This window comes from Sphingobacterium populi (assembly GCF_001586775.1).
Taxonomy (GTDB): Bacteria; Bacteroidota; Bacteroidia; order Sphingobacteriales; family Sphingobacteriaceae; genus Sphingobacterium; species Sphingobacterium populi.
This window is the reverse complement of record NZ_LQXS01000001.1, coordinates 230,686-692,058: the sequence shown is the minus strand read 5'-3', so window position 1 is coordinate 692,058 and position 461,373 is coordinate 230,686. Positions and strand designations below refer to the sequence as shown.

General features: G+C 41.2%; 362 protein-coding genes, 6 tRNA genes, 1 other RNA gene, 6 pseudogenes and 1 riboswitch (2 of these 376 cut by a window edge). Of the genes and pseudogenes, 164 read left to right on the top strand and 211 right to left on the bottom strand.

Annotated elements, in window-relative coordinates:
* The 5 genes from A0125_RS02700 to A0125_RS02680 all read left to right on the top strand — a co-directional run.
* Window positions 1-113 carry the 3' end of a hypothetical protein gene (locus A0125_RS02700; protein WP_066751746.1) on the top strand. 595 nt of this gene lie to the left of the window's left edge, so only the last 113 of its 708 coding nucleotides appear in the window; the start codon falls outside the window, past its left edge; it ends in the stop codon at window positions 111-113.
* 3 nt (window positions 114-116) lie between these two features.
* Window positions 117-1,337 carry a hypothetical protein gene (locus A0125_RS02695; protein WP_066751744.1) on the top strand — a complete coding sequence of 407 codons (1,221 nt, stop codon included), beginning with the start codon at window positions 117-119 and terminating at the stop codon, window positions 1,335-1,337.
* 115 nt (window positions 1,338-1,452) lie between these two features.
* Window positions 1,453-3,828, top strand: a complete 2,376-nt coding sequence (locus A0125_RS02690; RefSeq protein WP_082784857.1) for a TonB-dependent receptor domain-containing protein — start codon at window positions 1,453-1,455, stop codon at window positions 3,826-3,828.
* Between the two features lie 13 nt (window positions 3,829-3,841).
* Complete coding sequence (locus tag A0125_RS02685; protein WP_066751741.1) at window positions 3,842-5,071, top strand: hypothetical protein; 1,230 nt, start codon at window positions 3,842-3,844, stop codon at window positions 5,069-5,071.
* A gap of 87 nt (window positions 5,072-5,158) precedes the next feature.
* Window positions 5,159-6,304 carry a PepSY-associated TM helix domain-containing protein gene (locus A0125_RS02680; protein ID WP_066751738.1) on the top strand — a complete coding sequence of 382 codons (1,146 nt, stop codon included), beginning with the start codon at window positions 5,159-5,161 and terminating at the stop codon, window positions 6,302-6,304.
* On the opposite strand, the gene A0125_RS02675 is transcribed toward A0125_RS02680, so the two are convergent.
* Together A0125_RS02675 and A0125_RS02670 are read right to left on the bottom strand one after the other, a co-directional pair.
* Window positions 6,305-7,774, bottom strand: a complete 1,470-nt coding sequence (locus A0125_RS02675) for a magnesium chelatase (RefSeq protein ID WP_066751735.1) — start codon at window positions 7,772-7,774, stop codon at window positions 6,305-6,307. It abuts the gene before it with no gap.
* Between the two features lie 84 nt (window positions 7,775-7,858).
* On the bottom strand, window positions 7,859-8,977 hold the full coding sequence (locus tag A0125_RS02670; protein WP_066751732.1) for a vWA domain-containing protein: 1,119 nt from the start codon (window positions 8,975-8,977) through the stop codon (window positions 7,859-7,861).
* A gap of 148 nt (window positions 8,978-9,125) precedes the next feature.
* Between A0125_RS02670 and A0125_RS02665 the strand changes: the two genes are divergently transcribed.
* Window positions 9,126-9,449 (top strand): hypothetical protein, encoded by a 324-nt coding sequence (locus tag A0125_RS02665; protein ID WP_066751729.1) that lies wholly within the window; start codon window positions 9,126-9,128, stop codon window positions 9,447-9,449.
* Between the two features lie 74 nt (window positions 9,450-9,523).
* Here A0125_RS02665 and A0125_RS02660 read toward each other — a convergent pair whose 3' ends face one another.
* From A0125_RS02660 to A0125_RS02650, 3 genes are read right to left on the bottom strand one after another with little or no spacing between them, the layout of a single operon-like run.
* Window positions 9,524-10,498: an NAD(P)H-quinone oxidoreductase gene (locus A0125_RS02660; protein ID WP_197464739.1), complete on the bottom strand. Its 975-nt coding sequence runs from the start codon at window positions 10,496-10,498 to the stop codon at window positions 9,524-9,526.
* Between the two features lie 22 nt (window positions 10,499-10,520).
* Window positions 10,521-11,903, bottom strand: a complete 1,383-nt coding sequence (locus A0125_RS02655; RefSeq protein ID WP_066751723.1) for a M20/M25/M40 family metallo-hydrolase — start codon at window positions 11,901-11,903, stop codon at window positions 10,521-10,523.
* Between the two features lie 41 nt (window positions 11,904-11,944).
* Window positions 11,945-12,211: a hypothetical protein gene (locus tag A0125_RS02650; protein ID WP_066751720.1), complete on the bottom strand. Its 267-nt coding sequence runs from the start codon at window positions 12,209-12,211 to the stop codon at window positions 11,945-11,947.
* A 264-nt stretch (window positions 12,212-12,475) separates the two neighbouring features.
* Here A0125_RS02650 and A0125_RS02645 point away from each other — a divergent pair, with 264 nt between their 5' ends.
* The 5 genes from A0125_RS02645 to coaA all read left to right on the top strand — a co-directional run bounded on the left by A0125_RS02645 (window position 12,476) and on the right by coaA (window position 16,263).
* Complete coding sequence (locus tag A0125_RS02645) at window positions 12,476-12,802, top strand: HesB/IscA family protein (RefSeq protein WP_066751717.1); 327 nt, start codon at window positions 12,476-12,478, stop codon at window positions 12,800-12,802.
* 223 nt (window positions 12,803-13,025) lie between these two features.
* Entirely contained in the window at window positions 13,026-13,397 is a 372-nt protein-coding gene (locus tag A0125_RS02640) for a hypothetical protein (RefSeq protein ID WP_066751709.1), read from the top strand.
* 151 nt (window positions 13,398-13,548) lie between these two features.
* Window positions 13,549-14,778, top strand: a complete 1,230-nt coding sequence (locus A0125_RS02635; protein ID WP_066751707.1) for a nucleoside recognition domain-containing protein — start codon at window positions 13,549-13,551, stop codon at window positions 14,776-14,778.
* A gap of 141 nt (window positions 14,779-14,919) precedes the next feature.
* Window positions 14,920-15,246 (top strand): methylglyoxal synthase, encoded by a 327-nt coding sequence (locus A0125_RS02630; RefSeq protein WP_231863091.1) that lies wholly within the window; start codon window positions 14,920-14,922, stop codon window positions 15,244-15,246.
* A 63-nt stretch (window positions 15,247-15,309) separates the two neighbouring features.
* Window positions 15,310-16,263: a type I pantothenate kinase gene (gene coaA, locus A0125_RS02625; protein ID WP_066751704.1), complete on the top strand. Its 954-nt coding sequence runs from the start codon at window positions 15,310-15,312 to the stop codon at window positions 16,261-16,263.
* Here the strand turns inward: coaA and A0125_RS02620 are convergent.
* From A0125_RS02620 to A0125_RS02610, 3 genes are all read right to left on the bottom strand, one after another.
* The gene (locus tag A0125_RS02620) at window positions 16,250-17,161 is read right to left on the bottom strand and encodes a mechanosensitive ion channel family protein (protein ID WP_156472387.1); all 912 of its coding nucleotides are present in this window, start codon (window positions 17,159-17,161) and stop codon (window positions 16,250-16,252) included. The two genes, coaA and A0125_RS02620, sit on opposite strands and share 14 nt — an antisense overlap.
* Window positions 17,162-17,304: 143 nt before the next feature.
* Window positions 17,305-19,785, bottom strand: coding sequence for a S9 family peptidase (locus tag A0125_RS02615; RefSeq protein ID WP_066751701.1), 2,481 nt, complete (start codon window positions 19,783-19,785; stop codon window positions 17,305-17,307).
* A 157-nt stretch (window positions 19,786-19,942) separates the two neighbouring features.
* Window positions 19,943-21,391, bottom strand: coding sequence for an exonuclease domain-containing protein (locus A0125_RS02610; RefSeq protein WP_082784856.1), 1,449 nt, complete (start codon window positions 21,389-21,391; stop codon window positions 19,943-19,945).
* A gap of 254 nt (window positions 21,392-21,645) precedes the next feature.
* Between A0125_RS02610 and A0125_RS02605 the strand changes: the two genes are divergently transcribed.
* Window positions 21,646-22,836, top strand: coding sequence for an acyl-CoA dehydrogenase family protein (locus A0125_RS02605; RefSeq protein WP_066752691.1), 1,191 nt, complete (start codon window positions 21,646-21,648; stop codon window positions 22,834-22,836).
* The gene (locus A0125_RS02600) at window positions 22,836-24,932 is read left to right on the top strand and encodes a 3-hydroxyacyl-CoA dehydrogenase NAD-binding domain-containing protein (protein ID WP_066751698.1); all 2,097 of its coding nucleotides are present in this window, start codon (window positions 22,836-22,838) and stop codon (window positions 24,930-24,932) included. Before A0125_RS02605 ends, A0125_RS02600 begins: the two co-directional genes overlap by 1 nt.
* Window positions 24,933-24,948: 16 nt before the next feature.
* On the opposite strand, the gene A0125_RS02595 is transcribed toward A0125_RS02600, so the two are convergent.
* From A0125_RS02595 to prpB, 3 genes and pseudogenes are all read right to left on the bottom strand, one after another.
* Window positions 24,949-26,412: a bifunctional 2-methylcitrate dehydratase/aconitate hydratase gene (locus A0125_RS02595; protein WP_066751696.1), complete on the bottom strand. Its 1,464-nt coding sequence runs from the start codon at window positions 26,410-26,412 to the stop codon at window positions 24,949-24,951.
* 41 nt (window positions 26,413-26,453) lie between these two features.
* A pseudogene (gene prpC / locus A0125_RS02590) lies at window positions 26,454-27,604 on the bottom strand (bifunctional 2-methylcitrate synthase/citrate synthase).
* Complete coding sequence (gene prpB, locus A0125_RS02585; protein WP_066751694.1) at window positions 27,591-28,478, bottom strand: methylisocitrate lyase; 888 nt, start codon at window positions 28,476-28,478, stop codon at window positions 27,591-27,593. Before prpB ends, prpC begins: the two are co-directional and overlap by 14 nt.
* A gap of 467 nt (window positions 28,479-28,945) precedes the next feature.
* Here prpB and A0125_RS02580 point away from each other — a divergent pair, with 467 nt between their 5' ends.
* Window positions 28,946-29,323: a hypothetical protein gene (locus A0125_RS02580; RefSeq protein ID WP_066751692.1), complete on the top strand. Its 378-nt coding sequence runs from the start codon at window positions 28,946-28,948 to the stop codon at window positions 29,321-29,323.
* A gap of 21 nt (window positions 29,324-29,344) precedes the next feature.
* On the opposite strand, the gene A0125_RS02575 is transcribed toward A0125_RS02580, so the two are convergent.
* The 10 genes from A0125_RS02575 to A0125_RS02535 form a co-directional block, all read right to left on the bottom strand.
* A complete protein-coding gene (locus A0125_RS02575; protein WP_066751690.1) occupies window positions 29,345-30,004 on the bottom strand; it encodes a response regulator in 660 nt (219 codons plus the stop codon).
* Between the two features lie 95 nt (window positions 30,005-30,099).
* Complete coding sequence (locus tag A0125_RS02570; protein ID WP_066751687.1) at window positions 30,100-30,471, bottom strand: response regulator; 372 nt, start codon at window positions 30,469-30,471, stop codon at window positions 30,100-30,102.
* An 8-nt stretch (window positions 30,472-30,479) separates the two neighbouring features.
* Entirely contained in the window at window positions 30,480-31,076 is a 597-nt protein-coding gene (locus A0125_RS02565; RefSeq protein ID WP_066751684.1) for a chemotaxis protein CheB, read from the bottom strand.
* Window positions 31,077-31,082: 6 nt separating this feature from the next.
* Window positions 31,083-31,904, bottom strand: coding sequence for a CheR family methyltransferase (locus A0125_RS02560; protein ID WP_197464738.1), 822 nt, complete (start codon window positions 31,902-31,904; stop codon window positions 31,083-31,085).
* Between the two features lie 3 nt (window positions 31,905-31,907).
* Entirely contained in the window at window positions 31,908-32,279 is a 372-nt protein-coding gene (locus A0125_RS02555; protein ID WP_066752689.1) for a response regulator, read from the bottom strand.
* A 19-nt stretch (window positions 32,280-32,298) separates the two neighbouring features.
* A complete protein-coding gene (locus A0125_RS02550; RefSeq protein WP_317038794.1) occupies window positions 32,299-34,647 on the bottom strand; it encodes a hybrid sensor histidine kinase/response regulator in 2,349 nt (782 codons plus the stop codon).
* Complete coding sequence (locus A0125_RS16490; protein ID WP_317038793.1) at window positions 34,623-35,900, bottom strand: CHASE3 domain-containing protein; 1,278 nt, start codon at window positions 35,898-35,900, stop codon at window positions 34,623-34,625. The genes A0125_RS02550 and A0125_RS16490 overlap by 25 nt, the downstream gene beginning before the upstream one ends.
* Window positions 35,901-35,904: 4 nt before the next feature.
* A complete protein-coding gene (locus A0125_RS02545; protein WP_066751679.1) occupies window positions 35,905-37,374 on the bottom strand; it encodes an ATP-binding response regulator in 1,470 nt (489 codons plus the stop codon).
* Window positions 37,375-37,686: 312 nt separating this feature from the next.
* Window positions 37,687-38,058: a hypothetical protein gene (locus A0125_RS02540; protein ID WP_066751675.1), complete on the bottom strand. Its 372-nt coding sequence runs from the start codon at window positions 38,056-38,058 to the stop codon at window positions 37,687-37,689.
* A 96-nt stretch (window positions 38,059-38,154) separates the two neighbouring features.
* Window positions 38,155-39,324 carry a porin gene (locus tag A0125_RS02535; RefSeq protein ID WP_380885074.1) on the bottom strand — a complete coding sequence of 390 codons (1,170 nt, stop codon included), beginning with the start codon at window positions 39,322-39,324 and terminating at the stop codon, window positions 38,155-38,157.
* 148 nt (window positions 39,325-39,472) lie between these two features.
* Between A0125_RS02535 and A0125_RS15745 the strand changes: the two genes are divergently transcribed.
* The 4 genes from A0125_RS15745 (at window position 39,473) to A0125_RS02515 (ending at window position 44,507) form a co-directional block, all read left to right on the top strand.
* Window positions 39,473-40,063, top strand: coding sequence for a DUF6438 domain-containing protein (locus A0125_RS15745; RefSeq protein ID WP_066751668.1), 591 nt, complete (start codon window positions 39,473-39,475; stop codon window positions 40,061-40,063).
* 234 nt (window positions 40,064-40,297) lie between these two features.
* Window positions 40,298-42,853, top strand: coding sequence for a DUF5686 family protein (locus A0125_RS02525; protein ID WP_066751666.1), 2,556 nt, complete (start codon window positions 40,298-40,300; stop codon window positions 42,851-42,853).
* A gap of 40 nt (window positions 42,854-42,893) precedes the next feature.
* Complete coding sequence (gene trpS, locus A0125_RS02520; RefSeq protein WP_066751664.1) at window positions 42,894-43,889, top strand: tryptophan--tRNA ligase; 996 nt, start codon at window positions 42,894-42,896, stop codon at window positions 43,887-43,889.
* A 3-nt stretch (window positions 43,890-43,892) separates the two neighbouring features.
* On the top strand, window positions 43,893-44,507 hold the full coding sequence (locus A0125_RS02515) for a deoxynucleoside kinase (RefSeq protein ID WP_066751662.1): 615 nt from the start codon (window positions 43,893-43,895) through the stop codon (window positions 44,505-44,507).
* A 139-nt stretch (window positions 44,508-44,646) separates the two neighbouring features.
* Here the strand turns inward: A0125_RS02515 and A0125_RS02510 are convergent, their stop codons facing one another.
* The 4 genes from A0125_RS02510 to A0125_RS02495 all read right to left on the bottom strand — a co-directional run bounded on the left by A0125_RS02510 (window position 44,647) and on the right by A0125_RS02495 (window position 48,323).
* Window positions 44,647-45,315 (bottom strand): FKBP-type peptidyl-prolyl cis-trans isomerase, encoded by a 669-nt coding sequence (locus tag A0125_RS02510; RefSeq protein ID WP_066751659.1) that lies wholly within the window; start codon window positions 45,313-45,315, stop codon window positions 44,647-44,649.
* A gap of 3 nt (window positions 45,316-45,318) precedes the next feature.
* Window positions 45,319-46,305: a glycosyltransferase family protein gene (locus A0125_RS02505; protein WP_066751656.1), complete on the bottom strand. Its 987-nt coding sequence runs from the start codon at window positions 46,303-46,305 to the stop codon at window positions 45,319-45,321.
* Between the two features lie 111 nt (window positions 46,306-46,416).
* A complete protein-coding gene (locus A0125_RS02500; protein ID WP_066751653.1) occupies window positions 46,417-47,274 on the bottom strand; it encodes an aminotransferase class IV in 858 nt (285 codons plus the stop codon).
* Window positions 47,275-47,294: 20 nt separating this feature from the next.
* A complete protein-coding gene (locus tag A0125_RS02495) occupies window positions 47,295-48,323 on the bottom strand; it encodes an RluA family pseudouridine synthase (protein ID WP_066751650.1) in 1,029 nt (342 codons plus the stop codon).
* Window positions 48,324-48,386: 63 nt separating this feature from the next.
* Between A0125_RS02495 and A0125_RS02490 the strand changes: the two genes are divergently transcribed.
* From A0125_RS02490 to A0125_RS02480, 3 genes are all read left to right on the top strand, one after another.
* Window positions 48,387-49,271, top strand: a complete 885-nt coding sequence (locus A0125_RS02490; RefSeq protein WP_066751640.1) for a 1-aminocyclopropane-1-carboxylate deaminase/D-cysteine desulfhydrase — start codon at window positions 48,387-48,389, stop codon at window positions 49,269-49,271.
* Window positions 49,272-49,282: 11 nt separating this feature from the next.
* Entirely contained in the window at window positions 49,283-50,584 is a 1,302-nt protein-coding gene (locus tag A0125_RS02485; protein ID WP_231863090.1) for a BamA/TamA family outer membrane protein, read from the top strand.
* A gap of 92 nt (window positions 50,585-50,676) precedes the next feature.
* Window positions 50,677-52,713 carry a TonB-dependent receptor domain-containing protein gene (locus A0125_RS02480; protein WP_231863089.1) on the top strand — a complete coding sequence of 679 codons (2,037 nt, stop codon included), beginning with the start codon at window positions 50,677-50,679 and terminating at the stop codon, window positions 52,711-52,713.
* Here the strand turns inward: A0125_RS02480 and A0125_RS02475 are convergent.
* A complete protein-coding gene (locus A0125_RS02475; RefSeq protein WP_066751622.1) occupies window positions 52,710-53,915 on the bottom strand; it encodes a class I SAM-dependent methyltransferase in 1,206 nt (401 codons plus the stop codon). The genes A0125_RS02480 and A0125_RS02475 overlap by 4 nt on opposite strands.
* 81 nt (window positions 53,916-53,996) lie before the next feature.
* Here A0125_RS02475 and A0125_RS02470 point away from each other — a divergent pair, with 81 nt between their 5' ends.
* Complete coding sequence (locus tag A0125_RS02470; protein ID WP_231863088.1) at window positions 53,997-54,788, top strand: Cof-type HAD-IIB family hydrolase; 792 nt, start codon at window positions 53,997-53,999, stop codon at window positions 54,786-54,788.
* 67 nt (window positions 54,789-54,855) lie between these two features.
* Here A0125_RS02470 and A0125_RS02465 read toward each other — a convergent pair whose 3' ends face one another.
* The 5 genes and pseudogenes from A0125_RS02465 to A0125_RS02445 all read right to left on the bottom strand — a co-directional run bounded on the left by A0125_RS02465 (window position 54,856) and on the right by A0125_RS02445 (window position 63,159).
* Complete coding sequence (locus A0125_RS02465) at window positions 54,856-56,124, bottom strand: glucose-1-phosphate adenylyltransferase (protein ID WP_066751617.1); 1,269 nt, start codon at window positions 56,122-56,124, stop codon at window positions 54,856-54,858.
* The gene (locus A0125_RS02460; protein WP_066751614.1) at window positions 56,121-57,551 is read right to left on the bottom strand and encodes a glycogen synthase; all 1,431 of its coding nucleotides are present in this window, start codon (window positions 57,549-57,551) and stop codon (window positions 56,121-56,123) included. The genes A0125_RS02465 and A0125_RS02460 overlap by 4 nt, the downstream gene beginning before the upstream one ends.
* An 8-nt stretch (window positions 57,552-57,559) precedes the next feature.
* Window positions 57,560-59,496: pseudogene (gene glgB / locus A0125_RS02455) on the bottom strand (1,4-alpha-glucan branching protein GlgB).
* A 96-nt stretch (window positions 59,497-59,592) separates the two neighbouring features.
* Window positions 59,593-62,043 carry a glycoside hydrolase family 31 protein gene (locus tag A0125_RS02450; RefSeq protein ID WP_231863121.1) on the bottom strand — a complete coding sequence of 817 codons (2,451 nt, stop codon included), beginning with the start codon at window positions 62,041-62,043 and terminating at the stop codon, window positions 59,593-59,595.
* Between the two features lie 342 nt (window positions 62,044-62,385).
* Window positions 62,386-63,159, bottom strand: coding sequence for an XRE family transcriptional regulator (locus A0125_RS02445; RefSeq protein WP_066751608.1), 774 nt, complete (start codon window positions 63,157-63,159; stop codon window positions 62,386-62,388).
* A gap of 119 nt (window positions 63,160-63,278) precedes the next feature.
* On the opposite strand from A0125_RS02445, the gene A0125_RS02440 reads away from it, so the two are divergent.
* Window positions 63,279-63,590 carry a GIY-YIG nuclease family protein gene (locus tag A0125_RS02440; RefSeq protein WP_066751605.1) on the top strand — a complete coding sequence of 104 codons (312 nt, stop codon included), beginning with the start codon at window positions 63,279-63,281 and terminating at the stop codon, window positions 63,588-63,590.
* Window positions 63,591-64,006: 416 nt separating this feature from the next.
* Here A0125_RS02440 and A0125_RS02435 read toward each other — a convergent pair whose 3' ends face one another.
* The 7 genes from A0125_RS02435 to lepA all read right to left on the bottom strand — a co-directional run bounded on the left by A0125_RS02435 (window position 64,007) and on the right by lepA (window position 71,719).
* Window positions 64,007-66,718: a TonB-dependent receptor gene (locus tag A0125_RS02435; RefSeq protein WP_066751602.1), complete on the bottom strand. Its 2,712-nt coding sequence runs from the start codon at window positions 66,716-66,718 to the stop codon at window positions 64,007-64,009.
* Between the two features lie 189 nt (window positions 66,719-66,907).
* Window positions 66,908-67,435 (bottom strand): ferritin, encoded by a 528-nt coding sequence (locus A0125_RS02430; protein WP_066751599.1) that lies wholly within the window; start codon window positions 67,433-67,435, stop codon window positions 66,908-66,910.
* Between the two features lie 179 nt (window positions 67,436-67,614).
* Entirely contained in the window at window positions 67,615-67,974 is a 360-nt protein-coding gene (locus A0125_RS16485) for a DUF6686 family protein (RefSeq protein ID WP_317038796.1), read from the bottom strand.
* Window positions 67,975-68,054: 80 nt separating this feature from the next.
* Complete coding sequence (locus A0125_RS02420; RefSeq protein WP_066751592.1) at window positions 68,055-68,474, bottom strand: SH3 domain-containing protein; 420 nt, start codon at window positions 68,472-68,474, stop codon at window positions 68,055-68,057.
* Between the two features lie 31 nt (window positions 68,475-68,505).
* Complete coding sequence (locus tag A0125_RS02415) at window positions 68,506-68,961, bottom strand: hypothetical protein (RefSeq protein ID WP_066751589.1); 456 nt, start codon at window positions 68,959-68,961, stop codon at window positions 68,506-68,508.
* A gap of 51 nt (window positions 68,962-69,012) precedes the next feature.
* Window positions 69,013-69,897, bottom strand: a complete 885-nt coding sequence (locus A0125_RS02410) for a bifunctional 5,10-methylenetetrahydrofolate dehydrogenase/5,10-methenyltetrahydrofolate cyclohydrolase (RefSeq protein ID WP_066751586.1) — start codon at window positions 69,895-69,897, stop codon at window positions 69,013-69,015.
* 31 nt (window positions 69,898-69,928) lie between these two features.
* A complete protein-coding gene (gene lepA, locus A0125_RS02405) occupies window positions 69,929-71,719 on the bottom strand; it encodes a translation elongation factor 4 (protein ID WP_066751583.1) in 1,791 nt (596 codons plus the stop codon).
* Window positions 71,720-71,851: 132 nt separating this feature from the next.
* Here lepA and A0125_RS02400 point away from each other — a divergent pair, with 132 nt between their 5' ends.
* Window positions 71,852-73,513: a M3 family oligoendopeptidase gene (locus A0125_RS02400; RefSeq protein WP_317038792.1), complete on the top strand. Its 1,662-nt coding sequence runs from the start codon at window positions 71,852-71,854 to the stop codon at window positions 73,511-73,513.
* 111 nt (window positions 73,514-73,624) lie between these two features.
* Window positions 73,625-73,804, top strand: coding sequence for an LPXTG cell wall anchor domain-containing protein (locus tag A0125_RS15310; protein WP_082784855.1), 180 nt, complete (start codon window positions 73,625-73,627; stop codon window positions 73,802-73,804).
* A gap of 62 nt (window positions 73,805-73,866) precedes the next feature.
* Here A0125_RS15310 and A0125_RS02395 read toward each other — a convergent pair whose 3' ends face one another.
* The 3 genes from A0125_RS02395 to A0125_RS02385 form a co-directional block, all read right to left on the bottom strand.
* On the bottom strand, window positions 73,867-76,728 hold the full coding sequence (locus A0125_RS02395; protein WP_066751580.1) for a M16 family metallopeptidase: 2,862 nt from the start codon (window positions 76,726-76,728) through the stop codon (window positions 73,867-73,869).
* A 130-nt stretch (window positions 76,729-76,858) separates the two neighbouring features.
* Window positions 76,859-77,290 carry an adenylyltransferase/cytidyltransferase family protein gene (locus A0125_RS02390; protein WP_066751577.1) on the bottom strand — a complete coding sequence of 144 codons (432 nt, stop codon included), beginning with the start codon at window positions 77,288-77,290 and terminating at the stop codon, window positions 76,859-76,861.
* Window positions 77,291-77,300: 10 nt separating this feature from the next.
* Window positions 77,301-77,792, bottom strand: a complete 492-nt coding sequence (locus A0125_RS02385) for an adenylyltransferase/cytidyltransferase family protein (protein WP_082784854.1) — start codon at window positions 77,790-77,792, stop codon at window positions 77,301-77,303.
* A 627-nt stretch (window positions 77,793-78,419) separates the two neighbouring features.
* Between A0125_RS02385 and glgX the strand changes: the two genes are divergently transcribed.
* Genes glgX through treY form a run of 3 tightly spaced genes read left to right on the top strand, consistent with a single transcriptional unit; the run spans window position 78,420 to window position 86,573 of the window.
* The gene (gene glgX, locus A0125_RS02380) at window positions 78,420-80,546 is read left to right on the top strand and encodes a glycogen debranching protein GlgX (RefSeq protein WP_066751574.1); all 2,127 of its coding nucleotides are present in this window, start codon (window positions 78,420-78,422) and stop codon (window positions 80,544-80,546) included.
* A gap of 11 nt (window positions 80,547-80,557) precedes the next feature.
* Window positions 80,558-82,375, top strand: a complete 1,818-nt coding sequence (gene treZ, locus A0125_RS02375; protein WP_197464736.1) for a malto-oligosyltrehalose trehalohydrolase — start codon at window positions 80,558-80,560, stop codon at window positions 82,373-82,375.
* Window positions 82,376-82,394: 19 nt separating this feature from the next.
* Complete coding sequence (gene treY / locus A0125_RS02370; RefSeq protein ID WP_156472385.1) at window positions 82,395-86,573, top strand: malto-oligosyltrehalose synthase; 4,179 nt, start codon at window positions 82,395-82,397, stop codon at window positions 86,571-86,573.
* Between the two features lie 10 nt (window positions 86,574-86,583).
* Here the strand turns inward: treY and A0125_RS02365 are convergent, their stop codons facing one another.
* Together A0125_RS02365 and A0125_RS02360 are read right to left on the bottom strand one after the other, a co-directional pair.
* Window positions 86,584-86,865 (bottom strand): hypothetical protein, encoded by a 282-nt coding sequence (locus A0125_RS02365; protein ID WP_156472384.1) that lies wholly within the window; start codon window positions 86,863-86,865, stop codon window positions 86,584-86,586.
* Window positions 86,866-86,986: 121 nt separating this feature from the next.
* Window positions 86,987-87,889 (bottom strand): SDR family oxidoreductase, encoded by a 903-nt coding sequence (locus A0125_RS02360; protein ID WP_066751566.1) that lies wholly within the window; start codon window positions 87,887-87,889, stop codon window positions 86,987-86,989.
* A gap of 374 nt (window positions 87,890-88,263) precedes the next feature.
* On the opposite strand from A0125_RS02360, the gene A0125_RS02355 reads away from it, so the two are divergent.
* From A0125_RS02355 to A0125_RS02345, 3 genes are all read left to right on the top strand, one after another.
* Window positions 88,264-90,396, top strand: a complete 2,133-nt coding sequence (locus A0125_RS02355; RefSeq protein WP_066751563.1) for a catalase — start codon at window positions 88,264-88,266, stop codon at window positions 90,394-90,396.
* A gap of 17 nt (window positions 90,397-90,413) precedes the next feature.
* The gene (locus A0125_RS02350; protein ID WP_066751561.1) at window positions 90,414-90,848 is read left to right on the top strand and encodes a DoxX family protein; all 435 of its coding nucleotides are present in this window, start codon (window positions 90,414-90,416) and stop codon (window positions 90,846-90,848) included.
* Window positions 90,849-90,944: 96 nt separating this feature from the next.
* Complete coding sequence (locus A0125_RS02345) at window positions 90,945-91,697, top strand: alpha/beta fold hydrolase (RefSeq protein WP_156472383.1); 753 nt, start codon at window positions 90,945-90,947, stop codon at window positions 91,695-91,697.
* Between the two features lie 128 nt (window positions 91,698-91,825).
* Here the strand turns inward: A0125_RS02345 and A0125_RS02340 are convergent, their stop codons facing one another.
* From A0125_RS02340 to A0125_RS02330, 3 genes are all read right to left on the bottom strand, one after another.
* Complete coding sequence (locus A0125_RS02340) at window positions 91,826-92,197, bottom strand: response regulator (protein ID WP_066751559.1); 372 nt, start codon at window positions 92,195-92,197, stop codon at window positions 91,826-91,828.
* Window positions 92,198-92,327: 130 nt separating this feature from the next.
* A complete protein-coding gene (locus tag A0125_RS02335; RefSeq protein WP_066751557.1) occupies window positions 92,328-93,329 on the bottom strand; it encodes a histidine kinase dimerization/phospho-acceptor domain-containing protein in 1,002 nt (333 codons plus the stop codon).
* Between the two features lie 21 nt (window positions 93,330-93,350).
* Window positions 93,351-95,606 carry a mechanosensitive ion channel family protein gene (locus A0125_RS02330; RefSeq protein ID WP_197464735.1) on the bottom strand — a complete coding sequence of 752 codons (2,256 nt, stop codon included), beginning with the start codon at window positions 95,604-95,606 and terminating at the stop codon, window positions 93,351-93,353.
* A 156-nt stretch (window positions 95,607-95,762) separates the two neighbouring features.
* On the opposite strand from A0125_RS02330, the gene A0125_RS02325 reads away from it, so the two are divergent.
* The 7 genes from A0125_RS02325 to A0125_RS02295 all read left to right on the top strand — a co-directional run bounded on the left by A0125_RS02325 (window position 95,763) and on the right by A0125_RS02295 (window position 101,509).
* Window positions 95,763-95,981, top strand: a complete 219-nt coding sequence (locus tag A0125_RS02325) for a hypothetical protein (RefSeq protein WP_066751552.1) — start codon at window positions 95,763-95,765, stop codon at window positions 95,979-95,981.
* Window positions 95,982-95,994: 13 nt separating this feature from the next.
* The gene (locus tag A0125_RS02320; RefSeq protein ID WP_066751549.1) at window positions 95,995-96,738 is read left to right on the top strand and encodes a nucleotidyltransferase; all 744 of its coding nucleotides are present in this window, start codon (window positions 95,995-95,997) and stop codon (window positions 96,736-96,738) included.
* 6 nt (window positions 96,739-96,744) lie between these two features.
* A complete protein-coding gene (locus tag A0125_RS02315; RefSeq protein ID WP_066751547.1) occupies window positions 96,745-97,485 on the top strand; it encodes a metallophosphoesterase family protein in 741 nt (246 codons plus the stop codon).
* A gap of 119 nt (window positions 97,486-97,604) precedes the next feature.
* Window positions 97,605-97,826 carry a DUF1896 family protein gene (locus tag A0125_RS02310; RefSeq protein ID WP_066751545.1) on the top strand — a complete coding sequence of 74 codons (222 nt, stop codon included), beginning with the start codon at window positions 97,605-97,607 and terminating at the stop codon, window positions 97,824-97,826.
* A gap of 56 nt (window positions 97,827-97,882) precedes the next feature.
* A complete protein-coding gene (locus A0125_RS02305; protein ID WP_066751544.1) occupies window positions 97,883-99,436 on the top strand; it encodes a PAS domain-containing sensor histidine kinase in 1,554 nt (517 codons plus the stop codon).
* Between the two features lie 350 nt (window positions 99,437-99,786).
* Window positions 99,787-100,605, top strand: coding sequence for a DUF4394 domain-containing protein (locus A0125_RS02300; protein ID WP_082784853.1), 819 nt, complete (start codon window positions 99,787-99,789; stop codon window positions 100,603-100,605).
* Window positions 100,606-100,741: 136 nt separating this feature from the next.
* On the top strand, window positions 100,742-101,509 hold the full coding sequence (locus A0125_RS02295; protein WP_066751539.1) for a DUF3050 domain-containing protein: 768 nt from the start codon (window positions 100,742-100,744) through the stop codon (window positions 101,507-101,509).
* A gap of 395 nt (window positions 101,510-101,904) precedes the next feature.
* On the opposite strand, the gene A0125_RS02285 is transcribed toward A0125_RS02295, so the two are convergent.
* The 7 genes from A0125_RS02285 to A0125_RS02255 form a co-directional block, all read right to left on the bottom strand.
* The gene (locus A0125_RS02285; RefSeq protein WP_066751535.1) at window positions 101,905-103,914 is read right to left on the bottom strand and encodes a hypothetical protein; all 2,010 of its coding nucleotides are present in this window, start codon (window positions 103,912-103,914) and stop codon (window positions 101,905-101,907) included.
* Window positions 103,915-103,939: 25 nt separating this feature from the next.
* Complete coding sequence (locus A0125_RS02280) at window positions 103,940-104,113, bottom strand: hypothetical protein (protein ID WP_197464734.1); 174 nt, start codon at window positions 104,111-104,113, stop codon at window positions 103,940-103,942.
* Between the two features lie 1,342 nt (window positions 104,114-105,455).
* Window positions 105,456-106,184 (bottom strand): hypothetical protein, encoded by a 729-nt coding sequence (locus tag A0125_RS02275; RefSeq protein WP_231863087.1) that lies wholly within the window; start codon window positions 106,182-106,184, stop codon window positions 105,456-105,458.
* Between the two features lie 31 nt (window positions 106,185-106,215).
* Window positions 106,216-107,529 carry an MFS transporter gene (locus tag A0125_RS02270; RefSeq protein ID WP_231863086.1) on the bottom strand — a complete coding sequence of 438 codons (1,314 nt, stop codon included), beginning with the start codon at window positions 107,527-107,529 and terminating at the stop codon, window positions 106,216-106,218.
* A gap of 11 nt (window positions 107,530-107,540) precedes the next feature.
* Window positions 107,541-109,004, bottom strand: a complete 1,464-nt coding sequence (locus tag A0125_RS02265) for a mannitol dehydrogenase family protein (protein ID WP_082784852.1) — start codon at window positions 109,002-109,004, stop codon at window positions 107,541-107,543.
* Window positions 109,005-109,197: 193 nt separating this feature from the next.
* Window positions 109,198-112,317, bottom strand: coding sequence for a basic secretory protein-like protein (locus A0125_RS02260; protein ID WP_231863085.1), 3,120 nt, complete (start codon window positions 112,315-112,317; stop codon window positions 109,198-109,200).
* 76 nt (window positions 112,318-112,393) lie between these two features.
* Entirely contained in the window at window positions 112,394-114,703 is a 2,310-nt protein-coding gene (locus A0125_RS02255; protein ID WP_082784893.1) for a transglycosylase domain-containing protein, read from the bottom strand.
* A gap of 220 nt (window positions 114,704-114,923) precedes the next feature.
* Between A0125_RS02255 and rpoN the strand changes: the two genes are divergently transcribed.
* Entirely contained in the window at window positions 114,924-116,387 is a 1,464-nt protein-coding gene (rpoN, locus tag A0125_RS02250; RefSeq protein WP_066751519.1) for an RNA polymerase factor sigma-54, read from the top strand.
* Window positions 116,388-116,419: 32 nt separating this feature from the next.
* Here rpoN and A0125_RS02245 read toward each other — a convergent pair whose 3' ends face one another.
* The 3 genes from A0125_RS02245 to A0125_RS02235 all read right to left on the bottom strand — a co-directional run bounded on the left by A0125_RS02245 (window position 116,420) and on the right by A0125_RS02235 (window position 118,041).
* Window positions 116,420-117,235, bottom strand: a complete 816-nt coding sequence (locus A0125_RS02245; protein WP_197464733.1) for a ZIP family metal transporter — start codon at window positions 117,233-117,235, stop codon at window positions 116,420-116,422.
* An 86-nt stretch (window positions 117,236-117,321) separates the two neighbouring features.
* The gene (locus tag A0125_RS02240) at window positions 117,322-117,609 is read right to left on the bottom strand and encodes a GNAT family N-acetyltransferase (RefSeq protein ID WP_066751512.1); all 288 of its coding nucleotides are present in this window, start codon (window positions 117,607-117,609) and stop codon (window positions 117,322-117,324) included.
* Window positions 117,610-117,612: 3 nt separating this feature from the next.
* Window positions 117,613-118,041, bottom strand: a complete 429-nt coding sequence (locus A0125_RS02235; RefSeq protein ID WP_066751509.1) for an SRPBCC family protein — start codon at window positions 118,039-118,041, stop codon at window positions 117,613-117,615.
* Between the two features lie 159 nt (window positions 118,042-118,200).
* Here A0125_RS02235 and A0125_RS02230 point away from each other — a divergent pair, with 159 nt between their 5' ends.
* From A0125_RS02230 to A0125_RS02215, 4 genes are all read left to right on the top strand, one after another.
* Window positions 118,201-118,566: a Spx/MgsR family RNA polymerase-binding regulatory protein gene (locus tag A0125_RS02230; RefSeq protein ID WP_066751505.1), complete on the top strand. Its 366-nt coding sequence runs from the start codon at window positions 118,201-118,203 to the stop codon at window positions 118,564-118,566.
* 12 nt (window positions 118,567-118,578) lie between these two features.
* Window positions 118,579-120,405, top strand: coding sequence for a M1 family metallopeptidase (locus tag A0125_RS02225; protein ID WP_231863083.1), 1,827 nt, complete (start codon window positions 118,579-118,581; stop codon window positions 120,403-120,405).
* A gap of 130 nt (window positions 120,406-120,535) precedes the next feature.
* Complete coding sequence (locus A0125_RS02220) at window positions 120,536-121,234, top strand: carboxypeptidase-like regulatory domain-containing protein (RefSeq protein WP_066751504.1); 699 nt, start codon at window positions 120,536-120,538, stop codon at window positions 121,232-121,234.
* A 106-nt stretch (window positions 121,235-121,340) separates the two neighbouring features.
* Window positions 121,341-121,416, top strand: a tRNA-Lys gene (locus A0125_RS02215).
* Between the two features lie 311 nt (window positions 121,417-121,727).
* Here the strand turns inward: A0125_RS02215 and A0125_RS02210 are convergent.
* Window positions 121,728-122,891 carry a hypothetical protein gene (locus tag A0125_RS02210; protein WP_156472382.1) on the bottom strand — a complete coding sequence of 388 codons (1,164 nt, stop codon included), beginning with the start codon at window positions 122,889-122,891 and terminating at the stop codon, window positions 121,728-121,730.
* A gap of 289 nt (window positions 122,892-123,180) precedes the next feature.
* On the opposite strand from A0125_RS02210, the gene A0125_RS02205 reads away from it, so the two are divergent.
* The 7 genes from A0125_RS02205 (at window position 123,181) to A0125_RS02175 (ending at window position 135,512) form a co-directional block, all read left to right on the top strand.
* Window positions 123,181-123,759: an RNA polymerase sigma factor gene (locus A0125_RS02205; protein WP_066751497.1), complete on the top strand. Its 579-nt coding sequence runs from the start codon at window positions 123,181-123,183 to the stop codon at window positions 123,757-123,759.
* Window positions 123,760-123,861: 102 nt separating this feature from the next.
* On the top strand, window positions 123,862-124,992 hold the full coding sequence (locus A0125_RS02200) for a FecR family protein (protein WP_066751493.1): 1,131 nt from the start codon (window positions 123,862-123,864) through the stop codon (window positions 124,990-124,992).
* Window positions 124,993-125,134: 142 nt separating this feature from the next.
* Complete coding sequence (locus A0125_RS02195) at window positions 125,135-128,458, top strand: SusC/RagA family TonB-linked outer membrane protein (RefSeq protein WP_082784851.1); 3,324 nt, start codon at window positions 125,135-125,137, stop codon at window positions 128,456-128,458.
* A gap of 10 nt (window positions 128,459-128,468) precedes the next feature.
* On the top strand, window positions 128,469-129,905 hold the full coding sequence (locus A0125_RS02190; protein ID WP_066751489.1) for a RagB/SusD family nutrient uptake outer membrane protein: 1,437 nt from the start codon (window positions 128,469-128,471) through the stop codon (window positions 129,903-129,905).
* Window positions 129,906-129,943: 38 nt separating this feature from the next.
* Window positions 129,944-131,023 (top strand): hypothetical protein, encoded by a 1,080-nt coding sequence (locus tag A0125_RS02185; RefSeq protein WP_066751487.1) that lies wholly within the window; start codon window positions 129,944-129,946, stop codon window positions 131,021-131,023.
* A 106-nt stretch (window positions 131,024-131,129) separates the two neighbouring features.
* The gene (locus A0125_RS15740) at window positions 131,130-132,617 is read left to right on the top strand and encodes a TlpA family protein disulfide reductase (RefSeq protein WP_066751484.1); all 1,488 of its coding nucleotides are present in this window, start codon (window positions 131,130-131,132) and stop codon (window positions 132,615-132,617) included.
* Window positions 132,618-132,686: 69 nt separating this feature from the next.
* The gene (locus tag A0125_RS02175) at window positions 132,687-135,512 is read left to right on the top strand and encodes a M16 family metallopeptidase (RefSeq protein WP_066751481.1); all 2,826 of its coding nucleotides are present in this window, start codon (window positions 132,687-132,689) and stop codon (window positions 135,510-135,512) included.
* Window positions 135,513-135,820: 308 nt separating this feature from the next.
* On the opposite strand, the gene A0125_RS02170 is transcribed toward A0125_RS02175, so the two are convergent.
* The 3 genes from A0125_RS02170 to A0125_RS02160 form a co-directional block, all read right to left on the bottom strand.
* Window positions 135,821-136,933, bottom strand: a complete 1,113-nt coding sequence (locus tag A0125_RS02170) for a helix-turn-helix domain-containing protein (RefSeq protein WP_066751478.1) — start codon at window positions 136,931-136,933, stop codon at window positions 135,821-135,823.
* A gap of 53 nt (window positions 136,934-136,986) precedes the next feature.
* Entirely contained in the window at window positions 136,987-138,879 is a 1,893-nt protein-coding gene (locus tag A0125_RS02165) for a serine hydrolase domain-containing protein (RefSeq protein WP_066751475.1), read from the bottom strand.
* 118 nt (window positions 138,880-138,997) lie between these two features.
* Window positions 138,998-139,945 (bottom strand): TolB family protein, encoded by a 948-nt coding sequence (locus tag A0125_RS02160; RefSeq protein ID WP_066751472.1) that lies wholly within the window; start codon window positions 139,943-139,945, stop codon window positions 138,998-139,000.
* A gap of 438 nt (window positions 139,946-140,383) precedes the next feature.
* Here A0125_RS02160 and A0125_RS02155 point away from each other — a divergent pair, with 438 nt between their 5' ends.
* Entirely contained in the window at window positions 140,384-140,674 is a 291-nt protein-coding gene (locus A0125_RS02155) for a GNAT family N-acetyltransferase (RefSeq protein ID WP_231863082.1), read from the top strand.
* 241 nt (window positions 140,675-140,915) lie between these two features.
* On the opposite strand, the gene A0125_RS02150 is transcribed toward A0125_RS02155, so the two are convergent.
* A complete protein-coding gene (locus tag A0125_RS02150; protein WP_066751469.1) occupies window positions 140,916-142,562 on the bottom strand; it encodes a hypothetical protein in 1,647 nt (548 codons plus the stop codon).
* A 542-nt stretch (window positions 142,563-143,104) separates the two neighbouring features.
* On the opposite strand from A0125_RS02150, the gene A0125_RS02145 reads away from it, so the two are divergent.
* On the top strand, window positions 143,105-143,629 hold the full coding sequence (locus A0125_RS02145; RefSeq protein WP_066751466.1) for a TetR/AcrR family transcriptional regulator: 525 nt from the start codon (window positions 143,105-143,107) through the stop codon (window positions 143,627-143,629).
* Window positions 143,630-143,640: 11 nt separating this feature from the next.
* The gene (locus tag A0125_RS02140) at window positions 143,641-144,054 is read left to right on the top strand and encodes a nuclear transport factor 2 family protein (RefSeq protein ID WP_197464732.1); all 414 of its coding nucleotides are present in this window, start codon (window positions 143,641-143,643) and stop codon (window positions 144,052-144,054) included.
* A 211-nt stretch (window positions 144,055-144,265) separates the two neighbouring features.
* Here the strand turns inward: A0125_RS02140 and A0125_RS02135 are convergent, their stop codons facing one another.
* From A0125_RS02135 to A0125_RS02080, 12 genes are all read right to left on the bottom strand, one after another.
* Window positions 144,266-144,634 (bottom strand): DoxX family protein, encoded by a 369-nt coding sequence (locus tag A0125_RS02135; protein WP_066751461.1) that lies wholly within the window; start codon window positions 144,632-144,634, stop codon window positions 144,266-144,268.
* A gap of 150 nt (window positions 144,635-144,784) precedes the next feature.
* A complete protein-coding gene (locus A0125_RS02130) occupies window positions 144,785-145,318 on the bottom strand; it encodes a dihydrofolate reductase family protein (protein ID WP_066751458.1) in 534 nt (177 codons plus the stop codon).
* Between the two features lie 880 nt (window positions 145,319-146,198).
* Window positions 146,199-148,565, bottom strand: a complete 2,367-nt coding sequence (locus tag A0125_RS02120; RefSeq protein ID WP_066751452.1) for a GH92 family glycosyl hydrolase — start codon at window positions 148,563-148,565, stop codon at window positions 146,199-146,201.
* 95 nt (window positions 148,566-148,660) lie between these two features.
* A complete protein-coding gene (locus A0125_RS02115) occupies window positions 148,661-149,788 on the bottom strand; it encodes a glycoside hydrolase family 76 protein (protein WP_197464731.1) in 1,128 nt (375 codons plus the stop codon).
* A gap of 47 nt (window positions 149,789-149,835) precedes the next feature.
* Complete coding sequence (locus A0125_RS02110) at window positions 149,836-151,035, bottom strand: glycoside hydrolase family 76 protein (RefSeq protein ID WP_066751447.1); 1,200 nt, start codon at window positions 151,033-151,035, stop codon at window positions 149,836-149,838.
* Between the two features lie 3 nt (window positions 151,036-151,038).
* The gene (locus A0125_RS02105; protein ID WP_066752675.1) at window positions 151,039-152,181 is read right to left on the bottom strand and encodes a SusE domain-containing protein; all 1,143 of its coding nucleotides are present in this window, start codon (window positions 152,179-152,181) and stop codon (window positions 151,039-151,041) included.
* Between the two features lie 17 nt (window positions 152,182-152,198).
* The gene (locus tag A0125_RS02100; RefSeq protein ID WP_066751444.1) at window positions 152,199-153,803 is read right to left on the bottom strand and encodes a RagB/SusD family nutrient uptake outer membrane protein; all 1,605 of its coding nucleotides are present in this window, start codon (window positions 153,801-153,803) and stop codon (window positions 152,199-152,201) included.
* Window positions 153,804-153,814: 11 nt separating this feature from the next.
* Complete coding sequence (locus A0125_RS02095; RefSeq protein ID WP_066751442.1) at window positions 153,815-156,802, bottom strand: SusC/RagA family TonB-linked outer membrane protein; 2,988 nt, start codon at window positions 156,800-156,802, stop codon at window positions 153,815-153,817.
* Between the two features lie 333 nt (window positions 156,803-157,135).
* Window positions 157,136-158,254, bottom strand: a complete 1,119-nt coding sequence (locus A0125_RS02090) for an ROK family protein (protein WP_066751440.1) — start codon at window positions 158,252-158,254, stop codon at window positions 157,136-157,138.
* Entirely contained in the window at window positions 158,241-158,759 is a 519-nt protein-coding gene (locus A0125_RS15735) for an MFS transporter (RefSeq protein ID WP_197464730.1), read from the bottom strand. The genes A0125_RS02090 and A0125_RS15735 overlap by 14 nt, the downstream gene beginning before the upstream one ends.
* 14 nt (window positions 158,760-158,773) lie before the next feature.
* Window positions 158,774-159,394, bottom strand: coding sequence for an MFS transporter (locus A0125_RS15730; RefSeq protein ID WP_197464729.1), 621 nt, complete (start codon window positions 159,392-159,394; stop codon window positions 158,774-158,776).
* A 25-nt stretch (window positions 159,395-159,419) separates the two neighbouring features.
* Window positions 159,420-161,144: a class I mannose-6-phosphate isomerase gene (locus A0125_RS02080; protein WP_066751437.1), complete on the bottom strand. Its 1,725-nt coding sequence runs from the start codon at window positions 161,142-161,144 to the stop codon at window positions 159,420-159,422.
* A 126-nt stretch (window positions 161,145-161,270) separates the two neighbouring features.
* Here A0125_RS02080 and A0125_RS02075 point away from each other — a divergent pair, with 126 nt between their 5' ends.
* A complete protein-coding gene (locus A0125_RS02075) occupies window positions 161,271-162,005 on the top strand; it encodes a GntR family transcriptional regulator (RefSeq protein ID WP_066751435.1) in 735 nt (244 codons plus the stop codon).
* Between the two features lie 91 nt (window positions 162,006-162,096).
* Window positions 162,097-162,966, top strand: a complete 870-nt coding sequence (locus tag A0125_RS02070) for a penicillin-binding transpeptidase domain-containing protein (RefSeq protein WP_082784850.1) — start codon at window positions 162,097-162,099, stop codon at window positions 162,964-162,966.
* Window positions 162,967-162,999: 33 nt separating this feature from the next.
* On the opposite strand, the gene A0125_RS02065 is transcribed toward A0125_RS02070, so the two are convergent.
* The 4 genes from A0125_RS02065 to A0125_RS02050 form a co-directional block, all read right to left on the bottom strand.
* Entirely contained in the window at window positions 163,000-163,350 is a 351-nt protein-coding gene (locus A0125_RS02065; RefSeq protein ID WP_156472381.1) for a hypothetical protein, read from the bottom strand.
* Window positions 163,351-163,484: 134 nt separating this feature from the next.
* A complete protein-coding gene (locus tag A0125_RS02060; protein ID WP_066751429.1) occupies window positions 163,485-163,865 on the bottom strand; it encodes a DUF1634 domain-containing protein in 381 nt (126 codons plus the stop codon).
* Window positions 163,865-164,701, bottom strand: a complete 837-nt coding sequence (locus A0125_RS02055) for a sulfite exporter TauE/SafE family protein (protein ID WP_066751424.1) — start codon at window positions 164,699-164,701, stop codon at window positions 163,865-163,867. The genes A0125_RS02060 and A0125_RS02055 overlap by 1 nt, the downstream gene beginning before the upstream one ends.
* A 319-nt stretch (window positions 164,702-165,020) precedes the next feature.
* Window positions 165,021-165,266: a DUF3253 domain-containing protein gene (locus tag A0125_RS02050; RefSeq protein WP_066751421.1), complete on the bottom strand. Its 246-nt coding sequence runs from the start codon at window positions 165,264-165,266 to the stop codon at window positions 165,021-165,023.
* Between the two features lie 121 nt (window positions 165,267-165,387).
* On the opposite strand from A0125_RS02050, the gene A0125_RS02045 reads away from it, so the two are divergent.
* Both A0125_RS02045 and A0125_RS02040 read left to right on the top strand, forming a co-directional pair.
* Complete coding sequence (locus A0125_RS02045; RefSeq protein WP_082784849.1) at window positions 165,388-166,500, top strand: Gfo/Idh/MocA family protein; 1,113 nt, start codon at window positions 165,388-165,390, stop codon at window positions 166,498-166,500.
* A gap of 211 nt (window positions 166,501-166,711) precedes the next feature.
* Window positions 166,712-167,986 (top strand): glutaminase, encoded by a 1,275-nt coding sequence (locus A0125_RS02040; RefSeq protein ID WP_066751418.1) that lies wholly within the window; start codon window positions 166,712-166,714, stop codon window positions 167,984-167,986.
* 69 nt (window positions 167,987-168,055) lie between these two features.
* On the opposite strand, the gene A0125_RS02035 is transcribed toward A0125_RS02040, so the two are convergent.
* Complete coding sequence (locus A0125_RS02035) at window positions 168,056-168,670, bottom strand: DUF2490 domain-containing protein (RefSeq protein WP_197464728.1); 615 nt, start codon at window positions 168,668-168,670, stop codon at window positions 168,056-168,058.
* A 286-nt stretch (window positions 168,671-168,956) separates the two neighbouring features.
* Here A0125_RS02035 and A0125_RS02030 point away from each other — a divergent pair, with 286 nt between their 5' ends.
* The 4 genes from A0125_RS02030 to A0125_RS02015 all read left to right on the top strand — a co-directional run bounded on the left by A0125_RS02030 (window position 168,957) and on the right by A0125_RS02015 (window position 171,343).
* Window positions 168,957-169,235: a hypothetical protein gene (locus tag A0125_RS02030; protein ID WP_066751416.1), complete on the top strand. Its 279-nt coding sequence runs from the start codon at window positions 168,957-168,959 to the stop codon at window positions 169,233-169,235.
* 167 nt (window positions 169,236-169,402) lie between these two features.
* Window positions 169,403-169,633, top strand: a complete 231-nt coding sequence (locus tag A0125_RS02025; RefSeq protein ID WP_066751414.1) for a hypothetical protein — start codon at window positions 169,403-169,405, stop codon at window positions 169,631-169,633.
* A gap of 211 nt (window positions 169,634-169,844) precedes the next feature.
* Window positions 169,845-170,555, top strand: coding sequence for a DUF421 domain-containing protein (locus A0125_RS02020; RefSeq protein WP_066751411.1), 711 nt, complete (start codon window positions 169,845-169,847; stop codon window positions 170,553-170,555).
* A 188-nt stretch (window positions 170,556-170,743) separates the two neighbouring features.
* A complete protein-coding gene (locus tag A0125_RS02015; protein ID WP_066751409.1) occupies window positions 170,744-171,343 on the top strand; it encodes a hypothetical protein in 600 nt (199 codons plus the stop codon).
* A 145-nt stretch (window positions 171,344-171,488) separates the two neighbouring features.
* Here the strand turns inward: A0125_RS02015 and A0125_RS02010 are convergent, their stop codons facing one another.
* From A0125_RS02010 to pdxH, 5 genes are read right to left on the bottom strand one after another with little or no spacing between them, the layout of a single operon-like run.
* Entirely contained in the window at window positions 171,489-171,785 is a 297-nt protein-coding gene (locus A0125_RS02010) for a YgaP family membrane protein (protein WP_066751406.1), read from the bottom strand.
* 57 nt (window positions 171,786-171,842) lie between these two features.
* Window positions 171,843-172,640: a 4-(cytidine 5'-diphospho)-2-C-methyl-D-erythritol kinase gene (gene ispE / locus A0125_RS02005; protein WP_066751403.1), complete on the bottom strand. Its 798-nt coding sequence runs from the start codon at window positions 172,638-172,640 to the stop codon at window positions 171,843-171,845.
* A 25-nt stretch (window positions 172,641-172,665) separates the two neighbouring features.
* A complete protein-coding gene (locus tag A0125_RS02000; protein WP_066751401.1) occupies window positions 172,666-173,856 on the bottom strand; it encodes an NADH-quinone oxidoreductase subunit D in 1,191 nt (396 codons plus the stop codon).
* 2 nt (window positions 173,857-173,858) lie between these two features.
* A complete protein-coding gene (locus tag A0125_RS01995) occupies window positions 173,859-174,362 on the bottom strand; it encodes an NADH-quinone oxidoreductase subunit C (protein ID WP_066751398.1) in 504 nt (167 codons plus the stop codon).
* A 5-nt stretch (window positions 174,363-174,367) separates the two neighbouring features.
* Window positions 174,368-175,021 carry a pyridoxamine 5'-phosphate oxidase gene (gene pdxH, locus A0125_RS01990; RefSeq protein WP_066751395.1) on the bottom strand — a complete coding sequence of 218 codons (654 nt, stop codon included), beginning with the start codon at window positions 175,019-175,021 and terminating at the stop codon, window positions 174,368-174,370.
* A 134-nt stretch (window positions 175,022-175,155) separates the two neighbouring features.
* On the opposite strand from pdxH, the gene A0125_RS01985 reads away from it, so the two are divergent.
* The 3 genes from A0125_RS01985 (at window position 175,156) to A0125_RS01975 (ending at window position 177,647) form a co-directional block, all read left to right on the top strand.
* The gene (locus A0125_RS01985; RefSeq protein WP_066751392.1) at window positions 175,156-175,722 is read left to right on the top strand and encodes a YqgE/AlgH family protein; all 567 of its coding nucleotides are present in this window, start codon (window positions 175,156-175,158) and stop codon (window positions 175,720-175,722) included.
* Between the two features lie 26 nt (window positions 175,723-175,748).
* Entirely contained in the window at window positions 175,749-177,002 is a 1,254-nt protein-coding gene (locus tag A0125_RS01980; RefSeq protein ID WP_156472380.1) for a PQQ-dependent sugar dehydrogenase, read from the top strand.
* A 267-nt stretch (window positions 177,003-177,269) separates the two neighbouring features.
* A complete protein-coding gene (locus A0125_RS01975) occupies window positions 177,270-177,647 on the top strand; it encodes a DUF423 domain-containing protein (RefSeq protein WP_066751380.1) in 378 nt (125 codons plus the stop codon).
* 16 nt (window positions 177,648-177,663) lie between these two features.
* On the opposite strand, the gene A0125_RS01970 is transcribed toward A0125_RS01975, so the two are convergent.
* The 6 genes and pseudogenes from A0125_RS01970 to A0125_RS01950 all read right to left on the bottom strand — a co-directional run bounded on the left by A0125_RS01970 (window position 177,664) and on the right by A0125_RS01950 (window position 182,570).
* The gene (locus A0125_RS01970) at window positions 177,664-178,389 is read right to left on the bottom strand and encodes a menaquinone biosynthetic enzyme MqnA/MqnD family protein (RefSeq protein WP_066751377.1); all 726 of its coding nucleotides are present in this window, start codon (window positions 178,387-178,389) and stop codon (window positions 177,664-177,666) included.
* Entirely contained in the window at window positions 178,382-178,630 is a 249-nt protein-coding gene (locus A0125_RS16310; RefSeq protein WP_262507265.1) for a histidine phosphatase family protein, read from the bottom strand. The genes A0125_RS01970 and A0125_RS16310 overlap by 8 nt, the downstream gene beginning before the upstream one ends.
* Window positions 178,630-179,010 carry a histidine phosphatase family protein gene (locus A0125_RS16305; protein ID WP_262507264.1) on the bottom strand — a complete coding sequence of 127 codons (381 nt, stop codon included), beginning with the start codon at window positions 179,008-179,010 and terminating at the stop codon, window positions 178,630-178,632. Before A0125_RS16305 ends, A0125_RS16310 begins: the two co-directional genes overlap by 1 nt.
* A gap of 6 nt (window positions 179,011-179,016) precedes the next feature.
* Window positions 179,017-180,210 (bottom strand): aminofutalosine synthase MqnE, encoded by a 1,194-nt coding sequence (mqnE, locus tag A0125_RS01960; protein WP_066751373.1) that lies wholly within the window; start codon window positions 180,208-180,210, stop codon window positions 179,017-179,019.
* Window positions 180,211-180,455: 245 nt separating this feature from the next.
* Window positions 180,456-180,716, bottom strand: coding sequence for a hypothetical protein (locus tag A0125_RS01955; RefSeq protein ID WP_156472379.1), 261 nt, complete (start codon window positions 180,714-180,716; stop codon window positions 180,456-180,458).
* Window positions 180,717-180,735: 19 nt separating this feature from the next.
* Window positions 180,736-182,570: pseudogene (locus tag A0125_RS01950) on the bottom strand (ABC transporter ATP-binding protein).
* Window positions 182,571-182,800: 230 nt separating this feature from the next.
* Here A0125_RS01950 and A0125_RS01945 point away from each other — a divergent pair.
* Window positions 182,801-183,970, top strand: coding sequence for a pyridoxal phosphate-dependent aminotransferase (locus A0125_RS01945; protein ID WP_066751367.1), 1,170 nt, complete (start codon window positions 182,801-182,803; stop codon window positions 183,968-183,970).
* 12 nt (window positions 183,971-183,982) lie between these two features.
* The gene (locus A0125_RS01940; protein WP_231863081.1) at window positions 183,983-184,834 is read left to right on the top strand and encodes a prephenate dehydrogenase; all 852 of its coding nucleotides are present in this window, start codon (window positions 183,983-183,985) and stop codon (window positions 184,832-184,834) included.
* Between the two features lie 141 nt (window positions 184,835-184,975).
* Here A0125_RS01940 and rpmA read toward each other — a convergent pair whose 3' ends face one another.
* From rpmA to A0125_RS01915, 5 genes are all read right to left on the bottom strand, one after another.
* A complete protein-coding gene (gene rpmA / locus A0125_RS01935) occupies window positions 184,976-185,239 on the bottom strand; it encodes a 50S ribosomal protein L27 (RefSeq protein ID WP_066751365.1) in 264 nt (87 codons plus the stop codon).
* A gap of 75 nt (window positions 185,240-185,314) precedes the next feature.
* Window positions 185,315-185,626: a 50S ribosomal protein L21 gene (gene rplU, locus A0125_RS01930; protein ID WP_066751363.1), complete on the bottom strand. Its 312-nt coding sequence runs from the start codon at window positions 185,624-185,626 to the stop codon at window positions 185,315-185,317.
* A gap of 185 nt (window positions 185,627-185,811) precedes the next feature.
* Window positions 185,812-186,309 carry a hypothetical protein gene (locus A0125_RS01925; RefSeq protein WP_066751360.1) on the bottom strand — a complete coding sequence of 166 codons (498 nt, stop codon included), beginning with the start codon at window positions 186,307-186,309 and terminating at the stop codon, window positions 185,812-185,814.
* Between the two features lie 107 nt (window positions 186,310-186,416).
* Window positions 186,417-187,145: a DUF3307 domain-containing protein gene (locus tag A0125_RS01920; RefSeq protein ID WP_066751357.1), complete on the bottom strand. Its 729-nt coding sequence runs from the start codon at window positions 187,143-187,145 to the stop codon at window positions 186,417-186,419.
* Complete coding sequence (locus A0125_RS01915; protein WP_066751354.1) at window positions 187,139-187,738, bottom strand: SatD family protein; 600 nt, start codon at window positions 187,736-187,738, stop codon at window positions 187,139-187,141. Before A0125_RS01915 ends, A0125_RS01920 begins: the two co-directional genes overlap by 7 nt.
* A gap of 228 nt (window positions 187,739-187,966) precedes the next feature.
* On the opposite strand from A0125_RS01915, the gene A0125_RS01910 reads away from it, so the two are divergent.
* Window positions 187,967-188,848, top strand: a complete 882-nt coding sequence (locus A0125_RS01910) for a PPK2 family polyphosphate kinase (RefSeq protein ID WP_066751351.1) — start codon at window positions 187,967-187,969, stop codon at window positions 188,846-188,848.
* Window positions 188,849-188,913: 65 nt separating this feature from the next.
* Window positions 188,914-189,294, top strand: a complete 381-nt coding sequence (locus A0125_RS01905) for a hypothetical protein (RefSeq protein ID WP_156472378.1) — start codon at window positions 188,914-188,916, stop codon at window positions 189,292-189,294.
* A gap of 13 nt (window positions 189,295-189,307) precedes the next feature.
* Here A0125_RS01905 and A0125_RS01900 read toward each other — a convergent pair whose 3' ends face one another.
* Window positions 189,308-189,988, bottom strand: a complete 681-nt coding sequence (locus A0125_RS01900) for a carboxylesterase family protein (protein ID WP_066751345.1) — start codon at window positions 189,986-189,988, stop codon at window positions 189,308-189,310.
* A 106-nt stretch (window positions 189,989-190,094) separates the two neighbouring features.
* On the opposite strand from A0125_RS01900, the gene A0125_RS01895 reads away from it, so the two are divergent.
* On the top strand, window positions 190,095-191,333 hold the full coding sequence (locus A0125_RS01895; protein ID WP_066751342.1) for a metallophosphoesterase family protein: 1,239 nt from the start codon (window positions 190,095-190,097) through the stop codon (window positions 191,331-191,333).
* A 17-nt stretch (window positions 191,334-191,350) separates the two neighbouring features.
* Window positions 191,351-194,392 (top strand): AAA family ATPase, encoded by a 3,042-nt coding sequence (locus A0125_RS01890; protein WP_066751330.1) that lies wholly within the window; start codon window positions 191,351-191,353, stop codon window positions 194,390-194,392.
* A 90-nt stretch (window positions 194,393-194,482) separates the two neighbouring features.
* Here the strand turns inward: A0125_RS01890 and A0125_RS01885 are convergent, their stop codons facing one another.
* The gene (locus tag A0125_RS01885; RefSeq protein WP_197464727.1) at window positions 194,483-195,274 is read right to left on the bottom strand and encodes a polysaccharide deacetylase family protein; all 792 of its coding nucleotides are present in this window, start codon (window positions 195,272-195,274) and stop codon (window positions 194,483-194,485) included.
* Between the two features lie 340 nt (window positions 195,275-195,614).
* Here A0125_RS01885 and ychF point away from each other — a divergent pair, with 340 nt between their 5' ends.
* The 3 genes from ychF to A0125_RS01870 all read left to right on the top strand — a co-directional run bounded on the left by ychF (window position 195,615) and on the right by A0125_RS01870 (window position 198,077).
* Window positions 195,615-196,715, top strand: a complete 1,101-nt coding sequence (gene ychF, locus A0125_RS01880) for a redox-regulated ATPase YchF (RefSeq protein WP_066751324.1) — start codon at window positions 195,615-195,617, stop codon at window positions 196,713-196,715.
* Window positions 196,716-196,779: 64 nt separating this feature from the next.
* Window positions 196,780-197,733, top strand: coding sequence for an acetyl-CoA carboxylase carboxyltransferase subunit alpha (locus tag A0125_RS01875; RefSeq protein ID WP_066751321.1), 954 nt, complete (start codon window positions 196,780-196,782; stop codon window positions 197,731-197,733).
* Window positions 197,734-197,783: 50 nt separating this feature from the next.
* Window positions 197,784-198,077 carry a hypothetical protein gene (locus A0125_RS01870; RefSeq protein WP_066751318.1) on the top strand — a complete coding sequence of 98 codons (294 nt, stop codon included), beginning with the start codon at window positions 197,784-197,786 and terminating at the stop codon, window positions 198,075-198,077.
* A gap of 149 nt (window positions 198,078-198,226) precedes the next feature.
* Here A0125_RS01870 and A0125_RS01865 read toward each other — a convergent pair whose 3' ends face one another.
* Window positions 198,227-198,457 carry a hypothetical protein gene (locus tag A0125_RS01865; RefSeq protein ID WP_066751316.1) on the bottom strand — a complete coding sequence of 77 codons (231 nt, stop codon included), beginning with the start codon at window positions 198,455-198,457 and terminating at the stop codon, window positions 198,227-198,229.
* Between the two features lie 120 nt (window positions 198,458-198,577).
* On the opposite strand from A0125_RS01865, the gene A0125_RS01860 reads away from it, so the two are divergent.
* Window positions 198,578-199,228 carry a hypothetical protein gene (locus A0125_RS01860; protein WP_197464726.1) on the top strand — a complete coding sequence of 217 codons (651 nt, stop codon included), beginning with the start codon at window positions 198,578-198,580 and terminating at the stop codon, window positions 199,226-199,228.
* 24 nt (window positions 199,229-199,252) lie between these two features.
* Here the strand turns inward: A0125_RS01860 and A0125_RS01855 are convergent, their stop codons facing one another.
* Window positions 199,253-200,773, bottom strand: coding sequence for a GH3 family domain-containing protein (locus A0125_RS01855; RefSeq protein ID WP_066751314.1), 1,521 nt, complete (start codon window positions 200,771-200,773; stop codon window positions 199,253-199,255).
* 181 nt (window positions 200,774-200,954) lie between these two features.
* On the opposite strand from A0125_RS01855, the gene A0125_RS01850 reads away from it, so the two are divergent.
* From A0125_RS01850 to A0125_RS01835, 4 genes are all read left to right on the top strand, one after another.
* Window positions 200,955-202,436 carry a DUF5687 family protein gene (locus A0125_RS01850; protein WP_066751312.1) on the top strand — a complete coding sequence of 494 codons (1,482 nt, stop codon included), beginning with the start codon at window positions 200,955-200,957 and terminating at the stop codon, window positions 202,434-202,436.
* Between the two features lies 1 nt (window position 202,437).
* Window positions 202,438-203,145, top strand: a complete 708-nt coding sequence (locus A0125_RS01845) for an ABC transporter ATP-binding protein (protein ID WP_231863080.1) — start codon at window positions 202,438-202,440, stop codon at window positions 203,143-203,145.
* Between the two features lie 14 nt (window positions 203,146-203,159).
* Window positions 203,160-206,507: a DEAD/DEAH box helicase gene (locus A0125_RS01840; RefSeq protein ID WP_066751310.1), complete on the top strand. Its 3,348-nt coding sequence runs from the start codon at window positions 203,160-203,162 to the stop codon at window positions 206,505-206,507.
* A 110-nt stretch (window positions 206,508-206,617) separates the two neighbouring features.
* Window positions 206,618-207,724: a mechanosensitive ion channel family protein gene (locus A0125_RS01835; protein ID WP_066751303.1), complete on the top strand. Its 1,107-nt coding sequence runs from the start codon at window positions 206,618-206,620 to the stop codon at window positions 207,722-207,724.
* Between the two features lie 200 nt (window positions 207,725-207,924).
* Here A0125_RS01835 and A0125_RS01830 read toward each other — a convergent pair whose 3' ends face one another.
* Together A0125_RS01830 and htpG are read right to left on the bottom strand one after the other, a co-directional pair.
* Window positions 207,925-208,680, bottom strand: a complete 756-nt coding sequence (locus A0125_RS01830) for an isocitrate lyase/PEP mutase family protein (RefSeq protein ID WP_066751300.1) — start codon at window positions 208,678-208,680, stop codon at window positions 207,925-207,927.
* A gap of 192 nt (window positions 208,681-208,872) precedes the next feature.
* Window positions 208,873-210,762, bottom strand: coding sequence for a molecular chaperone HtpG (gene htpG / locus A0125_RS01825; protein ID WP_066751297.1), 1,890 nt, complete (start codon window positions 210,760-210,762; stop codon window positions 208,873-208,875).
* Window positions 210,763-210,930: 168 nt separating this feature from the next.
* On the opposite strand from htpG, the gene A0125_RS01820 reads away from it, so the two are divergent.
* Window positions 210,931-211,521: a suppressor of fused domain protein gene (locus tag A0125_RS01820; RefSeq protein WP_066751295.1), complete on the top strand. Its 591-nt coding sequence runs from the start codon at window positions 210,931-210,933 to the stop codon at window positions 211,519-211,521.
* 159 nt (window positions 211,522-211,680) lie between these two features.
* Here A0125_RS01820 and aroB read toward each other — a convergent pair whose 3' ends face one another.
* Together aroB and A0125_RS01810 are read right to left on the bottom strand one after the other, a co-directional pair.
* Window positions 211,681-212,754 carry a 3-dehydroquinate synthase gene (gene aroB, locus A0125_RS01815; RefSeq protein ID WP_066751293.1) on the bottom strand — a complete coding sequence of 358 codons (1,074 nt, stop codon included), beginning with the start codon at window positions 212,752-212,754 and terminating at the stop codon, window positions 211,681-211,683.
* 24 nt (window positions 212,755-212,778) lie between these two features.
* A complete protein-coding gene (locus A0125_RS01810; protein WP_066752657.1) occupies window positions 212,779-212,985 on the bottom strand; it encodes an RNA-binding S4 domain-containing protein in 207 nt (68 codons plus the stop codon).
* A gap of 86 nt (window positions 212,986-213,071) precedes the next feature.
* Here A0125_RS01810 and A0125_RS01805 point away from each other — a divergent pair, with 86 nt between their 5' ends.
* Window positions 213,072-214,271 carry a proline dehydrogenase family protein gene (locus A0125_RS01805; RefSeq protein WP_066751290.1) on the top strand — a complete coding sequence of 400 codons (1,200 nt, stop codon included), beginning with the start codon at window positions 213,072-213,074 and terminating at the stop codon, window positions 214,269-214,271.
* Window positions 214,271-214,876 carry an HAD family hydrolase gene (locus A0125_RS01800; RefSeq protein ID WP_066751287.1) on the top strand — a complete coding sequence of 202 codons (606 nt, stop codon included), beginning with the start codon at window positions 214,271-214,273 and terminating at the stop codon, window positions 214,874-214,876. Before A0125_RS01805 ends, A0125_RS01800 begins: the two co-directional genes overlap by 1 nt.
* 45 nt (window positions 214,877-214,921) lie before the next feature.
* Here A0125_RS01800 and A0125_RS01795 read toward each other — a convergent pair whose 3' ends face one another.
* The 3 genes from A0125_RS01795 to A0125_RS01785 are packed head-to-tail and all read right to left on the bottom strand — an operon-like array spanning window position 214,922 to window position 216,793.
* Window positions 214,922-215,536, bottom strand: coding sequence for a hypothetical protein (locus A0125_RS01795; RefSeq protein WP_066751284.1), 615 nt, complete (start codon window positions 215,534-215,536; stop codon window positions 214,922-214,924).
* Between the two features lie 50 nt (window positions 215,537-215,586).
* Window positions 215,587-216,258, bottom strand: a complete 672-nt coding sequence (locus tag A0125_RS01790; RefSeq protein WP_066751281.1) for a hypothetical protein — start codon at window positions 216,256-216,258, stop codon at window positions 215,587-215,589.
* A gap of 13 nt (window positions 216,259-216,271) precedes the next feature.
* A complete protein-coding gene (locus A0125_RS01785; RefSeq protein WP_231863079.1) occupies window positions 216,272-216,793 on the bottom strand; it encodes an RNA polymerase sigma factor in 522 nt (173 codons plus the stop codon).
* Window positions 216,794-217,094: 301 nt separating this feature from the next.
* Here A0125_RS01785 and A0125_RS01780 point away from each other — a divergent pair, with 301 nt between their 5' ends.
* Window positions 217,095-217,940: a universal stress protein gene (locus A0125_RS01780; protein WP_066751276.1), complete on the top strand. Its 846-nt coding sequence runs from the start codon at window positions 217,095-217,097 to the stop codon at window positions 217,938-217,940.
* 7 nt (window positions 217,941-217,947) lie between these two features.
* Here A0125_RS01780 and A0125_RS01775 read toward each other — a convergent pair whose 3' ends face one another.
* The 3 genes from A0125_RS01775 to A0125_RS01765 are packed head-to-tail and all read right to left on the bottom strand — an operon-like array spanning window position 217,948 to window position 221,593.
* Window positions 217,948-218,541 (bottom strand): LytS family sensor histidine kinase, encoded by a 594-nt coding sequence (locus A0125_RS01775; protein WP_066751274.1) that lies wholly within the window; start codon window positions 218,539-218,541, stop codon window positions 217,948-217,950.
* Window positions 218,542-218,563: 22 nt separating this feature from the next.
* A complete protein-coding gene (locus tag A0125_RS01770) occupies window positions 218,564-219,157 on the bottom strand; it encodes a DUF502 domain-containing protein (protein ID WP_066751272.1) in 594 nt (197 codons plus the stop codon).
* A gap of 6 nt (window positions 219,158-219,163) precedes the next feature.
* Window positions 219,164-221,593, bottom strand: coding sequence for a bifunctional UDP-N-acetylmuramoyl-tripeptide:D-alanyl-D-alanine ligase/alanine racemase (locus A0125_RS01765; protein WP_066751269.1), 2,430 nt, complete (start codon window positions 221,591-221,593; stop codon window positions 219,164-219,166).
* A gap of 372 nt (window positions 221,594-221,965) precedes the next feature.
* Between A0125_RS01765 and A0125_RS01760 the strand changes: the two genes are divergently transcribed.
* From A0125_RS01760 to A0125_RS01745, 4 genes are all read left to right on the top strand, one after another.
* Entirely contained in the window at window positions 221,966-222,712 is a 747-nt protein-coding gene (locus tag A0125_RS01760) for a DUF6733 family protein (RefSeq protein WP_066751266.1), read from the top strand.
* A 107-nt stretch (window positions 222,713-222,819) separates the two neighbouring features.
* A tRNA-Gly gene (locus tag A0125_RS01755) sits at window positions 222,820-222,892 on the top strand.
* An 8-nt stretch (window positions 222,893-222,900) separates the two neighbouring features.
* Window positions 222,901-222,985, top strand: a tRNA-Leu gene (locus tag A0125_RS01750).
* Window positions 222,986-223,226: 241 nt separating this feature from the next.
* Window positions 223,227-223,613 (top strand): group III truncated hemoglobin, encoded by a 387-nt coding sequence (locus A0125_RS01745; protein ID WP_066751263.1) that lies wholly within the window; start codon window positions 223,227-223,229, stop codon window positions 223,611-223,613.
* 213 nt (window positions 223,614-223,826) lie between these two features.
* On the opposite strand, the gene A0125_RS01740 is transcribed toward A0125_RS01745, so the two are convergent.
* The 5 genes from A0125_RS01740 to A0125_RS01720 form a co-directional block, all read right to left on the bottom strand.
* Entirely contained in the window at window positions 223,827-225,002 is a 1,176-nt protein-coding gene (locus tag A0125_RS01740; protein ID WP_197464725.1) for a DUF4998 domain-containing protein, read from the bottom strand.
* 19 nt (window positions 225,003-225,021) lie between these two features.
* Window positions 225,022-226,197 carry a DUF5000 domain-containing lipoprotein gene (locus tag A0125_RS01735; protein WP_082784847.1) on the bottom strand — a complete coding sequence of 392 codons (1,176 nt, stop codon included), beginning with the start codon at window positions 226,195-226,197 and terminating at the stop codon, window positions 225,022-225,024.
* Window positions 226,198-226,208: 11 nt separating this feature from the next.
* Window positions 226,209-228,098 (bottom strand): RagB/SusD family nutrient uptake outer membrane protein, encoded by a 1,890-nt coding sequence (locus tag A0125_RS01730; RefSeq protein WP_066751254.1) that lies wholly within the window; start codon window positions 228,096-228,098, stop codon window positions 226,209-226,211.
* A complete protein-coding gene (locus A0125_RS01725; protein ID WP_066751251.1) occupies window positions 228,099-231,266 on the bottom strand; it encodes a SusC/RagA family TonB-linked outer membrane protein in 3,168 nt (1,055 codons plus the stop codon).
* A 384-nt stretch (window positions 231,267-231,650) separates the two neighbouring features.
* Window positions 231,651-233,288, bottom strand: coding sequence for an alpha-L-fucosidase (locus A0125_RS01720; protein ID WP_066751247.1), 1,638 nt, complete (start codon window positions 233,286-233,288; stop codon window positions 231,651-231,653).
* 455 nt (window positions 233,289-233,743) lie between these two features.
* On the opposite strand from A0125_RS01720, the gene A0125_RS01715 reads away from it, so the two are divergent.
* Window positions 233,744-234,607, top strand: a complete 864-nt coding sequence (locus A0125_RS01715; protein WP_066751246.1) for an AraC family transcriptional regulator — start codon at window positions 233,744-233,746, stop codon at window positions 234,605-234,607.
* Window positions 234,608-234,699: 92 nt separating this feature from the next.
* Here the strand turns inward: A0125_RS01715 and A0125_RS01710 are convergent, their stop codons facing one another.
* Together A0125_RS01710 and A0125_RS01705 are read right to left on the bottom strand one after the other, a co-directional pair.
* Window positions 234,700-235,737, bottom strand: coding sequence for an L-dopachrome tautomerase-related protein (locus A0125_RS01710; protein ID WP_066751244.1), 1,038 nt, complete (start codon window positions 235,735-235,737; stop codon window positions 234,700-234,702).
* Window positions 235,738-235,796: 59 nt separating this feature from the next.
* A complete protein-coding gene (locus tag A0125_RS01705; RefSeq protein ID WP_066751235.1) occupies window positions 235,797-236,540 on the bottom strand; it encodes a dienelactone hydrolase family protein in 744 nt (247 codons plus the stop codon).
* A 150-nt stretch (window positions 236,541-236,690) separates the two neighbouring features.
* Between A0125_RS01705 and A0125_RS01700 the strand changes: the two genes are divergently transcribed.
* The 5 genes from A0125_RS01700 to A0125_RS01680 all read left to right on the top strand — a co-directional run bounded on the left by A0125_RS01700 (window position 236,691) and on the right by A0125_RS01680 (window position 246,353).
* Window positions 236,691-238,301 (top strand): AMP-binding protein, encoded by a 1,611-nt coding sequence (locus tag A0125_RS01700; protein WP_066751232.1) that lies wholly within the window; start codon window positions 236,691-236,693, stop codon window positions 238,299-238,301.
* Between the two features lie 124 nt (window positions 238,302-238,425).
* Window positions 238,426-241,227 carry a TonB-dependent receptor gene (locus A0125_RS01695; protein WP_066751229.1) on the top strand — a complete coding sequence of 934 codons (2,802 nt, stop codon included), beginning with the start codon at window positions 238,426-238,428 and terminating at the stop codon, window positions 241,225-241,227.
* A gap of 160 nt (window positions 241,228-241,387) precedes the next feature.
* Complete coding sequence (locus tag A0125_RS01690; RefSeq protein WP_066751221.1) at window positions 241,388-244,186, top strand: TonB-dependent receptor; 2,799 nt, start codon at window positions 241,388-241,390, stop codon at window positions 244,184-244,186.
* 84 nt (window positions 244,187-244,270) lie between these two features.
* Entirely contained in the window at window positions 244,271-245,275 is a 1,005-nt protein-coding gene (locus A0125_RS01685) for a metallophosphoesterase (protein ID WP_066751217.1), read from the top strand.
* 4 nt (window positions 245,276-245,279) lie between these two features.
* Entirely contained in the window at window positions 245,280-246,353 is a 1,074-nt protein-coding gene (locus A0125_RS01680; RefSeq protein ID WP_066751214.1) for a phytase, read from the top strand.
* Window positions 246,354-246,646: 293 nt separating this feature from the next.
* Here the strand turns inward: A0125_RS01680 and A0125_RS15725 are convergent, their stop codons facing one another.
* Together A0125_RS15725 and A0125_RS01675 are read right to left on the bottom strand one after the other, a co-directional pair.
* Window positions 246,647-246,832, bottom strand: coding sequence for a hypothetical protein (locus tag A0125_RS15725; protein ID WP_197464724.1), 186 nt, complete (start codon window positions 246,830-246,832; stop codon window positions 246,647-246,649).
* A 155-nt stretch (window positions 246,833-246,987) separates the two neighbouring features.
* Window positions 246,988-248,133, bottom strand: a complete 1,146-nt coding sequence (locus A0125_RS01675) for a glycoside hydrolase family 76 protein (protein ID WP_197464723.1) — start codon at window positions 248,131-248,133, stop codon at window positions 246,988-246,990.
* 300 nt (window positions 248,134-248,433) lie between these two features.
* Here A0125_RS01675 and A0125_RS01670 point away from each other — a divergent pair, with 300 nt between their 5' ends.
* Window positions 248,434-250,989 carry a Kelch repeat-containing protein gene (locus tag A0125_RS01670; RefSeq protein ID WP_156472377.1) on the top strand — a complete coding sequence of 852 codons (2,556 nt, stop codon included), beginning with the start codon at window positions 248,434-248,436 and terminating at the stop codon, window positions 250,987-250,989.
* Window positions 250,990-251,005: 16 nt separating this feature from the next.
* Here the strand turns inward: A0125_RS01670 and A0125_RS01665 are convergent, their stop codons facing one another.
* The 5 genes from A0125_RS01665 to A0125_RS01645 form a co-directional block, all read right to left on the bottom strand.
* Entirely contained in the window at window positions 251,006-253,180 is a 2,175-nt protein-coding gene (locus tag A0125_RS01665; protein WP_066751208.1) for a S9 family peptidase, read from the bottom strand.
* 1 nt (window position 253,181) lies between these two features.
* Window positions 253,182-255,401 carry a redoxin domain-containing protein gene (locus tag A0125_RS15720; protein ID WP_197464722.1) on the bottom strand — a complete coding sequence of 740 codons (2,220 nt, stop codon included), beginning with the start codon at window positions 255,399-255,401 and terminating at the stop codon, window positions 253,182-253,184.
* 11 nt (window positions 255,402-255,412) lie between these two features.
* The gene (locus tag A0125_RS01655; RefSeq protein WP_066751205.1) at window positions 255,413-256,867 is read right to left on the bottom strand and encodes a RagB/SusD family nutrient uptake outer membrane protein; all 1,455 of its coding nucleotides are present in this window, start codon (window positions 256,865-256,867) and stop codon (window positions 255,413-255,415) included.
* A gap of 12 nt (window positions 256,868-256,879) precedes the next feature.
* Window positions 256,880-260,083 (bottom strand): SusC/RagA family TonB-linked outer membrane protein, encoded by a 3,204-nt coding sequence (locus tag A0125_RS01650; RefSeq protein WP_066751198.1) that lies wholly within the window; start codon window positions 260,081-260,083, stop codon window positions 256,880-256,882.
* 426 nt (window positions 260,084-260,509) lie between these two features.
* Window positions 260,510-261,670 (bottom strand): hypothetical protein, encoded by a 1,161-nt coding sequence (locus A0125_RS01645; protein WP_066751193.1) that lies wholly within the window; start codon window positions 261,668-261,670, stop codon window positions 260,510-260,512.
* A 184-nt stretch (window positions 261,671-261,854) separates the two neighbouring features.
* On the opposite strand from A0125_RS01645, the gene A0125_RS01640 reads away from it, so the two are divergent.
* The 7 genes from A0125_RS01640 (at window position 261,855) to A0125_RS01610 (ending at window position 268,189) form a co-directional block, all read left to right on the top strand.
* Window positions 261,855-263,159: a CitMHS family transporter gene (locus A0125_RS01640; RefSeq protein WP_066751188.1), complete on the top strand. Its 1,305-nt coding sequence runs from the start codon at window positions 261,855-261,857 to the stop codon at window positions 263,157-263,159.
* A 38-nt stretch (window positions 263,160-263,197) separates the two neighbouring features.
* A complete protein-coding gene (locus A0125_RS01635) occupies window positions 263,198-263,911 on the top strand; it encodes a DUF2490 domain-containing protein (protein ID WP_066751185.1) in 714 nt (237 codons plus the stop codon).
* Window positions 263,912-264,087: 176 nt separating this feature from the next.
* On the top strand, window positions 264,088-265,941 hold the full coding sequence (locus tag A0125_RS01630; RefSeq protein ID WP_197464721.1) for an MGH1-like glycoside hydrolase domain-containing protein: 1,854 nt from the start codon (window positions 264,088-264,090) through the stop codon (window positions 265,939-265,941).
* 15 nt (window positions 265,942-265,956) lie between these two features.
* Window positions 265,957-266,295, top strand: a complete 339-nt coding sequence (locus A0125_RS01625; protein WP_066751181.1) for a cupin domain-containing protein — start codon at window positions 265,957-265,959, stop codon at window positions 266,293-266,295.
* Window positions 266,273-266,860, top strand: a complete 588-nt coding sequence (locus A0125_RS01620) for a hypothetical protein (protein ID WP_066751178.1) — start codon at window positions 266,273-266,275, stop codon at window positions 266,858-266,860. Before A0125_RS01625 ends, A0125_RS01620 begins: the two co-directional genes overlap by 23 nt.
* A 74-nt stretch (window positions 266,861-266,934) precedes the next feature.
* Complete coding sequence (locus A0125_RS01615; RefSeq protein ID WP_066751176.1) at window positions 266,935-267,222, top strand: antibiotic biosynthesis monooxygenase family protein; 288 nt, start codon at window positions 266,935-266,937, stop codon at window positions 267,220-267,222.
* Window positions 267,223-267,229: 7 nt separating this feature from the next.
* Window positions 267,230-268,189 carry an alpha/beta fold hydrolase gene (locus A0125_RS01610; protein ID WP_231863077.1) on the top strand — a complete coding sequence of 320 codons (960 nt, stop codon included), beginning with the start codon at window positions 267,230-267,232 and terminating at the stop codon, window positions 268,187-268,189.
* 182 nt (window positions 268,190-268,371) lie between these two features.
* On the opposite strand, the gene A0125_RS01605 is transcribed toward A0125_RS01610, so the two are convergent.
* A complete protein-coding gene (locus tag A0125_RS01605; protein WP_066751172.1) occupies window positions 268,372-268,818 on the bottom strand; it encodes a DUF4395 domain-containing protein in 447 nt (148 codons plus the stop codon).
* A gap of 177 nt (window positions 268,819-268,995) precedes the next feature.
* On the opposite strand from A0125_RS01605, the gene A0125_RS01600 reads away from it, so the two are divergent.
* The 4 genes from A0125_RS01600 (at window position 268,996) to A0125_RS01590 (ending at window position 273,935) form a co-directional block, all read left to right on the top strand.
* On the top strand, window positions 268,996-270,636 hold the full coding sequence (locus A0125_RS01600) for a DUF4980 domain-containing protein (protein WP_066752654.1): 1,641 nt from the start codon (window positions 268,996-268,998) through the stop codon (window positions 270,634-270,636).
* A gap of 500 nt (window positions 270,637-271,136) precedes the next feature.
* Window positions 271,137-272,729 (top strand): DUF6119 family protein, encoded by a 1,593-nt coding sequence (locus A0125_RS01595; protein WP_066751169.1) that lies wholly within the window; start codon window positions 271,137-271,139, stop codon window positions 272,727-272,729.
* A 16-nt stretch (window positions 272,730-272,745) separates the two neighbouring features.
* Window positions 272,746-273,000 (top strand): hypothetical protein, encoded by a 255-nt coding sequence (locus A0125_RS15495; protein ID WP_156472376.1) that lies wholly within the window; start codon window positions 272,746-272,748, stop codon window positions 272,998-273,000.
* 86 nt (window positions 273,001-273,086) lie between these two features.
* Window positions 273,087-273,935 (top strand): putative phage abortive infection protein, encoded by an 849-nt coding sequence (locus A0125_RS01590; RefSeq protein ID WP_197464720.1) that lies wholly within the window; start codon window positions 273,087-273,089, stop codon window positions 273,933-273,935.
* A gap of 1,022 nt (window positions 273,936-274,957) precedes the next feature.
* Here A0125_RS01590 and A0125_RS01585 read toward each other — a convergent pair.
* The 6 genes from A0125_RS01585 to A0125_RS01560 all read right to left on the bottom strand — a co-directional run bounded on the left by A0125_RS01585 (window position 274,958) and on the right by A0125_RS01560 (window position 284,046).
* Window positions 274,958-275,332: a hypothetical protein gene (locus A0125_RS01585; RefSeq protein ID WP_066751163.1), complete on the bottom strand. Its 375-nt coding sequence runs from the start codon at window positions 275,330-275,332 to the stop codon at window positions 274,958-274,960.
* 242 nt (window positions 275,333-275,574) lie between these two features.
* Window positions 275,575-277,491, bottom strand: a complete 1,917-nt coding sequence (locus A0125_RS01580) for an alkaline phosphatase (protein ID WP_066751160.1) — start codon at window positions 277,489-277,491, stop codon at window positions 275,575-275,577.
* 87 nt (window positions 277,492-277,578) lie between these two features.
* Entirely contained in the window at window positions 277,579-279,135 is a 1,557-nt protein-coding gene (locus A0125_RS01575; protein WP_082784846.1) for a RagB/SusD family nutrient uptake outer membrane protein, read from the bottom strand.
* Window positions 279,136-279,165: 30 nt separating this feature from the next.
* Window positions 279,166-282,258, bottom strand: coding sequence for a SusC/RagA family TonB-linked outer membrane protein (locus tag A0125_RS01570; protein ID WP_197464719.1), 3,093 nt, complete (start codon window positions 282,256-282,258; stop codon window positions 279,166-279,168).
* Window positions 282,259-282,261: 3 nt separating this feature from the next.
* Window positions 282,262-283,371 (bottom strand): FecR family protein, encoded by a 1,110-nt coding sequence (locus A0125_RS01565; RefSeq protein ID WP_082784845.1) that lies wholly within the window; start codon window positions 283,369-283,371, stop codon window positions 282,262-282,264.
* 78 nt (window positions 283,372-283,449) lie between these two features.
* Window positions 283,450-284,046 carry an RNA polymerase sigma factor gene (locus A0125_RS01560; RefSeq protein WP_156472375.1) on the bottom strand — a complete coding sequence of 199 codons (597 nt, stop codon included), beginning with the start codon at window positions 284,044-284,046 and terminating at the stop codon, window positions 283,450-283,452.
* Between the two features lie 326 nt (window positions 284,047-284,372).
* On the opposite strand from A0125_RS01560, the gene gdhA reads away from it, so the two are divergent.
* Window positions 284,373-285,707 carry an NADP-specific glutamate dehydrogenase gene (gdhA, locus tag A0125_RS01555; protein ID WP_066751148.1) on the top strand — a complete coding sequence of 445 codons (1,335 nt, stop codon included), beginning with the start codon at window positions 284,373-284,375 and terminating at the stop codon, window positions 285,705-285,707.
* A gap of 145 nt (window positions 285,708-285,852) precedes the next feature.
* On the opposite strand, the gene A0125_RS01550 is transcribed toward gdhA, so the two are convergent.
* Entirely contained in the window at window positions 285,853-286,074 is a 222-nt protein-coding gene (locus A0125_RS01550) for a SymE family type I addiction module toxin (RefSeq protein WP_066751145.1), read from the bottom strand.
* Window positions 286,075-286,342: 268 nt separating this feature from the next.
* Here A0125_RS01550 and A0125_RS01545 point away from each other — a divergent pair, with 268 nt between their 5' ends.
* Window positions 286,343-286,654 (top strand): hypothetical protein, encoded by a 312-nt coding sequence (locus A0125_RS01545; protein ID WP_197464718.1) that lies wholly within the window; start codon window positions 286,343-286,345, stop codon window positions 286,652-286,654.
* 18 nt (window positions 286,655-286,672) lie between these two features.
* On the opposite strand, the gene A0125_RS01540 is transcribed toward A0125_RS01545, so the two are convergent.
* The 6 genes from A0125_RS01540 to A0125_RS01515 form a co-directional block, all read right to left on the bottom strand.
* Complete coding sequence (locus A0125_RS01540; RefSeq protein WP_066751142.1) at window positions 286,673-288,112, bottom strand: alanine racemase; 1,440 nt, start codon at window positions 288,110-288,112, stop codon at window positions 286,673-286,675.
* Window positions 288,087-289,925, bottom strand: a complete 1,839-nt coding sequence (locus tag A0125_RS01535; RefSeq protein WP_066751139.1) for an FAD/NAD(P)-binding protein — start codon at window positions 289,923-289,925, stop codon at window positions 288,087-288,089. Before A0125_RS01535 ends, A0125_RS01540 begins: the two co-directional genes overlap by 26 nt.
* A gap of 10 nt (window positions 289,926-289,935) precedes the next feature.
* Window positions 289,936-290,910, bottom strand: a complete 975-nt coding sequence (sbnA, locus tag A0125_RS01530) for a 2,3-diaminopropionate biosynthesis protein SbnA (protein WP_066751136.1) — start codon at window positions 290,908-290,910, stop codon at window positions 289,936-289,938.
* A 254-nt stretch (window positions 290,911-291,164) separates the two neighbouring features.
* Window positions 291,165-291,350, bottom strand: coding sequence for a CsbD family protein (locus tag A0125_RS01525; RefSeq protein WP_066751133.1), 186 nt, complete (start codon window positions 291,348-291,350; stop codon window positions 291,165-291,167).
* An 85-nt stretch (window positions 291,351-291,435) separates the two neighbouring features.
* Window positions 291,436-292,392, bottom strand: a complete 957-nt coding sequence (locus tag A0125_RS01520; protein ID WP_197464717.1) for an ROK family protein — start codon at window positions 292,390-292,392, stop codon at window positions 291,436-291,438.
* A gap of 133 nt (window positions 292,393-292,525) precedes the next feature.
* On the bottom strand, window positions 292,526-293,578 hold the full coding sequence (locus A0125_RS01515; protein WP_066751129.1) for a patatin-like phospholipase family protein: 1,053 nt from the start codon (window positions 293,576-293,578) through the stop codon (window positions 292,526-292,528).
* A gap of 105 nt (window positions 293,579-293,683) precedes the next feature.
* Here A0125_RS01515 and A0125_RS01510 point away from each other — a divergent pair.
* Window positions 293,684-293,771 (top strand) — tRNA-Ser (locus tag A0125_RS01510).
* 292 nt (window positions 293,772-294,063) lie between these two features.
* Here the strand turns inward: A0125_RS01510 and A0125_RS01505 are convergent.
* Window positions 294,064-294,387 (bottom strand): DUF4468 domain-containing protein, encoded by a 324-nt coding sequence (locus A0125_RS01505; protein ID WP_066751127.1) that lies wholly within the window; start codon window positions 294,385-294,387, stop codon window positions 294,064-294,066.
* 480 nt (window positions 294,388-294,867) lie between these two features.
* Here A0125_RS01505 and A0125_RS01500 point away from each other — a divergent pair, with 480 nt between their 5' ends.
* The 4 genes from A0125_RS01500 (at window position 294,868) to A0125_RS01485 (ending at window position 300,600) form a co-directional block, all read left to right on the top strand.
* Window positions 294,868-295,638: a methyltransferase domain-containing protein gene (locus A0125_RS01500; RefSeq protein ID WP_066751125.1), complete on the top strand. Its 771-nt coding sequence runs from the start codon at window positions 294,868-294,870 to the stop codon at window positions 295,636-295,638.
* A 278-nt stretch (window positions 295,639-295,916) separates the two neighbouring features.
* Window positions 295,917-298,115 carry a TonB-dependent receptor plug domain-containing protein gene (locus A0125_RS01495; RefSeq protein ID WP_066751123.1) on the top strand — a complete coding sequence of 733 codons (2,199 nt, stop codon included), beginning with the start codon at window positions 295,917-295,919 and terminating at the stop codon, window positions 298,113-298,115.
* A 25-nt stretch (window positions 298,116-298,140) separates the two neighbouring features.
* Window positions 298,141-299,373: a DUF4374 domain-containing protein gene (locus A0125_RS01490; protein WP_082784843.1), complete on the top strand. Its 1,233-nt coding sequence runs from the start codon at window positions 298,141-298,143 to the stop codon at window positions 299,371-299,373.
* Window positions 299,374-299,436: 63 nt separating this feature from the next.
* Window positions 299,437-300,600 carry a PepSY-associated TM helix domain-containing protein gene (locus tag A0125_RS01485; protein ID WP_066751117.1) on the top strand — a complete coding sequence of 388 codons (1,164 nt, stop codon included), beginning with the start codon at window positions 299,437-299,439 and terminating at the stop codon, window positions 300,598-300,600.
* A gap of 848 nt (window positions 300,601-301,448) precedes the next feature.
* On the opposite strand, the gene A0125_RS16000 is transcribed toward A0125_RS01485, so the two are convergent.
* From A0125_RS16000 to A0125_RS01445, 11 genes and pseudogenes are all read right to left on the bottom strand, one after another.
* The gene (locus tag A0125_RS16000; RefSeq protein WP_231863076.1) at window positions 301,449-301,973 is read right to left on the bottom strand and encodes an MFS transporter; all 525 of its coding nucleotides are present in this window, start codon (window positions 301,971-301,973) and stop codon (window positions 301,449-301,451) included.
* Window positions 301,904-302,740 carry an MFS transporter gene (locus A0125_RS15995; protein WP_231863075.1) on the bottom strand — a complete coding sequence of 279 codons (837 nt, stop codon included), beginning with the start codon at window positions 302,738-302,740 and terminating at the stop codon, window positions 301,904-301,906. Before A0125_RS15995 ends, A0125_RS16000 begins: the two co-directional genes overlap by 70 nt.
* A gap of 222 nt (window positions 302,741-302,962) precedes the next feature.
* On the bottom strand, window positions 302,963-303,199 hold the full coding sequence (locus A0125_RS16480; RefSeq protein ID WP_231863119.1) for a glycosyl hydrolase family 65 protein: 237 nt from the start codon (window positions 303,197-303,199) through the stop codon (window positions 302,963-302,965).
* An 84-nt stretch (window positions 303,200-303,283) separates the two neighbouring features.
* Window positions 303,284-305,040: pseudogene (locus tag A0125_RS01475) on the bottom strand (family 65 glycosyl hydrolase domain-containing protein); the annotation flags it as partial.
* Complete coding sequence (locus A0125_RS16295) at window positions 305,001-305,282, bottom strand: hypothetical protein (protein ID WP_262507260.1); 282 nt, start codon at window positions 305,280-305,282, stop codon at window positions 305,001-305,003. The gene A0125_RS16295 and the pseudogene A0125_RS01475, both read right to left, overlap by 40 nt.
* A gap of 75 nt (window positions 305,283-305,357) precedes the next feature.
* Window positions 305,358-306,011 (bottom strand): beta-phosphoglucomutase, encoded by a 654-nt coding sequence (gene pgmB, locus A0125_RS01470; protein ID WP_066752651.1) that lies wholly within the window; start codon window positions 306,009-306,011, stop codon window positions 305,358-305,360.
* 108 nt (window positions 306,012-306,119) lie between these two features.
* Window positions 306,120-307,988 (bottom strand): glycoside hydrolase family 13 protein, encoded by a 1,869-nt coding sequence (locus tag A0125_RS01465; RefSeq protein ID WP_066751114.1) that lies wholly within the window; start codon window positions 307,986-307,988, stop codon window positions 306,120-306,122.
* Window positions 307,989-308,054: 66 nt separating this feature from the next.
* Window positions 308,055-309,119: a SusE domain-containing protein gene (locus A0125_RS01460; RefSeq protein ID WP_066751110.1), complete on the bottom strand. Its 1,065-nt coding sequence runs from the start codon at window positions 309,117-309,119 to the stop codon at window positions 308,055-308,057.
* Between the two features lie 35 nt (window positions 309,120-309,154).
* The gene (locus A0125_RS01455) at window positions 309,155-310,738 is read right to left on the bottom strand and encodes a RagB/SusD family nutrient uptake outer membrane protein (RefSeq protein ID WP_066751109.1); all 1,584 of its coding nucleotides are present in this window, start codon (window positions 310,736-310,738) and stop codon (window positions 309,155-309,157) included.
* Between the two features lie 23 nt (window positions 310,739-310,761).
* Complete coding sequence (locus A0125_RS01450; protein WP_082784890.1) at window positions 310,762-313,719, bottom strand: SusC/RagA family TonB-linked outer membrane protein; 2,958 nt, start codon at window positions 313,717-313,719, stop codon at window positions 310,762-310,764.
* 279 nt (window positions 313,720-313,998) lie between these two features.
* The gene (locus A0125_RS01445) at window positions 313,999-315,015 is read right to left on the bottom strand and encodes a LacI family DNA-binding transcriptional regulator (RefSeq protein WP_066751107.1); all 1,017 of its coding nucleotides are present in this window, start codon (window positions 315,013-315,015) and stop codon (window positions 313,999-314,001) included.
* 873 nt (window positions 315,016-315,888) lie between these two features.
* On the opposite strand from A0125_RS01445, the gene A0125_RS01440 reads away from it, so the two are divergent.
* The 13 genes from A0125_RS01440 (at window position 315,889) to A0125_RS01380 (ending at window position 332,138) form a co-directional block, all read left to right on the top strand.
* A complete protein-coding gene (locus A0125_RS01440; RefSeq protein WP_082784842.1) occupies window positions 315,889-317,085 on the top strand; it encodes a GTP-binding protein in 1,197 nt (398 codons plus the stop codon).
* A 159-nt stretch (window positions 317,086-317,244) separates the two neighbouring features.
* Window positions 317,245-318,765, top strand: a complete 1,521-nt coding sequence (locus A0125_RS01435; protein WP_066751100.1) for a DEAD/DEAH box helicase — start codon at window positions 317,245-317,247, stop codon at window positions 318,763-318,765.
* Window positions 318,766-319,084: 319 nt separating this feature from the next.
* The gene (locus A0125_RS01430; protein WP_066751097.1) at window positions 319,085-319,525 is read left to right on the top strand and encodes a hypothetical protein; all 441 of its coding nucleotides are present in this window, start codon (window positions 319,085-319,087) and stop codon (window positions 319,523-319,525) included.
* A 663-nt stretch (window positions 319,526-320,188) separates the two neighbouring features.
* Window positions 320,189-320,884 carry an HNH endonuclease gene (locus A0125_RS01425; protein ID WP_066751094.1) on the top strand — a complete coding sequence of 232 codons (696 nt, stop codon included), beginning with the start codon at window positions 320,189-320,191 and terminating at the stop codon, window positions 320,882-320,884.
* Window positions 320,885-321,096: 212 nt separating this feature from the next.
* Complete coding sequence (locus A0125_RS01420; protein WP_066751091.1) at window positions 321,097-321,957, top strand: hypothetical protein; 861 nt, start codon at window positions 321,097-321,099, stop codon at window positions 321,955-321,957.
* Window positions 321,958-321,962: 5 nt separating this feature from the next.
* Complete coding sequence (locus A0125_RS01415; RefSeq protein ID WP_066751086.1) at window positions 321,963-323,192, top strand: DGQHR domain-containing protein; 1,230 nt, start codon at window positions 321,963-321,965, stop codon at window positions 323,190-323,192.
* Window positions 323,193-323,216: 24 nt separating this feature from the next.
* On the top strand, window positions 323,217-323,729 hold the full coding sequence (locus A0125_RS15715) for a phospholipase D-like domain-containing protein (RefSeq protein WP_197464716.1): 513 nt from the start codon (window positions 323,217-323,219) through the stop codon (window positions 323,727-323,729).
* Window positions 323,642-325,432 (top strand): DEAD/DEAH box helicase family protein, encoded by a 1,791-nt coding sequence (locus tag A0125_RS01410; RefSeq protein WP_197464715.1) that lies wholly within the window; start codon window positions 323,642-323,644, stop codon window positions 325,430-325,432. The genes A0125_RS15715 and A0125_RS01410 overlap by 88 nt, the downstream gene beginning before the upstream one ends.
* 222 nt (window positions 325,433-325,654) lie before the next feature.
* Window positions 325,655-327,811, top strand: coding sequence for an AAA family ATPase (locus A0125_RS01400; protein WP_066751084.1), 2,157 nt, complete (start codon window positions 325,655-325,657; stop codon window positions 327,809-327,811).
* A gap of 3 nt (window positions 327,812-327,814) precedes the next feature.
* Window positions 327,815-328,255 carry a hypothetical protein gene (locus A0125_RS01395; RefSeq protein ID WP_066751082.1) on the top strand — a complete coding sequence of 147 codons (441 nt, stop codon included), beginning with the start codon at window positions 327,815-327,817 and terminating at the stop codon, window positions 328,253-328,255.
* Window positions 328,256-328,341: 86 nt separating this feature from the next.
* Window positions 328,342-329,700 (top strand): DNA phosphorothioation system sulfurtransferase DndC, encoded by a 1,359-nt coding sequence (dndC, locus tag A0125_RS01390; RefSeq protein WP_066751080.1) that lies wholly within the window; start codon window positions 328,342-328,344, stop codon window positions 329,698-329,700.
* On the top strand, window positions 329,690-331,765 hold the full coding sequence (locus A0125_RS01385) for an AAA family ATPase (protein ID WP_066751078.1): 2,076 nt from the start codon (window positions 329,690-329,692) through the stop codon (window positions 331,763-331,765). Before dndC ends, A0125_RS01385 begins: the two co-directional genes overlap by 11 nt.
* Window positions 331,758-332,138, top strand: a complete 381-nt coding sequence (locus A0125_RS01380; protein WP_066751076.1) for a DndE family protein — start codon at window positions 331,758-331,760, stop codon at window positions 332,136-332,138. The genes A0125_RS01385 and A0125_RS01380 overlap by 8 nt, the downstream gene beginning before the upstream one ends.
* Window positions 332,139-332,147: 9 nt before the next feature.
* Here the strand turns inward: A0125_RS01380 and A0125_RS01375 are convergent, their stop codons facing one another.
* Window positions 332,148-333,317 carry a cysteine desulfurase family protein gene (locus tag A0125_RS01375; protein ID WP_066751073.1) on the bottom strand — a complete coding sequence of 390 codons (1,170 nt, stop codon included), beginning with the start codon at window positions 333,315-333,317 and terminating at the stop codon, window positions 332,148-332,150.
* 208 nt (window positions 333,318-333,525) lie between these two features.
* Window positions 333,526-334,107: a DUF4142 domain-containing protein gene (locus A0125_RS01370; RefSeq protein WP_066751070.1), complete on the bottom strand. Its 582-nt coding sequence runs from the start codon at window positions 334,105-334,107 to the stop codon at window positions 333,526-333,528.
* A gap of 195 nt (window positions 334,108-334,302) precedes the next feature.
* Here A0125_RS01370 and ligD point away from each other — a divergent pair, with 195 nt between their 5' ends.
* A complete protein-coding gene (gene ligD / locus A0125_RS01365; protein WP_066751063.1) occupies window positions 334,303-336,780 on the top strand; it encodes a DNA ligase D in 2,478 nt (825 codons plus the stop codon).
* On the opposite strand, the gene ku is transcribed toward ligD, so the two are convergent.
* Together ku and A0125_RS01355 are read right to left on the bottom strand one after the other, a co-directional pair.
* Window positions 336,777-337,535: a non-homologous end joining protein Ku gene (gene ku, locus A0125_RS01360; RefSeq protein WP_066751060.1), complete on the bottom strand. Its 759-nt coding sequence runs from the start codon at window positions 337,533-337,535 to the stop codon at window positions 336,777-336,779. The two genes, ligD and ku, sit on opposite strands and share 4 nt — an antisense overlap.
* Before the next feature lie 127 nt (window positions 337,536-337,662).
* Window positions 337,663-338,970: a voltage-gated chloride channel family protein gene (locus A0125_RS01355; RefSeq protein WP_082784841.1), complete on the bottom strand. Its 1,308-nt coding sequence runs from the start codon at window positions 338,968-338,970 to the stop codon at window positions 337,663-337,665.
* Window positions 338,971-338,999: 29 nt separating this feature from the next.
* Window positions 339,000-339,069: riboswitch (Fluoride riboswitch) on the bottom strand.
* Window positions 339,070-339,336: 267 nt separating this feature from the next.
* Here A0125_RS01355 and A0125_RS01350 point away from each other — a divergent pair.
* The 5 genes from A0125_RS01350 to A0125_RS01330 all read left to right on the top strand — a co-directional run bounded on the left by A0125_RS01350 (window position 339,337) and on the right by A0125_RS01330 (window position 347,560).
* A complete protein-coding gene (locus tag A0125_RS01350) occupies window positions 339,337-340,527 on the top strand; it encodes a FecR family protein (RefSeq protein WP_066751057.1) in 1,191 nt (396 codons plus the stop codon).
* Window positions 340,528-340,787: 260 nt separating this feature from the next.
* Window positions 340,788-344,201 carry a TonB-dependent receptor gene (locus A0125_RS01345; RefSeq protein WP_082784889.1) on the top strand — a complete coding sequence of 1,138 codons (3,414 nt, stop codon included), beginning with the start codon at window positions 340,788-340,790 and terminating at the stop codon, window positions 344,199-344,201.
* Between the two features lie 8 nt (window positions 344,202-344,209).
* On the top strand, window positions 344,210-345,901 hold the full coding sequence (locus A0125_RS01340; protein WP_066752638.1) for a RagB/SusD family nutrient uptake outer membrane protein: 1,692 nt from the start codon (window positions 344,210-344,212) through the stop codon (window positions 345,899-345,901).
* A gap of 19 nt (window positions 345,902-345,920) precedes the next feature.
* Window positions 345,921-346,751 (top strand): hypothetical protein, encoded by an 831-nt coding sequence (locus A0125_RS01335; RefSeq protein ID WP_066751054.1) that lies wholly within the window; start codon window positions 345,921-345,923, stop codon window positions 346,749-346,751.
* Between the two features lie 200 nt (window positions 346,752-346,951).
* A complete protein-coding gene (locus A0125_RS01330) occupies window positions 346,952-347,560 on the top strand; it encodes an RNA polymerase sigma factor (RefSeq protein WP_066751051.1) in 609 nt (202 codons plus the stop codon).
* A 101-nt stretch (window positions 347,561-347,661) separates the two neighbouring features.
* Here A0125_RS01330 and A0125_RS01325 read toward each other — a convergent pair whose 3' ends face one another.
* Window positions 347,662-348,654 (bottom strand): SMP-30/gluconolactonase/LRE family protein, encoded by a 993-nt coding sequence (locus A0125_RS01325; protein ID WP_066751048.1) that lies wholly within the window; start codon window positions 348,652-348,654, stop codon window positions 347,662-347,664.
* Between the two features lie 370 nt (window positions 348,655-349,024).
* Here A0125_RS01325 and A0125_RS01320 point away from each other — a divergent pair, with 370 nt between their 5' ends.
* Window positions 349,025-350,206 carry an MFS transporter gene (locus A0125_RS01320; protein ID WP_066751045.1) on the top strand — a complete coding sequence of 394 codons (1,182 nt, stop codon included), beginning with the start codon at window positions 349,025-349,027 and terminating at the stop codon, window positions 350,204-350,206.
* 14 nt (window positions 350,207-350,220) lie between these two features.
* Here A0125_RS01320 and A0125_RS01315 read toward each other — a convergent pair whose 3' ends face one another.
* The 3 genes from A0125_RS01315 to A0125_RS01305 are packed head-to-tail and all read right to left on the bottom strand — an operon-like array spanning window position 350,221 to window position 354,255.
* Window positions 350,221-351,552, bottom strand: coding sequence for a hypothetical protein (locus tag A0125_RS01315; protein WP_066751043.1), 1,332 nt, complete (start codon window positions 351,550-351,552; stop codon window positions 350,221-350,223).
* Between the two features lie 10 nt (window positions 351,553-351,562).
* The gene (locus A0125_RS01310; protein WP_066751041.1) at window positions 351,563-353,551 is read right to left on the bottom strand and encodes a hypothetical protein; all 1,989 of its coding nucleotides are present in this window, start codon (window positions 353,549-353,551) and stop codon (window positions 351,563-351,565) included.
* 17 nt (window positions 353,552-353,568) lie between these two features.
* A complete protein-coding gene (locus tag A0125_RS01305) occupies window positions 353,569-354,255 on the bottom strand; it encodes a hypothetical protein (protein WP_156472374.1) in 687 nt (228 codons plus the stop codon).
* A gap of 480 nt (window positions 354,256-354,735) precedes the next feature.
* Here A0125_RS01305 and A0125_RS01300 point away from each other — a divergent pair, with 480 nt between their 5' ends.
* The 4 genes from A0125_RS01300 to A0125_RS01285 all read left to right on the top strand — a co-directional run bounded on the left by A0125_RS01300 (window position 354,736) and on the right by A0125_RS01285 (window position 359,378).
* Entirely contained in the window at window positions 354,736-355,731 is a 996-nt protein-coding gene (locus tag A0125_RS01300) for a fumarylacetoacetate hydrolase family protein (RefSeq protein WP_066751037.1), read from the top strand.
* A complete protein-coding gene (locus A0125_RS01295; RefSeq protein ID WP_197464714.1) occupies window positions 355,728-356,582 on the top strand; it encodes a flavin reductase family protein in 855 nt (284 codons plus the stop codon). Before A0125_RS01300 ends, A0125_RS01295 begins: the two co-directional genes overlap by 4 nt.
* A 251-nt stretch (window positions 356,583-356,833) precedes the next feature.
* Window positions 356,834-357,787, top strand: a complete 954-nt coding sequence (locus tag A0125_RS01290; protein WP_231863074.1) for a homogentisate 1,2-dioxygenase — start codon at window positions 356,834-356,836, stop codon at window positions 357,785-357,787.
* A 178-nt stretch (window positions 357,788-357,965) separates the two neighbouring features.
* Complete coding sequence (locus A0125_RS01285; protein WP_066751035.1) at window positions 357,966-359,378, top strand: hypothetical protein; 1,413 nt, start codon at window positions 357,966-357,968, stop codon at window positions 359,376-359,378.
* 108 nt (window positions 359,379-359,486) lie between these two features.
* Here the strand turns inward: A0125_RS01285 and A0125_RS01280 are convergent, their stop codons facing one another.
* The 7 genes and pseudogenes from A0125_RS01280 to rnpB all read right to left on the bottom strand — a co-directional run bounded on the left by A0125_RS01280 (window position 359,487) and on the right by rnpB (window position 367,559).
* Window positions 359,487-360,056, bottom strand: a complete 570-nt coding sequence (locus A0125_RS01280; RefSeq protein ID WP_066751032.1) for a gluconate 2-dehydrogenase subunit 3 family protein — start codon at window positions 360,054-360,056, stop codon at window positions 359,487-359,489.
* A 12-nt stretch (window positions 360,057-360,068) separates the two neighbouring features.
* Window positions 360,069-361,493, bottom strand: a complete 1,425-nt coding sequence (locus A0125_RS01275; protein WP_066751029.1) for a Gfo/Idh/MocA family protein — start codon at window positions 361,491-361,493, stop codon at window positions 360,069-360,071.
* Window positions 361,494-361,523: 30 nt separating this feature from the next.
* Window positions 361,524-363,208: pseudogene (locus tag A0125_RS01270) on the bottom strand (GMC oxidoreductase).
* Between the two features lie 83 nt (window positions 363,209-363,291).
* Entirely contained in the window at window positions 363,292-364,506 is a 1,215-nt protein-coding gene (locus A0125_RS01265; RefSeq protein WP_066751026.1) for an MFS transporter, read from the bottom strand.
* 91 nt (window positions 364,507-364,597) lie between these two features.
* Window positions 364,598-365,503: a hydroxypyruvate isomerase family protein gene (locus A0125_RS01260; RefSeq protein ID WP_317038791.1), complete on the bottom strand. Its 906-nt coding sequence runs from the start codon at window positions 365,501-365,503 to the stop codon at window positions 364,598-364,600.
* Window positions 365,504-365,750: 247 nt separating this feature from the next.
* Window positions 365,751-367,106: a sigma-54-dependent transcriptional regulator gene (locus tag A0125_RS01255; protein ID WP_066751021.1), complete on the bottom strand. Its 1,356-nt coding sequence runs from the start codon at window positions 367,104-367,106 to the stop codon at window positions 365,751-365,753.
* 68 nt (window positions 367,107-367,174) lie between these two features.
* Window positions 367,175-367,559: RNase P RNA component class A (gene rnpB, locus A0125_RS01250), an RNA gene on the bottom strand.
* An 88-nt stretch (window positions 367,560-367,647) separates the two neighbouring features.
* On the opposite strand from rnpB, the gene A0125_RS01245 reads away from it, so the two are divergent.
* Window positions 367,648-368,562: a DNA/RNA non-specific endonuclease gene (locus A0125_RS01245; protein ID WP_066751019.1), complete on the top strand. Its 915-nt coding sequence runs from the start codon at window positions 367,648-367,650 to the stop codon at window positions 368,560-368,562.
* Window positions 368,563-368,611: 49 nt separating this feature from the next.
* Window positions 368,612-368,956, top strand: a complete 345-nt coding sequence (locus tag A0125_RS01240; protein WP_156472373.1) for a hypothetical protein — start codon at window positions 368,612-368,614, stop codon at window positions 368,954-368,956.
* Between the two features lie 28 nt (window positions 368,957-368,984).
* Here A0125_RS01240 and A0125_RS01235 read toward each other — a convergent pair whose 3' ends face one another.
* Window positions 368,985-369,266, bottom strand: coding sequence for a hypothetical protein (locus A0125_RS01235; RefSeq protein WP_066751012.1), 282 nt, complete (start codon window positions 369,264-369,266; stop codon window positions 368,985-368,987).
* Between the two features lie 189 nt (window positions 369,267-369,455).
* A complete protein-coding gene (locus tag A0125_RS01230) occupies window positions 369,456-369,794 on the bottom strand; it encodes a zinc ribbon domain-containing protein YjdM (protein ID WP_082784840.1) in 339 nt (112 codons plus the stop codon).
* A 234-nt stretch (window positions 369,795-370,028) separates the two neighbouring features.
* Between A0125_RS01230 and A0125_RS01225 the strand changes: the two genes are divergently transcribed.
* Window positions 370,029-372,380 carry a sensor histidine kinase gene (locus A0125_RS01225; protein ID WP_066751005.1) on the top strand — a complete coding sequence of 784 codons (2,352 nt, stop codon included), beginning with the start codon at window positions 370,029-370,031 and terminating at the stop codon, window positions 372,378-372,380.
* Between the two features lie 19 nt (window positions 372,381-372,399).
* Here A0125_RS01225 and A0125_RS01220 read toward each other — a convergent pair whose 3' ends face one another.
* Entirely contained in the window at window positions 372,400-375,294 is a 2,895-nt protein-coding gene (locus A0125_RS01220; protein ID WP_082784839.1) for a triple tyrosine motif-containing protein, read from the bottom strand.
* 176 nt (window positions 375,295-375,470) lie between these two features.
* Between A0125_RS01220 and A0125_RS01215 the strand changes: the two genes are divergently transcribed.
* From A0125_RS01215 to A0125_RS01200, 4 genes are all read left to right on the top strand, one after another.
* Window positions 375,471-378,560 (top strand): SusC/RagA family TonB-linked outer membrane protein, encoded by a 3,090-nt coding sequence (locus A0125_RS01215; RefSeq protein ID WP_082784838.1) that lies wholly within the window; start codon window positions 375,471-375,473, stop codon window positions 378,558-378,560.
* A 26-nt stretch (window positions 378,561-378,586) separates the two neighbouring features.
* A complete protein-coding gene (locus A0125_RS01210; protein ID WP_197464713.1) occupies window positions 378,587-380,128 on the top strand; it encodes a RagB/SusD family nutrient uptake outer membrane protein in 1,542 nt (513 codons plus the stop codon).
* A gap of 123 nt (window positions 380,129-380,251) precedes the next feature.
* The gene (locus A0125_RS01205; RefSeq protein WP_066750997.1) at window positions 380,252-381,532 is read left to right on the top strand and encodes a glycoside hydrolase family 2 TIM barrel-domain containing protein; all 1,281 of its coding nucleotides are present in this window, start codon (window positions 380,252-380,254) and stop codon (window positions 381,530-381,532) included.
* 30 nt (window positions 381,533-381,562) lie between these two features.
* A complete protein-coding gene (locus A0125_RS01200; protein ID WP_082784837.1) occupies window positions 381,563-382,426 on the top strand; it encodes a glycoside hydrolase family 16 protein in 864 nt (287 codons plus the stop codon).
* A gap of 65 nt (window positions 382,427-382,491) precedes the next feature.
* Here the strand turns inward: A0125_RS01200 and A0125_RS01195 are convergent, their stop codons facing one another.
* The 4 genes from A0125_RS01195 to A0125_RS01180 all read right to left on the bottom strand — a co-directional run bounded on the left by A0125_RS01195 (window position 382,492) and on the right by A0125_RS01180 (window position 385,204).
* Window positions 382,492-383,805, bottom strand: a complete 1,314-nt coding sequence (locus A0125_RS01195; protein WP_066750994.1) for a hypothetical protein — start codon at window positions 383,803-383,805, stop codon at window positions 382,492-382,494.
* Window positions 383,806-383,807: 2 nt separating this feature from the next.
* A complete protein-coding gene (locus A0125_RS01190) occupies window positions 383,808-384,260 on the bottom strand; it encodes a hypothetical protein (RefSeq protein ID WP_231863073.1) in 453 nt (150 codons plus the stop codon).
* A 76-nt stretch (window positions 384,261-384,336) separates the two neighbouring features.
* Window positions 384,337-384,798, bottom strand: coding sequence for a hypothetical protein (locus tag A0125_RS01185; RefSeq protein WP_066750983.1), 462 nt, complete (start codon window positions 384,796-384,798; stop codon window positions 384,337-384,339).
* Between the two features lie 82 nt (window positions 384,799-384,880).
* The gene (locus A0125_RS01180) at window positions 384,881-385,204 is read right to left on the bottom strand and encodes an import component protein (protein ID WP_066750981.1); all 324 of its coding nucleotides are present in this window, start codon (window positions 385,202-385,204) and stop codon (window positions 384,881-384,883) included.
* Between the two features lie 253 nt (window positions 385,205-385,457).
* Here A0125_RS01180 and A0125_RS01175 point away from each other — a divergent pair, with 253 nt between their 5' ends.
* The 3 genes from A0125_RS01175 to A0125_RS01165 all read left to right on the top strand — a co-directional run bounded on the left by A0125_RS01175 (window position 385,458) and on the right by A0125_RS01165 (window position 392,932).
* Complete coding sequence (locus A0125_RS01175) at window positions 385,458-387,290, top strand: helix-turn-helix transcriptional regulator (RefSeq protein WP_066750979.1); 1,833 nt, start codon at window positions 385,458-385,460, stop codon at window positions 387,288-387,290.
* Between the two features lie 628 nt (window positions 387,291-387,918).
* The gene (locus A0125_RS01170; RefSeq protein ID WP_082784836.1) at window positions 387,919-391,050 is read left to right on the top strand and encodes a SusC/RagA family TonB-linked outer membrane protein; all 3,132 of its coding nucleotides are present in this window, start codon (window positions 387,919-387,921) and stop codon (window positions 391,048-391,050) included.
* Between the two features lie 34 nt (window positions 391,051-391,084).
* Complete coding sequence (locus tag A0125_RS01165) at window positions 391,085-392,932, top strand: RagB/SusD family nutrient uptake outer membrane protein (RefSeq protein ID WP_066750977.1); 1,848 nt, start codon at window positions 391,085-391,087, stop codon at window positions 392,930-392,932.
* Window positions 392,933-392,945: 13 nt separating this feature from the next.
* Here A0125_RS01165 and A0125_RS01160 read toward each other — a convergent pair whose 3' ends face one another.
* The 13 genes from A0125_RS01160 to pyrE form a co-directional block, all read right to left on the bottom strand.
* Window positions 392,946-393,638, bottom strand: coding sequence for an ABC transporter ATP-binding protein (locus A0125_RS01160; protein WP_066750825.1), 693 nt, complete (start codon window positions 393,636-393,638; stop codon window positions 392,946-392,948).
* Window positions 393,632-394,549: a hypothetical protein gene (locus A0125_RS01155; protein ID WP_156472372.1), complete on the bottom strand. Its 918-nt coding sequence runs from the start codon at window positions 394,547-394,549 to the stop codon at window positions 393,632-393,634. Before A0125_RS01155 ends, A0125_RS01160 begins: the two co-directional genes overlap by 7 nt.
* 22 nt (window positions 394,550-394,571) lie before the next feature.
* A complete protein-coding gene (locus A0125_RS01150; RefSeq protein WP_231863072.1) occupies window positions 394,572-395,537 on the bottom strand; it encodes an FAD:protein FMN transferase in 966 nt (321 codons plus the stop codon).
* Between the two features lie 29 nt (window positions 395,538-395,566).
* Window positions 395,567-397,783 carry a PepSY domain-containing protein gene (locus tag A0125_RS01145; protein ID WP_066750810.1) on the bottom strand — a complete coding sequence of 739 codons (2,217 nt, stop codon included), beginning with the start codon at window positions 397,781-397,783 and terminating at the stop codon, window positions 395,567-395,569.
* A 10-nt stretch (window positions 397,784-397,793) separates the two neighbouring features.
* Window positions 397,794-398,279, bottom strand: coding sequence for a DUF2271 domain-containing protein (locus A0125_RS01140; RefSeq protein WP_066750807.1), 486 nt, complete (start codon window positions 398,277-398,279; stop codon window positions 397,794-397,796).
* 4 nt (window positions 398,280-398,283) lie between these two features.
* Window positions 398,284-399,801 (bottom strand): ankyrin repeat domain-containing protein, encoded by a 1,518-nt coding sequence (locus A0125_RS01135; protein WP_066750804.1) that lies wholly within the window; start codon window positions 399,799-399,801, stop codon window positions 398,284-398,286.
* Window positions 399,802-400,525: 724 nt separating this feature from the next.
* Window positions 400,526-402,517: an AAA family ATPase gene (locus tag A0125_RS01130; protein ID WP_066750801.1), complete on the bottom strand. Its 1,992-nt coding sequence runs from the start codon at window positions 402,515-402,517 to the stop codon at window positions 400,526-400,528.
* A gap of 20 nt (window positions 402,518-402,537) precedes the next feature.
* Window positions 402,538-402,864 carry a nucleotidyl transferase AbiEii/AbiGii toxin family protein gene (locus tag A0125_RS15710; protein WP_380885241.1) on the bottom strand — a complete coding sequence of 109 codons (327 nt, stop codon included), beginning with the start codon at window positions 402,862-402,864 and terminating at the stop codon, window positions 402,538-402,540.
* A gap of 35 nt (window positions 402,865-402,899) precedes the next feature.
* Window positions 402,900-405,077 (bottom strand): DNA/RNA helicase domain-containing protein, encoded by a 2,178-nt coding sequence (locus tag A0125_RS15705; protein WP_197464712.1) that lies wholly within the window; start codon window positions 405,075-405,077, stop codon window positions 402,900-402,902.
* A 27-nt stretch (window positions 405,078-405,104) separates the two neighbouring features.
* Entirely contained in the window at window positions 405,105-405,431 is a 327-nt protein-coding gene (locus tag A0125_RS01115; RefSeq protein WP_066750793.1) for a nucleotide pyrophosphohydrolase, read from the bottom strand.
* A gap of 352 nt (window positions 405,432-405,783) precedes the next feature.
* The gene (gene mnmE / locus A0125_RS01110) at window positions 405,784-407,199 is read right to left on the bottom strand and encodes a tRNA uridine-5-carboxymethylaminomethyl(34) synthesis GTPase MnmE (RefSeq protein ID WP_066750791.1); all 1,416 of its coding nucleotides are present in this window, start codon (window positions 407,197-407,199) and stop codon (window positions 405,784-405,786) included.
* 104 nt (window positions 407,200-407,303) lie between these two features.
* Window positions 407,304-407,702 (bottom strand): SRPBCC family protein, encoded by a 399-nt coding sequence (locus A0125_RS01105; protein WP_066750787.1) that lies wholly within the window; start codon window positions 407,700-407,702, stop codon window positions 407,304-407,306.
* A 45-nt stretch (window positions 407,703-407,747) separates the two neighbouring features.
* Window positions 407,748-408,389 carry an orotate phosphoribosyltransferase gene (gene pyrE, locus A0125_RS01100; protein ID WP_066750784.1) on the bottom strand — a complete coding sequence of 214 codons (642 nt, stop codon included), beginning with the start codon at window positions 408,387-408,389 and terminating at the stop codon, window positions 407,748-407,750.
* Window positions 408,390-408,411: 22 nt separating this feature from the next.
* On the opposite strand from pyrE, the gene A0125_RS01095 reads away from it, so the two are divergent.
* Window positions 408,412-409,017 (top strand): NUDIX hydrolase, encoded by a 606-nt coding sequence (locus A0125_RS01095; protein ID WP_231863071.1) that lies wholly within the window; start codon window positions 408,412-408,414, stop codon window positions 409,015-409,017.
* A 101-nt stretch (window positions 409,018-409,118) separates the two neighbouring features.
* On the opposite strand, the gene lysA is transcribed toward A0125_RS01095, so the two are convergent.
* The 4 genes from lysA to serC all read right to left on the bottom strand — a co-directional run bounded on the left by lysA (window position 409,119) and on the right by serC (window position 413,793).
* Window positions 409,119-410,303, bottom strand: coding sequence for a diaminopimelate decarboxylase (lysA, locus tag A0125_RS01090; RefSeq protein WP_066750778.1), 1,185 nt, complete (start codon window positions 410,301-410,303; stop codon window positions 409,119-409,121).
* 16 nt (window positions 410,304-410,319) lie between these two features.
* Window positions 410,320-411,633 carry an aspartate kinase gene (locus A0125_RS01085; RefSeq protein WP_066750776.1) on the bottom strand — a complete coding sequence of 438 codons (1,314 nt, stop codon included), beginning with the start codon at window positions 411,631-411,633 and terminating at the stop codon, window positions 410,320-410,322.
* Between the two features lie 119 nt (window positions 411,634-411,752).
* Window positions 411,753-412,700, bottom strand: coding sequence for a D-2-hydroxyacid dehydrogenase (locus tag A0125_RS01080; protein ID WP_066750766.1), 948 nt, complete (start codon window positions 412,698-412,700; stop codon window positions 411,753-411,755).
* Between the two features lie 25 nt (window positions 412,701-412,725).
* A complete protein-coding gene (gene serC, locus A0125_RS01075; protein WP_066750761.1) occupies window positions 412,726-413,793 on the bottom strand; it encodes a 3-phosphoserine/phosphohydroxythreonine transaminase in 1,068 nt (355 codons plus the stop codon).
* A gap of 326 nt (window positions 413,794-414,119) precedes the next feature.
* Here serC and gyrA point away from each other — a divergent pair, with 326 nt between their 5' ends.
* The 3 genes from gyrA to A0125_RS01060 all read left to right on the top strand — a co-directional run bounded on the left by gyrA (window position 414,120) and on the right by A0125_RS01060 (window position 419,056).
* On the top strand, window positions 414,120-416,711 hold the full coding sequence (gene gyrA / locus A0125_RS01070) for a DNA gyrase subunit A (protein ID WP_066750758.1): 2,592 nt from the start codon (window positions 414,120-414,122) through the stop codon (window positions 416,709-416,711).
* Window positions 416,695-417,810 (top strand): tetratricopeptide repeat protein, encoded by a 1,116-nt coding sequence (locus A0125_RS01065; RefSeq protein WP_066750755.1) that lies wholly within the window; start codon window positions 416,695-416,697, stop codon window positions 417,808-417,810. The genes gyrA and A0125_RS01065 overlap by 17 nt, the downstream gene beginning before the upstream one ends.
* Window positions 417,811-417,883: 73 nt before the next feature.
* Window positions 417,884-419,056 carry a tetratricopeptide repeat protein gene (locus tag A0125_RS01060; RefSeq protein WP_066750753.1) on the top strand — a complete coding sequence of 391 codons (1,173 nt, stop codon included), beginning with the start codon at window positions 417,884-417,886 and terminating at the stop codon, window positions 419,054-419,056.
* 127 nt (window positions 419,057-419,183) lie between these two features.
* Here A0125_RS01060 and A0125_RS01055 read toward each other — a convergent pair whose 3' ends face one another.
* The 3 genes from A0125_RS01055 to A0125_RS01045 form a co-directional block, all read right to left on the bottom strand.
* The gene (locus tag A0125_RS01055; protein WP_066750750.1) at window positions 419,184-419,615 is read right to left on the bottom strand and encodes a hypothetical protein; all 432 of its coding nucleotides are present in this window, start codon (window positions 419,613-419,615) and stop codon (window positions 419,184-419,186) included.
* A gap of 163 nt (window positions 419,616-419,778) precedes the next feature.
* Window positions 419,779-421,968, bottom strand: coding sequence for a glutamine synthetase III family protein (locus tag A0125_RS01050; protein ID WP_066750747.1), 2,190 nt, complete (start codon window positions 421,966-421,968; stop codon window positions 419,779-419,781).
* Window positions 421,969-422,149: 181 nt separating this feature from the next.
* Window positions 422,150-424,996, bottom strand: coding sequence for an alpha/beta hydrolase family protein (locus tag A0125_RS01045; RefSeq protein ID WP_066750745.1), 2,847 nt, complete (start codon window positions 424,994-424,996; stop codon window positions 422,150-422,152).
* Between the two features lie 105 nt (window positions 424,997-425,101).
* On the opposite strand from A0125_RS01045, the gene A0125_RS01040 reads away from it, so the two are divergent.
* On the top strand, window positions 425,102-425,836 hold the full coding sequence (locus A0125_RS01040; protein ID WP_066750743.1) for an SIMPL domain-containing protein: 735 nt from the start codon (window positions 425,102-425,104) through the stop codon (window positions 425,834-425,836).
* A 29-nt stretch (window positions 425,837-425,865) separates the two neighbouring features.
* The gene (locus tag A0125_RS01035; RefSeq protein WP_066750741.1) at window positions 425,866-426,699 is read left to right on the top strand and encodes an MBL fold metallo-hydrolase; all 834 of its coding nucleotides are present in this window, start codon (window positions 425,866-425,868) and stop codon (window positions 426,697-426,699) included.
* 94 nt (window positions 426,700-426,793) lie between these two features.
* Here A0125_RS01035 and A0125_RS01030 read toward each other — a convergent pair whose 3' ends face one another.
* Complete coding sequence (locus tag A0125_RS01030; protein WP_082784834.1) at window positions 426,794-427,426, bottom strand: porin family protein; 633 nt, start codon at window positions 427,424-427,426, stop codon at window positions 426,794-426,796.
* Window positions 427,427-427,748: 322 nt separating this feature from the next.
* Here A0125_RS01030 and A0125_RS01025 point away from each other — a divergent pair.
* Together A0125_RS01025 and A0125_RS15285 are read left to right on the top strand one after the other, a co-directional pair.
* Window positions 427,749-427,819: transfer RNA gene (locus A0125_RS01025), tRNA-Cys, on the top strand.
* 42 nt (window positions 427,820-427,861) lie between these two features.
* Window positions 427,862-428,041 (top strand): spore protein, encoded by a 180-nt coding sequence (locus A0125_RS15285; protein WP_082784832.1) that lies wholly within the window; start codon window positions 427,862-427,864, stop codon window positions 428,039-428,041.
* Window positions 428,042-428,137: 96 nt separating this feature from the next.
* On the opposite strand, the gene A0125_RS01020 is transcribed toward A0125_RS15285, so the two are convergent.
* Genes A0125_RS01020 through A0125_RS01005 form a run of 4 tightly spaced genes read right to left on the bottom strand, consistent with a single transcriptional unit; the run spans window position 428,138 to window position 432,584 of the window.
* Complete coding sequence (locus tag A0125_RS01020) at window positions 428,138-429,427, bottom strand: M16 family metallopeptidase (RefSeq protein WP_066750736.1); 1,290 nt, start codon at window positions 429,425-429,427, stop codon at window positions 428,138-428,140.
* Window positions 429,417-430,673: a M16 family metallopeptidase gene (locus A0125_RS01015; protein ID WP_066750733.1), complete on the bottom strand. Its 1,257-nt coding sequence runs from the start codon at window positions 430,671-430,673 to the stop codon at window positions 429,417-429,419. Before A0125_RS01015 ends, A0125_RS01020 begins: the two co-directional genes overlap by 11 nt.
* A gap of 15 nt (window positions 430,674-430,688) precedes the next feature.
* Window positions 430,689-431,582, bottom strand: a complete 894-nt coding sequence (gene hemF / locus A0125_RS01010; protein WP_066750729.1) for an oxygen-dependent coproporphyrinogen oxidase — start codon at window positions 431,580-431,582, stop codon at window positions 430,689-430,691.
* Between the two features lie 9 nt (window positions 431,583-431,591).
* The gene (locus tag A0125_RS01005) at window positions 431,592-432,584 is read right to left on the bottom strand and encodes an NAD(P)H-dependent glycerol-3-phosphate dehydrogenase (RefSeq protein ID WP_066750726.1); all 993 of its coding nucleotides are present in this window, start codon (window positions 432,582-432,584) and stop codon (window positions 431,592-431,594) included.
* Window positions 432,585-432,787: 203 nt separating this feature from the next.
* Between A0125_RS01005 and A0125_RS01000 the strand changes: the two genes are divergently transcribed.
* The gene (locus A0125_RS01000) at window positions 432,788-434,206 is read left to right on the top strand and encodes an alkaline phosphatase (protein WP_066750723.1); all 1,419 of its coding nucleotides are present in this window, start codon (window positions 432,788-432,790) and stop codon (window positions 434,204-434,206) included.
* A 26-nt stretch (window positions 434,207-434,232) separates the two neighbouring features.
* On the opposite strand, the gene A0125_RS00995 is transcribed toward A0125_RS01000, so the two are convergent.
* From A0125_RS00995 to A0125_RS00985, 3 genes and pseudogenes are all read right to left on the bottom strand, one after another.
* Complete coding sequence (locus tag A0125_RS00995; RefSeq protein ID WP_066750719.1) at window positions 434,233-435,696, bottom strand: efflux transporter outer membrane subunit; 1,464 nt, start codon at window positions 435,694-435,696, stop codon at window positions 434,233-434,235.
* Window positions 435,697-435,698: 2 nt separating this feature from the next.
* Window positions 435,699-438,865: pseudogene (locus tag A0125_RS00990) on the bottom strand (efflux RND transporter permease subunit).
* Between the two features lie 48 nt (window positions 438,866-438,913).
* Window positions 438,914-440,080 carry an efflux RND transporter periplasmic adaptor subunit gene (locus A0125_RS00985; protein WP_066750716.1) on the bottom strand — a complete coding sequence of 389 codons (1,167 nt, stop codon included), beginning with the start codon at window positions 440,078-440,080 and terminating at the stop codon, window positions 438,914-438,916.
* Between the two features lie 349 nt (window positions 440,081-440,429).
* Here A0125_RS00985 and A0125_RS00980 point away from each other — a divergent pair, with 349 nt between their 5' ends.
* Together A0125_RS00980 and A0125_RS00975 are read left to right on the top strand one after the other, a co-directional pair.
* Complete coding sequence (locus tag A0125_RS00980; RefSeq protein WP_066750713.1) at window positions 440,430-441,485, top strand: L,D-transpeptidase; 1,056 nt, start codon at window positions 440,430-440,432, stop codon at window positions 441,483-441,485.
* Between the two features lie 76 nt (window positions 441,486-441,561).
* Window positions 441,562-442,356: a murein L,D-transpeptidase catalytic domain family protein gene (locus A0125_RS00975; protein ID WP_066750708.1), complete on the top strand. Its 795-nt coding sequence runs from the start codon at window positions 441,562-441,564 to the stop codon at window positions 442,354-442,356.
* A gap of 10 nt (window positions 442,357-442,366) precedes the next feature.
* On the opposite strand, the gene A0125_RS16475 is transcribed toward A0125_RS00975, so the two are convergent.
* The 9 genes from A0125_RS16475 to A0125_RS00935 form a co-directional block, all read right to left on the bottom strand.
* Window positions 442,367-442,822 (bottom strand): MBL fold metallo-hydrolase, encoded by a 456-nt coding sequence (locus A0125_RS16475; protein WP_317038795.1) that lies wholly within the window; start codon window positions 442,820-442,822, stop codon window positions 442,367-442,369.
* Window positions 442,747-443,130 (bottom strand): MBL fold metallo-hydrolase, encoded by a 384-nt coding sequence (locus tag A0125_RS16470; protein ID WP_317038790.1) that lies wholly within the window; start codon window positions 443,128-443,130, stop codon window positions 442,747-442,749. The genes A0125_RS16475 and A0125_RS16470 overlap by 76 nt, the downstream gene beginning before the upstream one ends.
* Before the next feature lie 176 nt (window positions 443,131-443,306).
* Window positions 443,307-444,302 (bottom strand): glycosyltransferase, encoded by a 996-nt coding sequence (locus A0125_RS00965; protein WP_066750704.1) that lies wholly within the window; start codon window positions 444,300-444,302, stop codon window positions 443,307-443,309.
* Window positions 444,303-445,253 (bottom strand): glycosyltransferase family 2 protein, encoded by a 951-nt coding sequence (locus tag A0125_RS00960; protein ID WP_066752629.1) that lies wholly within the window; start codon window positions 445,251-445,253, stop codon window positions 444,303-444,305. It abuts the gene before it with no gap.
* Between the two features lie 56 nt (window positions 445,254-445,309).
* Entirely contained in the window at window positions 445,310-445,669 is a 360-nt protein-coding gene (locus tag A0125_RS00955) for a DUF4199 domain-containing protein (protein ID WP_231863070.1), read from the bottom strand.
* 14 nt (window positions 445,670-445,683) lie between these two features.
* Complete coding sequence (locus tag A0125_RS00950; protein WP_066750699.1) at window positions 445,684-445,932, bottom strand: hypothetical protein; 249 nt, start codon at window positions 445,930-445,932, stop codon at window positions 445,684-445,686.
* Between the two features lie 11 nt (window positions 445,933-445,943).
* The gene (locus A0125_RS00945) at window positions 445,944-446,612 is read right to left on the bottom strand and encodes a hypothetical protein (protein ID WP_066750696.1); all 669 of its coding nucleotides are present in this window, start codon (window positions 446,610-446,612) and stop codon (window positions 445,944-445,946) included.
* 9 nt (window positions 446,613-446,621) lie between these two features.
* A complete protein-coding gene (locus A0125_RS00940; RefSeq protein ID WP_066750693.1) occupies window positions 446,622-447,893 on the bottom strand; it encodes a dihydroorotase in 1,272 nt (423 codons plus the stop codon).
* A 189-nt stretch (window positions 447,894-448,082) separates the two neighbouring features.
* Window positions 448,083-448,643, bottom strand: a complete 561-nt coding sequence (locus tag A0125_RS00935; RefSeq protein ID WP_066750691.1) for a UbiX family flavin prenyltransferase — start codon at window positions 448,641-448,643, stop codon at window positions 448,083-448,085.
* A gap of 335 nt (window positions 448,644-448,978) precedes the next feature.
* Here A0125_RS00935 and A0125_RS00930 point away from each other — a divergent pair, with 335 nt between their 5' ends.
* Window positions 448,979-449,629 carry an ankyrin repeat domain-containing protein gene (locus A0125_RS00930; protein ID WP_066750689.1) on the top strand — a complete coding sequence of 217 codons (651 nt, stop codon included), beginning with the start codon at window positions 448,979-448,981 and terminating at the stop codon, window positions 449,627-449,629.
* Window position 449,630: 1 nt separating this feature from the next.
* Here A0125_RS00930 and A0125_RS00925 read toward each other — a convergent pair whose 3' ends face one another.
* Window positions 449,631-450,911 (bottom strand): DUF2851 family protein, encoded by a 1,281-nt coding sequence (locus tag A0125_RS00925; RefSeq protein WP_066750686.1) that lies wholly within the window; start codon window positions 450,909-450,911, stop codon window positions 449,631-449,633.
* Between the two features lie 32 nt (window positions 450,912-450,943).
* On the bottom strand, window positions 450,944-451,996 hold the full coding sequence (gene ribD / locus A0125_RS00920; RefSeq protein ID WP_066750682.1) for a bifunctional diaminohydroxyphosphoribosylaminopyrimidine deaminase/5-amino-6-(5-phosphoribosylamino)uracil reductase RibD: 1,053 nt from the start codon (window positions 451,994-451,996) through the stop codon (window positions 450,944-450,946).
* 63 nt (window positions 451,997-452,059) lie between these two features.
* Here ribD and prmC point away from each other — a divergent pair, with 63 nt between their 5' ends.
* The 7 genes from prmC to A0125_RS00895 all read left to right on the top strand — a co-directional run bounded on the left by prmC (window position 452,060) and on the right by A0125_RS00895 (window position 458,822).
* Entirely contained in the window at window positions 452,060-452,917 is an 858-nt protein-coding gene (prmC, locus tag A0125_RS00915) for a peptide chain release factor N(5)-glutamine methyltransferase (RefSeq protein ID WP_066750679.1), read from the top strand.
* A 176-nt stretch (window positions 452,918-453,093) separates the two neighbouring features.
* Window positions 453,094-453,166, top strand: a tRNA-Lys gene (locus A0125_RS00910).
* Window positions 453,167-453,502: 336 nt separating this feature from the next.
* Entirely contained in the window at window positions 453,503-454,069 is a 567-nt protein-coding gene (locus A0125_RS15985; RefSeq protein WP_231863069.1) for an ABC transporter permease, read from the top strand.
* Window positions 454,070-454,097: 28 nt separating this feature from the next.
* Window positions 454,098-455,681: an FtsX-like permease family protein gene (locus tag A0125_RS00905; RefSeq protein WP_231863068.1), complete on the top strand. Its 1,584-nt coding sequence runs from the start codon at window positions 454,098-454,100 to the stop codon at window positions 455,679-455,681.
* Between the two features lie 3 nt (window positions 455,682-455,684).
* Window positions 455,685-455,846, top strand: a complete 162-nt coding sequence (locus tag A0125_RS15980) for a hypothetical protein (protein WP_231863067.1) — start codon at window positions 455,685-455,687, stop codon at window positions 455,844-455,846.
* A gap of 340 nt (window positions 455,847-456,186) precedes the next feature.
* Window positions 456,187-457,212, top strand: coding sequence for a GntR family transcriptional regulator (locus tag A0125_RS00900; protein ID WP_066750677.1), 1,026 nt, complete (start codon window positions 456,187-456,189; stop codon window positions 457,210-457,212).
* 8 nt (window positions 457,213-457,220) lie between these two features.
* Complete coding sequence (locus A0125_RS00895; RefSeq protein WP_066750675.1) at window positions 457,221-458,822, top strand: solute:sodium symporter family transporter; 1,602 nt, start codon at window positions 457,221-457,223, stop codon at window positions 458,820-458,822.
* Window positions 458,823-458,845: 23 nt separating this feature from the next.
* On the opposite strand, the gene A0125_RS00890 is transcribed toward A0125_RS00895, so the two are convergent.
* Together A0125_RS00890 and A0125_RS00885 are read right to left on the bottom strand one after the other, a co-directional pair.
* Window positions 458,846-460,810 (bottom strand): sialate O-acetylesterase, encoded by a 1,965-nt coding sequence (locus A0125_RS00890; protein WP_066750671.1) that lies wholly within the window; start codon window positions 460,808-460,810, stop codon window positions 458,846-458,848.
* Window positions 460,811-460,816: 6 nt separating this feature from the next.
* A protein-coding gene (locus tag A0125_RS00885; protein ID WP_066750668.1) for an alpha-galactosidase crosses the window boundary here: on the bottom strand, window positions 460,817-461,373 show its 3' end. The gene runs 1,642 nt beyond the window's last position; only the last 557 of its 2,199 coding nucleotides appear in the window; its start codon lies beyond the right edge, outside the window; the stop codon is at window positions 460,817-460,819.

Below are 461,373 nucleotides of genomic sequence, written 5' to 3'. Positions count from 1 at the left end.
TTATCTCCACCGATCCGGATACCAGCGAATTGGTTGTTTATTCTAAATCACAGTTAGAATATCTGCCACCTATTTTACGAAAACACATCCGAAAGCAGTTTCACCTTACTTAATCTATGCGTTTATTTACAGGATTTTACCCGATCTTATATGTTGTACTTGCCAGTAGCATCATCGGCTTCGGAACATCCTGTACGCAAACCAAACAACAGATCGATTCACCGATAAATTTTGAACCTGCCTATTCCCTATTCGTTAGCAAAGAAAGCGTTAATAACTTTGTAATGATCGATAGCACTTGGCAACAGCTGGCTTCTTTTAGTCCACCACATGCCGGTTTCAACCGTGAATTTATCCAGCGTAAGGGTTTCATCTATTCGGTAAACCCGGAGAATGATTACCTGATCCAATATCGGATTTCTTCGATGGGATTGCAAGCCATGGATTCGATCAAAGTAGTGAACGATAATATAGAGCAATATCACTGGAAAAATAATTCAGATACTTTACTGATCTCCAATGTGGTACATGGCGATATCGAAACCTGTAGTTTCTATGAGATTGATACCAAAACTTTCTCCCTGATTCGCGAAGCGCAGTTACCGATTCCACCTGCGGTGAATGATTTTAACATTCTGAGCTTGGGTTTGGTGCGCTACGACAACGACAAACTCTGGATAGCTTTTGCTTACAGCAAAATGCTCGGCCATAACGAATATACCACACTGGATACCATGTATTACCGTACCTTGGATTTTGCTTCTTTACGTGTGCTGTCGGAACAAAAAGATCCGCGCTCGACCTATCCCGGCGGGATCAATACCATACAAACGTACAGCGGCACCGCCGAAAATGGGGATTTCTATTTTACCAGCGGACCAGGCATTGCAGCTGGAAACAATATAGAACAACCATCGGCTATCTTTCGTAAGAAAAAAGGATCTGACGAAGTGGATACGACCTACATGGTGAATATCTCGGCACAGACTGGCAATCATGCCTATGGATTTTGGTATGTGGGCAATGGTAAAGCCATCGTACGCGGCGAGCGCTCGGATAAATACACGGATTTCTCCAATCACCATGCCGTGTACCAATTTGAATACTATCTGGCGGATTTGGCTAACGGCAAACTGCAGAAGCTGGATTTGCCGTTAGATAAAGGGACGCGCAAAGAAAACGTGGTTCAAGTGGGCGCTGACCTCTACATTGCCATCGATGATGAAAAGGAGAACCACACGGTATGGCAATATAATTTGGAAAGTGGTAAAATAACTGCACACCTAACCCCCGATTTTCCAATAGATTACCAGCTTAGACTAGATAAATTGAAATAATTTCTCATTTTTCTTCTCTTACGACCTTCGGTTAATGAGGGCATAAGCAACATCCTTATGTGTCATTAATCTAAATAAAAATATGTTGGGTCTGAAATGGAGACTTTGTCTCCTAATGTTCGTCGCAGTGGCTGCGTCATATGGGCAGGGAATTACCGTAAGTGGAACAATCAAAACAAAAAATAATCAGGGGGCAGAAGGCGCAACAATCCGCATCCTAAATCAAGATAGCAAGCAAACGCAGAGCGACGTTAGTGGAAAATATATTTTACAGGCAATAGCACCGGGCGATTACGTCTTAGAAACCCATCTCATGGGTTTCAAAACACAACAAAGAACTATTTGCGTAGGCACAACCCCTCTTACTGACATTAATTTTACGTTAGAAGATTCAGACGAACACATCGAGCAAGTACAGGTGCAAGGCTTCAGCAAAGCCAAAGAAATCCAACAATCGGGTTTCAGCGTAAATGTCATCGAAACCAAGCAATATGCCAATAGTAATACGGATATCAACCAGATATTGAATCGCAGTACCGGAGTAAAGATCAGAGAACAAGGCGGTTTGGGATCCAGCTATTCGTTCTCCATCAATGGGATGTCGGGCAATCACATCAAGTTCTTTATCGATGGCGTGCCAATCGAAGCCTACGGTAGCGGCATGTCATTCAACAACATTCCCATTAACATCGTGGAGCGCATTGAGGTTTATAAAGGTGTTATTCCAGCGCACCTTACTTCCGATGCGCTTGGTGGCGCGGTGAATATCATCACCAAACGTGATCGCCGCAAATCAATTGATTTGAGTTACAGCTACGGTTCTTTCAATACACACCGTGCCGCATTGAGCGGTAGTTTTACCGATCCGAAAAAAGGCTTACACGTCAATGTAAACTCGTTCTTCAACTATTCGGACAATGACTACCGCATGTACACCAATCCAAAAGCGCGTGTATTCCTGGATGTGGTGAACCGCGACAATCCGAATCAGTTTGATACCATTGCCTCAGCCAAACGCTTTCACGATGCGTATCGCTCCAATATGACGCAGGTAGAAGCCGGCTTGTCGGGCAAAAGCTGGGCCGATGTATTTGTATTAGGCTTGACCTATAACAATGTGTACAACGAAGTACAGACTGGTGCTACGCAACAAAAAGTATACGGCCATGTATTCGAAAAGAGCAACAGCATCGTGCCCAGTTTACGCTACCGCAAGGAGGATCTATTTACGCGTGGCTTATCAGCCACGATCTTTGCCAACTTTGCCAATGATAAAAATGTGGTCACAGATACCAGTTCGTACCGCGTGTACCGTTGGGATGGTCGCCCAGACATCTATTTCCCAGATGCAGGCGAGATCAACCTAACTAAATCAATACAGCACTACGACGGATACAACAGTTTAGTACAGAGTACATTTAATTACGAAATAAATCCGGTGCAAACGGTAAACCTCACGCATTCACTTACCAATAATCATCGCAAGAGCTATAATGAGATTGATCCGTACAACCATAGCTTTCGGCAGAATAATAGCGTCAGCAGAAATATTTTAGGGTTAAATTACATGCACGATTTCTTCGACAAGAAATGGCGTAATCAGGTCTTTGCCAAGTACTACAATTTTGGTGGTCGCGTCGAGAATGAAGATGGAGGCGATACCCGCCAATCCAAAAGTTATATGGGGTATGGAGCTGCATCTAGTTATTTCCTTTCCAACGGCTTAGGATTTAAGGCTTCGTATGAGCATGCTTATCGCCTACCAACCTTGGTTGAATTATATGGAAATGGTGTAGATGTATATCCAAACGTTAATCTCGTACCAGAAAGCAGCGACAATTATAATCTAGGCGTATTCTACAATGGTGAATTCCAAGACATACATCGTATCTACGCTACTGCAGCTATATTCTACCGCAATGCGAGCAACTACATCCACCGTACGCCGCCAGGTGTAGTGTCGGGTTCCTCCGAAAACTTTAGTCAGTACTACAACTATGGCGGTATCCAAGTAGAAGGTGCGGAAATGGAAATGAGTTATTCCTACGGTGATTTATTAAAATTCACGATCAACGGTAGTTACGAAAGTGCGGTCGATCGCGAACAATTTGTACGCGGTACCAACCGAATCAAAGTAACCTATGGCAACCGCTTACCAGATAAGCCTTGGCTTTATGGAAATACTGATTTCATTATCGGTAAGAACGATATTTTGGGTGAAGGCACACGCTTGGAGTTCAATTGGTTTATGCAGTACGTCAATGAATATTCCACGACCTGGTCGAAACTAGGCGATCGCTCGACCAACTATTACATTCCAAGACAATTGATCCAGAATGCGGGTATCACCTACTCGATCAAACAAGGCTTATACAACTTCACCTTAGAAGGCAGAAACCTGACGAACGTGATCGCTTACGACAACTCTAAGCTCCAAAAACCAGGTCGCTTTATCTCCATAAAATTCCGTTACAACTTAAATATTTACTAATTAATACATTGATATGATAAATTTACAACACACGAAAAAATGGGCATGGGCCGTAGCAATGGCTTTGGCTACCCTCGGTTTCACGACTACCTCTTGTAGTGATGATTCGCCAGCTCCAGACGAAATCGTCGACCCAGAATTTGCGGTAATCGTCGGAACCGACAATGGTCGCTATATGTTACCTATCGAAGATTTGATGAGTGGTGTGATTTCTCCAGTAGGAAAAGGTACTAACGTATCGGAAATCTTGACTTGGGAAGAGAATTTAGTACAAAAAGGACGTGATATCTACCATGTAAACCCAAATTCGAACAAATTTGGAAAATATCGCTTCGAAGATGGCGTTTTGAAAACCATCCGCGAAATTCCTTTCTCGCAATTGCCAAGCTTGTACCTCGGTTGGCATGCCTGGTTGAGCGATACCGAATTGATGTTTGGTGCGCGGTCCGATAACTTTTACGCAGTAGTGGATGTCGAGAAAATGGAAGTCACCAAAAGCGGTGAATTTGACAAAACAGGTATTCCAGAAAAGCACAGCAGACGCGTTTTTTCCGTAATTCCACAAGGTAATAAACTATTTATCGGTTATGGATTATATAACGAAGAAACGCAAGTACACTACGATAAGTCGTACACCGGTACGGTAGATTACCCAACTTTGAGCAACTTCCAAGAAACGGGTGAAGATGCGCGGTCGGCACCGCTTGGTACCGTACGCAACTCATACTTTAGCAATTTCAAAGACAACGGCTACACTTATATCTTAACGATTCCCATGCCCGTATTAGGAGGTGGCAAAGCTGGCTTACCAACCGGAATATATCGTATAAAAGATGGTGATAACAAGATCGACCCTAACTATTTCTTCAATATCAGTGCACAGCGTGGTGGCGACAACCAATTAGGTGTTAGCTACATCGGTAATGGTAAAGCCCTGCTGATTAGTGCGCATGATACGCAAACTAACATCAAGGAATTTAATGATTGGTGGTATGCTGCGATGTGGGAATATTTAATCGTTGATGTAAACACACAGCAAGTCATAAAAAAACTTGATTTCCCGCTAGTGGGCAACTCACGCTCTGGCGTAGTACACAATGGTAAAGCATACATTGCAGTAAATGATCCAAAGGCAGATGGCGTGTACGTGTGGGAGTACGATTCTAATATGGATAAACTAACGCGCGGCGCTCGTATTGACGGTGCTGATGGCGATACGCCAATGTTGTACCGCTTGAAATAATTTCCCTACATCTATCTAATATCTTCCTGCGCACATGCTGCAGGAAGGTATTTCTATGACCGATTTTTCTTGAAGATATTGTGTAAAATGAAAAAGATTCTATTAAAGATAAATGCATGGCTACATCTTTGGCTTGGTTTAGTATCAGGCATTGTGGTCATGATATTGTCCATAACTGGCTGTGCGTTGGTATTCGAGGAAGAAATCAAATATTCTTGGCTCTACAGCGCCTCACCTGATAATTCGCAACAAACAGAATTATTACCACCGAGTACAGTCTACCAAAAAATTAAAACCCAATATCCCCGAAAGGAAATAGAAAGTTTCTGGTATTATGGGCATGGCAAACCCATTAAGATTGGTATCAACCACGGCGATACCCTGATGTATGTAAATCCCTATAATGCACAAATAATCGCTGAAGTAGATCACGAAGATTTCTTCCACTTTATGGATGAAGGACATCGACATCTGTGGTTGCCTACTGATATTGGAAGACAAATTACAGGTTGGGGAACTTTGTTCTTTTTCATCATCACCTTATCCGGAATCATCCTGTGGTGGCCAAAGCGATGGAATAAACGTATGGTAAAACAAAGCTTTACCATAAACTTGAAAAGTAACTGGAAAAGAATTAATTATGATTTACACAATGTGCTAGGATTCTATTCCTTGATTGTCGCTCTAGTAATGGCTTTTACCGCGATGATGATGTCGTTTCCTTGGTTACGAAAAACGGTTGTGGATTTAGCAGGCGGATATCCGCGATCTCCACGCAACACTGAGGAATTAGTACAACCTAGCGTTAACACGAATATTTTAGACGCCTTAGCAATCACCGACTCAATATTTTATAAGGTGCGTACGGAGATCGCCAGCAAAAACAAAGATGCCGTTATCATCCATATCCCAGAAGAAGATGATAAAATAATATACGCTTGTACGGACATGATTGATGGTAGCTGGCGAGATTTACGTTTCAATCGCTACACACTGGAGCTCATGCCAAATACGCCTAAACCCATGAGCGAAGCCAAAGGTGGCGAATGGATCTCACGCGCCAACTTTGGCTTGCATACGGGCTATATAGGTGGAATAACCACCAAAATTATATATTTCTTAGCCAGCTTGATCTGCGCTACCTTACCAATCACCGGATTTTATGTGTGGTGGTATAAACGCAAAAAGAAAACCACACGTAAAACAAAGATTAAACAATTTGCCGTAAATTAATTAAATCTTGTCCCGAAGATATCCATGAAAATTGTCTTCAAACTGTGAACCGTTGCCAGAGCGGTATTTGCTAAGCTTATTATTAAGTGTAAGTCCCCACAGCAAAAATTCACTTAGAAAGTAGATATCTTCGGGTTTTGTGTCGGGTTGATACTGTGTAAGCAACTGCTGCAACGGTTGAACCAGCTCTAACTGTGCCTGGTAATCCGCATCATTCGCTTCGTCGGATAGGTGAATGCCATCATCCGATTCAGAAAACCAACGCACGATCTCATCATACGGATACCGCTGATTTTCGCGTTCCAATTTCTCTACTTTCGGGAATAAGGTGTTGAATAAGGTTTTCACTGCACTTTCGATCAGTTGAATAGCGACCGTCGCCGCTCCCTCCTGCTCGCCTTCATACACCAATTCCACCTTTCCAGTAATAGCGGGAATTATGCCCATAAAATCACTCAGCCGAACCGTTGTAGACTGATCTCCGGTGCGTAGCAATCGTAATTCTGCCGCACTTAGTAAGTTTTGAAATGCCGTGATCCCCATTCGGGTACTTACACCGCTTTTCGCATCGATAAAATCGCTCTCACGCGCTTCAAAGCTGATTTGCTCCAATAAATCGCGCGCCAACTCGGGTACATAGATTTGTTCCTTTTGCGCTGACTCTAATCCAGCTTCCTGATCGGTAATGCGTTTGGCAATGGCTACGGAAGTAGGATAATGCGTCAAGATCTGCGAACCAATCCGGTCTTTCAAAGGCGTTACGATACTGCCACGGTTCGTATAATCTTCTGGATTGGCGGTAAAAATAAATTGTATATCTAGTGGTAATCGTAGCTTGAAGCCACGGATCTGAATATCCCCTTCTTGTAAGATGTTGAACAAAGCCACCTGAATCCGTGCTTGCAAATCGGGCAATTCATTAATAACAAAAATGCAGCGATTAGCGCGTGGAATCATTCCGAAGTGAATCACACGGTCGTCGGCATAATTCAATTTAAGGTTAGCAGCTTTGATCGGATCCACATCGCCTATTAGATCGGCAACAGTGACATTAGGTGTGGCTAATTTCTCCGCAAAGCGTTCGCTTCGGTGCAACCATGTTATTGGTGTAGCGTCACCAAGCTGCTCCAATTGCTCGATCGCATAACGTGATATCGGCTCAAAGGGATCATCATTAATCTCCGAACCGGCAACCACTGGAATGTACTCGTCCAAAAGATTAACCATCAAACGCGCCAGACGTGTTTTCGCCTGCCCGCGCAAACCCAACAAATTGATATTGTGCTTGGAAAGAATGGCTCGCTCTAATTCGGGGATCACGGTATCTTCATAGCCATGTACGCCTTCGAATACCGTTTCGCCTTTTTTGATTTTCGCTATCAAGTTTTGACGTAGCTCTTCCTTAATATGTCTTGATGTATAATTGGCGTTTTTTAATGCACCAAATGTTGTGATTTCTGTATATTCCATAGATCTGTAATCTCTGTGTTTTTTAATCAACTTATGGCTATCGCTTTCCAATAAATTGGAGATACGTAAACCGAGTTTATATTCTTATCGTATTCTTTTCTTACGATTATCTTCGTAATCGGAGAATATCATCTCCCCTAAATCACCTAAACCGGTGTAGTAGGCTTTGCCATGATTGGAAGCCGTAAATTCATCGACGAATTCTTGCAGATAAGGATCTGAAGTAATCATAAAGGTCGTGATCGGGATACCTAGTTTACGCGCTTGAGCTGCAATACTGTAGCATTTATTAGTAATTAACGGGTCTAAACCCATTGGATTTTTGTAATACGTGCCGTCTGGCATATTCAAGCAACTTGGCTTACCGTCGGTAATCATAAAAATTTGCTTGTTTGCATGGCGTTTTCGCCGTAAGATATCCAAAGCCAGTTGTACACCTGCAACGGTATTCGTATGGTATGGTCCCACTTGCAAGTACGGCAGATCCTTGATTGCTATGGGCCATGCATCATTTCCAAACACGATAACATCCAACGAATCTTTAGGATAGCGCGTCAAGATCAATTCGGATAACGCCATCGCTACTTTTTTGGCCGGAGTAATACGATCTTCACCGTACAAAATCATACTATGACTGATATCGATCATCAACACCGTACTCATCTGCGATTTGAATTGGGTATCTTCTACGACTAAATCGTTCTCCGACAGGCTAAATTCACCAATTCCATGATTAACCTGTGCATTCTTTAGGCTTTCGGTCATGGAAATTTTGTCGAGATTGTCACCATATTGATAACTTCTCAAATCGCCCGTACTTTCGTCACTTTGCCCGCTGTATTTCGTTTTATGATTTCCAGAAATACCTTTGCGCATCTTTCCAAAAATCTGCTCCAATGCATTTTGCCGTAGCGCTTTCTCTAATTTGGAGGTTAGTCCAACTCCGCTGCCACCAAAATCCGCCCGCTCCTGAATGTAGCCCTTATTCTTGAGGTCTTCTATAAAATCATCAACGGTATATTCGGGCGTAGTAAGGTGGAATTCCTTATCTAGCTGCCGCAACCAATCTATTGCTTCGTCAAAATCTCCAGAAGTGTGCGTGATTAGCTCTTTGAAGATGTCGAAAAGCTTGTCGAAAGGTGACTGAAATGGAGCCTCGTACTGCTTGAAAACAAATCCTGTATTTCTTTTCCCCTTGCTCATGATTTAAATTTACGACATAATTTTTGGTATTCTTCTACACGGTCGAGACAATATGACGTTGGCATGAGAAGGTTACGGTCGTATTCAAAACTTATATTGACGAACTTTGTCTTATCAAATCAGAAGTTCATTACCCAGAGATACACGAATGGAGAAGCAGCAACAAGCATACAACCTTTCTTATCTTCCCGTAGCTTGGGAATACAAAGAGATCATTGAGACATTGATAGCGGACAAGGCACATGGTAAGGTGTTCTATTTTGATGCGCAAAATAAGCTAGAAGAGTCGGTTGGTCAAGCAATGACATTGACGGGTGACTCAGGATCTGGCCTTTTTGTAACAATGGATAATGGCACTGCTGTCCGAATTGATCGCATTATTACCATCATGGGCAAGTTAGGCGCAGCCTATGATGAGTACAACAACTTTAGCGTATGCGGTGCAAATTGCGATCGCGATGATAATCAGTAGGCTCCGTAAAAAATCAAATTTGAACCTATTTTAGGTCTAGAGCACTATACATGCGTAGAGCTGCAGCGGACTTTTCATAGCGTGAGCACTATCTTACCGACATGCCCACCTTTTTCTAGCCAAGCATGGGCTTGATGAACATCTTGAATAGAAAATGTTTTTTCAATGATGGGTTTGATCTTGCCTTGCGAAATCTTTGGCCAGACGTGTTCAAGCAAGCCAGAAGCAATATTAGCTTTCACATCAAAGGATTGTGGACGTAGAAAACTACCCGTTAACCGAATTTGTTTCTCCATGATATGTGGAATCGGCAACACGACTTTTGTACCAGTTAAAAAGGCAATCCATACTAATCGCCCTGCCTTTCCAAGTACTTTGATATTTCCTAACAGCGTACTTTCTCCCAACATGTCCAAAATCACATCTACCGATCCGCGTAGCGATTGTACTTGTTTAGTCCATTCTTCATCCAGTAGAATGGCAGCGTCGGCACCGATATCTTGACAAACTTTTAATTGATTCTCTTTGCGCGCAGTTATAATAACGCGATGGCCAAGTGCTTTTGCTATTTGTATAGCTGCCACTCCAATGCCGCTAGCTCCTGCGTGTACTAGTAGCGTTTCTTTACTATTGCGTCCAAGTTCGCCTTGCATAAATACATTGAACCAGACCGTAAAATAGGTTTCCGGCAGCGAAGCTGCTTCAACGAAAGACCAACCTTCGGGTTTTGGCAAACAATGTCGATGATCTACCCACACGTATTCGGCGTAGCCACCTCCATGTGTCAACGCGCAAACTTCATCGCCTGGCCGCCATCGACTTTCGCCAAATACTTGCTCGACAATGCCTGCTACTTCAAGACCTAAAATGGATGTTGCGTCTGCTGGAGGAGCGTATTGCCGATCACGCTGCAAAATATCCGGACGATTGACGCCCGCTGCTTTGACCCGAATCAGCACTTGCCCGTCGGCAGTTGGATGTGGATATGGGACATTGCCCCAACTCATTTGTGCTGAATCGCCAGAATAATCAACTTTAATCGCTTTCATGAGTTCCAGCATCGCAATCAATTTAATTTGGTAACTGATCTATTTGTGTATCTATTAGATATAATAATGATGCAATTGCCGCCACTCCGGACTGTAGCTCGCGTCGATCCACAGCTTCGAAGACATCTTTGTCGGTATGATGCAAATCAAAATAACGGTGCGGATCTGGACGAAAGTTAAACATGACGGTATTAGGGAATTGCGCGGCCCATATACCCGAATCTACTCCAGGACTACCTTGCAAAAAACGCGAAACCCAATATTGTTGTTCAAATAATGGCTTCCACTTCGACTGAATCCAGTTTACGGAGTTGCGAGATGCTTTGATATCGAATCCCCTTGGCGCAAATCCTCCTGCATCGCTCTCAATAGCGGCAACTATTTTTTCTTGGTTTTCGGCCGCTAACTCGCCATATCTGGTCGCACCATGTACACCATTTTCCTCATTCATGTAAAATACTAAACGTATTGTATGCCTAGGTTTGTAACCCAATTTCATCAACGTGCGTATAGCATCTAATGTACCCATGGTGCCAGTGCCATTATCATGTGCGCCTTCGCCGACATCCCATGAGTCGATATGTCCGCCAATGGTGATGATTTCATCAGGTTTCTCAGTACCTCGCCACTCGGCGATTACATTGTGTGTTTGTACGGCGCCTTTCCAGCCCGAATGTTGCTCCAGATATATTTTCGCTTTCGGATTCTCTTGCAACGCAGTATGCAGGCGTTCAGCACTAACAACCGAGATGGCCATTGCTGGAATGCTATCAATTCCTTCTACATATCTTGTGCCACCAGTATGCGGAAAATCATCTCTCGTGGAGGAAGACAACGAACGAAACAAATAGGCTACGCCGCCAAACTTGGCGACCGCTGCTGGCCCACGACTACGCTGTGATGTATTGAGGCCGTAAGCCATGCCAGTCTCTACCAAAGACTCATCCCAAGGCTTATTAACGAACACAATTTTGCCGTGCACCGCGTCACCGTGGTTTTGCAACTCAGATAAATATTCAATCTCTAATACCTCCGCTTCTATTCCACCGCTCGGTGTTGCTACTGAACCACCCAAAGCCAAAACCTGCAAAGTATCATTATTATCTATAATGACGGCTACCTCTGGTGTGCCTCGATCCCAATAAGGCACGGTGACATCTTGTAAATATACTTTGTCGAATGGCAAAGTTTTCATAAGGGATTCCGACCACTTTACGGCCTTATTTGCTCGCTCCGAACCAGCAATCCGGTGCCCGATTTCTTTGGTCAAATAACGCAAATCGTCGTATGCTTGACCTTTGGTGAGCGATTGTCGATAGATTTCGCGCATCATGGTACTGTCTGCTTGTGCAAAAGCGACAGACGTAAGCCCGAAGGTAACTAGGGCTGCAAATATTTTGTGCATGTTAGAATAAATCTCAGGTAGTTGTATTTATAATATCATTTTTAGTAGCTAATATCGATTAGGGAACGCATAGGAATCAATACGCTAGCTTTAAGCACGATATATTTCTCAGTTAGTGACCAAACAGTAGTTTCTACACGTTTTGGGCCATCCTCTGTCATAAATGTCATGGTCGTCTTTGATTTAAATTCGTTACCCAAACGTAATGCATCTGATAATTTTGAGGCAAACTCTTTAGTCCGATCTACTGCGGCAGGTACAAATTTGTATTGTTCAATTTCCTCTTTCTCAATCAAAACTGTTGTCATATCTATCTCGATTAAATTACTAAATCCTTTAATTATTTTGTGAAAACAAATTAACAAAATCAGAACATTTTTTCTATTAAAAAACGTTAATTCGGGTGAATGTGTTGCAATTATTACAATAATTAGGTCTAACTCAGCGTAATAATATTATTTCGAGTGGCATATTTTCATATCTGAAACAGAAATGACATTATTGCTACTCGAAGGCATTGCTTTTTTTTTGAAAAATACGGTAATTTGTATATATACTAAAAAAGGCATGCTATGGTGACCGTTACAGAGAAAGCGAAAGCGCGTATTGAAGAAATTTTGAGAGATGAACAGTATAACGATTCTTATTTCGTACGCGTTGCCGTGGAAAGCGGTGGTTGCTCAGGATTATCCTACAAATTAAATTTTGACAACGAGGAAAAGAAGGGCGATCAGTTTTTTGAGGATAATGGTGTGAAGATCTGTCTGGATATCAAGTCTTATCTTTATTTAGCTGGTACTGAGTTGGACTACACAGATGGATTAGGCGGTAAAGGTTTTGAATTCCACAACCCAAATGCTTCCCGTACGTGTGCCTGCGGAGAGAGTTTTTCTGTTTAATAAATCAATAAGTATGTTGGATTTACAATTATTCAATTTTCTATGACTTACTTGACATTATTTAAAATATCGTAAGTCATTGGTAAATCCTTCCAATAAAACACCGCTTTTGGGCGGTGTTTTATGTTTGTGAAATCGTCCAATCTATATTCTTACGGACCAAAAAATGCAAAGTTAACACCGAATCCAATCTTAAGGCACTGCTTTTGCACTGTACAAAACCATGAAAAACATTGTAGTTCTACTATTTTTAGCCATTCTATTATCCTCCTGCGAGAAAGAACCTGATTTCAACCTTGATGCTATTCATGGGCAATGGTTTGTGTTTTCAGAAGAGCGACGATCTGCTACAGGCAATACGAGTATCGATACGTTATACACTAGGGAGGAATACTTTGAATTTCGCGCAGATAAATCTTTCTTTTCCACAGCGGACGGCTCAGGATTTTATGAAATCAGTAGGGATTCGGTACATATTAGTTTTAGGCGGCGGGATGATGAGGACTATAGGCGCTTTGGTTTTCAATATAAAGTCGACGCAACAGATTTAGCTTTGTCAGAAGGTAACGTAACGCTGCACATGAAACGCCTGTAAACACCATCCCGAGTAGCTGCCTAACTTTTTGATCCATTTGAATTTTAAAATTTTCTCATCACTTTACCCTATCGTATGACTCTTGCAAGATGGGCTTCGATACGTACTTTTTAGGTAAAATGTGTACATTTACGACACAATACACGTAAATATGGCGCTTAATTATGTTTGGGTATCATTTTTCCTGATCACCTTTGTTGTAGCACTGATAAAGTTGATTGGAGGTGATACCGAAGTTTTCCAGCATATAGTCAACGCTCTTTTCGAAAGTGCAGCTAATGGTGCCACTATAAGTTTAGGCTTAGTTGGTATGATGACTTTCGCTTTAGGTATCATGAAAATTGGAGAGCGTGGTGGTATGATTAATATTTTCGCCCGTATTGTTGGACCTTTTTTTCATAAACTTTTCCCTGAGATACCTAAAAATCACCCAGCATTGGGATCTATGCTGATGAATTTTTCCGCAAATGCTTTGGGGCTTGATAATGCAGCAACGCCGCTAGGATTAAAAGCGATGAAAGAACTACAAGAGTTGAATCCGCAAAAGGAAACGGCCTCCAACGCGCAAATAATGTTCATTGTGCTCAACGCGTCTAGCCTTACCCTCTTGCCAATTTCCATTATGGCTTATCGGCAAGAGGCAGGAGCCGCACAACCTTCAGATATTTTTCTACCCATATTAATAGCTACTTTTTTCTCTACGCTAGCAGCACTTATTCTCGTTGCGATATACCAACGCATCAACCTATTTAATAGAACCATACTTGCTTATCTTGGAGGTTTGTCCTTGTTGGTTTTTGGAACACTTTATTATTTCAATACTTTGAGCCAAGAGCAGATCGGCGTATTATCGCGTGTGGTCGGAAATGTGACACTTTTTTCAATATTTGTCTCTTTTATTGCGCTAGCACTATTTAGAAGGATTAATGTATATGATGCATTTATTGAAGGAGCAAAAGAGGGATTTGACGTAGCCGTGAAGATTATTCCTTATCTCGTAGCTATATTGGTGGGTATAGCAGTTTTCCGTGCGTCAGGCACCATGGATTATTTAGTTGGCGGTATTACATTTTTGCTATCCAGTACGGGTATCGATACAGGTTTTGTAGACGCACTACCAGTTGCATTTATGAAACCACTTAGCGGCTCTGGTGCTCGCGGTTTAATGGTTGAGTTGATGGCGACCAAAGGTGCAGATGATTTTGCAGCTCGTGTAGCTTGCGTTATACAAGGTTCTACAGAAACAACCTTTTATGTACTGGCTGTTTATTTTGGTTCGGTAGCCATCAAAAATACGCGTCATGCTTTACCTTGCGCATTACTTGCTGAGCTTGTAGGAGTTGTCGCAGCCATTATTGTTTCCTATTTGTTTTTTGCATAAGCACACTAGAAATTGTAACTTGTAATGTTATAGAAATATGTGTGCATAGCACCAAAATACATCTTTAAATCATAAAAACCGATCATACCCAATAAGAATGAAGACAATAGCGCTGGTAGCACACGATGCAAGAAAGCCGAAATGGTAGCATTTGTAAAAGATCATAAAAATTCATTATCCAAAGCGCATATAGTGGCTACCGGTACCACTGGTACGTATGTGAAACAGACCGGACTGGAAGTCGAATTAAAACTCAGCGGTCCAAAAGGTGGCGATGCACAAATAGCAGCACTAGCTGCCGAAGGAAAAGTTGATGGAATTATTTTCTTTCGTGACCCTTTAGGCAAACACCCTCACGAGCCTGATATTCAAATGCTTATGAGAATTTGTGACCTATATAATGTGCCATTAGCGACCAACCCTGCCACGGGTAGCCTAATTCTTGATGGTTTATTAGCATCTATTTGATTTAAATGCTACGAAAAATATAAATTCATAGGTTTATATTTGTGCCAGCAAAACTAAGAAAGCATGTCTTCAATACAAGACCAAACTTTTACCAATCCATTTCGTACTTTCACGAAAGAAGAGTGGAAAAAACTGAATGGCAAACGTTCACACAATATGACTTCCGCCGATCTGGACAACCTCCGGTCGCTGGGCGAGCCACTAAATATTGCTGAGATTGAAGATATCTACTTCCCGCTATCAAGCCTAATCGAACTGCATATTCAACAGTATCGTTCGCTGCATGCATCAAGCAATGAATACTTTCATCGTGAGGAAAAACGGTTGCCGTTCATTATCGGTATAGCCGGTTCGGTTGCCGTCGGCAAAAGCACGACTGCCCGAGTATTGCAAAAAGTATTATCCTTATTGCCAGAGAAGCCCAAAGTAGATCTGGTAACTACGGATGGTTTCTTATTTCCTAATGCCGAATTAATCGCAAAAGGAATACTTAACCGCAAAGGATTCCCGGAAAGCTATGACACACGTCTGCTATTGAATTTCTTGTCGGAAATGAAATCCGAAAATAGAACCTACAAATTGCCCTTGTACTCGCACATGGTGTACGATATTGTCCCTGACGAATATCAAACTATTGCACAGCCTGACATTTTGATTGTGGAGGGCATAAATGTCTTGCAAGTAAACTCCCAAAAGCAATCAGGGAATGGCGTATTCGTTTCCGACTTTTTTGATTTGTCGATTTACGTAGATGCCGCTGAAGAAGATATAGTGAGTTGGTATATCAATCGATTTGAATCGCTACGTGCTACTGCGTTTCAGGACAATAAGTCGTATTTTCATAAATACGCCGACATGTCGCCCGAAGAAAGCTTTAAGATGGCAAGTGGAATATGGAATGAGATTAATAGACCTAATCTGCAAGAAAACATCCTACCGACACGTTACCGTGCCGATCTCATCCTTACCAAAGATGCGCAACACTTCGTAAAAGAAGTAAAAGTTAGACGGATTTAGCAGCGGTAGCGTTTTGCTCAAACTTTAAAACTTCTTTCAAAATCTCATTTTCTAGACGTCGATGTAATTTATTACTATTGCTTACAGCATGTAAATCCATACGGTACTTTACATAATCCTTCCCGATCTCGACTACTTTCAATTCCATCTCTTCGCCGTGTTCGAGGTTAGGATGTGCTTGCAGACTTTCGCGCAGCGCGGTCTCTAATAGCTCTACTTCTATAGCAATGTCTAACGGCAACTCAAATTTTACGGCAAATAAACTTGAGGGATGCGCTGAATGATTGGTCAGTGTAGATGTAAATACCATATTGTTGGGCACCATCACCATATCATCCTCTTCATCCTGAAAAACAATATTGGCTAAAGTAATATCAATAATCCGACCTTGTTGATTGCCCACTCGGATACGATCACCTATCGACAACTGATCGGAAAACATAATAATTAAGCCACTAATCATATTGGTAATATAATCTCGGAACGTAACAGCTATAGCCATCGCAACAATAGTAAGACTTGTCACAAATTCTAGCGGATTAATACCAAAAAAGATCATCATTGCAATGATGGCACAAATCGAATTCGCTACCGCAGTTAGTCGGTTTACGCCTAATACAAAGTTGCCGCGCACAGCACGATTGGCATTGCGCGCGTGATAGATCGCAATAAATGTAAAACGAATGATCGAAAAAATAATACTGGGGATAAGAAAGGTATAAGCCGCCAGCAACATCTGCATCGGGAAACTACGCGCACGCTGTGATTCCGGATTTAAGGCATAAATTTCTTCAAATTGTACTTGACTCCAAATTAATATTCCCGCAATTACAATCTTCAAAATGAAGATTAATATCTGTCTAGAGCGTCGCTTATTGTTAGGATAATCCATATTCATCTTAGGCTAAAGTAGCTAATTTTCCAATTATTCTTATACAGCCTTCAATTTTTTCCCATAAAAGAATGCCCATCCTAAAAGGGATGGGCATTCTTATTTTTAATCATACTAAAAACCTATCTAAAACAAGATAAGGCAGCAGTTTATCGATTCAGTGGCCGTTCTCGATTCATCTCTACCATATCTACTTCGTCCATTTTGGAATCACCGATCAAATGTTGTGAAAAATAATCGGCCATCTTCCAGAAGAAATACTCGGTCATGTCGCCAAAAGCATGTCGTTGGCCTGGCAATAGCAAAAAATCAAATCGTTTGTTGGCTTTAATGAGCGCTTCTGCCATTCGAATTGAGTTTGCAGGATGCACGTTGTTGTCGATATCACCAGTTGCTATAAGAAGTTTGCCTTTCAAGTTTTTAGCTAATACCGAATTGCGATCAATATCGTAGCTAAAAGTGGTATCACCTTTTGCCGTGATCTTCTCTCCTACACCATGATGGCGCTCACTCCACCAACGGTTGTAAATATTATTTTCGTGATTTCCAGCTCCCGATACAGCAACCTTAAAGAAATCAGGATAAACTAACATCGCTGCGGTCGACATAAATCCACCACCAGAATGACCGGTAATACCCACTCTGTTCACATCAATAAAAGGATGCCGATCGGCTAATTGCTCAGCAGCAACTTTCTTATCTTCTAAACCATAATCGCGCAAATTACCATATCCATAGGTGTGGTACCATTGCGAACGAGCTGGATGACCACCACGATTTCCGACCGTAATTACGATGAAGCCCATTTGTGCTAGCCGGTCAATACGATCCATACTTCGACCAAAAGACTTGTTTACCGCTTCGGTCTGAGGGCCTGGATATACATATTCTACCAACGGATAGGTTTTGGTGGAGTCGAAATCAAAAGGTTTGTACATCACGCCATACAGATCGGTAATGCCATCACCCGCTTTTACAGTGAAAGGTTCTGGAAATTTGTAGCCAGCTGCAAACAAGGCTGACAAATCTGCTTTTTCTAATTTCATCACCAATCGACCGTTGGAAGCGTAAAGATTGGACTCTGGTGTAGTATTGACGCGAGAAGAATTGTTCACGAAATAGTTTCCGCTCTCACTATTGGTGATCTGATGATCAAAATCGCCCGGATTTAACAGTTTTGGTGTACCTCCATTAAGATTAAGGCTATAATAATGTAGAAAGTACGGATCTTCACCATCTTCTTTTCCATTAGCGGTAAATAAAATGGTATTGCTTGCTGGTTGATATGCTTGCACATCATCCACATTATATGTGCCCGAAGTGAGCTGGCGTTGTAGATTGCCTTGATTATCGTACAGATACAAATGCCCCCAACCATCGCGTTGAGACCAATGTACAAACTGTTTTCCATCATTCACGATATATGGTTTGTGAACATCTTGATATACATTGGAGCGCTCCTCCACTAGGGTGCGTACGCTACCGTCTACGTCAACAGCTAAGACATCAATTCGCTTCAGGTCACGGCTCGAACGAGAAATATAAAATTGTTCATCATTACCATGCCAATAACTAATAAAGCGCTTACCAGCGTAGCTGCTTTTATCGCGATCTTTTCTCCAGATTCCTATCGTTTGATTTTTATAAGCAGCGACATTTACACGATTTGGTGTTAATGTTTGCGCATCAAAAATAAACAATTCGGTTTCCGTAGAATCCACTTCGCCTGGCATCTGGTACTTATAAGTTTCTAGCGTTGGGCGTTTGGCTCCTACGTTATTAATCACCCATAATGGACTAAGGTGCCGGCTATCTTTACGCGTGAGCACAAAATGGCGGCCATCAGGCGACCAACTCAAATAAACGGATTTACGTTTCTCAGTTTCCTCTTTGTCGCCGCCGGTAGTAATACTGTACTCATCACCACCCCATGCATAATTCGACACACCATCGGTAGTGAATTGATGTTCTACTATAGTGCTATCTTTCTCATCTTTTACCGCTTTGTCGTAATCGGATTTTGTCATCCAATACAGGTTATACTTTTTGGCAAAGTAGACGCGTGTTGTATCGGGATTAAAATTTGCCCACGATAGTGTACTTTTCTCTTTGGTTTGATCACTAATCTCGCGTAGTACGCCCGATCCAAGATCATATTCTAAGTGAAAAATTTTCTTTTTTATGGTATCTGACTTGTTTTTTAGTTTTGCGATCTCCTCCTTACTCTTTAGCGTATCTTTTGTGCTCTGCACTTCAAATTGAATACGTTTCTCATCATCGGTGAATCGCAAATCTTTCAAATCCAGATGTTGACCATCGAATGGATTTCGCACGATGCGCGTGATCTTTGCTGCTAAATCATCGTGATCAAATAGTGGCGTTTTGCGCTTCGCTGCTGGATCTACCAAATACCACCTTTTGCCAGCTGGCGAGCTATACTCGTACCAAAATCGGTCGGTATGATTTATCCAATTCGGAGTTACACTGGTGGAGTGTATTAATTTTTTTAGTTTTTCTGGCGAAAACTTTGCAGCCAATGCATAATTTGCTTTTTCTTCGGTCTTCACTTTGTCCTGAGCAATGGAAGAACTGGCTAAGCAAACTAAACAAGCTATAAAAAGTTGTTTCATTTGGTGAACGTGCTGTTAGTTAGAAATAATTTGGTCGAAATTAACCCATTTTAGCTCATTATCACCTAAAATTATGTAATATTTTAGTGCGAATAATAGCAACGTCGCTTCGGCCAAACAAGTATTGCGAAATTTGGCAAAGACCTAACGATCTTTTTTACAACAATTTCATATGAAGGGTTGCTGGCTTTGCTACTGCAGCTTCATCGAGTTGTTCTGGATCAATCCTGATCAATTGATGCTGTTTGACACCTTTGGCTAAAAAGGACTCGATAACCTGCATCATGTACGCATTGCCGCTATACCGTTGTAATTCATTTTTATACTCTTGCAAACTTGTAGATTGGCTTTCGGCACGAATATAGCCCATGCCGTAGAATTTACCTTTTTCTATCCAGATACAACTTTTCTCTTGTTCATCGCGGCCCTTATCAATAATCAAATAGCTAGACGCATCTTCCTGTACTAGTGCAACGGCTGCTTCTACTTTCGCGTTATAGGATTCCTGATCTGGTAGATCTTGGATCCTGCGCACAAGGTCATTTGCCGTCGGCGGCATACGTACTTCCAACGGAAAATGACAAAAACGTATATCCAAGCCCATCGTATTGATCATTTTGCGCAATACGGCGGCGCCTTCACGCAGACTATAAAACGATTGAATGCAGGTTTGGTATTTGAGTAATTTAGTTAAGCTTAGGTGTTGATAGCCATCCATTCCGGTGTAGTTTACTAACCCAAATTTAGGCTCTAATCTTTTGAGCGCGCGATTGTATTTCGGCCAAAGTCGATTGATTTCCAAACATTCGAGCAAAAGAGCCATCAGTTCTGTCCCACAACGTTCATAGGATATATCATGTATTTCTTGAAGAAAACCTTGACGTTTTGCTTGAATATTATGCCCACTGAAATGCCCAGCTACACGCTTTTTAATATTGATAGCTTTGCCGATGTAAATGACCTTCCCAGAACGATCATGAAAATAATATACACCTGGTGAAACTGGTAAGTTATCGAATATATGTTGAGACAGATTGGCGGGTAAACGCTGTTCAACAGCATTTTTTCGGAGCATCTGCGTCAGTACCGCATCGCTGTCTGATGCCAATAGTAAATCGAAGAGCGCAACAGTGGCCGTCACGTCGCCACCTGCACGGTGTCGGTTCTGAACTCGAATGTCAAGCATATCGCACAAGCGGCCTAAACTATAAGATGGCAAGCCGGGCTTTATTTTGCGTGCCAATCGTACCGTACATAACTTAGGAGCTTGCCACGGCAAGCCCGCTTCGGCAAGTTGATGTTTTATAAAAGAATAATCAAAGTTGACATTGTGCGCCACGAAGACTCGATCTTTCAAAAAAGCATAAACTGTATCTGCTAACTCGCCAAAAGCTGGTGCGGTAGCGATCATCTCATCGGTGATGCCTGTCAGACTAAAAATCGCTTGCGGTATAGCTTGTTGCGGATTAACTAAGCTTTCCCAACGCTCCACTACCTCGGTACCATTGTGTATCGCAATGGCTATTTCGGTAATCTTACTGCGTTCGGCGCTCCCTCCTGTAGTTTCGATATCGACAATAGCGTATTCTCGCAATTCTTTTGACATGTTTTTCAGTAATTGACGTTCAAATATACTAAATAATTTAGCATATTTTTTATCAAGTATAAATTGCGGCAATAGAAATATATTTTCCTTATTCTTTTTGCCGATCGATTATAATTTTGGCAACCAATTCAGAGTCAAATTTATAATCATCAAACATCTATGCTAAAAACATATAACTCTCGTAAGCTGCGCACCTTTAATCATTTCGAAATATTTTTTAAATTACGAATAGACTTTTTTTAAACTGATAAATGATGATGACCCATGCCCTAACTCCGGAGCACTACGCTTTCCGCGATAGCTTACGTGCTTTTATTAAAAAAGAAATTTTACCGCATATTGACGACTGGGAAAAGAAGGGTCAAATAGATCGTAACATATGGAAAAAAATGGGCGAAATGGGTTTTATGGGATTAAACTTTCCAGAAGAACTAGGCGGTTTGCAACTTGATTTCCATTATTCCATGATCTTTTGTGAAGAGCTGTCTAAGTGTTTTTCTGGCGGCTTTACTATTTCGGCTCTTGTAATACAATACATGTCTGCTCCTTACCTTTGGAAATATGGAAGCCCGTATATACAGCAGCAGTATCTCCAAGGAGTAATTAATGGCGATCTTGTAAGTGCTATCGCCATTACCGAACCTGGTGCAGGTTCTGATGTAAAGAATATACAAACCGTAGCTATTCGTGACGGGGATGAATACATCATCAATGGATCAAAGACATTTATCACAAATGGATACTATGGTGATTTTTTCATCACTGCCGTGAAAACCAATCCCAAAGCTGGGACAAAGGGAATTAGCTTAATCATTATAGATCGAAATGCTCCGGGAGTATCGGCTCAGAAGATTGAGAAAATGGGTTGGCATGCGTCGGATACAGCCGAATTACACTTCGATGATGTACGTGTACCCGCAAAAAATCTCGTGGGTAAAGAAAATAGTGGTTTTGCCTACCTTATGGGTGGTTTGCAATTAGAAAGATTGACAGCTGCTATTCATAGTTTGGCAACAGCAGAATCTGCCTTAGGATATGCCTTGGAATATGTACAAAACAGAACTGCATTTAATAAGAAACTTAAAGATTTTCAAGTCCTGAGACATAATATAGCACAGATGGAGGCAGACATACTCGTGCAGAAAGCGTACTTAAAGCACTGTTGTGATTTGCAGGAAGATCAGGTTTATGCCGTCAAAGAATGTTCGATCGCTAAACTACAAGCTAGCGAATTAGCGAATCGAGTGGTGAGTCAGTGTCTACAGCTATTTGGCGGTTATGGTTTTACGGAAGATTATAAGATTGCACGTTTGTATCGTGATGTCCGAGTAGGTACGATTATCGGTGGCACCTCCGAAATTATGCTGGAGATTATCGCAAAAATGACGATCGACCAAGTGGCTTATCCATCATCCAACACAAACATCACTGAAAAAGTATCATAATGAGGAATATAGATTACCACAACGATTTTATTATAAGTACACACGAGCATGGTATTGTTGAAGTCGGTTTATCGCTGTCTGTCAATCAAGGCATATCAGCAGCGCATATTTTGGCTTTCTTCAAGTTAGCAAACGACTGGCTAAGCCGTGCTGAAGTAGCATCGCTTTTTTATCATTTACTACCTGACGACTCATACCATGATGTAGATTACAAGGCTTGGATAATATCTGCGCAGCAAGAAGATGCATCCAAATACATAAAGCAGATAGATCAGTATTGGCTAAAGCTGCAGTCTTATAATAAGCCCATAATCGGGTTGATAGATAACGATTGTGTGGGTACGCACTTTTCATGGATGCTATGGGCCGATTATCGTATCGTGATTGGATCTCGCAGTAATTTCGGCTTTCCAGAAGCGGCTTTTGGCATTTTACCGGCATTTGGCGCAGTAAGTCGAATGCTTCAGCTCTGGAATGAGGATATTGCTTTTCAGGTGGCTACACAACATGAAGTCATGGGGCTCAAAGAGGCTTTGACTTTAGGGATTATTGATCAGCAAGTGAAGGGTAAAGATGATGTTTTAGCAGTGATCCGTTCTATTGTGCAGCAAGGCAAATCGCCTGAGAAGCTTAATAAGGTAAAGGACGATGAGCCGCAAATTTCGATGAAACCTGCGCGCAGCAATCCCCTATTTCCTGGCGTGGCTGCATCGCAAGAAATCGTAAAAGCACACAAAGCCGGTGTCGACACATCAGCTTTACTAGAACTTGAGCATGATTTATATTGTCAAGTAGCTACCTCGGATATAGTCACGGCCTTACTGCGCACTAATTACTATGGTATTCTAAGCGCAAAAAAACAAGCAAAAAACAGTGCACTACGTGCTAACCATGAAGTGAAGCGGATTGCAGTGGTTGGTGCGGGCATGATGGGTTCGGGTATAGCTTTTGAAAGTGCTCGTGCTGGTATTGCAGTGAAGCTAGTAGACATCGATATAGAAAAAGCTAATCAGGGCAAAAACTATGCGCAAAAGGTTACCAACAAGTTGCTAGTACAAGGAAAAATGACTTCGGAAAAGCAATCCGAAATATTGCAGCGCATACAGCCTTCATCGAATCTTTCCGACATTAGATCGGCAGAAATATTGGTGGAGGCTGTCTTTGAGGATATGACGCTAAAAACTGAACTAATTGCGAAGATATCACCGAACCTTCCCCCACAAGCAGTATTGGCTTCAAATACGACCTCACTACCGATTAATCAATTAGCGCAGGCGAGCTATTGTCCAGCTTCGTTGATTGGCTTACATTTTTTCTCTCCAGTAGATAGGATGCCGCTAGTAGAAGTCATAATGGGTAAAGATACCGCTGAAAGCACAAAAGACATAGCATTAAAATACATACATCAACTTGATAAAATCCCTATTATAGTACAAGATGGGCCAGGTTTCTTCACTTCCAGAATTTTCTTTAACTACCTGTTAGAGGGAATTACCATGGTATTGGAAGGAATCTCTCCATACCATGTCGAGAAATCAGCTCGTGCCGCAGGTTTTCCTGTGGGACCATTATTAGTGTTGGACGAAATATCTCTCCCATTAATGTTACACGTATACGATCAATTACCTGAATTGCACGAAGCGCAGCTCAATGCCTACACATACTTAAAAGATCTTATTGCAAAAGGCAAAACTGGTCGCAAAGGTAATGCTGGCTTTTATAGCTATGATGAGCATGGAAAGCGACAGAATTTAGTAGCTAGCCAAGAAGCAAATCCATCGTCTGATGATCTGCATATTTTGGAGAAAAGATTATTGCATGTAGTAGCATTAGATGCCTTTCGCTGTCTCGTGAACGGGATCATTGCACAACCAATTGATGGGGATCTGGGATCTGTACTTGGAATCGGTTTTGCACCGCATACAGGTGGCGTATTTTCGCACATAGATCAAGTCGGGTTAGCTCAATTTACAACAGAATGCGAAGCATTTGAATCGCACGGTGCGCAGTGGCAGATCCCATCTGAATTATATGATCTCGCTAGGCAAGATTTTTCATTTTACGATGGATTTCAAAGCCGCTGGAATCCATCGTAAAATGAAAAATTATTTTTTACCTCACCGGATAAGGAACTGCTAGCAAATCTGTTAGTTCATTGACGGCCAAATTTCTGAATTTTTCATAATCCAGCGTGCTATCTAATATGTGAGCTTGCTGTTTTCCGGCATACACTCTCTGAAGATTAATTTTATACTTCTCCAGAAGTTTTGGGATACCTTCTTCGCGACGACGACGGTGACCGATAGGATACTCTACCACAACTTCGGGTAGCGTACTTCCATCGTTAAATGTAACCGTCAGTGCATTTGCAATTGCTCGCTTCTCCGGATCGTGATAATCAGCAGTGAATTGCGGATCTTCGATACAAGTCATTTTGTCGCGCAGTACATCTATACGAGCATCCGAAGCAATATTATCTTCATAATCTGAAGCGCGTAAGCGGCCAAATAACAAGGGTATAGCAATCATATATTGCATCGCATGATCTCGATCGGCAGGATTGTGTAATGGACCTTTCTTATCGATGATACGAATTGCTGCTTCATGTGTCCGAATGGTGATTTGTTGAATATCGTCCGTGGTTTTGCCCGCGTTATTCAATTGCTGATGAATAGTCATGGCTGCTTCGACAGCAGTTTGCGCATGGAACTCCGCAGGAAATGATATTTTAAATAATACGTTCTCCATCACGTATGATTCATACTCGCGCTGGAAGCGAAAGGGTTTCCCTTTAAAGGAGACATCATAAAAGCCCCATACTGGTGCGGTCAATACTGAAGGATATCCCATTTCTCCGGTCTGTGCGATCAAAGCTAATCTTACAGCGCGTGATGTAGCATCTCCCGCAGCCCAAGATTTACGACTGCCTGTATTAGGTGCGTGGCGATATGTTCGCAGTGATTGGCCATCCACAAAAGCTAAAGACAATGCGTTTACAATTTCTTCCAACGATAGCCCCAGTAATCTTCCGGCGACCGCCGTGGATGCAACTTTTACCAGCAAGACATGATCCAATCCTACTTTGTTAAAGGAGTTTTCGAGTGCCAAAACGCCTTGGATCTCGTGCGCCATAACCATTGCTTCCAAGACTGCGTGCATTTTTAATGGCGTTTTTCCCGCGGCAACGGCAGATCGACTAATCCAGTCTGAGACAGCCAATATAGCACCCAGATTATCTGAAGGATGTCCCCACTCTGCCGCCAGCCAAGTATCGTTAAAATCTAACCAGCGAACTAATGCACCTATATTAAAAGCAGCTTGTACCGGATCGAGTTGGAACGAGGTGCCTGGAACTTTTGCACCATTAGGAACTATGGTGCCTGGTATGACTGGCCCAAGAAGTTTGGTACATGCTGGATAACTTAACGCTTCAAGTCCGCAACCGATCGTATCTAAAAAGCAATAATGCGCAGTTTGCAGAGCGAGATCATTTTTGATCTTATATGTTAAAACATAATTGGCAATATCTACCAGCACCTGATCTGGCTGAGGTCTGTCATTAGAAATATGAGACATAGAGTATATTTTAGGATGATATAATTTTCGTTATTATGCAACTATTCGCGTTTGTCTAATGGTATATATGCTCGATTTTCTGGTCCGGTATAGTTTGCACTTGGACGTATAATTTTACCATCTATTCGTTGTTCAATAATATGTGCGCCCCAGCCCGTTAATCGTGCGAGCACAAATAATGGTGTAAACATATCTGTCGGAATTCCCATTCGGTGATATGATACTGCAGAAAACCAATCTAGATTAGGAAACATTTTTTTTCTGCCCACATAACCTCTTCTAACCTTTCTGCTATTTCATACAAAGTAGTGTCCTGCACTTCGTCACTCAATTTTTTGGCGACTTGCTTGATGATTACATTTCGTGGATCTGCGGTAACATATACAGGGTGACCAAAACCGATAATGACTTCCTTATTGGCTAATCTTTTCCGAATATCTTCTTCGGCTTCATTTGCAGATGCATAGCTACTTTGTATTTCAAAAGCCACTTCGTTGGCTCCACCGTGCTTGGGGCCTCTAAGCGCGCCAATAGCTCCTGCAATTGCAGAATAAACATCGGATCCAGTTCCTGCAATGACACGAGCTGTAAATGTCGAAGCATTGAATTCGTGCTCTGCATAAAGGTTTAATGATATCTGCATAGCCCTTATCCAACTTTGATTTGGCGCATTTCCGTGAAGTACGTGTAGAAAATGACCACCTATCGTGTCATCATCGGTAACAACATCTACTTCTTTTCCATTGTATGCGAAATGATACCAATACAATAAGGCTGAACCTAAGCTTGCGATTAAGCGATCTATAATCTTCTGCGTTTGCTCAACAGTGGGTTTCGCGGGCTCCGGCTCAAGACTTCCTAATACAGATACCGCAGTACGCATTACATCCATGGGATGGCTTGTTTTTGGCAATTGCCGCAAAACATCTTTTAAAGCTGTAGGTAAGGTACGCTTGGCTTTTAAACTGGACTGATAGCTATCTAAAACAGATTTGACAGGCAACTCACCATAAATCAGCAAGTAAGCGACTTCTTCGAAACTCGCTTGATCAGCGAGCTCCAAAATATCGTACCCGCGATAATGCAAATCATTACCATTCTTTCCTACGGTAGACAAGCTGGTATTGCCCGCTGCTACACCTGATAAGGCAACGCTTTTTTTGGGTTTAAATGTTTGTTCATTGCTTTCCATCATCCTGCTTTTGGTTTAGATAATTCTCGTATTCGTAGTAATTAATACTCTGATAAAGTTCTTCTCGCGTTTGCATACTAGCAATGGTGCTGGCCTGAGTACCTTCCTCACGTATTGTAGTAAAAACATGAAGTGCGGCTTTATTGGCTGCCCGAAAAGCGGAAAGCGGATATAGCACCATGTTAACTCCTACTGTAGCCAGTTGTTGGGTCGTGTACAAAGGAGTTTGCCCAAACTCCGTAATATTTGCTAATATTGGTATAGCTAATGCGTCTGAAAAACGCTTATAATCATTCAAATCGGTAATAGCTTCTGCAAAAATAAAATCAGCACCAGCCTCTTGATACGCAATTGCACGTTTTACACCAGCAGCTACACCTTCTACAGCTACGGCATCTGTACGAGCTCCGATCATAAAGTGTGTATCCCTATTTCTGGCATTAACAGCAGCTTGTATACGCTCTACCATTTCTTGTGTGGATACGACCTCTTTATTAGGCCGATGCCCACAACGTTTTGCAGCCACTTGATCTTCTATATGCACGCCAGCGGCGCCGGCCTTCAATACGCTTCGTATCGTTCTTGCGATGTTGAAAGCACTAGCACCGAACCCAGTATCAATATCAACGAGAAGTGGCAGATCGCATACGGAAGTGATACGTTCAATATCTGTCAATACATCTTGCAGGGTCGTAATGCCGAGATCTGGAATACCTAACGAACCTGCTGCAACACCGCCGCCCGATAAATAAATCGCTCGAAAACCCGCTTGCTTAGCCAACAGTGCATGGTTGGCATTAATAGTCCCTACAATTTGTAATGGATTCTCTTCCGTAAGCAACTGTCGTAGTAGCACTCCAGCCGAATTTGCCATCTTAATAAGTTTTTGAATGTTTACAAGTTTATAACATGTGTTCACAATAACTGGAGAATCTATTGTGAACTCACTTAAATGTAGCAAAAATACTTTGATTAACCAAACATTAAATTATTATTTCAACAATCATACACCATGCGATATCACATATACGTATTTAATACGTATAACACCGGGTAAACCACGTGTTTTCCACAACGTAAATTTGATATTATCCAGCAGGTCAAATATAAGTTAGAAACTAAAAAGCATTATCAATCAAGCGATTAATCGCTTGATTACTTGAGAAATCATCATGAGAAAGATACCTGTTTCTAATTAATAAAAATATTTAACCAATAAAAGAGGTGATCAGTAGCATGGTATTTGTACTTAAGCAAATAGATTGATCGAAAGGTCAACTAATATTTACAAGAAAGGTTCACATGAAAATGCAATTGTTGTCCCCCGTACTTAATACAAATATGTTACTTATTACAATTAAGAAAGCATTTGAGCAGGGTATTGTTTTGCTATCACGCCATATTTACAGATCCATGCCTTTCCGGGCCGATGGAGTACTATTCAAGCCGTCAAAATCATTTTTAGCACATCCTCACACTCCAGCACCTAATGATCCTAAACCTTCTCAAGACAAAGATCGTTCTTCAAACCTGCTGTCTTTCGAGGATGGATTAAATGCTATTGAATCCGAATTGTATACGCCTTTTGCGATGCACATGGAGGGTTATAGGAATTGCGAAATTGCAGATTACTTGGGCTTGACCGAAGAACAGGTACTTTTTACGATTAATAAAGTACGCGCTACTCTTGAGTTACATCACGCAGCGGCAAAAAATTAAAAATTTTCTGGATTTAATATATTAATCTATCAATTGATGGTTAATTGCAAACCTTATTAGCTCAACGTAATTTTTTGAGTTAGTTTTATCCAGTAATTTTTGTCGATGTCCTTCCACCGTTCTCTTGCTAATAAAGAGCTTTTCGGCAATATCTTTTGTGGTTGCACCATTAACTAAAAGCTGCAAGACCTCCAGCTCTCTATTTGATAATTCTAGATCACGCAAGACGGCATCTGGTTGTGCCTTTGGATTACTTATAATACTATTCGAAAGCATTCGAATACTGATTTCGGATGATAGGTATCTCCCACCTTTACCAACATGCGAAAGTGCAAATAATAATTCGTCATAGTCTGCGTTTTTCAGCATGTACGCTTTGGCTCCAAGAGCCATCACTTCTTTCACCTCTTCTTCGGTATCGATCATAGATAAAAACACCACTTTGATATGAGGGAACATGCTGGAGACGGATCGGATTAACGCTGGGCCATCGATGTCGCCGTTCATCTTCAAATCTGTGAGCAAAATATCCACCGTAGGGTTACTCAATCGAAGAACCTCAAGTACTTCTTCACCACTTTCTGCTTCTGCCACAATTTCAATATTCGGTTGGGTTTCGAGAAGCAACCGAATACCGTTTCTTACCACTTTGTGATCATCGGCTAACAAAATACGCATCATGAATTACAATACTACTAATAACTATTTTAAAATACCGTAACTTTCTACGTAAGAATTGCGCTACAACCTTATTAATTCAAACTGTGAGTTTCGTGTTATTTTCTTTTTTCCAAGACTTGTTTTACCATCTCTTCTAAATCGAAAATATTGAAAGGTTTGGAGAGATATGCTTCTGCACCTGCTTTTTCGGCCAAGATGTGAACTTCGTTATTCGCCGAACAATAGATCACCGGAATATCTTTATATACTGGATGCTGTTTTAATAATTGAGTGGCCTTCATGCCTCCAATATCTGGAATCCAATTATCCATCAGAATAGCATCAGGCTTTGTTTCTTCTACTCGTTCAATGATATCATGCGATGTTTCTGATACAGCGACATTATAGCCAGCATCTGTCAGTATAATATTACAGACATCTAAAATATGTTTATCGTCGTCAAAAATTAATATAGTCTTGTTATGCATGGTTTTATTTAGTTATGATCAATACGATTGGCAAGTTTATTTATAAACTTAGCCATTTCAGTAGGCTTGATGATGTAATCGGCAATCACTTGAATAGTTGCTTCGCGCGGCATTAGATCAACTTCTGCCGTATCAGGATCTTGAATAAGTACAGTACCACCGGCAGATTTTATGTGCTTTAATCCTTGTACGCCATCATGATTTGCTCCCGAAAGTAATAGAGCAACTGCACTGCTACCAAAAATCTCTGCGCCTGATTGAAAAGTTACATCAATTGACGGTCTAGAATAGTGGAGTTTTTCAGAATAATCTAATGCCAATTCGTTGGTGGTTTCTAATAATACATGGTAATCAGCAGGTGCTAAATAAATCGTATTTGCTTTTAAAGGCATCTTATCTTCAATCTCGACAGCATTTAGTTTCGTATGTTTTTTAAATACTGATTCGAGATGAGAATCAGGAGCTGCTTTGCGATGAACAACCACAATAATAGGAAAACCCAAATCCTCATCCAGATCGGGTAGCAATTCGAATAGTACCTTCAGGCTGCCTGCTGAACCGCCTATCAATACAACTCCCGTATCTTTGAAATTCCTATTCTCCATCCTCAACTATTGTACTTTACGCCAAATCTTTTCGACTCCAATTTTCTTATACGTCTGTTCCAAATTGGAAAAACGAATACTCTCTTTGGAACCTAAGGCCAGATATCCTAATTTTTCTAAACTACTATCAAACAAATTGAATACTTTGTGTTGCAATTCCCTTTCAAAGTATATCAAAACATTACGGCATATTATGAGCTGAAACTCGTTGAACGATGCATCTGAAACAAGATTATGGGTCGAGAATACAACCCTTTCTTTCAATTTATCATCAAATTTTATCAAATCATAATTAGCCATGTAATATGATGAGAGCTCTTTCTTACCTCCTGATATAATATAATTTTCGGAATATTGTTTCATGTGGCGTATAGAAAAAACACCATTTCGAGCTTTCTCCAATACGCTAGGATTAAGATCTGTTGCATAAATCAGTGAACGATCATAAAGATTGGCCTCCTGTAGCATAATAGCAACGGAATACACTTCTTCTCCCGTGGCACAACCCGCTATCCAGATCCGTATAAAAGGATAAGTAGCTAATTGTGGCAAAACTTCTTCTCGTAGCGTTTTGTAAAAAATTGGGTCGCGATACATCTCTGTTACGTTGACCGTTATTTCTTCGACGAAACGTTGCAAATACTCTGGATCATGGATCAAGCGATAGCGCAATTCTGCAAAACTATAGAGCTTATCCATCAGGCATATGCGGTGAACTCGGCGTTTCAATGAGGCTTTGCTATATAGCGTAAAATCGTAACCGTATTTTTCAGCGATTTCCTGAAAAAGTGAATCGAGTTCATGCTCGCGCAATACAGCTGTGTCCATCAATTATAAGTTATTGGATAATATCAGTAGTAATTTATCCATATCGACAGGCTTCGAAATATAATCGTTTGCGCCAGCTGCCAAACATTTTTCTCGATCACCCATCATTGCCTGCGCTGTGACGGCGATTATCGGCATTGATTCGTAGCCAGGTATATTTCTAATCATTCCAATTGCCTGATAACCGTCTAAATCAGGCATCATCATATCCATTAGTATGATAGCTATATCAGAATTAGCATGAAGTGCGGCAATTCCTTGCGCGGCACTCGAACTGGTAACTGATGAATATCCTTTCATACGTAAGGATAGCTCAAGTGCATAAATATTACGCGGATCATCATCTATGATCAGTATTTTTTGATTGCTTTTCATAACTCTTGTTGCGTCTAAATTATCCTTCATATAGCCATACACGCAGCAATGACAGCAGCTGATCGGCATCTACTGGCTTAGATATATAATCTGAAGCTCCTGCTTTTATACATTTTTCGCGATCGCCAGTCATAGCTTTCGCTGTTACAGCGATGATTGGCAAACGGGCAAATTGTGGCATCGCACGTACGCGACGTATACTTTCATAACCATCCATCTCGGGCATCATCATATCCATCAGTATGACAGATATATCTGGATTGTCTTGCATTTGCTGTAAGGCTTCTTTGCCATTCATGGCCGAATACACCTCCATTTGATACTGTTCTAATGACTTGGTGAGTGAGAAGATGTTACGAACATCGTCATCAGCAATTAAAACTTTTTTGCCTCTAAGTACATCATTGAGAGCTCCTAAGCTATTTTTCTTGGATACAGATTGTCCTTGCTGTTCGGAATCCGAAACTAGGTGCAGAAATAATCCTACTTCGTCCAAGATGCGTTGATAAGAATGGGCCGTCTTCAATACGATTGAATCGGCATATTGCTTAATCTTGTTTTCTTCGGCATGAGACAGATTTTTGCCTGTAAATATGATTATCGGTAGGTTTTCCAATCCTTCCTTGGTCTTAATGGCTTCTAGCGTTTGGTAGCCAGATCGATCAGGCACACCCATATCTAATATCACACAATTAACGTCTGATGAAGACAATGCGTCGACACTAGCCTGTATTGAATTTTTGATTTCCGAAGCAATATTAAAGTTGCCCAAATAGTACGCTAGTGCTTGCGCATGTTTTGGATTCTCCTCAACGATCAATACTTTCTTGGGGTGATGTTGTAAAGCTTGTTCGATTTTTTTGAACATATCACCAATTTGCTCTGAGAGCATTGGTTTGCGAATAAAGTCGATCGCGCCTTTCAATAAGCTTTCCTTTTTCACTTCCAAAGACGACATAATGTGTACAGGGATATGTTTCGTACCGATATGCCCTTTCAATTCGCTCATCACTTGCCATCCATCTTTTATCGGTAACTGAATATCCAGTAGTATTGCTTTTGGTTGGTAAATTTTGGCATATTCGAGTGCTACATCTCCTCGAACAGCAACAACTCCTTTGTAATTTTGCTGCCGTGTATATTTCAAAAGGGCTTTGGCAAAGTGAACATCATCTTCTACAATCAGAATAATCTTATCGTCTGGTTGAATATTATCGCGATCATCTTCTACCTCAGCAGGGATATCTGGTAAGGCAAAACTACTTGTCTCGGTATGGCTTACTAATGATTCGATCTCTTTGACATCTTCGGAGATGCTTGTAAGCAGATCTTCGGTCATTGGTTTTACCTCTTCCCTATTTCTAGCAATCGGTACAATTAAGGTGAAAGTACTGCCTTCATCTTCTTTACTTTCTAGACGAATCTCACCACCCAACAATCGCGCTATCTCACGACTGATAGATAACCCCAGGCCAGTGCCTCCAAACTTGCGTTGTGTAGATCCATCTGCCTGCTGAAAGGCCTCAAAGATAAGTTGCTGTTTATCTTTTGCGATACCAATCCCGGTATCTTTTATAGCGAATAGTATATGATTTCTGTCCGTTGTATCCTGATTGATGGTGAGTGCAATACTTCCTTCCGATGTAAACTTGATGGCATTAGATAGTAAGTTTCTTAAGATCTGATCTAATCTTTGCCGATCCATATCGATAGTATTTGGCAGATCTGAAGCAAGATCTATATCAAATTGAAGTGACTTTTCGGTCATAACCGGCAAGAATAAGCTTCTGAGATCGTCCACCACATCTTGAATCCTGACCGACTGATACTCTAATTCCATCTTACCTGCTTCAATTTTTGATAAGTCGAGAATCTCGTCGATCAAGGTTAGTAAGCTGGTTCCAGAGCTGTGTATCACTCGGGCAGATTCTACATTATCGTCGTCTAGCTTACCGTCTGGATTTTCACTCAGCAAGCGAGATAGTAATAAAATAGAGTTTAGCGGCGTACGCAATTCGTGCGACATATTCGCCAAAAATTCAGTTTTATACTTAGTGCTTAGTGCAAGTTCTTCTGCTTTCTGTTGTATTTCGATATTCCGTTCTGCAATTAAAAGATTTTTTTCTTCTAACAGCTTGGACCTTTCTTCCATTTCCTGATTAGATTGCAGCAATTCTTCTTGTTGCACTCGTAATTCTTCTTCGGATGCTTGAAGCTTCTGTGTCTGCGCTTCGAGCTCTACGTTGAGATTTTGCATCTCATTGTGCTGTGCTTGTAGTTCCTCGGCTTGTGCTTGGCTTTCCTCCAACAACGTTTGCACCTGTTTGCGGCTTTTAGCAGATATCAAGGCGTTAGCAATGTAAAACATGCTTCTGCAAAGAAGTCTAGCTTATTTTTGTCGATGGTACTCAAAGCGCCAAATTCGATTACGCCCAGACATCTTGAATCAGAAACTAGTGGCATCCAAAGTACTGTATGCAATTTGATCGCGCCATGTGCAAAATTGGCTACATAATCCTGTTGGTCAAGACCTTCTAATAACTTTGGCTGGCAATCGGTAAATACTTGGCCAAGAAGACCTTCTCCTGGTTTCATTTTTTTGGGCAATCCGCCTTCTAATCCGTAAGTACTACGTAGTACGAGGTCACCATCTTCAAAAAGATAGCAGGCACCGTTGACCAGTCCACTGTAGTTGATCAGATAATGTAGTGCATCATTTGCCAGCTCGACATCTTCTTTATTACCGGTAAGGACTTCATAGAATTGAGCCATACCTTTCTGCTCCCACTCGTTATTATTTAATGCTTCGAAAGATTCGCGCAGCGCGGCACTCATTTCATTCAGAGAATTGGTTAGACTACCCAAAAGGTCATTGCGCTGTTCATCGATCGTGACACTGTAATTACCATGAGCAATTTGGTCGGCCATCTGCTCGACACTTGCCAAGCGACTTTGCAGTTCGCGATCAATCGCGGCCAATTCTTGCTGAAGTTTCTCGCGGTCTTGTAATTCTTTTTGAATGCGCGTATAAAAATAGAAGGTTACTAATAACGAAATCAGTCCTGCTGCAATAATCAAAAATGTGGTGTTGTCCGAAGCTGCATATACACTAGCCGTACGTACTTTTAAGAGTTCATCTTCTGCGGACACAATGCGGTCAATCACGGTGCGACAGCTATCCATGAATCTACGCCCTTCTTCTAACTGTTCTAAAGTGATGGCTTCATTAGCCCGTTTGGTGCGCACCAAACGCTTTAGAATACTCAGGCGAGTATCTATCAATTTGTATAAGCTATCTGATCGCTTCACTTGCGATTCATTATCGGCTATTAAATCTTGTAACGACTTGATCGATAGAGGCAAAGTAACTATGCTTTGCTCATACGGTTCTAAAAATCGCTCATCATTAGTCAGTATAAATCCTCTTTGCCCTGTTTCTGCGTCTTGCAAATTGGTCCATACTTGATTAGAAGCATTGATGACTTGATAGGTATGCTCTACACTCGCTTTATTGTCAATCAGATTAGTGATGCTGATGTACGAAGCTATAGAACTAGTTACCAAAATAACAAAGGAAACTCCAAAACCTATCTGCAAATTTCGGATAATCTTTTTAGGCATAATACTAATGTAATGGTAAGGTAAAATAAAATGTAGATCCTTCGCCTACAGCACTCGAAAGTCCGTACGTACCCTGATGTTGATTTATGATTTCAGCACAGATGTAAAGACCGATTCCTAATCCCTGAAAACGTTCAGAAGACTCTTCGACCCGGTAAAATTTTTCGAATATGTTTTTGTGTTTATGCTCGGGGATACCGATTCCAAAATCAGTCACGCTTACCTTTACCTGATCAAGAGCGAGCTCTGTCTTAATCACGACGCGAGACGAATTGGGTGAATATTTAATAGCATTAGTCAAGTAATTCGTAAGGACTTGCTCTATTCTTATTTCGTCACCAATTAATTCCTTATCTATGGGATCGCCGACGCGTTCCACAGCCAATTCTGCACTATCAAAGGTTTGGTAAATAGTGTCGATGACATTTTCAATCATCGGCTCGAGCATGAATGGTTTTTTGTTAATTTTTAGACGGCCATTTTCCATTTTTGAAATATCCAGTAAGTCGATTATCAGACCATTTAATTTGTTTAGTTGGGTCTGTACTCGCTGTATATAACCATGTGCATTTCTCTGATTATCAGGATCTAATATCCTTTCTAATAATTGAACATACGCTTTAATGCTCGTCAACGGTGTTTTAAGTTCGTGACTCGCAATACTCAAAAATTCATCTTTTTTCTTTTCAATATGCTTACGATCGTCAATATCGGTAAAGGTACCAACCCATTTTACCACAGAATCATTCTCCTTGATCGGTATGATTCGCAAAAGATGGAAACGATAAGTATTTGAGCCTAATTCTCGAATACGTGTTTCACTTTCAAATGGAGTCGCAGTATTTAGATGCGGCTGCCATGCATCGAGAAGATAAGGATCTTCGGGATGTGTCTCTGGAAATAATTTTGAGGTAACGGAGTAATTGAACCATTTGTTGTTCACAAATTCTACCTCACCGGTAGCATCGGCCATAAAGGCAATCTGTGGTAAAGATTCCAAAATTGAGCGAAGATGATCCACACGTTCCTTCAGCATGAATTGCGTACGTTTTCTCTCCGCAATTTCTAACCGAAGTGCCTTCTCCGTACGATTCAGTGCCAGCGTCTGCTCGTACAAACGATAGAATGTCTTGACTTTTAAAATTAAAATGTCTGGATCTACTGGTTTGGTAACGTAGTCGATTCCGCCAGATGCATACCCCTGTGCAATGTATTTTTTATCTGTGTTCACAGCAGATAAGAAGATAATCGGTATTTCCTTAGTTTTATTAAATCCTGCTAACGATTGTGCAACTTCAAAACCATCCATTCCTGGCATCTGCACGTCCAGAATAATTAAGGCATAATCCGTTTTCAATACCTTTTTCAAAGCTTCTTCCCCAGAAGTTGCGGAATCCACTTCGAATCCCTTGCTTGTCAGTAATCGCTCTAGCGAATATATATTCTCAATGGTATCGTCAACAATCAGAATCATGTAGGTCTTCTAAGACAATTTTCATATCACAACGCTATCTAAGCAACAGTAAGGTGGTGCCAAAATGTAACTATTCTAGCACTATGCTGTAACTAGGTAATTTGCGCTGTCTTGATAACAAAAATCGCTCCATTAACGAACCAAACGATTATTTAATGAGAATTTATTGTTTAAGTGTATGCTTGTAACTGCAATGCAAGATCATTAACCCTTGATGATCTCGCATTGCAGTTACATCGACTAATTTTCTATTCGTGTCTGTTAGTCGATGTCACTTTGTCTGTATGCTACTACCGTATATTCTGCTTACGATTAATCGCGTTCCGTATACTCATCTTCATCGTGCATATCGATCTCGTCTGCTTGAAGATCATTGGTACCTACTACACGGTCCAAATCTTCTAATTTACCACCAAGCTCGCTCTGCTTATCCTGATATTCGCCTTGCGCGTACGGATTAGCTTCGTCATACAAAGCACCGTCTTCCTGACCTTCTGGCGCAGCGGTATCGTAAGGCAGTGGATGATCATAATCGCTATCGCCTGCATCTGTATCCAATTCAAAGCTATCTTGTTCTTCGTTGTATTTCAGCGTTTCGCCTGTTGCTTCGACATCATCACGGATATCTTCATTATCAAATGGTAATTGTTCAGAAGCATTGTATTTATTTTTTTCGTCAGCCATAGTATGCTATTTATTGTTACGGATTATAAATGTTTTTCTATCTACTATAACAACGGAATATGCATAGCGTTTGTCTGCATTCAAAAAATACTGTCGTTAAAAGTTCAGTTGTGCCTGTAGGCGCAACAAATTTCCTTGCTGCAAATTGTCCGGAAGTTGTTGATCTTCATACCGGCGCGACGACATGGTATACATCGCCACCAACTCGAAATGTTTGGAAGGCTGCCATTCTATTCCGAGCTCTAATTCTTTCATATCATAACTACGAGCGTCTTGTTCATGCTTCTTACCTCCCTTGTATTGCTGTAATCGTGTAAAAGGAATCAAAATTTGATCTTTAATCCGAGTCATATACGATAAAGTCACATATCCACCAGAAAGCGATTTGGTATCTATAGCCTGCCGCAATCCATTGTACTCTGGTCCACGCCCAATATTGTATTCTGCTTGTATACCGAATGGTTGCGGATATAGCACAAAAGATGCTGCTACACGCTGATCTAAGTAATCACGATCAGCATCTACTTGCACGCCTTCGCTAATACGATCTTGCGATATAATGTATCGACCGGTATAGCCTTGTAATCCTGCTTCTACAATTTGATTTCCCAACTCAAACGGATAACTGAAACGCGAAACGATATGCATACCTTTGTTCCCTTCTGGATTATTGGCCGTCTGTCCGTTATACACACCAAAAGCAAAAACGCCGTAATCGCCCGAACCTTTCAAGCCTTTGGCAATCAAATCGGCAAATAGTTTTCTTTTTTCCTGCGAAGCCCAATAAAAAAATACTCCTAGATCGCGTTCGTTGCGCAAGGCACTATTGGTACCATCGGCACGATCCAAAGGCAACCTATTCTGACTGGACTGCATGTTCTCGAAACCAAATGGTACTTTACTCTGACCTATCCGTAATCGAAATTCATTCTTACGATCCAATCCCAAATCAAAATAAGCATCCCTAAGTTGTCCGAAATGCAGCCCTCCCTGAGCGGAACTGGCAAAATCCGGTTGCAAATAAAAATAAATGCGCTCGTTGAGTTGTCCAGAAAAAATGAGCCGGACGCGACGAAGCATAAAGCCCCCGCCTTCGCCCCAACTGGCATCACACTGCTCACAACCTAAGTTAGGATTCGTTTCTAACAAACGATTGTACCGAGCTTGAACATAGCCACGCATATTGATAGATTGATACCATGGCTTCTCTTGCGCAATAGCGTTCAGACCAATCAGAAATGTTATAAAAAGTAGAATTCGAGACAAATGCATTTAAACGTAAGATCAATTTAATGTTAAAAGATGTGCCGAAATTAATTACTTAATACTACCATAATATCAAGTAGTTATCGATTTAATGATATAATAACACTGTGGTTATTTTTCGATAATAATGTCTTAACATTTTGTTAATATGATAGGGATTTATCAGCTCGCATACCCTACCAAAATGACGCATAAAATGGGTTTCAGAAGTTTTGGCAACGTTTTTGGAAGTAGTATTACAAACACATTTACTATGAAACAATTCGGATATTATTGCCTCATTTTAGCTTTAACAATGACATCATGTAGCTCACAGCAAGGCGCCCGTAAAAAAAACACGGAACAAATCAGTATGATTAGTCTTTCAAAGACTCCTTGCTTTGGCACATGCCCGGCCTATACGATTGAAATTGATAAAAATTGCATCGTGAAGCTAGATGCAGTAGCACACGTTCCGAATGATATGAAAGGTAAATACAAAACTAATCTACCTGAAAAAGAATGGATGCTGATCGTGGACAAATTGGAAAGCATGCAATTTAAGAACCTACAAGATCAATATGGTAATCGGCAAATTACTGATTTGCCCTCTGTAAATACCATGATTACCTTTGCAGAAGGTGAAACCAAAAAAATTAATGACTATGGCGCTCGCGGCACGGAGGAGCTTAGTGTATTATATACGTATGCTGATAGCCTTGTAAGAGCGCTCGACTGGGAACCAGTTAGTTCAAATTAATATCGCGCTCAGTATCGCGCATAAAGGTATTACCTAGTAGGTAATACCTTTTTTTATTGCATCGCAAAAAAAATGATGTTTAACCATTAAATCACCCAACCCACCAATTGACCCATTATCATAAAAAAGTCAAAGTGTAAAACTTGCTTCTATAATTCGCAAAATTGCATTTCCTTTGCATTACTTATCAGACTGAACATTATACCATAATAGTCAGATAGTAGTATTATATTTATGAATAATGCATTTTTTAAAGGAGTATGGGCACTAATTGGCGCTCTGCTTTTGACATTTACCAGTACAGCACAAACCATTACTATAAAAGGGAAGATCAAAGACGGATATACGTTGGACGCAATTCCCTATGCTAGCATCAATGTGGTCGGAATGACCACCTATGGCACAGCTAGTAATGAACGTGGCGAATTTACACTACAGATCAGCGGTCCTCAACGTAAGCTGATGGTTAGTTCCGTAGGTTATGATGCGCGCGAAGTTGACTTAAGTAATGAATCCGAACAATATGAAGAGGTATTTCTCTACGCACAGAACGCAATAGAAGCGGTATCTGTGAAAGCGCCGAAAATACGCTATTCTAATAAAAATAATCCGGCAGTAGAACTAATTCGCCAGGTGGTAGCCCATCGCGATGAAAACCGATTGACCGGGCAAGAATACGTAGAGTACAATCAATATGAAAAGCTCGTTTTGGGTTTGAGCAACCTAAATGAGAAATTCAAAAACCGTAAAATCTTCAAAAATTATCAATTCCTATTTCAGGCGGATACGCTCGGCACCAGCGATTCATCGTATATTTTACCCGCTTTCATGGAAGAAAAATATTCGAAAAATTATTTCCGTAAGGATCCCAAAACAACTGCGCAGGAAATACTAGCTCATAAGCAAGCAGATTTTGACCCGCGCTTTGTCGATAATTCTGGTGTAAGTAATTATCTACAGCGATTGTACGACGAAGTAGAGATCTATGATAACAATGTCACGATCTTAACCAATCAATTCTTGAGCCCGATTGCCAACTCAGCACCTACATTCTATCGCTTTTATATTACTGATACAATCACCACAGATCATGAGAAACTGGTAGAGTTAAGCTTTTTTCCACGTAACAAGAACAATCTATTATTTAAAGGCAAACTTCATATAACTCTTGATGGCCACTACGCCGTACGATACGCGTCAATGACTGTCAACAAAGAGATCAACCTAAACTTTGTGCGCGGTTTGAATATAGAATTGTTTTTTGAGAAGGATAATCAAGAAAAATATTACCTGACAAGAAGTAACTTAGATATCGAGTTTTCGCTTTCAGAAAAAGGTAAAGGTATTCGCGGTACGCGCGTAGTAATGATCGACAATTATACGAGCGGCTTGGTACGTGCGGATAGCGTGTATCGATTGGCAAAAGAAACTCCTACAAAGCCGACCAAAAACGATATTCCAGTGGACTGGACTTCAATAAGACCAGAACCACTATCCGCAAATGAAGCTAATGTGTATGCAAATATCGAAGGCCTACAAACAATGTCTTCTTTCAAAAGAATCATGGATATCTCGGCTTTGGTGCTGGCTGGTTACAAGCAGTTTGGTCCAGTTGAAGTTGGCCCAGTGAATACCTTTTATTCTTATAACCCAGTAGAAGGCTTACGACTCCGCTTGGGCGGGCGCACCACCGAACTTTTTAGTGAGCGCTTTTATATGGAAGGATTTGGTGCATACGGTACGAACGACCAAAAATGGAAGTATTTTGTAAGCGGAACTTATGCGCTCAACAAAAAATCTCCGTACAAATTTCCGCAACACTACATTAGGGCTTCTGCATCGTATGATACGAGAATACCAGGTCAGAATCTAGAATTTATTCAAGAAGATAATGTGTTGCTTTCATTCAAGCGCGGAGAAGATCTTAGCTATTTGTACAACCATCAATATCGTCTGGATTACAAAGCAGAATTCGAAGGTAATTTTGCGATTACTTCTGGAATCAATATATGGAAGCAAATGCCCGCCGGCGTACTCTCCTACCAACAACCACAGCCTGATGGCAGTATGCGGACGATATCGGAACTAAATACGACTGAATTCAACCTAGGCTTTCGCTGGGCGCCAAATGAGCAGTTTTATCAAGGTAAAACATATCGCACGCCGATATTCAACGAATATCCTATTTTCAATGTAAACTACACAGCTGGTTTAAAAAATGTACTGAACGGGGAGTATAATTACCATAATTTCACGGCTGGTGCGTTCAAACGAGTTTATCTTTCGCAATTTGGCTATGCCGATGTCAATGTTGATGGTACGTATATATTAGGCAATAATATTCCTTATCCTTTACTTACCATACATCGTGCAAACCAGACGTATGCGTATCAACTTAGTTCGTACAACTTGATGAATTTTATGGAATTTGTATCTGATCATCACGCAGCACTACAAGTTCAATATTATATGAATGGATTTTTATTTAATAAAATTCCACTTTTGAAAAGATTGAAACTAAGGGAAGTATTTAGTTTTAAAGGGATATACGGAGGATTGCGCGATAGCAACAATCCAGACCTATCTGATCAAGTGTACGCTTGGCAACGCAACTCGGATGGCGTTGTATCTTCATACACATTTACTGGATCGCCTTATATGGAAGCTAGTTTTGGTGTGGCCAATATTTTCAAAATATTACGTGTAGATGCGGTCAAGCGTTTGTCTTACCTCGATCACCCTAATGCACCGACATGGGGCATACGTGCACGAATCAAGTTTGACTTTTAGCCTTTCAGAAACTCTGTTTTTTTCGTAGTTTCGCCTTATTATGGAAACCGTAGTTAGTGGAATTAGAAGTACCGGGAAATTACACCTCGGCAATTATTATGGGGCGCTAAGCAACTTTGTAAAAATGCAAGAAGAGTACAATTGTTTCTTCTTTATCGCAGATTTACACTCGTTGACCACCCATCCTACACCGGGAGATTTGAGCCGTACTGTGCGCCAAGTCGTAGTAGAATATTTGGCAGCGGGAATTGATCCTGAAAAATCCACGATCTACGTTCAGTCTGATGTGCCTCAAGTTGCAGAACTTTACCTTTACATGAATATGAACGCGTATCTGGGAGAGTTGGAGCGCGCTACCGCGTTTAAAGACAAAGTAAGAGCGAATCCGGATAATGTCAATGCTGGGCTACTTACTTACCCGGTATTGATGGCGTGTGATATTTTGATTCATCACGCTACAAAAGTGCCCGTTGGTAAAGATCAGGAACAGCATTTGGAGATGACACGTACCTTTGGTAATCGTTTTAATCGTTTGTATGACGTCGATTATTTTAAAGAATCATTTGCATTTAGCTACTCAAATAAATTAGTTAAAATACCCGGTTTAGACGGTCAAGGAAAAATGGGTAAATCCAATGGCGATGCTAGCTGTGTATATCTGTCGGATAGCCCCGAAGTAATTCGTAAAAAAGTAATGCGTGCGGTATCCGATTCGGGACCAACAGTTGAAAACCAGCCTAAGCCTGAATCTATTCAGAATCTTTTTGACTTAATGAAGGTGGTATCTAGCGCCGATACGTATACTCATTTTGACGATCTGTATAATAAATGTGCGATTCGCTACGGAGATTTCAAAAAACAGCTAGCCGAAGATATGGTAATAGCAACAGAGCCTGTGCGTTCGCGAATAGAAGAGATATCTGCTAACGAAGAATATGTTCGTAAAGTGATCCAATTAGGTGCCGAAAAAGCGGCGGCAAGTGCAGATCGTACAATTAAGGACGTTCGTGAAATTATAGGATTGAAGAAAATATAAAAAATGCATATAGCTGTAGTAGGAAATATAGGAGCCGGCAAAACGACCTTAACAGAGTTACTAGCTCGCCACTTGAAATACGATCCTCAATTTGAGGCTGTAGAAAACAATCCCTATTTGGAAGATTTTTATAGCGATATGAAACGATGGGCTTTTAACTTACAGATCTTTTTTCTGAATAGCCGTTTTCGTCATATTGTGGAGTTGCAGAACAGAAAGATCGATATGATTCAAGATCGTACGATCTACGAAGATGCCTATATCTTTGCCGAAAACCTGTTCGATATGGGCTTGATGTCAGCTCGGGATTTCGAAAATTACAGCAATATTTTTCAGAGCATTGTCCACTATATCCAGCCGCCCGACTTATTGATCTATTTGCGCGCCTCCGTGCCTACGTTAGTAAACAATATTCAAAAGCGTGGCCGTGATTATGAATCGGGTATTCGATTAGATTACCTATCTAAGCTCAATGAAAAGTACGAAAAATGGATAGGTAATTATAAAGAAGGCAAGCTATTGATCTTGGACAAAGATAATTTGGACTTTGCACAAAATCCGGAAGACCTAGGCATGGTCATTCAAAAGATTGAAGCCGAGCTTTTTGGTTTGTTTTAAAAAAGGCTTCCATTTAAAGAATAAAAAAGGTCTGTGTAGCACTATAATGTACACAGACCTTTTTGCTGTAGTAAGACGCCATGCTTATTTGTTGTACAACAGCGTCATGTAATGACTATCATTGGCATTTTCCGGAATTTCAACTTTCCTTCGGCGTGATGTTTAATAATTCAATATCAAAAATCAAGGTGCTGAACGGTGGGATAGTTGTACCAGATCCACGCTCGCCATAGGCTAAATGATATGGAATAAAGAAACGGTATTTTGCGCCCTTTTTCATCATCGGAAGTGCGATCTGCCAGCCAGGAATCACGCCGCCTAATTCAAAGGTAATTGGCTCTCCCCGATCATACGAATTATCGAAAGTAGTTCCATCTATCAGTTTTCCGATATAATGAACGGTTACCTCATCATCGGGCGCGGGTTGTGCGCCGTTGCCCGGCTCCAATACGATGTACTGCACTCCGGTGGAATCTACCACAACACCTTCTTTCTTCTGGTTTTCTACAAAATACTGATCACTCTCTGCTTTCAAGATTGCCGATTTTGCTTCTTGTGCAGCCATTAATTGCTGACGAATTATCTGCTGTATTTCCTGCTCTTCAAACAAACTTGCATCGCCTTGCAAAGCTTTGGTAAGTGACTCGCTTACGATGTCCGCATTTACAGGTACACCGATTGATTTGATGGATCGGGCAATATCTTGCCCCAAAGCATAGGATAAAGAATCTGCGCCTGAATGTAGTTGTTGTGCAGAAGTATTCAATGCGAATAAACCCAAAAAGGCGATTCCAGTAATGATTTTCATAGATTATTTATGTTTTTCTACAATATCGGCAATGATCTGTGCGGTATTGTTCGGATAATCGACCGCTACCCGAGATTTACTATACAACCAGGACTCGATATCGTACTCGTATTTTCGTTTTAAACTTTTTATGACCGGTACGCCCATTTCCAGCAACGATGCCGCGTTTAGATGCTGCTCGTACTGGTTCTTCATCGGAATGACCAACAATTTTTTGCCCAAATATAAGGCTTCTGCGGGAGTCTCAAAACCGGCACCGCATAATACACCAGAGGATTGTGCCATACTCGTGATAAATGCATCGCTATTGATGGGATTAATATGAACATTCCTCAGCGCAAATGGTCTTTTATTGTGCTTAGAAAAAACTTCCCACTTCACGTCCTCAAAGCGCGAAAGGTGCTTTAGCAAATGTCCATCGTCGTACGATGGCAAATAGACCGTGTAATGGCCATTATCAACAACCTCCAAATCTCTGACTGATTGACGAATTACTGGCGTGTAAATCCGATCGGAATAGGATTTGAAATGGAAACCATAGGAAACGGATGCCGGAGCATAGTTTTTCATGATAAATTTGCCCAGCGTATCGGAATCTGCAGGTTTCGGACTCATGGGGTCTAAAGCGCCAATCTGATGACTCAGACCAATGCAAGGGATATCCTTAAGATGACATGCCCAAGCCGATATCGGCTCAAAATCATTGATCACCAAATCATATTGCTCAACAGGAAGGCTATTTATTTCTTTAGAAAACTTACGCACGGTGCTACTCATAAAGGTACGCCACAGATCTACGCCACCGTGTTTTCCGAAGATAAAACTCAGGCCGTGCAATTTGTATTTTACTTCAAAAGGTAGTGTAAGATCTGCTTGAATTCCGCTGATCAACACATCTACTTCGCCATGCTGTTGCAAGCACGGTATGACATCCATGGCACGAGAAAGGTGACCATTACCTGTTCCTTGTACAGCATATAATATCTTCATAGAGCGAGCTTTTTGATGAGCAAGTTAATTAATTTTGACCATGCTATCCGACTATTATAGCTGTTGAGCGAAAGGCATAACAAAGTCTTAATACGATATTAACAAGCATGATTAGGATGAAATATCGTAAGTAAAATTCTTTAGCTTATCTTGCATTACGCGTGCAATACGATTGAAATAACGTTTTTGCTTGTAGCCCATCACCCACTGAATTCCTTGTACTGCATTAGTACAAAATATTTCATCGGCTTCATTCATAATATCCGGACTTATCTGTGCTTCTACTACAGGGATTCCTTCTTCATTTGCCATATCCATCACGACTTGTCGCATCACGCCTTGCACACATCCTTCACTAATAGCAGGAGTGTACAATGTCTTATCATAATAGACAAATACATTGGAAGTTAGCGATTCGCACAAATATCCTTCTTGATTTAGCAATAGCACGTCATCGTACCCAAATTTGTTCTTGAACAAACCTGCTGTTACATACACGAGTGCATTGAGTGATTTGAGCTTTGATAATTCGCTATAGGCTTTTTTATATTCTGTATAAAGCCCTACTATGAGTCCTACTTTCTTGTCTTTGCTAGGCGCTGTCAGTAGGTCAGCTTGTAAGGTGTAGGCCGATTTATTAGTTTTAGGAGCGTAAAGGCCATCGCCCGCCCGGTGAACAATAAGTCGAATTCGTACATCTTTGCCTACGAGATTATTTTTCCGAATGAGTTCCTCCGTTTTAGAGCGAATGAAATAGGCATCATACAATACAAAATCCTCGATATGTAGCATCTGCAATGCATGCTGCAAGCGCTGAACGTGCTGCGCTAAAAAACGAATATCACCATCTCGCCATAGCATTGTCTCAAAAACGCCGTCACCGTAGCGAAAAGCACGGTTTTCTATGGCAATAATGGGACTGTTTTCTGCGACCAAATTACCATTAGCATTGATATAGTGTGTGGGCATAAGTTTTAAAAAATAAAAATCTAGTCTTTCGTGGTGGCATACGCTCGCCACTTTTCCAGCGCAGCTTGAAAATCTGCTGGTAATGGAACTTCGAAAGCCACCTTTTGTTTGGAGGTGGGGTGTTCGAAACCCAAACTTCGAGCATGTAGCGCCTGCCGAGGCAACAACGAAAAACAATTGTCTACAAATTGCCTGTATTTAGCAAATACAGTGCCTTTCCGAATACTAGCACCGCCATAAGCAGCGTCATTGAAAAGCGGATGACCAATCGATTTCAAATGAGTTCTGATTTGATGTGTCCGGCCTGTCTCCAGTACGCACTCGATCAACGTTACATAACCTAAGCGCTCCAATACTTTGTAGTGCGTGACCGACCATTTTCCTTTTTCGGGATCATCGTACATCGTCATAATGCGGCGATCTTTTAATTCGCGGCCAATATATCCGGTAATGGTACCGTCATCTTCAATATCACCCCACACGAGGGCTACATATTTACGATCAATACTATGCTCAAAGAATTGCTTGGCAAGGTATGTCATGCTCCATTCATTTTTAGCAATCACCAGCAATCCCGATGTATCTTTATCGATGCGATGTACTAAACCTGGCCTGCCTGTATTTCCAGGCATTGTGGGCAACTGATTTAGATGATAAGTGAGCGCGTTCACCAACGTTCCAGTGTAATTGTTGAAACCGGGATGTACGACCATGCCTGGTTTTTTGTTGACCAAAAGCACATCATCATCTTCATAAATAATATCTAAAGGAATGTTTTCGGGATAAACTTCTGTATCGCGGGGCGGATCTGGGAATACCACCGTAACGATATCCAATGGTTTTACTTTATAATTGGATTTGACCAAATTATCATTAACGCGTACCGTACCCGCTTCAATCGCATTCTGAATACGGTTGCGCGAGGTATTCTCGACACGATTCATCAAAAATTTGTCTACCCGCAACGGGCTTTGTTTTTTATCGGCAACAATTCTGATGTGCTCAAAAAGCTCCTGTTCGTCGTGCTCTTCCTCTAAGTGATCAACCATTCTGCAAAAGTACCTATTTTTTGAAAATATGAAGGATGCAGAAAGAAATAGTACCTTTGGTTGATGTCTTTGGATTTTCATTTTAACAGCCCGGTAGAGGTTCTTGACCTACCCCTCCTACGTGAGCATCAAGTGCATGTCTCGGTTAAACGTGATGATCTTATACATCCGTTTATATCTGGAAATAAATGGCGCAAACTCAAGTATGTTCTTACTAGAGCTCGTGAAGAGCATAAACATACGTTAGTTACTTTTGGAGGCGCTTGGTCCAATCATTTATTGGCTACTGCCTGTGCAGGAGCAAGATTTGGTTTCAAAACGTACGGTTTTGTACGAGGCGAGGCGGTGTCGAATCCTATTTTGACAATGTGTCGCCTGTACGGCATGGATCTTCAGTTCGTCGATCGTACACGGTATCGGGACAAAAAAACTATTTTCGACCAAAACTTTCTGGAGCAAGAGGCGGTATATATTGATGAGGGTGGATTTGGACAAGCAGCTACACTTGGTTGCGAGGAGATTGTGCACGAATTACCTCAGCATTTTGATCATATTTTTGTCGCAAGCGGTACCGGCACGACTGTTTCTGGTGTAGCATCTGCGATAATAAATCATAATTTATCGACCAAAGTACACAGTGTTCCTGTTTTGAAAGGTGGAGATTTTTTAAAAAGTGACATACGGACACTTGGAGTAGATCCAGACATGATATGCTTCCATACAGAATACCATTTCGGTGGATACGCCAAGTATACGGCAGAATTACTTGCTTTTATTAAAGATTTTGTCCAAAGTACAGGCATCATGATTGAGCCCATATATACGGGAAAGTCATTCTATGCGTTGATGGATCTGATTAGTAAGAATTATTTCGCTACTGGCGATCGAATTTTAATTATACATACTGGCGGGCTGACAGGTTTTTTGGGGATGTATGACAAATTTTAAACTTTTTAATAGTGTTTGTTTATAATCGCATTTTAGTATTCGTCACATTTTTAGTCCTTTCGCAATCGGCTTATGCGCAAGCCGATAGTATCAGCACATTACAAGATACGGTATTCACAATTAGCCGTTCGGACACCATACGTGGAGATCAAGATGCTTACGATATTGTCGACGCGTACAGAAGTATTTTTCCTCGTAAAGATACCACAGATGTACCAAAACGAAGATCTGGTGTAGCTTATTTACCTAATGTCAATTATAATCCAAGTATTGGGGCACAGATCGGCGTAAAGATGGTCGCCGGCCACGTTTTTGGTGATCGTGAAAATACTACAATGTCAACATTTGCCACAGCGCTATCCGCTACTACACGCGGAATAATTGTCGGTTACCTTAATCACGATATTTATACCAACGAAAATAAGTGGAATCTAAAAGGTAGTATCAATATCGCACGCATGGTTGGTTTGGACTATGGGCTTGGTATCGGTCGGCCGCTTCCCAATCCTACACCCGATGAGCTTATCTTGAACAATCCCGAGCGTAACCGATTTACCTACAATTATAATGTTTACAATTTTAGTGAACGCTTATACAAAAAGCTGCTTCCTGGAATGTTTGTAGGTGCTGGTGTGTTTTTTGAGTTGAAGCGCGGAATATCGGTCAATAACGAAGAAGATATTTCGCCCAATCGTATCTACAGTGAATGGAACGATTTTGATGACACTAGAAATAACAACAACGGCCTTATGCTCAATTTTCAATACATGACGCGTGACAATCCCAACAATGCTTATAAGGGAATTTATGCGGACGTAGTGCTTCGATCCAATCAAACTTGGATGGGTAGCAGACATAGCGCCCTTCAACTAGTCACTGATTTTCGTAAATATTGGAATCTGTCTCGAAACGAATCGAACCACGTATTAGCATTCTGGAGCTTAGGGTCGTTTAAATTGGGAAATGATTATTTACCCTACCTAGATTTGCCAGGAACTGGTAAAGATGCCTACGCTCGCAGTGGGCGTGGTTATACCTTTGGTTACTTTAAAGGTCTTTCATTCTATTATACAGAATTAGAATACCGTTTTCCGATTATGGATAACAGGTTTTTGAGCGGTGTCGTTTTTGCGAACGCACAAACTGCGAACGATCAAATGGGCACGAAGCTATTCCGATACTGGCAGCCGGCGGGCGGCGCTGGACTACGCGTTTTATTTAATAAAACAACACGCACCAATCTCTGTATAGATTACGCAGTAGGCCGATTTGGTCAGCGCGGATTTTTTCTGGGTTTGAATGAAGCCTTTTAACTATTTTGTACAACACACAATTCATATTAACTATGCGGTCTTCGACGATATCTTTTTTGCGTTCGGCATTCCTTTGCTTACTTTGCAGCCCCGTGCTTGCACAAAATGAGCAAGATAGTGTACGACATGAGATTGCACCGGTAACTATTCGTTCCTATTTTAGTAGCCAGCCTTTTTTAGAACATACTTCTTCGGCGAAAGTTATTACGCGCGATCAGCTTACCGCACAAATGCCCGCCACACTACTACCAGCTATCAACAACACACCTGGTGTACGTATGGAAGAACGCTCTCCCGGAAGTTATCGTTTGGCGCTGCGCGGAAGTATGCTTCGTTCTCCTTTTGGTGTACGCAACACGAAGATTTATATTGACGAAATTCCGTTAACTGACGCTGGCGGCAATAGTTACCTAAATAGTTTGGATCCAGTAGGAATACAACAGATCACGATTATCAAAGGACCTGATGGTTCGCTCTTCGGGCCAAACTCTGGTGGCGTTGTTCGTATATCACCTTACGGGTTAGATGCGTTTGACCCTAGCACACAAGTATTGCTATCTGGCGGATCATTTGGCACACTAAACCAGCAATTGAGTCACCGACAACAGTTGAACGAACGGTATCAATTTTCTTTCGATCAAGCGTACACGCGATCTGATGGTTATCGCGATCATACAGGTCTTAAAAGATTGTATCTACAAACGGCTCATCAGTGGCAATATCATCCCAAAACCAAAATCAAGCTATTAGCCATTTATTCGGATTTGTCTTATCAAACGCCTGGTGGACTCACGCAAGCACAGTTTGACGAGAATCCACGTCAAGCAAGACCGTCTACGCCTACCATGCCAGGCGCAGAAGACCAACAAGCGGCAATATATAACAAAACCTTGATCTCGGGTTTGGTGCATGAATATCAAATCAGTGATCATTGGATGCATAGTGCCAGTGTGTTTGGTAGCTTCACGGACTTTCAAAATCCCTTTATCACCAATTTCGAACATCGCGACGAACGAAACGCAGGATTTAGAACTTATGTTTCGTACACACCAGAACAACTGGACTGGATGACTTGGCAAATGCAACTCGGAATGGAGGCACAAACAGGCTGGTACAAAATTGAAAACTTTGATAATTTGGCAAGTGTTAAAGGAGCTCCACAGAGCTTTGATGACCTACGTAATGGTCAACATTTTTATTTTTATAGAGCTGCAGGTACTTTTTTCCAAAAATTAACCGCCGAAGTATCGATGGGATTGAATTACAATGGTATTCGCTTTACACAACGGTTTCCTGTTGTGGATAACAATCGCGGTGATATTAGTTTTGGAGCGAGCTGGATGCCAAGATTTGCACTATCTTATCTTCTTGCGCCACAGTTGGCAGCTCGTGCTTCAGTATCCAAAGGATATTCTCCACCTACGATTGCGGAGGTACGCTCTTCAGATAATAATATTAATGCTGATCTTCAAGCAGAGGGCGGCTATAATTATGAAATCGGTATTCGTGCCGAAACAAAAAATAGACGCTGGTTAGTAGACATGAGTGCATATCAATACCGTCTGAAAGAAGGAATTGTACGTCAGCTTCGAGAAAATGGAGCGGAGTTTTTCGTAAATGCTGGAAATATCGATCAACGTGGAATCGAGTTATTAGTAATGGGACAGCTAATCACACCACGGTCGACAGGCCTTATTCGTGCAATGAGCGTTTCTGCGGCGCTAACCTATCAGGATTATAAATTCCAAATTTATACGGTATCGGAAGGTGGTGAAAATGTTGATCATAGTGGCAATAAAGTCACTTCAATACCAACATGGATATCGGTTAATTCGCTTAATATGCAATTGCCATATGGTACAGGACTAAACATTATGCACAATCATACTTCATCCATCCCATTAAACGATGCAAATACAGCTTATGCCAATGGATACAATCTGCTGCAAGCAAAAGCATATTGGCAGATCCCAACTATGCGCGATTGGCAAATACAAGTTTTTGTAGGTGGAGATAATCTACTTAACCAAACCTATAGTCTGGGTAACGATATCAATGCATTTGGCGGACGCTATTTTAATCCATCTCCTACACGCAACTTCTATGGCGGATTAAGTGCTAATTTTTAATCTACCAACATTGCTGCATCTTTGAGCAACATTTCCAAATAATGAGATTCAAGCCCAAAAAAAGCTTTTAAATCCTTTAATTTGGTCTGAATCTGCTCCTGTCTGATAGGATTTACCTTTTTGCGTATGCCAATGATTAACACATTTTTTGGTGTATGGGCATCCGATATGAATTCGACAACTTTGGTCTGATAACCATAAAATTCCATTAGTAATGCACGAATACTATCGGTCAACATTTCCGCATGGCGCTCCATAAAGATTCCGTGTCGCGTCATAAAGTCCAACTCATTCGTTTTCTTGATACGTGCTAGTTCTCGTCGCACCTGTTTGTGGCAGCAGGGCGCCACTACAATGAGGTTAGCTTTATGCAGAATACCTTTATATATCGCATCATCAGTCGCTGTATCACAAGCATGTAAGGCAATCAATACATCGATTGGTACGGTAGGTTGGTACGCTTCAATAGTACCTTCTACAAAGTGTAAGCCGTTAAGTTCCGATTGCCTCGCAACCCGATTACATAAATCTACCAAATCCTGGCGAAATTCGACACCGACTGTCTCAATCTTACTATTGGTATGCTGCGAAAGATAATCATGCAAAGCAAATGTGAGATATCCTTTACCAGCGCCCATATCGACGATGCGTATCGTATCATTTTCTGGCAATTCGGACAAGCTAGTACTCAAGATTTCAATATAATGATTGATCTGCTTCCATTTGTCTTGCGCATTTTTATAAACCTTACCTTCAGCATCGGTCAATCGCAATGCATGCCAATACGCACTATCTGTATTGGTAATCTTTCTTTGCTTTTGCTTATTATGTTCAAGATCGGGCACAGAACAGCATTCTACTGCTTGCACACGGTAATGCCATCCTTTTTTTGGATGGAACTGCAAAAAGATATTTTGATGTTGTAGGAATAAGGTAAAAGAATGAAATTCTTCCCGATCACAAAATGCAACTAGCATATCGCTAACCACAGCTACCGGATAATTTTTAACAATATCGCGACGGGCATATCTATAGGTAAACGATATGTGATATCCATTCTTTATTGTAACAGGTTTCAGATAAAGATTTTTGAGATCTGCCTCTTGGCCTTTATAGCTACCCAAAGTGGCTTTCACAAACTCTGTAGAAGGAACATGCGTTTTCAGCAACTCCATTACATCCGATTTCTGTATGAATTTCATATCGTACAAAGTTACTATTATTTATAGGCTGTTCCTACCCTGTCTGATAGGATATAATCGCAAATAATGATATGTTTGTGCATGCAATTACCTAATATAAAAGCTGTATTCTTCGATATAGATGGTACCCTAATTAGTTTTAACACGCACAAAGTACCCCAATCTACCTTAGATGCTATTCAAAAGTTAAAGGATAAAGGAATTAAGGTAATCGTTTCTACCGGTCGTTCCATCAACAATTTAGATCATATCAAGCCCATTGGGTTTGACGGCTATAGCACCTTCAATGGAGGATATTGTGTTGTTGGTAAGGATGAAACAATCCTGCACCGAGCCACGATGGATCCTGCCGATATTGAGCGATTGATTAATTATAGCAAACATACTCCTATTAGTTTTTCACTGATGTCCGAAAAGGAAGTTACGATCCACCATATCACACCAGAAATAGATATGATGTACGAAACAGTGAATCTGCCCACACCTCCATTGGTAGATTTCGAAACTTTGGATACCTCTAGCATCCTTCAGGTTAATGTATTCATAGCTCCCGAAAATGAAGACGCATTCATGGCTGAAGTCATGCCAAACTCAATCGCAACACGTTGGATTGCGACATTTGCAGATGTCAACCCTAATGGGCAAAGCAAAAAAGTAGGCATAGAAACATTTTGCCGTTATTTTGACTTGGATGTATCCGAAACGATGGCCTTTGGCGATGGTGGCAATGATATAGAAATGCTAAAATATGCAGGCGTCGGCGTGGCTATGGGAAATGCGAACCCTGCCGTCAAAGAAATGGCAGATTATGTGACCGACCATGTGGATAAAGATGGTATTTGGAATGCTTTAGTGCATTATCAAGTGATCTAATTCGATCACGTAATAAATCCTACTTTCCTCGAATGCTAAAATCCAACATCCGAGGAAAGTAGGGCATCTACCCTATCGTAAAACCATTTTCGATAATCACACCTTTCTTAATGATGACGATTCCGTCTACTACAGCGTATTTTTCATAGTCGCCGTCTTCTAATTTTCCACCTCCTTTGATGCGAACGTCGTTACCAATGCGGCAGTTCTTATCCAAAATAGCATTTTCTATATAGCAGCGGTTACCGACTCCAATCGGCGGTGGTTCTTGCGTATGATAAAGCTCAATCAAGTCATCCAGCTTTTCATAATAATCGGCTCCCATCATGTACGTAGTACGTATTACTGTGCCAATACCAATGCGAGAACGAATACCAATGACCGATCTACTGATCTTGTCGGCATGCACAATACAACCATCTGCCACAATACTATTATCTACTGTGGTTCCACCAAATTTGGAAGGAGGCAGCATACGCGCGCGCGTAAATACAGGATTATCAAACAAGTTGAACTTTGGAATATCTTCTGTCAACCCGATATTGGCTTCGAAGAAAGAACTGATCGTACCAATGTCCGTCCAATAATCTTCAAATTGATAGCTCATGACCCGATTTACTCCGATGGCATCGGGAATGATATTCTTACCGAAATCCATTCCAGGATTTTCCTCTAGCAATTGCTTTAATACACCTTTAGAAAAAACATATATACCCATGGATGCCAGATATTTAAGACCTTCTTTCTCCAGATGTTCTGGAACTTCAGAAGCCCAATCTACCAGCAAATCTGTGGATGGTTTTTCGATGAATGATTCGATTTCATTCTTCTCATTGGCTTTTAGTATACCAAACCCCGTCGCATCATTAGCCGTTACCGGAATCGTTGCTAGAGTGATCTCCGCCTGAGTTTCTACATGGAAATCAATTAACTTCGAGTAATCCATTTGGTACAATTGGTCACCAGAAAGCACCAAAATGTAATCATAATCAACACCAATCAAGTTCTTTTGCGTGCGCCGCACAGCATCTGCAGTACCTTCAAACCAACGATCGCCTTCATTCGTTTGCTCTGCTGCCAAAATATCTACGAAGCCGGTACTAAAAACACTAAAATTAAAGGTATTTTTAATGTGCTTATTGAGGGATGCAGAGTTATACTGTGTTAGCACAAAGATTTTATTATATCCCGAGCTCAGACAGTTGGATATCGGAATATCGACCAAACGATACTTACCTGCAATCGGAACAGCTGGCTTGGATCGCTGATCGGTTAAGGGATATAGGCGTGTACCACGACCGCCACCAAGTACTATGGAAACTACTTTGTGTATCATAACTTATGTTTAACAAAATGGTGATATAATTTTTCATACTTCATGGCAGACTGTTCCCAAGAGTAATTCAACTTCATAATTCTTTTTCGGATCTGATCTACCTGCTTTTTATCGTTCAACACCTGCAATGCCCGAATGGCACCATTAGCCGCTTCTGTAGCATCGGCCTCGTCAAATACAAATCCGTAACCTCCTTCTGCAGCGATATCAAGCACAGTATCTTTCAATCCGCCTATGTTACGTACAATAGGTATCGTACCGTACTTCATAGCGTAAAGCTGATTCAAACCACATGGTTCTACACGCGACGGCATCAATAATAGATCTGCCGCTGCGTACACGCGATGGGCCAACTCTTCATTGTATCCAAAGAAAGTAGCCAGACGCTCTGGGTATCTCGACTTCCGTGAGGCAAGCTGCTCGCTGATTTCGGCATCGCCAGATCCTAATATAAAAACGCAAAAATCTTCCTGTGCAAGGGCAAATAATTCGTCTATAATACTTGGTAATAAATCAGCTCCCTTCTCGTAGGCAAAACGGCCAATGAACACGATAAGTGGCTTAGACGCATCAAATCCATAGGCATTGCTTAACCATTTCTTATTCGCATTTTTGCCCGATCGCACCGTACGTACACCGTAATTTTTCTCTAAACTTTCGTCTGTTTCAGGATTCCATACCGCTTCATCGATACCATTCACAATACCCTCGGCTTTGGCCGCTTCCATCCTAAACAAATCCTGCAAACCATTTGCATCTTGATACAATTCCTGAAGATATCCCTCCGACACGGTTGTGTAGGCCGAACAACATTTAATAGCTGCCGCCATAGGATTAATCACTTCGTCCCAATCTAGCAAACCCCACTTCCAAGAGTCATAAGCTGGAAGTAAGTTACTTTTGTCCCAACTCATCCAGCCTTGATATTGCCCATTATGCACGGTAAATAAAGTCGTGATATCGCCTAGTCGATCGCGATATTGCAGACTATGTTGCAAAAGAAATGGCGTAAGCCCTACATGATGATCATGACAATGCACCACATCGGGAAGCTCATCTTGTGCATGTAGGTAGTCTAAAAAAGCATGTTGAAATGCTATCCACTGTTCGGCTTCATCAGGATAACAATACACTTCTGGCCGATCCAACTTGCCAGGTATCCGTATAAAATACAGCGGGAAGCCCAACGAATTATCTTTTTCTCGAAGCACCTCGTATGCTAGCATTTGCTCACCTTGGGCAATGGTGCCAGTGAAGACCGAGCTTGTCTTATGTTGCTGTAGAAATGGCCTATCATACCATGGCATGACAACAGATGCATCAATACCCATCGTACGCTGATACTTTGGCAAAGCACCTACTACATCTGCTAATCCACCTACTTTTGCTACGGGATAGCATTCTACACTTAAATGGATAACTTTCATGTTCTTAATTATTTGCCTTTAACTTTTCTGCTTTTGAGGTTTTTTTGTTTGTAAATTACTCCTGCTAATGGTGGCAAATCCAGCGCAATCGAATGTGAGCGATGCATCCATGGGATTGGCTCGGCTAATGATTTTGTAAGGCGTATGCCACTGCCGTAAAAAGTCGTATCATCAGTATTGAATATTGGTTGCCAAACTCCTTCACAAGGAACGCCTACACGAAATTGCGACCTAACTACAGGAGTTAGATTTAGTACAATCAGCAAATCATTCTCACGATCGTGCCTTTACGGAGGTAAGCAAAAACGCCTTGATCGCGATCATTCATCTCCACCCACTCAAACCCTTCCGGGCTAAATGCCTTTTCGTACAAGGCAGGCTCTGATTTGTAGACCGCATTAAGTGCCGAGACCAATTTTTTCACACCTTGATGCGGCGCATAATCCAGTAAGTGCCAATCCAGAGATTGATCGACATTCCATTCGGCAGTTTGGCCAAATTCCGCGCCCATAAATAGCAACTTCGTACCTATAAACGTAAACATATAAAGATACAAGCTGCGAAGATTGGCGACTCGCTGCCAATCATCACCTGGCATTTTGTACAACATGGACTGTTTGCCATACACCACTTCGTCGTGCGAGAAAGGCAGCATAAAATTTTCATGAAAACCGTATACCGTAGCAAAAGTCATTTTATCGTGTGCGTACTTACGATTGATAGGATCTTCTTTGAAATAGCTCAGCGTATCGTGCATCCATCCCATCATCCATTTCATACCAAAACCTAATCCTCCTTGGAAAGTCGGCTTGCTCACACCAGCCCACGAAGTGGATTCTTCGGCAATGGTTTGCACATCTGGAAAATGGCTATATACGGCTTCGTTGAATTCTTTGAGAAAAGATACAGCTTCGAGATTTTCATTACCGCCATGTTCGTTGGTATCCCACTCACCAGCGTTACGCGAATAATCGAGGTATAGCATCGATGCTACAGCATCTACGCGCAAGCCATCGATATGGTAGCGATCCAGCCAAAATAGCGCATTACTAATCAGGAAAGCTCTGATCTCATTACGGCCATAATTGAAGATATGAGATTTCCAGTCGGGATGATAACCTTTTTTGGGGTCGGCATGCTCAAACAAATGCGTGCCGTCAAACCTAAATAAACCGTGCGCATCGCCCGGAAAATGCGAGGGCACCCAATCCAAAATCACACCAATATCTGCTTGATGCAAAGCCTCAATTAAATGCATAAAATCTTGCGGACTGCCATAACGAGACGTGCAGGCGAAGTAAGCCGTAATCTGGTAACCCCACGATGGGTAATAGGGATGTTCCATGACAGGCATAAACTCAACATGCGTAAAGCCCATCTCCCGAATATATGGAACTAATTGTGCAGCTATTTCTCGATAATTCAGAAAACGCTCGGGATCGTTAGGATCTCGCATCCAAGAGCCCAAGTGCATTTCGTATACTGACATCGGGCTATCTAAAGCGTTGTGACGCTCGCGCCTCGTCATCCAATCGCTATCTTTCCACGTGTACCAAGTCGTATCGACAATCGATGCAGTACGTGGCGGCACTTCAGTGCGGATCGCAAAAGGATCGGCTTTCTCCAGCTTCTCACCAGCAGCAGTACCAATATGATACTTGTAAGTCGTTCCGTTTGTAAGATGCGGAATAAAACCTTCCCAAATTCCGCTTTGATCCCAGCGCACCTTTAATGGATGTGATGAAGAATTCCAATCGTTGAAATCTCCAATTACAGAAACATAATTAGCATTGGGCGCCCACACCGCAAAATATACACCATCGACACCATCGACTTGAGCCGTACGCGAACCTAGTTTTTCGTATAATTTGTAGTGTTTTCCGGAACGGAATAACATAATGTCGTATTCGGTGAACAAGGTAAATGCCACCACAGGCTCTCCCATATTTTGATTATTATCGTCTTGTAATTTAAAAACTTATGTAGGATGCCTTCTTATACATTCTATCCAACTTATGAACGCCAGAATGTAGTCATTGTTCTACGTCTGAGCAACTATTTTTTTGAATTCCGCATCTACCAAGATGTAGGCACCGTCTTGATCTTTCTCAATGGGAACAAGCATACCATCTACCTTCATACCAGAAAGTACGGACGGCATACCAATCAGATAAATCTTGTATTCAGCATGGTATGGCCTATAATGTCCTTCGGCCAATTGCGAGATCTTTAAAGAAGCTGCTTCACCCTCTACAATAAAATGTCTCCAGGCGTATTCTTTGCTTTCATAACCAAAGGTATCACCTTGATCGTGATATAGATAGGAATTAAAACGACCTTCCGCGAAAAACAGACGAAGCGTCAGTACGGGTATTTTCGTTTCGGCAGTATGCTGCATGATCGGGTGTTCAGGAATCAAACTACCACCACGCACAAAGATCGGCATCTCATCCAACGGTGTAGCTACCTGATGCTCGAGGCCGCCCTCGTACTTAGTACAGTCAAAATAATAGTACCAACTGCCTGCCGGCAAATACACTGTCTTACTGCTTTGACCAGGATTCAATACCGGCGACACCAAAATATGATCTCCAAAGGCAAATTCTTCTTCTCTACGCAGATTTTGCGGAATATGTTGCTCCAGCATCGCAATGGGTCGCAGGATAGGATCACCGTATTTATGTTGCTGCCAAAAAGCCGTATAGATATAAGGTATCAGCTGATACCTCAGCTCGATAAATTTTTTGCAGATCGCTTCCCATTCTGATCCAAAGCTCCAGGGTTCCCGATCGCGGGTGTCGCCCGCCGAATGGACACGCATAAATGGTGAAAAAACGCCAAACTGCATCCAACGAGTATACAACTCACCATCTGGATTACCGGTAAAGCCGCCGATATCTGTACCGCAAAACGAAAGTCCGGAAACGGAAAGCCGCTGTAATTGTAGCAAACCAATACGAAGGTGTTCCCAAGTCGCAATATTATCTCCTGTCCATACCGACGAGTAGCGCTGCACGCCCGAATAAGCCGCACGTGTTATTGTAAATGGTCGCTTATCGCGATACAGTTTTTTCAAACCATCGTACGTAGCGCGCACCATCTGCATACCGTAGATATTATGCGCTTTACGATGCGATCCTCGGTAGCCATCGTAGTGATGCCGTACATCATCTGGAAATGTGCCACGACCAAAGACTGCCGGCTCGTTCATATCATTCCAAAAACCAGCGACACCATCCTCTACCAAACCTTGGTATAGGCCACCCCACCAATCACGTACTTCTGGATTGGTATAATCAGGAAACTGGCATCTTCCTGGCCACACAAAACCTTCCATAAAATAATCATCTCCTCGACGACAGAAATAATTATTGGCTTGTCCTTCCTGAAAAACCCAATAATTCTCATCAACTTTGATTCCGGGATCGATCATAACGACCGTCTTAAATCCGTCGGCAGCCAAATCTGCAATCATCTTACGAGGATCCGGAAAGTACTTTTTATTCCAGGTAAAACAGCGATATCCATCCATATAATCAATATCAAGATAAATAGCGTCGCAAGGAATCTGCCTTTTGCGAAACTCTGTCGTCACATCGCGCACCATTTTCTCGGGATAGTAGCTCCAACGACATTGATGATAGCCGATCGCCCAGAGCGGTGGTAAATAATGAGTACCTGTCAATTGATGATAGCGGCGTACCACATCGAGCATTTGCGGACCTTGTATATAATAATATTGCAGTTCGCCTCCTTCAGACCAGAAACTAGTCTGATCCGGTTGCTCTGCCGCAAAATCAAAATAGGTTTTGAAAGTGTTATCAAAGAAAATTCCGTAGGATTGTCCTTCTACCACACCGAGATAAAAAGGAATGGTTTTATATAGTGGGTCTTGGTTGAAAGCATAAGAATAGGTATCAGAATTCCAATTCTTAACCCTATGTCCGCGTAGGTTGAGGTTGGAAGCTTTGTCGCCCAAACCGTAGAACACTTCGTCTGCTGGAGCAGACTTCGTACAATACACATAGTATCCACCAAAATCAACATTTTCTTCCCAGTGCATAGCTTTCGCATCCTGATTGGTTACCTTTCCTTCGGTGTCTGCAAAGGAAATATGAAAATCTGCTTTACGTACTATACAGGAAGTTTTTGCCGTATTTATTTGGTATCTGTCGTCGTCTTCTTCGATCGTATACGAAGTTGGGCCACTGGCTAATTGTACAGTCGCATAGGAAAAATCAGCCAAAAAGACACCTTCTGGTGCAAGGCGTACCCGAATAATTTCGTCCGAAAATAGTTTGACTTCCACCTTGGCTTTGCCATCGGTGAAATAAAACGAAGAACCTTCTTTGACATAACCCCGAATTTGACCCAAGTACTTCTTCTCAATGGTTGGTAACTCTAAAACGGGATTGTTGACGTGGTGAATCTCGTCCTGTAGGTCAACCGCACTTACCTGAGTGTTTTCCTGTTTATTATCTTGAGGCGTCATATCTTTCATATTTATCGCAGTCCAACGTTCGAATTAATGCTTTAAATTACGACTAATTTGTAAAAATGACGCTAAATCCGACAATTCATTTCAAAACCAACAATTTTTAAAAGCCCATCGTTCTTTTGGCCGAAAAATAATGATCATTCACCGAAAGCTGGTACGGTTTAACCTAAAACACCTATCGAATCGTGATAGGTGCTATTAGATTTGTAGGAAAGACAAACTAAAATTAACTTAATGTAAACGTTATGTATATTTTACTGCAAAAGACCAGCTGCCTTATCATGGATTTTATAGAAATAGTAACGAGTACGTGGACTGGATTATAAGCATTATAGGCTATTTCTTATCTGCCACCGCATTAATCGTTTTCTGCATCTGTGCCATCATGGAACTCAATGCTTCTAACGTAGGCTCTGGATTGGGCTCGGGCAATTCTGTACTGATAAAAGCTTTAGCTTTCCAAACTTCTAAAATATCAGCCGACTCCACCCAGTAAGGTTCATAGGTTTTGTTGTCCGACACCAATCGCAAGCCTTTATCTTCTTTAAATTTTTGACCAATCCTCTTGTATACAATACCATCAGATTTGGACACTACTACATAGGTTTGTCCTATTTTAATATCGATCCAATTTTCTACATACTCTGCAATGATGATACTACCCGTAGGTAGTGGCAACATGGAATCTCCTTTGATCTCAAAAGCGCGATACGTTCCTTGATTGAACATGGGTAGAGAAAAACGCGGTAATTCGCGCACATATTCTGGATCTCCATAACCATTCATATAACCTGCACTAGCTTTTACCGGCACTAATTCAATATTTTCTTGATCGTCCTTATCCACGGTGATACTCAATACTCGCAAATTTGCAGCACTACCGCGTGGTGCCGGTTTCCACTTCTCGTCGATCATTTGATCGACCAATTCGTCCATAGTAAGATCGAAGAAATCGGCTATTTTCTTTAGCAATTCATACTTGGGCTCGGCACGATCTTCTTCATAAGCGCCAACAGATGCTCTTTTGATAGCCAACGCGTCGGCAAACTGCTGCTGGGTAAGACCCTTTTTCTTACGTAGAAACTTGAGATTGGTGGATATGTTTGACATTTTTCTTAGTAAATTTTTGAAAGACTAAATTTATTAGTAATATTGTGCCAATAAAATTAGCAAATATATGATAGACTACCAAATGGGAATCTATCTATTATGTAGGAAAAAATAACAGCATGTATAAAATAGTCATCCTTACCGACAGCAATAGACGTTATCTAGAAACCTTGATGACAAATAATCTTTTGGAGGTATTACATCAAATGAGCATTGCGCAACATACGCAACTGACATCTCTATCTCGAATAGTATATGAGGAAACATTCGCGACGGAGAATGGTGCATTGGATCGGCTAAAGACACTTCAAAACTTTACCCGTATGCAGAAAGAAAGGCTAGTAAGAAAACAAAATCCCAATTGGCTGAATCTTCACCCAGTCATAAAGCCGTCTGTATCAAACTACAACGCGACGCTCTACGCCAGTTAGATGCGTAATGCGCGGAATTGTATTGAATTATCGACGTTTAAGCCTAAGCTTTTTTAAGGTGTTACCTCAATCGACTTCTCAGCACGATGTTCTTTGCCAAACAGATCTATAGCGCGTACTTCAATCTGATGCAAGCCACCATCTAATTTTGGGTTATTTTACTTGCCGAAGATCTTCTGCCAGATGCTACTGCGTCAGCAAGTGTATCTTAAGTATAATCTGGATCTGCTGCTTGCACATATTCCATATCTTTCCATTGGCCACCGTTCACTCTATATTGCAGGAAGATTTATTATTATGAAACAGTAGAATATGATCTTTTCATTTAGTGCCTAAGCTGCACAGCGCGAGTACATTATGTAACCATGAAGATAATGTAGAGATAGTGTTAACTATCAAGACGATACGACAGCTGTTTACTTGGGCAAGCGTTGCAAACGCATATTAAGCGTTAGCATAAAATAGCGGCCTAATCTGTTGTTACGAGATTCGAAAATATCATTGCCCACATATTCGGTAACGACGCCCACATTCTTGTTCTGATCCAGAAGATCAAAGCACTCTAACCGGAGTAGTGCCATTTTATTCTTCCAAAACGAATATTCAAGATACGTATTAATGATCGTCGGACTCACATCTGTAATATCCTGTACATAACCGCGAAACCATCGCTGTGACATCTCGGCTCCAAGCATAAAACGATCGCTTAGATAACCGCGCCCGCCCAGACTAAATAGTGCAGAATGCGCTGCAATACGCTGCTGTTGTGGCAGTTCGAAATTCGCCTGATTTAATAAATAATTAGCATTAAACACAGATTCAAAGTATTCATCCCAATTATAGCGGAGCTGAAGATTTTGAGCGAAAAGGTACTGTCGCGTCAGGCTACGTTCTGCATTGACGAATACAATATTATTGAAATAATCTAAGTTACCAGTTGTTTCTAAATGAAATTGGTCGTTGAACAATGGGCTATTGAATGTGTAGTAACCCTTGAGTTCGTAGTAGCCATCCGTATTTATAAAAGACGTTTCTTGTACAGTTTCATCAAAATTAGCGGTTTTGGAAGCAACTATTTTATTGCTTGTAAAATTGTATGCGAAATTAAGTTCTAGATATTGTCCTTTGTTGGGAATCGATTTGCGAACTATAGTAGATAAACGGTTTACAAATTCAGCCCTTAACAATGGATTTCCTACGATTACTAATCGTGAATTCGTATTATCTCGGATCGGAGCTATCTGCAGAAAGTTGGGCTGACTATTCTTTCCATTATACGTGAACTGCCAATCCAACTCATCATTAAAACGATAACGCAGCATCGCAGACGGAATCAAGTTAATATTGTCATACCGATACTGCAACGTGTCGTTTGCGACAGCACCAGATAATCTTAAAGGTTGAACGCCAAAACCAAGATTTGCGCGAAAGCGCTTATTGGGTTCGTATTGGTACAATAATGCCGTTCGATTACTACTGAAAAAATACTCATAATTAAGTCCCAACGAATCGACCACTGGAGTATAAAATTCTGACGGCAAACGCACGCGTCGAGACATTTCGATATTGGTCAAATCATATTCGTACGAAATTTCTAATAAGCTATGATCGAAAAATGGTTCTACATACGATACAGCACCGCGTAAAGATTTGGTAGCATCATATTGATTAACTAATTGCTGTTGATTAAAACGGCTAATCATCGGTATACCACTAGTCGTATCATAAATCACATATTGCTCTGATACATCCTCTATCTTGTCATTGCGTTGGTACCCAACCTGCACATCTCCTACTAATTTACGCCTCGGATTTTGGAAGTGCTTAGAATACAATGCATTTAATTGGTAGTTTGGTCGATCAATAGTCGATGAGTCTTGATACCAACCATCATTTCTTACGCGCACATTATTTAATAAAATATTACGCTTATTGTCTCGCACAGACCGGTTTAAAATAACTGACGGTTTGATCTTCAATAAATCGTTATTTTTGAAACGCGAATTGAGCTCGAAATCAAACTTATGCGTTCGATCATCGCTAACGGATGTAAAATCATCCGTTTTAGTAATTTGATATGTGTCATATGTAGAGCGTAGTAAAGAGTTACCAAGCGTCTGATTCTTTCGCTGCGAATACGCATAACTACTAGTCAATGTACTTCGCTGTCCAATATTGTCTGAAAAATTGATTCCAAAGGAGTTAATTGTATTCAAGCCATCGGCCTGATCGGCGTAATCACCAATATCTGACAGGCTAGCTGAGCGACCGCCAACACCATCCGGCGAACCGAAAGTAAATAGACTGGTATTTGTATTATTGGTTGAAGCGATAATAGATACTTCCTGCCCGCGATCAAATTTATTCAACCCAACACTACCAAGATAGCGGTCGTTAGTACCACCACCTGCTGTAGCCTGCCCAAACATGATCTTTTTCCGATCTTCATGCAAGACGATGTTGATGATTTTCTCTGGTTTTGAATTTTTGATGCCTTTGATCTCCGCCATTTCACCATAATGATCAATCACCTCGATTTGCTTGATATAATCTGCTGGTAGATTTCTCGTAGCAGTCAGCACATCGCCACCAAAAAATTTGCGACCATCGACCTGTACAGAAGTGATCACTTGGCCGTTATAAAATGTGGTGCCGTCGCGCAGTACATTGAAACCTGGCAAAGAACTTCGAAGTACGTCTTCTAGCAAGGCTTGCTTTTCGTATGAAAATCCTGATAAATTAAATAGTGTCGTGTCGCCTTTATGCACTATAGGAACCGCGCGAAGTACTTGGACAGGATCGATATAAGATATGCCCGAAACCAGCATAACAGGTGATAAAACCAGTGGATTAGGATCATGCTCATAAAGGCTTACGTAAGCGGTCTGCCGCTCTTTGCCTAACATTGAATAGCTCAACTTGATTTCTGGATCCACTACGCCACGGAAACGGTAAACACCTTGGCCGTTTGTCACGGTATAAAGTGTATCTTGATCGCTTTCTAGAAAAACGTTGACACCTTTCAATCCGATTTGCAAAGAATCAATCACCGTTCCTGTAATCACTTTACCCCGCACTTGAGCATGGCCCTGACTCGCAAGACCTACCCAAAATAAAATGATCGACATGAGTGAGATGAACTGTCTAAAATGCACGCGCACAATCTAAAAAGGCAGTGACAAAATATATTCGTTAACCGACAAATGTAAGTTAACATTATAACGCTGTATCTTGAAATTATTGTACAAAAAAAGGGTTTAATATAATATTAAACCCTTTATATAAATGCTCAAACTGAGAAAACAGTGATCAGCAAACTATGCTTCGTCGTAAGTTACCTTAACCAAATGTCTGTCAATCTCCCAAAGACCAGTACCTTGCTCTCCAATAACGTCGAATAATTCGATAATGCGTCTAGCAACATACTCCTCTTCAACTTGCTCTTCTAGAAACCACTGCACGAAATTAAACGTGACATAATCCTTAGATTTCATGCACAAATCGGCAATAGTATTAAATTGCTCAGTAACAAACATTTCTTGCTCCAAAGTTTGCTCAAACACACCACGGAAAGACTCAAAATCTGTTGGTACATTAGTAATCTCTGGTGATATAGCGCGGCCACCACGGTCGCCTACATATTTGAACAATTTCAGCATATGTGCGCGTTCTTCATCAGATTGCTTTGCAAAGAAGTTTGCTGCATTATCAAATCCTTGATCATCACACCAACTTGACATTGCTAAGTATAAGGCAGAGGCATGAGCTTCTACTTTTATTTGCGCGTTCAATATGTTTTCTATCTCTTCTGCTAAAGAAGATTTTAATTTCAATAAATCTTTCATGTTATATCTTTTTTAGAAAAGCTTCAATATCCTGACAACAGGTATTATACGCTTTTGTTTGATACAAAGATACGGTACCAATGCAAAATTAGGCGGATAAAAATGTAATACAAATTAAGTCTAAATTACTTTTATAGACGGTAACTTGTTTAGAATCAGTATAATTACAAGTGGTGATTTTAGGCCAATATACAGCCCCTACGAAGGCAACGTTTGACTTCGCTATTGAGCTGAATCATAAATTTGGTACCAGCCAATATTTCTCTCAAATTAAGAATATCTGAGACATTTAATAGATAGCAGCGCTCTGTGCGAAAAGGCATAACAATCTCAAAATCATATGATCTTGACGATTCTGACAACATGGCTTCTATATCAATGGAATCAATGCGTTTCTTAAATAAGAATAGATCGGAAATTTTAAAAGCAGTTGTCGTACCTTGAAATTCTAACCAATAGCAGTTTTGACGGCTGCATTGATACACCACACCGTGTTCTGACTCGAACACTTTCTCAACATTTGCTAAAGGACAGATCATCTTCATCTAATTGGAACAAATCTAAATACTATTTGGAATAAATCCAAATCGTATCGATTAATTTCCAATAAAATATGCCCCTATAGAGAAAGATAGTCGATATAGCAGTAGCCTTCTATCTGCTCATTTACTTTTATAAGACACCAGTTTTGATTAGTCAAACCGAGAATTTGTACGCGATCTCCATGTGCAAGCTCAGCGACTACTGCTTGGTTTACGCCAGGGCCAAGCCGGACTGCCACAAATGGCTCGTCGACACAATTTACACTTGCTTCGTTTAGGGAGTCGCTGTTTCGCACGGTCAATTCCAAAGAAAGATCTTCTGATAGATAATTTGGGTCGATTCTGTTGTACAAATCCCAAACCTTATTTTTTGCATCTACCGAAGGGGCTACTCCGCTAATGCGTAAATGCGAATCGCCTTCCTTAATGTCCAGTGGATCTATTTGGAGCGAATGTACAAGATCGATGAGTGCAGTGTATTTTGACGTGAGTGTCATAGCAACAGAATTTTTGTACAGGAAAAAAAAACTAATCTTTGTTTAGCAAGTCATCTACCTTGCGACCAGCTCTTTGTAAGGACGTGTCTACGGCCTCACCAGTTCTACGCGCCGCATTTTTAGTAGCATCTACCGCCTTTTCAGCTCCTTTTTTGGTGTTTTCCCAAACTTGCGTCGCTTTGTCTAATGCTTTTTGCGCTTCCTTTTCTGCTTTCGCATCGCCCCGATCTTTGGCCTCAGCCAGATCTTGTTTGGCCTCTTGCATCGCAGCTTCAGCTTTTTTCACTTCTCTCTGAGCCATTGCAGTAGTATGTGCCGCGCTTTGCTCCACATTTTCAATTACCTGATCCAAGCGTTGCCCAGGCGTACTTTTAGCCAAAGTATCCTCAGTTGTTGATGTGGAACTATTTTGTGAAGAGTTAGAGTTACACGCGATCAACATCGTAGTCGAAACCAGTGCAGCGACGAAGAAAATAGATTTGCCCATGAGCGTAATAATTTAGTTTACGCTCATGTAAGGCAATTTTTATACCAAAGATTAATCTTTGTAGATGGTGCCTTTGGCGGCTTCCAACGTATTTTTTAACAAACCGATAATGGTCATCAGCCCAACACCACCGGGAACTGGTGTGATCCATGATGTTTTTGGAGCGACATGTTCAAAATCAACATCTCCGTAGAGTTTGAAACCCGATTTAGTTTCAGTAGATGTTTCGCGATTAATACCCACATCGATCACAACTGCACCATCTTTTATCATATCTGCTGTTACGAAATTTTTCTTTCCGATAGCCGCTACAATGATATCGCCTTGCAACACTTCTTCGCGGAGATTTTGTGTACGGCTGTGGGTTATCGTTACGGTACAGTTTCCTGGCTGCGTATTGCGAGCCAGCAATATACTCATTGGCGAGCCTACGATATTGCTTCTACCAACGATCACCGCTTTTTTTCCGGCGGTTTCGATATTATAATGATCCAGCATCAACATAATGCCATAGGGTGTAGCGGGCACGAAGCATGGCAAATTGCGCTGCATTCTACCAAGATTTACGGGATGAAAACCATCCACATCTTTACGATAGTCAATCGCTTCGGTGATCTTATCTGGATTGATATGCGGTGGCAGAGGCAATTGTACGATTAACCCATCAATAGATGCATCCGTATTAATTTCTTTGATCTTGGCAATCAATTCGGCTTCGGTGATTTCGACGCCGTAGCGAATATTGGTCGAATCGAACCCGACCATTTCACAGTTACGCATCTTACTGGCTACGTAGGTTTCGCTCCCACCATCATTTCCCACCAAAATAGCGACCAAATGAGGTTTTCGACCGGTTTCTTTCAAAAATTCAGCAGCTTCCTGCTTGATATCTTCTTTTATTTTGGCCGATACTACTTTGCCGTCTAGTAATTGCATAATGTATAATTTATGTTCTCAAATAAATAGATTAGTCCAATTTTAGAACCGCCATAAACGCCGATTGTGGAATCTCTACATTCCCTACCGAGCGCATGCGTTTCTTACCTTTTTTCTGTTTTTCAAGCAACTTACGCTTACGTGAAATATCACCGCCATAACATTTTGCCGTAACGTCCTTACGCAAAGCGGAAATAGTTTCGCGAGCGATAATCTTAGCACCGATCGACGCCTGTATACGAATCTCGAACTGCTGCCGAGGCAATAGCTCTTTTAGCTTTTCACAGATTTTCTTACCAAAATCATATGCGTTGCTACGGTGAATAAGTGATGATAATGCATCGACCGGCTCATCATTCAAACGGATATCCAAACGTACTAAATCGGAGGTACGGTACCCAATTTGATGATAATCAAACGATGCGTATCCTTTGGAAATTGTTTTCAACTTATCGTAAAAGTCGAATACAATCTCTCCCATTGGCATTTCGAAAACCAACTCGACGCGGTCCGAAGTTAAATATGATTGGTTGACTATTGTACCTCTTTTTTGAATACACAAAGACATGACCGGACCGACAAAATCGGATTTGGTAATGATATTTGCTTTAATGTACGGTTCTTCGATCGTGTCCAACTTACTTGGGTCTGGAAGATCGGAAGGGTTGTGTACCACTACTTCTTCTTTATCTTTGGTCAGATAAGCTTTGTAAGATACGTTGGGCACCGTGGTAATCACCGTCATGTTGAACTCGCGTTCTAAACGTTCTTGGATAATCTCCATATGAAGCATGCCCAAAAATCCACATCGGAAACCAAAACCCAATGCAGCGGAAGATTCGGGTTCGAATACCAGCGAAGCATCATTCAATTGCAAGCGGTGCATGGATTCGCGTAATTCTTCATAATCTTCGGTATCTACCGGATAAATACCCGCGAAAACCATCGGTTTTACTTCCTCAAATCCTTGAATAGCCGACGCACAAGGCCGTTCTTTGTGCGTAATGGTGTCTCCTACTTTTACTTCTCTGGCTTCTTTAATGCCAGAAATAATATAACCTACGTCACCCGTTTTGATGACATCTTTGGCAACTTGATTAAGCTTCAATGTACCGATCTCGTCGGCAAAATATTCTCTTCCTGTGGCCACAAATTTTACTTTATCACCTTTGCGAATCTCGCCATTTTCGACTTTGAAATAAGCCATGATACCGCGGAAAGAATTGAATACCGAGTCAAAAATCAAGGCTTGCAACTCGCCATTTGGATCACCAACTGGCGCAGGAATACGATCGATGATCGCATCCAAAATATCTGGAATACCCATACCGGTTTTGCCCGAGGCAGGAATAATATCTTCGCGTTTTCCGCCAATCAATTCCACAATCTGATCTTTTACCTCTTCTGGCATCGCGCCAGGCAGATCCATTTTATTTAAGATGGGAATTATCTCTAAATCGTGCTCTAAGGCTAGGTATAGATTCGAAATCGTTTGTGCTTGAATACCCTGCGAAGCATCAACAATAAGTAATGCTCCTTCGCAAGCTGCGATCGACCGAGAAACTTCATAAGAAAAATCGACGTGACCCGGTGTATCAATCAGATTAAGCGTGTACTTTTGTCCGTCTCGTATGAAATCCATCTGGATAGCGTGACTCTTAATCGTGATGCCGCGCTCGCGCTCCAGGTCCATGTTGTCCAATAATTGCGCCTGCGCTTCGCGCTGCGTAATCGTGTTGGTGAATTCCAACAATCTATCGGCCAAGGTACTCTTTCCGTGATCAATGTGCGCGATGATGCAAAAATTGCGTATATGCTCCATACTAGGTTCTACCGTCTCTTTTTATAATCGGCAAATATAGTGCATTTCGACGAGCTTTTTCGCATGCTTAGGCCAGCAATTGAGGTATCAAAAAAATAAGTAATTTCGTGCATCATCACAAACGCACATAATATGAAGACGACATTGGCAAAGCCAAGAACATATGTACCGCAGGATCTACCAATGAAGTGGAAGAATCTGGAGAAATTATTTACAGAATTACAACAGCGAGAAATAAACGACCTATCCGAGCTCGAAAAGTGGATGTCGGATCGCAATGAGCTTGATGCCGTACTGCAAGAGGATCAGGCTTGGCGCTATATTAAAATGACATGCCATACGGACAATGAGGAATATGCTGAAGATTTCCGCTACTTCACAACCGAAATAGAGCCGAAGATTGCTCCATTGCAAAACTTATTGGATCAGAAATTAATAGCCAGTCCGTGGACAAACGCGCTCAATCACGATCGCTATTTCATCTATCTGCGAAAAGTAAAAAAAGCTTTAGAGATTTTTCGCACCGAGAATATCCCTTTATTTACCGAGATTCAGCTTAAGCAGCAGGCCTATCAAACTATCGTAGGCAGTATGTCTGTGAAGCTCAATGGCGAAGAATATACGATGCAGCAGGCCGCTACACGATTGTTGGATACCGATCGTGCCGTTCGCCAAGAAGCTTGGGAAGCGATTACGGCCGTGCGTCTGGAACAAACTCAAGCATTAGAAGATATTTTTCAAGATTTGCTACAACTTCGTCATCAAGTTGCTCTTAATGCTGGATTTACGAATTACCGCGATTATATGTTTGTAGCGATGGGTCGTTTTGATTATAGCGTGGCAGATTGTGAAGCTTTCCATACCGCGGTGGAGCATCACGTAGTACCCGTTTTACAAAAATTGGCAGATGAGCGTCAAACCAAGCTACAGTTAACGGCATTGAAACCGTGGGATATGCAAGTTGATCCAGCAAACCTCCCTCCTTTGAAACCTTTCGATTCTGGTCAACAGTTGATTGACAAAACCGAACAAGCATTTGCGGCTATGCATCCTTATATGGGTGAATGCATCAGCACGATGAAAATGAATGGATTATTTGATGTAGACAGTCGGAAAGGAAAAGCGCCTGGTGGATATAATTATCCGTTATACGAATCTGGCGCACCATTCATATTTATGAATGCGACAGGTACGATGCGAGATCTCACGACGATGGTACATGAGGGCGGCCACGCGATCCATACGTTTATAAGTGCTGAACTTCCTTTAAATGATTTTAAGGACGTGCCCTCGGAAGTGGCAGAATTAGCGTCCATGTCAATGGAATTATTATCTATGGAACAATGGCATCACTTCTTAACAGAGCCCGATGATTTGAAGCGTGCTCAGAAAGAACAGTTGGACGATGTTTTATCCACCTTACCGTGGGTAGCTACGGTGGATAAATTTCAACATTGGCTTTACACAAACCCCGCGCACACGGTAGAACAGCGCGCCCAAGCTTGGAAAGAAATTTATCGGACTTTTGGCGGAGGTTTTGCAGACTGGAACAATCACGAAGAAGCGGAACAATACCTTTGGCACAAGCAGTTACACATCTTTGAGGTTCCTTTTTATTACATTGAATATGGTTTTGCACAACTAGGCGCTATTTCTGTCTGGAAAAATTACTTAGAAAACCGTGATCGTGCTATAACACAATATCTAGCGGCACTGAAACTCGGATATACCGTTCCGATCGGCAAAATTTATGAAACAGCGGGCGTCGTTTTGATTTTTCTTCCAACTACGTAGCAGAATTAGTAAATTTTATTAAAAACAAGCGGCAAAAAATTTAGTTGGCATCACTATTGCTTTTTAAAGCTAATTTGAGTAGATTCAAATTGGTTATTAAATCGTATTATTATGAAAAGATGGTTGTGTGGCTTGGTGTTGAGTGGGTTTCTTTCCGATTTGATGGGGCAAACTCCATCTGTGAATCAAACTGAATCATCGCCAACCGGTTATGTTTTAATTGGCATTCTGTTGCTAGCTATTGTAATATTTATTTTATACAGGCGACAAAAGAGAAAATTCAACGATTAATGTACATAAAAAAAGGGCTTTCCATGGAAAGCCCTTTTTCGTATGATAACGTAACCAATTGCTTACTTAGCATCTGGTAGTAAGATAAATTTGAATAATTGGTCTTCATCCAAATATTTGTTGGCTACCGCCTTAACCGACTCTACGGTTACTTTTTTCATATCTTCCTGGATATTGACAATTGATACGAACTCCTCCTCATTTGTGAGCACCTCATTCAGCGAATTCAGCCAAAAACGATTGTCTTTTAAGTTTACCTCATGTTGACGTTTTTGTTCTATGAAGAATTTTTCAAGATCGACCTGCGTGGGGCCTTGCTCTTTTACTTTACGGATTTCATCCAAAGCCGATTGGATGAGCGCGGGATATTTGTCGACACTAGTACCAAATCCGATATGAAAAGCATACCGACCGCTTGGCTGCTTGCGATAACTTGCGCTCGCGCCAGTTCCATACACACCGCTCTCGTCTTCCCGCAATCGCTCAATGAGCTTGATAGACAAGACGGATTCTAGCGCATCCATATTCAAATTTTCGGCTTCGGTATAATCGTAATCTCCGTAAAAAGATAAACGTACTTGCGCCTTATCTTCTTTGCCTTTGTGTACTACTTTTTCGAATCCTTTTTCAGGTTCCACAATGTGTAGGTCTTTTGCGGCATTATCGCGTTCTTGAGTAGGCAAAGATGCTATGTATTGCTCGATCAGCGGTGTGATTTCTTCATCTGTAAATGAGCCTACGATCATAAAAGTAAAATTCGATGCATCGGCAAATCGTTCTTCAAAGATGGCTAATGCTTTTTGTTGATCGATAGACTGAATATCAGGCACAGTAGCTGGATTACGGCGGATATTATCCCCGTACAGACTTTTTTGTATCGCTTCGCTAAATACGAAAGAAGGGTTATTTTCCCGATTTTCCATGGATGATACAATCCGTCCAATCGTACTTTGGAAAACATCATCTTCGATCCTTGGTGCTGTAAAATAACCGTGAATCATTTCAAAGGCGGTCTTTAAACCTTCCCGATCTGCAGCACCAGATATTCCTTGTGTGCGTTCTCCGATAAACGGGCTGATATTCGCCTTTTTATCGGAAAGATATTTTTGCAATTCTACGGTGCTCATCTGTCCAAGTCCGCTACTATTTACGAGCATAGCGGCGTTGGATGCATCAAAGTAGTCTGCATCGCTGTACAAGGATGTTCCGCCCGGCCCAAATGCATGAATCAAAATTTCATCATTCTTGAACTTCGTCGGCTTGAGCACCACGGTGGCACCGTTGCTAAGTTTCCACGATTTTGCTTCGATGACTGAAAGATCCGTACGGTCTACAATGCTTCCTTTCGTAGGTTCGGCAGCTAATATCGGCAAATCCGAAACCTTGTCTTCGTATGCTGTTAAGGTTTCATGATTGACCTCGCCAAGCCATGCATTGACTGTTGCTTCGCTTGGAAGATTGGCTTCCTCTTTGTCGGGAGCCAAAAAGAGCACGTCCCTATTTTGATCTACATAATATTGTTTTCCGATTGCTTCTACTTCAGATAAGGTCAGCGTAGTCAACAATTCTTTAGTGATCTGGTAACGATACTCATCACTTACTACGCTATTATCCTTTAGAAAATGAGCTAGGTATGAGTTGACATAGCTGTCTGACCGACGTTTGTCGCGCTCCACATACGCTCGTTCGTTGTTTTTATGCATGGATACAACTGCCCGTGAGAACTCTGAATCAGTAAAACCGAATTCATCTACCCGATCAAGTTCGCGCACGACCGATTTGAACCCTTCTGCGATCGCTCCAGGTTTGGCTACAAAATAGGCAGATAGATTATCTAAGCCTCCTATAAATTCTCCGATATCCACTCCAGCTTGTAGAAATGGTGGATTAGCCGATTGCGTCAATTCGCCTAATCGGCCGTTAATCATTTCGTTGTAGACGGCTTTTAAGAGTGAGCGCCGATAGTCGCCTACGGTTTTCACTTCTTCCTCAGGATGTTTTATAATGATCTGGCCAACGGTATATTGCATTTCGGGATCGGTCACTACCATGAACTGATTCTTATCCAGTAAATCTACTGTATATTTTTTCCGTTCTTGTGGAGCAGCAGGTTTTTTCATATCGGCAAACAGCCGCTTGATTTCCTGTTCGATCATCTGCGGGTCAATATCACCCACAACTATAATCGACTGCAAATCTGGTCGGTACCATTTTTGATGAAACTCGCGAATGGTTGTTGGTTCAAAATGGGTAATGATCTCTTCTGTACCAATCGGCAAACGATCAGCATATCGCGAACCATTGAGCAGTAGTGGATAATATTGATCGCGCATTCGTTGTTGTGCGCCACGTGAACCGCGCAATTCTTCTAACACAACGCCACGTTCTTTATTAATTTCTTCCTCATCTAATAATGCGTCTTGTGCCCAGTCGCGCATTACTTGCAATCCATTTTTGAGCAATTCGGGATCGTCCGATGGAATCGGTAATTGATATACCGTCTCATCAAACCCGGTGTAGGCATTTAGGTCGCTACCAAATCGAACACCTGCTCGCTGCAAATAATCAACTAGCTCATTTTTTGGAAAATGCTTTAATCCATTAAAATTCATATGCTCTAAAAAGTGTGCTAAACCCAGCTCCTTTTCGGTTTCTAAAATAGATCCCACTTTAACAGCCAAATACATCGTCACACGATTTTCTGGTTCCACATTTTTACGAATGTAATACGTAAAACCATTTTCCAATTTTCCTGTAATGACACCATCATCAAAAGGCAAACGCTGATCCCAAGAGGTACTATCTTGCGCGAGAATCTGTTTCGCTTGCGGATGCATGCTGAATGGTCTTTTATCATGCGATGCCGCATTAGCGCCGAGGCTAGAAAATAGAAAAGCTAATGCTAAAGGTTGAAATATTCTCATGTTAGTTTGGTTTCGAAATTGAATGGTACCAATTTATTAAAATTGACATATATCTGCAACAAGCAAAAAGGCACCCTTAAAGAGTGCCTTACAAATGTATAACAGTATGCTTTCTATCAAACGATGTATGCTATTGAGCCATCAACTTCGAAGCTTGTTTTTCTGCAACAATTTTCCGTAGTGATCTGGCTGAAAAGCGATGCGCACGGTTGATGTAGCACACTTCTATTCCTGCTTCATTGCAATAATCTTTACCGGCAAAGTTTGTATTTTGATATTCGCTACCCACAAATCGGATGTTTGTCGGGATCGTCTGCAATATATCCATCAGATCGTCCTCATTCTCAAATGGAATAATTTCATCCACGCTTGGATTTCCTTCTAACTGTATAAAACGTTCTACAAGCGTTTGTACAGGTTTACTTTTTCTTGCGGCATCAATCTGTCCGTCGGTACACAAGCCAACAATTAGATAATCGCATTTTTGACGTGCTGCTGCTAAAAACATGATTTGTCCTGCATGCAACATGTCAAATGCACCAAATGTTATTCCTACTTTCATAATCTCCTACTTATCCTTTTAGCAATACTTTTTTGATGTTAGTTTGGTGAACTATTGGATCTTTAAACGGCACTATAGTTCCTTCCATCTCGCCTTGTTTCTCAAAAACTATTTGTCTTAAGGCTGAGCTAGAAAAGCGATTTTCACGTCTATTGAAGTATAATTCAATACCTTTATCTTCGCAATACGCTCTTCCAGTAAAGTTTTTGAACATGTATTCGTCGCCCAATATCCGAACATGAAACTTGAATGAACGCAAAATATCTTCCAAATCTTGTTCGGTTGCATACGGAATGATTTTATCAACGTGCTTACAACCTTTTAGCTGGATATACCGTTCCACAACGGTCTGGGTAGGTTTGTTTTTCTCTGCTCTATCTAAAGTGGGGTCTGTTTGCAAACCACAGATTAGATAGTCACACTGATCTTTGGCGTCTTCCAGCATCTTTACATGTCCAGCGTGTAGTAAATCAAAAGAAGAGAATGTTATTCCAATTCGCATATTATTTCCTAGTTATAGTATCTATCAATCTTTTTTCTATCTCGAATAGGCGTACGCCTAGCTTTGTTTTAACATAGTTGGATATCTGCAAAATCTCCGCGAAATATCGTTTTGCTGACCGCTGCTATGATAACAAACGTCATTCCATAAAGTTCGCTGTATATATAGGGGAAAATTTTCGGCATGACTGCACGCCATATTCATTTTTAATCCAATAGTAGGGTTACAAGGTCAGTACTCCACATTTCGGCTTCATCTGTGCTATTTAATAGCGTTAAATTCCTGATCAATTGAAATGCTAATCAGGTATTATGCACACTACAAACAGTATAAAGCGCAATCATTACCAAATTTTTGCGATACGAAAACGATGCGTAAAACCTATTCCGTTACTTGGCTATTTCTTGAAGCAATATCAGTGCAAAATCGTCCGTACAAACCGGGACAGCATCGACATCACTATTTTATTTACCATTGAGAAAATTATACTAAAATTATGATCGAACAAATTGCATCAACTACTGTTTATAACGCAAGACAAATCTCGCAACTCAGCATAATACAATGTTGTAGCATACGATGATCCAAATTTCATCACCAAACTATTAAAAAGACATTAACAACAATATGGAAACTAAAGTACTTACCGGCTCACCCTACCCATTAGGTGCTACCTATAACGGCGATGGAGTGAACTTTTCTATTTACGCTGAAAATGCGGAAGGCGTGGAATTATGCCTTTTTAATAAAACCGACGATCCGACGGAAAGTGTAAAAATTCGATTTAAAGAACGAACCCATCAGGTGTGGCACGCCTTTATACCTGGATTAAAACCAGGTCAATTGTATGGATATCGGGTGCATGGCCCGTTTGACCCACAAAGTGGCCACCGTTTTAATGCCAATAAATTATTGATTGATCCATATGCTAAAGCCATTGCCGGAACATTAGAATGGGACGACTCTTTATTTGGATACGAAGTGGGCCACGAACAGGAGGACCTTAGCTTTAGTAAGCTTGATAGCGCGCCATATATACCAAAATGTGTGGTAGTAGATAATACATTTGACTGGGAAGGTGACCAACCGCCAAAAGTACCTATGCATAAAAGTATTATTTACGAAACACATGTAAAAGGTTTTACGCAGTTGCATCCCGATATTCCTAAAGAGATTAGGGGAAAATATTCCGCAATGGCGCATCCAGTTACCATAGAATATCTTCAAAACTTGGGAATAACTGCTGTAGAATTGATGCCGATCCACCATTTCATGACTGATAGACATTTGAAGGATCAGGGATTGACTAATTATTGGGGGTATAATACGATCGGTTTTTTTGCACCAGATGTGCGCTATGCTGCACATGGAATACAAGGCGAGCAAGTGCGCGAGTTCAAAGAAATGGTTAAAGCACTGCATCAGGCTGGCATTGAGGTTATTTTAGATGTAGTTTACAATCATACGGGCGAAGGCAACCAGATGGGCCCCACGCTCTCGTTCCGAGGTATTGATAATGCTGGGTACTATCGATTGACAGAAGACCCACGTTATTATATGGATTACACAGGTACTGGCAACACGCTGAATGCGATGATGCCTCCGGTACTCCGCCTCATCATGGATAGTTTACGGTATTGGATTCAGGAAATGCATGTGGATGGGTTTCGATTTGATTTGGCTTCGACGCTTGCGCGTGAATTACACGAAGTAAATAAATTGAGTTCCTTCTTTGATGTAATCCACCAAGATCCAGTCATTTCACAAGTCAAATTAATCGCCGAACCGTGGGACATTGGCGAAGGAGGTTATCAGGTAGGAAAGTTCCCGTCCGGCTGGGCAGAGTGGAATGGCAAGTACCGCGATTGCATGCGTGATTATTGGATTGGCGCAGATTCTATGCTGGGTGAATTTGCGGAGCGTTTCATGGGGTCTTCCGATCTGTATCAAGACGATTATCGCCGCCCAACAGCCAGTATAAATTTCATTACAGCACACGATGGCTTTACTTTGCATGATCTGGTATCGTACAACGAAAAACATAATGATGCTAATGGTGAGCATAATCAGGATGGAGAAAGCCACAATAGATCATGGAATTGCGGTGCCGAGGGCCCAACCGATGATAATGAAATTAATGCTTTGCGCAACAAACAAATGCGCAACATGCTTACCACCATGCTGTTATCACAGGGTGTACCTATGCTTGTCGCTGGCGACGAATTTGCACGCACTCAAGATGGGAACAACAATGCGTATTGCCAAGACAATGAAATCTCCTGGTTAGATTGGGCGAACCGGAATGAAAGCTTACAAAACTTCACCGCGCAATTAATCGCATTTCGTAAAGCGCACCCGTCATTTTGCCGTCGTAAGTGGTTTCAAGGTATGCCGATTAAAGGCATAGGTTTGGAAGATATTGCTTGGTTCTTGCCAGAAGGCAACGAGATGAGTGACGAACATTGGCAACATGATTATGCGCGTTCCCTAGCAGTGTTTTTAAATGGCAACGGCATTCGCTCGCTGAATGATGAGGGAGAGAAAATAAAAGACGATAATTTCTATATTTTATTTAACGCGCACCACGAAACTATAAACTACAAATTACCCGCTGAAAAATATGGAAAAAAATGGACCAAAGTGATCAATACCGAATATGATACTATTGATGAGCATGACACGTTTAATCCAGGCGAAGAAGTAGCGGTGCAGGGTCGCTCCATTATTGTTTTGAAGGCAAATAGTAGTAACTAAAATTAATAGTTGTGAATACACCAAATAGAAATGATATCGGTGTTCGCACCACAGCCGACGGCACTCATATTTCGGTATGGGCGCCAACAGCAGAAATTGTGCAATGCAAAGTGGAAGATCTAGAGACGCTTATCGCACTTGACCGCGGTGAATATGGCTACTGGGAAACCAATACAAATGCTATTAAAACGGGCGATCGCTACCGATTTGTGGTCGATGGGGAAACATACCCTGATCCGGCTTCGTACTCTCAACCAGATGGCGTACATGGCGCATCCCAAGTAGTTGATTTATCTTTTCCTTGGACAGATGCGGCCTATAAAGTGCCTGCTATGAAAGATTTAATTATCTATGAGCTACATGTAGGCACATTTACGGCGACTCATGATTTTAAAGGTGTGATTGGCAAGTTGCCCTATTTAAAAAAATTAGGAATCAACGCCATTGAAATCATGCCTATCGGGCAGTTTCCGGGCGAACGCAATTGGGGCTATGACGGTGTTTTCCCATTTGCCGTACAAGACTCGTATGGTGGGCCAAAAGCTTTTCAAGAATTGGTAAATGCAGCCCACGCCATTGATATAGCCATTATATTAGATGTTGTATACAACCACTTCGGACCAGAAGGAAATTATGCGCCAAACTTTGGGCCATACTTCACAGATAAATATGGTACACCGTGGGGCAGCGCCATCAATTTTGATGACGCATACAGCCATGGCGTACGCGATTTTGTACTGGCAAACGTAAGGATGTGGTTTGCCGACTTTCATGTGGATGCATTACGCATAGATGCCGCACATGCCTTAAAAGACTGGAGTGCCTCACATATATTACAGGATATACGGCGAGAAACCGATAACTGGATAGAAACGCAAGATCGTGCTCATTATCTAATCGTAGAATGCGACCTGAATGATACGAGATATTTGGATTCTTTAGATAAAAATGGGTTCGCGATGGATGGGCAGTGGGTCGATGAATTTCATCATGCCTTACGGGTAGCTGCAGGAGGCCAACCAGATGGTTATTACAGCGACTTTAGTGGAGTGAAAGATTTGGCGAAAGCTTTACAAAACGCTTACGTATATACCGGCCAGTATTCAGAACACCGTAAAAAATTCTTTGGCACAGAAACGACAGGTGTACCGGGCGAGCGTTTTGTTGTGTTTTCTCAGAATCACGATCAAACAGGAAATCGTATGTTAGGAGAACGCTCGAGCATGCTGTTCTCCGCCGATATGCAACGACTAATGGCGCTCACTGTCATGGCTTCGCCGTATGTACCCATGTTGTTTATGGGCGAAGAATGGTCGGCCTCTACTCCATTTCAATATTTTGTACATCATAGCGACGAAGAGCTGGTCGAGGCCGTCCGGAAAGGACGTAAAGAAGAGTTTAAGTCATTCCAGTCGGAAGGCGAAACTCCAGATCCTCAGGCCGAAACTACTTTTGCTAGTTGCGTGCTGAACTGGGGGGAAGTCGATACTGGAGTACACCAAGCTATGCTGGCTTATTACGAAGCACTAATCAGTTTTCGTAAATCTAATAGCATTCTTAGGCAGGTGGATCGATCAGTACTCACCGTACAATACGACGAAGGTAAATCTGTGATCGTACTGAGCTATGCCTTTGAAGAGCAGTTGATGGTCGGCATCCTTAATTTCTCTTCCTCGTTGCAATCCGTCAGTCTGGATAGTGCGTATACTTGGGAACGCATTTGGGACACTTCAGATCCGGCTTGGGGCGGCTCCGGCCCTACAGCCGATCTTTTTAGCGGCGAACTTTCAGTAGCAGGTGCTACCGGAGTTTTCTTTCAACGGTTATAATACTTATCGCGTCATTCTCATGCCTCAACCACAAAATACGTATCGTATTCAATTCCATCAGCATTTTAATTTTGCTGACTTTGCGTCCATCATTTCATACCTGCAGCAGCTCGGTATTCACACCATATATGCTTCCCCGATATTGGCTGCTACACCTGGCAGTACACATGGATATGATGGGATTAGCAGCCATCGCATTAATCCTGAAATTGGCACTAAAAAACAATTAATACAGCTAAAGAAGCAATTGCGCCAGTACAACATGCTGTGGCTTCAAGATATTGTACCCAATCATATGGCGTATCATCCAGATAATGCATGGCTAATGGATGTTTTGGAGTTGGGAAAAAATTCTGCCTACCACTCCTATTTTGATACTGCTTACAGCACAGAGCTCATGAGTGGAAAAATAATGGTACCGATATTGGGCAAATCTTTGCGACAGGCGTCCGAAGCCGAAGAACTGAGTATACAGTTTTCTAAGGGGAAATTTGTAATCCAATATTATGATCAGGCATTCCCACTTTCCCCATCCAGCTATTCTTATATATTACAGGCATTACCGCTTTCGGATGCGGAGAAGGAAGAACTTCACGCTGCAATAAACAGCGGTGCAGAGCAGCCTTCTCACTCCTCTATACACCAGTATTTACTGACTTTTTTTGCTGGAGCTAAAAAACTGAGCACTCTACAGCAGCATCTTGCTCATTTTCGCCTCGATGTAGCTGCTATGACCACATTACTGGATCAGCAACATTATCGCCTCTGCCACTGGCAAGAGACGGACAAACAAATCAATTTTCGGCGTTTCTTTACTGTAAATGGATTGATATGCATGAATGTTGATCGACCCGAAGTGTTTGAAGATACTCATGTATTGATCAAGGAGCTTTTACAAAAAAATATTTTTGATGGATTACGCATCGATCACATTGATGGACTTTACAATCCGTCTCAATATTTACGCGATCTGCGTAGGCTGAGTGGTACAGGTACTTACATTGTAGCCGAGAAAATTTTAGAATCCGGAGAAGAGCTATCCGAACAATGGCCGATCCAAGGTGCCACGGGATATGAATTCCTTGCCTTGTGTAACAACGTGTTAACGAATTCTAAAAGTAAGAGAATACTTACCGATTACTATCATGCATTAACGGGCATTACGGCAGATCCGTACAGATTACAATTGCAGAAAAAGGCAGCTATTCTACAGAATCATATGGGTGGCGAAATCGACAACTTGTACCATTACCTGCTGCACTTAAGATTGCTCCCTGATGACGCGCCTTTTGCTGCCAGTGAAATGAAAGATAGTATTGCGGCTTTTTTAATTTACTTTCCGGTGTATCGTCTTTACGACGAAAGTTTTCCACTTGCTGAGGCGTCGCAACGCATGATTTCGAAAGTTTTTGATCAGATTTTGCACGATAAATCTGCGCCAAAGAAAGCGATTAAAGCATTCGCAGCCATTTTTGCAGACGCGCAATCCAACAAGGATCAAGATTTACGAGAACGCACCATGCTGTTTTTTGCACGATGTATGCAATTCGCAGGTCCTGTAATGGCCAAGGGAGTGGAAGATACGCTTATGTATACCTACCACCGACATATCGGACGTCATGAAGTGGGCGATCATCCAGAAAATTTTGGCATATCAAAAAAAGAATTTCATCGGGCGATGGCTAATCGGCAGGAAAAATGGCCATCCGCACTGAATGGAAGTGCTACGCACGATACCAAACGTGGAGAAGATCAACGTGCACGACTGCAAGTCCTTAGCGCTATTCCGGAAATATGGATTGAAACGGTGAAAGGCTGGGAAAAGGATCTCGAGGCCAACTACGCTCAGACCTTACCGCATCCTAATGATCGTTACTTTCTATTTCAAACTTTGTTTGGCTCCTATCCTATGCCCGATATGCCGTACGACGACTACGATTCGAGATTAAAAGCCTATTTGGAAAAATACTTGCGCGAAGGTAAGGAACGCTCGGATTGGGCTGCACCCAACGAAGAATACGAAAACAACTTTAAGGCATTTGCAACTTATTTATTAGACAAGGAGCAATCCTTCTTTCCTAAATTTCATGCTTTCTTCACACAATATGTTGATTTTGGCATCAGCAATTCATTGAACCAGCTGGTACTCAAATTGACCTGCCCAGGTATCCCCGACGTATATCAAGGTACCGAATTGTGGGAATTAGGATTTGTCGATCCCGACAACCGCCGACCGGTAGATTACGCTTTGCGCCTTCAGTATTTGCAGGAAATTACAGCTTTGCCAATCCACGAGCAGCTGTCGTCCTTGTGGCAAGACAGGTATTCGGGCAAAATAAAATTAGGCATCTTGCATCGGCTTTTGGAGCTAAGAGCTGAATTATCAGATTTGTTTCGAGACGGCACATATCTTCCTATAAAAGTAGCTGGCAAATACAAACGAAAAGTGCTTGCATATGCACGTAGATATCAGCAAGATTGGGTCATTGTGGCAATGCCTTTACATCTTGCATCTTTTGGACCAAATGCACTCAACAATATCACAAAATTTGACTGGAAAGATACACATATCCTGCTGCCCGAAGAGCTGGACATACAGTGGCAACATACGCTATCAAAGAGCGAAGGTAGCAGCAATAAGATCGAGATAAACACGCTATTCGATGAGGTACCAATCGCTATTTTGCGGGGCACTACGATTAAAAACAAACGTAGCGCTGGCATCGTAATGCACATCACATCACTCCCATCCGCGTATGGCATCGGCGATCTCGGCCAAGAAGCGTATCAGTTCGCCAATCAATTAGCCGCTGCCAGACAACAATGGTGGCAGGTGCTTCCGCTTGGTCCCACGTCCAAAGATCAATTTCATTCTCCATACAATACATATAGTGCTATGGCCGGAAATCCCTTATTAATCGATCTAGAACAGATCACGAGATCACTTCAAAACAGCAAGCTATCGCCGCCAAGGCGCCACTCGGATCATCAGCGTCAAGCGGTAGATTTTGAGGCAGCATATGCTTTCAAAATGCCTGTGTTGCGACAAGCATTTGACCAGATGCAAGTACAAAATTGTACCGACTTTCAGCAATTCTGCAAAGCACAAAAATCGTGGTTAGATGACTATGCCCTTTTTGTTGTATTAAGGGAAAAACAGGGAGACAGGCCGTGGTATACATGGGATTCAGATTATCGTTTGCGCAATCCAGCAGCATTAAAAAGCTTTTCGGAGCAGCACCATGCTGCGATTTCATTTCAAAAGTGGTTACAATATATGTTCAATAATCAATGGACTAAACTACGCCGCTATTGCCATGCACGAAACATATCTATCTTAGGAGATATTCCGATTTACGTAAGTCATGATTCGGCTGACGTGTGGGCTAATCCTTCGCTTTTCGCACTGCACGATGATGGCAGTATAAAAGACGTAGCAGGCGTACCACCCGATTATTTCAATGCGGATGGTCAGCTCTGGGGCATGCCCGTATTCAATTGGAAGATGCATCGGAAAACCGGCTTTAAATGGTGGATTGCACGGATCAAACGCAACATCGATTTGTTTGACAGCGTACGTTTGGACCATTTCAGAGCATTTTCTGCCTATTGGGAGGTACCGGCTACGGCTGAATCCGCGAAAATGGGCGCATGGAAAAAAGCACTAGGAAAAGAATTATTTGCCAAAATACGGACAGCTCTGGGCGAGCTACCTTTTATTGCAGAAGATCTTGGTGATATTGATGCAGAAGTCTACGCCTTACGTGATAGTCTAAAAATGCCCGGCATGAAAGTTTTACAATTCGCATTTGGTAATGATATTGCTACCTCTCCACATATTCCACATCAATATGACGAAAATTATGTGGTGTATACCGGCACACACGACAACAATACTACACGCGGGTGGTACGAATTGGAAACCGATAAAAATATGCGGCGCAATATCCATTGCTATGCTGGAAAACAAATCGATAACCACGAGATTAACGAGGCTTTTTTACGCCTAGCTTATGGTTCTCGTGCTAAGATAGCGATGGTGCCGATGCAAGATATCTTGGATCTTGATAGCAGCATGCGCATGAATAAGCCTGCTACGACACAAGGAAATTGGACTTGGCAGATGCGACCAGAAGAATTTACGAAGAGAAGAATACGCGAATTACGCGAAACCGTCAAAATATTTGACCGCGGATAGTGCTCCTGCACTATCCGCAATAATGTAGTATTGGATCTACGTTAGTAATTTTTGCATAATCTACCGCCGGAATATGTCGTTCGTGACTTTCATAAATCCATTCTCCACGATCATCTCTTTTAAAGGTAATGATATAATTGATGCCTAAAGGCGGTAGCGGTGGCTGCCGACGATGCACATATATACCTACGCGCACACACGAACTATTATGCACCTCAGCCTGCTGCTGTTCATGCACAAATGCTAATGCTCTGGTGATCGCCTTATCTAAAACAGTTTGCTTATTATTCATGCTTCTACCTTTCATTACACCCTGCATATTACATACCAAAAAAGTAGTGGTATATATATTATACTATATATCCACTACCTTGTTGTTTATAATTTCGATTAAGTAGGATTCTTATCCTATTTTATGGATGACCATAACCTCCAGCTACACCTACAATTTGTCCGTGCGAATAACTGGACGTCGTATCTGCCAATAATACATAAACTCCGGCTAATTCTACAGGTTGTCCGGCACGTTCGAGTGGAGCTGTTGCTCCAAATTCAGGAATAGCATCTTCAGGCTGCCCGCCACAGATTTGCAATGGTGTCCAAATTGGTCCAGGTGATACACCGTTAACCCGGATACCTTTCGGCCCTAATTGTTTTGATAACGCTTTGACATAAGCTACGTTCGCTGCTTTGGTCTGCGCATAATCAAAAAGATTGGCGGAAGGATCGTAAGCCTGTACCGAAGATGTGGCAATGATGGCCGACCCAGGTTTCAAGTGTTTTAATGCGGCCTTGGTGATCCAATATGGTGCATATATATTAGTTTTCATCGTCAAATCAAAATCACGGGAATCGATATCTTCAATCGAATCATGACTTTTCTGCTTTCCGGCGTTATTGACCAGTATATCCAATCCGCCGAGCTGCGCAACGGCATCTTCTACCAATTTAATACAAAAGGATTCTTCGGTGATATCACCAGGGATCGCATATCCCTTTTGGCCAGCTTCTTCGATATATCGAATAACTTCTTTCGCATCTTCCTCTTCGTGCGGCAAGTAATTGATAGCCACATCTGCACCTTCACGCGCGTAGGCAATAGCAGCCGCGCGGCCGATGCCAGAGTCACCACCTGTAATCAATGCTTTACGACCTTTTAATTTGCCTGATCCCACATAAGATGTTTCGCCATGATCTGGAATAGGATCCATCTTACCAGCCAATCCCGGAAATGGCTGTTGTTGTTTTGGATAAGGTGGCTGTTGAAATCGTGTACGTGGATCGATTAGACCTTGTATCTCTTTTTTATTCTCCATGATAATAATTTAAAATTTTTAATGCTGACTTCGATTTGCGTAGTCCGACATGTTAATCTACAAATCACTTATGCAATAGACATTTTACTAAAGGCTATGTTTCGCTTAATATTAGAACACGCATACGCACCCAAAAAATTGCGACAAGTACCCCGTCTACAACCGTAGTATTACTTATTAAATTTTTCTTCTGTGTTTAATTCAAACTATTAAATGGTAGAACTGTTGTTCATATGTATAACCTTTAAAATGCAGCGCAGATATACGATTTATACGTATTTATTAACGTACGGAAACAGCATTTGCGCAAAAATTGAAGTGATACAAAATTAAATCTTAATGACAAAAAATAAACCTGATAAATAAAATTTAGTATGGCGATCGGAAAAGACGGAAGAAACCCCAAGAAAGAACAAATGGACAGCCACTTGGTCAACAATAATATGACCAACATGACTACCAATCAAGGGGTAAATGTGCATAATAACAATAACTCCTTAAAAGCAGGCAAACGCGGACCTACGTTATTGGAAGATTTTATATTGAGAGAGAAGATTTTTCATTTCGATCATGAGCGTATCCCAGAGCGAATTGTACATGCCAGAGGTAGTGGTGCACATGGTGTCTTTCAAGTATATGAATCATTGGAAAAATATACGAAGGCCGACTTCCTTCAAGATCCCACTAAAGAAACACCTGTTTTTGTGCGCTTTTCGACAGTGGCTGGTTCTAAAGGTTCTACAGATATGGCGCGTGACGCGCGCGGCTTCGCAGTCAAGTTTTATACCGACGAGGGTATCTATGATTTAGTGGGCAATAACATTCCGGTATTTTTTATACAAGATGCTATGAACTTTCCGGATCTCGTACATGCCGTGAAGCCCGAGGCAGACAATGAAATGCCACAAGCAGCATCGGCTCATGATACGTTTTGGGATTTTGTATCTCTAATGCCAGAGTCTGCGCACATGATTATGTGGGCAATGTCAGACCGTGGTATTCCTAAAAGTTTGCGTACCATGGAAGGATTTGGTGTACATACCTTTCGTCTGATCAATAAAAACAACGAATCTCATTTTGTGAAATTTCATTGGAAGCCTACTCTCGGAATGCAAAGTGTAGCGTGGAATGAAGCACAAAAGATCTCAGGCTTTGATTCCGACTATCACCGTCGTGATCTTTGGGAAAACATCGAAGCTGGAAATTTTCCTGAATGGGAATTAGGGTTACAAATTTTCACTCAAGAGCAAGCCGACAATTTCTCTTTCGACGTGCTCGACCCGACCAAGATCATCCCGGAGGAATTAGTTCCTGTGCAATTGGTAGGCAAATTGACGTTAAACCGTAATCCAGATAATTTCTTCGCCGAAACTGAGCAAGCGGCTTTTCATCCAGGCCACATTGTGCCCGGTATCGAATTTACCAGCGATCCACTTTTGCAAGGCCGATTATTCTCTTATACAGATACCCAATTAAGTCGCCTAGGAAGTACCAATTTTCACGAGCTACCGATCAACCGATCAACTGCTCCGGTGCACAACAATCAACGTGATGGCCACATGCGTCACGATATAGCTAAAGGAAAAGCTAATTATTTTCCAAATACGTTGGGTGGTGGGTGCCCATTCCATGCTATGATACAAGGAAAAGGATTTGATTCTTATCCTGAAGAAACTACTGAAAGTAAAGTACGAGGCAGATCTGATAGTTTTGCAGACCACTTTACACAAGCTACCTTATTTTATAATAGCCAAACAGAACCAGAAAAGGAGCATATCATCAGTGCATTTAGTTTTGAATTGGGTAAGATCAACTCTGTTGAAATAAGAAAACGCTATTTGGGAATTCTTACACAAGTTGATCAGGATCTTGTGACAAAAGTGGCTAAAAATTTAGGATTAGAAGTTCCATCGGGCCTAGCTGAAGAAACTCTTTTTTATGCCAAGCAGAATCATGCCGACTATCCAATTACGCCTAAAAAGCCTGAAATAGAAAAATCAGAAGCATTAAGTATAGAGCATAAGAAAGTAGAAACCATTAAGACGCGCAAGATTGCAATACTAGTGGCCGACGGCACTTGCCAAGACTCGTTAGATAAAATAACTAATCCATTAGAAGAAGGCGGCGCCACACCTGTATTAATTGCACCTAACGTAGGATCGATTACTACTAAACAAGGAAATGTTTTACCTATCGAACATAGTTTTCTGACAGAATCTTCGGTATTGTACGATGCTATGTTTATTCCCAGCGGCGAAAAAGCTATTGAATTATTGAACCAAGAACCGGATACATTTCAATTTATTAACGAAATGTATAGACATTGCAAACCACTAGCTTTTGGTATTGGAACGGATACGATATTGGATCGTACCTATATTAATAAACAAGAAAAAGACTGGGGAGTCGTGATCGAATCAAAGGAAAATAGTTTGGATATGTTTTTAAAAGCTGTTGCTCGCCATCGCAATTGGGCACGTGAAACATCGCGCAAAGTACCTGCTTAATAACTAATCGCAAAACTATGAAGCAAATAGTTGAAACACGGAAAAATATCGGCAGACACATCGCAAGAGTAGCTCTGGGCGCATTCTTTGTTTTTGCTGGCGTAGCTCATCTCACGTTCGGAAGAAGAGCGTTTAGAGCGCAGGTGCCAAATTGGGTACCTGCAACTAAAGATCAAACGGTCGTATGGTCAGGTTATCTAGAGATCATGCTCGGACTACTCACTCTTATGCGTAGCAAACCTGACCCACGATTAGGTTATACAATTGGTGTATTTTTAATAGCGGTATTTCCAGGAAACTGGGCGCAGTATAAAAATCAAAGAAACGCCTTCGGGTTGAATACTGATCGCGCGCGCTTTGTTCGTCTCTTGTTTCAGCCATTACTCATATGGCTTGCTCTTTATAGCATGGGCGCCATGACTACTAAAAAATTCAGAAAGCTTACACATTAATAAATTAAGAACAAAAAATATGGGAAAAATAAGTTATAAATCAAATGACCAGACCATAGATATCACTATCAAGATCACGGAGAAGGAAAACCAGTTGTGCTGATTCATGGATGGCCACTCAGCCACACGTCGTGGCAAAATCAAAGTACGTCCTTAGTTAACGCCGGTTATCGAGTGATTGCGTATGATCGTAGAGGTTTTGGAGATTCCTCGGCAGCAGATGCATACGACTATGATGCGCTCAGTGGCGATCTTCATGCATTGCTGGAAGAATTAAATCTGGAGAAAGTTACCTTAGTAGGCTTTTCGATGGGTGGTGGCGAAGTGATACGCTATGTTACCAATTATGGTACTTCTCGGCTTTCCAAACTCGCACTTATTGCATCAATTATTCCTTTGGTAAAACAAAAGGCCGATAATCCACAAGGCGTTCCGGAGCAAGATTTAGATGAAATTTTAAAAAACCTAAAAGAGAATCGTATTGGGTTTTTGAAAGAGTTTCATCAGCAGTTTTACAATGCTGATAAACATCCTTCAGCCGTTCCAGAGTCACAACTGGATGCTGACTTGGCCGTATCATCAGCTGCTGATGCTAACGCAACTATCGAAGCAGCTAGAGCGTGGATGGATACGGATTTCAGAGCCGAATTAGAAACCATTTCGTTGCCAACGCTAATAGTTCATGGCAATGAGGATAATACGGTACCCATTGCAACTTCTGCAGAACAAGCAGCCAAGCTAATTCGGAATAGTGAGCTAAAAGTATATGAAAAGGCTCCTCATGGACTAAATATTACACATGCGGAACAACTGAATCGCGATTTATTACAATTCTTAGAATCGAACTAGGTACGAAAGTTATCCATTAGCATTATAATAAAAAGTCCAAGATACTATCTTGGACTTTTTATTATAATGCTATCTCGAAAAAGATATAAACGTAATACAGAGAATGTGTAGAAAAAAATTAACGATCACTAAACAGTACTGATTACGGCATTTTCCACTGTAGTTAAAAACTCTTCCACATCAAATGGTTTAGCGATGAAGGTATTTGCTCCTGCTTCGGTAGCTACCTGCAAACCATCACGACTCGCGGAAATACAAATAATAAAAATGTGTTTTAATTCATCACTAGCACGCACCCTCTTGATCAACTGATCACCGGTGATCACCGGCATCCACAAATCTACAATGAGTATATCCGGTTGGAATTCCAGCATCTTATCATAAGCGTGTACGCTGTCTGTTTCGGTAATAGTATCTACATCTTCTAATTCCAATACCATTTCCAACATATCGGTGATGCCTTTATCATCATCACAAATAAATACCTTCTTCTGTGTCATAAAATATGCTATCTAAAATTTGCAGTCGCATAATACTGCATTCTTTTCTCCGGAAAATGCGGCTAACTCGTCTGTACTTCTATAGACCAATTCCCATACCAGAAAGTTTATTTTAACAAAAAAAAGATAGTTAGGCTAAAGGAATACTTATGCTTAAGCGTTGCGCTATAGTATCCCACACTACTACTCCCTTAATTTTGTGTACTATCTCCTCTAAAACGTTTAAGCCTACGGGTTGGAAGTCAGCTTTTTGGCTATCATTGAAAAGTGTATATTGTATTCGATCTGACAATTTGGACCATTTAATCGTAACGTTTTGCCGACTAGAACTATCAGATCTATATCCAACACTTTGGACAGCTAAATTAAAAATTTGATAGAGTGTTTTGCTGTCGCCTTTAATATCGGGAAGAATGGCAGATACCGCTACAACCTTGAGATTGAGAATGGGTTCGTACTCTTGAGTGATCGTCTGCAACATATGCGGTACACGATGCGTAGCGTGCTCACTATTCGTGTTCGTTTTACTAACATCAACGACGTCTGTAATCAGTGTTTCAACGCTCTGAAGTGCATCAATCACCATACTAACCCATTTTTTATGTTCTTCAGGTGTCAATTGCTGGCGCGAGCGCATATATTGCATACCCAATTTGGCAACAGACAAAGGATTTCGCAGATCGTGAGATAATTTTTTACTCCAGCTTTTAAGTTTTTCATCTGCCAGAACGGTGTTGTTGCTGTTATACGGCTTCAGGAGTGGATCCTTCGTTATTCTAATGGTATGGATTAAAGACTCCGTTGCACCGGTAGCATTGGTAATCGGTTGTAGCTCCCAATCCGTATACACAGTTTTACTAATCCCTTTATCATTAATTAATATAGGAAATGAGGCTACCTGAAAAGGTTGACCACTATTCCATACGTCTGATACTAAGCTGGTCAAACACTGATGATCGCTATGCGATAAAAGCTCAGAAAATTGTTTAGCGCTTTTTGTATGATCAGAAGTCCAGAAATTGATCATGCTGTTATTTATGAAACCTATGCGAAGTGATGCCGATGTATAGATCGCCATAGCTGTGCTAGATTGACTCAAAATATCTAGCATATTTTTATTATCGTTATTCATTCTTCATGTAATGTATTATGGCTATACAGAGGCAATATTCACATTTATAGCATCTAATTCCTTCTTCATTCCCTCCAAGAACTGGCTCCTGAATCGTTCAATTTGCCTTACATTCTTGATCCCTACCTGAATAGATATTTTATAAACATCAGGTTGCACATCTTTTGTATGCACTTTTATTGGTATGGTTTTATCGACATATCGATCGGCTTTTAGCCAATCACGTAGGCGCTCTTTAATATTTTCAATATCATCGGTACCCGTAATTGATAAATCCAAATTTACACGAATATCGGTGGATGAAAAAGTCCAATTGACTAAACGGCCAGAGAACAAATCAGCGTTTGGGATGATAACTTTAGCACCTTGGTCTGTAAGCAATACACTGGATCGAATACCAATCTCCAGCACCTGGCCTTTTTTATCTGCCAATTCGATATAATCACCTACTTTGAATGGCTTCTCGAAAACCAAGATCACGCCTGAAACTAAGTTATTGATGATATTTTGTAATCCAAAACCGATACCTACGGTCAGTGCTCCGACGATTACGGTCAGTTTATCTAAGCCCAAGCCTAAGATACTGATGGCAAAGAAAAAACTTACTATTACCAAAATGAGTCGAAATAATGGAAATAGAGTCATTCGCTTAGCCTGCAAATCATCTTTTGAGGGATCATTAAGCAGGTGTTTCAAATTCTTTTGAATCCAATTAGATCCCCACAATACCAGAATGGCTAATAGTAGATTAGCATAATTAAAACTGATGCTCCCTATGGTATGTTCTTTATATAATACGGCTTGGAAAAAATTTGCGGTTCTTGTGGTAATGTTCAAATTATTGACTAAGACAATTCCCACAATTATTACACTTAGTAAAGAAATCAATCTTTTCAGGCTGCTAAGCATGCGTGAAAGATCAAATCGGCGTATTAAGTTTTCTTTTGACACTAGATTATAATGTTGCTCCAAATCTCCGAGCAACAATGAGCCGAACGCACGAAATGTAAGTGCCTGAATAAGCCCAACACTAGCTGCAATGCTGCTGATGCGCGCAAAATAGATGTACCCAAATAGATTACACAAGATCGAAACGGTAAATCCGATTGCTATTCCCCATTTTGCAATCGGTAGGATATAGTTATGATGTGATGCTACATCTCGTGTATTCCCGATTCTCCATGTTAGTATGAGTGCGATTAGATTTATAATAACCACAATGCTCCTTATCCAAAGCGCGTCGGAGATGACTAGATTTGTACCGATCAATAGCAAGAAGATAAGCAGTACAATATTTACAACTTGCTTCTGAACCTCTGAAAGCCGACTACGGTAATAGGTATATAACAGTAAGGACGTAATTAAATAACTAATCTGAATTACTAATATTGGAATCTCATAAGTTGCTAATGGCAATAATAGTAAAAAGAAGACGATAGATTTCAATAGTGGACTCCAGATTGGAAAATCTTTAAAGGATCGCCATTTTTGCTCGGTTGGCGATTCCTCCTTAGCCAAGCTAAAGGACCAGTAAAAATAGGCCAACGTAAGTAAAATAAGTAAGAAACGACCACTCCAAGCTTTATAGTCAAAAAACTGATCGATCGATTTGTCGCTATCCAAATTATTGCGAATCGAGCGAAGTACACGTCGTGTAGTCGGCATTTCCATAGTAGCGCTGTAGCTAGAATCTTGCGCTAAACTATCTGTAAGCGTGCGATTATTTAGTTGATCGCGAATCTTTACCACATTTCCCAGAAGGCCGTCCAGCCGTTGATCCAACCGCTGCAAAGAATCTTCAATACCAACCTGCACATCGCGTAATACGCCTCCATTCTGTGCAGAATCAGTACGATCATCGCTATACATCTGCCTTTGTGTTTGCAAATCCTGCCGGTAGCGCACGATTTCCTGCTTTAACAACGTAATATCACGAACCTTGGCATTCAAGAAAACGGTTGACGGTTGTGGAGTAGAATCCAACAAGCCAATTGACTGCTTCAGGGTATCTTGATCTGCCTTTACGCTATCGATCTGCTGCGCCAGCTCACCAACTTTTATTTGTAAAGTTCTTAATTTTAAATCAACTACGATAGGCTGTTGCGACAGCGTTTCTTGCGTTGTATCTATCGTATCGCTATTCTCTACAGCAATCATATATTCGCGGGATGTACCATCCAACAGATTGCTGTCTTGCTGCGCGTAGAGTGGTAACGCCGACCACATGAGTAATCCCAAAAACCATGTAGACACGGCGGTGTATGTATTTTTAATCATAGTTCCCTGTACAACAATTCTTGCTAGTACATGTTTGCTAATAATTGCCCTTCCTGTTAGCAAAACAGAAGATAAGCCCACTTCATGTACAACCATTTTAGTTTTGCGCTGTTATCATTCAAGCGATGTCAAGTATTACTCACTTAATACACACCTATGAATACGAAAAACAATATCGCCTTGCGCGATCTAAAATACACCAATAGCTATCACGCGATGAGTATTCCGGATTACGAAGATGTGCCGGATCCTGAAGAGCGCGATCATCCTACTCCTTTGAAAGAAGGCGATCCATCTACCAACATGCCGCCAATACCGGATCGCGGATTTCCGGGAGAAGATGAGCGCGTGCTAGAAGATTTATTATCGTACTAAGAACAGGGATGTTATGATAGAAACCGAAAAACAGAAAATCGAATCACAAGCATTCTACAAAGAAGCCTTGCAGCTATTGTATGACAACGACTGTCAGTTTATGCTTGGCGGGGCTTTTGCCATGTTTCAGTACACCGGCATTTTTCGTGACACCAAAGATTTAGATATTTTTTGCAAAAGCAGCGAATATCCAAAGATCTTAAAAGCATTTGCCGAAAAAGGATATCAAACCGAACTTACTGATGTGCGTTGGCTCGCCAAGGTATTTCACGGAGAATATTTTATTGATATCATATTTGATACCGTAAATAATATCTGTACCGTGGATGATCGCTGGTATGAAACTGCCACCGAAGGTGAATTTGCTCAGCTTCCAGTAAAATTTATTCCAGTAGAAGAATTGATCTGGTGTAAATTATACGTACAAAATCGCGAGCGAAATGACAGTGCAGATGTCAATCATATTTTGCTTCGCTACGGCCAACATATAGATTGGAAGCACTTACTTTCAAGACTTGATCGGCATTGGCATATCTTTTTGGCTCAATTACTCATCTTTCAATTTGTATACCCGGCCGATTATCGATCGATCATACCAAAATGGATATTTGATGAGTTGATTGCACGTGCCAATGAGCAATACGACCTTCCGGCACCTGTGGAAAAGGTATGCCGCGGTCCTTTGATAGATCAGACGCAGTATCAGGTTGATATTAAAGAGTGGAATTACAAATCGTACACCATTACGACTATTTAAAAAGATATGAACGCAAAACGGACCGCAAAAAAAATAGCCGCTATGGCGGATATTCATATTAAGATGAGTGATCGTGGAAAAATGAAATCCATCTTCGAAGAAGTGTCACACGAAGCAGATGTACTCGTCATTTGCGGAGATCTTACCGATACTGGCGATGAGGATGAAGCAGCCATATTAGCCGAAGATCTTCGGGCACTACAGATCCCGGTAGTGGGTGTATTGGGCAACCACGATTATGAGAAAGGTCGTCAAAAAATTATCAAACAAATACTAACTGAGCACAAGATGACCATTTTGGATGGTGAATCCACCGTATTAGCAGATGTGGGATTTGCTGGTGTGAAAGGTTTTGGCGGTGGTTTCGACCAGTATATGTTATCTATTTTCGGGGAAGATATGATGAAATCATTTGTACACGAGGTGGTCAATGAATCGTTACAACTAGAGCGTGCTCTTACGAGGCTGGATCAAGAACATCCCGAAATTCCTAAGATCGCTTTGCTTCATTATGCGCCTATCAAAGATACGGTAGCCGGAGAGCCCGAAGTACTATTTCCCTTTCTGGGATCTTCACGGCTGGCCGAACCAATCAATCGTGGCAACGTCGTTGCCGCTTTTCATGGGCATGCCCACGCTGGCACATTAGAAGGAAAGACAAAAGAAGGAATTCCGGTGTATAATGTTGCTTTGCCGGTATTGCGCAAATCTAAAATAGACGCCTGTTATTATATGTTAAAAGTGTAGATACGTATCGTGCTCGGTATAAATGCGTAATCTGTTAAATTAACAAAATTGGTTTAGCGCATATCTATGTTTGGCCTTAAAGTTGCAAACACTGGCTAAAACACAAACTATTAAGATACATGAACGATATTATTTTTAATGAGCACTTTATTCGTTTTGAAAAAAAATTGAAAAGATCGCTGTCAGGAAAAGTGCGGGAGAAGCTCATCAATAAGGATGTCATTACAAAACGATCAAGATGGGCCACAAACGCTTATCTTGGCGCATTGACCGCAGGAAATCCGGAAGATTACTGCGAGCAAATCGCCACAACTATATTACTCGATGGATTAGATCGATAGATAGCTCACTAGAATACCTAGTAGCTATCTATACCCATCTACATAGATACCGCTATATGAAAAACGAACGTGATCAAGAACACATAACCGTTGCACAACTGAGTACGGAAAATATTAATTCATTATTTCAGTCGGCTCTTGATGCAAGTATATCGGGTATCATCATCACGGATAATAATCTGCCCGACAACCCCATTATATACTGCAACAAATCTTTTGAGCGCATCAGCGGCTACAGCAGAAAAGAAATCATTGGGCACAATTGTCGGTTTCTTCAAAGGGATGATCGGGAGCAAAAGGTGCGGGAAGAATTGCGAGAAGCCGTAAAACAGGGCAAACCTGTAAACGTAGAGATCAGAAATTACACGAAAAGCGGAGAACTTTTCTGGAATGAGCTGTACGTGTCGCCGATCACGGATGATCGTGGGCAAGTGACGCACTTCATTGGGGTACAAAACGATGTTAGCGCGCGAAAAAAAGCGGAGCAAGAGCTACGAATGGAGCGTGAGCTAATGGAAGAAAAAGTGAAAGAACGCACTGCGAGCCTACAGCTAAGCGAAGAATACCTCAAAAGTATTGTAGAAACAGTGCGTGAAAGTCTGTTGGTACTAGATTCTGATCTAAAAGTATTGACGGCCAACGAAGAATTCATGCGTACTTTTAAAGTGAATCGAGCAGAAACCATTAACAAGAAACTATATGATCTGGGAAATGGACAATGGGATATCGAGGCATTAAAAGAATTATTAGAGAAGATCTTGCCTACTAACAATCCGGTGCTTGATTTTGAAGTGCAACACAACTTCCCCCACATCGGACACAAACTGATGTTACTCAATGCACATCGTATTGAATTGGAAGGAACCTACAAAGATCGCATTCTTCTGGCCATCGAAGATATCACCGATCGGCGGGCTATAGAACTGCGCAAAGATGATTTTCTAGCGGTAGCCAGCCACGAACTAAAGACGCCATTAACCACTATAAAGGGTTACATACAAGTAGCTACAAGATTGCTACCAAAAAAATCTGATGCTAAGCTTCTTAACATCATGGACAAAGCAAATGTCCAATTAGACCGACTCAATCGGTTGATCGCAGAGCTTTTGGATGTTTCTAAAATCCAATCAGGAAACTTGGAAGTACACCGCGATAAGTTTGACTTCAACAACATGGTACGCGAAGCGGTAGATGCTATTAAGCGCGCTACGGATAGCCACGAAATCATCTTATCTGGCCGTATTGATAGGTCCTATGTAGGTGATGAGGCTCAGCTAAGTCAGGTGGTGAATAATTTATTGGCCAATGCGATCAAATATTCACCAAAAGCCAAAAAAATTGAAGTTTCCTTATCCGTCATTAGCAAGTACATCAAGTTTTCCGTACGCGACTTTGGTATGGGTATTAGTCTAAACGATCAAAAGAAGATTTTTGAACGATTTTATCGTGTAAGGCATATCCAACATCAATTTCCCGGTATGGGAATCGGCCTATACATCTGCGAACAAATAATTGAGCAGCATGGTGGCACACTATGGGTAGATAGTGAAATTGATAAAGGTTCGATATTTAGTTTCACATTACCCTTGGATACTAATGAAACTGGCTAGTACCATTTAATAAAATACGCAATTATGATGATGCATATCACATCATCATCAACATGAACATTACACCGCCCAAATACGGGTAAAAAATATCTTCTGTACAGTGATATCTACAGTAGCAATATTTGGGGAAACCAGCTGCTATTGCAATTTGACGCGAACTGTTACACCTAATTATTCTCACCACACCTGAGGTAATTTTTAGTAGCCAAACTACCATATGGCAACATAATAGGTACAGAATAACGAAAAAAATCCCAAGTTGTAAAACAAAATAGAAAATTGCCTGTTCACACATTAGTCTACGACGCTGAGAAGAGCATCACACAAAAACTATTAATAAATATACTACTATGAAAAAAACAACTACCCTATCGCTAGCGACAGCTATGTTGGCATTTGCCTTCGCTACTACTTCCTGTTCAGATGACAATACGATCGATAACGATATTGTCGGCCCGAATGTAGAATTCTTTGCTATTGATGGAGACAATCATCTAATTCGCTTTAATGCACAGAATGTGCAAAATATGGTAGATGAATGGACAATCACAGGTACGGAGAGCAATGAAAAAATATTAGGTATTGATTTCCGTCCTGAAGACGGAGAATTATATGCTATTGGTAGCAGCAACAGAATTTATAAAATAAACACGCAAACTGCTGCAGCTACTGCTATGGGCCTAATACCATTTACTCCAGGATTAGATGCTATGGAAGTGGGATTTGATTTCAATCCAACGGTCGACCGAATTCGGGTGGTTACGGCGAATGGTCAGAATTTACGTGTACACCCGGAAACTGGTTTAGTCGTAGCCGTTGACGGAGAGTTAAATGGTGTATCAGGAGCTAAAGTAACAGCGGCAGCGTATACGAATAACACCGCTGATGCTACTACTACAGATCTATTTGTGATCGATGTTACAACAAATATGCTATACAAACAAATGCCACCAAATGACGGTGATTTGATGCCCGTTGGAGAGCTAGGAGTAAATATTACTGCGGCTGGTGGATTTGACATTAGCGCTGATGGCCAATACATCATGGCATCATTAGAAGTTGATGGAAGACATAGCTTATACAGCATCGATTTAGAGACAGGTAAAGCTACCAGAGCATCAAGTAATTTTAGAAAGCCTATAATGGGCTTGGCTTTCCCTACGATGTAATTATTTTTTAGTCTAAAAAGTATTAATAGCCACGTACGCTAGCGCATACGTGGCTATTCTTTTTTACGCCGCGTTATAATCGGACGCTGATATCTAAATCCGAAATTGATCAAAACTTTATAATATCTTTGCGACCATGTCTAGCATTGAACTACTCCAAGCCGCCATCGCTCACGAACGCAAATTGCTGCTTCATCACCCTTTGTATGCGAAAATCAATAACCTGCACGATTTACAAGCCTTTACAGAAGGTCATGTATACGCAGTATGGGATTTCATGTCGCTGCTAAAAGCATTGCAAGTACAACTTACTTGTACATCTATTCCATGGTTTGCGAGTAGTATGCCCAATACAAGATATCTGATTAACGAGATTGTGTTGGCCGAAGAATCCGATGTATATATTGATGGCAGTCGCTTGAGCCATTATGAAATGTATTTGGACGCGATGTCCACTATGGGTGCTAATACCGATAGTATAACAAACTTTGTACATCTAGCGGCATCATCCACCGATATTTTCGCTGTAATCGAAGCTACTGCTATAGATCAACGCATCAAAGATTTTTTGCGATTCACTTTCACTATTATTCAAAATGGTAAAGCGCACCAAATCGCGGCTGCTTTTACATTTGGTAGAGAAGATCTAATACCAGATATGTTTACTTCAATTTTAAAGGAATTACAAGCAAAGTCGCCCGCAGTAGATATGTCTAAGTTTATTTATTACTTTCAACGACATATAGATTTAGATGGTGATGAACATGGTCCACTGGCGATGCAAATGATTGTAGAACTTGCGGGCGATGATCCTCAGAAATGGCAAGAAATGCAAGATACAGCTATTCAAGCCCTGCATTTTCGTGCTAAATTGTGGGATGCTATTGCGGACAGAGTTAGCTAACCGTGGAATATACGTACTTTTGGTATAGATTACGTATTGTGCGCGCACTGAGTACCTAATTTGGGCAATGATGAGAAATGTGGCATCGGCTTTGCAAATCCTTACATGAAACACAACTTATGTATATACGGTTATAAAAACGATAAGGATATGATAGAAGCACAAAACGAATTGAATCGCGCAAAAGCATTGGGATTAGATAAAGGCGAGTACTTATTATTGTTAGCTATTCTGGATATCTCAGAAGTAGATGCTGCGGAATAACAGTTGTAATCTATTCGACATCACATAAACATAAAAAGCTTTTTGATTAGAGATCAAAAAGCTTTTTATGTTTATGCGCAAGCAAGCTTGCGCATAAATCCTGTTCGAAACGGTAGCTAAGATTCCTACCACTAAGGAGTTGGCGGGCCTTCATACTTCCAGGTTTTAATACCTTCTAGCTCCGCCTTTTTGACGGCCCATGCCATTACATTCGCCATAATAATACTATTATAGGCATCTCTGCTCCTTTGCACGTACCCTGCACCATTATCACCATAAGGTTTTGATAAAGGACGTTTGCTGATATTGTCGTAATTAAATGGGCCAATAGTGGTAAACGTTCCACCTGTATACGATACAAATCCGCCATCACCTACGAAAAAGAAGCTTTTAGTATTATGCTTAAACATGGTAGCGCGATTTGCAATCATCGCTGATTGAGCATTTCTATTGATAGGTTGGCCAAGAGAATAAATAGTGGCCTGCGATGGAGGAACATTTGTTACTCCTATTGTAGTACCAGCATCTTCGCCCCAGAGCGTATTGCGAACATCACCAAAAGGTCCATTTAAAATTGGGTCTGCTATATCTGTACCGACCACAGAATACATAGCTCCACCAGATCCATAACTGCTCAGTCCCGTATTGGATACTCCAAATAATTGATTGAAAAAGCTTATCGAATTATTGCCCGTTCCGTTTTGATACATCATAATTACAACGCCATTATCATTTAAATAATTTAATAACGCGGTAGCTACCACTGGTCTAACTTCGGTAAAATTGTACCCAAAGATGACTATATCTGGTCTATTAGTTGTATTATTAGCGCTCAACCGTGCTGCGAGTTGATTGTCAAATGCGTTAGTAAAATTCATTAATAACCAATTTTCCGTAGTATTGTTATTTGCATTTCCTCCTATCCAACTACCCTGCCCTGCTGCCCAAGGAGCCATTTTCACGATACTTTGCGGCAAATTACCGAAATTCTCTTGTGAGTTTAAGAATTCCCATGAAGGACCACGCTGCAAAGCATACCCATATGATGCGTTATTAGAAATATGCAAAATTCGTAAGGGGTCGGTTACATAATTGAGATTTGCGATAGTACTCAACCGCTGACCAAATGCCGCATTAGGGAAATTGGACGTAAAAGTAGGTCTATTTGCAGCACCGAAATAGGTAGCCAAATTTCTATTTGCTATATTCTCATTCACACCATCAAAACGTACAGGTAAATCATTTACCACGATTCTGTAAGTACTTACGGCAGAAGGATCAGCAGTAAAATAACTAGCCTCCCAGATATTAGTACTTGATGCCGAGTTAAATATAGTTTCGGTTGGTACAACCTCAATTGCATTCATTTGGTTGTCTTTGATATTAAAAACTCCTCTTTTTATGTAATTAGGATTATCAAAGGACACATTTAAATTATTAATCGTTGCAAATCGCGCTAACACTGTTGCGTCGACTTTTATGTGCACTTGCGCAACTTTGTGCTCAAATGTTATCCCAAGAGGAAAGTCAGTTTGTGTACCTGCTGGAATAGTAAGCTCACCATGCGCATATAGCAAATCCTTATCGACTGCAGTCGCAATTTCGGGATTGCTGCCGTTAGATGGCGCAGACAAATTTTCAGTATTGTTATAAGAATAGGCATACCATAAATAGGTTACACCACGTTGAGCTTCAATAGATAAAGATGTTCCTGCACTACCTTGAAAAGTTTGCCAAAGTTCACCGGTATTTTTATTGTACAATAAAATTCTATACGTATACCCTTGTTGCATAGGCGTTGAAGCCCTACTTTGTGTAGATCGCTGCGTATGCTTATTGGCTACGAACGATGCACCAAATCCTTCATCTTCATGTGATTCGATCAAATTTTGATCAGTTACAAAATCAACCTGAAATCCACTAGTATTTCCTAAGCTTTCTGAAGATCTACCAGAGCCAGTAGTTATCGAATTGTCCACTGCTCTAGCTGTCGTATTGGAGTTTATATTTATTGCTCCACTAACCCCTTCCACGTCAACTCTCAATGATGTACTCCCTCTGGGATTTTCTAATAATTTCTCAGAACAACCAACAAAAAGTAGAAGACCAGAGATCAAAACTAGATATATACCTGCTTTCATATTACTACTATTAAATTGCATCACTTTAAAAGTTCCAAATTTGCTCACTTTCTCTTTCTTCCCAATCCAATACATTTGGGGGATTAGAATCTTCTACAGTGATCGTTACGACCGAACCTGCTGCAAAAGCAGACTCGATTTCGACATATATTGTAGATATGTGAGGAGATATATAGGTTTTTCGTACTAATCTTCCCATAATATTACTATTTACCTGATTAAATTTCATTTTTACAGCTTAAATTATATTCTATAAAACAAAAAAATAATGTAATTAAAAAATTATATTAAAAATAAACGTAAAAAATTAACCTTTAAGAATATGAGAACAAAATTACTTCAACATTTAAACTCTTTAACAAAATTCTACGTTTTACAGTGGACAAAGATGTGTAGTTTACTGATAATAATTGCATCACTAATGAAAATTAATTTCAAAATGTAGGACTAAAACTACATGTCAACAAAATGGGTATTACATTTTAATTCAAAAGTATAACTTTCTCTATATTGATATAAATACGTAGTTACGACCACATTAAAAATGGAGTTTTTATAGTTGCATCTTTAAATTCTTATGCCTTCCATTATACTATACTGATTTTTAAGGCTTACAAATGAAAAATTTACTGATTGAACCAATAAAAATCATCATAAAATTGAATTCACAAAAATAATTACACGAAAACAGGAATTTACACAACATACTCAATATAGCTTTATGAGCACATAGGGTATGATATTTGACAATACGACCCGAGATATATGATAGATTGAGAAAAATCAATAATGAAATAAATAGTCGAACTGACAAATATTTCATATAGGTTAATATTCTTTTTAGTAAAATTTTTATTGAAGTAGAAAAATTAAAATTAGAGGGGCAAGTGTACGTTTGAGCATCATTGCCAATAATATAAGAGGCACGTTCTTATAAAAAAATTGGCCACGTGCTACTATTAAAGGACAATCAAATTAAATTTATCACGAAAGAGTATTTTAATCAAAATAAGTAAAAAATTCCCCCGACAATTTGTAAGAAACATTTATCCGAACTAGTTGTTAACCTCTAAACAAATTGATTCACGAAGTCACCACTTTTTATGTTAAAAAAAATTCCGACAATCAAGTTTCTACTTACGATACCACTTTTACTGATCATCATCATCATACTGCTACAGTTGAATTCTTGACATCAGTTATCGTAATCAGTTTCGTTATTGTGGATCTGTATCAATCAGGATAGCAGCTTTATTGTTAACAATATTGAACGAGTAACAGGCCGACAATAGGTTTAAATATAAATGCATACGCGGCGTATATGAATGGGTGTGTAGCTCTAGACGAAGCACTTAGCAAAGAAATACGGAAGATTTACCGTTTGCTAATATGGTGAATAAAATGGTTTACTCACGCCAAAAATAGATTGTATACTATCGCATCACTACTCCCAGCCGCGGATGTGTTTGTCAAGAAATATTAAATCAGGTATTTTTTTAATGGAATTGACACGAAGATTGGGTATCAGATTGGTCAAATCATTAAAATGAAAATACATTTACAGAAAATTGTAAAAAGGCGTTTTGATCCACCGTATTCCACATAGCCCACACCCCTATAGGAATCCGCCACGAACCAATAGGAACCTGCTTACTAATAATCAAACTAACTTCGCTCAAGCCGCTTCTGGACGCAAAGAAATTATGCCGTTCGCCCATAGTCCGCAATGCATCTACGTAACCAATACGCCCACTTACGACCAAATCATCTTTGCGTAGAAATGGGTATGCTAAGCTTGCAAAGTACGAATATTTATTACCCGTATTATCGGTGTTTCTGTCGCGACCGAACACAATAGCATTCCAACTGACTTCTAAAGGAAATTGATTACTTAATACATAAAAACTTCTGAAATCCCAAAAACGACCAGTCTCCGATGCGGTGTAATTAAAATATTCGCGATTATTATAATTGGCTCCTGGCGAGAAGTTATAGATATCCCAAAGCTCGAATCGCAACCGACTTTGCACACTGTGAAAACCCACATAGTGATTAAACTCAGTATAATCTCCTGTTGCATCGCCACCTCCCCAAAAGCCACCATAAAAATTTGCTCCCGATAGCTCCACATTACCCGTGTAGATTATCCCTGTAGCAACCTCTAATCCTCTCCACAAATGGCTATTACGCAATTGCAGTGCAGAATGCAAATTTTGAGCTTCTACGGAAGATGCTATTGATACGAATAAAATCAGAAATAGCCGTCCCAAGCTTTTTACCTGACTACACATACAGAAATCTCTAAGTGATAATATCTTTAGCTCTCGGGCGCGAACCAAACAAAGCATAGCCCAGCATGAGCAACTCACAACAAAGAGAAAGTATCCATGTCCAGCGCCATGATCCAAACATATCCGCTAACCCTCCCTGCATTAGCGTAAAGACAGCTCCACCAAAAACAGCAGAAATAAATATTCCAGAAGCTTTAGAAGTATATTGCTTTAAACCTTTGATCGATAACGAGTAAATGCAACTCCACATTGACGAATGCAATAAGCCTATCGCCACCAAAAACCAAATATTATTAGACAGCATAGCGGCTGCAACTAATATGCTAGCTAAAGTCGTTGTAAAAATCAATTGACTACGTGCAGACACATTTTTTAAGAAACTAGACGCTAAGCGCCCTACCAGAAAGCCACCCCAATACAATGTAGACAACAAAGCATGAACACCAAGATCTTTCCCGCCCACGATTAATTCCGCGTGTCCAAAAAAAGTAACGGGATAACCAGATTCCATCAGTTCAAATGCAAAAAGATTAAGATTAGCACCAATTGCCACCTCTGTGCCCACATAAAAAAAGATAGCCGCCACCCCTAAAGCAAAATGCCTAAACGACCATAAACTGCGCGGCAGTGATATGCTATCCGTACTACGAGTTTCTGCAATATCTGGAATATCTATTCGCATAGTAAACAGCGTCACTGCTAGAACGCAAACGATCAAACCTCCGAGTGGCAACAACAATTGCTGTATATGAATGCTTTCAATACTAATGCCGCTAAACATTACTAATGTCACAAAAAAGGGAGCAGAAGTGGTGCCAATAGAATTAATCCCTGTGGTGATATTGAGACGCTGTACATCGGTAGTACCTGATAAAGCATACGACGCGACGTATGGATTGACAACTACTTGGATAACTGCAGCAGAAGTACCCATCAAGAACGAACCAATCACAAAAATGATAAAACCATAAGGGATCACCACATCAGAAAATGTAAGCGATTTATTTGGATAAGTATATCCTACCCAAGTTGATATCATGTATAAACTCAAGCCCATGATTATGAATAGCAAACCTCTGATAATAGTAATCTTGTATCCGTGGTGATTTACCCAACGGCTTCCTAGGGTGCTATTAATTAAGTAGCCTAGAAAAAAGAAAAACGATATAGAGGTGGTTAAAGTATTTCTGTAACTACCCGCTTCTGCTAAGAAAGTAACTTTCAATGGCGCTTGCAACTGCTCATTTACAGTGGTCAAGAAACCCACTATAAAGTAGATGAAAGTTACGATCGCATACGGCCAAATATTTCGCTGTTTGCTCATGATCAGATTTGCTATAAGATAGTTTTCAAAACTTGCATAGCGCCGTGCTTTTTGATGGCACCACAATAGAATTGGTATAATGACACAAATGATCCATGTATATGCAATGCCGTATTGTGGAAGGGTTTGAACCTCAAGAATTGAGTGGGATCTTCCGATTCAATAAATGCTAGATCACTTTGCATAAGCCAAGGCTCGGCTATATCATAAGACTCTCCATTATCGTCACGTTTATATTTGAGATAATGACGGTATGCCGCAATACCAAAGGCTGCGCGCTTCAGGTCTCTGCCATCGTTTAGCATGTGTTCAAGGTTAGGCAGTATGTAAACCGGAAATTTGGAAATCCCATCGAAACATAGTCGGCTAACTTGATCACTTACAGAGCGATTTGCAAATCTTTCAAGCAAAGTTGATTTGTATTGATTTAAATCCGTATTATCTGGTGCAGGTACATATGGAGTAATATCTATATTCATAAAATCGCTCAGATAGCGATATAAATATTGGTTTTCCATAGCTTCATCGACTTTGCGATAACCTGCTAAAAACGCAGGATAAGATAGCATAGTGTGCGAAGCATTAAGCAAACTGAGCTTCATATGTTCGAATGCAGTGACATCATCTGTGAATTGCACACCTACTTTTTCCCACTCTGGGCGTCCAGCTATAAAATTATCTTCAATCACCCATTGCACGTAATCTTCACAGTAAACTGGCGCTTGGTCTTGGATTTGATTTTTTTTATTCAACCATATTATATCTTCTGCATTTGTCGTCGGAGTAATGCGATCCACCATACTGTTTGGAAAAGTAACGTTTTCGGCCAGCCACACGGCTAAATCCGAATCTTGCGCCTGTATAAAAGACGAAAAAGCTTTTTTGGCGGTATCACCATTATGTTGCAGATTATCACAAGATAAGATCGTTACCCCACTTGTACCAGCTTTCATTCTTTGACGCAAACCAGCCGCAATAAATCCGAACACGCTCTGCGGTTTTGTTCTATTTTTCAATTCACTTTGAATCTTTGGGTCATCAAATTTGAAGTCACCATCCTTCGAATCCATATTATACCCTCCTTCTGTGATTGTAAGACTGATTATTTTCGTATCTGGCGATGCGATTTTGTCAATCACCGTTTGCGGGTCTTCTATGCCCCATATAATTTCCTTTAAAGATTCAATATGATGAAGTTCATATTTCCCGCTAGCACTACAAGTTGTCAACGAATACCGTCCTTCTTGTCCTTGCAGAGCGCGCACTAATGGTTCGTCACTTGGAAGCAATGCAACTCCACAAATACCCCAAGCACGCTGACTTGGATCTATCACTAATTGATTCGTATAATATTGCTGATGAGCACGGTGGAAATTACCAACTCCGATATGCACAATGCCGCAGGTCAAATCTTGTCGATTGGTACTAGTGTTTAGATCGTTATTTATCTGGCGCTTCAAATGGTTTACAGTCATGAATATGGATAATTTACTTTTATAAATATAAAATTATTACTTTAAAATAAATTTATATTATCAAAAAGAAAATACGCAGCATCACGATACACTATGCGGTAGCGGGAATATTTATTTCTGACCAAAAAATAATCCTATTAATATGATGTCGCTCGGCGGATCTCACTTTTTTTAGTAAGGTGTTATGCTAAACTTACCAGCCTGGTGCAAAGTTTAAACCGAAATGACCAAATTGCGAACGGCTACGCAAAAGAGGCACCGCGTAATACGGCTCCAAAATCATAGCCCCAAATAGGTTTACCCTCATTGAGACACCCACGCTATACAACGGAGCACGCACTTGAGGATCATATTCATATACAGAATCACCATTTGGATTGCTCACCAAAATACGATTGGAGTCGTTTTTGCTCCATTGCACCGTATTGCCACGACTCCATGCCAGACCAGCATCAAAAAACAAATTGAGATCAGACCATAATATGCCTGACTTAAACATCGCCAAACCCTCGGGACCTGTGAATGGCAAACGCACTTCAAAATTGGCAACTGCCATACGCGAGCCTACCAAATCATTAAAAGTGACACGGCCTGATAGATCCTGAATACGTTCATAACCGCGCATTAGGAAGGGATAGCCAATATACAGTCCTTGAAAACGATCTTCCCCTTCGCCAACACGCATATAGGAATAAACACGTGCTGCCAACGTTAATGGTTTTATGCGTTCATAACGACGATAATCAAAATTGTATACCTGAAAGTTGTATTCACCAAAACTTTGACCTACCGTCATCCGGTAGCGATATCCTTGCAACGGCGCTGCGATTCCAAAGACCGCATTGTCGCCGATAAAACCTGCAGTAACTTGGGGCATTGCGAATGATTCTAAATTCCCTAATCCTAGTCGTTGTGCATCTTCTGCGCTCATCGCTCGGCGATCAGTCGCGCCTGTGCTGCGGCCAAAACGCCAATGCTCTGCTCTAAAACCATAACGAGCATACGCAGCTCCCACTTCAAATCGATGATTGCGATTAAATGGATAGGCCACAAAACCTTCTAATTGAGTTTGAAACTGACGCATCAAATAAGTGTTCTCCACTAGTTCATCGCCCATACCAAGATCTTGTACGTTGAATTCGGTAAAGCCATAACGAAATGGAATTTGGGACGCCGAGAAACCCCAGTTCCAACGACTTTGCTGATTTATATAGGCAACTTGTCCTCCAAAATCATAAATTTCGCCATTAATATTGAGTGCGCCCAAAATTTGGTTGTAGCCCAAAATATCGGAAAAAGTACCAAATACGCCACCAGCCATACCGGCACCATAACGATTACCCACCGCCATTCCCATTCCAGTATTCCTTAAGTAATCCAGCTTAAATTGCGGGCGATATGGAACGGTACTTATGTCGGTTGAATCAATACGACGGTAAGCATTAAAGTTGCGCAAGTTATAATTGATAACATCTACACCGCGATCCTCATCCGGAAATAGCATAGCAGCTTTAAAGTCTACTACATTAGGATCGACTTGTACAGGCTCAAAATCTGCAGCCGCAGCCCTATAAACGCTATAGTGATTATCTTTGAAGAAGGAATATACGATCTCATCTTGTGCTGAGATGCTCATCGCCGGAGAATACTCGGTAATACCGCTTATACCGGTAAAGAAGTCAGTGAGTCTCTCAACCTGCTCTGAAGCCAACTGAAAGCGATACATATTACGAAATCCATCATTGTTGGAAAGAAAATAGACAGATGTACCATCGGCCGAAAAGTGCGGGTTGAGATTATTGGCGCCAGGAAACACATCAATATTGCGAAGCGTATTCTCACGTAAATCAAAAATTGCTAAACTCATAGGAATATCCACAGAGCGATTATCAGACTGTAACGCAACACGATCCGTACTGAAAACAATATATCGACCATCTCTCGAAAAACTCGGCTGTACATCGGAGAAGTAATCATCTGTTAACTGCACCAGCTGCTTGGTAGAAAAACGGTAGGTATAAAGATCACTTTGTCCATTTTTAAGACCAGAGAAAGCGACTACATCGCCATCGGGCGACCATGTGATGTTCGCAAATTGTGCAATGCCTTCCATCTCCACCAAGTCTATTTGTCTGCGCTTTTCTACGTCGACAATCATTAACTTGTTTTTACCTTGATTGAAAACGCTGAAGGCAAATCGCCGACTATCTGGCGAAAATGCACCTGCAGATTCAATAAAGCTGAAAGCATCTATATCCTTGTTAGTCTGCCTACTACCCAATTTTTTCAAAACCTGTCCCGTCTTCGCATCCGCCAAGAAGAGGTCGATACCAAATAGGTCCAACTCGGATAAAAAGGCAACATATTTACCGTCTGGCGAAATAGCTGGCGATACATTCATACGACCTGCATTGGCACGCGTAATCAAGGGAGTACCGATAGGCCGCGTTGTCGTATCTTTTCCTAGTTTGCGATAAGTATCTTCCATTGAATTTTTCCACAAAGTGGAAATTGTCTGCGCGTCGTACCCAAACACGCGCTTCATACCAGTCTCATAACCATATTTGGCCGATTCGATAAACATCGGCATGATAACAGTATCGCCATATGTAGCCCCAATAAATGCCAAAAATGATTGACCATAGCGGTATGGGAAATACCTATGCGATTGTTCCGTCATCTGCTTTAATGATGGGAAATCATTACGAGCGTAGGCATCTCGCATCCACATCGACGTAAAAGCATCCTTCTTTCCGATAGAAAAATACTCGGCCATACCCTCGACCATCCATAGTGGCAGATTACCCACGTTTTCTAGGCGAGTACTGTCATTACCTTCTATCAGCATACGATACTGAAAAGCGTGCACTAATTCGTGTCCCAGCACATGACGCGTCTGATGATTGGATTGCGCAATAGGCATGACGACACGCTGCTTGAATGCCTCCGTAAAGCCGCCTGTACCTTCACCAATCTCGCCTTGCGTAGTGGTAGTTTGCTGAAATTCGGGATGATTATTATAAAAAATAATGGGATTTTTACGAAGGAACGTATCCTGAAAAACTTGTTGATGCATCTCATACCATACTTCGGATTCTTTGGCGAGCCAATGCATCATCGAATCATTATTTAAGTAATAATATACATTGAAGTGAGGCGTGTCATATACCTTAAAATTCAACTTCTTATAACGCATTTTATTCTGCCCAAAATACTGGCTCATCACTTGGAAAGGCGCAATAAGGCTTAACAAAAAACCTAATAATATAGGGATATAAGTACGATGGTGCATCATATCGATTATAAATTTCATAATATAAGTATCGATCTGTGGTCGCGAATAAGCGGATCGCAAGCAACCTAGCTCGTACCGCTCATGAGAAACGCGACTACAGTTCTGGCCCGATGATATCCGGGAACGTAATCATCTCAAAGTCTGGCATCTCTATTTCGTCTATTTCTGTACTCACAGAGTCCGTCTGTACTCGGATTCTCGGACTTGGACAGAGGTACGATTTCTTAATCTCCACCGTAGGCTCTGGAAACTTACCAAAGGTAACGCCTAGCTCAGGATGACGGTACAATTCTTCCATAAACGAAGCATAAATTGGTAAGGCCGTTTTGGAACCTTCGCCATTGGCGGAACTTGTAAAATGAATACTTTGCTCATCGCACCCAACCCATACGCCAGCAACCAAATCTTTAGCAACGCCCATGTACCAACCATCGACATAGTCGGAGGATGTACCGGTTTTGCCACCGATCTCGTTATTATCCCGAAAAAGATCCCATTCCCACAAAGCTTGAGAGGTACCGCCAGGTTCTTCAATAGTACCTCGTAGCATATAACTCATTAACCAAGCATTCTCCGGCGTAATTACTTGCTTCTGCTCCGACTTAAACTCAGCTACAATGCGGCCATTCGCATCGACGATTTTGGATACTAGTATTGGTTCTGTACGCATACCTTTATTCATAAATGCAGCATAGGCGCGCACCATCTCAAAAACCGATACATCATTAGATCCGAGCCCCACGGACGGTACGGACGCGAGCGGACTGGTAATTCCGAGCTTATGCGCCATCTTTACCACATTATCCCAGCCCACATCATTGGTAATTTGCGCTGTCACACTATTCAGTGAGCGTGCCATTGCCCAGCGAAGCGACATCTGCTGGTGTGAAAAATTCCAATCTGCGTTTTTTGGTTCCCACACTTCATTTTCATTTTTGTTATTGACAAATTCGATGCGTACAGGTTTATCTTCATATTTATCGCAGGGAGCCATGCCTGATTCCAGCGCTGTCATATAAGCAAATGGCTTGAATGTAGATCCAGCTTGACGGCGTGCTTGATTTACGTGATCAAACTTAAAAAAACGATGATTAATACCACCGATCCATACCTTTACCTCGCCCGAATAAGGATCCATCGCCATCATCCCCATATTTAGCATGGTGAGGTAATGTTGGAGAGAATCCATCGTTGACAATTCCCTTTTTTCCATACCATCCCATGTAAAAACATCCATCTGCTTACTTTGCCGCAAATGCTCAAATACGCGATCTTCCTGATTATCATATTTTGCCATCAAGGCTTTATAGATAGGTAGATTGCGTGCTTGGTCTTCCAAGAAATTAGGTACTACTTCTCCGCTTTTGTCTCGCCATGGCATTTTGCCACGCCACACATTATCAAATCGGTTTTGAAGCTCGCGCATCTTCTCCTGCATATTTTGCTCAGCGATGCGTTGCATCCTTGAATCGATTGTGGTATATATTTTCAGGCCACTAGTATAGATATCTATATCATTTTCTTTAGCCCAGGTATCCAGCCACTTCTCCACGGCAGTTCGCAGATAAGAGTCGTTAGAACTAGAGGCATCGTTATAGTTAAGGTTGAGTGCTAACGAATCTTGTATTAGTTGCTTGTGCTCCGCTTCACTCAAATACCCCTCTTTCAACATCTGACCGAGTACGACATTGCGGCGTTTGAAAGCATTTTTAGGATTACGTATTGGATTATATAAAGTGGTAGCCTTGAGCATGCCTACTAGTACGGCAGCTTCTTTATCGACGATTTGCGATGGCATTTTATTAAAATATCGCAAAGAAGCCGATTTAATACCGTATGCGTTGTTGCTAAAAGAAACCGTGTTGAGGTACATGGTGACAATTTCCTGCTTGGTATAGCGACTCTCTAACTTAAAGGCGGTCATCCATTCCTTATATTTCGTGATGAGAATACCTACACCCGGAATTCGCCCTAACAAACCTTGAGATTCTTGATAGCGCGTTTTATAAAGATTTTTGGATAATTGCTGAGTAATTGTACTTCCACCACGGTCGCTCCCTTTCAAGGTAGAGAGTATACTACCAACTAAACCTCTAAAATCGACCCCACTGTGCTCATAGAACCGGACGTCTTCTGTAGCAATTAGTGCATCTAAAATAGCGGGCGAAATACTATCAAAAGCAACCGGATCGCGATCTTCTCTGAAATAACGACCAATCAATACCGAATCGGCCGTATACAACTCAGAACTGACGTTTAAAGTAGGCAGTACAATGTCTGTTTTGGTGGGTGAATAACCAAATAATCCTAAAAAATTAAGCTGTACCGCGCACGTAAATAAAACAAGGGTATATACAAGAATAAGCATCCATCGTAAAACCTGATTTTTCACTCTTTTAAACATGTGGTAAAAATGGGTAATTAGTTTGATAAACTGGAGTTCAATATGAAAAAAAGATCCATGTATATCCAGCATTTTAAGGCTTTTTAACAAATAGCTTCTTCCCACATTAATAAAAGTCGGCCTTGCTACAATAATTGTACCTAAACAAGTATTTTGCGCAACTAACTATACTATTGTGGTATAAATTATCTATTTTTACCCTATCAAACTATTACATCTAATGTTAAAGCAAACCTTACAGCAGAAACTTTTACAAAAACTTTCACCCCAGCAGATTCAGTTCATAAAGCTGTTGCAGGTGCCGACTGTTTCGTTAGATGCAAGGATAAAAGAAGAATTGGAAGAGAATCCAGCATTAGAAGATGCTAGTTTGACCAACATGAGCGAACCCGTCGAAGATTATCCAGATCGTGATCCGGATGATAATTTTGAAATGGAAGAGCGTTCTACTGATGAGGAGTTTAGTGTCGAAGAATATATACAGGAAGAAGACTTTAATGATTACAGCTCATCCTACTCTGGAGACGACGAAGATGATCGTAAAGAAATCCCTGTAGCTATCCAAGATTCTTTTTATGAAAACTTGCGTAACCAACTTGATTTGCTCGCACTGAGCGACAAGCTATATCAGATTGGTTTACAAATCATTGGCAGTCTTGATGATGATGGTTACTTGAGAAGACCAATTTATTCATTGATTGATGATTTGGCTTTTTCGCAAAACGTAATCGCGGAAGAAGATGAAGTGCTGGAAGTATTGCAGATTGTGCAGGAATTTGATCCTGCAGGTGTGGGCGCCAGAGATTTGCAAGAATGCTTACTTATTCAATTACGTAAGAAAGATGGCAGCAATCCTATTACTCAGAAAGCGATCATCGTCATTGAGAAATACCTAGAAGAATTTATCAAAAAGCATTACGATAAAATTGAAAAGCAGCTCGGTGTGGATTCTGTAGAATTACGAGACATCTTTTCCGAAATATTGAAACTAAATCCCAAGCCGGGAGATGCTGGAACAGTGGCTGGCAAACAATTGCACGTCATTCCAGATTTTCATATTTCCAATAATGACGGCGTCTTACATCTCACGCTAAATGGAAGAAATGCACCAGAACTACGTGTATCTCGATCCTATCAAGAAATGTTTGCCCATTACGAGAAGGCGGAGAAGAATGATAAGAAAATGAAAGATGCTGTACAGTTTGTCAAACAAAAATTGGATTCCGCAAAGTGGTTTATTGATGCGATAAAGCAGCGTCAGCAGACCCTTTTGAAAACGATGAATGCCATCATGGAATACCAGTACGACTACTTTCTAAAAGGTGACGATCGCTTGCTAAAACCCATGATCTTGAAAGACATCGCCGAACGCATAGAGATGGATATATCTACGGTGTCGCGGGTCGCTAATTCAAAATACGTACAGACCGAATTTGGCACTTTTTTGCTTAAATCATTCTTTTCAGAAGCTATACAAACAGATTCTGGCGAAGAAGTATCTAACAAAGAGGTGAAGAAAATCTTAGAAGAATGTATTGCCAACGAGGATAAACGCAAACCTTTGGCTGATGAGAAGCTTACAGACATCTTAAAAGAAAAAGGTTATTCTATCGCCCGCCGCACGGTAGCCAAATATCGAGAAGCTATGAATATCCCTGTAGCACGACTACGCAAAGAATTGTAATAAATGCTTAGATCATGAATAAGCTTTGGATGTTAGCCCAGTGCCACATCCAACACCATCATGACAACGAAACCCAACACAAACCCTAAGATTGGCACATCAGAATGCCCTTCAGCCTGTGTTTCAGGCACTACTTCTTCAATTACCACATAGATCATCGCTCCAGCAGCAAAAGCCAGCGCATAAGGCAATACGGGCACAAAAAAACCAACAGCCAACACTCCCAACACAGCAAAGATCGGTTCTACTATGGCCGATAATTGACCATAGGTAAAACTCTTCCACCGACTCAACCCCATTCGTCGTAAAGGCATAGCCACAGCCACACCTTCAGGAAAGTTTTGCAGACCGATACCGATAGTCAAAAGTACAGCTCCGGTTATTGTAGCATCTCCCAAGCCATAGGCCACACCGCCAAACAATACGCCTACAGCAAGCCCTTCAGGAATATTATGCAAAGCGATCGCAATGACTAATAATGTTGTGCGGTGTAAAGATGACTTCGGACCTTCGGATTTCGCAAAATTAATATGCAAATGCGGCATTAACTTATCAAGTCCAAAAATAAACAAGGCTCCTGCAATAAATCCTACAGCAGCAGGAATCACTTTTATAAAGCCCTCACCGTTGCTCATCTCTATAGCAGGCTGCAATAAGCTCCAGAAACTGGCTGCAATCATTACACCACCGGTGAAACCGAGCATCATGTTCAAAAACTTGCGGTTAATATCTTTGAAGAAAAACACTAATGCTGCACCCAAGGCTGTAACTCCCCATGTAAATAATCCAGCAAATAAAGCCGCCAGCAGAGGGTCTAGCGAAGTAAAGTACGATACTAACTCATCCATGATACGAAAAAGGTGCCCATATGGCTACCATTCAGCTTACAAAGAAAACAAAAAAGTAAAATAAATGGTGTAAACATTGCAAATAATTACGACGGAGCTAATACATCAGCATATGATGCATTCTTATCGAATTCTGCTTGTGCAAAAGGACATTGCGGTACGATCTTCCATTGTTTGTCGCGAGCAATGTTCACAACTTCTTTCAGCAAGGCCTTTGCAATTCCTCGTCCGCGTGCGAAAGATTCTACACCAGTATGATCTATGGTTATCTGGTTATTTCCATTACCGAAATAGCTAATATCACCATGTTGCACGTCATCTTCCAAGGCCAAAACAACTCCATTTTCACCTTTATCTATATGTTTAAATTCCATATCTTACTTTTCTAAATAATCTGCTAATGAGCGTCTTAATATTGTATTCCAGCCCGTGTCAAAACTTTCCACACTAAAAGCATCTCCACCATCTTTGTGATTGAGTAAATGCTCATGTACTAACCGAACCGATGTTATCGATCCCCGAGGTATGAGTTCCCAAGTTACAACGGATTCGCCTATTTGCAGATCGGGGTAACTCCACGTATATTTTAACCGCATATTATTTTCTGCATCCAAAATTTTACAGCGATGCAAAAACATCCGCTTGCGACCCAGTTTTCTAAATTCAAACTCCGTGCCCTGCTCCGCCAAAAATTCTGGCACATCAAAACACCATTCCCGGATCTGATCCGGCTCAGTTAAGGCTTGCCATACGCGCTCTACCGGCGCATTGTAGGTAACTTCAAGGTGAATAGTGTCTAATTGCATCTGCTCAAAATTTCTTATTAAAATACAATTTTTTGTTCTCAGTATATCATCAAAATCTATTTTTTTTCAATAGGCATTTCACCATTAAAACACATAATATGAAAACAAGTTTTATTTACACGTACATCCATATAACCGATATTTTGATATCTTTATAACATGACAACATCCGACCATTCTCCTTTACACGTTTACGGTATTAAAAATTGCAACACCGTGAAAAAAGCTTTGGATTGGCTTACGCAACACAACAAATCTTTTGTATTCCATGATTTTAAGAAAGAACCCGCTACTATGGAGCAACTTAAAGCTTGGGAGAAACACGTTTCTTATGAAACGCTGTTAAACAAAAAAGGAACTACTTGGCGCAAGTTGGATCCGCAAACTCAACAGCAAGTTGTTGATGCAGCATCTGCAAATGACGTGTTATCGCGACATAATAGTATGATCAAAAGACCTATCATTGAACACGCGTCGGGATTAATCGTTGGATTTGACGAAAACACTTACGAAACCACTTTATAGAATAGCGTACGAATGAATAAACTATTATCCTGTGTAGCCATGGCTGGGATGGCCATTAGCTCCCTCACCCTGCAAGCACAGCAAACGACTGAATCGCTTTATAATTATACAGAGGCCTTTCACCCTATATTTTACAATAATAATGGCTCAACTTATCGCTCTGCGAGTGGCCGCCCAGGTCATCAATACTGGCAGAATTCCGCCAGTTATGATCTAAAAGTCCGCCTCGACGATCAAGCCAATCGCGTTTCAGGCCAAGTAACCATCACATATACGAATAACAGTCCAGATGACTTGGATTTTATATGGCTACAACTGGATCAAAATTTATTTGAACCCAACTCCATCGGGCAAGCCGTAGTACCGCTTTCAAATAGTCGGTATGGCAGCGCAGGAAGTAATTTTAAAGGTGGCTACGAAATAGCTTCTGTCGGTGTAAGCGGGCAAAATGATACGCAATACACGATTAATGACACACGCATGCGTGTGGATTTGGCTAAACCATTGACAGCTAATGGCGGAAGTACCACACTCACGCTAGAGTATGCATACAACATACCTATGTATGGCGCAGATCGTACCGGTATATTGGAAACCAAGCAAGGCAATATTTATGCTATTGCGCAATGGTACCCTCGTGTGTACGTATACGATGATGTGCAAGGTTGGAACACACTTCCCTACACTGGACCTGGCGAATTTTATTGTGAATATGGTGATTTCAATGTCGAAATCACGGCACCGGCAGATCATATCGTGGTGATGGGTGGCGAGTTACTAAATCCACAAGATGTATGGACTGGCGAGCAATTATCGAGGTATAAAAATGCGCAGAAGAGTGACAAGACGATAATGATACGCACCGCCGAGGAAGTTGCCAATAAACAGTCACGTCCAAGCAACAAACAGGAACTGACCTGGAAATACCGTTTGGAAAACGCGCGCGACGTAGCTTGGGCATCATCCAAATCATTTATCATCGATGCTGCAAAAATAAATTTACCAAGCGGTAAAGCATCTTTAGCTATGTCTGCGTATCCAGCAGAAAGTAACGGGGGAAATGCTTGGGAACGCTCCACTGAATATACAAAAGCTTCTATTGAGTATTATTCAAAAAAATGGTTTGAATATCCGTACCCGGTAGCCGTAAACGTGGCTTCAAATGTAGGCGGAATGGAATATCCAGCTATCTCGTTTTGCTCAAGTACTGCCAAAGCAGGTAGCCTGTGGGGCGTGACAGATCACGAATTTGGCCATAATTGGTTTCCTATGATAGTGGGCAGTAATGAGCGCTTACATGCTTGGATGGATGAAGGTTTTAATACATTTATCAATGATCTTTCTACCGCTGCATTTAATAATGGCGAATACGAACGTCGGATGGGCGATCGCAATAGCATGACTGCAGCTTTTGCCGTACCTGGCTTAGAGCCCATCATGAGTTCTCCACAAAACATGCGTGAACGTAATCTGGGAATATTAGCCTACTATAAGCCAGGTTTTGGTTTACGGTTATTACGCGATGAGATTATAGGTGCCAAAAGATTTGATGCGGCGTTCCGCGCTTATATACATGCATGGGCATTCAAACATCCGACTCCAGAAGATTTTTTCCGTACTATTGAAAGTGAAACCGGAGAAAACTTAGCATGGTTTTGGCGCGGATGGTTTCAGCACAACTGGTTGCTAGATCAAGCCATAGATGAGGTTCGTTATGTAGAAATGTCGCCCGAAAAAGGTGCGATCATCAAAATCAGTAACCTTCAAAAATTAGCATTACCAGTCGTCGTAGAAGCTGTAACAGAAAGCGGAAAAAAATACGGCAGAAATTACCAGTAGATATCTGGGAACGAAACAAAAGCTGGTCATTTATGTTAGAAACTACAGAGAAACTAACATCAGTAACGATAGATCCCGATCATGTATATCCGGATATTAATCAAGAAAACAATACCTGGCGAGCAAACTAATGATGATGAAAACTTATTTATCGATTACCATACTATTAATTTTATTTTTGGCCAATGGGCTTACGGCGAATGGCCAAGAATTGAAAGGTGTGGTCTACGATCTCGAGAGCAGTACTAAACTACGTGGCATCTTAGTCAGAAATCTCAATAGCAACAAACAAACGGAGACCGACAGCGAGGGTAATTTCAGCATCGAAGCTAAAACAAATGATTATCTCCGCCTTTCAGGCGGTGGATACGAAGCCGACACCATCTTTATTTACGAGCCGGCTTTGCGCCGCGTGTATTTGGTTAGAGATCCAGAAACATTAGTAATTAACGAGGTGTACGTGACGCGGTTATCCGATAGCCGTTTGGCCTCAGAAATTGCTCGTGCTAAAAATGATGGCAAAGCTGCGGAAGCAAGTCAGAATCGCGGTGGCTTAAGAGTTTCCCCATCTCGATTGTTTGGAAGACGCGGTAAGCAAGCGCGTAGTAATCTAGACATTTTAATCGCAGAACGCGATAATCGTATGGTAGATCGTGTATTCACTAACCAACTAATTCGATCAATGACACCACTTACCGATGATGAGATTCCATTATTTAGAGAGGGATACCGTCCTAGTTTATCATTTATTGAGAGTGCTACTCCCGAAGATCTAAGAGCGTATATTAGTGAATCTTACACCAAGTATCGTAAGGATAATCCTAAGTAAAACGCAATAAGAATGGAGAAATTTTAAAAAAAATATTGCAATTGTCCGAAAAAAACGTACCTTTGCATCACTTCAAACAACGAAGTATACTTCTAAAAAGAAGTTCGATTCCGTAGCTCAGCTGGTAGAGCATTACACTTTTAATGTAGTGGTCCTGGGTTCGAATCCCAGCGGGATCACCAAGAGTAACACCAAAAATCATTAAAACCCTACAAATCAACAGATTGCAGGGTTTTTTATTTGGGAAAAAGCATCAAAATATGCACAAAATCGCATACTTGAGGTGCGTCATTCGGTGAATCATTGCCAATTTTAAATGACGCACCGAATAAGGTGTTAACTTATTGATCTATAATTCGTTATACCTAAGCAATTCTTTTTAAATCTCGATTGAAATTTTAATACCCGCTAATGCCACCTAGTCTGTGGTCTCTTTACCCTAAAAGAGATAGTCATTTTCGAGAAACCTTGTTAAAAACATTTAAGACAAACACTACCTTCGTTCGGAATTTATAAATTTATCATACTTAATACCGTTAATCGATTTGGTTTTAAATATGAGATTATAATTTGGGTTTTCTTTGCGATCGGGACTATAAGTTGGCTTTGAATCTAAAAAATAATCTAAGAAATTGCCATTGATTACTCCAACTCCATAAAGAACCGAGAAATCACCCACGCCCGAGTAGATATAAAAATCGGAATAAGGTTTATATGAGGGTCTACTTCTTTTTATGTTATTCCTTTCGCCATAATGATATTCAAAATTTGTCCAGAAATATCCTATTAAATTATAATTATCGATTTTTTCTAAAGAATCCAGAAGTATTCGATCAACAGGATAAGCATAAAGCGGTCTACCAGTATAAGTATGCCTATTGGCAATAGTAGTACTTTTGTTTACTGCTGGAGCACTGAAAAAGAGCCCACAAGAATTATATTCGCTTGGATACAAGCCTATTTGATGGCTTAAGTAATAGATTTCAGTTAACGTAACTTGATCAATAAGGTAGTACCTATCTTTCTTCTTTACAACTATCTTGATATCGACTCGTTTTAAATCAACACTTGGAATAGAATCAAAGATCCCCATAGGTGCGTAAATGCCGAAGTAAATGTTATTTAAACTACTTTTTAAAAGAGATTTTGTATCGATGAATGTCACATCTCCTGAATTTACAGATTCGGTTATGTCTATTTTACACTCCTTTTCCTTAGTAAGGGGTGTCACACTTACAACAACATCATAGGGCATACTATTAAAATTGTCTGTGCTTGCCTTGAATCGCTGGTAGATCTCCTTTTTATTATCGCTAGCCCATAAGGATTTACTGGTAGAAAAATAATAATTGTAAATAGTCTGGTTGGGATACTTTTTATCCCTGTGCTCAATTTGAGCGTAATACCTCTTTAAGGTAATCGTGTCACTAAACTGATCTTCCAGATTAGACATATCGAATAATACATAAGAGTAATTAGCTTGCGCAGATGCATTAGCAATATATATATTACTGATTAATACTATCAATAGAATTATCTTGTACATGCTGTTATTTTTGTGAACGATATTATGCATTGTGATAAAGTTATTTAATTCATTTTCAGTTACACCAAAACTATTTAACAAAGACTCAGATAATCTTTTAATCCATTCCACTATCTTCTACTGCATCCAACATATTCTAAAATATGCTGAGACGTATTGGCCGCCGACATCGACGTCTACAACACCGAAAGAATGCAGAAAAATCAATAATGTATCGATATTGTTTCTAAGATCTTAAATATCGACAAGTAAAAGATCGATATTGAAGTAAAATTTTATGATTATCTATAAAAAGATCCTTTATTTTTGAGACTATACACACTATTCCTGTATATTAGCCATACTAATTCCAGTGGTTTACCTTAGAAACCTATGAATTAAGTTAACCGACTGCCAGAATATGGGGGAAAATCAAGTATATAGTGAGTATGAAGATTTAGCACTGATTTCACTGCTGGCTACAGGTGACAAAAATGCATTTGCTGAAATTTTTGAACGTTACAATACTGTTTTATTCGGACATGTGTACAACAAATTGCGGAACAGAGAGGAAGCCAGAGATGTTGTTCAGGAAGTTTTCGTTAAACTTTGGGAAAAACGAGAATCACTAAACATTACGACAAATTTTTCAGGCTATCTCTTCACTATGGCCAGAAATAGTGTGTTTAAATTATTGGAACATAAAACAGTCATAAACAACTTTGCGGATTCGTATAATCAATTTAGAGTACTTGGCGAATCTGTAACGGATCATCTAGCTCGCGAACGCCAGCTCGCCGCACTTATTGATAAGGAAATAGCCTCTCTCCCTCCAAAAATGCGAGAGATTTTTGAACTTAGTCGCAAGCAGCACCTTAGCCACAGAGAGATTGCTACTATGTTAAACATAAGTGAACTGACTGTTAAAGATCAGGTAAAAAAGGCTTTGAGGCAACTTCGAAAGAAAATAGGCGCCTGCTTTATCCTAGTGATTTTTTAGCCAATCGCATATTTAAAAAACTTTTTTTCTTTTTCCATCCCCCCATAGCATTGTTGAGCGGTCTTACTATTAGACTAACTTGCAAATTAGCTCAAATATCAAATGGAAACTGAACTTAGACGACTTATCAAAAGGTATAATGCCGGACAATGTACAGCAGAAGAAATAGCTTGGATCGAGTCGTGGTACAATGAACTCAACGAAGATCAACGCATTGCGCTTAGTGAGGCTGATCTGCACGAAGAAAAATTGTTGATTTGGAAAGAGATCGCGATAAAAACTACACATATTCGTAAAACGAGACTGCTCTATCCAAAAACTATTGCTGCTGCTGCGGCAGCAATTTTACTATTGTTTGGCGCTTGGTTTCTTTTCTATACAGATAGAATGAGCTTGGAGCAAACTGAAACTGCTCTTGTTGCAAAGAGCGATATTGCGCCTGGCCAAGAAGATGCTACCTTAACGTTATCCGACGGACGTAAAATTGTGTTATCGAGTACCCAAAATGGCGAATTAGCCGTCGATTCGGGTGTTCATATCTTCAAATCTCCAGATGGTCAATTAACCTATCAAATAATGGATTCGGACAAAACTGTTGGTGGAATAAATACTCTATCCACAGCAAACGGGCAATCATTCCGAATCAGTTTGCCAGATGGATCATTGGTACACCTAAATGCCGCTTCTAGCATAAGCTATTCGTCAAAACTGGTTGATCACGGCAGAAGAATGGTAAAGCTTGATGGAGAAGCATATTTTGATGTAGCTAGCAACAAGGAGTTACCTTTCGTCGTAGAAACCAGTCAGCAAGAAATTCACGTATTGGGAACTCAATTCAATGTCAATGCTTACGCTGATAATGGGTTTGTAAAGACCACATTAGAAGAAGGTGAAGTAAAAGTGAAATCGGGCAATGCAACTCGCATAATTGCTCCGGGTCAAGAAGCCAAGACGGCGAACGGCCGTTTGGCAGTATCTCCTGCTAATTTGGAAGAAGCGCTCTCTTGGAAAAATGGATACTTCCGCTTCAACGACCAAAAGTTGACGAACGTAATGACCGAATTGTCCAGATGGTACGATATAGAGGTGGTATACACGGATAAAATTATCAATGAAACGTTCACCGGCACATTATCTAGAAATAGAAACATCAGTCAGGCGTTGAATATTCTCGAAAAAACAAATAGCGTGAAATTTAAGATCGAAGGAAGGAGGATTATTGTAACGCAGTGATCAAATAACCTGAAAAGGGCGCATACTGGCGGGGAACCAGCATGAATAATACCCTTACTTGTCTACCACTTATTTCACCGAGGAAATCGCGACAATACTTCAGTCGGTAACCCGGTTATGTTAAACAGACCAAATCTTAACTATGAATACACACATATCTTGCGAGATAATTTTTCGTAGGTCGTTCGAAATTATGAATGCTATCGCACCAGCTACAAGAATTATCCTGCTTATCATTACGGTCTCTACACTGCATTCGAATGCGTATGCGCAGAAGGTAAGTTTGAACGAACGAAATACATCTTTGGTTCAAGTCTTCAATAAAATCAGAGCGCAAACCGGTTACGATTTCATGTTTTCTGGCTCCGCCATGAAAGACACACAAAAAATTACCATCAATGTTCGAGATATGGAATTGAAGCCTGTAATTGACCAGATTTTAAAAGATCAACCGCTAGATTACAAAATAGAGGACAAAGCTGTCATTATCTCCAGAAAAGATGCTAAAACAGCGACGCCTCCTACTCCTCACATTGCAGCTCAGTCTATTGTTATTGGAAAGGTGGAGAATGAAAAAGGTGAGCCACTAATCGGGGTAAATGTCACGATCAAATCGCCAGACATTACCAAAAAACCTAGGACTTTGACTCTCCATGATAATCAAGGTCAATTTATCTTACCAGCCGAACCTACAGATATTTTGCAATTTTCCTTTGTGGGATACCAAGAACAAGAACATCTCGTCTCCAGCTTAAGCCAGCCCGCGATCATAAAAATGGAATCTGCGATAGGTACTTTGGATGAAGTGCAGGTAATCGCCTATGGTACGACCAGTAAGAGATTGAATACGGGCGCTGTATCATCGATCACCTCCGAAGATATCGCTAAGCAGCCAATATCAAACCCTCTGCACGCCTTACAAGGAAGGGTGGCTGGTGCCGTAGTTACACAGGCTTCTGGTTTACCTGGAGCGCAGGTTAATATACTCATACGAAGTGCAACCTCACTACGCGCTGGAACGACACCATTGTACGTGATTGACGGCGTTCCCTTTAACGCGGGAGCTCCAGCATCGCTCAACGGAGCTGGAACGGAGGAAGTCGGCGGGATTTCTGCCCCATCCATTCAGCTGAGTCCCTTTAGTTTTATCAACCCAGATGACATCGAGCGTATGGACATTCTAAAAGATGCAGATGCAACGGCCATATTTGGAACTAAAGGAGCGAATGGTGCCGTGCTGATTACCACGAAGAAAGCCAAAATGGGAAGAACTAGTTTAGATCTTAATCTACAACAAGGCACTGGTTCTGTAGCCCACTTTGTGCCGGTGCTTAGCTTACCGCAGTACTTAGCAATAAGAAGAAAAGCGTACGAAAACGACGGACTGACACCGACTAGTACAACTCCTGGAGCTGCGGATTTATTCTTATGGAGCCAAACCGAAGGAAGGGATTGGCAAAAAGAGTACATGAGTGGTACTGCGCAGTTTACTAATTTAAATGCGACTTTACAAGGTGGCGATGTGAGAACCAAAATGTTGCTCAGTACTAGCTACAATCGCCAAACGACCGTAGCTCCAGGCGATCAATACAATCAAAGGTTATCAACCAGACTGAATGTTGATCACCAATCTGCGGATCAAAAATTCAGTGCAAATGCTACAGTCACCTACGCCTACAGTAATTCTGACATGGCTCGGACTGACTTTGCACAATACTGGAACTTATCGCCTAATAGGCCTCTTTATGAGCCTGATGGCAAACTCAACTGGGCCAATAGGATAAATCCAGATGCCTCCCTCTTACAACGCTACTTGGGAAAAACAAACTCATTTATCAGTGCTTTAAATCTTAATTATCGAATTTCACCAGATTTAGAACTGCGTTTGAACGGAGGATACAACAGAACCACCACGAACCAAAACGGGCAAATGCCAGATATTTCCCAATTCCCTGCACCAGATTCTCCTGTTCCTACGCACAATGCAAGTTTTGGTATTATTGATAATCAATTCTACAGTGTCGAACCACAGCTTAATTATAGACGTACAATTTCCAAGGGGAGCTTAAATGTTTTATTAGGTGTTACGTTCCAAAATACGGACCACGTATCTAACAGTATCAGAGCCGAGAAATATATCAACGCACAGCTACTCGGGGCCATACCGGGAGCTACAAATTATCGACTTACAGGATCTGATAGCCAATATAAATATAACTCCGTTTTTGCCCGTGCAACCTATAATTGGGAGCAAAAATATATCTTTAATGGTATTGTCAGGAGAGACGGCTCATCCAGATTCGGCTCTGATTACAGTTTCGGCAACTTCGGATCTATCGGAGGGGCTTGGATATTTACCAATGAAGCATTTCTTAAAGAGTCGAACTCCTTCCTATCATTCGGTAAACTAAAAGCAAACTGGGGAGTGACCGGTAATGACGCGATTAGTGACTATCTTTATTTATCGCTGTTCAGTACAAACTCCGTATATCAAGGTCAAACCACCTTAAGACCACTAAATCCTTCCAACCCAAAAATACGTTGGGAAACGACACAAAAACTAGATATTGGTTTAGATTTAGGCCTTTTTAGCGATCGGCTATTACTTACTTCTAACTTCTATTTCAACACGACAAACAATCAGTTGGCACCAACCTTTTTGCCTTCCAACACGGGTTTTACCAATTTTTTGGATAATATCCCTGCACGAATTGACATGAAAGGTTGGGAGTTTGAATTGACATCCAACAATTTAAGAAAACGCGACTTTAGTTGGAAAACCTCGCTTAATTTAACGATCCCACGAACTAAAATCGTCAGTATATCTCCCGATTATACTGCAGCAGCAACATTGCCTTTGGGTTATCCACTCACACAAATACGTGGGTATATTTTTGACAGTATAGATCCTGCTACTGGTGTACCATTGTACCAAACTGCGGCTGGAGGCACTACAACAACTCCAACTTTAGAAGATGAACAATGGATTGGCAATACCCAACCAAAATTTTATGGTGGCATCAGTAATGACTTCCAATACAAAGGATTCAGCTTTAGCTTCTTCATAGAAGTGATGAGTCGCGACGGCTACACCAATCCAGTAATGACTAGTTTGGGCGGAGCAAATTTCAACTTATCTCCCTACTTTCTAGAAGGTATGTGGCAACAACCAGGTGATATCGCGACAATACCTAAAGCCACAAATACGCCTGGTGGTTATCCATTTATAGCTCAATCAACATTCGGTTTTGAAGATAATACCTATGCTAAATTAAGAAATATGAGTGCGGCTTACTCCTTACCCATTGCATGGACAAATAAAATACATGTCAAAAATGCAAGACTTTTTGTGAACGCTCAAAACGTCTTCGTGTGGTCCAAATCTAAGTACGTATATGACCCCGAAACCGGACTTTCTACACCACCTTTACGAGTTATCACATTAGGAATTAGTGCCTCACTATAAAGATATTAACATGAAAAATTTAAGTTATAAATTTACAACAGCATGTACCTTGCTACTGGTAGTCATCAGTGTGGCCATTTCTTCCTGCAAAAAATACATTGAGGTTCCTGCTCCCAAGATGAATGTGGGGCGAGATGAAATTTTTGCAGATTCTTCGGCCACGCTTAGTGCAGTTTTAAATCTGTATGAAAATCCTATCGAGACGCTTCATGTTTATGGATCTCTATCGTCTGACGAAGTAGTTATGCCGATTGAGAGTATTATCGGATCCTTCTTGAGTGCGGCCAATACGCAAGCCAACAAACTAAACATCGGGATTGATGGCACTAATCTCACCCCAAATATAATTACAAACCTCTATATGCCGCTTTATAGTAAAATTTATAATGCGAATATCTGCATTGAGGGTATAACTGCATCGAGTGCATACAGCACAGCATATAAAAATCAATTAATTGCCGAGTGTAAATTTTGGCGTGCCTGGAGTTATTACTACCTCACTAATCTGTGGGGCAATGTACCATTGAGCATAACTAGTGATGTCAACGTCAATAAAACGCTGGGAAACTCTACAAACGAAGCGATCTATATCCAAATTATAACTGATCTGATGGATGCCAGAATGCTGCTTTCAGATGTGGAGATGAGTACTGAAAAAATTAGGGTCAATAAAGATGCGGTTACAGCTATGCTAGCGAGAGTCTACTTCACCCAACAGAATTGGCCTGCAGCATTTGCCGAATCCAATACTTTGTTAAGTTCCAGTACTTACCAACTCGAATCAAATTTAAATAATGTTTTTTTAAAGACCAGCCGTGAGACTATTTTTCAAGTGCAAAGCGTTGGAAACACGCCGAATATAACTGGCGCTACCAGAATACCTTCGTTCTTTGCCCCCCTTCTAGGGTTTGCTTTAAATTCTCACCTTAGCCCATCCCTATTAGAAGCAATGGAATCTGGCGATCGGCGTAAGACGGAATGGCTTGCGAACTTCATTGATTTTAACACTTTTCGATCGTTTATTTATCCCGCTAAATACAAACATGCCAATACCGCAGTGAATGGCAACGAGTATTATGTGATGTTCAGACTAGCGGAACAACATCTCATACGGGCGGAGGCCGCTGCGCATTTAAATGACTTCGCTACAGCAGAAAATGATTTGTTTGAGGTAAGAAATAGAGCCGGCTTAACAACTAGAATCAGCATCAATGATTTGCCTACGGCGCTCGCTACCTTAGAGCAGGAAAGACATTTAGAGCTATTTACCGAATGGGCAGATCGTTGGATTAATTTAAAACGTACTGGTAGAATTGATGTTGTGTTGCCAGTAACCAAATTGGGGATTACCGCAGATTACGCGTGGCAACCCCACCAAGCACTGTATCCTTTTTCAGTAGATGACCTGCGTGTGAATGTCGATTTAAAACAAAATCCTGGTTACTAGGCTCTCTAACTAATTTTTAACGAAAAATATTTATAAAAATGGGAATTAAACAAATTTGTGTCAGTATTGGTTGTACACTATTCTTAGGTACAGGTAGTTACGCACAGACCGTACAACTATCGGTAGCGCTCTCGCCCGATATGCACAACGAAGAAACAATCGACCTTTACAACGAGTCAAGAAACCTACGAGTCAGCATACCTTCATCTGGTAAATCTACCTACAAGCAGAATATAAATCTGCCTGATAAAGGCTTCTATATGTTGGAACAAGTCGGCAAGCTATATTTAGCACCGAAAAATAGCTTACAGATCACCAGTGATGATACAAAACAGTACATTTTCAAAGGAAAACAAGCAACAGAAAATGAACTTTTGGCAAAGTTAGCAGTATTAAGACAGCAGATGCTGCCCGAAAACACCTCGATGCCAGGTGTTCCAACATTTAAGCTGCTAAAGCAATCAGTACCCGATTTTTTGATTACGGTAGATGCTTATAAGACCGCGGTCGCCGAATTAGTTAACAGCTCCGAAGATTCACATTTTAAAGAATTGGTCATTGGCGATGCGGACAGCTATAGTCGGGTCATGCTTCAAGGTTTTTCGGGCAGCCATGGTGCCGATTCTGTATTGCACGAGCAAGCACAATTATATTTTCAGAATCCAGCATCTAAAAATGATCCCAACTATAGTTTTAAGCATTTGCGCATGCGCATATTGCCCTACTACGACGATTTTCTTAACGAAGAGGACCTAGAAACAGTACGAAAAGCCTATACTGATCATTTGGATCTCAACGACAAAGATTTACTTCAGAACTCTCCATCGTACGCCAAAATCGTCTCCATTATATCCTTTTCAGATATGCCTATTGATGAAAAAAGAATGCAGGAGTCATATGATAAAAGGTTTGAATCTATACCTGAAAAGTTCGAGGATGAACAGTTTGTGGAGGAAATGCAAGTACAGCAAGGGGCAGAATATTTACATTTTTTACATGGTTTGGGGCTGGATATCGAAGGAGCTTACTCCCATTTAAAATCTCTAGTTACCTCACAAAAAGTCAACGAGCGTATCGATAAGTTATATGCTGCGCTGAAAAAACCAAATTCGATTTGATCCTAAATCGAATTCAATAGTTCAAATAAAATGGAGCTGTCGCCCTACACGATGTTAAAAACTCGCCTGCGACAGACGGATCATAAATGCTAAAAAAAACTATCACATGAGACTCAAATTACTATTAGCAGCTGCATCTGCACTTTTGCTGAATATCACCATAGCCCAGAAGGTAAGTATAAAAGGTAAGCTCCATATCACAGATACCACGGAAACCTTAAAATTAATCAATATGTACACAGGTTTGGATATTACCATTCCTGTTAATGATGACAAATCCTTTGAAAGCATCATCAATATTCCTGAAAAAGGTATTTATGTACTTAGTCCTATCTCAGAGGTTTACTTGGCACCCGGTGCTAAAATAGAAATGCTGCCCGATGATCAGACAGGTTACCAATTCTCGGGTTCCTTCGCCACAGAAAACAACATCATAATGAGCCTGAAAGATCAAGAAAAGATGTTGCCCTTAGGTGGAGAGTTGGGAATTTACTTTTCAGCGGTCAACCAAAGCCCCTCAATATTTATTGAACAGCTCAATAAATACGAAACAGCCGTAAATAAAAAAATAGTGACCTCATCCGATCCATTCTTTACAAAAACCTACAAAACAAACAAAAAAAATGAGGCACAGCTGGTATTAAGAAAATATAAAGAGTATTACGGCTTAGACTCGGCTATTTTTAAGAAAGTGATGAACCCAACCAAAGCCGCATATTATACGTCTCCCAACGACCAATATAAACTACTCTCCTATCAAGTTTATGCTCTGAAAGCAGAGGTACTAACCCCGAGCGAAAGTTGGCAAATAGATTCAGCAGCCAAAGTATCTGATTGGAATGATGAATTTTCTTACAAGAATTCATATTCCTATCGGGAAAACATCATGAGTAGCTTAAAAGATATTGTGCTCCGCAAACAAACTGAGACAACGAAGTTAATGCCCGATCAAGAAGCCCTAAGGATTCTTGCGATTGTGGATGATTTAATCGACAATGAAACCATGAACCATGAGGTTAAAGGCGTTAATGGGATAGCTTATTTAAGATCAGCCAAAGACGGGCTACACACTGACTCCATTTACCAATTGATGGCCAATTTAGAGCTTTCTGATCACCTGCGTAAACAGGCAAATGATCTACAAAATAGTAATCAACTATTAAAAGCGGACCCACAATCTTTGGATTTTGCATACACGACGGTAGATGAAGAAGTAGTCACCCTGAAAAGCATGCGTGGTAAATATGTGTACATTGACCTTTGGGCAACTTGGTGTGCTCCGTGTAAAGCGGAAATTCCACATTTAAGAAAACTGGAAGAAAAATACAAAGGAAAGAACATCCAATTCGTAAGTATTTCTTTGGACAAACAGGCCGATAAAAAAACTTGGGCTAGTTATGTAAGAGAGCAAAAACTACCTGGAGTACAGATTATGGCCGACAAAGATTTCCGATCGACTTTTGTCCAAGCGTTTCAGGTAGCTTCTATCCCTAGGTTTTTATTGATTGCGCCAGACGGACAAATTGTTTCTGCTGATGCGCTTCGGCCATCTAATGCAGCATTACAAAACCAGTTAGATACGCTACTAAATTAAAAAGGTAGGCCGTTATATTTTTTGTCCACGAGAGACTTTAGGTCATCCGTAGACTTACTTATCATACATATGAGAAAAATCAACATTATTTTAATTTTAAGTCTCACTTTCCTTGTACAATTTGCTTTCGGGCAAAAACAGGTGACGGACGAAAGTATTACGCTAAATTCGGAAACTAGACTGTCACTAGATCCAAATGTAAGAACTGGTGAGCTGAAGAATGGCTTTCGATATTTTATACGGCAAAATACGACACCCAAAGGAAAGGCAGTGTTTTACTTCGCCAACAAGGTAGGTTCTATATTAGAAACCGAAGAACAACTCGGTTTAGCACATTTTATGGAACACATGAACTTCAATGGCACGAAGAGCTTCCCTAAAAACCAGTTAGTAGATTATTTGCAAACTGCTGGTATTCGCTTTGGTGCCGACTTAAATGCCTACACCAGTTTCGACGAAACTATCTATCAATTGCCAATACCGACGGACGATCCGGAACTAATCGAAAACACCTTTAAAATTATCCGCGGTTGGGCTGGAGAAGCTTTACTGGATCATGATGAAATCGATAAGGAACGCGGTATTATTTTGGAAGAAAAGCGCGGACTAAAAAGTGTAGAACAGCGTATGCAGGAGCAGTATTTTCCACTCTTACTAAACCACTCCCGATATGCTGCACGCATACCTATCGGTACAGAAGAAGTATTGATCAACTTCAAACCTCAGGAAATTGAAAACTTCTATCGGGATTGGTATCGCCCAGACTTGCAAGCGTTAATTATTGTGGGTGATATCGACGTCGATGATATGGAGGAGAAAATTAAAAAGGAATTCTCCAGTTTAAAACAAAGAGGAAAAAACACACCCCGTCAATCTTATAAGATACCGCTGACCGGCAAAAATCAATTCATTGCATTAACCGATGCCGAACAAACTGCCGTTCAATGGCAAATGATATTCAAACATCCCAAATTGGAATTATTGACTGTAGGTGATTATCAAACCCATCTATCACACATTATCCTCAATATGTTATTGGCACAACGCTATGCACAAGCCCGCTTAATTCCCAACTCGGCGATGTTACAGGGCACAGCTGGCATCAATAAATTTATGGCAAATGTGGATGCTTTCACCGTTTCATCCTCCTTGAAGCAGGGAGAGATAGAAGCCGGAGTGAAAGATACTTGGCGAGAAATCGTCCGATTAAAAAAGTTTGGCTTTACCGAGGCAGAATTGAGTCGCGCGAAAGAGAATCACCTAAAGTCCTTAGACGGTTTGTTGAAGGAAATGAATAAAACATCTTCCGAAACGTACGCTAAAGAATATGTGCAGTACTTCACCAATGACGAAGCTTCGCCAGGTATTGAGAAAGAACAGCAGCTCAGCAAAGCAGCCTTAGCCAAAATCCAATTGGCTGACCTCCATGCGCTGTTGGATGAGCTCACCCAAAATGCAAATAGAGATATTATACTGCTGGCTCCTGAAAATGTAAAAAGCGCATTGCCAACGGAAGAATCCATCTATGCTTGGCTGCAACAAGTTGAAGATGAGGACTTGGAGCAACAAGTCGAAAATACCACGGATAAGAAAATCCTATCAAGCCTACCTCCTGCCGGAAAAATCGTGGCTGAAGAATACAATCCTGAGCTAAACTTCACCACGCTAACGCTTAGCAACGGGTTAAAAGTGGTATTGAAGCCTACTGATTTTAAGAGCGACGAGATCTTATTTACCGCCTTTGCGCAAGGCGGAACTTCTCTTTATAGCGATGCAGACTATCAATCGGCTGCCAATGTAGCAAGCTTGGTTTTATCTAGCGGAATAGGTAATCTCGATATAAATGAACTGACGAAACTACTTACTGCTAAAAAAGCAAGGGTAAATCCTTATATCTCCAGCATATTCCAAGGTGTGACTGGCACTACAGGCGAGGAAGATCTGGAAACCGCTTTGGAACTTACTCATGCCTACTTTACGCAGCCAAGAAAAGATCAAGTAGCTTTTAAAAAAGTGATTGATCTAGCGTATGCAAGCATAGCTAATCGCGAGAACGACCCAAAAAGTGTGTTTCAAGATAGTATGCTATCTACTGTGTATTCATATAATTTCAGAATGAGTGGACCATCGATAGAAAAATTGGCTCGTATAGATTTGGATAGGGCTTATGAAATATACAAAGAACGCTTTGAAGACGCCTCTAATTTTACGTTCGTATTTGTTGGCAGTCTAGATACAGTGGTACTAAAACCGCTTATTGAAAAATATTTAGGCAGTTTAACCGCATTGAACAAGAACGAGCAATTCCAAGATTTGAATATCTCGCCAGCTAAAGGCCGAATTACAAAAAACATCTACAAAGGAAAGGAGGATAAGGCTACAGTAAGTTTGATTTTGGGTGGCGATTGGGCTTATTCACGTGAAGTAAACTTAAATCTAACTGCGCTCAAAGAGATTTTACAAATTAGGGTTCTGGAACGATTGCGTGAAGAGGAAAGTGGCGTATATTCACCGCAGGTATCTTTTTCAAGTGGTAAATATCCTTCGCCAATCTATCAATATAGCATTGCCTTCACTTGTGCACCCGAAAATGTAGATAATTTAATCGCGTCTGCATTAGATGAAATAGAAGAACTAAAAATTACGGGACCTTCGCAAATAAATCTAGAAAAGTTTAAAACGGAATTCAAAAGAACGTTGGAAGCTAATTCACAAACCAACAATTACTGGCTAAGCCTTATCAGCACATGCTTACAGCAAGATATACCATTCCGTAGTATGGAGGAATCTCTAAAACAACTGGAAACCCTCACTCCTAGCAGTTTGCAGCAAGTAGCACAAACCTATTTGACAGGCGAAAATTTAATTAGAATGGTTCTCCTACCTGAAAAATAATTGGTAACCCTTCATCCCTTTCTTACAAAAAAGCTGTCTCACCTTGGTGAGGCAGCTTTTTTTGTAAGATCAGTTACGATAAGTAAGCTATTTCCGTCGCACACCCTTTATCCGACATCGCCTGCGAAACAGGTAACTTGAATTGCTTCGCCCTTACTTAATAAAAATGTTAGGGGGAAATATGCGCTCTTATGCAGGAAGAATATTTTCAATCTGGCAAAAAACACGATCTCCATGTTTTCCCATAATTGTATTGATAACAACCCCTTCACTCAACTTCGCATGAATTCAAATGAACAGTATTTAATTCAGTCGATGGCCGAATTGGCTTTAATATATTCTTTTGGGGTAAGATTAGTCACTTTTTTAAAAGTCGTATAAAACGTCGTTTTGGATGTAAAGCCCGCTCGGATAGCAACACCCAGAATATCTAAATGCTTAGTATCCGCCGATAGTAAAAGTATTTTTGCTTCTTCTGTCCGCAACTCATTTATATACCGATAAAAGCTTTTGCCAATTCCGTTATTAAGTATGTAGGAAAGCTCATGGGTACTAATTCCTGTTTTATCTGAAAGAGCTAAGAGCGTTAGGCCTGGATCAAGATATAGTTTTTCATCCGTTGTTTTGCGCATCACGATACATTTGAGTTCCTTGACCTGTTCAGCGGTAAGGCGCTCACTTACTGTTTTTTTCGCTGTTGTTTCTTCTTTTTCCGGGGGCTGATCCGTCTGGATTGTGTAAACTGTTTTTTGCGTCAGCGTCGCGTATGCTAAAAGAATTGTTCCCAAGAAATACAGGATAGCGGTATAATCGGTTACAGCAACTTCAATTATACTCAAGACACGAATGAGAATTAAAAATAATACAGAGATCAAAAGATATTTTAGCCATTCTAGATCTATTTTTTCAGTGAAGGACGCGATCATTCGCACGTTTCTCTGGTGATCCCGGAGCAAAGCATAACAAACCAACCAGTAAAAGACGATCTGCACATAGAAAAAGTACCGGATAACAAATATGATCCAGACCGGCAAAACGGGTAGACGAGTTTGCTCATTGAAAATACTTGGTATGAGATAGACCAAAGAAAATAATAAGAATAACAAAAAAGGGACGAAATGTAGAATCCATTCCTTTTTAGCGCTGAAAGGTGATACGTAATACGTTACAGCCATGTACAGGCAGGGAAGCAATGTCCACCTAGGCAATTCTAGCAGGTGGATGAGGAAATTATTACCAATTTGAAATCCTTCTAGAAATAGTTGGATAAAACTGCATGCTAAAATAAGATAGAACGCCCCTAGCCATCGGCTGGCTTTGATATTTACTTTATCAAAGCCGACCAAAAGCAGTGATCCTAATAGCAATAGTGCTCCACTGGAAAAAGCATGAAAAGCAACTAAGCTGTTAATTTCGGACATGGGATAATTTGGTAGTTTCCGTAAATCTATGATTTTTCGCAAAAGAACTCTAATTACATGCTCCAGATAGGTACACCGATCCAACCATGTATGGACAACAATACAACCAAATAGAACAAGAAAACGATGTTGAAAGTCAGGATAACTTTTAACCAGGTTTTCTGAATTTTTGACCAATATCTACACAGTAAATATGTACTAATAAGCAAACTGATCCCAAAAACAAGCATACCTGCAAAAATTGAGATTGTAGTTCCATTCATGCTAGCAAAGATTTCTTTGCTGTTTGCATCAGTTATGCCCAGAATACGGTAAGAAATCAAAAAACAGATAATGCCAAGGGATGGTAAATGCACTAAACTGAGCTCTAATATTTTTATTTTTCCGAAAGAGATTAAAAATAGGCCGATAATCGCTCCGATAATCGACAGCAGTGCCGCAATCACCCCAAGGTAAATCGGGATTTTTTGTAATAAAATGGGTAGGTACGTCGTTTTGCTATAAAAATTGTTTCCATAGCCTTCAAAGAATGGGCGCCCCTCAGGGTCATGTCCGATAACGAAAGACGGAATGATGTCCTCTTGCAATCTGAACAAACCATTTCCAGCATGAATTAATGTATCTCTTTGCCCGTATTTTTTTTCTACAATTAATTTGTCTTGGTAAATAGATATAAGGTTGATACCATCAAAAATTCTTCGATGGAAGTCCCATCGCTCATTTTTGGGATTCATGAATTGGTAATAGCCTAACATGGGTTCAATTGTAGATCGATCGATCATTACGCTACTCAGCGTTGGCGGATCGAGATCTTTGGTTAAAAAATCATCAATTAACCTAGAAACTGGCCATAGATATGCATTACAATTTGTAGAAATAGCATAAGCTAAACCAGCTTCTCTATTAAAAAATATCCATGAACTAAAGCCCTCCCCTTTGCCATTGTGCCCTCTAAATGTTATTTTTTTGTTGTTTGGGAATTGATAGTTGCCAAGTGCATAGCCTGTATTCAATCCGTTTCTACTCGCCATTTTACTGTGGATCTTTTCCATCTCCGAAATGTCCCTTTCGCCAAGTAAATCAATCTCATTTTGCTTATCTGGATTCAACACGTAGTAGAGAAATTTAGACATATCAGATGCGCTGGATACCAGTGCGCTTGAAGCTCCATTGCTGCTGGGCATATAAAACGAAAATGGTATATAGCGTCCATTTCTAAAATCGTACCCTGTAGCATACGCTGATTGATCTTCGCCACTCAAATCAAATAATGTATGATCCATTCCCAATTTTTTAAATAATGCCTGATTAATATATTGATCCCAAGAAACACCCGAAATCTTCTCAATAAGGTATCCTAAAACATTGTATCCGGGATTTGAATATGACATCATTTTACCAGGCTTCCATCTGGAATCCAAAGAATTCTTAACCGCGTGCACAGCCGCTAATCCTGTTAGTGGTTCTCCAGAGATATTAACCATCTTATTTAAATGAATATCCTCGAATCCCGCGGTGTGCTCTAGAAGATGTATGATTCTTACAGGATGTGTGTGCTCCCATTTGTTGGTATAGGGGATTTCTGGCGCGATTTCCTTCACCGGGTCGTTGAGATGTAGTTTGCCTTCAGCTATTAAAATTTGGATTCCCATGGCTACAAAAAATTTGGTAATAGATGCCAAATGAAATTGCGTGGTGCTGCCCACTTTGATCTTATTTTCCAGATTTGCATACCCCAAACCTCCTGAAAACAAAATGCTGTCCTTGGTTACAATGGAAAGCATCAATCCAGGCATGTGTTCTTGTTTTAGAACCGAGTCTATTTCTTTTAGCAATTGGGGTAATTCTGATCTGGAGGAATCTTTGTGTTGCTGTTGGGCGTAAGTTGTATGCCACGATAGCACAGTGATCGTTAGTGATAATAATAGCTTTAAAAGGATTTTCATCGTCTTTAATTTTCAGCAAATTAGAGACTTGGTATATTAAATTAGTTCGTTATTATCCAAGCGAACTAATCGTGTAATTCTGATGTCGAATAGGCCACTATACTAGTACACCTAATGCCTACCTCCACAACATATAATCGTCACCTCTTTCCACATTCTCGCTATTTTGCTCTTTTACTACAATAACGGATGCGGATGGATTTTTACCTACGATATGTTTGCTCCCATCCAATGGAACAATATTAAGACTCCAAGTGCCGGGTCTAAATGTCGCCGGCTGATAATCGGATGCAACTAGCAAGAAATTTCCATCTGGAGAAAATATACCTTCTCTTTCTTGGGTCTGGCTATCTGTTGCCTGTGTCAATTCCGTTCCATCGCTATTCATAATATATATATGCTTGTCTATCCGTACAGATAGTTTCAAACCATCTCTACTTGCATGCACATTGCCCCAATCGGAATAATTCATTTCTTTTATCGCTACGATTTCATCATAAGGAGGACTTGTTTTCAAGATATGTTTGCCACCGAAAGTAAATAAAATACTGTTATCAGCGAGCATCAAGGCCCTATCACCTAGTGTTAGGTTCTTATCGTTTACTGTCCGAAGATGTTTAACAATTTTACCTTCTAAATCAAGCAATACAATTCCATGATTCAGATCTGGCTCGAGTAAAATATGTGATTTGTCTGGAGTGAGTTTAGCCGCAATCAAACGATCTTCTCCTGCAAGGCGTGGATAGATTATTTCTTTTGAGATATTCCCATTTCCAGTATTAATGAGACTGAATCGAATATTCTTAAAATCACCCGCTATGGATGATGTTTCCAGACGGGTGAGTGCATCCCAACTCACGTCCCAGCTGTTCAATGAATAATTGTTTTGTTCAAAATAGATTTTCCTTGCGCCAGTACTTAAATCCAATGAATATATTTTCTCACCGTTATCGTATAAAATATTCCCAGTTGGGGTGTGACTCGGTTTATCGGCAGCCCCATCATTATCCTTGCTACAAGCAAAAACGAATACGACTAAGCATACTAAATATTGACAATTTTTCATGATAAATGAGCTTTTTGTATGGTAAAATTAAGAAATAAGGGTGTCCTAGATTATCCACGAAAACCAGTATTTTACTTTACATTCTAAACATTGCGTGCATCCAATCTTGAAAAATGAAGATTAATAGTGCTCGCCCTTTTGTTTAACAACTGATCTACCTTCGTTTTTTATTCTCACTAAACAACGTGCTTATTGATGCAATGCGTGATATACTAACAATTCAAAAAGTGTTAAATCAATGGATTTCATTTAGCTTGTTTCGCTCATTGATCTTAGCTACCGTGCCGGTAATATCTAATTAACACAAAAAAATATATTGCACAGGCTTATGCAAGGCTGATAGCAAGGAAGAGAAAGAAGCTATTTCTTTGGACGTATAGCTCATATTTCAATTTAACTTTCTCAGTATATTTGGGGTTTATATTGAGTAATTATTGTATGATTAGACAAATTAAAGAAGTAGATTATCCACGTTTAATGGAAATTTGGGAAGCGTCAGTGAGAGCTACGCACAAATTTCTTTCGGAGATAGATTTTCAATATTATAAAATACGCCTTCCCACCTATTTTGAACACGTATCATTATTTGGTTACGAAAAAGATAACATTTTAATTGGCTTTGCCGGCGTTGCGCTGCATAACTTAGAAATGCTATTTATTGATGCAACCTTTCGAGGAATAGGTGTGGGTAAAACACTACTCACCTATGCTGTAGAAACTTTGGTGTGACTAACGTTGACGTTAATGAGCAAAATGTACAGGCTGTAGATTTTTATAAGCACATGGGATTCCAAACTTACATGAGAACAGAAGTAGATGATCATGGTAAGCATTATCCAATATTAAAGATGCAACTTGGGACATGTTGAGGACCGTAATTAACTACCTCTAGCGATATGTTAGGATTAATGGATTTTGTGCAAGAGATGAAATATAAAAGGCACATCAAGTAATGTGCCTTTTATGTCTATTACATTCCTACACATCTGATGTTCCTACCACGAATTTCTCCAGGATGGCTATTACCAGCATCAATAGTATATATGTTCGAATTATTTAACACCATCCAACTAGCTCTTCGGCCAGCTAGCGCATTACTATTGTGATAGTGTCCCGTAAATCCTCGATTTACTATACCAGCATTGTTGTAAGGCGCACCATTACCAGTAGCATCCAAGAATCCTTGCGAAGGAAGAGTAAGCCGAACTGATATATCTCGCTTACTTACAAGAATCTTTGCGGAATCGAACCTGGAGTTCCCTCCTACAAACGGCCCCATATTAGAATGGATAGTTCCCTGAATAAGACTAGCCTGCTCACGTCTGGCAGGGACTCTATAACCTGAAGGGCATGGATCTGCAGCTGTCTTTACCGGAAAGTCCTCTGTTCCACTATTCCATGCGTTATGTGGCTGATCATTACTTGCAAAAAAAGGATTAGCAATGTTCGCATTTGGCGCTCCAGAGCGCACGACTCTTCCATACTGATAATAATCTCCATGCCTAGTAATATCCATCGGTGCGGCATCTGGATCAAGAGTCGGATCAGCACCAAGGTTATGCCTAGCCCATATAACACCATTGATCCGCGCTGCGGGTCTTCCTTCGTGTATTAGTAGTTCATCCGTCGGAACCAATCTAATTAGTAAATTGTACTTCACTCCAGGAGTTACAGGCAAATTCTCAAAAGCTAGTAAGTCGTTTAATGTTAACTGCCCGACAGTTAATGATGCAATCCTAAGATCGGTAGCAGTATTTGCATTCGCACTTACTATGCTGGTAACGCTTTGTGTCGGAGCTGGAGTAAAGGTTGCACTTGTTTGAGATCTGTTAGTTGTTCCACTTCGTGTGATCACGCCATCCTCTAGTTTCAGGCTGGAGGACGGTAAATGTGGTCCGAACGACATGTTGACATTAGATATGTCGTAGCCAGTTTGAGTAGCGTCAATTGTAGTTGTAATCTGACAGTTAAGGTGTTTAAGTATTATGTTTAGCCTATTTGGATCTTCACCGCCGACAACAGTTAATTCCTGTCTAAAATACATCACATCTGCATTTCCTGGGAATGTAACTGATGCGTTTGCTAATGTTTGCGGCCCACTAAAAGAAGGTGCAGGCACAGCTAACGTTGTACTGTTTCTCGAGTATACGATAAATGTGTAAGTAACCCCACCATCTAAAAGCATCGTGGCAGTTTCCGACCCTCTAATATATTCTTGTTGAGCCTTCAATGAGCCATCAGGATTAAATGCTACGACTCGATAACGTACCCCCTCTGGTAAATCTGTTCGTTCAATGGCGGCCTTTGCACCGTTTCCACGTAGTTCAGCTTGCTGATTTTTATCATTCGGATAATCTTCGCTTAACTCTGATATCAAAAGCATATCATTCCCGATGTCCAGCGTATTAAGAAATAGCTCAGGTTCAACATCCTGCGTTGCAGCACGGTTTCCGAGATTGGCCCCGCGTTCGAATTCACTGCTATTTAAGTTAAATTCGACAACACCGGTAGTTCCATCGCCCTTACCTGCAACATCGGGTGACTTACTACAAGATCCCAAAAAGATGGTACTAAAGACCGATAGGATAATTGTGAAATTATAAAGGTTATTTTTCATAAAATTTCAAATGAATAGTTTTAGGCAAATTTTTGATATGTAGAAACATTAGAATGTAGTTTCGGATCCTGAAAAAGCTTTTAAAGACCTTTACGTGTTTTGTATAAATCAATCATTTCCAAAGGATTTATATTTAATTTCATTGTCTTCACTCGTTTCGTAATCCTAACACAAATATTATCTATCACTAAATAATATTAAAAGACAAAATATTTTATTGTAGGAGAAAAACGACAGCATTTAGTTGACCACATAGCTTATGAAATGCTGATTTTCCGACGCTTATGAAATTATCGAAATCATATCCTTACATCGACACGAACATTTCGCCATACGAAACAGTAGCTAACATATAACTTCAAAGAAAAGAGTGATTTTAGATGCCGATTTGCGGATTATCATTTGCTACAATACAAAATAGCTTTCGCACCAATAGACCTAATCAGTTTTATTCATTTTTTAAATAAAAGAAACAATATTGTAGACAGACTTGTCTGTCTACAAGTTATTGTATACATTTGCTGGTATATAAGTGTAACGAAATGAGTAATCCCAGGGATAGAATTATTGATACTGCTTCGCGACTGTTTCATCGACAGGGCTATAATAGCACCGGAATTAATCAGATTATTCGCGAAGCCAATGTGGCCAAGGCGACTTTTTACCAACACTTTAAATCAAAAGACGAGCTATGTGTTGCGTACTTGCATGCGAGACATGAATATTGGTTTTTAGAACTGATGACATACGTATCAAAATCAGCAAGCACACAGCGCAGCGTATTATCTGCATTTGATTTTATCATTTATATGAATGAAAAGGAACAATTTAGAGGATGCAGTTTTTTGAACATATTGTCGGAAATATCAAACGAGCAGGATCATATACTTTCTGTGATACAAGCACACAAAAATGATCTGAGAACATTCTTTGACAATGAGATCGGAGAAGATTTATTATCTGCTCATATCTATCTTTTGTTTGAAAGTGCAATTATTGAAAGCCAACTCTTTAAGTCGAATGAGTTGATCGATAAATCGAAGAAAATCGTGAACAGTTTATTTTAAGTTATATAATTATGGAACAGAAACATCCCTTACCTCCATTTACTTTGGAGACTGCAAAACAAAAAATCCAAATGGCGGAAGATGCTTGGAATAGCAGAAACCCTGAAAGAATATCGTTGGCGTATACCATTGACAGTGAGTGGCGAAATAGAAACCTATTTATCAATGGTCGGGAAGAAATTGTGAAATTCTTAGCCGATAAATGGGAAAAAGAATTGGACTACAAACTTCGAAAAGAATATTGGGCGCATACCGACAATAGAATTGCCGTAAGATTTGAATATGAGTACAGGAACAAAGAGGGTAAATGGTTTAGAGCCTACGGCAACGAAAATTGGGAGTTTGATGAAAACGGCTTAATGAAAAAGCGATATGCTAGTATCAACGACCTCGAAATAAAAGAAACTGACAGGCACTTACGATAAAAAGTACGAAAACTTATCGAAAACATGGTTTTATGCATCTAATAAATATCTATTTTCACGTTCGTATACTGAGCGAAAAGGAAGTGGAATAGTAGTGAATAAGTTTGCCGCCAATTTATACACTTAACCTAAGATTTGTCTTAATTGAGTGTATAATCTATACCATTCCAACCAGCGCAGTGCAAAAATTTCACATATCATCCGGTAAACTTTAAAATTTTCTATCTGCCGGCCTGAAAAACCACGAGATGATCGTTAAAACCAACAAGAGTAATGGTCCAAAATAGTTTATTATTTCGTCGGCAACGGCTATGTGTGTAAAAATTGCACCCGATATCAGAAAGAAAAAACCGGCGTAAGCCCATTCTTTAACTAGAGGAAATCGAGGAACAAGAATCGCAATTACGCCTAGTATTTTCCACACTCCGATAATGGTTAGGAAATAAGCAGGATATCCTAATTCATTCATTTTTTGAACTTCTTCGTCCATTTGTATTAGCTGTACTACGCCTGTCGAAATCATTCCTAAGCTTAACCAAATAGTGGCAATCCAATAAATAATTTTATTTCTCTTTTTCATAGGTTATAAAGTATAGGTTATACAACAAATTTCATACGCTTTTTTTGGGCGTGCTTTGGTGTTTTTTGGTTAGAAAGGCTACAAAATACAAGATAAACGGTAAAAATCACATTTTCAAGTTATATGCTACTTTCTGACACACCATATTACTTACTTTTTGCGCTTGTAATGCAATTGTGTCAATCCGCTATCAAAGCTTTTTGCAGCAACAAATTCCAGAATCTGCTCTGGTCGCCCTTCTCCAAAAAGTCGGGTACCGTTGCCAAGTAATATGGGAACAATTGAGACGACGATTTCGTCGATGAGGTTACGCTTGAGTAATTCATTAATTACTTCTGCACCACCATCACAGTAGATGTGCTTTCCAGTTTGTGATTTTAGACGGTCGACTAAGTTTGTCAGGTCGCCAGTATAAAATATTGTTCTACCGACTGGCGGCCGCTCTTTTCTCGTGATGACATATACATCTCGCTGTCCATTGTCATAGTGAAAGGCACCAATCTCGCGGACGACATAGTCGTAAGTCTTGCGGCCAATAATTAGGGTATCCATTTGTGCTATAAATTCGGCATAACCGTAGTCTTCTCCTTCTTTTTCTACCAATTTCAAAAAGCTCAGGTCGTTGTTGGGTTTTGCAATATAGCCATCTAAACTCATTGCAATAAAAAGTGAAATTTTTCGCATCAGTTGTTAATTTAATATTTCTTCAAATTTACGATTCACCGGAATCTACACTTTGTAAACATGCGACAAAATTAAAGTAGTGATGGCGACAGTTGACGTTTTTGTTGTAAAATAAAAGCTTTTTGATGTGCAATTGACCTGTTAAAATAATTGAGCGTTTGCACTCATAATTAGCGATCAAATAGTAGCAATTCACTAGTTCTCAGAATGACAGGAGAGAAGGTTGAAACCGTACAAAATATCCATCCAAATATCTTATCTTTTTTTGTAGGCATGTATTCGAAATAAGGCTTTTGCCATCTATTTTAGATATTTTCAGTCTTATGAATAGAATATAACGTAGTACAAGCCAATTAAAAGTGGATATAATGATACTCCATAAAAGTAGGTAAAATTTATCACTACCAACTGCCTTAGGCAATGAATTTATTATTGCCGAGTGTAAGCCCGAGTACCAAAGAATACTCATAGATATACCAAGGCCAGACATGATTAACATTGTCATGGCGCCTTCGGCAGGATCACGTCCTTTCGGTGGCATCATCTGTACAAAATAAGTGTAGAAAAGATCATATAAAAGCTGTAAAATTCTATTCATATCTGTATCTCAAAGGTTGCGATGCGTGAAGAGTTAAATCTTGATGGAATTCTTGGAAAACAACCATATCTTATCTTACACCGGAATCACGATTTTAGTGCTGCTAAAATAATCAATATATCATATTGAACAGCTACTAGGATCATTTAGGCTTGTTTTGTTGCTAGTTTTGTTGCTAGTTTTGTCGGAAGTGCCTACAAAAAAAGCAAGACAACTGCTTGCGAAGCGCAATGAGTCGTCTTGCTTACGAAATACTAATATTAGTATTTTTGAGAACCTTAGCTATTGTTTCAGTGCCATATTGGGTTGGTTACCCATTACTAGTTTCAAAACGCCACCATCGACCACGTCTTTGAATGGCACAGATACAGATTGTTGTGCAGTACCATTTTTTATGATGGATTGTACATACATATTTGTTGGCGAGTTGTTCTCTACCTCGATAACAAATTTTTTGCCTTTGTGGTATTTTTGATTCAGCTTTATCTCTATACGATCAAAAACCGGACTTCCAATTTGAAACTCAGGATTGATTTGTGTCAAACCTTTGACATCAAACAGACCAATCCCTGCCATCACATACCACGCGCCGAGCTGACCTTGATCTTCATCTTGTCCGTAGCCATATCCATGAAGGCCATCTGTACCGTAAAATTCATTACTGATCGTGCGAACCCATTTCTGAGTTAGATACGGCTTCCCCGAAAAGTTAAACATCCAAGATATATGGAGATTAGGTTGGTTGCCATGATTGTACAAGGCGTGTACGCCAGCAAAAGCATCTACGGTTTTTCCACCGCCAAATGTATTTTGCTGTGATTGGATAAAGATGCTATCCAAGCGCTCATTGAACACCTCCTGCCCTACTTTATTAATTAATTTATTAGGCTCGTGCGGTACATAAAATGTATACTGAATGGAATTGCCTTCTTGAAATCCAGCCCAAGCGGCCATTGGATTAAAGTTTTCTAAAAAACTTCCATCCAACATACGTGGACGTATTAATTCAGTTTCTAAATCAAAGAGATTCTCCCAATTGGATGCCATCTTTGATAATAGTTGGTAATCTCCTTCTTTATTTAAATGTTTGGCAAACTGTGCTACTGCATAACTACTAAAGGAGTACTCCATCGTGTGTGAAGCTCCAAAAACAGAGCCTTCCTCTTGTTTGGTAATGAAATAATCATCGCTCGGCACATACGGACAATAACCACGGTTCACAAACGCGCTTACGTCTAATTTACCAGATCCCGCAGGACGATTACGTCCGTCTACTTCATTTTTTAATGCCGCTTCGTACCCCAATTGATAATCAAAGTCACGTATTCCTGTGTTGTATGCTGCCGCAATAGCCAAACCCGTAAAATTCGTACCTACGCCAGATACATACTTGGTATTGGCAATACCATCTCCAAGCCATCCTGTTTCTTTATAAAATAAAAGTTGGCTTTTAACCCAATCAGAATAATATTCTGGATATGCTAGCGACCATAATTGTGTTAGGTTCCAAAAACCGCCCCATATCGCATCTGTATTATAATAACTGAATGTTGGCTGTTGCTTACTATCCAATGGTAGATGACCAATAGTGCCGTCACTTTTTGGATAAGCTCCATTGACATCGTTAGCAAGACCTCTGCCCAAGAGTGCATGGTACAAGCCCGTATAAAATTTTGTTTTATCTTCTGTACGACCACCCTGTACAGTTACTCTGGATAGCATATCGTTCCAGCGGCATGATGCGTTTTCCTGAGCATTGTCAAAGCTTTTGTTTTCGGCTTCTTTCTGATAGTTAAGTTTTGCATTTTCAATCGAAGTATAGGATTGTCCCATCTTGACGGTAATCTGTTCGTCAGCAGTGGTCGTATATTCCAGTGCCAGACAAGCACCTGCTCCTTTTATTTCTTTGTTATTAGCGATAGTACCTCCCCGATGGAAAGTTTTTGTGCCGGAAAATGGCTTGCTCAACTTAGCATAGAAATACATATTAACTGTTGCGTCTGCCTGGAATTTCTTAACATATTCTGGTTTAGTGACGACGTATCCTTCGATCGTACTATCATCGATTACTTTGATGTAAGCATCTTCTACGGCACCACTTTCACCTAATCTGCTTCCAACATCAAATAAGATCTGTGACTGTTCGGATGCTGGAAAAGTATAGCGATGATATCCTACTCGGTCACTAGCTGTGAGCTCCACTTTTGTATGGTACCTATCCAATAAGACACTGTAAAATCCTGATGTTGCGTATTCATTTTCCTTTTTGAAGTTAGAACGGTAACCCGACTGTGGATCTTCCAGCGTACCAGGCGTTGTTTTTAACTCGCCAACAATAGGCATGAGCATGATTCCGCCGATCTGAAATTCGTGAAAACAAGCAAAACCTTCAATGGACTCATGCCCATCTTCATAACCAACTGCTTCCCAACCGCTCTCGTTGCCATAAGATCCATTGGTAGATGGTCCTAATTTTGCCATACCAAATGGTACCGCAGCAGGCGTGTAAAAAAACCAGCGGCTATGAACCGATCCAATATTAGGATTTACAAAATCCGATAGTTTTTCTTGATTTTCTATCTTATGATTGCAGGAGGTAAGCAGTACGCAATATGCGAGTAGTAGTAAAAATGGATTCGTATTTTTCATCTATCTATTATTTTTTCATCGGTATTAGTGTTATCTAATTAATCTATCGTTAGAATGAATTTTTCAAATGATAGATCTTTGATTTTACTCAATTTTTAATCTTTTAGCTGCGCTATCCTCGCATACAACTCCGCCATGCAAGAAGTGTCTAGCAGCCATTTCGGTGTTTTATACTCCTTTTTCCGACCAGTCCAGTCTTGATACGGAAGGCCTTCTTCATCTCGTGCATTGTGCCAAGCCCAATCTGCTCGCTCTATAACTGCATCGATGTATTTGGAATCTTGATCGATCTCAAATAATTCTTGGTATCCTCTGAACAGCACTAAGGTAAACCAAGGAATATCCTTCACATGTGGTATTCCTTCTGGTGTGTAATCAAAATAATAGTTGTAAGATCCTTCGGCTAAATTGCGTGCATCTTCCAAATACTTGGCATTGCTTGTAATCTTATACAAGCGCACCGCAGCTTGAATCATGGTACCGGTATTGTAAGTATACGCATGCTGCTGCACCTTCGATGTACCATCTGGAGGAGTGAGCAAAGCATTCCAAATAATATTCAAATCTTTATCTTGTAGTGTACCGAGCATCCAATTGTATGATTGAATACCATAATTAAGATATTTATCATCTTTTGTCGCTGTATAAATTTTCAAAGCTAGCACGGTCGCTTTGCCATTGCTACACGCTGGTTTTTGATCGTGAACACCCTCTAACCAAGCCACACCTCCACCAAAGCTATCCGTCCAGCCACTTTCAATAAATGCCATCACATCTTGTGCCTTTGACAAATAATTAGCATTTCCAGTTATAGCATACGAATCCATATAATCTATTCCGACCAAACCATTATCATCATAATATCGATCTACCGTTTCAAACTTCGATGGATAAGCCTGATAGCCATGCGGCGTCCTGCTGGTATCCAAATACTGCTCTACGGCCAGAACCATTGAGTCTACATAGGGTATATATACTTCTGGTTTTAATTCGCTTAGTATATTTACTGCTGAAAACAAACCACTCATCGGCCAGAGATAAGATACCTCCTTGGCTTTTTGATTACTTTGCTGAAAGTAGGTAAGATCGGGCTTGAACGTATTAGGATAGTACTCCGAAAAAAGCCCATGTTCGTGCACGCGATACTTTTCCCAGACTAATTTCATGATCTCTTCGGATCGATCAAGATACGTGTTTTTTTGCTGTGCAATTAGTTGTATCATAGAAAAACTTAGTAGCACGAACAGTAATAATTTTACTTTCATAGCCGCTAATCTTTTGTCTCTCCACGGAATAATGCCAAAGCACCGTAGGATTCGACTACAGCACCTTGCATCAGCAAGGAGTAGTATCTACCTTGACTACCTCCTGTCCAATCTTCATAAAAGAAACCGGCATTCGTTCGTGCTTTGGTATAGCCATTATTGATAAAGTTATAATAGGTATCAATGTATGTTTTAGCGCGATCATCGTGTGGTGCCAAGTCGATATACGCACGCAGCAGTTTGGTATTGAACCAGGGATCTGTTACGGTGTAAGCTAAGATTCCATTACGACTTTTCACGAAATAGTCGTAAGCACCCTGAGCGGTTATTTTGGCTTCTTCGAGGTACTGATTATCGCCTGTTATCAATGCTAATCGGACGCCATTTTGTACCATTACGCCCGCATTGTAGGTCCACAATCGTGTATTTATAGATCCATTGGCGTTTTTATCGTTCCAATAGCATTTGGTAGTCGGGTCATATAAATTTGTACGTAACCAACGGTATAAATCGGTTGCGAGCTGCAACACGCGTTCTTTTTCAGCTTCGGTACATACCTCATAATACATCAACAAAAATAATGTAGCATAGCCGTTTGAGCAGGTTGGCTTATTGGCTTCGTTGGACGAGGGATCATAGCGATGATCTTCATTCCACCACAGTGCTCCACCTAATTTATCGTCTACTCCACTTTCTAAGAATGGTACAATGCGTGCCGCACGATCGATGTATGTGACATCTTTGGTGATATGATACGCTTCTATCAAATTGACACCGATAATCGAATTATCGTCGTAAAAACGTGTTCCTCCACCGGTAGCACCATCGGTAGAAGATCCATAACCACCGATATTATTTCCGTGTGCGGTTTGTCTGTAATATTTCTCGAATCCTGCCACGATTTCGTTGTACCGCACCTCGTAGCCCAACTGGTGCAATTGTGAAGCACCGCTAACTACGGCATCGTATGGCCATAGATAGGAATAGGTATTATCACCTGTTTGCACCGGATAGTTTTCTTTATAGAGATCGCCTGCTTTATAATATTGATTGATGAGATCAAAGATTTCTTTTGCACGTGCTGGTGCTTTAATTGTCTCTACAGGTGATGTAATTGGATCATCTGGTCTTATGATGGGTTCGGATCCATCATCACAACCGGTGATCATAAATGCGGCTAAAAGAAAAAAAACTGTATTCTTCATAAGTTAGAGATTAGTAATGTTAGAAAATTCATGTACCATCAAATTATCCTTATTGGTATGTATTGTAATGGTAGCTCGTTTGGAATCCAGACTGCCCTTCATTTTCCACAAATGATCCCATTGGCTCCAAGTGAATTCACCTAATTCGTAGAATGATAATGGCTCACCTCCTACTGGTCTTTCGCTACTAACGCCATCCATGCGCCCCCAACATTTTTCAACGTTATCTACTTCAGCGATAAAATAATATCTTTCCTCTATCCAGCCGAGCCATCCTGGAGGATTGGTTTCCGGCTTGCTAGGATCTATAAATCGGATTACGCTATTGTTAGCGACAAATTTGCCCGCGCCGATATAAGCTAACTGACCGATAACATCATACGTCGCTCCCCAAATGGCGCGAACATTAGTAATCAACTCGGTTTTTATAGACAGTGTATTAAAATCTACTGTGATGCGGTATGGATTGGTATTGGGCGCTACAGTCATTGTACCAACGCCTTCTTTGAGTTTGTCATTATCCAAAAAATAGCTATATTCTTCTTCTCCGACTTTGCCTTTAAATTCAAGTTCACCGCTGCCAATTACTTGGCTGTAGATAACATAAATACCATCTGCTGCTTTTCGAAAAAGAGAACCTTCTGCACCATTACTTTCATTCCCTGCTCCGAACAAATAAAGGCTATTAGGCATATTGTCAATTCCTTCGCCGCGAGTTACTTCAATATCTTTTTTCAGATCGGTCGTTAACCGTTCTCCACCTTTTGAGGTAACTACTGTCCAAGATAATTCACCTTTTTCACCAGGTTTGATTCCAGCTTTTCTAGCTATCGCGTTTAACGTGGCGTGTGTGAGGGTTAATTTTTGCTCAGCACCTTGATCACTTTTAATCCATTCGATAGGCTCTGTTGTGTTTTCCCCTTTTCTATGGAATAATACCTCATAGAGCGCGTACGAACCATCAAGTGCGCCACCGCCACTCCAAGATAGTACAATATTATTGTTAGATGCCACATCGAGAATGACGCGCTCTGGCGAGGATAATGTGGTAGGCTCTCCAAAATCGGTGGAAAGCGTATATTTTTTGGCGCAGCCGCTTATCGTCAGTGCGAATGCTGTCATAATTAATAAAAATAGCTTTTTCATAATTGGCGTTTTTAGCTTTACCATTGAGGATTTTGTGTCAAATTGGTATTTAAATCTCTTTCGCTTTGCGGAATTGGCCAGAAGTAATGCCTCGATGGATCAAACTTTCTCTGCTCCACACGCACATAACCATTGTCGGTACCGACGGCATCACCCGTAAAAAGACCATGGCACCAGCCATTAAGCACATTTTCGGCTATTCGCCAACGTATGATATCTTTATGTCGCAAACCTTCGAGCGCCAGCTCGCTACGACGCTCTCGTCGTACAATATCTTTCAGATTACCACCAGATGGGAAATCCAAAGCACTTGCTGCAGTAAAGCCAGCCCGCTCACGAAGTGGGCGGATAGTACGATTCCACTCCGTCTGATTGAGCTGCCCCTGCTCTGCCAGCACTTCAGCATGCATCAACAGAATGTCTGCATAACGCATCAAGATGATATTAAGACCTGACATCAAATTGGATCGGTAGGTATTATCCCAATATTTTTTGATGTAATATCCAGTAGCCGAGGCATCAGAAGCGAAATCGAAACCATCTGGAGCAACACCTTTTCTACTATCTACGGTGTGCAATGATCCGTCTGCCAAAGTGTACGAATTGCCGGTGTACATGACTGTGGCTGCCAACCGAGGATCTCTGTTGGCAAAAGGATCTGTAGGATCATAGCTCGCTGACGGTGCGTCTGTGATCGTGTAACCATCCAGCGTAATATAGTTGTCCACTAATTCTTGAAGCGGAGATAACTGTGAATAGCCGCCCAACGATGGTGGCAAAAAATGGTATTGTACCTGATGCTCTCTATCGACAGGTTTGTACTGTACGTCCAACATCACTTCCGTGTTATTCTCCTGTTGGATGTGAAATAAGCTTTCATAGTTGTTATGCAAAGCAAAACCGCCTTCATTGATGATTCGGTTGGTAATAGGAATGATTTCGTTAAATCTCGAAGAACCTTCAAAAAGAAGTATACGCGCTTTGAGCCCCATTGCCGCCCACCTCGTTATACGGCCTGTGTTTTCCGAGTCATAGCTAACAGGCAAGTAATTGTTATCGATTACCTCTGATAGTTGATTGAGCAGTGCCGATACGACTTCCGATTTGGCTGTGCGTGATACTGTTTTAGAGTCTGCAATAGAAATCACATGGGTAACGAATGGAATATCACCAAATTTGGAATACAACTCGAAGTAATGATAAGCACGAATAAATAGGGCCTCTCCCCGATATCTATTTCGCAGTTCATCACTTAGGCCAGGTATACGATCAAGATTGTCTAACAACTGATTGCACTGATGAATACCCGAATACCGATATCCCCAAACCGAACGCACATAGTTATCGGCAGTAGAATATGCACCGTTACCAATTGCTTGATTGTGCGAGCTTGGCACTTTTGTGTAAGCATTATCCGTCATGGCGTCCGCATACAGAACTTCATCGGCATTGTTCATGCCTTGATAACATTTATTGATCGTATAGGCTGCCGATTCGGGTTTGTCCCAGTAGGCTACATCTGTTTCTCGATCGTGGGGTGTCAAGTCTAGGTCATGACAAGATGCCAATAATAGTGACACCGTGAAAATGGCAATGTAGTATCGTAATGAGTATGTTTTCATGATAGTAGGAATTAAAAAATAAGATTTAGGCCAACTGCGAAGGTTCTGTTTACCGGATATATTCGTCCGCTACCATCCGACGCTTCGGGATCCCATCCGCCTTTCATATTTGATATGGTCAACGCATTTTGAATACTCGTATAGATTCGAAGACGGCTTAGCGAAATCCGATTGGTCCACGCTTGTGGAAAGGTATAACCGAGCTGTACATTTTTTAAACGCAAATACGCGGCATTATCTATCCAAAAGTTTGATTTTGCTGCATTATTTACCGATTCAGCACCAATGGTAAGGCGCGGATAAATTGCATCAGGATTGGTGCTCGTCCATCTGTCAATATGAAAATCAAATATGGGTCCTTCGTTATTGTTATGAAAGGCTTCTACCGATTCACCTCTCATCCATACATTTCTTTGCCCCACTCCTTGCCAAAACATAGAGAAATCTAAACCCTTCCATCCGGCAGCATAGTTGAAGCCATACAAAAAGCGTGGAAACCTATTGCCGAGTACGTATCTATCATCATCTTCTCTGATAACGCCATCACCATTCTTGTCTAGATAGCGGATGTCACCAGGTTTAGGAATAATACCGTTGAGATGTGGCCCGCGTGCTACCTCGTCTTCCGACTGAAAATACCCATCAGCACGAAATGCATAGTATGAGTCTATAGGATAACCTTCACGCACGATCGTATTGACATCAAAGCCGTTGATCCACTCAGTACCTTTTAAGTCTATTACTTTATTTTTACTATCAGATATGTTTCCAGATATACTGTGATTGACTGCGCCAGTATTGAATAGATAACGGGCTGCAAGCTCCCAACCTTTGTTTTGCACTCTTCCTGCATTTTGAATTGGTGTACCACCGCCGAATAAACCAGGCACAGGGATACCAATTAGGATATCGTAAGTATCATTAACATAGTATTCTCCTGATAAGGTCAGCGCATTGTTAAAGAAACCGAGATCTGCACCCACGTTGAACATACGGGTTGTCTCCCAACGCAAATCTGGATTCACGGCATCAAAAGAAGCAACAGGATAGATAGTGTTTCCAAAATTGTAGCCTTGGGAAACATTTACCGTAGCTTGATATTGGTAATCTGCAATTCGATTATTTCCAACAAGTCCCCATGATGATCTTAATTTTGCCGAATTCATGACATCTTTTAGGCTTTCTGGATAAAAGCTTTCTTCGGAGACACGCCAGCCAGCGGACATAGAAGGAAACCAAGCTGACCGATTTCCTTTGCGGAATTTGGAGGAAACATCATCCCGAAGATTAAACTCAAACAAATACCGATCATCGTAACTGTAATTGGCACGCAAAAATGCGGAATAAATTGACCATTCATTTTGCCATTCCTGATTGCCGGTGTTGGATGTTTGTGCTCCACCCATGATATCATATTTGGATTCTTCTACGATTCGAAACGTTTCAAATCGATTATCGGTACTTCCCTCGTACGAATATCCAACCATAGAATTGAGCGTATGATCACCCCAGTTTTTATCATATGACAGGATAAGGTTTGTAGTAATGTTTTGTATGCGCTGGCTGCTGTTGGTCATTCTATTTTCTAGATCGCCCGATCCGGGAATCGCTCTGCGATTTTCTTTAAGACGATTTTCGTAAAGTTGCGTACCCACCATGCCCTGTATTTTTAAACCATCTGCTATTTTAAATTCCGCATTCAGTATACCAGACAGATCTCCATTTGAGCTTGTGCGTAAACCACCTTGTTCTAATCGTGCTAATGCATTCGAATTACTACCGCCTGGATAATTATAATCTCCATTTTCATTCTTAATAGGATAGATTGATGGCATTCGTACAGCTTGCTCGATGATCCATTCTGTCCAGTAGGCATGGTCATTCAATGTATTTCTGGCGTACGCAGCGAGTAAGCCAACTTTGAATCTTTCAGAAACTTGCGTTTCCAGATTTGTCCGAAAATTGATCCGATCCAGTCCATAATTAGGTCCTTGCAACATACTTTCTTGATCTGTGTAAGCAGCAGATATGAGGTAAGTTGTCTTATCGCCACCACCAGATAAAGACAAATTGTGCATCTGTTGAGGTGCTCGCTCTCGATAAATTTCTTTCATCCAATTGCTACCGCTGGGGTTATTACGAAAGTCCCTAATCTGATCTGCGGAAAACTGTGTCGGCCGACCTGAATTGAAAAGCGCTTCGTTTCGCAATTCAGCATAGATCCAAGGTTCAACGATCTTAGGAAGAAATGTGGGCGTCTGCATGCCCAAAATATAATCGTAAGATAGTCGGGAAGTATTCTTATTACCCCTTTTTGTCGTAATTAGGATGACACCGTTAGACGCACGGGAGCCATAGATAGCGGCTGATGCTGCATCTTTTAAGACCGAAATGTTTTCAATATCATTCATATTCACGTTCTGAATATCTCCAATAATACCATCGATAATAACCATGGGATCATTATTATTCAGTGTGTTGATACCGCGAATATTAATAGCTGGACGACTTCCAGGTTGAGAAGTGCTCTGTTGGATCGTCAATCCTGGTGTGGTTCCCTGCAAAGCTTCTACCACGTTGATGACAGGCCTACCTTCTAATTCTTTTACATCGACGGATGAGATTGCTCCCGTCACATTTGACTTGCGTTGTGTTCCATACCCAACTACCACAATTTCATCAATGTCTTCACTAGAAGAAGAAAGCACAATTTGTACATTGCTTCTTCCATTTATAGCCACGTCTTGTGGCGCATATCCTATATAAGAGATCGTCAGCGTCGCATTCGCGGAAGTCACGTTCAGCACAAAACGACCTTCTCCGTCAGAACGTGTCGCATTACTGCTACCTTTTTCAATAATCGAAGCTCCCGACACAGGTGCATCGTCTTCATTTACAATGGTCCCTTCAATAGAAAAAGTTTGATTCTGCGCAAGTGCTGAAAAAGTGCTTATTCCCAACACCGCACACAATAAATATCTAATAAAGGAAATTTTCATTAGGCCAGAATTACTGGAGCAGTGCTTCCGACGTTTAAAAATTGGTAGTCTAGTTTTCATAGCATCATAATTTAATTTTGATTGATATACCCACTATGATCCGGCTGTGCGGATGATATAGGCATGAGTAATTCATAAAAAAGCGCTGTTCAAGCTGTATTTTTATGAAAGTTTGTTTCTAGCGGCTTATAAATAATATATGGTTAGTACTACTGGTAGAGAAGTCAGTATTGTATAGGTAAAATTGTTAATTGCCTGAGGATTTTTATAAAATCCTATGCTAGGTGGTTATTTTTTCATAGTATCATCATTTAATATGGATGGACAAATAATCTAATTTCCTAATGAATGTAGCGCGTACGCATACGCACCCAATGAAACTGCTTTGCTAGTACCTAGCAAAGTTTTCATAATAAAAGTCTTTTTGATAGGGTTATAATCGACCGTGCGATTAGTATTCGGCACGCTTATTTTAATCGGCTTTTGTGCAAGAGAATCATTAAACTGTCGGTCGTTGTCAGCATCTATAAGCTGCATTGGAAGACGATCAAATTTTGCACCTGAAAAAGTACCCAGTTTGGAATGCATCTCCTGAAGCAAAGCAGGCATAATATATTTTGATGCGCCCATGATACCACCTCCTAGTACCACGATGCCGTCTGCAAACATGAGTTGATGTGCAATCACATCACCAGCTACTTCGCCAAATCGTGCAAAACTTGCTTGAGCTGCTTGCTGGTTTCCAGCCATCCCACCTTCAGCAATACAAAAAATATCACTAGGCGTAAGCGTGTCATCGGCTTTACCCACAAATTCATGATACACCCGCAAAATCGCACGAATACTCACACTCTCCTCGGCAATCAAATCTGGAAACAACTTATTGCGATACAACCAAACATCGCCTCCACAATCATTATCTCCAGTAAGCAAGTGATTATTAATGACCACGCCAGATCCAAATCCAGTGCCGAATGTAATGCCAATAAGGTTGCGGTACTCTTGGCTATGACCCAATGATTGCAATCGACGATTCAAGTTAGGTAGTGCTCCTGAAAGCGCCTCGCCATAAGCAAACAGATTACCATCATTATTAATAAATACAGGAATCTGAAAGTGTTCTTCTAGAAAACATCCTAAAGGAACACCGCCTCGAAAGGACGGAAAATTGGGTAAATCGTGTATTATACCATTTTTGTAATCTGCAGGACCCGGAAATGCAAAACTGATAGCAGATGGAGCTTTGGGGAGTTGCTTCCAGATATAGGTAAATCCGTCAACCATATTTTTAAGACATTGCGTAAGATCATCTGCTCGAGTGGGAAGACAATAAGGCATTACGATCTCCTGATTAGACCGTATAGCCGAGAAAACCATATTAGTACCACCAGCATCTAAAGTCAATACAATTCGCTGATCATGATCGTACCTGTACGCTCTATTCGAACTCATAAGATATTCTACTAATGATCAACATACTCACCAATATAACCGACAGACCAGCCGTAAAACTAGTTGCATCGGTGATCAAACCTTGTAATGGTAATACTAAAGCACCTCCCGAAACGCCCATTATCATCAATGCAGAGATGGCGTTAGCGTGCTTCATATCATGCTGTAATGCCAGCGAAAATATAATCGAGAAAATATTCGCGCAAGCCAGCCCTACGATGCCAATACATAAAAGTAGCATCCATAAGGATGTGCTAAACATTAAGCCCACAAATGCTATAATGGCTAGCACGATCGTTGTGCGAAAAAACTTTAAAGCCGACCACTTCACCAGCAGTATAGCACCCATCAAGGTTCCGATAGTGCGCATAGCAAAATAAAGACTTGTGCCCAGTGTAGCCTCGTCTAATGTCATGGCTACGCGCTGCATTAATAACTGAGGAATACTGGTATTCAATCCTACATCAATGCCGACCACTAAAATGATTACGATTATACATTGCACAAGATATTTATCTTTCAATAAAGCCAATACATTTGAAAACGAAGAGGTTTGGACATCGCTTTCCACGATTTCTTCAGATTGCATAGTGTATAAAACAACCATCGATAGCATGGCGCTATGCCATAAAAAAGAAATATAAATCTCCAGTTATCAAGAAAACTTGCCGCATATCCCACGAGGATTGGTCCTAAAAACGAAGAGACCGCTTTTACAAATTGCCCCATCGTCAAAATACTGGTAAGCCGCTCTTTTTTCACGACAGATGCTGCCAGCGGATTTAGCGCTACTTGTAAAATTGTGTTGCCTATTCCTAATAAGGCAAATGCAATTAAAACTCCGAGATAACTATATGCGATATATGGAATAACCATAGCAATAACGGTAACTACAAGAGATAGTCCTACCGTCTTCTGACGTCCGATCTTGCTCATTAGCAAACCAGTCGGAACAGCGCAAATAGCAAACCATACAAATACCATCATTGGGATGAAGCTGGCCATGGTATCTGATAGCACAAAATCTTTCTTAACGTAATTGGTAGCGACACCGACTACATCGACAAATCCCATGATGAAAAAATTGACAAAAATGGGTAGAAGAACAAAGAATGAATTATTTTTTTGATGATATTGCATAGCGCGACAACTTAAAATCAATAGTTTAGACCCTAACTGATGCTTTTATAGTGACACATTGCTTGCCTTCAGATATGCCATGCGGACGAATCGTGTAGCATCCCAAAGAAGCTGGAATGATGAATGTCTCCGCGTAGTGGATAATCATCGATTCAAACGCATTGCTAGGACTTTCAATAATGATTTCGTCACCATCCACCAAGTTCAAAACATGCACACTATCTTCCGCATAATGTGTTACTGTAGTTGAGAAAATGTGTCTCCGCGTTTCAATAAATTCGCTTTTGTGTAAGCCTGTACGCTCTTCTATCCAACCATCTCCGCTAGCTAGCACTTCCACAGTATTGACCAATTGTGATTTGGTATATTCAGTGTCACAGTTCCAATTCATAACCTGCTCACCACGTTGTACATTGATAGGTCGTGGTTTATTATCTAACCCTAGCCTATTCCAATCCCATAGTTTGAATGTAAATAAGTTAGGTGTTGAGCTTATTTCTAGTACCACAGTATTTGTACCTGAGCAATGAATTGTACCTGCGGGAATCAGGAAATGATCGTGCTTCTTGGTCGGAATTTTATTAACATACTTATCGGCATCGAAAACAAAATCGCTATGTTGAGCTTGGTTTAATTCAGCGATCATACGATGCCGATCTACATCGGGCTTCAATCCAAGATATACGTGCGCATCTTCCTTTGCTTCCATGATGTAATAGCTCTCATCCTGCGTGTAATGCAATCCAAAATGATCGCGCGCATATTGCGTAGTAGGATGTACTTGCAAACTCAGATTGCCACCAGCTACCGTGTCCAGAAAATCGAACCGTATAGGAAAATCTTTTCCAAACCGAGCTTCTACAGGAGCGCCAAGTACTTGCTTGCTGCGAGTGTTGATCAAATTAACCGCTGGCATTTCGAACACCACGTCATCTACTTCGAGTAGCAAACTATTCTCTTCGGGTACACAGTCAAATCCCCAGCCATAGTTAATTTTGGATTGTTCAAGATCAAATTCCTTCTTCATCCATTGGCCGCCCCACGGCGCTGGATCAAAAAATGGCACAACACGAAAAGGTGAGCTAGCCGCTTTATCCATGCCTCGCCAAAAGGTCGACTTATCAATCATCTTTGGATGATTTGCTACTACCGTATCCAACCAAAAGTCAACCTCTTGATAAAGCGTTCGTTTGTGCTTATCCAACACTCGCCAATCATTAAACAAACCGCGTTTGTATTGCAACGAGAAAGCTTCTTTGCAATTATCAACTCCCAATCCATTAACCATCTGTTTGCGCATACGCAACTGCAATTCCCATCGCGGCATATCTGCATAGATCAATACATCAGGCTGCGTAACCAACTGCGCACCAGGCCCGATGATAATGATCGTTCCATCACATTCGCGCAATTTAGTACGCGCTGCCTCTAGCTTTGCAACATCGAAGTATTCTATTAGAGAAATATTTGAATTGTACCCAAATAAGATATCCTCCGTCATAAAACGATCGGTCAATGCGATAGATGCACTTTCAGAAATGAATAAATCTTTGGTGGCAATTATTAAGGAAGCATTTAGCGGCGAAATGTTTCTACGAATTTCTTCATCCGATAGCCCAATGTAGCAATCCAACGCTAGGATAGATTGTGAGTGAACTATCTGTTGTAGTTGATCAATAATGGCATCCCACCCTTGGATTATGAAACCGCTCAATGAAACAGCAGGTTTCTTCTTGTACGTACTTGACATGTTTATATTGGTATAATTGTTCAACCATATGATTAGTATGTATAAACATATGATGTTTCAAATATATAATCATTTGATGAAAAACAAGAGGAATGATATTATTTTTTTTAATTTTATCAACAGATCATGAAACTACAAATAGACCACAAAAGCTCAATACCGTTCCATAAACAGGCTGAAGAGCTGCTTAGAAAGCTAATAAATGAACCGCAATATCAAGATGGACAGCACTTGCCTAAAGAAGTTGATTTGTCTGAACAATTGAAAATATCGCGTAACACACTCCGGCAAGCAATAAATACATTGGTCACAGAAGGTTTGTTGGTGCGCAAAAAAGGTGTGGGCACGCGAGTACAAAAGAAAAAGATATTTAGCGGCGTCGGGAATTGGTTAAGCTTTTCGGAAGAAATGCGAATTCTAGGGATCGAGATACAAAATTTTGAATTACAAATCTATCGAAATGAAGTATCGGCAGAGGTCGCCACATTTTTCGGGATTGATGTATCGACCAAAGTGATGCGGCTAGAAAGATTAAGAGGCAAAAAAGACAATCCCTTTGTGTATTTTATTTCCGAGTTTAATCCAGCAATTCCTATCTCAGCGTCAGAAAACTTTAACCGTCCGCTTTATGAGATATTGGAGGCAGACTACGGTGTAGTAGCCTATAACTCTAAAGAAGAGATAAGTGCAGCTGCTGCCGATCAGTTTATTGCTTCGAAATTAGAAATTAAGGTTGGCCAACCCATATTAATCCGAAAACGTTATGTGTACGATATTAATAACGTACCGATTGAATACAACGTAGGATGCTACCGAGCAGATTCATTCACGTATACGATTGAGAGCAAGAGAAACTTTTAATTGAATGCGCTGAATAACGATTGTACGTATCAACCTAACAAAAACAGATGGCTTTCAAAAAGCAGATGTGTTCTATACATAGAAAAAACTTATGATAATTACCTTGATCAGTAAAGCATGTTCAATCATAATTGAAAATCGACACAGTTCCAAATCTAATCTGATCTTTATAACAAGCCTCTGGTTTTTTGTGCTAACCGGATCAGCCACTGGACAAAGCCAATACCAACATTTATTTGACACGTACGCGGTATCGGGCAGCACAACGATATATGTTTATAACAATAAAACATGGCTATTCACAGACAGCGTGGATGCGCATACGGAAACATTGCCGGCTTCTACATTTAAAATAATGAATGCGCTGATAGCACTGGAGGAAAAAGCTGTAAAGGACGAACATGAAGTTTTAAAATGGGATCGGATCAGGAAAAAACATTTTGATACGGAAATTGATAGTTGGAATAAAGACACAGATCTTAAAACAGCTTATAAGAATTCGACGATTTGGTTTTTTGTCAGGCTGGCGGAAAAAATTGGACGAACCAACTATCAACAATATTTGGAAAAATGCGATTATGGCAATGCAAATCTATCCGAAAAGGGCACTGATTTTTGGAATTACGGCGATTTTGGTATCACCCCCAAAAATCAAGTGGAATTTCTGGTTCATTTACATGAAAATAAGGTTCCATTTTCGTCAGAAACTAGTAGTACCGTAAAGGAAATTATGATTTCTGAAAAAACCGATGCTTACATTCTCCGAGAAAAAACGGGATGGACTAGGAAAGCTGATCAAGATATTGGCTGGTGGGTCGGATACATTGAAACGCCTGAGCAGCTCCTATTCTTCGCAACAAGAATAAAAAAAGATGTCAAACAAAATAATCCTAATTTCTCAAAAGCCAGAAAAGAGATTACAAAATCAATTTTGAGCGATATGTCTATTTTTATAGACTAAATGAGATTGGTGGTCGTATCAATATGTGTATCACTAGTTGTCTGATCTTACGAAGGTTTCTTCATATTGATCTTGCGCCAATATCAGCGTACCTGCATAGAATTGTATTGTGTAAATTTCGCCTTCGTAGGTCAGTTTGTCTCCCTTTAATGAAAAGTTTCCTTTACGAAATTCAATTGAAACTGCATTTTTGGTATTATAATGAGTGGATAGCTGCGGACCTTCAGAAGTTGTTACCCAACTGCGAGAGTGAACGTATCTCCATTTTCCAATCAGCTTAGCTTCTACTCTACTACTTGAATCATGTGATCCCACGGCGTCACGACGGAACAATAACCTTGCTATTGACCTCCTAAGGCGAGCTATAAGATTTCGAACTTTCATGACTATAATTTATTCTAAACTACGTGTATTACACCTTACTGTAAGCAGAGGCAATGATAATTAATTAGTAAAACGAATGTATGCTATTCATCGAAAAAAAACGATCAAAATTTAATAAATATTTCAGTTAGATTTTAGTGTGCATAACCAAAATAAACACTGCAACAAATGATGATCAGCACGATAAGCGTGATTAGTACGTACATCAGATCTTTCTCCAGTATAAAACTAATAAGTGACAGAATTAGACGAACGAAGGGCGTCAAAAAAAGTAAAATAATTGCCAGATATATAATGGAGGCTCCATCCATTTCAGATATACCAACTGCTATCTCCCTGAGCACCTCAAAGATACTTCTATCATTTTCCACAAAATCCCGATAATCTACTGTGGCATCAGCATGCGTAGATAAAAATATCAAACCTCCTACAATACCGACAGATAGGACAATCCACACGCCATATTTCAGCAGGTTACCAACCGCATTCTGCATAATTGTTTCGTTCATCTTCATTACATTTTGCCTTTAAATCCACTATAAATCATATTCAACGCTAAGAAAACGATGATAAAAGCAAAGAAAACACGTAGTTTTTTAGGATCTGTAACCATCAGTATTCGTGAGCCGATCATCGCACCAATAAGTACGCCAATAAGCACTGGCAAACAGATGGCCGGCACGATATAGCCCTTTTGCATATAAATTACCGAACTGGCTAATGCCGTCACTCCCATCATAAAGTTACTTGTGGTAGTCGATACTTTGAAAGGGATACGCATAATGCCATCCATCGCAATCACTTTAAAAGCGCCAGATCCAATTCCCAAAATTCCGGAAAGTAAGCCCGCTAACCCCATCATGCTAAAACCGCCTACGACATTTCTAGTACCATACGCGATGCTGCCTTGCGCATGATCTGGATACGTACCTTCTAGTTGCAATGTTTTGGCCAATGGACTGGAGTGTGTGTCGATCACTTCCTGCTTTTTTCTGAGAGAATTGCCAGCAGAAAATAACAAGGCTAAGCCAAACAAAATTGAAATATACGAGGTAGGAGCATAAGCCGACAGTATAGCTCCAGCGACAGCACCTGCGGTCGTTGCGATTTCCAAAAACATCCCTAAGCGAATATTGGCTACACCGGATTTAACATAGGCCGCTGCAGATCCGGAGGACGTCGCGATTACTGATACCAAAGCCGCGCCAATGGCGTAATGAATATCTACATCCAACACCAGCGTCAACAAAGGAATCAATACTATTCCTCCACCAAGACCAGAAAGAGAACCGATTGTGCCAGCAATAATAGCGCCCAAGAGCAACAATAGGGTAAATACAAGCAATGTCATGCGTAATTTTTGATAACTAAAAGATCTTCCGATCGGCGACTATGATCTTCTATGAAGATAATCAATCCGCTTATCGGAATGAATGTGTAACAATAAGTAGGATCCGGGAGCTTTAACTAAATAGCTATAGCTTTACAGGAAACAAAGATACCTGCAAAAAATTAAGGCTGTATATCGCAGTGATTAGAATTTGATTAGAAATATAGTTCATGTCAGGCAATTTCTATTGGCACATCACCATTTTTGTGATAGAAAAATCGAATGCAGTGTGCTACTAGCAGAGATACGCCTGAAAATACAACATAATCAATCCAAGCCGCTAAACACAGGTAATCCGAATAGGACCTTTGATCTTCTCTACATCGATCGCTATACCGCTTTGCGTAATCACAACCTTACCTTGCTGGTGTAATGCAATGGCTACATCAACGACATCGGTCATATGCTCAAGCCAGTCTGTTGGAAAAAGTAAACGTGCAATCTCCGACGGACAAACGCTTTTGTCCGCACCGCGCTCAGCGACACAGGACAAGATGGCTTCCTTTATCGTCACATTTTTAGACATAACAAACTAACAGCGCTATTAATAATAGGTTTCGCTTTTCATCAGAAAAAGACAGAAAATAGATGCATTAAATCACCATATTCATTCAATAAAGGTTAAATTGCCTACAAACCTCACGAATATGAAGCAAACATATCTTTACACTCTCATCATATTTACCTTCGGCATCTTTATTTTATTTCCTGCCGGAATGAATGCTATGGCGCAGAAAAAATTGAATGTAGTCGTAGCTGGTCTAAGCCACGACCACGTGTACTTGATCATGAACAGTTACGAAAAACGGCAAGTCAATATAGTAGGAATTGCAGAGAGTAATCCTGATCTGATCCGACGGTTCAAAGAGCGCTATGACCTACCAGACGATTTATTCCATACAGATTTATCCACGCTTCTCAAAAAAACAAAACCAGATGTGGTGCTAGCTTATAACCCCATAAATGAACACCTGAGCGTGGTAGAAGCAGCAGCTCCTTTGGGGATATCGGTAATGGTCGAAAAACCTTTAGCAACGACAGTCGCGCAGGCAGAGCGAATAGTTCAATTAGCACACAAACATCAAATTCATGTGTTGACGAATTACGAAACCACTTGGTACGCCAGTAATCAGGAAGCGTACAACAAAATCAGGACGCAGCAGCAAATCGGAAAAATACGAAAAATGGTGGTACACGACGGTCATCAAGGTCCTAAAGAGATAAGAGTGAGCAATGAATTTCTGAGCTGGCTTACAGACCCCGTACAAAACGGTGGCGGCGCACTCGTTGATTTTGGCTGTTACGGTGCAAATCTGATGACTTGGCTGATGGATGGACAAGCGCCCATTGCCGTCACGGCTATCACGCGGCAGCTCAAAAAAGATATATATCCAAAGGTGGATGACGATGCCACTATTATTCTTGAATATCCCGACGCTACGGGTATCATAGAAGCATCGTGGAATTGGCCATTTTCTATTAAAGACATGGAGGTATTTGGCGAGACAGGTTATATACAAGCTGTCGATCCACAGACTTTGAGGACAAAAGCGCAGGAAGATACCAGCTATCAGCAAGTGATAGCAACTCCATTGCCTAAAAACCTCAGCAACCATTTGCATTATCTATCGGCAGTTCTTAACGATGAGATCGAACCCGCAAATGACCTATCCAGTCTAAAAAATAACCTATTGGTAGTGAAGATCCTGGAAGCAGCAAAAACTTCTGCTAAGACAGGCCAGCGCATCGTGATCGAATAATGATTGCCACCCGCTTTTATACAAAAGTGTTGCAGCAATAGAATACTTTGCACAACGATATTGGCTATCGCTTAAAGATACAAAACATAGTTTGAATTTTAGGATCGGATATTGTAGTACAACAATCCGTACCGACCATATAAGGAAGATCGATATCTTTAAATTGGCTCGTGTACGACAAACAAACCATCCATAAGCAAAATACTATACAATGAATACACCTGTTCCTGATTACCTAGCCGACCTATTGCGCAATTGCAAAGCTGCTCATGGAGGCGAACTCGCAGATTATATTCCAGAACTAGCTTCTGCAGATCCGACTAAGCTAGCTGTAGCACTAACTACCCTAGATGGTGTGATCTATAGCGCCGGCGACGACGAGCACGAGTTCAGTATTCAATCCATCTCTAAGGCATTCACGTATGCTTATGTAATCGAGGAGCTTGGCCTGCAGAGGGTGATGCGTAAAGTTGGAGTAGAACCATCTGGAGAAGCATTTAATGAAATCTCATTGGATAAGACGGATGAGCAACAAATAAAACCAAAGAACCCGATGATCAACTCGGGTGCCATTACGGTGCATTCTTTAATACCAAAGGCCGAAAAATCTTGCCGAGCTGAGACGGTGCGTCTATTCTTCAGCAAGTTGGCCGGACGCGAACTAGCGTTCGACCAAGAGATTTTTCATTCGGAAAAAGAGACGGCATTTCGCAATTTGTCGATCGGCTATTCTTTACGCAACTTTAATATTCTGGAAAGTGATCCAGTAGAGATCGTAGAAAGCTACGTCAAACAATGCGCTATCAATGTAACGGTAAAAGATCTGGTGAATATGATGAGCGTCTTGGTCAACGATGGAATTCTTCCTCGTACTGGTGAACGCATTCTGAGCCATAAAACCGTAAGGCAAGTATTGACCGTAATGACCACCTGCGGCATGTACAATGCAGCGGGCGATTGGCTCGCCAATGTTGGCATTCCTGCAAAAAGCGGCGTATCTGGAGGTATTATTGGTGTGCTACCTGGGCAAGTCGGTCTGGCAGTATTTTCCCCAAAATTAGATCGCTACGGCAATAGCGTGCGCGGCATAGATATCATGCAGCAGATGTCGCGCGATATGGGATTGCACTTACTGGAAGGAGTACCATCTTCCCGCGTCATTATCAACGATCATGATGTGAAGCAGATCAAACCCGAAGTGATCGTGTACAAATTGCAAGGCGTACTACAGTTTACAGAAGCCGAACGCCTTTTGCGAAAGTTGCAAGATGAAAAGCAGTGCAATCATACCATCGTATTTGATTTAAGCCATATCTCGTTGGTCAATGATGTTGGTCGCCGTATGCTACTGGATGGTATTGATCGATTGCGTGCCGACGGGCATGATGTCGCACTGATCGATCCCGAACACATCATCCCAGATGCCAAAACAGATCGAGACTTCGAACCCAAGATTTATGAAGATCTAGAACAAATACCTGATTAGCAGCCGATTGAAATTATCACTATACTAATCCAACAGCTATATACAGGGTCGTGGCTACAATGCATGATTTTACCACTCCGTTTTTAATCGGAGCTGGAAAATGATGGTCTGATTTCGCTGTTTAAACACATCGTGCTGGATTTCGTAATACGATCCTAATTCAACTTCGCTGCTCTTCCAGAGCGGTAAGCCAAGTCCAGCATACAATCTATTTTGCTCGAAAACCTTTCCTCCAGCTAGGCTTCGGCCATAAAGATTGGCAAATACCTCATTCTCTAAGAAAAAATAATGGAAAGGCAGGTATTTACGATTTATTGATTGCTTCCAGCTCAAAGAATAGCGTGATCTCACGGAGGACGACGGTAATAGCATTGCATCAAAAAAACGTTGCTCCAACCGTACTCTTTGTCTTATTTCTGATGATTGAGGCAAATCTATCTGGTGCTGCACCTGCCCAAAGAACCGATGCTCTGTGTAATAATTATTTGGCGAGGCCACATCATCATCCCAAGAACCAAGATATGCGTATCCTACTCCGGTAGTGACTGACTGCGACAACTTATAATCTAGCCAACCTCGCAGAAGGACGTTGGATAGTTCTGAGAATTGATGCGACGTACGTAGATGAATATCGCTCTGGAAAGTCCAGTGCTTTGTGAGCGAAATCGTATTGTCAAAATACAACCATGCTTTATACGACGGATTTTGATCTTGGGCATGGCAGGATCTAATTTGTAGCCAAAAGAGTAATATAAATGAAGCAACGTAATATTTTAGAAGGCATATTGAACTGGTGGAAAACATTAATTATATGGAATATACGTAGATGATTGAGTGTGTATTTAGCAAACGTTACTCCGTATGATATGTTTTCAATCATTTCTAATTTTAAAAGTGATGGATAGCCAATCGTACTGTGGCTTATTACTTTTGACCGAGATATTGTATCTTTCCATAAATGTCTAGACCTATGCCCTATCTCTTAATCGCTATTACGATAGTAGTATTCGTACCACTTATCCTGCTTTGTTACAAACATCACAAACCTACTATTCCATATTATATTCTGGGTTTTATTAACATGGGCATAGCACTACACGTGCTTACAACTGTCGATAAAGCAAATGCATCGCCAGATCCGCAGGCTGGAATGGGACTTGGTCTATATATTATGGTAGCATTGGCAGCTTTCGTGCTACTGACCTTGGCAGGAATTGGGTTATTTGCCTATCAAATGAAATCGAGATAAAGCCTGCTTCGTTTTTATCATTTAAACAGAATAAATAACGCTTCAATTCCGTATTTCTTCACTTTATCCCGAATGATATACCCGTTTTGTATTTAGAACGAACGATCTGTTCAACAAGCTGTTGTATAGCTATAAACATTGAAAACATTCACTTAAATTGAGACATTATGGCTTTTGAAACAGGAAATGAAGGACAGGTAACGAAGCAAATCGAACAGGTAACATCCAAAGTACCATCCACTACGTTTTTAATTGCAGCAGTCGCTGCGATGGGTGTGTCGCTAACGCTAAAATGCTTATGCAAAGACAAAAACGCACTATTTGTAGGACAATGGGCTGCACCATTCTTACTACTTGGTGTGTATAATAAAATTGTTAAGACCGAAGGACACGATTAATATATGCCCGCGGATAGCTTTCCGCCAAATCATGTATTGCAATTTATGCCTCCTTTATGGAGGCATATTTTTTGATACGATAGCGCTTAGTATGATCATCTACTAGCGAAACGTCGTGATTCTATTATGCACTACCGCAAGTGATCCATAAAAGTGCTCAAAACTATATTACATTTTCGAAGGTTATAACAGAAACATATCGTCTCAATCCATGTTTCATCAACTTAATTTTATAGAAACCGAAAGTTTTCTTCGAAACGTATTTCTTCACGATCTTGATTTTAGCTACGCTGTAGAAATCATATTTCGTACAACCATTATGTTTACGATTATTCTGACTTTCCTGCGATTGACAGGAAAGAAAGGAATACGACAGCTCAGTATCTTTGAAGTAGCCATTATCATTGCCCTGGGTTCGGCAGCTGGCGATCCCATGATCGTGCAAGATATGGCAATCATACCATCGCTCATTGCATTTATCTCAACGTTAATCTTATACAGAAGTATTACTTACTTTGCCGCCAAGTATAGCAAGGTAGAATCCTTAATTGAGGGTCAGCCTATCTATGTTATTGAAGACGGCAAATTTAGCCTCCATGCAAAAGAAGCTCAAACACTCGGAAAAGATGAATTTTTTGCTGAAATGCGAGAATCGAACGTTACACATGTCGGACAAGTAAAAACAGCCATCTTAGAAACCAACGGAAAGCTGAGCATCTTCTATTTCGAAAGCGATAAGATCAAATATGGTCTTCCTATTTTGCCAAACGAGTATAATAAAAGATCCAATAAAATTATCGTACCCGATCAATATGCGTGTACCACATGTGGCGAAACTATGTATTTAAGCACCGCCACTACGTGCCCCAGATGCAAGGGTGAGGAATGGGTAGCAGCTTCAAATGATCCTCGAGTCACTTAGCACTCTTTTTATCAATCATTCACGGCAGGTCGTCAACGTGCAAAAAAGACCGCCGACCTGCATAAATACCCGCCGACTAGATTTCCCCTAAGTAACAATAAGACAATATACTTGAATCGCAGTTTTCTTAAACATCGATCAATACTAGCTGTCTTAATAAGTATACACACTGGTCAAAATCACATCCTATGAAAACGAAGATACCAGAACATAAAAAGGGCAAGAAAGTAGATTGCCATTCTACCGCTACATTTCCAGATGCGGAAAGTGCGAAAAACTTTTATTCAATAGCACGTAGGCGATTATTACAAATCAATGATTGGAATAAAGTTGCTGTACTGCCTTCGGCCGTATTTGAGCTATCAGACCACAATGGTAAGATACGGCAGCAGAGTGCAGAAGAGGGGAATCTGGTCAAAATTGACATTCCAGGACCGGGATTGCCCAGCAGCGATGGCTATGATTGGGTTCGAATAGAGCAAATCGTAGAAGAGTCTTCTGAAGAACAGCAGCAAATCACGCTTACTCTACGCCCTACCACCGACCCCACAAAACAGGATCAGGAAATCGCACATTTTCTTAAAAACATTGCGACTTCAACGATCGTGCTTCAACAGAAAGGTACTGAAGTAACGGCGCAGTATGCCGGCCGAAATGAGCTAATAAATGACGAGAACAATGGAATAGCTGATACCATAAGAAATACCTTGATTGGCTTAGGTGTAATGCTAGGCGGCTCCTATCCGCAATGGAAGGCATTGGTTGCCGGAATTGTTAAGCAAGACTAAACCATCACTGGCCGTACTCGGCCCGAAGAAAGATCATCCTTTCGCCAAAAGGAGTTCTTCTAAAAGAAAGCGTGTAAAAAAGTCCTATCTACATCAACATAGATAGGACGTCTTAAAAGGGTTATTATTATTGTTGTACTCCGTATTATTTCACAAAATAACGGTGCTCAATCACCGTAGTATCTGGCTTTTCTGTTTCTGAATTAAGCGCACCTTTTACTTTGCATTTACCGGTGACACCGCGATAAATCAGCGATCCACCTAATGCAATTCCCGAAAACGAAGTCAATGGGCTTCTGAAAAGATTTTTTACTCCTACACCAAAAATAAACCCGCCAGCGATTACAGATAAAACGCGCTCAGAGCCACCTACAGTCGCGCCAGTACAATCTGCATCCAATTTATCTTTTAATGTTTCCAATGTTTTATTTAAAATACTCATAGCTTTTCTTTTTAACTCAATAGATAAACAGAAATAGCAGTAAAAAGTTTGTTTTTTTTAAACTGAAAACATCATTCCATGAGATTGAAATTCTGTTGCATTCGGCACCGTTTTAAACAGCCCGTACACTGCAGAGCCAGAGCCAGACATGGAGGCGTAAACTGCGCCCGACTCATACATCGCCGCCTTGAGGGCTTGGATCTGCGGATATCGACGAAATAAACCATCCTCAAAATCATTTTTGATAAGGTATTTCCATTCTTGTACTGGCATTTGAATAGCGGCACGCAGATCGACCTGAGCGGTACGTATGGATACATTTTGATAAGCTTCGGCCGTAGAAATATGTATAGAGGGTTTCACCACCACAATTTTATAATCAGCAAGATCCAACGTCACATCTTCGAAAGTAGTACCAATACCTGTAGCATACACCGGCGAATTACGAATGAAAAAGGGACAATCAGCACCCAACTTACTTGCATAAGTTTCCAATCGTTGCTGCGACAGATCTAATTGATAAACAGTATTGAGCATAGTGAGTACGCGACTTGCATCAGCAGATCCACCACCCAAACCCGCTCCCACAGGAATGCCCTTTAGCAAATGAATCTGCACCTTCGGAAGATCGTAATCAGCAGCAAGCAATCGGTAGGCTTTTGTACACAGATTGTCTTCTCCCACCGGAAAATCATAATTATAGACTTGCATGGATAGCTCGTCAGCAGGTAGTATCTCGATCCCATCGTACAGCTTAATGGGATAGAAAATGGATTCCAGATCGTGATAGCCATCCGGTCGCTTACCCGTAATGTGTAGTCCAATATTTATTTTTGCATTTGCAAATTGTAGCATAATAACTAGGCAAATTAATGGATAATTAGCGATCTACCTCGCCCAACACAATATCGATCGAACCCAAAATGGCGATCAAGTCGGCAATAAGCACATCTTTGCCTAAGGCCGGTAACACCGAAAGGTTATTAAAACTCGGACCCCGCGCCTTCAAACGCCGTGGGATATCACTACGCTCTTGGGTTACGAAATAGAAACCAAGCTCGCCCTTGGGGTTTTCAGCTCTTACATAATAATCCTGCGCCTTCAAATTAACTTTCTTAGGCAAGAGTGCGCGAGGGTCAAAATCTGGCATACGTTTAAAATCCATCATCAATCTGTCCAGACATTGTTCGATAATGCGTACGGATTCGCGCACTTCATCCACACGTACTTTATATCGATCCCAGCAATCACCTTTTTGTCCCATTTTGCCTTCGCCAACTGGAATATCAAATTCCAATTCAGGGTATACAGAATAACCATCGACTCTTCGTAAATCCCATTTAATGCCCGAACCACGTAACATAGGTCCACTACAGCCATAATTAATGGCTACATCTGCTGGTAATATGCCTATATTAGCCGTTCGTGCGATGAAGATCTGATTGTTTGTCAGAATTTCATCTAACTCTTGCAATTTAGGCTTGAAATAATCTACAAATTCGCGACAGCGCTCTTCAAAACCTACGGGCAAATCATAGAAAAGACCGCCAATCCAAATATAGTTATATAACATACGCGAACCGGACGCCCATTCTAACATACCCATAATATGCTCACGATCGCGGAAACACCACATAAAAGGTGTAAAAGCGCCAATATCTATTCCGTACGTACCAATAGCAATTAGATGAGAAGCAATTCGATTAAGTTCGCAGACTAGTACGCGGATGTATTCGACACGTTTTGGTATAGATTGATCCAGGCCGAGCATGCGCTCCACTCCCATTACAAATGCATGGCTATTATTCATCGAGGACAAATAATCCAGACGGTCTGTAAAAGGAATAGTTTTGCCAAAACTCATGGATTCAGCGTGCTTGTCAAAACAGCGGTGCAAGTAGCCCAAATGTGGAATGACCTCTTTAACAATTTCGCCATCAGTAATTAACTCCAGACGTAGGACACCGTGGGTAGACGGATGCTGCGGTCCCATGTTAATGACCATCTCCTGCGACGCGATGGAATCTATCTTCTCTTGATAGCGAGCTAAAGCTTCGTTGTATCGACTCATGATTATTCTTTAACCGGTATATCGTGGTAAGTTGCTGGATCTTCGTAATCTTTACGGAGTGGAAATCCTTCCCAGTCGTCAGGCATCAAAATGCGTCGAAGATCAGGATGATCCGTAAAAAATATGCCCATCAAGTCATAGGCTTCACGTTCATGCCATTCTGCTGTACGCCATATCGAACATACAGAAGGCAATTCGGGAAGTTCAGTAGAAGATCGATCGTTTTCGCAGCGTACTTTTAATGTGATTTGCGTTTGATGAGGAATGGATGCCAATTGGTAAACTACCTCAAAATAAGGTTCTGGAAAGTAATCTACCGCGGCGATGTCTGATAGAAAATCCACATAAAATGCAGGATCATCTCTTAGAAAACGGCATACCGCTACAAGATAATCAGGATGAATATACAACGCTGGCTGCAAGCCTGCTAATTGTATATCTTGCACAGCATCGGTATGGATTTGTTCTAAAAGTACAGTACGTAAATGTGCAATTTGTTCGCTCATAACTATTACGGTGCTAATCGTTGTTTTCTCCAAGCTTGACGATCGGATGTATAAACAATACGATCATGCAAGCGACTCGCTCTTCCCTGCCAAAATTCCATCTCCGTCGGACGCACCAAATAACCGCCCCAATGCAGCGGTCGAGGTATTGCGGTATCGTCCACATATTTTGCTTCAATCTGCGCCACACGTTCTTCCAAAAATGATCGATTAGGAATCTTCGCACTCTGCGGTGAGGCAATTGCACCTATTTGACTGCCTCGCGGTCTGGATTGAAAATAGTGATCAGATTCTTGGGCTGCTAACTTTTCTACACGACCTACAATGCGAACTTGCCGTTGTAGTTCCGGCCAGAAGAAAAGTAGCGATACGTATGGATGGTTTCCCATATCTCGGCCTTTGGCACTATCATAATTCGTAAAAAAACTGAATCCTTCAGGCTTTATATCTTTTAGCAATACAACGCGCGATTTGGGCATCTGTTGTTCATCAACCGTACTTAGTACCATAGCCGTAGGCTCCAATACTTCGGCACGCAATGCCTCATCTAGCCAAGTTGCAAATTGTTGAATAGGATCATCCAGTACATCTTTATCATCCAATGATCCTTTAATATAGTCTTCTCTAAGATCTGCTAACTCTTGTCGTATAATAGCCATCAAAACTTGTGTTGATATGCACAAACTTAATCAAAAGCGCCTTGTTTTACCCATGTCGATGTTAAATTTATTGTCAAAAACTAGGGATTACTAGACACAATCGATAAATTTGGTGTTAGAAAGGAGGATCACTTATGTTTAGCGAGTACCAGCCCAAGCAAGGCAGCTTATTAGTTTCAGAGCCTTTCATGGTCGACCAGAACTTCGAGCGTTCTGTCGTATTATTGTGTGAGCACGATGCAGAGGATGGCAGTGTGGGTTTGATTTTAAATCATCGCTCCTTTATGATGCTATCAGATATTGTAGCAGGTGTCGAGAACCTGACGTTTCCGGTGTATCTAGGTGGCCCGATGGAACAAAACACAATGTATTTTGTTCATGAGGCGTACGATCGGCTACAAAGTGGTACACCTGTCATAGACAACTTATATTGGGGAGGCGACTTTGAACGGCTTATAGATTTGATCAATCGCAATGAAATCTCGCAGGACGAAGTGAAATTATTTCTAGGCTATTCGGGATGGAGTCCCGATCAGCTAGAAAGTGAGATTCAACAAAATTGCTGGGCCGTGCACAATACATATAGCACAGACCTGGCCTTTATACTAGATGGTGAAGATCTTTGGAAACATACCTTAGTTAGCTTAGGACCGAAATACGCACACGTGGCCAATTTCCCTAAGAGACCAGAATACAATTAATTGCATATATATCAGTATATCTTATTATGAAAAACATCAAATTTATGATTCCTACAGCCTTGGCTGTGGCTCTAATGACTTCTGCATCGTGCAGTAGCAACAACGCAACCTCCGAAAACCCTGACCATGGAAACGATACAACTTCGTACCCGCCGGTCGAAAAAAATAAAGCAAATACCGATTACAAACCTGCGTTTGAAGGGCAGACACGTGCAGCTGGCGCTAAAACTTCTACTGCTTTTGAAGGTAAGATGATAACAGATGCGCTTACCTCTCCTTGGGGAATAGTCGGTTTGCCGGACGGCAGGCTGCTTATCGCTGAAAATGCAGGCAATATGCGAATAGTAGATCCATCGAATGCGAATATCTCAGAACCTATTACAGGATTGCCAAAAGTTGATGATAACGGGCAGGGCGGCTTACTAGGTTTGACTCTTGATCCCGCGTTCGAAACTAATAGAATGGTGTATTGGGTATTTTCAGAACCTGTAGCTGGTGGCAATCATACCGCAGTGGCCAAAGGTAAACTTGCTGAGGATGAGAGTAAAATTGAAAATGCGCAGGTGATCTATCGCGCGCTGCCAACCTATGATGGTAAACTACATTATGGCGGTCGAGTCGTATTTGATAAAGATGGCAACTTATTCGTAAGTACAGGCGAGCGTTCTGATTTGGAAACTCGGCCTCAATCACAAGATTTGAAATCGGCATTAGGAAAAATTCTACACATTACTACAGATGGTAAACCCGTTGCAGGCAACCCATTTGAAGGCCGTGCTGATGCATTGCCTGAAATCTATTCTTATGGACATCGTAACCCGCAAGGATTGGCATTTCATCCGGAGACAGGCGAATTATGGAATAGCGAATTTGGTCCACGCGGTGGCGATGAGATCAACCTGATCAAAGCAGGTAACAATTACGGATGGCCAGTAATCACTTACGGACTAGAATATAGTGGTGACAAGATCGGTACTCCCGTCATTCAGCAAAAGGAAGGCATGGAACAACCTGTTTACTACTGGGATCCTGTCTTATCTCCAAGTGGAATGACCTTCTATAAAGGCAGTAACGTACCTGAATGGAAAAACAATTTATTCATCAGTGGATTAAGTGCCACACACATTGCCCGCCTGGTAATCAAGGACAATAAAGTTGTTGGTGAAGAACGCTTGTTAGCAGGTGAAGGTCAGCGTTTTCGCGACATCACACAAGGAAAAGACGGTGCGCTGTATGCGGTGACAGATAGTGGTCGTCTATACAAAATTGACAAACTGTAACCTACTAGTAGGCATACAGAAAAAAATTCTGATCACCTATAACCTATATTCATTTATTAGTTATAGGTGATTTTTCATTTCAGCACTATTAACTTCGACAAAGTACTAGACCAACGTGCTCGAATAAATCTTTATTCTTTTTGGTATCGAAATCTCTACCACGGCACTTTGCAACATACTAATAGAAAAATATGAGATAAAATAAAAAATAACTGCATAGGATATGCTAGAGAATATCTAATTTAGGATAGTTTATAATTAAATATCATGCAAAAAGTAGTATTAATCACTGGTGCCATTTTTGGCTTTCTAGCTATCGTTTTTGGCGCCTTTGGTGCTCATGCATTGAAGAAAATTCTTTCGGAGGAAAAAGTTGCTTCATTTGAAGTCGGCGTTCGATATCAAATGTATAGTGCCATTACACTTTTACTTATTGGATTCGGTCTCGATTTTGATCTGCGAGTAGCTAGATGGGCTTTTTTTGGTATTTTCTATGGCACTATTATTTTCTCTGGCAGCATTTACCTACTTTCCTTCAAAGAATACTGGAAGGCCGACGGACTAAAAATTCTCGGACCCATCACGCCATTAGGCGGCCTACTGTTACTCGTCGGATGGGCTTGCATTTTTTTAAGTATACTTTAGGCGGTCGGTATTCTGCCTATAAAGTCTGATATAGCTCCAAGTAGCGATCGATCGCTTGGCGTTTTTGATCGGTAAGTCTAAAATCCAGCTTATTTTTCAAGTAATCCTCAAAATCAAAATTTGCCAGCTTGGGCAAGCTAGCAATAACTTCATCCAACTGTGACAAGCCTTGAGCCAAAGCATCGTTAAATATAGTTTCAAATGCCGTAGGCAATTCCTTATTTGCTGCCCACACAGCGAAGGCAAATGGCAGACCTGTCAATTGCTTCCAGCATGCTCCTAGATCATAAGCGTAAGCGTGTGCTTGCTTTTGCCCAAATGTACGATCGCCAATAAGCACTTCTGCATCGGCTTCGCCAACTAGAACAACATCAATCTCCTGACGCCAGAGATATTTAAATAGTATGCGCGCAAGGCCATTAGACGTTTTAGATTGCGGATCGAGACGCAAAACTTTTACTTGCTCGATGGGTACTTTCGAAAAAACGAAAACGGAATCCACTTCACCATCACTACCAATACAATAATCTCCAAGGATATGATAATTAGGAATATCAAGTAATGCTTGGATTGGTATTATGCCCAAGTCAGCTTCGTTACGGATCACTTTCTCAGCGCATGCACTCGGATAATCCATTAACAGTTCGGCATCGCGACAGATAGCTGATGACGTTTGCAACCCTTTGAGGAATGGTAAAGTATTGGTATAGGTAGCGACTGCAACCCGTATTTTATCAGGCATCTATCTCTAAATCGTCTAAATGTTTCGTGTTGTAATGATCGACAATATTGTATTTACCGTTTTCGTATTCGACGATATAAAGTGCCGTATTGGTATGCGGAAAATCGTCCATTTGGCAAACTTCCATTTCTGTAAGATGACACAGTAAAATGCGCAAAGCGCGTCCGTGTAGGCAGACAAGCACCGTGTTTTCGCCTTTTTGCGATAACATGTACTGCATGGCTTCTTGCTGTCTTTTCACTAGCGCGTTGGGCGATTCACCATTTCAACAGCAACGTCTAGCAGATTATTTCGCCATTGCTCTACCAAAGCTTTGAAGCCGGCCATAATCGATTCATCTTGCTCCCGCCCTTCGTATATGCCCCAACTTATTTCGTCAAGACCCTCAAGTTGCTCTGTTGGAATCCCAGATGCTACGAAAGCTGCTACGGTCTCGTGAGTACGAAGCAAAGTTGACGTATAGACCTTATCAAATGGCACATGTTTGTAGGCTTGATAGAAAGCTTCTGCTTGTTTTCTGCCTGTATCATTTAAAGGTGAGTTGACTCCTCTTCCCTGTACAATACCTTGCAGATTGAGATCCGTTTGTCCGTGTCGTATAAAATAAAATGTTTTCTTCAATATCTTTTAATTTACTACCGGTAATGCGTAATAGTTTTTCTTCGGTTCCTTGTCGAAATTCACGTCCTTAAAATCAGTCACCACATTGTACACGGTGTCACGTTCCACTGGATGACGACCGACATGCCGAATTAGTTCTACTAACTCCTGTGTGCTCATAGCGGGAGTTTGTTCTTCTGCGCCAGCCATACTGTATATTTTTGTCGTATCGTCCAATGTACCATCGATATCATCCACTCCGAAACTTAATGACATTTGTGCGGTATCGCGAGATATCATGGCCCAATAAGCTTTGATATGCGCAAAATTATCCATATAAATCCGAGCAATAGCGTAGTTCCGCAAATCTTCGATGACAGAAACTTCAGGGAGATGTTCCATCTGATTGTCTTTATTTCGGAATTTTAGTGGGATAAAAGTTTGGAATCCTTGTGTACGATCTTGCAATTGGCGCAATCGTTCCATGTGATCGACTCGGTGCCAATACTGCTCAATATGTCCATATAACATCGTTGCATTGGTATGCATACCTAGCTTGTGTGCCTGTTCATGAATGTCTAGCCACTGCTCTGCCGTACATTTATCGTGAGCGATCTTTTCCCGTATTTCTGGATGAAAAATCTCTGCACCTCCACCAGGCATAGAATCCAACCCGGCTTCCTTCAAATACTTCATACCATCATAGTGCGATAGCTTTGCTTTTTTGAAGATATAATAATATTCTACAGGAGTGAGTGCCTTGATGTGTAAATCAGGTCGATGTGCTTTGCATTTTTTGAAGAATTCTGCATAAAACGCTAGGTTTTGTTTAGGGACCACACCACCCGTGATATGCACCTCGGTAACGGGTTCATTGTCGTATCGTTTAACGATATCGAGCATACCATCTACATCCATCTCCCAGCCTTCTTCACGTTGTTTGATCATTCGTGAATAAGAGCAAAATTTGCAGTCGTACACGCAGACATTCGTAGGTTCTATGTGGAAGTTTCTATTGAAATAGGTGACATCACCATGTCGCGCCTCCCGAATGTGATTGGCTAATACACCGAGATAAGACAACTCGGCATGCTCATACAAATATACACACTCATCGAAACTAATCCGCTCACTATCACGCACCTTAATAGCGATCTCTTTGAGCTGAGAATCCAACCTTGGGTTATTGATCAAAAAATCTAGTTTCTGTTGTGCGTTCATGCCACTCTCCTAAATATCTAACAGATACAAATGTATCAAAAAATCCACTAAAAATTGTTGTGCCAACAGCATATAAGACCTTATAACAACTGCATCACAACACCGCTAAGACAGTTTTTGGGAATTATTGTTTTACCAACGGATAGAACTCTTGTATAGCGTGAGTGTAAATTGCCGTATTGAGGCGTATCATCTTTTGGAAGTATGCCGGTTGCTCGGCTTCTTTCGAATCATACGACTCTATTCTATACAATAGTTGGCAAAACGATACTATCCAGATTATAGCGCTCTTGTAAATAAATATAATCTTTGTTTTGCGACACATCAGAATACTGAAGCTTGACGGTGGCAGGGGTATCGTAATCAAACGTTAGCCGGTATATGATCGAATCGATTTTATCCTTACCAATCGCGATCAAGCCACCTAACCGTGGCGACATCCAAAAGATAAAAACAAGGAAAATAGATAGCGTGAATAATACCATCTTTCCTATTATACTCCACATGCTTTTCACTGCTATTGTCTTAACTTGAAAACTGTTGCATTTCGATCAATCGGTTGTATAATCCGTTTTTAGCAATCAATTCCATATGTGTACCCACCTCCTGAATAGCTCCGTTCTCTAATACAATAATCTTATCAGCATTGTGAATCGTACTCAATCTATGCGCAATTACGACAGTTGTACGATTTTTCATCAATTTATACAGTGCATCTTGTACCAATTTTTCGGATTCCGTATCCAATGCAGATGTGGCCTCATCCAACAGCATGATTGGTGGGTTTTTGAGCACTGCCCTAGCAATACAAATACGCTGGCGCTGCCGCCCGATAGTTTAGAACCGCGATCCCCAATATTAGTATTGTACCCGTCTTCTGTTTTCAGGATAAATTCATGTGCATTTGCAATACGTGCTGCAGCCTCGACTTGCTCTGGAGTTGCATCTGTATTTGCAAAAGCGATGTTGTTGAAAATAGTATCGTTGAATAGTACAGATTCTTGGTTAACTACGCCAATCATAGCGCGTAAATCGTCTTGTTTCAGTTCGCGCAAATCTACACCGTCAAAGCGGATAGAGCCACCGGTAACATCCATAAATCTTGGAATAAGATCTACCAAGGTCGATTTACCACCACCAGATGGCCCTACTAGAGCTACAGTACCGCCTTTAGGAATATCTAGCGTGATATCACGCAATACCTCGTGCTCACCGTAGGCAAAGTGAACATTTTGAAAAGTGATTCCTTTGGTAAAAGCATTTACTGGCCTAGCATTTGGCGCGTCCTTCACTTCATTCTTCTCATCGATCAACGCTAAAACACGTTCACCTGCAGCAATCCCATTATGCACACTACTAAATGCGTCTGTAAGCGCTTTTGCTGGGCGCATCACCTGAGAAAATATACCGATATAAGCAATAAATTCTGAAGCTCCGAGCTCTCCCGATCCACTTAACACCAATTGTCCGCCATAAATCAATATCACAGCGACCATTACGACGCCTAACAACTCGGAAACAGGCGATCCCATTTGCTGTCGACGTACCATTCTGCGCATAATATTAGCATAACGGTGATTCTCTTTATTAAAACGATCGCGAACAAAGAAATTGGCATTGAAGGATTTGATAATTTTAATACCCGACAAGGCTTCATCCAAATAGGTAATCATGTTCGCATAGGATTGCTGTGCCTCAGCGGCTTGCGACTTCAGAGTTTTAACAATTCTGGATATAAAAAATGCAGAAACAGGAATAACTATAAGTGAAAACAGCGTCAACTTGAACGAAAATGCAAATAACACAATCATATAAGCAATTAATTGCAACGGTTCTTTAAACGCCACCTGCAATGTTCCTGTTACTGAAAACTGTACCACCTGCACATCTGAAGCTATTTTTGAAATCACATCACCTTTACGCTGGTTCGTAAAATACCCAAGATGCAAGCCCATTACGTTATCGAATACGGCACGTCGTAAGTTCAACAAGGTATGAATACGTAGGTTTTCCATAATCCGTTGGGAGAAATAGCGGAAAACATTACTGATCAATACCGAAATAACGATAACAATACACACATACTTTAGCGCCTCATAAGGACCAAGATCATAATACAAGCGGTCAGCGTAATAGGTAAACCAACCACCAATATCCGTTAATTTGTCGGGACTGGTAATCACTTCGGGTGGCACCAGATTTTCGTCCCCTGTTCCTTTAAACAACACCTGCAATAGTGGCGCTAGCAACGCTAAATTCAACGTACCAAATACGACCGTAATCAGCGTACATAGTATGTACGGTATAGCATATTTTGCAATGGGATTAGCAAAAGATAATAGTCTAAAATATGTCTTCATTCAGTATTCTAATTATACAAATGTAGCAAAAATTGACCTACTGGATTGGTTTTATGAGAATAGCAACAACATTGTGTCATTATTTTGATATTTAACCAAAAGAGAAGAATAGTCAAACTGTTGCCAAATCCTAGCAATCACCAATTCGAAACCGGTACTGGAATAACACAAAAAATTAATACATTCGTGCTTCCAGTACTAGTTAAGAAAGACATTATTAAATTAAACAAATGCAAATAGCCGTAGCAAAACGCCTTGAACAGACAGAAGAGTACTATTTTTCGAAAAAGCTTCGTGAAATAGAATCTTTAAGGAAGGCGGGCAAAGACATCATTAATCTGGCAATAGGTAGCCCAGATTTACCACCACATCCGACCGTTGTCGAGGAGCTGGTTAAACATTCCGCTTTTCACAATACGCATGGATATCAAAGTTACAAAGGCAGTCCTATTTTGCGGGAAGCTATTGCCCAATGGTATCAGCGTTTTTATGATGTAAAATTGGATTCGGCCACAGAAGTTCTGCCCTTAATGGGCTCAAAGGAAGGGATTATGCATATCTGCATGACGTACTTACAGGCTGGAGATAAAGTCCTAATTCCAAATCCTGGATATCCTTCGTATGCTTCGGCCGTACGACTGAGTGAAGCAACAGCAGTACCGTATACGTTATCAGAGAGCAACAATTGGCTCCCTGATCTGCAAGCATTAGAAAAAGATGGATTGCAAGGCGTCAAAATGATGTGGATTAATTACCCACATATGCCTACTGGAGCAAAAGCTACAAGGGCTTTTTTCAAAGACATTATTGCCTTCGGCAAAAAACATAATATTCTAATCTGCCATGATAATCCATACAGCTTTATACTCAACGATGAACCGATGAGTATCATGCATATAGATGGCGCAAAGGACATTGCTATAGAACTAAATTCATTAAGCAAATCTGTAAACATGGCCGGATGGCGTGTGGGCATGCTCATAGCTGAGGGACAAAGAATTGATGAGATACTCCGCTTCAAATCGAATATGGATTCGGGAATGTTTTTTCCAGTTCAAGCGGCAGCAGTCAAGGCCTTATCATTAGATCAATCTTGGTACGATGAGTTAAATGCCACATACCGAAAACGTCGAGAAAAAGTTTTTGCGATCATGGATTTGCTAGAATGCAGTTACCAGAAAGACCAAGTTGGTCTGTTTGTATGGGCTAAAGTACCAGATAAACACAAAGACTCTTACCAATTGACAGACAATATTTTATACGGCGCTAACGTATTCATCACTCCTGGTGGTATATTTGGCAAAGCCGGATCGCAGTATATTCGCATAAGCTTATGCGCGACAGCAGAAACCTTCGATCTTGCTATCGAAAGAATACAATCATTATTGAAGAATAGCTAGCCGATCATCACTATGAAAAATAATATGAATATAGCTATTGTAGGCGTTGGGCTTATTGGCGGATCTATTGCTTTGCGACTTCGTGAAACTCATTTCGCTACGCGTATTTATGGAGTGGATAAAAGCGAAAGCAATCAAAAAAAAGCGCTTCAACTTGGATTAATAGATGAGATAATTGACTTAGACACCGCCATTGAAACATGCAAGGTGATCATTTTGACAGTGCCTGTTGATGCGATTATGCAGCTTGCTCCATATATCTTGGACAGAGTAGAACAGCAAGTCGTAATTGACATGGGATCCACAAAAATCAATATCCTACAACATATCGAAAAACATCCTAAGCGTGGTCGTTATATTGCAGCACATCCGATGGCCGGAACAGAATATTCGGGACCCGAAGCCGCTATTCCAGATTTGTTTAAAAGTAAAGTAATGGTTTATGTAGAAGCATTTAAAACCGATGAAGATGCGTTTGATATCGCGGATGCAATCAGCGAACAATTGGAGATGCGTTCGGTATTTATGAATGCCGAAGAGCACGATATGCATACAGCCTACGTATCTCATATTTCGCATATTACATCCTTTGCATTAGCATTGACGGTGCTCCAAAAAGAAAAATCGCAGGGCAGGATTTTTGAACTGGCTGGCTCTGGATTTGAATCGACAGTACGGCTGGCCAAATCGTCGCCAGATATGTGGACTCCTATCTTAAAGCAAAACAGAGATAACGTGCTAGAAGTATTGGAAGAGCATATTAAGCAATTACAACAGATCTACGCCCATTTAGAAGGCGAAGATTATGAATCATTACATAAGCTAATCAAACGATCGAACAAGATCAAACGAATTATACGATAATACTATATAAAAATTAATCGCTTCGACCGAGTAGCGACTTACAGAATCCTACGAATGCATCAGGTAGCAGAGTAGGTATCTAAAAAGAAAAAAGCCTCTAAACAATATGTTAAGAGGCTTTTTTAATGAATTAAGGTATCCTTAGTTCTGCTCAGCAGGAACTACAGAAACGTATGATTTATCGTTTGCTTTTTTGCGGAAAACGACTGTTCCAGCAGTTAAAGCATACAATGTGTGGTCTTTACCGATACCTACGTTAGCATCAGGATTGTGTTTTGTACCACGCTGACGAACGATGATGTTACCAGCAATCGCTTGTTGACCACCAAAAATTTTAATACCTAGTCTCTTACTGTGTGACTCACGGCCGTTCTTAGAACTACCTGCACCTTTTTTGTGTGCCATTTCTTATATCTTAATTTATGACGTTAAGTCAGATTAAAAATTCAATTAATATCTAAGTCTTTACGACCCTTCTTCTTACAAACTAATACCAGTGATCTGGATTTTTGTAAAACTTTGACGGTGACCGTTTTTCTTTTTGTAGCCTTTACGACGTTTTTTCTTGAAAACGATTACTTTATCACCTTTCAAATGAGACAAAATCGTAGCTGAAACTTTCGCACCTGAAATACTAGGTGTACCTACAGTGAATTTACCACCGTCTTCTGCTAACAATATGTTGTCAAATTCAATACTAGCGCCTTCATCTCCCTGCAAACGGTGCACGAAAAGATATTGGTCTTTTGCAACCTTGAATTGCTGTCCTGCTATATTTACTATTGCGTACATTGTTATTTAATTAATTTGTTAATTGTATTTATTGATCGGCAAAGATAAAACTTCTGATTTATAATAACAAACTAATTAATCGTTGAATTTCACAAAAAAGGCACCTCTCAACATCAATTTTAATTGTGCTGAGCGCCGATAGCTGAGTAGTCGCTGCACACATGGGGTTGAGTAATGATCTTTTCTTATCGCCCCAACAAAGCCAACTCCCTATCTGTATACATATTAGCACCATCAAGATAATCGTATATCAATTGTTTGGCTTGCTTATCCGAGAGTTTATGCAAATTATTCATCACAAATTTTTTATCATTTTCCACCTCACTATGATAACCGAGATATTTTGGAGAATAATATTGAATACATAATCGGATAAAGCGCAATTCTACTTCATTTGGATTTGCTTTAATTACATCTTCAAGCATCTTTTTAGCATCCTTGAAATAGCTCATTTTCTTGATAGGATTGGCTGTATGCTTCGCCATAAACATGTGAAAAGCGGCTTTGTAACCTTTTTCTACGGGTGTCTTAGCAGCTTCCTGCAAATGTGTGTGGTACTTTTCGCAAAGATCTCTGTTTTTGACACCTTGGTTAAAGTTTTCTCTCACACCATTTAAATCAACTTTTTGTGCATAGCACAAATACGCCTGTATCGATAGGATGAATAAGATGAATATGCGCATATGATTCTGTTTTTGACATTTACATGATGAAATATACAAAAAACAGACCAACTATTTATATGTTAGTCGCTTATCGACATCTAATGCTATACAACAAGCTATTCCTGTCACACCAATGCCGCTCTCGTAAACTTAAGCAGGACACCAAGCAATATCGCAATCCCAAAACTTAAAAAGGTCCCTAGCAAGATATACTCTGTAAATTTGGTGTTTTTAGCATTAGTTAAATCGCCAAAGCGAAATATGGATTTTGCTGCAAGCAAGAAACCAATGCCTGACAGAAAATTCAGTTGAACAAAAATGACAATCATTAGGCGCTCTAAAATCCCGATTAGTAATCCAGCGTCCAGCAAAGTTTCCATCTTCTTCCCTATAAAAGCCTGTTCCTGATCCCACCTACTGAAGAAGACACGCATAATAATTGGCGTGACAAATAGTAGCACAAGCAATGTCAGTAAATACAATAGGTTTGTAGGCGACCATAGCTCAACTTGCTGGAAATATGCAGGATAATAAAAAATCATCACTACACCGATCATTAGCAAATGCAACAATTGATCAATTACAAACGCTCTAAAAGGCTTCGTGGGCCACTTCTGTTCATACCATATCTTCAAACTATCAATCGCCAGATGAGTTGCCACGATAAATAGAATACCCTGCCAGTGTATGGTCAATGTTTGTGCGAAAACAAGCAGTAAAGCTATGGTATGTATAGCCACGTGCAACAACAAATACTGAATGTGCACTTTCCTTTTTTCCACCAGCGATTTGGGTTGCAGTACGAAATCTCCCAACACATGAGCGAGGAGAAATTGGAGTAAGATGCTTAGCATTGCTTCATGATTTGTTGTGTACAATAATTAACGCTTTCGTGTATTTTGTTAAATCCTGCCTTTGTTAGCTCGGTGCTCAATTGGCTTTGATGCTTTCGTTTTAACAATTTTGCGAGTTCCACTTGGCTTTTTTCGGGATTTTCTATCGCAGCCGCAAATGATTCAGCCATATTAACTGTCCAGCGGCTCATTATTTCCGTGCACAATCCCATCATAATATTAATCGTCCTATCCATCTCCGGCCAAGGACTATTCATTTTAAATAGATCACGACGCAGATCGTCGAACGCTTCACCAGATCGAATATAAGCTTCACCAGTAGATTCTTTTACGGTATTTGCCGTTGCATCTACTTCGCCAATCCCCACTCCTACACGCACTCGTACGCCATCTATCGTTTGCAATTTTGCCATCAGGACTATCGTACATATGATGGATTTTTCCAATGACAAAATGGCCTGAAAACTATCACCTCGATAAATATCATAGTTTTCAGCATAGTTAGATAGTACCGCATGCAATTGTGCTCTCCACAGCTTTCCGTCGACCATTCGTGAGTTGACAATATCTCCCGTTAATATCGTATGTTTCATAGTCATTCTCTATCAGCATCAAATATAAGAAAAAGAAAACCATAAATATCACTAATATTAATGATATTTTGATTTATCATTAAAATCAATGATAACAACCATTATCACCCTAATTGATGATAATACTTAGTGCCCAAAATAGCTGACCTATTGCCATTAACGAGCATATTTCAAACTATTGAGTAAACTAATTGTTAACTACAAAGTAAAAAACCAAATCAACAAATCATGGAGCAATATCGTGATGTATACCAAGCAACCCAAGATTTTTCAATTGCAAAAGCGGCCACAATTGTAAATCCTAAAATAAAAAAGAAAGAAGCAAAATCGCTCCTAAAGAAAATCCGCAAGGAACTAGCTCATCTACAAGACATCATGTATGCTCACGACAGGTACAGTGTATTGATATGCATACAAGGAATGGACACCTCCGGGAAAGATTCATTAATACGTCGAGTTTTCGAAAAATTTAATGCGCGAGGTGTTACCGTACATAGCTTTAAAGTGCCTACCGCTAAAGAATATCAGCATGATTATTTGTGGCGGCACTATATTGCCTTGCCAGAAAGAGGTAAATTTGGAGTCTTCAATCGTACTCATTACGAAAATGTATTGGTTTCGCGAGTACATCCGCACAATTTGGCAGAAGAACACCTACCCGATGTGGTTGATACAGATAATTTACCTTCAGATTTCTGGATCAAGCGATACGAACAGATCAATAATTTCGAGCAACATTTAGCACAAAACGGTACAATTATCTTAAAATACTTTCTGCATATCAGTAAGGATGAGCAGAAAAACCGCATCTTAAGAAGATTGAATAATGAAGATAAAAACTGGAAATTCTCACCAAGTGATCTTTCAGAACGTAAGAAATGGGATGAATATATGCGGTATTACGAAGAAGCCATCCAAAATACAAGTACGAAAAGTGCGCCTTGGTATATCATTCCAGCAGATAACAAATGGGTTGCTCGATATATCGTGGCCAAAATTTTACTAGAAACACTTACCGTATTAAAAGACATGAAATATCCTGAGCTACCAGAAGAAATCATGAATAATCTAAAATCATATAAAAATCAATTGGAAAATGAAGAAGGGTAAAAAATAGCATTATAGTGCTGATTTGGAATATTTTACTAAATTTACAGTAATATAAACCTATCATTATGCAGACAAAAACAGAGTTCCTGATCTGGGACAAGATTGTATGCAGCGCTAAGAGGAGATTTGACAACACAATGTATGTCAATAAATTGAGCGGGATAGATCCCGAGGTCTATGATAAATTGGTGCTACATATCATATTAGGATTTGCTTGTGGTGAGGATCACAGCAGTATATCGACCAACTTACACAACGAGCTTGAGCATATTGGCATCAAAGTGCGCGAAGATGCCTTAGATAAAGTACTTGCCGATAAGCACGAAGTTTTTAACAGTGAAATATATGCAGCATACATCGCTTTTAGCATGCTCGAAAATGGCGCTAGCGAACACGAAGTATTGGGTTGCGTAACCGATCTACTGGAAAATCCGGAAATAACCTAATTGGCAAAATGCCTTACAAGGTGTAGCCAAACATCCAATCGTAGATCGCATCCTGATGAAAGATATTTTCTACGCTACCATGCGTACCACCAGGCACTACTGTAAGTGTAGCATCCGCTTCGGGATTACATTTTTTTATGGCTTTATATATTTTCTGCGATTCTGAAAGTGGCACAATACGATCACTATTACCGTGCTGAATCCACAAAGGCACTTGCGTAAGGCCGCACGCCAAGCTTAACGTTCCGCCACCACAGATCGCAACCGCAGCAGCTATTCTATCCGGATATTTTCCGGCCACATCCATTGTGCCATAAGCTCCCATACTCATTCCACAAACGTAAATTCTATTGCGATCGCCACCATAATTCTCCAGTACTTCATCAACCATATGCATCACCTTATCTGCATTCCATCCGTTCGAAGTTTGTGGCGCTACCACAATCGCATCGATAGAACGTCCTTTCTCCATCGCTCGCAATACTCCATAGCGCTTAACCCGATTGATATCGGATCCTGACAAGCTCCGACCATGCAAAAACACCAGAATGGGCAGTTTATCGGATTTCGTAGGCGCATCCGAAGGTGTATTGACCCAATACGAATAGTCACCTTTTTTATGCACAGCCTTGAGCTGGGCATGAGCTATAGTGATGGTGACACAATACAACACCAACAAATAGATAAAACGCATAAATAGTGTCTGTTAAAGAATAATAACGATTTCGAAGATAGCAAAAATAGTTCTACAAAAATAAATTGAGTAATTTTAACCTCTTACACGGAAAGAAGCTTTAAACATGCGCATATTACATACAGCAGATTGGCATTTAGGCAAACGATTAGATTTCTTTTCCCGAATACAAGAACAGCAAGATGTTCTGAACGAGATCTGCGAAATAGCAGATCAAGAGGATGTAGATGTGTTGGTGGTTGCGGGCGACTTGTTTGACACGTTTAGTCCGCCAGTAGAAGCAATCGAGTTGTTATATAGCACATTGAAACGGTTGACGAATCATGGTAAACGCCCCGTCATTGCCATTGCTGGTAATCATGATTCTGCGGATCGAATCGATGCACCGGATCCGCTGGCTCGCGCCTGTGGAATCCTCTTCGTCGGTTATCCCAATGCGCAACTTAGCGCATCAGCAGCAACGACAGGTTTTAGCATAACAAAGACCGACAAAGGTTTTATAGAATTACTACTGCCACGCTATAATTATCCAATCCGCATTCTAACAACGCCGTATGCAAATGAGCTTCGGCTCAAACACTATCTGGGTGATGATGATGATCGCGAAGCCAAACTACACGAGATACTATCGACACATTGGCAACATCTCGCCGAAACCTACTGTGATACGTATGGTGCCAATCTATTGGTGACGCACTTATATATGATGAAACGTGGTGGCGAAATGCTGGAAGAACCAGAAGGCGAGAAACCTTTGAAGATCGGAAATGCCGACTTGATCTATACCGACGCGATTCCTTCTTCTATACAATATACTGCACTAGGACATCTGCATCGCCATCATCAACTCGGCACGGCTTCCTCTCCTATTGTATATGCTGGCAGTCCACTCGCTTATTCATTTGCCGAAGCAGGACAAGAAAAAAACGTTATCATCGTCGATCTTGCGCCAAATCAATCCGTTGTATACACCACCCATCGCTTACATGGCGGAAGGTCGCTCGCGCGCAAGCGATTTGATGATATTGACCTCGCAGTCCAATGGCTTCAGAACAATCCCAACACTTTGGTGGAATTGACGATGGTTAGCGATACGTTTATGACTTCGGCAGCATTAAAAAGGCTACAAGAAGCGCACGACGGTATCATCCATATCATACCGATCGTACAGCAGCAAGGCAGTGCCACAGAAACAGCACAACCAGTAGCCGACTTAGAGAAAGATGTCAAATCACTTTTTGTCGACTATTTTCATAGCAGATATGGTCAGCAGCCCAACGAAGAGCTACTTTCCTTATTCGAAGAGATCAATGGCGAGATAGACACGCAACAGACGGAATCATAACCCTCAAAATCGCTTACATGTTACCTATATATTTAAGTATCGAAGGATTTTATTCGTACAAACAAAAGCAAGAGATAGACTTTACTACGCTTACCGAAGGTGGCCTTTTTGGTATTTTTGGAAGCGTTGGATCAGGAAAATCATCGATCCTTGAAGCCATCAGCCTCGCTTTGTACGGCGATACCGAACGATTGAATAAAACAGATAAGCGCGGCTACAACATGCTGAACCTCCAATCGTCACAAGCCAAAATTGTGTTCGATTTCCTAAATTTTGAAGGTAAAAAGTATAGATTCACCGCGCAATGGCGACGTCGACCTAACAAATTTGAAGATACGAGCACTATCGAGCGCAGTGCGTATGTGTACGAACAGGATCGGTGGATGCCACTCGAATCTGCCGACGGCTCTTTAGTCACTAACCTGTCCTACCCCAACTTCCGCCGTACGATTATCATTCCCCAAGGGCAATTCAAAGAATTTCTAGAACTAAAAGGAAAAGAGCGCTCAGAGATGTTGAAAGAGATCTTTCAACTCAATCGCTACGACCTGGGACCAAAAGTCTCGGTTCTACAAAGCGCTAACAACCAAAGATTAGAAAATCTGAAAGGTGCGTTATCGGGATATGAAGGTATCTCCGCAGCTATTCTGACCGAAAAGGAGCTCGAATTGAACAGCAAACGAGAAGTACTAACTAAGGCCAAGACGGCATTAGATCTACTACAAACTCAGGTTCAAATCCTGAAGGAAGCCGCAGAACGACACCAAGAACTTAACAGTAAGAAAAATGATCTGGCAACGCTATTGCAGCAGAAAGAAAAGATGGATCAATTGCGACACGAAGTGCGCATCTATGAGCAGACTACACAGCTGTTTCGCGAACCAATCGCTACTAGACATCGTATCGAGCGAGAGAAAGAAGCTGTTGGCCTACGCGTAGAGCAGCTGCATGGACAGCGAAAACTATTATCTGAAGAGATCGACGTATTGCAAGAAAATCTTCGTGTGGTAGAAATTAATTATCGACAGATCGAACGGATGCGCCAAGAACAAATGGATCTGCAAACGCTGATTCATATCCGCAAAAACGAAACTACTTTGCTGCAAGAGCAAGCTAATTTAAAAAAAGGCGAGCCGTTTGTCGAGAAATCACAACAAGAACTTACTCACACGAATCAACTGTTGGTGGATGCCGAACAAAAGTTAGACCACCTCAAATCTAATCGATTTGAAGCGTCAGAACTGTTAGAAATAGAAGCATGGTACTTGAAAAAAGACAATATCGACAGTCAAATCGAAGCGGCCGATCTGTATAAGAAGCAATTAAACGAAGAAATCGAAAGCATCTCCACAACCTTTGCACAGAAAAACTATACCCTGGCCGCTTGGCAACAGGAAGTAAACACAAAAGAAAAATCATTGCAGGATGCTGCCACAAAGTTACAGGAGCAAGAGACGCACTTGCAAGTACAGGTGCGATTAGGAGATTTTGCACATCGCTTGCAAGATGGAGAACCTTGTCCATTATGCGGCGCATTAGAGCATCCGGAGCCGATGTCGGGCGAACAAGCAAACCAAGAACTACAGCAGATACTCGTACAGAAAGCTACACACAAAAAACAGCAAGATGAATTGCAACAGCTCGCTACTGAATTGGCTCGATTAGCTAATACAGCAGTTAATAAAAGAGAAAGTTTAGAAAAAACACAGCGCGATCTGCATGGGCTACATACTCAAATGGTCACGCATAAAAACACATTTCGGTGGGATCTCTATTCTCCAGAGGATAAATCGCTATTTGGCGAGCAGAAACTCAAAAACAAAAAGACCGAGGCAGCTATCCAACAATTGGAGTCGGAAATAAAACAACTGCGCACCGCAGCTACTCAAAAAGCTGACGAATTAGCACGATTTGAAAAGCGATTACAAAGTATCATTGAGCAGATTGCTATCGCCAAAAAAATGATTGCACAATACACCGATCAACTGCACACGCTGGACGAGGCATTGTATAAAAGCTACAGCGAATCAGACCTCGTCAGCCTTAAACAGCAAACTGATCTCAACATCGCCCGTACTGTGGAGGATTACGAAATGCTCACCCAGCGGATCAATCAAAAGAAAAATGCTTTTGCTGATGTGGCTGGACAATACCAACTCTCTAAAGAACAATTTGGCATCTTGCGCGAAACATTAGCCGCCAGCCGAGCGGAGATTGCACAATTACTAGCCGAAAATGAATATGAAGATCTGGTGCAAGTACAACACATCTTAAGTAAGGATCTTCCTGTCACACAATTGCGAAGCGAAATTCAAGAATTCGACATTCAACAACAGGTTCTAGAGCGACAAGTAGATCACCTTATGATCAGGACGCGAGATGACAACTATTCGGAAGAAAAATTTATCGAAATTCGGGATCGCTATAAGGAGCAGCATTCGGCTTATGATCGCGAGCTAGCGCAACTAGGCGGATTGGAGCGTGAACTTGGGCATCTTACTGTCGAATTTGCCAAAAAAGAAAAGTTGAATGAACAGTTTGAATCACTCAGCAAACGCGCCGATCACCTCAAAATCATGGACAACTTATTTAGAGGCAATGGCTTTGTCAACTACATCTCTACGATACATATGCAGCGATTGTGTGAAATTGCGAACCATCGCTTTCACCGATTAACTAAGAATCAATTGAGCCTGAGTGTAAGTGACACGAATGACTTCGAGGTAGTTGATAATCTCAACGATGGCCGCCGTAGATCTGTCAAAACACTATCCGGCGGACAGAGTTTCCAAGCATCGCTCTGTCTGGCACTGGCATTGGCCGAAAATATTCAGTCGCTCAACCGATCGGACAAAAACTTCTTTTTTATTGATGAGGGATTTGGCACACAAGACCACGAAAGTATTAATACCGTATTTGACACGTTGCAATATCTACATCAGGAAAACCGAGTGGTAGGTATTATATCACACGTAGAAGAGCTAAAAGAGCGTATGCCACGCGCAGTAACGGTCACTAAAGATTATGAGCGTGGCAGTATTGTCCACCACAACTTTTAATCGTCTACGATCGAAGCACGAAACAAAATTACAGCTTCACTAGACAAATAACTTCAGCAGAATTAGCATGCTGTATTTTTGGGAGCAATACTAATATTTCTTCGGATAATCGGACATGAACTCAAAGTTGTAATCCGGATGCTGCTTCAGGCTGTCGATTAGTGCTCCTAGCTGCATCTGCGCTTTGGGTAGCTGAAACATATCATCATGCATAAGCAAAACCACGTTATTCGGGTACAAACTCATGTTCTTATCCAAGAATTTTTTCATCGCATTGTAGGTCAACTCAACAGTTTGCTCCGAATCACCTGTTTTGCCATTCAGCCGCCATTCTACATCCCACCCAAATACACTGAAACCTTCTTCATGAAGCATTTCGGCAGTAGTACCACCGTTTCGACCATCCAATCGTTTAACGTCGTCAAACATCCAAATATTTCGTCCTGGCAGGCGCGCAACTTTATGTTTAAGCTCTAACTCTTCCTGCGCTTTTATAAAATCCATAAAAGCGGTATTGGCATCCGCATAAAACGTTTGATATCGATGATTGGCATGTGTATAGCTATGATTATAAGCTTCTATCAAAGGATTATCTAAATATCGATGAAGATATTTAGTAAGCATTTTACTCATTTTGGCATGCTTACCAATCAAGAAAACACTTGCTTTTACACCTTTAGCAGTCATAATAGAATCTATAGCCTGACTTCCTAATAAAGGACCATCATCAAACGTTAGATAGATATGTTTTGGTTTTTTCTTCAACTCGAGAAAAATAGAATCTTTCAGCATTTTACGTGCCGCCTTTGGTTCGATCTTATTGATCGAATCTACTGGTGGAAAATACAACAATCCCTTTTTTAACGAATCCAGCTTATCCATCAATAAGCTTGGAGTAGCTAATACGATGGAATCTGTATCTACGGGATCATAGACAACCGATGAAAGCGCCTTACTAGAAGTTGAATTGCAAGCATTGAATATCAGTGCTGTACTCCAAAAAGTGACATTGAAAATTAAAAACCGACTACGCATAATCATAACACCAACAAAAAACAACCAGCAAACAAAACATGGCCAAACATGAGATAATTTCAAATGCAAAAATACAAAAAAAGGATCTTCGATCTATAATAATAAACAGCTATTTATCAGTAATGGACGATCGCTTTTCAACAATCTCTACCAAATTACTATCTTTGCACAAATTTTTAGGACATTTATGGCATTACAGTGTGGAATTGTGGGTTTACCGAATGTAGGTAAATCGACCTTATTTAACTGCTTATCAAATGCGAAGGCACAAGCTGCCAATTTCCCATTTTGTACGATAGAACCAAATGTTGGCGTGATCACCGTTCCTGACGATCGGTTAAAAACATTGACAGAATTAGTAAATCCTCAACGTGTAGTACCCAATACAATTGAGATTGTGGATATCGCTGGTCTCGTAAAAGGTGCTTCCAAAGGTGAAGGACTGGGCAATCAGTTTTTGGGTAATATTCGTACAACGAACGCTATCATACATGTTCTTCGTTGTTTCGATGACGGGAATGTGATTCATGTAGACGGATCGGTAGACCCGATCCGCGATAAAGAAATTATTGACACCGAATTGCAGCTCAAAGATTTGGATACCGTAGTAAAACGTATTCAAAAAGTTGAAAAGATGGCAAAAACCGGTGGAGATAAAGATGCCAAAAAAACATACGAAATCCTTTCCGCCATTAAAACGCATCTGGAATCTGGCAAATCAGCGCGTACTGCACCACTGCAAGTAGAAGATTGGGAATTTGTCGAAGATCTTTCGTTGCTTACCAGCAAACCTGTCTTGTACGTATGTAATGTCGATGAAGCCGCCGTGAATACTGGTAACGCATATGTAGAGCGTGTCAAAGAAGCGGTGAAAGATGAGAACGCTAGCGTACTGGTAATATCTGCTCAAATTGAATCAGAAATTGCACAATTAGAAGATTACGACGAACGTCAGATGTTCTTAGACGATCTTGGTTTGACGGAGTCTGGTGTCAATAAATTGATCCGTGCTGCTTACGACTTACTGGATCTAGCAACTTATTTTACTGCTGGTGTACAAGAAGTGCGCGCTTGGACGATCGAAAAGGGATATACCGCGCCACAAGCAGCAGGCGTTATTCACACCGATTTTGAAAAAGGTTTTATCCGTGCAGAAGTGATCAAGTTTGCTGATTTTGTCCATTATGGTTCAGAGGCAGCCGTTAAAGAGGCCGGTAAACTGTCGGTAGAAGGCAAAACATATGTTGTGCAGGATGGTGATATTATGCATTTCCGATTCAACGTATAACCCACATCTATTACTAATCTAAAATCACTATCTTAGCTTTTGCCAAGCATAGTAAAAAAATAATATGGAGACAACATTTGACTTTGAAAAGCCAATAGCAGATTTACAAACTCAGATTGAGAAAGTAAATCAAGTTGCCGAGAAAACGAAGGTAGACATGAGCGCTACCGTTCGCGAGCTGGAAGAAAAATTGGCCAAAACAAAAATTGAGGTCTATCAAAATATGACCGGATGGCAAAAGGTACAAATGTCCCGCCATCCAGGCCGCCCGCAGACATTTGATTATATAGAAATGATCAGCACGGATTTTGTCGAGCTTCACGGAGATCGCACAGTGCGCGACGATAAGGCAATCGTGGGCGGATTTGCCAAAATCAATGGTGAATCAGTCATGATTATTGGCCACCAAAAAGGTAAAAACACCAAAGAACGTCAGTTTCGCAACTTTGGCATGGCCAATCCAGAAGGTTATCGCAAAGCATTGCGCTTGATGAAGATGGCCGAAAAATTTGGCAAACCTATTATTACGCTGATCGATACCATGGGAGCATATCCAGGTTTAGAAGCTGAAGAGCGTGGTCAAGGTGAAGCTATTGCACGCAACTTATTAGAAATGTCTATTTTGAAAGTACCTGTGATCTGCATCGTAATCGGCGAAGGTGCTTCTGGAGGCGCATTGGGCATCGGTATTGGCGATCGAGTTTACATGATGCAAAATACATGGTACTCGGTAATATCACCAGAATCGTGTTCGTCCATTTTGTGGAGAAGCTGGGACAATAAAGAGCAAGCAGCAGAAGTGCTAAAGTTGAGAGCAGAAGATATGCTGCAAAATGGCTTGATTGATGGCATTATTGAAGAGCCGATTGGCGGAGCACATCAAGATCCTCTAGCGGCGGCAGAAGAACTAAAATCAAAAATCGTAAGTGATCTAGCCACATTAAAAGCGAAAGATGCGGATACACTCGTCAACGAGCGAATCAACAAATTTAGTCAGATGGGTGTTGTCGTAGAGTAAAACCTTTTTAACTTGTATTTGTTCTATAATAAGAAACAACAGAATATATTATGGACAAGTTGAAAAAGTTTGAGTTGATGGAAAAAATTTCCAGAGAGCTTGAGGATGTAAGACACAGTCAGCAAGCGGTTTTGGAAAAGATTGGAAAGATTGAAGTCGATAACATCGAACTCGGTGACAAGGCAATCGAGGAAAAAATCCCTGAAATCTATGAGCGTACTGCACATAACGCTGAAGCAATTCAGGCTATCTTAGATTCCTTCCAACAAAAAACTGAAGAGTTTGGTGATAAAAACAACATCGCTAAACTTAAAGAACAGCAGGAAATTAATAATTTGAAGTAATAGCAAATTAACCTGTATAGAGAAAGTCCGATAGAAAAATTTCTATCGGACTTTCTTTTTGCTATCGGTCGCCAATGCTTCTCGCAACCTACAAAAAAAGGTTATTTAGACAAATAACCTTTTTTGTAGGTATTAGCAGTACCTATGCACTAATCTTTTTTCTTTTCTGGATCTACATTTCCTTCTGCATTACCTGCCAAAGGTCCTTGCGGGCCATCCAGTTCATCTTCGTCCTGCGTTTCCTCAATATCTGGATCATCTTCTTTTTGTGTGCCTTCTATATCTTCTTTTTCTGGTGGAAAGTTGGTATAATTTGCTTTTTCGTTTTCGGCTTTTCCGCGCTCCTCAGCATTTTTAGGTTTTTTATTATTATCATTCATAAGCTATTCGATTTAATGTCTTTATATAAATAGTAACAGGCCATTTTATAAAAAGTTTTTGTTCAAGGTCAGGTTTTGGAGTGGAATTTGCCCTTCTACAAGAACATATACACACTGAATATGATCAAAACAGACACATATACCATTCATAAAGAAATTCCTAATATAATTCGGCAAGAAGTGCTTGCCGCACTCGCCCACTATCCCGAACTACAGGCTACACACATCCGATTTAAATTTACGAGATCGTTGAATGGTTCGATTATGGCTGCCAGACCACAGGTTAGTACCTTATTTGGGTCACGCAAAAATCGAAAATATGATATCCTAATGAGCCCGGTTTTCAAATTAAAGCATAGTATAGAACCGCTGCATCAAGTGGATCCGGATGTATTGATTGGCTGGATCGGTCATGAACTAGGACATATTATGGATTATGAGCAACGTAATACATTGGGCATCGCCCGATTTGGTTTGCTATACTGGCTTTCTAAAACCTATATCAGAAAAGCGGAGCGCGTAGCCGACACATTTGCCGTACATCGCGGAATGTCTGATTATATCTTAGCTACAAAAGATTTTATTCTTAACCATAGCGGTCTTTCCCAACAATACAAAGATAAGATTGCCAGGCTTTACTTATCACCTGATGATATTGTGACGATAGTGGACGAAATGGAAACAAGCAATAAGGCAGACAAAGAAAACTTACTCGCGGAGGAAATCGATATCGCCGAAAGCATTGCTCAAGAAACGCAAGAAAGTCGGTAATAACCGGCTTTCTTGCTAAAGAACCTACAGCTTGGCAAGGTGAGCTTCGAATTCTTTAAACTCTTCTTCTTTCATGACGCGCGGTATTTTGGCCTGCCCGCCCAATTTTTTAAAATTGGCACTCCAATCATGAAAATGTGCTACGGGCACTACTCGGACTTGCACATCTGCCAGCGATTGATTCCGCGCTACCTTGTAATTCTTATTGGCACTGCACAACTGCTGATCTAGAAAAATGTTCAATTCTGCTATTTCGGCTTTATTATCTGCTCCCAGATACCATTTCGACACATATTTACCCTCTTCGTCAGATATTGTTGCTACCGTAAACTCGTGAATTGATAAATCGAACTTCTCCTGCACTTGCTGTATCGCATTATTCATCTGATTAACCGATAATTGCTCCCCTACGACATTAAGAAAGTGCTTCGTACGACCACTTATTCTGATTTCTCCTAATTCTTTATTTGCGATGATGATCGTATCGCCGATCATATAACGCCACGTACCCGATACGGTAGATATCAATAGTACATATTCCTCCCCTTCTTGTACATCTTTGAGAGCGAGTACTTCCGCATCTTGACGCACACGACCATCTTCATCTAAATTTTCGGGCGTGAAAGGCACAAATTCGAAAAATATGCCGTTATCCACAATTAAAGACATAGCCTCGGTATCAGGCCTCTTTTGAGTGGCTAGATATCCTTCTGAAGCTAAATAGGTATCAATGTATGTTACGGGTTTGGCAAACAACTTCTCAAAGCTTTTGCGATACGGTCCAAATGCTACGCCACCTGTGGTGTAAACTTGCAAATTAGGCCAAATATCATGTATCGTATCCAGTTTGTTGTAACGAATGATTTCTTTCAACATCAACTCCGCCCACGATGGGATCCCACTAATCGTACCGACATCCCATTTAGGCGCTGCTTTAGCGATACGCTTTACACGTTGCTCCCAAGTATCACTTGCCGCGATCTTCTTTCCAGGTTTGTAAAACTTACGAAACCACATCGGCAAATTGGCTGCCGTAATGCCACTAATTTCTCCAGATAGAAACCCATGATAATCTTTCAAATTGGTACTACTGCCCAACATCATGATATTCTTTTCAAAAAACTCTGCCGGTACATCAAAGTTTTTCATACTCAGCACTTGTTGGATGCCTGACTTTCGAATAGAATCCAACATATCGTCAGTCACTGGAATGGCTTTACTGTTACTGGTGGTTCCACTGCTTAGCGCAAAATATTTTTGACCGCCTGGCCACGTCACATTTTCGTATCCTTCCTCTAAATAATGCCACCATTCTGCATACAACTTGTCGTAATCAAAAATAGGTACACGCTCCTGAAAAGCTTGAATAGGATCTGATGCTAATAGGATCTCCGCAAAGCCAAACTTGCGACCAAATGCGGTATGTTGGGCTCTGGTAAGCAAATCCTTCAACACAGACAACTGGGCAGACGCTGGACTTGTCTCCGGTTGTAATAAACCATTTACTTTTATTGCTCTTTTTATAATCTCTCCGATAATTGCCATAAATATAGCCTTATTGATATTTCCCTAGATAAATGTTGCTATGGACTTGATCCACATGTTTCTCCATTATATAACGCCAAACGATGCATATTGTTGACTTTTTAATCACAATAGTTAGCTATTTTGTATATCTTAGAAGAGAAAATTGTCGCACTGAAGCGTGTACCATAATTAGTCCCATATGTTCGTAAAATTTCTTGTTTTAGAATGGAAGAGTCTCTTCCGTTCTGCACACCGCGGACATAGTATCTCTATTAAAATACTACTGGCTGTTTTTGCATTGCTTATTGCGCGGGGTATATGGTCAGCAGGATACTACCTGTACGATTTACTGGACGAAAGTTCGGCAAACCTATTTCCTATGCAGCAAGTGAATCGATATTTGCTATTTTGGTTTCTGGGAGAGTTAGTTTTACGTTTCGTTATGCAGCAGCTACCCGTCATAAACGTGAAACCATTCCTTATACAGCGCATTTCACGCGATAATATAAGTCATTATTTACTTAGTAAAAGTATATTCTCTTTCTACAATCTTCTTTCGCCTTTACTATTCATCCCTTTTGCTGTCGCTTGCTGGTCCGTCGGCGATTACCGCTTTTCTACCCTATTGGCTTGGCTTATTGCCATTATCGGCACTTCATGGTCGCTACACTTTTTTAACTTTTCGTTGCAACACATAGTATCTGCCAACTGGCGGTTAACTAGCATCGTAATCTTGGTATTTGCTTTTGTATTCTTTCTAGATTATCTGCACATCTTTTCTGCTACTGGCATGGTTGCAGGGTACTTCGAGTTGGTTTTACAATATCCATTTTCGAGTTGCGTACCGATTGTGCTATTGGTATTTGCGTACGTGCTTATCCATCGATCTTTGCGACGACGATTGTATCTCGAATCCAATACACAGCAGAAGAAAAATCGTGTCGCCAGCGACAATTTTCGCTGGATGAATCTATTTGGGCGTTACAAGCCACTCATTCGTCTGGATTTCAAATTAGTGTGGCGAAATAAACGTACCAGATCATTACTCGTAATTAGTACATATGGCCTCTTCTATGGTCTATTGTTTTATAATAATTCGAGTATCCAAAACCAAAGCTTGCTCGTATTTATAGGGATATTTACGACGGGACTGTTTACCTTCAATTTTGGACAGTTTCTGCCCGCTTGGGATAGTTCCTATTATCCCTTTATTCAGACACAGCGTATTGCTATCAAAGATTATCTCAATGCCAAATGCATTTTACTTTACGGAAGTATATTTCTGACAACCATATTGACTATCCCGTATGTATATCTGGGTACCGATATTTTGCTTATTAACGCAGTCACGGCAATTTACAATATTGGTATTAATGTGCCACTTCTTCTGTACTTTGGCACTTACAATAACAAACGAGTAGATCTGGATAAATCCCAGTTTTTCAATTACCAAGGTATGGGCGCTGCGCAATGGATCGTTATGCTTCCAGCTATTATCATCCCAATACTACTTTGGGCGATTATCCATGCTTTTGCCAATTTTGAAATCTCTTGTTTACTTTTGGCTGCAATAGGAATAGTAGGATTTTGCCTGCGTCAATTCTTTATACAACGCATTGCTCAACGCTATCAAGCACGTAAATACAACATGTTAGAAGGTTTTAAGCAGGTTAGTGAATAATATGAAAAAGCAGATGATTGACATCTTAAATATTAGTAAGCACTATAATGATACGATAGTTGTGCAGATCCCTGAACTACATATCTATCAAGGAGATTGTGTAGGTTTAGTGGGCAACAATGGAGCGGGAAAAACAACGCTGTTCAGCATCTTACTCGATCTCACTCCTGCTACCACAGGCTCCGTGCTACATCAAGGAAAGTTAGCCGCAGAATCCGACGAGTGGAAAAAATGGACTACAGCTTTCTTAGACGAAAGTTTTTTGATTGGCTACCTTACGCCCGAGGAGTTTCTTTATTTCATTGCCGAATTGCGACAGGTAGAACGTGCTTCAGTGGATCTATTATTGAAACGATACGAAGATTTTTTTCAAGGCGAGGTGCTGAATCGTGGCACCTATATTCGCGATCTATCTAAAGGAAACCAAAAGAAAGTCGGCATTATCTCAACGTTAATTGGTGATCCGGCGGTAATTATCTGGGATGAACCTTTTGCTAATTTGGATCCCAGCACTCAAATCCGACTCAAAGATTTAATTAAAGATCAGAGCGCCAATGGCGACAAAACGTTATTAATATCAAGTCACGATCTGTCGCATACCGTTGATGTATCTAGTAGAATCATTGCATTGGACCGGGGAAAGATAGTGAAAGACGAGGTCAAATCTGAAGATTCGTTATCTGAATTAGAACAGTTTTTTACGGTCTAAAATTGGAGTACTAAGTGAGATTACCTGACGGCACGTACCGATTGAAAGCTATTTCGTTCGAAGAATTGAGCGAGTTAACGTTGTTGACGCATTATCCCGAGCAAGATACGACAGTCGCCAAATCAGCCATGTATCAGTTGCGCGTAACCGAAATCATGCTCAATGGTATTGAGTTTGTTGCTGCGCAGGATGCGGCAAACGATCTCACCATTCGCCTTTGGCAAAATGATACAGATATTAGCGTACGCATAACTTCGCAGACGGAAAATAAAGACAGCTTGTCCAAATATGAGTTTTTGGCAATCTATGCCGTGATGCACATCACCGCCTACCGCGTATTCTTTAATAGCCATGCCCGGCGACAAATGCTCATTCCATACGCGAAGCCCTATGGCTTAGAATCAGAATCTGATCTTGATTCATATTTTGATTTGGTGTATGACAAAGGATCGATCCTAGTGAAGTCAATCCATGACGGCATCCTGCAGGCAGAGCTGCACAACGAGAAAACGGGTGGAATTCCGCTACCAAAAATAGAAGATCAAATAATCGAAGCCGACACAGCAAGGCAAAATATACTTGTATTGGGTCTACATAAGTTTTACGCACAGTTACGATTCGAATTGCTGAGCGTGAGCATGACACAATCGGGTAAGCCCAAAGCTCCTTTCCAGTTCATCGCTGCGCCAAGTATGCTTTGGAAAGCGCAAAGTGCTGCGGCAGTCAAATTTTATGCAGCATTGAATACGTTTGCAAGCGCTTATGACGAGAAAGATGAGGAGCAAGATTTAGCGGCACTGATCGCTATACAACGCAATCCTCTGTCGCTTCCGATCTATCTTCATGATCGGGCAATTTCCGATAATATCACCGCCAAATCCATCCGACAGATCAGCATGGATATGCTTCAGGCTACTATGGTGCTTCGCGTATTTAAAAGGCGACCATTTTATGAGCTCACCGCAAGCTTACGCTGGCACGAACAGGAATTGCCGGTAAAGACATTGCCGATTAAGCATCGCTATTTTATTCAAAAAGATCAGGTGTACTCATTAATCGATAATGTGCACATGCTACGCTTGATCGAGTATTTCAAGAAACGTCCTGAGATTTTGTTAGTCCACGAATCAAAATACGATGCTTTCACAAAATCGGTGCTAGAGCCGCTAGAAGATGCAATTGAGATCCAATATGCCACGATCAGAGCAGCTAGTAAAGAAGAAAAAGTAATCGTAGAACAGGATACCGAAAGAATTATTTACCTAGCACAGCGCGGAAACTTCATATACCTAACGCCCGTCGTGCGCTATGGTGCAACTGAGATTCCGCTGGTCACTAAAAGGCAAATAAAAGGACTGGATGCCAACGGCAATAGTTACCTCGTGCCGCGTGATGAAAATCTCGAGAACAAATTCAAATCTCTTTTAAGCAATCAACATCCACATTTCGCCGAACAATGGCACGAGCGTGATTTCTTCTACCTGCACCACGAAACATTTGTGGCCAACGATTGGTTTTTACCCGTTTTTGAACGTATGCGCCAAGAAGGCATTAGCATTTTGGGTGCTCAAAATCTTAAGCTGGACAAGCTCAATATTCATGCAGCAAAGATTGACATCAAAATACTGAGTGGCACCGACTGGTTCAATGCCAAAATAACAGCAACCTATGGCAACCAGCAAGCATCTGTGAAGCAATTGTACCGCGCTATGCGCAACAAAAACCGCTACGTAACTCTAGATGATGGAACCCGTGGTATTTTACCAGAAGAATGGATGGACAAATTAGCTAAGTTCTTTGCGCTGGGTAGCGTACAAGATGAGCAGATCGACATTCCAAAAACACGTTTTGCCGAGCTGAATGATTTGAGTGACGATGTCGAATATTCTTCCGCAACCAGACGCGAAATAGAGCTTTTGATAAAGCATTTGCACAACCGAAAAGAGTTGCCATTAATCGAAGTTCCGGCCGCACTACAAGCAACACTTCGTCCCTATCAGATTCAAGGTTTGGCTTGGTTATCTGCCTTAGACGGTTTCAATTTCGGTGGTTGCTTAGCCGACGACATGGGATTAGGCAAAACGCTGCAAATCATCGCATTATTACTTACTCAACGCAAACAGGCAAATCAACGTACCGCTTTAATAGTGGTGCCGACCTCACTTCTATTCAATTGGGAAAGCGAAATCAAAACGTTTGCACCTTCGCTATCTGCACACATCTTATATGGGAAAGGAAGAGATCTGTCGTCAGCAGAATGGTCGCAATTCGATGTGCTCATTACGACTTATGGCGTGATGGTTTCAGACCTAGCACGGTTGAAAAAATTCTCCTTCGACATGATTATACTGGATGAATCACAAGCTATTAAAAATCCCAATTCTATACGTTACAAATCTGCGATGCAGCTTAAAAGCAGAAATCGTTTTGTCTTGACAGGTACTCCTATCGAAAATAGCACGTACGATCTGTACGGTCAATTTTCTTTTGCCTGCCCTGGCTTGCTTGGGAATATGACCTATTTTAGAGATACCTATTCGACTCCGATTGATCGTTTTGATGATAATTTGCGAGCAGCAGAATTGCAAAAACACATCGCGCCTTTTCTATTAAGACGTACCAAGAAGGAAGTGGCAACTGAACTTCCAGAGAAAACTGAGATGATTATTTACTGCGAATTGGGCGACAAACAAAGGGCAATATACGATACCTACGAAGCCGAATTCCGTGATTATATAGCACAGCAAGAAGAAGACGAACTCGAGAAAAATAGTATGAATGTCTTGGCCGGACTTACTCGCTTGCGACAGATTGCCAATGCACCGGCCTTATTAAAAGAAGGTTATGAATCCAGTATTTCTGCAAAGATCGAGGCGATGCTGGAGCAGATGGATAGTATTATATCCCAACATAAAGTAATTATATTTTCCCAGTTTGTGGGAATGTTGGATTTGATTCGTAAGCGATTGGACGAACGCCAAATAGCACACTCCTACCTAACAGGACAAACCGTTGATCGTGCACATGAAGTGGAACAGTTTCAAAACAATAACGAGCGCCGCGTTTTCTTAGTTAGCCTCAAGGCTGGTGGTGTAGGTCTGAATCTAACGGCAGCGGATTACATCTTTCTGATGGATCCTTGGTGGAATCCAGCGGTAGAAAATCAAGCAATCGATCGCAGTTATCGAATCGGACAAGATAAGCACGTGATGGCAATACGCTACATCGCGCTGGATACAGTCGAACAAAAGATGATGAAACTACAACAAAAAAAACGCGACCTCGCTGGCGCATTAACCTCAGCTAGCAGCTCATTACTACAAAAGATGGACAAAGGGGATTTGCTAAATCTACTGGGATAGAACCCAACAAAAAATCTGCGTACGGCATGCCGCTGTCAGCACAATAGTAAAATGTAAAAACTACCTGCCATTAGCAATGTTATACGATTGTAAGCTATTGAATTAAAGACATGACAATCGATCTCACTGAACTTGCCTTCAAAATGCCGGCCTGGACTTGGAATATTCTCGTTATTATTTTTTCCGTGATTCTAGGCTTTGCTATTCGTGCTATACTATTGCCAATCGTACGCCAGCAGGCACGAGAAGGCGCGTCTTATTCGGCCATTCGCTCAATTATTCGTCATCTCAACAAAATAATTTCCGTATTCATTCCGCTACTTGTATTCAATGCACTTCTGCCATTTACGCGCTTCACCGCGCAAACACATGCCTCGGTAGAAAAGATTACTGAGATCTTAATCACGCTATCTTTTGCGGTGGTGATCATTCGATTTATCCGGATTTTTGAAGATTACCTATATCATCGATTCGATATCAATAAGGAAAATAACCTGCGCGAGCGTAAAATTCGAACACAAATCGAATTTATACGCAAACTATTGATTACGTTGATCGTAATCGTTACCATTGCAATTGTATTATTGAGCTTTGAAAATATGCGTAAAATCGGCGCCGGATTGCTCACTGGCGTAGGTGTAGGTGGTATTATCATCGGTTTTGCTGCACAAAAGTCTTTAGGTAATCTGTTGGCAGGTTTGCAAATCGCATTTACACAACCCATTCGTATGGATGATGTATTGATTGTTGAAGGAGAATGGGGAAAGGTCGAAGAAATTAATCTTACCTACGTCGTGGTCAGCATATGGGATAAAAGAAGACTCGTATTGCCGATTAATTATTTTATAGAAAAACCATTTCAAAATTGGACCAGAACGACTGCCGAGATTTTAGGTACAGTTTTTTTATATGTTGACTTCACCATTCCGGTAGATAAGTTGCGCAACAAGCTGACCGAATTGCTTCAGAGCAATGTACTGTGGGACGGAAAAGTAAACGTATTGCAGGTAACAGACTTTAAAGAAAAAACCATGGAACTGCGCTGCTTGATGAGCTGTCGTAATTCTGGACACGCGTTCGAACTTCGTTGTTATGTACGTGAGCACATGATTGCCTATATCAACGAAAATTTTCCAGAATCTCTCAGTCAAACCCGCATAGCCATGTCGCCAACGATTACGCAGGCAGACCAAGACACGGGAACAGACATGTTATAATTTAGATCCAATAAACACATTTTACAAGCTTTAGTTATAGAATGATGAGGCACTTTTAAGAAATCTCGCGTGAGCTCTAGTAGCGTCGCCTCCTGTTATAGGTAACCGCCGATTATACAGAAAAGCCCTTGCTAAATACGCAAAAAAGCGGTTTGCAGATTTTTCTGCAAACCGCGCTCATGATTAAAGATTGTTGTATGCTATTGGTACAGTTTCCCAAATGCTTGATCTGTATGAATAGCTCCTAACAGTTCTTTGGTCTGTTTGGAGATTATTTCATATAGCTTTGCTCCGTGGCTGATGCGCTTCACACCAAGTTCTGTTAGCATCTGGTAATCAGGAATGTTTGGTGTAGCAAATACATTCAACGGTAGGCGAACGGCTTCTACAAATTTCTTGATATCTTGCTCTTTTTCTATCACCGGTATAAAAATACCGTCCGCACCTGCATCAGCGTAGATCTGTGCTCTTTTGATAGATTCTTCTAGTGCGTCAGGGTGCTTTGTGGTATATGTATCGGCACGTGCATTAATAAATATATTTGTGACCGCTTTGATGGCTTTGATTTTATGTGCTAGCACTTGTGGATCTTCCATTCCGCGTTTGCCGTCTTTGACCACTCCGTCTTCCAGATTTATCCCTACTACACCTACTTCCACCAATTGCTTTACATGTGCCGCCACTTCTTCTGGATCAGATGAATAACCTGCTTCAAAATCTACAGAAACTGGGATATTAACTGCTTTTACAATTCGTTCCACCACAAACAGGATCTCATCTACACTAATATTTTGGCCATCTTCATACCCTAGCATATTGGCAATGGCATGGCTAGAGCTGCCTAAACCTTGAAACCCTAACTCTTCGGCGGTTTTGGCCGTATGGGCATCCCATACATTTCCTACTACGAATGGTTTGCTTTGCTCGTGCAATGCTTTAAATTTTTCTACTGACATATTGCTTGACTATAGTTGTTGTGAGCTTCGATTACTTGTTTGGACAACTTAACGTGCACCGGAATCGAGATACAGCACACTACATAAAAACAGGACTACTATCAAAATGTTTGATAGCATAATCGCTATCAAACGAAACAAGGTGCTCCGATTAAGAGCACCTTGTTTAAATTACTTTGTGAGGATCTCCGATTAGATCATCTCTACGCTACGCTTCACGAATGAAGTGAGCTCGGCTCCTGTCAATAATCCTCTGGATAGTAATGCCAAGTCAAAGGCTTGTTTTGCTAAGCGCGCGCCGTCTTCATCCGAGCTTTCTAAAATACGCTTCACGAGTGGATGATTACCATTCACCGTTACCTTGTACTGATCTGGCAATTCACCGTAGAAGCCCATACCGCCACCACCAGTTTTGGCCATGTCTTTCATACGACGCATAAATTCGTCGATCGTAACCGATACAGGCAGATCTCCAGCAGTCAACGCAGCTACTTCTACTTTCATATCCGTACGCGTAATGGCTTTTTCGAATAGCTCTGTCGCTTTTTTGCTTTCGTCTTCTGTTAAAACGGCTTCAATTTGTTCATCTTTCTGAATCAATTTCTCCGCGACATCAGCATCAACCCGTTTCAGTTGCACTTTTTCACCACCTTTTTGCTCTAAATAAGAAGTGATGTGCGTATCTAAAGGACCATCGAGTACTAATACATCGTATCCTTTTGCTTTAGCACCGCTGATAAAACCATCTTGCTGTGCGGCATCGTGCGTATACAAATACACCACATTGCCATCCTTATCTACTTGAATATCTTTTACTTTTTCGTAATATTCTTTGATGGTATAATGCTCACCATCCGTATTTTTCAATAGGCAGAACTCGTTTGCTTTCTCTGCAAACTTGTCGTCGCTCAACATACCATATTTAATGAAAAGACCGATGTCGTTCCACTTTTCTTCGAATCCTTTGCGATCAGATTTATAGATCTCCTGCAATTTATCCGCTACTTTCTTGGTGATATACGTGTTGATTTTTTTCACATTGCCATCAGCCTGCAAGAACGAGCGTGATACGTTTAGAGGAATATCTGGGGAGTCGATGACACCGTGCAACAACATCAAAAATTCAGGAACAATATCTTTTACTTCGTCTGTAATAAATACTTGACGGGAGTACAATTTGATTTTGTTACGTTGAATTTCAAGATCATTCTTAATTTTCGGGAAGTAAAGAATACCTGTTAAGTTGAAAGGATAATCTACATTTAAGTGAATCCAAAACAATGGCTCATCCATCGCATATGGATACAACTCACGGTAGAAAGCCAAATAATCCTCATCAGTTAATTCTGAAGGAGATTTTGTCCATGCTGGGTTGGTATTGTTGATGAAATTATCAACCTCAACGTTTTTGTATTTAGGCTTTCCTTCTTCGTCTTCGCCATCAGGCTCGCTAGTCGATTTGGTGCCGAAACGAACCGGAACTGGTAAGAATTTAGCATACTTATTTAGTATTTCTTCCAGACGGCTTTTATTTAAAAACTCTTCTGAATCTGCATTCACGTGCAAGATCACATCTGTACCACGTTGTGTACGCGTACCTTCCGAGATCTCATAAGATGTACTCCCATCACAAGTCCAGTGTGCTGGCTCTGCTCCTTCTTGGTATGACAGTGATTGAATTTCAACCCGATCGGCCACCATGAAAGCAGAGTAAAAACCCAAACCAAAGCGACCAATAATTTCATTGGCGTCGTTGGCTTCTTTGAATTTCTCCATGAATTCGGTTGCACCCGAAAACGCGATTTGGTTGATGTATTTCTTGATCTCATCAGCCGTCATCCCTAATCCATTGTCGGAAATAGTGATGGTTTTCGCCGCTTCGTCAAAACTGACGTCTACCGTCAAATCACCGACCTCGCCGCCGAATTGCCCCAATGATGATAGACGCTTTATTTTTTGCGACGCATCCACTGCGTTTGAAACCAATTCTCTTAAAAAAATCTCGTTATCAGAATACAAAAACTTCTTGATCACGGGGAAGATGTTTTCCGTGTGGATCGAAATCGTACCTTTTTCTGCCATATCTTTTCTTTCTATTCTATGTGTGTTTATGTTGAATTAACCTTGTTTTCTCCATCCTAAGCTCAGCAAGGAATATTCCATTTAAAAAATGAAGCCATTATGACAGCTTGTCGCTGAAAAAATAACAGTCAATGCGTATTTTCGCAAGCAAAGTGCTTACAAAACGTCATGTCATTGTTTAAGAAACCTTATTTTATGCGCTCCGGCGTGGAGCGTTTTCGAGATTTGCTAGAGGCGCAGATCGGTCAGCGATGTGAAATATATCGGCACCCGTCAACCAATAAAAAGCTGCCTGCTGTCTTTGTCCTGCTCTTCAAAAACTTTCCTGATCGGGATTACATGACCGCGTATAGCTACGGACTTTCGGCCGCGAAAGGTTCTGCAGAGATAAGCGCGGGAAGAGAACTAGTAATTCAGATCAGAAGTAACTTAGACAATTGGGGGCATGTACTCGGATTTCTAATCAGCCATTTGAGAAATGACTGTCCATTCGACCCAGGACAGATTATTCGTTTTGGACAACCCATTGCGGCAGATTCGACGATGGAGCATTTTCTTGTCCACGATGTAGAAGATAAACTTGGTACATCGGCCACCTTCAATCTAAGCAAAAGCTATGGTGTAGCATTAGTACAACTCAGTCCTATTTTTGCAGAAGAATTATCAACCATTCAAAAGATGGGTTGGTCTGATTTCTACGCAAAATTGAAGGCAACTAAGGAACATGTAAACCGAAAACCTATTGGTGCCTACAAGTAGCCCAATAGGTAATAAATGACGATAAAGGCGATAATTGTTCCGAAACAACCACAGCCCAATTTACGAGCTCCCCAGCCGGCAATCAATGTTCTAAATAATTTATTCATCTGCTTCTCTAGTATAGTTGCTTAAGAGAACAGGATCGGCGCCCAAATTGTTTTAGGGATTAGTGATATCCAGCGTGCGATAATAATCGAGCGCCGCTTTGATGCCAGCTTCATCTACGTACTTATTATATGCGCAGTCGCCGATCGCATTGAGCAAGGCAAAACCAATCTGATTTGATTCGTTCTTTTTGTCATTACGCATCAAGCGGAACAATTCTTCATCGATAGATGGCGCAATGGTATAATATGGATACGTGCGCAAAAGGTATTGTTCGATTCCTTTCAACTCTTCCATAGACAGCGTGCCCGACTGCGTAGAAAGATATGCTTCGCATAGCATACCAATTGCTACGGCTTCTCCGTGTAATAATGGATTTTGATCGTGTGTTAGCGAATAGCCTTCGACCGCATGTCCAATAGTGTGCCCGAAGTTCAAAATCTTACGGATATTATTTTCTGTTGGGTCTTCTTTTACAATGTTGTTTTTGATCATCACAGAATCGTACACGACCTGCTTGTCAATATTCTCAATATTGATTTGCTGGCAGCGTTGAAAAAGGGCTTTATCTTGAATAAGACCATGTTTGATGACTTCTGCAAAACCGGATAATAGTTGTCTCGAATCCAACGATTCCAAAAATTTACTACTAATAAATACCGCCTTTGGTTGCGTAAAAGTACCAATGATGTTTTTGAAATTATCCAGATCGATGCCCGTTTTACCACCAACAGAAGCATCTACTTGTGCGAGTAAAGTGGTAGGAATTTGGATAAAATCAATTCCTCGTTTGTAGGTCGACGCCGCAAAACCTCCCATATCTGTCACGACGCCACCACCTAAATTGATCATCAACGCTTTGCGGTCTGCGCCAAAATCCAACATGGTTTTCCAAATTCCAATACAGTAATCGATATTTTTATTTTCCTCACCTGGATCTACTTCTATAATATCATAATCGACAATCTCAGGAATGGCAGCTTGTAACACTGGTAAACAATGGTCGTTGGTATTGATGTCTACTAAGATCAGTACATTAGAATACCCACCATCGGCGATGAAGGATTGTAAACTCGCTAGGTCATCTTCAAAATACACCTTATAACCTAAACTTTCTATTTGTTGCATAACTAAAAATCAATCATAAAGTGCTTAGACGATCTCAACGACCTGTCCTTCAAATTCTACTTTGTCGCCTCTTTTTACCTTTAATCTTTTACGGTAATCTACCACGCCATTGTATTGTACCATTCCTTCTTCGACGACATGCTGTGCCATTGCACCATGCTCCACCCAGTTCATTGCTTTAAGAAGCTGGATAAGATGAATAAACTCGCCGTTCAACACAAATTTTTGCATAGCCAAAATTAAATAAATTACGAGCATATTCAGCTTTTAATTCAACAATTACTTAGTTTTGCATTTATAAACACAACACAACATTGATGGAAACCTTAGGAGCGCCTGTTAAGTTAGATTTTAACGATACGGCGACAGCTTTCAGAACGAAAAGTGACTCGGATCTGAGCAAAGCATATTGGCTATTTAAAATGGTTTCGAGCAGTGCGCTGATTAAGTTAGGCACGCCGGTTACCAACTTCTCTTTACAGATCGGCCTACCTATTCAGGGCATTATTAAAAAAACCATTTACAAACAGTTTTGTGGTGGCGAAAGCATTGAAGATTGTAACCGTTCTATTCGCGAATTGGGCGAAGGGAATGTGACTACCATTTTGGATTATTCGGTAGAAGGTGAAGAGTCTGAAAGCAGCTTTGAAGATACTTGCGCCGAAATTCTACGAACGGTAGCTTCTGCAAAGAAGGAAAAGCTTATTTCTTTTTGCGTATTCAAGCCAACTGGGCTGGGAAGATTTGATCTTTTTGCAAAGCGTGATGCCAAACAAACACTTACCGATTTGGAGAAAATAGAATTTTCTCGTGTATTGGAGCGTTGTGAGCGCATTTGCGCCGCGTGTTTGGAAGCGGATATTCCCGTATTGATCGATGGTGAACATTCTTGGATCCAAGAAACGATTGATGATATCGCTCGCGATATGATGGAAAAATACAACCGTGAAAAACCAATCGTATACAATACTTACCAGTTGTATCGCCACGATAAGCTGGCTTCGCTAAAAGCAGATCTTGCTTATGCGAACGTTCGGAACTTTTATCTAGGCGCTAAGCTCGTGCGCGGTGCATATATGGAGATTGAGCGTGATCGCGCAAAGTCAAAAGGCTATCCTTCGCCGATACAACCCGACAAAGCGAGTAGCGATACGGATTACAATAATGCACTGCTTTTCTGTCTTGACCATATCGACAATATGGGATTGATGGCTGGCACGCATAACGAAGATAGTTCTCGCTTACTAGCAGAAGAAATGCATAATCGCGATATTGCTCACAATCATCCCAACATTTGGTTTGCGCAATTGCTCGGCATGTCGGATAATTTATCTTTCAATTTAGCAGCTGCAGGTTACAATGTAGCCAAATACATGCCTTACGGCCCGGTTAAAGCTGTGATGCCTTATCTGTTTCGACGCGCACAGGAGAATACATCTGTTGGAGGACAAACAGGGCGTGAGCTAAGTTTAATAATGGCAGAGAAAGAAAGACGAAAAAAAGAAAAAAAGAGCTAATGACTATAGCGGACAAAACACAGAAACTCTTGCAACTATCGGAATCTTACGATGCACTATTGTACGATGTAGATGGAACTTTGGCAGACAATATGTCGGCACATAAAGCAGCGTATGCTGCTGCCGCACTAGAATACGGTATCCATTTGGATACCGATATTATTGACGAAACTGCTGGCTGGCCAACTGTCGCCGTCGCTAAACTGATTTCGGAACGGTACGGAAAGGATTTCGATTTTGATGAATTTGCCTTGCGCAAATCCACCATATTCCGAACAGAGTATATTCGGCAAACAAAACCTGTAGAACATGTATTGCAGCATCTTCGTCAGGAAGTCGGCAAGAAAAAGATTGGCCTTGTTTCTGGTGGCACCAGAAAAACATTAGAAATCACGCTAGAAGTAATTGGAGTAACTGGATTGTATGAGGTGTTGGTATGCGCTGGCGACACAGCAAACGGTAAACCCTCACCCGAACCATTTTTGCTGGCTGCAGAACAGCTAAATATTGCCCCTGAGCGTTGTATGGTTTTTGAGGATGGTGATCCAGGTGTTCAAGGCGCAATTGCTGCTGGTATGGGTTGGGTGCGTATTGATCAATTGTAAAACGCTACAAATACCTTCTAACACTGTAACGTTTTATCCAAAATCTTAGAAATTGGTGATAATACGCAAACCACCATTGGTATAATTCATATCTGCTCTTTTGAAACTACCGACAGGCAACTTTACATAAGGTTCTAAAGATACAGAAGGACCACGCTTGAGCTTCATTTCCTTACCGACGGACATGTTTACAAAGCCCCCAAAACCAGAAGAATTGACATTGGTATTGGCTGATTCCATCGTACGAACAACTGGTTGTACGGCTGCACGCATTTCACTTTCATTACTTGGCAGCCCCGCGCCATACGGGTTAGCGTTTACATTTTCGATATAATGTGCAAATCGTTGCTGGCCTAGTACAGTAGCATATGAAATACCTGCACCTGCGTACAAGCCTTTATAAAAAGAATATTTAGCTTCGAGCGGAATATCGATAGTACGCACCATTCCTGTTATTGCATTTACATTAGGAATGAGCGGAACGCGAGCCATCAAACTACTACCTGCCATACCTACATCCGTTTGTAAAGGCCGATCAGGCGAAGCTGCCACTTCCATAGAAGCTATTTGTGAAGGATCACGTAAAGTACCAACTTCATATTGTTGAAAGGATGCACCGGTTCGCACGCTCAACTGTTTCGTGACATTGTAAGAGAGCATCAGTCCTCCACCAAAATTAACCCGCTGATCTGTAGATGAAGGTGCTACAACTACGCCAAAATCAAATTTATCATTGAGCTAAAACGCTTGCTTTCTCCTACTACTTCTTGCATCGTAGCAGTAGATGTTGCTTTATTATCAGCAAAAACGGATGGAAAAGTGCGTTCTGAGCGCTTCACGACTTCGGCTTCATCGGCATCTGGATAAAAATATAACTTCTTGCCCGATGATTTAATCGTATTGTGAATATCTGTAGATGCGGCAGACAATGTAGGCTGAAATTTTATCATCCATGATTTGGCCACATGGACGGCAGACAAGCGATTGTTTTGATCTGCGCCAGAAATGGAATTATAATGTATATCTAATTGTGGTTGAAGCTCTTCCGAACTCCCAGAAAGCTGATTGTGCACCTCATCACTTTTCAACTTATCCACGTTGGAAGTTGCTGGCTGCTGGGTAGATATAGAAGTGAAAGTAGGTTGAGACAGATCAGTTTCGTCGGGACTAAAATACCAAAAACCAAGCACAGCAAGTGCCACACAAGCAGCAGCGCTACTCATCCAAATGGGCACGATACGCTTACGTACAGTTTTTGGTAAATGATCTGCTCGAAAGCGTTCCCAAGCACCATCTTGATATGGCAACTCTTCAGTCGCTTTGAGCTGGTCTACGATACGGTCAACAATGTCCTTTTCCTGACTGTTATTCTTTTCCTTCATGTTCAACCCGAAACTAGGATTTTATATTTTCCTGATCCATAAATTTATTATACAGTGCACGAAGCTTTTGTTTAGCTCTTGTAAGATAAGTTCTTGATGTACTTTCGGGTATATCGAGCATCTTACTAATTTCTTCATGCGAGTAGCCTTCTATTTCATACAAATTAAATATTGCTTTTTGAACAGATGGCAAATCATCTAATAATTTTAAAATGTCGTTCGCTTCTAAATTAGATGCCATACTGACCGATAAATTCCCGATCTCTGTATCTTCTTCATCGTCGATAAATTGCATCTGCTTTTTTACGCGTAACATATCAATTGCCGTATTTACTGATATACGAGCCATCCATGATCTAAACGTTTTTTCAAGAACTTCATCGTCAGCATGCTGCTCAAAGCTGTGCAATTTCCGAAATACTTTGACAAAGCTTTCGTTTATAACTTCTTCTGATTCCACATCTACCTTTACATAGCGCAAAACCACCGCCTTTATATAGCCATAGTACTTTTTATAGATAAATGCTTTACTCAACTCCGATTCGGACGCTACACACCTCTCCAGCGCGACTCTTAAAGTCGGCGGATGCTTACGCATGACGTATTTCTGTATAATTTCCAAGCGACCTAAATCAATATCTTTTAGTTCCGTCTATTCTTTGATTTTTACTTCTCCGCTTGTACAGATTCTGTTGATTGCATATTCATCTATAAAGCATAACGATCAAAGCATGTTTGGCGCTACAATCATAAGTAATTATGAAAGTCTTTGCAAGACCCGCGGTTAAAAACGAAAAATAATGTAAATTTAAGATAACATTTATAAATCGCTTCATATGAGAACCATATTATTCCCAACTGACTTTTCGGAACTGGCTGATAATGCTTTTATATATGCACTACATTTAGCAAAGTTTGTCGACGCAAATGTCAAGGTTTTGCACAGTTACATGTCGCCCGTATTTGCATCAGTACATCCGGGCCAACCCGATATTCTAGGAGAAATGTACGCCAATGTAGAAAGCACAGAGCGAGAGAAATTTCTGAACAACACGCCTCGTCTGATGCAATTGGCCATGGATTATGGATTCCCGGAGCACCGTATAACCTTTCTACTCGAAGAAGGCCCTGTCGCTTCTGTCGTGCGAGAGCTTTCAATGAAACAAAAATTTCACCTCATCGTGATGGGAACACATGGCCAATCTGGCTTTTTGGATCGTATAATCGGATCAAATACGGTCTCCGTAATTAATTCTGTCAAGACTCCCGTGATTGCAGTTCCGCCACATGCCCGCTTTTGCGGTATCAATCGTGTCGTTTTCACGACTTTATTTCGCGAGTCTGACAAGACAGCCTTACGAGAAGCATTGATTATGGCAAAGGAAGTTGGTGCAGAAACGACCTGCATTCATGTCGTTTCTAACTCGGACCTTACGAAGGTAGGCCGGCACATGGAACAATGGCATGAAGATCATAAAAAGTATGTCGTGCAATTTAAACTTTTGGATAAAGTAGAAACTGTAGAACATACTATAACAAATTATATATTAGACAACAATGTTGATATGCTCGCCGTCATCAAAAGAAACCGCAATTTCTTTGACAGATTATTTAAGGATAGTACGACTCATAACCTAACGTTTCATACCAAGGTACCTATTATTGTATACCACGAGGAGTAGCTTTAGACTATTGGTATTTGAGGAAAAGTGTTGCTTTAAAGGTTTGAGAATTGCTGTTGACAAACAGTTCGTGCCTGTCCGGATGAAAAAGCTGTAAGCGTTCGCGATAATAGGTAATGATATCATCTTCGCCTTGGTTCTCCACATAATGGTTTACCCGATTGCTCACTTCTAATAAGATACCACCTTCAGACGCACTGACACGCACTTTGATTGGAAACTTAGCCATCGAAGCATAGCCGTTTTTGATGGCATTTTGAATCAGTGGAAACAGAATGAGTGGTTCAATCATCGCTGCATCATCCGATACCTTGGCATTAAACTGCAAATAGAATTCTTCTCCCATTATTGCTTGGGTGAGCTCTACGTACCGTTGCAACATGTCAATTTCTTTTGCCACGTGCCAAGGCGTATACATAGAGCTATTAAGTATTTCTCGCTGATAGTTGGTTAACTCGGCCAAGCGATCAGCGTGGGCATAACGGAGAAGCAGCGATGCATCTGTCTGACAGTGCTGAAAACTGAGTTTGGCCTGCAACTCCATCCTCACAACATCCACTTCTGTTTTATTTCCAAAAATACGATCTATTAGTTTGCTCATGTTTACACCGTTTTAGAAGCTGTTAATCCAAACTACTTACCCCACCAGACACCACGAGCTTCATTGCTTCGGTAGCCGACATATGTAATTTAGAAACGCGCTCCGCTTTTACGACCACCACCTGCCCGGCAAAAGAATAGGAATATGGAAAATACACTAGCACCTCACCTTCCAAATGAATGGCTTTTAGGTTGCGTTGGGTCAAAAAACCGATTTTCTTCAGTCCTGTTTCGTTAATTTCTACCAGCACTGGCTCATTGAATTTTTTTGCATCGCCGACAAAGGCTTCTGTAAAATCCTTAATGGATGAATACAAGGTATTAAAAATAGGAATGCGATTTACCATCCTTGCCATCCATTGTTGAATAGGAACAGTGACTAAAGTCGTAAACACAAAACCGACCAATACGAGCACCACAATTACGGTAACGATGCCCATACCTGGAATATACCGAGGCGCGCCATTTTCGTCCTCTATCAGATGCGTTAAGTTCAATGCATTGTCTAATGTCGCTACTAGCCATATAATCAAAAACACTGCTCCTGCCACCGGAATCACCACTAATGTACCTTTGATCAGGTAATACAAAAACCGTTGAAAAAATTTTTTAAACATAGTATGTTATTGATAATAATAAACACGCTTAACGCGCGCCGATATATTTACTAATAATTCGTATGGAATCGCACCGATTGAGCGCGCCATCTCAGTTATATCTGGAAAAACGAGTACCTCATCCCCTTCCGCTACAGCTAAACCAGTCACATCCAGCATACACATATCCATGCAGATATTGCCAATCGTACGGACAACCTGTCCGCGAATCATCATATATCCCACTCCATTGCCAAAACGTCGATCATATCCGTCTGCATATCCGATCTTAACAGTTGCAATCTGCCCATCTCTTTGCAGCACGCCACGCCGATCATAACCCACGGTATCGTCTTTTTTCAGACTCTTGATCTGCGTTATTGTCGTTTTCAGCTGACTAGTAGACCAGATATCGAGTCCGCTGGCGTTTAGATCTACACCATACAAACCTATGCCCAATCGTACCATATCAAAGTATGCGGATGGCCAACGTACAATGCCTGCGGTATTGCACAAATGCTTTATGACGTCGTATCCGAGCTCTTGTTCTAGCGTCGCGACTGCCGTTTCATATGTAGCAATTTGTTGCTCCGTAAATGCAGCTTGCTTGCTACTGCCTGCGGCGACCAGATGTGAAAATATTGAACTCACCTTTACCGATTTATTGGCATGTAATTCTGCTATAAGTTCTGGCAATTCAGGAATTAAAAAACCCAAGCGATGCATCCCCGTATCCAATTTTATATGTATAGGGTAATCGACAATTTTTCTTTCCTCAAGATAGCGCGTAAATGCCTTTAAGATGCGAAAGCTATATATCTCTGGCTCGAGATGATGACCAACCAGTCGATCAAAAGTAGATTCATCAGGGCTTAATACCATGATGGGCAAAGAAATACCACCTTGCCGTAGTTCTACACCTTCATCAACAAAAGCAACGGTGAGGTAATCCACGGCATTGTATTGCAACATATTGGCAACTTCAAAACTACCGCTTCCATATGAAAATGCCTTGACCATCGCCATGAGTTTTACATTTGGCGGTAAAAGCGTGCGATACTGTTTTAAGTTATGCTCAATCGCATTCAAGTTAATCTCCAACACGGTACCATGTGATTTCGCCGTGAGGCGCTTCACGATGGTTTCGAAATGATATGTCCGTCCGCCCTTTACTAAAATGGTTTCATCAGAAAATACCAGTGTGGGCCAGTGCCTATCCAGATCTTCTTTATCCGAAAAAGTTAACACTTCGCAATCCAAATTGTCTAGCACTTTGATTGCCTTACCAACCCATATAAGCCGATTTAGCGTATATGCAGAAAGCAACTCACGAAGCTTCTCTCCATATTTGGGAGCATCGGGCAACCCCATGATCTCTGATAGAATCAATGTTTTTTTCGGATGCTGATGCTGGCGTTCTAAAAAATCTAAAGCAATCTTAAGCGCACCCAAATCATTGGAATACGAATCGTCGATCACCGAACAGTTATTAATACCAGACTTCAACTGCAAACGCATTTCTACTGCTTCCAGATTGCGTATACGATGCGCAATAGTCGTCCAATCATAAGCCAATCGACGCATGACAAATACGCAACTAAGACAGTTTTCTATAGATGCCTGATCTACAAATGGCAAGATTAGGGATATCTGCTCTTTCTGTTCGGACAATAGTACCTCACTTTCGGTGGTCCCAACTTCGATGTTTAAAATTTGCCAATGATTGCTCGACTCAGAGCCCCACGATAGTGGCGAGGCAACTGAAAGTTGCTGATCACCCAGCATATATCGCGTCGGAAAGATGAGCACTTCACTTTTTTGAAACAGTTTCAATTTCTCCTGCAATTTCGCTTGCTTACTTAAGAAACCATCTGCATGTGCCACCCCGATATTTGTAAGCACACCTATATCAGGCCTAATCATATCCGCTAAACGCTGCATTTCGCCTTCTTGGCTTATACCCGCTTCAATGAGCGCAATATCGTACTGATCACTCAGTGACCATAGCGAAAGTGCAACACCCAACTGCGAATTATAACTTTTAGGACTTTGATAAACGTTCCTTTCGGGCGATAGCAATTGATAGAGCCATTCTTTTACAATCGTTTTGCCATTGCTTCCTGTAATCCCAATAATTGGAGCATGGAATCGATCTCTTTGATGTGTAGCCAAAGCCTGCAAAGCAGTGATGACATTTTCAACCCAAAGAAAATTGGCGGCAGAAAATAAAGATACATCCAGATCGCCCTTCGATACGACAAAGCTGCGTACGCCTCGTTCGTATGCTGCCGCAATATAGCGATGACCATCACGCAAAGCTGTAATAGCAAAAAATAAAGATTTCTCGCCCTGGTACACCTGCCGACTATCATAAACCAACTCCGTAACAACGAGATCGGCTGCGACAACAGTCTTCTTTGCAGCTATAATACCAGCGATTTCGGAAACCAAATACATAAAGTATGAATTGAAAAACGAAGTTCACCATTTTTTTGAACAATCTAAAAAAATACAACAACATAATATTTACTCAAAATCACCAATATTGCTTCCTAAAAAGGCGCCAATATTAACAACGAATGATAAAACACGTGATAACATTATGGAATTAGTACTACAAAAACTACTTAACACCTAAAAAGCACTTAAATAATCACGATAACATAAGAAAATACATAAAAAACAATTTTATAGACAAAAATTAACAGCTTAAACAAATTAAAAAACCATTTTTAAGCTAAAAAATTATAAATAATTTATGTTATATTACGATTTGTTGAAAATTTCAAATATATTTGGTCATTAATCAATAAATTTAATATAAAATATATGAATGCATTAAGAAAAACTATTCAAACAATCGCAATTATCATTGCATTTACCAACTTAACTACAATTCAAGCACAAACCAATGACGCAACCGCCACATTTGGACTTACAAGTGATCAATTTTTCGGTTTTGCTCCAAATTTTACGCTAGAATATAAGTTAAGCGACAAAGTAGGCTTATCTACTTATGGTATTTTCTGGGGTGCAGGTACTGGCGCAGCTTGGGGCAACTGGACAGAGTTTGGCGGTGGTGTCAACCTTTATTTGAGTGAAGGAATTACTTTGAATCCGAACTTGGGCTTTACATTTGGCAACTTATTGTCCAAAGGTGCGGCCGACGGACAGCTTGGCGGTATTGCCGGCGACGGTATTGTACCCAATGTTTTCTTCAATGTAGACATCCCAAAATTTGAATCAGAAATCTATGCGGGTTACTACGCACCATTAGTAAATAAAGCTCCTGCTGGCGGATCTACTTTGGCTTACTTGCACTACTGGGCAAATGCTGGATATAAAGTAAGTCCTGCTTTCTCGTTTGGAGCACATTTCGAACATCTACGTAGAACAAAAGATGATATCGGAGGTAAACTAGATTACTACCAATGGCTTGGACCGTATGTACAGTTCAATGTTCCAAAATTTGCAAGCTTTGTACGGTTGTCGGCGGGTGCAGACTTCGTGAAGACTGGTGAGATCGCCGAAAACTCAGAATCATTCTATAAGTTATCGACCGGATTTTCTTTCTAAATCATTATTACCCAACACAAACAACAAACAAAGTACTGCAGTAGCGGTACTTTTTTATTTTTTCCTTTGCGTAGCCGCAATATTCCTATATATTTGCAGCACCAAAAGCGAAAGTAGCTCAGTTGGTAGAGCACGACCTTGCCAAGGTCGGGGTCGCGAGTTCGAATCTCGTCTTTCGCTCAATGCCTGCCTAGGTGGTGAAACTGGTAGACACGCAGGACTTAAAATCCTGTTCCTGTTAAAGGAGTGCGGGTTCGATTCCCGCCCTAGGTACAAAGCCCTTTATATCAACACGATATAAAGGGCTTTGTTTTTTATAAATAAATCTAAAATCAACTTCTTCCCAAATTTTTATTTGTTTCAGTCGTCGCAGCCCGAGATCTGGTAAACTATATACTATGCCCTGTAGCTATTTGAACATAAATAATTAGGATTAATACCAAAACCTGACCATCACATTACACCACTAGCACTCAGATTTAAGTAGGTTTGTACTAACAAATACAAGTTAGCCGTGAAACAGGATATAAAAAACATCTCGGATATTCGTCAACTAGTAGATACTTTTTATGGCAAGGTGCAATATGATGAACTAATTGGACCTATTTTTAAGGATATCGTGCATGATTGGAGCATACACTTAGAAAAAATGTACCGATTTTGGCAGACCGTACTGCTGGACGAACACACTTACCACGGAAGTCCATTCCCTGTGCATGCACCACTCCCGGTCGAAAAAATCCATTTTGATCGTTGGATTTCTTTGTGGCACGACACAATCGATAGTCTTTTTAGCGGAAAAGTTGCACAGGAAGCGAAATGGCGTGGCGAAAGAATGGGCGCAATGTTTCTCTCCAAAATAACTTTTTATAGAAATAGCAATACCAAACCCTTGCTCTGATTAGAGTTTAACTAATATATCGTTGATTGGTTCCTTATCGTTATCAATATTTTCAATGGCATGTTTGCACGTATACATTAGTGCAATACTATACAATTCTGCTTTGAAAAGCTATCCAAAAGCAGCACAGCTATCGCGACATACGCTTTCACATTAAAATGCAAACACCAGCCACATGATGGAGCTGGTGCTTACGGATATATGATATAGACGTTAATCCCTGAATAATCTTACCTTAGCAATACGCAGACTCGTAGGATTATTGTTCAACATCGTTGATACAAAGCCTAATGTAACTGGCATTATTACTTGATTCACTGAAAAATGAACCGTCACTTCTCGATTATTAAGCTGATTGTCGGTTAATTTGTAAGATCCCAACGCAGATGGCATCTGCTCTACATTGGGCAACTGCTGCCCATTCGCCACCGCTACATAAGATGCTTCACACGTAAAGTCAATATTAGAGATCGTCGTGACAAAACGGTAATCGCCAGCGGGAAGGTTGAGGGTTTGCCAGATTTTTCCGTTGGTGATGGATGGTGTACCCCAGTACTCAAAAGAAATATATCCGCTGCCATTCAGATTATCAAAACCACCTACTCCGTTATGATTTTGTACGGCCGAGTTGTAATTCCAGTCTTTGAGGTTGCCCCAGCGCCCAGCTACATCGGTACCGATAAACGGGCTGCCAGAATTTTTCAATAGAATTTCATTGGCCTTCAATGATATAATTGGCGCATAGAAGGTATCGATAGCCAAGCTATCGGGCTTGTACATCGTTTGGTAGCTGATCGATCCGGCCAAATCTACTTGCTGCAGTGCGGTCATTGTTTGTTCGTTGGGAACGACCACAACGCGATTTCTTCCTTCGGTGTCGGTATACCGCAGCCGAACTCCGATCGATGTACTATCGGCCAATAACCAATCGACAAACGTATCGCCACCAATCTGATGCTTGACACCATCTACAGAGCGATTGGGCAAACTGGCTTCATAATAATCACCATAAGACATACCTGAGGCATACACCGGCACAGATTTATTACCTTCTCGATCCAATGTATAGATTTCAAAACTATGAAACCCCTGCTCCAACCGATCAATCGTTACTTCAATGGTATCGATCCCTTGCCCACGTTGAATATCGATTTTACGTTCCTGTGTGCGATTGTTCCAAAAAATCAACGCCGAGGAAACTTTGGGATCCGATATGATGAGCCACCGCAACATCACACGTTCCCGACCCGATATCACCTGTACCGAGTCTGCCTTGCCAATGTAGATGATTTCTTCATCTGTAAAGTATTTCTTATAATCATCCATCTTCGTGCAGGAATACAAGCTTAAAATCACTCCTGCCATAAAGAATAAGACTTTATTTATCATCCGATTTTTCATAAGTATTTTAATTATCGTTACCAAAGAAAGTCATTTCGGAGACATGGGAGGCCAGTCCACCTTTACCCACCCAAGGTTCCAATATTTTGAGGCGTATATACCGTACGCGCGGTGCATCTAAAGATATATTGGATTCTTCGCCGCGCGCTGCCGCAGCTACATCTTCCGATGTATTGCTACCTAATGGTTGTTTGGATGGTTTTTCTGAAACACATGAGGCAAGCAAAGTCCAATTATCCCAACTGCCATTATTTGGTGGATCGACCGATCCCCACACTTCGTAGCGTTTCGGATTGCCGTGATTGTAAATCCATTGCCCTTGTCGCTGCCAGAGCACAAAACGACTCAACTTGGCTTCCACGCCTAGATCAAATGTGATATGCATCGGCATAGGTGCATCTGTAGAGTGCCACATGTAACCTTCTTCAGTGATCGTATTGTCCCAAAGATTAGGAATAGGTAATCCCCAACCTACAGCCACATCGGTTGGCAAACTGACGGCACGAAAACGGGATTTATCCAGCTCTTTTTCAAAAATAGGTACCAATTTTTCAAATATGGTGTCCGTTCGATTATTCCACCGATCTCGGAGATACACCGCAAATTCCGTTTCTTTCGAAGCAAAGCCACGAGCCGTAAATGAAACCTCTTTTGTAGAGGTGTAGAAGGTCTCAGTGTCGACATACCTTCCCAGACTATCTTTGTAGCTGACAACTAAAGCTAAGGGCGATTCGGCTTCATTATTAAACGATACATTGACCCCGCCAAAATCGGATCGCAGCGCGACTGTATTCCTTGCTTGGTAGACCGGCGGCAAAAGGGATTTAACTTGAATCGAAGTAGCGGTTGAACGTACTTCGGTACGACTCACCGCATACAAAGACAATTCGTATGATGCCGTATCAGCAAATCCGTCAATAGTCAGCGTATTGGTATATGTGGAGGATTTGCCCTGAATTGTCCGTCCATATTTATCTGTATATTCTGCCAACACATACAGCAAATCGCGATCAGCCGGTAAACTGTATGTTATTTTGACCGCGCCAGGCAAAGATTCTACATTTTGCACCGTCACGTTGCCGGGACTATCCCCTTCGGAATAGAGAGGCGCTAGTTTATCTTCGGTACATCCGATCATACTGATCATGATTATACTAAAAGTTATATAAAGTATTTTTTTCATAACATCATTTATTACCACCCTGGATTTTGAACTAAATTCGGATTGACCACCATGCTGTACTCGCTAATTGGCCACAAATAATCTCTGGGAGCCGTGAAGCGTTGGCTGTATAAAAGTTTTCTGCGGTAATAGTTACCAGCCAATTCTTGATCAATATCCCAACCGTATACCGGCTTGTTCATTTCTTCGGAAGCTTCTTTCCAGCGTCGGAGATCCCAAAAGCGATGACCTTCAAAAGCCAGCTCATTCATGCGCTCTTGATGAATGATTTCACGAAGTCCCTCTTTTGTTTGAATGAATTCCGGATTTCTGGCATACTGACTCCAAGCTTCGCGAAGCTTTGGAATTCCGGCACGCTCTCTGACGCGATCTAGGTATTCGAACGCGACATCGGTCGAACCGTGAACTTCGTTTGCCGCTTCAGCATGCAATAAATATAGGTCCGCCAATCGAATCACTGGCCACGGATACTGTTCAACAGATATGGCTTGTCCGGCCTGAATGACAAATTTCCAATTGACTAATTTTTTGGGAAAGTAACCTGTGATTGAATATCCAAAAGCAGATTTGCGCGACTGTGCCTGGCCCGCTTTTGCCTGCACTGTCCATGTGCCATTTTGCATGTACCAAAGTGATCCGTCAAACGCCAAGCTGGCATAAAAGCGCGGTTCTCGCTGCATATGCAAAGCGACTGTGGTGTAGCCTTGTTGCAGGTAATCCTGTTCCTCTATATCGGCCGTTTTTAAATCGTATCTTCCATTGTAATCCCAAGTCCTGTCTTGGTTGATGGGCAGGCCGCGACGCGTGTAAAAGTTTTCGACGATTTTCAGTGTTGGTGCCAATTGCCCAGTCGTTGTTTCATTGCTTGAGTAAGCCGGATTTAAGCGGGGCATAGCTTGCCATTGAATACCCGAGCCTGTACCATTGGTAAAGCCCCAGATCACTTCTTCGTTCCAAGGTTCGGCAATGCTATTTCTCAAATCCATTTCCTGCCGAAGTCGCTCATTGATATCAACCAGATTGCTATTGAATTTAAACAGCTTAATATTGGCTACGTCGCAGGCCGCGATGGCCTCCTCACAAGCTTGCAACGCGCGCGTCCACTTGGCATCGCTTTCCTGTTCTGCAAACAGTTTTGTACCATCTTTATTGGTTAAGGAGGCATAATCTCTGTTGCCATTATACAACGGACTCGCCATGGTCACCAAGATTCTTGCTTTGATGGCTAAAGCAATAGGTTTGGTGATGTGACCCAATTCGGAAGCTCGATTCTGAATGATATCTGGTAGTTGCGGCGCAGCAGCATCAATTAGGCTAATTATATAATCCGTAACTTCGTCGACCGGCCGTCTAAACACGCGTACTTCTTCTTTGGAAGCAGATATAGGAATGTTTTTGTCTACAATGGGAATAGGCCCGTACATGCGCATCAGGTAGAAGTGATAGTATGCTTTCAAGAAAGTCACTTCAGCTACCCAGCGATCCTTCATAAACGGATCCAGATCTACCACTTGGTCGACTTTCTCCAAAAATATGTTACAATCCCTGAGTGCTCTAAACAAGGGTTTTCCGGCTTGCCATCCATCCCAATAATTTAGGTAAGGATCGACAATACCCTGATTGCCACGGGCGATTTGCTGTGGTAAAGACGGTAGCCTGCTAAGTCCTGTAATCGGCCAGTAAGTCCATAGTTCGTCGCCGCCCAACAAAGCAGGATTTTCATATACATAACTTTCTTGAGGCAGGTACGAATAGCAAGTAAATAAAAATTTCTCTGCCTCATTGCGGTTCGTAAATGCATTGTCTATCGTAGCGACATTATCTGGGACAATATCCAAATAATCTTGACAGGCTGTCATCACCAACAGGGATAACAAACTGATTATTCCATATCTTTTCATCTAAAATCCTAATTGAAGTCCAATATTAAAAACTCGTTGAACGGGGTAGCCCAAGCCGTTGCCGCCCATCTCTATATCCCACAATTTGAAACCGCTGATGCTGGCCAAATTAATTCCGCTCAAATATGCTCTGGCTGTACTAAGCTTAGCACGCTTTATCGTTCTTTGTGGCAAGCTATAACCAAACTCCAATGTTTTGAGCCTTAAAAATGCACCGTTGCGCATAAACCAAGTACTTGTTTGCACATTGTTTTCGTTGATATTGTTGCTTAACCTTGGCCATAGAGCATATAAGTTGCGATTGCTCTCTGACCAATAATCATTTGCATACGCTTCCAACAGTGCATTTTGTGTACCTGGAAGAGTTTCGTTAGGATAATTATACGGCACAAATGGTGCAGTCGCTCTCGGATCTATCCAGAACGATGAACGTGCAGATCCCTGAAAGAACACGGATAGGTCAAAGCCCTTGTAACCAGTAGAGAAACCAAAACCATAGATGATTTCGGGCACTGTCGGGAAACCGATCGGCACCTGATCTAGATTGGTAATGCGGCCATCGCCGTTCAGATCTCTGTATTTAATATCGCCTGCCATGTATTCCCCATAGTTTTGACGAGGCGCATTCTCCACTTCAAAATCATCTACGAACAACCTTTCGGCAACTAATCCGAATGTTTGATTAATAGAGTTTCCTGGCCTCAGCTTATATTGTTCGGCATATTCAGGCTCTTCATATTGTAAAAATTCGCTCCTTGCATAGGTGAAATTTCCACGCATCTGAATCCAATAATCGCCAAACGATTTATTGGCATCGACAGAAATATCCATACCGTATGCTTTGGCTTTTCCAACATTTGCCCTAACGCCTGCAGAAAGCCCCATCGTGGTGGGTATCGCGGCGCGATCCATCAAAATATTATCTCGAATCTCGTGGAAGTAATCGGCCTGAATATCCAGAAAATTGAATAGCCCCAATTCTACGCCGGTATTAAGTTTTTTAGATTTCTCCCAACTAATCAGCCGATTATCATATCTATTGACTGTAATGCCCGGACGGTAGTAATTGAAATTTTCGCCAAAAACACTACCGCGACCATCATCATTCATATTAACTTCAGATAAATAGAAAAAACGGTCATCGGGCCCACCAATGGCGTCATTTCCAACCATACCGTAGGTTGCTCTAAGCTTCAGTTTGTTGACAGTATGCGCCAGCGGTGTCCAAAACGGTTCGTTGGAAACGTACCATCCCGCTCCAACTGCTGGAAAGAAACCGTAGCGCTCTGTTTGATAAAACCGCTCGGAACCATTGTAACCAAAGTTGACCTCTGCCATGTACCGATTATCGAAACTGTATGTAAATCGGCCGGACACGCCTTGATTGCGATAAGGAAGTGATCGTTGTAAAGTGCCTTGGTTAGCAAAAAGCTGCTGCCGCCTGATGTACACCAGCATACCTGTTACATCGTGCTTTTCTTCAAACGTCTTGATGTAATTCACTGCCGCCTCCATATAAATAGTGGTATTTATATCTTTTGCACCCTCATTGTAGTTGAGGTATTCGGTTGCGGATGTTTCGTTGAGCAAAGCTAATGTATATCTGTCCGTCACGGGGTTATAACCAGATGCTTGGTAATAGAAAGGATTATAGTTTCGGTTTAGATCGAAAAAAGAATAGCGCGACGTGTTGAACAATCCCCTAGCGCTCAAACCTTGGGTGATGGCACTGAGGTTTTGTTTTACCTCAAATTGTGCGTTCATCAGTGATTTGGAATAATCTTTATACCCTTTCACCATATCTGCATACGGATTGATTAGCGAAGCACCCTCGACATTACCAAATAGAATATGATTGGTTCGTGGCATTAATTCGGCTGGGAAATAAGCTGGGAAATCTACCGGACTGGAGCGCATAATCTTTGAATACATGCCAGAACCGCCATCTATCGGTCCACGATAATCATCAAAACTACCAGACAAGCGCACGATTACCTCCGTAGAAGGGGTCATGTTTAAGTTGATATTGGATCGCAATTGGTATGATTTGAGGTTGATATTGCTGTTGAAATTATTTCGCTGATCTACTTTCAAAATACCATTGTCCTGATTCATCGTTCCTGCTATATAATACCGTGCAATCTGCCCTCCTCCACTTGCACTGAAATTATACCGTTGATTCATGGTATAGTCGCGCAATAGCGTATTCATCCAATCCACAGCTGGATAGATATAGGGATTCCCGCCATTTCTAGTTTGATCGATTTTATTCTGCGAATAGGGAGTAGCTCCGAGCGGATTTCGGGTTAGGACAGATTCATTGGCCATTTCCATATAAGTGATGGGATCGGCCAACTGCACATTTCGTGTGGGCGTAGAAATAGAGTTTTCTGCTCTAAACGAAATCCTTGCTGGCCCTTCTTTTCCCGCTTTTGTCGTGATTAGGATTACGCCATTCGCACCTCGCGCACCATACAATGCCGTCGCCGTAGCATCTTTCATGATAGAAAAACTTTCGATATCGTCGGGCTGCATACGCGCAAGCTCCGTACTGCTTACTTCAATATTGTCGATGAGGATCAAAGGGTCGACTTTGTACCCAAATGTCGTGACCCCACGTATAAAGAAGGAAGCATTATCCTGCCCTGGTTCTCCACTACGTTGATAAGCGATCACACCAGCTATTCGCCCTGCGAGAGCGGTCGTCAAATTGCTGGATGGCACTTTCAATTCTTCTGGGTTGACCGTAGTGATTGCGCTCACCATACTGGATTTTTTCTGTTTACCAAACGCGACTACCGTCATCTCTTCCAGATCGGACGCATTGGAAAGCAGCGCGACATCGATCTTATACTCCCCGCTAGGAAGTGGAGTATATTGAGCCAAAGACAGGGTTTGAGTTTGATAACCAATAAAGGAAAAAGTCAGCGTACTGCCCATGGCAACACTGATGAGGTATTGCCCGTTTTGATCCGTTTTTACGATAGCATCGCCACCAGCCGAATGCACGGTAACACCACTCATGGTTTGCGTACTATCTCTTACGGTACCGGATACGGTCACTCGTTGTGCCTGCGCGTCAAAGCCGGCGACGAGCAGCAAGAGTAAAACAGCAGCTATGGAATAGATTTGCTTTTTACAGAGGAATAGACATATTCTTCGTGTCATACTAAATACTATTTAGGTTAATAAAAATTGGTTGTCTTGTCTGGTAGATCACCATTGTAATGGCCTAAAAAGAGGCAAGAATTTTCTATCACAAAAGCAGCTTTATGCGTGCAATGATTTACTTAAAATCATCTGTAGAAAAGTCCTGCGCTTTCGGCGAAATACGAATAATGACTTTGATTCAGCTTAATAATTGGTTATTTAAGTAGAAGCCAAATTAGGTGGATTGCAATAAGAAATGACCATCTTAAATCGATAAAAAATAACACAATATCGACTTGATAGCGAGCATGAAGCGCCGAGAAAAAAGAAAGCGACGCTCAAGGTTTGAAACCCGAACGTCGCTGGTATTAAACTAATAAATAAACCTAATCTTACTCGCTACTAAGACAACCGAAATACGACCGCGATCGTGTTTTCAACTGCATTTACGGGCATGGTGATATGCAAGCCATCTTTTTGCTGTTGAAAGGACAGCGATCCTTTCTGTCCTAATAACGAAACTTTCTTAATTTTTTTGGTATCGGCACCGTCAGATTTAGCGAGTGAGGCAATACGAACACGGTCTGTTTTGGGCCAGCCCATTACTATGGCGTACAGCACATTTCCTTTTGTAGTAAAACGGATATCATCTGCGGTAAAAGGCTTGCCTTTACCTTCATTAAAACCTTGCGCATGTAGCTCGGGTGCTTCTTCCTGTGCCGGACCTTCTCCAAAGCTATGCCAAGGCCGCGTACCGATGATGGATTCACCATTTACTTCCATCCAATCTGCTATGCCTTCGACTACGTGACGGGCTTTGTCGTCCAATGAGCCGTCGCCACGAAGTGGTACACTTAGTAGTAAATTTCCATTTTTACTTACTACATCTGCAAGCATGTGAATCACCGTTTTGGCCGATTTGTAGTGATTGTTATCATACACCCTACGATCGTAGTGCCATTGTCCAATACAAGTACAGGTTTGCCAAGGCTCGGGCTCGATACGATTACTTTGTCCGCGTTCTATATCCCACACCATGCACTTGCGTTGCTGCTCATCGAGTATCTTTCCATTGATGACGGCTTCATTCTTACCTTTGTTTTTCGCCATACTCTTGTTATAGTAGTGAGCAGCGATCTCCAAGCCAACATCACTGATCGGCCATAGCGGAAGCGCGGTGTCATCGAAGTAAACCACATCGGGGCTATAATTATCAATAAGTTCGATAGTACGGTCTCTGAAATTTTCGCAATAAGGAGTTGTTGGCACACTTACTCCGGTCTTGACATCCCAATGCCATTGTTCGTGGATTTTATGGTCGTTCAAGCTATCTTTACTTAAAGCGTGATTTTGCGCATATAATTCTTGTGGGTCATAACCGTTCCACCAAGTTCCCTCTCCATCTGCCTTCGTGATCTTACCATCGTAAGGGACACCTTTCAAAGGACCTTCTTTGTCCGAACGTTGAGCTGTTTCGTACCAAGTCCACGCATGGGCTGCGTGCACGCTCACGCCAAAACGCATATCTCTTTTCCTAGCAGCTTTCTCCCAACCTCCAACAATATCTTTTTTAGGACCAAAGTTGAGGCTGTTCCAAGCATGGTGACTGCTATTATACAGATCTAGGTTATCATGATGATTGGCTAGTGCCATAAAATATTGCGCACCTGTCCTTTTATACAGATCCATCAATGCCTCTGGATCCCATTGCTCTGCTTTCCAGCGGTTAATAACATCTTTGAATCCAAATTTAGAAGGATGTCCGTATTTCTCCACATGATAATTGTACTGATCGGATCCTTCTTGGTACATGCCACGCGCATACCAATCGCCACGCTCTGGTTCACATTGCGGTCCCCAATGTGCCCAAATGCCAAATTTGGCGTCTCGGAACCAAGTAGGTACTTTATAATTTTCTAGTGATGACCACGTGGGATTAAAAGGTACTTTAGTCCAATTTTCAGCAGCTTTTAACGCATTACTTAAATACAATGCAGGCACTGCAGTCCCCAATATTTTGATCATGGTTCTTCTATCCATAACTAGTTTTTTAGTGATCTAAAATTACGTACAAGTCAACGCTTAGTTCTACTTTTCGTAAAAACTGTTGATCTGCGGGTTTATAATTGTTATTTATTATACCAAAGGTACTCTATCTAAGTAAACAATGTAAAAACGATATCGACATAAACTTAAACATTATCGACATTTTCTTTATCTGGCACAAATTATATTACTATTTACTTCGCTATTTTGCTGCGGTAAACGATTATAGAGTAAACTTAAGCGCGTAAATGATACGACCTCACTCTAATCACAAAACGAAAGAAACCAATCTTCTTCGATATGCGGATAAATATTCTGCGCTTGATAGTTGCTAAAAATGATATTATCATCCCTCCTTTGCTATATTTAATCGATATCAAAGAATAACTATAAAAATATAGTGTGAAAAGCGTAATTTCCCCTAATTATAAAACTAACCAACTTCGGGTATGCAAAATGAAAAGTATCCTTTAGATTTTATTTTATTGAATATTGGATATGCAGAACATCATGCCGATTGGAACTGGAAAAACATCAACAGCCCATTTGCCAGACTACATCTTGTGCGGAAAGGAAGTGCTAAAATACATCGGGATGGCGTGTTTCATCAGTTAAAGGAGAACCATTTGTATCTAACGCCCTCACACACGCAGCATAGTTATGCGTGTGATGGAGAATTTTCACTCTATTATATACACATATACGAAAAATTAGATCAGAAAAGTTCCATCTTTGATCGCTTGGATTTTCCGATGGAGATCCAAAGTGATACGCTTGTCGCGATGTTGGTAGATCGCTTACATCTCTTGAATCCCGAACGTGAGCTTTCTATTTATGATCCGTCTTCTTACGACACCTCATCGGAGCTTATCAAAAACTTAGCATTAAATAGCCACACGCCTTTGGCACTAGAAATTGAAAGTCAAGCGATTATCAAACAACTGCTTTCGCGATTTCTATCGGGCGCTACAGAAAAATTGCCCCATACCGACGAGCGTATGATCCGAGTATTGGATCACATCCACAAAAATTTGCATCGGGTCATTGGTATCGACGAATTGGCGGAAATTTCATTTCTGACGAAAGATCACTTGATTAGAGCCTTCAAAAAGCAGCTAGGAAGTACTCCGGGAAAATACATCAATCAAAAAAAGATCGAGAAAGCACAGCTAATGATTGTGCTTGAAAATATCAATATTCAGAAACTTGCTTATGAACTGGGGTTTGATAATATATCGTATTTCAACCGGTTATTTAAAAAATTGACTGGCGAAACGCCGAGTGCATACCGAAAACGACAAAACGGAATTTAGAGCCTTTTAGCGATTAATCGTGTGCGAGAGCAAGCAATATTATAGAAGCGCGCAACCTTTAAGCCTAAACTAAACGGGCATCTGCTACTTTTTTATGGCAATCGCACTTTAAACGCTCTGTACGGATAGTCCGTTTTATCATCACCATCGTTCCATTGCGGCAATCTTTGTAATTGCGCGCAAGTAAAATAGAGGTATCCATCCGTACCGATACCAAAAGAATCAGGCCAGATCAATTGTGGGTCTTCTAGCAAAGTGCTAAGTACGCCGTCGGCCGTGATGTACGTTATCTTAAAATCTTCTGATGAGGCAAAATAGATATTGCCTATCGCATCAGCGACCATGCCATGCGTAATACCTACATCCCCCAAATCTTCCACTTTTTCACTCAAATCTTGATCGGTAAGTGTCGTATTGGCCAAATAAGCTGTTTCGATGCGATAGAGGTTTCGCTTATTGATCGGCTTGAAATAGAAGTACTTAAAATCATGCGTCAGCGCAATGCTGTTGATGTGTGAAGAAAATGGATTGCCATCTTTATCTTGCATTTTTACACCGTCATATTCCAAAACAATGTCATCCGCTAAAGTAAAATTGGTATTGGCTAATACTTGGCGCGTTTTTCTAGTCTGCAAATCCAACACCACGATAGATGCTGTACCAGGATCTGAAAAGTAAGCCAGGTTCTTTTCAGTATCGACTCTCACGTCGTTCAAAGCCGACTTGGATTTGTCCAAATCCTCAAACAAATAAGTATCTTCCACCCGATTCGTTTGTGTATTGATTTTCACTAATTTGAAATGCCCGGATTTTTCGTTTCCTCCAGTAGCAAAGATGTCTCCAGACGCCGCGGGTTTGGAATCCAGCACCCACAAGAAATCTTCTGCGTCTACAAACAGATCTTGTATTCGTAGGAAACGGCTTTGCTCCAAACTTTTGTTGTTCCAGGCCGTATCAGGATACGGATGTAGTTCACCATCTACTACTTCTGCCAAGGCCAAATGGCCAGCACCATCATAGTTGGGGAAAGATACAAATACGCGATTATCTTGATTTACACTTAATCCTATCGCCATGCTCTTACCAAATTGAGCCACTTCGATCAACTTATTATCTTTCGTATTATTCATACAACTACTCAATATCAAGCGAAAACGCCGATTACGGATGTACAAGTTTTCATTAGCACTTATTTGAGGACTTCGTTCAAAAACATTAAGGTATGATTCCAAGCTCTTTTAGCCATTACGGGATTATAATCGCTGGACTCTAGACTGGTAAAAGTGTGTTCTGAGTTTGCATAAGTAATGATTTGCCAATCTGCATTGCCATCATTTAATTCCTGCACGAGCTGATCAAAATCTGCTTTTGAAATAGACTTATCATTGGCGGCGTGCTCGATCAACACTTTTGCATGAATGGTCGAATTGGTTCGATCGGGCGCTTTTGCATAGCCGCCATGGATACAAACGATGCCACACACATCCATATTTGCTCGAGCTACTTCCAATGTTCCTGTGCCACCAAAGCAATAGCCAATCACGGCAATCTGATCGGATAAAGCGTTCGTCTTTTTAAGTTCTGCGAGTGCAAGAGCAATCCGATGTTGGTACGATTTATAATCATTTTTATAATGCGATGCTATCTGGCTAGCTTCCTTATTATCCGACGGAATATTACCTTCTCCGTAGATATCTGCAATAAAAGCGATGTAACCTTCCTTTTCTAATTCGAGTGCAGCAGTTTTGGCCTCCTGATCGATACCTTTCCATGCTGGTAGAATGAGTACTCCCGGCAACTGCTGATCCGCGTTGGACGTAACTAATCCAGACAGTTTCTGTTGGCCATCATGATAGTTAACTGCTTTTAAATTTTGCGCCTGTGCCCCGAAGCAGATGAGAGCCGCTAGCAGAAGAAGTCGGTATTTATTCATAATAAAATTATAAACTGCTACTTTTTACTTATTTTAACCAAAACTACTAAAATTACACCAATAGTACATTTTGATAAATCGTAAAATTTAATCTGTTGTACATGTAAGTTGAATTAACATTAAATTGTTTGATCATATAAGCCAAATATTATGATGACATTATCACACATTAAAGGGAAAGCAGAGGTTCCTCTATTGAAAGAAACCATTGCCGCTAATTTGCAACGTACAGTGGCCGCATTCCCAGCGCAAGATGCTATTGTATCGCACTGGCAAAAGTACAGAATCAGCTATCTAGAACTGTGGGAAGAAACATCGAAAGTGGCCAAAGCCCTATTGGCAACGGGTGCGAAAAAAGGAGATCGAATCGCCATTTGGGCCATGAATCGTTATGAATGGATATTGATTCAATATGCGACAGCACGTATCGGTGTAATTTTGGTAAATATTAATCCGGCTTATCGCAAATCAGAATTAGAATATGTATTAAACCAATCTGGTAGTTCGGTACTAATATCGGCAAGTAACTTCAAAACGAGTAACTATGAAAGTATGGTAGCACACGTATTGCCTAATACCAACTTAAGAAAGGTGATATTCTTGGATAGAGACTGGGAAGCTTTCCTGCACGCAGGAAGCATTATTACAGAAGAAGCATTGCGTACGGCAGAAGCAAATTTGCATTATGACGACGCCATCAATATTCAATATACATCAGGCACAACCGGCTTTCCTAAAGGAGTAACACTGTCGCATAGTAATATTCTAAACAACGGATATTTTATTGGCAAAAGGCTACACTATTCGGAGCAAGATCGTGTATGTATTCCCGTTCCCTTCTTTCATTGCTTCGGAATGGTCATTGGAAATTTGGCATGTACTTCTCATGGATCCACAATCGTAATTCCGACCGAAAGCTTCAGTGCTGAGATTACCTTAAAAACTGTGCAAGACGAGCGCTGCACCTCACTATATGGTGTCCCGACAATGTTTATTGCCATGTTGCAAATGGCTAATTTTGCAGAATTTGATCTCTCTACTTTACGGACGGGCGTCATGGCTGGATCTCCCTGCCCCATCGAAATTATGAAGCAAGTACAAAGTAAGATGCACATGCATGAAGTTAGCGTATGCTACGGGATGACAGAAACATCACCTGTAAGTTGCCAAACCGTCATTGGCGCCCCACTTGAAAAGCAGGTAAGTACCGTAGGAAGTATTCAAGATCATTTAGAGATCAAAATAGTAAATCCCGATACTGGCGAAATCGTTCCGATCGGAGCACCAGGCGAGTTGTGTACTAAAGGATACGCAGTCATGCTGGGATATTGGGATAATGACGCTGCTACTCGCCAAGCGATCGATTCGGATAACTTTATGCATAGTGGAGATGAGGCCATTTTGGACAAAGATGGCTATATCCGAATTACAGGACGATTAAAAGATATGATTATTCGTGGTGGTGAAAATATATCACCGTTGGAAGTCGAACAATACTTGTATAAACACGAGGATATACAAGATGTACAAGTAATCGGCGTGCCCGACCCCAAATTTGGAGAAGCTGTAATGGCATGGATAAAGCTAAAAAAAGGCGTATCCCCAAATGTTGAGATATTACAGCAGTTTTGTGAAGGCAAAATTGCTCAATACAAAATACCATTGTATTGGAAGTTTGTTGAAGAGTTCCCAATGACCGTTTCAGGCAAAGTTCGCAAAGTTGAAATGCGTGAAATATCCATTCAGGAACTAGGGTTGTAACACGATGCAACCAATCTTGTGGTATGAAAGTGACATTGTACTAGGCTTAATATCATCATAACATATCAATTACTTTAATTTATTATTACAAATATATTTTTGAAGTTAAAATTTAAATGCAAAAATGAAACTATTCACACTCCTACTCCTACTGTTTTTAAGCCTAAGCCTACACGCCCAAAACATCGTACTAAAAGGTAAAATTATGGACTCCAGTGACAAATTTTCGCTCCCTGGCGCAACACTTCGTTTGGAAAACACAGGCCGACATACCGTATCAGACGGAAATGGTTCATTTGAATTTTTGGGCGTACCAGTGGGCACCTACATACTCACGGTACAGTACATGGGTTATCAAGTTTTTAAAAAGGAAATAACGGCGAGCGACGAGCAACAACATCTAGAAATACTTTTGAACCCCATCGGTCGCAAACTTGCTGAGGTACACGTTATTGGCGATATGGCAAAAGGGCAAGCAAAGGGATTGAACCAACAGAAAAACAACATTAATATCACTAATATCATATCATCGGATCAGGTAGGTCGTTTTCCAGATCAAAACATTGGTGATGCGCTAAAACGTGTACCTGGTATTGCCGTACAGAACGATCAAGGCGAGGCACGCGATCTTATCGTTCGCGGGCTCGCGCCAGAGTTGAGTTCGGTAACTATTAATGGCGATCGGATACCTTCAGCAGAAGGCAACAATCGCAATGTGCAAATGGATTTGATACCTTCTGATATGATTTCGAGTCTAGAGGTCAATAAAACATTGACACCCGATATGGATGCTGATGCCATCGGAGGATCCGTCAATCTTGTCACACGCGCCAGCCCTAACAAACAACGCATATCTGCCACCATGAGTGGCGGTTATGCGCCAATCCGCGAAAGAGGACTTTATAATGGTAGCTTAATTTACGGCAATCGTTTCTTAGCCAATAAATTAGGAGTAGTAATGAGCGGCACTATACAAGTGCAGAATTATGGATCTGATAATATCGAAGCGATCTGGTCGAATGCCGATGGCCGGACTGGATTAAGCCAGATGGATATACGGCGCTATGATGTGCAGCGGATTCGTAGGAGTTTCTCACTAGCATCCGATTATGAGTTTGATGCACGGAATCGCATCGAAATTAACGCTATTTACAACTGGCGAGATGATCGCGAAAATCGCTACCGAACAAGATATACAAACATGACTTGGAACGAAACGCTCCAAAGTTATACGGGCCGAGTGCGAAGACAAACAAAAGGCGGACTAGACAATTCGGCCAATAGAAATACTCGATTAGAAACACAAAAAGTCATGAATTTCTCCGTTCGGGGTGAACATCTTCTATCCTCTTCGCTTGACTTCGATTGGGCAGCCAGCTATTCCAAAGCATTGGAAGATCGGCCAAACGAGCGCTATATTCAATATCAATCGCCCAACAACATCCAATTAGATCAAGATTTGACTGATCCCACTAGACCGCTGGTATTGGATAATTATCATGACTACTCGCTCTACACGTTACATCGATTGACTGAGAATCATAATTATACAGAGGAAGATGAATTTGGCTTTAAAGCCAACATACGATTCCCGATAAACTTGATCCCGCAACAAAAAGGTAGAATTCGGCTAGGCACCCGCTTACGCGCTAAAACAAAAATGAGAGACAATGTTTTTTATCGGTACACACCGATTCCTCCTTTTAGTGATATGAGTACTTTGCCGCTCATCGACATTAGTGGAAACAACTTCGTACCTGGCAGCCAATATATCCCCGGTTCATTTGTCGACCGAAAATTTTTGGGGAAATTGAATTTAACTAATTCCGATCTGTTTTCGGAAGCAGCAGATCCTTCCGAATTTTTGGCAGTAAACTACCATGCAAAAGAACTGATCTTTGCCAATTACTTTCGTTGGGATCAAAACATCAGCGACCGTACCGCTATAATTATGGGTGCTCGTATGGAATGGACTAAGCTGGACTATACCGGTAATTATGTTGAGATCCAAGAAGATCGTCTTGAACAGATTTCGAATAAGAATGATTATTTAAACGTGTTGCCCAGTATCACGATCAAGCATCAAGTTACCGACGATTTTATTGTGCGTGCCGCGGTTACCACTGGAATAGCGAGACCCAATTATTATGCTTTAGCACCATTTGTAAACAGTATGCCAGAGGATCGGAATATAGAAGCAGGCAATCCCAATTTGCGTGCAACATTTGCAACGAATTATGATTTGATGGCCGAAAACTATTTCCAAAACATTGGACTAGTTTCTGCTGGCATCTTTTACAAACGTCTAAAAAACTTTGTCTATCAGTATCGAGATTTGAATTACACATCCGAACAATTTGATTCCGATTTTCCAAATCTTCCTAATCCTATTCTTGATAACGATGCTGGCCAATGGACTTTTCGGCAGTCGCGCAATGGCCGCGCTGTAGATTTATATGGTGTTGAAATTGCATTTCAGCGACAGTTGGATTTTTTACCAAGTAAGTTTTTAAAAGGTTTTGGCATTTATACTAATTACACGTACATAAGATCTATCGCCAAAGGAATTACTATCGCAGAAGGTGAAGATCGTACAGGATTAAGCTTACCAAAAACAGCTCCGCAGATGTTCAATGGCTCATTATCTTGGGAAAATCAACGTTTCTTAGCACGAATATCGAGCAATTTTGCGGCAGCGTATTTAGATGCTATCGGTAGTTCGTCATTCGAGGATATATATTATGATAAACAGTTTTTTTTAGATGCCAACGCTACTTTTAAAATCAAACCTCAGCTTCGTGTTTTTGCGGAAGCAACCAATCTTACAAATCAGCCATTACGATACTTCCAAGGTAGCGAAGAGCGCATGATGAAGCTAGAATATTATCGGGCGAGATACACCCTAGGCCTAAAGTTCGACTTATAACATGTTGTAAACAGAAGCAACAGATTCAAAATCAAGAGGATATTATCGAAAATACTGTATAGTAAATTATGGATGTCATATACTTAACTTAAGCATAACAACGGCATAACATGTATTTATTGCAGGTAGAATAGTTTTGTGCAAAATTCAAACTACCTACATGAAATTATTTTATACGTTAGCCTTGGTATTAATTTGTACCAGTTCTATTGCACAAACTACCATTTTAAAAGGAAAGATATTGGATGCCAGTGATAGCTTTTCTTTGCCGGGTGCCACACTTCGACTGGAAGAAACGAATCGACACACGGTGTCCGATGCGACTGGTACATTCGAATTTTTGGGCGTTCCTATTGGCACTTACACTCTTACCGTCAACTATATGGGTTATCAGATGTATTCACAAAAGATAACCAACAATGGTCAACAGGAAAATTTGCAAATCTTGCTTGAACCATTGAGCCATTCTTTGCAAGAGATTAATATTATTGGTGATATCGCCAAAGGTCAAGCCAAAGCATTGAATCAACAAAAAAACAATAGCAACATTACTAACATCATCTCTTCCGATCAAGTGGGTCGGTTTCCCGATCAAAATATTGGCGATGCACTCAAACGCGTACCAGGGATCACGATGCAAAACGATCAAGGAGAAGCTCGGAACATCATTATACGTGGACTTTCTCCCGAATTGAACTCGGTAACGATCAACGGAGATCGTATTCCATCGGCAGAAGGTGATAACCGAAATGTGCAGATGGATTTAATCCCGGCAGATATGATTTCTACAATCGAAGTCAACAAAACGTTGACGCCCGATATGGATGCTGATGCCATTGGCGGTTCGGTAAATCTGATCACGCGCGCTGTTCCAAATAAACAACGTATATCAGCCACATTAAGTGGTGGTTATGCGCCGATCCGTGGCAAAGGATTGTACAATGGTGCTTTAGTGTATGGCAATCGTTTTCTAGAAAATAAATTAGGCGTCGTACTTAGCGGCACTCTACAAGCTCAAAATTTCGGTTCGGATAACATTGAGGCTACTTGGAAAGATTTCGATGGCCGCATAGGCATGAGCGAAATGGACATTCGCAAATATGATGTACAACGTATTCGTCGTAGTGTATCACTCGCTTCAGATTACGAATTCAATTCACGTAACCGTATCGAAGTGAATGCGATATATAATTGGCGCGATGATAGAGAAAACCGCTACAGAGCACGCTACACGGGTATAAAATGGGATGAAGATACACAAAGCTATACTGGAAATATCCGCAGAGAAACCAAAGGAGGTATCGACAATAATAGGAATGACAATACACGCTTGGAACGACAAACTGTAATGAATTTTGCGTTAAGAGGTGAGCATTTGTTGACATCTACCTTGGATTTTGATTGGGCAGCAAATTATTCCAAAGCATCTGAAGATCGTCCGAATGAGCGATACATGCAATTTCAGCAAAGCGGTGTACGCTTAGATCAAGATCTAAGCGATATGTCTAGGCCGCTAATCAGAGATCCATACCAAGACTATTCGCAGTTTGCACTGAGGGATTTGTCGGAAAACCACAATTACACATCCGAAGACGAATTTGGATTTAAGGCCAATTTCCGCTTTCCACTCAGCGTCATCAGAGATCAAAAAGGACGTTTGCGCGTCGGAACTCGCCTACGTGCCAAATCCAAGTCAAGAGATAATATCTTTTTTGATTACGAACCTGTCAGTCCACTCGGTGCAATGGGAAGCATGCCACTAGAGCACTGGAGCGGCGACAACTATGCCCCAGGCAGTCAATACACACCCGGTTCGTTTGTAGATAAACGGTATTTGGGCGGTTTGGATTTCAGCAATCCGAGCTTATTTACACAAAAAGTAAATCCAGAAGAGTTCTTGGCCGTAAATTACCGCGCCAAAGAATTGATATTCGCCAATTATCTGCGTTGGGATCAAAATATTACAGATCGTACTTCGATGATCGTGGGCGCACGTATGGAGTGGACAAAGATCGACTACACGGGTAATTATGTCGAGAACGAGGAAGATTTGATCGGTTCGGTCAATAATAAGAACGACTATCTGAATATTTTGCCAAGCGTCACGTTCAAACATCTTATTACACAAGATTTTATCTTACGTGCTGCATACACCACCAGCTTGGCAAGACCAAATTATTATGCGCTGGCACCTTACGTAAACAGCATTCCAGATGATACAGAAATCACTGCAGGTAATCCTAACCTCAAAGCGACGTACGCGCACAACTTCGACTTTATGGCAGAAAACTACTTCCAAAATGTCGGCTTAGTATCCGGAGGCATATTTTACAAACGCCTGAACAATTTCATCTACAAATACAGCGACCTTAATTATAATCGTGAAAAATTTGCTGCCGACTTCCCGAATGTGACTAATCCGATTCCTGTAGATGATGCCGGACAATGGTCGTTGGTACAATCTCGCAATGGGGATAACGTCGATGTTTATGGCTTTGAAGTAGCTTTTCAACGTCAATTAGATTTCTTGCCAGGACGGTTTTTGAAAGGTTTTGGTGTGTACGCCAATTATACATTCATCCATTCTAAAGCCAAAGGCATTACCAACGATGATGGCCAAGAACGTACTGGACTCGGATTGCCAAGAACGGCACCACACATGTTCAACGGATCCCTTTCTTGGGAAAACAATCGATTCTCAGCACGTCTATCTAGCAACTTTACGGCAGCTTATCTGGATGAGATTGGCGAATCCGATTTCAACGACGCATATTATGATAAGCAGTTTTTCTTAGATGCGAATGCATCGTACAAAATTACACCTAAGCTACGTATCTTTGGAGAAGCTAACAACCTGACTAATCAACCATTACGCTACTATCAAGGCAGTACCGAGCGTATGATGCAATTAGAATATTATCGTGCCCGCTATACGCTTGGTTTAAAGTTTGATTTATAGAATGACGCTTAAACAATACACATAACTGGTATAGCTGCAACAGTCTAAAATCACTGTTGCAGCTGTCATAAACACCGCATAAATATGAAATACACATTGTTTACTATTCTTGCTTTGAGCGGCTGCCTATATGGCCAAGCACAAGACAGAATTAGTCCTTTCGAATACGAAAAGCAAACGGGATATACAGGAAAAAATATTCAGGGACTGTCATACAGCGAAGACAGCTTTAACTTCGTTGTATTGGGTGATTTTGGACGCGTGGGCGATTACTATCAGCGCGATGTTGCTCGTGAGATGGGGCATGCCACTGTCGCGCTCGATGCCGAATTTATTTTATCCGTTGGCGATAATTTCTATCCTGACGGCGTACAAAGCACGCGTGATTATCACTGGATTTCTTCATTTGAAGCGATTTATACGGATCCTAATTTATATCGTCCATGGTATGTCGCCTTGGGCAATCATGATTACCGCGGCAATGTACAAGCACAAATCGATTATTCGGCCGTGAGCCGAAGGTGGAATATGCCCGATCGCTATTATAAGAAAACTTTTGAACTCGAAAACGGCAAAAAACTGCTGTTGTTGGTCATGGACACCAATCCCTTTATCAAAAGCTACCACAAAAATCCTGAAAAATACGATGGGATTGTAGCGCAAGATACGGCCGCACAACTGCGCTGGTTGGAACAAGAATTAGCAAACAACGATCCATCTATCGGCTGGAAGATGGTTGTCGGCCATCACCCACTTTATAGCGGAGGTGTACGCAAGGAAAGCAAAGACACGAAACAATTTGAACAACAATTTGCCGACCTATTTGACAAATACAGAGTAGATGCTTATATCTGTGGTCATGAACATGATTTGCAAATCATCAAACCAGCAGGACGATTCACAACACAATATCTATCGGGTGCCGGAAGTGAAGTACGCCAATCTGGTGAACGAGAAGGCACCATATTCGCAGCAACCGAACCGGGATTCCTAACTTTCTCGATCGTGAACAATCAACTTATCGTACAAGTCGTTAAAGCAAACGCCGACGGTGGGACCGTATTATACCAACACTTTTCATCTAAATAAAAAAATGCACAATTTATTTTCTCTAAGCATCATTGCCCTATTGTTCGGCGCATGTAGCGATCGTCTGGCCAGCGTTGCTCCTAATGCACTCCAACCAACTATCGTGACCGAGCCAACCGAGTACGACACCGACGATCCTGCTTTTTGGATTCATCCGACCGCCCCGGCAAAAAGCTTGGTTATTGGTACGGATAAAGAGGTGGATGGCGGATTGTATGTGTATGATCTACAAGGAAAGATTGTCAATAAATTTATTGGCATGCAACGCCCTAATAATGTGGACGTCGCTTACGGATTGGATATTAACGGCGTCAAAACAGATATCGCGGTGACTACCGAGCGTAAATCTAATACTATCCGCATTTTTGCTTTGCCCGATCTAAAACCGATCGACGATGGTGGTATTCCTATATTTGAAGGCGAATTGGGAGAAGATGAGCGTGATGGCATGGGCATCGCCTTGTATACGGATAAAACAGATTCAACCAATCAAACCATTTATGCAATTGTTGGCCGTAAGACGGGGCCTTCGGGAAGCTACTTGTGGCAATACAAATTGTCGGCAGATGCAAACGGCGTGGTAAAAGGTGAGATCGTCCGCAAATTCGGCACGTATAGTGGCAAGAAAGAGATCGAAGCGATCGCTGTAGATAATGAGTTGGGCTATGTGTATTACTCCGACGAAACTGCTGGAGTGCGTAAATACTACGCAAGCCCAGATGGCGGCAATGAAGAATTGGCCTTTTTCGGACAACAAGATGCTTTGCGTGATCACGAAGGCATTGCTATTTATAAAAAAGGAAATAAGGAAGGCTACATCTTGGTTTCTAATCAACAAAAAAATTCTTTTCTAGTATATAACCGAGCAGGCACAGAATCCAATCCACATGCACATACTTTGTTGTGCGAAATTCCGGTATCGGCAGTCGAATGCGATGGCGCTGATGCGATTAATTTAGATTTAGGACCTCAATTTCCTAATGGCATGTTGATTGCCATGAGCAATGGTCGTGTATTTCACTATTATGACTGGAGAATAATACAAGATTGGATTGATGAACATAGTAATGCTAAATAAGTGCATAACTTACAGCAACAAAAAAATAAAAGCGGCTCATCGTATATGATGAGCCGCTTTTATGAAGGACAAAAACCGATCTCCATAACGAAGATCGGCCGAACAAACACAATTTAAACCAATGATGACTACCACACACATTAGACTGTTACACCTGCTGCATTATTTTCAAATGCCAGAAGGTATGTCTTCGATCCGCCATCCCAATGCAAAGGATCCATCATTTCTTTTCCTTCAACCAACACGCTGATAGGCTTCTTTGCCCATAATATGCGAGAAACATTGTCAGTTAATTACTTTTTGGCTGCCAAATGATGCTCGCTTAGTAAAGCATATTGTGCGCTGTAAGCAAACATGAACATGCCTTCAACGCCTTGTCCGTCGCGTTCATCGCCCCAGCCAGTTAGTAGATTGGTGGGTAAATATCCTTCTTGATTGTAGCGCTCAAAACCGTAATCTAGATTTCGCTGAAAAGCCATGAGGTAGGCATCGTTTTGTGTATATAAAGCGGCGGACTCTTTGTATCCTCGCAACAGAATGCCGTTAAACCAATTTTTAAATCCGTTTGTTCCAAAAGTATAGTGCTGGGGTACATCTTGTCCTAAGGTGGCAAATCGTACAAAACTCTTTTGAGCTAGTTCACGTGCATCACGTGCATAGGATTCGTCTTTGGTCGCGCGGTATAAATCGCTGCGCCGGAAAGCATGGTTCCGCTGTTATAGGTAAACGCTTCACCAACAGCATCTCGCAATGGTGTATTAGCACGGTATCGTACGCCATTGATTATTTCGTACTGTATGTCGCAGTTGGGCACACAACCGCCCATCATATCGCTATATACGCCATCACTGTTCAACAAATGTGACTTTTGCCACTCGTATACTTTTTTGGCATATTCTAGATAATATGCTTCTTTGTCAACAGATTTGATCAGTCGTGTTTGTTGATCTTTAGGGTCGATATACCGTTGTTCTATCTGTTCGGATTTACTTTTGTAGATTTCATGCAACCAGACTAGCGGTGAAATTAGCGGTCCATTACTACAAGCGTGTTTGCTAGTATATCCTGGTCCCCAAGGTATGCCTCCATTTTCGTTTCCTTGCTCATCGATGGTCGTATCCCAGCCATCTAAAACATATTCGGTCAGGTATTCTGCTTTTTGTAAATACGCTTCATTTCCAGTGATCTTGTACGATTCCAATAGCTCGCGTACGAGCCACATTTGATCGTCGTAAACATTGAGTACTCCCGTTACATTGGCCTGTCCTTTTTGACCGACGCGATCAACGGCGTACACCGACCACTCGCGTGTTTGTGTGTATGAAACCAGTTCAAACGTACCTAAGTAATAGTCAGCATTATTGTATAGATTATCCAATAGCTGCACGTAGCGCTGATAATGCTGATCATATAAAGTTGTTTCATTCGCTTGCTTTGCTTTTTGTAGGCCAACCAATATGGCATTAACCGCCTCAATCCCGGCAGTATACATCCATACCGACGCTCGCTCTTCCGATTTAACTTGTGTAAATGGATTGTAGAATCGGCGCATTTCGAAAGTTTGCGGATCAAATTGCTTCTGAATGGTGATGTCGACCAGTGCTATCGATCGTTCAAGATTTCGCAGTGCGATCTCCGATTCAGCATCATCTACAGCCTCACCTACTTCTTCAACAGGTGGCGCGATATTTTGAGAGCAGGACGATATGCCACTACTACTCATCATTGCAGACATAAGCGTCGTACGGATGACAACTTGAACAATACGGTTTGATTGCATAATGTTGAGAATTTGGTTTATAATTATCGTTCTGCTTAGCTTGGTTGTGCCTAGCCGATCACACTAGAAGCAATATAGAGCCGCAGGGGTTAATTTATGGGTTAAAATAAGTCTTTTAACACCTAAATAAAGTCTTAACCCTACGAAAAAACAAATCAAAATTTCTGTAACGCATGCTGATGATGTGGTAGAAACTATCGTAAGGCTACTGTCTGCTAAAACGATTATTGAGTTTTTTAATTACATTTGATGTAACAACACTACCAATAATATGGACTTGGATAGTCCGGGATAAGCTTGATGATGAAAGTAACTAATCTACCTCTAATCGTATTGTTATTTTTTTGCCTTTGCAGCAACGTATTTCAAAACGATGTGCAGGCACAAGGCATTGAGCTAACAGGTAATCATCAACCTATCGAGCAACGTTCTTCAATCTGCCTGTTCGAAGAAGATCATCTCAGCTTTAAAGGTATATTAAATATCAATTTTGATGTACACATCCGTGATGATAATACATCAGGATATCTGATACGCCTCAAAGATAAAGACCAACAGCCAACCTACAATCTCTATTTTGATAAGGAAGGACAACAAGCCGTTTTCCGTTTCAATGAAGAAGGAAAAAGCGGTCTGATCCGGTTAACCGTTGATATTGATCAGCTTCATCTGCAACGTTGGGTTCCTATCCGCCTAATCTACGACCTACGCAAAGGCGTCATTACCCTTGCAGTCGGCGAGCTGGCCACAGAAAGTACGCGCGCACCACAACTAAAGAACTATTCTCCGGTGGTCGTATTCGGCAAAAGTGATTACCTGATCGATGTACCCTCATTTTCAATCCGGGAACTGGCCATTACTGATGATCGGCAAGCGTTCGTATTTCCAATGCGCGAGAGTACGGGAACGGTCTTACACGATGAGGCAGGGCATCCACGCGGCAAAGTCTCCAATGTAATATGGCTACTCAATCGCGCATATCACTGGAATCGAAGTAGTGCACTGTATTCAGCTCAAAAATCAGGGTCTGAGTACGATCTGAAACGGCATGTCGCCTACTACTTCAACAGCGATTCACTATACATCCATCATTTGCGTGGCGGTTCTACCGAATCAATTCGGTTTACTAATCCTTGTCCGATATTGATTAAGTTAGGCAACAGCTTTATTGATTCTACCGAAAATCGGCTTTATGTGTACGAGACGTTTTATGAGCATCCGTACTCCGGTCCCACTGTCGCGAGTCTAAGTTTGGACGATTTTACATGGCGCGTTGAAAGTGATCGATATTTGGGATTGGAATTAAATCATCACGCTGCACATTATCTTGCAGATCAACGGGCCTTATTTGTTTTCGGTGGATTTGGCAATATGTTGTACAATAACGACATGAGGCGCTATGATCTAGATCAATCCTCGTGGACTGCATCTCAGAACTTTTCTAAGGATGAGATATTACCGCGGTATTTCACCTCCATGGGGTACAGCGAAGCCACGAATAAAATGTATTTGTTCGGCGGAATGGGCAATGAATCTGGGCAGCATATCGTCGGGCGTAAGTATTTCTATGATTTGTATGAAGTAGATCCGTCCGCGGGTAGAACTACAAGGCTGTGGCAACTGGATTGGAAAGAACATCATTTTGTACCTGCTCGCGGATTGGTAATCCCGGACGACAAATGGTTATATATGCTTGGATATCCAGAGCATGTTTCGCATTCATTGATCCAGCTGCGCCGTTTTTCGCTGCGCGATGGTAGCTACGAACAATTGGGTGATTCTATCCCCATTTATTCAGATAAGATCAGCACGCGTGCAAAGTTGTACCACGACAAAAATTTGCAGAAACTCATTGCCATTGTTCAAGAGTCGGATGACGATATTCGATCCAAACTATCGGTATATGAACTAGATTTTCCGGCGATCAGTCCATCAGCATTACATGCATTTCCATCATCTGCTATCCAAGCCTGGTGGCGGTGGTTTGGCGTGGCTATTATGGTCAGCATCGTGGCAGCAGCTCTATGGATTTTTCGAAGAAAACAGAAGAGACAGCATCAAGTTACTGACGAAGCCATGCTGCCATTGCGTCTACAGCGCACAGATACAGACGATCGGTTGCCTAAACCAGCAGGATGGAAACACCCCGATCAAAACAGTATCTTTTTGTTCGGTGATTTCACCGTGATCGACCGTCGTGGTAACGACATTTCACACCTCTTCAGTACGCGGCTACGTCAGGTATTTTGTCTGATACTTCTGCACAGTAACGCCGCAGGCATCAGTTCTACTTTACTCAGCTATATGATATGGCCCGATAAGCCTAAGGATAAGGTAAAGACCTCACGCGGTGTCACGATTAATAGTCTTCGGAAAGCGCTTAGCACGGTGGAAGGCATCGAAATTGTATATGAGCATGGACATTATCGAGTCGTGATTGATCATCCATGCTATTGCGATTATGCCGTACTACAAACACATATTGCAAAGAATAAGGATTTGACCGCTAGAAATATCAGTCATCTAATTCGCCGCGGCAAGTTTTTATTGGGATCAGACGACCCCTTGTTTGACGAGGCCAAGGGCCAGCTCGAAGAAGAATTGATTTCACGATTGCAACAAACCATTCTCACTCTGGAAGAACAGCATAATTGGCATTTGCTTTTCACTGCTGCCGATCTACTTATGGTGCTCGACCCTATTCACGAAATGGGGTTAAAAAAAGGGCTGCTTGCGTTGCAAAATCTTCATTTGACGTCGCAAGCCAACCACTTCTATGATCGATTCAAAGATCAGTACCAGCAGTTACTGGGAGAAACATATCCTATAACTCTTTCCGAATTAATGAAGATTTAGGTTTTTGCAGAAGGTCTTACCTATCCGAATCCCTAAAACGCTCAAAGAATTCGTATGTTCGCAGCATTTGATCGATGCGCTGTGCTACGTTGCCCGATCGGGTAATTTCGTGGTCAGCATCGGGATGGCGTACGTATTCTACTTCTCTATCGAGATATTTGAGTTGTTTATACAAATAATCGCTTTGCGTGGGACCAGTACGGTTGTCATTTTCACCATGGAAAATAAGCAACGGTGTCTGGATATCTGTAGCATACGTTATAGGCGACTGCTCTTCTAAGATTTGTTTTATCCCATTTTCCCACGGAAAACCACCAAAATAACGTTTTAACATCGGCCATACATTGCCACTGCCAAAGAAAGTGTACAAATCATATACGCCACGCTGGCTGGAAGCGGCACGAAAACGATGGTCGTGCGCGATAATCCAAGTCGTCAAAAATGCACCATAAGAACCACCAGTAACATACAGATTGTTTGAATTCACCCATCCTTGCGACACCACTTTATCCACAGCGGTCAAAACATCTTTAGAAGGACCTAATCCCCAATCCCGATAATTGGATTGCAGAAAAGCTTCGCCATAGCCATTAGAACCACGAGGATTGCCATACAGCACGCCATATCCTTTTGCTATAAAATATTGGTATTCGTGCCACATACTTGCGTCGCCAGGACCAAACATCGAAGCCGGCCCGCCGTGAATCTGCACTAAAAGCGGACTTTTGTGTGAGGTACTGGCTGCTGCAGGTTTGAGTAACCAATATTCCACTTCTAATCCCAGCTCATTGGTAAAGGTGAATTTTTCTGGTTTTGCGATGGATTTTCCAGCCAACCAATCGGCATTGATTTGGGTGATAGCTTCCGATTTGGAAAAATCCGAGGTGCTGATAAATAATTCTGACGGATTAGCATACGTCGTTTTTGAAAAAACTGCTTGCTTCTTGCCAACCCAATAATCATTAATTCCTTCATCTACTGAGGTGAGCACCAAAACTTTTCCAGAAGATAAATCGACCTGATTGATAACCTTACCGCCATTACTTGAGGACAAGAAGTAGAGTTCATCATCTTTCTGACCAAATTGTACCTGCGCTTGATTTCTATCGTGAACTATGCCTTTACCTTGCCAACTTTTTGTATCATACACCCACAGTTGGCCTAATGTGAGTGAATTTTGGGCCACTTGGCTAATCGCTACTTTCTTTCCAGATGTCGCTACAGCTTCCAGCTGATAGCGATGTACGCCGTCGCCCAATACGCGCTCTTGCGTACCGGAGTTGATGTTAATTAGCACAATGTCCGATGAATTAATTCGATCGGGATGCGCTAGTGTATCGCGATCTACGCTCGCAATCACCTGATCTGCGGCAATAAATTCTGCTCGTGGGTACGAACGGAAACCTGTTGTGAGTGGTCTAGCGCTGGTGGTATCCGTCAAATCAACAGTATACCAATGTGTGAAGTAGAGCGTACCAGTGGTGGAGCTTTCTGTTTGAAATTGTAGTTTGTTCGTCAGCTTAGCGATGGATTTTTCTTCATTCTGCTGCAAGTAAGCGGCTACTTGTTGGGCATCACCATCGGCATCTGCTTGTGCGGTCGATTTACGTATCGTCTTATTGGCAGCATCTCCCGGCTTTTCAAAAGACCATGCCGGAATGGCATCCGTTGGGTTAAAATTCTTGCTCGTGATGAGATCTTGCAAGGTCAAACGCACGGCTAACAATGCCTTCTTGCCATCTGCACTGAATCTTACCTGTTGTACTTGATACGGAATGATTTTGGAAAACGACAGCGTATCTAAAAAGTTTGTATTGTACGCATAGAGTTGCTTATCCTTTCCTACTCGTTTAGCAATTGCCCATCTTTTGCCATCGGGTGCGTACGCGATTTGCTCAATGAGTTTGTCGTGCGTTGCGATCGATTGTTTGTTTGTCGTGGCTTGCGGTTTTAATGCTTGTGTGAACCACTGCGTGCGATAGGTAAATCCGCCGATAACGCTACTATCCGCAACGATGTCTTTGACTGCGTAAGATACTTCACTCCCATTCATGGGCACCTGCACATCCGTAATCTGCTTTATCTTTTTCAGATCACTGATGCGAATATCGCTTTGTTGTGCTATAGCAGGTTGCCAAATAATAAAACCTATAAAGGCCAGAAAGGTATTAGATAATGTTGTGCTTGTCATATTATATTTTGGTATCTGCCTGTGTCAACTTTTCAATCAGTTTTTGGGCAGAAAGTTTCGCTTTTTGATCAATAAATTTTGGTTCGGTATCATCACCGATCTCATATACCAGTGCTTCGGCGTCGTAGTTTTTATAAAAATAGCTATATGCAGTGAAAGTTGGACCTTCAAAGTACAGCGGTTTTACATGCGGCTCATAACCCGGAACGGCATTGCGCAAGCTAGCAATCCATTCGGGCACGAAACCCGGAAAACGACTTTTGAGGTTAGGATCTACGGTGTAGTAAATATCTTTGCCTGTGGAGTGAAAATCGATGGCAAAATACAACTCTCTACCTTGCGCTTTGATCTCTTGCTGAAAATAATCGCGCAGCGCCTGTGTTTCTGGCTGATGAAAAGCATCCCAATCACGATTAAGATCTGCTCCATTAGCATTCGCACGCCAGTGCCCTTCATCGACACCGTCTGGATTCGCTACCGGAATGAAATATACGTAATATGCTTCACGGAATGCGCGCGCATCGGGCGTATCGCCCAATAAATAATCGACAAATCCGGCATAAGCATAATGCCCTGTGATCTCGGGCGGATGCTGCCTGCCCATCACGATAAGGCGTTTTTTACTTTCGGCGTTTCCAGCGCCATACACGTATAATGGAGCTTGCAGCGCAGTCTTGCCGACTTCTTTTTTATCTAAATGGACTTTAGGATTGATGTTTTCTAACCAGCTATACACTTTTTCGGATGGAATATTTTCTTGCGCAGCTATCCATATTGGCTTGGCGCGTAGCGCCAGAGAAAAGCGCACCGCTTTGTTGCGTTCGCCCTCTTTGATAAATTGTAGGTTAGTGATTTTCGTCCATTGATCGGGCGATTGACTAATTTTTGGATCGTAACGATGGTAAAAACCATCTGCATAATTGATCTGAACTTGGATCGTGGTGTCTTGCGTAGCCCACGCCTCAAATGCATACCACGGACTTTGATTGATCGGTGTACGCTCTGGCGCGATCAGGATTTGGTATACTCCATCCGCAGATTGCGTCAGGCTATTTAGACGAGAACCAGCAGATTCATTGCTAAAAAATACGCGATCGTCGGTGCTGAATATTTGCTTTTGCTGTTTATCAATTTCTCGATTTTCAGTGGATTCAAAAGCGATCGGATCTTGTCCTTTAAACGTATTATTCTTCCAACCTAATCCCACTCGTTCGCTTCCTTGATCTTTTTTATCATTAAATAAACTATCTAATACAGCGCCCAAACGCTCACCTTTCACATTTTTAGCAACGATAATGCCTTGATCATCTACTAAGAAGTTGGCAGGAATAGCACGTACGGCGTAAGCCGCCGCGATCTCACTATCCCAATAGCGGAGCTCGGACACGTGCAACCAAGTCAGTTTATCGTCGGCAATTCCCTTTAGCCAAGGCTCCTTCTTCTTATCCAAAGACACGGCATAGATCTGAAAACCCTGATCTTTGTACTTTTGATAATTGGCCACGATATTTGGGTTTTCTCGGCGACATGGCGGACACCAAGAAGCCCAAAAATCGATTAAGGTATATTTTCCTAGATTATCATATAAAGCGACTTGTTTTCCGTCAGGATCAGCGGCTACGATAGCAGGTGCTTTTTTACCAACGGCTACTTGCCGTACCACCTCAATAATTTTACGCAAATCCTTAGTGTAGCGCGATTGCTGCTGCGCAGGACTTAGCAAAGCGATGTTTCGCTCCAATTCCTCGGGCGATAGCTTATACGACCAGTCACGATACAACACATAACTAGATACAATCTCGTCTGGATGTTGCTTAATAAAGTCACTTATATTGACTTGTTTTTCTTTTTTGTAGGCTTCAAACAGCGCATGCGCCTTCGATCCTTTCACTTTTAAGCTTTCACCCGCCGCTGCCTCGCCATCCAACGCGATGTTGGTTGCCCCTTGATCAAGGAACACATATGCCGGAACGTTTTCCTTATCTAGCGAGACGCCATACAAATCGGGCAAAGGCACTCGATTTGTAAAGGAGAAAGCCTTTTTACTCACTTTCGCAGAGTCGATCACGGTAAATGTTTTGTTCTCAAATCGATGTAGATACACGTATTCGGCATCCGAATGCTTCACCGTGCCCTTCAGACGCAATGCTGATTCTTGTGCCTGCACCAGACTCAATCCGGCAAAGAAGGATAAATAGGATAAATATATATTTGCTTTCATGCTGTGTTATGTTATCTAAATAATGTATTCGTAGCCAATTCTGTATTTGGCGGTGGGAAAATATAGTTCTGCGCAGTCGCTTCTACTTGCGGTGTCTGTATAGTGGCATCTCCCTTGGCTGGTAATGCCTGTAGCTTGCGAAGCAGATCATTTCCTCGCAATCCTTCGCCGAGCAACTCTATTCTTCTTTCTAGTGCGATCGTATTCAAAAGATTGCTTTTGTTGCCAGAAACCGCTGGCGATATCGTAAAACTAGCATCCGAGCGGCGATGTACTGCTTCTACTAGCGAAGTCGCTAACGCCAATTGTCCATTTTCGGCTGCAGCCTCGGCATAATTCAGCAAGACTTCTGCATACCGGATCACGGGGATATAATCTACATAAGGCGATGCCTTTGCGTATTTACGTAAATAGTGCCGCTCACCATTAGCTTGCAGAAACGCGCGTCGACTATCTTTCGCGCCCCAAAAATCATCTCCCAGAATACCTGCTGGATTCACATAATATTCTCTGTTTACCAAATATACATATCCTAGGGCAGATTGACCAGATAACGCATCGGTCGCGGTCATTGGCATGCTAAAAATAGATTCGGTGGTGGTGTAATTACCGCCAAACACAACTTGTATATCTGTCTGCAATTGATGGTTTACGCCTCGCTGCGCCGCAAATGGCGCGGTAGTTTGCGGAACGATTTTGGCTGCTTCTTCTAGCACTTTCTCAATGTTTCCGATGGTGAGATACACGCGCGTTTTTAGCGCTGTAGCTGTATTTTTGTGCGCACGCGTCGTATTTAACAATGCCGTAGCATAGTTGTCTGGCAGTGCTTGCTCGGCGTCGTCGAGATCTTGCAAAATCTGTGTATAAATTTCACGAACAGTGCTCCTTGCCAGATCATTGTTCTCCGTACCAGTTTCGGCTTGCAAGCGCAATGGCAGTCCTGGCGAAGCTCCTTGATCTCTGGTATAAGGCTGTGCAAAAACAGTGACGAGACTGAAATAAGACAGCGCTCGCAGCAATTTCGCTTCACCAATGTAGGCCGCCGCCGTGGCTTCAGGAATTACGGCAGTATTGTTTAGTCCGTGAATCACAATGTTGGCGCTATTGATGGTAGCATAAGCTTCAGACCACAAATTGTTGATATCGTTGGAACCCGAACTGTAGGAATTATTCCAGCTGTCAAATGCGGTAAAACTATTCAAAGTCACGTTTAGAAAATCTTCTCCGCGCACATCTTGATATAATAGGTAGCGTCCACCATACAAGCTAGCTGTTTTTAGTCGGCGATAAATCCCATTCACCAGTCCTTCAATACGTGCTGGCGTATCGAATACATTCTGATCAGAGATACTGGTTTCAGGAACGGGATACAATCCAGACTCGCTCTTACATGCCTGGAAAAGTGCCGTAGGAATCAACGCCCACAGTATGTATTTTTTAAGGTTATTTTTTATCAATTTTTTCATGTTTTCTAGCGATTAAAATGAAATATTCAAGCCGGCACTCCATGTACGTCCTTGTCCAATAGAGTTTTTTTCTACGCCCATCGAGGTGTTAGAATTTCCATTAGACGAAGATTCTGGGTCGGTACCCGAATAGCCGGTTAGCAGAAATAAATTCGCGCCTTGCGCATAGATTCGAATGCTGGATAAGCCTATGCGCTGCAATGAAGCTGGCCGAAAGGTGTAACCGAGCACGACTTGTTGCAGACGCAGAAAATCTGCTTTTTCTGCATTGTCCGAAATCGAAAATCCCGCAGAACCATTGGAGATGACATCATTATAAACCAACCGTGGCACATCCGTTTGTTGCCCTACTTCGGTCCACCGATTCAATACTTCAGTAGAATTATTAAAAAACCGTTGATCGAGCAACGTGCCTCGTGTGCCATTCATAATTTTGTTGCCTCCGGCAAAAGTAAAGTTGATTGTTGCGTCGAAATCTTTGTATCGAAAGTTGTTGTTAAAACCACCATAATACGTGGGCAGAGCATTGCCTAATACTTGATAATCACCTACTGTAATAGGGTTGGCAATGCTGCCATCAAGGTAGGTCCAATTGCTCTGACCTGGCGCGACCACGGCGCTGTATTGTACTTGTTCACCATCGCGATTAATAAATATGCGACGCCCATTTTCGGGATTCACACCATCGGTCAACGCGCCATACAAACTGCCGACCGAATGCCCCACACGCGTAATATTATTGGCTTCGGTAGTGGTATGTGTATATCCGATGATATCGGTATTGCCATCGGCCAACGCAGTGACGCGATTCTTCACATGTGTAATATTTAGACCTGCATTCCAAGAGAAATTCTGATTGCGGATAAGATCACCATGAATAGCGATTTCCAAACCTCTGTTGTACATGCTACCCACATTCTTGGCAATACTATTGCCCGGAATACCTTTTGATGGCGATTGCGGCGCACTTAAGATCAAACCATTGACATTGTTTTGAAAATAATCTACATCAACATTGAGCTTTCGTTTCAGCAAAGCAAATGTTAGCCCCACATTCGTTTGTTCGGATGTTTCCCAGCCAAGATCTGGATTGCCGGCTTGTGACAGATTCCATGTAGACACGCCACCATACAAAGCAGAGCTATAAAGATTCAGAGATTGAAATGCCGATAGATTACCATTACCAACTTTTCCCCAGCTACCACGGATACGAAGATCGCCGAGAATATTGCCTAAGTGCTCACTATAAAAATCCTCTTCGAAGATCGACCATCCGGCCGAAACTCCGCCAAAGTCGCCATATTTATTATTCGCTCCCAAAGCCGAGTTGCCGTCGCGACGGAAATTGGCCGTGAGGAAATAGCGCCGATCGTAATTGTACGAAGCACGAAAGAAAGTGGATCGGAAAAATTGTTCGGTCAGCGTACCGCCAGCGGCAGATATCGTTGCCCAACTTCCTTGAAAGTTTTCGAAGAAAGGATCGGCAGCGTTATTTTGTGTTGCGAACCAGATATCATTGTTGTACTGTTGGATATCGTAACCCAACAATAATCCTAGGTTGTGCTTTTCGGCAAACGTACGGTCAAAATTCAAGGTATTGATGAAATTCCAATTATTGCGCACACCACTTAAGTTGGTGGCTGCACCGCCATTGGAAAATCCAGAAGACCCCAAATTAGGACTGAGATAAGTCTTGTTGGTGGTGATATTTCGATCTAAGGCATACGTACTGGTAAATTTTAATCCTTCTGCCAATCGAATCTGTGCATGGATATTTCCCAAGATATGGTCATTCCCTGTCGTGTAGCTACTATAATCGAATAGCGCTTCGGGATTGTACAATGTGTTGGTAAAGCGATTCGCTCCTGGCCCGAGCAAACCGGTCGAGCTCAAATTATACGTTCCATCAGCATTAAATGCCGACACATTGGGCGGCAAAGCCAATGCTAATCGCGCACCTCCAACCAAAAACAACTGACTATTCTGCAACGAACCCGAATTCTGTGCGTCGTTCAGCGTTTTATTATAATTCAGATTACTTCCTACAGAAAACCAATCATTCACCTTGTGCTCGATATTAAAGCGTAAGCCTTGTCGATCAAACTTATTTCGCGCAAAGAATCCTTCCTGACTGGTGAAATTCCCGGACATATAATACTGCGTCTTTTCGGTAGCACCGCTAATGGACAAGCTGTGGCTATGGCTGTATCCTGTATGGTATATGTGATCGTACCAATTCGTTTCGATCAGATTGCCTGCTGCATCGTACTCTGGGAAAAATAAGGCATCGGCTACCGCCGGATTATCTTGATTACCAGAAAGCTGCTTGCTATTGCGCACTGATTCATTCTTGATATCGATGTATTGCTGCGCATTGAGCAATTGAGGCAAACGTGCAGCACGTACGGCGGAACCCCACACATCGTAATTGACTTTGGTTCGTCCAGTTTTTCCTTTTTTGGTTGTCACTAAAAGTACACCGCCAGCAGCGCGCGAGCCATAGATGGAAGTCGAAGCCGCATCTTTCAATACATCGATTGATTCAATATCTGCTGGGTTGATGTCTGCCAATGGATTGTTAGGTACATTGGTCGTTCCGATATCTCCGGTATTTATCGGAATACCATCGATCACTACTAAAGGATATGAACTAAGGGAAATGGAATTGACACCACGCACGCGAATCACCGGTGGATTGTTGAGCAAGCCGTTGGGCAATGAGATGCTGACACCAGCCGCCTTTCCGGCGAGCGCTTGATCAAAACTTTGTACGGGTGCATCTTTAATTTCTTCGGCAGAAATACTGGCCGCCGCACCTGTAAATTCGCGCCGCTTCTGCGTACCATAGCCGACCACGACCACTTCTTCTACTGCTCTGTTGGTTCTTACCAAGCGCACTGTATCGCCTGGGTTTTGTATGGTGGCCGTTTGCTGTGTATAGCCAATGGAGGAAACCACGACTCTTGCGGGCAGATTTTGTCCCGTTACGAAAGTGAACAAGCCTTGCCGATTGGTGGTTACCGAATGCGTTACGCCATACAACGCTACCGTGGCTCCTTCGATTGGAGCACGGTTTTCAGCATCGACCACCACGCCTCGAAAGCTGGCATTCACAATAGTACGTGGCGTTTCTTGCGCAGTGGAGGAAAGCGGATATTTGCTAAGAAGCATGATTAGTATGCCACAGGCATACCGGAGTACATATGTTTTTTTCATAAGATGTTAATTAGCAAGCAATGTGCATCGAGCACATAAATCTTGAGCATACAAATTGGTCGCGTGCACTATAAGCACGCAGGTTAAAAAAAAATCGGAAATTGATCCGTTATGGATTGCCCATGATCACTACGAATTGGTGATCTGGCTAGAGAGGCTAGATTAGCTACACATTCGCATACTTGGGGTGTATGCGCAAATAAGTAAAGGTGTTGAATAATTTAAAACAATTCGTCGTTCGGTTGATGTTTGCATGTTTATCAAAGGATTGCGTGAAACTATTGCAGATGAATACCAATATCATCAGCTAACGTTACAAATATAGCATATATTATACAAAGTCTATGTTTTTAGTAGTTTATTTTTAAAATAAACAAATTTGATAGTGAAATGCAGCTGATTGTTTTATTAATAATAACCGTATTACTAAGGGGCAGACAACAATACCCCGTCTTTTGGCTTACGCAAAATAAGACTACTTTCGTTCAGATGTTCTTCCACACTTCCTTCTTTAATGGCCTCATACGTCAGATTAAATCTTTCTATGGTGCCATCGTCTTTATCCCATTCTATAATCTTACAATGGCAAGCTGCATTTTCAGGCGTATTTGATATGAGACGAAGTGTACCGCCAGTACCAAGTTTTCGGTATAGATTCCTGGCACCTATTACATCATTATTATCATCTGACTCGAAACTCCAAGTAGATGATATCGCGTACATTACACTATCCTCCGGACTCAATCGCGCTAAAGAATGACTAGGATTCACCAAACTACCATCTGCCTTACGTTCGACAAAAGAATGTATGGAAAGGATTCCCGGTGAAGTGAATTCTAGATATCCTTGATGATTAATGGTCGCACCATGTCGCTCTATTTCTAAAATTCCATTTACCAGTTGTATGCTTACCATATTCGTCGCCACACGCCTATAGCGCTGTGCTTCGTTTGCACGAGTTTGCGGAGCACCAGTTTGATACATCCAAATTCCTGTAATTTGATTAATCTCCTCTTCGGAGGGTTGGTACGATGTCCACATTTTGCTATCTGCTGCAGACTGCTGCGAAAAATACATATAAATCCCGCCTAAGAATAGCAACACAACTAGGAGAAAGAGAAATGTGGATAGGTGCCACCTGTAATGAGGACTTTGTAGTGTTGATGCGCTAAAATCATCCCTATTTTCCTCCCCCACCAACAAAGTTGGATCGACAGGATTCTTGGCAAATCCTACACGACCCACACCATACAGATAAATATAACAAGCATCTATCAAATGTGGCCGCGGCTTTTTTACTAAACCAAAATAAACATCCTTTATCTGTCCGCCAGTAATATCATATTTTCTTTGTGGATAGTGCATTTGCCTCTCCTGCACAGGTATCTCTGTATATTCTTGATGTTCTTTTTCCTTCGACGTGTAGGGCAGCTCATTACTTATCGTGCTGAGCTCCCGAGCTACAGCGACGTAATTTTCACGATTCGTATTACAAATCATTTTTTGATCATTCGTGTATTCGAACTTTTCGATCACCCTTCTTATGAGATAAGAAATTTCTTCTTTGCCAGTTAACAGCGTTGTCATATTTTCTCAGACCTATTTTTGGAACAATTTCCGGAAAAAATCGTGGTTTCCGAAAATTTATAGTTAAAAAAATTAATTTCGAAATAATATTACCAAACTATTTTTAGTCTGCTGTCTTTAGCTTTACACCACAATCTTCATCACTGGAAGTAACCTTTTTTATAAACTAAAATTCTGTATTGTTATGCTAAGCATCATTGGTATAGTTATGTTGGTATCTATTGTCGCTCTTATGATGAGTAGGTACTTTTCTCCTTTCGTGGTGCTTTGTACCATTCCAATTTTGGCCGCGCTCTTAGCTGGTTTCGATTTCGCTCAGATCACTGAATATTATAAAGCCGGTGTTGCCAAGGTATTTGAGATCGCAGTCATGTTTATTTTTGCGATCATTTTCTTTGGAATTTTGAATGATATAGGTTTGTTCGATCCGATGATATCCAAGGTTTTGCACATTACGAAATCTAATCGTGTGGCTATCACCTGTGGTACTGTGATCATTGCAGCCGTTGTACATTTAGATGGTTCGGGTGCCGCAACCTTTCTGATTACCATCCCTGCCCTACTTCCGTTGTATCGGAGATTAAACATGAATCCTTATTTATTGCTTATGCTTATTGGTATAAGTGCCAGCATTGTCAATATGATTCCGTGGGCAGGTCCTACCGGACGAGCTGCTATCGTATTAGGAATGCAGCCAACCGAAGTCTGGAAACCGCTGATTCCAATCCAGCTTATTGGAATATTGTTGATGCTTCTCATCGCCTATCTATTTGGTGTACGGGAAAACCGTATAGCGGCCAAAAATCCATCACTGCATGAAGCTTATGCATCCACAAATGAGCCAGCACACGTAGCAAACGGCACGGCCAATCACAATACGAAAATACCTCTGTGGATGAATCTTGTATTAGCACTAAGTGTAATATCAAGTCTATTCTTTGACGCCATCCCGTCAAGTCTTGTTTTTATGATCGGTACAAGTATAGCTTTGGTTATCAATTATCCAGCAAAAAAAACGCAGCTAGATGTGATCCAAAAACATGCTCCTGGCAGTTTGCTGATGGCCATTATTATTGTAGCTGCGGGTGTACTATTGGGTATCTTAAATGGCACGGGAATGTTAGAAGCAATGTCGCACGGTTTAATTACGATATTACCAGAATCTACGATTCCCTATTTACATATCATTATTGGCTTTCTAGGACTGCCATTGGAACTGATTCTGAGTACAGACGCAACTTATTTCGCACTGTTTCCGCTTATTTTAGAGGTAACCGCCCAATATGGTATCGATCCATTATCTGCGATGCATGTCATGATGGTTGGAAACATTATCGGCACATTTATTAGTCCACTGTCACCCGCTCTTTGGTTAGCATTAGGGCTTTCTGGTCTTGATCTAGGCAAACACATTAGGTATTCTTTTTTATACACGTGGACATTCAGCCTCGTTCTCATCGTCTTGCTCTACGTTTTGAATATCGTGTAAGCACTTCATCTTTTCGACAACAATAAATCAAAAAAACGATGTATAATTTAATCAAAAAATTGACGATCCTTATGCTGCTATGCTATAGCTACATACCATCTCTATCTGCACAACCAGGCGGACTGGGAAGTTGGTATCATGGAAACCTGCAAGGAGAAATTAATGATAGATGGCGGTATTCATTCAACTTTCAACAGCGATTTTACGATACGCCCCTTCAAGACAGCAGACTAAGTCTGATCAACGGTTCTATAGAGCATCGCATTCACAACACCGATGCATTTGTAGGTGGTGGATATATGTTTTTGCTGCTACAGCCATACAATAGCGATGGTGAGAAATTCAATCGATACGAGCATCGCACATTTCAACAGATTACATTTAATAATGTGGTGAGTCCAAGATTTTCCATAGCACACCGATTTCGATTAGAGGAACGTTACCTATTTAATGATCTTTTTCTTTTTAGAGCTAGATACCTGTTTAACTCATTTATCAAGTTAGATCGCGCGAACAATTCGGTCTGGGGATTAATCTTTCGACACGAAATTCGGATGAATTTGGTACGTGACCAACCATTTGACAGTTATCGTATTTCTGCCCTGCTTGCCAAGAAAGTAAGTCCAACCGTATCGGTCGAGCCCGGCATAATTGTTCAGTTAAATGGCGCTCCCTCACCCACAGATTTTTATACCGCGATCAGTGTTCGAAAAAGTTTGATGCGGAGGATCAAAACCTACAAACCTGATTAACCTGAGCACAAAGCAGTGATTTAAAATTTTGATTATAGTGCTGACTGCCTTGTACGGCGGGTTGTTATTTTGCTTTTCACATAAATTTGCTGTGATATCCACCAAGATACGCTTGTATCTATTTTTTCAAAACGATATCTTTAGAAAAAAGGTCTAGCAACTATTAACGTCAATTTATGCATATATCTGCGAATAGAATGCCCTCGTTGAAGATCTCTATCTTCTTCGCGCTATGTAGTGTCTATTTTCTCAGCTCCTGTAGAGGAGTCAAGCATACGTCGTTGGATAAGGAACGACAGCACCTACATCAATTGGCGAGCACACAACTATCGTCTCACGTCATTGAATTCAACAACTATACGGATCGTCCAGCATCTGATGGCCCATTTGACAAAACGAATAACGAAGCATTTTTACAACAAAATATCCCTCTGTTCAGCAGTTCGAATGAGGCCATGAATCGCGTGTACAACTATCGCTGGTGGATGATAAGCAAACATCTTAAAGAATATTCCGATCCAATAGATGGTAAAGATTATTGGGTGGTTACCGAATTTTTTGGTGATAAACCTTGGGCGTCGCTCAGTGGCGCGATCACCTGCCCTGCCGGACATCAGTTTTACGATGTTCGCTGGCTGCGCGATCCAAAATACCTTAAATCGTATGCCGATTATTTTATGCGCGGATCGGCTTCCCGATTGAATCAGCGCGAGAATGGCAATTTCCTAACCTACATGAGTCGCCCAGAAAGCCATCATTTCTCCAGTTGGATGATCGATGGTGTAGATGCTTATCTTCGCATTCATCCCGATGCGGCGTGGATGCACGATATTCTCCCGCATTTGGAAAACCATCAAGCCATGTGGGATAGCCTCTTTACCGTGAAAACGGAAAACGCCAAAACACAGGGATTGTACAAAATACTCGACTTGTATGATGGTATGGAATTCAGCCTATCGGCCGTTTTGGGATTGATCGAGAGCAAAGGTGCATACGATCTATATACGCACGACAATTGGAAAGCGTATTATCTTGGCTGGAACACCACGGAAAAAGCAGCTAATTCTCCACAAGCTGCACAGTATCCCAAAGCATATCGAAAAGGTTATCCTGATTTCTATTTGGTACGACCTTCGGTCAATGGATATGCATACGGAGGCCTGAATGCATTGAGCACTTTACACAAATTAGATTTAGCTGGAGGAGCCGAAGCCAAACGCCAATCCGCCAACTATGCGCAGCGCGCGAGCGACTTACAACACAAAGTAATGTCAGTGTTATGGAGTGATGAAAAACAGTTTTTCAACAGCTATAGTGCGGGCGACAATGAATTTGGCATCCGCGATTTCGAAGCCCAAGTGCGCGAATCTGTCGGTTACACGCCTTGGTATTTCAATATGATTCCCAAAGATCAGCAAGTGAAATATGCCAAAGCGTGGGAATTCTTTGGCAGCGAAGAAGGATTTGCCAACACCAAAGGAATGACCACCGCCGAACGCCAGCATCCGTATTACAATGAGCAAGCCTACGCGTGGAATGGTCGCGGCTGGCCTTTTCAGAATTCGGTTGTTTATAAGGCTTTTGCCAACTATTTGCGCAATTACAAAAACGATATTACCGATGCAGATCGCGCATTGTTGTACAAGCATATCAGCCAATTGACCACCTTACATCATCCTGCGAAGCCAAATATTGGCGAATGGTACATCCCGAGTGATGGCGAGTACATCGGTGGCGAGCAAGATTATTTTCACTCGACCTATCCCGATATTGTGATCGAAGATCTTATCGGTTTTAAAGCTATGCACGAAGATCAATTTATTATTGAGCCTTTGTTGCCTGCTGAAGAATGGGATTACTTTTACTTGGGCAAGCTACGTTATCACGAGCATGATGTAGATATTGTCTGGAAGAAAGATTGGGACGATAGCAAAGCAGGAGATCAAAGCATGCTCTGTGTGTGGGTAGACAATAAATTAGTCGCCAAGAGTGAAAATCTAAATGACAAGCTAGTCGTGAAGTTGAAGTAAAATATAAGAAATAATATGATCAGAGATATCTCAAATACGCAACATTATCAATGGGGAGATGCCTGCGATGGTTGGCATTTGGTCGAGTCCGAGACACTGAGCGTGATACAGGAAAAAATGCCAAGTGGCACGTCCGAAAGCGCACATTATCATCATAAAGCCCAACAGTTTTTCTATATTCTGAAAGGTATTGCCACATTTGATGTTGGAGATCAACGTCATTACGTAGCGGCAGGTAAAGGATTTCATATCCTCCCAGAAGTAAAACATCAGATATCGAACTTGGAGGAGCATGACCTAGAATTTATCGTTGTATCAGAACCGAAATCACATGGCGATCGAATCAATACGTGAATTACCCAATTTTCAAATCCAACAAGATGGCATCATTTCCAAGGAATTTTTGGATCGTGGAATTACCACTTTTCATGATGCATGTATCTATATCCAGCAATTGCCCTATCGGCGAAATACGAACAAGTCGGATTTAAGCACCATTTTTCAGGATGGACAGGGTACTTGTAGTACAAAACACGCATTACTCAAACAACTCGCTACGGAAAATGGTATAGAGGATTTGATACTGATGATGGGCATATTTAAAATGCAAGCGAGCAACACGCCTGCTATCGCAAAAACATTAGCGGCATATGGTCTGGATCTTATTCCCGAAGCACATATGTATCTTAAATATGGTGAAAACTATTATGATTTCACCAGAGTCAATTCTTCTTCGCAAGATTTTTTGGAAGAGTTACTATTTGAAATCGCAATGCCGCCCGCAAACATTGGTCAGCAAAAGGTAGCCTTGCACCAAGCTTTCTTGGCACAATGGCTTCAGGATAATCCGCAGATCAAGTTAACTACGACCGAGATTTGGCAAATTAGAGAACAGTGCATACAAGATTTAAGTAGTTGAAGATGAAAATTCGACCTTAGCAGGAAGCTAAGTAATTTTGGAATATATTTGCCAGTATTTAGAAGAATAAATATATGATTTTAGAACAAGCTACCTTATTAGTGAGGGCGGGACAAGAACAAGAATTCGAGCGAGATTTCAAAACGGCATCGGCATATATTTCTGCTATAGATGGCTATCTGTCACATAGTTTGCATCGATGCATAGAAGTGTCTAATCAATATCTTTTACTCGTAGAATGGACTTCGCTCGAAGCGCACGAAATAGGATTTCGGCAATCAGCGCAGTACCTCAAGTGGAAGGAATTATTGCATCATTATTATGATCCGTTCCCGCAGGTTTTTCACTACACCACGGTATAAGATATATATGTTATTTACTTCTCTTAAATTAATGCGTGTTGCTATACCAGCATTCCTAGTGTGGCTTAGTTTTATGTTTACTGCATTGCATGCTCAGTCTTTGTACAGTGCAGCATACGGTGATAAAAGTAATCCGGTAGTGATTTATATACACGGAGGACCACGAGGCAATGCCACTTTATTTGAGGGTACGACAGCACAACATTTAGCAGATCGCGGTTTTTATGTCATCGCATACGATCGACGTGGCGAAGGACGATCACACGACCCGCAGGCCAAAGTAACATTTCAAGAAGCTATTCAAGATTTAAATACGATCGCCGAGCAATATCAATTGGAAACATTCAGCCTGATCGGACACAGCTTTGGTGGCTTGGTCGCTACGCAGTACACAGCTGCATTTCCAGAGAAAGTGACCAACTTGATTTTAGTCGGCGCCTTATTTTCCCAGCAGGAGACCTACAATCATATCTTGGATAGCTGTATGATATTGGCTAAAACATCGGAGGATAGCGCTGCGCTGGAAAAGATCGCCAAAGTCAGTACGATGGATACCACTACTGCCGAATATAGAAAACAGGTTTATGAAATCGCATCGCATTTTAAGTACTTTAGCATGGCGCACCCTACGCCCGAGTCGATTGCATTGCGCAAGCAATATGAAGAAAGTGTATATGGAAAAAACAATATTCGAAATGATAAAGCACCCTTGCTGTTTTACAAGAATGAAAGACAAGTAAACATCAACACACATAAGATGTTAGCCACAATCAAACAAAAAGGCGTACACCTCACAGGAATCTATGGGAAGCAAGACGGGATTTTCTCACAAAAACAACGATCTGATATGCAACAAATCGTAGGCAAGGAAAACTTTTTCTTGCTCGACAACTGTTCACATTATCCTTTTGTAGATCAGCAGCACAATTTTATTGTCGCCATCACGCAAATTTTAAAGGCAGATTAATCTATCCGTGTTATACCATATCGTACTAATTTCTAATCGAGCGAGAATTTTTAAGACGGAAAAATACGCCGATAAGAATGTTGTATGGCGACGACACGCGTTGAATTCAGCTAAACATCTATAGCTGTAAAAGAGGAAATTATGGGTAAGGTCTTCAATTGGTAATCCTCAGGCCATATCTCTTAGTTATTTTGGCGTTTTTGAAGCAGTGGTGCTACTACCCAATTGTAGATATAGCATCCAACGCAGATTTGAAATACAGACTCCAAGAACGAGAACAATACTAGAGCTGCGCCAACCAAGAGCGCATAATCAGGACACCCTAAAAGCAGCAATAGCAGCCATAAAACCGAAAATATAAACCCTAACAAAGCTGCAAATTTTTTCGGTGGCAAAAATACCGGTTTTGGCGTCGTACCCGTCAACTTTACTAAGTTACTGCCTGTCCACTTCAATGGCGATGTCCCATAAGAAAAGGCTCGTACCGCAAAATCAACAATCATGAAGATCACGATAATGGCTGATCCAGACCAGATCGACAGAACACTCAGCACAAAAATTTGTGCTGCGATCAAGCGGATGGTGGTCACTTCCCCATATAGTTTAGAATGCTTGCTAATGATTGCCATCGTTTAATTTTGGTGCTTACGGTATTTCCTTTGACGAAGGTATGCAATTCCCGCTCCCTTTTATAAAACTGATCGATTATCAAGTGAAATTGAGACAATTGTGACAGGTAACTATGTTCAAAATTTGCATTTTTGGTAGATGCGTACATAAATCCTCGAATAACGAATACTATCCTTATGAATAAACTAGCCTCCAGTACCCTTGCCTTTCTATGTCTTGCGCTTTCCGTGCAAGCAGCCGATATCCAAATCAAAGTAAGCAAACGCTATATTAATTTCCCCATATCACAGCAAGTTGATCGGCAAGTCATGACCATGTTGGTCGATGGCCAGGAAGATCGAAAGTTCAACATTCGCCTGGCGCATGGCGATCCCGAATATTGGGTTTTCACGGATGTATCGGCCTACCAAGGTAAAACAATTACCTTGAGCTACGATGGCGATGAAAGTGCGCTAAGCAAGATTTATCAAGATGATAAGATCGCCGGACAAGATTCGATTTATCAGGAAGTAAACCGTCCGCAATTTCACTTCACCACAAAACGAGGCTGGGTCAATGATCCCAATGGTTTGATATTCTACGAAGGCGAATACCACCTCTTTTATCAGCATAATCCGTACGAGCGCGAATGGGAAAACATGTCTTGGGGACATGCGGTAAGCAAAGATCTGGTACATTGGGAAGAGCTGCCCGTAGCATTGCATCCAGACAAAATGGGAACGATGTTTTCGGGTTCGGCGGTGATTGATTATGATAATACTTCTGGATTCGGAAAAGATGGAAAGCCCGCGATGGTGGCATCTTATACCGCAGAAACGGGCGAACGACAAGTGCAATGTATGGCCTACAGTTTGGACAATGGCCGCACCTGGACCAAATACGCCAAAAATCCTGTGATCGATAGCAAAGAAAAGTGGAATAGCCGCGATACACGTGATCCGAAAATCATATGGCATCAGCCTACACAACATTGGGTGATGGTGCTCAATGAGCGCGATGGCCACTCGATTTATACCTCTGCGAATCTGAAAGACTGGAAATACGAAAGCCACACAACGGGTTTTTGGGAATGTCCTGAATTGTTTGAATTGCCTATCGATGGCGATGAAAACAATAAGAAATGGGTGATGTACGGCGCATCCAACACGTATATGATTGGTTCGTTTGACGGCAAAACATTTACGCCAGAAAGCGGCAAACATCAACTAGGGACAGGAACGATCTACGCGGCGCAGACCTTTTCCAATATTCCGGATAGCGATGGCCGACGAATCCAGATTGGTTGGGGACGCGTAGCGCATCCGGGAATGCCATTCAACGGGATGTTTCTTTTGCCCACGGAGCTAACGCTGAAGAAAACTAATAATGGCGTACGCCTATTCAGCCAACCGGTCAAAGAGGTGGAAAGCCTATTTACTCCTGTGCAAAAATGGTCTAATCTCAAATCCGATCAGGCCAATGAAAGGCTAAAAGCTTATTACGATGCCAAGCAGCTGCGCATCAAAACCACATTCAAGCTATCGCACGCGACGGATGCGGGATTCAACCTTTTCGGACAACGCATTATCGGCTACGACATGAATAATAATACGATCAATGGGGTTTTTTATTCGCCCGATGATATGACCAGCATGGAGCTAACGGCTGATATCTTTATCGACAATACGTCGATCGAGGTGTTTATCGATGGCGGTCGGTATTCGTACTCCATGGAGCGTAAGCCAGATCGTCAGAATACGGAAGGTTTTCATTTCTGGGGAAATAATATTGATGTTACTAATTTAGAGGTGTTTGAAGCGGATTCTATTTGGAAGTAAATACATCGCTTTTTTGGGGTAAGATGTAGGGCATTGTTTGGCCATTAATTCACCATTACTTAACCTTTCCCGTATCGTTAGTGTATTGTTAGTGTAACTAACATAGGCATTTTATGTATTGGTACTGTATTGGTTATGTATTATTACTGTACGTACAAACGTGAGGTACATGCCGATCAAAGGTTAAGGAGATGCCGATCAATGGACTTTCTTAGCTTGGTTTAACGTCGTCCTTGCGAAGAGGAACGATAGGGTAATCTCAAAAGTAGACCAAAAGCCACATTTATCTCTTTTACGGGAAACCGCATTTTTTTTGTTGAGCTAATCGCCTATCTTAGTGCTGTTATTAACCCTAACACACCTATGAATATTACATTTTTACCACTCTGCTGGCGTGACGGCAATCGCTACATTATTAAGCTTCTTAGCTTTTTTTACGGCCCTTTCAATGATAACTTCGCTTACTACTCCAAATTTTAAATTAATATCATTTTAAGTTTATGTCATTTATTAAACCAACTATATACCTTATAAAAGAAGATGTCAAGAGTGGAAGTGAGATTTTTAAAGTAAAAAATCTCTCAAGTGATATTAAGGATAACTTCACAGTATTTTACCGAAAGAGCAAAAGAAACATTCCAGACTGGGCATATTTTTTAAATGAAACATTTGATGTTTCTACACAAAATTTTAAAAACTCGTCTTCATATGCAGTATTGACGATAACAGTTTCAGGAAGAATATTTGCTATTCCGCTTGGAATGGGAGTCCATCTACTAGATATGACAAAGATTGAATACAATTTTGGACTACGTGCGGCAATCAATAGTATACCGAAGAACGAAATTCGTCAAATTGATACCACTAAGCCCGAGCTAAATTCTCAAAAAACTAAAAAACTAGCCTCGCTCGGAACAACACCAGAAGGCTTTGAGATAAATAAAGAAAAAGATATTCTGCGAGGAATTGTCGGTAAGATTTCATCAAATTTGGAGCTAGGGGATTCCCTTGATGGTAAAGATAGTTTGAGACTTTTTAAGAACGTCGAATCATTACTAGAACTAGAGAAAATATTAAAGAAGATACATACACAATACCTTTCGAAGCATTATCAAAAAGACTATCCGTGGTTAGACAACATATCTTTGATCAGGGATCGTGCACTTAAAGAAAAACTTGATAAACTGTTAGTTCAAGAACTAAAAAAGGGAAGTTTGGAAGAGTTGCATTTTATTCCACCGGTTTTTTTTGGAGAGGATGTAGTTAATAAGGACTTCGTATTTAGTACTGGTGACAGAAGTCGTTTATCGTTAAAAGAAAAATATGGAATGCCATCAATGATAGATTGGAAAAAAGATATAGGAAAAGAGGAAAGAAAAAAAATATCATTAGAAAATCTTGACAATTATAAAGTTCACACTCTAGGTGAAAATGGAAAAGAGAATTCGTGGCTTTTACACAGATGCCTAGCTTGGGAGACGGCTATACAGGAAGAAAAATTTATACTATCAGAAGGCAGTTGGTACGAGATTTCACCGTCATTTTATAAAGAAGTTAGTGATTACTTTGCTTCATGCGTTGCTGATAATAATTTCCCAACACCTTCAAAAACAAAGATAAAAGAGTCCGACTATAATAAAGAGATTTGTGACGCTTCAAAAAATGAGCGACACCTTTTCGATCTCGGACATGAGCTTGCGAAAAAGCGGGGCCTTGGAAAAGATAATAATGAAGTATGTGATGTATACGATTCAAAAAATAGAACATTTATACATGTAAAGATGGGTAAGTCCTCCTCTACACTCAGTCACTTACTGGCACAGGGAAGTTATAGTGGTGTGATTTTAAAGCAGGAGGAAAAAATTTTATCTCAGTTTAACAAGCACCTTGGTGATCTGGGATTAGATCCGCTGCAATTACCTTATACACCTAATAGTTACACTATTATGTACGTTAGTGTGATTGGTGCAACACAGAAAAAGGAAATTCCCTTTTTCAGTAAAGTCACTTTCTATAATATGGTAAGAAAAAGTCTGAATTTTGCAGGATATAAGTGTATCTTTTCTTTTGTATTACTACCTTCAAACGTTTAATCATTATATTGAATCTATGACAAAAGTTATAAATAGGTCGCTATTGGCTTTATCAATTGTTTTGTTAATAATTGGTTTTATTATTGTTTCATATTTCCTTTACTCTCTACGTGTTAATTACACTCCTTGGGGAGATACAAAAGTATCAGTTGTTGAGTCTGGTGCTGTAGGAGATTACATTGGCGGTATCTTTGGTACTATAATATCATTAAGCGGAATTATTCTTGTTTACAAAACATATATATGCAGATCAATCTATAACAAATCTTAAGGAGAAAAAAGAAGCAAGAATATTTACTTTAATTAAAATTCACGTAGATAATGCCAACACTATTTATTATAATAATCCTTATAATAATGGCAAATAAAACTCCGAATTTATTAGGAAGAGCTACATTTTCATTTATCTTAGATCAAATCAGGACTTGTGTTAATGAGTTAGCAATATTTATAGAAGAATGTTCAATTGAGGAACTTTATGATAAAAACTATCTAGAGAAAAGTAAAAAAGTTAAAAGTGTCAGAGATAATATAGATTTGAAAAACTGGGCTCTTTGTGATATTGCATACGCAATTGTATTTTTTGGTGTATCGGAGAATGGTATAAAAACCATTACTGGCATTTTTAGGCACACATATAAGTCCAGATTTTTAGAAATCATACTCACATATTTTGCTGTAAAACCGCACAAAGATTCAGAATACTTTTTAGAGTGGAAAATGGCAGATCAAGAATTTAAAGATTATTATGAATCAAAATTATCCGCAGTAAAAGATTTTTTTTACTCATATAACGATTTTTATCCAACTTTTTTTAAGTTTTACGGTGGTCATCAAGCAAAATTAGGGCATTATTATCGTCATCTTTATCAGACTGTTACGTATATAAATCAACAGGAAATATTTACTTATAAAGAAAAATATGAATATACTAAAACTTTGAGAGCCCAACTGTCTACACCAGAGCAATATATCCTGTTTTTTAATAGCATATCAATGTTAGGTAGAGTATGGGAATTTGATAAAATTGACGCAACAGCCAGCCAGTCAAATTCATATTTAATAACAAAGTATAATCTAATTAAAAATATTCCAGATTTAAATTTTGCGCGTAGTATAAATATCGATGATTTCTACCCCGATGTTAAATTTGAATTTCGAGACAAATCGCCTTTAAGAACTAAAATGGAGAAGTTTTTCAAATAAAGTCTTCTCCTTTCCGCTTGTGTTGTAAATAAAGTATCTTTCAAATAATAACTGATACAAAATGTTTGAGATAGCAAGCGATTGCTATCGGTTAAGATTGTAGTCGGGAATTAAAATAATAAGTGAAGTATCTCGGCCTTTAATCTTACTCACTCACAGCATTAGGATCAACTTAAGCCAGTTGTTTGTAGACACAAATTTAAAAACAACAATTCAAATACCTTTAACAACAAGACCCGAGGAACACAGCGCTAGCGCGCTGTGATAAATCTTGTTGGAGCTATTGCGGCAGGGCTTTGGCATTATGTGATGTGACAGCTTAAGATTTGCCTGCCTATCGTAGACTTCGCTCCGTATCCTCGAGCCATTATACTATTGCGTGTAGTGGCATCAAATACATCGTGTGGGGAGCGTAGGCAAGTCGTCCTAGATATGAAAAACCCTAATTAACCTAAAAAATCATCACAAAAAACCTGCACTACGCTCCTACTCGGCTTTGGCGGTAGCATAAACCATTAATCCACTCCTAAAAAAGCCGAAACACGACGATTATACAACTGATGTAACTCAAGAAAAAGTAAGGGAAGCAATATTGGAATGGTTAGATATGCCAATAGGGCGAGCCTCAAAGCTTTGCAAGTGGTACCGCTAAGAACCACCACAACCGAAGCTGTGGTTCCCCAAAGACTAACATGAGACTCGCCCTATTGGAGAGCATCTCTTCAAAGATAGCAAAATCCAATAGTAAGCGAGCTCAAAGTCAACTCAAAGGGAAAATTAGCGGTTTTCTTGTATGAGTGACATCGTAAAAGAATGAGGCTGATGCCTCAATCCGTCTTGTCGCTATAATAACTAAGATAAAGATAATGATTATTTTAAATAAATTAATTATTATTTATAATATTTAGATATTTTATAAGGTTAATAAGGTTTAGAGAGTTGATAATGTTGATAAGGTTAATATGGTTGAAGACTAATTACAATAAATATATCGCTGTTGCCGTAGCAAATTGCTGGTGAACCTAATCAGTTTCTACTTTCTTCATGATATATACTATTCTGTAGGAGCCACTTGATCCATTACTACTAGAAGTTATGTTAAGCGTGTTTATCAGCTCATAACCTAATTCTGCCATGTGGTTCAGCACCGCTGCATAGGATCTAGTCTGAGATAAAATGTTTGACAGCCTTTTACCTTCTTCTACTTGTTCGTCGGAATCACCCAAATCAACATTTACGCCCAATTTGCTAGACCAAAATCCTGGTTCCAATTGAATGTGAGCATATGTAGGAATACGATATTCTTCCTGCGTAGTCGTTTCCGGATACGATTGCGCAAATGCGGTAGTAAAACAGCTGGCAAAGATTACTATTGTGAGTCCTAATCGATACATCATATATATGTTGGCTTTAAAACTTCGTGATTAATGTTACTAAAAATAATAATAAATTCGGTAAAATGGGAAAAAGTGTCTCTTAAGGTTTAGAGAGTCGATAGGGTTAATAAAGCTTAGAAAGTTGGAGGGTTAATAAGGTTCAAAAAAGTTCACGTAGTTAATAGGATTTATAAGTTCCCAAAAACAACAAAGGTTGCACATTCATATAAACGGGCAACCTTTGGCATCTTGAAAATCTATTATTACTTTTTCTCCAAGAGCTTCATCAAACGATGAAATATTTCTGTATTCTCATAAAAACCAATAAAAGACTGTGCGCCGGGACCGTAAGCCATCACAGGCACGAGTATACTGCTATGATCGTTTGAAGCAAAATTTCCTTGAATGCTACCCTTTGCGGCATCTGCATCTAGTAAACTTAGCGCACCCGTTTCGTGGTCGGCCGTCACCAAAACCAAAGTATGGCCGTCGGCATCCGCAAAGCGCAAAGCCTCTCCTACGGCTTGATCAAAATCCAATGTTTCCGTCGCTACATAGGTCAAATCACGGGCGTGACCGCCATAGTCAATCTGCGCACTTTCGGCCATGATAAAGAAACCTTTGTCGCGCTTATCTAGCTTATTGATCGTGAGGTTCAACAATTGCGACAGCACAGCGCCTCTGCCCTCTTTGACTGGGCGTGTGAGTGAGTCTGGCATAAAAGTGATGATCTTTTCTGCGTCGGATTGCTCAAAATCCGCCACAGTATTTACCAAGGCAAATCCGTTTTTGGTCAACTCATTTTTGAACTGCTCGTACGGCTGTTTATGGCGATACTGTTCGGGCGTACCGCCGATTAATACATCTACCGTGGTATTCGTCAAGAGCGACCGTGAAATCGCTTCCGAAGCATTACGATCCGGATTTTTGGCATAAAAAGATGCAGGTGTTGCATCCGAAACATCGCCGGTAGAAATAATCCCCGAGCGCATCCCTAAACTCCGAATGCGATCTGGAATAGCGGGCAAAGCAGTTCCGTTGGTATCTACACTCAGGTAGCCATTATAGGTTTTGGATCCGGTCGCGATGGCGGTGCCGCCCGCACCAGAATCGGTATTGCTCGGACTATACGACGTGGTCGATGAAAAACCGATGTGACGCATCTTTTGCATATTGGATTGGCCACGATTGGCGATAATGGCCGTTTGCAGATGACCTAATCCCATCCCATCGCCAATCATCAAAATCACATTACGAATTTCTTTGTCAGTACCATCGCTTTTGTAGCTTGGTGTATATACTTCGTACGGCTTGACAAGCTGAAATCGGGAAGCATTCAACTCGTCTAAATAGATTTTCAGCTTCGCTGGATGATCGGTATTGAGCAAACTTACGCCCATTTTCTCCAGTACCATCCACGTATTCACATTGTCTGCCGTGCCCCACAAGCGAAAGGAAATGCCCCATTCTTTGGCGCGCTGACTGTCTTGCATGATCTTTTGCATTTCGGCTTTTGGAGGTACAGCTTTGCCATTCCATTGGCTGTAAGCCTTTAAATCTTGACTAATCATCCCCAAGTGCTGACGCTGCACTTCGGTGTATGCGATATTCGGCCGACCATCAAACAAGACCCACGATGGAAACTGAGCGAACAGTTCGGCTGGCGGCATATTGCCACTAATCACGATGCGTACTGGATGAGCCGATTGATGATGGTCGAACATAAAGTCGTAGGACTGCAATAGCTTGATCAATGCAGGCATCAATCGCTGATAATCTTCTTTGAAATCGAATAAGAGTTGCAGGTTTTTGTTCGCATCGGCGAATGGATGATGGTTATTGGCGCGGTATAATGCTGCCAAGGGTTGTAGATACAATTGCTCCAGTGTACGCCCCACTTGAATATCTTCTTTGTCGTGCGCGGCATAAAGGCTATCGCCACGCAAGAAAAGATCCACCTCGATGGACTCTATACCGGCATGATATGCTGTTAAGAAAGGGATTGCTTGCTCATAATCATTGTGACTGTGGCCGTGCACCGCTAATTCGCCAGCGGTTTTGTCCGCAAACATCAACTGTTCAAAGCGTTGGCGCATGTCGGGCGCTTCTTGCGCCATAAGTTGTTGCTGACTAGCTACAGCAAGCCAAGCTACTGCAATCCACCAAAAATTCTTCCTCATCTGTATTATTCTTAAAAGCTATGCGCAACCGACGCGTTGTAAAACTTTCGGGTTGGCATAGCTTAAAGTTATGGATTCTAATCTTGTTTACCAGCCTTCATTCTGTGCAATACCTGCATTGCTCACATCTTGCGGCGGAATTGGCCATACGTGGTGCACGGCAGGATTGTAATTACGTGCCGGCCAAACCGTGATCGTAGTGAAAGTAGATGCTGGATCAGTCTTCGTCACGTGCTGTCTGCCTGTTGCTGGCTTAGCATACGCCGCTTGCGCATCGCCCCAACGTACTAGATCAGAATGTCTATCGGTATATTCTCCGGCAAACTCCGAGCGACGCTCGCGTTTCAAATCGGCCATAGTAGCTCCGGTAATGGAAGCTAAACCAGCACGATTGCGCACGAGGTTGATGCCTGCATCGCCATTCTGCCCTTGCATAATCTGAGCTTCCGATTTCATCAACAAAATGTCCGCATAGCGTACCAAAGGCACATTCAGATCCGATGTTGGGTAATCGCCATTCGGATTCAAATGCTGGGAAATAGGATACCTAAATGGCTCCATGTATTTCTTGAACTGAAAACCCGTTTGGGAGTTGGACGAATAATATTTGCGCTCCGCGCCAAAAAGCGTGTACGTATCATTGAACTCCAATATGGTCGCTTTTTTGCGGGCATCGCCCACCTCAAAAGAATTATACAACTCTAACGTCGGGTGAAAATATCCCCAACCATTGTACAAACCATAGCCTGTGTTTTCAAACAAGACGGCTGGCAAGATGGATCCGCGAACCTTGTTGGACACCACCGAAAAGATATACTCAGAAGAGTAATTGTTCGCCATGTAGAATACGCTGGCAAAATCTTCTTCCGGATTGTTGGTATCGATCAATTGACGACCAGAACCAGAGTTGGTGACAAGATCACAGTATTTCGCTACTTCTGCCCATTTCGCGGCATCATAACGTGCCCATTGCACATTTGCTTTGGCCAAATACGCATAAGCCGCATCTTTATTAGCTCGCCCCAAATCACTTGAACCATACGCCGTAACTAATGGCAACATATCTGCAGCACGCAAAAGATCGGCTTCGATCATCGCTAAGTTCTCGCGCACATGAGCCGGACGTTCGAAACGTGTTTCCAACATATTTTCTTCGGTCACGATTGGAATTCCCGCACGTTGGTCGCCATAGTATTGCGCTAGGTAGAAATAAGCGTAACCACGCATAAAATAAGCTTCGCCCAATACGCGCTGTTTGGTCGCTTCTTGAATCTGCATCGCTGGCACTTTACTAATAATCGTATTTGCCCGTTGGATGATTTGGTAAAACTTCTTGTACATGCTGTTCACACGGCTTTCATTACCATTGGCAGTGAAGTTGCGCACGGCAGCCGAACCGGCATCAGTACGTCCGGTCACCATATCGTCGGATGCGTTGACATACCAGAAAAGTCCGCGGCCAAACATGGCGTCGTCGGTAAAGTGTTCATACAATCCATTCGAAGCAAAGATGGCATCGGCTTCTGTTTTCCAATAGTTGGCATCGGTGATCGTACCTTCTGGAGTAAGATCGGTAAAGTCAGTCGAACAAGACTGCGCGGTAAGGCCCATGCTTAGTAAGGCTAACGCGATATATTTATTCATTTTTAATGACATGATGAGTAATTCTACAGGTTAAAAGTTAACATTTAATCCAACGGTGTAGGTTTTTGCTAATGGATAGTTAGCCACATCCAATCCTACGCTACCTACTTCTGGGTCGATACCCGTGTACGAGGTGAATGTAAATGGATTCTCCGCAGCGATGTACACGCGCGATTGGAATTTGCCTAATGGCAAGGTATAACCTAGCGTGATGTTTTTGATACGGAAGTAATCACCACTTTCTAAGTACCAGTCGGATGCTGTACCGAAATTATTGTTTGGATCCTGACGGGAAAGAATTGGAATATCGCTATTGGTATTTTGTGGAGTCCAAGCACCTAGCACGCGGCTATCTAAGTTGTAACCGTTTGAGGCTGCATTGTACGCGGTATATTTATAACCATTGAAGATCTTCGATCCCGATACACCATAAGTCAACACGTTCAAATCAAAACGTTTGTAATCTACGTTGAAAGAGAAACCGTAGGTGAACTTAGGAATAGCGCTACCCATGTACACGCGATCATCATCATTGATGCGACCATCACCATTGGTATCTACAAAACGTAAATCGCCTGGGCGAGCCTGCGGCTGGATCAGCTGACCATTCACAGCATGTGCATCTACTTCGGCTTGGGAATTAAAGATACCAGCACTTGGGATCAAGTAGTACGAATACAAACGCTGTCCCGGTGTAGAACGGTATGGCAACACTACACCACGCACATTATCACCATGTTGGATAAAATCATTGAAGTAACCATCTAGGTTCAGCACCTTGTTGGTGTTGACACTAATGTTGGTTTGCATGCCTACGCGCCATTCACCAAAAGTATCGTTATAACGTACCGATCCTTCAAATCCTTTGTTTAAGATGTCACCAATGTTAGAAGTTGGTCCTTGCGAGAAACCGGCATGTGGATTGGCATCATTAGTATATACCATACCGATCGTTTTCTTCTCGTAATAATCGGCCGCAACGGTAATCTTATCCATAATGGTCATATCTAATCCAATGTCGAATGATTGGGAAATCTCCCACAACAAGTTCGGGTTGAATTGCTTGTTCACCGCAAAGTGGCGCACCAATTGTCCATCGGCTCCTATTGGCGTAAGCGTACCGGTTGATAATGGAATGTTGAACGCGTAGCGATCTACCGATTGAATGTTACCAATCTGTCCCCATGATGCTCTAACTTTTAGATCATTGATGATGGAACTGTTGAAGAAAGGTTCGGAAGAGATTTTCCAAGCACCCGATATCGACGGAAATACATCCGAGCGATTTTGAGACGACAAACGAGAGGTACGATCTTTACGAATACTGGCACCGATGAAGTAACGGTTGGCGTAGTTGTAGTTTACACGCGCAATAGCCGACGTTAAGGCATCTTCCCAAACGCTGCTCGTGGGCAATGTTGGCAACGATGCGGCATTACCAATGTACTGGTACCAATCATCCTCCCGCTCGAAGCCCATTCCTTGCACATAAAATTGCTCATAACGTGTTTTCTGCGCTGAATATACGGCTACCACATCTAAATTGTGATCGCCAAAGCTTTTGGTGTAGTTCAACTGCTGATCCCAGATCCAACGGTCTTCTTTGGATTCTTCGTGCGTCAAATAGTTATTCAAGTTAGCCCGTCCGATCTCTGGAATTTTTGGATCAAAACGTTTCAACGAATAGCGTCTCATATTCAAGCCAAAGTTGGATTTGAAGGTCAACCCATCTAGGATATCCACTTTCACGAACGCATTTCCGTTCAGGTTTAAGGTTGGATTATTGACCGTCGGTCGCAATAACAAGGCTACTGGATTGTAGGTATCACCATAAATGCTGGAGAAGCCCGACAAATCGCTCGGCACGGTTCCGTGGAAGTTGCCTGCTTCATCATAAACTGGCGCTGCCGGATTCATATAAATCGCATTGATAATAGCACCGCTATAGCTACTAGTCGTGTTTGTACCACGTGTCGTAGTTTGGTTCACGTAGAAGTTTTGTCCTACGGTAACACGATCATGCAACTGAAACTCCGATTTCAATCGGTAAGCAAAACGTTTGTAACCCGTATTCAACAACATGCCTTCGCGATCGTGATATCCGAATGAGCTGCTGTACGTAGATTTCTCGCCGCCACCAGAGATCTGCGCATTGGCATTTAAGATATTTCCGGTCTGGAAGATTTCGTCCATCCAGTTGGTGCGTGTTACTTGCCCCCAAGGATTTTGCTGCGCGTCGTGCCCCGCTTGCAAGTTCAAGCCGCTAGTGGCATACGCTTGATTGTAGGCTTGCGAATATTGTTGTGCGTTGAGCGCTGTTGGCAGGTTGCTTGCTGTTTGCCAGCCGCGATAAAGATCTACATTCAATCTTGGCGCACCAGATTTACCACTTTTAGTGGTAATCACGATCACACCGGACGATGCTTGCGCACCATAAATAGCCGCCGCCGCCGCATCTTTCAAGATATCTACTTTCTCAATATCATTCGGGTTTATCGGCCCGCCATAGTAAGGCATACCATCGACCACATATAATGGTTCTTCTGAATTCAATGTTCCCATACCGCGCACCATCACTTTTGGATTGGCGCTGGGATCGCCACCTGGCGACATCACAGTAAGACCCGCCACATTGCCCTGCATCATATCCGCGATATTGCTGAGCGGACGATTGACTTGATCAGCTACATCTGGTAATGAACTGACCGCTGTGGTCAAATCACCACGGCGTTGCTGTCCGTAACCGACTACGACAATCTCATCCAATTCGGATTGTTGCTGTTCTAATCGGATCAACATAGAGCTGCTTTCACCAGCATTTAAAACTTTGGTGGCTGTTTCATACGATTGATAGCCCACCATGCTTACACGAATGCGGTATTGCGAAGTCGCATTCACGCCTTCCAACACAAACATACCTTTGGCATCGGTAGATACCTGCGCTACGGATTTTCCGTTGGCATCTACCAGTTGCACATTGGCACCTGGAATGTAGGTGCCTGTATTGTCCATAATCGTACCGCGCAATTGGCCGGTAGATTGAGCCCAAGCATTGGCAGCGAGGAAGAATGCAACTCCACTCATGGCTAGCCGAACATTTCTAAAAATGCTTCTCTTTTTCATCTATTAATTTGTTGTTTGGTTTTTTATTTCGGTAGGAACTGTTTGATCTAAGGATGTTTTCTGACTAATAATCAGGCCATTATCCGATTCTTCGCACTGCAGATCATTCATTTGACAGATGACCCGAAGCATGATGGCTGCGGATTCCGATTCTAAAAATTCGCCAGTGAATGTCAATCCGACAAGATCTAAATCTGTTGTATTGATATGGATTTGTTTACGTGCGGCAATGGTTTCAAATACGGCTTGTAATGGCGCATCTGCAAATGCTAAAGTCTGCTTTACAGGCTTAGATTCTGGTATCTCCGTTGCCGGAGTGTAAGCAGGTGTGATCGGATTCGCTGGAATGAATACAAATCTTTCACTTTGACGATCAATAGATAGCTTATCTCCTGCTACTAGGTACTGATCTTTCATAGCGCGACCAGTATGAGCTGCCTTTTTCACCACGATCTTGCCAGACAAGAGCGCGATATCAATTTGTTGCTTAGATGTAGCATCGATCATGAAGATCGTACCTAATGCTGTCGTACTATAATTGTCTGTCCAAACGACGAATGGACGCGCCGTATCGTGCGCCACCTCGAATGTGGCTTTTCCTTGCAAATGCAGCACGCGATCATGCTCAGCGTAGTTACGTGCGTAAGCGAGCTGTGCGCCGGCAGATAAAGTAACAACAGAGCCATCTTTCAGCCGAGCGACGCGATCGTGTGCGGTGGTATTTCGTAAGGTGATCGTATCTGTTGGTTGGGTATTCACTTGTGCGAATGTTGTATTTTGCGCTTGTGGCGTATGGTAGATAAAAATCATTCCTGCAACACCAAGTACTAGCACAATAGCAGCAGCCGCCGCCCAAGTTTGGAAAAATCGACGCGGCTTGTGCTCTTGTACATCGATCTTAGCATGTATTTGGTGCAATATGGCTGCATAATCTGAATCGGATAGCAGATTGGCTTTTTCTAATTGTTTGTCATCGCTGAACGATTCCTCTAGCTCACGCTGAAGATCACTACCTTGCATCTCCAAATCTGCCAAAAGATTTTCGATCTCTTTCTGGCTCAACAGTCCTTTCCATAAATCAGCAATACGTCTTCCAATCTGGTGTTTCATCATACGTAAATACACCAATGTGGCTCCTTTGGGGATGCGTACTTAGGTTAAGTAATGATGAATAAATTGTAAAGCCAACGTTTAGAATTGTAAGTAGAAAAATAACAAGACCACCTCCGGCACATACGTCGCATAATGCCGTAAAACATGCATTTTTATAGCCTTATTGGATTGCTTGAGGTAATCAGAAACCGATTGTTGGCTAATGCCCAGCATAGCCGCAACATCGGCTTTGGAACGGCCCTCATAGCGGCACAGCATAAATACGTCTTTTTTGCGGGCAGGAAGTATTTCTATCGCATCATCGATTAATGCGAGTTGTCGGTGTAGTTCTGCATCCTCTTCTTCGCTATTGGATACTAGCGCAAGATGCGGGTATTCGGCTACGTACTCGACCGTTTCCTTGAGTCTCTGCCGAATGCAATTCAGCGATTTATTGTAGCTCACGACAAACAACCAACCACCGACAGATTCTCTTGATTCGAACTTGAAACGATTCTGCCATAGCGACAAAAAAACATCCTGAAGTAATTCACTCGCTTGCTCAGATGAATGTACCAATTTCAAAATATTGGCATGTACTTGTCGGTGATAATGCGCATAAAGGCGATTAAAGGCGTTCAAATCGCCTATCGCCAGTAGCTGTACGTCGTGTTTTTCTAGGTAATCGCTTTTCATACCGATGTCCAAAATCCCCAATGGGCTGGGAATTTTGGACAAAAATATTTAAAAACGACGGGCGATTCCGCGCTGCTTATGTTATCAAATTATTAAAAAAACGAGTGCACTTCATTATCGATCGGGAGCTTTCCTCCGATATAATCGGGCGATGTATAAAAGAATAAATCAAGCTAAATCTACGAAGTAATCCCGCAAAAAAATGAAATTAAACACGACAAATCTTACGCTGTTTGTCGAATTAATCTTAATTTGCATATAGCATATTGTTATGATGCTATGTGTACACTCCCGTACAAATCAAAAACATAGAAAGAAAGTTATAGATGATAAACACTTATAAAAGCATGCTTCATAGCATCGCGGAAAGAAATCAACACCAGCCCGAATTTTTACAAGCAGTGGATGAGGTTATGGAAGACGTGATTCCTTATATGCAAGAAAACCATCAAGATTGGTTCCAAGCCAAAATTGTAGAACGCATAACAGAACCCGAACGTGTCGTTAGTTTTCGCGTGGTTTGGTTAGATGACAAGCAAGAAGTACAAGTTAATCGTGGATATCGGGTACAGATGAATAGTGCCATTGGCCCGTATAAAGGCGGCTTGCGCTTCTCTCCTACGGTCAATCTCAGTATTTTGAAGTTTCTAGCTTTTGAGCAGGTGTTCAAAAACAGCTTGACTGGATTGCCACTGGGCGGTGGCAAGGGCGGTTCTGATTTTAACCCGAAGGGAAAATCGGACAACGAGATTATGCGGTTTTGCCAAAGTTTTATGACAGAGCTGCACCGACATATCGGCTCGGATACTGATGTACCTGCTGGCGATATTGGTGTTGGCGGTCGCGAAATTGGTTTTCTTTTTGGCCAGTATAAGCGTTTGCGCAATCATTTCACGGGCGTGCTGACCGGCAAAGATACTGCTTGGGGTGGGTCGTACATTCGTCCGGAAGCGACGGGTTATGGATTATTGTATTTTGTGCAAGAAATGCTTTCGCATCAGAAAAAAGATATTAGCGGACTGGTGGTATGTATCTCTGGAGCGGGCAATGTGGCACAGTACGCCGCTGAAAAATCGTTAGAAATGGGTGCAAAAGTTATTACGCTTTCAAACAGTTCGGGAACATTGCATGATAAAGACGGGTTTGATGCGGAAAAATTAGCTTATATCGCCACGCTTGGTCGTGAACTCGACAAATACACTGCGAAATATACAAACGCTACCTTCCATGCGGACGAAAAACCTTGGCAATTCGCCTGCGACATTGCTCTTCCGTGTGCTACGCAAAATGAACTAGATGCAAATGATGCCGAGCGATTGATAAAATCTGGATGTATTCTTGTTGCCGAAGGTGCCAACATGCCATCTACAGCCAAAGCGATTCAGTTGTTTCGCGAAAATGAGGTTTTATTTGGCCCGGCTAAAGCGGCTAATGCCGGCGGTGTTGCAGTTTCTGGTTTAGAAATGTCGCAGAATGCGATCGGCCAGTCTTGGTCGCGCGAGGAAGTCGACGAACGCCTTAAACAGATTATGCAAGATATTCACCAAACGTGTATTACTTATGGAAATAGTAAGACGAGCATACCCAATTATTTGAAAGGAGCAAACATCGGAGGCTTTATCAAAGTTGCCGCTGCGATGATGGATCAAGGCGCTGTTTAACGTACTTTTTTACGGAAGTTTTTGGATCAATATTTTGGTTGCGATTTGCTCACAATATTGATCCATTCATAGCATAAAGGCCTTTTCTCCTGTCGCTCGGATAGCGTTATTAGTGAGATTTGCTAATGTGTAAAATAGTCGAAAATTAGACGGACTGATCGGATTGATCATTATTTAATTCTATAATAATTTTCTTATCGTATACTTTCAGCACGAGTTTATCCCCGGCCTTAAATCCGCACTCCGTGAGCCACTTCCCAGCGATAAGAATCTTAGGGTCATATCTACCATTATTATATCGGCTAGCAACATATTTACGGCTTACAGTCAGCTTTCTAGTTTTTGCGTTACGTTTAGAGCTCTTCATGCAGGATCGATTACAGAAAGGTATTGTCCTGCGAATTAATAGGTTATACAACACCTATACAACTTCGATATGGAGTAAATTATACGATTGTTAGGATATTTTATTCAAACATTTGGCTATATTTAGGTAATTGTTACTCCTACACAAAAATCTATCTAAGAAATGGCGCATGCTAATATAGCACATAAGAAGGTGCACCAAGGTCGTAATATTAAACGCTTCCGCGAGATGCTAGGTATAAAACAAGACGCATTGGCGACAGCATTGGGTGAAGAGTGGAATCAAAAAAATATCTATTCTAGAACAGAAAGAGGTTATTGACGCAAGTGTGCTCGCTCCCATAGCGATCATTTTGAAGGTTCCTACTGAGGCGATTCAATATTTAGATGACGACTCTGCCATTCGGATTATCGCAAATACGTTTAGCCAACAGGAAGAGTCGCCCAGCACAACTGCGCAAGCTATTCATTATCCTCCAACATTTAATCCATTCGATAAAATGGTTGAATTGTATGAGCGCATCATAGAGCAACAGCAACAAACAATTGATAAGCTAGAACAACTAATCCACAAAAGATAGCAGGATTTGCTGAAGAATTTAACGGTCGATGCTAAACGCTTTTTCAGTATAAAACACATTCTCAGCTAGAGCAAATTGATGTGCTTGTGATTCGAAGAAATGCATCATATACCCAGCAGTATTTACAAAAACCATCAAATCTCCAACGGCTGGCACACCATTAAACTTGATTTTGCGGAGCAGTATAAACTCTTGTTCCAAACAATACGCCCCAACTAAATAACCTAATACTGATTGCTCCTTGCTTGACAAATCCGCGGCTTCTTCTATTTGCTGTGGCAAATGAATAGGATCCAATAAAAAATCTGCACTTGAACTCTTCATCTGTGTGCGGTTCATCTCGAGCCCAACTAGCAGATTACCTGCAGCATCATGCTTCCTAAATGCTACGCGCGCTACAGTCATACCTGTCTGGTCCAAAAGGGAACGACCAGGTTCTATACGAACCTCGATTTTCCGATCGCGCAGTAATTGATAGATAGGCGCATCGTATCCATCGACATGACTTATCAGGATTTTTTCTAAAAAACCATCCTTGTTTACTTCGTTGTAATATGGATATACTTTGGGTTCGCCATACAGTTTATTTTCAATTTTGACCATTCCTAGCGGATCGTTTCGATAGGTCAGCTCTTGGCGCCCCTCCAGTATAGCCTTTTTTAGTTCGCTGTGAAAATATTCCCATTCCGACTGATCATTCAAATAATTAACAAGGTAACCGCCCCCGATGTCCAAGTGCAAAGTTTGCACGTTTTGTTCCTGCAAGGCGTCAATGAGCTCGATGCACTGGCCTATAGCAGCAGCACGCTCTGGAATAGAATATCCGTTTAGATGAAAATGCAGACCCACGTAAGAAAGCATTGGGTGATGGGCGATATGATCGAGTATTAGCTTTTGCGCCTCAGTAAGTGAAAAACCAAATCGCGTGTGTAAGGTAGTTCCGTTCACTTCAAATCCGCCAACACGGAGGCTGATATTGGCATTTTTGCCTGTCCGTTGCACTACTTTCTCCAATAAATCCAGCTCATCCAAATTATCGATAATAATGGTGACATGGTGCTCCACGGCCAACTCCAACAAACGCGAAGATTTTACAGCGGCCGTAGATATAAGTTGTGCAGGATCTATTCCGGCTTCCAGACATTGTGCTAATTCTTCAAAACTTGCAGTATCTAACCCTTCACCAAGCTCGGCGGCATGCATTGCATAAGAAATACATTTATTTGCTTTGCGTGCAAAATAGATACGATGTTGCAATTCATATTTTTCAAATACAGACTTGAATGCTCCCACATTTTCTGCGAAAGGTACTAACGATTGCACATTGAGTGGTGAACGATATTGCGCTACTGCATCTTGCAATTGCAGCGGAACATCGATGAGCTGTCTCATCCAATCGTGGATAATCGCTGTGAGCGGTACGTGTTTTTCTTTATTCGTGGTGTGCGAGAATGTCATCTGCGTGGATTAATTGTATGATACGCTGAGCCCAAGAGCTAGCCAAATTATTGCGAACTCTGGACAAAGAGTCATTGTCAAATAGTATGCCTTCTGTGGGTGTGCCATAGAAATAGAGCGGAATCTCCTGGTCTGCAATGCTAGATTGTGTTCGGCCATCCTGATCGATAGCAATACAACCGGGTCGATACGTGCCATTTTCAAAAACTTGCACTAATCCGCGATTGACCAAACGATTATAAAGTGGTGAATTTTGCCGAACTATTTCGCTACGCGCAATACGTCCGTCAATCAAATATGATGCGTTAAATTGTTCCTGTTCATTTCCAATCACAAACTGATTATTAGCTGAGTCGTAGCTAATTTTTGATTGCGGCGGAATACTAAACTGAATAATGCCTGCTTTTGCCAAAGCGCTGATTTTGCGCATGTTGGCAATTGGTGGCCCAAAGCTGGTTCGGCAGCAGGCGCTCCATATTTGCTTGTCCAGATATTCGTGACTTGCTGGTGTGAAACCGCCGAAATTGTAAAGATCGCCTAGTAGTGGCGTAAGCTCACGCCATACCGCAGCAGCGGCCATGTAAGGATTATGCAATTCGCCCTCTTCCGCACGGTTAACGCATTCATCTATATATTCATTTGTAGCCTGATCTCTATTTTTATTATCCGACACCTTTGGAAATAATAAATGATCGAGCGTAAACCTGTCCTCGACAGCAAGATTATTGATATACGATCGCACCTGCTCCTCCTCCTTACTTTTCAGCATCGTACTGTAGTAAGCATACTGAATTTCTGCATGTAGAATAGGCAATACTTCTTTTTCGAAATCAATCTGCCGCTCGACCCCGTAGGTCGCTAAATTTCGCAAGGCTTGCTCTGTGTACTCGCGAACTTTATATCGTTTTTGTCCATATATTGGACCACGAGGATGTATCGGCAAATTGCTCCTGCTAAACGGAAGTAAAACTGGTTCATTGCCCGACGGCTTATATTCTCCATTTGGAGTGAAAACACCACCACGCCCCTCCGTCAGTTGCAAGCAAATATCTATAAATGTAAGCCCTAGTCCCAAAATGGCGACTGGCATTGATTTCGGAATGCTATTTAAATGATGGATCGGATATGCACTAGGCAAATATTCTTTTGGTGCGTGGCCAGCCTTCGTCGTAAATGGAGGAACATTTTGATAACAATGTCCAGTAGCCAACAGTAAGTAATCGAGATTCTCGACTTCTTCTCCGTCTTTTATTAGTACCGTGAACTTTTCTTTGTATCTGATATCGTGTACACTGCCTACTATCATTGATAATGAGACTTGTGCTGGTAGAGATAAAAGTAATTGCTTCAATACATGCTGCAAATAAACACCTACCAAAGCACGCGACGCAAAATCGGTGGGCGATACGGGCAAATTCGTGTATTGGTATTTCTTAATCCAATTCGTCAGAGAAAGCTGTTCGATCATCTGCTCCTGCCTATCATCGCGAAGCCAAGCATCGATATTACCAATACAATAGTTGATCAACAAATTATCAGGCTGAGTCACACAATAATTGTTTCCGCTTCCAAAGTGTTGGCTTTCATTAAACCATACAATCTGTATCGGAGTACTATTGTCAGACTGCCGTACCGTGTAGAGTATTCTTTCTAAAGCATACATACCCTTTGGCCCACCCCCCACGATGCCAATCTTCTTTGGCGGATGGGTTGCTGGGTTGCAATTAACATCATTAATTGTCGTGATCATGTCGCTGATAAACCTTGTGGTGAGCAACACCTCTTCAGACAAATGTTTTTTTTCCCAAATCATAGCGTCTACTTTAATCCAATGTCAAACTATGTTTGGCGATCCATTCTGCCGAATATATGGTATCCAAATAGCGCTCTCCGTTATCCGGAATGATTGCAACAACATGTTGCCCGACTATAAAATTTTCACGATACTTCGCGATCGCTTGGACCACTGCACCTGCAGATCCGCCCCCTAGTATACTTTCGGAGGCCAAGAGTTGATAACAGCCCGACACACAATCTGCATCGCTCACGTGAACCACGTCGTGCACCTGATCAGGTAATAAAAAATGCGATTTGCGACTCGCGCCCATGCCCGGAATTAGGCGCGGGCTTGGCTGATCTTTAAATATAAGACTGCCTTCGGCGTCTACTGCGATAATACGCGTGTGTGCTCCCATACGCTCGATGGCATCGGCAAATCCTCTTAAAGTACCGCATGTGCTGGTCGGTATGAAGAGGTAATCGGGCGCAGTTCCCAAATCATCTACAATCTCTTCGTAGGTTTGTTGATGTGCCGCCGGATTATCCATATTATGATACTGATCTGGCCAAAAACTATTTGGTATATCGCGAAGTAACTCTTCCACCTTTTTCAGTCTGGAATTGAGATATCCGCCGTTACCGTCGTCTACGTTAACCTTTACAATTTCTGCATGGAAGGTTCTCAAAATCTTCTCGGCTAGTGGATTGATGTGTGGATCGGTTACCAAAAACAATTTCAAACCATAGAAATGACAAATACGAGCTAATCCTATCCCCATATTCCCGGAGGTTGACTCAATGATTACGCTGCCAGCGTTAATCCGACCTTGATCCATCGCGTGCCTGATGATATTGTGCGCGGTACGATCTTTTATACTGCCACCCGGATTGAGCATTTCTAATTTGCCGTATACGGCCGCATTGTCTCCTAAAAATAATTTATTAAAACGTACTAAAGGCGTATGGCCTATGCAAGCCAAAATATCATTTTTTGGCGCTCTAATTTGTGTTAATTCCATCGTGACCCTCTTCCTTTCTTCCTTGCTTAATTTTACTTATACGTTACAGTCACCATGCTGATTACGAAGGTAACAAATGCACATCGCTGACCTTATGCATGATCAAGTTGTACGTCTGTATAACAGTTTCATTTGATTTAGGTTTGAGAATCCGACCCTTGTGTTTGTACGGTATTTTACATAAAAAAAGTGCGGATTATACTATAACCCGCACTTTCTACTATTGGCATCAGTCTTTTAATGACTGTTAATGCCTATAACTTGTTCAACCAAGTTTCGACCTCTTCTTTGGTTTTACCGGTTTCTTTTTGCAAACGACCGATCAACTCGTCTTCCTTACCTTCTGCGTAAGTCAAATCGTCATCAGTCAATTTACCATATTGTTGTTTAACTTTACCTTTAAGCTCGTTCCAACGGCCTTTCCATGTTAATTCACTCATGATATCCTCCTTGTTTTTGTTTGATTATACAACACGTATCTGGAAGATATGTTTGAAAGTTATTATACTTTTTTGAAGAATTGCCCTAGCTTAGGATTAGAGCGCTAGCTCCAAGTATGGCAGCATCAGACTCATCCAAACCGCTGAATACGATCTTTACCTTGTTCCGGAATATTGGCAAAAGATTACGCTCCATATGTAGCTTCGTAGGATTTAAGATAAAATCTCCCGCACGAATCACTCCTCCGAATAAAAGAATGGCTTCGGGCGATGAAAACATCACGAAATTGGCTAATGCTTCGCCCAATTTTTGGCCAGTATACCTAAAAACTTCTATTGCGATAGCATCCCCCTCGGATGCACACTCGAATACTGTTTTTGAATTTATAGCGTCTTCTGGATAATTATTGAGCATTGACTCTGGAAATTCGGCGCGCATTTTCTTCGCTGTAATTGCAATGCCTGTGGCTGATGCGTAGGATTCTAGACTTCCTTCAGAACCAGTACTCCAATGTTTACGACCGCCAGGTTTTACAATAGTATGGCCTAATTCACCAGCAAAACCATCATGCCCATAGATCAGACTTCCATTGGCCACAATGCCACTTCCTACACCTGTACCCAATGTGATCATGATAAAATCTTTCATGCCTTGGGCTGCACCAAATAACATTTCTCCTTGCGCTGCTGCATTTGCATCATTGGTAATCCTGCAAGGAACCCCAAATTTAGTAGTAATCAATTCGCCAAATGGAATAACACCTTTCCATGGAAGATTAGGTGCATATTCAACAGTGCCAGTATAGAAGTTGCCGTTGGGCACTCCAACACCAATTCCAGACAAAGTGTGGCCTAATAAATGCTTTTCCAACAAAGGTGTGACCGCAGCATGCAACGCATCAATAAAAGCATCAATCTCTTTATAAATATTAGTACGAATCGAACCCTTATCCAGCACGACGCCCTTATCATTCACTAATCCAAATTTTGTATTGGTTCCTCCAATATCTATCCCGAGAACTACACGTTCTGTCGATTGCATTACAGACATTTCTTTTTTTATTTCTTGATTTACGGAATTACTATTTCAAGTATCACGATTGCTAATATAGGTACTTTGTGTGATTTTTACACACTTACCCTGGTCGAAATAGTAAATCGGCGACTTGAAGGCTTTACTTTCTGCGAAGAAAATTCCAGACCGAATTGTCTTTTAACTGTTCTTTATCCACGATGAGGTCATCCAAAATAGTGTTAATTACTTCATCATAATCACTGATAACATTATCAGCTAGGGATATTAATTTCTGGATATTACTAGGACTTGCGTCATCCATTGCTGGAGAAATGGACGAAACATTGTTAGGTTCTATGCGCGTATATTGTGATGCTTTGTGAACGGAGCGAAATAATTGCTTCAAGAAGTAATCGGTACTTTCAGAAGAACTGCTAGTCATGATATCCACTAGTGCTGGGCCAATAGAGATAGCCCATTTCTTTTTAAAATCGTCATAATTATAAACGTTTTTGGCTACTCCTGTACCAAGCGATAGAATATGAACGTCATCAATCTTAAATGTATCGTACGTTTTTAGCATCTCTAATAGTCCGCTCAGTGCTGGATTGTGCGCAAAAACTCCCCCATCGAGCAAAGGAAAACGTGTACCAGCGATCGAAAATATCTCGGCTACTGAGAAGTATGTGGGTGCTGCCGCTGTAGCACGACACACATCTTTAATATAAAAATCGCGGGTATCGCCATGCGAAATAGCCTTTTGTTGTCTGAAAATATGATTCTTACGCAGCTCGATGTTGTATGCAGTCATGATCGCAGGCTTGAGTAGCTCACTCAATTTAACATCTCCAAAATACTGATCTAGGATTGATTCTAATATCGTTGCGTCATAAAGTTCGCTCAGAAGACCAAATTTACTCAAAAACCGTCGCCAGCGCGTTGTCGAAAAAATGGATGGGCCATATTTTAGGTATATATCTAAAGCTTCTTTAGCATAAAAACGTGGCTTGCTTGCATCATCGGGATGAGGACAAAGCATAATCGCGATCAGAATGCCACCTGTACTTGTGCCTGTAAAAAAATCAAAATACTCGGAAAGATGTGCATCGCTATTTTTTGTCTTGTCTTGAAGACGTTGTTCCATAGCTAGTAAAACCATGCCCGGAATTATTCCTCTTATACCTCCGCCGTCGATGGACAGAATTCGCTTCATATTGTGTGCTTTTCTATAAAGTTAATAAAAGATATACATGTTTTGGAGGTCAGAATTTGTGTTTGCCGATACTAGAGATAAATACTATATTTGCACACGAAACACGGATAGGTGTCAGAGTGGTCGAATGAGCAGACCTGGAAAGTCTGTATACGGGATGACCGTATCGAGGGTTCGAATCCCTCCCTCTCCGCTTATAAACCCTTTGTAAACAGAAATTTACAAGGGGTTTTGTTTTTTAATAAGACATCTGAAGGCTATCTTTCTATCTCTCGTTTGAATAATACCAGCAAAGAATAAAAATGATCATTGATCATCTCCACATTTTTCGCGACTCTTGCTCACGTTTTTCTCTCGCTTTACCCTTCATCGACTGAATCCTCCTCTTCTCTAAAGATATGTCATATTCAATTGGCCTTAGCACCTCATCTGTAACATCAAGTTTTGCTAGAATAATCTCCTTAATCACAATAGTTGCTTTATTATCATAGGATGCTAAATGTATGGTAAACGTTGGTCGAGTCGACCTGCCGATACTCCAGTGAAATCCTTTTGGCAAATTTTGTAAAGGCTGACATTGCTTTTACCACCATCTCACCTGATTGCCGGTCTTCATGTTGCACAACTACATTATCCCCATTTAAGATAGAGGAAACAAAGTTATTACAACGTTCAAATATTTCTTTTTTATCTAGGGAAGAGTTGTACACATCCAATTGATAATAGACTTTACCATCTTTATACGGTAGTTCTTTACCCAAACAGAAACTTATGCACAATGCAAAAAAGAAGATAAATATTGCTTTCATGGTTAATGGAATGCTTTTTTAAGTAATTGATCAGTCCCGAATTTTGATGTATTCGTCATACCGGACATTACCATACACAGTTTGAGAGTGATGCTGAAGAGCCATTGCTTTCACATCCATCAATTAACCACGATCTTTTCATATTCCTTCAAGATAATTCCGTCTTTAGCACGATTATCTAGTATCATTTTCTTTAAATGTCTAAGTAAGCACCCGGTATAAGCATCAACAGTCAAAGATATACAACTCCTATTGACGTAGTACATTTTTACTTATCGCATTACAATTTTGATGATTGTGTCTACAGCGCTTAAAAAAACATAAATTAGCAGAGTAAAAAGCACTGTTAGCTGCGAGCCTTAAAGATATTGCAAACTAAAAATTATCCTAACTTGTTGAAATTATTACATGCGTCGAAGTTAATATGAAAACAGTTTCAGTAGTATCCTAAATCAGAATAACTTTTTAATACAATTAATTATGCCTTGGAATCCAGAAATATACAATCAGTTTAAGAATATACGATACCAGCCTTTTTTTGATCTAACAGATATGATTTCAGCGAAAGGATTGAAAAATGTCGTTGATATAGGCTGCGGCACCGGAGAGCAAACGGCAATCTTGTCTGAAAAATTTGAAAAAGCTTCGTTTTTAGGTATCGATTCGTCCGAAGAAATGCTGTCTGAATCCGATAAATCCTCTCGTGAAAACTTACGGTTCAGTAATATATCTATTGAGACATTTGCCGAGGACGGTACAAAATGGGATTTAATTTTCAGCAATGCCGCTTTGCAATGGGCAGACAATCATCAGGAATTGTTTCCTAAACTGATTTCAAAACTCAATCCCGGAGGTCAGTTTGCCGTGCAAATGCCGGTTCAGAATGAAAATTTGCTCAACAAGCTGCTTCTTGAACTAGTTCAGGAAAAACCTTTTGCAGATTTTTTACAGGGTTGGAAAAGAACATCTCCGTTGCTGGATATAGACGAATACGCACAAATCCTGTTTGATAGCGGATTGGAAGATATTCAAATCATTCAAAAAGTATATCCCATTATAGCCGATAGTCCGCAAAGGCTGTTTGATTTTATTTCGGGTTCTTCATTAATCCCTTATTTGGAAAGAATGCAGGTAGCAGAACAGGAGATCTTTGTTGTGGAATATAAAAAACGTATTGCAACCGCATTTCAAAAGTCCCCTGCGATCTATGCTTTTAAACGCTTACTGTTGTATGGAAAAAAAGGCGGATAGGATAACAAATATTACTACAAACCGCCATTGAGAGGCAAATTCACGCCCGAACAAAAAAATCCAAATTCTTTTAAGATGTTACACATCATACCTCCATCCTTCTGCTTCCATTGATAAAAAAACGGTGTGGACATGTCATGCTCCCGACCGCTAATATATCTAATGGCTTTACCCGACATGTACTATCCTAAACCTTTACAAGGCGATAGGATTAATTTTTTTTGATTTACAAACAATTTCGTTGTAATATTGCACTTTATTTATTCTAATTCTAAATAGTGCCTGTAAAAACATATTTCCTTAAGCGCATACTTAGGCTACCGACTACTTATGTACTACTCACGGTTACACTACTTCTAACTGTAAGTCAATCAATTGCACAAGACACCATACCGAGTGATACCATAAAGCGTAAAAATGTTGACGAAGTACGGGTAGATGGAAATGCCACAATCCAGAAAATAAAAGAACAGAGCTATAATATTAATGTGATTGATGCGAAGCAGCTGTATAACTCTTCCATAGATATCAACCAAGCCTTGAATCGTACCACAGGTGTGCGTGTGCGCGAAGATGGTGGTTTAGGTTCGACCTTCAACTTCTCGCTCAATGGCTTTACCGGAAGACAGGTGAAGTTCTTTATCGATGGCTTGCCGATGGACAATTTCGGTTCTTCGCTATCGCTGAATAATTTACCCACCACCATGGCCGAGCGGATCGAGATTTACAAAGGCGTATTGCCGGTCAGTCTAGGTGCAGACGCCTTGGGCGGTGCCGTCAATATTGTTACACGCAAGAATGCCAACTACCTCGATGTATCGTATGGTTTTGGCTCCTTTAATACACATAAGGCAGGTATCAATGGCGCCTATACTGATGCCAAAACCGGATTTACGGTGCGAGCCAATGCTTTCTACAATTACTCTGATAATAGTTACCGTGTGCGTGTACGTCCGATCGATTTACAGTCCGGTCAATTTATGGAAGAGCGAGAAGTAAAGCGCTTTCATGATAGCTATAACTCCATTGGCGGTCAGGTAGATGTCGGGCTAACCAATCGCTCTTATGCCGATCACTTATTGTTTGGTGCAGTAGTATCGGGCAATGAGCGCGATATACAGACCGGCGTCATTATGGATCAGGTATTTGGGGCGCGCACGGCCAACAGTAGCTCGGTGATACCGACGCTGAAGTATAAAAAAAGCGATCTCTTTGTCGATAATTTAGACTTCACTTTATATAGTGCGTATAACCTCACTACAAACAACTTTATCGATACCACCCGCTTGCGGTACAACTGGTTGCAAGAAACTATTCCAACCAGCGCGGCCGAAGTAGTACGCAGTCAGCTGAAAAATAAGGATAATGAGCTATTGACCACGGCCAACCTGGCGTACAAATTAGGTGAGCATCAATCCTTATCCCTCAACTATCTATTGACCGACTTTCGCCGTCAGTCTAGCGATGTAGAAGATCCCAACAATCCGACTTTCGTGATGCCGCAAGGTTTGCGTAAGCAAAACCTGGGTTTAGCTTGGCAAACTACCTACGGAGGTTTGAACGCGACTGTGTTTGGCAAGTTGTTTATGCTGAATGCTAAATCCTTTGAGGACGTGTCCGCCACACCAACTCCAGACTATCAAGCCACTGCGCTAAGCAGGACCAATGGTGGCTATGGAACAGCGTTTTCCTACTTTATCCGCGAAGATTGGCAAGCAAAAGCTTCTTACGAGCATACCTATCGCCTGCCAGAAGCTACTGAATTGCTCGGCGACGGTTTATTTACCAGACGAAATACAAACCTGAGACCCGAACGTAGTGACAATATAAACGTAGGCATGCTGTATACCGTAATCAAGGAAGGGCAGCACCGATTAAATCTTGAGGGTAATTTTATTTTTAGAAATGCCAAAGACTATATTCGTCAGGATCAGCAACAATCCCAGCCGGTAGATCGGCAATTTATAAACGTAGGCGATGTGCGCACTACCGGTGGAGAAGCCGAGATTCGCTACGTGTGGAACGACCGCATTTTTGCCAATGTCAATGCCACCTACCAACGCATCATAGACCGTACCGAATTTATTGTGAGCGAAAACCTAAACGGCGTGACGCGTACGCCCAATCTCAATTACGGTTACCGCATTCCCAATATGCCCTACTTCTTTGGCAATGCCAATGTAGGTGCGCGCTTCGAGCCCTTTGGCAATGATCGTGATGTCCTCAATCTCAATTACAATGTCAATTTCGTAGAGCGCTATTACCTTACACCCAGTCAATTGGGCTTGAACAATACCGATATTATTCCTCAACAGGTATCGCACGACTTTATCGCAGATATCTCCTTCGGCAATGGTAAATACATCGTCGCCGCCGAATGCCGCAACCTGCTGAATAGCGAACTCTTTGACAATTACCGATTGCAAAAACCCGGTCGTTCTTTCTTTTTAAAACTCAGATATTTTATCACTCAATAAACATTTAATATTATAACACACTACCATGAATACAATAAAACTATCTCAACTATTGCGCAGCAGTTTATGCTTTGCTGTGGCACTTGGACTGTCATCTTGTAGCAAAGACGATACTAATCTAAACACTATTCCATTAGATGGCAATGTGTATACATTGGGCTTGGGAAGTACCACACCTGAAGGAACCACTAATTTTGTGGTATATACCAATGATTTGATGAATGGAACCATTTCTGTAGTAGGCAACGGTATTAAACAAGATGGATACCGTGATTATGCCAATATTGGGAATTATTTTCAGGCGGTAGGTGGCTTGGGGCTTACCGATGTCAATACCTACTTTGTGCAGGCGAATTCCTTGAATGTCAAAACTGGTTTAAACTTATCTGCGCGTCCGGTGGATACCATTGATCCTGACGGAAAAGGAGAAACCATGATCGCCGTCACTTTACCTGCAAAACCATCCGAAGGAACAGATTTATCATTTGTGAGCGTCGATGTTGCTTCTAACGCCATCACGTCGACCAAAAAAGTAACGGTAAATAACACCAAATTCCCCATCAATAACGAATGGATGTTGCACACGGGGCTAGCGATCCGCGGCAATCAAGCTTTCCAGACCATCCTTCCATTTGATTCAGAAGGTTGGAATACGAGAGTGACCGACAAGACTTATGTAGCGGTATACAGCTATCCAGAGTTTGTATTAGAGAAAGTAATTACCGACGAGCGTACTGGTCCAGCTGGCGCATTCGGAACGCGCTCGGGCATCTTCGCGACCGAGTCTGGCGATATCTATACTATTTCCCACAGCGGATATGGTTATAACCAACGTACCAAAGAACCAGCGGTATTAAAAATTGCTGCTGGAACTTCCACTTTTGATACCGACTATTTGTTCGAAACCATGAAAGCAGAAAATGGCGGTCGTATCGTGCACGCGATCTATATTGGCAACAATAAGTTGTTTGCTACGGTGAGTACAGGTACTCAGGCAAGCCAATGGGCAGATGATAACTTGAAGTTTGCGATCGTAGATTTGAAGGAAGAGAAGATCACGGCAGTGGCCGGTTCGCCAACCTTTAGTGGCAACGGTGGTCGTAGCTTCGCCGCATTTCACAGAAATGGTAAAGCCTACGCTGCTGCCACGGTAAACGACGTGCTCAATATTTACGAAATCGATCTTAATCGCGCTACCGCACGCAAAGGTGCGCAGGTAGATGCCTCCTTTGTAGGTGGTCTAGGACAAATTAAATAAAAAACACCTAGTTAAATAGAATTCCGATGCTTTGTACCAAAGCATCGGAATTCTTATGAAGAGATGAGAGAAAAAAAGACCAAAAAGGGGACATCACTTTTTAGAAAAACCAATGACTGGCTGCATTTATGGTTGGGGCTAGCATCTGGTATTATTGTATTTATTGTGAGTATCACTGGCTGTATCTATACCTTTCAGCGGGAGATCAAAGATGCGTTAGAGCCTTGGCGCTTTGTCGAGGTAGAAGCGCAGGGTTTCGTACCGCCAAGTAGACTGCTAGACACTGCCGCCAAATATATGCCCGGCAAGAAAGCGAGCGGACTAACCTACAGCGACGCTACCGGAGCTGCTGCCATTGGATTTGTCGGAAAAGAAAATGGTAAACGGACATTCTCTGCCGTGTTTCTAAACCCTTATACCGGCGAATACCTGCGTACACAGCAGGTTTTGGGTGAGGGCACATTCGACTTTTTTCGATTTGTGATCGATGGCCACCGCGCGCTGTGGCTACCTTACGAAATCGGTCGACCGATTGTAGGTGTAGCCACGCTGATATTTGTGGTATTGCTGATCACAGGATTGGTCATGTGGTGGCCGAAGCGGTGGAATAAATCGAATCGCGACAAAAGCTTTAAAATCAAATGGAGCGGTAGATTTAAACGGGTAAATTACGATTTGCACAATGTACTCGGATTCTACAGTTTGCTGCTGGCGCTGGCCTTAGCCATCACCGGTTTGGTGTATAGCTTTACTTGGTTCGACAAGGCAGTTTATTTTGTCGCCTCTGGTGGCGATATAAAAGAAGGTCATCATCATCCGCATTCTGATTTGGCAAACAAGGATCTTGAGTGGACTGCGGCAACCTCACCTCTCGATAGTGCTTGGTATGCCACATTAGCACAAGTAGATCGTGTGGGAGGTATGTATATGACGCCCTATTTGAAGGACGAAGACGATTCTTACGAAATCTTGATTTATCATAACGCGGATTCGTATTACGATCAAAGCGCTTTTTTCTACGACCGCTATACCCTGGAACCCTTGGAAATGGACGGAAGTAAATTTAGCGAAGCCAAATTTGCTGATCGCCTTGAGATGATGAATTATGATATCCATATCGGGGCAATCGGTGGCCTTCCTGGTAAGCTTTTGGCATTTTTTATCAGCTTAATTTGTGCTAGTCTACCCATTACCGGCTTTCTGGTCTGGTGGAATAAAAGAAAATAAACAGAGCGCAAAGCTCTTCTGCATATAAAGACCTTCCTCTCGACGAGAGGAAGGTCTTTATATTTTCATTTCTTTTGATCTTTTATCTCTCTAGCCTTTAGAAGGATGGAATCCGCTACTTTTTTTTCCTTGTACCTTGATTCTTTGGGATGGGCTAATGATTAGTAAAACTTTGCACATATCAGGTATAGACCAACACAAGTCGATATCAGCATCTACCATAATTTTACAATGATGAGCAATACAGAAACATCCTCATGGCACAGTATTTCTCGAGCATCCAGTATGTTTTCTGCTTCAAAAAAATGGTCTTAAAACATACCAAAAAATGGTATAACAAAGAAATGCTATTCATTATGTCAATTAATAGCTACAAAATAAAAAATTATTAGCTAACAAACTCACTATTAGGCATTAAACGTGTTATATATCAACATCTTGGTCTAAATTTAAACGAATATTACCTCGTTAATTACTTTAAATGAAGCCTTTTATGAACGCTAAGCTACTCTCATTCCATACCTGCAGAGGTGAAGACATTAAACTACCTATGGATGAAATACTCTGCTATTCATCGAGTCGATTTACATGCAATAAATGCGAAGGATCCATGCTTTATACTAAAGATCGGCTAATTCATGTTAGTGAAAGACCATCGTTTATTAGCATTATAATCCATATCGCTAACTGGGACTAAAGATAGTTGAAGTAATTATTGTGCAAAGAAAACCTTAATACAATAGCCTTTTATTTACTGTAAAAGACTTACCACTATTCAACCCAATTAATGATAACCTAGTCTATACCTTATCCCCCTAAGATAGACGACAATATTTATTATCGATCGGCTATTCACTAATTTTGCGTACACTAATCGCTCCGATAATCATCAAACATCCTGCACCAAGCAATGCGTATATGGCTTGTCCCTGGAATGCATATTTTATCAAAAACCCACTAGTCAATCCACTGACAATCTGAGGAAAAGTAATAAAGAAGTTGAACAAGCCCATGTACAAACCCATTTTTCTAGCTGGCAAGCTATCACTTAATATCGCATAAGGCATCGCCAATATACTACCCCACGCTATCCCGATTCCTACCATAGCAATAATCAGCATCTCGGGCGTACTCATGAAGTAAATTGATCCCAAAGCCAAACCGCCCACTGTCAATGACAAAGCATGAGTAGATTTACGACCAATAAGACGAGCGATACGTGGCAAACATAATGCGTAAATAGCTGAAACGGCATTGTAAATACCAAAGAGTACCCCAACCCAGTTACTCGCATCAGCATAACCTACTGAAGCGGTATCTCCCGCAGGAACCCGATAAATATGTTCGGCAATCGCGGCGTAGAAAACACCCACATAAGAAAGAGTGCAAACCAAGAGCAAAATTGTACCACACCTAATTGACGCATTGCCGCTGGCATATTTTTAATGTCGTCTGCCAAGCCTGAGAAAAATCCTCGCTTGATCAATGGTTGGGTCACCACGATAGTATCCCCCGTTTCGAAGCTCTCCAATTGTTCAGGTGTATATTCTTTAGTGGTAAATACAGTCCACAAAATACTTACGATAAGGACGGCTGCACCAACGTAAAACGAATAGATCACATTGTCGGGAACAAAACCTGCTTCGGCAATTTTAGAGACACCAATATATTCTGCTAAAAGATAAGGAAGCCATGAACCCAACACCGCCCCTAACCCAATTAAAAAGGTCTGCATCGAAAAACCTAAACTCCGCTGCTCTCTAGGAAGATTATCAGCAATTAAGGCGCGGAAAGGCTCCATGGTCACATTAATCGAGGCATCCATAATCATTAACATACCTGCGCCAATCAATAATGGTGGCAGCATCGCCGACAATACGGCCGAGTTGGGCATAAATATCAGTGCAATAGCGGTAAACACTGCCCCAGCTAAGAAATAGGGTCTGCGCCGACCTAACCTATTCCAAGTGCGATCACTGTAGTGGCCGATGATCGGTTGTACAATCATTCCAGTTAAAGGTGCAGCTAGCCAAAATAGTGACAAATGCTCGACATCAGCTCCAAAGGTTTGCAGAATACGCGAAGCGTTACCATTCTGTAGTGCAAAGCCCATTTGAATACCTAGAAACCCGAAGCTCATGTTAAATATTTTCGCTAGACTCAGCGATGGTTTTAGGATAGATTTATGCATGATAATTGGTATATATTGATTATTCCTTGTTCAGTTTCGTTGTCAATTAGTAGATGTTAGACTGATCTTAGTTTGAATTGGTATTAAAATAATAAAATAAACGATTTATTCGCCGGAGGTGCACAGAACTTTTGATTTGAAACTTTTAACAAACACATCGTTACTAATCTATTAGGCACTATTTTCCAATGAGTATGCAAGATCTAGTTTGCCTGATGATGCAATGCGATGAACAGTATGGGCAATTACTACATCAGCAGAATGCTGCCCCGAATTCGTGATTTGAACCCCTGCCCTATTGATAGTAACTTGAAGATCTGCACCGCGGAACGTAATACGGAAGCAGTAACTTGTCCACTGCGAAGGCAATATTGGCTGGAAATGTACTTTTCCATCACGAACGCGCATACCTGCAAATCCTTCCACGATCGTCATCCAAGTGCCAGCCATGGATGTAATATGTAATCCATCTTCTGTATCGTTGTTATAATCGTCCAAATCCAATCGAGAGGTACGCAAATAGAATTCGTACGCTTTATCTTCCTTGCCTAACTTGGCTGCAATAATTGCATGGACACATGGCGATAGCGAACTTTCGTGTACCGTCATCGGTTCGTAGAATCATAATTGCGACGGATCGTATCCAAATCGTACTGCTCTTCTAAAAAGTATAAACCTTGCAATACGTCTGCCTGTTTGATGTAGCAGGAACGTAAAATACGATCCCAACTCCATTTTTGATTCAATGGGCGCTCGGAGGCTGGCAACTGACTCACCGGAATCAATTCTTTGTCCAAAAACCCATCTTGCTGCAGGTAAACGCCACGCTCCGCATCTTCTGGATAATACATATTGGCGACGATATGTTGCCATTTCTCTTTTTCTGCGGTCGCAAATGATGTGGTTTGTAGAATATACTGTACCCGATCTGGGTTTGATGACGCAAACTGGTCGATAACTTCGGACGTATACTGTAAACACCAAGCAGCAATGCGATTCGTATACCAATTGTTGTTCACGTTATTTTCATATTCATTCGGACCGGTTACGCCCAACATCACATACTGTTGCTTCGCTTCGCTCCAGTTGACGCGTTGCGCCCAGAAACGGGCAATACCTAACAGTACTTCCAATCCGTATTCCTGCAGATAGCTCGTATCGCCGGTATAACGTACATAATTGTAAATGGCAAACGCAATAGCACCATTACGGTGGATTTCTTCGAATGTAATTTCCCATTCATTATGACATTCTTCGCCATTGATAGTCACCATAGGATACAGCGCAGCCCCATCTTTAAAACCTAGCTTAGCAGCATTTTCAATGGCTTTCTGCAAGTGTTTATGTCGATAAATTAGGAGATTACGTGCGATCTCGGGCTTGGTGGTGGCCATGTAGAATGGAATGCAGTAAGCTTCAGTATCCCAATAAGTAACACCGCCATATTTCTCTCCAGTGAAGCCTTTAGGGCCAATATTCAGTCGGTCATCTTCTCCATTGTAGGTTTGGTACAATTGGAATATATTAAAACGAATGGCCTGCTGCGCGGCTACATCGCCTTCAATCTGGATGTCGCTATCTTTCCAGATTTTTGCCCAGCCTGCTGCTTGTTGTACCAGTAATTGCTCGAAGCCAATATCAGCTACGGTTTGCAGCAAAGCTTTGGCATTAGCCGACATTTCGGCTACAGGATGGTTTTCGCTGGTCAGGATGACAGCGTATTTTGACAGGGTAGCCTCCTGCCCGCTTTCCAAAGTAAACTCATATTGCTGCGCCACATATTTCTCACGGTCGATTACCTGACTCACGGCTATAGATCGGCCATCGTGCACAAGTTGTTGGGTGACTCGGGTGTGCACATCAAATCCTGTCTTTTTGGTCTTCAACTGCAAGCTAATATGCTCTTCATTTGCCGAACGGGTAATTTCATCCCAAAATTTCTCATCGTAGTTGGAATCGCGATTGCTGATATCACCATCCAATCCGCTCTCTAAGACCAAATGAGCAGCACCTTGTACGACGCGAATCTGATATGAGAGTGCCGCCGATTGCGACTCTGCGACGCTGTACAATCGTTGGGAAGTAATAGCAAGCTGCGTGCCGTCTGGCATCTTAATTCCTACGGTACGATGCAATACACCAGCTTGCATATCTAACCTTCTTTCGAACTGGGTCACGGTGACTTTTGCCAGATCGAGTAGCGCGCCATTCACCGTAAGGTGCAATCCAATCCAATTGGTGGAATTGATGACTTTGGCAAAGTATTCGGGATAACCATTTTTCCACCAACCGACGCGGGTTTGTCAGGGTAATAGATGCCGGCGACGTAACTACCTGAAAGTGTCTTGCCCGAATAATCTTCCTCAAAGTTAGCCCGCTGTCCCATCCGACCATTTCCGATGGAAAAAATGCTTTCCGATATCTCGTTGTATTCTGGTCTGAACTGATCTTCTATGATCTGCCACGGGTCTTTTACTATATAATCCTTCATCTATGTGTTATCTATCTTTTGACCTTGAATTTAATCTGGACACATTGTATCCCTAACTCCTTCTTGGTGCTACTCTTAATATACTAGTTTGCTTAAATTGGGCACGAGCACATCGGCTTCGGGCAATGCGCCTTCGTCGCCAATACCGATCACGGCCATACCTCCAGCGATTGCGGCAGCGACGCCGGCTTCGGCATCTTCAAATACCAGACAGTCTTCAGGCGGAAAGCCCAATTTTCGTGCTGCGCATATAAATACTTCTGGGTTGGGCTTGGACAACGTCACTTCGTTGCCATCTACAATCGCATCGAAGAAGCGGGCAATGCCGGTCTTTTCCAAAATGAGTGGTGCATTTTTGCTAGCAGATCCTAAAGAGATTTTCTTGCCTGCCGAGCTTGCTTGTTCTAAAAAATCCAATACTCCCGGAAGCAGATCGGAGGCCGTCATCCGGGCGACCATCTCTAAGTACCAATCGTTCTTCTGCTGCGCAAGTGCCAACTTTTCGTCTTCGGTCTTGCTCACTCCTCCCCAATGCAGTATTTTTTCTAATGATTCTACCCGACTTACTCCTTTGAGTTGCTCATTTTGAGCTACCGTAAAATCAAAACCTAATTCATTGGCCAAGCGCTTCCACGCTTGGTAGTGGAATACGGCAGTATCTACCAACACACCGTCCAGATCAAATATGTAAGCTGGACGATTTAATAAGGTCGTTGTTCCTGATGTCATGTTGCTTTGTTGTAGTTTGTGTTGTATATGCAGATTGGCTACTATTTGATCACCAAAATCTGTCGATCTGCTTTTATTTAGGAGCGTCATTCAAGAATGCTCCTTGCTTTATCGTAACTCTAATGCTAATGCCGTAAATCCGGGAACGGTAATTTGATCGTTGATTTTCATTTCACGTTGGGCTACCACATCCCAACCAGATTTATAGTCCTGTATGCGTTCCGAAAATCGTTGAGTTTTAATGGACTTTTCCCCTTCATTGGTATTCATAATCACCATTACTGTTTTCTGATCATCATAGCGGAAGTAAACGTAAATACCATCTTCAGGTACGTACTGCATCAACTTTCCTGTTTGCAGCACTTGGTTGTCTTTGCGGTATGTAGCCAACTTTTTCACATGGTCGAATACGCTATTTTCAGTATCATTTCGGCCTTCGCTTACAAACTTATTTTGCTGATCTCCTTTCCATCCGCCTGGGAAATCTTCCCTTACTTTCCCGTCTGGATCTGCAAAATTTTTCATCGCTATTTCAGCGCCGTAATATAATTGTGGAATGCCGCGTGTGGTCAAAAGCCATGTCAAACCCGATTTGTATTTGTTGATGTCTTCGCCGACAATTGACAAAAATCGACTCACATCGTGATTATCTAAGAAGACGACATTCCGTGTCGGATCTTTGTAGATATAATCATTGGCTAAGGTGCTGTACAAGGCATTTACCCCCTCTGTCCAGCCGAAAGGTTCTGTAAACGTTTTATTAATCGCGTGGAAGGTTTGAAAGTCGGTAACCGCTTGTAAGTGCGTATCGAAGTGCTGATTGATGGTGCTTCCTTCGGTAAAAACGGCTTGATTTGTCATACCGTTGACCCACGTTTCCCCAAAATAGGTCATACTCGGATATTCTGCGGTAATATCTTGTGCCCATTTGGCCATGTACTCGGCATCATTATAGGCATACGTATCTAGACGAAATCCGTCGACACCAGCATACTCGATCCACCAGATATGGCTCTGGGTGATGTAATTTTGCATGAACTCAGTGCGCTGATTAAGGTCAGGCATAGAAGGTACAAACCAGCCATCGGTCATCTTACGTTTGTCGGACTGCGCGGCGTAAGGATCAAATAGTACTTGATCTTTGTAGGTGGTGTTGGTGTATTCGTCCCAGTTATTGAGCCAATCTTGGTAAGGCTTATCTTTTACTGTCCAGTGCTCAGCGCCCACGTGATTGTGTACCAAATCCTGAATCAGTTTCATATCCCTTTTGTGTAGCTCATCGGCCAATTGGCGATACAATTCATTGGTACCTAACCGTGGATCGACTTGGTAAAACTCGGTAGCCGCATAGCCGTGGTAAGAAGCTTTTTCCATATCGTTTGTCAACACAGGATTAAGCCATACAGCCGTCACGCCCATATCCTGTAGGTAATCTAGATGATCGATAATCCCTTGGATATCGCCACCATGACGATAATACAAGGAGTCGCGGTGCAAGTTGGTTTCGCGTGCGCCTTGGATCACATCATTAGAAGGATCGCCATTGGCAAAGCGATCGGGCATGATGAGGTAGATTAAATCTTCGTTGGTCACGCCTTGCGCTTTCTTTTGCTTGGCATCGCGTGCCGCTAAAGTATAAGGCATGACGATATCTTCCTTTTCTGGCTCAGAAAAAACAATCTTGAACTCGCCGGCTTTGGTCTTAGCATCGATTTTCAAATCAAGAAACAAATAGTTCGGATTTTCTACCCGATGTACTTTGAGCAGTTCCACACCTTTGTGATTAATCTTTGGGGTACGTGTACCAAGGTCTTTATGAAAAACCATCAATTGTACATTCGGATTTTTCATACCTACCCACCAACTTAATGGGGCGATTCGCGGTTCGTCACTCTTCCTCATGTGTTGTGAGAATGCCGTAGTCGTTCCAAAAATCAATAACCAGATTAGGCTGGCAAAAAAAGGTTGCATCTTCATAGTTGTTCGTCTTAATAGCTAAAAAAGGTATCCTCACGAAAGGTGAGGATACCGTGGTATTCTGTTTTACTGTGCTTCTATGGTGTAGGTATAGTAGCCTGCGTTGCGAAGATCGAGCGTGACTAAGTAACGCCCGCTTTCTGCGATTCGTAGATTGCCACCGCCGTTGCTGAGTACACCATTGCGTGCTCCAGCGCCAAGGTTGATGGTGTAGGCATTATTCGCGCGGAACTTAAATTCGTCTGCATTCATGTCTAATGTAGCTGTCCACAATCCGCTACTCGCATCATAGGATAGTGCCACATCATCGGTATCGCCCCATCCTGCCGCCGCAGCGCCAATAATACTCCAAGTTACCGGCGTAGCAGACCAATCTAATGTTTCGGTATCTGCTTTCAGCAAATAATAACCTGCTGCTGGAACTTCTAAGTTTCCGGCATCGCCGGCGACGCTCAACTTACCAGCTGCAGCTGCTGCGCCGTAGTTGATGCCATCCCAGTTGGCTTGGCTAGAAAACTTAAATGCTAAATTGCCAGCTGTAAAATTGGCATAACCTTCGTATTTGCTATCGCCGTCAATCGAACCGACGCGGAAATCATTGCTATGCGACCAACCATTCAACGCACCAGCGATAAATAAAGAAGGTAATAGCACCACGTCTTCATATGGCGTGGCTTTTAATTCAATAACGTTGGAGTATAAAATATTATTCGGCGCTAAGGACATCGCTAGCCGAGCCAGCAAGACAGTAGGCTGTTCGGGAGCTACTTTGGCTTCCAACAAAGCGGTATTGAGCGTATTCACCGTAATGCTTGCTGAAGTTCCTTCTGCATCTACCGTGAGCACCGGACTTCCTTGGAAATTGCGCTCTTGCGTCGTAATTTGAAGACTATAACGCAAGATATTACTGCTTACCGCCTCATTTGACCAGTTGACTTCTAATGGCGACCAATTGAATGTAAAGGCCGTGTCGGTTGCATTTTGCTGTAGCAATACAGCCGAATCAGCCGATGCCGTTAGTGTAGGCAGCTCACCTGTAGTGACGGTGACCATCTCGGTATCCTTCTCGCAAGATCCTAATGTGCTGGCCACACATGCCATCGCTACTGCTATAATATGATTGAATTTCATGTTCGTATATTCCTAAATTTCACAATTAGTTTGAATTAATAGCCTGGGTTTTGCGTCAGGTTTGGATTGGCAATCACGTCAGAAGCAGGCAAAGGATAAATGGTTCTGAACTCTGGAACCGATGTACCTGCTGCTGTACCACCTTTAAATGGCCAAACGTATGCTGCACCAGTATAACGACCAAAACGAATCAAATCGGTACGGCGGTAGCCTTCCCAGTAAAATTCGCGCGCACGCTCGTCTAAAATAAAATCCAGGTTGATGCTGCTCACATCACCGGTATTGTTGCCGTAAGCACGACGACGTACAATATTCACATAACTGATAGCTTCATTTATATTACCTCCACCACCACGTAATACTGCCTCAGCGTAAATCAGGTATGCATCTGCCAAACGCATTAATGGGAAGTCGGTCGAAACCTGTGTACCATCGTTGGAAGGTGCAGCTACACCATTGCGATCCACGTTTTTAAATTTTGTAACGGCAAGGCCTTGTACAAAAACAGCCGGGTCCGTAATGTTGGGATCTTCGCCGAAGAACATCGCTCTACGATCGGTCTGCCCACTTGGATCAGCAAATTTGGCGGGCAATGTACGACGGCTCCGATTGCCGCCCCATCCGCCACTAGGAATACCTAAGGCGGCCATATTCATACCCGAACCGCTGGAAGAATTTACCAAGAAAGTAGTTCCGCCAAAGTTTTGGGTTCTGATGGCGTCATAGTTAATGGAAAGAATCACTTCATCCTGCCCAATATTATTATCTGCTATAAATAGGTGTGCGTAATTTTCCTTTAGCGTATAAGCTGAATTAATGACACGCGAGGCATAGGTAAGTGCATCTTGATAACGGCCCGTGCCGGTGTACACTTCCGCATTCAGGTACAATTTGGAAAGCAACATCCACGCTGCTGCTTGATCGGCACGCCCATATTCATTCTGCCTTGGTGCCACCAATTCTTCCTGTACGGCCAGTAATTCAGATTCTACATAATTAAATAGATCTACACGGCTAATCTGCTGTGGTGGGGTTTTACCAATCGTGTTTTCTTCGGTTACAAATGGTGGATTACCAAACAAGTCCATCATCACCCAATACTGATAAGCACGCAGAAAACGAGCTTCGGAGCGAAAACCACGTACAGCTTCTGCATCTTCACCCACAATACCGCGGTTAGCTAGATTTTCATCAGAACTCTCCCGAATAAAGTCATTAGCAACAGTGATCTGATACATAGAACGGGCATACATACCTAAAACCATCACATTATTGGAAGACCAGGTTAGGCTATTTATCTCCGATACGCCTGGATCTTGTATCCAAGCACAAATGGCATTATCGGAAGCTACTTCCTGTAAATTAAAATATAAGCGTAAGAAATCGGATGCTCCAGCATCGATACCGGCAATATCTCCATCACCGGAGGTGCCTCTACCGCCAGACATAGCCATACTGCCATATACCTTGCCTAAAGATTGTTTGTAGCCTTCAACGGATTGATACACGACCTCAGAGGTCACGTCGTTAAGCGGAACTAAATCTAGCTTATCGTGGCAAGAAGATGCGCTGACCAGACTAGTTGCAGCGACTATATAGGTTATAAATTTGCGTTTCATACTGTTTTCTCTTTAAAATTGGATTACAAATCAAGGTTTACACCCAAGACAAAAGTGCGTGGACGTGGATACAGGTTATTGTCAATACCACCTTGTATTTCTGGATCAATGCCAGGATAGCCACTTAACACAAACACATTTTGCACGTTACCCGATACGCGGACATTTTTCCCTTCACCTAAAGCATTCATGAAATTATAACCCACTGAAATATTATCCATACGGAGGAATGATCCGTCGTGTAGGTAAAAATTGCTCAACGCTCTATTGTTGATGAAATTGGTATTTGTTAATGAACTTGGTGCATTGTTGATTACAGGAATTGGGCTAAGCACATTGTTACGTATAGCCAGATTAGAGCTGATGTTGTCATAGATATACTGTCCTAGGTTCGAACGTAGCACCGTGCTGAAGCTCCAGTTTTTGTACTCGACACCCGTAGAGAATCCTAATAAATATCTTGGAAGCGGTGAACCGAAAAGTTGACGATCAGACTCATTGCCAACGCCATCTCCATTGATATCGGCATATACTCCTTCTAATGGACGACCATCCGGACCGTAGATCTGCTGTTGCAAACGGTAGGTGAACGGGCTGTATCCTACCACATGTGCTTGGACATTTTGTCCGGTACCACCAGTAATACCGCCAACTTCGACGAAGTAATTTGGATCAGCAACAGCGGTCAGGTTAGTCACCTTGTTTGTATTGTATGTGAAGTTAAAATTGACATTCCAACTGAAATTTTCGCGACGTACTGGGATAGCATTTAAGTTGAATTCTACCCCAGTATTTTCCATGTTACCCACATTAGTCAGTAGGCGGTTACTGAAGTTGGTACCGATTGGAATAGGAATCGTACTCAATAGATCACGTGTTTTTTTACGGTATACATCGATACTTCCATCTATGCGATCACCCAAAATACCAAAATCAACCCCGGCATTATAAGTCGCCGTACTTTCCCAGCGTAGATCACTATCGTATGCAATTGGAGAGTAGGTTCGGTAAAACTCATCGCCAAATTGGTACTGCGCTTCGTTGACACTCAAATAATAGTTCGGCAGATATGAATAGTTAGCAATACCATCTTGCTGACCGGTAACACCATAACTCAAACGAAGATTCAACTTGGATAAATTCGTAACATCTTCCAAGAAAGATTCGCGGTTTACTCTCCAGGTTACACCCGCCGATGGAAATACGCCCCAACGGTTTTCTGGACTATAGCGTGAGGAACCATCCGCACGTAGTGTTCCCGAAATGATATATTTCTCATTAGCTGTATACGTTGCTCGTCCAAAATAGGAGATCAATCTATTCTGCTGAATGTCTCGAGGAAATACCGGCTCCGTCAATACCGATCCGTCCGCACGCAAACTTGGGTAATTATTGGTGGCAGTTTGATAATCATAATATCCATATCCCGCCGTCGCATCCAAGTGACCGTTGATACCAGAAAAAGTTTTATTATAATTTAAATAAAACTCGCCCACTAAGTTGGTATAGTCGTTCATAAAACGTGTCTGTAAACCTTGTGTGCGGTTTTCCATCGCGGCGAACTCAGGCACAAATATGCCTCCTTGCCCTCGGGAGATATCATATCCTAAATTCAGGTTTGCTCTTAAACCGGAAATAAATGGCATCGTATAATCGATCTGCACATTACCAAAACTGCGCGCTACTTTTGCATCGTCGTCTTTCAGGTTTATCATTGCCAATGGGTTGCGAGGCGCCAATGGATGAGGCAAATCTCCCTGCATGTACTCGAAATAATTTCCATAGGCATTCTCTTGGTAAACAGGTTGGGTGGGATCAAATACAATGGCAGAACCAATCGCACCATCATTCGCAAACATGGAGTTCTGCAGTGATCCTTTTAAGTTCAACTCTACTTTTAGACTGTTGTTAAAAAACTTTGGTGTTACCGATAGACTGGCACTGGTACGATCCATCACATCTCTTTTTAATACCCCTTGCTGGTTTAGGTAACCAACAGAAGCACGATAAGGAAGACCCTTGTAGGCGCCTGCAATACTCACATTATTGTCTGTAGTGAATGCGGTGCGATAAATCTCGCGTTGCCAATCCGTGTTTTCAGTACCCAAACGAGCGATTTGCGCTGCCGTGCCATACGTGTTCACATAAGAACGTAAACTATCTGCCGACATCACTTCGTAGTACTTATCGATTGTGGATAACGAATTTACCGTGCTAAAATTAATTCGTGGTGCACCGCTTGTACCTTTTTTAGTCGTGATCAGCACTACCCCATTAGATGCACGAGATCCATAGATAGCCGTGGCATTGGCATCTTTCAATACCGTAAACGACTCAATATCATTCGGGTTAATCAGTGACATTGGACTAGCTGAACCATTAATAGTTGTTGGACTAAATGGTACTCCATCAATCACATATAAGGGATCATTACTGGCATTTAACGACGCGCCGGCACGAATACGAACGGTACTTCCTGATCCAGGACGCCCACCAGAAGACGTAATCTGAACTCCGGCAGCTTTACCCTGAATTAATTGTTCAGGAGTCGTAATGACGCCGCTCTGGAAATCTTTGGATCCGATCGCTGTAATTGAACCGGTTAATTGATCCCGTCTTTGCGTACCGTATCCAATAACGACAACTTCCTCCAGATTGCTAGAAGATGCTTGCAGTTGAATGTCTAGCGTGTTGGATCCCGCATTAACAACGATAGACTGTTGTGTGGTTTCAAAGCCGACAACCTCTACGATAACGACACGATTACCCAAAGGAATAGAATTAAATGCATACTCCCCAGTCTCATTGGTCGAAATAGCTAATTGCGTACCTAACACGCGGACTGTCGCTCCCTGTACAGCTTCTCCACTACCATTCGTGACACGTCCCGAAAGATGGTTGGTTTGTGCAAAAGCAGACATGAACAGCACCATCAATAAGCTAATGCTCATCACTGTGCGTAATGTAAAATTGCTGATCATAATACTAATTTGGTTTATAAATATATTTACTGTGTGTTTTTCTCGGTCGATAACAGTGCTTGGTAGATCAAATAAATCTGACCAAAAATTTAAATTACCGTCAGCAAACTCCATAGCTGACGGATTACCTTACTTACACCCTTATGTTTTTCTGTATTCTAATTTATAATTGAGGCCTAGAGCCAATATCATCAAAATGAGAATGTTCCCGGGAACGTTCCCAAATCAACGCTAAGGTAGTAGAAAAAATAATTTACACAAAGGAACTGCAAAAATATTTTAGGCCTTTTTGCTAGAATTTTGAAAGATAAGTTCGGAGTCTAAGAATATAATCTCACGAATGCCATCGGATTTGCGACCGCGCAGTATATCAAATAGTTGTGTGGTGGCTTGTACCCCCATCTCGTAAGCAGGCTGCTTAACTACACTGAGCGACGGTTGTAACATATCTGCAATATCAAGGCAGGAGAAGCAAATGAGTTTGAGGTCGTCCGGGATGGTGAGCCCAAGTTCCCTAGCAACTCGAATAGTACTCATCGCCAGCCGCTCTACCGAAGCAAATATGGCATCTGGCTGCTCCATATTTATTAGTACTTTAATGTCTTCGTAATTAACGAGGGCATCATTGGAAGTATCTAAAATAAGATTTGGATCTACTGTTAAGCCTGCTTCCTTCAATGCTTTTTTATAGCCCTCCATCCGTATTTTTCCGATAGACACATCTTTGTTGACAGCTAAATAAGCAATACGGCGAGCACCGTTTCCGATGAGATGCTTAGTCGCCTCGTAGCTCGAATCGAAGTCATTTCCCGTAATACATGCAGTAGGTACATCTTCATAATAGCGATCAAAAAAGACTAGTGGAACTTGATTGCTTTCGAGCAACTTAAGATATTCATGGTTATTTCCCTCACCCGAGCCTGACATAATCACGCCATCCACACGCCCATTCACTAAAGTACGGATAATATCCGCCTCTTTTTCGGCGCTATGATCCGTCACGTAAATCAATACATGGTATCCATTATTGCGAGCTACCCACTCAATCCCTTTAATTGCTTGTGAGAAAAATTTATTACCAAATTCTGGGATTATAATAGCAATCGTATTACTCTTACTGCCCCGCAGATTGCTTGCATATAAATTTGGAATAAAACCTAGCTCCTTGGCCTTCTCCAGTATAAGCGAACGTGTTTTAGGATTAATATCTGAACCATCGCGAAATGCACGAGATACCGTAGATTTGGAAAGCCCCAATTCCACAGCTAATTTTACTATGGTGATGTTATTTGCCATGCCTTTTGATTAAGCAAACATAGCTAAAAAACAAATTATTTGACTAGGTTATCATTCTTATACAAAAAGCAAAGCTTGGAAAATAATGATCCTTTGTAGTACGATGCTTGATTACTAAAACTTACATAATATGCTAAGTAAGCAAAGAGAAAACAAAAAAAATAGAGGTTTTTAAAATTTAATCTACTGGAAAATATCACCTTTTAGATATTAAATAAGGTTTTCTCCCGCAACTGTAGCATTTATATCTCTTGAGGGGTAGAAAGAAAAGAATCGTTTTCACAATCGTTGGACGTGGAATACGATCAAGAAGCTGACCTCTGCGACATATCGGGCAAAGTTTGACAGCTTCATGTACTAATTTATGAGTTTTCATAATAATTAGATAAACTTATAAAAATACAAGCCTTGTTAATAGATGTTTGAACAGCAAAAATACAGCAAAAAAATTAATGTTAAACCATTTTAATGGTAATATTCTTAATGTTACAAATGGTTTGGATGCTATTGTTTGAACTTCTGGCTCTTGGCCAAACTAATATTAAAACTATTACATGCGTACAGGGATAGCCGATAAGTTCCAATAACCGGTAACGTGTTTCCAACTTCGACATTGCCAAGTACCTGTCTCCTAGCGGAACTTTAAACAAATACCACCATAATGCAACAGGTGGGTACCGTGCACTAGTGCATATCATGACTTCGCTCAAACTTGGTGACCAAAGTAGAGCGTCAATAAAGTAAACTCAACCTAAGATAAAGAAGCATACAATATTAACAAAAGCAACATTGTTGCTTTTGTTAATATTGTTCTTATTTTTGTAGCATGATCTACATTATCCGATACAGATCAATTACACATAATAAAAACTAATGATGAAAAAACTTCCCGTTACCGTATTGAGTGGGTTTCTCGGAGCCGGCAAGACAACTTTATTAAATCACATCTTGCATAACAAGCAGGGGCTTAAAGTAGCTGTGATTGTGAACGATATGAGCGAGATTAATATTGATGCCCAACTTGTCGAAAGAGAAAATGTGCTATCGCGCACGGATGAGAAATTGGTTGAGATGAGCAATGGCTGCATCTGTTGTACATTGAGAGAGGATCTGGTGATAGAGGTTGAAAGACTCGCAAAAGAAAATAGGTTTGATTATTTACTTATTGAAAGCACAGGCATTTCTGAGCCGATTCCTGTCGCCCAAACCTTTAGCTATATCGATGATAGCCAAGGAATTGACCTTTCAACATTTAGCTACATTGACACCATGGTAACCGTAGTGGATTGCTACAATTTCTTTAAAGATTTTGGAAGCGCAGATACACTGATAGACAGATCCTTGACAGATGATCGCATGGATAGCAGAACGATTGTAAACCTGCTTACAGATCAGATAGAGTTTGCTAATGTAATCATCCTTAATAAGACCGATTTAATGGCCGAAAGTACTGTCCAACTGTTGAAGGCTGCTATTAAAAAATTAAATCCCTTAGCTAAGATAATAGCATCACAATTTGGACGCATTGATCCCTCAGAGATCATAGGGACAGATTTATTCGACTTTGAAGAGGCTTCCTCTGCCGCCGGGTGGATCAGAGAGCTAGAAAGTGAGCATACTCCCGAAACAGAAGAATATGGTATTTCCTCTTTTGTATTTCGCTCTCAGAAACCATTTCATCCACAACGATTTTACGAATATCTCCATGCAAGATATCCTAATAATATCATCAGAGCCAAAGGATTATTCTGGATCGCTTCGCGCCCCGATGACGCAATCAGTTTTAGCCAGGCCGGTGGCAGCCTGAGACTGGAAAAAGCTGGTGTGTGGTGGAGCAGCATGACCGAAGAAGACCGAAGCCAACAGCCGGGATATCATGAGATTAAGTCTGACCTTCATGCGCGCTGGCATAGTGAATGGGGAGATCGAAAAACTGAGCTTGTATTTATTGGTCAAGATCTTGACGTGCCTCTTTTGATGAAAGACATTGAATCTTGCTTGCTAACCATTAAGGAAACCGACAACTGGAAGAATAAATGGTTCAGAGATGATTTTCCGAAAAATCTGTAGACATATCCTACAACCTTTAGCAGCGGTACTACCGTCCTGTTTCAAAAAAACGACAACTTCAGGTTCCTACAACAGATTCAATCCTACAGTGGTGCGTATTGGATATATAATTTTTGTGCAATGGTCAAACATTAGCTGACTTTACAAGGTTCTAGTTCTATGGAATGTCGCGATACCTCTACAACCAATCAGCCTACGATTAGGAAACCTCATTACTTTCAGCAAAACGATATTGATTTGCTATTTGGCAAATTAGCAGCCGATACGCGCGACAAACGCCGCATCTTGTACCAACTGCCTACTGGCGGCGGAAAGACCTTAATATTTTCCGAGATAGCGAAGCGCTTTATTGAAGAGCATCAAAAGAAAGTAGTTGTACTGACGCACCGAACGGAATTGTGTGCACAAACTACACGCGCACTGAAAGAGAGCGGCGTGGTTAATAAAGTGATCAATAGTAAAGTGAAGCGTATTCCTAAAAAGGATTTATTTCACTGCTTTGTAGCGATGGTAGAAACCTTGAATAACCGCATCGATGAAGGCATGATAAATACCCATGAAGTCGGTTTGGTTATAGTAGACGAAGCACATCACAATTCCTTTCAAAAATTGTTGGGTCGATTTGAGAACGCTAATGTTATCGGTGTTACAGCTACGCCATTCTCATCGGATGTCAATCTGCCGATGAACGGTTTTTATGAAGAATTGGTAGTCGGTGCTCCCATTGCTCAGTTGATTAATGAGGGATTTTTAGCAAAACCAAAGTACCATGGTTACGATGTGGAGCTAAACAGCCTCCAGACAGGTAGCAATGGGGATTTTACCATTAGCACATCCGATATGCTTTTCGGTTCGGATGCGATGCTCGATCTACTAGTACAAGCCTACGAAGCACATGCACTTAAGAAGAAGACGTTAATATTTAATAACGGCATTTTTACCTCCCGCCGGGTGCTGGAAGTATTTGAAGCTGCGGGCTATCCTATCCGCCATTTGGACAACAAAACATCTAGCGTCGAGAGGGAACAAATTTTAAAATGGTATCGCAAAACAAAAGGCGCCATCCTGACTTCGGTATCGATCTTGACGACGGGTTTCGATGAGCCAAAAACCCAAGCTATCATCCTTTACCGAGCGACGACATCTATTACATTATATCACCAAATGGTAGGCCGTGGTGCACGGCGCTTGCCAAAAAAAGCAACCTTTACGTTGATCGATTTAGGGAATAATGCGGATCGATTTGGCAATTGGGATGCAGCGATTGATTGGCAACATGTTTTTGAAAATCCTGACATCTACCACGAGAGTATGAAACACACGGTGAGCAATATTCGTCAGATTGATCCGGAGATGCGCACACGTTTTCCGAATAGTCTGGAAACTTCATTCGATATGCTATCTGCCTACCAGGCATTGATCGAAGCTGGCGAAAAACCTAAAAACGCGATACGCGACTCCATTCGACAACATGCCAGCATGTGTCTAGAAAATAGCGAAAACATCACCGAAGCCTTGCATTTGGTGGAATACTTGCATGCGGAAATTAATATCCGTATCAGAGAATATGCAAAATGTTTAGGCAACGTGACAAAGAATTACCGGGAATGGTTGCAGGAAGATTATCTAAATCGACTTCATCAGATGATTCGAAGATTGAAAGGTAAATTGGCAGGTTAATATGTATTGCCTTTACTTTATTTGGACCGGCTAATTGCTCGTAAATGTATATAAACACCAAAGCCTCCTGACCATCAAGAGGCTTTGGTGTTAAAAGAGCCAGTGGCTAAATAGCCGCTACTTCTACCCTTTCGAATAAAAGAGATTTATGCCCGTTTTGTTTTCCAGCTATTCGCAATAGACTGAGGAATAGCGGAATCTAATTTCACAGGTCCATATATAGATAAACAATTGCACCATACGCTTGTTGTCTTAGCACATATGACCTCGTGAGAAGCATGCTATTCGAGAAATAGTCACCACCATAAAAACGCATACTATGAAAAAAACATTGGGAAATCTCGTAGGCGGCCTTGTTGGCGCCGCCGTCCTTAATATCGTACATCAGGCAGTTGCACAATTTAGCGAGGATGCGCCTCGCGTAGACAAAGTGGGCGAAGAAGCGCTTTCCAAAGGGCTCGACAAAGTCGGCGTAAAGCCACCGCAAGGAGAGAAATTATTCTTGACGACGCTTGCGGCAGATGTGATTAGCAATGCTGCTTATTACAGCCTTATAGGCATGGCACGTCGCAAAAATATCATTGGCCTCGGACTGGCATCTGGTCTTATTGCCGGAGCAGGAGCGTTGGCCTTAACAAAGCCTATCGGTTTGGATGACAAACCTATCACGCGCACCACGAAGACAAAATATATGACGGTTGCGTGGTATGCCATCGGCGGATTGGCAGCGGGTTTGGTGATCAAATCATTAAGAAGGTAAGTGAGATCGGTTAAGAATTGATTGAGAGCAAGTAAGGTGACCTATTCGTGATAATATCACTTTCTCGCACTTAGTAAAAAAATAATATTTTTGGGTTCACATGCCCTTGCCCAAAATATATCACGCTATCCTGTTATAGTCAAATAGCAGCTCCGATGCTACTGTAACAAAGATTTTTTTCGGAAACACGCAAAGTATCCCGTAAAATTATTTCCGTCTTGCGAATGCTAATATTAAACACTATTTTTATCACGGAAGTGAATAAAGGTTAGTACTATTCAGTAATGAAGCTCTCTGATCCTGTATTCAACTTCTCATTGCAATACATCATCTGCTGTATGAAAAATCTGTTGATCACAACAATGTGAATAGGATTGTACTGCAATGAATTAAAAGAAGATATTAACCTATGTCTACAAGCTATGAGATTAATTTGTGATGAATCTTCCGTGCTATAAAAAAGTATTTAAGGACTATCTAATAAGACATGGGTTGGATTGGATTTAGCTTTTGTCGGAAACCGAAAATATTTAAAGGAGTTTCAGTTACCAGACTAATAGATATTACTGTTAACCGTAATATTAAATAGATATGATGGTTTAGGTTTGTTGAGATTGTATCATTGAAAAAGAAATACCTGTGAATAATAATTGAAGTTAATTAATGAAAAATCCAAAATGGAAACGTGATGAACTTATTCTCGCATTGGATCTATATTTTCAACTGAAACCAGGTCAAATACATGCTAGAAATCCGCTCATCATTGATCTTTCGAAAACTTTAAACAAGTTACATATTCATGGTAATAAAGAGGAGTATCAAAAATTCAGGAATTCTAACGGAGTTGGTCTAAAGCTAAGTAATTTCTTGGCCTTAGATGATTCTTATACCGGTAAGGGTATGTCTTCTACGAGCATCCTAGACAAAAAGATATTTGAGGAATTTAAGGATCAAAAAGACTTGTTGAACAAATTAGCAAATGCAATTAAAAAAGTTGTTAATTATCAGGATTTTGACCTTGAAATATTTAATGCTAGAGAAGATATTGAAGACAACGATTTTGAGCGATCAGAAGGAACAGTGTTATATAAGTATCATCTTACACGGGAACGAAATGCAACGATTGTCAAAAAGAAAAAGCAGCAAGCACTAAAACTATACGGCAAACTTGAATGTGAACTGTGCTCGTTCGATTTCTCCAAAACATACGGAGAAATCGGCTATGGTTTCATTGAATGTCACCATCGGATATCTCTCCACCTGCTGACAGAAAGTAGAAAAACAAAATTAGAGGATCTGATGTTGGTCTGTGCTAATTGTCATAGGATGCTGCATCGGGGTATGGAGGAAAAATGCTAAAACCAGTATTAAGGTATATTTTTTCTATTAATGAAAATATTTACAAACCTCTTCATAGGAGCGTCAAAAGTTGATCTCAGTCTCAATCAAACTTTCACAACAATAGGTTAAGGAAAAGGAACTTTTGATTTTGACAGTACAAACGAAATTACAGTTCACGAACTGGAAGTTGATGCGGATATGAGCATAAACTAAAAATATTACATCTTATTATGAATCAAAAGTTCTATTTAGCCGATGATTTAAGAAAAGCATCAGAAGCTATACAACAATATCTGCAAGAAAAGCAACTAAATTACATAGATATTGATCTTAGCCAAAGTATATTGGATAGGGAAAACATCAATGTGGATCTTAAAAAATATTTTTATTCATTACCACACACAATTAAAAAGGGAACCGAAATAATTGGAGCTCAGAATTACTACTTAAATAGATGGAAAATATTCTTAAATGATAAAAACACTATATTATTAAATGAAAGGCAGTGTTTACTTAATTTCTTTTACATAAGATTGCGACGAGGTTGGCGATCTTTTCGCTTTTCTTATTTCTTTGTAGTAATTATTGTGATTATTGGCTTATTGGGATCTTCCCTAGGGAATATAGAATCATTTATCCTGATTCTCAAAGAAGTAAATGGTGGAAGTTTTTGTAAGAACCTATATTTTTTATTTAGTCATTTTGACCCCCAAGAATTCACTAAGGTTTTAATTGGTTATTCAATTGTGTTAATTTGCTCTTCGAGTAGCGATTATTTGTTCCCTAAACTTGATAAAGAGGAAAAGAGTCTTGAACCGTTAAAACCACAAATTAGAATGGTTGGACTGATAGCTATTCTGTTAAGCATAATACTCTCTTTCGTATCTTATTTCCTGCCATTTAGTATATTGAAGGTGCCTTTAGTCTTAATAATTACATTTTTTGCAATGATTTTCTGGTTTATAGGTAATGCGAAATATGGGACTTTAATATCTAAATCAGATAATAAAATATCTGATTTAAACCAATTTACGGGCGGAGATTCAATCAACACCCTCAATGGGAAAATTCCAGATGAATTTAAAAGCTAAGCGTCATGTATATCAAAATTAAAGCTATAAGAATTACTCAGCCCCTTTCTGATTTTTTCGTATTTACTATGAAAGCCAAGCATCTTCTTGATTTGTGCTTTACAGATCCTATACGATATAAAGCCGACGGGGAACTGACAGGAAGTCAAAGGAAATTGGATGAGGAAAGACGCTTAAAAAGCATAACGAAATATGTAAATTCTAAAGATCTTGCCTTACCTAACTCGATCGTAATTGCTGCCAATTATAACGAAGAGGGATTTGTTGAAGAAAACGAAACATTAAGATGGAAATTTGAAAAAATTGACGAGGAACTATACGAAATATCGATACCTGAGAATAAACGTCTTGCCTCTGTTATTGATGGCCAACATAGACTCTTTTCTTTTCGAGAAGCTAGTTTGGAAAGGTTAGAGACAGACTTACTAGTTTCTGCGTACTTCGATTTGCCATTACCTTTACAGGCATTCATATTTGCAACAATTAACTATAATCAAAAGCCAGTCAGCAAAAGCTACGCTATGGAACAGTTTGGTTACTACCTTGAAACAAATAAACCTGAGACTTGGACTCCGGAACTACTTGGAGTATTCTTTTCTAGAAAAATGAATTTAGACCAAGACTCTATATTTTTCAATAGGATTAAGGTAGCTCCTCAAGATAGTCAAAACTTATTGACACTAGATCAAAAAGAACTTGACTGGAAAATATCAATGTCGACCTCTGTTTTTGGAATAATAAAATTATTCACTAATAATGCTAAGAGAGATGCTGACACAATGGGTTTCTACGATTTTGAATTAAGGAGAAGAATGCTGTTGAAAAAAATAAATGATAAATCTGTATTGAGGGAATATTATTTAGAAGGCAATGACGTCTTGATATATACGATCATTAACAATTTTTTCATCGCTGTATCAGAACAATTAATTAAACCAAGCTCTAGCACTTCCTTTATAAAAAAAACAACGGGCATATCAGCTTTGTTTAAGCTCTTAGAATTTCTACTGAAGGAATACTTATCATTAAAAGATATCAGGGTGGACCTCTTTAGAGAAAAAATAGCTCCCTTAACAGAGATAGATTTCTCTGACACCTTTTTTCAAGTACCATCCTCTTCAGGAACATCTAAAATTTATAATACTATGCTGGTAAAACTTGGACACAAGGATATTCTCTCTATAATAAACGAAGAAGATCGTATCAATATATCTAAATTAACTAAAAAAAACTAACGCGTCTCTAAAAAGCTTAAGGATATGCTATCCAAAATTGACTTTCCAAAAAGCAGAAGTTACAGAAGTGGTTCGGAATATGAACCTCTAAAATTCTATCTAGATTGCTTAAGTAATGCTAAAGAATTTGATTTGCTACTTGGGTACTTTAGCTCAACAGCGATTAACGTGCTATCATTGGGCTTTGCCAATTTTATTTTTAAGGGAGGTAAAATGCGTATAATTGCCAATCACATACTCTCCGAAAAAGATAAAGAGGCTATTTTAACAGGCCTAGACGATGACATCCCAACTCCATTTGATCTTCAAGACATTGGTAATATAAAGAAAAGTCTAAGTGAATATGGTTTGCATTTTTTTAAGTGTTTGGCCTATCTAATTTCATGCAAGCGGCTTGAAATTAGATTTGTAAACCAAAGTCAAAAGGTATCGCCCACTATAAAGACGGTTTGTTTAAAAATGGAAATGAATCTATCTCATTTAACGGCTCCTGTAATTTTACAGCTTTTGGACTATTGCATAATGCTGAAAGTCTAAATTGCCATTTATCAAGTGATAGTGAATCATCTAGGCATAAGATTCAAGAGGATCAAAACTATTTTGACAATATATTTAATGGCAATGCTTCTCATTTAGAGTATTTAACTGCTAGTGATATTCAAACTGCTATAAAATCAGAGTTTGGAGGAACAGATATTGATGAACTATTAATTGAAGAACGAGAACTGATCGCAAGAAAAAGAGACAAAATATGTGGTAACCCTAAAACAAAAATACTCGTTGAAGAGCTTGAACAAATGCTTGAAAAGATAATGAAAGAGCCGCGGTTTCCTTTCCCTGAAAAGCGAGATATCCAAGAAGATGCCTATTTATCATGGATAAATAACGACAAAAAAGGAATTTTTGCTATGGCTACTGGCTCTGGCAAGACTGTGACTGCACTAAATTGTTTGCTAGAACAATATCATGAAAATGGATTTTACAAAGCTATCGTGGTAGTCCCAACTCAAGCCCTTGCTTTACAGTGGGAAAGCGAAGTAAAAGCTTTCAATTTTCAAGAGCTTATATCGACGCATACAGATAAAAATTGGAAACAGGTTTTAACACGATATTCGACAAGAAGTATATTTAATGAAAAGAAAAACCTAATTGTAATAACAACTTATGCGACATTCAACAGAAAAGATATACAGTCCTTTATAAAATCAACAAAGGGAATCGAATCATTTATTTATATAGCTGACGAGGCTCACAACATTGGTTCTCCGACGACATTAAGAAATATCCCTGATAAAATTTTGTCTCGAATTGGTTTGTCAGCTACACCCGAAAGAATCTATGATGATGCTGGTTCAAAAAAACTATATGATTTCTTTAACTCTCAACCTCCATACTACACCTACAGGTATACAATGAAACAGGCTATAGATGGTAAAATACTATGTAAATATGACTACTATCCAATTTTTGTTGAACTAACGATACTTGAACTCTCGGAATATAAAAAGATTACTAATAAACTAAGAAAGTTTATAGATTCAAAAACAGGCCAATACAAGAAAGAAGCAGAAATGCTACTTCTTCAACGAAAAAGGGTTATTCATAAAGCTGAAAATAAGAAAAGAGCCATATCACATTTATTAGATAACCTGGAGAAAAATGAAATGTTAAATTATACTTTCGTTTTCGTACCGGAAGGATTTGAACCAGACTACGCTGAAAGTGACAGTCATGAGATAGAAGATGAAGATATGCATATTATGGACTCGTATGCTGAAATGTTTAGGAAACGAAAATACAAATACCACAAATTTATAGGTGGATTAAGTGATTCGCAACAAATTCTAAAAAGCTTCGAAGAAGGGCATATTGACGTTCTGTTGGCCATGAAGTGCTTAGATGAAGGTGTAGACATTCCTAGGACTGAGCATGCGATTTTTTGCTCCAGTACTGGAAATCCCAGACAATTTGTACAACGTAGAGGAAGAGTACTACGTAAAAGCGAAGGTAAAGAAAAGGCTAAAATATGGGATTTGATAGTTGTACCCCCTATTATTGAAGGAGAAGCATCCTCAGTAGAACGAAATATGTTCATAAGCGAAGTTAAAAGAGTCGTAAATTTTGCCGCTTTGGCTGAAAATCAAATTGACATTCTTTATGGTGAACTCAAAAGTACATGTGAGTATCTAGACATCGATCTTTTTAAAATGTTAGAAGAAGAAAACAATCAATATAATTAAATTTTTATGGCTATACAGGATGAAATATATAAGTTAATTGAGAAAGAAATTGACGAAACCTTAGAAAAAGGTAAAGAAAAAAAAAGGCGTGGATATACGAAAAGCTAAAGAAGTTTCAAGGATGTTAGCGAGTTTATCTACAGATAAAAATGATTCGGAAAACCTAGTAAATCAATACATTGCCAATATTAAGAGTATCTGTAACGCATAAATCACCTATTCATGGTTATTAAGAATATTAAAATCAAAAATTTTCAGTCTTACCTTGACCCTCCGACAATTGAATTCTCAGAAGGATTAAATCTTATTATAGGCAAAGGAGGTAAAGGTAAATCAAAACTTTTTAATGCATTTTACTGGGTATTATTTGGCGATATATATATTACAGATGTAGGTTGGAAAGCTACTGATGGCTTTCCATATAATACCGGCTTTAAAATGAAACGTCACGAGTTTATTAATCATAAAGCATTATCGGAAACTCTCATTGGAGAGGCGGTTCGTGCAGGAGTGTATCTTGAAATTGAAGATGATCGAGGTGTCCTCTATGAAATAGAGCGTTCCGTAATAGCTACAAGATTAGATAATGAGAGCTGGCTACCTCAAGACGCATGGGAAGTGTCAAACAATACATTAAAAGTTACATATGAATCCAACACGGGGAGTAAGCTGAAAATCGATACTCTGGCCGAAGACGTGATAAAAGAAAATCTCTTTCCAGAAGGTATCCGTAATTATATTTGGTTTCAAGGTGAATCACTAGACAGCTTGATTAATTTTAGGGACAGTGACACACTTAAGAAAGCAGTAAAGCATATTTCATATTTTCCAAGCTACGAAAAAGCAAATGATATTATTACAAAGGCTAAAATTCAAATTGGAAGGCTAGAAACAAAAAAATTAAATGAAAAGAATAAGTCAAACTCTGCAATTAAGAATTTACTATCCAAGAGAGAAGCTCTACAAAATGCTATAATATCTGAAGAAAGAACTAAATCAACCATAGAAACCCGAGTCACTATGATTGAAATGGCTCTAGTCGAAGATGAAGGTAAGGTCTCTGGATTGGCTAATTTTAGTAAATTAGTTAGTGAGTATGAAAAGTGTGAGGCGGATCGGAAGCTGGTTATGGAAAAATTGACCAATCTAGATGATTATCAGCGGAAACAAGTTCCAGAACTTTGGATATTAAGGGGGATATCTCCAATGATCAACGATTGTGCGCGGATAATACGGAAGCATACCGAAATACAAGATACAGTACCTGAGAAAAAATACCTCGATAACCCGGGAAGAAATAAACTTGAGGAAATCTTGAAAGATGAAAAATGTTTTGTGTGTGGATCAGAAGTTAAACAAGATTCTGACGCTTATAACTGGATTACACAAAGATTATTGGAACAACAGCTATACCTTCAGGAGATGGAAGAATATACTTCAAATCTTGAATTTTCTAAGCAGTTCGAACGTTTCGTTGGTTCGATACAAGAATATCCAAATATTTTAAACGTTTCTCTGAATGCGATAGATAAGCAATATCAAGACTCAGAAGATGAAATGGAAAAGCTTTTAGCGCAAAGACGTGTAATAACCGAAAAGAAAAAAAAACTAGATGACGAAATTGATGAAGTTAAGAAGAAGCATGGGGTAGATCCTGTAAAACAGATTAATGAAGGTGAAAAGTTCACAAATAGCATTCGTGCTTCAAGATCTAATCTTGATAAGGAAAAAAGGAGGTTGGCTGCTTCAATCGCAACCATTAAATCAAAAAAATCCGAGCTTAAAGAAATAGAAAAAGAACTAGAAAGAACAGGAGGAAAGTCAGGGTCAACAGTTGTTGATGAAACGGAATGGAAAAATATTTCTATCTTCTTAGAAGATATATGTAAACGGGTTAAGGAGAATGCAAGAAAGGATTTGCTTCGAAAGATCGAAGACAGAGCCAACTTTTTCTATCAAAAATTTACAGAACATGATAATGGTTATAAGGGCGAGGTCGTAATTAATGATGATTACTCAATAGATTTTGACCCAAATCTAAATACAAGCCATGACGACCGAAAGAAAATGAGCATTATAAATGCGATGCTATCACTAAATCAAGAAGCACTTAATACATATTATCCTTTCATTACTGATGCTCCTACTTCTAGCTTTGATCTTGTCACTACCCACAATTATTTATTAGGTTTAAAAGATATTTTTGGACAGTCAATAATCATGACGAAAGACATAGATATTGAAAGTGATATTTTTACAGATTTAATGATTCAACCCAAAGTATCGAAAATTTATCATCTTGAGAGTAAACTATATCGCGATGATGATAAAGCGCCAGATTTACACGAGGTTTCAACTACAATAAGTAGATTAAAATAAAGTATGGAAAATATATTTGATATTAAGTTTACGTTCGAACAGAAAGTAAAAGAGGAAGTGATACTTAAATTTTCTACTAAACAAGGTGGTAGCTTCAATATATTCTCACACTATTGGGAATGTTTTGCATGGGCAGCAGTTATTGGCTTTATTAGAGACGAAAAGCTTCCATTACAAACTCGTCAGGCAGAGAGACCCTTTACTTTAAATACTATGAGGAATGGCAATGGTGAAAAAATTGTACAATCGCTAATTTGCATGTGTGTTGCAAAAGCAGGAAGTTTGGATATACTAAAAAATCCAAATGACGCCATCAATCTGATAAATCAATACGCAAATGGCGGTTTTCACTATATATTAAAAATGATAGAAAATGGTGAGAATAGCTTTAACGATCTTGAAAAAGTAAAGCAGGAAATTTTCAGGAGAGAATTAGTAGTATAAGGAACATTAGTTGCAATGGCAAAATTGCACCAAGACGTTCAAAGTTTCTTATATATTGTTATTAACTTTGATCACTAATAATTACTATGGCATTCAACAAAAAAGAGCTTATTGAAGAGATAAAAGAACAATTTTTGCAAGATGATAATCGTCGACCTTGGATTGTCGCTTTTAGTGGAGGTAAAGACTCTACTGCCATGCTAATGTTGGTTTGGGAAGCTATAACGCAATTAAATGACATTGAGCGAAAAACTAGACAAGTGTATGTAATCTGCAATAACACATTGGTTGAAAATCCACGCGTATTGCAGTTTGTAAATAATCATCTAGATAAGATACAACAGAAATCTTTGGAGCATGGATTGCCTTTTAAGGTAGATCACACAACGCCTCAGCTAGAAAATAGTTTCTGGGTCAACTTAATAGGTAAAGGTTATCCCGCTCCAAACAATATGTTTCGTTGGTGTACAGAGCGATTAAAAATCTCGCCGACAACACAATATATTAAAGAGAAAATCTCTGATTTTGGAGAAGCCATTATCTTAATCGGAACGCGTTCTGATGAAAGCTCGGCACGCGCAGCTTCTATTAAGAAACATGAGGTAAAAGGTGAAAAATTAAGAGATCATCCTCTTCCTAATGCTAAAGCTTATGCCCCTATAAAGGATATGACTACCGACGAGGTCTGGACATATTTACGCATGGCACGTAACCCGTGGACAGAAGATAAAAATCTCGAAATACAAACACTCTATACCAATGGTAGCGGTGGTGACTGCCCCATTGTGGTGGATACCACCACGCCAAGTTGTGGTAATTCTCGCTTCGGCTGTTGGGTATGTACGGTCGTAAAACGTGACCGCTCCATGGAGGCATTAGTAGACAATGGAGAAGAATGGATGCGTCCACTGATCTTCATCCGAGACTTTCTGTATAAAACCGTTGATCGCGATCGCGATGACTATGATCCAGAAGAATTCAGGATGCCAATCCGGCGGAATAAAGCTCAAGGAATTGGCCCATATTGGCCGAAATGGCGATACCATATTTTAAAGATGGTATTGGAGGCTCAAAAAGTTGCATCTCAAGAGGATGATAACAATCAGCTTATTTCCCTACAAGAATTAGCGGCTATACAAGTGATCTGGAACCGCGACTACATCTATGAATACTCCGTATCTGACGCATACAAAGAAGTATATGGACAAGCAGTGGAGTTTGGACAAAAAACACTAGATACAAATTACGAAAAAGAGCTATTAAAAGAAGTCTGCGGGACTAATACGGAAGATATTATGCTAATTAATCAGTTATTGAAAGCCCAAAAAATGAAGGGTCTGTTGGTCAAAAAAACTGGCTTGCAGAATGATATCGAAAATATTTTGCAAGAATCCGTACGTCCTACTTTCACAAACTTCGAAAAATACAATCAAAATGCTGATTAGCAAAATCACGCTTTTTAATTATCGTATCTATAAGGGAGAGAATCAAATTATTTTTGATGAAGACCCGTCCAGAAACATCCATATTGTTTCTGGATATAATGGCTTTGGAAAGACCACTTTTCTGACTTCATTAGTCTGGTGTCTCTATGGTGCTCAGATGCAAGATGTAGATGAAAGCTTCCGAAAGCGTATCAAAGATATTGGTGGTTATGGTAAATTTTTAGAAGACTCACTCAATAGGCAAGCTTATTTGGATCTAGCCATGCAATACTATGTTGAGATATCATTCTCTGGTGTTGATGTTCCCGGTATTATCGCAGAAGAGCTTACTATACGAAGATCTTTTGCTGATGGCGACAAATCAGACAATGTACAGATTTGGTTAGATGGTCAACCCAATGAGTTGGTCCAAGAGGTAGGCTACGATTTATTTATCCAAGACTTTATCTTGCCGAAGGAGATTGCGAAGTTCTTTTTCTTTGATGCTGAAAAAATTACGGAGTTAGCTGAAATACAAACCTTAGATCAAAAAAGGCAATTAGCCAAAGCCTATTCCGAAGTACTTGGAATTAAAAAATATATAGATCTTCGTGCTAATTTACATGAACAGCGTCTGAAATACCGCCGCGAATCGGCTAACGCCACCGAGGTCAAGGCATTTGAAGAAGTCGAGCTTGAAATCGAGACTTTGAAAGAGAATATCGCTCAACAAAACAGTTTACTCCAAGAAATAGATCTTGATATTACAAAAACTACTGATGCCATCAATGAACTGCAAGAAAGACTAATTAGAGCAGGGCATGTGATATCCGTAGAGGAGCATGAGAAGTTGAAAAACCGAAAGCTCGAGTTGCTTTCGCAGCAAGAAGATCTTAAAGATAAATTTAAAAGATTGCTTGATCTTGCGCCGTTTGCGATTGCTGGGAAATTGTTTAGTCGTATAGTTCGAGTAGCAAATGACGAACTTAGTGCAGCTCAAGATAATCATATAGAGCATATACTTCCCTTAATTGCAGATCTTAGAAATAAGGCAGATATTCTTAAAACTACTATTTCAAAAGAGCAATTGAGACAATTGCTAAATCCTCTATTTGGTGAATATGAAAATTTGCTACAGGAGAACATAGGTAAAGAGCAATCATTGAAAATTGGTTTTTCTCCTAAGTCATTGCATATTATTGACCATATTGAGGAACAACTGCATCATGCCTATCAAAGCGATATAAAGGAGAATGCAATTTTGATGAAGCGTACTCGATATGAAATTAATGATGTAAATAGATCGCTATCTCATGCAGAGGCAAAAGGAACAGATGTGGTCGTTAACAGGACAAGAGAAAATCTGCATCAGAAACAAAAAGAATCAAACAACTATCTATTAGCTAAGGGTAGAGAGGAGGAGAAGTTACAGGTATTCACAATCGCACTCAACAGTAAGAAAAAAATAAGAGAAGAACTTCAAAAGAAAGTAAATATTCAGACAGATCTGATTGAAAAGGATAACACTGCTAAAAGGTTGATTCTGGAGTTGGATGAATTTATCCTAAAAATACAGCAGCAAAAGAAGCTAACGTTGCAGAGTAGAATATTAGAGACTTTGCGTAAGTTAATGCATAAGTCGAGCTTTATAGCTGACGTGGAAATTACTATTGAAAATGATGTCATTGACATCGAATTGATCAACCGATCTGGAAAAACTATAAGCAAAGAAGGGCTGTCGATGGGTGAAAAACAGCTATATGCTACCGCTATTTTGCAAGCTTTGGTAAAGGAGGCGAATTTCGACTTCCCAGTTTTTATCGATAGTCCCATGCAGAAGCTTGATACAAGTCACGCGAAGAACATTATCAAACACTTCTATCCTACTGTTTCTAAACAAGTTATTTTGCTTCCGCTTTTACAGAAGGAGATGTCTGAGGTAGAATTTAATCTTATAGAGCCCCACGTAAAAAGTGCTCACCTGATTTATCACAAATCGGATGAATCATCTTCCACGTTCGTTCACGTCGAGAATAAGGAGCTATTCAACACGGTAAATTCTTTACACAATACAAATCATGTTTAATTCGATTACGACTTCGGAAAAAAGCAGAGAAATCATCAGTCACCTAACGAATAAGCTATCTTTAGGTGCAGAGAATGTGATCGCACGTATTGCATTTGCTTATTCTCTATCGAAGAATCAACCGCTAAATTTAAAGAATTTAGCTGATGGAAAAGGAAAGCTATATCCTGCCAAAGTCCTTTTTGGCGATTATCAAGAGGTTTACCTTGGAATGCTCTGCGAACTTTACAATCTAAAATTGATTGATCATAATCTTCCGAAATATGTAAAACTACACATTGACCATGGACTGGAAATCATGGCTCCTTTCGCCAATAATGACGGTTATGATTTCTTGATTCGCTGTGTCGAAGAAGGTTTAGCTGAACTGTAATCCGCACCATTATTGAAATGCCTCTAACTCTTTCAATGCTTGAGCAAAGGCATTAATCACATCATCAATTTCTTCCTCATCTGTAAAGCGGCCTATGCTCAACCTTAGTGAAGCATAGGCAATATCTACATTATCGGTCATAGCCATCAGAACATGCGAAGGCTTTATCTCTTTAGAAGTACATGCAGAACCATTTGATAAGGCGATCTTGTCCTTGGACTGAATAATGATTGCTTCTGCATCTATATCACCGAAATGAAAACTCAGGATACTATCCAGCTTACTACTAGTATGTACGTTAAGTTCGAAATTATTTAACTGGGAAAGACCACCCATTAGCAGTGCAGACAAGTGAGCAATACGCTCCTGCTCTTTTGACATTTCGCGATTAGCTATATCGCAAGCTTCTCCAAAGCCAACAATTCCAGGTGTATTTAATGTCCCTGAACGAAATCCTCCTTCGTGACCACCGCCATGAATATGTGGATTGAGCTTTGTTTTACTTATTTTATCACGATTTATATACAATGCGCCTACACCATTAGGACCATAAACTTTATGTGCTGAGCAAGCCAATAAATCAATTTGCATATCCTGTACCTTTACATCCATCTTGCCTACGGCTTGTGTAGCATCTGTCATAAATAAGGCATTTTTGGCATGCGTAATTTGAGCTACTTCTGCGATAGGTTGAATTACGCCGGTTTCGTTGTTGACCATCATCACAGAAACTAATTTAGTATTGCTTTGAAAACTATCCTTCAAAACTTCTAAATCAATCATTCCATTTGAATCGACAGGCAAATAAGTAACAGAAGCACCTTTACTTTCTATATATGAGCAGGTATCCAACACAGCTTTGTGCTCTGTTTTCACAGTGATCATGTGGAAATCTGCCCTGTTTTCCGCGTCAAACAATCCTATGATGGCTAAGTTAATCGCTTCTGTGGCTCCCGATGTAAAAATGATATCTTCCGGTTTAGCAGCCTGAATTAAGTTAGCTACTTGTCCCCTTGCCTTTTTTACGGCATTAGATGCTTCCTGTCCATAAAAGTGCGTACGACTTGCGGCGTTACCAAATTTGTTGGTGAAGTATGGTAACATGGCGTCAACTACTCTTTGATCCGTGGGAGTCGTTGCTGCGTAATCGAGGTATATAATCGGACTGCTCTTTGACATGCTAACAAAGTTACTAATCCTAGACTGTGATTTTTAAGTCTTCCTACTAAGTTTTGTAATTATATACGCCACTGTCACCTCATCCCCAGATACCACGGCGACATGAAAAATCCGCGCGGCGGTGTGCGACACGTCATCCCCAACAAAGGAAACTATTAAAGCCCCGCTGTAGAGCGAGGCTTTAAGTATATTACGATATACGAATGAATTATTTCATGTCGGCGTGCATCTTCTTCACCATCTCCAAGTGTTCTTTTACAACAGGCTCTGTTTTAGCCGCAAAATCACGTAGTTGCTGATCCAGATTGTTTTTGGCACCATCTTCCATCACTTTATGTGCATCTTCGTGGCCTTCAACCATGGCTTTTACGTATGCTTTGTCGAATTCGGCTCCCTCCTTCTTCATCAAATCTTGTTTCTTCTGCTCGTGCGCAGCATCTAATGAGGTTGGTACCATGATATTTTTTTGTTCGGCAATGGATTTCAATTCCTCATTTACTTTTGTATGATCGTTGACCATCATTTTTGCAAACTCTTTGACTTTGGCATTGCTGCTTTTGTCAACGGCCAGTTTGCTCATTTCTACCTCAGCCATACCTCCAATCGCTGCTTTACGCACAAAAGCCGTATCTGCCTGTGCGGTCTGCATCGGGTCGTCATTCACCGTAGGTGGTGTAGTCGCCACACCCATCGTGGTATCAGAAGTTCCATCGCTCTTGTTTGCATTGTTGTTACAAGCAGTAGCCGCTAATATAGCCGAAACTGCCAGTGGATAAATTACCTTTTTCATAGTATCAAGTTTATATGTATAAAAATGTTTTTCTTCTGCTGTACAACGATTTATATGTCTTTTGGTTTGTATTGTTTTAAAACAACTAGATAGATCGTGTGTCAATCGTACCCATTTTACTGCTTTCTTGGGTCAATCGATTTCTACTAAACCAGCATCTGCCAAACTAATCGATCTTACAAACGTTTTTCTGATATGGCGACCCTCACGAAATACCAGCAGAAACGCGATTTTGATAAAACAAAAGAGCCGAAAGGCGATGAGAAAAGGAAACGTCCTGCAAAAAGATTGCGCTTCGTCGTGCAGCGCCACCATGCTTCGCGATTGCATTATGACTTTCGTCTAGAAATTGATGGCGTCTTGAAAAGTTGGGCTATTCCTAAAGGCCCTTCGCTCAACCCAACAGATAAACGACTTGCCGTGATGGTCGAAGATCATCCGTTGAGTTATCGCACCTTCGAAGGCGAAATACCCAAAGGAAGCTATGGTTTTGGAACGGTCCACATTTTCGATGAAGGTTATTATACCCCTTTAGAAAAATCGCACGGTGAAAAAGAACTTTTGGCTGAGCTCAAGAGTGGCAGCGTGAAAATTGTATTGCATGGCAAAAAATTGAAAGGTGAATTTGCCTTGGTGCGTATGAAACAGGCGCAAGATGATAACGCGTGGCTACTACTGAAACATAAGGACAAATATGCCGTGGAGCAAGCATATGATGCAGAAGACGAAGTTAGCGCAGCGGATAAAGCTGCTGGAACACGTTTTCGCAAGCAAGCCACTAAATCTGCAAAAAAAACAGAAGATTCTACCACCAAGACGACCAATCCACCTGTATTCGAACCGATGCTCGCTGTTTTGGCAACCGCCACCACCGAAGATGACGATTGGTTTTTTGAGCAAAAATTAGATGGATTTCGTGCAATCGCGCACCTATCCGAAAAAGATGTTCAGCTACGCTCCCGCAATGGAAAAAGCTTCGACAAACAGTTTGCCTCATTAGCGAATGCACTAAAAATTAATGAACGCTCGCTCATATTGGACGGAGAAATCGTGGCAGAAGATGCCAAAGGAAATTCGCGCTTTCAGCTATTGCAGCACGGAGAACCGCTGCCCGCAAAATACCAATTGGTGTATTATGTATTCGATCTATTAATGCTGGATGGCAATGATCTACGAGAATATCCATTGGTCGAACGTCGGGATTTGTTGGCACGATGGGTAAAAAAAGCAAAAATTCCGCAAGTACGTTTGGTGGAAAGTATACTAACCGAAAACGAAGAGGATGCCCTGAAGGTTGCCATGGAAAAAGATTGGGAAGGTATCGTAGCCAAAATGAGCGATAGCACTTATCTATCTGGCAAACGATCCGATGCTTGGCGCAAATTGAAGCTATTGCAATCGCAAGAAGCCATTATTGTTGGCTTTACTAAAGCTGCTGGCAGTCGCGTGGGATTTGGAGCATTGGTCTTGGCGGTCATGCAGGATAAGCAATATCAATACATTGGAAATGTAGGAACTGGTTTCACAGATGAACAGTTGCAAGAGTTGAGCGCGCAACTGAGCAAGATCAAAACTGCGAAAAAACCATTTGCGACATCGGTCGCGGTGGCCAATGAAAATAAAGTAACGTGGGTAAAACCGAAACTAATAGCAGAAATAACATTTAGTGAGTGGACAACGGATAATCATCTCCGACACCCCGTGTTTAAAGCTTTACGTCACGATAAAAAGATTCAGGACATCACTAAAGTGGCGCCATTAGTAGAAATAGTGAACGAGCGCACAATGACTTTTGGCAGAAAGAAGCTGACCTTATCGAACCAAAAAAAAATATATTGGCCTGATGACGGTATCACAAAAGGTGATTTATTGAACTATTATGAACAAGTCGGCGAGCTGATGCTGCCCTACCTGAAAGATAAGCCCATTTCGATGAATCGCTTTCCCAATGGCATCCACGAAACAGGTTTCTTTCAAAAAGATGTAGACAAGAATACTGGGCCAAACTGGTTAAAAACCGTAGCGCTAGAATCTGAATCTACTGGCAACACGGTAAATTACTTGATATGCAATGATCTGCCAACTTTACTCTGGATTGCCAATATGGGATCTATCGAGATCAATCCTTGGTTAGCCACGTATCGCAAGAAAACAAAACCTGTTTTTGCAGTATTGGATCTGGATCCAAATGGTGCAGATTTCAAAGAGGTCGTGGCCGTAGCCAACACCGCCCACGAAATATTAGATCAAGCTGGCGTACCGAATTTCATCAAAACATCGGGATCGACAGGATTGCACATTTACATCTACGTGGCCGAACAGTATAGTTTTGATGTGGTCCGTGATTTTATGGAAATGCTAGCCGAATTGGTACATGAACAATATCCCGACAGCACGAGCGTGGAGCGCTCACCATCTAAAAGAAAGAAGAAAATATATTTAGACTTTATGCAGAATAAACGTGCACAAACCATTGTAGCGCCCTATTCTGTAAGACCAAAAGCAGGAGCTACGGTTTCGACGCCATTAAATTGGGATGAGGTAAATGATGAATTAAGCATTGCACAATTTACGATACGAACCGTATTGAACAGAATCGAATTGCAAGAAGACCCTTGGAAAGCTATTTTCGAGCACAAAGCTAACTTGAAGAAAGCGATTGCTTCTTTTTAAGCAAGGCTAGCTTTCAGTTTGGCCAACAACTCAGAAGCTTTGGTATTTTCCTTATCGACATCGATTTTGCGGATCGTTGCGCGCTTACCTTGTGCTTTCTTTTTAATAATTTTGAGTAGCTCCTTACTATATTCATTGCGATAACCTGATATATCAAAATCCGAACTATTCTGTTTAATCAGTTTAGTAGCCATATCCATTTCCGCTTTGGCGATACGGGTACTGGGAATTTTCAGATCTGATGTAGCGCGGATTTCTTCTTCGAAACGCAATTTGTTTAGTAACAACATCCCCTCATATGGCCGTACAATAGCTAAATTTTCCGTGGTGCGCATTACAAAGGTACTCAGGCCGACATGACCGGTTTTTTCCAATGATTTATAGAGCAACGAATATGCTTTCTCGCCGCCTTTCTGTGGCTCCAAATAATAGGGTGTATCAAAATAAATCGTATCAATATCACGCTCCTTAACAAAGGTTTGAAGATTGATCATTTTATTCTTCTCTGGTAGCGCTTCTTCGAAATCAGCTTCTTCGATTACTACATATTTGTCTTTCAGCAAATATCCCTTTACAATATTTTTCCAAGCAACCTCTTTCCCTGTTTTGTCGTTCACTCGCTTATATCGAATATTGGATAAATCCTTTCGATCCAGCATATCTAAATCAAGCTGACTTTCTTGAATAGCACTAAATATTTTGATGGGAATGTTCACCAGTCCAAAACCGATTGCCCCTGTCCAGATCGCGCGCATAATGGTAGTATGTTTTTTAGGAAAACGACTGAGAAGTACAAAATGTTTGTAGATGCGTAAGCATTCAAACGTAAAGATTGCCTCCCAAAGCTGTATTTGTGAACAAAACACACATGCGTGTTACATTTCAGTCTTGACGAGATATGCTCTTTCCCGAATAATGGCTAAAACGTACGTGCTTGGGCTCACCTATTCTTTGTTTACTATAAATGCTGTTGTGCCCTGAGAAAAGATAAGATACCACACAGGCAATAGCGACATAAATACCGCAATTAGCACCAAAAAGCTCAATTCCCATAAGTATACAAGCCAACGGCGTATTTGTGGCTCCGGCAAAGACAGCGACAAATCCCATTCCCGCTAATAGCGCGACTGGCAAGGGAATTATGACGGACAAAGCGCTACCTAAAGCAGCTCCAATAAAGAATAGCGGAGTTACTTCGCCGCCCTTAAAGCCAGAGGCAAGCGTAATGATCGTAAAAGCCATCTTTATAGCAAAATCATACGGAGGTAATTGCTGCTCGAATGATTGCAAAATTGTAGGAATTCCCAACCCTAGAAATTTGGTAGTTCCGACGGCTAGTACAGCTAAAAGCACAATGATACCGCCAACAAACGGACGCATAGGCGCAAAAGCGATCCTACTTCTGAATTGACCCGCTGCCCAATGTATAATTTTGACAAACGTAGCCGCACAAATACCAAAAGCAATACCCGCAGCTACACTGTATAATAGCGCTAAAATATCAACATCTGGTATAAATTTTATAAAATACTGTGTATGCTTAGCCTGCCATAAATGAGTAATCCAATCAGCAAGAATGGCGGCTACAAAAGCGGGAAATATAGCCTTGTATCGCAGCTGCCCAATGAGAATTACCTCCAATGCAAAAACTGCTCCCGCTAATGGTGTTCCAAAAACAGAACCAAACCCCGCAGCTAAAGCTGAAATAATTAGCACAGATCGATCTTCCGATGAAAGTTTGAACGGCCTGCTGAACTGGTCTGCGATTGCTCCCGCCATCTGCAACGCCGTTCCTTCGCGCCCTGCCGATCCACCAAAAAAATGTGTCACAATCGTACCAATATACACCAAAGGTGCCATACGAAATGGGATTAGCTTTTGAGGCTTGTGGATGGTGTCTATCAAAAGATTATTCCCCGATTCGACATCTTTACCATAATAATGATACAGCAAGCCCACCAACAAACCTCCAATAGGAAGCAGCACAATAATCCATTGATGGCTCTCTCTAAAATGTGTCGCCCAATCCAGTGTGATTAGAAAACTTGCTGAAGCAGAACCAACAGCAAGCCCAATGGGCACACCAATGCAAAGCCATTTAATGAGGTAAGGAAATGCTGGAAATTTTCGAAAAAATGCAGTAGCAAAAAGAAATGCCTTTTGACGGTTAGAGCGCTGATGTTTTGACATAAGAATCCTGATAAAATATGGTATCGTAAATTTGATCAGGCGTCATCAGCTCTATTAAAGCGGTTAGATATAAGGAAGAACACCATTTCCTTTTCATTTTAGCAAAAATAGAAAAATATAATTCAACTTTGTCAATTCGCACCTATTTTCAGGATTCAAACAAACAGTATTTATACCATTACAAGTGGCAATAGGTATGCTAACAAAGCAGCCACGGATAAAAAAGATAGTAATCGTCCTCTAAATTTAATATCACATTAGCGTGCGGAGCTACTTGGCTTGCGCTAGGTATCAAAGAAAATTTAAAAAAGTTACTAAGGTTTTCCAGATGTAGTCGTTATAAGATCACTAACCCAAGGAAAACCTATGGATGCTACGGAAAAAATTGCCGAGCTTATTAAACGATATATCGAAGGAAGATTGACCATTGAAGAATCGGCAACGCTATCGCAATGGCGTAAGCGAAACAGTAGCAATGAATCTCTCTTTCAGAAGATTGTACAAAACGAACAATTCTATATCGATGCTATACAATGGATAGATTCGATGGAGAACGATTCTGAGCAAGCGTTACAGAAAATTAAACAGCGAACTTTAAAAAATATTCGTCCTCTTGAGCCTTCCTCATTGCCTCGAAAATTAAAATTTCGTCGAATTTATACTGCAACAGCAGCACTATGCTTGTGTATAGCGCTATTCGGATATTATCAGCTAAGAGATCAGTCTATATTTTCCAAAAAAATCGAAGCTGAAAGCATTCTCCCTGGCGGTAATAAAGCTGAACTTATCCTATCCGATGGACAAAAAATCAATCTACGAAGCGACAAAGATGGCATCGTACTCGACCAATCTTTAAGTTATTCTGATGGTACGCATTTGCTCAATCTCGATAGCGAAAAACTTGAACAAACAACCGCCAGCATCAACGTGCCGGCCGGAGGAAAATATCGAGTCACGCTGAGTGACGGCACTCATGTTCATCTTAATGCGCAATCTAAATTGACATATCCATTGCGATTTAATAGCACTAAAAGACAGGTTAGTATAGAAGGTGAAGCATATTTCGAGGTAGCACCACAATATATGGGGAACCAACGCATACCTTTTGAAGTAATCAGTAATTCACAAGTTATTCGAGTTTTGGGCACTAGTTTCAATGTATCTGCCTATACAGATGACACACAAACTAGCACGACATTGGTGGAAGGATCTATAGAAATCGAGAGTTCATCTGGCCGACTTTCACTACAACCCAATGAGCAAGCAGTCCTGCGGCAAGATCATATCGTAAAAAAACGCGTGGACGTAAATCAGTTTATAGCCTGGAAAGACAATAACTTTTTGTTCTTCGAAACGGAACTTCGTGACCTGATGAAACAAATCAGTCGTTGGTATAACCTTGAAGTGAGTTATCCAACGGCGCTGCCCGCCACCTATTTCTATGGTGAAATTACGCGTGAAAAGAATTTATCTGAAGTACTGCGCATATTGGAAAAGGCCGGAGTAAAATTTGAACTGACCAAGCGGAACAGCAAAGTTCGTCTTGAAGTCTACTAATAATAAACCTAATCTATAACACTATGAAAACATCTACTAAAAGCTATCCAACATAATGCGTACGGTGTGAGCAAAAAGAACCGAATCTGGATTCACACACCTCCGTTCGGCATACCTGTTCACATACCTAGAAAAGCATTACTGACCAAAATAACCCCTTATTCATCAACATGTAATTGTACAAAAATATGATTTTTATACAACAGGTCGACTATGCACATCGTGCAGCTAGATCTAAAATTAAACGTTGGGTAATCATTATGAAATTAACCATACTATTTATCGTTTTAAGCATCTTAAAACTCACTGCCAGCGGATTTGCACAGCCGATCTCCATCAAGGCGGTCAACACGCCGCTGGTCAACATCATGCAATCGGTGCAAAAGCAGAGCGGCATGCCATTCTTACTCAATGGCAAAGATATTGCGGCAGCAAAACTTACCGCCGACATCAAGAATGTACAGCTGGAAAAAGCCCTCAACTTGTTGTTCGTAGGACAACCGATTGCATGGGAAATCTCGGATGGCACCATTATCCTACGTCGGCAAGCAGCCGCGAACGCAAAAAATGCTGCCGCGCCCACTGCGCGGCAAGAGCGGAGGATCAGCGGAACTGTAACCGACGAGCGTGGCGTGCCTATCCAAGGCGCTTCCGTACAAGTTGTGGGAAGCAATGTAGGCACGAATACCGACGATCAGGGAAACTTTCAATTGGTGCTGCCGAGCGGCAACAGACCTGTACTGCGCGTGAGCTATATTGGTTTTCTAAGTACGGATATCAATGTTGGTGATCAGCAGACCTTGAACGTGACGCTCAAAGCAAGCTTAGGCGACCTCGATGAGGTTGTCGTGGTGGGTTATGGTACACAAAAGAAAAAATTGGTTACCGGTGCCACGGTGGAAATTAAGGGCGAAGATCTGGAAAGATTGAGTACACCCAACATTTTGGAAGCGATGCAAAGTCAATCGCCCGGCGTACAGATCACGCAAAACTCTGGTATGCCAGGCGAAAGTTTCAAAGTCACGATTCGGGGTTTAGGAACGATCAACAATTCATCGCCGCTCTACGTGATCGACGGGATTCCAGGTGGCGACATCAATGTTTTAAACCCATCGGATATCGAACGTATCGACGTATTGAAGGATGCCGCATCTGCTGCGATTTATGGTTCGCGGGCTGCCAATGGCGTCGTGCTCGTTACTACAAAGCAAGGTCGCGAAGGCAAACTTGCGTTGCATCTGGATAGTTATTTTGGCTTTCAAAATGTGTATAAAATGCCTTCCTTGCTGACCGCAAAAGAGTACATGGCAATCCAAGATGAGCGCCGTTTTAACGAAGGTGCGGCTCCTTTTAATTGGGCACAGCTAATTCCTAACCAATACGAGCAAATCATGAATGGTAGCTGGAACGGCACCGATTGGATGAAAGAAATCCAAAATGAAAATGCCTTACTGCAGAACACATCGCTCAATATGATGGGAGGCAATGAGCAATCGCGCTTCTCGATGGGCTATTCGCATACGCATCGTGATGGTATTCTTGGTGCGCCAGTACAGCCCGATTTTCAGCGCCAAACTGCTCGTATCAACTCCGAACACATCTTATTGAAAAATGATGAGTTTGACATCGTCAAATTTGGTGAAAACCTCAACTATGCGTACACAAAACGTTCGGGAATCGGTATCGGCAATATTTATTGGAACGACATCCACAATATGTTGGTGGGCAATCCACTGCTACCGATTCGCAATGCGGATGGTGGCTACTATGATCAGGCCAGCAAAGTTGCCGATGGCTGGGTGTTCGATGGTGCTACTGCCAATCCGGTTGCAGACATGGATTATCGACGCGGACAAAACCTCAGCAAGAACCACGCCTTATCAGTCAATGCTTATCTTGAAGTACAACCTATTAAAGACTTGGTATTCCGCTCCAGCTTTGGTTATCGGCTAACGGCTTCGTCCTACCGACAATACACTCCTGCTTTCGAATTATCAACGACAACTGTCAATGCGATAGATGATATTTCTCAAAATCAAGGATTGGGATACAAATATCTGTGGGAAAACACGTTGAGTTATAGGCTTCATCCTTTTAAGGATCACCAGCTTGATGTCGTCGTCGGACAGTCCCTCGAAAAGAACGGACTAGGAGAAGATGTCGGTGCTGCAACGGCAAACTCCTCTTTCCCCGGACAATGGGACAAAGCTTGGCTGAGCAATGGACAAGGTTATGATGGATTTGTACCAACGGTGAACGGCGCGCACTGGCCGCAGTTCAATATCGCTTCCTACTTCGGGCGTTTGAATTACAATATCAACGAAACCTATTTAGCATCTTTCGTCTTACGCGCAGATGGTTCATCTAATTTTGCACCTGGGCATCGTTGGGGTTATTTCCCTTCGGCTTCTGCGGGCTGGGTAGCCAGTAATGAGGCATTTTTACAAGATCAATCTTGGTTAAATTTCTTGAAGTTTCGCGGAAGTTGGGGCCAGAATGGTAATGCAGACATTCTTCCATTCCAATACTTAGCAACGGTAGCTATCGATGCAAAAAACGGATATTACTTTGGCAATAGCAAAAGTACGTTATTGCGTGGAGCTTATCCTGAAATCCTACCCAACCCTGATGTAAGCTGGGAAACGTCGGAGCAATTGAACATTGGTTTTGATTCCCGCTTTGCGAATAATAGATTAGCTGTGGTCTTCGATTGGTATCGCAAATCCACGATCAACTGGTTGGTGCAGGCACCTATTCTAGCCATCTATGGTACACAAGCACCTTTTATAAATGGCGGCGACATCGTGAACAAAGGTTTTGAAATGGGCTTAAACTGGAATGACACCAAAGGTGAATTCCGCTACGGCATTGGTATTAATGGCGCGTACAACAAAAATGAAGTAACGCGAATTGCGAACAATGAGGGCATCATTCATGGTAATCCAGATGTATTGAGTCAAGGTACAAAAGAAATGTACCGCGCTCAGGTGGGCTATCCAATCGGCTATTTCTACGGTTTCAAAACGGATGGAATCTTCCAGACGCAGGAGCAGATCAATGCTGTTCGTGCATCCGGCCATGGCGTACTTCCAGGCGCGCAGCCCGGCGATGTATTCTTTCGTGATACGAATGGCGATGGCGCTATTACCGACGATGACCGGGTGATGATCGGTAATCCGCATCCGGCGTTTAGCGGCGGGCTAAACCTAACATTTGGGTACAAAGGCATTGATCTTGCCGTGACGGCTATTGGTTCATTTGGCCACCAAATTGCCAAATCTTACCGTTCCTTCGCGGATAGTCCCTTGCAAAATTACACCACGGAGATTTTTGGCAGATGGCACGGCGAAGGCACCTCCAATCGTTTGCCTCGCTTAACTAGCGGAAGCCATACCAACAATCAGTATATCTCCGATATATATATTGAGAATGGTGATTTTGTTAAGATCCAAAACATCACATTGGGCTATGACCTAAAGCAGATTTGGAAAAATGCACCATTTAGCCAAACACGTATTTATGCTACGGTACAAAACTTATTCACCTTCACCAATTATAGCGGTATGGATCCTGAGATTGGCTATGGATACGATCAGCCTTGGGTCAACGGTATTGACTTAGGTTTTTACCCACAACCACGCACGATAATGTTTGGAATGAACCTTAAATTCTAATGAAAGACATGAAAAAGATACTACTTATCTTATTTGCAGCGGGCACTTTAAGCTCCTGCGATAAGTTTCTAGATACGGAAAGCTACGATAAAAAGAATACCGGAAACTTTCCAGTCACGGTTGCCGATGCCAATAGTATGCTTACGGGCATCTACTCTAGCTTGAATGCCGCGATCTCCAATGTACAGAATACGCACTTCTATATGGCAGAACTCGCCTCCGACGATCGCTTCGGTGGTGGTGGCGAAAATGACCGCGACATGCAAGCTTTAGATCACCTAATGAATACGCAGCCAGATCGTTTTCTGACTTTCTGGACCGCACGTTATCAAGGTATCTTCCGCGCAAATACTGCCTTGGAAACATTGGATCAAGTAGAGGGCTGGACGAATGAAGCGCAGAAAAATCAGGTTTTGGGAGAAGTATATTTCCTGCGCGCACTTTATTATTTCGAGCTATCACAACTCTTTGGAGAAGTACCTTTGGTAACGAGCACGTCGGTATCTAACTTACCAAAAGCGCCAGCAGATGAAACGTATGCGCTAATCGCTGATGATTTGCAAAACGCCATCAACCTAATGCCAGCCAGTCCTTATACGAGTGTAGCGTCGGGGCATGCTACAAAATGGGCTGCTCAAGCACTACTAGCGCGCGTTTATCTCTTCTACACAGGCTATTACAACAAAACTGAATTGCCTGTAGCTTCAGGAGGCAGTATCAGCAAAGCGCAGGTAATACAAGGATTAGAAGAGTGTATATCCAATAGTGGGCATGATTTGGTAGCCGATTTCCGCAATTTATGGCCTTATTCTAATGAGTTTACAAAAAAAGATTACCCATATGCCCAGGATAACAACCTAAGCTATGCAGGCGATGGCAATAAGGAAACCGTTTTTGCGGTTAAATTTGGTACGCTTGTAGACTGGGGAGATCAATACATGTTGGGATATTCCAACCAATTCAATCTGCACTTTAGCTTGCGCTCTAATAATGGACAAGCAGGTACATTTCCATTCGGACAAGGATGGGGAGCCGGCCCGGTAAATAGCAGTTTGTGGAACGATTGGCGACAAGCAGAGCCAACCGACGTACGTCGGGTAGGATCAATCATTAACGCAGATACCGATCTAGATAGTTATATCTATGGCGCCGATAATCAGATGGAAGAAACTGGCTTTTGGCAAAAGAAATACATTGCCGTTACCGCATACGATGAAGGCAGGTTTATACCTTCATATGCTATTTTGGCTGACGCAGCAGCAGCAGAATATCAATTGGCACATACCCAAGATTTAGTTTTGATCCGCTTTGCCGATGTGCTTTTGATGCACGCCGAGCTTTCTGAAACCAACACCAACCTCAATCGGGTGCGCGCGCGCGCCAATCTTGCTCCAGTAGGCTATTCGTTAGCCGCGCTCAAGCGAGAACGCCGATGGGAATTAGCATTTGAAGGATTGCGATATTTCGATTTGATGCGTTGGCAAGAAGCGGCCACAGCACTTGGTCGTCAAGAAGGTGTACCGATCCGTAATAAAGGAATCGATACACAAATGCGTGGCTTTGGTGGTGGCTATGCGGCTCGTTACGAAGCGACAGGTGGTTTTTGGCCTATCCCGATCTCGCAGATCGCACTATCTGATGGTGTTTTGACGCAGAACAAAGGTTGGGGTGAGTCCACACATGAATTTCCAGGTTGGTAATCTTTAAGAAATATACATTATGAAAAAATTCTGGTATACACTCTGTATTAGTCTTACTCTACTAACTGTAGGCTGTGAGGCTATTGAAGACAGAATGGAATTAGGCTCGGCCATCAGCGCCGAACAGCTACAGCTAACCGCAACACCGGTAATCGTTGACGGTAAAAAAAGTAACAAAGTCGTATTGGATAATAAAAGTCCGGTACTCTCCTCTTGGGACTATGGTGTAGGATTGACGCAGCGGAAAACCGACACCGTATTATTGGTTTCTACGGGCGACAATGAGATTATTTTTACGGGGCTGAATCCCGATGGAAGTAAAATCACCAAATCTTTGCAAGTTTCAGTCGATGAGTTAACCTTTCCTGTTCCGTTAGAATGGGGATTTCTAACGGCTGGTTCGGAGAAAAATTGGGTTTGGGACGATACGAAGCCAGCAGTATGGGGTAATGGTGGTTATATGGGCAACTCCGCTCCGGCCTGGTGGACTTTAAAAGAAGCCGATATAAATGGGCAAGCCGCTGGAGAAGGTGTAGGTGCTAAGATGGAATTCGCCTTACGTGGCGCCAAACTCACCAAAATAAAGTCCACTGGTGAGCAGGAAGTTGGATCATTCTCCTTCGATATGACCAAGAAAATAGTACTCGATGATGGTACAACTTGGGCGAAAGGTAAACTAATAACCAAAGGAGTTACTGTACTTTGTGGTAAATCACCAAATGAAAACAATGCACCTATTTATGAGTACGATATCTTAATTATCAATGATTCAGAGATGATACTAAGTTATCCAGAGCCCGGAGTCGGCGCCTGGGGTACCGCTTGGTTTTGGGTATTTAGAGCCGAGTAAGCCATACTGATCATATTACATAGCAACGCCTGATCTTCGGATCAGGCGTTTACTATCTGATAGTCCTGCCAAATATTGCGTTATGGATCAAAAACATCGCTATAAATAAATCACAAGGAGTACTTTTAATTCTATACAATTTGCAGTAGCTTTATATATTAACCAATGTAGCATGTACATGCTATAAACCAGCTACCTATATGAATAAGTTTGACAAACAGATTTCTGATTTGCAAAGTGGCATGGAGCCGGCATTGTGTTTCTTTATGGATCAGTATGCGAATGCGCTAAGATTCTTTGCTTTCAAACTGATCAAGGATAAAGAAGCAAGTGCAGAGATCGTATCAGACTCATTTGTGAAACTTTGGAATAGACGCACATCCTTTCAGTCGACGGATCAGTTAAAATCTTTTTTGTATCTGGTGACCAAAAATGCCTGTCTTGACCATCTTAAGCAATGCAGAAACAAATATGCACATGATGATACATTTTTGATTAATGTCGAAGCATCCAATACGGACATACTGGAAAACATGATTTATAACGAGCTGGTGGAATTGGTTGTCCTCGAAATAAAAAAATTACCCAAGCAGCAAGCTCAGGTCTTTCAACTAGCTATCCTCGAAGGTAAAAATACGCAGGAGATCTGCGATGAATTACAAACTACCGCAAACACAGTCTATTTTGCTCGTTCGAAGGCAGTTGCTGCCCTAAAAAAAGCTTTCGAACAGAAGAAGATATCGGAATATTATATTTCCATGTTCGCTGCGATCCTACAAACAAATTTTTTCCTATTCTGCTCTTATTAAGCTACGGGTGTTGCGTCCAACTGATTTTAAATCGTGCAGTATAGTAACCCCTCACCAAGGCATTTCGTTACATAATCATTTTACGCACCTTGCATCATAAGCTAATTATGAAGTTTTACCCGAAGCAAATAGTTGGAAGCGGTGATATATAACCAATTATCATCACCAAAAGCGCAGTTTGCGGTCGGGACACCTGTAAAGATGCGTCCTAAAAGTTTTCCATCTTTATTAAGCACGACAATGCCTTTGGCAGCCCCCACAAAAATATTGCCTTTAGAATCTACTTTAAAACCATCGGGTCCTGGCCCGTCTTTCGCAAACTGTTTGCTGAAATCAAATAAAACCTTTCCTGGTCCGGTGATCTTACCTTCGGATAACGTATAAGCTAGCAGATGTGGTTTTTGTGAATCACTTAAGCTCACGTACAATATTGACTCATCGGGAGACAATGCGATCCCATTGGGTTTCTGGACTTCATTAATAATCTGGTCTACGCTACCATCCGCAGATATTTTGTAGACTCCATCTGCAGCGATCTCTCGATTATTGGTGTCTGCTTCTCGATCTGGTAATCCATATGGTGGATCCGTAAAAAAATAACTGCCATCGCTGTGTTGGCAAATATCATTGGGCGAGTTAAAGCGTTTATCTTGCCATGAATCTGCGATAGTAACCTTTCCGCCCTTGGCTAAAGACATACGAGAGATTCGCCGATCGCCATGCTCACAGGCTACTAGCTCGCCGTCGTGATTAATCAGCAAACCATTCGATCCAGGCTCATCACTATAAGGATGTAATCCGGTATATCCAGATGGCGAAAGAAATAATTGGAAACCTCCTTCAGTACTCCATTTATAAATAGTATTTCTTGTGGGATCACTACATAGCAAGAATTTATGCTCGGATACCCAGACCGGCCCTTCTGCCCATCGCAGACTATCCGACAAAATTTCTATCGACTGATTAGGAGATACAATTTGTTCAAACGTTGAATCATAAATTTCTATTTTGCCTAAGGTCGGTATCGTTTGGCTATTTACGATAGGCACTAAGAAAACTGTACATAGTATCAATAAGAATCTGTTACATATCATCGATAAAGGGCATTGATTATCTTACTACAAGCAAGAATTATGCTAAGTATTCCATTTTGGACCATGTAAGCCGCATTTGCAATACCGCCATTATCCTACAGCTTAAAAATCACAATTACGCCAAGCTTTTTGCAATGCATAAGAAATCCTCTTAAAAGTTGGGCTTTTAAGAGGATTAAATTGTCAATTGTATCTGCTGATACACCTTTGATACTAACGAATGTTAGCTGTAATTGTAACTACAAAAGTAATGCATATTAAATACTATCACAATAGCCAGTTGCTAGCACAATTATTTTTCATCAAATCAGATAGATAGTTTTGGCAATGTGTGCTTTTAATTAACTTTGCAAAACATCTATAAAACATCATGACGGTATCCAATGTGAACCAGCTTACGGCAGACATTCCGGTGAATAAAAGCAGAATTCGTCTCGCGGTTGCGGCTTTTTATTTTTGTCAAGGACTTGCTTTTGCCTCTTGGGCAAGTAGAATCCCGACGATAAAACAACATCTTGGACTTTCTGAAGCTCAATTAGGCACCGTGTTGCTGATGTTACCTATTGGTCAGTTGCTGACAATGCCTTTGTCAGGTAAGTTGGTTTCGAAGTATGGAAGTCACCGTCTTCTACCAGTAGTCGGCTTTTTGTACGTTGTCAATCTTTTTACCATTGCGCTTGCGCCAAATATGTGGACTTTAGCTCTTGCACTATTGCTCTTTGGTGTTATTGGTAATATGTGCAATATATCGGTAAACACTCAAGGTGTGCTGGCTGAAGGAATATATCAACGTTCCATTATGTCTTCTTTCCATGGTACATGGAGCATCGCTGGCTTTACAGGCGCATTGATTGGTTTGATATGCATGTCGCTAAAAATACCTATTGAAGCTCATTTTTTGATTGTAACGGCTATCGTGTGGTCCTTAAATCTAATTAACAAAAAATATTTAGCGCCACCAGCGGGCGTGCATACTAATCGCGGAGGATTTGCTTTTAAACCAGATAAATTATTGATCTCTTTAGGCGTAGTTGGCTTTTGCAGCATGGCTACCGAAGGTGCTATGTTCGATTGGTCTGGAGTTTATTTCGATGAAGTTGTGCACGCACCTAAAAGTTTAATCGTATTGGGTTATGCTGCATTTATGATAATGATGGCTTTAGCTCGTTTTGTCGGCGACAAAGCACTTTCAAGATTTGGCCGGCAACGTATGCTGCAAGGCAGCGGCATTTTAATGTTTGTAGGAATGGCTATCGCCGTGTCCTACCCTGCACTGATAACCAGTACAATAGGATTTATGTTAGTAGGACTTGGCGTCGCTTGCAACGTACCGGTAATTTATTCTGTGGCTGGCAAGCATCCGACCATTTCATCGGGTATGGCGCTGGCGATGGTTTCTAGTTTGAGTTATTTGGGGTTTTTGATCGGTCCGCCTTTAATTGGTTATATAGCAGAGTTATCTAGCTTACGCTTTTCTTACGGTGTTTTCTCTCTATTTGGCATTGTCCTATGCACATTATGCACTGTTTTGCCAGTCTTTAAAAAATCGTAAACTAAGTTAGTTGATCAACGGGTCAGCAATTGTTTAATGGGGTGAATATCTTCATTTTTGAAATCAATGCTTCCTGAGAAGTTAATGAATGCTTCTTTCTCGCGTGTTCCGGTAACCATGATTTGCTCAATTTTGGTAAACCACCAAGGCAAAGGCAAGGGTGCTTGCCATATTTCTGGCTGACGGTATCGCAGATAAAAAACATCTTTCTGTAGCGTAAGCTCTGCGAATCGGTTATCCTGTTCGGCGGTTGTCAGCTTTAGTAATTGCCCCGATTGCTGCTTATAAAATTTATAAAACATCTTCTCTGGCAAATACGACATAAGATGTGGCGAAGCTTTGAAAGATAGACTCAAATATGGCACGGTCTCCGTTTGAAGCGCACGTTGCTCCACCATTTCGAAATTCTCATCATAATCATAGCTGATAATAGTATCTGCCTGCAATACCGCATCATCTTTCCATTGCAGCTCCCAATAATTACCTAGATAAGGTTCAATGTCTTCCCACGACATGCCTTGATGGCGCAATATAGCTTGATGCTTTGATAACCAAGGCCTGATATCTGCATGCAATCGCATTGAAAGTATATTATCGTCTGGAAAAGTAACTCCTTGGGGCTTATTACTGAATCGATTTTCTTGGTCATTCATGTGCGCAGCTAGTTCGATATGTCCGGCATGAAAGTTTATACTCCAAAAATCTTCCTTTTTAGGTTGCCAAAAAACGACATCGCCGGTCGCTCCTGCGGGCTTATCTTTAGCTAGCGTAGCTATTTCAATAAAATGATCATCGCCCATCGAATTCATATATTGCCGCATCGTGTCGGCTAAGTCATCTTGCGCGGTAGGACTCCACGCTAAGACAACATGATTTCCATTGCCAACTGCAGATAGCGCTTTACTTGGCGACGTAGCTGACCATGTAGTCGAAGGATCGGCCTGCGAGTCTAATTGCAAGCCGATCAATGATAGTACCTGCTGCAAACGATTTACATCGTTCACTTCCAAAATGCTAAAATAGGCATCTTGTATAGCAGCAGTACTAAAAAAATAAATATTTGCTGGCAACGATAACCCCAGATTCCAGGGTCGAAGATTTTGTAATTCAGTCCGCTCGCTGGTATCCTGCGTTGCGCCAAAATAAGAACGCGGATTCCAAATTGCATTGCTGGCTAATTCACGCAAAATATGATCCGATTTGATCTCCAAAACAACTAGTGCATCGCGATGCACTAGTTGTGATTTTGCGCGTACCTGTCTGTACGATAAAAATAAGAATACTGCTAATGCAATTATGCCAATAGGCAGTACAATCCATCCTATAATCCGTACAGGCTTTCTCATATATTATTATCTATTTTATTACCAATTCGCTCATTAATCCAAATAAAAAGGCCAATGCGTTTCCTTTTCGATCAGGAAAATCTACCGAAAGCTCGGCCGAGATTTTATTTCGTTTTACACCCGATGATCTTAATACAAAGTCGCCATACTGCCCAAGTTCTTCTATCGTGGAACGCATACTTTGCGCTACAGGTATACCCATACGATCAAACAGTTCTGGAGCTCTTTTTGTGTTGAAAACAACAGAAAAGGCATCTTTATTAGCGATATTCATATATGCTTTATGTCCTTTTTGTCTAAATTTATTCATTTTGATTTCCTGCAATTTAGCCTGATTGGTACCTACATATACTATTCCGTCTTTGATCAGTAAATGCAGTTGTAGAGCCGATCCGTACGATTGAGGTAAGTTATATACACCGTCTACATTGTCAACTTTTAATTCCGATTCGCCTGCCTCCAATAAGTTTTCGAATATGCGTGTATCATCCGAAGAAAACATCCATAAGAAATCCGGCGCTTGCTCTATTTTAGTCTTCTCTACTTCTTCGTAGTTATAATCTTCATCGTAAACATAATCGGTGTAACTTACTTCGACAGGAGTGATACCGTGTAAGACCAGCAAGTTGTCGCCTTTAAAGACTTTAGCGATCGCCTTTTCGTCTAGAATGATATCGAAAAACAATGCCACGATATCAACATATTTGTCATACTTGCCTACCATAGGACCATAGTAGCGTTGAAAAATCTGCGGCATATATTTTATATAAGATTCCGTATCCATCTTGAAGGACATGAAACCTAGTATATCTCCATTTAAATGCGGGAGGAATTTACGATTCATTTTCTTGGAATAAATTGCCTTCAAATAGCGGCTCATTTCTTTATCCAATGAAGCATCACCACGAATCAGCAATTTTTTTCCCTGTACGACCAATTGTCCGCTGACCATCTCAACACCGTAATTCATTTTTGGCATCCTACCCATTCCGATGGCGCTATATAACAAGTGCGCTGGTAGGTAAGATTGATACAGTGCTCCAAAATCCTGAAGTCGAAGATCGGCAATCACATCATCTGCCATCTTCCCGATCTTGTATTGTTTGGCATACGAATCTAGTTTACCTGAAATGATACCTTCCATACGAATGTCAATCCACTGATTCATCAGAATGTGTATCATCGAGTCTCTTGATGCAGTGTAAAGACGGTAGTTTAAGTAATAATCATCAGCATACTCATCTTGCGCCAATATAGAGTCTACTTCATCATACGCATCAGACCATATTGGTGGTGCGGGTACAAATTCGATATTTGATGTATCAGACAATTCGGCTTCCATATTCCAATCATCAGCTACCTTTACTGTATCCGTGACCCAATCATCGTATTCGGTATATACAGAATCTGCCGGCGTAACGACCTCGTAAACATAATCATCATATTCAGCAGGATAATCATACGTGAAATCCTGGTTTACGGGTTCAGGAAGGCCATACCGTTCACGTATTTCTGGCATTTCAAAATAATATTCAACAAAATTGGCTCCTAATACATAAGCAGTATTATCATCCCAACTGAGTCGAATCGTACGATCTCTGTTGTAGATGCTTTTCAGGCCATTGACCGTTTCTATAGTACGATTTGCGCCTACCACTTTTTCGAAGTTATAAGCGTCCATTAGCGGAATCAAACTTCCAAAAAACTGAACGCTATCGGTAGATTGCATATAAAAATATGCTTTTGAGTCGTAGTCTATTCCCGAATCCTGCATCCAGTTTGTACTGCCACTACTAGCGGTGCTGATGGAGTCTAAAATGCCGACTTTCTGAAAAAATGCATCGACATCTGCGATATCCAAATGCTTGAATACTGCTTTTGTATTTATTGTGACAAGGACATTAGCTTCTGCCGGCACCTTGTGGATCAAATCCTGAGCTTGTACGTAGATGATAGTCTGTAATAGTACGAGCGTGGTTAGGATAGTTTTAATTTTCATAGGGTAATAGTGAAGATTTAATTGCTGAGTTGGATGTTGTTAGACAAGTTTATTTGGCCTTCTACGACTTGAAGCGCAGGCACTTTCAACATTACGGCCTTTTTATTGGAAGATATCTTTGCCTGCGCATTACTAACTGATCTGATGGGTTTATCAAATCGATAGATCGCTGAATAGTATGCATTATCAAAGCTTTTTTTGCTTTCAGGGCTCAAAGATTCTAATTTTTTCCTGGCTTCAGGACTGGGTTTGAATCTTCTTTCAAACACGCCCGATCCAGAATTAAAAGTGTAATTTGAATAGCCACTAATATTGACTTCCAGACGCTTAGATAATGCACTTGTAAAAGCATTGAGTGCTGCTACAGAACTGAATTCGCACGACAAGGTACCGACAAAATTGTTAAAATCTAGCGAATGTTGGACATTCGAGATACCCGGTGTTTTTTGCAGAATAGAAATAACGTTGTTCATTTCTCTACGAACATCTGCCTGCTTGGGAACTTTCATACCATCTACTTTATCCAATTGCATGAGCGAAGCGATCTTCGTTTTACTCTTGCTCATATTCATCGTCGCTTTTATAAAGCCAGTACCATTATTATGTACGGTAACGTCCTCCACAATATCAAAACAAGCACTTAGTGAAAGCGTGAAGCTTAGTAAAGTGAGCATCCGTACAAAGTAACCTATAGTGCGTTTCATATGAAGTAGATTTTGCCGTGTCCGCATCAAAATTTGCACCAAAGTATGATTAATATTCCTCAACATGAAGAATTGTCATTTGATACGATAGATTGAAAACGCATATCGGCGAATAAATGAAGATATATCTGGAAATACAGGTATGATCTGACCTTCAATTCAGATCGACCACGTACAGCCATCTCACGATATCGAGCGGCACCCGTTTTATCTACATTGCCTCTTATCCAATCAAAATATACGGATATGGAAATAAAATTTTTTCAATAATTAAATTTATAATTTCTTTAAAGAATTATATTTTAATAACAGGTTATTATTAGATTTGATATCAAGGTCACATTAGAAAACTTTATGACGATGGCTCCGGCTAGCTATTAGATCGTAAGTTGATCCTAAGTACAGAAAAGATCAATAGTAAAAATTGCAGTAGTACGACGACCAGAATGCACAAAAAACCAAAGGACAAAAAGTAGTATTATGAAGTTTGTAACGTTTAATAAAGAAGGAAAAAACAAGCTGGGGCTGTATGAAGACAACCTGATTATAGACCTACACAATGCTGACGCGACGATTCCTGATTCCATGGCTGCTTTTTTACAGGATTGGGATAGTAATTTAGCAAAAGCCAAAGTAATTGCGGAAAGAAATACGATTGATGGTATTCGAGCAGACAGCGTGGAATTAATAGCGCCTGTACCTCATCCGTCATCTTGTCGCGATGGTTACGCATTTCGGCAACATGTAGCAGCTGCAAGACGCAATCGTAATGTACCCATGATCGAAGAATTTGATCAATTTCCCATCTTCTATTTCACTAATCACCGCAGCGTTCAAGGCCCAGGGCAAATTCGATGTATGCCTGACCATTTCAAAAAATTGGATTTTGAGCTTGAGGTAGCCATTGTGGTATGCAGAGAGGGAAAGAATTTCAAAGCAGCAGAAGCCGAAAAATATATTGGCGGCTATATGATTATGAATGACGTGAGTGCACGTACGCTGCAAATGGAAGAGATGAAGCTAAATCTTGGACCGGCAAAAGGAAAGGATTTCTGTACGGTAATCGGTCCTTGGTTAGTTACTCCCGACGAATTGGAACCATACAAGACAGCAGCCAAACCGGGCCATACTGGTTTCAGCTATAATTTGAAAATGACTTGCGAGGTGAATGGTAAGCAAGTGAGTGCTGGTAATATGTCGGATATGGATTGGACTTTTAGCGAGATTCTGGAACGTTGTGCTTATGGAACATCAATCTATCCTGGCGATGTCATAGGAAGCGGAACAGTTGGTACGGGTTGTTTTCTGGAGTTGAACGGTACAGGTTTGCTAAACAACCCAAACTATATATCGCAGTGGCTTCAGCCTGGTGATACCGTTGAAATGTCGATCGACGGATTAGGTATTTTGAAGAATACCATTGTAGCAGAGGCGTGCGACTTATCCCTTTTGGATTTGAAAATGAAGACATCATGACGATAAATTTTCAAGATATCGATATCCGCGAGAAGCAGCATTTCTTGCAACATGCGATCGCTCCAAGGCCCATTTGCTTTGCGAGTACGATAGATCAGCTTGGCAATGTGAATTTGAGTCCATTTAGTTTTTTCAACGTATTCTCTTCTAATCCACCAATCGTCGTATTTAGTCCGTCACGTAGTGGCCGTACCAACACGCTAAAAGACACTTTTCTCAACTTAACACAAGTGCCCGAAGTCGGTATTAATATCGTGGATTACGATATGATTCATCAGGTGAGTCTTTCGAGCTGTGAATATCCTTCAGAGATCAATGAATTCCTAAAAGCTGGTTTTACGATGCAAGCGGCTGACGATATTAAACCGCCACTCGTCAAAGAAAGTAAGATAAAAATGGAATGCCGAGTTACGGACATTAAAGAACTTGGAGACGAAGGTGGCGCAGGTATTCTTGTCATTGCGGAGGTGCTAAAAATGCACATTGACGAAAATACATTGGACGATACGGGACATATTGATCCGCTAAAAATACGACACGTTGCCCGTATGGGAGGTGATTGGTACATCGATGTAAAGCCACCATATCTTTTTAAAATTCCCAAACCAGTAACAGCTTTAGGAATTGGAGTCGATAATTTGCCACGAAAAGTAATTGACAGTAAAATCCTGACGGGAAATCATCGCGGACAGCTGGCCAATATCGTTGCAATTCCAGATTGGGACGAGGATTTCGATGATTCCTTGGTGCTAAACACACATAATTCGGCAATCGATCGCCGAATTGCTGAATTATTGGATCAAGAAAAGCTTGAGGAAGCTTGGCAAATCATACTTCGCTGGGACACATAACTACTTGTCAATAACCATCACATAAACTAGATCATAATTATGCCACATTACCAAAAAAGAGGCCGTGTACCTTCTAAAAGACACACACAGTTTAGAAAGGAAGACGGTAGCCTATACTGCGAACAGCTTTTTTCGACCGAAGGTTCTCTAATGATTATACATTACTATATCATCATTATATTCCTACAGCGGTAACCCACGTGGAAGATCCAAAATGTTTAAAGCCAAACCCAGCGCCAAATAGTAATTTGATGAAATCCCGCGCATTATATGGCTTCCAAATCGAACCTGAACAGGATTTTTTGAAGAGCCGCAAAATTATCTTATACAATAACGATCTACATATCGCACTAGCTGCTCCCACAAAGGATGATCAAACTTACTTTTATAAGAACGCAGATGCCGATGAGGTAATTTTTATTCATGAAGGCAGTGGTAAAATAGTGACTCAGTATGGTGAGCTAAGCTTTTGCTATGGCGACTACTTGGTGATACCACGCGGGACTATTTATCAAATACATTTTGATAACGATGCCAATCGCCTGCTCGTTGTGGAGTCGTTTAGCCCAATCCGCTATCCAGATCGTTATCGCAGTAAGAATGGTCAATTATTAGAACATGCACCCTATTGTGAGCGCGATATCCGAACTCCAGAAAATTTGAAAGATTATGATGAGCATGGCGATTTCATAATTTACACAAAAAAAAGTAGCCTGCTTTACCCTATTCATTACGCCACGCACCCCTTTGACGTCGTAGGATGGGATGGTTGCAATTATCCTTACGCATTTTCGATACACGACTTCGAGCCGATTACGGGTCGGTTGCATCAGCCACCTCCCGTACATCAAACTTTTGAAGCGCACAATTTTGTGATTTGCTCATTCGTTCCACGATTATACGATTATCATCCTTTATCTATTCCTGCACCATACAATCATAGCAATATTGATAGCGATGAATTATTGTATTATGTAGATGGCGATTTTATGAGTCGTAGTCACGTAGAACGGGGAATGCTTACGCTGCACCCAGGCGGAATACCACATGGACCGCACCCTGGAACGGTAGAAAAAAGTATTGGTAAAACTAGTACTCATGAACTTGCCGTAATGATTGACACGTTTAAGCCATTGATATTAACAGAAGAAGGTCAGCAAATTGCCGATGAATCATACGCTAAAAGCTGGCATAAAGGTATTTAAACTTATTATTCTAGTACATGTAACTACGTTTACATACGGCTATCTGCAAATATATACTTGCAGATAGCCACAGGTTGTCTTCGGATATTCCTGCTGTTAGTTGATCAATCTCGAAATGGAAATTCATCACTAACTAATACATTCCTACGCTTTATTTTCACATAACTAACCAATTATAATGATGAAGATTAAATGCATAATAAATACTGCCCACCTGGGCATGATTATTTTGACGCTGACACAAACTACAAAAGCGCAAGATAGAGTTCAGCTATCGGACATGCCTCCTATAAACAATGAGGCTAAAAATGTAAACGAGTTGAGAATAGATCTTAACAATGACAAGTCGCAGTACATCCGATTTATGTTTTGGAACCAAGTATGGGTAAGACACAACGAAAACAATCCTGGTACGATCGTGAACAACAAACCAGAACGTTTTTCTACGGACGTCATTCTGCGAAGAACACGTGGTCTTGCTATGTTCAATCTTTCGCCCCGCTACCGCATGTTGATACATGCTGGGATGAATAACCAATCTTTTAATTCTGGAGGGCTTAATACAGGAACTGGTCCAAATGGAGCAGGCAGACGACCACAATTTTATGTACACGATGCATACAATGAGTATTCACTAGTACCTGAAAAAAATAATAATGGCGAGTTGAATGAATTTACACTTGTACTTGGTGCAGGCTTGCACGCTTGGAATGGCGTTAGTCGGTTGTATAGCTCAACTACAGTGGCAAGTCTTACATTGGATGCGATGCCAGCTCCTGCTATTATCGATCAGACCGATCAATTTGGCCGGCAGTTAGGAGTATTTACACACGGACGCTGGAATGACATCGCGTTTAGATTTGCGATCAACAAACCATTTGCAGCAGATCTTGTAGCAGAGGTCGGTGGCCCAGCAGTTGACAATAATCGAGATGGAAATTTCTCGTATAGTGGCTACGTAACGTATAATTTTCTGGAGCGGGAGCGACAAGAGTATTCAGCCTTTGTACAAAATTATCTAGGCAGTAAAAAGATCTTTAATATTGGAGCTGGTTTTTATAATGCAGCGAATGCCACGCAAACACAACCAACAGTGGGTAACTTTGAAAATCACTCGATTTCCATTGTGGGTGTAGATGCCTTTTTGGATCTTCCTATTGGACGCAGAGGCGCTGCAATAACCAGCTATGTGTCTTACACTAATTCCAAATTAGGCCCCAATTATTTACGGAATCTAGGATTGATTAATCCTGGATTAGAAGATCCCTCATTTACCGGACAACGAGAATTGGGTTTTGGCAATAGTCAAATATTTGCCGGAACGGGAGATTTCTGGTATTTACAAGCAGGCTATTTGTTTCCGAATTTTTTACCGATTCGATTGCAGCCTTTTGCCTCCATTTACTCTCGTAACTTCGAAGCCGTAAACGAGCGAGGCAATTCCTATCAAGCAGGCATGAATTTTCTGATTGACAATCACCGCACTAAGATCGTATTCCAATATGAAAACAGACCTATGTTTGATAACGAGACAAAATATATATTTCGACGAGGTTCGGAATACGTATTGGGCTTTCAGATCTTTTTTTAAAACCGCCAAATACCACAAGATTAGGGATAGGTGTAATCAGAAAAAACCTCCGAAAGATAACTTGTCGGAGGTTTTAAAATTAATATTCTGAATTAGCAGTAGGCAGTACTAGATTGCCCAGGCTTTATCTCCTTTTTTATAAGGAAAATCACCGTCATACCTGCCAGGAATCTTCACGTAGTTCAGCGCTTGTTTCATGCCAACTTCCGAGGTAAAAAACCCAGTCAGCGTCAATTGCTTGAGCATGGTGAAGAAATGATTAGCATCATCTTCCTTCTTGTTCTTTTGATATTCACTCGCTTCTTTGTCATACTCGTTGACAAATGCAAGTTGTTCTTCAGAAGAAAGCTGCTGAAAATCTTTTCCATGCTTTTCATTTGCACGGTCATCAATTTTAGCTAAACCTTCCATAAAAGATTTTTGATCTTCTGGCGAATAACAATCGCGTATCATAACAGGAATGAATTCACCTACACCGGCTTCTTTAGCCCCTGGCGTAGAAGTTTTCGGTAAGATAGCTTCTGCTAAATCACCTAAAAGATCCATCGTGTCTTTTTCAAAAAGTGAAGCGACTTCCTTAGACGCTGTTCTGGTACAGCCCTCTAAAAACAGGCTGCTACCGATCACGGCACCTCCCATCAGTAGTGCTACACGTTGAATGGCTTCTCTTCTATTCATGTTTATCTCTGTTTAAAACTTATAATTCATTTCCCATCCTGGGCGATACTCACGCTTCACGAATTGGTTAACCATATCAAAGTTGGTCACTTTCATATTGTCATTATCCCATAGCAACTTCAGGTTGCGGCCTGGATATTTCCCGTCGATATTCATATCTGCACCGCGAATTGCTAAGTTAGCCATTAACAAACATTCTGTCAAAGGTCCAGATATTTCGAATGGTGCACTCACCTCTTTGTTGCCATAGCCAGCAATACATGCTTCTACCCATTGTGCGTAGTGACCAGATGCTTGTCCTGGTACGCGCTCGTATTTCAAGGCTACTTGCTCTTTACGAGACGTAGGCAATAAACGCGCATTTTCACCATAGGTATCTGCCAATATTTTACCTTTTGTACCGATCATTAGGATACCATTTCCGCCATCTCCGAAGATTTCATTTGCTTCTAATTCTTCAGGACGTGCTGGTTGAATACCGCCATCCATCCAGTGTAATGTAACCGGTCCAGCAGTACGATCCGTCTTAGGAAAAGTCATTGTAGCATGGCTGGATGGAGGACAACTTTCTGGGAAAACCCCACGCTTGAACTCATCCACATATACGGTACCTACACTCGCGTGTACATCTTGTACGTATTGTAATCCTAAAACACTGAAAGGAACTTCTACTAAGTGACATCCCATATCACCTAATGCTCCGGTTCCATAATCCCACCATCCACGCCAGTTAAATGGCACTAAATGATCGACGTAATCTTTTTGCGGAGCTGTTCCTAACCATAGATCCCAATCTAATTCTTTCGGAATTTCGGCTTTCCCTTCCGGCCATTTGATTCCTTGAGGCCATACTGGACGATCTGTCCAACAATATACCGTATGCACATCTCCTACTAAACCTGCTTCGTACCACTCTTTTACTTGGCGAGTACCATCATTAGATGATCCTTGGTTACCCATTTGAGTAACTACTTTGTAGCGTTTTGCGGCATCCGTCAGTACACGTGCTTCCCAAATATCATGTGTTAGAGGTTTTTGTACATAGACATGTTTACCTAATTGCATTGCTGCTAGGGCATGAATGGCGTGGTTATGATCTGGTCCAGAAACAGAGACAGCATCAATATGTTTGTGCTCCTTATCGAGCATCTCACGGTAATCTTTATAATATTTTGCTTTGGGGAATCGGCCTCTAGTTCTTGCCGAACGGCGATCATCTACGTCACAAAGGAATGCAATCTCTGCTTTTCCGCTATCATAGAAAGATTTAATATCGCTTTCGCCTTTACCGCCTACACCGATACCAGCAACCATTAGCTTATCACTTGGTGCTACAAATCCCGATCCGCCCAATACATGACGAGGAACAATCGTAAAAGCTGCTGCTGCAACTGCAGCTTGCTTTAAGAAACTTCTTCTTGAATTCTTATCACTCATGTTTTTTAGTGTTTATTAGGTATGTTGTTTTTATAGATTTCCTTTTTTCAATTCACTAACTGCAAAATCTACAGCACGAGCCGTCAGTGCCATATAGGTCAACGAAGGGTTGACACATGCACCGGATGCCATAGCTGCTCCGTCGGTCACGAAAACATTTTTTGCATCCCAGACTTGGTTGTGTTTGTTCAACACGGAGTTGGACGGATCTGTACCCATGCGGGCAGTACCCATTTCGTGAATTCCTTGTCCGAAACCATATCCGCTATCGTATGTGTGCACATCTTTAACACCAACAGATTCCAACATCTCTTGCATCTCAGACATCATATCTGGTCGCATTTTTAGCTCGTTTTCTCTGATCTCCATATCCATCTTTAGTACCGGCAAGCCCCATTTGTCTTTAACCGTTTTATCCAAAGAGATTTTGTTTTCGTGATATGGAAGAATTTCGCCGAAAGCGGTAAAACCCACACTCCAATTTCCTGGTTCGGTCATAGCGTCTTTCCAAGCTCCACCGACTGACATCTCCGCAATTTCACCAGACCAACGCCCACGACTAGCAGCTCCTTGATAACCAAATCCACGGACATAATCGCGCTTCTTGTCGTCACCAGGTACGTTTTGGAATCTTGGCACATACAATCCTGTTGGGCGGCGGCCGTAATAGTATTTATCTTCGAAACCTTCCACACGCCCACTAGCTCCCAAACGGAAATGATGATCCATCGCATTGTGGCCCAACTCGCCACTGCTACTTCCTAGTCCGCCTTCCCATATATCGGTGGCGGAATTCATCAATACCCAAGTAGAATTAAATGCTGATGCACATACAAATACAATCTTTGCGTAATATTCATATGTTTTGCCAGTTTCTGCATCAACTATTTCGACACCTTTAGCTTTCTGCGTGTCTTTATCATATAAAATACGCGTAACGATAGAGAACGGACGCAAAGTTAGATTGCCCGTTTGCATTGCTGGAGGTAGTGTAGACGATTGCGTACTGAAATAAGCGCCAAAGTTACAGCCCAACCAACATTGGTTTGGTATTGACAGTTAACACGTCCATGATGTGGTACTGTGATATTGGCTGTACGACCCATAATGAAATGACGTTTGCCGCCGTAGCTTTTTTGAATACGGGCTGCAAGGTCTTTCTCTACGGCATTAAATGGCATGGCTGGCATAAATTCGCCGTCAGGCAATACATCTAAACCATCTCTGTTTCCAGAAATACCGGCCCATTTCTCAGCATAACTATACCATGGTGCAATATCTTTATAACGAATTGGCCAATCGGTTCCATGACCGTCTTTTAAGTTCGCTTCAAAATCAAGATCCGAAAAACGGTAACTTTGGCGACCCCACATCAAAGAACGACCACCTACGTGATATCCTCTGTACCAGTCAAAGCGCTTTTCTTCTGTATACGGACTCTCTTTTTCATTTACCCAGAAATCTAAATTTTTCTCGTTCAATGCATAATCCCGACGTAATACAGGATAGTCTTCTTCCATTTGTTTGGTGCGACCGCCACGGTGTTCGTATTCCCAAGTGTCCTTGTTCGCATGATAATCTTTCACGTGCTCAACATTGCGCCCGCGCTCTAGCATGATTGTTTTTAGTCCTTTTTCAGTCAGCTCTTTGGCTGCCCATCCGCCGCTGATTCCGGATCCTATAACAATTGCATCGTACGTATTACTCTGTACCATTATCTCTCTTGATTTTTAATTTCCCAAAAATATGTTTATTCCTTTATGCAGTAATTTCTACTGTTTCCTTCGACGAATTCTCTTTAAATAAGAAGATGAAGATTAAAAAAGACCACAAATGCGATACCAGCAGGTATGAGCCAGACTTGTTGCCAAAATGCACCAACATCAGTCGTCTTAATTCCTGCATATAGCGTTCCGACGTATCCCGCTACCCAAAATCCAATTAATTGACCGACTCCGTATGTAGCTAATGTGATTAGTCCTTGCGCAGCACTTTTGTACTTAACTCCAGCCTTCGAATCGGTATAAATTTGACCCGACACGAAAAAGAAATCATAACAGATACCATGCAATGCGATTCCAATTAGCAACATGTACATGCCGGATCCTGCATCACCATAGGCAAATAACAAATAGCGAATAGACCAAGCCAACATGCCAATCAAAATCGTGTTCTTAAACCCAAAACGACTAAAGAATACAGGCAATAACAATAAGCACAATGCCTCGGATATTTGTCCAATGGTCATAAATCCCGTTACGTTTTCCATACCTACTTCTCCTAAGAAATTATTGGCGTTCTGGTAATAAAAAGCAAGCGGAATACAGATTAGGATAGATGAAACAAAGAATACTAAGAAGTTTCTATCTTTCAGTAACTTGATGGCATCTAGTCCAATGATAGACGCGAAGGACGGTTTTTCTGTAGCATCTATTTTTGTAGGAGGTGTTTTCGGTAGCGTGAAGCTAAATAGTCCTAGCACTAAAGAACCAATTGCGGCCATTAAAAAGGTGTTTTTCAACAATCCGTTGGCTACGCCTTCGTTAGAATCCCAATGAAATAAAAACGAAATGCTTAGTCCGGCAACGATCCATCCGATCGTACCCCAAATACGAATATTAGAAAATTGCTTTTCTGGATTAGTCAATTGTCTGAACGAAACCGAGTTAACCAGTGCCAAGGTCGGCATAAACAAAATCATATATGCTAACACGTACGGAAAAAAGGTAGAAATATCCGTCGATTGATACATCAAGTACATAAGCACTGCGCCAATCAAATGCAAAACACCCAATATACGCTCAGCGTTAAAAAAGCGATCGGCAATCATACCGATAATAAATGGAGCGATAATAGCTCCCCAAGATTGGGTCGAAAATACATTCGCAATTTCGAAACCAGATGCATTTAAATTTACTGGGAGAAATCTCCCCAACGTCACAAACCATGCTCCCCAAATAAAAAATTCGAGAAACATCATAAAAGACAACTTAAATCGGATAGCGAATGACATACAGGTGGTTTATAATTTTGTTTTTAAAAATAGTGAAAAAATTAAGACTCGAAAGAGCTATAACAATGTGTTAACATTTCAGTAAAGCGATTTATCTGAAGGCATCCACCGCGCGATATGCCTGTAAAAGACGCTGTTCGCCGTCTTTACCCGACTGAGACATGCCATGCTCCATACCAACAATTCCTTTATATTCTTTCTGGTGCAACCATTTAAAAAAATTCAAGAAATTAATTTCGCCGGTAGTAGGTTCGTTGCGGCCTGGATTATCTCCTACCTGTACGTATGCGATTTCGCTCCAGCATAGTTCCATCAGCTTAATGAGATTACCTTCGTTCTTCTGCTGATGGTACACATCATACAGGATTTTGCAAGAAGGACTATCTACTGCTTTACAAATCTCATATGTTTGATCGGTATAGCGTAGAAACAAATCGGGAGTATCACTCAATGGTTCCAAAACCATACTAATGCCATGCGGTTCGAAGATCTCAGCACCGCGCTTCAAGCTTTCAATGACGTTGGCAGTCTGTACGCCGATAGGCAATCTTCGTTCATAATCGCCAGGAACGACAGTGACCCACTTCGCATTGACTCGCTTGGCCACTTCAACAGATTCTCGACAACCTTTCAGAAATATATCTAAATGCTCTTGTTTCCCGGCAGCTAAAGTATTTTGCCCGTTTCCACCTTTTGGAACGACAAACACGCCCATACGCATGCCTAACTTAGCTAAAAGTTCGCCGATCTTCGTTTGATCGCTTTCTGACCGTGAAGGCATACCGTTGTCCTCAATACTGCGAAATCCGAGATCGTGCATGTACTGTATTTCGTCAATGAAATTCTTACCTGCGCTGGCAGAAAACATGCCTTGATGTGGTGCGTAATCGAGATTAAAAGTTGCTCCAGGATCGGATGATATATCAGCCCACGCATTTCCCTGTGGTAAGACTGTGGTTGCGCCTACGGCTAATGCACTTTTTTTTAGAAAATCCATTCTATTCATAAGATAGCTTTTACACAATTCGATACGCAATGCACGAACCTGTCAGAAGCTAGTAAGTGTTTACTCATGAATTGTTTTATATTGGTAAATGACTCGAAAGATAGGAAATTCGAATCATAACATCGATAACAAATCGGTTACAAAATAAAAAAAATCATCTTCTAAAGTGGCGAATAGACTGGTTGTCACCAATCTTTCATCATTCAGAAGATGATTCAAATCAGTTGGTACGTAACTGCTATAGCTCGATTTTATGCAACTTTAGCTTTGCATCCAAATCTGCAGCAGACAGACCGACAGCCTGTGCCACAAGATCCTTACGACCATTGTATTTTCCTAATTGAAAGTTGAGATACAACGATTCGGCATGCTGTTGATAATCATTGATAGACTCAAAAGCATCCAAATCTAGCATCTTACGACTTTTCGAATTGGGCTGCGAAGGATTCGCAAAGGATTCCACTTCTTTAGCAGTTATATTTTTGCCACTGAGGATGATTAATCGCTCCACCATATTACGCAATTCCCGAATATTACCGGTCCACGGCAATGCTTGCAGCGCTTTCATCGCATCGTTTGTAAATTCTTTAACGGGCATACTATATTCACCACAAATCTCCTCACAAAAGGATCGCGCAATAATCGGAATATCGTCTTTACGCTCATTTAGAGGTGGCACGTGAATCAAAATAACACTCAAACGGTGGTACAAGTCCATACGGAAATTACCTTCTTCGATCTCGCGAAGCAGATCTTTATTGGTTGCCGCAATGACGCGCACATTTACCGAAATCTCTTTATCGCCACCAACGCGTGTAATCTTATGTTCCTGCAAAGCGCGTAGTACTTTTGCTTGCGCAGAAAGACTCATATCACCGATCTCGTCCAAGAAGAGTGTACCGCCGTTGGCCTGTTCAAACTTACCAATACGTTGTTTTACTGCCGAGGTAAATGAGCCTTTTTCGTGACCAAACAGTTCGGATTCGATCAATTCGGAAGGAATCGCGGCACAGTTGACTTCGATCAGAGGAGCAGATGATCGTTCGGATTTCTCATGCAACCAGCGCGCTACCAATTCCTTACCAGCGCCGTTGGCTCCAGTAACCAATACGCGCGCGTCTGTAGGTGCTACTTTATCAATCGTATCTTTGATAACCGATATACCGTTAGATTCGCCCAAAATCTCTTTTGTTTTGGATACTTTTTTCTTTAAAACTTTCGTTTCTTTTACGAGCGAACCTTTCTCAAGCGCGTTGCGAACGGTAATTAATAGACGATTGAGATCCAGAGGTTTCTCCAAAAAATCAAACGCACCTTTGCGTGCTGCCTCTACGGCCGTCTCAATGGTACCGTGACCCGAGATCATGATGAATGGTGTATCGGTAAAGGTTTTTGATGTACTCAATACCTCCATCCCGTCCATCTTATTCATCTTGATATCACACAATACCAAGTCAATTTTTTCTTTTTTCAGAATATCCAGCGCATCGGTGCCATTGTCTACATCGAGGACTTTATAATCTTCGTATTCTAAAATATCCCGAAGCGAACTCCGGATTGGTCTTTCATCGTCAATAATTAGTACTGTGGTCATCTATGACAAAATATTTAAAGTAGCGTCAATATATAGGAATTGTTCATATATATCATACAAAATGCAAAAAAGAAGCAAACCTTGTAAGCCGGGTTCTGTGCCCGACTCGCGTCGGACCTCTATCATTTATCTACGCCTGCATTTGCACACAGGCTGTATCAACCTACCCATTGCAGCTGTCCGAAGACAAAAGGCGAGCCACCTTTTCCGAAGCCTGCAACCTATTTGGTTTTTCAACACACGAGGTTTACCGCGATACATATCACTATGCAAAGCCGTGAGCTCTTACCTCACGTTTTCACCCTTACCTTTTTGCAAAGGCGGTTTATTTTCTGTGGCACTTTCTATCGCATTCCTGAGAATGCGCCTTCCTGTTAGGAAGCGTGTTGCTCTACGTTGCCCGGACTTTCCTCTCCTCTAACTTAATAGAGCAGCGATAGAACCAGTTTGCTTCCGGAGGCAAAAGTAAACAATAATTCATAAACGTTGATGAGCAATCCCTACAAAGCGGGAAAATACCCTTACCTTCGTCGCGCTATTTATGAAATCACCTATACTATACCTAATCTTCGCCTCTATTTTACTGGCAGGCTCGTGCAAAGACCTCATCCATATCTACAAACCAGTACCCTCGGCACAAAAGAAAAATAAAACCCATACCAACGCAAAAATAGCCGACGATGCTCCACCCTCAGCAGGCGAAAACAGCAATATGTATCTGGGTAATCCGTCGAACGCGCAAACGACGCGTATCGCCAAGAACAATTACCTGATGGATCTTACGTATTACAATCTTTCGTACAATGCAGATCGCGGAATAGCTAATTGGGTAAGTTGGCATCTAAACAAAAAGCGTTTAGCCAATAACACGAATCGCAGCAATAAGTTTTTAGAATTTAGCGGCTTGCCAGCAGCATGGTATCAGGTAAAGCCAAGTAGCTATACGGGTTCGGGCTTTGATCGCGGACATCATTGTCCTTCTGCCGATCGGCTCACTTCGGAAGCTGCCAATGCATCCACATTTTTGATGGTTAATGTATTGCCGCAAGCGCCAAACAACAACCAACGCGTGTGGAACAACTTTGAAATGTATTTGCGCAAACGCGTGGAGGATGGTGATGAGATTTACATCATCATGGGATCTTATGGGCAAGGCGGTAGCGGAAAACTAGGCTATGCAAACAGCATTGATCACAGCCGGATCACCGTCCCATCTAACATTTGGAAGATCGCTGTGATACTACCAGAAGGAAAAAACGATTTGCAACGTATTGCAGATGGTGAGGCAGAAATTATCGCAATCGATACTCCGAATAATAATGATGTCAGCGCATCGTGGAAAAGCTATATCGTTACCATACGTGCGATAGAACGTGCAACGGGATATAACTTTTTGTCGGAACTCAGCATACGAGCACAAGACCGCGTGGAAACCAAATTGTACAACGCTGCATAACTTTTAACGACTACACGACGGATCAACAGAAATTTACTATATTTAATCCATGAGAACTTCCCTTCTACTGGCCTTCTTTACCGTCGCTATTATACTAACATCCTCTTGTGCTGCATTATTTCGTAAGTACGATAATTACATGCAAGAATGGAAGGGCCAAGATGAAGAGCTGGTTTATAAGGTGTATGGCCCACCCATGCGAACACAGGAATTGCGAGATGGAAGAAAACTTGTCGCTTACGATTTCCAGTCAAGCGGAGCAGAACAACCTGTGTACTGCTCTATCAATTTTGAGTTGAAGGATAGCACCGTGATGTCTGCAAAATATGATGGCAATTTGTCGGCTGTACAACGAAACATCAAAGGACCCAATGGAGCAAAATTAGTCGATTAAATGGTTCGAACACGGCCTTAGCAGCGCATTAAGTTAAACCCTGAACTAATTTTGATTTGCGCCTACTCGCCATAATGAGATTAAAAGCGCGTGTGCGGAATGTACTTAAATCCATCGTAAAACTTGTTTTGCCTCTAAAAATCTTAGTACAAAACGATAAGATATGATGAAGCGTGGTATTATCCAGATCGCTCGAAATTACGTTGTATAATAATTTGCGTAATAATTCTACCTCGCCCAGATCGAAAGTTTGCACCACCTTGTTAGACATGAGATATTGATCCACCACTCTTACTAATTTGATATCCATGACATGTACCTCCTTATTACTAACCTAAAACATGTTAACTTGACTTCATTAATATTAACGTCACATTAACTTGCGATGTTTCATGAATAGGCAAAAATGATATACGGAAAATAAAAGCGTACAAATTCGTATTGTCGCTATTACTATTGTCGATCCTTTGTAATTAGTACGGATCTAGAGAACAGGTACTTATGCTTTTTTGACAAATTCGGACTTCAGTGCCATGGCTCCAAAACCATCTACCTTACAATCAATATTATGGTCACCTTGCACTAACTTGATATTTTTGACTTTAGTGCCCGCTTTGATGCCTTTGGGTGCACCTTTTACGGGCAAATTTTTGATAATTACCACACTATCTCCATTTTGAAGAAGATTGCCATTACTATCTTTTACCGTTAATTGATCGGTATCGATCGCGATCTCGTCACTATTCCATTCGTATCCACATTCTGGACAAATGAGTAAGTTATCCATCTCATATACATAGATGGATTGGCATTCTGGACAGGGAGGTAAGCTATTCAATGTGATAAATATTTAGGACGTAAAGATACAATTTAACCCGCACAACTACCGCAGTAGGAACGCTAATCATATAAATAAATAGAAGGATAATAATATGGATTAAATGTTTTGCGAGAGGAGCTTTTCTGGTACGACATTTGTACGAAATACAAGCTCTATAAGCAGCTAAACAAGAAAAACATCTACTAGGTAGCCTTTAAATGGTCGCTCATTTTTCAATCTTATAACAGTAAAATGCTAACTCAACAACGTGATTCTGTTAACGAGGAAAGGCGTATTGCCGCCTTACGAGGCTACAAAATTCTTAATACACTCAGAGAAAAGGAATTTGACCGAATTACTGAACTAACTAGTATCACGTGCAATACGCCAATTGCCTCAATCTCTTTTATCGATGAGCATCGCGTATGGCTCAAATCCACAATTGGACTCGAAGAAGATCAATTACCACGTTCTGGAGCATTGTGTGATTATACGGTACAGTCACAAAAGTTTTTTGAAGTCCAAGATACGACGCTTGACGAGCGTTTTTGCGACAGTGCATTGGTGACTAGCCATCCACACATCCGGTTTTATGCTGGATATCCTTTGCTAGATCCTTACGGAAACATTTTGGGCACCCTGTGCGTAATGGATCTTGTACCACGAAAGTTGAGTGATGATCAAGTAAGAGCATTGGCGCTCCTAGCACAAAATGTCATTGACCTAGTGATGGAGCGAAGACAGAAAGAGGAATTTAGATCCTTTGAACGTATGTTTAGACTGTCTCCGCATCTAATCTGTATATATCGCCCTGAGCTACCGTACCTAAAGCTCAATCCTTCTTTATGTCGACTTACTGGTTTGCACGACAATCTGCTCAGTAATCACAACTGGAGAAATGTAATCCATAACGACGACTGGGAGAAAGTAATTTCGGCATTTAATGAGGTCTCAGAAGACGATACAGAAGTTGTCATTACAACTAGGGTATTATCTAATCTTGGTATATATCGAAGTGTCGAATGGGTAATATCGGTAGAGCATGCTACTGGGCATTTGTACGCTCTCGGACGTGACATCACGGATGAATTGGAATTAAACAGCAAGTTGCGACACACCACACAGCTACTAGAAGAGACAAACCAAGTAGCGCGGATTGGTGGTTGGGAGATTGATTTGGAGAACTGTCAATTACGATGGACCAAGATGACGCGAGCTATTCACGCCGTACCAGATAATTATGAACCAGACATTACTACTGCAATCGAATTTTATAAGGACGCAGCGGTTCGCAAACAGGTACGAAAAGATGTCGAAAATGCGATAGCCAATGGTACATCGTGGTCTTCAGAGGTTCAAATTGTCGATGCTAACGGCGTATCAAAATGGGTACATGCTTTGGGTAAAGCAGAGATGCAAGACGGTAAATGTTTACGAGTGTATGGTACTTTCCAAGATATCGATGAAAAGAAGAAGATACAGTTAGAAAACGAAAATTCGCGTGCTATATTACAAGCATTCGTGCGCCACAATCCTGCTGCTGTTGCCATGTTTGATCGAGAGATGCGCTACATTGCAGTCAGCAATACGTGGTTGCAAAACTATCGTTTATCAGACAAAGTCGTGATTGGACAATCATATTACGATTTATTCCCATTTATCACGGAAGCAGGTCGTGCACGGCATCAGCGAATTTTGGCAGGCGCTATCGAACAGCACTCGGAGGACTGGTCTCTCTTTAGAGAGAGTGAATTTGGAGGATATTATTCTTGGGAAATGCGCCCTTGGCACCTGATCGATGGCAGCATTGGTGGCCTATTGATCTATACACAAGATGTAAGCCAGCAAGTAGAACAACGGCAAAAGTTGATCGAAGCAAAAAGTGATGCAGAAGCAGCTAATGACGCTAAAACTAAATTCCTAACAAATGTAAGCCACGAACTTCGTACGCCACTCAACGGTATTTTGGGCTTCGCCGAACTCGCACTGCACTGTAGCACCGAGGACGACAAAAAGCAATTTATTGATTTGGTGATTAAGTCGGGCAAATCTCTTCTACAGATCATTAACAACATGTTAGACTACAGTCAGTTAGAATCTCACAACATGGTCTACAATGTCGAAAAAACAGACCTTCATGACCTGATACAACGATCGGTGGATGGGGTTAAGGCCGATGCTTTCGCTAAAAACTTGCGTTTTACAAGTCATTTAGCATCTGGGATTCCACGTTTTGTCTGGATAGATGCGCTGCGAGTTAGACAAATCTTGTACAATTTGCTCATTAACGCTATAAAGTTTACGCACGAAGGCGAGATAGTACTTCGTGTGGATCACTTATATGATCGCGAGGAATCTGCCACCTTTCGATTCACGGTGTCTGATACGGGTATTGGAATATCACCCGAGAATCAGACCTTAATATTCGAACCATTTGCGCAAGAAGATGGTTCTGTTACTCGACAATATGGAGGCACCGGATTAGGACTGACCGTATCTAAAAAACTATTACAATTGATGGGTAGTTCTTTAAAAGTACAAAGTACGCCAAAGGTAGGAAGTACTTTTCACTTTGACCTCACTGTCCGATCTGCCAATAGTTAAACCTTTGCCTTTTCTCTGATTAAATGGTGTTAAGATAAGAGCTTAGAGAAACATGTGTATCTACGCCCAATTTTTTACGAATTCGATAACGATGTACTTCCACACCTCGCACGGAAATACTTTGAAGCTGTGCTATCTGCTTGGTCGTAAAATGCAAGCGCAGATACGCGCATACTTTTAAGTCATTTCGAGAAAGCTTAGGGTGAAGATTAGTAAGACGCTGTAGAAAACCATCGTTTAATTCGTCAAAATGCACGGCAAATTGATCCCAATGTAATCTATTCTTATCCACATCCTTAAGCAATGCGGTTACGCGTTTTAGATCGTTCTCATCTGCTTCACCTGACTCGATTTTACCCAATTCCACTCGGAGCTTATTAAGTGCTTCGGCATTTTCCATCAGCTGCATACTCGTACTGGCCAATTCCTTAGTTTTGTTGAGCACTTCATCTTCTAAGTGCTCATTCTGCAATTTAATAATCTCTCTTTCGTTCTTTTCCAGTTCCAATTGGTAGACATATCTCATCCTATTAATCTCATCTTCATGTTTTTGCTGTCGACTAAGCCATGCTGCCCGCTGCCACCGCACTGCCATAAAAAATCCTGCTAACAGAAAGATAGTATATATAATCCAAGCTATTGGAGTAGCATACCAAGGCGCCAAAATACGGAACGAATAGGTCAGTATTTCTGACTCTATACCCAAATTATTTTTTGCTTTTACACAAAAAAAATAGTCACCACTTGGCAAGTTTGTATATGCCTTTTGTCGCTCTGTGGTCCAGTTCGACCATTGATGATCATATCCCTCGAGCTGATAACTATACAAAAGATTAGCATGCGTACCATAGCTAGGTGAAGAATAGTGAAATTGGAAACTGTTAAAGTCAGCATCCAGAGTCGGAATGTCTGCTTTATCATTCGATTTATGAAGTCCAAAACCTGCATACAAAAGCGAATCATGCTTTCCAACGCCCTCCACTTTGGAAAAGACAAGCTCGGGCTTTTCTAATTTGTCAACGTACTTCTCCAGATTAATATGCAACATGCCTCGTTCAGCGCCCACATAAGTATTAAAATTGTCATATGGATAGATATTCTCAAATCCCGTCGTATGCAAGCCTTCAACCTCTGGGAAGTAGATTAACTGATAATGCCGGTCATGCGGTCTATACTTTGCCACTCCTACTCTTTTGACACTTGCAAACCATATGTTGCCAGATTGATCCTGTCTGAAATATCGAATCGGAATTCCTTTAAATACACTTAATTTACTAAAAGGTGAAAATAATTTGCGCGCTCGATCATATGCGTAAATTCCATTCTCGGTAGCAAATACAGCTCTATCATTCCAGCGAAAAACATAATTCTGATAAGAAGACGGCAACCCATCTTGTTGTGTAAACAACTGCGCTGTATATTTATCAAGCGTGGCATCAACCGATAATTGGTAAATTCCACGATAAGGGTGCGATGCCCATATATGCTGTAATGTATCGGGCACGAGAAATCGATAGGAATCTCGATGACCTTCCAGCGCACCTTTATATACGGATGAGTTTTGACTGTGGGTAAAATGATCTAAACCTTGGTATGTACCCATTAAGGTATTAGTAAATGAAGTTTGATGACCTGATTGAGGCCACGAAAGAAAATTCCAAGTTCCCGTTCGCGAAGCGATTGAAGTTGCTTTGCCGCTATCAATACTAAACACGCCACGATTATGGCCAAGCCACAGCTGTCCATTAACTTTATCCAAGTGCCATGCCTCGCCGCCATCAGTACCTGGTATAAGACTAAAGTGTGAACGCACCTGGCTGTGATCTTGTACGGCATCAGAGAGTGGCGCAACAAACAAACCATTGGAAGAAGCAATGTAAAGCTGGTCGTTAAACACATAGCCGGAATAGCCGGTTACCTCTGCATCCACACTTGGGCGAATGTATTTAATAGCACTCCCATAGCTAATTAATGCGATAGCGTTATCAAGCCCTGCCCAGATATTACGCTGCCTATCGACAAAGACAGAGGACACATTATTGTTTGGAAGGCCTTCTGTGGTACTAATCCGTTGCAAAACCTTACCTTGCGCATCTCTAATCAGGCAACCTTCTAAGGCCGACGCAAATACATATTCATCAGCACTGACCTTCGCAACAGAAGGCGTATACAGATCGCGTGTGGAGAATGAACGAGTTGGTAAGCTTTCGTACTGTTTTCCTTTCAAGCGATACATACGATCGGTAGAGGTCGTGATGATTATCTCATTTTGACTGGCTGATAATACGCCAGTAACTAATTGTGTTTTTAGCTCAGCAGAACCAGATAGCGCGTGCCATTTTCCATTCTCAAACTCTAGCAATCCTAATCGCGTATCTTGAGCAAACAATCGGCCGTCAACGCTGCCCATAAATTCCCATCGATTGCGAGCAGGATATACCGTGAGCTTATCTTCAGAAAGTTTGAATATGGCTAAATGTGATCGAAAAAAAACAGCTTTCTGATATCCTACCGTATTCCATACATCTGCGAAGCTGCCATATGTAGTACTTACTCGATTACTCAACGAATGATACATTAATAAACCTGCAGGACCAGGTTCAAAATAACCGAACTCACCCTGCCCACCAACATATACGCGATCGTTTGGATCAATATAAAGCGAACGTACGATGGTTTGGTTAGACAAGCTAAATTTTGACCAGCTATTACCATCAAACGTAATCAGACCTTCATTGTTCGCAAAATACATGAGACCACGACTATCTTGTCCTATTTGCCAAGTGCGGCTACCGCCTTCAAAATCTGCTTTCGAATAAGAATACAATAGTGGTGTACCCAACGTATTTTGAGCAAAAAGCGGGAGATTCCCACCGCACATAATCGCAATAACGCACCAAAAGATAAACCGCATCAAAATTTATAATTACACGTCAAAACGCGTTGTTAGCGCAACAAATATAGCAATTATCGTCGTTTTTAGCAGATGACGTAGTAATGAAGTAGTCTGATAATTGGTGGCTTTTATGTGGTTTTTCTACATTTGAATCATCTACTTATAAACCACAACCAAATACTAAATCTTAACACATGAAACATCGTGTACTAATTTTTGCTATGGTTACCTTTCAGTGCCTGCTATCTACAATAGCGCTTGCACAGAGCCGTGAGGTAACAGGAAGAATTACGGATCCAAATGGTCATCCGCTAGTTGCTTCCATTATGATTAAAGGTGTATCGAGCAGTGGCACAAGCTCCAGTGCAAACGGCATTTACCGACTACAAGTGCCAGAGTCTGCAGATTCATTAATTGTTACTTCTGTTGGTTATCTACAACAGTCTGTCGCCGTAAAGACCAATACGGTCAATATTCAGATGATTGCGGACGAAGGCTTCAACGTAGAAGAAGTCGTTGTAATTGGCTACGGTACACAACGTAAGGGCGATTTGACTGCTCCTGTCGCTACAGTGAATATGGAAGAAGCCATAAAACGTACTGTAGCTACACCAATGGATGCGATCCAAGGATCGGTACCAGGCGTGCAAGTGGTCAGTGGTGGTGCACCAGGTTCTACACCTACCGTACGTATTCGTGGTGTCGGTTCATTCAACAACGAAAGTCCGCTTTACGTAGTCGATGGGATGTTTATGGACAACATCGACTTTTTGAACCCGAATGATATCGAAGATATGTCGGTATTGAAAGATGCATCTGGTGCCGCTATTTACGGGGTACGCGCCGCCAATGGTGTCGTGATCGTAACGACCAAACGTGGAAAGCTGAACACCAAAGCTCGCGTAACCTACAACGGCTACGCAGGTATTCAGACGCCAACCAATATGCTAAAAATGGGCAGCGGACAGCAGTATGCTGATTATGCAACTGCAATTGGCAGACAAGATATTGTTGATGCTTCGATCAGCCGCTTCAACGAACCTGGCAATACCACCGTAATGAATACCGATTGGTATGGCGAGTTATTACGTTCTCGTGCATTGATTCACAATCACAACGTAGATTTGCAAGGCGGTAGCGACAAAATTACGTACGCCTTCGGTCTGAATTATATCGATCAGGATGGTATTATGGATGCGGAAAACTTTCACCGCAAGTACAACATCCGTATGCAGACAGAAGCTCGCGTTACCGACTGGTTAAAAGTGGGATTCACAGCGCATTTGAATAATTTCCACAACTTCCAGCCCAACAATGCCGCATTCCGACAAGCATACTTCGCATCTCCATTGTACCCAGTGTATGACGAGAGAATCGAATTAGCTGATCCGATCAAATTTGGCTCTAGCGATCCGATTGGTATCCCTACGGGCTTTTGGTTCAACAACCCTATTGCTTCAGCGTATTATAATCACAACGAAACCAAAGGATTTCAAGTATTGCCGAGCGCGTATTTAGAGGCTAATTTTTGGGACAATAAGATTACTTTCCGTTCGCAATTAAGTCAACGTTACCAATCTACACACAACATTCAGTACAACCCTGTTTATTATATTGATAATAATCAGCGTGCTGACCGTTCGTACTTACGTTCAGGACAAGGTCGCAATTCCAACTACATCCTCGACAATTTATTGACGTATCGCGATGGCGCCGCAAAACATCACTGGAGCGTATTGCTAGGTCAGTCGACGCGTGAAGAGCGTTGGAGAGATACGTGGGTATCGGCCAATGATGTGCCTGCATCACAAGAATTCTGGTATGCGGGTCAAGGTGCGCAAGGCCTTGGTTCTGCCACTGGATACGGCGAAAATGGTTTCCGCAATGCCGGCGTTTCGGTATTCGCACGTGGTACGTACGATTATGATAATAAATATTTATTGACAGCGACGTTCCGTGCAGATGGAAGTTCTAAATACCAAACCAAATGGGGCTATTTCCCGTCCGTTGGTTTGGGTTGGGTATTGAGCCGTGAGAATTTCATGCAAGAGCAAAACCTATTTGATCTTCTGAAAGTGCGCGGTAGCTGGGGTCTTCTAGGTAACGATGGTATTCAGCCAAATGCAGGTTACGCTATTGTCAATTCTGGCAATAATTTCTCTGGAGTATTTGGTAGCATTGGTTCTACCTACGGAAGTCGTGTACCAGGATATCGTGTAGGTCGCTTCTTCACACAAGTGCGTTGGGAAGTTGTCGAAGAGTGGGATGCTGGTATTGACTTTGCGATGTTCAACAATCGTTTGAATGGTACAGTAGATTATTATCACCGTGCTACAAAAGATTTAGCTTTCAGTCGTCCGATTCCGTTTATGTGGGATCGCGTGTATGGCAACTGGGGAACTGTTGCTAATAGCGGTTGGGAGTTTGGATTAAATTGGGCTGACAAAAAAGGCGATTGGGGATACCGCATCGGTGCGAATGCAACGACATTGAAGAATCGCGTGACCGATTTGGGTGGTCTGGCCAACATTATGAATGGCTTCCCAGAATGGGCGGCCGAATTCCCAGCGCGCATCGAAGTAGGACAACCGATCAACTATTTCTATGGTTATGAAGTACAAGGCGTGTATCAAAATCAGGCTGAAATTAATGCCGATCCGATTGCGAGCCGCTACAATCAGCAAAATCCAGGATCTCCTATCCTACCAGGCTACTTACGCTACAAAGATCAAAATGGCAATGGTGAGTTGGATGAGTCTGATCGGATCAACTTAGGCAGTTACCTTCCGACATTGACATATGGATTCAATGTCGCGGTCGATTATAAAGGATTTGACCTAAGTGTGGCACTTCAAGGCGTTTCTGGCAATAAAATCCACAACCTGAACAGAGCAATGCGTCGTAAATATCCACAAATGAATGCAGATGCGGCCTTTATGGACGGTTTATGGACTGGCGAAGGTAGTAGCAATACGTATCCTTCTGCAGAAGGTAGTGTGGCTGCCTGGAACTTACAAGCAAGTTCATTCTTCGTAGAAAGCGGCGCCTATTTGCGTGTACAAAACGTGCAACTAGGATACAGTTTCAACCTAACCCCATCGATCCCATTCCGCGTATTTGCGACCGCAGATCGTCCTATAATTTTCACCAACTACAATGGATTTTCTCCTGAGCTAGGTGGAGGTACAGATGGCAATGGCAATCCAGTACCAAGTATGGGTTTCGATGCCAACGTATATCCGGTAGCGGCAACCTACAGTTTAGGAATAAGAGCTAGTTTTTAATAATGACTTTCTTTAGCAATACAACCATGAAAAAATATAATCATATGCTATTGGCAGGATGCTTGAGCGCAGCACTATTTTTGAGTAGCTGCGAAAAGTTTCTGGACAAACCTTTAGAGAACCAACAACGATCCGAAGAGATCAATTACGGCAATGTACAAATGATGTACGCACCAGTGTCGGGCGTTTACCGTGCTGCTTCTGACGATAATCTGGTGCATTGGATCGATCTATCTATCCGCGCCATCCGCGATGATGACTATCAGCAAGCTGCACCAAATCCAAATGACAACCCTGAGCTGATGGCGATCAAAAACTTTCAAAATGATGTAACCATACAATCCTACTGGGGCTTGAACCAATCGTGGATCAGTTACTACAGCTTAGCCATTAGCGCGAATAATGCCTTATTGGAGTTGGAGCAATTTGCGGAACGATTAGATCCCAACAATGCCGAATTACAAGATCTGAATAGACAGTATCAAGCCGAAGTCCGCTTTTTAAGAGCATATGCACACCTTATGGTATCTCGCCTATTTGGTGATGTACCAATTTTATCTGATAGTGGCGATATCGCTCGCCTCACCACGATCGGCAAAAGCAGCCGTGCAGAAGTGCGTCAATGGATCATCGAAGAAATGGATTTTTGCGCTGCCAATTTGGAAAACAAACGGCCTAATCAATCGATCCATATCGGTGCCGTTACACGTTATTCAGCATTATTATTAAAAGCAAAAGCAGCCGCAGATTTGGCGGGGAGTGATAATGGTAGCGCACAGTGGGATGTGGTTCTAGAAGCGACTAATGAAATCATCAACAGCAATATGTTCTCCCTTTATGGCAATTTTTACGAGTTGTGGAAAGTACCAGGAAAGCTATCGAATGAATCCTTATTTGAATTGCAATACTCTGATTTTGGTTTGCCAACAGGCGACATCGTACGTCCGGGTGTAGATTGGGGTACGTTCTTTCGCTGGCAAGGTCCTTCGGGTGATCAGCGCGGAAGCGCGATTTCCGGAGCTGGCTGGATTCCGCCATCGCAAAACATCGTAGATTTCCTAACCGCGCGTGGCGATACGACACGTTTGAAAACTACAATTTTGGAATATGGCACAAACACGCAGCCTGCTGTTACCCCAAGTGGTGATAACGTTTACGGAAATCCATTCAACATCAAATATTTCAATGGAAAAGCGTATTTGCCTGCTTCGCAAATGACCGAAGGTCGTTTAGAATATGGCGCTAATAACAATGTGCGTATTTTGCGTTATGCAGATGTGCTATTGCTGAATGCAGAAGCCAAAGTGCGCAAAGGACAGAACGGTGATGAGCCATTTCGCCTGATACGTGAGCGTGTAAATATGCCCGCGATTACGGGAGTCACGCTGGATCAGATCCTCGACGAACGTCGTGCAGAGTTTGCGTGCGAGTGGTGGGGCGAACGCTTCAACGACTTGGTGCGTACGGGCCGCGCTGCGCAAGTATTCGGATCTCAGTTCGTACCGGGTGTGAGCGAATCAGTACCGATTCCGCAAACACAGATCGATGCTAATCCCAATTTCAGATAAGCACATCACATAAATAGCCTGTGGCCTACCGACGCACAATAGTCATACAGCCGCAGGCTTTTTACTTAGAACTTCTATCTACATAGCATCTGGCTATGTCATTATTTTTCAACCGTATTCGACATGAACATCCGTAAATTATTATCCATGCTGTGCCTGGGCATTTGTACAGCAAGCCAAGTAGGTTATGCCCAAACTCCTATTCCTGCCAAGATTGTAGCAAAAAATGGAAAATTTGAAATACATCGCGATGGACAACCCTACTTCATCTTAGGCGCTGGTGGTACCGGTAAGCTAGAATTATTAAAATCTACCGGTGGCAATTCCATCCGCACATGGAGTACGGATGGTGCTCAACGCATTCTCGACGAAGCTCAAAACCTCGGCCTGACCGTCACTATGGGCTTACGTGTCGGCACCGAACGACATGGTTTTGATTATAATGATCCAGCAGCCGTAAGCAAGCAATTGGAAAGACTCCGTGCAGAAATTAATACTTTTAAAAATCATCCTGCGCTATTAGCTTGGGGAATTGGCAACGAATTGAACTTGCACTACAGTAATGAAAAAGTCTGGGATGCCGTCCAAGAAATTGCTTCGATGATTCACGAAGAAGATCCAAATCACTTGGTCACTACCATGTTGGCCGGCGTAAATAAAAAAGAAATTGACTTGATTAAAGCAAAATGTCCGGCATTAGATCTTATCGCGGTGCAAACTTACGGCACGCTGGCATCCGTACCACAGCAATTGAAAGATGCAGGTTGGGACAAAGCTTATATGGTCACCGAATGGGGACCAACTGGGCATTGGGAAGGTTTGCAAACGCCTTGGAAAGCTTCTATCGAAGAAACAAGTAGTGGAAAAGCCGCGGTTTACAAAGCACGCTACGAAGCGTCCATTGCCAAAGATCCGCATTGTGTTGGATCTTACGTATTCTTGTGGGGACAGAAACAAGAACGCACACCAACGTGGTACGGCTTATTCACCGAAGATGGTGAGCAATCCGAAGTGATCGACGTGATGCAATATTTATGGACGGGCACCTGGCCAGCGAAACGCGCACCACATATCAGCTCATTTACTATAAACAAAATGAAAGCGGCTGATCACATCTATCTGAAACCAGGTGCTACATATCCAGTACAAGCAAAGGTAACCGATCCAGCCGGCCAACCACTGACCGCACGTTGGGAATTGTTGGCAGAAAGCACCGATTTGAAAGAAGGTGGCGACCGCGAAGATAGACCACATGCGATTGAAGGATTAGTACGCGAAAAATCTTTTGACAAAGCGGTACTAACAGCTCCGCAGAAAGAGGGCGCTTACCGTTTGTTTTACTATTCATCGGATGGGAATAATAAGGTCGCAACGGCAAACATTCCATTTTATGTCCAGAAATAAAGTCATAATTTAAGATTATACCGACTCGCTATGAAATTAATCCACATTTTATATACCACATCACTAGCCTGCATCGCTTTTGGAGCATGCCAATCGGTCACGAACCATCACGATGTCGCACCCAAAGGCAATACAGATAGTATTAAAAATTACGAATTCACCGCTCAACCAATTTGGGCCGACGAATTCGACAATCCGGGTTTGCCTGACTCCAGTAAATGGTCTTACGACGTGGGATCGCAACACAACGGTTGGGGCAATCAAGAGCTACAATATTATACAGAAGCTGATCCTAAAAATGTGGAAGTCACAGATGGTTATCTCCACATCCATGCGTTACCGGAACAAAAAGAAGGACTAGATTATACTTCTGCGCGTTTGGTGAGCAAGGGAAAAGGAGATTTTCTTTACGGCAGATTTGAAGTTCGTGCGAAAGTACCAGCTGGCAAAGGTACTTGGCCAGCGGTATGGATGTTGCCGACAGATTGGACCTACGGCGGTTGGCCAAATTCTGGAGAAATTGATATTCTGGAACATGTGGGTTATGATCCTGATGTCGTTCATATAAGTGTACACACGAAAGATTATCATCATTCTATCGGCACACAGAAAACCGCATTTCGTAAAATCGAAAATGCCCGCGAACAGTTTCATCTCTATCGCATCGACTGGACTCCGGATTACATCAAAGGATTTGTCGACGATCAAGAACTATTCTCTTTCGCGAATGAAGGCTCTGGCTTTAAGGCTTGGCCGTTCGACCAAAAATTCCATTGGCTCATCAATCTGGCTGTGGGTGGTTTTTGGGGCGGAGCCGAAGGTGTGGATCGCGACGCATTTCCGGCTACTTTCACTGTAGATTATGTACGGGTTTATGATTTGGTGAAAGAATAGTAAATCAACTAATCACACTGATAAAATAGCCACCCTAACAAGGTGGCTATTTTATTTTCTACGTATTATCTCGGAGAATAATAGTAGTCGTATTCTTCGGAAAGCGTCTTCTCACCTTCCACTATCTGATAAACCTTTACCTTCTTCACGACATATTTTTTACTGAGGTAGTTGTGGTCGTTTAGCATAAAATAATCCATTATCTTTTGCTCCTCAGCGTTGCCCAAGGTCACACTTTCATCAAACAAAAACTCGATACTTCTTGTATCTTTCCACGTATCACTTTCCGTATCTAACTCATAATGGTTTTCTTGGTAGATACTACCATAGTCGTCATATTTAACGCTACTTTGTGTTCCAAAAATGGTATCGCCACTATAGGATATATCTTGAACAAGATTGAGGCGATCATGCTGGTCATACAAGTTCATCTGTTCATATCGCATTTCAAGTTGCTTACTATCATCATCTAATTCCAAGAACATGATATCTTGCACCTGATCTTTCTCGTTGAGTAATACGTGCACTTGCGAGCTCAATACCCAATCCTGATCTGTTGAAGACCATTGGTACGTATTACTAAACGTCTTCTTTTCTGTTGGTACTTTGATTTCCGCAAATCTACTTTCTGGAATCCAGCTTCCATCCTGCTGAGCTTTGTACGAAGTATAATTACCCGTATTTTGCTGATCAGCATCCAGTTCATACTGTATCTTTGCTTGATTTTGCCATTGATTATCTTTCCATACATAGGTTTCATAACCAGTAAGCACGGTATCTTTCACATAAAAATTCTTCGTTCGGCTTACTGGAGCCCAATCGTGGATGGAATCCTTCCAAATCATTGTTTCATAGTCAAGATTTTTTTCGAATTCATTGAGTACAGTTATACTCTTATTTGTTGGGACTAAAGTTTCATCCTGAAACCTGTAATCAATTTCAACGACGCTATCATTGGAAACTATTCGAGTGTATTGTTGTTCAGCCAGCCAATTATGATCAGCTTTTTGATAAGAAACTAATTTGCTTAACTCCTGCTTTCCATCATATTCCCACTCGGACTTTGATTCTGCTTCCCACCGCTCGGTATCCCTATTCCATAATTCAAAAATAGTTTGAACATCGTTGCCATATACGTCATAATGAAGCTGCGCTTTCTCTCGATATGTTATGTCAGAAAATTGGCTATTTCGCTCCAATCGAACAATCTCAGCTAATCTTTTCTCGGCATCATTTTTTTGAATCGAGACGAGCTGTCCACTATTGCTAGTACGAATCACCGAATCTAATTGATATTGCTGGGCATTTGCCCGATGTACAGTAGATGCTAAGATCAGCAAAAGATAGATTCGAGTTATGGCAATAATAATATTTTTCATGATTAACTATTAAATCTAAAGCCTCCTTGTTTCACGGAAATGTTATTTGTAGATTGATCTATCATTTGCTCTATTTTACGCAGAATTTCATTTTCAAAGCCGCTCAGTGCTGCATTTCCTTTTCTATTGGGAAAATACTCGCTAATGATATAGCTTTTTACAAATTGTTTCTTTCTTTCTCCCATACTATAATGCCAGCTACCCATCTCCGTATTCCGAAAAATGACCACCTGGTCTAGGATCAAAATTCTCTTTTTTTGGTACCACAGATTGCTATAGTAGACTGCATTATTCGCTGTGTCGAAAGTATATTTTAATGGGCTATAGACCAGTAGTAATTTCGCAAAGTACCACACCAAAATAAGCGATAACGTAATACTTAATATTAAAAGCAGGTAATTTTCACGCCCCAAAAAATAAGCAGAAAGTCCAACAAACAACACAATAGCAAACATAAACCATCCCAACTTACTCTTGCTGGTATGAAATGGTTTGAAGGAAAATTCGGCAGCTGTTTCCTCAATTTGATATTTAGCTCTTAGTGGAGTCATTATCCAGAATATCTTCGATTTCGTTTATGATACTTTGCATGGCCGAAGTAGTGAATCCTTGGGCGACCAAGATCGATTGTTCTTTGCCGTTTTTGTCGAGATAATACACATTCAGCATTGTATTGGTTTTGACCAGATTATTAGACACCGTGTACAATTCAAAATTGCGTATGCTATCAATCGCGATCACGGCCTCAGGTTTTGCCAATCCAACTTTTGCCTGTATCTCTCTGTTATTCATATCAATAAAGAACTTCTTTTGGCTAATAGCCAAGATCGATAGCACACCAAAAATGGCCATCATCCAGGTCAATACAAGAATATCCAACCAATATCCTAAAAATGCCACCGCAAACAAACCAACAACAAGCAAAAGGTTGGATCCATACTGCGGTTTCATATTGTATGTATTTCCCTCTTTTATAAAATGTTTTAAATTCATAGGTAGTAAGTTTCAAACAATAACTAATAGTAGACCATCTGAGAGCGATCGAATAAAATAGTCGCTGTAAATCGGATACAATCTATCCGATAAAAACGAATTTGCTTTCAAACATTTTTCCGATAATCGGCAATGGTTTTTCTACTTCATTGCTCGCATTGATGATGCCGATAATGATCAAAAGCCATACTGCGAGACCGATGTATCCTAAAAAAGATAATGCAGGAATGATAAAGACAACAATGCTAAGAATCAGGTTAAAAACTAAGGAGACAATAAAAAGACCGAGCCCCTGTCTTAAGTGATATTTTAATAAGCTATCCGCGTTGTCTTTTCCCTTGAAATAAGCAATTAGCCATCCGATAAGTGTGATGTAGGATACGATTGATAGTGTTTTGTTGTTCATGATTATGTGATTTTAAAATATGTAAATGACCTATTGTGCTATCAGAAATCGGCTAGTAATAATATTGCACTTGCCGTCTTATCTCGTTGTATCAAATGTCAAAACAAAAGAATTTGAATCCTATTATCGAGCGACTACAAAATGTCTACAGCAATTTTATCACACTATATATCAGCGTATTACGCTTTATCCATAAGTCGCATTTTATTACTAAAAACTCATTTCATGATTTCATAATTTGTAATATTGTACGATGAGATTGTTATTATACATAGCTACTTTTATATCCTTACCGATTCAGACGCTAGCCCAAAATATTTATATAGATAGCTTGCGCCACTGCTTGACAAATCCAAGTATAGAAACGACTGAAAAGATCAATATCTATCAGGTACTAACCGAGCGTTTCAGAACTGAACTGAAATATGATCAGGCTACCGCCGAAAATCAAAAATTAATCTCGTTGGCAAAATCGCAGCACGACGATCTAAATCTTACCAAAGCGTATGTATACCAAGGTGTGATTTACAATAACCAACAGAAGTATGATAAAGATAGAATGTACTTGGACTCTGCGCGTGTTGTCGCTAAGAGATCGAAAAACCAAATAGCTAACGCCTATACGGATTATTTGGAAGCGATCATGCTCCATTCCTATCAGGATTATGAAGCTGCCATCAAATCCTTTCAACGAGCATTGTCAATCATTGAACATACTGATGAAGAATTTTTAAAAGCCAAAATTTATTATAACTTATATTCCATCTACACCAATTGGAATGATCTGGATAACACTTTTTTGTATGCGAATGAAGCCGTAAAATCTGCGCAAAAATCGGGAGATAAAAGCCTTTTAGCCAACTCCTACTCGGCCTTGGCTGTGGCGTACACCTACCGTTATGATGCGCATCGGAAGACAGAAGATTTAGACAAAATATTTGAAATCTGCGCCGAAGCAATTGCCTTGAATAACCAATACATTGGTCAGGTTTCCACGCGCACCTATGCTATTGCAAAATTGAACATAGCCAGCTACTATTTTAAATATTATCCTGAAAAAAAAGCCCTGATCAAAGAACAAATCTTTGAAACGTTAGCGGCAGCAAAACTAACGCAGCGAAATCAAGTGATAATAGCAAGTTGCTATGGCATGCTCAGTGAATTAGCGCAAATGGAACAAAAAGATGCGCTCGTGGAGAATTACCTACAGATGGCCTATACCACGCTTTTGACCGAAAACCCGATCTATCTTCATACGATGATCCGAATATGCGAAGCACTGGCGACATGGTATGACAAAAATGATCTGTACGAAAAATCATTTCATTTCCAAAAGCTAACAACCGACTATACACGCGATCTCTTTAATGAAGAACAGGCTGCTACGGCCAAAAGGCTGGAAGCACAATATCAATTTGACAAGAAAGAACAAGAAGTAATCGTATTGAAAGAACGTGCCGAAAATCACCGCAAACAACAATTGCTCGCGATAGGCTTAGGGATTTTGGGACTTTTCGGTTCGTTTTTTATGTTTCGTTCGTACCATTTTCGTTTACGGTATTCATTAGAAAGGGAAAAGCAATTAGCGACGGAGAAAAACGAGGTTGAGCTACAAGTGAAATTGGAGATAGAAGAGAAATCTAGATTAAAAGCGGAACAAAAAATACTGACTTTGCAGCAAGAAAAATTGCAAAATGAAGTAATGGCCAACCACTTATACATTCAGCGTAAAAACGAAGTCTTTCAGCAGCTCAAAGAAAAAATTGAAAAGGATAAGCCGATGAATATCCAACAAATCCTACGCAACGAAACTCTTTTGGATAACGATTTTGAAAAAGCCAAATTTCAGATTCAGGAAATACATCCCAATTTTTTCACCATGCTCAGTGAAAAAGCACAGCAAAAACTAACACCTCTTGATCTAAAATACTGCGCCTATTTATACCTGGGCATGGATACTAAACAAATCGCCAACCTCCTTAACGTAGAACCGAAAAGTGTACGAATGACCAAGTATCGTTTAAAACAGAAATTTGGCCTAGACACGGAAACAGATTTAATGCACCACCTACGACCTACAGTATAAAATGTAATAAACCACTGTATTTCGATCGGCATGTATCTGCATTTTTTAATCGATCTATGCTGCGATGCGTAGCCTAATCCTGAGTATAGTTGTCATAATTATTGCTAGTTTTCATAGCAGGTCATTCTATCTGAACCCGATGCGCGAACACCATTTTAACCGTTAATTCCTACAAATTGTTAAAAAGTGTAAAAAATACACATTCTGTATTTTTTGGCATGAGTATTGAAAGTTAACAAGTATTCATAATTTAGGTTAATAATTGGTTAGTTAGTGAAACACCTGAAGTTCCCCGCTTCAGGTGTTTCTTTTTTACGGACCTCGTAGAGGGCTCAATAGGCTGACGACAAACATATAAAACATCTCCACCAGTCATCGTCAGAGTAGTGGTACTGACAGGATAGCGCAGTATCTGCCACCAAGCGGATTCCCTTCGTACGAGAATGAGACTATTTAGCAATATTTTGATACGATATGGCAATCCTTGCCTTATTCGAATTACTACTTTTGATCCATACCTCATAAGAACCTGACGATCTAGGGGTAAATCCAAGTGTTGAATCAATAAAAGCTTTTCGGCAATTGGTCAGTCACACTAACTGAATTATAAACATAAAATGCTACTTCTATGATGATGTTATCTGGGCGACACCCTTACTGGGCGTCTGTCATCTACAAACTGCTGCTCCTATTTATTTTCTTTTCTATCCTGCCCCATTCAGTAAAGGCTCAAACTTCCATCCACGTGCGTGGTACCGTGCGAGAAGCAGAAACCAATAATCCTTTAGAAAATATAACCGTAGAGATCAAAGGTACTAATATCGGTACCAGCACCGATAGCGAAGGGAGGTACAGCTTGGAAGATGTGGATCCTGATGCTATTTTAGTTTTCTCCTTAATTGGCTATCCAAATGTAGAACGCAGCGTACAAGGCCAAACCACCATCGATATCACCATGGGCGCGGTCGCCGCAGATTTGGACGAAGTAGTCGTTGTCGGTTATGGCACAATGCGAAAGCGCGATGTGACCGGTGCAGTTTCATCACTAAATGCCAAAAAAATTGAGAACGAAGCACCTACACAATTAACCGATGCACTACGGGGCAATGTCGCCGGTTTGAATGTTGGTTTTAGCGCGCGAGCTAAAGGTGGCGGTTCGCTACAAATCCGTGGAAGAACATCATTAAATGCTGGAACCAGTCCGCTTATCGTATTAGATGGTGCAATCTATTATGGCGCCTGGGAAGATATAAATCCGGCAGATATAGAAACGGTAGATGTATTGAAAGATGCAAGTGCCGCCGCCGTTTTCGGCGCAAAATCAGCGTCTGGTGTCATATTAGTGACGACCAAAAAAGGAACTGAAGGCAAACCTTTAATCAATTATAATACAACTATAGGCTTGGCGACGATGGCGATTAATCAGCCCGTACATCAAGGACAAGATTTTGTCAACTGGCGATCAGACGTTTTTAAAGGTATCAATGAAAATGCACAACCATTTCAGTTCGACGATCCACGTAACCTACCGAGTGACGTTAGCATAGATACTTGGTTGGGTTACGATCAGTCTTCGGGAGATCCGGTACGGGTATGGCTACGCCGTCTCAATCTCCAACCAAATGAGGTAGATAATTATATGAATGGCAATGTGACGGACTGGTATAGTCAAGTATTTCAGCGAGGATTGAGACAAGATCACAATTTGAGTGTGTCAGGAAAAAATAAAGATATTTCCTATTATGTAGGCGCAGGATATTTGGATAATGAAGGTATCATCGTAGGCGATCGTTTTAAAACGTTGCGGACTAGAGCTAATCTAGAAGCCAATGTTACGAGTTTTTTGTCTTTAGGTATGAATCTACAAGCAGTTTCCAGAGACGATAGCGCCATCCCACATGCTTGGGGTGAAATCACCGCACTGTCACCTTATGGAGATCAATTCGACGCAAATGGCAATCTGACTTGGCGCCCCAACAATGAGGTTTCTGGTGGTGTGAATCCTGGTTACGATGCTTTTCATACCGATCGGATTGATCGTACCAATTCCCTGAACAGTACGATTTTCGCCAAGTTGAAATTACCGCTTGGCTTCACCTTTACAACCAACTTCACACCACGTCTAGAGCTGTACGAAAGGTACAATCACCAACGATCTTCGCACGAAAGCTGGGCGACCTTTGGAGGTAGAGCGAGCCGCCAACAACGCATGACTTATTTTTGGCAGGTCGATAATATATTGAACTGGAACAAAGAATTTGCTGGGATTCACCGATTTGACGTCACTTTACTTGCCAACGCGGAAAAACTGCAGCGCTGGGATAATAATATGTCTAACGATAACTTTGATCCTAACGATGATCTTGGCTTTCACGGAATCGGAAATGGTATTAACCCGATTATCGGAAGTTATGACAGTTATAGCACGGGCGATGCTTTGATGGCGCGTATGGTCTACACATTAAAGGATCGCTATACGATCACAGGAACATTTCGGCGAGATGGTTATTCTGCATTTGGGCAGCGACATCCACGAGCAAATTTTGGTTCTATCGCTGGCGCGTGGACATTTTCTGAAGAATCGTTCTTCGATCTTGATTGGTTTAATTATGGTAAGCTTCGCGCATCTTGGGGCAGCAATGGCAATCGAGACGTAGGAGCAGGTCGCGATATGTATGTCGCTTTGGCCGATCTTACTACAGGCAAATATTTGTACGTACAACCCGATGGCACGGTGATTCAGGCCAACCAGCTTTGGGTAAATCGTATGCAAAACCCGAACTTTCGTTGGGAACGGAATACTTCGTACAACTTTGGTTTGGACTTCGCTTTGTTCAACGATCGTTTGTCTGGTAATTTAGAGTATTATCAAATGAATTCTACCGACTTGTTAGTATTACGAAGTTTGCCTAATGTAATTGGTTTTGACAATGTGATGGACAATCTCGGCGAGGTGCGCAATCGCGGCTTTGAAGTGACATTAAACTCATTAAATATCTCTAAAGAAAACTTTAGCTGGCGCTCTACAGCGCTATTTCAGCTCAACCGCAACGCCATTAAGCATATTTATCGTGACTACGGTCCTGATGGCCGCGAACTAGATGATGTCCAAAACCGTTGGTTTATCGGGCAGCCGATTGATGCGATCTGGGATTGGAAAGCATTAGGAGTATATCAGTTAGGCCAAGAAGAAGAAGCAGCGCGATATGGCTTACAACCAGGAGATTACCAATTAGAAGATGTAAACGATGACGGCAGATTTAGTAACGCTGATCGACAGTTTTTAGGATTTAGCGAACCCCGATATCGGTTGTCGTTACGCAATGAGTTTCAATTTTTGAAGAATTTTTCTGCGTCAATTTCTATGTATGGCCTACTAGGACATCAATCGCCTTTCAATTCATTGAAAAGCCGCGACGGCTTTCCAGATCGCAGAAATAGTTATGCATTCCCATACTGGACGCCTGAAAATCCCTCCAACGAGTGGGCAAGAATTAACTCTAACGAAGGTAGTGCTACCGGTTTCAATGTATATCGCAAGCGCTCATTTGTACGTATAGATAATATTTCTTTGGCATACCAAGTCGATGCTGAAAAACTTGAACGCTACCGTTTGCGTGGGCTGCGCGTATTCGCAAATGTACGAAATGCAGCAATGTGGGCTCCCGAGTGGTCTTTCTGGGATCCAGAATGGGATCCAGATAATGGCCCTGGCCCGACTCCGAGATTTTATACCATCGGTTTAGATATTACTTTATAATGGAAAACATCTCTTTTAAAAGTTCAAGAATCTTATGAAAACATTTTCTAAACATACGCTCTTTTTTTGCATTCTATTGGGTACGGTGACCCAAGCATGCAAACGTTCTTTCTTAGAACCCAAACCCCTATCTATCTTTACACCAGACGAAACCTTTCAAAGCTCTGCCGCCTTGTGGGCTACACTCGTAGCTTGTGAGCGCAACGCACGTATAGAATTTATGGGCGATGGCGCCCCTATCGTGACCGAAATGATTTATTCTGATATCGCCGTATCAGGCAGTACAGACAAACCTGGTCCTGCGATAGATCTCAATCAAGCCATCACGCCGGATGGCAATCTTGACAATCTGGAATACGAAAATCGTATTGGTTGGTATTGGAGAGAAGGTTATCGTGGCATCCGTTATGCAAACACCGCCATACACTATATAGATGCACCGCAAGATTATGCCAATGAAGCCGAGAAAAACCATCTTTTGGGTGCAGCATATTTTCATCGCGCTATGCGCTATTATCGCTTAGTTCATCAATTTGGCGATGTACCTGCGGTGTTTTTTATGGCGACCGAACCAAAATTAGATTTTTATAGCACCAAGCGCGAAGTGATTCTCGAGCAACTCAAAGAAGATCTAGAATTTGCACAAGAATGGGTACCCGATAATGTGAACAAGGGTCAAGTCACCAAAGGTGCAGTGAGCCATTTGCTGACAAAAGTAAATCTAGCATTGGGTTATTTCGACGATGCCATTCAATCCGCCAACAACGTCATCAATGGTGGCACTTATAACTTGATGACTACTCGATTCGGATCTTCCGCAAACGAGACCAATCGTAATGTGATCTGGGATTTGCACCGGCCTGAAAACAAATCCTTGGCAAACAACCGTGAAGCTCTATTCTTAGTAATCGACAGAATTAACATCGATGGCAATCAAGATGGTGGCGTACAATCCATGCGAAATGCGCTTCCATTCTGGAGCAATGCTGGTATCGTCACACCAGCTGGTAATCGGGCTACATCAGATTTGCACAACATTGAACTGCCACAAGTACTGCAATATGGTCGAGGGATCGCACGCGTGCGACCAACATGGTATAGTCAGCACAGTTTGTGGACGGACGACACCGATTTGCGGCACGCACCAGGAAATTGGATGCGTATGGAAGATTTGGTGTACAACTCTCCCAACTTGAAAGGCAGCGATCCGAGCTACGGACAGCCTCTACAAAAACGCAATGCACAGGGCGGTTTACTGACTACCGATACCATCCGTTTCTGGTTTGATTGGCCACATTATAAGTTGTTTGTAGAAGATCCGCAGCGCGTACAACCCGCTGGTGGTAACTCCGATTGGTACGTTTTCCGCTTAGCAGAAACTTTGCTGCTCCGCGCTGAAGCTTACATCTGGAAAGGTGATCTGGCTAGTGCAACTGCTGATATCAATGCGGTGCGAACACGTGCCAACGCACAACCAATCACGGCTGCAGAAGTCAACATCGGTACTGTGCTTGACGAGCGCGCCCGAGAATTGTATTACGAAGAGCCCCGTAAAACAGAAATTACCCGTGTTGCATATATATTTGCCAAGACAGGTGCTACTTCTGAAGAAGGAAAAACCTATAGCTTGGCAAACTTCTCCGAAAACAATTATTTCTATGATCGCGTCATGGCCAAAAATGACTTTTACAACAAAGGAGTTCGTACCAATTTTGGTATCAATTATCGGATGAGTCCTTACCACGTATTGTGGCCTGTGCCCATCAGCGCCATCAATGGAAATCCGAAAGGAAATATTAACCAGAATATTGGTTATGTGGGCGCCGAAAGCAATATAGAACCGCTGGACTATGTCATCAGCCAGATCGATGAAGGTAGTTAGATGATAGCAAATATTAGCGAACCGTATGCGGAGGGAATAAGGCATCTAATTGGCTGTCTCGCAAATCCTGGGAAATATGTTGCTTCATCGAGGCAAAGTCCTTCCGCTCGCTAATCATATCAAATTTTCCTTCTTTCAGATACAAAATGGTATCACACGTCTCTTCCATCAAAGAAAAGATGTGTGATGCCATTAGTATCAACTTACCTTGGCTGCGCAAACGTTGGATAATATCAGTGACCATCAGGCAACTCTGGAAATCCAATCCATTGTACACCTCGTCAAAAATATAGATATGATTGTTTTGCAGCAGAGATCCTAAAAGCGCCAATTTCTTTTTCATACCGGTCGAATAGGTGTTAATGTATTGATCCAAAGGAATATCAAATACATGATATGCAGCATCTTCTTGCACCGACTTATTTCTAGCTTCGAGTAAGAGCGTGAGGTACTCTTTGCCTGTAATTTTGGGGAGAAAATAAGGCTCGGCAGGTACATAACCTATATGCTGTTTTGCCGCGTTTTCATTCCTTTGTATCCTGCCAGCAAAGTCCTCCAAACCAATCAAACAACGAAAAAGCGTGGTTTTGCCGGCTCCATTAGGCCCTACTATACCATAAACCTGTCCTTCAGTGAACTGGAAATTTAGATCATTCAAAACCGATTTTTTACCATAAAATTTCTGAAGGCCGATAAGATTTAACATAGGTATTTATGTAAATGCTGAATGGATTTTTTATAAAAATAGTAGTACAAATAGGGAATTAAGATGAACGTGAATACGGCAGAAATTGTATACAACATCGCTAAAAATCCCGGCGGACTGGGATAGCTACTGTATTTCATCAAAACACTTAGCCAAAGCAGAAGCATCGCGATACCGATCATCAAGCTGATAACAAGCACGTGGTCGGGATAAGCAATGAGTAATGCCAAAAGCATAGGTGCACACAGCAATAGGCATTGCGCTACGCCGCGCTTCACTTTGTGCAATAAAAAAGCTTGGGGTGATAAATTATAATTCCATACCAAGAGTTCGTCTTCTACTACATCGTAAGCCTGCAATGATAATAGTATCTGAAAGGATAGCAGCACAAAAGACAAGTTTTCATTACCTACATACAGTGCAATCCCTAATAGTACATGAAGCGCCAAAAGTGCTATCCACCATCGCCGGAAAAGAATTATAAATTCGAAAGGCTTTTGCGAAAAAGGTGTGGGCGTACGCGTTCTAGTGATGTTTAATGATGATAACTGATGGTGTAAAAGCGGAAGAATGAGTAGCCCGAGCACGGCAGCCCAAATAGAAAGATAAACTGCTATACACAGCAGAGGCATGGTTATGAGCAGATTTTCCAATAGCATAATCTTGGCGAAGCGCTCGGCGGGAAAAAGTTGTCTAATAAAATCAATACGATCCTTGTGATTCAAGCGCATAAGCAAGCTGTGTTGAACAACCAACAGCACCAGTGCGCCGAAAATCTGAGATTGCTTAGCGGCATAAAAAAGAACTCCGTAGCCAACAAACAATAAAATAATGCCGCCCGCAATGGGTAATCCGGCATCTTCGATCGATCGCTTTAGGCTCAGGAATTGTAATCGGTAATAAAATTTCATCAGGATGAAATTTGTAAAATAATTAATGCTTTCGACTTTTTGATACACGACCAGTGTCAGTCACAAAGATATAATTATAATCAGGAAACGCTTTCAACAATGCTTTTCCCTTTTTTTTGCCTAATACCATGATCGACGTACTCAGCGCATTGGCGATTTCGGCAGATGGCCCATAAATACTGACGCTAGTCAGTCCGGTAGACGGATATCCCGTCTTCGGGTTGATAATATGCGCATAGCGAACATCCGCGATTTCGGCATACTTTTCATAACTGCCCGATGTAGCAACGGCCTCTTCACTCAACTTCAAGATGCACATCATTTTATGTGCTCGAAATGGATGATTTAATCCTATCTTCCAATATCGCTCGTGAGGTGGTTTGCCCCAAGTAGCCAGATCGCCAGAGGCATTGACAATGCCGCCCTTCACGCCGAGTGTTTTCAACAACGCTCGGCCTTTATCAGCTGCATATCCTTTGCCAATAGATCCGAATCCGATCTTCATTCCCTTTTTACTCAGATAAATGCTGCACGCCGCGCTATCCAGTACAATATGTTGATATCCCACATGTGCTACGCTTCGCTTTACGACTTCTGCGCTAGGCAACTCGTCCATACTGCCGTCGAATCGCCAAATGTGGTCCAATCCTGCTACGCTTATATCGAAAGCACCAGCGGATTGCTCAGAATAGGTTATTGCTCGTTTGGTTAGATCGAATACTTCGCGATCGACCATCACGGGCCGAATACCTGCTTGCTGATTTACTCGCGAAATCTGCGTATGTGGTTGCCACTCTGAGATCAGATTTTCGATTCTACTTACTTCTGCAATTACCTGGTCGATATGCTTGTTGGCCTGTACAGAATCGCTATCTATCACGGTAATATCAAAGACTGATCCCATTAAAGTTGCTTGCCGCGCAACCATCACATCTTGTCCGAATAGCATACTGACTGATAGTGATAAGGCACTTACTACCAGCATCATCCGTCGAGTATGGATTTGCATTTTACCCATTAGTAACAATCGGTTAGTAGCTGTCCTTTATTGCGATAGTATGCTAGATCGGACATGCCAGCATCTTTCAATATCTTTTCCAGAATTACTTCCACATCGCGCTGCATCTGTAGTGCTCCACAAATCATGACTACGCCATCACTGTCCAATAAGTTTTTGAAAAAATGAGCATCGCGCTGGATAAGATCCAATACATACTGTTTGTTTGCCTCACGAGAATACGCTACATGATAAGCGGAAAGGTGCTTTCGCTCGATCTGCACATCTGCAAATTCAGCGTACCTCAAATTCGAAGCAGATTTGTAGCGAAATCCCGCATACAATTGTATAGGTCTTTTTTTCTTGTTTGCTTTTATCATCCCCAGAAATGGTGCGATACCTGTTCCATTGGCAATCATCGCTATGCGCTTCGCTTTCTTCGGAAGATGAAAGTTAGCATTGGTCAACAACCTCGCAGCTATGCGCTCACCGGCCTGTAATCGGTACAAAAAGCCAGAACCCAATCCATGGGGATGCCATTTTACGATGAGCTGTATGGTACTATCTATATAAGCAATCGAATAAAAGCGCTCCTTAGCATCATTCTGAGGATAAATGGCCAACAGATCACCCGACGTAATGCGGTTGCTTTTCTGCGGTTTCAGTACGACTACAAAAACAGGATCCTGATCGTTACTGATATCCGTTTTGGATATCACTACAAATTGCTGTAAGCGAGGCTGCTCTGCTGCGTACACACTCTGCGCAGCCGCTAAGGTTTTCATTGTTGCTCTACTCCATTCCTGTGCCCATGTGGCTACATCCGCTGTCGATTTGTCGTTTACACTGTGCAAAGGCAAAGTGCGCGTGGCCCAGCTCTGTGCAGCAAGCCACTCATCTACTTGTTGAGCATACGCACAAAAGTCAGGATAAGTACTCGATCCAAATCCCAACACAGAAAAACCAATTGGTTGTTTTTGTGGATGATCAGCTAGCCGCTGTTCGAATTTCTTCGCGTTGCTTGGCGCTTCGCCCAAACCGTATGTGCAGGTCAAAATCACAAGTTGACGCGCTTGAGGATAAACTTTGTATTGATCCATGTTGCAAAGAAAAACCCGTTCGCCTTGGTCCAATAGCTGCTTGAGTATTCGATTGGCTATGGCCAAAGTACTACCGTTCTCCGATCCATACAAGAGAACAATCTCGGCATTATCAGCGCGATATTTATTTTTGATTTTTGTACCAATTCGACGAATAGTGATTACGAATCCAGAATAAATAAAGAACAGAATATTGGCCGCTCCCAATCCTAGTACCACAGCCCAGATCCTATTGGTCTGGCCTGTATGTAGATCGAGATTCAGCTTTTCCCAAACCGCAGCATAGGCATATTTGGTTTCGGAAACCACCTGACCGCTCATTTGATGTATTGTGAGTTGGCGATCGGCTAACGTAAGTATAAAATATTCTTCTGGATCATCTTCCAGAAATGGAAATTCAAGACGTTCGACTTCGTCGAGCATGATGTCTTGAAAGATCGAGAAATCGGAGACAAGTTGTACGCGCTCCTCGTTATCCTCTTCCGCAAGCGACTCTACATCGTACACTAGCTGTTCCTCTGCTTTACTTAAGATGCCCATGCGTGCCAAAAAAAGATAAGTACCGGTAAGTGCAATCATCAAAACTGGAATGAGCATCAATCTGCCAGTAAGTATATGAAAGTATTGGGCAGAGAAATCGCGTTGTACTTTTGCAAAAAAATGACGCCATCCTTGTTGCCGCTTTACAATAAGAAGAATTCCGGTAAGGGTTATCAGCAGCAGCAAGAAAGAAACCATGCCTACTATATAGCGCCCTGTCTCGTGTAAAAACAAAGAACGATGTAAAGTAGTAACCCACTGTATAAAATCACTTTTCTGTGCAACCGGACCAAGAAATGCTCCACTGCTCGGATCTATATATCCTTTAACGGCTTCACTTTCCGCATCAAGCGCATCGATGTATACTCTGGATTGCCTATCAACAGATAGTTCGATAACTTCTGGATAGTGCTTTTTTACGGTCTGAATCGTATGCGCGATCGAGATCGTATCTAAATTACTCGTTTTATAGGAGTTCGTATTTTCATCTACGGCATCATAGGCCAAAATGACACCTGTAAATGACAAGATGAACAAGAAAAGGGAAGATATCAACGCTAACAGAAGATGCGCATATCTCCATATCGATAATGTCATCTATCTTTACCTATTGGGCTTTTGTCAACTTTACAAATCGAATGTATCCTTTACCATTTGTCCGCGTGGTGATGCCGTCTGTAGTTAGTAAGACCTCGGCATCGGTAGTATGGTATTTTTGTTCTTCCACCGCAGATTCGAAACGCAGCTTATAACCTTTATTTAATTTATCTTGATCAATTTCCAAAACTTTCACGGCACGATCGCCACCTCCTATTGAAGCACCCGTTACGGCATGTAGTTTTTCTTTTGATTTATTCTGAAATTTGTACCATTCTTTCAGCGTATTATACCACTGTTTGTCTGGCCCTAATACCGATAAGGTTTTGTCATATCCACCCTGTGGGTTTATCAAAGAAATGATCACATAGGCTTCTTCGCCTTCATAAGCATTCATTTGAATCATGCACTTATATTTGCTAGACTGCGCCGCTGCGCTCGAAGATAAACCAAACGCAAGCGTCACAGCAAGTACTAATTTTATTATTGTATTCATCCTCTTATTTTAAGAAATCGATAGAAATTTGGTTGTTCTTTAAAAAGTCATTTTCCTGCGCTAGGTCGAAGGCTGTCTCATCAAACTCGGTTTTCAACGACTTATCGGCGCCCAATGCTACCAATGCTTTTAGCATTTTATCGTCTTTGGCGACTAAGGCGGCTTTGTGCAATGCGGTTACGCCTTCATTATCCTGGGCGTTAATATTAGCGCCCAATTGATTCGCTTGCTGTACCAAGGCAAGGTTTTCTTTGGCTACGGCTAGGTGATAAAGAGAACTTCCATCCGCTTGCGGTGCAGCTACATCTACGCCATTGCTCTTCAGCAAAACTAGTTTTTCTTCGAATGGAGTGGCTCCAAGTGCTGGTGCACCTTCGCGATTAGCGCCTCGATCTGCGCCACCACGATAGGAATTAAACCAATAATATGCAAGGTTGCGACCATCTTTATCCAATACATTTGCGTCTGCTCCTTTTGCCAATAGGAGTTTCACAATCTCGGCAGATCCGTTGCTTACCGCTACGGTCAATGCAGATTCTCCTTTTTCATTCGTGGTATTTACGTCACTACCAGCTTGCAAAAGCGTTTGTACCGTTGCTAGATTTTGACTGCCAGAGGCCAGCATGAGTGCAGTAGTGCCATCATTATTTGCTTTATTTACAGGCACATTTTTGCTTAAAAAGTACTGGATAATATCCATATTGCCACCTCGCACTACGCCATGAAGTATTGTACCACCATCATGACTAATCGCTTGCGGATTCAATCCTTTTTGCTCGACTAAATATTGATAAGTAGCTAAGCCGTTAGATTCGCCTCGGCGAAAACCTTGACTTGCAAAAAACAACGCATGATCCGTAAGGACTGATCCGCGCTGAATGAGTTGGTCGATCAATTCAGACTTGCCTGACTTAGCGGCATAATCTGCAACAGTACGTCCGTGTGCGTCTTTGTCTTCGATCGAAAGCCCTTTTGATTCAAAGTAGTTTACCAGATCAAGATTTTGATCACTCGGCGCAGCCAACATCATTAATGTGGCGCCATCGGCGTAAGTTTTCTTCGGGTCAACGCCTTTTGCAAAGAGAGCATCGTATATGGCTGTATTGCGATTGCCTCCTGCTGCTGCATATGCAGTAATCGGTACTCCATAACTATCAGCATAGTGTACATCGGCACCTTTATTCAATAAATAGTCCACCACTTCTTTATTACCATTTGCTGCAGCCCAGTGCAAGTAATGGCGACTATGGTGTGTTTTTTTATCAATAGGATTTCCATCTTGCTCCAATAGATAGAAAATGATATCGTTAGATGCGCCGCTATTGATGGCCATAGTCGTGACGTCAAAAGATGCTGCATTAGATTCCGAAGGGCTATTTCCGGCTTCTGCGGTACTTTTAACCTGAGAAAGATCAGGATTCTTTCCCCAAAAATCACGGCTCAAAAAAACGTTTTGACTCTGAGCAGATGCCACACCACTTGTAAGTCCGAATAGTAGTAAGGCTAATTGATACGTCTTCATATGGTACTTGTTTTTATTTATTATAATTCTAAATTAAACCCAAACATAAGCAAAATTCATAAATAAACACGGTATGATTTCTAAATAATTACAGATTAACTTATCAACTTTCGATATGAAGAGCAGGATATAAATAGTATAAGATAGCCGTCGGACGAGTTTAAGCCAACAGTAGGAAAAGGATACTTAAAAGATTGTATGGAAGTTGTGTTTTTTAGAGGCGCTTAAAGAACATTTTTTATGCACTGCACTAATTGGGGTATTCCAAAGATGAAAATCCCCTCCTACGCGAACCTGAATAACGTGACAGTATTTGTCGTGCATCTGTAGTCGATCCTCATGATAAAAATAGAACCATTTGCTCTAATTTTATTTATCGATTCGCCGACGACTTTGCAAACTTAAGAATATCTAAACCGCGAAATTGCACTTGTCTAGTTAACTACTGTACATCTGGCTAAAGGTATTGGCCTGCAAATGACCATCTATTATAAACGCTCGAAAACCTACTGTAAGAGTTATGTCCCCCATTAAGTAGATTTACTTTCCAATACAAAAAGTGTTAAGTTCTGATTTTTAGATGATTAAATTTAAAAAAATACAGATTAGGGACAAGTATTATAAAATTTACATAGTTATTTTGATAGGACTTAATCTACAGAATCAAAAGTACGTTCGTTTTCTCAAGCATTATATAAATTGAATTACAAAAAAGATACAAATACTATGTTAGTGGAATATCTAAAATGATCTTTAATTTATCAAAAACACCTTTAAATCCTTCAAAATCTACAGAATCAAAAGGAGCTGTTTTATTCAAGATATTGAGTGCATAACTATTTTTTGACAGTGCAATATTATTCGTCCCGTCAGTCACTCCGGAATCTATAATCTTATTTTTATCAACCTCAATGTATTTTTTTACTTTATCTGTGTTTTCGACACTAATATTTATGTCAGATAGCAAACGCCCTCTTTCATTAAATTCAGATGTCAAGTATAGTCGCCTACCGTCAGCATCTGTTTTTTGGATATCAACATTTTTGTATAGCAATTCTACTGAAATACCTGTATGAGTAGATCTATATGAAGGTTTAGGAATTGAGAACGCAAACACATTATTCTTAAATTTTTTGAAATCTAATCCCGCATATTTTTTTCCATTGGCTTCATCACAATCAAAAATTCCAATTATTTTTTTATTCTGTTCAACTTTTGACATATTTTTCAATAAAGATTCCAAATGGGAATCTCCCATCTCAATTTCATCCTCATATTCAAAAAAGGACACATCTATATCTGTGTATTCTCCTTCTTCTTGAAAATATTGCAAAGCTCTTTTGAAATGCTTCCAATCCGTTTTTCCTTCCGTGACGATAAGGGGTTTGGTAGTCACGCTTATCTTTTGCTCTAAAGACTTCAAACTGGAATGTAACTCATCAAATCCTTTTGTAAATATTCTATAAGCAGAGACAATTTCTGAGAAGTCATTTTCGACAATATCCTCTCCTGTTGGTAAATTTATCAATTGATAATCGTTCCCATATGTCTCTTTCATACCTAATAAAAAGAATGGAGAGTGACTTGTTACAACAAACTGAACATTAGGAAACAGCTTCATTAGTTGGGGCAGAACATTTTTTGCATAATCAATATGTAAATTCAAATCTATTTCATCTATTACAGCTACCCCCTTTACTTGATCCAAATTGTTTGTTCCATTTTTGCTGATAGAATCAAAGTCCTTTAATAAAGCACAAAAAATCGAAAGCAGTAAAGCCTCTCCCGACGACAAATGATTAAATGTAGGAGCAACTTGAATTTCGGAACCATTTTTAAATTTTGTTAATATAGATATTTGACGTCCTCTATCTTTGTTTGATATTCCAATTCGAGCATTTTCTATATTATCGTCTTTGCTTTTGTATATTGTCGAAATAATCTGATTGATTAAGTTTTGAATTGTGGTATTCTTCCCACTATAATCTTGAAATATTGGCGCAGTAAACTCAGTATAACCTCCATGCTCATTTCTTACGAACAAGTTAGAGAATCTTTGGTTATGCTGTTCATACAAGAACTTATCTAAAATAACATCCAAAATCCAAGATTCAACCTCGTTAAGAATATTAGTTTTGATTACGTTTTTATTGCTCTTCTCTATAAAGTTATCTTCTTTTTTAAACGATGGGGCAATATTCTGATTTAACCATGCTGGTTCATAATATCTGTGAACCGGAAAGTACATTAAAATATTTGTGTCAAACTCCTTTTCAAAAGAAGGTTTTGCCTTTTTGTAAAAACCATTCTCTTTGAATTTCTCATTATCTATTTCTAAGTCTGAATGTATTAATGAGTTAAATATACTGTTCTTAAAATGTGTATGATTTTGGGTCATACAATCAATATAATAATATTTCTTCCCACCATTATTGTATCGAACTCTTGTGTAACTGTGGCTTTCCCCAACCTTAATATATGTTTGAGTTCCTATTTTATAGAATTTGTTTTCTGAGACTTCTTGTAATTCAGAATATTTATCACGCTTAAATTCTATTATTGAATCTACAATATTTGACAATAGAAGTGTTTTTCCGCTTCCGTTTTTTCCAACTAACACAATTGGTTTAGGATGCCCTTGCTCATTTAGTTCTGGCTTGATGTGTAATTTTTCTATACACCCATAATTTTCAATATAAATCTCATCTATATGCATAACTCATTATCAATAATTAACTAATATAATATACTATTGATCTTATCTTCAATTTCTCTTGTCATATCCAATAGGTCTTCCCATTTCAAACTTTCTCCGATAATCATATTCTCCTGCATCGTTTTATAATCAGCTTCCCACTTATCCATAACGGAATCTGGTGGTATGATTCTCAACTTCTCTTTGGCATGATTAGAATAATCCATTCCCCGCAATGGCGTAACGGTTTTCCGATGCTGAACGATCGTATTGAACAATTCGTTATCAGCGATGGCCATTTCGCCATATTCAGCTCTCATAATTTTATCTAAATCATATAGATGCCTGGTTAATCGATCCGTCCTAATCTTGTCGGTCGGTTTTAAAATTCGTCATACAATTCTCAAGATAAAACTCTCTCAAAAACACCAATTACCTTAAAATCTGACATCTCATCGTCGTGAAGTAATATAGGTTCATAAGCATGAAATGATAGAGGTTTGAGGATAATCATTTCATGCTTCCATCCGTCTTCATCAATACTCTTCTTACTCGAATATTCTTTAATAGTATAATTTGCACCAAAATCATTATCATTTATTTCACTACACTCGACGAGACAAATTAGGCCATTTCTACTACCACCACTATACCTACGAAATAAACAAATAGAACCGTTTGGAATTATTTTATTCATTGATTCCCCAACTACTTTACAAGCAAAGCTATCACTTATGCGATTTTTATTGGGTAAATCAATGTATTGCGCATGATCTACCAGTTGCTTATCAGAAAAACTCCCTGCTGCTACTGATAAGTCGTAAAAAGGTATAGTCGTTGCTCCTGGCTCACTCTGGATCTTCCATGTAGAAGATGTATGTTCTTTGATAAATTTTTGAATATACTTTGAAAGATAGGCTCTAAGGTTAGGATTACACACATATACATAGGTTCCCCGAATACCTCGTAACATGATAGTTTTATAGATATTCATAAGGTAATCCAACAATACTACATCATCGTAAATAGAGCTCTTACCAGCCTTATCTTTATAATTTTGTTTGAGTACGACAAACTGATTAGTTTCAAAGTCATAATCTATTTCCGGGCCTATTATCAGCCCGACGTAGTTTAAATCATATCCTTGCGTAGTATGAATACATCCTACTTCATTGATAGCATTTTCAGAGTTAACCCAGTCTTCTGTAACGCTATTCCACTTTAATTTTGTCTCTCCAATTTGTATGTCGAAAGCCTCGGGAACTTTTCGTGAAATCCATTCCCATGCAAATCCGGCAACCATTCTTGAAAGTCCCGACTCATTTTCTCTCAGATGAATCTGTTCAATCATTTCTTCTAAATTCTCGAATATTTTAAAGTCGTATGACCCAAAATCTCCGACTTTAGAATTTGTATTGGACTCGAAGAGTTGATGTATAAATTTAACATACTGATTCCCTCCCCTTACTCTAAATTGTGTTTTCAGTTTTTCGACACGACTCGTAGGTTTTTGTCTTAGCGTATCAAAACTTTCTTTAGTAACATCTGACGGTTTAATAGATTGAAATTGGTCATAAAATATGATCGATTTTTCACTCTGCAACTGTATCCAATCTAATTCTGAAGCGATCGCTTTATCTAATCCCAAGGTTCGACAATTCGCATCAAAAGTTCCAAAATATGACCCAAGGTTAACACGCCGTCTCAACCGATGTCCTTCATCAACTATCAACAAGTCATATTTCTGTTTAACAATTTCGGATGGCCCGACAACCATTTTCTTGGATAAACCTTTTATATCGCTAAATACATTAGATATTGTCTTACGGAACGAAGCCATTGGTATTACCAACGCCATAGTTAGCTGACCATACTTTGATTTGACCTTCTTTAACAAATCAAACAATTCTTTATCTTGATCATCAAAATCTACATAGTTGAAATCACTAAGGTCAGTTTTTAGTAGCTTAAAGAGAAAAATTGCTAATATCGATTTACCTGTACCCGCTCCACCTTGAATTAAGCTAACATTAGTTGATTCATCCAGCAAACAGATTAATATAGTTTTTAATCCTTCAATCTGTTCTTTAGAGAGGGATTTGTATGGCGAGTACTTAAAGAGGTCTGAATTATCGATGTGCTCTAGAGAGTGTCTTGCAATACCTAATGTGCGAAGCTCATCCCATATATTTTTAAATAGATCAGAATAGAGATCTTTTTGCTGATAATACTGATGGTTAGCAATACCTAAATTGCCATTCAATAGAGAATAATTTCCATCGGCAGATATATATTTGATCAAATTTGACTCTAAATCAAGCGCAGCCGACTTATTGAGAAAATCACTAGATATTAGGTTTACAGAACTGAGCTTTTGCTTTTTAGAAGATTTTCGATGAGTTTTGATGCGACTAACAACGTCGGTAGTTTCACCAATATATGCCTCCCTTTTTCGACCCTCCATCTGATTAATCTCCACTAAAAAATATACTAATGGCCAATTAAGGTACTTACGGTGATTAGCAATGATGTTAGATTCCAGACCGTGATCTACAGCGTATTGGGAAATATTAAAATTCATTTTCAAAGGTAATTGGACGAAAAGAAGCTACAATTCGTTGTATTTTTTTGCTGTACCCTTAGCTTTATTGACCGGGTATTTTTCACGATTTATGTTGATTTTTGATTCAATAATTTCCTGTATATCAAAATTATGTTTTTCGGCTAAGAGAATCGCGTACATGAATACATCGGCAAGCTCGTTCTTTAGCTTGTCTAGATTTACATCTTCACTCCCTTTCCACAGAAACAATTCTAATAATTCAGATGATTCAAGGTTAAGAGCAATCGCTAAATCCTTGGAATTGTGAAACTGTTTCCAATCTCTTTCATCACGAAATGAAATTAATGCTGCAATCAATTTATCTAAATCCATAAAGTAGAAGCCTATTAGCCTAAATTAACAAATAAACAGAAATTCTTAAATAAGGAAAAAACTATAGTGCCAAATTCTATTCAGTTGATCGTTGAGCTTTTCTTACCTCAGGCATTTCGATTCCTCCAATATATCGCGTTAGCACTATCCAATGTAATTATGTAACTTGATATACCAAAACGTATAATAGTAGCGTTTTTTCTGATTTACGTGCAAAATAATCAAATTTAAGGGAAAAATAAATACGGAAAACCTTAATCAGCGACATCGCTGTAGAAAACGTTCTGCAAGAGGAAACTGTTAAAAAACGATCAGCAATAGCCTATATTTATGGATTTTGATTAGTTTGAAGCTATTTCCCGATACAAAACTTTCCGAAAATCGTACCTAGGATATCCCGATCTACATCAATCTGGCCAGTAATCGTGCTAATGTGACGAAGCGCTTCGCGAAGGTGCGATGCCAACAAATCGCCGGAGAGGCCAATTTGAAAACCGCGATCCACATCTTCCATGGATTGAAAAGCTAACTGAAGTGCTTCTACGTGACGAATATTCGTAATCACCTGTTGGTTTTCTGATACCATTCCACGAATACGATCTACTAAGGAGCTACTCAACCGCTCTACAGATGCAGGATCTTTCGCAGAGATCGCCACGATCTCATCGGCGTAGCCAGAACCAATAAGATTAGCCTTGATCTCAGTATCAAATGCATTGTCGAAGTAGCCTCCATCCAAATCGATCTTATTTCTTACGAGAATCGTAATCAAACCTTCGCGGTGAAACGCTTTGACCTGCTCAATCACTTCTTCTGCCGTGTTGTTGACAGAATCATACAAATAAAGCAAGATTTTCGCCGCAGCCACCTTTTCTTTGGCACGTGCTACACCAATCGCCTCAATCGTATCCAGCGTTTCGCGCAATCCTGCGGTATCAATAAAGCGAAAAGTTACGCCATCGATTGTCATCATTTCTTCGATCGTATCGCGCGTGGTACCTGCGATGTCACTTACAATGGCTCGCTCTTCGTTGAGCAAAGTATTGAGCAAGGTTGATTTTCCGGCATTGGGTTTGCCAATAATCGCTACAGGTACGCCATTCTTGATGGCATTCCCGTATTCAAACGAGTGGATTAATTGTGTCACATGCGATTTCAACGCCGCGATAAGTGACAAGAACTCCGATCGGTCAGCAAATTCCACATCTTCTTCGCCGAAATCCAACTCCAATTCCAGCAGAGCGGTAAAATTAATGAGCTGCTCGCGCATACGTTGTAATTCGCTACTGATGCCGCCCCGCATTTGGTTCATGGCAATTTCATGCGAAGCTTTATTTTCTGATGCAATGAGATCCGCTACCGCTTCTGCCTGTGAAAGATCCAATCCACCATTAAGGTATGCCCGCAAAGTAAATTCACCAGGCTTGGCTGCACGTGCGCCCTGGCGGACTATCAAACTCAAGACGCGATCAATGATATACGCTGAGTTATGCGTAGAAATTTCGACAACGTGCTCTTTCGTGTACGAATTTGGGCCTATGAATAATGAAACGACAACTTCATCGATTACCACATCGCCATCTCTGATGGTACCAAAATGTATGGTATGCGTAGCCTGCTTGGACAGATCCTTTCCTTTAAAAACGGCATTCGCAATTTCAATAGCCTGTGCGCCTGAAAGTCGTATCACCGCAATAGCTCCATTGGCGCCAGGTGAAGTGGCCAGCGCCACAATAGTATCTGATGAAATAATATCGGAGGTAATCATCCCGCAAAATTACGCAATAAATGTGAATGCGTAGGATTGCATTACTCGCAAAAAAAGCGTGCAGGATAAATCCTGCACGCTTTACTATAGAGTTGAATTAAGGCTTAACCCAATACTTCTTTTAAACGAGAAACTTGATGATCTACGAGTTTTTGTAATGGGCCGGAGGCCATCATTTTCATCATCATATTGAGTTGCGCCTCGATGATAAATGTAGCTTTAGTCTGCCCTTCGCCCGCTTCTTCCACTTGCCAACGGAGCGATACCTCAAAAGGTGCTTCATTGGTAGGCACGCACACTAATTCTTTGTTTTCCACACGCTGACTTATTTTGAGGGCTAACTTCGCCATGTTCTTGATGGTGAATTGCGCTTCATCTGCGGTAGACGTCCAGTTATAAATATTATCTGGCATAAGCTGCTGGTGGTTATTCAAATCAGACAAAAACGAGTAAACATCGCCTATTGGCTGCTGTATAACGGTGGAATTTTGAATAATAGTCATAGTGTGTCTGTTTATTATAATACTGGAGCAACTAACAGGCCAATTTTATTGCCCCCATGTAGATGGATTCTTGCGCCAGTCTTGTAGTACTTCCATATCAGCTTCCATGATATAACCATTTTCTAAAGCGACGTGGATTAGCGCATCATAATTACAAAGACTATGCAATTTACATTTAGCATCCTTGAAGTTTTCCTCCGCAGCGTCCAATCCATAGGTAAAAATAGAAACTAAACCTACCACGTTACATTCCGCTTCGCGCAATGCTTGCACTGCTGCTAAACTGCTCTTGCCAGTAGATACCAAATCTTCGATAACTACCACACGTTGTCCACCACTTACTTCACCTTCAATTAAATTTTGGCGCCCGTGACCCTTTGCGCTACCACGAACGTACGTAAATGGCAGTCCCAAATCTTGTGCTACTAAAGCTCCCTGCGGAATTCCTGCCGTAGCGACACCAGAGATCATATCTACTGTGCCGTATTCTTCTTGAATTAGCTGTGATAGATTTTGTCGGATGTATGTTCGGATAGATGGATGAGATAATGTGATCCGATTGTCACAATAAATAGGCGATTTCCAACCCGATGCCCAAGTAAAAGGGTTTTTAGGTTGCAATTTAATTGCTTTAATTTGCAGAAGCGATTCAGCAATTTTTTGTTCAACCTCATTGTAGTTATTCATGCCGCAAATTTATAAAATTTATATGAACCAAAACCTGCTAATTTTAGCAGATTTCGTACCACAGCACTTAGTTAATCCTCAAACGATTGGTTTACAAGAAATTGATATCGAAAAACTTTTTAAAGCGAGTTCATCTAATCCGACCCCTGTTACATACCTATTGACACTTGCTGACCCCGGAACGTATTTTAAAGAACTACTCGAAGACATCAAGGTAATCAAAGCGGCCGGTGGGATTGTGAAAAATGGTCATGGCGAATATCTTTTCATTCACAGGCTCGGCAAATGGGATCTGCCCAAAGGCAAATTAGAAGATGATGAGAAAACGCGCTCTGCCGCTAAACGGGAGGTAGAAGAAGAATGTGGTGTAAAAGTCAACTATCTGGGCGCTAAGTTTTGTACGACTTATCACACGTATACGATGCGCGGTCGGATGGTAATCAAGCAAACCAACTGGTATGAAATGGGCATCAACAAATCGCCTGACCTAATTCCGCAACTAGAAGAAGACATTGATGAAGCGGCTTGGGTTGAAGTAAAAGAATTTGACACCATCCTTGAAGATACTTATCCGCTCATTGCCGATATCGCCAAGAAAATCCTGCATCAGCATACAGATCCACAGTAATCTTTCCTATACAGCACTAAACGTCATCAGGCGTATTTTTAAGGAAATGATATCATTTCCTTAAAAATACGCTGATTTAATTATATAAAGCTTGTCTAAGCTCAGCTATTGGCCAATTCTAATTGACCTTCGCTCGCATAGCAGTAGCGTACTTCGTCGCGCAGATTGTAGCGAGAAGCCATTACCTCAGCATACGCACCTGCGGTGCGAATTGCGATCAAATCGCCGCGCTCGCTGACTGGCAAAGGTACTTCCTTACCAAAGGCGTCGGTGCTTTCGCAAATAGGGCCGACGACATCATAATTCGTCGAGTCCTCCGCTCCCGCTCCAACTTTCTCTATCTTGTGGTAGGCTTGGTACAGCATCGGGCGCATCAATTCGGTCATACCCGCATCGAGGATCAGGAAATGTTTCTTTACACCATTTTTAGTGTAAAGCACTTTACTAATCAATGATCCACATTGCGCTACCAAAGCACGACCAAGTTCGAAATGTACTTCTTGATTTGGTGTACGTTCGAGAAAACGATCAAAGATGTCAAAATAGGTCTCAAAATCAGCAATCGGATGTTCGTCTGGCGCGTAATAATCCACACCTAGTCCCCCTCCCACATTGAGTACGCGGATAGTTGTGCCGCGTTCTTCAAACCAATTTTTCCATTCATTCACCTTCACACAAAGGCTTTTGAACACATTCATATCGGTGATCTGCGATCCGATGTGAAAGTGAAGACCGACCAGATCCACGTTGGTGCAATCGCGGAGAACTGCTGCGGCACGCTCCAACTCGGAGTTGGGCAAGCCAAATTTGTTTTCGTCAAGACCAGTGGTAATGTATTGATGCGTTTTGGCATCTACATTGGGATTGATGCGCAGCGAAACATTGGCACGAATGCCCATCTCTGCAGCTAAACCATCAATGATCTCCATCTCTTGGATGGATTCTACATTAAAGGCAAAGATACCGTGTTGCAAGGCCGTACGAATCTCTTTATCGGACTTACCTACGCCTGCAAAGGTAATTTGTGAAGCTGGAAAACCGACTTCAATCGCTTTTTGTACCTCGTTGCCACTTACGCAGTCGGCACCAAAACCTTGAGCCTGCACTGTAGCCAACACTCGAGGATTAAAATTGGCTTTCAGCGCATAATGCACATGAAAACCGCGCTTGTCTGCGGCTGCTTTGGCTTCCGATAAAGTTTGCTGCAACAGGTCTAAATTATAATAGTAGAAGGGCGTTTCCATCCCTTCAAATTGTGCTAATAGCTTGGAATCAAAATATGACATCAAACGGATTGTGTTGTTAAAATAAACGGTGATGTAAAGAACGTAATGCTTCGGTCTTGTGCTCGGTATCTAATAAGACAGATACGTTAAAATCAGATCCGCCATAAGACACCATACGTACTGGTAAGTGTTTTACCGCTTCGAGCACTCTTCCTACGTAACCATGCGCGTTGGAGCTGAAATCGCCTACTACGCATACGATCGTCTGCTCGCGATCTACGGCTACCGTACCAAAATCTTCTACTTCCTTAATGATATCTTCTAAGTTGGTGGTATCATCAATCGTGAGCGAAACAGCCACTTCGGAAGTCGTAATCATATCGATCGGTGTCTTGTAGCGTTCGAAAATTTCAAAAATACGACGCAAGAAACCATACGCCAACAACATACGAGATGAATGAATATGGATCGCCGTGATACCATCTTTGGCGGCTACCGCACGAATCACGCCTTTTTGCGCACCTTCTTTACTGATTAATGTACCAGGAGCTTGTGGATCCATCGTATTTAATAGACGTACCGGCACATTGTAACGCTGAGCCGGAAAAACACTTTGTGGATGCAAAATCTTCGCTCCAAAATACGCTAACTCGGCCGCTTCGTCGAAACTTAGATGACGAATCGGTGTGGTACCGTGTACTACACGCGGATCATTGTTGTGCATACCGTCGATATCCGTCCAGATCTGCACTTCTTCGGCGCGGATAGCCGAGCCGATAAGCGAAGCGGTATAATCGGATCCACCACGGCGCAGGTTATCGATCTCACCAAATGAATTGCGACAGATAAATCCTTGGGTAATAAATAAGGTGTTGTCTGGATGCTGACTCAAAATCGCGCCTAATTTTTCGGCCGTATATTCAATCATTGGCTCATTGTCTTCATCAATTTTCATGAAGTCCAACGCTGGTAACAATACGGAAGGAATACCTAATTCCTCCAGGTAATAATGCCACAAAGCGGTAGATAACAATTCGCCTTGCGCCAATATAATCTTCTCCTCTGATGGGGTAAACAAATCACTAGCAAAGGAAGATATGCTTTCGAAATGATGATCAATCAGATCCTTACCCTTCTTGTAGCCTTCCTCGGTAGCGAAAAGCTCTTTAATTAGTTCCTCATACTTATCCTTATGCTTCTTGATCAACTGTTTGGCTTCTTCTGTCTTTGCGCCAGCAAAAGCTTGAGCAATTTCTACCAAGGCGTTAGTCGTGCCCGAAACGGCCGACAACACTACAATCTGACGTTCCGCAGGTGCTACGATTTCGAGCAACCCCTGAATACGCGCCGCACTCCCTACCGAAGTGCCACCGAATTTTAGAATTTTCATTAGAATAAATACTTATTATGGATACTAATTAAACTACGTTTGCGTGCTGCATCACTGCGCACGCAAACGGAAAAGTGGGTGAATATAGCACTTTAAAGGCTATTTCAATCGTTTTAAGATTATTTCTTAAGATTTGAGATCAGTAAATTGGCCAGTTCTTCGCCAATACGCTCTTGCGCTTCGTTGGTGGCTGCGCCAATATGCGGTGTTAACGAGATCTTCGGATGCTGTAATAATTCTACGCGCGGCGTAGGCTCGCTATCATATACATCTAAACCGGCAAAAGAAACTTTACCGGAATTCAATGCATCTACTAATGCCAGCTCATCAATTACGCCGCCACGTGATGCATTGACAATACCAACACCATCTTTCACTTTGGTAAACTCTTCTGCACCAAGCACGGCTTTATCAGTGAATGGTACGTGTAATGAGATGAAATCTGCTACAGGCAAAAGCTCCTCAAAGGAAAGTTGCTTCACAGGCACTTCAACTTCAATATTGCCTGATAGCGACAATGGTAAAGATAACGGCCCTTCGAAAAGGTCTGAGTACACCACATCCATTCCCAAACCCAAAGCTACCTTAGCTGTTTCGCGACCAATACGACCGAATCCGACAACGCCCAAAGTTTTGCCTTTTAGCTCCACTCCTTTGGCATAGGCTTTCTTCAGTCCGCCAAATTTGGTATTTCCTTCCACCGGCATTTTGCGGTTGGAATCGTACAAAAAGCGAACACCATTCAAGAAGTGCGCAAAAACCAATTCAGCTACAGAGTGCGAAGAAGCTGCTGGTGTGTTGATGACGATGACGCCTTTAGACTGGGCATAATCGACATCAATATTGTCCATACCAACACCACCGCGCCCGATTACTTTCAAATTCGGACAAGCATCAATCAATTCTTGACGCACTAAAGTAGCACTCCTTACCGTGATGGCATCGTATGCTTGTAGCTTTTCGGCTAGTTCGGCTTGTGGTATATGTACTGTATCAACGGTAAAACCTGCTTCTTCCAACAAACGTTGTCCGATTGGATCTATTCCGTCATTTGCTAATATTCTCATTTTAATTAATTGCTAAATGTGTAACTTAATTCTGCGCCTCTTCAAACTCTCGCATCAAATCGATCAAAGCATTAATAGAAGATATACCTAATGCATTGTAAATCGACGCACGGAATCCACCTACTGATCGGTGACCTTTAAGACCGACCATGCCCCGCTCCTTTGCTAATGCCAAAAACTCTTCTTCCAATGCAGGATTGGTCATGACAAAAGTAACGTTCATGCGCGAACGGTCTTCGACATCGGCCGTACCACGGAACAGTGGGTTGCGGTCAATCTCTTCATAAAGTTTTCTAGCTTTAATAATATTTTCTTGCTCCATCACGCTTACGCCTCCTTTAGCTTTTAACCAACGAAGGTTGAGCATGGATACGTAAATCGAGAAAACAGGCGGCGTGTTGTATAACGAATCGGCTTTTGCGTGTTGCTGATAATCAAAAATCGCGGGAATGGTACGACCTGTTTTTCCGAGTAATTCATCTTTTACAACAACTAAAGTTACCCCAGCAGGCCCCATATTTTTTTGCGCACCAGCATAGATCAAGCCATGATCGGCCACGCGAATCACGCGACTAAAAATATCCGAAGACATATCGGTCACTAAGGGCACATCTGCTACCGGAAGGTCGAAGATTTCTGTACCAAAGATGGTATTATTAGAAGTATAATGAAGATAAGCAGCATCTGCAGGTACTGTATACGATTTTGGCACATAACTATAATTGCGATCTGAAGAAGACGCTACCACATCGATAGCGCCAAAATTCTTGGCTTCTTTGATGGCTTTGGAAGACCAAGTACCAGTATCCAAATACGCTGCACGACCGTAATTTGGAAGTAGGTTAAAAGGCACCATCGCAAATTGCTGGCTGGCACCACCCTGCAAAAAAAGTATTGAATATCCTTCTGGAACTTCCAAAAGCTCTCGAACCAAACTTTCTGCTTCGGTGATAACGGCCTCAAATTCCTTAGAACGATGCGATATCTCCAAAATAGACAAACCTGTTCCATTAAAATCTAAAACCGCTTGCGAAGCTTCTGTGAAGACATCCTTAGGTAAGATACAAGGTCCGGCACCGAAATTATGTTTCATATTGCGAATAGTACTAAAATGTTTGGATAACGTGAATCAAAAATTTAATGCGACAAATGTACTAGATTTATAATTGACTTCACAACAAAATTTTGATTACAGTTTCTTTTTTACAAAAAACTCACAGAATAATTGAAAATGATTTAATCAAATTATCAATTTATTACCAATAATACATTTATAAGGGAAAATATGGACACACCTATTTTATTTGGAGCAATTTGAGGCATCATATGTACGAGCGATAGTAAAAAAATCCGTATCTTCGCACGATTGCGCCTACAATAACAAGGTGTAAATAGTTAGTTAGTATGTAACCCAATAATATGGCTGAAGAAACAGAAAACGAAAACAATTTAGTGCCTGCTAACGACAGGATCATCCCCATAAATATTGAGGATCAGATGAAATCAGCGTACATCGATTATTCGATGTCGGTGATCGTATCTCGTGCATTACCCGACGCTCGAGACGGACTAAAACCCGTTCACCGTCGTGTTCTTTATGGCATGCTAGATTTAGGAGTTACCAGCGGCAAACCGTACAAGAAATCGGCACGTATCGTTGGTGATGTACTAGGTAAATACCATCCACATGGTGATTCTTCGGTATATGACACTATGGTGCGCATGGCGCAATATTGGTCATTACGCTATCCAATGGTAGACGGACAAGGTAACTATGGTTCGATTGATGGTGACCCGCCGGCGGCCATGCGTTATACAGAAGCTCGCTTACGCAAGATAGCCGAAGAGATGCTTTCTGATATTAATAAGGATACTGTTGATTTTCAGCTCAACTTTGACGACTCTTTGCAAGAGCCTACAGTATTGCCTACTCGTATCCCCAACTTATTGGTAAATGGTGCTTCGGGTATTGCGGTAGGTATGGCTACAAATATGGCTCCGCACAATCTGACGGAAGTAATTAATGGTACTGTTGCCTATATTGACAATCGCGAGATTGAAGTGAGTGAATTGATGCAACACATCAAAGCACCCGACTTCCCCACTGGCGGATTGATCTATGGATATACCGGCGTAAAAGACGCTTTCGAGACTGGACGCGGACGTATTGTGATGCGTGCTCGTGCCGAAATCGAAACCACCAAAACTGGTAAAGAAATCATCATCGTGACAGAAATACCTTATCAGGTAAATAAAGCCGATATGATTAAGCGGACGGTCGACCTTATCAATGAAAAGAAAATTGAAGGAATCTCAGAAATTCGCGACGAATCAACCAAAGACATCCGTATTGTTTATGAAATAAAACGGGATGCAAATGCCAATGTAGTGCTAAACAACTTGTTTAAGTACACCTCATTGCAAACATCCTTCTCGGTGAACAACATCGCGCTTGTTAAAGGTCGTCCGGTGCTGATGAACCTGAAAGATATGATCCACGAATTTGTGGAGCATAGACACGATGTCGTGGTGCGTCGTACCAAATTCGAATTGGCAGAAGCGGAAAAACGTGCCCATATCCTCGAAGGATACCTGATCGCATTAGATCATTTGGATGAGGTCATTAAATTAATTCGTGCTTCCGACACACCAGAAGATGCTCGTGTAGGTTTGATGGAAAAATTTGGCCTATCTGACTTGCAAGCACGTGCTATCTTGGACATGACGCTACGTCGTCTTACAGGACTAGAACGCGACAAGATCAAAGAGGAATACGCCGAATTGATGAAAACCATCGAATATTTGAAACAAGTATTGGCAGACGAAGGCTTGCGCATGACGATCATCAAAGACGAAATCATCGAGATCCGTGACAAATATGGTGACGAACGCCGTTCCGAAATCGTGCATTCGGCAGAGGATATGCGTATGGAAGATTTCATCGATGATGAAGAGATCGTCATTACAATTTCTCACAACAGCTATGTCAAACGTACACCATTATCGGAGTACCGCCGTCAAAGCCGTGGTGGCCGCGGATCGAAAGGATCCAGTACTCGTGAAGAAGATTTTACCGAACATATCATCACCGCTTCGGCACACAATTACCTCTTGCTATTCACCGAAGCCGGTCGTTGTTTCTGGTTACGCGCATTTGAAATACCAGAAGGATCGAGAACCTCTAAAGGAAGAGCCTTACAAAATATCATTAACGTACCAAAAGACGAGAAGATCAAAGCGTTTATCAAAGTCAAAAACCTGAAAGATCAGGAATACTTAGAGAACAACTTCATCATCATGTGTACGAAGAAAGGGACGATCAAGAAAACTTCTTTAGAAGCCTACTCGCGCCCGCGTGCCAATGGTATTAACGCGATCAACATCAATGATGGCGATCAATTGATCGAAGCCAACTTAACCAGTGGCGCAAGTGAGATTGTGATGGCCCTACGATCTGGACGTGCCATTCGCTTCAATGAATCTACCGTGCGACCAATGGGTCGGACTGCAACAGGCGTGCGTGGCGTGCGTTTAGCACATGATAATGACGAGGTTGTTGGCATGATTAGTGTGAACAATAGTGAAGAAGCCACGATTTTAGTAGTTTCTGAAAAAGGATATGGAAAGCGTACCGACGTTGAAGATTATCGCGTAACAAACCGCGGCGGTAAAGGCGTAAAAACCTTAAATGTAACCGAGAAAACGGGTGAACTCGTGGCCATAAAAGATGTCAATGATCAAGATGATCTAATGATCATTAACAAATCTGGTATTGTAATCCGTATCGGCGTCGAAACTCTTCGCGTGATGGGTAGAGCCACACAAGGCGTGAAACTGATCCGCTTGAATGACAACGACGAGATCGCCTCAATCACTAAGGTTGCTCGTGAAGACGAATTGGAAGAAGGTGATGAAACTAGTGAAGGTCTTTTGGCGAATGATGATGGTGCTACAACACCAGAAATTGAAGATAATGCCGTTTCAGACAATAACGATGAAGAAACCGAATAATATCAGCAAATTTATACTCACCTTTGGCTTAGCCATCGGTGGGTTATCTGCTTTCGCTCAGTCTGCCGTCAAAGAAGCGACCAACAATTTTGCATTGTATACGCAAACCGGCGAGCTGAAACACCTAGAAAGTGCCAAAAAGTTTATCGATGGCGTGTACAAAACCAGACGAGATTCTGCTAATACACGTATCAATTTGACGCGTGTAATGATATACAGCTCCATAGCGTATGCCGATTCAACGCGAAAGATTAGCACAGAGAAAGATCCGATAGATATCACCCTTGCTACACTTGATCGCCTAAGCGATCGTGAGAAGAATACTCGTGCAAGCGAGATGGCTTATGTTACGCAAAATTTAGCAGCAGCATATACTTATAAAGCTAATCAAGCACTGCAAGCACAAGAATACGACTTGGCCTACCAAAATTTTCTACGTGTTAAAGAATTGCAACCTAAGAATGAAGATATCATCTATAACTTAGGGTTACTGGCAAATCAGACCAATCGTACGGATGAAGCTATACAGTATTACGAGCAAGCTATTACACTTTCCTCAAGGCAACCTATACAATATTTAGAATTAGCGCAGATATACGAGAAAAAAAATCAGCACACAGAAAGTCGTAAGATTTTGGAAAAGGGTAGCGCCAATTATCCGAACAACAAAGAAATCCTATTTAAATTAATTGAAACCTACTCCCAACAAGGAAACTACGGTGCCATTGTGCCTATTGCAGAGCACGCACTGAAAATGGAACCTGAAAATGTAGATCTAAATTATCTGGTAGGATTCTCCTTCGAAAATGCTGGCAATATTGAAAAGGCTAAGCAATATTACGAACGTACTGTGCAATTAAATGATAATAATTATGAGGCTAATTTGGCTTTAGGATTATTATATCTTCAGCAGTTTATGCAGAATCAAGATGATCATGAAGCACAATATACTGCACAAAATTACCTCCTGAAAGCCAATGAAATACGCCCACATGAGGTTAATGCGTTGCGCTCTTTAGCGATGTATTATGAGAATACAGAAGACGATGTGCAACTAGATCGTGTAAACCTTCTTCTTAATAGATTGCAAAACTACTAGGCACGTTCTTTGTTATCTTAAGGATAATATAGCGAACACTAAAAGAAGAACATTAAACAAACAAAAGCATAATATGAATATCAAAAAAAGTCTAATTATAACAGGAGCATTGGCGATCTCAATGAGTACCGTCTTCGCACAAACTGGTAATTTGAGAAAAGCTAAGTCGGCATATACCAAATACGAAGAACTAGGTGGTGCAGAAGCCGGTGAACTTTCTGCAAAAATGTTGAAAGATGGTATCGAACCAATTGAGGAAGCAATCGTACATGATAAAACGAAAGATAATCCAGAAACTTGGACAGTATACTCTCTGATATATTCCAATTTAGCTTTCGCTGAAAAAAACAACGAATATGCCGATAAAGCTATCAATGGCATAGCTAAGGCTGCTGAATTGGATTCTGACAAGAAAAATGAAGATAACATCAACGCAGTTAAAGTAAATCTACGTAACTTCTACCAAACTACAGGGTACGAGGAGTGGAAACAAGAAAACTATAAGGGAGCGGCTGAAGAATTTGATAAGGGATTGGCATTGATGCCTGGCGATACGACATTAATTTACTTTGGCGCATTAGCAGCAATACAAACGCAAGACTACCCTACAGCGATCAAAAAATATGAAGCTTTGCTTCCGCACGAAGATCACTCAGAATACAAAATGATTAGAGCGGATCTTCCGAAATTATATCTATCCACTGGAGATACTACAAAAGCGCTAGAATATGCCGACGCTGCTGCAAAAGCATTTCCAGAAGATAATGATATCGTAATGCAAAACATTGAATTAAATCTAATCACTGGCAATGAGGAAAAAATAATTTCTGGAATTGAAAGTCAATTAGAGCGCGATGCAAGCAACAAAACGCTTCATTATTATCTTGGTACAGCCTATGCATCTAATAATGATGACGAGAAGGCGTTAGCTTCATACAAAAAAGCGTTGGAGATCGATCCTGACTATGTGGAAGCAAATTTGAATACTGCCGCAATCATTATGAACATGGCAAACCAAGCACTTATGGATCTTAACGCCGACAAAACGGTGTCAGATACAGACTACAATACCCGCGTTGAAACTATAAAAGCAGATATGGGTAAGGCAGTGCCGTATTTAGAAAAAGCGCTGACTGTAGATCCTAAAAATACTAATGCTTTAAGCAACCTGAAGAGCTATTACAACTTTATCCAAGATGAAGACAAAGCCAATGAGGTACAAGCTAGATTAGAAGCGGCACGTTAGTATTAATCATATTATCGCTTCAACATTTTTTGAAGCGCATACAAGAAAAGAGGTATTTGCGAAAGTAAATACCTCTTTTCTTGTATACTACAAACTGTTAATTCTCTGCAGGAGCTTTTAAGCAGGACTAAAAGCTGCAGCCACCTTGATAATAAATCCTTTCACCCTGCACAATTCTAGCTGGACCATCATTGCTTGTCTGTCTGTAATAACTCATATGATCAGAAAAGCCAGACTCCGGATCTGAAATAACTAGCATCACATCGCTAGCATCGGTCGGCTGCGGCAACACTTCATAAATTAATTCACCAATACCGCCCACCTCATGAGGTATCCACTCATCAGTTGGGGCATCTGGACGAATAGTCCCGAACATGCGTGTCTTAATGCGCTTACTTTTTAAAAACTCAAGTTGGTGTTGGTAATTATGTTTATTATCAGAATACTTAGCGCACCAAGTCGTGCCAGCGAGTTGAATAGAGGAATCATCCTCTTTCTGGCATGCACCAAGGAATAGGAAAGCAACAAACCCTATAAAGGCTACGCGATTATTTTTCATAGTAAATTAGGTCAATATATAGCTCTAAAATACAGAATTTATCAATTTACGGTATATGAACTTTACGCTATTCTCCTACCCGATCGGCTGCCACAAAACAAAAAACCACTTGCTGCTGCAAGTGGCTCCGGATAATACTAGGTTAGTTAGTTATACCGTTATATTAGTGAATAAACAATAGCTCACGCAACTTAGGCAATGGCCATTTGTTATCATCTACTATTTTCTCCAATTTATTGACATGATAGCGAATCTCATCGAAGTAAGGCTTCACTAATTCGTCGTATGCGATTGCACGGTCACGCATATCTTCAATCTCATTCGCTTTTTTACGTTCTTGGCGCATAGCCTCAGATTTCTCCAACGCAATGTTGATGTGACTAGATATACGTTCGATAAAATTGCGTTGCGAACTAAATGCTTCCGAAGAAAGACCCAAATCTTTCAAACCTTTAACATTTTCAATTAATTGATTCTGATACGCAAAACAAGCTGGAGCGATAAGACTATTCGTAAGCTCCGTAATGACACGTGCTTCGATTTGTAATTTCTTGTAGAAGTTTTCTAGCAAAATCTCATGCCTTGCCTCCGACTCCCGTCGTGAATAGATACCAAGCTTTTCGAACAATGCTAATGATTCTTCATTTACGTATACATCTAACGCTTTCGGAGTAGACTTAATGTTAGACAAACCACGAGTAGCGGCCTCTTCTGCCCACTCATCACTATAGCCATTACCTTCAAAACGGATGGCCTTAGATTCTTTAATGTAACGGCGAATGACATTTAGCAAAGCCAAATCTTTTTTAACGCCTTTTTTGATTTGCTTGTCAACCTCAATCTTGAATTCAATTAATTGATTTGCCACGATAACGTTCAAAATTGTCATTGGCAACGCTGAATTGGCCGATGATCCTACGGCACGGAATTCAAATTTATTTCCTGTAAACGCAAATGGTGAAGTCCGGTTTCTATCCGTATTATCCATTTTAAGATCTGGAATTTTAGGAATACCATGCCACAAGTTTGCCTCGTTGCGTACTTTTTTGGCTACGCGAGCAGATTCTACCTCGTCTAAGATATCATCTAACTGAGAACCTAAGAAAATAGAAATAATTGCTGGCGGCGCTTCATTCGCACCTAGTCGGTGATCGTTAGAATGACTTGCAATCGATGCACGTAGCAAATCAGCGTGTACAGATACTGCCTTAATGGTATTGACGAAGAAGGTCAAGAACATCAAATTATTTTTAGGCGTTTTGCCTGGTGCCAATAGATTGACGCCTGTGTTGGTGATTAACGACCAGTTATTGTGTTTACCAGATCCGTTGATACCACTATAAGGTTTTTCGTGCAACAGCACTTTGAAGTGATGGCGTTTGGCTACTTGCTCCATCAAGTTCATCAAAAGCTGATTATGATCGATCGCCAAGTTTATCTCCTCAAACATCGGCGCACATTCAAACTGCGTTGGTGCAACTTCGTTGTGACGAGTTTTCAATGGAATACCTAATTTCAAGGCTTCATTTTCAAGATCCACCATGAACGCAAGTACGCGCTCTGGAATAGCTCCAAAATAGTGGTCATCCAATTGTTGACCTTTGGCCGCCATATGTCCAAATAGTGTACGGCCAGTAAGCTGCAAATCCGGACGCGCGTTGTACAACGAAAGGTCTACCAAAAAGTATTCTTGCTCAATACCTAATGAAGCCGTTACTTTATTGACCGATTTGTCAAAGAATTGAGCCACATCGGTTGCCGCTTTATCAATTGCAGAAACTGCTTTCAACAATGGCACTTTATAATCTAACGATTCACCTGTATACGATACGAATACAGTAGGAATACAAAGAGTCTTGCCACCACCAGTTTCAAACAAGAAAGCAGGTGAAGAAGGATCCCAAGCAGTATAACCGCGTGCTTCAAACGTGTTTCGAATACCTCCGTTGGGGAAAGATGATGCATCTGGCTCTTGTTGCACAAGTGCATCTGCCGTAAATTTCTCAATGGCTAATCCATTACTATCCGGCTCAAAGAAGGCATCATGCTTCTCCGCAGTAGAACCAGTAAGAGGCTGAAACCAGTGCGTATAATGAGAAGCGCCATTGGCCAAAGCCCATGATTTCATAGCTTGAGCAATATCTTCAGCCAATTCGCGCGAAATACGTTTTCCTCCTTCAATAGAATCTTTAAGTTCTACAAAAGTAGGTTTGGGAAGGTAGTCGCGCATCTTGTCTACCGTGAAAACATTTTTACCATAGATTGCTATGGCTTTTTTTGACTCTGAATATCCCTCATGATTAATTTCTCTTGAACCAGCTGAATTTACAGATTGAAACCGTAAGAATGACATATATTTTGATAGTTAATTTTGCAATAAGTCGTTGGTAGCATAAAAAAATGCACCTACGTCACATTTTCTTTTGTAAATATGACTCTTTTTGCGAAAAAAAACAAAATTTTATTTTCGATAAAACGAAAAAAGAGGGAAAATTACCTTTCCCTCTTTTAAATATACAATTGATTATGCTTAACTATTGCAATCCCCAATCGATTCCCTTATGAATAGCTGGCACACCAGATGTGATCCATACAGGTGCTGGTTTACCTTTTAAGAAATGATCAAAGAATTGTGCTTCCCGTATTTGAATATCCTTTCTGTTTTGTCGTAATATCAAATTGTGATCGTCACCATTGTAGTTTAATAACCATACTGGCTTTTGCAAGCGGCGTAAGGCTGTAAACATTTCGATCCCTTGATACCATGGCACTGCGCCATCTTGATCGTTATGCATAATTACCACAGGAGTATTTACACGATTCATAAAAAATAAAGGCGAGTTTTCGATATATAAATCGCGCGCTTCCCACAAATTCTGACCGATACGGCTCTGCGTGTTTTCATATTGAAACTGACGTGACATGCCCGATCCCCAACGAATACCGCCGTAAGCGGAAGTCATATTTACGACAGGTGCGCCCGTCCAGGCAGCTGCATACATATTAGTGCGTGTAATTAAATGCGCAACTTGATAACCACCCCAGCTCTGTCCCTGAATTCCCATTTTGGTCGAATCTACAAAACTATTGGTTCTCGCTAGATGCTGCATTCCCGAATTAATGTATTCTTCGGCGGCTTGCCCGGGGTATCCTGTTTCGTATGCTATATCAGGCGCAAACACTAAATAACCATTGCTCACAAAGTACGGAATGTTTAGTCGCGAAGGCGTAGGTGCAGGCGCTTGATAGGTGTATAATCCCTGAGACAGTTTTTCGTAGAAATAGGCGATAATTGGATATTTCTTATTCGGATCAAAATCCTCCGGCTTATATAAAATACCTGTAGCGTCGTGCCCATTCGGTGTTGTCCAATGCACCAACTCTGCCGTTCCCCAGTTATAGCCAGCTTGCTGCGTATTGATATCGGTCAGCCTGCGTTCTTGATCCATTTTTATACTATTCATATATAAATCTGGGGAATGCTGGTAGTCTTCTTTCGTGTAGATGACTTGCGACATATTTGCGTCTGCAACAACTTTACGAAAAGTTTTGGGCTGCATCACGATCATTTTAGGATCTGCAGTACGCTTACCTAGATTGACTGTATAAAAACCATTTTCTTTCGTCGTTTCATTAAAAGCTGTCAGGAATTGCTCCTTATCCGACAAGTAAGTTGTACGGTATCGTGGGTTGTCCTCGCGAGCAAGCTCCTGTGCACGAAAAGTGATTTTGTGCGCTCGCCCAAAGCCATTTGTAATCGAATAAGCTTTCTTTTGGCCCACTAGGTCAAGAGCCCAAATATCGTAGCGATCATTAATATAGACGGTCTTCCCATCTCTGGACCAACCAGCAACACCATACGCACCGGGTAATGCTGGTACATCATTCTCTTCATCTACAAAACTCACTGCAACACCTTCATGCAACGGTTTTTTCAGATCGTTGATCAAATCGTAACTTGACCAAGTGCCTGTTGCACGATCAAATAGTACGGCATACTCTGCATTGGGAGAAAGATAAACCTGTCCACTAAGATCAGCGGCAATCAATTTGTTCTGCCCTGTTTTGGTCGATACTTTATAGATATTCGAAGCTGTGGCAATATCCCATTGCGATGAAATGCGATTTCCAAAGTCAGAAGTGACCAATACCCATTCTTCGTTGCCAGTGTCCGTCGTAATCACACGATTAAAAGTATCATCGCTTAGTGGAATAATCGATGCTCCAGATTGTGGATAAATGACGGCTGGAAAGCTTTTGGTTTGATCCCGTTTTAGGTTTACCAATTGTTGAGGCTGCAAATAATCGTCTTTCCAATGCCAGATATCTAGCTTTGCGTGCTCGAATTCGACCAATGTCGTATCCTTGACACGTGGAATAGGTGCTAAGCCCAAATATAACTTCTGACCATCAGCACTAAAATGGAGCTTCGCATCGCCGCTCACCCACCAATTTTGTGGTACTCCGCTAGTCGTTTGCTCACCAATTACTCGTGCCGAATCTTGTACATCCGTATAATAGTACAATTTATACTCCTTTGATAAAGTTTTCTCATCTCCTTTGAAAGCGACAAACGATAGCTGCGACTGGTCTTCTGAAAAACTAAATTGCTTATAAGAGCCTCTGCCTTGGCTTATTTTTTTCAAAGATTGGTCGGCGACAGAATAGATATACAACCCAGCGTTTTGTACGGATATACTATCTTTCTCCTCTCCTTTTTTACTAAATAACAGTTGCTTTTCATCTGCACTCCACTCGTATTGATCGACGCCAACAAAGTTGGTCGTATCACCCGTTGGCAAATGCAGCAGGTGCAACACCGATTTGGTTTTGCCTTTTCCTTTGCCCGAAGCAACAGAGGCGGATGCTGTCGTGCTATCTTTGCTAGAAATGCTATCGACAGTGTTACTCGACTTATATTCGGCAAGAAATGCCACATATTCCCGACTATTACGTGCGAGTTTATAAGATGTAACGTCCGCATACTTTAGCGGTGTATTTCTGCTTTTAAGATTATACACTAGCAAAGAATCCTTTGGCATCTCTTCTGGCTTTTTCTTTTTGATCTTTGCCTCGCGGACAGCAGAAAACAATGGTTTAATTGCAGAGATGAAGTAGTTGTCATCACTTGTCAAGCTTCCATCATTTCCTCTTGGCACTTGTAGCAAAAGATTGTTTTTCTGATCTTTCAGTTCTAAAACAGCATCCCCTTCTTGTGGTGTGATGGTGTAGTACACTAATTTTCCTGATTTTGCAAGATTGGCCGTACCGATACTTTTCCAGCTATCGTATACGTCGTGATTTAAAGGTGGTTTTTGTGCTATGGCTTGCACACTGATAAAGGTGCTCAGTGCAAGACATAATTTGCTCCAATTATTCATAGTAAATGTAAAGTTGACCGTTTGTGAAGCTCAATGATAGCATTTTTTTGTTTATATTGCCTATGATTGTATTGCAACAAGTTTGGCACAATTAAGATAATCACTATGAAGAACACTCCTATAATTGTCAGTATTATTGGTGCTATTGCGCTCATTGCGGTAGCTTGGATTTTTGGTTCTGCTTATCGCTACAAGTACAATAATAGTAATACAATCAATGTAACAGGCAATGCCAAAATGGACTTTGAGTCGGACATTGTAAAATGGTCTGCATCGTATAGTCGCAAATCGACTGATTTGAGTGCCGCATCTGAGCAGCTTGGCAGAGATCGCGATTTGGTGAAGAATTTTCTCTTGCAACGCGGTATACAGGAGAAGGAAATTCGTTTTAACGCTGTCAATATTAGTAGAGAATTTAGTTATTATACCGATAGTCAGGGCAATAGTTCGAATACTTTCACTGGATACAACCTTTCTCAGCAGGTAAGTATCGAATCGAAAGATCTAGAAAAGGTAGATAATGCCTCGCGCGAAATTTCAAGTTTAATTTCTCAAGGAGTTGAATTAAGTTCAGATGCTCCCAATTACTATTTTTCGGGTTTGGAGGATTTAAAATTGCAATTGATCTCTCAGGCTTCAGAAAATGCAAAGTTGCGGGCTCAGAATATTGCAACGGAATCGGCAACGTCTTTGGGACAATTGGTAAAAGCTGATCTTGGAATTTTCCAAATCACAGGGCAAAATGATAATGAAGAATATTCGTACGGCGGTGCATTCAATACAAGTTCTCGGAGCAAAACAGCAAATATTACCGTCAAAGCCAGTTATTTAGCACGTTAGTTGTAGTCTTTCCAGTAAAAGAGAAAAGTATGAACTTATACACGATCGACACTGGATTTTTTAAACTGGACGGCGGGGCTATGTTTGGTGTGGTTCCCAAATCTTTATGGTCGCGCACCAATCCGCCAGACGCCAATAACCTTTGTACCTGGGCTACACGTTTGTTGCTCATGGAAGATGGAAATCAGCTCACATTGATCGATACCGGATTAGGCGATAAGCAGGATGCCAAATTCTTTGGGCATTATGATTTGCATGGAGACGCGACCTTGGATTCTTCATTGGCAAAACACGGCTTTCATCGCGATGATATTACTGATGTAATATTGACGCACCTGCACTTTGATCATTGCGGGGGTGCAATCAAGCGCCATGCTGACCAATTGATTCCTGCTTTTAAAAATGCTAAATTTTGGTCTAACGAAAAGCACTGGAATTGGGCTACGAATCCTAATCCACGAGAAAAGGCTTCTTTCCTTAAAGAAAATATCTTACCGATTCAAGAATCCGGTCAACTTAATTTCTTGACCGAAGGTCAATCATTTAATAATGAGGTTGCTATTCGCTATGCCAATGGCCATACCGAAGCGATGATGCTCCCACAAATTCAGTATAAAGGAAATACAATTTTGTATATGGCCGATTTGTTGCCTTCGGTTGGTCATATTCCGATTCCCTATGTCATGAGTTATGATGTGCGTCCTTTACTAACGATGGATGAAAGACAAGATTATTGGCAAGAAATCGTAGATAATGAGTACATTCTTTATCTAGAACACGATCCATTGCATGAGTGCTGTACGCTACAGCGAACTGAAAAGGGTATTCGGCTTAAAGAAACTTTCAAGTTGAGTGACATTTGATAAATTGAATACCAATGAACAAAGGCGAGCTATTAGCTCGCCTTTGTACTGCATAAATTTTATAAACACTAAAGATATCTAAAAATTATCTTTTCTAAAATTGGTAACCAAGTCCGAATGACCATACTCTGTTGGCATACGTAGTGTTGTTATTGCTCGGCACCATATTAGTTAAACCTAGGCCATAACCTGCATTGAGCAATAAGCCATTATTGAAACGGTAACCACCTAAGAAGTTAACACCCGCATCCACACGATTCATATCTCTATTATCGCCGCTAAAGCTAAGATCTCTATCTACAAGAGCAGAATTGTCACCTGCATTTCCTCTAAACTTGTCTTTACCGCTAAGATTCAATCCCACGTAAGGACCAGCGCCTAAGAAAACACTACCAGTGTATCCTGTAGGAATATAGTAAACTGCATTTACAGGAATTTCTAATGACATGGTGTTGCGTGTCCAACTTGCTGAAGTGTTGCCTGCGGCATTTGTATCGAATCTTGTACCCTTACCTTGCAAAGATAATCCAGGTTGGATCGAGAAATTTGGAGCTACAGGAAGATCTGCATAACCTGTAACATTGAAGGACGTATTATTTGATTGATTATCTCCAAGATTTGATATCTTACCTAAGTTAACACCTGCGCGAAGTCCATAAGATACCTGTGCTTGTGCTGCACCAGCTAATAACATAGCTACTCCAAATGATAGTAAAACTTTTTTCATCACTTTATTCTTTAAGTTTCGGACGCAGACTTATTGCCTAGCGTCTCTCGCTTGAGTACATTACAAAGTTCAGACCAAAAAAACATCCGTTCGCACTTACTCACACGAAATCACAGACATTCAACTTGTTACTTTAACACATCTAAGATATATTTGACGGGATGCCGACACTATTTACTAAAACTGCCACGTGGTTTGGACTTAAATACGTGTTACCAAATATGAAACCTGATGACAGACCTGCAATAAATTTGGTAATCGATTTCAAAAAAACTTTATTATATCAAAGTAAAAGTATATTTTTGCAAGCCGAAAGGGTAATGGTCGGATGGCCGAGTGGCTAGGCTGAGGTCTGCAAAACCTCCTACAGCGGTTCGAATCCGCTTCCGACCTCGTACTTATTATAACAGAAGGTAAAAAATTAAATTAAGCACAATGGGAGTTACTCGTTTAAAAAGAAAAGATAGAAGAAACAAAACTGTTTCTCGTGTTGAAGTTCAGTTTTTGAAATTAGGTCGTAACATTGAGTTAGGCTCTAAAAGCAAAATGTCTGACAAAGACCAAATCTCAAAAAACAATGCCATTTTAGACCAATTGTCTAACAACGCAAACTAAGTCTTTACGATCGCTGATCGTAAGCACAACATAAAAAAAAGGAAAGGTTAAATAACCTTTCCTTTTTTTTATGAATGGGTAGCGTGTGGCTCACAGTTAATGCATCTTCCCTACTACCACCTTGACCATATCTTCGTACCGCAAATATTCTTGTGCAATAGCTCGCACTTTAGGTGCATCCATTGCATGCAATACCTGCGTGTAATATGTATAATAACTGAGATCCATGCCAGACAAATGCACAGCTTTGAATTTATCGGCATGCGAAAAAATAGATTCCAAACTGCCTAACATCGCTCCCAACATATAGTTTTTGACCAACTTGATTTCTGACTCGCTCGCTAGTTCATTTTGCATCAGATACATTTCCTTTTCAATCTCTTGCAAGGTTAACGTGGTAACTTCAGTGCCTACTTGTGTAGAGATTACCAACATGCCTGTGTGGGCAAAGGTAACTGCCGAAGAACCTATTCCGTAAGTGTAGCCTTTGTCTTCGCGAATATTGCGCATGAGCCTCGATCCAAAATATCCACCAAATAAGGTATTGACAAATTGTAATGCTGGATAATTCTTATCACAACGCTTAAGACTGTGCCTGCCTAGCCGGATCGCCGATTGAACCGCATCATTTCGCTCTTGGTAGCGCAATGTGGTATCGTACTCGGCAGATAGTTTTATACCGTGCCCTACGGTTCCGATAGGAAGACTGTTTTTCCATTTGCTCCCGAAATAATCAGAGACCTCACGGATGACGTCGGACGTAATATTGCCTGATAAAAACAGGGTGCAATTATGTGGTTGTACCTGCTGTGCATACAACTCGGCCAAATCCGTGCGATTCAGATCAGACAACGCTTTATCGGTAACTGCCGCACCGTATCGATTATTGCCAAACAGCGTTTGATAAAACATTTGCTTGGCAACAAAATCATTCTTCTGCAAAGAGATTTGTAGATTTTGACGGTTGGTACGTTTAAAATTATTCAATTCTAGATCAGGAAACTGTGCATCTACCAAAATGTCATAAAGCAAAGGAAGCACCTGAGGCACGTACTTATTGAGCGTGTACAAGGTATAGCAAGTATAATCAAAGCTAAAGTCGGGCACTAGGAATGCACCGTAATAATCTACCTTTTCTGCAATCTCAGCACTGCTCATACGGCTCGTCCCTTCTTTCATCAATGCACTCAAAGCAGTATTGAGAAGCGGGTTCTCCGTTTGTGAATCAAACGTATTCTTAAAAACAAATTCGGCTTTTACCAAAGGTTGATCCTGCGACGTAAAGATATAAACAGGCAAGCCATTGTCCAGTACCAAATGATCTGGACTGACTAATGATATCCCTTGGATATCGTGCGATTGAGGTGCTTCTGCTCTATTCAACATGTGCTTCCTGTCTTTTTGCTTTATATAATAATGTAGATGAATTATCGGTTCGGAAGACGCTAGAAGCTACCTGGCGAACATCCTCGGTAGTAGTTCTTGCATATTTATCCACTTCGGTATTATAAGCATTCGCATCTCCGAGCAGCTCGAAATAGGCAAGATTCATGGCTTTATCTAATACGGATAGCTCCGAAAAGAACATAGTAGACTCAACTTTATTTTTAACTTTATCTAATTCTTTTTCGTTGGCAAGCTCCATTTTCAATCGTTCTAACTCTTTCCAAAGCGCTTGCTCTGCAACCTCTAAACTAATTCCCTCAGAAGGCTTTCCTTCTACTACAAATAAGTTGGTATCTGTACTGCCCATAAGGTAAGCGTTGACCTCTGCAAACAGCTGCTGTTCTTTCACTAATGTACGATACAATCGTGATGAGTTACCACGTGAAAGTATGTCGGAGATCAGATCTAGTGTATAATAATCGGTGCTATGGCGATCGGGCCCGTGAAAGGCGATATAAATACTATCTACTGGCACATCTGCTTCAACCGTTTCTCGACGGGCTACTTGCTGTGGCAATTCTTGTGGCAAGGATCGCTTTTTGACCGGACGATCCGGTATATCGGCAAACCATTTATCAACCAGCGATTGGACTTCATCAAATTTCACATCGCCAGCAACTACCAATACGGCGTTTGAAGGATGGTAAAATGTATCGAAAAAATCTTTGACTTCGGCCATTGTTGCCTGTTCAATATGTTCAATATTTTTACCAATGGTAGCCCAACGATAGGGATGCTGCTGATAAGCCAAAGGCCTAAGCTTTAGCCAAACATCTCCATAAGGTTGATTGAGATAACGTTGTTTAAATTCTTCGATTACGACCTGACGTTGTACTTCTAAACTTTGCTCGTTGAAGGCTAAGCTTAGCATACGGTCGCTTTCAAGCCAGAGTGCTGTTTCTAGATTGACAGCAGGTAGGGTAATATAATAATTGGTAATATCATTGCTGGTAAATGCATTATTCTCACCTCCAACTCGTTGCAATACTTCATCGTAGTTAGGAATATTGACCGAACCTCCGAACATCAAGTGTTCAAATAAGTGTGCGAAACCTGTGCGTTTTGGATCTTCATCCCGAGCGCCTACATCGTACAATACATTCACACAGGCCATGGGCGTAGTATGATCTTCGTGTACCAATACACGAAGTCCGTTTGCTAACACAAACTTATTATAATTTACCATCTATATATGTAATTATTATGCCCAGTCGATACCTTGCTTGAGTAACGAAAGAGTTTGTTCTTCACGGGAACCGGGTTCCGCTTGGTAGTTGTAAAACCAATTGGCCTGCTCTGGCAAGCTCATCAGTATGGATTCTATACGTCCATTAGTCTCTAAACCAAATTTGGTTCCTGAGTCGTACACCAAGTTGAATTCGACATAACGACCACGACGAAGTAGTTGCCAATTCTTTTCTTGTTCGGTATATGCTTTATTACGTGATTTATTTACTAATTCTGTATAAACTTTAGGAAATAGCCGTCCGAGATCGCAAGAAAACGCAAAAATTTCTTCGTAACTAAGTTCTGTATTTTGCGGCGTTAGCTTGTCGTAAAATATACCACCAATACCACGCGTCTCTTGGCGATGCTTGATATAGAAATAACGATCAGCCCATGCTTTATAATCGACATAAAATGCTGGATGATGCTGATCGCATACAGACTTTAAGCTTTGATGAAAATAGCGAGCATCTTCCTGATCGATGTAATGAGGAGTGAGATCTATACCTCCACCAAACCATTTTACCTCGTCATTTAGTTCGAAATAGCGAATATTCATGTGAATAATCGGCACCCAAGGATTATTCGGATGGATAACAATAGACACACCTGTCGCAAAAAAATCTTCTTCGTCGACACCAAATGATTTACGAATGGGCTCTGGCAATTTGCCATGTACCTCGGAAAAATTTACACCGCCTTTTTCAAAAATAGCACCATGCTGAATGACGCGTGTGCGACCACCTCCACCTCCATCGCGCTCCCAGAGCTCCTCTACAAATCTTGCGCTGCCATCTACTTGCTCTAAGGCTGTGGTAATTTCGTGCTGAATATCTTTGTACGTATTTGCGATGAGTTCTCTTGTCATGTCTTTCTTTTATGTAAGCGAATCTGATAATTTCTTGATCTCTTGCATGGGCTGGCCACCACAATACAAGATTTGATAAACAGTATCACAAATAGGCATGTGTAATTGGTATTTCTTTATAATTGATTGTATGCACGCTGACGCGTAATAGCCTTCGGCAACCATATTCATCTCTATCTGAGCAGATTTTACGCTATAGCCTTTGCCAATCATGGCACCAAAAGTACGATTTCGGCTGTACTGCGAGTACGCTGTAACTAGCAAGTCGCCCAAATAAGCCGAATGGTTGATGTCACGATCACTTGGATCTAGGGCTTTCACAAAATAATCGATCTCCCGGATTGCATTGGACACTAATACCGCCTGAAAATTATCTCCAAAACCTAATCCGTGACAAATGCCTCCAGCTAAAGCGAAGATATTTTTTAGTACAGCAGCATATTCAATACCGATAATATCGGAAGAAAGAATAGTTTTGATATAGCGTGTTTGTAGCATGCTGGCTACGGCCTCTGCATGCTTGGCTGTGCGGGAAGCTATTGTCAGATAAGACAAACGCTCTGACGAAACTTCTTCAGCATGGCACGGTCCGCCCACGACTACAATCTGCTCTAAAGGCACACCGTACGCATAAGGAAGATAATCGCCGACAACCATATTTTCGTCAGGCACGATACCTTTAATAGCAGATACAATGACTTTTCCGGCGAAATCTGACACAGATAATGGTTGCAAGACAGATTTAAGATAAGCAGCTGGAGTATTGAGAATAATAAAGTCGGATTGTGCAACTACCTCAGAAAGATTTGTAGTGATGTATTCGTCTGCAAAATCTACTTCGACTGAGCTAAGGTAGCTAGGATTATGCTTATACGCTCGTATATGTTCGACATCTTCTTGCTTACGAACCCACCAGTATACCTGTTTGGCTTGATGATTATCGGAGAGCATTTTGATCATGGCTGTTGCCCAACTTCCGCTACCGATGACGCCTATCTTCATACTATCTAATTGCTGTATTTGGTGAGTGGGTAAAGTTAAGCAATCCCTCTGAATTGTGGCATCATTAAAAATTTATGCTTAAGGCTATTGATAAGATTAATGCTGTGATCAACGACGAATCCTATGACCATTTAGCAATCATTTACCAGAAAACGTAATAGTACCTTAACATAAGGTATCTATCTTTGCAAAAAAAGCAACTCATGAGAAAACATATTTTTTACTTTTTCCTTCTATTTTTTCTACAAATAAGTGCATCAACTGCACAAAATAAGCCCAAATATATTTTCTATATGATTGGCGATGGTATGGGTTTGAATCAGGTCCATATCGCAGAAACTTATCAAGCTGCGCTTGAAAACCGCAATACGGTATTTCCATTGACTTTTACCAAATTTCCGTATAGTACATTTGCGACTTCTTTTTCACTATCGCATGGCGTTACGGATTCTGCTGCAGGTGGTACTGCATTGGCCGTCGGCTACAAGACAAGAAACGGTGTGCTCAGCATGGATTCTAGTCGTACAGCGTCGTATAAAAGTATTGCCTATTTTGCTAAAGAGCGAGGTATGAAAGTGGGGATTACGACAAGTGTGAGTATAGACCATGCTACGCCTGCTTCTTTTTATGCGCAGCAAGCTGATCGCAACATGTATTACGAGATTGGACAGGATCTAATCAAATCAGGATTTGATTTCTTTGGCGGCGCCGGTTTCCTAAGTCCTGAAAGAACGTATAAAAAGGAAGCAGCACCTTCTTTATTTCCACAATTTGAAAAAGCTGGTTATTCTTTGGCGTATGGTCTCGAAGAGTATAATAAAATTGCTACATCTGCGGATAAAATAATCTTAATGGCCGACAAGGGAGCAGCTCACGACGCACTAACCTACGCAATAGATCGTAAACCTGAAGAATTAACCTTACAACAGATTACGGCATCGGCAATTCGGACTTTGCAGAAAGATAATGACAATGGTTTCTTCCTCATGGTCGAAGGTGGAAAGATTGATTGGGCTTGCCACAGCAACGATGGTGCTACCGCCATCCACGAAACTAAGGATTTCGATGCGGCAGTAGGCGAAGCATTTCGCTTTTATGAGCAACATCCTGACGAAACGCTGATCATCGTGACAGCCGATCACGAGACTGGCGGAATGGTATTGGGCAATGGTAGCTCAACTTTGCAACTAAGCCGTATACAACATCAGAAAGTATCGCAAGGTGCACTGAGTAAAAAGATCTCAGATCTGCGCAAATCGACACCCAATGCATCTTGGGATAGCGTAAAGCAACTTTTGGAAGAAAACACCGGACTTTGGAAGTCGGTTAAGATAAGCGAAATAGAAGAAAATGAGATCAAAGAAGCCTACAACCGTAGCTTTGTACAGCATCAGAATGAAACGGAGAAAAGCCTCTATGCGATCGACGATCGCATTGCATCGCTAGCAGTAAAATCCCTAAACAGAGCTGCTAGTATCTCATGGGCGTCGGGAAATCATTCGGCAGCTTATATTCCGATTTACGCAATTGGCCAGGGTGCAGAACTATTCCATCACAAGATGGACAACATCGATATACCGCGCAAAATTGCAGAAGCTGCTGGTTTGCCGATGAAACCGTAAACTGCGAGCACGTCTTAAAAGTTTAACTATCGCCAGCCTCCACCCAATGAGCGATACAAATCAATATAAGAGGCTAAATATTGCTGACGCAATTCTACCAAAGCCAGATCACTGTCCAGCGCGTTGCTCTGGGCAGTGATTACTTCTAAATAGGAAGCATAGCCACTCTTAAACAATAAGCCTGCATTGCGTACTGCTAACGCCGAATTACTTACACGCTGTTCTGCAAATTCTAATTGCTCGCGCTGCTTACCAACCGTAATCACCGCATCCGACACTTCGCCTACGGCTTCCAACACCTTTTGCTGAAGGCCTATCTCGGCTTGATCTCTTTCTAATCTAGCAATCTCATATTGGGTTTTCAGTTGTCGGTTTTGGAAAATGGGCGCTGTCAAATCGCCACCAATGCCGCCAAGCAGCGCGCCGGGAATATTAAACCAATTCTTGGGTAACATCGCATTCACACCGAGTGTCCCACCGATCGTAAGCGCTGGATAGCGCATGGCTTGCTGTACATTGGCATTTGCATTGGCCGCGATTAATTGTAACTCGGCACTGCGAATGTCTGGACGATTGCGAAGCACTTCCACCGGCGTACCTAATGAGATGTCATTAGCATCGTCTAACAATTCATCAAAACTGTTGCCGCGCTTAATACGATCTGGCATCTCGCCAGCGAGCACCCGCAGCGCATTTTCTTGCAGCGCAATTTCCTGTTCCAATTCGGGCACTAAAGAAGCAGCCAGCAAGCGCTGCGACTCTGTCTGCTGAATAGCTAGTGCTGTAATCTCCCCGGCCTCATATTGCAACTTGATAATCTGCAATGTACTATCATTGAGTTGCACATTTCGTTTAGCTACTTCGATCTTGGCATCTAGCATGAGCAAGTTGAAGTAGCCCATGGCCACACGCGCAATCAAGTTGGTCTGTACCGCTTTACGTGCTTCATGTGTTTCGAGATAATCGGCCACCACCATATCTTGGCGATTACGAATTTTGCCCCAAATATCGAGCTCCCAACTAAAGCTAACATCGGTACCAAACTGCGAAAGCAACACATACATATTCTCGGGCTGTTCGCGACTGCCGTCAGCATAATACTTAGAGGACGGCGCCGATACAAAATCTCGCGAGCGCCATTGCCTATTAGCACTAGCCAAACGCGCTTCTGCCGAAGGCAAGAAGTTAGCCCGATTTTGCCGCACTTGCTGATCGGCAATTTCGATATTAAGCAATGCCGTCCGCATATCATTGTTGTTGACCAGCGCAGAGTCGATCAAATCTTTCAAGATCGTATCCTGAAAAAACGTACGCCAATCTATCCGGCCAATACTAATGGTATCGGCAAAATACGCGATCGTGTCGCCGCGATACGTTTCTGGTAAATCCAACTCTGGCTGCACATACTTTTGTCCAACCTTGCAACCTTGCACGCCAAATAACGCCAATAATGCCAGACCGAAGAAAGCAAATAGTAATTTATTACGCATGATTAGTCTTCCTCCTCTTTAAATTTATCCCTTACTTTTTCGTCTAATGTCTTGAATACGATAAATAACATTGGAATCACGAAAATGCCAAATATCACACCCGAAAGCATGCCGCCAGCAGCACTAAAACTAATGGAATGGTTACCGATCGCAGACGGACCGACAGACCACATCAAGGGCACCAAACCAGCCACAAAAGCCAAACTCGTCATCAGAATCGGGCGAAGGCGCAGTCGAGCGCCCATAATAGCGGCATCCACAATCGTCAATCCTTTATCCCGTTCTTGCACCGCAAACTCGATGATTAGAATGGCATTCTTCGCCAGCAAACCAATTAGCATAATTAATCCGACTTGTACATAAATATTATTTTGCAAGCCCACCAAACCAATCGTGGCATACACGCCGACCAAACCAACCGGAATGGAAAGTAACACAGCAAATGGAAGAATATAGCTTTCGTACTGAGCTGCCAGCAAGAAGTAAACAAAGAGAATACTCAGCGCAAAGATCAAGATCATCTGCCCGCCCGATTGGCTTTCTTCGAAACTCATCCCTGTCCATTCGAAACCATAATTACCGGGTAATTCGGCATCGGCCAATTCTTCAATCGCTTCCATCACATCGCCGGAACTATAACCTGGCGCTGGCGTCGCATTCACTGCAATGGCATTGTACAAATTGTAGCGCGTAATAGTTTCGGGTCCAACTTCTTTCTCCAGCGTGAGCAAGGTGTTGATCGGCACCATCTCCCCTGCTTTATTACGCACAAAGATCGAATTAAAAGATTCCGGATCTTTCCGAAAATCAAAATCTGATTGGATATACACCCGATACTGTCTGCCGAAGCGGCTAAAATCTCCCGCTTGTACACGCGCGTAATACGATCGAATGGTCGACATCAAATCGCGCACATCCACACCTAGTGACTTCGCTTTAACCACATCAATGTTCACTTCATATTGCGGAAAGTTGGATTTGAAGGTGGTATAGGCATTATCGATCTCCGGCAAGCTATTCAGTTGATTGATAAACGTATCTGCAATCATATTAAAGTCGCGAATATCGCCACCCATCCGATCTTGTAGCACTAATTCTGTACCGGCAAAGTCACCAAATCCCTGCACCGTTGGCCGTGCAAACACGGTAAATTGTGCTTCGTGAATCTGAGCAAGATCCTGACGGATCGTATCCATGAAAGCTTCAATCGTTTTGATGCCTGTACGCTTTGCATGCGGATACATATTGATATAGCCTGCAGCAAATGCCGGACTCGCGCTGGCATCTAACGCATTGAAACCAGAAACAGTAGTCATACCCAGTACATCTTTTCGCTGCCGCAAAATACTATCTGCTTTGCGCAATACTTCGGTGGTACGCGCTAAAGAGGCTCCTGGAGGCATAGCCAGATTGTAAGTAATAAAACCATCATCTTCTGTAGGAATAAAGCTTTTGGGAGAGCGAGACATCAACACCAGGCCTATTACCGTGATGAGTGCTAAACCAATCCAAGCGACGGTTTTATGGGCGATTAAAAACTTAACAGCACCAATGTATTTCTCTGTAAAACGATCAAATGCCATGTTGAAAGCTGCAAAAAAGCGATCGCGGTACAGCGCAAACTTCTTCTTATTCACGACAGGTTGGTCGGTAGCAGCATCATCATGCTTTGGCGCTTTCAACAATAAAGCACACAATGCTGGACTAAGTGTTAATGCGTTCAGCGCCGAAATCAGAATGGCAGTAGCAAAGTATATGCAAACTGCCTGTAGAAAATACCAGCCGGACCGTCCATAAAACCTACTGGCAAGAATACGGCAGCCATTACCATCGTAATGGACAAGATCGCACCAGTAATCTCTGACATAGTGCGAATCGTAGCTGCCTTGGGTTTCAGACCAGTACTATGCATTTTTTGATGAATCGCCTCAACAACGACAATAGCATCATCTACCACAATACCAATGGCCAACACGAGGGCAAACATGGTGAGTACATTGAGCGAAAAGCCAAACATCTGCAAAAAGAAAAATGTACCTACCAAAGAGACGGGAATAGCAATCGCCGGGATTAGTGTAGATCGAAAATCTTGCAGAAAGATAAATACGATAACGAATACGAGTATGAAAGCCTCAAATAAGGTGTGCTGTACCTGACTGATGGATTCGTCGATCTGCTCGCGTACCGAATAGGTAATCTCGTATTTGATACCATTGGGAAAGGAGCGCGCTTGTTCCTTCAACACTTCGCGAACCGCTACATCAATATCATGCGCGTTGGATCCACTAGTTTGCGTAAGGTTGAGCGTCAAACCCGGATTGCCATCTACTTTATTATCCGAGTTGAGATTGGTCGCTCCAAATTCAATACGCGCTAAGTCTTTTAGGTATAAAACCGAACCATCGGTATTAGTTTTGATGACCATATTCTCAAACTGTTCTGGTTGCGAGAATCGCCCTTTATGTCGGATCACCGTTTCAAAAACTTCTTCCGATGTTTCGCCAAATTTGCCGGGTGCCATTTCAAAGTTTTGATCGCTGATCGCTTTCATCACATCCTGCGGCACGAGATTGTATAAGGCGAGTTTTTCGGGATTCAACCAAAGACGCATGGCATAATCACGTGCTCCCAAACGAGATACTTGTGCAACACCATCCACCCGCAGAAGCGGACGCATCAAATTGATCTGTGCGTAAGCTTGTAAAAACGTTTCGTCGTAGACCGTATCCCGATGATCAGAATACAGATTGATGGTCATTATCACACCACTTTGCCTTGGCATCGTTGTGATACCGGCTTCGTTCACTTCTGCCGGAATAGCACTGATAGCCCGAGAAATACGCGTCTGCACGTTAACCGATGCTACATCTGGATTGGTACCCGTTTTGAAGAATACCGTAACCGTTCCTGCTCCAGAATTGGAAGCTGTGGATCGAATATACGTCATATCCTCCACGCCATTGATCGCTTCCTCTATCGGAAGCAAAACGCTTTTAGCAACCGTTTCTGCATCTGCGCCAGGATAGCTTAACGATACGACCACACTCGGCGGTGCGATTTCCGGAAAGCGCGTAACCGGTAATAATTTCATTCCAACTAACCCGAGGATGACTAGCACGATAGATACTACCGTTGCCAACACCGGACGTTCGACAAATACTTTTAGCATAGAAAGATGTTAATGTAAAGAATAGGACACGCAGACTGACAACGCTACTTACTTCTGAATAGGGATGATCGTGGAGCCATCGGTCAGCTTATCAAAACCACTCAGCACGACTCTATCGCCTTCCTCAATGCCTTCTGAAATGATGTAATTGTCCTTACTTTTCCCACTTACCACGACATTTTTGCGTTGCACTTGATTGGCGCTATTTACGACATATACAAACGTACGATCTTGTAGTTCGTTAGTTGCTAATTGCGGGATTTGTAGTACCGCCTCTTTTACCTCCGCGATCTTCAATGTACCGCTACTGCCCGACCGCAGAATGTTGTCTTGATTGGTAAAGGTAGCACGTAAGGATATCGCACCCGTACTACGATCTACTTGACCATTTACGGCGTCAACCACACCTTTAATTGGATATTCCTCTCCGTCTGCCAACATCAGTGTAACTTTGGGAAACGTCAACTTATTATTTCTATTGTACTCGCGGCCAGCGATGCTATCCTTCTTTGCTTGCGCCTTGGAGAAATATAGGAAATCCGACTCATTCATGGCGAAGTAAACATACACCTCTTGAATATCCGACAAAAAGGTTAACGGTTCTTTGTCTCCTTTGCCTACCAGATTACCAATCCTTTTTGGAATACGACCGATGTATCCACTGACGGGTGCTGTGATGAGCGTAAAATCTTTATTGATCTGCGCGCTACGGACCGCGGCTTGGGCTTGCTGTAAGGTTGCCTGAGCTACTTCAAAATCCGATTGCGCTGCCGATAGCCGCACATCAGAAATGACGTCGTTAGCTACTAATGGCTTTAACCGATCAATTTCTAATTGCGCATTCTTTAGTTGCGCTTTTGCCACTTCGGCCGTAGCCAGCATATTATTCAAACTTTCTTGGTATGCCGACTGGTCGACTTTAAATAATTTTTGTCCCTTTTGTACATAAGCGCCTTCATCCACGTAGATTTCCTGAAGCAGGCCTTCGACCTGCGGTCTTACCTCTACGTTTACTTTACCCTCAATCGTACCAAGATATGTTTTTACCGTTACGGCATCGCTGCGTTTGACGTGATGAACAGGCAAAGCGAGAGCTTTTTCACTCTTTTCCTTTTCTTTGGATTCGCTATGGCTACAGCCGTCTAGTAAAATAGTTGCACTACAAAATATAGCGATCCAGTGCAGTCGCAAGTAATTGTTTTTCTTTAATAGCATAGATGTTCTTACGAAGTAACACTTTTATTACAAGTAGACTTAATTAACGCTAAAATGAAGCCAAATTATATGTTAAAATGATAATTAATCTTACTATATTGTATGAAATAGATATTATTGAAGTCCAAATCAATCATAAACATCTACAAATCAGACACATCACAAAGACTAAAAATAAATCTAACAAATAGAACTTTTTAGCTGTTTTTTATTCTAAAACTTAATTAAGCGGATCAGGTAAACCTGTACGTTATAAAATGGTCGTTTTTTTGCGTACTAAATTATTTTCTGCAAGAACATATCTACCAGAGTGGTAAGCAACTTTTTCTATTTCAATTAAAAATTAAAAATGATTAAAAATTTATACATTTTACGAGTTATATTTTGCGCCTTATTTGCCTTCATCCTGACCTCATCATGTCAACAAAACACTTCAGATAAAAAAACTGTATCTGACACAGAGAAAAGAACCGCGGACTCACTAGCAAAAGTAAAAGCGGCCGAGGAAGAAGTACGCAAAAAGCCCCTCACAGCCTCCGATATCAACCTTACCAAAGATCTGGAGTATGACAAACACACGCTGGAAGACGAATATCCCTATAAAGATACGACCAGGATATTTCAATGGGATAAGATCAAGGAACGATTAGCAGAAGTAGAAAACTTTCAGCGTATGCCGCACCGATATGGCGTCTTGCAAAATCACCGTAATAAGAATAAAGAAGCTCCGCTAGTCAAAAATTGGAAGCGGAATGCTTACAAGCGCGTGGCCGACTCGCTCGGTACAGAACGTTGGCAAGGCATACCGTTGTACGCTACTGGACAGCACGATGCACCAGAATTGTACGGACGTGATGGCTATTTGGTTATCCTTACAGCGCACGACACGACCACTGCGATGATGGAAGTAGAAGGCATCTCCCTTCCAGGCAAATTTGACGTACCTGATCGTTATGTAAAAACTTTGGAAGATACGGTGATTTTTGATCGTGTCGTGATCGTAGATGTCACTAATCAAAATATTACTACATGTCAAAAAACAGATAAAGGCGCTTGGAAAATATTGAGTATGAATCCGGCTACAAGTGGTGTTCACAAACCGCCATTTTCGACCGAAACGCCATTAGGCGTGTATGTGGTACAGCAAAAAAAGAAAAAAATGATGTTCTTAAAAGATGGCACATCGAGTATTCAAGGTTTTGCGCCGTACGCGACCCGATTCAGTAATGGCGGATACATACACGGTGTACCAGTAAATAATCCCAACGGCAAAATTGTGGAATATAGCTGGTCGCTTGGTACCGTACCAAGATCGCATATGTGCGTCAGAAACGCTTCATCGCACGCCGAATTTGTCTATAATTGGACAAAAACTTTATCTTCATTAATCATTGTCATTGAGTAGTTTGACATAATTTAACATCTTTGTAAAACCTTTATTACTAGATTTGTGGATTCATAAAGAAAGGGAAGAAGGGAATATGAAGAAGATCTTTTTTGGAATTTTGGCATCCGTGTGTTTAACTTTAATTGCATTTGCCAGCTTTAAACAGCGCTATATTGACCAACCTATCCAACAAATAACGGCTATTGACGTCTCTAAACCCGATCCATTTATACGCATCCGCAATCTATATGATAGTCTTAAACTTGATAACATCTTAAATTATCAAGCTTTTGAAGAGGCTATGTATGGTTACGAATCCATGCAGCATCGTACTAAGAAGGAGCTGATCACGGTGATTGATTTTACATTGCCATCTACAGAAAAGCGACTGTACGTTATAGACCTGAAAAATAAAAAACTAGTGCATCATAGTGTGGTAGCTCACGGTCGTAATACCGGCGAAAACTATGCTACAAACTTTTCCAATAAACATGGATCATTTCAAAGTTCGCTTGGATTTTATGTCACTGCAGAGACCTATCAAGGTGGAAATGGCTATTCACTACGTTTAGATGGCTTGGAAAAAGGAATTAATGATCAAGCACGAGCTCGTGCTATCGTGATGCACGGAGCAGATTATTGTAATGTCAATCTTGCAAAGAGCATGGGCAGATTAGGCCGTTCATATGGCTGTCCTGCGCTACCTCGTGAGATCAATACAGCAGTTATCAACACGATCAAAGGAGGTTCTATGCTATATATCTATGCCAACAACAAAAACTATATGGCAAGTAGCACTATCTTAAGAACGAAAACCTCCTCAAAAACTATGCTTGCTCAGCATGATGAAGTGGAAAGTACGACCGCACCAACAGTGATATTGAATTAAAAGATATCTTTTAGATATCAATCTTCAGACCATCATAAGCCAGGGATACATCTGGAGGCAACTCCGCTTCTATCTCAGCATGCCGACCAAATCGGTGGCTTATATGTGTTAAATAAGTTTGTTTCGGCTGAATTTGGTTCACCACTTCTAACGCTTCATCCAATGTAAGATGCGAAATATGCGGATCGCGTTGCAATGCATTCAAAACCAAAATATCTACGCCCTTTAATAACTCGAAAGACTTTTCCGATATTGTCTTCGCATCAGTAATGTAAGCAAAGTTATCTATACGAAAGCCCAACACGGGCATACGATAGTGCATTACCTCAATGGGCATCACCTTCATGCCAAACAATTCAAAAGATTCGGAAGCGTGCACCTCCTTTAATTCTAACTGCGGAACGCCGGGATATTTATAATCTGCAAAGGCATAATAAAACTCCCTCCGAAGCGCTTCATGCGAAATCGACGTGCCATAGATAGGAATAGATTCTTGCTGTAAATAATTGACGCGCGTACATCATCCAATCCTGCTATATGATCTTTGTGGGAATGGGTAATCAGTACAGCATCTAAACGAGGAACCTTTTCTCGCAACATCTGAGCGCGAAAATCCGGCCCAGTATCTACGACGAATTGACGATCAGCATATGATATAAGAATTGATGACCTTAAGCGTTTATCTTTATCGTCGGATGATGAACATACATGACAATGGCAACCGATCATCGGTACACCTTGAGAGGTACCAGTTCCTAAAAATGTAACTTTCAAATTATTGATCGATTATCTATCTTAAACGTCTCGAAAGGCCATATCTGCGTCGCGAAAACAAAGAAATGTACTAAACGAAGTTTTGTGATCTCCATGAGAATCCAATATAGCGATGTGCTATCCTAGATTACCGTCTTCAAGTTAAGCAGGATTCTGCTAAGATCAAAGCTAAGTAGTTATTTCTGATACCAGATTTTGTCCACATAATTTTGAATAAATCCTGATCCATAAGCTACAATTTGTACGTAGGAAGCTGGAATAGATTGCGCGGCCACAATAAGATTTTTGGTAACCGTATAAGCATGGACGAACAACGCAATGGTATAAAGCAATAAAAAAGCATATCCAAGGTAAGCAATCTGTACTAAAATACCCATACTACCATAAGTCAGCACATTCAGCAGCGTTAGCATCGACAAAGCAACCAACCCAATCACAAATGCCGCTGGCAGCGCATGTACCCATTTCAATTCATTGGGATAAATCTTGTAAATATCAATCCTTCCTTTGCCAAAAAGGTACGTTTGTCTAAAAAACTGCGATAAATCTGTTCGTCTTTTGTGATATACAAACGCTTCAGGAATCAAACCTACGCGAAAACCTTCGGCAATCATTCGAATACTAAATTCTATATCTTCTGATCTTCGGGAAAGACGAAATCCTTGTGTACGCTCCCAAACCGCTCGCGAAATTCCCATATTAAAACTTCGGGGATGAAAAGGACCGATATGCTTTTTATTGCCTCGTATACCACCGGTAGTTAGCGGAGATGTCATGCTATAGCTAATAGCTTTCTGCAAGGAAGAAAAGGAAGAATGAGCAGCATCTGGTCCGCCGAACGCATCCAATTGAAGATCTTGTAAGCCTTGAACAACGTGCTGCAAATACATAGGCGGCACAATAACATCTGAATCCAAAACGACAAAAAAATCACCCTTTGCTTTTTCAAAACCATAGTTTCTAGCAAACCCTTGGCCACGGTTTTCCGTCAAAAAATAATGAATATCTAATTGGTCATCAAAAGCTTGAACAATATCTCGCGCTTGTATACGCGAACCATCTTCTACTATAATCACCTCAAAGCTTTGATATTGTTGCGCGGTCAGTGATTGCAACAGTTCGTAAATTTCTTGCGGCCTATTATACAGCGGTATGATAAGGGAAAAAAACATCTAAATGACTTGTTCTATATGGTACTTGTTGCGATCAGATCCGTTGCGGGATACCAACTCGGCAATAAAACCTGTTAAAAACAATTGCGTCCCTAAAATAATGGCTACCAAAGATAAATAAAACAGCGGCTGATCAGTAACATTGCGATACGGTGTCGCATTCGCTATGCTGGCCAACTTGTCGAAAATAAGGTACAAAGTAATCACGAAACCAATCAAAAAGCTCAGCACGCCAATAGGACCAAAAAAATGCATCGGCCGTTTGGCAAATTTGCCTACAAAAAAGATAGAAGCCAGATCCAAAAAACCTTTGATAAATCTGCCCGGTCCAAACTTTGTCGTACCATATTTTCGCGGATAATGCTTAACAATTTGCTCCTGTATCTTACTGAATCCCGCCCATTTAGCCAATACTGGAATATACCGATGCATCTCACCGTACACCTCAATGCTTTTGACTACATCTTTTCGATAAGCCTTCAATCCACAGTTGAAATCATGCAAATTGTGTATGCCCGACATACTACGCGTTACAGAATTAAATAACTTGGTAGGAATTGTTTTTGACAAAGGATCATGACGTTTCTGCTTCCAGCCTGATACCAGGTCGGCGCCTTGATTAGTAATACGATCATAGAGTTCTGGTATTTCATCCGGACTATCTTGTAAGTCGGCATCCATCGTAATGATCACATCTCCCTCTGCCGCAGCAAAGCCCACATTTAAGGCAGCAGATTTACCGTAATTTCGTCGAAAACGAATGCCGGTTATATGAGGATTAGCTTCTTTCAATTGTACAATTGCGTTCCAAGAACGGTCCGTACTGCCATCATCTACCAAAATAATCTCGTAAAGATATCCATGTTGCAGCATCACACGATCTATCCAAGCGGTAAGTTCAGGCAACGATTCTTCTTCATTATAAAGTGGCACTACCACCGAAATATCTATGCGGACTGGCTGTAACATGTACTTAAATAAACGATTAATATAAAAACGTAAAATACTTAATTATTAGCATCTTGCGAATCCCGCCAAGGATGTGCATTTTCTGCTGTACTATCCACGAAGATCGGTTGTTCTTTTTTGAAGATTGCGGCTAAAATCAATGCCAGTATAAAATACATAATGAGTGATATCGCTAATGCCTGAATCAAATTAGCTAAAGAAAAGGTGTACAATCCCTCCTTTTGTACCTCTAGCTGCTCTACCGTCGCATCAATCTGCTCATCAGGGAAACCCATGGATTCGAGCGATTCAATAGATAGATTCATCATGTTATCAATTGCGCGCTCTTCTAGTGTAGGCATCACGCGACTCACTATCTTAGAACCAATAGTAGAAAGTGTCACAGAAATTGCTAACACAATAAAGATATGGCTTAACGCTGTGCGGAAGTCCCAATATCCGCCGGCTTGCGACGCAATCTAACCGCCAAGAAACAAGTGATGACAAGGGGAACGATGTAAACCAATAATATACTGACAAAAGAAACTGTCATAAGACCAGTGGCATTGGCGCCTATTACCAGTGTGACGATGCCCAATACAAAGCTGATAATACCGAGAATAATGCCATAGATAGCGGCTTGCTTCTTCAGATTAGATGTCTCTACGGATACACTACTCATATAATTAAGGTTTAGTTATTAAATTGAATAATTAGCTGGTAAATAGCCAAATCTAACGATTTGCGATCACTTTGCTCCAAAAATTCTTCTATAGCTGCCTGATCTGGTTGAGGTTCTGCAAAAAAGGACATCAAGGGATAGAATATATCTTTTATCTCTTCTTCTTCGTGAATCTTAGCCGCTACTTTAGCGATCTCACCGTAGCTACTTTCTACCAAGATTTGATTCTTGATTACTTCTTCATAAATACGGTGCTCGTCTTGAAACTCATCTTCTTCCACCAATAGAAACTCTTTAAGATAATCATCCAAAGAAGGCTCAACATCAGCATCTTCACACTCTTTCAGGTAAAGTAATACATTAAGTAGCTCACTCCCACGATCCAACGTTTCGTCTTCTATCGCTTCCCATTCTTCAGAATCCAAATAATCCTCCTCCAGCTTTTGCACATCTTCGGCGAAGAAATTAATCATCAACAGGTCGAAAACATATTCACGCAATTCTTCAAATCGCGGATGATTATCAAAAATTTCATCCAGCTGAGCAACCTTATCCATAAATGGAAGTTCGGCATCAAACGTTGCTGATAACTCACTTTCAACTGTATTGAAATCCTGCTCCTCTACTGTTGCATAGAACTGTAAAGCATTGTGCAGTGCATTATTTACATGTGCATCCATATCGATGTGTTATTTTGTATTATATGTAAGTATTCCATTTTTTCCGGTAAGCAATACTTTACCTACAAGTTCTTGGCCAAACCACGGGCTATTAGCTCCTTTAGATTGATTATTTTGTTGATTCAATGTCCACCTTGCTTTTGGGTCGAATAGAACAAAATCGGCAGTCGAACCTTCTTCAAAAGTCGGCAAATCGACACCTACCACCTTACGTGGACGTATAGCCAAAACTTCTACGATTTCTTCGGTAGATAGCCCTGCAGATAGTAAAGTAGGCAGCACGGTTTGCAGAGACGCAATGCCATCTGCTGCTATATGATATTCGACTTGTTTGAATTCGATTTCGTGTGGCGTATGTTGAGAAACTACGGCGTCAATAATACCGCTGCGTAAACCCTTTCGCAATGCTTCCAAATCTTGTTTGGTGCGCAATGGTGGGCTAACCTTATAATTACTATCAAAGCTTTTCACCGCATCATCAGTTAGCAGGAGATGATGCGCAGCTACATCACAAGTAACGCGAAGCCCCTGATCCTTTGCACGACGAATAAGCTCAACACTTCCAGCGGTAGATATCGTCGAAAAATGAATACGAGCATCATGATAAGCGGCTAACTGGATATTGCGAGCCACCATTAACTCTTCCGCGAGATTGGGCACACCTTTCATTCCAAGATACGTACTTACCTCGCCCTCATTCATCTTATTTCCTCCGGCAATGGACTCATCCTGTGCAAATGCCATAATCAAGCCATCAAATCCTTTTGCATACAAAAGTGCGCGACTCAACAAGCCTGCTTGTTGCACACTGCGGTCGCCGTCGCTAAATGCGATCGCGCCAGCTAATTTCATATCGTATAGCTCTGCTAATTCTTCTCCTTGACGTTTTTTGCTTATCGCTCCTACCGGATGAACATCAACAGCCGCACCACGCGCGCGGTTAACTAATAAAGCTACCTCAGAACGGCTGTACACTGCCGGATTCGTATTTGGATGAATGGCTACGCCTGTGAATCCGCCGGCAGCAGCGGCAGCGATACCCGTTTGCATATCTTCCTTTGTTTCTAGCCCTGGCTCACCAAAGTTGGCATTCAGGTCAAAAAAGCCTGCCGATAAATAGCTACCTTTCGCATCAATTACTTCTAGATCTTGAGAATCGATGGTATTTGGTTGACCGATAAATTTGATGATACCCTTCTCGAGTAATACATCTACCTCCGAAAGATGATGCTTGTGCCCAGGCGATACCAACGTTGCTGAAGTAATTAAAACAATAGACATGTAGGTGTGTAAGTGAATAAGTAAGATGGATTAAACAAATTTTTCGCCATTCGATCGATCTGTATCACTAGGCTTCCAGATATAATCTGGCTGCACTTTGGTAGATTTTCCAACTTCAAATATCTAAATAGCGTCATTGGAGAACAAATGTACAAAATAGGATCAGATTTAAAGATAGGTAAAGGTAAATCAATTCCCCCACTGATACCCATTACTCGGCAGATCAACCAAGCTGAGTACACGATCTGTAACTGTTTTGATAAGCTGCTCTAACGATTGTGGCTTGCTATAAAATGAAGGACTAGCTGGGCAAATGATCCCACCAGCTTGACTGATAGTCGTCATATTATTTAAATGAATCAGACTGTAAGGTGTTTCTCTTGCTACAAGCACCAATTTACGTCTTTCTTTCAACATCACATCAGCCGCACGTGTAGTCAGATCGTTAGATATACCCTGTGCAATACGCGCCATCGTGCCCATAGAACACGGACAAATAATCATCGTATCGTATCCTGCTGAGCCAGATGCGAAGGGAGCGTAAAAATCATTCCGATCATAAAATGTCACCGGGTAATTAGCATACGACTCATCTCCTAGTTCTACTTTCCATACATCTTTCGCATTTGGTGACATTACGACACCAATGGCACTTACAGAATCCTGCAATTGTACTAATGAATCTAATAAGATTTTGGCATATATAGCGCCGCTCGCTCCAGTAATAGCTACTACTATCTTCCTACTCATTCGTTTGTTTTTGTATATCTTAGGTCAAAAATAAAAAAAAGGGCCGAATAAGAACTTAATCGACCCTACATCTACCTATGAAAAACATGCCCTTGGGAGGGGCATAACAAAAGTAGCTATTTTATGATAATAAACAATACGACAAACGACATTACATTACTTTTGTGGCGAAAAAACCACAATCGTAGTTAAAAAAATTAAATCTAATATTATCGTAATTGTAATGAACAATCGTTGCACCACTACTACTATTTTAACAATCAGTGGTAATAATTATCATTATTTATTAATTTCACCATAAAATAAAATTTTCGTAAAAATTAATTTTTCTTGATATGAGCATAATTATTTTGGAGGAATATGTCGAAACAGGGAATTTTCAGGATCTCGATTTGCTTCTATCTCGCCAACCCGAACTGTTAGATTCGTTGACTAGCCATCAAGTTTCTGCTCTTTTGCTTGCGTGCTATTATAGAAAAAATCAGATTATTCAAGTCATTTTAAAGTATTTGAAAAACATCAATATACATGAGGTCTGCGCGTTAGGATATACTGAGCAGCTGGAACTGATGATCTCTCAAAAGCCCAACATTGTACACGAAATATCGAGTAATGGTTTTACGCCTTTAGGCATTGCAGCACATTTTGGCCATGAATCTGTCGTGCGAATGCTACTTCGACATCATGCCGATCCAAATGTTCCTTCACAAAATGGTTTTAATGTATTTCCGATACATGCTGCTTTAGCCACCAATGACACCGTTAATGCAAAGTTACTAATAGAGGCGGGAGCCGATGTAAATGTAATTCAGCAAGGCGGTCTTTCACCGCTTCATCTAGCTACTCAGCATGGAAACATCGAGATTATCATTCTTCTTTTAGAACACGGCGTAGACGTCGGAGTACGGTCAGAGCAAGGTTTGACCGCTGCGGACATTGCCTTTGACCGAGGTTTTAAAGAGCTTGGACAAATATTGAGCTTGTAAATTACACACGCTTCAAAATATAAACACCAATTGCGCAGGATAAACATTTTTTGCGTTCACAGTGATGCTGATGCAAGTGGAGCAGCGCCTGACTATCGGCCGCATGCTGTGCTTGCAAACCTATTCGTTCATAATTAGTCGTTACAGTATTACTTTCTGCTGATATCTGATTGAGCCAATCGATTGCGCGCATCTGCAGCGCATCATCTCCAAAATGATGACCATAACTGTACAATAGTGGCACAAAGCAATTGATTGCGATATGATCTAAAAACGCTGGGGTCAATCGAACCTTTCGTGGTTGTACGACTTTACCAAACTGGTAATGAGTAGCCCAATAAGCGGATGGCACAAAATCAAAAAAACGCTGCTGCAGTGATCGAAGATCTTCGTGAGATAAGATTAACTGGCAGAGACGGCTTACATGAGCAAATACTGATGACAACTGTGCAATACGAATCGTAGGAAAGTTGGCCGGGCGCATTCTCAAAAATCGCCATTCATGCGTTTCCATGGGATTTAATCGATGTAGCCGCCGAAGATAAAGGTATGTTTTCTTCAATTTCAGGGTATAATGATCTATAACATTATCGGGCAACAATGCAGCTTGACCAAATAGCAATGCTTCGAGCACATCGCGCTGGCCTTGATAACGGTCTAGTATATTTCCGGGTAGCGATGCAATTAGCCGGGCGAATGCGTGCTTATTGACACGCATACCAAACGATTCGGCAAATAAGTGTTGTGTTACTTTTTCCCAATCATTCGCGTGCTGTGCGAGATAACCAAATATCTCTACCGTTTTCGCTTCAAGACGATTTTTCACCATCCGATCCAGTACCTGCATCTTCGTGTAATCGGGCACGCTATGAAGTTGGCTCGCACAAGCAATGCCTTGAGATTGAAAGAGCGTATGGTAAAACGGCAAAATTTCGGGAGCAATATACTGCTGCAAGCAAAGTGTAGGAATTACGGTACCATCACGCCGCCTAACGTCACATCTGTTTTCCCATACAACATGGAGAATTACATTATCAAAACTTCGATCATTTTGGTGTAGGTGTGCAAACCAATTACCTGCATTCCAATGGACTTCTACATGCCCAACCCAAACCATTCCGTTGATTCGAATCTTAGCGTGCAAAAAATCGGGTCCTGCATCTTCATTGTGTCGCCCTGGTTCTAACACTTGTATGCGCTCGCCGCCGACACAATGAAGATCTACTTTAGCATAAAGTCGACATTTCCATATCAACTGTAATAATTTCTCCGGATATTCCACCTTTAAAATTAATTAATTTCTTTTAAAGAAAATTAATATTTCACTATAGTTTCTACCAAATCACTGCCGACGGCATACTGTTCTCTTCGTTTACCTTGCAATTGTGGCGCTCGTATTCCTGTCTCCCACATTTCTTTACCATAAAATATGCGCGCCTCATCCCACAAACCTGCATCAATGAATTGTTGCAATGTTTTGGCACCGCCTTCGATGATTAGCGACTGTACATCCATCAAATGCAATTGGTAGAGAATATTTTGCGGGAGATACAGGTCGAAATTTTCTAATTGAATATATTTGAGATGACTGCTCCAATCAGTTTGTTTGGCATTAAAAACGAAGGTCTCGATATCAGGGCTAAAAATTGCGGCATCAGCCTGCACTGACAGATTCTTATCGATCAACACTCGTTTGGGATGTCGTCCGAGCCAATTACGCACAGTCAACGATGGATTGTCGATCAGAGCTGTCTTCGTTCCTATTAAAATCGCATCTTCTTCCGAGCGCCACTTGTGCACCAGTTGCTTACTGGCGACATTAGATATCCATTGTTGTGTATTTTCTAGCGGTGCGAAAAAACCATTACTTGTTTGTGCCCATTTAAGAATCACATATGGCCGATGGTACGCCAGTCTTGTAAAAAATCGCCTATTCAGCCATTTCGCTTCTTGCTCTAATACACCAACGGTGACCTGAATACCGGCAGATTCTAATCTTCGTATACCTTCCCCATTTACTTTTGCAAATGGATCTTGGCAGGCAATCACCACTCTCCTAAATTGATAGCGAACCAGCATATCAGCACAGGGCGGCGTTTTGCCAAAATGCGCACAAGGCTCTAAACTTACATAAACCGTACTGTCTTTAAACATGCGGAACGCTTCGGCATCGTCGTATTTCTGGATGACTTCTTCAATTGCATTCACCTCGGCATGAGGACCGCCATATGGCGAAGTAAATCCTTCTCCAATAATCTGCTGATCATACACCACTATCGCGCCGACCATAGGATTCGGACTAACAGTACCAGCCCCCATACCGGCCAACTGCAAACAGCGCTTCATGTACAATTCATCAGTTATCATGTAGCAAAGCTATCAAATACGTATCAATAAATAATAAAAGAATCGGCTTTCGTAAGTTTGCATATGCAAACGCTATATAAATTGCGCGCAGAGTTTGTCAAACAGCTCGAGGCGTACTATCCACCGGAGGAGATTGAAAGTCTTTTTTATATTTTAACGACAGATATCTTGTCTATTTCAAGACTACAGGCACAGATGAATTTGCAGCAAGAGCTAGGCGATAGTACTGTTGAGGAGTTTTGGCGTGTATTGGAACTACTAAAAAAACAGTTCCCGATACAGCATATCTTAGGCCAGGCGCCGTTCTATGGTTTTATGTTTGACGTCAACAAACATACACTAATCCCCAGGCCTGAAACAGAAGAATTGGTGCACCTAGTCATCGCGCAAGAAGAAAAAAGATCGGCTCCTAAAATATTGGACATCGGAACAGGCAGTGGATGCATAGCAATTAGTCTCGCCAAAAAAATCCCTCATTCTTCCGTTCATGGTATTGATATCTCTAACGAAGCTTTGATAATTGCAACGCGTAATGCCAGTAAAATGAATGCCGCGGTACTATTCCAAAATTTAGATGTACTCAACTGGCACGACTGGATCCGTAAATCGGATACCTACGATGTGATTGTGAGCAATCCGCCCTACATTACACCTACAGAGAAATTGGAAATGAACGTGCAGGTGCTCGACCACGAACCGCATAGTGCATTATTTGTCGAAGATGCGGATCCCTTAGTATTTTATCGAGAAATTGCGGCTTTTGCCGCTCTACAGCTTACTGCAGATGGTGCTTTATATTTTGAGATTAATCAATACTTAGCTTCAGAGACTAAGTCAGTCGTGCAGGCTCAAGGATTCAGCAATGTAGAAATTCTATGCGATATCAATGGAGCAAAAAGGATATTGTATTGCCGGCGATAGGGCATTTTAGAGCACAACGACTGAAGCGATCAAAAAAATGATATTTTTTTCCAACTGATAAACAATGATTTATTGGCCCTGTGACGATTTTTTGCAGCAAATATTTGGACTGAATACATGATTTTTCTACTTTTGCATCACTTCAAACAACGAAGTACACTTCTAAAAAGAAGTTCGATTCCGTAGCTCAGCTGGTAGAGCATTACACTTTTAATGTAGTGGTCCTGGGTTCGAATCCCAGCGGGATCACAGAGAGTAACACCAAAAATCATTAAAACCCTGCAAATCAACAGATTGCAGGGTTTTTTATTTGGTAAAAAGCACTAAAATATGCACAAAATCGCATACTTGAGGTGCGTCATTCGGTGCGTCTTTGCAGATTTTAAAAGACGCACCGAATAAGGCTCAAAAAATGACCAACTAAGAAATTATACCATTGTTCAAAAGCGAACAAGCACTGTTCAATATCGAACACCATCAAATCCTTAAACGGCCTTAATTGCACTATCACGAAGGTTTTACTATTGGCGAGGTGATTGCAGAAGTAAAAATACTTGTTTAATAATAACTTCAATTTGCCTATAAATGTTGACGAACAACTTCAAAATAGCGTGGAGAAACCTTACGAAACGTATAAGTTTTTCCATATTAAATATCGCTGGATTATCTCTAGGGTTAGCGAGTGCTATGATGATTCTTTTGTGGATAAAGCATGAACGGAGTGTAGATACGTTTCATAAAAAGAGCGACCAACTTTATGTTGCGATGAATCGTGGTATGTTGAACAACGAACTACACATCTGGGCAAACACGCCAAAACCACTGGGTCCAACTCTTACAACAGACTATCCGGAGGTGGCGCAGGCTGCTCGTTACGCAGGTACGGGTTTCTTGTTTACGGTAGACGAGCATCAGGTCAACGCAGGAGGTGCTTTTGTAGACAGCACCTTTTTGTCTATGTTTGATTTTCCACTCGTTACTGGTGAGACAAAAATGGCGCTATCTCGCGTAAACGACATCGTAATCACGGAGGCTTTTGCCATGCGCCTGTTTGGGAAGACAGGTGTATTAGGCAAACAAGTTCGAATCGATAGTGCAGACTTTGCAACTGTATCGGGCGTACTTAAAGATCTTCAGCAATACACGCTTTAAATTCGAATACCTATTACCTTGGTCTTACATGAAACGCCTGGGCCGTGCTGATGATCTGTGGAGTAACAACTCGGTCTTCACCTACGTGCAGCTTACTCCGCAAGCCACGCTAGCACAGGCAAACCAGAACATAAAACAGGTTTCGATAAAGCATGGAGGTACGAAAAATGAAATTTTCCTTCACTCCTTTCCAGACTGGTGGCTGTATTCCAAATTCGAAAATGGCCAACTGGCTGGTGGACGCATCGAAATGGTAGAGCTCTTTACTATTATCGCCGTATTCATTCTTTTGATTGCCTGCATTAATTTTATGAATCTTTCTACGGCACGATCCGAGAAGCGTGCTAAGGAGGTAGGTGTCCGGAAAGTAGTTGGTGCACCTCGTTACGTTCTTATTGCACAGTTTCTTACCGAATCCATCATCTTGGCATCACTAGCCGGCATACTTTCTATTGGCATTGTGCTCTTGTGCCTTCCTGCTTTCAGTAAATTGATTGGTAGCTCGCTCGCAGTCGATTTTGGCAGTCCTTCGTTGTGGCTTTATTTGCTCGGCATCATTTTATTTACCGGCATATTGGCTGGCTCTTACCCCGCTTTTTTCCTTTCAGGTTTTCAGCCTTTGAAAGTACTAAAGAGCAACTTCGCAAACTTCAATCACGCAATTAATCCGCGTAAGGCATTAGTCGTCATACAATTTACGATTGCGATTATCCTGATGATATCTACCTTGGTAATCAGACAGCAAATAGAACATGCGCAAAATCGTTTAAATGGGTACGATAAAAACAACCTTATCTACGTATTTCTTTCGGGTGATATCACTAAAAACTTCCCTCTTATAAAGAACGAATTAATCAACGAAGATGTAGCTATATCGATCACACGTAGCCTATCCCCGGTGACGAGTATTTGGAGTAATGGAATGATTGATTGGGAAGGGAAAACATCGGATGACACGCATACTTTTGATAGCCTCAATATTGATGAAGGTGCGGTGAACACACTGGGGCTAGAATTAATAGAAGGAAGAGATCTAGATTTATTAAAATTCCCGACTGACTCCAACGCAGCTTTGATAACAGAATCTGCCCAACTAGCAATGGGTATGGAAGATCCTATTGGCAAAAACATACGTGACGAGGGTCAGAATTGGCATATCGTCGGGGTGGTGAAAGACGTCATTATGGGGTCTCCTTTTGAAAAAATTCGCCCTGTTGTGATGTACGGCGCCAGCAGTTGGTTTTCTGTGATGCATATCAAATTAAACGCTAACCTTCCGGCGCAGGCCGCGGTAGAGAAAACAAAGCAGATTTTCAAAAAATATAATCCAAACGAGCCTTTTTATAATTTCATCGACGAAGAGTATAACGCCAAATTTACGGATACGCACAGGCTCGGTAAGATTGCAGGCCTCTTTACCTTTCTTACTATTTTTATTTCATGCCTTGGTCTATTCGGCTTGGCGGCCTATATGGCAGAAAATCGCAGACAGGAGATTGGTGTGCGCAAAGTGTTGGGGGCATCAGTATTTTCTTTAGTCAACTTATTAAATAGAGAATTTATCATATTAGTTGCGATTGCGTGCTTATTGGCTTTTCCCATAGCATACTAGGCTATGGGGAGCTGGCTCATGCAGTTTACGTACCATACCGACTTACACTGGTGGATCTTTGCTGCCGTCGGATTTGGTGTAGTCGCGATATCATTATTTACAGTTAGTTCTCAAGCCATTAGGGCAGCGCTGGCAAATCCTACAAATAGTTTGCGTGAAGAATAAGTGAACAGCCAAAAATAGTGAGCTTATTAGAATGACAATGCTTAAGTTATCGATGATTTTATCAAGTGTTTTTTAAAAATAATAACAAAATTGACGTTCATTCTGAGTAAATCGAATATCAACTCAGAATGGAATTCCAGATGAGATAATTGTGTACTATACAAATTTGGAAATACCTAAATTTTCAATTTGCGAAGAAATTAGATTCAAAGTTTTATATTAGTTAAATGCTAAAATGACGTTTGGAAACACCCAGTTTCCGAAGAAGAAACCATGTTATTTTTTGAAACTGGTGCTCATGTCGGAATAGGCAGATACACAAAAACAACGACATCAATTTATGACAGAAGATAGTACGATATTTCATGAAATTAAGCAGTTATCGCTACTTGCTCACTATTCAAAACGAGAGCAAATTGTACAAGGTGTTATAAATTCATTAGAAAAAAAAATCATCAATATAGGCGATGCTATGCCATCAGTTAATCAAATGATTAACAATCTAGGCTTCGCAAGACAGACAATAGTCGACGCGTATAAAGAACTCAAAGAAAGCGGAATTTTAGAGTCTAAAAACCGATTGGGTTATTTTGTCATTTCTGATTCAAGCAATCAACCATTAAAAGTATGTCTAATAATCTATGCATTTGATACTTTTCAGGAGACTTTTTACGAAAATTTCAGAAAAAGTTTAGGAGACCAAGTTACAGTTGACCTATTTTTCCATCACAATAACTATGATGTTTTTCAACAAACTGTTAACAAAGTCAATTCCAAATACGGTGTATATGTGATCGCTCCTATCGAAGGCCCCGAAACTGCCGGTTTATTAGAACAACTACCTGCAAAAAAAACATTAATAGTTGATCGCTTCGTCAAGCTAAATCCATCATATTCTTACATTGTACAGGAGTTTAGCGATTCATCTTACCAAGCTTTTGTCAGCCTACTGGATGAAATTCGCAAGTTCGATGAATTTATATTCTTTTTTAAGCATTTTTCTGCCGAACCCAATGATGTCCTTAACTCTTTCCAAAAATTCATTAAAGACTACAAAATCAACGGTACGATCAAGAATTACTACGAACAAGGTAGTATAGAAAAACATAAGGTCTATTTCACCATACATAATCTTGAATTATGGGAAATGCTCAAAGATGTGAAGGAAAAGAACCTTAAACTGGGTCAAGATTTAGGCATCTTGTCTCATAATGACGATAACATAAAGGAGATTATTTTTGACGGAATAACGACCTTTTCTATCGATTTCGCCGAAATGGGTAAGTTGGCAGCTGAGTTTGTCAAAAATCGGCGCCCGATCAAATACATCATGCCGACAAAATTATTTAAACGAAACTCGCTTTAACTTTCATAATGTCTATCGTTTCAGCAATAAGTTTTGTTGTTTTTATCTTTTTGGGCTTAGGCCTAACGATTTTTTTTGCTAAAAAGAAGAAAGGAAGCCTAACGGTTTCGGGTTTTTTCTTGGCTAATCGATCAAATGGATTTATTTTAATAGGCGCGTCTCTGTACTTGAGTAACCTAAGTGCCAATCAGTTAATTGGTGAAAACGAATCCGTTTATATCAATAATATGTCTGTTATAGGATGGGGCATATCCTCCGTTTTTGCCATGTTGGTGGTTGCTGAATACATTGTTCCTATTTATCTAAAATCTGGTATCAATACCATACCAGATTTTTTGGAAAAGCGATACGATAGCAGTACAAAAAACTTGGTATCTCTTGTATTTCTCTTCGGATATTTATTCAATTTACTTCCGACAACACTTTATGGCGGAGCAATCGCCCTAGACAGCCTTTTCGACGTTTCCAATTTTTTAGAGATCAATCATTGGCAAAGTATCTGGTTGTTGATCTGGATTATCGGCTTATTTGGCGCTATTTTTACGATTCTAGGTGGATTCAAGGCGATCACGATATCAGACACTGTACTTAGTATTGGATTGTTGATTTTAATTATTGCTATACCCTATTTTGGCCTCAAACACCTAGGCAATAACTCCTTATATGACGGACTCAAAACCGTATTGACACACAAAAAGCATCACCTAAATGCCATCGGAGGACCCAACGATGCCGTTCCTTTTGCGACCTTATTTACAGGAATGATCCTTGCTAACCTATACTATTGGGGAATGGAACAATATATTGTCCAGCAGATTATTGCCGGGAAAAGCCTCGCTGAAAGCCAAAAAGGTATTGCGTTAGCTTGTTTCTTGAAATTGCTAAGTCCATTATTAATTAATATCCCTGGGTTGATCGCAATAAACGCCATCTTGGATTTACCTAGCACGGCCACTGTATTTCCGGCATTAGCCAAAGAAGTGTTGCCAGCAACTATGATTGGGCTAACGACAGCAGTATTGCTGGGAGCTGCCATCAATTCTTTTAATGTTGGCCTAAATGGAGCTAGTTCCCTGTTTATTTTTAACATATACAAACCGATTTTCGCAAAAAACCATGGCCATGAAGCGTCTGATAATAGAATGATTAGGACGGGAAAGCTGTTTCAGATTGGAATATCTCTTTTTGCGATGACGATCGCTCCATTTATCATTTATAGTGAGAAAGGGTTTTATTTCTATATCCAACAAATTAGCGGAATTTTCAGTATTCCGATATTTACCATCATATTCTTAGGATTTTTCAGAACGAGAATCCCGCCAATTGCGGCCAAAGTGGGTATTGTCTTCTATATTATTTGCTACAGTCTTACCCAGTTTGTTTTCCCAATACAGCTTCATTTTCTCCACATCATGGCGATTCTGTTTGTCGTTACGGCAATGCTGATGTTTGCCATCGGACATTTTTATCCCATGAACCAACATTTTAAGCTCACACTGGAGAATAAAGTTGCAACTGTTCCTTGGAGCAATCGTTGGTGGTATTACGCGTTATTACTGGTTTTAATGCTTGCTGTGTTTTGGATATTTTCACCATTGGGGGTTGCTTAACATAAAGCAACTCATAATTTCTCCTATCGCGTTGTGCTATCTCGCCAATCATCCGTTTTAAATGGCGACGCTGGTAGCCCTTCCGCATTATACAACGACAAATCCGGATTATTTGCCCAACCATATCGCACCGCCACTGGCTTCGCTACATTTTTTGATTTTACAATTACAACATTTCCTTTAATTCTGCCCTCAGCCCAATAAAAGATCTGATCCTCCCCAGCAATGGAAAACCCTGCCAATACCTGGTCACGGTTGTTACTCACTAATTTTGATCCGTTAGGTTTGAATTTCAAATGAATTTCATCTCCTCGGATACGGTAAGAAAGTAATTCTGGTCCGCCAGAAATCACCTGTTGCTTGTACTGATTTTTTAAAGCCAATAGCGCCAAACGCCTTCCAACCTCTTGCTTATTTTTTGGGTGTATATCATCTGCATCTCCTATATCTGCAATGACAGCCATATCTGTATTAGGTAAAGCCAAAGCATCCTTTTGTGCGTCGCGAAGTTCTGCCCAAGCGGACTCACGGGTTTCGCTTTCCCTTTTCATATAATTCGCCAATTGTACGTAATAAAATGGAAATTCTCCTAGCTTCCATTTCTTGCGCCAATCATTGATCATGGCTGGAAACAGTGTACGGTATTGATTGGCCCGCTCCACGTTGCTTTCTCCCTGATACCAGATTACGCCACGAATGTTAAAGGGTATAAACGGATGTATCATAGCATTGTACAACACTGTGGCACGGTTTGGACCTTCATTTGGCGAAGGCATAGGAGGTAATTTTGACAGGTCCAAACCTATATTGTATTTCCATTCAGAAGCTAAGGATATACGCTCCTTATTAGGACCCAGCACATATAATTCTTCAGGATTTCCATATATTCCTCCGCCGCCACCGCCATCAAATACCCTAACAGCAATACTTACTTCTTGTGTTTGTACGTGAGATGCAGGTATTTTATAAATTCTATTTTGGTTGTAGCCTTGTGTTTCTCCAACCAAGCTACCATTCCAATATGTCATATCATCATCATCAATCATTCCTAGATGGAGCTCTATCTTTTGACCTATCCAATGCATAGGCAACTGAATTTTCTTTCTGAAATAAACGATACCATCAAATCCAGGCAATATTTCTGTGTCCCACATATTAGGCAGTTGCATCTTAGGCCAGTCACCATCATTTACTTCCGGTGCGAGCCATCCCAGAGTGCCGTTTGGTCGCCCTTGATCGTTTTGCATTAGCAATTGATTCCAGATTGCCATCTCCTGCTCAAAAATATGCTTGCTTTCCACGTTTCCTAATCGTTGCAATGCAGAGTGGAAATCTGGAATTTCCGTTAAAGCTTCTCGACTTGTCCAAGCCTCGGCCACCGTACCTCCCCAAGAAGTATGTATCAAGCCGATCGGAATGCCCGTCTTGCTGTATATTTCCCGAGCAAAAAAATAGGCTGTCGCCGAAAAAGCATCAATCGTCTCGGGCGATACAGCTACCCATCCGTTATTTTCAACGGTAGCATCGTAAAGTGGAAAATCACTCGTTCGCTGTTTAACCTGTAAGAATCTGATATCAGGAAAATCGGCATTTGCAATTTCTTGAGCGTAGTTTTCGATCTTTCCCCAGCCTGCTAATGGCATTTCCATATTGGATTGTCCGGAGCACAGCCAGACCTCGCCAATTAGAATATTGCTTAATATAAGTTGTTCCTGATCATCTATTCGAATCTCGTAAGGACCACCATAAGAGGGCGTATTGACCGATGCTTCCCAATTGCCGTCTGCTTGTATCTGTGCTACATACTGCTGATTGTTCCACGAAGTATATATCGTAACTAACCCCTGATTGGATGAAGTTCCCCAAATTTTAACTTTACTGTTTTGTTGCAGCACCATATTATCACTAAATACGGAGGGCAGCGACACAGCTGCTCGCGACAACGAAGCTATTAATAGTAAAGCGGCAATAAATAGTATCTTTTTCATTATCTGCTAATTAACTACTTCGATTTTTAAAACCACACTTTTACGATCTGTATTTAAATCAGGATTAAAACCTACTTGCATCAAGAATTCGCCAGAATATTCCTGTGCTCCTACCAAAGACGACATAGTTTCTGGGTATAGGTTAATCTCCTGTATTGTATATTTCCTATTTGCCTCGAGCCCTTTGAGGCGAACTGGGAAGGCAGTCCCCTGATTATATCTATTATTCACCAAATAATTAAAAATTATGCCAGAGGATCGATCGTTATCCATATACTGAATTGCAGCAAAGTTTCCTTCTCGAGGGTCTGCCAAACGATATTGATCTCCATACCAAATGGTATTTTTTACTTGGTCATATAGTGCTACCGCTTGCTGAGAAAATAGAAGATCCTTTTCATCCAGATGACTGATGACAATGTCGAATCCTAATTTGCCCATCATGGCTACATCTGTTTTGAATTTTAGGGATTGCTTTCCCCAGTCCGTCACATGGTTAGATGTACTGATCGATGGATAAAAATAAGAATATTCGTATTGCATAAAGATGCGTTCTAAAGGAT

What these genes read in the sequence shown, in the direction of transcription:
- A0125_RS01045 (WP_066750745.1), bottom strand. Translation starts at nt 424,996, where the DNA reads ATGAATAATTGGAGCAAATTATGTCTTGCACTGAGCACCTTTATCAGT.
- A0125_RS02435 (WP_066751602.1), bottom strand. Translation starts at nt 66,718, where the DNA reads ATGTCGATCATTTTATTTTGGGTAGGTCTTGCGAGTCAGGGCCATGCT.
- A0125_RS01525 (WP_066751133.1), bottom strand. Translation starts at nt 291,350, where the DNA reads ATGAGTGAATTAACATGGAAAGGCCGTTGGAACGAGCTTAAAGGTAAA.
- A0125_RS01170 (WP_082784836.1), top strand. Translation starts at nt 387,919, where the DNA reads ATGATGATGTTATCTGGGCGACACCCTTACTGGGCGTCTGTCATCTAC.
- ribD (WP_066750682.1), bottom strand. Translation starts at nt 451,996, where the DNA reads ATGATAACTGATGAATTGTACATGAAGCGCTGTTTGCAGTTGGCCGGT.
- A0125_RS02150 (WP_066751469.1), bottom strand. Translation starts at nt 142,562, where the DNA reads ATGAAAAATAACCTTTATAATTTCACAATTATCCTATCGGTCTTTAGT.
- A0125_RS15980 (WP_231863067.1), top strand. Translation starts at nt 455,685, where the DNA reads ATGGGGAGCTGGCTCATGCAGTTTACGTACCATACCGACTTACACTGG.
- A0125_RS01635 (WP_066751185.1), top strand. Translation starts at nt 263,198, where the DNA reads ATGTATAATTTAATCAAAAAATTGACGATCCTTATGCTGCTATGCTAT.
- A0125_RS02675 (WP_066751735.1), bottom strand. Translation starts at nt 7,774, where the DNA reads ATGGAATATACAGAAATCACAACATTTGGTGCATTAAAAAACGCCAAT.
- A0125_RS01285 (WP_066751035.1), top strand. Translation starts at nt 357,966, where the DNA reads ATGATGAAGATTAAATGCATAATAAATACTGCCCACCTGGGCATGATT.
- A0125_RS02550 (WP_317038794.1), bottom strand. Translation starts at nt 34,647, where the DNA reads ATGTTTTACATTGCTAACGCCTTGATATCTGCTAAAAGCCGCAAACAG.
- A0125_RS02200 (WP_066751493.1), top strand. Translation starts at nt 123,862, where the DNA reads ATGGAAACTGAACTTAGACGACTTATCAAAAGGTATAATGCCGGACAA.
- A0125_RS02175 (WP_066751481.1), top strand. Translation starts at nt 132,687, where the DNA reads ATGAGAAAAATCAACATTATTTTAATTTTAAGTCTCACTTTCCTTGTA.
- A0125_RS01970 (WP_066751377.1), bottom strand. Translation starts at nt 178,389, where the DNA reads ATGCCTGATAAAATACGGGTTGCAGTCGCTACCTATACCAATACTTTA.
- A0125_RS01175 (WP_066750979.1), top strand. Translation starts at nt 385,458, where the DNA reads ATGAGATTGTTATTATACATAGCTACTTTTATATCCTTACCGATTCAG.
- htpG (WP_066751297.1), bottom strand. Translation starts at nt 210,762, where the DNA reads ATGGCAGAAAAAGGTACGATTTCGATCCACACGGAAAACATCTTCCCC.
- A0125_RS01740 (WP_197464725.1), bottom strand. Translation starts at nt 225,002, where the DNA reads ATGATAAATAAAGTCTTATTCTTTATGGCAGGAGTGATTTTAAGCTTG.
- A0125_RS01980 (WP_156472380.1), top strand. Translation starts at nt 175,749, where the DNA reads ATGAAAAACATCAAATTTATGATTCCTACAGCCTTGGCTGTGGCTCTA.
- dndC (WP_066751080.1), top strand. Translation starts at nt 328,342, where the DNA reads ATGGCATTCAACAAAAAAGAGCTTATTGAAGAGATAAAAGAACAATTT.
- A0125_RS02540 (WP_066751675.1), bottom strand. Translation starts at nt 38,058, where the DNA reads ATGGCTGACGAAAAAAATAAATACAATGCTTCTGAACAATTACCATTT.
- A0125_RS02285 (WP_066751535.1), bottom strand. Translation starts at nt 103,914, where the DNA reads ATGAAAGCAGGTATATATCTAGTTTTGATCTCTGGTCTTCTACTTTTT.
- A0125_RS01275 (WP_066751029.1), bottom strand. Translation starts at nt 361,493, where the DNA reads ATGAGTGATAAGAATTCAAGAAGAAGTTTCTTAAAGCAAGCTGCAGTT.
- A0125_RS15745 (WP_066751668.1), top strand. Translation starts at nt 39,473, where the DNA reads ATGATAGGGATTTATCAGCTCGCATACCCTACCAAAATGACGCATAAA.
- A0125_RS01540 (WP_066751142.1), bottom strand. Translation starts at nt 288,112, where the DNA reads ATGACATTCTCGCACACCACGAATAAAGAAAAACACGTACCGCTCACA.
- A0125_RS01325 (WP_066751048.1), bottom strand. Translation starts at nt 348,654, where the DNA reads ATGATATGTAACAGATTCTTATTGATACTATGTACAGTTTTCTTAGTG.
- A0125_RS02305 (WP_066751544.1), top strand. Translation starts at nt 97,883, where the DNA reads ATGAAAAACGAACGTGATCAAGAACACATAACCGTTGCACAACTGAGT.
- A0125_RS01380 (WP_066751076.1), top strand. Translation starts at nt 331,758, where the DNA reads ATGTTTAATTCGATTACGACTTCGGAAAAAAGCAGAGAAATCATCAGT.
- A0125_RS01985 (WP_066751392.1), top strand. Translation starts at nt 175,156, where the DNA reads ATGTTTAGCGAGTACCAGCCCAAGCAAGGCAGCTTATTAGTTTCAGAG.
- A0125_RS16480 (WP_231863119.1), bottom strand. Translation starts at nt 303,199, where the DNA reads ATGCGCGTTCGTGATGGAAAAGTACATTTCCAGCCAATATTGCCTTCG.
- A0125_RS02395 (WP_066751580.1), bottom strand. Translation starts at nt 76,728, where the DNA reads ATGAGAATATTTCAACCTTTAGCATTAGCTTTTCTATTTTCTAGCCTC.
- A0125_RS00950 (WP_066750699.1), bottom strand. Translation starts at nt 445,932, where the DNA reads ATGAGTAGTGTATCCGTAGAGACATCTAATCTGAAGAAGCAAGCCGCT.
- A0125_RS15715 (WP_197464716.1), top strand. Translation starts at nt 323,217, where the DNA reads ATGCTATCCAAAATTGACTTTCCAAAAAGCAGAAGTTACAGAAGTGGT.
- A0125_RS01355 (WP_082784841.1), bottom strand. Translation starts at nt 338,970, where the DNA reads ATGTCAAAACATCAGCGCTCTAACCGTCAAAAGGCATTTCTTTTTGCT.
- prpB (WP_066751694.1), bottom strand. Translation starts at nt 28,478, where the DNA reads ATGGCAAATTCGGCTGGAGTGCTACTACGACAGTTGCTTACGGAAGAG.
- A0125_RS02630 (WP_231863091.1), top strand. Translation starts at nt 14,920, where the DNA reads ATGGTAGCATTTGTAAAAGATCATAAAAATTCATTATCCAAAGCGCAT.
- A0125_RS02010 (WP_066751406.1), bottom strand. Translation starts at nt 171,785, where the DNA reads ATGAGTATTTTAAATAAAACATTGGAAACATTAAAAGATAAATTGGAT.
- rpmA (WP_066751365.1), bottom strand. Translation starts at nt 185,239, where the DNA reads ATGGCACACAAAAAAGGTGCAGGTAGTTCTAAGAACGGCCGTGAGTCA.
- A0125_RS01710 (WP_066751244.1), bottom strand. Translation starts at nt 235,737, where the DNA reads ATGAATAATACGAAAGATAATAAGTTGATCGAAGTGGCTCAATTTGGT.
- A0125_RS01235 (WP_066751012.1), bottom strand. Translation starts at nt 369,266, where the DNA reads ATGGATATCAAATTAGTAAGAGTGGTGGATCAATATCTCATGTCTAAC.
- A0125_RS01730 (WP_066751254.1), bottom strand. Translation starts at nt 228,098, where the DNA reads ATGAAAAGATATGGAATAATCAGTTTGTTATCCCTGTTGGTGATGACA.
- A0125_RS01700 (WP_066751232.1), top strand. Translation starts at nt 236,691, where the DNA reads ATGATGACATTATCACACATTAAAGGGAAAGCAGAGGTTCCTCTATTG.
- A0125_RS01065 (WP_066750755.1), top strand. Translation starts at nt 416,695, where the DNA reads ATGAAGAAACCGAATAATATCAGCAAATTTATACTCACCTTTGGCTTA.
- A0125_RS02165 (WP_066751475.1), bottom strand. Translation starts at nt 138,879, where the DNA reads ATGAAAATCCTTTTAAAGCTATTATTATCACTAACGATCACTGTGCTA.
- A0125_RS01465 (WP_066751114.1), bottom strand. Translation starts at nt 307,988, where the DNA reads ATGAAGATGCAACCTTTTTTTGCCAGCCTAATCTGGTTATTGATTTTT.
- A0125_RS02040 (WP_066751418.1), top strand. Translation starts at nt 166,712, where the DNA reads ATGAATACACCTGTTCCTGATTACCTAGCCGACCTATTGCGCAATTGC.
- A0125_RS02020 (WP_066751411.1), top strand. Translation starts at nt 169,845, where the DNA reads ATGTTTCATCAACTTAATTTTATAGAAACCGAAAGTTTTCTTCGAAAC.
- A0125_RS01770 (WP_066751272.1), bottom strand. Translation starts at nt 219,157, where the DNA reads ATGTTTAAAAAATTTTTTCAACGGTTTTTGTATTACCTGATCAAAGGT.
- A0125_RS01385 (WP_066751078.1), top strand. Translation starts at nt 329,690, where the DNA reads ATGCTGATTAGCAAAATCACGCTTTTTAATTATCGTATCTATAAGGGA.
- A0125_RS01300 (WP_066751037.1), top strand. Translation starts at nt 354,736, where the DNA reads ATGAAGTTTGTAACGTTTAATAAAGAAGGAAAAAACAAGCTGGGGCTG.
- ychF (WP_066751324.1), top strand. Translation starts at nt 195,615, where the DNA reads ATGGCATTACAGTGTGGAATTGTGGGTTTACCGAATGTAGGTAAATCG.
- A0125_RS01195 (WP_066750994.1), bottom strand. Translation starts at nt 383,805, where the DNA reads ATGAAAAATATTATTATTGCCATAACTCGAATCTATCTTTTGCTGATC.
- A0125_RS02640 (WP_066751709.1), top strand. Translation starts at nt 13,026, where the DNA reads ATGAAAAACATTGTAGTTCTACTATTTTTAGCCATTCTATTATCCTCC.
- A0125_RS02500 (WP_066751653.1), bottom strand. Translation starts at nt 47,274, where the DNA reads ATGCCCACACACTATATCAATGCTAATGGTAATTTGGTCGCAGAAAAC.
- A0125_RS01060 (WP_066750753.1), top strand. Translation starts at nt 417,884, where the DNA reads ATGAATATCAAAAAAAGTCTAATTATAACAGGAGCATTGGCGATCTCA.
- A0125_RS01870 (WP_066751318.1), top strand. Translation starts at nt 197,784, where the DNA reads ATGGACAAGTTGAAAAAGTTTGAGTTGATGGAAAAAATTTCCAGAGAG.
- coaA (WP_066751704.1), top strand. Translation starts at nt 15,310, where the DNA reads ATGTCTTCAATACAAGACCAAACTTTTACCAATCCATTTCGTACTTTC.
- A0125_RS02665 (WP_066751729.1), top strand. Translation starts at nt 9,126, where the DNA reads ATGGAGAAGCAGCAACAAGCATACAACCTTTCTTATCTTCCCGTAGCT.
- rplU (WP_066751363.1), bottom strand. Translation starts at nt 185,626, where the DNA reads ATGTACGCAATAGTAAATATAGCAGGACAGCAATTCAAGGTTGCAAAA.
- A0125_RS01040 (WP_066750743.1), top strand. Translation starts at nt 425,102, where the DNA reads ATGAAGAACACTCCTATAATTGTCAGTATTATTGGTGCTATTGCGCTC.
- prmC (WP_066750679.1), top strand. Translation starts at nt 452,060, where the DNA reads ATGCAAACGCTATATAAATTGCGCGCAGAGTTTGTCAAACAGCTCGAG.
- A0125_RS01165 (WP_066750977.1), top strand. Translation starts at nt 391,085, where the DNA reads ATGAAAACATTTTCTAAACATACGCTCTTTTTTTGCATTCTATTGGGT.
- A0125_RS00895 (WP_066750675.1), top strand. Translation starts at nt 457,221, where the DNA reads ATGTCTATCGTTTCAGCAATAAGTTTTGTTGTTTTTATCTTTTTGGGC.
- A0125_RS01570 (WP_197464719.1), bottom strand. Translation starts at nt 282,258, where the DNA reads ATGAAAAAGAGAAGCATTTTTAGAAATGTTCGGCTAGCCATGAGTGGA.
- A0125_RS01420 (WP_066751091.1), top strand. Translation starts at nt 321,097, where the DNA reads ATGAATCAAAAGTTCTATTTAGCCGATGATTTAAGAAAAGCATCAGAA.
- A0125_RS02260 (WP_231863085.1), bottom strand. Translation starts at nt 112,317, where the DNA reads ATGAAATTTATAATCGATATGATGCACCATCGTACTTATATCCCTATA.
- A0125_RS01675 (WP_197464723.1), bottom strand. Translation starts at nt 248,133, where the DNA reads ATGCAATCAAACCGTATTGTTCAAGTTGTCATCCGTACGACGCTTATG.
- A0125_RS02105 (WP_066752675.1), bottom strand. Translation starts at nt 152,181, where the DNA reads ATGAAAAAGCTATTTTTATTAATTATGACAGCATTCGCACTGACGATA.
- A0125_RS02115 (WP_197464731.1), bottom strand. Translation starts at nt 149,788, where the DNA reads ATGATACAACTAATTGCACAGCAAAAAAACACGTATCTTGATCGATCC.
- A0125_RS02230 (WP_066751505.1), top strand. Translation starts at nt 118,201, where the DNA reads ATGACAACATCCGACCATTCTCCTTTACACGTTTACGGTATTAAAAAT.
- A0125_RS02610 (WP_082784856.1), bottom strand. Translation starts at nt 21,391, where the DNA reads ATGTCAAAAGAATTGCGAGAATACGCTATTGTCGATATCGAAACTACA.
- A0125_RS00945 (WP_066750696.1), bottom strand. Translation starts at nt 446,612, where the DNA reads ATGGATGCACATGTAAATAATGCACTGCACAATGCTTTACAGTTCTAT.
- A0125_RS02450 (WP_231863121.1), bottom strand. Translation starts at nt 62,043, where the DNA reads ATGACGCCTCAAGATAATAAACAGGAAAACACTCAGGTAAGTGCGGTT.
- A0125_RS01290 (WP_231863074.1), top strand. Translation starts at nt 356,834, where the DNA reads ATGAAATCCCGCGCATTATATGGCTTCCAAATCGAACCTGAACAGGAT.
- A0125_RS02050 (WP_066751421.1), bottom strand. Translation starts at nt 165,266, where the DNA reads ATGTCTAAAAATGTGACGATAAAGGAAGCCATCTTGTCCTGTGTCGCT.
- A0125_RS02510 (WP_066751659.1), bottom strand. Translation starts at nt 45,315, where the DNA reads ATGAAAATCATTACTGGAATCGCCTTTTTGGGTTTATTCGCATTGAAT.
- A0125_RS02385 (WP_082784854.1), bottom strand. Translation starts at nt 77,792, where the DNA reads ATGCGAATTGGAATAACATTCTCTTCTTTTGATTTACTACACGCTGGA.
- A0125_RS01265 (WP_066751026.1), bottom strand. Translation starts at nt 364,506, where the DNA reads ATGTCATTCGCTATCCGATTTAAGTTGTCTTTTATGATGTTTCTCGAA.
- A0125_RS02280 (WP_197464734.1), bottom strand. Translation starts at nt 104,113, where the DNA reads ATGGGAAGATTAGTACGAAAAACCTATATATCTCCTCACATATCTACA.
- A0125_RS15725 (WP_197464724.1), bottom strand. Translation starts at nt 246,832, where the DNA reads ATGGCTTTTCAGCGAAATCTAGATTACGGTTTTGAGCGCTACAATCAA.
- A0125_RS02065 (WP_156472381.1), bottom strand. Translation starts at nt 163,350, where the DNA reads ATGAAAGTTCGAAATCTTATAGCTCGCCTTAGGAGGTCAATAGCAAGG.
- A0125_RS02685 (WP_066751741.1), top strand. Translation starts at nt 3,842, where the DNA reads ATGATAAATTTACAACACACGAAAAAATGGGCATGGGCCGTAGCAATG.
- A0125_RS16295 (WP_262507260.1), bottom strand. Translation starts at nt 305,282, where the DNA reads ATGAAGGATTATATAGTAAAAGACCCGTGGCAGATCATAGAAGATCAG.
- A0125_RS02615 (WP_066751701.1), bottom strand. Translation starts at nt 19,785, where the DNA reads ATGAAACAACTTTTTATAGCTTGTTTAGTTTGCTTAGCCAGTTCTTCC.
- A0125_RS02350 (WP_066751561.1), top strand. Translation starts at nt 90,414, where the DNA reads ATGAAGCAAATAGTTGAAACACGGAAAAATATCGGCAGACACATCGCA.
- A0125_RS02130 (WP_066751458.1), bottom strand. Translation starts at nt 145,318, where the DNA reads ATGCGAAAAATTTCACTTTTTATTGCAATGAGTTTAGATGGCTATATT.
- A0125_RS01645 (WP_066751193.1), bottom strand. Translation starts at nt 261,670, where the DNA reads ATGACAACGCTGTTAACTGGCAAAGAAGAAATTTCTTATCTCATAAGA.
- A0125_RS02015 (WP_066751409.1), top strand. Translation starts at nt 170,744, where the DNA reads ATGAAAACGAAGATACCAGAACATAAAAAGGGCAAGAAAGTAGATTGC.
- A0125_RS01180 (WP_066750981.1), bottom strand. Translation starts at nt 385,204, where the DNA reads ATGAACAACAAAACACTATCAATCGTATCCTACATCACACTTATCGGA.
- mqnE (WP_066751373.1), bottom strand. Translation starts at nt 180,210, where the DNA reads ATGAACGCACAACAGAAACTAGATTTTTTGATCAATAACCCAAGGTTG.
- A0125_RS01765 (WP_066751269.1), bottom strand. Translation starts at nt 221,593, where the DNA reads ATGTATTTGGTTTCCGAAATCGCTGGTATTATAGCTGCAAAGAAGACT.
- A0125_RS01670 (WP_156472377.1), top strand. Translation starts at nt 248,434, where the DNA reads ATGATGAAAGTAACTAATCTACCTCTAATCGTATTGTTATTTTTTTGC.
- A0125_RS02645 (WP_066751717.1), top strand. Translation starts at nt 12,476, where the DNA reads ATGGTGACCGTTACAGAGAAAGCGAAAGCGCGTATTGAAGAAATTTTG.
- A0125_RS01505 (WP_066751127.1), bottom strand. Translation starts at nt 294,387, where the DNA reads ATGAAAGCAATATTTATCTTCTTTTTTGCATTGTGCATAAGTTTCTGT.
- A0125_RS01375 (WP_066751073.1), bottom strand. Translation starts at nt 333,317, where the DNA reads ATGTCAAAGAGCAGTCCGATTATATACCTCGATTACGCAGCAACGACT.
- A0125_RS02430 (WP_066751599.1), bottom strand. Translation starts at nt 67,435, where the DNA reads ATGAAAGATTTATTGAAATTAAAATCTTCTTTAGCAGAAGAGATAGAA.
- ligD (WP_066751063.1), top strand. Translation starts at nt 334,303, where the DNA reads ATGGCGACCCTCACGAAATACCAGCAGAAACGCGATTTTGATAAAACA.
- A0125_RS01975 (WP_066751380.1), top strand. Translation starts at nt 177,270, where the DNA reads ATGCAAAAAGTAGTATTAATCACTGGTGCCATTTTTGGCTTTCTAGCT.
- A0125_RS02390 (WP_066751577.1), bottom strand. Translation starts at nt 77,290, where the DNA reads ATGAAAGTAGGAATAACATTTGGTGCATTTGACATGTTGCATGCAGGA.
- A0125_RS01820 (WP_066751295.1), top strand. Translation starts at nt 210,931, where the DNA reads ATGTCATTGTTTAAGAAACCTTATTTTATGCGCTCCGGCGTGGAGCGT.
- pgmB (WP_066752651.1), bottom strand. Translation starts at nt 306,011, where the DNA reads ATGACATCAGGAACAACGACCTTATTAAATCGTCCAGCTTACATATTT.
- pyrE (WP_066750784.1), bottom strand. Translation starts at nt 408,389, where the DNA reads ATGAATAACTACAATGAGGTTGAACAAAAAATTGCTGAATCGCTTCTG.
- A0125_RS01015 (WP_066750733.1), bottom strand. Translation starts at nt 430,673, where the DNA reads ATGGTAAATTATAATAAGTTTGTGTTAGCAAACGGACTTCGTGTATTG.
- A0125_RS02270 (WP_231863086.1), bottom strand. Translation starts at nt 107,529, where the DNA reads ATGAGCAAACAGCGAAATATTTGGCCGTATGCGATCGTAACTTTCATC.
- A0125_RS01105 (WP_066750787.1), bottom strand. Translation starts at nt 407,702, where the DNA reads ATGACTATTATTCAAAATTCCACCGTTATACAGCAGCCAATAGGCGAT.
- A0125_RS01130 (WP_066750801.1), bottom strand. Translation starts at nt 402,517, where the DNA reads ATGCATATAGATGAGATTTATATTGAAAATTATGGGTGTATAGAAAAA.
- A0125_RS02025 (WP_066751414.1), top strand. Translation starts at nt 169,403, where the DNA reads ATGGCTTTTGAAACAGGAAATGAAGGACAGGTAACGAAGCAAATCGAA.
- pdxH (WP_066751395.1), bottom strand. Translation starts at nt 175,021, where the DNA reads ATGGCTATTATACGACAAGAGTTAGCAGATCTTAGAGAAGACTATATT.
- A0125_RS01115 (WP_066750793.1), bottom strand. Translation starts at nt 405,431, where the DNA reads ATGGATTTAGATAAATTGATTGCAGCATTAATTTCATTTCGTGATGAA.
- aroB (WP_066751293.1), bottom strand. Translation starts at nt 212,754, where the DNA reads ATGCAACAAATAGAAAGTTTAGGTTATAAGGTGTATTTTGAAGATGAC.
- A0125_RS02030 (WP_066751416.1), top strand. Translation starts at nt 168,957, where the DNA reads ATGCCCTATCTCTTAATCGCTATTACGATAGTAGTATTCGTACCACTT.
- A0125_RS01625 (WP_066751181.1), top strand. Translation starts at nt 265,957, where the DNA reads ATGATCAGAGATATCTCAAATACGCAACATTATCAATGGGGAGATGCC.
- treY (WP_156472385.1), top strand. Translation starts at nt 82,395, where the DNA reads ATGCCTCAACCACAAAATACGTATCGTATTCAATTCCATCAGCATTTT.
- A0125_RS02690 (WP_082784857.1), top strand. Translation starts at nt 1,453, where the DNA reads ATGTTCGTCGCAGTGGCTGCGTCATATGGGCAGGGAATTACCGTAAGT.
- A0125_RS02255 (WP_082784893.1), bottom strand. Translation starts at nt 114,703, where the DNA reads ATGTTTAAAAGAGTGAAAAATCAGGTTTTACGATGGATGCTTATTCTT.
- A0125_RS01905 (WP_156472378.1), top strand. Translation starts at nt 188,914, where the DNA reads ATGCAGACAAAAACAGAGTTCCTGATCTGGGACAAGATTGTATGCAGC.
- A0125_RS01695 (WP_066751229.1), top strand. Translation starts at nt 238,426, where the DNA reads ATGAAACTATTCACACTCCTACTCCTACTGTTTTTAAGCCTAAGCCTA.
- A0125_RS01565 (WP_082784845.1), bottom strand. Translation starts at nt 283,371, where the DNA reads ATGATGAAACACCAGATTGGAAGACGTATTGCTGATTTATGGAAAGGA.
- A0125_RS01315 (WP_066751043.1), bottom strand. Translation starts at nt 351,552, where the DNA reads ATGAGAAAGCCTGTACGGATTATAGGATGGATTGTACTGCCTATTGGC.
- A0125_RS16490 (WP_317038793.1), bottom strand. Translation starts at nt 35,900, where the DNA reads ATGCCTAAAAAGATTATCCGAAATTTGCAGATAGGTTTTGGAGTTTCC.
- A0125_RS02245 (WP_197464733.1), bottom strand. Translation starts at nt 117,235, where the DNA reads ATGGATGAGTTAGTATCGTACTTTACTTCGCTAGACCCTCTGCTGGCG.
- A0125_RS02490 (WP_066751640.1), top strand. Translation starts at nt 48,387, where the DNA reads ATGTCTTTGGATTTTCATTTTAACAGCCCGGTAGAGGTTCTTGACCTA.
- A0125_RS02475 (WP_066751622.1), bottom strand. Translation starts at nt 53,915, where the DNA reads ATGAAATTCATACAGAAATCGGATGTAATGGAGTTGCTGAAAACGCAT.
- A0125_RS00980 (WP_066750713.1), top strand. Translation starts at nt 440,430, where the DNA reads ATGATTAAAAATTTATACATTTTACGAGTTATATTTTGCGCCTTATTT.
- A0125_RS01895 (WP_066751342.1), top strand. Translation starts at nt 190,095, where the DNA reads ATGCGCATATTACATACAGCAGATTGGCATTTAGGCAAACGATTAGAT.
- A0125_RS02225 (WP_231863083.1), top strand. Translation starts at nt 118,579, where the DNA reads ATGAATAAACTATTATCCTGTGTAGCCATGGCTGGGATGGCCATTAGC.
- A0125_RS02235 (WP_066751509.1), bottom strand. Translation starts at nt 118,041, where the DNA reads ATGCAATTAGACACTATTCACCTTGAAGTTACCTACAATGCGCCGGTA.
- A0125_RS01245 (WP_066751019.1), top strand. Translation starts at nt 367,648, where the DNA reads ATGAAATCACCTATACTATACCTAATCTTCGCCTCTATTTTACTGGCA.
- A0125_RS02635 (WP_066751707.1), top strand. Translation starts at nt 13,549, where the DNA reads ATGGCGCTTAATTATGTTTGGGTATCATTTTTCCTGATCACCTTTGTT.
- A0125_RS02095 (WP_066751442.1), bottom strand. Translation starts at nt 156,802, where the DNA reads ATGAAAATTTCCTTTATTAGATATTTATTGTGTGCGGTGTTGGGAATA.
- A0125_RS01665 (WP_066751208.1), bottom strand. Translation starts at nt 253,180, where the DNA reads ATGACAAGCACAACATTATCTAATACCTTTCTGGCCTTTATAGGTTTT.
- A0125_RS02470 (WP_231863088.1), top strand. Translation starts at nt 53,997, where the DNA reads ATGCAATTACCTAATATAAAAGCTGTATTCTTCGATATAGATGGTACC.
- A0125_RS01215 (WP_082784838.1), top strand. Translation starts at nt 375,471, where the DNA reads ATGAAACATCGTGTACTAATTTTTGCTATGGTTACCTTTCAGTGCCTG.
- A0125_RS01615 (WP_066751176.1), top strand. Translation starts at nt 266,935, where the DNA reads ATGATTTTAGAACAAGCTACCTTATTAGTGAGGGCGGGACAAGAACAA.
- A0125_RS15985 (WP_231863069.1), top strand. Translation starts at nt 453,503, where the DNA reads ATGTTGACGAACAACTTCAAAATAGCGTGGAGAAACCTTACGAAACGT.
- A0125_RS00965 (WP_066750704.1), bottom strand. Translation starts at nt 444,302, where the DNA reads ATGTTTTTTTCCCTTATCATACCGCTGTATAATAGGCCGCAAGAAATT.
- A0125_RS01335 (WP_066751054.1), top strand. Translation starts at nt 345,921, where the DNA reads ATGAAAAAATTCTGGTATACACTCTGTATTAGTCTTACTCTACTAACT.
- A0125_RS02570 (WP_066751687.1), bottom strand. Translation starts at nt 30,471, where the DNA reads ATGCATAACAAGACTATATTAATTTTTGACGACGATAAACATATTTTA.
- A0125_RS01835 (WP_066751303.1), top strand. Translation starts at nt 206,618, where the DNA reads ATGACAATCGATCTCACTGAACTTGCCTTCAAAATGCCGGCCTGGACT.
- A0125_RS02325 (WP_066751552.1), top strand. Translation starts at nt 95,763, where the DNA reads ATGAATACGAAAAACAATATCGCCTTGCGCGATCTAAAATACACCAAT.
- A0125_RS01690 (WP_066751221.1), top strand. Translation starts at nt 241,388, where the DNA reads ATGAAATTATTTTATACGTTAGCCTTGGTATTAATTTGTACCAGTTCT.
- A0125_RS01920 (WP_066751357.1), bottom strand. Translation starts at nt 187,145, where the DNA reads ATGCTAAGCATCTTACTCCAATTTCTCCTCGCTCATGTGTTGGGAGAT.
- A0125_RS15720 (WP_197464722.1), bottom strand. Translation starts at nt 255,401, where the DNA reads ATGAAAGCAAATATATATTTATCCTATTTATCCTTCTTTGCCGGATTG.
- A0125_RS01490 (WP_082784843.1), top strand. Translation starts at nt 298,141, where the DNA reads ATGAATACAATAAAACTATCTCAACTATTGCGCAGCAGTTTATGCTTT.
- A0125_RS02620 (WP_156472387.1), bottom strand. Translation starts at nt 17,161, where the DNA reads ATGAATATGGATTATCCTAACAATAAGCGACGCTCTAGACAGATATTA.
- A0125_RS01535 (WP_066751139.1), bottom strand. Translation starts at nt 289,925, where the DNA reads ATGATTTGGGAAAAAAAACATTTGTCTGAAGAGGTGTTGCTCACCACA.
- A0125_RS01560 (WP_156472375.1), bottom strand. Translation starts at nt 284,046, where the DNA reads ATGAAAAGCGATTACCTAGAAAAACACGACGTACAGCTACTGGCGATA.
- A0125_RS15730 (WP_197464729.1), bottom strand. Translation starts at nt 159,394, where the DNA reads ATGCAATATCATCAAAAAAATAATTCATTCTTTGTTCTTCTACCCATT.
- A0125_RS02330 (WP_197464735.1), bottom strand. Translation starts at nt 95,606, where the DNA reads ATGATTAAAAATACATACACCGCCGTGTCTACATGGTTTTTGGGATTA.
- A0125_RS02445 (WP_066751608.1), bottom strand. Translation starts at nt 63,159, where the DNA reads ATGTCAAACATATCCACCAATCTCAAGTTTCTACGTAAGAAAAAGGGT.
- A0125_RS15995 (WP_231863075.1), bottom strand. Translation starts at nt 302,740, where the DNA reads ATGAGCTTCGGGTTTCTAGGTATTCAAATGGGCTTTGCACTACAGAAT.
- A0125_RS01685 (WP_066751217.1), top strand. Translation starts at nt 244,271, where the DNA reads ATGAAATACACATTGTTTACTATTCTTGCTTTGAGCGGCTGCCTATAT.
- trpS (WP_066751664.1), top strand. Translation starts at nt 42,894, where the DNA reads ATGGAAACCGTAGTTAGTGGAATTAGAAGTACCGGGAAATTACACCTC.
- A0125_RS02195 (WP_082784851.1), top strand. Translation starts at nt 125,135, where the DNA reads ATGAATACACACATATCTTGCGAGATAATTTTTCGTAGGTCGTTCGAA.
- A0125_RS01855 (WP_066751314.1), bottom strand. Translation starts at nt 200,773, where the DNA reads ATGGCAATTATCGGAGAGATTATAAAAAGAGCAATAAAAGTAAATGGT.
- A0125_RS02140 (WP_197464732.1), top strand. Translation starts at nt 143,641, where the DNA reads ATGGAACAGAAACATCCCTTACCTCCATTTACTTTGGAGACTGCAAAA.
- A0125_RS02055 (WP_066751424.1), bottom strand. Translation starts at nt 164,701, where the DNA reads ATGACATTGCTTGTATTTACCCTATTGTTGCTCTTGGGCGCTATTATT.
- A0125_RS01155 (WP_156472372.1), bottom strand. Translation starts at nt 394,549, where the DNA reads ATGAAATTTTATTACCGATTACAATTCCTGAGCCTAAAGCGATCGATC.
- A0125_RS01720 (WP_066751247.1), bottom strand. Translation starts at nt 233,288, where the DNA reads ATGGATAGAAGAACCATGATCAAAATATTGGGGACTGCAGTGCCTGCA.
- A0125_RS01035 (WP_066750741.1), top strand. Translation starts at nt 425,866, where the DNA reads ATGAACTTATACACGATCGACACTGGATTTTTTAAACTGGACGGCGGG.
- A0125_RS02185 (WP_066751487.1), top strand. Translation starts at nt 129,944, where the DNA reads ATGGGAATTAAACAAATTTGTGTCAGTATTGGTTGTACACTATTCTTA.
- A0125_RS01205 (WP_066750997.1), top strand. Translation starts at nt 380,252, where the DNA reads ATGAACATCCGTAAATTATTATCCATGCTGTGCCTGGGCATTTGTACA.
- A0125_RS01425 (WP_066751094.1), top strand. Translation starts at nt 320,189, where the DNA reads ATGAAAAATCCAAAATGGAAACGTGATGAACTTATTCTCGCATTGGAT.
- A0125_RS01735 (WP_082784847.1), bottom strand. Translation starts at nt 226,197, where the DNA reads ATGAAAAAAATACTTTATATAACTTTTAGTATAATCATGATCAGTATG.
- A0125_RS01850 (WP_066751312.1), top strand. Translation starts at nt 200,955, where the DNA reads ATGTTCGTAAAATTTCTTGTTTTAGAATGGAAGAGTCTCTTCCGTTCT.
- A0125_RS02695 (WP_066751744.1), top strand. Translation starts at nt 117, where the DNA reads ATGCGTTTATTTACAGGATTTTACCCGATCTTATATGTTGTACTTGCC.
- A0125_RS02360 (WP_066751566.1), bottom strand. Translation starts at nt 87,889, where the DNA reads ATGGAGAATAAAAAAGAGATACAAGGTCTAATCGATCCACGTACACGA.
- A0125_RS01435 (WP_066751100.1), top strand. Translation starts at nt 317,245, where the DNA reads ATGGAATGTCGCGATACCTCTACAACCAATCAGCCTACGATTAGGAAA.
- A0125_RS02155 (WP_231863082.1), top strand. Translation starts at nt 140,384, where the DNA reads ATGATTAGACAAATTAAAGAAGTAGATTATCCACGTTTAATGGAAATT.
- A0125_RS01805 (WP_066751290.1), top strand. Translation starts at nt 213,072, where the DNA reads ATGGAAACCTTAGGAGCGCCTGTTAAGTTAGATTTTAACGATACGGCG.
- A0125_RS01330 (WP_066751051.1), top strand. Translation starts at nt 346,952, where the DNA reads ATGAATAAGTTTGACAAACAGATTTCTGATTTGCAAAGTGGCATGGAG.
- A0125_RS01875 (WP_066751321.1), top strand. Translation starts at nt 196,780, where the DNA reads ATGGAGACAACATTTGACTTTGAAAAGCCAATAGCAGATTTACAAACT.
- A0125_RS01810 (WP_066752657.1), bottom strand. Translation starts at nt 212,985, where the DNA reads ATGCAAAAATTTGTGTTGAACGGCGAGTTTATTCATCTTATCCAGCTT.
- serC (WP_066750761.1), bottom strand. Translation starts at nt 413,793, where the DNA reads ATGAAACATAATTTCGGTGCCGGACCTTGTATCTTACCTAAGGATGTC.
- A0125_RS01160 (WP_066750825.1), bottom strand. Translation starts at nt 393,638, where the DNA reads ATGTTAAATCTTATCGGCCTTCAGAAATTTTATGGTAAAAAATCGGTT.
- A0125_RS00935 (WP_066750691.1), bottom strand. Translation starts at nt 448,643, where the DNA reads ATGAGTAGGAAGATAGTAGTAGCTATTACTGGAGCGAGCGGCGCTATA.
- A0125_RS01890 (WP_066751330.1), top strand. Translation starts at nt 191,351, where the DNA reads ATGTTACCTATATATTTAAGTATCGAAGGATTTTATTCGTACAAACAA.
- A0125_RS01790 (WP_066751281.1), bottom strand. Translation starts at nt 216,258, where the DNA reads ATGAAGGAAAAGAATAACAGTCAGGAAAAGGACATTGTTGACCGTATC.
- A0125_RS01925 (WP_066751360.1), bottom strand. Translation starts at nt 186,309, where the DNA reads ATGCGCATATTCATCTTATTCATCCTATCGATACAGGCGTATTTGTGC.
- A0125_RS02310 (WP_066751545.1), top strand. Translation starts at nt 97,605, where the DNA reads ATGAACGATATTATTTTTAATGAGCACTTTATTCGTTTTGAAAAAAAA.
- A0125_RS01415 (WP_066751086.1), top strand. Translation starts at nt 321,963, where the DNA reads ATGTATATCAAAATTAAAGCTATAAGAATTACTCAGCCCCTTTCTGAT.
- A0125_RS02515 (WP_066751662.1), top strand. Translation starts at nt 43,893, where the DNA reads ATGCATATAGCTGTAGTAGGAAATATAGGAGCCGGCAAAACGACCTTA.
- A0125_RS02680 (WP_066751738.1), top strand. Translation starts at nt 5,159, where the DNA reads ATGAAAAAGATTCTATTAAAGATAAATGCATGGCTACATCTTTGGCTT.
- A0125_RS02265 (WP_082784852.1), bottom strand. Translation starts at nt 109,004, where the DNA reads ATGACTGTAAACCATTTGAAGCGCCAGATAAATAACGATCTAAACACT.
- A0125_RS01135 (WP_066750804.1), bottom strand. Translation starts at nt 399,801, where the DNA reads ATGAAGACGTATCAATTAGCCTTACTACTATTCGGACTTACAAGTGGT.
- A0125_RS02605 (WP_066752691.1), top strand. Translation starts at nt 21,646, where the DNA reads ATGATGACCCATGCCCTAACTCCGGAGCACTACGCTTTCCGCGATAGC.
- A0125_RS02220 (WP_066751504.1), top strand. Translation starts at nt 120,536, where the DNA reads ATGATGATGAAAACTTATTTATCGATTACCATACTATTAATTTTATTT.
- A0125_RS02160 (WP_066751472.1), bottom strand. Translation starts at nt 139,945, where the DNA reads ATGAAAAATTGTCAATATTTAGTATGCTTAGTCGTATTCGTTTTTGCT.
- A0125_RS01830 (WP_066751300.1), bottom strand. Translation starts at nt 208,680, where the DNA reads ATGTCAGTAGAAAAATTTAAAGCATTGCACGAGCAAAGCAAACCATTC.
- A0125_RS00905 (WP_231863068.1), top strand. Translation starts at nt 454,098, where the DNA reads ATGAAACGCCTGGGCCGTGCTGATGATCTGTGGAGTAACAACTCGGTC.
- A0125_RS00890 (WP_066750671.1), bottom strand. Translation starts at nt 460,810, where the DNA reads ATGAAAAAGATACTATTTATTGCCGCTTTACTATTAATAGCTTCGTTG.
- A0125_RS02565 (WP_066751684.1), bottom strand. Translation starts at nt 31,076, where the DNA reads ATGGAGAATAGGAATTTCAAAGATACGGGAGTTGTATTGATAGGCGGT.
- A0125_RS02465 (WP_066751617.1), bottom strand. Translation starts at nt 56,124, where the DNA reads ATGATACACAAAGTAGTTTCCATAGTACTTGGTGGCGGTCGTGGTACA.
- A0125_RS01600 (WP_066752654.1), top strand. Translation starts at nt 268,996, where the DNA reads ATGAATAAACTAGCCTCCAGTACCCTTGCCTTTCTATGTCTTGCGCTT.
- A0125_RS01500 (WP_066751125.1), top strand. Translation starts at nt 294,868, where the DNA reads ATGCCTTGGAATCCAGAAATATACAATCAGTTTAAGAATATACGATAC.
- A0125_RS01515 (WP_066751129.1), bottom strand. Translation starts at nt 293,578, where the DNA reads ATGAAGCGAATTCTGTCCATCGACGGCGGAGGTATAAGAGGAATAATT.
- A0125_RS15310 (WP_082784855.1), top strand. Translation starts at nt 73,625, where the DNA reads ATGAAAAGATGGTTGTGTGGCTTGGTGTTGAGTGGGTTTCTTTCCGAT.
- A0125_RS02145 (WP_066751466.1), top strand. Translation starts at nt 143,105, where the DNA reads ATGAGTAATCCCAGGGATAGAATTATTGATACTGCTTCGCGACTGTTT.
- A0125_RS02555 (WP_066752689.1), bottom strand. Translation starts at nt 32,279, where the DNA reads ATGAAAAGCAATCAAAAAATACTGATCATAGATGATGATCCGCGTAAT.
- A0125_RS02420 (WP_066751592.1), bottom strand. Translation starts at nt 68,474, where the DNA reads ATGACACTCACGTCAAAATACACTGCACTCATCGATCTTGTACATTCG.
- A0125_RS01800 (WP_066751287.1), top strand. Translation starts at nt 214,271, where the DNA reads ATGACTATAGCGGACAAAACACAGAAACTCTTGCAACTATCGGAATCT.
- A0125_RS01455 (WP_066751109.1), bottom strand. Translation starts at nt 310,738, where the DNA reads ATGAAACGCAAATTTATAACCTATATAGTCGCTGCAACTAGTCTGGTC.
- A0125_RS01585 (WP_066751163.1), bottom strand. Translation starts at nt 275,332, where the DNA reads ATGATGTATCGATTAGGACTCACAATAGTAATCTTTGCCAGCTGTTTT.
- A0125_RS02670 (WP_066751732.1), bottom strand. Translation starts at nt 8,977, where the DNA reads ATGAGCAAGGGGAAAAGAAATACAGGATTTGTTTTCAAGCAGTACGAG.
- A0125_RS02335 (WP_066751557.1), bottom strand. Translation starts at nt 93,329, where the DNA reads ATGAATAACGATAATAAAAATATGCTAGATATTTTGAGTCAATCTAGC.
- A0125_RS02655 (WP_066751723.1), bottom strand. Translation starts at nt 11,903, where the DNA reads ATGCACAAAATATTTGCAGCCCTAGTTACCTTCGGGCTTACGTCTGTC.
- A0125_RS01955 (WP_156472379.1), bottom strand. Translation starts at nt 180,716, where the DNA reads ATGTGGAGTATAATAGGAAAGATGGTATTATTCACGCTATCTATTTTC.
- A0125_RS15495 (WP_156472376.1), top strand. Translation starts at nt 272,746, where the DNA reads ATGACAAAAGTTATAAATAGGTCGCTATTGGCTTTATCAATTGTTTTG.
- gdhA (WP_066751148.1), top strand. Translation starts at nt 284,373, where the DNA reads ATGATAAACACTTATAAAAGCATGCTTCATAGCATCGCGGAAAGAAAT.
- A0125_RS01260 (WP_317038791.1), bottom strand. Translation starts at nt 365,503, where the DNA reads ATGGATTTTCTAAAAAAAAGTGCATTAGCCGTAGGCGCAACCACAGTC.
- A0125_RS02135 (WP_066751461.1), bottom strand. Translation starts at nt 144,634, where the DNA reads ATGAAAAAGAGAAATAAAATTATTTATTGGATTGCCACTATTTGGTTA.
- A0125_RS01220 (WP_082784839.1), bottom strand. Translation starts at nt 375,294, where the DNA reads ATGCGGTTTATCTTTTGGTGCGTTATTGCGATTATGTGCGGTGGGAAT.
- A0125_RS01760 (WP_066751266.1), top strand. Translation starts at nt 221,966, where the DNA reads ATGAATGCATTAAGAAAAACTATTCAAACAATCGCAATTATCATTGCA.
- A0125_RS01915 (WP_066751354.1), bottom strand. Translation starts at nt 187,738, where the DNA reads ATGAAACATACGATATTAACGGGAGATATTGTCAACTCACGAATGGTC.
- A0125_RS01775 (WP_066751274.1), bottom strand. Translation starts at nt 218,541, where the DNA reads ATGAGCAAACTAATAGATCGTATTTTTGGAAATAAAACAGAAGTGGAT.
- A0125_RS02400 (WP_317038792.1), top strand. Translation starts at nt 71,852, where the DNA reads ATGAAGACGACATTGGCAAAGCCAAGAACATATGTACCGCAGGATCTA.
- A0125_RS02415 (WP_066751589.1), bottom strand. Translation starts at nt 68,961, where the DNA reads ATGGGCAAATCTATTTTCTTCGTCGCTGCACTGGTTTCGACTACGATG.
- A0125_RS01640 (WP_066751188.1), top strand. Translation starts at nt 261,855, where the DNA reads ATGCTAAGCATCATTGGTATAGTTATGTTGGTATCTATTGTCGCTCTT.
- A0125_RS01055 (WP_066750750.1), bottom strand. Translation starts at nt 419,615, where the DNA reads ATGAAAAATAATCGCGTAGCCTTTATAGGGTTTGTTGCTTTCCTATTC.
- A0125_RS01145 (WP_066750810.1), bottom strand. Translation starts at nt 397,783, where the DNA reads ATGACATTATCGATATGGAGATATGCGCATCTTCTGTTAGCGTTGATA.
- A0125_RS01680 (WP_066751214.1), top strand. Translation starts at nt 245,280, where the DNA reads ATGCACAATTTATTTTCTCTAAGCATCATTGCCCTATTGTTCGGCGCA.
- A0125_RS02320 (WP_066751549.1), top strand. Translation starts at nt 95,995, where the DNA reads ATGATAGAAACCGAAAAACAGAAAATCGAATCACAAGCATTCTACAAA.
- A0125_RS00930 (WP_066750689.1), top strand. Translation starts at nt 448,979, where the DNA reads ATGAGCATAATTATTTTGGAGGAATATGTCGAAACAGGGAATTTTCAG.
- A0125_RS01395 (WP_066751082.1), top strand. Translation starts at nt 327,815, where the DNA reads ATGGAAAATATATTTGATATTAAGTTTACGTTCGAACAGAAAGTAAAA.
- A0125_RS02575 (WP_066751690.1), bottom strand. Translation starts at nt 30,004, where the DNA reads ATGATGCGTATTTTGTTAGCCGATGATCACAAAGTGGTAAGAAACGGT.
- A0125_RS01620 (WP_066751178.1), top strand. Translation starts at nt 266,273, where the DNA reads ATGGCGATCGAATCAATACGTGAATTACCCAATTTTCAAATCCAACAA.
- A0125_RS02580 (WP_066751692.1), top strand. Translation starts at nt 28,946, where the DNA reads ATGTTACTTATTACAATTAAGAAAGCATTTGAGCAGGGTATTGTTTTG.
- A0125_RS01910 (WP_066751351.1), top strand. Translation starts at nt 187,967, where the DNA reads ATGGAGCAATATCGTGATGTATACCAAGCAACCCAAGATTTTTCAATT.
- glgX (WP_066751574.1), top strand. Translation starts at nt 78,420, where the DNA reads ATGGAAACTAAAGTACTTACCGGCTCACCCTACCCATTAGGTGCTACC.
- A0125_RS01845 (WP_231863080.1), top strand. Translation starts at nt 202,438, where the DNA reads ATGAAAAAGCAGATGATTGACATCTTAAATATTAGTAAGCACTATAAT.
- A0125_RS01655 (WP_066751205.1), bottom strand. Translation starts at nt 256,867, where the DNA reads ATGAAAAAATTGATAAAAAATAACCTTAAAAAATACATACTGTGGGCG.
- A0125_RS00940 (WP_066750693.1), bottom strand. Translation starts at nt 447,893, where the DNA reads ATGTCTATTGTTTTAATTACTTCAGCAACGTTGGTATCGCCTGGGCAC.
- A0125_RS02365 (WP_156472384.1), bottom strand. Translation starts at nt 86,865, where the DNA reads ATGAATAATAAGCAAACTGTTTTAGATAAGGCGATCACCAGAGCATTA.
- ku (WP_066751060.1), bottom strand. Translation starts at nt 337,535, where the DNA reads ATGCGCGCGATCTGGACAGGGGCAATCGGTTTTGGACTGGTGAACATT.
- rpoN (WP_066751519.1), top strand. Translation starts at nt 114,924, where the DNA reads ATGTTAAAGCAAACCTTACAGCAGAAACTTTTACAAAAACTTTCACCC.
- A0125_RS01440 (WP_082784842.1), top strand. Translation starts at nt 315,889, where the DNA reads ATGATGAAAAAACTTCCCGTTACCGTATTGAGTGGGTTTCTCGGAGCC.
- A0125_RS00975 (WP_066750708.1), top strand. Translation starts at nt 441,562, where the DNA reads ATGAAGAAGATCTTTTTTGGAATTTTGGCATCCGTGTGTTTAACTTTA.
- A0125_RS01345 (WP_082784889.1), top strand. Translation starts at nt 340,788, where the DNA reads ATGAAATTAACCATACTATTTATCGTTTTAAGCATCTTAAAACTCACT.
- A0125_RS01550 (WP_066751145.1), bottom strand. Translation starts at nt 286,074, where the DNA reads ATGAAGAGCTCTAAACGTAACGCAAAAACTAGAAAGCTGACTGTAAGC.
- A0125_RS02440 (WP_066751605.1), top strand. Translation starts at nt 63,279, where the DNA reads ATGTATAAAATAGTCATCCTTACCGACAGCAATAGACGTTATCTAGAA.
- A0125_RS01450 (WP_082784890.1), bottom strand. Translation starts at nt 313,719, where the DNA reads ATGATCAGCAATTTTACATTACGCACAGTGATGAGCATTAGCTTATTG.
- A0125_RS01020 (WP_066750736.1), bottom strand. Translation starts at nt 429,427, where the DNA reads ATGTTGAATAGAGCAGAAGCACCTCAATCGCACGATATCCAAGGGATA.
- A0125_RS01865 (WP_066751316.1), bottom strand. Translation starts at nt 198,457, where the DNA reads ATGAATGATAATAATAAAAAACCTAAAAATGCTGAGGAGCGCGGAAAA.
- A0125_RS00995 (WP_066750719.1), bottom strand. Translation starts at nt 435,696, where the DNA reads ATGCGTAATAAATTACTATTTGCTTTCTTCGGTCTGGCATTATTGGCG.
- A0125_RS01350 (WP_066751057.1), top strand. Translation starts at nt 339,337, where the DNA reads ATGGATGCTACGGAAAAAATTGCCGAGCTTATTAAACGATATATCGAA.
- A0125_RS02000 (WP_066751401.1), bottom strand. Translation starts at nt 173,856, where the DNA reads ATGAGTCGATACAACGAAGCTTTAGCTCGCTATCAAGAGAAGATAGAT.
- mnmE (WP_066750791.1), bottom strand. Translation starts at nt 407,199, where the DNA reads ATGATTACCTCCGATATTATTTCATCAGATACTATTGTGGCGCTGGCC.
- lysA (WP_066750778.1), bottom strand. Translation starts at nt 410,303, where the DNA reads ATGTCATATTTTGATTCCAAGCTATTAGCACAATTTGAAGGGATGGAA.
- A0125_RS02060 (WP_066751429.1), bottom strand. Translation starts at nt 163,865, where the DNA reads ATGAAGATGAACGAAACAATTATGCAGAATGCGGTTGGTAACCTGCTG.
- A0125_RS02340 (WP_066751559.1), bottom strand. Translation starts at nt 92,197, where the DNA reads ATGACACAGAAGAAGGTATTTATTTGTGATGATGATAAAGGCATCACC.
- A0125_RS02460 (WP_066751614.1), bottom strand. Translation starts at nt 57,551, where the DNA reads ATGAAAGTTATCCATTTAAGTGTAGAATGCTATCCCGTAGCAAAAGTA.
- A0125_RS01445 (WP_066751107.1), bottom strand. Translation starts at nt 315,015, where the DNA reads ATGGCAAATAACATCACCATAGTAAAATTAGCTGTGGAATTGGGGCTT.
- A0125_RS02080 (WP_066751437.1), bottom strand. Translation starts at nt 161,144, where the DNA reads ATGTCAAGTACGTACAAGAAGAAACCTGCTGTTTCATTGAGCGGTTTC.
- A0125_RS01005 (WP_066750726.1), bottom strand. Translation starts at nt 432,584, where the DNA reads ATGAAGATAGGCGTCATCGGTAGCGGAAGTTGGGCAACAGCCATGATC.
- A0125_RS01580 (WP_066751160.1), bottom strand. Translation starts at nt 277,491, where the DNA reads ATGAGGAAGAATTTTTGGTGGATTGCAGTAGCTTGGCTTGCTGTAGCT.
- A0125_RS02650 (WP_066751720.1), bottom strand. Translation starts at nt 12,211, where the DNA reads ATGACAACAGTTTTGATTGAGAAAGAGGAAATTGAACAATACAAATTT.
- hemF (WP_066750729.1), bottom strand. Translation starts at nt 431,582, where the DNA reads ATGACAAGAGAACTCATCGCAAATACGTACAAAGATATTCAGCACGAA.
- A0125_RS01780 (WP_066751276.1), top strand. Translation starts at nt 217,095, where the DNA reads ATGAGAACCATATTATTCCCAACTGACTTTTCGGAACTGGCTGATAAT.
- A0125_RS02240 (WP_066751512.1), bottom strand. Translation starts at nt 117,609, where the DNA reads ATGGAATTTAAACATATAGATAAAGGTGAAAATGGAGTTGTTTTGGCC.
- A0125_RS01575 (WP_082784846.1), bottom strand. Translation starts at nt 279,135, where the DNA reads ATGAATAAATATATCGCGTTAGCCTTACTAAGCATGGGCCTTACCGCG.
- A0125_RS01860 (WP_197464726.1), top strand. Translation starts at nt 198,578, where the DNA reads ATGATCAAAACAGACACATATACCATTCATAAAGAAATTCCTAATATA.
- lepA (WP_066751583.1), bottom strand. Translation starts at nt 71,719, where the DNA reads ATGGAGCATATACGCAATTTTTGCATCATCGCGCACATTGATCACGGA.
- A0125_RS02120 (WP_066751452.1), bottom strand. Translation starts at nt 148,565, where the DNA reads ATGAAAAATACGAATCCATTTTTACTACTACTCGCATATTGCGTACTG.
- A0125_RS01460 (WP_066751110.1), bottom strand. Translation starts at nt 309,119, where the DNA reads ATGAAATTCAATCATATTATAGCAGTAGCGATGGCATGTGTGGCCAGC.
- A0125_RS15740 (WP_066751484.1), top strand. Translation starts at nt 131,130, where the DNA reads ATGAGACTCAAATTACTATTAGCAGCTGCATCTGCACTTTTGCTGAAT.
- A0125_RS02545 (WP_066751679.1), bottom strand. Translation starts at nt 37,374, where the DNA reads ATGATTCTGATTGTTGACGATACCATTGAGAATATATATTCGCTAGAG.
- A0125_RS01185 (WP_066750983.1), bottom strand. Translation starts at nt 384,798, where the DNA reads ATGAATTTAAAACATTTTATAAAAGAGGGAAATACATACAATATGAAA.
- A0125_RS02295 (WP_066751539.1), top strand. Translation starts at nt 100,742, where the DNA reads ATGTCTAGCATTGAACTACTCCAAGCCGCCATCGCTCACGAACGCAAA.
- A0125_RS15285 (WP_082784832.1), top strand. Translation starts at nt 427,862, where the DNA reads ATGGGAGTTACTCGTTTAAAAAGAAAAGATAGAAGAAACAAAACTGTT.
- A0125_RS02660 (WP_197464739.1), bottom strand. Translation starts at nt 10,498, where the DNA reads ATGAAAGCGATTAAAGTTGATTATTCTGGCGATTCAGCACAAATGAGT.
- A0125_RS02205 (WP_066751497.1), top strand. Translation starts at nt 123,181, where the DNA reads ATGGGGGAAAATCAAGTATATAGTGAGTATGAAGATTTAGCACTGATT.
- A0125_RS02505 (WP_066751656.1), bottom strand. Translation starts at nt 46,305, where the DNA reads ATGAAGATATTATATGCTGTACAAGGAACAGGTAATGGTCACCTTTCT.
- A0125_RS02090 (WP_066751440.1), bottom strand. Translation starts at nt 158,254, where the DNA reads ATGAGTTCGAATAGAGCGTACAGGTACGATCATGATCAGCGAATTGTA.
- gyrA (WP_066750758.1), top strand. Translation starts at nt 414,120, where the DNA reads ATGGCTGAAGAAACAGAAAACGAAAACAATTTAGTGCCTGCTAACGAC.
- A0125_RS01940 (WP_231863081.1), top strand. Translation starts at nt 183,983, where the DNA reads ATGAAAAATAATATGAATATAGCTATTGTAGGCGTTGGGCTTATTGGC.
- A0125_RS02075 (WP_066751435.1), top strand. Translation starts at nt 161,271, where the DNA reads ATGAAACTACAAATAGACCACAAAAGCTCAATACCGTTCCATAAACAG.
- A0125_RS01095 (WP_231863071.1), top strand. Translation starts at nt 408,412, where the DNA reads ATGAACCAAAACCTGCTAATTTTAGCAGATTTCGTACCACAGCACTTA.
- A0125_RS01725 (WP_066751251.1), bottom strand. Translation starts at nt 231,266, where the DNA reads ATGACACGAAGAATATGTCTATTCCTCTGTAAAAAGCAAATCTATTCC.
- A0125_RS01485 (WP_066751117.1), top strand. Translation starts at nt 299,437, where the DNA reads ATGAGAGAAAAAAAGACCAAAAAGGGGACATCACTTTTTAGAAAAACC.
- A0125_RS01085 (WP_066750776.1), bottom strand. Translation starts at nt 411,633, where the DNA reads ATGAAAATTCTAAAATTCGGTGGCACTTCGGTAGGGAGTGCGGCGCGT.
- A0125_RS01945 (WP_066751367.1), top strand. Translation starts at nt 182,801, where the DNA reads ATGCAAATAGCCGTAGCAAAACGCCTTGAACAGACAGAAGAGTACTAT.
- A0125_RS01210 (WP_197464713.1), top strand. Translation starts at nt 378,587, where the DNA reads ATGAAAAAATATAATCATATGCTATTGGCAGGATGCTTGAGCGCAGCA.
- A0125_RS01050 (WP_066750747.1), bottom strand. Translation starts at nt 421,968, where the DNA reads ATGTCATTCTTACGGTTTCAATCTGTAAATTCAGCTGGTTCAAGAGAA.
- A0125_RS02595 (WP_066751696.1), bottom strand. Translation starts at nt 26,412, where the DNA reads ATGTCTCATATTTCTAATGACAGACCTCAGCCAGATCAGGTGCTGGTA.
- A0125_RS01520 (WP_197464717.1), bottom strand. Translation starts at nt 292,392, where the DNA reads ATGCAATCGACAGAACGTGTAGTTCTCGGGATAGATATTGGAGGAACC.
- A0125_RS01305 (WP_156472374.1), bottom strand. Translation starts at nt 354,255, where the DNA reads ATGAAACGCACTATAGGTTACTTTGTACGGATGCTCACTTTACTAAGC.
- A0125_RS01590 (WP_197464720.1), top strand. Translation starts at nt 273,087, where the DNA reads ATGGCAAATAAAACTCCGAATTTATTAGGAAGAGCTACATTTTCATTT.
- A0125_RS16485 (WP_317038796.1), bottom strand. Translation starts at nt 67,974, where the DNA reads ATGATCTGTCCTTTAGCAAATGTTGAGAAAGTGTTCGAGTCAGAACAC.
- A0125_RS01705 (WP_066751235.1), bottom strand. Translation starts at nt 236,540, where the DNA reads ATGAATAAATACCGACTTCTTCTGCTAGCGGCTCTCATCTGCTTCGGG.
- A0125_RS01370 (WP_066751070.1), bottom strand. Translation starts at nt 334,107, where the DNA reads ATGAAAAAGGTAATTTATCCACTGGCAGTTTCGGCTATATTAGCGGCT.
- A0125_RS02110 (WP_066751447.1), bottom strand. Translation starts at nt 151,035, where the DNA reads ATGAAGAATACAGTTTTTTTTCTTTTAGCCGCATTTATGATCACCGGT.
- A0125_RS01190 (WP_231863073.1), bottom strand. Translation starts at nt 384,260, where the DNA reads ATGTTTGCTATTGTGTTGTTTGTTGGACTTTCTGCTTATTTTTTGGGG.
- A0125_RS01650 (WP_066751198.1), bottom strand. Translation starts at nt 260,083, where the DNA reads ATGAAAAAAACATATGTACTCCGGTATGCCTGTGGCATACTAATCATG.
- A0125_RS01295 (WP_197464714.1), top strand. Translation starts at nt 355,728, where the DNA reads ATGACGATAAATTTTCAAGATATCGATATCCGCGAGAAGCAGCATTTC.
- A0125_RS01340 (WP_066752638.1), top strand. Translation starts at nt 344,210, where the DNA reads ATGAAAAAGATACTACTTATCTTATTTGCAGCGGGCACTTTAAGCTCC.
- A0125_RS01610 (WP_231863077.1), top strand. Translation starts at nt 267,230, where the DNA reads ATGTTATTTACTTCTCTTAAATTAATGCGTGTTGCTATACCAGCATTC.
- ispE (WP_066751403.1), bottom strand. Translation starts at nt 172,640, where the DNA reads ATGCTACAATTTGCAAATGCAAAAATAAATATTGGACTACACATTACG.
- A0125_RS01715 (WP_066751246.1), top strand. Translation starts at nt 233,744, where the DNA reads ATGCAAAATGAAAAGTATCCTTTAGATTTTATTTTATTGAATATTGGA.
- A0125_RS02300 (WP_082784853.1), top strand. Translation starts at nt 99,787, where the DNA reads ATGAAAAAAACAACTACCCTATCGCTAGCGACAGCTATGTTGGCATTT.
- A0125_RS01000 (WP_066750723.1), top strand. Translation starts at nt 432,788, where the DNA reads ATGAGAAAACATATTTTTTACTTTTTCCTTCTATTTTTTCTACAAATA.
- A0125_RS02170 (WP_066751478.1), bottom strand. Translation starts at nt 136,933, where the DNA reads ATGTCCGAAATTAACAGCTTAGTTGCTTTTCATGCTTTTTCCAGTGGA.
- A0125_RS02560 (WP_197464738.1), bottom strand. Translation starts at nt 31,904, where the DNA reads ATGGACACAGCTGTATTGCGCGAGCATGAACTCGATTCACTTTTTCAG.
- A0125_RS02045 (WP_082784849.1), top strand. Translation starts at nt 165,388, where the DNA reads ATGAAGCAAACATATCTTTACACTCTCATCATATTTACCTTCGGCATC.
- A0125_RS01885 (WP_197464727.1), bottom strand. Translation starts at nt 195,274, where the DNA reads ATGGATAAGCTGGATTCGTTAAAAAAGGGATTGTTGTATTTTCCACCA.
- A0125_RS01310 (WP_066751041.1), bottom strand. Translation starts at nt 353,551, where the DNA reads ATGAAAATTAAAACTATCCTAACCACGCTCGTACTATTACAGACTATC.
- A0125_RS00900 (WP_066750677.1), top strand. Translation starts at nt 456,187, where the DNA reads ATGACAGAAGATAGTACGATATTTCATGAAATTAAGCAGTTATCGCTA.
- A0125_RS02525 (WP_066751666.1), top strand. Translation starts at nt 40,298, where the DNA reads ATGAATAATGCATTTTTTAAAGGAGTATGGGCACTAATTGGCGCTCTG.
- A0125_RS02355 (WP_066751563.1), top strand. Translation starts at nt 88,264, where the DNA reads ATGGCGATCGGAAAAGACGGAAGAAACCCCAAGAAAGAACAAATGGAC.
- A0125_RS15705 (WP_197464712.1), bottom strand. Translation starts at nt 405,077, where the DNA reads ATGAATTTTAATATTTCCCAATACGCTGTAGATCACGGTCTGGAATCT.
- A0125_RS01080 (WP_066750766.1), bottom strand. Translation starts at nt 412,700, where the DNA reads ATGAGAATATTAGCAAATGACGGAATAGATCCAATCGGACAACGTTTG.
- A0125_RS01995 (WP_066751398.1), bottom strand. Translation starts at nt 174,362, where the DNA reads ATGAGCGAACAAATTGCACATTTACGTACTGTACTTTTAGAACAAATC.
- A0125_RS02495 (WP_066751650.1), bottom strand. Translation starts at nt 48,323, where the DNA reads ATGGTTGATCACTTAGAGGAAGAGCACGACGAACAGGAGCTTTTTGAG.
- A0125_RS01900 (WP_066751345.1), bottom strand. Translation starts at nt 189,988, where the DNA reads ATGCGTTTTATCTATTTGTTGGTGTTGTATTGTGTCACCATCACTATA.
- A0125_RS01795 (WP_066751284.1), bottom strand. Translation starts at nt 215,536, where the DNA reads ATGCTCTCTTACAATGTCACGAAACAGTTGAGCGTGCGAACCGGTGCA.
- A0125_RS01605 (WP_066751172.1), bottom strand. Translation starts at nt 268,818, where the DNA reads ATGGCAATCATTAGCAAGCATTCTAAACTATATGGGGAAGTGACCACC.
- A0125_RS01595 (WP_066751169.1), top strand. Translation starts at nt 271,137, where the DNA reads ATGTCATTTATTAAACCAACTATATACCTTATAAAAGAAGATGTCAAG.
- A0125_RS02070 (WP_082784850.1), top strand. Translation starts at nt 162,097, where the DNA reads ATGATAATTACCTTGATCAGTAAAGCATGTTCAATCATAATTGAAAAT.
- A0125_RS01430 (WP_066751097.1), top strand. Translation starts at nt 319,085, where the DNA reads ATGAAAAAAACATTGGGAAATCTCGTAGGCGGCCTTGTTGGCGCCGCC.
- A0125_RS01255 (WP_066751021.1), bottom strand. Translation starts at nt 367,106, where the DNA reads ATGACCACAGTACTAATTATTGACGATGAAAGACCAATCCGGAGTTCG.
- A0125_RS01400 (WP_066751084.1), top strand. Translation starts at nt 325,655, where the DNA reads ATGGTTATTAAGAATATTAAAATCAAAAATTTTCAGTCTTACCTTGAC.
- A0125_RS02600 (WP_066751698.1), top strand. Translation starts at nt 22,836, where the DNA reads ATGAGGAATATAGATTACCACAACGATTTTATTATAAGTACACACGAG.
- A0125_RS01030 (WP_082784834.1), bottom strand. Translation starts at nt 427,426, where the DNA reads ATGAAAAAAGTTTTACTATCATTTGGAGTAGCTATGTTATTAGCTGGT.
- A0125_RS01630 (WP_197464721.1), top strand. Translation starts at nt 264,088, where the DNA reads ATGCATATATCTGCGAATAGAATGCCCTCGTTGAAGATCTCTATCTTC.
- sbnA (WP_066751136.1), bottom strand. Translation starts at nt 290,910, where the DNA reads ATGGAATTAACACAAATTAGAGCGCCAAAAAATGATATTTTGGCTTGC.
- A0125_RS01200 (WP_082784837.1), top strand. Translation starts at nt 381,563, where the DNA reads ATGAAATTAATCCACATTTTATATACCACATCACTAGCCTGCATCGCT.
- A0125_RS02100 (WP_066751444.1), bottom strand. Translation starts at nt 153,803, where the DNA reads ATGAAAACATACTCATTACGATACTACATTGCCATTTTCACGGTGTCA.
- A0125_RS01225 (WP_066751005.1), top strand. Translation starts at nt 370,029, where the DNA reads ATGCTAACTCAACAACGTGATTCTGTTAACGAGGAAAGGCGTATTGCC.
- A0125_RS01280 (WP_066751032.1), bottom strand. Translation starts at nt 360,056, where the DNA reads ATGAATAGAAGAGAAGCCATTCAACGTGTAGCACTACTGATGGGAGGT.
- A0125_RS02315 (WP_066751547.1), top strand. Translation starts at nt 96,745, where the DNA reads ATGAACGCAAAACGGACCGCAAAAAAAATAGCCGCTATGGCGGATATT.
- A0125_RS01150 (WP_231863072.1), bottom strand. Translation starts at nt 395,537, where the DNA reads ATGATGCTGGTAGTAAGTGCCTTATCACTATCAGTCAGTATGCTATTC.
- A0125_RS01240 (WP_156472373.1), top strand. Translation starts at nt 368,612, where the DNA reads ATGAGAACTTCCCTTCTACTGGCCTTCTTTACCGTCGCTATTATACTA.
- A0125_RS02410 (WP_066751586.1), bottom strand. Translation starts at nt 69,897, where the DNA reads ATGCAATTACTAGACGGCAAAGTAGTATCGGCCAAAATAAAAGAAGAT.
- A0125_RS00985 (WP_066750716.1), bottom strand. Translation starts at nt 440,080, where the DNA reads ATGCTATTAAAGAAAAACAATTACTTGCGACTGCACTGGATCGCTATA.
- A0125_RS01140 (WP_066750807.1), bottom strand. Translation starts at nt 398,279, where the DNA reads ATGAATACAATAATAAAATTAGTACTTGCTGTGACGCTTGCGTTTGGT.
- A0125_RS02190 (WP_066751489.1), top strand. Translation starts at nt 128,469, where the DNA reads ATGAAAAATTTAAGTTATAAATTTACAACAGCATGTACCTTGCTACTG.
- A0125_RS01320 (WP_066751045.1), top strand. Translation starts at nt 349,025, where the DNA reads ATGACGGTATCCAATGTGAACCAGCTTACGGCAGACATTCCGGTGAAT.